Consider the following 461,373-nt stretch of genomic DNA (forward strand, 5'->3'; position numbering starts at 1 on the left):
TTCGCGCGCGCGCCTCCGTAACGTCGACATGGAACCCGACCCCATTGTCCCGAATCGTAAGTCGTATGTTCTCCTCCAAAAAAACGATCTCGAGCGTCACAAGCGACGCCTCCGCATGTTTGTAGGCGTTGCCGAACGCTTCCTGCACGAGCCGGAACATCGCGGCTTCGAGCGCGGATGACATGCGCTTTTCCTTCCCGACGACATCGAACTTGGTCCGAATCGAGGTCCGTTCCTCAAAATCCTGAACGAATTTGCGAAGCGTGGGGACCAGACCGAGATCGTCGAGCGCCATCGGGCGGAGGTTGAAAATGATTTTGCGAATTTCCCCCAAATCGTTGCGGATTTGCTTCTTCAACTCGATTAATTCGCCGCGCACGACCTCCAATTCCTGCGTCCCGAGCATTCTTTCCGCGATTTCGGTACGCAGCACCAAATTGGCGAGCGATTGGGCGGGGCCGTCGTGAATTTCCCGCGCGATCCGCTTGCGTTCCTCTTCCTGGGCCAAAATGATTTTCAGCCCGATCAGCTGCCGGTTTTTGCTCGATTCCAAAATGCGCGTCACCTGAGACAAATCCCCGGACAAATAATCCAGCACGACGTTCATCTGCGAGCCGATGGCCTCGGCCCGCTCGATGGAACGTTCGACGTTGCGCACGCGAACCTGAAGCTCGCCGCGCCGCTTTTTCAAATAGCTTTCCTTCTCCCTGTACACCATTAAATCCAGCTGCAGGTTGGTCGCCGTCTCGTAGGCGGACTTGATGTCCTTCTCGGAGTACCGCAAAAAGTCGCGGCTGACTTCCGTAAGCCGGATGCGCGCGAGCCGGTAATCCCGCTCCAGCCGGTCGACCGTCTCGATCGTCGTCCCCGTCTCCGCGAGCACCCGCTCCAGCTCCCGCTCCAGCGATTCCAGCTCCCGCCTTGCCGCCTCGCATATTTCAAACACTTGCATCTTGCTGTCTTCCATCACCTTGACGGCGTTCTGGATGACAAGATCGATTTGGTCCACGCTGTCCACGTATTCGATTCCCCCTGCATCATCCCCGACAACTGCATATGCCGATCGCCCGGCTTTCCGCCCGGCGGTCCGCACGCTCTCTTAAACTCGGAAAAGGGGCCCGTTTCCATCATATCACATTTTATACTGTTAGAAACCCGAATATGGGACTTTGGACCGAAGATTAATGAATTGTAATGCTGTTGTCGTCCGCTTTCCAGTCGACCGTCTGGCCCAGCTGCTCCGAAATGACGCGCAGCGGAACGAGCACCCGGCCGCTGCGAACGAGCGGTTGCGTCTCGGAAGCGACCCGAACGCCGTTCACGATCATATCGGGTTTGTTCAGCCACAGCTCCAGCATTTTGTCGCCGCGGAGCACGGTCACCCGCTTCGCCGTCCCTTCCCAGTCGGCGCTTCCGCCGAGCGCGTCCGACACGAAGCGGAGCGGCACGTACGTCGTGCCGTCCAGCGCGATCGGAGCGGCGTCAAGCGTGGCGGCCTTGCCGTTCACCGTCGCCTGCTTGCTGTTCAGCGTAAGCTTGACGCTTGCCGAGCTGCCGGCGGCCGCGCCGGTCGCCCCGAGCAGCTTCAGGTTGTCGAACGCGACTTCGCCCGTCAGCGCCCGTTCGTCCTGCTCCTCCTCTAGGTTGACGACGTACAGCTTCGTCAGCTTCGCCGGATACGCCAGGCCCGCCGAAGCCAGATCGGCCTTGATCGTCTTCCAGCCGGTCCAGTCGATCGCCGAAGCCAGCGTCACGAGGCCTTCCTTGCCGTTCGCGTCGACGAACGTCGCGCGCAGCCAGTTGTAGCTGCCGTCGCCCAGCACGTCGAGCGTCAGCGAGCTCGGGCTGCCGTCGACGGTAATGCCGGCGCCGTCGTTAAGCACCGCGTAGGCGAACCGGCTGCCGGTTCCGTTCGTGAAGTCGTACTTCAGGCTGAGCACCTGCGACGTTTCGCGGCCGGCCATGCCGGTGACGAGCGAGACGGAGCCTTCCGTCTCGTTCGGAAGCCGGCTGAAGCCGATGTTGTACGCGACGCTGTCGAAGTTCTCCAGCGTCCTCTCGGCGCCGGCGGTGAGCGCCACGACCGTCGAGAACCCGTCGTAACGGGCGATCGCGTACCCGATCTTCGTATTTTCGCCGACGCTTTGAATCGCGATATTGCCGTTCGAGGCCGTCGCGGTAAAACCGCGGAACTCCCACTTCAGCGCCGATGCCGGAACCGTCGCCGTCGTGCCGTCTTTGAGCTTCGCCTTCACCGTGACCGCGACCGTCGTGCCGGCCGCCAGCACGTTCGTGCTCGGCTCCGCGGTCAGGCGGTCGATCTGGTCGCCGCCGACGACCTGAACGTCGACCGTGTTGCTGGCTTCGCCCGCTTTGACCGTGATCGTGCCGCTGCCGGGCTTGGCCGCCGTGAACACGCCGTCCTTGAACGTGCCGATGCTGCCGGCCGCCGACCACGCCGGCGTCAGTCCGGCCGGATCGATCGGGTTGTAGTACGTATCGTAAGCCTTGAGCGAGTAGGTCGCCTGCTGGCCGATGAACAACGTCTTGGCTCCGCTTGCGACGATGCCTTTGACCGAGCCTTGCGGCGCCAGCGAGAATACGCCGATGCCGTTCGCCACAAGCCGCTGCGTCGTGCCGTAAGAGGTCGGGTGCGCAAGCGTGACGTCGAATTCCCCGAGAGGCCGCGTCACCATCGTCGTCGAGCCGCCGCCGTCCAGGTTGACGGCCTTGTACACGCCGAGCTGGAGCAAAATCTGCTGCAGCGCGCTCAGCGTCACGCCCGCCGTCTTCGTGTCGTCGTTTTCCTCCACGGTCACGAGGTATGCCGTCTTCCCGTCCGCCGAATACCCGACCGCGGTGCGCGCCCGGTTCGCGTTGCCGCTAAGCCCGCTGATCTCCCGCGAGAACGTCGCGGCTTTGCCGCCGTCGACGAGAATCGTATGCCCGCTCACCATCATCTGGAACGAAGTCGGGTCATAGGTCTGTCCGCTCGTCTGCGACACGAGGCTGTAGGTAGACGTTACCTTTTGCCCGACGGTCAGGCTGTTTTTGATAAAATCGGCCGCCGCCTTGTGCCCGCGCAGGATGTAGCCGTTCGCCGGAATCGGGGTCGCGATCTGCGTATCGACCGCGATTTCCGTCACGACGCCGTCCACGACGAGCGCTTCGGTCGGCGTCGTCGCGCTGTTTTTCGGGCGTTCCGTTCCCGTCCAGGCGCTCGTGTACATGTACAAAGCGTTGGCGTGGCTGAACCCGTTGTCCGGTTCCGTGCGGTACGCGCTCTGGTTGATGCCGCTAAGCGGGAACGAACTGCCGTCGACGGACACCGTGCCGGTGAACGAAAACCGGTCGATGATCGGCTTTTTGTCCTTGGTCAGGCCGAATGCGTACATGCCCGTAAGCTGGGACGTGCTGGACAGCAGCTGTCCGCTCGTAATTTGCGCCCCCATCGGCGCGCCTTCGCTCGAGCTGGACGTGTTGAACAGGTCGCCGTTGACGCCGGCCACCGCTCCCGTTTCCTTCGCCATGGCGGTGACGGACTGCCGCGCCGTGACGCTGCCGCCTTTGCCTCCGAGCGCATTGAGCTGGACGTAAGGGTTCGTAAGGTCGATTGCGAGGACGTGAATGTTTTCGGTCGTTTTCGCGGCGTCCGAGGGGACCCATTGGTAATCGATTTGCCGCGCTCCGCTCGTGACGATCGTCTCCGATTGCTTGACGAGCTTGTACGTAACCGCGGCCTTCGCCGTCGTCGCGGCTGCCGCGATCGGCGGCTTGGCGAACGGCCAGGCCGGCCCGAAAACGGCGGACAGCGCGATAGCCCCGGACAGAACGGGGATCCAAATTTTCCGATACGGTTTCCAATTTGTCGATTGTACTGGCATTTCGTTCTCCCATGCTGAAAAATGTACTCGAAAGACCCTGGACTTTCCGCCCACTTCTCTCTATTAATGTAGACTCCGCTTAGATCAAAAAGTTACATCCGATCATAGATTTAGATGAAAATATTTTGCATGAAAAAGAAAAGCTATCTCCGTTTGCGCGTTTTTACGGAGATAGCCTCGCGCGGATCTCGCATGGTTACTTTACATAGCGCTTCAAGATTTCGTCCCAATCGGTATGAAGCCGGACGATGTCCTCGTCGATAATCTCGCTTCCGTTCTGTACCTCGATGAACTCCAGATCGGCGATCGCCCGGATCCCGTGCCTGGCGCCGACCGGAATGTGCAGCACGTCGCCGGCCGCGACCCGCCGGATCTTGCCTTCCAGGGCAAAATCGCCCGTCCCTTTGATGATCGTCCACACCTCGTTGCGCTTGCCGTGGTAGTGGTAGCTCAAATTTTTCCCCGCCGCGATGCCGACCCGCTTCGTCAGCACCTCGTACTCGTCGTCCGTCACCGCATAGTCCAAAATTTTGTACCAGCCCCATCGCCGCTCCTCGTACATCGGACGCCGGACGAAATCGACGACGTCCTTGATGCGCGGGCTCGCGTCTTTGTCCGAGACGAGAATGCCGTCCGGGCTGGCGGCCACGACGACGTTGCGGAGGCCGAGCGCGACGATCGGAATGTCCAGCTCGTTCACGACATGGGTATTGGCGCTCTGCGCGTCGATTTTCCCCTTGCCGGTCAAATGCTCGGACAGCTCCTCCGTCAGCGTGTTCCACGTGCCGAGGTCCTTCCATTCCCCTTCGTACGGCACGACGACGATCCGGCTGCTCTTCTCGACCACCTCGTAGTCGAAGCTGATTTTCGGCAGCCGCTTGTAGTGACGGGCAAGCTCGGCAAAATCGAGCGGCATTTCCTTCTCGCGCAAAATGTCCATCAGCTTGCCCAGCTTGAACGCGAACACGCCGCAGTTCCACAGCGCGCCTTCCGCGATCAGCTCGGCCGCCTTCGCCTGGCTCGGCTTCTCCTGGAAGCGGCTGACGGAGGCGTAGGGGGCGTGCGGCCGAACCGTGCTAACGCCGGTCGGACTGCCGGCAGCCGGCCGGGAATCGCCGAACCTCAACTCCGATCGGACAGAGACATTCTCTTGCGAACGAAGGTCCGGGATCGCGCGCTCGTCGCCGGATTCGTCCGGGACGATGTAGCCGTACTTCTCCGATGGGAACGTCGGCTTGACGCCCATCAGCGCAAGCTCCGCCTCCGAACGGTTCAGCGCCTCGTCCAGCAGCTTCAACCGTTCAAAATAAGCCTCGTCCACGTACGGATCTACCGGTAGCACGATAACAGTTTCGTCGGGTCCGGCTTTTTGCACCGAATGCAGGTAAGCGGCCGCGAGCGCGACGGCGGGAAACGTATCCCTTCGCTCCGGCTCCACGATGAGCGGCACCTCCGAGTCCAGCTGGCTGTGAATCATCTCGACCTGGGACTTGCTCGTCGCGATAAACGTGGAGTCCGCCAGCCCGACGTTTTTCAACTGCCCCCATACCCGCTGAATCATGGAAATCTTCGGTTCGTCCGCGCCGCCCAGCACCTTCAAAAACTGCTTGGACCGCGAGTCGCTCGAAAGCGGCCACAGCCTCTTGCCGGAGCCTCCCGAGAGGAGTACGAGCTTCATAGGGTTACCTCACCTTAAAATGAAGTTCGAATCGACGATCGATCCTGATCAATCCCGCCACCTCTATATATACTTTTCCGGAGCGCCCCTTTATGATTTCGAAGCGAAAAAAAGCTATCCGGACCCGAAAAGCTTCGGACCGGATAGCTTGTCATTTGTTTATGATTACATTAGCGATTCAGCCAATTCTCTCAAAGCGTTAATTTCCGACTCGAATTCGCTGCGATATGTTGTAAGAATATCGGTGCTGAATCCGCCCGCCTTCAGTTGCGCCTCGGTATCGCTCACGATCGATTCGAACTGAGCCGTGCAGGACGCGAGCTTCGCTTCTCCTTGCGCGATAAGCGCGGCTTGCTTCTCCGGATCGGACTCCAGAATATATTGGGCGCCAAGGCTCACCGCCGTGTTCTTGCACTCCGTCTTCAGGTTCGTGAGCTTCGTATACGCAGCCGCCTCGATTTCGGCCTGCGTTTGCGCTCCCGTGCCGCCTCCGGCTCCGCCGCTGCCGCCGGACGTACCGCCGCCGGAACCGCCCGTGCTGCCGCCGCCCGTCGAACCGGAACCTGCATTGCCGCCGCTGCCGCCGGTTCCGCTCCCGCCTTGCTGAGCTTCGCGGTAGGCCTTGGACTCGCCGCTGACCGTCTTCGTCGCCGAATCCCAGTTAATCGTCGTTCCGACCGACTCCGACATGAAACGGACCGGAACGTAAATCGTTCCATCCTTCGCAAAAACTTGCTGACCGGCCGGCAGCTGCTTCGCCGTTCCGTCAAAAACCAGCTTCGCGCTCGTCGGCGTCACCTTAATCGTCGTCGCCATGGCCGCCGGCATCTTCGCAGCCGCCGCCGCATCCGCCAAATATTGCTTCAGCACGGCTGCTTCGGACGCCGAAGGCTCCGACACCGTTACCGTTTTCGTCGCATTGTCCCAAGCCACGCTCTTTTGCAGCGCGTATGCTACGAACCGAAGCGGTATGTACACGCGCTGCTCATGCGCGAACGCCGCCTGTCCGGACGGCAACGCCAGCTCCTGGCCGTCAAACTTCATCTTTGCCATGATCGTGCTTACCGTCGTACTGGCCGTGGCGGCGAAAGCCGAAAACGGCGTCACAACCGCCATTGCCCCTACCATTGCCGTCGCCAGCATCATTTTAAATTTCTTCATCGTATGCACCTGCTTTTCGTTTAGTTGCCCAAGTCTTCTTTGAGAGAATCCTCGTAGCTTTTGCCTTGGCTAAGCCCGTATTTTTGGGCGATCGCAATAAGTTCGTTGTACTCGTCCTCGGACAGCTTTTCGAGAATGAGCGCTTTGGCTTCCTTCTTTTTCTCGACGGTCAGTCCGCCGCTTGCAAGCTGCTGCAGTGTCTTGATGTCACTAGTGCTGAGCTTCGAAAGCATAATCGTCATGACCTTGGTTTTCTCCGAAAAGGAAATGTTCTCTTGAACCTCCTCCGCCTTGTCCACCGAAATTTCGGGATTATAGGTGGACGTAGGAGACGGCGATGGAGAAGCCGAAGGCGGCGATGCGGGAGGCGCGCTTCCTTCCGATGTCCCTTTGTTATCCCCTGAAGCTTGATCGGCTTGTCGGGATTTGCCTGTATCGGTTCCATCGGATGGTGAGGCAGGTTGCTCCGAGCCCTTCGGCGTAGACGACGGCGATGCAGGAGCTTCGCTTGAAGCAGGCGATGAATCAGGATCGCTAGAAGGCGAAGCGCTGCTTTCCGCATCCGGGCTCGCCGAATCGGTTTGGGAGGAAGAGGAGTCTAGCGGCTCTCCAACTGGTTCAACTAAGGAATTTAACACCTTATCTGCAGCATAGTTTATCGCAAAGTAACCACCTATGCCAACAATTAGAATAAGCGCGCCTAAAATCGACCCGATCCATATCAAGAATTTTTTCCATGACTTCCTTCTCACCAAAACCACCCCAGAACTTCAATTTATTATCGAAACTCATTTTGTACTATCTCCAAAGCACGTTTAATTACTTTGTCCATGTCATAGTATTTGTAGTCTGCAAGTCTACCTCCAAAAATAACGTTCCGCTCATTTTTTGCTAGTTCTAAATACTTTTGATAAACCGAATTATTTTTTTCATCATTAATTGGATAATAGGGTTCATCCTCTTTACCGCAATCCTGAGGATACTCTCTAGTAATAACCGTTTTGGGCTGCTCACCGAATTCAAAATGCTTATGTTCGATAATTCTAGTAAACGGTGTCTCGTTATCCGTATAGTTAACCACAGCATTGCCCTGGTAATTTTCGCAATCTAAAATTTCATGATCAAACTTTAGACTTCTATATTCCAATGAACCATACTTATAGTCAAAATACTGATCTATCATACCTGTAAAAACCGTTTTATTCGCCAACTTCACTAACTCATTTTTGTCTTTAAAAAAGTCGACATTTAGTCTAACGTCAATACCTTTAAGTAATTTCTCAATAATTACATTATACCCACCAATCGGAATCCCTTGGTAACGATCATTAAAGTAATTGTTATCATAACGGAAGCGTACTGGTAATCTTTTTATTATAAATGCTGGCAAATCCACTGCTCGCCTATTCCATTGTTTTTCGGTGTATCCTTTAATCAATTTATAGTAAATATCTTTTCCAACCAAACTCAGCGCTTGCTCTTCTAAATTTGCAGGTTCCTGAATATTAAGTTCCTCTATTTGCGATGCAATCTTAGCTTTTGCTTCATTCGGAGTTTTGGTTCCCCACAATTGGTAAAAAGTATTCATATTAAAGGGTAGGTTATACACTTCTCCCTTGTAATTTGCAACTGGCGAATTAATATAATGATTAAATTCAGCAAATTGGTTTACATATTCCCAAACTTCTTTGTCGCTCGTATGAAAAATATGCGCTCCATATTTATGTACGTTTATACCTTCAACATTTTCACAAAAAATATTTCCCCCTACATGGGAGCGTTTATCAATAACTAGACAATTTTTCCCCCGTTTAGTGGCTTCATAAGCAAAAATGCTACCGAATGGGCCCGCGCCTACGATTAAGTAATCATACATTTTGTTTTATTTCCACCTTTTTTTTAGTACTTTATTGATTGCTTGAAGTAAAAATTGATCACGAATCAAGTAAAGAATTGTGAAGTAAAATAAAAAACCAAAAATAATTTGAATGATATTTGTTACTGGTGCTGGAAACTGTGAATAGAAACCAATTACAAATACAAGAATCCCCATAAGAACCGATAATGCACCGTATTTTAACAACAACTTTAAAATTGTCTGGTGATTGATATATCCTTTAACGTAAACTAGCATTATTACTGCTACGACTAGCTCTGCTAAAAGAGTAGCGAATGCAGTCCCCCTGCTCCCAAATGTATTTACTAATAATAAGTTAATAATAATGCTAACGAGCGCCCCAACACTTACCGATATTGTAAATTTGTTTTGTTGATTTGTTGGAATAAGAATCTGCATACCAAATAAATTGGACAACCCAACAAAAACAATGATAGGACTCATTAGTATAATTAAGTCCCCTACAGATTCGAAACCATTTCCAAAAAACCATTCCGTGAATAAATGTGCTATTCCAGCTAATCCCGTTGCAATCGGTAAAGAAACAATTAAAATTAATCTACCAACTATTTTACTGTAGTGTGTAATTTTATCCAAATTTCCCTGAGTAAATTCAGCTGCTATTCTTGGAAGCATGACAGTACTAATTGATGTTATAAGTGCCAATGAAACTTTCACTATTTTTAATGCTTGATCATAGTAGGCAACTTCAACTTCAGACGACAACAGCCCTAAAATTACCCTATCTAAAATGACGTAGATCTGAATAATAAGTTGCGGTAAAAATAAAAAGAGAATCGCTTTACTATGTTTCCACGGGTTAATTTCCATAAATTTGGGCGGACTGACATATTTAAATATCTGTAACCACATTAATAATTGTCCAAGTGCAACTGTACCGCTAGAAATTATTACGTATAATATTAAATCTTCCATATCATTGACTAACAAGAATATCAATGAAACTGACAAGATTCTGACTACCGCATTTCTAATAACTACTTTCTTTAGTTCTTCAATTCCAATAAAAAACCAAGAAATATCCAATAACGAAGAAAACAATAAGATTGTTTGTAACAAGAAAATTAGTTTAAATTCTTTTACAAATAGTATAGCAAAAACGACATAAGCAAAAATAAAAACCAACGATGAAATGAACTGAATACAATAAACTTCCCAAAAATTCTTCGATAGTTCAGATTTCCCCTTCGTTTTAGAAGCGGCCATTTGTTTATTCCCATACAAAGGGATTCCTAATACTGCAAATATCATAAATACTTGTACTATTGAGTTAGAGTATGCCTGAATACCAATTCCTTCAGGCCCTATCACTCTTGATATATAAGGCATGGTGACCAGTGGTAATATCAAGATTAATACTTGATAACAAGAATTAAAAATATAATTGGAAACTAGTTTACTCACTGAAATTCCCCACTGTTCAAATTCAATAACAACAAACTTAATTTACGAGTAACTTTTTTCTTCTCTTAGATTTGATTAGTATCAATACGACCCATGGAACAATAAACATTGAACTAAATGAAAATTGCATTGTTAAAAAGAGTAACAAAACAAAACTCGTTAATGAGAAAACTAATATATCATCTTTAAATTTATTTCCAAATTTAATTACAAGAAAAACTATTGAGAGGAAGCATATCAAGCCCAAAACTATCCCAAAATTCGCTATACTTTCATCGAGAAGACTTGTTGTCATTTGCCATCCTAAATTCTCTGCAGAGAATAACCCTAATGAGGCTGACGTAACATATACACCATAAGGGTAGGGTTTATTTTGCCATTTCTCCCGGGGAATAAAAAAAGCAATATTATATAAGAAACTTTGTCCTCTATACTCAAGAATTCTTTTCTCTCCCGAATGCAATTCTTTATAAATAGCCATTTTTACATTATGGTCTCGTGAATAATCAATTCGAAATTGTAAGTATTCATTTTCACCGAATTTATCCAATTGGTACGAACTCTCAAGATAAGAAGAATATAAAGAATTAAAGATTAATATAATCCCAATTGATACAATGGAAATACCAATGGTCAAAATTTTATTTTTGTAATGTAAATAGAATTTGAAAATTAGAAGTGCAAAAAACAAAAATACTACGAGTCTTTTCCCATTCATGTATAAACCAACAAAAATTGATAGATATACAACCCACGAAATATAAATATGCCGCTTCGGTGTAATTATTAAGTAAACCATACCACTCAATACTGAAATAATTGTTGTATTTAAAAAAAGCTTATACAAACCATATATTTCATCGTTGGTTTTAGATAGGCCAATCAGAGAAGCATATTTAAATGAGGGTATCTTATCAATATAAATAATTAACAAAACTAAAGGTAATATTGAAATAAGAACCAGTAATAATTTTAAATAAAAATTCCCCTTAAACATAAAGCTAATTTGGAACTCTTTCTTATAATAAAATAAGACAATAAAAACAAACATATTAATGAGATTAAAAGCTAAATTAGTTACAGTATCATAACTTGATATCTCATATATAAATTGGGACCGTGTTGAGTAACTAGCTATTCCGATAAATGTATCTAAAATAAGTGGAAATGTGAAAATTGCATAGTAGACTAATAAAACTATAAAGTTATATGAAAACTGCTTTTTTAAAAATACTTTATGTAAAATTATAAGCACTATTAAACTTTGAAATAACCCAAATACTATATTAAACAATGATATCACTCTTTATTTTTTATTTGTTTTAATACCTCTAGATATCTCTTCGAGAAGTGTTGCAATGTAAAATACTCATAATAACAACTTCTATTTAATTCCCCCATCTTAATTAAATTATCTCTATTGTTAATCAAAATTAATATTTTTTGCACTAACTCAGTTATATTTTCATTTTCAAATAATATAATGCCCTCAGTCAATTTTGCAATTGACTTATTCCCTCCAGTACTTGAAGCAATAACTGGAATTCCTAATGAAAGAACCTCCAGCATTACAAGATCAAAATAAGTATTTCGATTTGGAAGAATAAATAGATCAGAGGCATTAACAATACTTCCAGGATCATCAGTCCAACCAACTTCTATAAAGTTTGGGCTATCGGATTTGATATTCCCCGTCCCACCACTAATAAATATTATATCTTTGTCGATTTTATAAATTTCTTTGGCTACTTTAACAAGAATATCGAATCCTTTAATTGAATTGTGCCTTCCAATATATGAGATAACAAACGCTTCTTGTGAGATCCCTAACTTACTTCGGAACGCATCTTTGGGAATGAAATAATTTAATGGTTTGGATCCCGTCAAATTGAAGAAAATTTTTTTTTCAAGCATTATTTTATCAAAATCCTGAATAAAGCTTGAATATATCTCCATTGATTCCTTTGAAGGAAAGATAAAGTACTCACACTTATTAAAGACACTGTCTTCGATTTTTTTGATTGTACTTTTATAATTTTTCAATTTTAATCTTTGATTATTAAAATTGCTTCGGATAACTTCTACGAATTCATCTGCAATACTCTCTGGTGTATGTGGAGTTAAAATAACTTTGGCTCCATTGAGATTGTATTTCATGAGAAAGTTGTAGTCCATAACATTATGAACATGAACGATATCCCCTTTCTGAAAAACAATACTACTAAGTTCATGATGAATGGGAAAATGTCTCAGTTGTATGGACTTCCTTTTCATAATTTTCTCAGTCAAGAAATTACTTTTTCCTATGATCTTCTTTAATTTCCCAACTTTATCTTTTGAAATTATTCCATCACTTCTCTTTGATATAAATCTTACTTCCTTTTCTCTTTGAATTTCCTGTATCCCCTCTTGAAGATTAGCTAAATATCCTGAGGGACCTCCCCTTCGAATGTCTAGCTCTCCTGGAAAAATTATATAATTCAAATTTTAATCCCCTTCTCTTTATTAGCTATACAAGAGAGAAAAAACGATTCTCTAGTACTATCTAAATTACTTTTTGTAAAACTTTTTGATTTGTAAAAGTTATACTTACAAATTTCAGCATACAAACTTTTATTAGTTAATAGATCTTCAATTTTTCTCGCTAATTCTTTATAATCCTTTTTTTTAATTATAAAGTCTCCTCTAACCACTTCAGGAAAGCCCCCTACATTTGACGTTATAACAGGGCAAGCCCTACTCATTGCCTCAATAGTAGCTCTATTCATTCCCTCCTGAAGGCTTGGCTGTACGTAGATATCTATTTGATCCAACCATCCCCAAACATCCTCTCCGCTTTTTCTTATACCATCTAGTTTAATGTTTTCTTCTAGCCCTTCTTTTTCAATTAAATTTTTAATTGTACCGATGTTCCCATGCCCCAGTAAGTGTAAGTGTATAGAATATTTATCCTTCAACAGGGAAATTGCTTTTATTGCAGTCTCATGTCCTTTAAACCTATTCCCAGAACTTCCAATTAATCCAATTTTAATCACTTCATTAAATCTCTTTTTATTTATGCGCTCCAACAATATAGTGTCTGGAAAATCATATATTTCTACATCCGAGCAACCAATATTATTATTAGTGTTTTTGTATCTTTTCTGTAAAAATTCATTAGTGACGTACAGCACATTCTGTGCATCTTTAATTATCTTTTTTGTCTTTAAATACATAATTGGGGCGGCTATTTTAGTTTTAATTTTACCAAAATTCCATAATGAGTCCCATGGACAAGCTACCAATTCGCAAATAATAACTTTTTTTTGCTTTATTGCTTGTTTATACGCCAAACTCCCAATTACGCTGGGTAATCTGACTACAACACAATCAACCTCTTTTATAATCGTATTTATTTGTTGAATAATTTTCATCCTATTCACTAAATAATCCTTATGTGAAGTATATTCGCTAATTGGTCGAATAGAAACATTCTGACCATCGGATCTTTGAAGGTTATTCTTAAAAGTTTCATTTTTATAATCATCCAAGTTTCTTACTCTACATCCAACGATCAGAGAAGAAAATAGCTTGAGGTACCGTTCCCAAAGAGAATATGAAAAACCAATTGAAAAGTAATGATTCTTCTCATCCTTAAAAACGGGAAAATCGTGGAAAAAGGCCATTCTCACCACTAGTTCACTCCTGTTTTAAAATTTAAAGGAGATATCCAGTTCAAATTCAGGTAAGGATTGGTCGAAACTTCCTATCACTGAACTATCCCTTCTATTAAGCCATGCTGATAATACAAACAAGTGATGAATAGGACCATTAAACACATAATTTTCTTTCCTGTTCCAATAATACTTAAATACTCGGTTTATCGAGGGAATTATACTTGAAGCAGTATTTATTTCTTTCAGAATATTATTCTGATTAGCTTTAATAAAACTCATAATATCATATCTGAATGAACCTTTTTCTTTTAAATACTTAAATTCACCAAACTCTGCATTAAGTAGTCGTCTTAGTGCCAATTTATTAGTTCTTTTATTATAATCATAGCGATCTTCTTCGCGCAGATTAAAATAATATTGAATTATACTACCATTTGTAAAAGGAAATATTGCCTCTGAATCCTGATTAAAAGCTGCAAGTCTTGCCTTCTCCATACAACAAGCAGTATCAAACAACCGTCCTCTTACATAAGCACGCAAATCGACTTCACTTAATCTTTTATAATTAATATAAAGAGATTTAAAAAAAGACCTATATTGCGTTTGATGTGGAAAGATATCGAGCACATTGGAATGTGATACGTGACTACCTGAAATTACCCTTTCGGTAGGATACATCATAAATGATTTCAAGGCATATGACATTTTAGTACCAAGCGGCGGCACTTCGAACTTATCCCACAAAAAGGGGAATAATTTAATTATGGAGTACTGTTTTAGTCTTGATTCAAGTTTAGACGGAATATGTCCCATATAAATGTCGTTTCCCATACCATCAATTACTATGCCTTTTTCAGCCTTTCCCTTTTCTAAGGAGTAAATGTAGGAAATAAGTGCATAATCTCCATTTATAGCAGGGCTTTTCTCACAGAAACGTATAAAAGAGTCATATTCCCCTAACGGATCTGCGTTTATTATAGTATGATTATAATTGAAACTTTTTGCTATTGCTTTTGCATCACTAGCTTCATTTTCTCTATAGTTGGGGTTATAAGTAATTGCATTTACATTTTTTATTTGTGCCTCCTTCAGGGCCAGCATTAGTGCTGTAGAATCTTTTCCAGAGCTTTGCATAATGTAAATATCACGCTTTTCGTGATCTAATACTGAAACTGCATCAGTTAGCACTTTTTTTAATTCATTATTACTACTATGCTGCTTATTCATTGATTTATTACTTAGGTAAGGAAAATCCACTTCATAGAACGCTTTATTTTTAAACTTCTCTATTGTTAACTTATCACCGATGGTCAGCCTGATAACATTTCTATATAAGGTAAAAGGCGGGGGAACGAATCCATATCCTAACAAAAACTGGCACCCCATTACCGATACTTTCAATTTTGATTTGGATTTAAGTTCAGCTTCAAGACTTTTCCATGAATCAAAAACCCCTAAACACTCTTTGTCTAGGTAAACAAATACATCTTTTGCACCTAAATTGTCACCATAAATTATAATAGATCTGTTATCTCCATCCCCATAAGGGAATTCATTAATTTCATATAACTTATTCATTTTGACCCTCCATTATATACCCTTTATACCATGATACAAAATGTCTAAGTCCTGTGTTTAATGTAGTTTTGGGGCAAAAATCTATAGAATTTTTTATGCTTTTAATGTCCGCATATGTTTTGTATACATCGCCCGGCTGCATTGGGTGAAACTCTAATAAAGCTTTCTTACCAATCTGCTTCTCTAACTCTTCAATTAAAGTCATTAATTTTTCTGGACGATTGTTACCTAGATTATATAATTTATATGGATGATTAAGAGTTTCAAGGGATTGAGATTTGTTGGATAATTTTATAACCCCTTCAACAATATCCTCAATATATGTAAAATCCCTATACATATCTCCATTGTTATAAACCATAATCGGTTTGCCTTCGATGATAGCCTTTGTAAAAGAAAAATAAGCCATATCTGGCCTACCATAAGGCCCATAGACGGTAAAGAAGCGAAGTCCTGTCGTAGGAATCTTATATAAATGACTGTACGTATGAGCCATCAATTCATTTGACTTCTTTGTTGCTGCATAGAGGCTAACGGGATTATCTGTTCTATCCTCTGTTGAGAAAGGGACTTTTTCATTTCCGCCGTATACAGAACTAGATGATGCATAGAGGAGGTGAGCAACTTTAAAATGTCTACACATTTCCAAAATATTCAAAAAACCGACAACATTGGATTGTATATAAGCGTCTGGATTTTCAATGCTGTATCTGACACCGGCTTGAGCGGCTAGATTAATTACGACATGGATTTTTGTATCAGAAAAGAGCCTCTGAAGATATACTTTATCTACAATATCAGCCTTATGAAAAGTAAATTGATCAAACTTGTTTAATATATTTAAACGAGCATATTTTAGTTCAACATCATAATATTCGTTGATATTATCAAGCCCAATAACTTTACACCCTAACTCTAAAAGTCTTTTAGATAGGTGCATGCCTATAAAACCAGCTGCACCTGTCACAAGATAAACTTTGCTGTTGTCTACTGATTTTAATTCCATATTAAACACCTACACCAATGTATTTAAATCCTTTTTCCAACATTGTTTGCTTATTATAGATATTTCTAAAGTCAAAGAAATATTGACTTCCTCCAACCGCACGAAGTTTATCGAAATCAAGATTACGAAACTCATTCCATTCAGTAAGAATTACTGTAGCATCCGTATTCTGAATGGCTTCATATGTGTTACTACACCATTTAATGTGGTCGCCAAGGTGCTTAAATCTCCAAGCCCCTTCTTTTATACCTTCCGGATCAAACACATTCAATCTTGCTCCCCTTTTCACTAATTCCGGCAAGATCACAAGAGATGGCGCATCCCTCATATCATCGGTATTGGGTTTAAAGGTGACACCTAAAATCGCTATCGTCTTATCTTTAAGATCCCCGAATGCACTTACGATTTTGTCGACCATTCTTAATTTTTGCCGTTCATTCGCTTCAATAGTAGCCTCAATAAGAGAAACTCGCTCTCCGTTGTCTTTAGCAATTTTAGTAAGAGCAACCGTATCCTTAGGAAAGCAGCTTCCTCCATAGCCGGGACCTGCATGCAAAAACTTGGGGGAGATACGCCCGTCTTGCCCCATTGCTTTGGCAACTTTTTGGACGTCGGCTCCAACCTTTTCGCAAACATTAGCAATTTCGTTTATAAATGTAATTTTCATTGCTAAAAAAGCATTCGATGCGTACTTAATCATTTCTGCTGTTTCTATATTGGTTTCAACAAATGGGGTTTCGTTAATATAAAGAACCCGATATACTTCCTTCATTACATCGAATGCCCGATGACTTTCAGCGCCAATTACAACCCGATCCGGGTGTGTGAAGTCCTGTACAGCAGAACCCTCTCTAAGAAATTCGGGATTTGAAACGATATCGAAAGAAAAATCCTCCTGTCTAGATTCTATTATGTCACGAATGATTGATTTAACCTTTTGGCCGGTTCCAACAGGTACAGTGGACTTATTGACAATCACTTTATATCCATTCATATACTCTGCAATATTTTTCGCCACATCGAGCACATATTTCAAATCAGCGCTACCATCTTCAGCTGGAGGAGTACCGACAGCAATAAAAATAACATCATTACTTTGGACCGCTTCTTTAATGTTTGTTGAAAAACTTAAGCGTTTATAATAATAGTTTTTTTGAACGATCGACTGCAAACCTGGTTCGTAAATTGGAATAACACCGTTTTTCAGTTCATTGATTTTATTTTGGTCGATATCCACACAAGTTATGGTGTGACCAAAATCTGAGAGAATAGCCCCGGACACCAACCCAACATAACCTGTACCGATAACTGCAATTTTGGCCACAAAGGCACCCTCCAATTCATAAAACTATTTTATTTATTTCGTCGACATATGCTCCAACAACAATATTCCGATCAAATTCTCTCTCAACTTTCAACCTCGAGCTTCTGCTCATTTTAATTTTTACCTCAAGAGGAATTTGAATGAACTGCTCGATTTTTTTGACTAAGTCTTCCGTGCTTTGGGGTTCAAATGTGAAGCCATTACGTCCTTCTTGAATGACCTCGCGGCATCCGGGTATATTTGAGGCAATTAAAATACGTCCCATCGCTGCTGCCTCAAGCAATACATTTGACATTCCTTCTCCACCCTGTGAAGGCTGTATAAGACAATGAGCTTCTTGTATAAAAGGTTTAACATTGCTCTGGTAACCTAAATATGTAACAATTCCCTGATCCTCATATTGTTTTATTTTATCTTGATAATGAGGTTGCGTTTTTTCAATAAAGCCAATGATATTAAACTCAACATTATTATACTTTTCTTTTATTCTTCTTGCGGCTTCTAAGTATTGATCTATCCCTTTGTCTTTCATAATTCTTCCAATAAAAATAAATTTGAGATTTTTATCGGCGGGAAAATCTTTATATTCATATTCATTCAAGTTGACGCCTGACCCAGGAATGAGTCGGTGATTATCGGAAATAATTTTTTTATTCAGTATAATGCTCCTGTCCTCCGTATTCTGAAAGAAAACGCAAGAAGAACGACGCAAACTCACTTTATATAATGTGGACAAGACGCTTTTCAACAACTTACCTTTATTAAAACCGCTTCCTAGCCCTGTTATATTATTTATGTACGGGATTTTTAATATTCTGCAAGCTATACCCCCATACAAATTAGGTTTTATTGTGTAAGTCAATACAACATCAGGTTTAATTTTCTTAAGAACACGCAAATAATGTAAAATTAATTTTAAATCCTTAATAGGATTCGTGCCTCTACGATCGACATTTGTTTCTACAAAGTGGCATCCCCACTCGATCATAGTCTGTACCTTTTCGTCCTTAGGCAATGAGATGTACACTTCATACCCATCACTTAATAATTTCCGAATTAATTCCTTACGAAAATTGTAAATTACAAACCCGTGATTCCCCAGCAGTAACACCTTTTTTTTCATCCAGCACCACACCTAATTGCAGCTATTTTTTATGGAAGTCTCAAAATCAGTTACACAATACTTAAAATTCGGCAGGATGCTTTTATGGTAAATTTTGCTTCCGAATACCTTATTTACAAAAGGGATGGTATTTGAAAGAATCTTTAATATCGGGTTAAACCAACGTATAAAGTATACTTTCCTGTTCATATTTTTCGCCATTAGTCTAATAATTTCTTTCGTCGAAACAAGTTCCTCATTTTGCGGAAAATAGACGCCGTTTAGTTCTTTATCGATAGTTAATCTTAGGAACTCACATAAATTGTGTATATAAATTACGCTTCGTTGATTCTCAATATTAGGAAATATCGGGGAAAGGGCGGCGATTTTTTTTAGCTTTGGAAAATTCCCTTTGCAGTTGGGACCATAAACCATTGGAGTTCTAACAATAACAGTCTGAAACCCTTCAACACTTAATCTTTGAATATACAAATCAGCATCAAGTTTACTTCTTCCATAAAAATCTACCGGGTTGGGAACTGTATTGGCATCAATACAGTAAGACTCTCCTATTCGGCTATCAGCACCGTAAATAATCATGCTGCTCATAAAAATAAATTGAGGTACATTTTCACTTTTCGCCTTTTGAGCAACCTCAATTGCCAAATCGCGATTAACCCGATAATAAAGGCTCTCTAAATCCGAAGAAGTTGAGACATGTGCTATTCCTGCAACATGCAGTACTACATCATATTTTGAAAAGCTCTTTTTTTTCCATTCGTCACCTCTAACGGATAATTCATCAACCTCATAACTATCCGGCCACTGATCTAACCAACTTTTAAAATTCGTTCCGATGTAACTTCCTTTTCCTGTGATCAAAACTTTTTTGTGCTTCATTGGTTTATTGAACTCCTTTTAATATCGGGAGCTTTTTCCGTATGATGAGCCATTCCTTCTTTTACTCCGTCTGATTTAATTACGCTTGTTATAGTAAGAAGAAATATTTTTATATCAAATGCCAAAGATATCTTGGCAGCATATTCCCCATCCAACTTCGCCTTTACTTCAATGGGAAGTTCATCGCGCCCATTGATTTGAGCCCAACCTGTTAATCCAGGTTTAATATCATTTGCCCCGACTTCATCTCTCGCTTGTATCAGATCGTACTGATTCCACAAGGCTGGTCGAGGGCCAACGATACTCATTTCACCCTTTAAAATATTTATGATCTGAGGCAGCTCATCCAGGCTTGATTTTCTAAGGAATTTCCCGAGCCTCGTAATAAAAAAGTCGGGATTCTCAAGGAGATGCGTTGGCATTTCCTTTGGGGTATCTGTTTTCATGGTACGGAATTTCAAAATGTAAAACTCTTTTTTGTTTTCTCCAATACGCTTCTGTTTAAAGTATACCGGACCTTTAGAATCTAGTTTTATTACAACCGCAATAAGAACGAAAAAGGGCCACAGACAGAGCAGCCCAACTATCGCGAGTACAACGTCTATAGCCCTTTTTATCGATTTATAGCCAATCATTTCATTCACCTGCACTTTCTATCAAGACACAAACTCCAATATCGGAACCAAACTCTCAATCGCATCCTTAACCACTTTCGGCTCCTCGCCGATGACTCTCTCCAGTCGGCTGAACTCGAGATCCAGTTCTTTCTGGCTGATAATGCTGGGCTTGCCGATGTAAATTCGCTCGTGCTGCGTTTTCGTGGCCCCTTCTTCCGCGGTGAGCAGTTCTTCGTACAGCTTCTCGCCGTCGCGGATTCCCGAGAACTCGATGTCGATATCGACGTACGGCTCGTATCCGGACAGCCGGATCAGATCTTCGGCCAGTTTGAGAATGCGGACCGGTTCTCCCATATCGAGAATGAAGATTTCTCCGCCCTTCGACAGGGCCCCGGCTTGAATGACCAGCTGAACGGCTTCCGGGATGGTCATGAAGTAGCGAACCATGTCCGGGTGGGTAACGGTGACCGGACCGCCAGCGGAAATTTGCTTTTTGAAAAGCGGAATGACGCTGCCGCGGCTGCCCAGCACGTTGCCGAAGCGGACGGAGGCGAATTTCGTTTTGCTGTGTACGTTCAGGCTTTGGACGTACATTTCCGCGATCCGCTTGGTCGCTCCCATGACGCTGGTCGGGTTGACCGCCTTGTCGGATGAAATGAGGACGAAACGGTCGACGCCGTATTTGTCGGCGCTGTCGGCCACGTTTTGCGTGCCGAAGACGTTGTTTTTGACCGCTTCCGACGGGTTTTTCTCCATGAGCGGAACGTGTTTGTGGGCTGCGGCGTGAAAAACGACTTGAGGACGATATAAATCGAATACGTAGTCGATTCGCGCGCGATCCTGGACGTCGGCGATGATCGGTTCTATATGTAAATGCGGAAAATTACGCTTCAATTCCATTTCAATGTTGTAGATGCTGTTCTCTCCATGACCGAGAAGCAGCAGCCTGGATGGTCGGAACGGCGAGATCTGCCGGCATAGCTCCGATCCGATCGAACCGCCGGCTCCCGTAACGAGCACGACCTTGTCCTCTACATATTCGGCGATCCCGACCAGATCGGTCTTGACCGGATCGCGGCCGAGCAAATCCTCGACGTCGACGTCCCGCATCGTGCTGAACGAGATTTTTCCGTTGACCATATCGCGAATGCCCGGAATCATTTTAACTTTAGCGCCTGTCGATATACAAAGATTGATAATCTCGGAGATAACGGTCTTGGGAGCGGAAGGAATGGCGATAATGATTTCTTTGATTTGATGCGAGATAACGACTGATTCGATGGCATGGCGGTCGCCCAGTATCGGCAAATTATAAGCGGTCAGGAAATGCTTTTGCGGGTCGTCGTCGATGAAACCGACCAGCTTGCGATCGTTCACATTCGGACTCATAAGATCTCTTGCGACCAATACGCCGCAATCGCCGGCTCCGAAAATAAGGGTAGGAATCTTGTTGTCTTTGCCAGGGGTTCGCCTGTTGCTCAGCACGCGCCAAAATACGCGCGCTCCCCCATTAGCAGCAGACTCGTTTCCAGCGTTCGAACGGCAACGGACAAGGGGACCCTATGATCCATATACAGCAAAGTAATCAGGTAGGCAGCTCCCCAACTGATCACGACGGCCTGACACATTGTCAATAGCTCCCGGATGCTGGCATATTTCCACATGCTGCGATACATTCCGAGATAGAGCATGACGATCAAGCAGAGTCCGGAGGAAAGCAGGCTGTATTCAAGAAACTGGCCGATATATTCGCCCGGCACACGCCCTTCGAACCGGAAGAAATAAGCCGTATAGCTGCTAAACCAAACGATTAGCAGATCGATCACGAACAATACGACCAGTTTTTTTTTGACAGCCATTTTGCATGCCTCCGCCTTGCTTAATTATTTTTATCGCCGTAGTAGTAATAGTAGTAGCCTTCGCTTTTTCTGCGTTTGACGTTGTTGATGACGACGCCGAGAATTTTGGCTCCAACCTTATCCAGGCCTTCCTTGGCTTTTAATGCGATTTCCCGTTTTACTTTTCCATGGTCCAATACCAGAATTACGCCGTCGCAACGCGTCGATAACAATTGGGCGTCGGTAACGGCCAACGTCGGCGGCGAATCGATTAAAACAATATCGAACCGTTCGCGAAGCTCTGCAATGACACTGGACATGCGCTTCGAAGCAACCATTTCCGCCGGATTCGGCGGAATCGGACCGGATGTAATGACGGACAGGCCGGGAATTTTCGTTTCCTGAATCGCCTCCTCCAGGCTGCATTGCTGGGACAGAACGGAGGATAGCCCCATCTGTTCGATACTTCAAACGTATGGTGCTCGGTCGGCTTCCGCATGTCGGCGTCGATCAACAGCACCTTGCGTTCGGATTGGGCATAGGTAATGGCCAGGTTGCCGATCGTCGTCGATTTTCCTTCTCCCGGGCCTGCGGACGTTACCATGATGACCTGCATTTTCTCATCGATCGAGGAAAAGTCGACGTTGGTCCGAAGCGAACGGTAAGCTTCCGAGATCGGCGAACGGGGATTCGTATGCGTAATAAGATTGCGTTTATTTGCCGGTCGTGACACGGGATAGCTCACCTGCCTGTTTGATGGATACCGATTCGCTCGGTTTCGCCTCCGCCATTTCCTCCGGCCCCATTCTCGTAATCATCGCCAATGTCGGGAGACCGAGAACTTGTTCCACATCCGCTTCCGTCTTCATCGTATCGTCCAAATACTCGAGCAAAAACACGACGCCGACCGCAAGCATCAGAGATACGATAAACGCGATGATCGTATTCAACATGACGTTGGGCGAAACCGGGCTCGGCTGTTGGGCGGGCTCCAGCTTGGCCTCGTTCAGAATCGAGACATTTTGAACGTTAAATAAAGTAGGAATTTCCTGTTTGAAAATTTCGGAGACGGCGTTGGCGATTTGGGCTGCTTTCGAATAGGAGAGGTCGTTCACGATAACCGTCATCACTTGCGTATTGTTGACCGAGCTCACCTTGATCTTGCGCATCAGCTGCTCGGAAGTCAGGCCGAATTCGGGGTGATTGGCGACGACTTTATCCAGAATGGCGGGCGTTTTGATGATTTCTTTGTAAGTGTCGATCATTTTGATGTATGTGTTGACTTCATTTAAATCCAATTGCTGTACGGTCGTGTTGTCGGAAGCGCGATTGACGATGATCTTCGTCGAGGCTTCGTAAACAGGCTCGATTACGAATTTGCTGTAGATGCCTGCCGCGATCGTGACGATTAGCACGAAACTTACGATCCACCAGATCCGCTTCCGGACGATGCGAAAGTAATCGCGGAGATCCAATTCATTGGACACGTCATGCTCCCTCCAAGCTGCTCCTGGTTTCGGTCTATGATGCTCTACGAAGCGTACAGAAACGAGTATTTCATTAACCCCATACAAAGAACATCCTCCTCCCATCAAGATGAGAGGAGGATGGCTCCTTTGCAGACGAGAACTATCTTCTCTTATTCCGCTTCAACGTTCAGAGCGCGGTAGACGATGACGGCAGCTTCCGCACGGCTCGCATTCGCGTTCGGGCTGAATTTGCCTTCGTTGCCGATGACGATGTTCTTGCTGGCCGCAAGAGCTACGCCGGATTTCAGGGACGACGGAATCGTGCTGGCATCCGAGAAGTTAGCGAGAGCAACGTCAACGTCGGACACGGCTTGTACGCCCTTCGCCACTTGCAGCGCGCGGGAGATCATCGTAGCGATCTCGGCGCGGGAGATCGGCGCAAGCGGATCGAAGCGAGTTTCGGAGCGGCCGTTGATGATGCCATTGTCAACCGCTGCGGCTACAGCCGGTGCATACCAAGCGTTTGCCGGAACGTCGCTGAATTTGGTAGACGATGCGTTCGGGTTGTCGAGATCAAGAGCTTCGACGAGAATCTTCGCAAATTCGGCGCGCGTTACGTTCGCACGCGGATCGTACTTGCCGTCGCCGCGGCCTTCGATTGCGCCTTTAGCGGCGACAACTTTGATTTCGCGGCCGGCCCACGATTGAACGCTTGCCACGTCGCTGAACGTTACGTCGTTTTCAACGCCGACGTACGAGGAGAACGTGTAACGGTTTTCCGTCAGAACGCCGTCGCCGTATACGCCGCCTTCAACCGATTGCGTGCTGCCGTCGATTTTCAGGACGGTCGTCAGTTCCGTATCGATGCCGGTCGTATTGACCAGCGGAATTTGGATTTGAACCGGTTCGTTGAACTCGTCATAAACGGTGCCGTTAACCGACAGGCCGTAGTTGAATACGTCCGTTACCGCCGGGCGGCCGCCGGTTTGAGCCGTCGAAGCAGCCGTTCTGTCGAGCGTAAAGATCACGTCGCCGTTGACGGCGCTGATCGGGAACTTCGTCGTGGCGCCGGAAACCTTGATCGCAACGAATCCAAAGTTCAGTTCGGATGCTTTCGCGGCGATGTCTTTCGCCAGGTTGACGACGCTGGACGAAAGCGTAACGTTGCCGAGATCGATCAGCAGCGTCGGCTTCTTCAGCTTCGCTGCATTGTCGGCACCGATAGCGTCGACAAGCGAAGCTTTCAGTTGTTCGACATTGCCGAACAGTTGAGCGAGGTTGCTGGCCGTCAAGGATACGACAGCTTTGCCGTCAACTTCGCGCACGTACGAGGAAGCGTTGAATTGAGCCAGCTTCGCAATAGCTTCGAACGCGACTTTGAGCGCTTCGTCGATCAGCGCTTGCTTCTCGGCATCGGTTGCGGTTGCAAGCTTAGCCTTGATAGCGGCAAGAGCGTTCTTCGCGTCGGCAAGCGTCGTGTCGGTTACGACGCCGCCACCGCCGCCGCCGACAACCGGGTGCGTGTACGTGTAGTAGGCGGCTGCCAGTTCGAGAACGGCCTGGTCGAACAATTGGGTTCCTACAGCTTCCCGGAAGCCCAGGAATGCTTGCTTCAGGTCGGCTGCGGTAATTCCAAACGCATCAAGTCCCTCGTTGTTAGCCACAAAATCGGCAAACACGGATTCAAGGAGAGCCGTGTAGCCCGCAGTCGGAACCCCGCCCGTCGCATTCAACTGGTTGTTGATGAGCGTGATCAAACCGTTCGTGCCATAAAGGAGACCGTACAGCTCTTCCTTGGTAAGATCCAGGCCGGATTCGGCTTCAAGCTTGGTCAACGTAGCAAGAACATCGGCGTCGTTGTCAAGAGCCAGAATCGGATGCTCGTCCAAGCCGAACGCAAGCTTGATCAGCGCTGCAGTCAAAATGTCCACATTTGCGGAATCCTGGCCGGAAATCGGCGCTCCGCCAATGGTAATCTTGCCTTTGACAGGAGCGAAGATGTCATCGAAATAGCCTTTTCCGCCGTCGTCATAAGTTACGTAAACAACGCTATTGACGCTGTCCAGGTATACTTTTTCCGCAACGCTATAAGGAGCGGTCTTATTCGCGTTGTCAAGAATGCCCTTAACCCCATAAACAATGTCCGTCACGCTGTATACGCCGTAAGAAATCGAACCTACGGAAGCAGCGGAAGCCACGTTGTTGAAACCAAGCTTCTGCGCGAGTCCCTTGCTGCTCAGCGGAATACCCGCGAATGCGGTTACGGCCAAGCTTGCTGCCAAAGTCGTTGCTGTCACTTTTCTCTTCAAAGACATCCACTTTCACCTCATATGTAATTTTTAAAGTCAAACCCTACCGCAGAATAACCCTATCAAAATACTATTTAACACTTTAACACTCTTTTAACTAAGATACCATTATTAATCGACAGTGGTCAACTTTTCCTGAGAAAACCTGCGATTTTCCCCCAAATATTCACACTTTTTTCAAAAACAACGGATTCGTTCAATGGACGATTATACAGCACGGAGGCTGCATTTTGTCTAAAATTCTCCTTAAATTTTTCGCCCAATTTGCTAGAGATCAGCTCATAGGCTTCCTGCAACCTGAATCCCCGGCGCTCCACATGGTGCGCATCCGAAGACACGATATGGATCAGACCGGCGCGGCACAAAGACCAGGCCGACTCTTCCGCCTTCTTGCCGAACAGGCCGAGGAGCGAATGCGTCGTCACTTGGGCGTACGCTCCGACCTCGACCAGCTGCGAAAGGCGCTCCGGGTAACGAAGGACTTCCGAGTTGCGCTCGGGGTGCGCGATAATTGGCCTCTTCCCCATGATCTTCAACTCGTGAATCAAATCCGCCATACCGGACGGAATGCGCCCCGTCGGCATCTCGAGCAAGACAAAGTCGGATCCCGCCAGAGACAGCAGCTCGCCGCGCTGCCAGGCGTCCAGCAGGTCGTCGTGAACCCGGATTTCCTGTCCGCATTCGACCCGCAGCGGTATGCCCTCCTCTGCCAGACGCTCGCGGAACTGCTCCGCCCTACGCCGGATCGCCTCCGCCTCGTTCGAATATGCTCCGTTGGCATGGTGCGGCGTCGCGATGACGGTGTCGATTCCTTCCGCCACCGCGGCACGGGCCATGTCCAGGGCGTCTTCCCACGTTTGCGCGCCGTCGTCGAGACCGGGCAGAATATGCGTGTGAATATCGATCATGTGCAGCCCCGCTTTTGCAAATTAGGATTCGAGCAATTCGGCGTACTCCAGCATTCTCTTGACCATGGCTGCCGCCTCGGCGCGAGAAGCGTTCGACTTCGGCTGGAACTTCGTCGCGGATACGCCGTTCATCACCCCCGCTTCCACATTCCCCGCAACCGCGCTCCTGGCCCAGTTACTCACCGCGTTCCCGTCCGTAAAGCGGGACAAGGTGTTGGCCGAGGAAGAAGGCTGCACGCCGGCATACGTCATCGCGCGCAGCATCATCGTCGCCATCTCTTCACGGGTGATGGAGGCGTTCGGGTTAAATGTGCCTTTCTCGGTGCCTTGAACGATTCCGACGTTGCTGACCGCCCCGATATAGGCCGCGTTCGCCCCGTTCGCGCCGACATCGCTGAACTTGGCCGCGGCGCTTCGATCTCCGGGGAGGCCGAGGCCGCGGGCGATAAACTTCGCGAACTCGGCCCGGGTAATGTTCTGGGCGGGAGCGAAGGTCGTCCTCGTCGGACCGTCTACAATAAATTTAGACGCAAGAATCGCCACATCGTTGCGCGCCCAATGCGAATTCATGTCCGAAAAAATCCGGTTTGTTTTTCCAACGACGGCAAAGGTCCCGTTTTCTTTCGCTTCGGTGCTCACTCTTACGCCGTTTGCGGAGCTTTCGATCGAGGTCGGCGCATACACCGCATCGCCGTACTGGTCGTCCCAGCGCACGACGGCCGTCTCCGAAGGGAGCGCCGATGCCGAACCGAGCGCGAACGTCTTTTTCACGCTGCCGCCCGCATTGTAATTGGAAACTTCCCGCTGATTGCCGCCGGACACGACCACCATCGAAAACGCGGCGGCCGTCGCTTGCGGCGTCGCGGTACGGTTTCCGATCGCGGCGGAGAGCGAGCTGTTGGCCGTCTGCTCCATCGTCAAATACAAGTAGGCCGAGGAGACATCGCCGCCGATGAGCGAAAGCTCCTGATTGAAGTCGATCGCGTTCAGCGGAATCGTATAGATCAAATTGCCATGCGCCACTCGGAACGATGCGCCCGAGTTCATGGAAGCTCCGCTGATCAGCCCGCGGAGCGGCAGTCCGACCATCCCGGCCGTTTCGGTGTCCGGAACTTTGAACGTCAATTGCTGCGCGGTCACCTGCGTCGTGCTCGATTTCAGCATCGCAAGCGAAGTAATCATCTTGTCCGCGTCGATCATGTAGCGGTTGCCCGATTTGCCCGATGCCGTCGTCGAGGAGGCGGTAGAGGCCGCGCTTAACCCGAGCAGCAGTCCGCCCTCCCCGTCCGAATTCAAATAGTCGGGCGCATTCGGGATCGACGACGATTCGTTCGTGACGGTCCGGTTGGAGAAGCCCTCCATCTTGTTTCCGTTCGCATCCTGCAGCGATACCCCCGAATTGAAATAGGTCAGAGTGACCGCCTGGCCGGAGGGAATGGCGGAAGCAAGCGTCAGCGTGACGGTCTGGCCCGAAACGGCGACGCTGCGGACGGTGATGTTGTTCCCGTTCGTTTGCACGACGTACTGCAGCGCGTTCGGAACGACGGATGCGTTCAGCGCGGAAGAGTACGTCAGCGTCAGCGTCGTGCCATTGAGGACCAGGGACGACAGCGTCGCGCCGCCGGCCGTCGCCGACCCTACGATGATCTGGTAGGCGCTGATCGTTCCCGCCGGGTTGCCCGCAAGATCGGCGATCGCCGGGGATCCGGGAACATACGTAACCTGGACTTGCTGATTCGCCGACAGCGCCCGGGAAAGCGTCAACTCTACCGTATTGTTCGCGATGGCGACGGAAGAGACGGTCGCCGCCGTCCCGTTAACGAGCACGGAGAAGCTGGATTTCAACGGAACGCGGGACGGATTCAAACCTTCGCTGAAAACAAGCTTGACCACGCTCCCCGAAGCGGTGCCGGAGACCAGCGTCGGCGGCACGGTATCGGTTGCGTTTTGAACATAGAAGCTGGTGAACGCCGCCACGGCGTTTCCGCTCAAATCGACGAGCGGAGCCGTTCCGGGGGCGTAGCTGACCGCCGCCGCTTCTCCGTTGCCGATCGAGAAGCCGAGCGAAAGAATGACGTTGGCCCCGCTGATCGATACCCCGCTCACTCCGCGGGCGGAACCGCCCACGCTGACCGTGAACTGGGAAGCCGACGGCGTCGTCGCGGCGCTCAGCGATTTGTTGAACGTCAGCGTCAGCGTCGCGCCGCTTACCGTTCCGCTGACGGGCTTGGGCAGCGTCGTGTCGGTCGTGTTCGATACCGCTTGCCCATTCAAGGCGGCGGCGTTGTTGCCCGATTTGTCCCGCAGCGGACGGTCGCCGATCGTATAGCTCAGCTTGACCGTTTGCCCGACGGTAACGCCGGATTGCAGCACGAGGCGCACTTCTTTGCCGGACACCGCGACGCCGTTTACCTGCCGCGGCACGTCGTTGACGACGACGTAATAGTTGGACGCGTAAGGCACGGACGTTTCGTCCAAATCCTCGTTATACGTCAGCAAAATGTTCGCGCCTTCGATTTTGGCGGACGACAGCCCGGGGGCAATCTTGTCGGAGCCGACGGTCTGGAAGGTCCAGCGATAATTGTTCAAAATGCCGGGAAAATAGTTGCCGGACAGATCGGTTACGGCATCGGCCGGAATCTGGACGACGTATTTGGACGCTTGCCTGAACGGCGTATCCGGCGTCAACGTCAGCGCGTTCGGGTTCGAAGGATCGACGCCGATCGTCAGCGGCACATGGTCGGTGCCGCCATCCAGCAGGGCCGTTCCTTTTTGGCCGTTTGCGCCTTGGACCGGCTTGTTGAACGTCATTTTCAAAACTTCGGTTTCTTTCACATAGTTCACGCCCGAAGCCGGCGACACGCTGACGAGCTCGGGAACGTTCGTATCCTTCGTAACGGTAAAACGCCAGGTCGTCGTATCGTTCGCCGCGATTCCCGGATAAAAGTTGCCCGCCGCGTCGCTCAGCGCGTTGTCTCCGATTTGGACGGCGTACACCATGTTGGCGGCAAACGTTCCCGGGGAGATCGTAATCGTGTCGGTGCCGGCTCCCGAAACCCGGTCGGAGTTCGCCGGAATAACCGTGTCCGTGCCGTTTGACAAGTCCTTGACGATAATGTTTCCGGGGCCCGGAATCACCGCTTCGTTGAACTTAAGCGATAGATTCGTGCCCAGCGAATTGGCGACGCCGTTCGGCGCCGGGGCGTACGTCAGCACCGTCGGAGCGGCCGTATCCCAACCGCCGATCTGAAAATTCCAGGACAGCGGATCGGTAATGCCGGCAAACGGGGCTCCGGCGCCGTTCGTGAAAGCGCCTGCCGGAACGATGACGTAATAGCCGCTTCCCCCGGCCAGCAGATTCGCGTCCGGCGTAATCGTCACGGCGGTGGCATTGTAGTTAAGTTGAATGTTGGGCGAGTTCGTGGCCACGTTGTATTTCGCAACCGTCTCGAACGTGGCGGAATTTTTGATCTCGATTTCCCCGGAGCCGGCTTTTACGGGTTCGTCGAACTGGATTCGCAGCTTCGTATTGGACGGGACCGAACTTGCGTCGTCGGCCGGGAACAGGGACGTGACGACCGGTCCCCCGCGGCCGCGATCCGCACCTCCGCGCCCGAAGACGCGGCGCTTGCGCCGGCGGAGGCGAACGTTTGAGCGATAAGGGCGATAACAAGCAGCCATGATAGTTTTCTTGAGCCTGGCAATTCCGTACCTCCTGATTAGGGCAGAGTTTATGTATTATTTCGGTTTTCGCGGACGTATTTATTAGAGAAAACGGCGAAAAACGCAAAAAAGCCGCGTCCCGAAGGTCGGAAGACCCGCGGAATGCGGCTTGCAAGCGAAGATGGTTAAGCCAATACGGCGCCTTTCTTCAGCAGCTCGACCTTATCCAACCGTTCCCAAGGAAGGTCGAGGTCGTTGCGGCCAAAGTGGCCGTAAGCGGCCGTTTGACGGTAGATCGGACGGCGCAAATCGAGCATCTTGATGATGCCGGCCGGACGAAGGTCGAAGTTTTCGCGGATCAGCTCCACGAGCTTTTCTTCGGGAACCTTGCCGGTGCCGTAGGTGTCCACATTGATGGAAACCGGCGTCGCGACGCCGATCGCGTAGGCAAGCTGGATTTCGCATTTGTCCGCAAGGCCCGCCGCCACGATGTTCTTCGCCACGTAACGAGCGGCATACGCCGCCGAGCGGTCGACCTTGGTCGGATCCTTGCCGGAAAACGCGCCGCCGCCATGGCGGGCATAGCCGCCGTACGTGTCGACGATAATTTTGCGGCCAGTGAGACCGGCGTCGCCTTGCGGGCCGCCGATGACGAAGCGTCCGGTCGGGTTAATGAAATATTTCGTTTCCTTATCCAGCCACTCTTCCGGAACGACCGGCGCAATGACGTGCGCGCGGATATCCTGCTGGATTTGCTCGAGCGTCACTTCCTCGGCGTGCTGGGTCGAGATGACGATCGTATCGACGCGAACCGGCTTGCCGTCCTCGTATTCGATCGTGACTTGCGTCTTGCCGTCCGGGCGCAGGTAGTCGAGCGTGCCGTTTTTGCGCACTTCCGACAACCGGCGGGACAGACGGTGAGCCAGCGCGATCGGAAGCGGCATCAGTTCCGGCGTTTCGTTCGTCGCGAAACCGAACATCAGCCCTTGGTCTCCGGCGCCGATGTCCGCGTTTTCTTGCAGGACGTCTTTGCCGTCGCGGCTTTCGAGCGCGGCGTTGACGCCTTGCGCGATGTCCGCGGATTGTTCGTTCAGCGAAGTCAGTACCGCGCAGGTGCTGGCGTCGAAGCCGTATTTCGCGCGGGTATATCCGATTTCGCGAATCGTGCTGCGCACGAGGGATGGAATATCGACATAATCGGCTTTCGTGCTGATTTCGCCGATAACGAGTACGAGTCCAGTGGCAACCGAGACTTCGCAAGCAACGCGGGCGTACGGATCCACTTTAAGAAATGCGTCCAACACCGCATCGGAAATCTGATCGCATATTTTGTCCGGATGGCCTTCCGTGACCGATTCGGACGTGAAGAGATGCCGACCTTTTATCGACATGATCTTCAACCTCCCCTACACAAAAAATGAACCTTTTCCGGTAGGAAAAGGTTGTAAAAGACAGACCTTCTGGAATTAAATAATACCGGAATTGTCGAGGAGTGTCAATCGAACCTGCCGAAACCGGGCGAATGCGCAAGCCTGATTTACAGTTGCGTTTGTTGGGCGCGCCGGACGAGCCGTTTCGTAATTTCCCCGCCGACGGATCCCGCTTCCCTTGCCGTCAAATGGCCGAGATAGGAGGAGCCTCCGCCGAATCCCGCTTGCACGCTGCCCAGCTCGCCGGCAAACTCCGCATCCAGCCCGCCCGCGTTATGGCCGAACGGCACGCCCAGCTCCGAAGCCACTTCGTACTTCATTTGATCCAACGCCGTGCCGCATTCCGGCACCAGCTTCCGGTTTCTTCTGTTTGCCATGTTGGCCGCACCTCCTTGATTGGTTACGGCCTTAGTATGCTCGGGAACGCTTTGCCGGAGGCGTATGACATTCTGGATGCCGGGGCAAAATGTAGCAGATTGGCAAAGGTTAGCCAAATCGCTCGCTCAACTAACCCTCAAGTTCCTTGAGAAACGCGCGAAGCGCCTCGCGCCAGGGCCGCAAGTCCGTAAGTCCGTTTTGGCGAATCGCTGCATGATCCATGACCGAATAGGCCGGGCGCGGCGCCGGACGCGGGAATTGTTCCGTCGTGCAAGGCTCGGTGCGGATCGCGATTCCACTCTCTTCAAAAATCGCCCGCGCGAACTCGTACCAGGAGCAAACTCCCGTATTCGACGCGTGATAAATCCCGTACGCTTCGGTTTGTGCAAGCTCGATCAGGAATTTCGCCAGGTCGTACGTATAGGTGGGCGAACCGATCTGATCCTCGACCACCGTCACGGAATCCCGCTCGGCCGCAAGCTTCAGCATCGTCTTGACGAAATTGTTCCCGTACTTGCCGTATACCCAGGACGTTCTCACGATAAAATAACGGTCAGAAAGCGATTGAAGCAGCGCCTCTCCCGCACGTTTGGACTTCCCGTACACCGATTGCGGGTCGGTGTTGTCGTACTCGTTGTAAGGCGAAGTGCCTCTGCCGTTAAAAACGTAGTCGGTGCTCACATAGCAAAGCTTGGCGCCTTGCTCGCGGGCCGCGATCGCCAGGTTGCGGGTACCGAGCGCATTGACCCGATAAGCCTCGTCCGGCTCGGCCTCCGCTTTATCCACCGCCGTATAGGCGGCGGCGTGGATAACGGCATCCGGGCGAACGGCTGCCAACGCTTCGCGGCACTGCTTTAGGTCCGTAATGTCCAGTCGATCCCGGCCATAGCCGACGAGGCGAACCCGGTCGCTACTCATGTGCACGAGTTCTTGCCCTAACTGGCCGTTCGCTCCGGTGACAAGCAGCGTTAACGCATTCCCGCTCATCGCCTCAGCCTCCCAGCCGTTCCCCGTACTGCTTTTCGTAGTATGCCTTATATGCGCCCGAACGAACCTGCTCCATCCATTCCTTGTTGCTCAAATACCAACGAATCGTCTCCACGATGCCGGACTCGTAGTTGAATTTCGGATTCCAGCCGAGCTCGTTGCGGATTTTGGTCGCGTCGATCGCATAGCGGCGATCGTGCCCCAAACGATCCGTTACGTAAGTAATGAGCGATTCCGGCTTGTTCAATTCGTTCAGAATCGTTTGGACGACTTGGATATTCGTCCGCTCATTGTTGCCGCCGACGTTGTAAACTTCTCCGTTGACGCCTTTGCGAATGACCAGATCAATCGCGCTGCAATGATCCTCGACGTACAGCCAGTCGCGCACGTTGAGCCCGTCGCCGTACACCGGCAGCGGCTTATCCTCAAGCGCGTTCTGGATCATGAGCGGGATGAGCTTTTCCGGGAATTGATACGGCCCGTAGTTGTTCGAACAGCGGGTGATGTTCACCGGCAGGCCGAACGTCTCGTGGTAGGCGCGAACAAGCAAGTCCGCTCCCGCTTTGCTCGCCGAGTAAGGACTGTTCGGAGCGAGCGGCGTCGTCTCGGAGAACAGTCCGGTTTCGCCCAGCGTCCCGTACACTTCGTCGGTGGACACTTGAACGAACTTCCGGATTTTGTATTGCTTGGCCAGCTCGAGCAGCGTTTGCGTGCCGAGAATATTCGTTTTCACGAAGACGTCCGGCTCCAGAATGCTGCGGTCCACATGCGACTCCGCCGCGAAGTTGACGACCACGTCGACGCCCTGCTCGAACAAAGGCTCAAGCGCCTTGCGATCGGTAATATCTATCTTCGCGAACTTATAATTCGGATTTCCCTCGACTGAACGGAGGTTTTCCAAATTGCCCGCATAAGTCAAACTGTCTACGTTGATGACGATATCTTCCGAATGCTCCCGCAGCACATAATGCACGAAGTTGCTTCCGATAAAACCGGCTCCGCCGGTCACGAGTAACTTCATCAATTTTAATCAACCCCATATACGAAATTGTTTTCTGCGTCGGCCAATTTCGAATGGCGGCTGTCTTTGTCGGAAAGAATAGGTTGGACAACTGGCCAATCAATGCCCAAATCGGGATCGTTCCATGCTATACCCCGATCATGTTCGGACGAATAAAATTCATCAACTTTATAAAGTACTTCTGTCTGCGGTACCAATGTACAAAAACCGTGAGCAAATCCTTTAGGAACAAACAGTTGACGTTTATTGGCGGATGTCAAAATAAAAGCTTCCCATTGCCCAAAGGTAGGAGATCCGTCCCGGATATCCACCACCACGTCGTAAATGGCTCCTGCAATTACTCTGACCAGTTTCGATTGAGCTCTGGGATTCAATTGATAATGCAATCCCGAAGAACACCCGCTTCAGAAGAAAACGAATGGTTATCCTGAACGAACTCACAAGCAATACCCGATTCCGAAAACCGCCCAGCATGATAAGATTCCAAAAAAAAGCCACGCTGATCTCCATGCACAACCGGATCAATTAGTTTGATGCCGGGCAACTTGCTGTCCGACACTTTCATCGTTAAGTTCCACCGCCTTGAAGTCCTATCCTTTAATCGTTGCGAACCCGTCGTCAAAAAGGATATCCTTGGCTAATTCATTTGCCTTTCGGTAGGAATCGTAAGTCCCTGCATCGGTCCACCATCCCTGTAGGATATCATACAACAACTCATTTTTGGAAATGTACGCGTTGTTGACGTCTGTAATTTCCAGTTCTCCGCGTTTGGACGGCTTCAACGTACGAATAATGTCGAAGACGCGCGCATCAAACATATATATGCCGGTAACTGCAAATTGGCTCTTCGGCCGCAACGGCTTTTCCTCGATAGATACAATCCTGGTTCCATTCAATTCAGGCACTCCGTATCTATTCGGATCTGGCACTTTCTGGATAAGAATTTTCGCTCCTTTCTCCTGTTTGCGAAAACTGTCTACATATGGTGCAATGCTATCGGAAAACACATTGTCTCCTAAGATAACGATCATGGAGTCATTGCCGACGAATTGCTCCGCAAGACCCAACGCTTGAGCGATGCCCCCTGCTTCATCTTGCACTTTATAAGTAAACGTAACGCCCATCTCCCGACCGCTCCCGAGCAAGTTAACAACATCGCCCATGTGTTCCTTGCCAGTAACTATAAGAATGTCGGTAATATTTGCTTCTTTTAACTTTGCAATGGAGTGAAAAATCATGGGGTATCTGCCTATAGGGAGAAGATGTTTATTTGTGACCTTGGTAAGAGGAAACAACCTTGAACCGGTCCCTCCAGCAAGTATAATGCCTTTCATATTCGGGGGCCCCCTCAAGATGAAAAGAGCATGACATACTTTCACCATGCTCTTGGTCGATTCTCTATTATAAAAACTGCTTAATAACTATAATGCTAACAGCAAAAATAATGACAGTCAAAAGAATATGCCGATCGTTTGTAAGTATATCCTCAGGTTTTCCTCCTGATTTTTCAATATGAATAAGATAATAATAACGAAATACCCCGTACAGCACGATAGGAATGGTTAACATCATGGCTTGTCCCTGTTCGGCAGCATACATGGAGTAAAACATAATTAATACCGCAGTTATAATCCCCATTAGCTGGTCAAGTAAATTGACAGTATAAAAATCAAGTACTTTTCTTCGTCTGGTCGGGTCCTCGTTAAATAGTTCGAGTTCATGCCGGCGTTTACCCAATGCCAGAAATAAAGATAGGCCCAGCGTACATAATATAAACCATGAAGTCAGCACTCCTCCTACCGCCAGAGCACCCGCAACGGTCCGTAAAACAAAGCCTAAAGCAATAATCATCACATCAATAATAACCACATGCTTCAAGCGAAAACTATAAAGCAGATTGATAATAAAATATAACAGTAATACACCGACCATATACGTATTAATAAAAAATGATAATAGGATGGACGCTATAAAGGTGAGAATTCCTACAATTATAGCCGTTGGAACGGAGATTGCTCCCGAAGCTATTGGTCTGTGACACTTTTCTGGGTGCAGCTTATCCTTTTCAATATCTACCAAGTCATTAATAATATAAATTGTACTTGCCATTAAACAAAACGAAATAAATGCAAGAAAAGCATTTGCAAAGACAAAGTAATTCAAAAACTCCCCCGCAAAAATTGCTGACGCAAAGACGAGTAAATTTTTTGTCCATTGTTTGGGCCGCAATTCTTTAAGAATCTCAATAAAAACATTTGTCTTCGCTTCTTTAAGGATAACCGTGCGAGAATCCAACTCTTCACCGCCTCTACATTAAAAGATGCAGGATATAACCTACACCTGTTCCTACCGTTAAGCCACCTATAACTTCAAATTTCGTATGTCCGACCCTCTCTCTGTGCCTTACTCCCGTATCTTTGATAAATTTATTTATACTTTCGGCATGCTGGCCCACATACTTTCTTAATCCCGTTGCATCAAAAATCACAATGAGAATTACGGCAATACCTAGCCCAAATACCGGGGAGCTCAATCCTTCCTGAAAACCAATGAGAGCTGTGACCGAAGTTACAGTGGTTGTATGATTGCTTGGAAATCCACCATTGCCTATAAGTCTTTTGGCCTCCTTGCCATGGCGTATATAATTTATTAAATATTTTATCACACCCGCTATTATCCAACCTATTACCGGAGCAAAAAAATAATACAATGCAGCGCTCCTCCCGTTTAAATATTTTGGTTTTTTTGAAATAAAGCAATGTACTTCTTAACAGCACTTTCTATTCCAAAACGTTCCTCAACAACGGTTCTTTCCTTAATGTAAACCTCTTTATTTAAAATTACATCGATTATGCCAGCAGCCAAAGCTTCGACATTCGAAACTTCAACAATTCTCCCCATCCCCGTTTGTCTAACGATTTCCCGCACGCCAGGAAGATTCGACGCAACTACAGGAACACCTGATAGCATGGCTTCAACTTGAACCATTCCAAATGCTTCTAAGGAGTTTATGCTTGGAAGAACAAAGAGATCCAGGGAATTGTAAAAATCTTTAAGCTGTCTTTGCGTCAATTTCCCTAAAAAAGTCACATAGGATTCATCCCAACCTATGGTTTCTTTAAGCTTATCATACACACTCCCACCCGCAACCGCTTTATAATCTCCGGCGATTAAGAATCTAGCGTTCGGAATGGACTTTTTTACTATTGGCGCGGCCTTTAAGAGTATATCAATTCCTTTCTCCTCTACAATCCTTCCGCAGAAACCAATATTTATATAATTCGAAACATCCGTTTTTGTCTGATTAGAAATTTCTTTATAAAATGGCGATGTTGGATGGATCTCCTGCAGTTTGTCTTCATACCTAGGGAGAATTCTGGAATATCGGGCATAATCTTTGCTGGAAACGACTATACTGGATGCTTTTTTTAAACTTACCACAGATGAAAGATCCATTGCCTTGGTTATTAAACGGCCAAAGAGAGAAGGCGATAAATTTATATCACAGTGATAAGTAAGCACCAGTTTCCTCTCAGGAGTTAACCGACCAAATAACCCCGCTTCAGCCATTGGCAGATGCAAATTTACAACGTCTGCATTTTTTTTTAATGCCATAAATGAAAAAATAAACGAAGGACTGATATAACCTTTGCTTATATGAAACAATATATTTTTGCGAATTACCTTTACCCCGTTTATCGTTTCAAATCCTGCCAAATCTTTTTTATGTTTAGAGGTTAATACTGTAACATCATGATCTTTTGCCAATTCTTCAGCTAGCGAACGGGCACATTCCGAAAGACCGCTAATGTATGGCCAATAATAATTTAACACGATTAATATCTTCATTATTTTAAGATTATCCTTTCAGGGTAATTAGTACAACTCCCGCGACAATTATAAACACCCCTAAAATGCGGTACATATTAATCGCTTCCTGAAATACATAATAGCCGATAACCAAAGAAAAAATGTAGTTCACGGACAGTAACGGATTTACAAAGCTAAGATCATATTTTGATAAAACTATAATCCATAATAGAGCGCTGACGAAGTACATAAATAAACCAATTAGGATATAAGGGTTGAATATCACCGCAAGCCCTGCAAGGATATCTCCATTGGCCAACGCCGAGATTCGAGATGTCTCTTTCATGGCTCCGTATTTGATCAAGGGAGGGCCGCTTGCACCTGTCAGCAAAATAAAGAAAATGATAGCTATCATTTTTAGCAATGTTGTTCCTCTTCCCTAAGTTATTGTCGAATCAAGTTTAAATCTTGTATGGCGATCCCCAATTCTCTTGGATCCTCCCCTACTTTTACATAACCCTCTTTAATTTCAAAGCTGATTTTCCGATTATCGGTAAACGAAATTGGCTTTGTGAAATAAACCGATGATTGGGTGATCAACAGTTCGTCTATTTTCTTGTCATCCACGTAAATTTCAAGCGTTCGTTGTTGGACACTGGGAGGAAGATGAGCCATAAATTGCAACACAAAGTTGCCCTGCGTATGTTCACCTAAGGAGAGAGAAAAATTGCTTGTTGTCCAACGCGTTGGTACCCCATTCCAATCCTCCATGCCATGCCAGCCCTCGAAAAGAAACAACTTAGCATCCTTATACAAAGTAAACTCAGAATTGTTCCATAAAGTTTCTCCATTCCTCTTAATAATGTCATTTTTTTTATTCGTAAGTACATAGTTTGGTTTAAAATCCGCTAGATGAAAAGGAGCAAAATACGAACCGGGTTCTTGAAAGAGTATTTTTCTGTCTCGCAAAAAATAGGACAGCAGGTGCTGATCATTCATATTAAAGCCATCTAACAATACGATCTCATCTTCCGGAATAAGCTTCTTCATTGCCTCTAGCTCCAAATATTCATTTGTAACGAGTTCCCCCTCCTTGACTATAACATTCCCTAATTTATAGATTTGCGCTGCGTTTGCCAAACACAGGCATAAAATTACGGAAATGGCGATAACCTTTCGAAACCTAGAAAATACACCAGCTAGTTTATACAAGCCTATAGAGAAAAGCAAAATAATAAACGGTTGGGCAAACATTAAAGTTTTATAGTATCCGTATGAAAATTTATTGATAAATGTTAAATAAATTAGCAACGCCATTATGAATCCTACAAATATGGCTAAATACGTTCTAATCGGTTTTTCAACTTTTATAAGTCCTATAAACGTTATTAGTAGTAATATACCGGCAATAGTACTTAAAATAAGGGATGGACTTCCGTAGTCCAGCGTCTTTATGCCAAAAATCATCAGAACTTGGTTCCAAAAGGGGATATAATCCACAATTCCTGTTGCATTTTGTGTTGAAGTAAATGCAAACAGATTGTATCTAACTGCCAAATAAATAGAAACCGGATTAAGTACAACAATCCCGGCAACAAGATAAAGAATTAACTTAGAATACGATTTAAAACTCTGTCTATTCTTCAAAACAAGCAGAACAACAAACAATGAAAAGGGAACAATCAAATAAGCCGTATACTCACTATAGATAGCAAACAATGCTGATATACTTAAACAGACGTAAGGGACCATTTTAGTATTTTCATCGATGAAAATTTTATATAATAACCCGAAGGATAAAACAAAGAAAGCATTCCCCCCAATTTGAGGCATATATTGGGTGGTGAACATCCAATATAAAAACGTATTAAGCGTGACCAAAACGGTAGCAGTATAGGTTACGGGTTTAGTTAAATTAAAACAGTGTCTGCATGTATAATATATCGCCACAGAAAGGAGGATAACGAAAAAGCAGGAAATCACATTGAAAGTTTGTACTGCCCCAATTCCAAACAGGTTCATTCCAATTGTATTTAAGTAGTCCGCCCCAACACGTGAGTACCTGGAAAAATGAATCTCTGCGATCGAGTAGAACGGATGCAACCCATCCGAAACGGATGGAGCAAAGTAACTCATATTTATTAACCACTCTGGAATAGATAAATAAAATATCAAATCATTATTAATACTTGAAAAAGATGTAGGAAAACCACTCACAATGCTTGGTAGACCGTAAACCAAAAAAATAACCAAAAAAAGAAAAGTGACCCCATATATTTCTTTATTTAAGCTCACATTAATACCTTTAAGAGAAAATAAAAAATGAATCAGCAGTATAATGCTGACAACAAATAATATAGGAATAATAAATTTTGAACCGTAAAACAAGCCAAAACTTTGTATTACGGAAATAAGAATGGATACTCCCATGAAAGGCAAAAGAATAAAAGATTCATTTTTAAAATCTCCGGTCAATCCCGAGACTTTACGAAGTCTTAAGATTGTTCCGAATAGAAAGGTAAAACCCAAATAAAATAAAAGAAGCGCCAAAGTAGTTAACATTACTATTCCCCTTCATTTATTTACGCAAAATAAAGTGCGAGATTTCCTTTGTCGTATTCTTAAAATCACAAGATTTAATAAATTCAAGAGCACGCTGACTCATATCACTTCTTATCCCTTTATTATTTACCAATTCCAGTAAGTATGCTAACAATAACTCCTCCTCATAAACATCGCAGTCGACCTTCCAAACACAATTATCCGGATATTCTTGATATGAACCTACATTCGAAACGATACAAGGAATACCGTAGCCTAGTGCACGCGTTAAAGTTCCCGAAGTCTCTCCCATAGTTGGCCATCTTAAGTTAATACATAGATTACTAGCCATAATATATCGCTTGAAATCTATAATATCCGGCGAATAAATAAATTTCACATTATGTGAAATGCCAAAATGTTTTACGAGCTTTAACAAATCCTGCTTTACATTTTGTTCAGCGTGACCAACTATATATAAATCCGTGTTCGGATTTGTTTTTAATAAACTTGCAAAACATCGAATGATAACATCTATCCGCTTGTTTGGAATCATATTACCAAACACGCCGATAGTAAATTTTTTGGGATCCATTCTGAGATGGTTTCTCATCTCATCCACTTGAGGCGATTCTAGGCTTGGATCGAAAGCAACCCCATGCGGAACGACTTTAATATCGCCGGTAAATGAAGCTGATGTTTCTATCGTTTCCTTTAGCCATTTGCTATGAACGATCAAACCATTGCTTAAATCAACAACTTTGTGGAATAACGGGAATTGCTGACTATTCGGATACGTGCCGTTCTCTAATAGCTGTCTGCCTGCTTCAAATCCTTCCGGGCCATATGCATAAGTTAGTTCATTACGGAATTGTTCTTTAAATCCTTTTACAAACGTAGTATGCATAAAGAACCCAAAAAGATTCAAATCATGCAGCAAAACCGTTCCCGGGTATTTCTTAAGCAATTCGTAAATCCAATCGTGCAACTCATTATTTCCCATATGATAGAGACGATAGGAAATGGAGTCTAACCTCGACTGTTGTTTTTTTACATCAATAACTTCAAAGTTCTCCGATATAAATGCATTTGACGGTGTTATACCATTTACAATTATTTTAATTTCAAAATAATCTCTAAGATAGATCAACATTTCTTCGCTGTAATCTGCTATTCCGGATACTTGAGGAGCAAGCGGACTAACGAATGCCAATATTGGCTTGCCGTTTGTCGTTTCCTCCATTATATTATTCAAAAGTTTTTTTAAAGTTTGCATACTATCAAGCGTTACGTTATTCCAATTAAAAAATTGGGATTGCTTTAAGCTTTTCTCCTTCAATTGTTGCTTGACCGTTGAATCCTCCAAAACACTATGGAGGGCCTGAACCAATTCCTCATCATCATCAGGTTTGACCAATATAGCAGCCTCTCCGGCTACTTCTACTAATGAGGAGCAATTTGTCGTTATAACAGGAGCCCCTACCCTCATCGCTTCCAATACGGGCAAACCAAAGCCTTCGTAAAGGGAGGGAAAAACAAATACTTCACATTCTCTATATAATGCAACCAAACATTCTTCGCTCACAAAACCCAAAAAGATAATTCTGTCAACCGGAGCATTTATAGATGATGCGTATTGTTTAAATTCGTTTTGTTCAAGATCATTCTTTATCCCGCTAATCACTAACTTTAGTTCGGGATATGCGGAAGATATATTAGAAAAAGCTTTGATAAGACCCTTATTATTTTTTCTAACATCATATCCAGTTAAAGAATAAATAAAAGGAGAACTCAAGCCTAATTCTTCCTCAAGAATATCAGGTTCCATGCCGGTTCTTGAATTCTGATACAATTCCTCATTGGTTGACGCATAAATCACTTCAATCCTGCCTGGGTTAATACTTAATCTCTGGACCAAATCGTTCTTGGAGGCTTGGGATATCGTTAAAATTAAATCGGCCTTCGAAACGATTTTACATCGTTCGTCATAGATTTTTCTAATATGATCAGGCCAAGTGTCATAGTAATGTTCCTTCATTATAATCGGGATTAGGTCGTAAACAAGGTAGGTTTTTTTTACCTTTAATTGCGTCATATCAGGCACTTCAATATCGAACATAAATGGACTGGTAAAATGGATAATATCTATCTTGTTTCTCAATATAAATTCGTTAATATCTGATTCTTCCCAATATTGATCTCGATTGATCCTATCATCCAACGAAAGAAATTCCGAAACAAACGTAAATTGCCATGTATTGTTTTTTTTTCTCATTAGGAAAAAACGCGATGCTTTATCCTTGGTAACGATATTTTTAAGCCAATTATAAGTATAAATGCCTATGCCTCTATTTTTTTCATTTGTATATAAAGTTTGCACATCAATAAGCAGCCTCATGAAATCAATTCCTCCTTATTAAAACCCTTGGAGTCAAAAAAATTTAATATACGTTCTGCTGTTTTGGGCCACGTATAAAACTGCTCAACATATTGGCGGCCTTTCTCTCCCATTTCCTTAAGATTGAGCTTTGGAGATGAAAACTCTTGCATCAAATTTTTAAAGCTTTCATAATCCTTATAGAATGATCCGCCGCCACTCCTCACGCAGTGTCCCTTTGTTACTGCACATAATTCATGAACGATAACCGGAGTGCCACAAAGCCAACTTTCCATAATTACAATTGAAAAGCTCTCCATTAGCGATGGCTGGATGAGTGCAAGAGCTCCTGCCATCGCATCGTATTTATCCTGATCATCTACTTCTCCAATGTGAACAATGTTAGGAGAGTTTTTCATCACTTCAACAAGCTGTTCCTCTCCCTTGCCTACAAATACGAGCTTAACGTCCGGGCGAATCTCTTCATTGTAACGAGAAAAAAATTCAAGAAGCTGGGGAACATTCTTCCCAGATACTTGACGTCCAACATATACAAAATAGTCGCCACTAATTTTATACTTTTGTTTAAATGTCTCCGGGTTAGGCTTTGATGCAAGCTCTACTCCTCCACCTGAAACAATGCAGTCTTCTTCAGCAATTCCATGCAACTGCAAAGTAAATTCTTTTTCCTCTATTGTATTGAACAATAAACCTTGTGACCGCTGAAACATATGACCGATTGAACTGAAATAAGCCATATCCTCATCATGTACACAGGGTACAATGAAAGAGTGGGATGGCTTGATTTTACTCCCCCAAAAGGTAGTTCCATAAAGATATGGAATAAAAATAAAGATATACTCATTTGCATTATTATCTATAAAATTATACATTGAGTCACTGTTGACCGTTTCCAGCAATAACTGCATTTCTTCTGTATAAGACAATTTATTTTTTTGTATCATCTTCCCCATTAACTGCTCGTATAACTCCAGATTTCTTTTTCTTAGGGAAAACCGTCTAATTTTTAACTCACCTACAACGGATAAACCCTCATTATAATAGTCCTTCCCCCAGTCCCAAAAAGAATCTCTGCCACAAGTAGTCAGAATCTCAACATTACAACCCGCATTCAATAAACTCTTGGCAATCCCGCCGGCAAATCGCTCTGCCCCTCCAGAAATACTATCCGAGAACCATGGAGTAACAACTGCAATTTTCATATAACTCTCCCAATAATTATTTTTTTAAGACAAGAGAAAAATTGTAGAAGTGATTGGCTTCATTTATTTTCGGAACAATTTCCTCACTCAAAAAAGAAGCTACTACCGTGAAGCCTGTTATTTCAAACAAGTGCTTTAATGCCTCCGGGAAAAGAGGTTTTTCGTGTGTTGGGTCCAGGTAATATACATTATGCATTACATAAGTTGAAGTAGTATTCGGAGTCTCAATTACAAGAGTTCCGTCTTTTTTTAACTTTCTATAAAGTAATTGAATAAATTCTATTTTATGCTTGACAGATAAATGTTCAATGACGTGTCCGACAAATATACCGTCCAAACAGCTATCCTTGGCCTCCGATAGGAAATTAAGCACATCGTTGACTTCAGCTTGGAAGCCTTTGGAGACACATTCCTCAATTAAGCGTGGGTTAGAGTCAACTCCGTATCCGCGAATTCCATGCTCTTGAAGTAGTTCTAGGAAGTAACCTTTCCCGCACCCCAAATCAACTACCACTTCGCTATTTTGAAAATATGGCATATATTTCGAATAGATTCGCTTTACTTCGTCTGGCTCTGCACTAAATTTATTTGCAAATGTGGAATAATCGAAATCCATTCTTTTTTCATCTTCAATCTGTTTCTTAACTTTTAGCAATTCGTCTCTCAGTGCATGGAGCAGTTCATCCTGTTTAAATAATTCATTTTGTAATGAAGCATTCTTTTCCTTAAGATGAGAAATAACTCTCGTCTGATTATTAAGCGCTTCAACAGCTGCATTTAATCCAAACCATATTTCTTGATTCAAGTACTTTTGTTGATGTGAGAAAACATCTACATACCATTTTGTAAATAATCGGGTTCCGAATTTCCGAATCGGAACAAGTACTTTTCCTAATAATTTAAATCTTGATACTAACTGAGGTTCTACAAAAGCGACGGGCATATTGGGGGTTACCCGCTGAGATAATCTTTTTAATTGCTGATTTAGCTTTTGCATTTGCTCTCCAACCGGTGTGCTATCCTGCAGCTCATTAATTGAAGGTTCATTTTCAAGGAAATTTACCTTATCTTGGCGCACGACAGTTCTTATTTGATTCATAACATCCCCAGGGGTGAATGTTTTTCTCATGGTATCCCCTCCTAAATCTCTCTAAATCTCCAAATATGCTTTAATTTTACAATCCCAACGTCATTTATTGTACTTGAAACCTTAAAGGAGTATTTTTTATCATGGTAATCATATTGATTCCCATTTGTATCGTGAACCGCAACAGATACGAGATAAGTACCCGATACTAAATCCAATGAAGGTACTACAAATTCCATCTCTCCTTGATCTGATTGCTTTAGATCCTTAACAACAAATTGATCAATCGAAGTGTTTGTTCCATAACAATGGATATTATTTATTGTGACTATACTGACTCCAAATACCGGGTTTTCGATATTTTTCTTTGCTCTAAACTTAAGTTTTATATGCATCCTCTCTCCGGAAAGAAAACCTAGCTTTTTATTGTTTTGGCCATCAGTAAAGATCACATCCGTAATTTCAACATCACGGTTTCCCCATCTATTTGCAGTTTCATTTTTTTCTTCAACTTCCAGCTCATCGATTGGGACCGATGAGTCAGGTTCTATTACCATATCTTCTTCAATTAATCTTTTATTTTCTTCTTCGCTCAAATAAGTCAGGTACTTATCAATAACTCGTCTTGGACTACCATCGTCAACCACTTTACTATTATTAATCCAAACGACCCGGTCACATAGCTTTTCCATAGCTCCCAAGTCATGCGAAACAAAAACGATAGTCGTTCCATTACTTTTGAGCTTCAATAACTGGTCCATGCATTTTTGCTGGAATGCAGTGTCACCGACAGCCAATACTTCGTCAATTAATAAAATATCCGGTTCAACCATAATCGCAACGGAAAACGCCAACCGCATGTACATCCCCGAAGAATAATTTCGAACCGGATTTTCAATATAATCTTTTAGTTCAGAAAAAGTAATAATATCATTTAGTTTTGCTTTGATTTCTTTCTTATTTAAGCCCAAAATCGCGGCATTCATATAGATGTTTTCTCTGCCTGTAAAATCGGGATGAAACCCCGCTCCGAGCTCCAATAAGCTTGAAACCTTTCCCTCTACATCTATCGTTCCCCGATCCGGATACAGGATTCCCGTCAGGAGCTTTAAAAGTGTACTTTTTCCAGAACCATTTCTTCCAAGTAATCCAACCGTCTCACCTTTTGAAATAGTTAAAGATACGTTATCCAGTGCTGTAAAAACTTCCGCTTTGTTCCGCCTGCCCAAAATGCGCTCTTTTAATGTTGATGCACGTTCCTTATATATTTTGAAAGATTTAGTCACATTACTGACTTGAATGACTTCCATCTAATTTACCACCCTTATATTTCTTCGGCAAAATGACGACTAAGTTTTTTGAACACCTTTAAAGAAAGTATGAGAAGAACGCTTGATAAAAGTGCAACAACCAGCAATTCAACCGTATTGGGGTATTGATTATAAAAGAAAATCTGCTGGAAGCTTTCTATTATGACTCGCATAGGGTTATAATCAAAAATATAGCCTATTTCTTCAGGAATCATATTGCTTGGAAATACGATAGGGGTCAGATAAAACCAAACCATAACCAAAATCCCCATAATATGCTCAAGGTCACGAAAATAAACATTCAGTCCGGATATCAATAAAGCCAACGATAATGTGAAAATAAAATAAATTAATAAAACAAGCGGCAGCAATAATAATGGCAAACCAACCTGAACCTTTGCTATTAACAGTATTGGAATTAGAATAATCAAACTGAAAAAATAATTTATGAATCCTCCCGAGACAACAGCCAGTGGCAATATTTCTTTAGGAAAGTAAATCTTTTTTACTAGGCCGGCGTTTCTTATAACAGCACTGGATCCAGCAGTAATAGATTGGCTTAAAATATTCCACGATATTAAACCAATAAATAAGTATGCCGTATAATTATCCATTTCTATTCTTACAACAAATTTGAAGACAATAGAATAAACCAACAACATAAGCAATGGGTTGAGAAGAGTCCAAAAAAAACCTAGAAAAGAACCCTTATAACGTGTCCTTAAATCAGTTAGAACCAGACTTTCCAGCATTTGCCTGTAGGCATATATTTCTTTTGCCTTTTTAAACATTACGGGAATACTCCTTAGAGTTGCTGGATATTTCAGTTCTCCAGTAGTTTAATATATCTTCTAAAGACTGTTTGATAGCAATTCGATTGCTCCATCCCGTCTGCTCATGTATTTTCGTAGGATCACCATAATAACGAGGATAATCCACCGGCCTATGCAAAGCTTGATTTTCCCTAACTTCAATGTTACTAAAAGTACTAAAGCTGATATATTGCTCAAGGATAAAACGGATGGTTACCGGTTTTCCAGAGCAAACATTATATATCTCTCCAAATCTTGCATTTTTCAATAAGGATTCGTACGCAGAAACAATATCTCTTACGTCGCAAAAATCCCGCTCCGAATTAAGATTGCCTACCTCTATTAAGGGCGCTTTTAGTCCAAATTCAATTTCAGCAATTTGCTTAGCAAAATCCGATGCAACAAAACCAATACGTTGCATCGGACCAATATGATTAAAAGGTCTGGCATGAACAATTCTTATTCCATATGCATTGTAATAATGCTGAGCCAACATTGATACAGAAGCTTTAGATACTCCATAAGGACTAATCGGCTGTAAGGGAGTCGATTCCTTAATCGGCATCATATCTGTTGGAACCTTGCCATATTCCTCGGAAGAACCTACTGTAATAATTTTAACTGAAGCAGAAACATCGCTTTTTTTTATTGCTTCTAACAAGGATATCGTATGATCCACATTTGATTGGAAGGTGTCTTTAACATTTTCCCAGGACTTTTTCACAGAACTCTGTCCCGAAAGATGAAATATATAATCCGGTCTGATCTCATTCAGATGTTTGATTAATTGATTTTCATCATTCAAGTCAACAGATAAAATATTCCACGGCAAACTATGAATAGCCATAATTGAAGTTTGTCTGGTTGTCCCCCAAACTTCGTACTCTTTTTCAATTAAATAACTGGCTAAGTGTCTCCCCACAAAGCCGTTAATTCCGGTAATAATTGCCCTCATATTTTCACCGCTCTCAAAGGTAGTTTAATACCTTGCCATATCTTGAAGCCTTCTCTAAATCGCTCTCCACCATCATTTGTACCAATTGCTCGAAACCGACTTCCAACTCCCAGCCAAGCTTTTTCTTTGCTTTCGTCGGATCTCCAAGAAGCAAATCCACTTCGGCTGGCCGAATGAACTTCGGATCGATAACAACATAATCCTGCCAATTCAGTCCTACATGACTGAACGCGATTTGCACAAGCTCTTCAACCGTATGCGTTTCTCCCGTAGCGATGACATAATCGTCCGGTTTGTCTTGCTGCAGCATAAGCCACATCGCTTTTACATAGTCTCCTGCAAAGCCCCAATCGCGTTTAGCATCCAAATTGCCCATCCGAAGCTCTTTTTGCAGTCCAAGCTTAATTCTTGCAACTGCGTTGGTCACCTTTCTGGTTACAAATTCTACACCGCGGCGAGGAGATTCGTGATTAAACAATATACCAGAACAAGCAAAAAGATCATAGCTCTCCCTGTAGTTAACTGTAATCCAGTGACCATATACTTTTGCAACCCCATACGGACTTCTCGGGTAAAATGGAGTCGTCTCTGTTTGTGGCGTTTCCACGACCTTACCGAACATTTCGCTGCTCGACGCTTGATAGAACTTAACAGCTGTATCTGTAACCCGAATTGCTTCCAAAATGTTAGTTACACCGATGCCAGTTGTTTGGCCGGTTAAACCGGGTTGATCCCATGAAGTACCAACAAAAGATTGTGCGGCCAAGTTATAAATTTCATCTGCATTTGCCTTCCGAATTGCACTAACCAAAGAACCTTGATCCAACAAATCCCCTTCAAGGAACTCAATCTCGTCCGCAATATGCTCAATATTTTCCATAATTGGGTAGCTTGTTCTGCGCCGCAATCCATAAACCTTGTAGCCCTTCGAAAGGAGCAGTTCTGCCAAATAAGATCCGTCTTGCCCTGTAATCCCCGTTATCAGTGCGCTCTTAGCCATTAGAAATTCTCCTTTGAAATTTATAAGTATTGCTCGAGCTTTTGCGTTCGAAGCTCTTTGAGCAGCCGTTTTACTTCTTGTGCTTTATCTTTTGTGCAAATCAGCGTGACATCCTCGGTGTCTACTACGATCAAATCCTGAATCCCTAACGTCGCGATTAATTTGCCGTTGTTGCTTTCAATGATGCAATGCTTTGTATCCATATTGAGCGTATTGCCTATAATTACATTGCCATTTTCATCACGGTCATTGATTCGGTCTAACGCTGTCCAGCTTCCGACGTCGTCCCAACCAAGTTTGCACGGAACTACATAAATATTGTCCGCTTTTTCCATGATACCGTAGTCGATAGATTCGTCCGGCATCTTGGCGAACTCCGACTTAATGACTTGTTTCTGAAACGGACTGCCGAGCGCACTTCGAATGGAATTCAACAGAATGTCTACTTCAGGCATATATTCTTTGATTTTCTTAAGTACTGTCGTCGTCTTCCAAACAAAAATACCGCTATTCCAGTAAAAGTTTCCGGCTTTCAAATAGTTTTCGGCGGTATTTAAGTCCGGCTTTTCGACAAACCGACTTACCCGGTGAACATCTAAACCGTTAACTTCATTGATTTGTCCAGTGCTTTCGATATATCCGTATCCCGTCTCCGGATAAAGAGGAGTGATGCCAAGCGTAACTATGTTTTCGTCTGTTGCCGCTACTTGCGTTGCCGTTTCAAGAATTCGAATGAACTCTTCTTCATCCTTAATGATATGATCGGATGGCAGAACGACCATTGTACTGTCAGGAAATTTCTGTTCGATCTGGATTGCCGCAAGTCCTACGCAAGGTGCCGTGTTTTTGCCAACCGGTTCAATGATAATATTCTCCTCGGGGAGATGCGGGATCTGAACTCTGATCAACTCCGCGTAGAGTTCATTCGTTACGATAAACACTTGCCGTATATCCATTAATCGTTCCAAACGGGCAACCGCCTGTTGGATCATCGACTTATTGCCGGATATATTTAAAAACTGTTTAGGCAGGTTCGTTCTGCTTTTCGGCCAGAAACGTTCGCCTTTTCCGCCCGCCATGATTAGACTGGTAATCGTCATAACCGGCCTCCTAATTGATCGCTTATCTCTTTTAAACGCTTTTCTACTTTAGTACCTACTGCCTGCGGGGAGAAGTCCGTTTTGATCGAATGCATCCCGTTCATTGAAATTCGATCATAAAAACCAGAATCATTCACCAGTTTCACCATATATTCGCCGGCATGTTCAATATCGGGATCTGCCCAGATTTGCTCCGCCGTATACGGCCCGTAATCTTTGCCGATTTTTTTAAGTCGATATCGGACAGGACACGAATTCTCTTCATTCATAAAATCGGTATTGGCAGACCAGTTCGTCCCGATAGCGGGTTTGCCTAAATACATAGCCTCAGCCAACCCCAAGCCGAAACCTTCGCTCCGATGCAGCGATATGTAACTATCCGCACACTGAATCAAAGCATTCGTATCGTTACGACTGAAAGTTTCTTTTAAGATATAAATATTGACATAGCCAGTTACAAGCGCCAAAAGCTGTTTCATATCCTCTTTATTCGAACCGGCATTATTTACTTTCACAATTAGACCGACAGAAGAATCATCCGGTTGAAATGCTTTCTTAAAAGCTTCAATAGAGGCAATTGGGTTTTTCCGTTCTTGGAAGCTGTTCATATCGTACATGGTAAGAAATAAAAACGATCGCTCCGGAAGTTGAAAATAGGATCGATTCCGAGGATTTTCTATTTTCACTTCAATGCCATGGGGTATGATGGAAACGGGAACATTGCTCTTTGCGGAAACAGACTCGGCCACGAAAGATGTTGGAACCCATACCTCGTTTACAAATTTAAAACCATCCAACCACTCATCCGGAAATTCGGGTAATTCCCAATGCCAGTACCCGATGTTATACCTTTTCTCAAAGAGCGATTGCCCAAAATGCGTATAAACTTCAACCATTTGTTCAGCATTCACGTGAAAGATATTTACATTGTATTGCGGAGCCTCAACTTCCTTGTGCCGCCACGACATATCGGTCATTCTTGCCGTATTCGTACCTTTAAAATTAATAATGTCAAACGGGATTGAGGTTGTGCTTATACACTTTGCCGCAATCCTGCAAGATTCGCCGATTCCCATTTCGGCCCTTGCATAGCCGATTAAGTTAATCCCCGTAATGTTCAAATGTTGTACCGATGTCGAACGTATGTCCAGCTTTTCCAAAGAGAAGGCTCTGTCGATTACTTTCTTCTTCAGTCTCTTTCTCATGGACTGCGGAATGAACGGAATCAACACTTTTTTCATAGAGATTGCTAACTTGTAAATGATCCTAAAAAGAAAAGACTTCATGAACTACGCGCACCGCCGATTCCATTTGCTCCTGCTATTAAACGCTTCAGAGCTCATATTATCGAATATTATACCATGTTTCCTCGCAGTTTTTGACTATTTCTGTAGATTCCTGTAATTGGCGAAACCCCATTCTATTCCACCCGATACCCGCCCCGCACCAGCACCGTCAACCCGTTCTTCTGGTTCGGATCCGGCTCGACGCCGCGGCCGTCGCGTGGGAACAGGATCAGGTGGTTGAGCGGCACCGGCTTGCCGTTCGTGAGGTCGGCGCCGGCCGTCAGATCGGACAGCCCGTTCGCATCGGTCGTATACGCGACCGCTTTGCCCACGCGGACGACAAGCTCGCCGCCGCCGTTCACCATGATGCGCTTGCCGAACGGAACGTTCACGACCTCCAGGGCATCGCCTTGCCCGTTTTCCGCCTCTCCTGCGCTACCGGAGGAGGAGCCGTTGCCGCTGCCCGTCGAATCCCCGTTCCCGGTTCCCTGGCCCAATAGTTCGGCTATTTTTTGATCTACGTAGCTTTTCGTGACGATCGGGTCATCCGTGGAGCCCGGAGCTGCCGTCGAAGCATCCGCGTATACGGTTTTGTAAAGGCCGAAACCGCCGGCAACGATTACGGCTGCGATAAGCGCCGAATAAGAAAAACGTTTCACGTTCATCATGATCCATCCTTTCGTTTTATCGTTCGTCATGGTTCAAGGGGACCGAATAACTTGCGCGTTCGTGCTCCTCGCGATTCCAGTAAAAAGAATACATGCTCAACTTCTTGCGGATAAACATGGGGATGGCCGGATAGCTTAATCCGAGACGATAACCGCTATACTTCGCCGCAGCTTCCAGCACCAGCCGGGGAACGGACCGCCAATCGCCGCTCTGCAGGAGCTGCTGCATTTGTTTTTTGACGAGCTTGACGCCTTGGCCCTCCGCTTTCGCATGCTTCAAAATCCAGTTGTGGATTCTCAGCGAAGCGCCGATGTCGAAGTTCCGTCGAAACTGCTGCCGCAACGTATAATGGTGGGAATGGATGACTCTCGCTTCCGACTGATAAACAACGGTATAGCCATTTAAAATGAACCTGGCGGTAATGACCATATCTTCGTTCAAAATAATCGGTTCCGGAAATCTGCCGATCGCTTCGAAAGCCTCCCGCCGATAGGCAGCGCACACGTTCGTAAAGAAAAAAAGCTTGATGCCGAGCCGATCCAAATCTTTAAGCGACTTGTGCTGCGGCTCGGGAGGATAATTCAATTCGGCCGTCATTCGTTCGAGCACGGCCGCGCCCGGCCTGGCGACTTGGCGCCCGCAAACGGACGATACTTCGGGATGCTCCGCCAGCGGCCGCGTGAGCGCCTCGAGCAGCCGGTCGTCCTCCGGCAGCGCATCCTGCGTCAGAAACACCAGCACGTCCCCGGACGCCTTGGAAGCCGCCATATTCCGCGTGCCCCCGTGATCGAACCGCTCTTTCGGGATTTGGAGCACTTTGGCCCCATTTTCCCTGGCGATCGCCACGGTCCGGTCACCGGAGTCGGAATCGACGACAATGATCTCGTGCGCCTTCACCGTCTGCCTATGGAGCCGATCCAGCAAAGCCGGCAAATAGCGCTCCGCGTTCAACGTCGGGATAATTACGGATATTTGCATTTCATAAGTCCTTTACTTTCATTGGAGTAGCTGACCAAGGACGTTCGCTTCTTCCGGATCCGCTTGAATCAGCCGCTCGTAGAGCGCCGGATCGTCCTTCCCTTGCTTGCGAAGCGACGCGAGGTAGTACCTAGCCGCATAACGGTCGTTCGGTTGGGACAAATCTTCCATAATACCGGGCTGCAGCACCTCTTCCGCCTTTGCATAGTCGCCGTTGACATAGTAGACTTGTCCCGCCGCTACACGGACGGAGTTCGGCACGTTGAAAGGCCGGCTTACGATGACGGTTTCCGGCAGCTCGTCGACGCCCGCCCTCAGGCGAACCATTTCATCGTGCAGCTCGATGATCTTGTCTTCCGCCGCTTGAGAGTCGCTTCCGGATTGACGCTGATCTTCCCATTGCCGAAGCAAAACCGATACGGCTTGTTCGTAATATCCCTGTTCGTACTTATTGGACGCGATGCCGTCCAGAATGATTTGAAGGGCGGCTTCGTCGTCCCCCGCCTTCTCGTGAACCAGGTAATTCATATACATGCCCGCCTGGTAATTCGGCTCTTTCGCAACGAGCTTGTCCAAATATTGTTGCGCAACGTCGAGGTACGTCGGGTCTTGCGTTTGCTCATACACCTGGTAATTGATCGCAACCGCCTGGTTGAGAACGATCGGGTGGCCCGGGTTTTGCTTCAAGCTGCTGTCCAGATGGCTCATCATCGTTTCGTAGGTTTGATTCGTGTTGACCGCTTGCGTATATTTGTCGAATTGATCGCTTGCATAAAGCCATTTGGCGGCAAAAACGACAACCGCAATCGACAACGCCCCGAGCGCGGCAGCCGTGCTATACTGAACGATCCGTCTTTTCGCTTCCGTTACGTTCGAGAAAATGACATTCCGCTGCGTTCCGGCCAGAATGCCCAGGCAAAGGAAGACGATGAATCCGTACAACAGATAGGACATGCCGAAATCGATCAAGGAGTGAAGAAGGATCGTAACCGGCGTCATAAAATAAAACAGCGTCACGGACCGTTCCTCTTCCTCGGCTTTGCGATAGGAGCGCAGGAAGACGACGAGAATGGCCGCAATCAACCCGACAATCGCGATGAAGCCGACAATGCCCGTTTCCGCCAGCAGCTGCACGAAATAGCTGTGCGTCTGCATGCTCGAGTAAGGGTAAGATTGGTACCGCTCGTAAAACGATTCCCACGTCCCTGTCCCGGCGCCAAAGATCGGATTTTGTTTCCAGATGGACAGCGCGTCCTTATACATCGTCAGGCGTTCGTACACGCTGTGCGTTTGGAAGTTGACGCCTTCCACCCGTTCGCGAATGATCGGCGGAAGAAATCGGGTGAGGAGTCCCGAGAAAATGGCCGCCGCCCCGATCACGAACACGCCGATGAAAGCAAGCGGCAGCGTCGCATTGGCCCACCGGGATCCGAAACGTTCGGTCATTTTCGTCACCTTCGGCTCTACGTACTTAGCCAGCGCAAAGGTTGCAGCCGACATGACAACGGAAACGCCGATCAGCAGTCCCCAATAGCCGATCGTTTCTCCCGAGAACATCGCGACCGTATCGAAAGCCGCCTGATTGGCCGCCGCTTCTTGAATCCCCGTAATGACGGCGATTCCCCGTTCCGTCAGCGCCGTGTAGATCGCCAGAGACAAGCCTACGCCGATAACGGAATAAAGAATGGCCATGATCTGTTGACGGAGCGTAAACATCGCCAAAGCGGCTACCGCGATAACGGGGAGGATTACGAGCGCCCCGCGGGAGAGGGTGAGAAAAAACGACACGATGACCGGCATCAGCATAAACCCGTGAAGGAGCTGCGCAAACCGGCTGCTCGTTCGATTAATTTCAATCAATATCGCGATCCACAGCGTCAGGAGCAGTACGGCATACGCATTTGGATATTGGAAGACCGACGTAATCCGCACCCCGTCCTGCGGCGTAAGCGAATCCAGCATATACGCGTTACCGAACAAAGTAAGGAACCCGTAAAAGACGACAAAATATCCGAAAATTAGATATACGGTCGGAAACCATTGCAATATGCTTTTATAGTTGGCAAGCAAAATCCCGGCGATAAAAAAGACGAACAACATGATGCTGACAAACAGTCCGTATTTCGCCAGGTAGGGAGAGCCCGCTTGAAACGTTGCCAGAAGGTAAACCAACGGAATGACCAGTCCCGCAACGCCGAGCGCCGCGTTCGTTTTCCATGTCGTATACTTCTGCACGATATGGATAACGCACCAGCAGACAATGAAGAACGCCACAAGCATGGAATATAGGATCGGTTTTTCAAACTGATAAGAGGACGGATTATGAATGCCGTATCCCTGAAAAATCCCATTGTTAAACCCTGCGATCAGCAGCAAGCAGACGATCCAGCCCCAAGCGAACGTATGCATGATAAAGCTCGGGTTCGGCTCCAGATCGCGCTTGCTTTGTTTCTTTGTACTCACCACTCGCCACTCCTCGTCAATACGCCCCCGTACCTTTGACCACTACAGGTATCGTTTTCAGCAAAATTTTCAACTCTAGTCCCAGGCTCCAGCGTTCGATATAATAGATATCCAGGTCGACCCACTGTTCGAAATCGAGGTCGCTCCTGCCGCTAACCTGCCATAGCCCGGTCATGCCCGGAAGCACGTCCAGCCGCCTCCAATGGTAATTCGTATATTGTTCGACTTCCTGGGGCAACGGAGGCCTTGGTCCGATCAGGCTCATTTCTCCTTTTAACACGTTCCAAAGCTGCGGCAGCTCGTCAAGCGAATACTTTCGCAGCCACTTGCCGGATCTTGTCACTCGCGGGTCGTTTTTCAGTTTGAAAACCGGTCCGCTTGCCTCGTTGTCTTTCGCCAATGACGACTTCATTCGCTCCGCTTCATTGTGCATCGAACGGAACTTCAGCATATGAAAGGACATTCCGTTCTTTCCGATCCGCTGCTGGCGGAAAAATACCGGCCCCTTGGAATCCAGCTTGATCCATAGCCCAACCGCCAGAAAAACCGGCGACAGCGCGGTCAATAAAACAAGACTTCCCAAAATGTCGGCCATCCGCTTAAGCACGATGTTCATGCCTCTGAGCGGCGTTTTGACCACTTGCATGCACGGATAGTCCAGATCTTTGCGGAACGTGAACACCGTGGCCATGCGGTCGTACATTTCCGGAATAATCCGAATGTCCACATTGTACTTATATACCGCATGGATGATCGATTCGATCATTTGGCGTTCGGAAGGAATCGTAATATAGATCGTGTCGACGCGCGTCTGTTGCAGGATCGTTTCCAACTGATCGCTTCTCCCGATGATCCCTTCTCCCGTTTTATAGTCGTCCAGAAATCCGACGAAATGGTTTTTGCTTTTCCCTTGGGTGACCTGCTCCAAAATTTCCGCGCCGACCTTGCCGGCCCCTACAATAAGGACGTGGTTCCGAATCGTTCCTTTTTGATTCAAATAATTGATCAGAGCTGTATAGAGAACTCTCCATAACAAGGACTCGCACAGGATAAGAACGATAAACGTAACCAATGTAATCCTAGAATATAGAAAGGTCGTTTTCAATAAGAAGGTAATGCCAATCGTGATGAGAAAGGCATACACGCTGGATTTCGCCACAAACCAGTATTCTTCCATGAACGAACGTTCGGCTTTACCCGAGAACAAGTAGCCTTGGATAAGGGAAAAAGCATGGATGACGAGAAACATGAGCAAAAACAGCGCGTATTCCTCGATAACCGGCATCTGCCCGATCCATGAAAATGGATTAAGTGAGTTGATGTGGGTAAATTCGGGCATAATTTTCACGGTCATCAACAAGTAGAAAGTAAGAATGTATCCGATGTATTCGACAGCAAAAAAGAATCCCCGTATTTTGAGTCTGTGATTGCTCGCTTCTAACCGTTGCCGCGAAGTCGTGCCGACGGCTCTCACCTGGGCAGGGAATGTACGGGAATCTACCGTTTCTGGAATGGCCATATTCGATCTCCAATAACTTAAAGATTACTGGCTCTATTTTATCATAGTCAGACGCTTGCGTGTCGATTTTCCCGGAACTAACGCGAATATTAAAACTGCCGAGGCATCGGCCTCGGCAGGGAGTGAGAAGAGAAGTTTAAGAGCCTGCTTCCTCGGTATTCCAGGTTTGCTCAATGTACCAATAGTCAAGCGGACGGTCCGCAACCAGCTTCTTGGCGCCATTGACAACTTCATAGAGGCGAACGTTGTAATTAAGGGTACCGTCTATGCCGTTATACTCGGACGTTGCGCCGAAGGTTGCCGTTAGATCCGTACCGGCGGCAAACGAATCGGCTTCGCCCTCCAAGGCAATTTCTTTGGAGAAGTACGTATACACCGCTCCATCGTTCGGATCCGTTCCTTCAACCGTCAGCAGCAGCTTTCGATCCGTGGCGAAAACATTATAGGTCGTATCCTTGATCAAGTCGTAATTCAGCACGAGTTTAACCTCTTGTCCCGAAGCTTGCGCGAACACTTGAGGCGTGATTTCATTGATCGTAAGCTTGTACGGAGCAAGGGATACATCTTTATATGTGGTATTGACGCCTTGGTCCTGCGGGAGACGAATCGCGACCGCGTTCACATAACCGTCTGCCGTGTTCGTGCCGGTCGTATAGTTCGTATCCGTCACGGCTTCGCCGACGATCAACTGCAGGCTGCTCGTATCGTAATCCAGAGGAATGCTTGCACTGAAGTTCAAGAGCGCCTTGTTTTTCGGATTTACTTTTCCTTCGCCGGTCGATATCGCAGCCGGGAAGATATCCCCGTTTGTATTTTTAAAGAAGCCGACCAGCTTAACCGGGTCGATTGTCCGGGATTCGTTGTTGGTCAACGTCACTTGCGTCGTATAAAGCTTGGTCGTCGTGCTCTTGTAGATATTAACGGAATCGACTGTTCCGCTCATCGCACTGCCTTCTCTTGCGATTGCGTACGCTTGTTCGGAACCGTACACCGGAATTTGGGCGATTGCCGAAGCGTTGGTCAATTCGCCAATCTTCGTCGAAGTTTGCTCATCGACCTTATTGTTCACCACAAGCTTAACCGAATTCAACGTGTAATTGGTCGGAAGCTTCGCATAAACATCGATATCTACGTAGCCATTGGCGTTCAAGCCAAGCTGATTGCTGATCGCGATCGTTTTAAAGTCCAGCTGAACCTTGTCATCCAGGTAGAAATAACCGGCAAGATTAGGCAAGGCAGCCGTCTCCGTGCCTTTATTCTGAATGCGGATGCGAGCGGTCAATACGTCCTGACTTTCCCAAGGCTGTCTTACAATCTGCAGCAGGCTGACTTGGTAGGAGCCTTGGGTGTTCGTATACGTAAATTGATTGCTTGCCGTCGTACTGCCTGTAGACCCACCGAACGAGAGTTGGTATGCTCCGACCGGCAGCTCTAGGGCGGTCTCTCCCCCGTTGTCCTTGGCCACGATAAGCTTCCAGCCGGTCGTTTTCAAGGAAGCCGGAATGTTGGCGGTTAGCTTGACTTCCTCCCTCTTCAGAGGAGCGATAACCAAATCTTCCGTCTCCTCCGGCGTCGCTTCATACATAATGCCTTCTGCCGTCTGAATGTAGTACTTGTATTTGCTCAGAGTTACCGCATTTTTTCCGACGTTGTTATAAACAAAATTGATGGTGGCCAAGTTATCGTCGCCGGAAGCTCCGATCGTGGCCGAGAGAACTTTCGTATTGACTTGCGTATTGCTGAAGTACAAAACTTTATACGATCCAGACGCCACAACGTTTGTATAGTTGGTCGGGAACTTGTAGCTGCCAACCGTCTTCTCATAGTTATTCGAACTGTAAGAGCTAAAGTCGAACTTCACGAGCCTGAAGATCAGATCGGAAAGCTTCGTCGATTGTCCTACGGTTGCATAAAGGGTAATGAACGTTTTGGAATACGGGGAAACCTTTGTTTTATTCGCATCCGCAGCCGACGTTTTAATAGGATATGTGCTTCCCGAAGCGCTGCTTAGCCGGAACCAGTAATCCGAAAGATCCAGTTCCTTCGCTTCCCCATTGTAAATGCTCAACGTAAACGTAGCGATTTGGCCGCCGTCCGTCGGCTTCAAGGCGACATCCACCAAATTGAAATAGCTCTTGCCGGATATGTAGATCGGTTTGACGACAGATGTCACGCTCGTTACTTTCGGTGTCGAAGCTGCAAACGCAGTTGTCGACGAAGCATATAAAGGAGCAGCGGCTATCATAGCTGCCGCAACGCCGATTGCAATCCGCTTTACTTTGCCTTTACGCAACATGATCCTTATCCTCCCTAAATTCCCTTTACTCTCAGTATAAAGCGAAAACATGAATAGAAGATGAATAGAACTTTAACCGCTAATTAGGAATCTAAACTATATACGTAAGAAACGTGCAAAAAGTTGTTGAAAAGAGGGAGTTTTCTTCTTTTTTATCCTTTCTTAAGCTTAATCGGGTAGGAGGCTACTCATTAGTTGAGTAGCCGACCTCCCACACCACCGTACGTACCGTTCGGTATACGGCGGTTCCTAAGTTTACATTCGAACAGACTTGAAATACGCTGAGAAGGTTGTGTAACCGGCTTTCTCCAGAAGTATGTCGGTTACAGTCGTGTGCAGGATTGGGCTTTTGGCTGTTCGCCAATAGCCTTTTCTTGTACTCGCGAACTTGAAGGCGGTGTTGTGGTCGTTTCCGAGTTTACGTAGCATGGCATATCGGGTTCGTACGCGTTTCCAACGTTTCCAAATGTACATGCGTATTCTTCTTCTGAGCCATTGATCGGTTACCTTAAGCAGGCTCTTCATATCCGCGAGTTTGAAGTAATTCAACCATCCCGTTATGAATTGTTTCAGCTTTAATTTCAGCTCGTCATATCCAAACCCTTTGCTTCTTGCCGTGAGCTCTTTTATTCTCGCTTTCATTTTGCTGATGCTCTTGGCGTGGGTACGTAATTTAATTCCGTCCTTGGACGGATAGAATCCGTAGCCCAGAAATTTGATCTTTCCGATGTAGGCCACCACTGTCTTCTCTAGGTTCACCCGAAGTCGCAATTTTCCTTCGATGAATGGCAGAATGTGTTCCAGCATCCGCGCCGCTGACCTTTTCGTCCTTGCGAAAAGGAGCATATCGTCCGCATATCTGACGAACTTGATTCTTCTGCGCTCCAGTTCGCGGTCCAACTCGTTCAGCATGATGTTACTGCACAGGGGACTAATATTGCCGCCCTGTACAAGTCCCAGCTCTGTCTCCTCGAATTTCCCCTTGTTGATCGCGCCTGCCGCCAGATATTTGTGGATCAGCGATACGACTCTGCCGTCTTTAATCGTTCTGGACAGCAGTTCGATCATCTTCGCTTGATTGACTGTGTCGAAGAATTTCTCCAAATCCATGTCTACGACATAGGTGTATCCTTCGTTTGCGTAGGCCTTACATTTCCTTAAGGCATCGTGCGCGCTTCTCTTGGGTCTGAATCCATAGCTGGTTTCAGCAAATTGGGCTTCGAAGATGGGTTGTAGCACCTGTGCCACGGCTTGCTGCAGCATTCTGTCCACTGCGGTCGGTATGCCCAGCGTTCGCATCTTCCCGTTGTCCTTGGGGATCTCCACCCTGCGGACCGGATTTGGACGATATTTTCCGTCCAGAACAAGCTTTACGAGTTCATCTCCGTTGTCTTTGAGATATTGTAGCAATTCCTCTACTTCCATCCCATCGACGCCGTGTGCGCCTTTGTTCCTCTTCACTTGCTTGTAGGCATTGTTCAGATTCTCCCGGCTCAAGATTTGCTCTAGTAGCTTGTCCCCTCGGCTGTTGGTGTTGGTGTTGTTGTTTTCAGTTATCCGCTTGTCGGTAAGCGCTCCCGCATACCCTTCGTGTTCCGCACTATCTCTTTGCGGGCAGCCCTTGCTACAGCAAGGTATTCTGCTTTCTTTTGTCCCGACTTTGGTAACTTTCATTGACTAACACCTCCTTAGGTTCAACCCTTCATAACGCTTGTCGCGTTACTAATATGGTCTCTGCTGACTTCTCACGATAAATCTTGTTTCAACCGCATCTCGCTCATCCGCTTCATGCGTCCGTGAGACCTCCCACGGTAAGACGCGTCGCTTTCATCCCATGTACCCGCCGTATTTACATCCTCGTGTCCGTGCAGTTTATTGGATTTTGTCTTGTTTAGCAGACTCGTCCCACTTTGGATGCCTGATGCGATTCGTGTTCCTCGGGTCGGGACTTTGCCTCCAGCTTCCTTCAGATTCCACCTCGCGATGGACACCCTTGCTCTTGGCTAATGGTTGGCAACTGCCAGCCCCCATAGCGGACTTTCACCGCCTAGCTGCGCGTCATGCGTGGCGCACTAAAAACAAAAGAGCAAGCCCTAAGGCTTGCTCTTTTGTTTAAAGCTAGAAATTACTTGCTGATTTCGCTGTCGGCAACTTTGTTGCCTTTCAGGTCAGCAACATTGGAGCCCGTGAACTTCACGACGATCGTTTGCGAGTTGTTGAATACATTTCCGGTGCCAGCCGTCAGCGTCAATGCGGAACCGCTGATGGACGGAGACAACGTCGTACCCGTGTACTTCGTGCCGTTAATGTAAACTTCAACACCCGAAGCCGTAACCGTGGTGTTCAGAACTTCGCTGAACGTTACTTGGATAGCTCTGTCGCTGATAACCGCAACCGATTGAGCAACCGGAGCAACGTTTTCGTTCAGGAATACAACTTGTTTGTAGTTGGATTCGTTGTCCGTGTTCAGCGTATTGCCGTTTTCGTCAACGATGTTCGTAACGCTGATCAGACGATCGCCGCTTACCGGCGTTGCGCCAGCAGGCAGTTCAGCGATTACGGTTTTGGTATTGCCCAAGAAGTAAAGGTTCGTACCGCTCGGCAATGCAACACCGTTAATTTGGAACTTGCTAACATCAAGCGCTGCAGTCGTCAAGCTGTGGCTGAATACGAACTTGATCTGGTTATTAGCCAGCGTTGCGTCGTTATGTCCAGCCGTACCGCCATTCGTGTAAATAGTAGCCGTAACGATACCGCTCGTCGTGTTGCCGGAAACCGTCAGCGTAACCGTCGTAGCCGAAGTTTTGTTGCCGGCAGCATCAGCAAAGAAGGATGCGCCGTTCGGAATCGAAATGTCGTATTTACCAGCCGGCAGCGAGGATACAGAGTATGCGACATAGTTTGCTTCGCCGCTTTCTACCGTACCGTCGTTGTCAGCATCGTAACCGCCCGTGCCGCCGGCAAGGGAAGCCGTTTGGTTAGTAGTAACAACGTTGCTGTTGGACGTATACTTATAAGTCAGGGACGCAGGCTTGTTAGCCACGCTTTCGCTGAATTTCAGGACGATCAGGTTGCCGTCGGAGAAGACAGACTCAATCGTCGGAGCCGTCGTATCCTTGGAAATCGTCAGCGTTTGCGTCGTGTCGGAACCCGTATTTCCTACAAGATCCTTGTAGCCGCTGATTTTCACGGAAACAGTCAGGAAGCTGTTGCCGCCCAGCCAGCCGCTAACGTTGTACGATACAAGCGTCTTGTCGCTGGAATCAATCGCACCCGTAACATTACCGCCATAAGTGGTATTGTAAACTGCACCAGCCGTACCGATTTCTTCGCTGTATTTCACTTTGATCGTAGAACCGTCAACCGTTACCGAAGTAACCGTCGGAGCAACGGAGTCGCCAGGAACATTCAGCGTCGTGCTGTAGTCGAAACGGTTGCCAGCGATGTCTTTACCGCCGATCAGGTAGAAGCTGTAGTTCTTGTCGGTGTCAAGGTTGTGCACTTCGATCGAAGTGATGTCGTTCTCAGCGTCTCTGCCAATGGAGAAGTAGACAGAGCTGGAAACCGAGCTCGAAATCGTTGCGCCGTTGATGGAAACCGTACCAACGTCCGTAAGCGGTTCGCTGAACGTCAGGACTGCTTTTTTAGCTTTGTACTCGACTTTGGAAACCGTCGGAGCCGTCGTGTCGGACAGGTAAACAGCTTCCTTGTAAGCCGTCAGAGACTTGCCCGAAGCGGATTTCAGGCTGCCGCTTACCGAGAATTGAGCGTAAGTGTTCAGCGTGAAGTCAGCAAACGTCAGCGTAACCGTCGTTTTGTCGTCGCTGATGGAAGTTCTCAGCGGCTCGCCGCTTCCGCCGATCAGGAAGTAAGAAGTAGCAGTTGCAGCGGCACCTACGCCATAGTTATGGCCGCCAACCGAAACGCCTTCTTGTACGGCTTTGTTGAACTTAACAGCGATTTGCTTGCCGTTCAGAACCGTAACGGATTCAACAGCGAAGCCGTCGATCGCAACGGAAACTTCTTCGGACTTGACAGCCGTCGTACCGGCATAAGCCGTTACTTTAACCGTATAAGTACCAGCGGATTGCTTCGTGGACGTGTACGTGAACGTCTTGTCGGCGTTCAGCGTAGCAGCAGCTTCGGCAGCGGAGCCTACAGCGACTTTCACGCCGTCAACGTTGCCGTCGACTTTACCGGTAACGGTAATCGTGTCGTCGGAATTTACAACTGCTTTAACGTCAGACAGAGGTTGAACTTGACCCGCTTGGTACAGGTCGAATGCAACTTCGATCGTTTGACCGCGGGTTGCGTTGGAAGCGTAGCTCGTCGACGGAAGCGTTACGCCAGCGTCGATCAGCGCTTGGATGTAAGGAGCGGCCCAAGCAGCTGCGCCGTCAACTTTAGCGTCCGTTACCGGCTCCAGGCCGAGCGCGGTAGCTGCGACTTTGTAAACTTCTTGCAGCGTAACCGTTTGTTTCGGACCGAACTTGCCGTTGCCTACGCCGTTAACGAGACCAGCGTTGTCAGCGGCTTTGATTGCGCCGTACCACCATTGTCCGCTGACGACGTCAGTGAACGGGGAAGGAGCGGAAGTGTCTTCGGACAGACCCAGAACGGCAATGACGATCGTCGCGAATTGCGCGCGAGTCAGGTTGTCGTTCAGCATGTCGCTGCCCGTGGTCGTGCCTTTCAAAACTCCATTGTCTTTCAACTGCTGGTACTTCTGAGCAGTTGTCAGATTACTGTCGGCCGCAGACGCCATGGATGCGAACATACCGAATACCAGGGCGATGGCCAGAAGAAGAGACAAACTTTTCTTCATAACCTTTTTTTCTCCTCCTTGAAAAGGACTCTGTAGATTTGCTTTGTTCATAGAGAAATAGCTCGAATCTCTCATCTGCGTTTCACCCCCTCTCCGGAGCTGAGCATTGTCTATAATTGATGTCTGCAATCATGACTATGTAGTAGAACATGTCGCAGAAACTCGTAATCTGGAATACAAACGCAAAATAGGCAGGTAAAACATGCCACTTTATTCATTATACATGGGCAGTACCTTAGCGTAAAGAGAATTTTCCTCGAGAAACGCTAGATTATAGGTCTTTGATCCCTCTGGATAAGTCACATGATGTTAGACGTTCGGCCGACGAAAAAGTTGCGGACTTTTATGAAAAAGGCTCAAATTTTTATCGGGAACGTTGTTGTTGGCGCTCAATCGCCGCAATTATGTATTCGGGATCGATTTCTAGTATAACTTGTACGAGCCGTTTCGTCATTGCTTAACATTTTCCTGTCCGTAGAACTTCATCCAATTGATGTTTCTACTGACAAGCATGCGAAGAAAAAGAGAAGCCGGCACTGCTCAGCCGGCCTCTCCCCATGCTAGCTCAGGTTTTTCGGGAACATGCTGGTGCTTCTTTGCAATAGAGCCACGGCGATCTTGCCGGCTTCGGCCCGGGTCATCGGCAGCTTCGGATTGAAGTTGTAGGACGCCTTCGTCGCTCCCGGGACGGTGACCGGAGAACCGCTCATAATCTTCGCGGCGTTCACCGCGCTTACGGCCGGTCTTGCATAATATTGAATGTTCGACGAATCCAGGAACGACTTGGCCAGCGACGCTTCCAGCTTGCTGTCGTTCGCGGCGAGTTTCAGCTCGAGCGCCCTGGCGATCATGACCGCGGCTTGCTCGCGGGTCAGATTCCCGTCCGGATCGAAATAGCCTTCCGACACCCCGTTGACGATGCCCGCCCTTGCGGCCGTCTCGATGCTGGCGTAATCCCATACGCCGGAAGCCGCGGTCGGAACGACGTCGAAGAACGATTGGTTGTCGTCGTAATTCAGCGGAATATTGAGTCCTTTGACAAGGAGCGTCGCAAACTCGCCGCGCGTCGTCAAGTCGTCGGACCCGAATTCGCTGACCCGCAGATTGGTCATGATCCCCTTCGCGTACAGGGCGTTCAATACGTTGCGAGCCCACGAGTGATTCGTAATGTCGCTGAAGCCTCTGTTCAGCTTCATGACTTTGTAATACCCGAAGTCGTCGAACGGTACGGTGATCGTGTTGTTTTTCGTGTCGACTTCCCCGCCGATATTTCTCCATTCGCCGTCGTTCGTATAGGCGAAAACGGTGATCGTCGATCCGGCGTCGTCGACGACGTTCGAATCGTAGGTCAACGTCAGCTCCCCGCGGTTGGACGGAACGATTTTGCGGGTTCCCTGGAAGTCTTCCGGGAAGTTGATTTGCTCGTTGCCGGACATCGGAATCGAATACGGAGGCAGCCCTTGCGTTGCCGGATTCGTCGCATCCTCGCCGAGACCGCCGTTGATCCAGTAAATGTCGGACACCAGCGTAAAGTTGCTCGTGTTCGCCGTGCTCAGGAACCGGAATTTCAGGTAGTCCTCGATCTTGACGGTGGTGTTGCCGTTTTGCGACCCTCCGTTCGGATCCCGGTTGATGATGTTGCCGTAATCGTTGCGACGCTCGACGACGCCGTCGGCGGGATCGGCGATCCCGAACAGCAGCTTCGCATCCGTGTAGTACTTCGTCACGCCGCTGGCATCCTGGGCGGCCGACTTCATGACCGTTCCTTTCGGGAACGTCAGCGAGAGCTCTTTGTTAAAGACGGTATGCTTCGTCGACAGCGGCGCCAGGTATTGGGCGTCGATCTGTACCGTTCCCGTATAAAAGACGTTGACGGTTTCTGTAATCGTCGTGCCATCCCTGACGATTTCAACGCTGATTGCGTTGTTTTTGTTCTCTTTCAGGCCGATAAAATCGTAAACGAACCGGTCTTCGAAATCCGTCCGCCGGGTCGCTTCGTTGCCGTCGACCAGCACTTGCGTCGCGCCGTCCGCCTCGATATCGAAGTGGACGAAGTTTTTGTTGACGACGATTTGGTTGCCTACGGTCGGCTGCGGAGCCAGAACCCGGAAGGAAGAAGCTTCGCGGGTGATCTGAACCCGTTGCGTCGTCCGCGCGCCCGTGGAATTGATCAATTCCAGGTTATACGTATGCGTGCCGGGATCGGCAAACGACAGGTCGCGGAGCCGAATAATAAATTCGTTGCCGTTGTTGGCGTAATCATAAGTAAGCGTCGCGCCGTCGATCGGACTCGTAATCTGCGATGTCACTTGGGTCGGCAGCGTATCCAGATTCAGGCTGAGGAACGTCGCCGTGCTGCCGAAGTTCAAGTTCAGCTTCGATGCGCCGCTCCCCCGAAGCACGAGGTCGTACGACGTTCTGCTCGTCATGTACTGCTCGTTCGAATAAACGAATTCGTTCGACAAAGCGAAAATTCTCGTCAAAACTTCGTCGGTAAAGTCCGAAGGATTTACGGACGGGAACGCTGCGCGGTCATCGCCGGACGTCGGATGGAAATCCGAAATCGTCGAGACGTTCTCGTCGATGATGTAAATTTTCAGCTGCTTCGTTACTTCCTGTCTGTAGCCGGAAGCGTCGAGCGTAACGCCGGTGAACAGGATGGTGTTTTGGCCGTAGACGAGCGGGCCTTCGTTCTTGATGTCGATCTCCAGGTTGAAGCTGAGATTGGACGCGCTGACGTTCAGGTTCGTGTTGTCCCCGCCGGCGTTATTGTCGTTCGTCATTTCTTTGCCGTTGACGAAATACTGCGCGCTTGCGAGGTTATCGAAGCCGATATACTGCCCCTTGATGTTCAGCTCGTTGTCCGAATCCCGGGAGTTGAACGTATAGGTCTGGCCGTCGTAAAGATTTTCTACATATATATAGCTCTTCGAAGCGTAAGTGATCGTCGCGTTGTAAGCCGCGGTCGAGCCGTTGTAATTGAATTTGACCTGCTGGATGCCGCTGGCGAAGCCGGTCACTTCATAAACCCTTTCCGTGGCGGCCGCGGTGGAATCCGCGACGGGATTCAAGGTCAACGGGCTGGTGCCAAGCGGCAGATAGACGCCTTGCAGAGCGTTCGCGCCCGGGTCCGTTTCCGAGCGAACGAGAATGTAAAAGCTCGCGCCCGCCACTTGAGATCCGTTCAGCGGAACTTTGCTCGCCGTGTTGACAGTGTTGGTCGACGGATTGTAATCCGGCAGATAGAACATCTCTTTAATAACGGTATTGCCCGGCAAATAGCGGAACTTGCCTTCGAACGTATAAGAAGCGCCGTTATACCCGATGACCAGGCGAAGCGTCTGGTTGGCATCCGTCGTTATCGTATGAGGCAGTTCGAACGTAACCAGCTTGTACGCCGAAGTCACGCCGTCCACCCCGGGAATTTCGGTCTCGGTGGCCGTCGCGATCGTCGTCGCTCCCGCGTTATTGATGTTGTAAGTGGCATTGCCCGGGAACGGCGTCGCGTTGTAAGGCACGATCATTTGGAGCGACAGCGTCGTATTCTGCGTGCTGTCCGTCAACGCCGGAGAATTGTTGTTCAACAGCGAATATTCGGCAGCCCCGGTTACATCCTGTTTCAAGCCTACCTTCGAGAACGGCTGGTTGGGGTCGAAAAAGTAGATCATCCGCGTAACGTTAATGGAGTCGGCTCCGTTCGAAACTTTGAACGAGATCGTATTTTCGCCCGGGACGAGATCGAGCGTCGGCGTATAGAACGTGCCGTTGGCCACGAGAGACGCGACGATAGAAGACCCGCCGTTCAGCGTGTAGGACACGCTGGTCGCATTTTTGACGGATCCTTGAATGGATACGTTCTTGCGGTCCACGACGACCTGCGTGCCTTCGTTCAGCACGATCGTGCCCGCGGAGCTGCCCATTACTTTAATGCTTTCCACGTAAGGGACGCTGTCATAGAGCACGTAGAACGTATCGGAACGTTCGACGTTGCCCTGCATGCCGGTAAACGTGATCTTGTTGAAGCCGGCGAAAAGCGGTAGATTGCTCGCCGTAAACCGGTTGGACGCGCTCGCATCCGCCGTTACGGTGCTCGTCACGGAATGCGCCGAATCCGTCGCGTAATACGTCCGGGCGGGCGAAACGGTCGTGTCGGTTTTGGCCGTCAGCATTTCGACCTTGACGGACATGCTCGTCGAGGTTACGTATGAAAAAGTACCGGTAATCGTCAACGTGCCCGTCGTCGTCGAATACACGTTTTCCCGCGAAATGAGCGGATTGTCGGCTGTCGCCAGCGCCGAATCCGTAACCCGTTGGGCCGTGTTATTGAGAGAAGCGATATCCGGAATAAAGTACGTGGACGCCGCGCTTGCCTTCTGGGCGAATCCGAACGGCATCAGCGTAACCACGAGAGCGGCGATCGTCAGCCATACCAATGCCCGCTTGCTGCGTTGCATGTTTCAATCTCTCCTTTTAACCGATTCTGACGTAAAAAACGCGAGATATTTTTATCTATCGGCACAAGCCGGCGCATTCTTTAGGCTTTGCGGCAATTTTTCGCAAAAAACGCGAAAAGACCCCGAAGCCAAAATTCGGGGTCCGAACATTCAATGTTGTCTTATTTGGAACGCGAATCGGTTTGCTGCTTCAGAAACATCCGGTTGAGGAAGCCGATCACCGGACGGCGCGTCTTGTCGACGATGCCGATCAGCTCGGCGCCGATTTGCAGCAAGAACAGGAGTACGCAAATGACGATGAAGGTCACCCAGTTGCCGAGGCCGGATTTGGAAATAAGGGATTGAACGATGGCGCAAGCTCCGAAAAAGGCGGCGATTCCGTAGATGATCAAAACCGTCTTGCGATGGCTGAAACCGAGCTGCTGCAGGCAGTGATGAAGGTGGCCCTTGTCGGGAGCGAAAATCGGCTTTTTCGACTTCCAGCGGCGTACGATCGCAAAGAACGTATCCGACAGCGGCACGCCGATAATGAGCAGCGGCGTTACGAACGAAACGACCGTAATTTGCTTGAACCCGAGCATGGACAGCATCGCCAAAGCGAAGCCGAGAAACAGCGATCCGGAGTCGCCCATGAAAATTTTCGCCGGGTGGAAGTTGTATTTCAAAAATCCGATGACGGCCCCGAGCAGCGTGACCGCGAGCAGGATGACCGCCTCCTGGCCCATGAGCGCGGACATGACGAGAATCGTGCCGATCGCGATCGCCGATACGCCGGCCGCCAGTCCGTCCAGGCCGTCGATCAGGTTGATGGCGTTTGTGACGCCGACGATCCACAAAATCGTAAGCGGAATGCTGAGCCATTCGGCGACCGGCTGCATCGCCGAGCCGAACGGAATGTTGACGAGATTGATCTGAATATCGAAGCCGAATACGACGACGCAGGCGGCGGCGATCTGAACGAGCAGCTTCAGCTTCGCGGACAACGTGAACCGGTCGTCCAGCGCGCCGAGCAGCACGATCAGCGTGCCTCCCGAAAGCAGCGCCATAATCAGGTTGAGGTCATAGGCGTTCAGAAAATGTTCCGGCAAAAAAGGAAGGAACAGAAGCATGCTTGCCGTAAAGGCGGCATAGATAGCCACTCCGCCCAGCCGAGGCATCACTCTCGTATGCACCTTGCGTTGGTCGGGCACGTCCATGGCGCCCACTTTAAAAGCCAGTTTCCTTACAAGCGGCGTCAGCGCGAGCGATAGGGCCAGCGCCAGGGCAAAACCGGCGATTCCGATTCCCGCTATCCAGCCTGTCGGCATTTGCAACTCCCCTTTTCTATCTGTACCGGAATGAATTATACTCCGGGCGCATCACTTCAACAAGGTATTTTTACGGCCGATTTTCGTCATTTTTCTGCAAATGCTTAATTTTCAACGCGTTTTCACGGTAAATCATCGCATTTTCAGGACTTTATCTCCGTCTTTGATCACCTTAAGCGCGAATTGAGGGAGCACGAGCATTCTCTTGAACCGCCAAGGTTCCTGAATGAGCCGGTACAGCCATTCGATGCCGAGCTTGCGGAATCCGGCGGGGGCTCGTTTGAGTTTTCCCGAGATGACGTCGAGGCTGCCGCCGATTCCCATCATGACGGGCACGTTCAACGCCTCCTTGTGCTTCGCGATCCACGGCTCCTGGTTCGCGGCGGACCGGGCGACGAACAGCAGGTCCGGATTCGCTTGGCGAATGTCCGCGATGACCGCTTCGTCCTCTTCATCCTTGAAATAACCGTTTCTCCGCCCGACGAAACGCACGCCCGGAAACTGCTTCGCCAGGTTCGCCTCCGCGGCTTCCAGAACTTCCTGCGTCGAACCGAGCAAATACACGCCCCAGCGCCGCACGTCTCCCTCGCGAAGCAGCTCGTGCAGCAGGTCGAAGCCCGCGACCCGCTCCTGCACCGGCTCTTTCAGGCGGCGGGCCGTCCAGACGATGCCCGAGCCGTCGGGCACGACCAGATCGGCGGTCGCCAGCACCCGGCGATAGGCCGGATCGTCGAGCGCGGCCATCAGCATGACCGGATTGCCCGTCACGACGCGGTTCGGCCGCTTCGCCTCGATCTGCTCGGTCAGGTAACGAACGGTCGACTGCATGTCCATCTTGGAAAAAGGAACGCCGTATATAGAGACGGTTGGAAAGGCGCGGGAGTTGCTAGCGTTCGCCAAAAAATGTCACCTTCCGTTTCGTTCTTGCAAAATTTGAAGGATCCGCGCGGCCGGCCGCAGCGCTTCCTCCCTGAGCCGGTCCAGCGCCCCTTGCGCTTCGCGCCGCCACTGGCCGGGCATGTCCAGCAGCTCCTCCGCGCGGCTCGCGAAGCTTTCCGGATCGAGCGATTCGGTCGAGCCGACCGCCCGCTGGCCGAGGCGGGCCAGAAACTGGTCGATCTTCGGATCGTAGGACAGACCGATCAGCGGCACTTCGCGATTGGCCGCGTAGATGAGCGAATGCAGCCGCATCCCGAACAGCAAATCGCAATTGCCCACCTCGCGCAGCATGTCGCGCGGGGAGTCGTGCGCCGGGGCCAGCTCCGCGCCGGCCCCGAAGCGCCCGAGCCGTTCCATCACGTACCGCGAGGCCTCCTCGTCGGAACCGCGATGGAACGGCAGCAGGCGCAGCCGGACGCTTCGCCGTCCGGCCAGCGCCGCCAGCGCAGCGGCCGCCCGGTCGAGATCCGACCGGTCGCCGCGCCAGAAGCGCACCGACACGCCCACGACCGGGGGCGTGCCGTGCGCCTCGCGCCCGGCGGCCGCGGCATCGCCGCCGCCCGCGCGCGCCGGGGACGCTGCCGCCTCCGGCAGCGTCAAGCCCATGACCGGATCGGCGACGACGTCGATCCGGCCGACGCCGAACTTGCGCAGCAGTTCGGCCGATTCCGCGTCGCGCACGGACACGTACGCGGCTTTGCGGAACGCGCGGGCGATGATCGGGCGGAAGATCGCCCGATTCACCGGACCGATGCCCTGCGCGTAAACGAACGTCGGCTTCCCGCACCAGCGGGCGAGCTCGAGCACGCCGATATAATACGGGATGGACCCGAGCCCCGTCGCATCCTGGAGCAGGCTGCCCCCGCCGCTGATCAGCCCGTCGCTCGCGCGCAGCGCCCTTCGCATGTCGCCGAGCTTCATCCGGTTCACGGCGCGGACGCCGTACTGCTTCTCCGTCCAGGCCGGATCTCCGGAAAAGACGATCGGCTCGAACTTGAGGCCCTTATCCGCCGCCGCGTCTTCCAATGCCGTCAAGATGCTCTGCAGCACGGCCTCGTCACCGCTGTTCCGAAAGCCGTAGTAGCCGGACAGCGCCAGGCGGACGACGTTTTTTGCTTTTTCCTTCATTAGGGTACGCACCGCCCGTTTTTCCATTCAAATCTAATTTTGTTCGACGGGGTGTTCGGACAAATTTCGCAAGCCGGACGCGGCCCTGCCCTTGCGATTGACAGCGGACAGGTCCCGCCTTGCCGTTCGCGCATGAAGATGCGAAGTTCGTCCGGGCTAGGTTATCCTTCGGACCCGTTCGATATCGCCGACAGATACAGAGCCCCATTCGGACAAAAAAATTGGAACCTTGCGAATTATCGCATCATGCGTGAGAGCAAGCAATCCGCTTTGTCGATCCGATTGTCCATGGCCCCCTAGGATTTATCATACCAAGCCGGACTGCCGGACGATTCGTGCCCATTTTTGCATGATATTTCGCACAGACCTCTGCCAATTGCCGCCTCGGCGATGATATTTGTACGATTTTTCATACAAAACCGGCCAGCCAGACGGTTCCGCACTCATTTTTGTACGATATTTCATACAAAACCTCTTCATTTGCCGCCTCGGCGATGACTTTTGTACGATTTTTCATACAAAAACGTCCTGCCGACGGCCCAACGCCCATTTTTGCATGATATTTCGCACAAACCTCTGCCAATTGCCGTCTCTGCAGGGACATTCGAACGACTTTTCATACAAAGTCGCCCTGCCAGGCGCCAGCTGCCGCTTTGCCCGTACGCGCCGTCGCATTTCGCGCGGGGAACGCTCGCCTGCCCTCATGCGTCGGTCGCGAACCGTCTGTTGGTTAAGTCGCACCTCGCGCGGAGAGCTGCCCGCCTCCCCCCTGCGTTTTGCCGGGGAGGCGACGGGCCGGCTGGTCTCGCACCCACGCGGGAAGCTGCTTCGCTACCCTTTCGCTGCCTTCGTCAGCCGCCCGCCGTAGCGGCGCCACAGCGACTCGCCGATTTGCCAGACGCCGATGGCGATCAGGCCGATCACCGCTCCAAGGCCCAAGCCGAGCAGCACGCGGATCAGCGAAAGCTTGAGCGGCGTATGAATGTGCGCGAACGTGTCGACCATCGACAGCTGGCCGATCGAAGCGGCCACGAGCAGCACCGTCGCCCAGCGATAGCGCAGGGAGAGGAACAGCCCGAGCAGGAGCGCCGGGTGCGCCAGCGCGAATTCCTTGAAACGCGGTCGAACGCCGAACGTGTTTTCGAGATAGGAGCGGATCGTCAATTCAAGACTGCTCGCCTGTCCGCTGTTGCCGGTGCGCGTCAGGTAATAGTAGCCGACCCCCGCGATGACGACCGCGGCGACGATCATGAGCACCGTGATCGGCATGCGCAGGATGCGAGCGACGTTATCCTTGACCGAACCGTCGGCCCCGTACAGGAACACGTAGATCGCCACGAGCCCGATCGGCGCGAGATGCAGCAGGCTGACGCCGCGGAACTGCTGCAGCGCAAGGCTGTACGTAATGTCGTTCAGCAGCGCGACGACGAACGGGACGGCCGCAAGCGACAGCACCGACGTGCCGACGTACAGCACGGCGGCCTTGAGCAGCCGGGAAGCCGCGGACGCCGAGGCCTCCCGCCCGAGCTCGCGCTTGGCGCGAAGCCAGCGGACGGCCAGCACGAGGGCGGCGGTCGGCGCGGCGATCGCGACGAGCAGCGAGAGCGCCTGGTCGAGCAGCGAAGCTTGCAGCGCGACCACCCCCGCTCCGCCGATCGCGCCGAGGATCGTGATCGGCACGAGCAGCGAAGGAAGGAACAGGCCGGCCGTCAGCGCCACCAGGGCGACCGCCCCGGCCGTCGCCAGCGCGCGAAGCGCGTTTTCCGCGGGAGCATGGCGCACCGTGAACGAATGGGCTTCGCCGACGGTGAAGCCGAAGTGATTCAGCTGCTCGATCGCGCCGGCTTGCTCGCCGTCGCCTTTCAGCGCTTTGACGATCGTTTCGATCGGATTGTTGATCCGCACGTTCGCCGAATCCCTTACCGCGGCCGCATTCAAATAAATGAAGCGAATGTTGCGGTCCTTCACCGCCAGGACGATGCGATCCGCCAGCGTCGCCGGTTGGATGACGGACATTTCGGATTCCGAAATCGAGTGCAGCCGCGCCACGTCGAAATCGAGCATCCGGGCGAGCGAGCCGAAGCCTTGCTGCGGAAGCTTCAGGTTTTCGATGGCGCCGATGCCGATGCCGGCGTCCTTGAGCTGCGAGGCGAACGCCTTCAGCGTTCCGTCCGTCGCCTCGTTGCCGAACCCGGTTACCGCGTCGCCGTCGAAAATAATATTTTTCACGCCGTACTCTCGGAACGATTGCAGCCATTTTCCCATTTCCGTCTGATCGTACAGCTTGCCGCGATCGGACAGCCGGGGAACGATCATGAAGCCCTCGTCCCGCAGCTTTTCCATCGCGAGCGGGTTTGGCTGCATCGGTACCATATACGCGACTTCGGGCACCGTTTCCAACACGAGACCGCTACGCCCTTGCGCGCTCCATTCGCCCATGCCGATGCCGGCTTTTCCGAAGGCGTTTGCGATCAATTCCCGGATGACGCCCTCGTGCTCCGGCTTGTTGAAAAGCAAATACGTGCGATTGTCGCCGACCTCGGCAAGCTCGCCTTCCAGCAGCGCGGCTTGCGAGGCGTTATATACGTTCACTTCCCCGGACCAGATCAGTTCGTCCAAACTGCTTTCAAACACCGCCATGGCGTTGACGCCGGCATCCTTCAGAACGGCCAGCTGGTCGTCGACAAAAGCTTCCGGATTGAGCTGGGTTGCGGACACCTGCAACAAATCCCGGTAGTCCATGATCATTTCCACTTGATTCGCGGAATGCTCCGTGACCGAGCGGGCGTACATGACCGGCAGCGAGCCGATCAGACCGAGCAGCACGACCCACCATAACCACTTGGCCAATCTCCGGTTCCATTTTTCAAGCCAATGGGGCACAACATTCACTCCTTAAGTTATCAAGCATTGCGCTGTTGTTTGTCGGATGCGCCCGTCAGCTCAAGGCGTCCACTCGCTGCATGACCGCCGCGACCAGTTGGCCGAGGGCGGCTTCCGCCTTGTCCAGACCTTCGCCTCTAACGGCAAAGTACACTTTGATTTTCGGCTCGGTGCCGGACGGCCGGAGGCAGAACCAGGAGCCGTCCGCCAGCATGAATTTAAGCACGTTTTCCTTCGGCAAGCCGTCGAGTCCCGTTTCGTAATCGAGCACCTTCGTTACGGAGATTCCCGCGACCGCGGCGGGGGGATTCGCGCGCCAGTCGTTCATGATGCCGGCGATTTTGGCGACGCCGTCCTTGCCCTTGAGCGTGCGGGACTCCAGCTTCTCCATATACGTTCCGTACTCGGCGTACAATTCGAGAAGCACGTCGTACAGCGTCTTTCCTTGCTCCTTGTAGTACGCGGCGGCCTCGCTAATCAGCAGCGAAGCGACGACCGCATCCTTGTCCCGCGCGTAAGCGCCCGTCAAATAGCCGTAGCTCTCCTCATAGCCGAACAGGAAGGAATGCTCGCCCGTCCGCTCGAACTCGGTTATTTTTTCGCCGATATATTTGAAGCCCGTCAGCGTGTTGATGACCGACATGCCGTACGATTTGGCGATGTCCGCGCCCATTTCGCTGGTGACGATCGTTTTGACGACGGCGCCATTCGCCGGTAGTTTGCCCACTTTTTTCAAATTGGACAGCAGATAGTGAACCATGATCGCTCCCGACTGGTTGCCGGAAAGCACCTCGTAGCGGCCCTCGTTGTTTTTGACGACGGCGCCCATCCGGTCGCAATCGGGATCCGTTCCGATGATCAGATCCGCGCCGAGCTTTTCCCCGAGTTCGATCGCCAGCGCAAACGCTTCGCGCTCTTCCGGATTCGGCGACTTGACGGTCGAGAAGTAGCCGTCCGGCCGCTCCTGCTCGGGCACGACATGCACGTTTCCGAAGCCCGCCTTTGCAAGAGCTGCCCGCACCGGAACGTTGCCGGCCCCGTGAAGCGGCGTATACACGACGGTCAGCCGGTCGCCCGCTCCGCCGCGCAAAAACTCGGGCTGAACCGTCTGCGAGACGACGGCGCCGACAAACCGCTCGTCCGCCTCCTCGCCCAGCCATTCGATCAGCCCTTTCGCTTCCGCTTCCTGCCGCGTCAGGCGCTTCACTTCGTCGAACGACGCCACCTCCCGGATCGCGGCAATGACCCGCTCGGCATCGTCCGGAATCAATTGCCCGCCGTCCGCGCCGTAAACTTTATATCCGTTATACTCGGGCGGGTTGTGGCTCGCGGTGACGACGATGCCGCCCGCGGCTTTCAAATCCCGCACCGCGAACGACAGCTGGGGCGTCGGGCGGAGCGATGGGTAGAGGTACGTTTTGATGCCGTTCGCGGCAAGAACGCACGCGGCTTCCAGCGCGAACGTATCGGATTGGTTGCGGGAATCGTGAGCGATGACGACCGAAGGCGAGGAAAACCGGGCAAGCAAATAGCGCGCGAAGCCCTGCGTCGCTTTGCCGACGACGTAACGGTTCATCCGGTTCGTGCCCGCGCCCATGACGCCGCGAAGCCCCCCGGTTCCGAACTCCAGATCGCGGTAAAACCGGTCTTCGATTTCCGCGGGTTCGTCCGCGATCCGGCGCAGCTCGGCTTTCGTTTCTTCATCTACATTGGGATCGTTCAGCCAGGCGGTGTAAAGTTCTGTCGCTGTCGGTTGATTCGGCATGATTCACTGCTCCTTCTCCAACATGATTTTTATATTGACAACGGCGCAAGCCTTGCGCGGGATCAGCCTTTGGCCGGATCCGTCAGCGCGAACATCAGGACGCCTTCCGCCACGACGCGGTCGCCGACCCTAGCCGTTGCTTGGCCTTTGCCCACAGGACCTTTTAACCGGATAATTTCCACTTCAAGCGTAAGCGTATCGCCGGGAGTCACCTGGCCGCGCCAGCGAAATTCGTCCACGCCCGCGAAAAGTCCGATTTTGCCCTTGTTTTCCTCGACGGACAAAATGGCGGCGGCGCCGACCTGGGCCAGCGCTTCCAAAATAAGCACGCCCGGCATGACGGGATAACCGGGAAAATGCCCGACAAAGTAAGGCTCGTTCATCGTTACGTTTTTCAGGCCGACGGCCTTTTTGCCCGCATCGAGCTCCAGGATCCGGTCCACCAGCAAAAACGGGGGACGGTGCGGAATGATGTCCTGGATTTGCGTAATATCCAACATAAAGCAACCTCCTGATCGTTCTTCGAATTCGGACGGCTTTTCGCCCGGTTTGCATGCATACGCAGCGCTTTTTCGGTCGATACTTAAAACGTCCCTTTGGCGAGCTGCAGTCGCCGAGGTTGATATAAGAGAGCTTGCCGCCGTTGGCCGTTCGCGTAAAACCGGTCCGGCGGCGAGTTCTTTTGTTTATTTCGCGTTCGTTTCCGGGACGCCGTTCAGGTTGCGGAATTTCATAAAATAGACGCCCGTCGCCACGAAGCTGAGCGCGATCGCGCACCATAATGCCGCCGTTCCGCCGGGAAGCCCGAGAAACAGCAGCAATATCGCCAAATAATAGACGAACGTGGTCACCTTTCCAAGCCCGTTCGCGGGAACGGTTTTCATGCCGCGAAAATAAAAATAAGCGGAACTGGCGATCATGCCGATCTCCCGGAACGCCATAATGACCGCGGCCGACCACGGAATTTCCCTGCCGATGACAAGCGCCGCAACGACCGCCAGCATCATCAGCTTGTCCGCTAACGGATCGAGCATGATGCCGGTGACGGTCACCTGTCCGCTGCTGCGGGCAATGTAACCGTCGAGCAGGTCCGTAAGGCCCGCTAGTAAAACGATGCATAACGCCGCTACCGAATGGTCGTTGAAATACAGCGCCAAAAACAAGGGAATCATTACAAATCGGGACATCGTCAGCAAGTTAGGCAAGTTCATTCCCGATCCCCCATTTCTCCAAAGCTCCCATTATTATAACGCTCGGCCCATCGAGCGTAAACCTGACCGCCGCGAACGGCACAAATAACCCCCCGGTTGAGCCGGGGGGAGTCAAAGCCCGGTGGCCGGCGGCAGCCGAAGCCTCAGCCGCCTTGTGCGAAGACGAGGTCGTACATGTGCCGCCACGTTTCCCATTGGAACACATCGGCAAACTCTCTTTCACCGAGCACCACATATCCGAACGCCAGCCCTGCGGCCAAGGCGATCACGCAAACAATCGGAATAGCCAAAACTTTGAGGCACGTCCAGACGATCGATCTGAACGCTTTGCCTGCCGAACGTTTCTTGCCGTTCGCGGGCCGTTTCGGTTCCGGCGAACGGGTTGATGCCGTCACTGATTAATTCCTCCTTATGTTACCCGCGAAGGTCGGTCGCCATCTGCATCATTTGGTCGCTGGAGGACAACGCTCTGGCGTTTAATTGATAGGCCCGCTGCACGGTTATCAGGTCGGCCATCTCGCTCGTCAGATCGACATTGGATTGCTCAAGGAAGCCTTGACGGATGGAGGCGCCCCCGTCTTGTCCCGGCATGGCGGCCACGACTTGGACGACGTCGCCTACGTCCACGTTGTCGGGGACGCCGTACAGGTTGTCGCCGACCGATTGGAGCAGGTCCGGCTTCGTCACTTCCACCAGCTTTAGTGTGCCGAGATCGAGCACGGTCAATCCGTCGCGGCTTTTCGCCATTATGCCGCCGTCTGCGCCGACGACCAATTCATAGTCGTCCGGCACTTCGACGAACGTGTCGGCCGTGCCGTTCGAGGCGACGACGGGATATCCCGTGTTCGTCATCAACATTCGGGTTCCGTTGCCGGTCGGCACGAGTTCGAAAGCGCCCTGGCGGGTGAAGACGCGGTCCCCGTTCAACGCATTGCCCGCCCGCAGCTCGAACAAGGCGTTGCCTTCGATGGCGACGTCGGTCGAGCTGTTCGTCTGCTGAAGCGGCCCCTGGGTCAGATCGAGCGTTTGCGAGACGATCCTCGCTCCCCATCCTTGCGTAAACCCGAGCGGACTGCGGCGTCCCGGCAGCAGAAAATCGTCCTTGTGCGGTTGGACGCTGGTCAAAATGTCTTCGAATACGGCATCCTTCCGCTTATAGCCGCTCGTATTCAGGTTGGCGATGTTGTCCGCCAAAATATCGAGCTTCTGCTGCAGGGAACCCATCGATGCCGCCGCGCTGATCATGGAGTTGTTCATGCCGGTTCAACTTCCTCCTTCAATCTCTGGCTGATACGTCCGTTCGATTAAACCTTGCCGACTTCGTTGACGGATTTGTCCAGGCTTCTATCCAAATATTGGACCATTTTCTGATTGGCTTCGTACGCGCGAAGCGCCGACATCATATCGACCATCGACTGCGAAGCGTCCACGTTCGAGCGCTCCAGATAGCCTTGGCGAATTTCCACGCGATCCCCCGCCTGCACCTGGGCGATGCCGGCATCCTCTCCGTCATAGCGAAACAGGCCGTTGCCTTCGCGCACGAGATCGTTCGGATTGTCGACCCGCGTCAGCATCAGCTGCGGATTGCCCGCAAGCGGCGCGTTCGTCGTCCTGTCGATCAGCAGGCCGTCGGTCGTGATGGCGACATTATCCCAGGAACCGTCATACGCAATGTTCTGGCCGTTCGCGCCGAGCACCGGCAAGCCCTCGGACGTAACGAGCGTGCCGTCGTCCGTCGTCTGGAAGCTGCCGTTGCGGGTATAGCGCTGCGTGCCGTCCGGCATGGCGACCGTAAAGAACGCCTGCGGCTGATACGTGACGTTTCCGTCCGCGTTCACGAACTTGCCCGAGCCGTCGAACACGGCGCCGGGAACCGCGATATCGGAGACGAGCGCCATATCCTGCGAGCGGTTCGTCTCCATCAGGTCGCCCTGCATCAGGCCGAGCAGGCTTTCTTCGGCGAAAACGCCCGTGTTCAGCTTGCCGATCGACGAGCCGGACGGATCGCTCCCGCCCATCGCGTACAGGAGCACCTCCGGAAAGGCGCGGCTGACCGAGCTCGTTCCCTTGTAGCCGGGCGTATTGAGGTTGGCGATGTTGTTCGTCACCGTATCGTGGCGTCTTTGCTCCGCGATCATTCCCGATGCTGCCGTATACAGTCCTCTGATCATGTTATCCCTCCGTCATCCCAGCTTGCGGGTCATTTTGTCCAGATGGTCCAGCATGATGCCGGTGCCTTTGACGACGCAGTGCATCGGGTCCTCCGCGATGAGAACGGGCACCTTCAGCTCGTCGGCGAGCAATGCGTCCAAACCGTCCAGAAGCGCGCCGCCGCCCGTCAGAATCACGCCGCGGTCGATAATGTCCGCCGACAGCTCCGGAGGCGTCCGTTCCAGCACCGACTTGGCCGCCGCCACGATATTCGACACCGGCTCCCAAAGCGCCTCGCGCACCTCGTCGGAATGAATCGTGACGGTGAGCGGCAAGCCCGACACCATGTCGCGCCCGCGAATATCCATCTCTTCGCGCCGGCCGTCCAGGTGGACCGTGCCGATTTTGATTTTGATGTCTTCGCTCGTCCTTTCTCCGATCAGCAGCTTGTATTTGCTTTTTATGTACTTCATGATCGCCGCGTCGAACTTGTCCCCCGCGACTTTAAGAGAAGAGGCGGTTACGACGTCGCCCATGGACAGGACGGCCACATCCGTCGTACCTCCGCCGATATCGACAACCATATTGCCGCTGGGCTGAAAAATATCCATCCCGGCGCCGATCGCGGCCGCCTTGGGCTCCTCTTCGAGGAACACCTCTTTGGCCCCGCTTCTTTCCGCCGCTTCGCGGATCGCTTTCTGTTCGACCGACGTAATATTGGTCGGCGCGCAAATCAAAATGCGGGGGCGGCTGTACCACGAGCGCCCGCCTACCCGTTGTATGAATGCCTTCAGCATCATATCCGTCACTTCGAAATCGGCGATGACCCCGTCCCTCAGCGGGCGGATGGCGACGATATTGCCCGGCGTCCGGCCGACCATCCGGTGCGCTTCCTCTCCGACGGCGAGCACCTTGCGCGTATCGCTTTCGATGGCAACGACGGAAGGCTCGTCGAGCACGACTCCCTTGCCTTTAACGTGAATGGACACATTGGCGGTGCCCAGATCGATTCCGATGTCTTTGCTGAACATGTTTCGAGAATCCCCCAGCGAGATGAAATGACGGCTGCTGCGCATATCGGCCTGTACTGCCCGGCTTTAGCGAAGAGTTCCGATAATACCGTAATGGTATAGTATTCGCCGTCTTTTATTAAAATCCTCTTTTTTGTCGAGGGATATCCAAAATTATGCTTTTCCCGCTGTCAAAACTTCGCGTTTTTTGACCGTCGTCTTCTTGTACTTGATTTTCGTCGCTTCCCCTCCCCTCAAATGGCGAATCGATTTGTGATATTCCAGAATGTGCTTTACCTGGTCCGCCAAATCCGGATTGATCTCCGGCAGCCGCTCGGTCAGGTCTTTATGCACCGTGCTTTTGGAGACGCCGAATTCCTTGGCGATCGTCCGTACCGTGTTGCGAGTTTCCACTATGCACCGGCCGATCTTGATGGTGCGTTCCTTGATGTAATCGTGCACGCTCCCGCCTCCCTGCTCGAATAGATTGGTACATTATATGAGGGGCGCGGTCACTTATTCTTTGTTCTCGGGGCTGACAAGCTCAAGAAAGATCAGCAGCGGCAAGTCTTGTAGGTCGAACGTCCAAGCGGCATGTCCCGAAAAGGCATGAAAAAAGACGGAGTTTCCTCCGTCTTCGGCTGCATGCGCGTTCGTTTTGTCCTCCGCCAAGGCCTCGAAGGCCTTGTCCCGACATCCGCCCGCCAACTTAAAATTGGGCATCGTCCTTCATGGACGCCTGAACGATCACGAGATCGTTGCGGTCCCGCAAATCGATTTCATACGGCGTCGTCACCCTCGTTCCGTCCGCTTCCCGCAAAATGCGGACGACCGGCCGATAGTGCAAGCCGTTGTCCGCGTCGACGACCTTGCCGACCTGCCCGCTGCTCAGCTTCACCGTAACGGAAACCGGGAACATCGAAACGTTTCGCACGAAAAGCCGGACGAGCTCCAGATCGAAGTCGTAATTGCCGGAAGCGAACAAATACTCCATCGCCTCCCCGAGCGTATACGGCTTCCGGTAATGCCGCGGCGAAATAAGAGCGTCGTAAATGTCGGCGACCCCGACGATTTGCGCGTATTCGGGAATGTCCTTGTTTTTCAGGCCGAACGGGTACCCGGTGCCCCGGTACCGTTCATGGTGCAGCAGCGCGCATCTCGCGGCGGCCGGCGAGACGTCGGGAATGCTTGACAGCACTTCGTAGCCCTTGATCGTATGCTGCCGCATCAGTTCCCGTTCCGAGTCGCTGAGCTCGCTGGTCGCCTTGACGATGCCGGGCGGAAGGCGCGTCATTCCGATATCGAACAAGAGCGCTCCCGTCGTCAATTCGAACAGCCTGCTCTTGTCGTAATTTTTCGCGATGCCGATCAGGCAGGACAACAGACTCACCTGAAGGGAGTGCTCGAACAAAAATTTGTCCGTTTGCAGCAGCACGCCAAGCTCCTCCGCGATCGGCCGCTGCATGATGATTTCCAGCAGCACGTTCCGGTACTCCTTGCGGAACCGCTCTTCCAGTCCCGAATCGGCCACCCGTCCGATCGCATGCTCGGACTCCGCCAGCTTCGCCGCCGCGAGGGAAGCCTGCTTGCGCGCCTCGTCGTTGTTCCGCATCCGCTCCATGTCCGGCGGACTGTGCGGGATGTCCCGGAAGCCGAACGCGCTTTGGGCGGGGAGGGCGAACTCCTTCTCCTTCAAAGCGACGGTTCTCACGCCCAGATTTTTCAAACGCCGGATATAAGACTCCGTCAGCACGGTGTTTTTTTCAAGCATGACGATGCCGTTATGGCTTTGAACCGACTTCGCCAGGACGTCTCCCGCCTCCAAATCGCGAACGTCGACTTCCCTCCAACTCATATCTCTTCCCCCTCCCAGGCCGTCAAGCGCCCTACACTCGTTCCGGCACGAATGATTGTTCGGGCACGGCCCGAACGATGACGAGACGGCTGCTTTGGCTCAAATCAATCCGGTAGGGGACGGCGGCATCCGTTCCGTCCGCCTCCCGGATCACTCTCACGACGGGCCGATGGGCGAGCCGGCCGTTTACGCTTTCGACTACGCCAAGCTGACCGTTGCTAAGCAAAACCGCCGTCGAAACGGGGTACGCCGCGACATGGCGCAAAAACAGCTGGATCATTTCCATGCCGAAGTCGTAATTGCCGGCCGCGAACAAATACTCCATCGCCTCATGGTTCGAATACGGATTGCGGTGATGCCGTTTGGAAGTAAGCGCGTCGTAAACGTCGGATAGCCCGACGATTTGGGCCAGATCCGAGATCTCCTTCTTCTTCAATCCGTGCGGATAGCCGCTGCCGTTGAACCGCTCGTGATGAAGCAGCGCGCAGCGGGCGGCTTGCTGGGGGACGTCCCGAATGCCGCTCAGCACCTGATAGCCGAACGTCGTATGCTTGCGCAGCGTGGCCTTTTCGGCGTCGGAAAGTTGGCGCTTCGCCTGGATGAGCTTTGTCGGCAGCCGCGTCATGCCCACGTCGAACAGAAGCGCGCCGACCGTCAACTCGTGCATCTTCGCCGGATCGAAGCCGTTCAGCAAGCCGATAACGTTCGACAAGAGCGTCACCTGAAGCGAGTGATCGAACATGTACGGATCCGTTTGCCGGATGACGGCCAGCTCCTCCGCGAGCGGACGGGTATGAACGATTTCCCGCAGGCGGTTCCGCAGCTCCTCGCGAAAGCGCCGGCGGTCTTCGTCCGGAAGCAGCAGCCGGGCGAACGTCTCGTCCGCTTCGGCGAATCGCACGATCGAATCGGAAGCGCCCCGGACGGCGGCCGGGTCGTCTTTGATCCTGTCGAATTCGGCGGTCCGCAGCCCTAATTCCTTGTCCGCCTCGTGCGCCGCGGTCCTTCCTCCGGCAGGAGCCGCCGCCGGCTGCGCTCCGCTCCTCGAACGAAGGGCGATTCTCGCAAATCCCAGCTTCCGCAATCTCTCTATGTAGGACTCCGACAAAACCGTGCCGGCTTCCAGCATGACAATTCCGTTTTTGGCGAGCACCGCCCGATCCAGCACGTCTCCGGAACGCAATTCATTTACATGAACTTCCAGCATGCCATATCCTTCCTTTTTCATCCATAGTCTTAACGCCCCAAGAAAGTATCTAGTAGTATACTATCATAAACCGTTAAAAATTGGTCAAAAACTTATAGTAAAAAAGCACCCCCTCTCCGAAAATCAATTCTTCGGAGAGGGGGTGCCCTGCCGGCGGCTTATTTCGCTTAGTGCTCTTCCTTGATCAGCGTGTCCGGGTTGACGGATTGGCCGTTGTCGAGCACTTCGAAATGCACGTGCACGCCTTCGTCTTTCCCGATTTCGCTTTGTCCGGCCATCGCGATGACATCGCCCTGTTCGACCTCGTCGCCCGCTTGCACCTTGACGTCGGCCAGGCTTTGATAGACCGTGACCAGTCCGTTCGGATGCTCGATTCGCACTTCATAGCCGTTGATCGTGTTTTGCTCGGCCACTTTTACCAGCCCGCTCATGGCGGCAAGCACTTCGAACGTCTCGTTGTCCTCGCGGCCGAGATCGACGGCCGTGTGCGGCATGAACGTGTCGTTGTATTGCACCATTGCGGCGGCGCGCTGCTCTTCCGACCCGCTTGCGTCGTAGAACGGCAGCTTGACGACCATCTCGTCCTTGTTGCTTACCGGCCAGCGGAGCGTTTCCCCGTTCGCCGCGGCTTCCTGGCCCTCGCTTCCCGCCTCCTCGCCGGCGACCTCGGTCGGACTCGAAACGGTTTGCGACGCATCCTTGCCGTCGCCGCCCGAGTTCACCCAGAGGATCGTTACGATGATTGCTGCGGCGGCCATATAAGCGGCAGGGAAAACCCAACGTCTGGACAACAGTCTCTTCCAGCCCGTAGGTTTAACAGGGGTCGACGCTGCAACCGGCTTGATAGACTCTTCCACCTTGCGCGTGTTTTTGTTGTTTTGTTCATTCATTGTTTATCACCTCAGTAACCAAGTGTTACCGGATGATAGACTTTTATACACGCGCTTTGAAAGATTATACGAAACGAATTTCGCCTGCGCCCGGGACGGCGAAGCTCCAAACTATTTTCTGCGATCCGGATCGTTCAGAAACTCGGAAATTTCCTTTACTTCGGCTCCGGTATAGTAATGCTCCACGATATGCTCGGCGGTCAGCCCCTTGCGGGCCATGCCTTCCGCCCCCCACTGGCTCATTCCGACCCCGTGCCCGTTTCCGTATGTCGTAATGACGGCGGTTCGCTTTTTCGCCGACCACGTAAACGAAGTCGACCGAAGCCCGAGCTTTTCTCTTATCGCAACCCCCGAGAAGGTTTTCGTTCCTACCGCCGCCGTGCGCACCCGGTTCCCCGGCGCCTTGTCTACGATTTTAAGCGAGAGATTGGACGAAGATAAGCGGGCGAAAGCCGGCTGCGTCTTGATGCCCAGCTTGCGATACAGGGACGATAGAGGCATTTCGACCGTTTCCTCGTAGCCCGGCGCGAGCTTGGCGTCCCAGGGACTCGCAACCGGACGCAAATACGGAAGCGCCTGGCCGAAAACCTCCTCGGAAGCTTCCGTATACCCGTTCGTAGAGGAGAAGAACAGCGCCTCTATCGGTTGATCGTCGTACGTAATGATCTTTCCTCGCGTGCGCTTCACGGCCTCCTCCAGCTTCGTCAACTGCTCGGGCTTCGCCGCCTTCAGCTCTTCCATTTGCTTGACGGATTTATAGACTTGATGCGCAACCGAATCGGTCACGTCCGCATAACGCGCCGGCACGCCGGAACGATCCTTCGTCCACAATCGGCGAATGATATACGTGCGGGCCGCCATCGCCTGCGCCTCCAGCGCGGCCGGCTGGAAATCGAGCGGCATTTCGGCCGCCACGACGCCGAGGACATACGTCTCGAGAGGCACCTGTTCGACCCGCTTTTCTTCCGATAAATAAACTTTGACGAGAAACTCCGCTTGCGCGGCCTCCTCCCGCCCGGCAGCGACCGCCGTGCCGGCCGATCCGCCCGATCCGCCCGTTTCGCCCGTTGCTCCCGCTCCTTCCGCTTCGGCTCCCGTCTCCTCCTGCCGGCCGGCCTTCGGGCCGCCGGCGTCATCCGCCGGCGCTTTTCCGTCGGCTTGTCCGCTCCGCGGCTCCGGCGCCGCCTCGCCTTTCGGTCCGGCGGGCGGATTCGCCGCCCCCCGTCCCGGATTTTCTCCCAGCGTCTCTACCGAAACGACCGCTTGTCCAGGTTCCGGAAGCGGCTGTCCGGAAGAACGGTGCTCCGCGATCCAGATGCATCCGGCAATTGCCGCTCCCGCCAAAAAAGCGGCGATTCCCGTCCGGTTTCCGCTCGCGGATCGGCTGCGGCCTCGTTTGTTCATCGTTTCTCCCTCCAGCTTGTCCTGTTCGGGCAGCAAGCGCGGACGCCGCCGTCCGAGTCTTACAATCTATGACGAAGCCGGCGAAGATAGAACCGCAGGGCGATCCGTATGGAAGGCAAACGAAAAACGGCCCCCGCGATGCTGCCGCGCATGAAGGCGGCGATACATCGGCGGGAGCCGAACGATGGAAAGGATAATGGCTTTCTCGAACGCCAGGCAACGTTAGGCCAGCGTCGGCTGAGCGTGAATGAGCGGAACTTCGGCGGGCGCGCGCTCTTCCTTGGCGAACCCGGAAGCGCGGCGGGAAACCGGCTCGACCGCTTCCGTCGCGGCTTTCTGCGCTTCCGGAAGCCGGCAAATGTCGGCCCCGAGCGCGGCCAGCTTTCCGACGATGTCCATATAGCCCCGCTCGATATGATGAACGCCGTTGACTTCCGTAACCCCGTCCGCCGCAAGGCCGGCGCAAATCAGCGCGGCCCCGGCGCGCAAATCGGTCGCGCAGACGGGAGCGCCGACGAGCCGCATGCCGCCCTTGACGATGGCGGTGCGTCCGTCGACCTTGATTTCGGCGCCCATTTTGACAAGTTCTTCGACATGCATGAACCGGTTTTCGAATACGGTTTCCGTGACGATGCCCGTGCCTTCGGCCACCATCAGCAGCGCCATCATCTGAGCCTGCATATCGGTCGGAAAGCCGGGATAAGGCAGCGTCTTCACGTCGACCGCTTTCAGCGGATTTCTGGCCGCGACGCGAATCCCGTTTTCGTCGCTTTCCACCAGCGCGCCCATCTCTTCCAGCTTGGCGACGATCGGACCGAGATGATCCCGGATCGCGCCTTCCACATAGACGTCGCCGCCCGTAATGGCCGCGGCGATCATGTACGTTCCGGCCTCTACCCGGTCGGGAATGACGGAATATTCGACGCCGGTCAATTTGTCGACGCCTTCAATCCGGATCATGCCGGTGCCGGCGCCTCGGACCTTGGCTCCCATGGCATTGAGGAAATTCGCCAAATCCACGATTTCCGGCTCTTTGGCCGCGTTTTCGATGGTGGTCGTTCCGACGGCCGTAGCCGCCGCCATCATAATATTTTCCGTAGCGCCGACGCTCGCGATATCGAGATAAATTTTGGCGCCTTTCAATTTTCCGTTGACTTTGGCCTCGATCGAGCCTTGGCCGAATCCGATCTCGGCGCCCATGGCCTCAAAGCCCTTCAGATGCTGATCGATCGGCCTGGTGCCGATGGCGCAGCCGCCGGGAAGCGAGATCCGCACGCGCCCGAAACGGGCAAGCAGCGGCCCCATGACCAGAAACGAGGCGCGCATTTTGCGAACCAGTTCATAAGGCGCGTCATAAGACGTCAGCCTTTCCGCGCGAAGCTGCACGCTTCCCCTGCTTTGTTTGGCGCGCACGCCAAGAACCCCGAGCACCTGCAAAATGTTGGTCACATCGTCCAGAGCGGGCACGTCATGAATGACGCATGATCCTTGTTCCGCAAGCAAGGAAGCGGCCAGGATCGGCAAGACAGAATTTTTGGCGCCGTGCACGCGAACCGTTCCCGTAAGTGGACGGCCGCCGCGGACGATGATTTTGCTCATGGGTGTTCCCTCCGCGGGTATAGAATCATTCCGATGGCTCATATTGGTAGCAGCCCAAAAAACCCAATCTCCATAATACCACCGCTCGCGCAATTGGCACAAGCGGCAACTTTTGACAACCGCTCCGCATTTTCGCCAGATTTCGCGTCCGTTCGATTCCGATTCACCGTATTATTCAGTGTGGTCGATCCGCATTTTCGTTATGCAGGCGTAAACCGGCCGCGCTTCGCTAAGAACGGAAAAGCCATTTCAGCGACTCGGTCCAACCCCAATAATCCAGCACGAAACGAGCGAGCGAATGGCCGACGACAACGGCGATAATCAGCTGCAGCACCCGGGCTCTAGGGCTGCGGGGATGGCGAAACCACGCCTCCCACTTCACTTCCTGCAGCAAAAACCAGGAGACGGCAATCATGCCCAGCGTGACGACGATCGCAAATAAACTGTCCAACCCGATCGAGCTATAGCCGTTTAACGTGTCCATATCGATTTCGGCTCCTTATTTACGCCAATCTTGCCAGCAAGGCCGCCCATTCGGCTCGGCTGATCGGCCGATCGGGCCTGAAGGTGCCGTCCCCGAATCCGGACAGCCAGCCTTTTTCAACCAGCGCCGCCGCTGCCCCCGCCGCGAAATGATCCGCCGGCAAATCGGAAAACCGCTTTGCCGGCGAAGCCGGCTCGTTCAGCCCGGCCGCCCGAGCAAACAGGGCAACCGCCTCCGCGCGCGTCATCAGCGCATCGGGTTCGAACCGCGAGCCGTCGGCCCAATAGAGCCAGCCCGCCGTTTCGGCCCGCGCGATCGCGCCGTATGCCCAATTGCCGGCCGTTACGTCTTCGTAGCCGGAACCGGCCTTGGCTTCATTCGGCTGGAAAGCCCGCACGGCGATGACGGCCGCCTCGGCCCGTGTCAAGTTCCGGTCCGGCCGGAATCGGCCGTTGCCGTAGCCCGCCATCCAGCCGGCTTCCGTAACGGCCGCAATCGCCCGTTCGGCCCAATGTCCCGTCGCGTCCGTAAAGGACGTATAAGCCGGTTCGCCTTCGAATTTCAGCTTGTAGAACGTTTCGCCGTAGACGCCGTCGGCCGTTAGCGTCACGTAATACGTTCCGGGCTCGACGACGCGCGAACCGCTCAAGGAAGAACTTCCCCCGCTCCGATTCCAACCGCCGACCTGCTCCAGTTGCTTGTCGGACAGCCGCATCCGCACCGAAGCGCCTTCGGGAAGATTGTCGAGCTGCAAACGAACGAGGGTTCGGGAGCTGACCGTGAATTTGTACCAATCGGCGTCGTCCCCCGACCCGAACAGGCCGTTGCGCGTTTCCGAAGGATTCAAGCTGACCGGCGTAGCGGTCAAAGCGGTGTCGTTCGGCTCGTTGGGATCCTCATTCGGAATAATATATTCCAAATCGACCGTATACGTCCCGATTACCGCTTCCGGGCGCGCATTCACGGCGTTGCGGATTTTTATGTAATATTTGCCCGCGGCCGCGTTGGGCACAATCAGCTCTTCGCTTTCCCCGCTGCCGTTGATGTCCGTTTCCTTCGCTTTCTCGCCGGCTTTTTGCAGCGTGATCGACGGATCGATCCGGGTCGTATCCGGACTGACTTTTAATTTTAGGGTGCCCGATTTGGGCAATTCCACTACGGTCCAATCCTCGTCTCCCTTGACGTGAAAGGTCCCCGTCCACTGTTGGCTGCGAGGGGCAAGCGTATAGGCCGCGAGCGCCGAGTCGTTCGGTTCCATGGCGTCCTCCGCCATTTGAAATCCGGAAACGAGGCGATAGGCGCGGGGAGCGGCTTGCGTCCCTTCCGGATGCTTGGCCTGCAAATAATAGCGGCCTTTCTTCACTTTCCACTGCATCGAGGAAGCTCCGGAAACTTCGGCGGCAATCGCCGCAGTCGAATTGGACGCGTACAAAGCCAAGCTGCCGGTAGCTTTCGGATTTTCGTCCGAAACCTCGATTCGAAGCCTCCCGTCATAGGCGACGTCCAGCGCGTACCAGTCGCTGTCCGTTCCGGACGACCAGTTTGCCGCCACTTCCTTCCCGACGGGGAACGCGTATGCCGTCCCTTTCGAATCGTTCGGCTCGCGCCAATCTTCGTTGGCCGCGGCCGCCAGCGCCTTGTCCGCGCGCACGAGTCCGTACCCGGTGTCCCGGTCCCAGCCTTTCGCGCCGATATCCTCCGCCGTTCGGCGGAGGGTCTCCCGCAGCCGGACGGGCGTCCAGTCCGGATGCGCCGCCCGCAGCATAGCCGCCGCCGCGGCGACCTGGGGCGCTCCCATCGAAGTGCCTTCCATCTCGGTCGTGCCGCCGCCGGGTTCGAGCGTCTCCACGCTCCACATCGCGGCCAAATCCACCTCCGGCCCGGACGTCGAAGCGCTGTCCCGGCTTCTGCCGTCCGTGCCCGCCACCCCGAGCACGGTAGGATAGACGGCCGGATAGGATACCGCCGCCTTATCGCCGAACTCGAGGGCGTCGTTTCCGCTCGCCGCAACGAGCAGCACGCCTTTGGCTTCGGCATAGGCTGCCGCTTCCCGCATTTCGGGAACGTCGCGGTGAAGGCCGAGCGAAAGCACGACGATATTCGCCCCGTGATCCACCGCATAGCGGACGCCGCGGACAAGGTCGGCGTCGGTGCCCGCGCCGGTTTCGTCCAACGCTTTGACGGGCATGATTTTCATGTTCCAGTTCGCCGTGCCGCCTTTGCCGGCCGCCGCAATCCGGGCGACGATTCCCGCGACTGCCGTACCGTGGCCGTTATCGTCCTCCGGCGGCTTGCGCTTATTCAATAAATTGATCCCTTCGGTCAAATACGGAACCAGCTCGGGATGATCCAGATCGGCCCCCGTATCGACGATCGCGATCGTGCCTTCCACGTCGCGCTCCAGCATCCGCCACGCCTCGGGAAAGCCGACGGCGTTCAAATAGCCGGAATCCGCCGATGGCGCCACATTAGAAGATTCGGCGTAAGCGAACGCTTTATGTCCGTAGGCCGCCGAAATTTCGACATTTTTCTCTATTTTGAGCTTGTCTGCGGTTTCTGCCGCATCGGTCAGCCCTTCCGCCACGGCTTCCGAAGCGAAGCCGAGAAGCATGCCTCCCGCCAGCAATGCGCAGCCGGCCCAAGCTGCAATCGTCCGCTTGCCGATATTGCCGGCAGTTCGAGCGAGCATGACCATCAGCACCTTTGCCATTTCTTAAGTCGGTATGGATACGGAACGAAGGTCCCGCTTGCTTGCCTGAAATCCGTCTTACCCGTCGCTAAACACTTACACGTCAACTTGAGATTCGTAACATTAAATATTTCGAGAGGCTCGCGCGTTTCCCCTTCCTGACCGCGAAAAAACAGTACTTTTGTCACAATGCGCAGCGAAGAAGCCATCAAGCGGCACCGGGTTGACAGAGGAATGCCCGCAAAAATGCAGGCTTTGCCGGAGGTGAAAGGCCCTCGGGGGCGCGTTCGTTCTGAAAAAAACCGCATATTCGTATGAACGCTTCGAAGATCGGCCAATTGGGGAGGAAAAGCCTCCGCATTTGCAGGCTTTTACGTGCAGAGTTGGTGTGGTAACACGATAGAAAAGAGATGGCCGGGCGGTTTTCTTAACGGCTGAAACGCCGGTTCGCGAAAGTGCTCGGCCGCATGCATAGGGTTCGCCGAGATGAGTCGCCACGACTCAAATGGATTGGCAGCTTGGTGCGGAGGCGGTGAGATGGGTCATTTTTACTCAAATGCGTATGGCCGTGTGCGTTTGGCGGGTCAAGATGAATCGCCACGACTCAAATGGATTGGCAGCAAGCGTTCGGAGGCGGCGAAATGGGTCATTTTTACTCAATTGCGTATGGCTGTGTGCGTTTGGCGGGTCAAGATGAGTCGCCACGACTCAAATGGATTGGCAGCTTGGTGCGGAGGCGGTGAGATGAGTCATTTTTACTCAAATGCGTATGGCTGTGTGTGTATGGCGGGTCGAGATGAGTCGCCACGACTCAACTGGATTGGCAGCAAGCGTGCGGACGCGGTGAAATGAGTCATTTTTACTCAAATGCGTGCGGCCATCTGCGTTTGACGCGTCGAGATGAGTCACCACGACTCAAATGGATCGGTAGTAAGCGTGCGGACGCGGTGAAATGAGTCATTTTTACTCAACTGCGTGCGGCTATATGCGTATGGCGCTTCGAGATGAGTCGCCACGACTCAAATGGATTGGCAGCTTGCGTACAAAGGCGGTGTGCGTATGGCTGTTCGACTCGGTTTTGCCTGGTTTGCTCTCGACCCGTCCCCCTATTGCGCCCGAATCTAGCCCGGTTCGCCTCCGATTAGGCGGGCTCGCGCCCGGTTCGCTTCCCATTATGCAGGCTCGCGCCCGGTTCGCCTACCGACTTCGCCGACCGCCTCCCGCCCCCTTTCTCCTCTTCACCTTATTCCCTCCTGTTTCGACGCCAATACCGATCGCGCCCAACAGTCTACAACCCCATCCGCGGCGGCCGGCACGGCGACGAGCAGCGAGAAGCGCGCCCCCAACCCGCTCCCGCTTCGCCCGCGCCCGCATTCCCGCTCATCCCGCCAACAAATCCGTGCCGACTTCGAACAGGCGGTCGATCAGGCCGAGCAGCGGACCGGGAAACGCGCCGAGCGCGACCGTCCCTGCCGCGCACAGCCAAATGACGAAGCCCGCGGGCACCGGCAAGCGGACGGCAGGCTCCTCTTCCCCAGGCCGCATATACATTTGGCGGATGATTTTGAAGTAGACGTAGTACGAGACCGCGGTCGTCGCCACGATGATCGCCGCCAGCCCGTACGCTCCCGTCCGCACCGCCCCGAACAGGATGAACAGCTTTCCGGTAAAGCCCCCCGTAACCGGCAAGCCCGCGAGCGAGCAGAGCAGCACGGTCATCGCGACGGCCGTCCGGGGCGCCCGGTGATACAGGCCGGCAAAGGCGGACAGATCTTCTTTTTGCGAGGATTGCGACACGACGGTCAGCACGGCGAACGCGCCGATGTTCATCAACGCGTACGCGATCAAATAGAACAGGAATTCCGCAAAAAAGGAGGCGTGCAGGTCGGTTTTGTCCAGGGCAAGCGGCACCAGCAGCATTCCGGCGTTCGCGACGCCCGACAGGGCGAGCAGCCGTTTCGCGTTTTGTTGCCGCAGCGCCCCGACCGTGCCCGCGATCGCGGCGGCGGCGGCCAATGCGGCAAGCGCCAAAAAGACGTCCCCGGTCAGATGCGGATCGCTCCCGGCCGCGAAATAAGCCGTATTCATGAAAACGCGGTATACCATCGCCAGCGCGGCGCCCTTCGCGACGACGGCCAGAAAGGCGGTCACCGGCGTCGGCGCTCCCTGGTACACGTCGGGGCCCAGGCATGAAACGGAGCCAAAGCCAGCTTGACCGCGAACCCGGCAACGAGAAGAAAAAAGGCGACGTAAACGAGCGTCCGGAAATCCCCCGCCCCCCGCTCCAACCCTCGCGCGATCTCGTCCAGCCGCGTCGAGCCGGTCACCCCGTACAAGAACGACATGCCGTACAAAATAAACGCCGAAGCCGTCCCTCCCGTCACGACGTACTTGAACGCCGCCTCGCTCGCAAGTCCGCTGCTTTTGCGCGCTCCGACGAGAACGTACGAGGCGATGCCAAGCAGCTCCAGGCCGATGAACAAGGTCATCAGATCGGCCGAGGAGGCCATTACCATGGCGCCGGCAACCGCCGGAAGCACCAAATAGTAAAACTCGCCCTTGATCGGGACGTCTTTCGGGCGAACCGTCCCGAGCGAAGCCAAAACGATGAGCGCCGATGCGCCGAGAAACGACAGCTTCAGCAGATGACCGAAGTCGTCCAGCCTCAAGCTGCCGTTCAGCAGGCTGTGCGTTCCTTCCCCCCGGCCGCCGCGGCCTGATGAAAATCGTACAGGTGCCAGCAGACGAACGCAGCCGCGGCGGCGAGGCCGAGCACGGTCCCCGCCCCGATCCAGTCGCGGTTAACCCGATCCGGCAGCAGCAGATCGAGCGCGGCGAGCGCAAGGGCGAAGCCGACGAGAACAAGCTCGGGGGCCAAATACCAGGCGTCGCTCCACGTTAACGTTTGCACCGTTTCCATCGCTTAGCCCCCCATCCTCGTCCGAAGTTCCCGTACCAGCCCGTCGAACCCGTGCTGCAGCAGATCGGTGACCAGCGACGGATAAACGCCGAGCAGCACGATCAGCCCCGTCAGCGCCGCCATCGGCAGCGCCTCGACGAACCTCGCCTCCTTGAGGCCCGCAAACCGCTCCGGCAGCGGGCCGTACGTCATCGCCAGCACGCTGCGGAGGATATAGACGGCCGACAGCAGCACGCCGAGGACGCCGAGCGCGGTCAGCCACCGCATCGAGCCGAACAGGCCGAGAAACGACAGCAGCTCGCCGACAAAGCCGGACAGCCCCGGCAAGCCGAGCGCGGCAAGTCCGCCCGTCAGCAAAATGCCGGACGTGAACGGCAAGCTGCGCGCCAGCCCCCCCAGCTCGTCGATCCGCGTCGTGCCCGTGCGCTCGTGCAGGCATCCAACGACGAGAAAAAGAAGCGCCGCGATCAGGCCGTGCGAAACCGCTTGGAATACCGCGCCGGCGAAGCCGATTTCGCTAAGCGAAGCAAGGCCGAGCAGCACGATGCCCATATGGCTGATGCTGGCGTAGCCGAGCACGAGCCGGAACTCTTTTTGCGCGCAGGCCAAAATCGCCCCGTACAAAATATTGACGACGCCGAGCGCCGCCAGCGCCGGAGCCCATGCTTCCAGTTGCGAGGGAAGGAGAAATCCCGCAAACCGAAGGAGGCCGTACACGCCCAGCTTCAACAGGATCCCGGCATGAATCATCGCGACCGGCGCCGGAGCTTCCGCGTGAACCTTCAGCATCCAGGCGTGAAAAGGAAAAACCGGCACCTTGATCCCGAAGGCGACAAGCAGCAGGACAAACGCGATTTCCTTCATCCCCTCGGACGGAAGCGGCACCCCCAGGGCGTTAGCCGCGGCCGGGTCGGCCAAATGGGCAAGCATCGCGTCATAGTTGCCGCTATAGGTCAGCAGCGTGCCTCTCCCCGTTTCCTCGGCGCCGAACCCGATCGTGGAGACGAGCAGCAAAAAGGCGAACAGCATCGCCGCCGAGCCCAGCCCGTTGTAGACCAGGAAGCGGTTCGCGGCTTTTTCCCGTCCGAATGCTCCCCAAATGCCGATCAGGAAAAACGTCGGAAGGAGGGTTAACTCGTAAAAGATGAAAAAGAGCCCGACGTCCCGCGCCAGAAACGCGCCGTACATGCCCGTTTGCAGCAGCAGAAGAAGAACGTAGTACGTTTTGCGGCGCTTGCGGACATGCACGGATGCGAGAACCGCCATCAGCGACACGACGCCGGTCAGCAGCACGAGCGGCAGCGAAATGCCGTCCACGGCCAGATGGTAGTCGAAGAGAAGGCGGAAGGAAACGACGCCTTGCTCCTTAAGTTCCGCATCCACGCCTAGCGGAACCGACAGCCAGGTCGCATGCTCCGTATAGCGCTCCCCGCCGAACGCCGGCTCGTAGTCCATGTACAGGCCGACCGCCGCCAGCAAGGGCAGCCCCGTAAACCCGATCGCCGCCCCCCGAATCAGACGCCCGTTCTCGCGCGGGAGCAGAAGCAGGAGCAGGGAACCTGCGAGCGGAAGGAGCGCGATGATCGACAAAACCGGAAGCGCCTCCAGCATTACCAGAACCTCCTTCCGGCGATGGCGAGCGCCAGGACGACGACGGCGATGACGGCCGCGAGGGCGTAAACCTGCATTTGGCCGTTCAGCAGGCGGGAATGCAGCCGGCCGAGCGCCTGGACGGAACTGGCGGCAAGCCGGCCCGCCCCGTCCACGACCGCTTCGTCGAACAGACGCAGCGCCCGGCCGAGCCCCTGCAACGGCTTCGCGAACAAGAACCCGAGCGCCTCGTCCACGTAAAATTTTCGCTCGGCGAGCCGAATCGGCCAGGCGAAGGTTCGCTCGATCCCGTCCTTGTTCAGCGAGCCTTTGCCGTAGACCATCCAGCCCAGAAAAAGTCCGAGCGCGGCAGCGGCCGCGGAAACCGCCATGATCCAGAGGCCGTGCCCATGTCCCGTCTCCTCCCCGCTCAGCCACGACTCGAGCCCGCCCCCGAACGGCGACTGCGCAAAGCCGGCAACCGCGGCGGGCACGGCCAGCACGAGCAGCGGCACGGTCATGACCGCCGGAGCTTCCTTCGCCCGGACGAAAATTTCCGCATTGCCGCGAAACTTGCCCGCAAACGCGAGAAAGAACAACCGCGCCATGTAACAGGCGGTCAAAAACACGGTTCCCGCCGCCGCCGCGAACAGCAGCGGATGGCGATCCGCCGCCGCGGCCAGCACGGCGTCCTTGGACCAGAAGCCCGCCAGCGGCGGAATGCCCGTCAGCGCCAGGGCGCCGATGCCGAACGTCCAGGCGGTCGTTTTCATCCGTCCGCCGATGCCTCCCATTCGGCGAAGATCGCGGGTATGCAGCGCGCGGATGACGTTGCCGGCGCCCAAAAAGAGCAGCGCCTTGAAGAAGGCGTGCGTGAACAGATGAAAAATCGCCGCCGTCCACGAACCGCTGCCAAGCGCGAGCATCATATAGCCCAATTGGCTGACGGTCGAATAGGCGAGCACGCGCTTGATGTCGTGCTGCTTCAACGCGATCGCGGCCGCGAGCCCCGCCGTCAACGCCCCGATATAGGCTACCGCGTTCATGGCGAAGGCGGAGGCTTCGAAAATGTCGTACGTCCGGGCGACGAGAAATACGCCCGCCGCCACCATCGTTGCGGCGTGTATGAGGGCGCTGACCGGCGTCGGCCCCTCCATCGCGTCCGGCAGCCAAATATGCAGCGGGAACTGGCCCGACTTGCCCGCCGCGCCGAGAAAGAGGAGCAGCGCGACGACGGTCGCGAGCTCCTGCGAGACGACGCCGGCCTGGGAATCGAACACGTTGTGCAGCGTCACGAAATCGAGCGCGTGGCCGGGCATGTAGCGAAAGAGCAGCAGGATCGCGATCAATAGGCCAAGGTCGCCGACCCGGGTGACGATGAACGCTTTTTTGGCCGCCGCCGCGGCTTCCGGCTTCCGGTACCAGAATCCGATCAGCAGGAACGAGCTGACGCCGACAAGCTCCCAACCTATGTACAGGAGCAGCAGATTGTCCGCCAGCACAAGCCCGAGCATGGAGGCGGCAAACAGGGAGACGTAGGCGAAAAACAGGTTTTTCCGTTCGTCGTCCCGCATATAGCCGAGCGAGTAGATCAGAACAAGGACGGAGACGAAGGAGACGACGGCGAGCATGAGCGAAGTAAGGTTCGTCACTTCAAAGCCCGCGCGCAGCGACGCTTCTCCGACCGTCAGCCAACGGAATCCTGCGCTGTAGTCCTCGGCATCGCCCCCGAGCCGTCCGAAAACGATAAGCAGCGATAAAACAAGCGAAGCAAGCGAGGCGGCGATCGCAACCGCCGGACCGGCCCGCTTCAGATGGCGGCTCAGCGCCGTCAGCGCGGCGAACGCCGCGAGCGGGAACAGCGGCGCCAAAAAGGCGTATTGGGAAAACGCGGCCGGCATACGCTCACCCCTTCAGCTTGTCGTATTCGTCGACGTTTACCGTCGCTCTGCCGCGGTACAGGACGATGAGCACCGCAATGCCGACGGCGGCCTCCGCCGCGGCGACCGTCATCGAAAACAGGGAAAAAATTTGGCCGGAAAGCGAAGGAACGACGCCGTACCTGGCGAAAGCGATCAAGTTCAAATGGGCCGCGTTCAGCATGAGCTCGATGCAGAGCAGCACGATGACGGCATTGCGCTTCGTCAACACCCCGTACAGCCCGATGCAGAACAGAACGGCCGCCAGCGTCAAATAGGAACCGAGCAGGCTCATGCCGAATCCGCCTCCCTTTTGGCCAGCGCCACCGCCCCGATGAACGCCACGGTCAGCAGCACCGACACGAGCTCGAACGGAACGGCATACCGCGTGAACAACAGCAGCCCGATTTCCAGCGTGTTGTCTTCCGGCAGCGCCGCCTCCGGAGCGGGAAAGCCAGAACCTCGGATCGCGTAAAACAAAATGCCGAACAAGCACAGGCAAGCGACGGCGGCCAGCGTTTCCCGCAGCGGCCTCCCGCGCCCGGCGCCTTCCTCCCGATGGTTCGTCATCATGATGCCGAAAATCATCAAGATCGTGACCGCCCCGACGTAGAGCAGCACTTGCACGAAAGCGACGAACTCGGCTCCGAGCAAAATAAACAGCCCGGCCAGCGAAACGAACGCAAACGCCATCGACAGCGTCGCGTGCACGACCTTGACGAAGCTTAATGCCATGACCGCTCCCGTAACCGCGCAAACGGCAAGGGCGAAAAACGCGACGAACTCGCCGTTCGCCTGCCATGTTCCGTCCAGCATCTATTTGCCGCCTCCTCTCTGCGGAGCGCCGATGTTGTTGTTGTCCCGGCGGACGTTCCGATCGTTGCCCGCAAGCCACTCCCGATCCTTGAACAGCTCGTCGCGGCTGTAGGACGCCAGCTCGAAGTTGCCGGTCATGACGATCGCTTCGGTCGGACAGACCTCGGTGCACAAATCGCACAGGATGCAAATTTCGAAATTGAGGTCGAACGTGTCGATGACCTTGCCTTTCTTTTCCGGGTCGGGGTTCGGCTTGCCCGTCAGCGAGATGCAGTCGGTCGGGCAAATGCGGGCGCACTGATTGCAGACGATGCACAAGTCCGGCTCGAAATATTGGATGCCGCGGAAGCGGTCGGGCATCCGGATCGGGATGTCCGGGTACGCATACGTCGCTTTTTTCGAGACGAGCGTCTTGAGCGTCACGCCGAACCCTTTTGCCATGCCTGAGCCTTTCATTTCGCCAGCCTCCTTAGCCGAGCCATTCGATGCCAAGCGCCGTCAAAAAAATGTTCGCGATCGCGGCCGGCAGCAGCACCTTCCACGCAAGGCCCATCAACTGATCGACCCGAAGCCGCGGCAGCGTGGCGCGAATCCAGACCAGCGCAAAGACGACCGCCGCGAATTTGAGCGCAAACCAGACGAGTCCGGGAACAAAATCGAGCTGCGGCAGCGGCGCGTTCCAGCCTCCGAGGAACAGGACGGTCGCCAGGCACGCGATCGCGTAAATGTAGACATACTCCGCCAGCATGAAAAACGCGAAGCGAAAGCCGCTGTACTCGACGTGGTAGCCGGCGACGAGCTCGGATTCGGCTTCCGGCAGGTCGAACGGCGTCCGGTTCAATTCGGAGATGGCCGCGACGGCGAACACGGCGAATCCGACGATTTGGGGGAACAAGTTCCAATGCCAGAAGTACCCTTGCTGATGCAGCACGATTTCGCGCAAATTCAGGCTTTCCGTCATCATCGCCACGCCGACGACGGACAGCACGAGCGGCACCTCGTAGCTGATCATCTGCGCCGCCGAACGCATGCCGCCGAGCAGCGCGTACTTGTTGTTGGAAGCCCACCCGGCGATGACGATCGCGATCGTCGTGATGCCGGACAGCGCGATGTAATACAGGAAGCCGACGTTGAGGTCGGCGAATTGCAAATTCAATCCGTAAGGGATAACCGCCAGCACCGTAAAAGAGGGGATGAACGCCAGCGCGGGCGCGAGCACGAACAGCGCTTTGTCGGCTTTCGCGGGAATGGTGTCTTCCTTGATGAGGAGCTTCGCGACGTCCGCGACCGTCTGCAGCAGACCCAGCGGTCCGGTGCGGTTCGGGCCGTGCCGGAATTGCATCCAGCCGATGACCTTGCGCTCGAAGTAGATGGCGTACGTGACGAAAACGATGACGACGGCAAGAAGCAAAAGCGTGTACAGCACGTACGTTCCCGCCGTCCCCCAGGAGACGGGATCGTCCCAGAAACGCTGCATCAGCAATCCACCTCCCCGAGCACGATGTCGATGCCGCCGAGGATCGTCACCAGGTTGGTCATGCTCTCGCCGACGAGCAGCTTGGGCAGAATTTGCAGATTGACGAACGACGGCCGCCGAAACTTGAGCCGGTACGGCTCCGCCTTGCCGGTCGAAACGATGTAGCAGCCGATTTCGCCGCGCGGCGATTCGATGCGTACGTAGATTTCGCCGGCCGGCGGCCGGATCACTCTCGGCACCTTGCCCATCGTCTCCCCTTCGGCCGGAAATCGTTCGAGCGCCTGTTCCAGAATGCGCAGGCTTTGCCGAATTTCCGCAAGCCGGACGAGGTAGCGGTCGTAGCAATCTCCGCTCGCGCCGACCGGGACGTCGAATTCGAACCTCTCGTACAGGCTGTAGGGCTCGTTTTTGCGCAAATCCCATTTGACGCCCGTCGATCTTAAATTCGCCCCCGACAACCCGTAGGCGATCGCCGTCTCGGCATCGTAGGCGCCGACCCCTTTGATCCGGGACAGGAAAATTTCGTTTCCGCTGACGAGGCCGTCGTACTCCTCCAGCTTGCCGTACATCGAGCGGACGAACCGTTTGACCCGGTCGATCCAGCCTTCGGGAGCATCCCATTTGACGCCGCCCACCCGCATATAGTTATAGGTTAATCTCGCCCCGCACAGCTCGTTGAACAGCTGAAGAATCCGTTCCCGGTCGTTGAAGGCGTACAGAAACGGACTGAGCGCCCCGATGTCGAGCAAGTACGTCCCCCACCAGACGAGGTGGCTCGCGATTCGCTGGAGCTCCATGACGATGAGGCGAAGAAATTCCGCCCGCTCCGGGACTTGAAGGCCCATCATTTTCTCGACGGCGTGAACGAGCACGTAATTGTTGGTCATCGCGGACACGTAATCCATCCGGTCGGTGTAAGGAATGATCTGCGTGTAGTTCAGGCTTTCCGCCAGCTTTTCCGTTCCGCGGTGCAAATAGCCCATGACCGGCGTCGCTTCGGTGATGATTTCCCCGTCCAGCTTGACGATAATCCGAAATACGCCGTGAGTGCTCGGATGCTGGGGACCTACGTTCAAGAGCAGCTCTTCGGTCCGTATCACGCCGGCTCACACCTCCGGATCGAGCGGTACGTAGTCTTTGCGAAGCGGATGGCCCTCCCAGTCGTCGGGCATCATAATGCGCCGAAGGTCCGGATGGCCGGGAAAATCGATGCCGAGCAGATCGTAAATTTCGCGCTCGTTCCAGTTCGCGGTTTCCCACACCGGCGTCGCCGACGGAACGGACGGCGCCTCCCGGCCGGTGCGGACTTTGACGGCGTAGTTGTGTCCGCTGGCCATATTGAGCAAATAGTAGACGACTTCCATGTGCGTCTCGTAATCGACGCCCGCCACGTTCCGGAGGTAGTTCGCGTTCAGCTCGCCATGGCTTCGGAACAGGCGGGCGGCTTGCGGCCAGCGCTCGTTTTTGACGACGATCGTCGGCAAATGGCCGTTCGCCTCGTTGATCGAAGCCGCCTCGACCGCGTCCTCGGCGACGAGCTCGCGCAGCAGCCGTACGGCCCGGTCGAGCCTCTCCTGACCCGGCGAGGGCGGCTTCGGCGGCGGGGCTTCCGCCTGCGGCCCGCTATTTGCCGCCCCGGTTGCGCCCGCGCGCTCGGATTCGCTGTTCGCCCCCACTTGCCGCCGTTTCGCTTCGTTTTGCTCCTCCCCGCTCATCCGCTCGTCACCCGCTTCCCGGTTCTCGCCTCGTAGCGGATTTTCTCCTGAAGCTTGTTAATGCCGTAAATGAGCGCCGCCGGATTCGGCGGACAGCCGGGGATGTAGACGTCGACGGGAACGATTTGGTCCACCCCTTTGATGACCGAGTAGGACTTCACGTACGGGCCGCCGGCCGTCGCGCAGGACCCCATCGCGATGACCCATTTCGGCTCCGGCATCTGGTCGTACAGACGGCGAAGCAGCGGGCCCATCTTCTTCGTCACCGTTCCGGAGACGATCATGACGTCCGCCTGGCGCGGCGACGTCCGGAACATGACGCCGAACCGATCGAGATCGTAATGAGGCGCGCCGGCCGCCATCATCTCGATCGCGCAGCAGGCGAGGCCGAACGTGAGCGGCCACAGGGAATTGCTGCGGACCCAGCCTTTGAGCGTTTCCAGACTGCCGATAAACACGTTCCGCTCCAGCTCCCGGATGTCCTCCGGGGAGACGTTCGCTAGATTGAATTCCACTGCAGCACCTTCTTTCTCCAGGCGTAGACGAGGCCGATCAGCAGCAGGCCGGCGAAAATCGCCATCTCGACCAACGCAAAAAGACCGAGCTTCTTATACGCTACGGCCCACGGGTACAGGAAGACGGTCTCCACATCGAATATGACAAACATCAAAGCGTACAAATAATACCGGACGTTGAAGCGAATCTGGCTTTCGCCCACGGGATCGTTCCCGCTCTCGTAGGCGATTTCCTTTTCCGTCGTCGGCTTGGCGGGGCGCAGCCTTTTGCCGAGCTGCAGCACGACGATCGGAAACGCGATTCCAACAATCAGGAAGACGGCAACTATGACGTACTGATTGGCGTAATGCTCCACATCATCGCCTCCGTACGGCGGGACGGAACGTTCCCGAGCCCCCGGCCTAATCGTTTCCTTTTGCAATTATAGCAAAGGCTTCCAGCGGCGTCCACGGTAAAAGCGTTTTCATTTGTCGACAACAACCGCGCTCCTGTTCGATGAAAATATAGTGTTAGACGCCCATGCCGCTAACGCGGCACCATCATGCTATAATGATTACATGAATAAGAGCGAACTGAACGAAGAAGAAATTCAATTATGGTATAAGTGGAAAGGCTCCTTTCACAGCATCTTCGGTCGCGTAATCAAAGAGATGTCCGATCGCACCGGACTATCAGAGGGCGATTATGGAGTCCTGGACCGGTTAGACCTTCTGGGGGACGGCAGCCTACGCCAACAGGAACTCGCGGAATCTATGGACTGGGATAAGAGCCGATTGTCTCATCATCTAACGCGGATGGAGAAACGCAGGCTGGTGATGCGGAAGCCATTAGACACCGATCGCGGTGTTCAGGTCATCATTACTCCCACTGGCAAATCAGCCTTAAATGATGCACGTCCCATCGTCTCCATGGCCATACGCAAACATTTTCTGGATCAATTAACCGATCAAGACGTGGAGTCGATTACGAAGCTGGCGGAAAGAACAAAAAAAGGGTCTTCAGCATCTTATACTGACCCGACGCCATGACTGTGTATTTTTAAGCAGATATTGAACGTGAATTAATCCGGCCCCTTCCACCAAAACGATGGAGGGGGATTTTGCTTTTCAATAGCAAAATCCCCTCTAGGTACCGCAACATTCTCTGACTTTAAAAGCAAGCAGTTGCTATTGAAATTTTATAATACACATGCTTCAAGTTCCGTGAGGATTTTGTCCGAACGTTATGCTTTCCGGCGAAAAAAACGGACCGCCCCGGCGAGTTTCGGCGATTCGAAACGCGCTTGGGCGGCCATTGCTGTTGCATCCGGTCAGATAGCCTTCTAGGACGTCGTCCCTCCGATAAACGCGAGCGTTATCGGATACATGTACTGATTGCCTGCCGAATCCGTCAAAACCAGATGGTACAGAAGTTGATTGCCTTCCGCCGATTCGGCCGCGTTGAAGGAGATCGGAATCGATACCTGGAGCGTTTGCGGATCGGGCATTCCTTGCCAGATGACGGTGTTCCCGGTCCCGTCGTACAGTTCGGCCGTCGAACCGGAAGCAAGCTGGAACGAAACCTCGGCGTCGGTGATGCCGGCTTGAGGATACGCCATCCATACTTGGCCCCATTCATTCGTTGTGCTCAAACTCGCCTCCGCCGCCTGATCGACCCCATATTTTATCGACAAGCCAGGGATCGTTACGTTTTCCTTCCAGGTTCCGTCGCGCCACAGATGCAAATAGTAAACCGCTTCCCGTCCGGTTCCGTCCGCAATTCGGAATTCGTACACATTGTCGCCCTCGACCAGGCCTGCGAAATTGAATGCGTCCATCGGCGTGCCGTCGATCGTATAGCTGTAGTTTTCCTGGCCGCCCGAGTTGACGACCATTCTCACGGTCTCCGTCCCCTCGTTCCAGTTGTTCCAATACGTATTCCCGAAACGATACGGATACGTCCCGGTAAAGCTGCCCTCGTCCCCGTACCTGAGCATCAACCCTACCTCGGGGAGGAAAGGAGCTCGCTGTAGCGTGATTTCATGCGACAACAAGCGACCGTTCGCTTGCACCGCCGCGAAAGCGGTCGTGAAGTCGGAAACGAGCGGAACGCGATACGCCCCCGATCCCGCTGCCGGTTCCGCCTGCACAAGGTCGCCGTTCTCGTCGTAATACAGCACGCCGGCAATCGTTCCTTCGCCTTCGGCTACCGGGGCGATATCCGCGTACGCCGCTCCCTGGACGAAAGCGTTCCAGTCCAACGCTCCGGCTTCCGACCGAACGAATTGAATCGGACTGCCGGTTTCGTCGGCGCCGTCGATGGCCGCAAGGCCCAGGCCTTCCGGTTGCGAAGCCCCCGCCCAAACCTGCAGCTCGTACGTATTCGCCAACGTTCCGTCCACCGGATGGTACAATTTGAACTCGATCGTGTTCCAGCCTTCCGCAAGATCGGCGAAATACGGTCCGTCCGGATAAATCTGTATCCCGTTCACGTACACTCCCAAATCCCCGCTAGTCGGGTATGCCCCGATGAGAAGCCTTTCTTCGGGATTCGCTACGACTGCCGAGAAAGTATTGGCGCCGGTCGGATTGACGTCCACGGGAGTCATTTGATCGTCATCCAGGTAAACGGAAAATTCGCTCAGCTCCGGATAGCCGGCGTATACGGTTAAGCCGAGATAAACCGATTTCAGCACCCCGCCGCTTCCGTCCGCAATATCGTAATTGACGTCAAACTGGGTAGCCTCGCCTTCCCGGATCCACTGGGACAGGTCGACCGGGATGCCGGAAGCGATCGAAATCGTCTGGTCCGATACGACGATCTCGGCGTTCGCCACATTTTCGTCGAATTCGAACGTCATCGTGAAAACATCCGGAATCGACTCGATCTTCATCCCGTAATAACGTTCTTCGAACGTTTCACCCGGATAGGCATCTTCCAGCGTCCAAAACGCTTCTTCGCCGTCGATCTCGGTCGACCAGTTCACAAGCCCTTGCAGCGGTCCGGCCTCCCGCTCGATTGCCACGGCATGGGCCAAAACCCGGTCGCCCGTTTTCAACAATACGACCGCAAACGCCGACTCTTCCGTAAACGGGATGCGATATTTGCCGTTTTGCAGAGGGGCCGACGAGTAGCTTTCCGTTTCCGCATCCACGACCAGCACGTCTTCGATGGACGTCCCCTGGGGAGCCAAGGGCTCGATATCGACATAAGTCGCCTCGTAGCTCGCCATGCCGTACCAATAGGGAAGGATGTCATGGAGACGCTCGAACGCGAACACTTTCGTTCCGTCCGATCCTTTGACTCCGTCCAGCCTCAATCCGTAGAGCCCCGGATCGCCGGCCAAAATCGTGACCGCGTAGGCGTTCTTTAATTCCCCGGTTACCGGATTGTAAACTTCGATCTCCAAAACGTTCCAGCCTTCGTTCAATTCGATGCCGTCGAACGAGCCGTCCATGCCTTCCGCTTCCGCGCCGTTGACCTTGAGCTTGACACTGCCCATCGCCGCGCTCGCGCGAACCATAAGCGGATAGGAGGTGTCGGGCACGGTGCCGGTATACGTACCGTTGCCCGAAGGGTAAAGATCGACGCGCAACTCGCTGGCAAGCCTGACCTCCAAGTGGGACAGTCCGAAATCGTTCCCGACATAAACGGTCAAGTAAAGCGTTACGTATTTTACGATATTTTCGCCTTCGTCCACGATTCCGTATTCGACTCTGGCGTCGTTCGGTCCTTCGTGCCAAGTCGGCACCGAGATCGGTCCGGGAGTCGTTTCGAGATCGATCGCTTGATCGAACATGTACAATACGGGATCGACCACGTTTTCCTCGAATTCGAAGCCGACCTCGAATGTTCCGGGAGCCGTCTCGTAATATAGGGCGTAATCTTGATAAAGGGATTCGGGATATCCGGGCTCGCCCGGATAAACCGTTTCGTCCGTTAACGTCCAAGCGGTTTCTTGTCCATTGGCTTTCGTCACCCAACCCGTGACGCCGACCGGGTTCGGAGGCGGTTCGCGATTTACCGTGACGGTATACGTTCGGGTCGTTTCCCCGTCGGCGGCGATGACCGTGATTTCAATGACGTTGGCGCCGGCGTTTAAAATGACCGTGGTGCCCGAAACGCCATTCACGGTGCCATTCAATAGCAGTTGGGCCGAAGCCCCCGGATCGTTGGCCGCGAAATCCACCGTCAGGGTTGACGTGCCCGCCGGCACGGTCACGATATAATTCGTCGTGCCCGGATCGAATGCGGGATTAAGTTCTCCCGCCGACAGGCCCAGGGTGGCGAGGCTCGCATCCGTCGACGGCGGCTCCGACGAAACCGCGATCGTTCCCGCCGCCGATACCGGGGGCGCCGATCCGTCGTCAACGGTATACGTAAACGAGTCCGTGCCGGAGAAGCCCGCATTCGGCGTGTACTTATACGTGCGGCCTTCATACGGCTCAAGCGTGCCGTTCGCCGGGCCCGCGATTTCGTAGTCCAGCTCGTCTCCGTCCGCGTCGTCGCCCAGCAGCTCCACCAGAGCCCATTCTCCGGCAGTCGTCGACGCTTCCACCGCTTGCGCGGTCGGCGCCCGGTTCACTACGATCTCGTACGTCTTCTCGGCCACGCCGTTCTCGGCCGCGACCACGACCGATACCGTGTTCCTCGTCCCCGCGGCCAGCGCAACCGAATGGCCGTCCACGCCTTCCTCGGAACCGTTCAGCAGCAGCTTGGCCGTTGCGCCGTGATGGCTCTTCTCGAACTGCAGCGTCAGGCTTTCCGTCCCGGCCGGCACGTTGGCCGCATAATCCGTGACATCGGCATGAAAGACGGGCGACTGCTCTCCGAGCGACAGCGACAACCCGCTCAAGTTCGCGTCTGCGGACGGCACAGGCGAAACGTCCTCGACGACGACCGTGCCCGCGGCCGCTTCCGATTCGGCCAGCCCGTCGCTGACCGTATACGTAAACGAATCCGTGCCGGAGAAGCCCTCGTTGGGCACGTACTTATAGGCGCTTCCTTCATACGGCTCAAGCGTGCCGTTCGCCGGACCCGCGATCTCGTAGCTCAGCTCGTCTCCGTCCGCGTCGTCGCCCAACAGTTCCACCAGAACCCATTCTCCGGCAGTCGTCGACGCTTTCACCGCTTGCGCGGTCGGCGCCCGGTTCACTACGATCTCGTACGTCTTCTGGGCCAAGCCGTTTTCGGCCGTGACGACGACCGATACCGTGTTTCTCGTCCCCGCGGCCAGCGAAACCGAATGGCCGTTTACGCCTTCCTCGGAACCGTTAAGCAACAGCTTGGCCGAAGCTCCGCCATCATTGGCTTCATACCCGATCGTCAAGCTCTCGGTTCCGGCCGTCACGATCGCCGTGTAGCCCGTCGTTTCCGGGGCAAATGCCGGAGCCAACTGCTGCCCTTCGATCGCCAGCGACTTCAGCGTCGCGTCGTCGGACGGCGTTTCCCCGTTCGGCAGCGCCCGGTTCGCGTACAAGGTGTATGTCTTCGAAACGCCGCCGATCGTCGCCGTCAGCTTGATTTCGTTGCTGCCGGGGCTCAGCGGGATCCTATATTTCCAGGCAATCTGGCCCGGAACCACGGTCAGCGCCGCCATCATTACCGGCTCCGGCATGATTTCGTTCCCGTTTGCCGCAACCGCGAGCGCGGGCCCGTCGCTCGGAACGCTGAGCGTCAGCCGCTCCTCTTCTTCCGGAACGTCGAACTGCTGCACCGGATTCGGAGACGTAAAATCGATATTGAGCGACGAACCCGAACCGAACGAAAAGCTTACCGAGTTCAGCAGCTCCCGCGTTACCTTCACCGTATAGGTTTTCTTCGACGAACCGTCGGCGGCCGTCACTTCCACGTCGATCGCGTTTTCGCCGTACTTCAGTTCGACGGTTTGGCTGCCGCTCGCGAGCGTTTGGCCGTTCACCTTAACGGCCGCTCCGGCATCTTCGGCCGTCGGCGTCACCGTAAGCGACGAGACTGCGTTTCCGACGACCGCCGAATAGTCGGTATGGTCTTTTGCGAAAGCAGGCGCCAGCGTTCCCGCGGACAGCGCCAGCCCGCTCAAGTTTGCGTTCGCGGACGGCGGAACGATAACCGGGGAAGTCGTCGTTCGGCCGTTTCTTTCTGCAAGGTAGGCGGCGCGCTGCTCCGGCGTCAGGGTGGCCAAGTATTTGGCTTCGCTTGCCGCCTTCATCTGATCCAGGGCCTGCTGGTTTTGCGTTTGCTGGTTAGCCAGACGCTGCTGAAGAGTTTGCAACATATTTCCGGGCAAGGCGTCCAACCTGTCCTGCTCTTGCTTTTTCCGGGCCAGGGCTTGCCGGGCGGCTTCTTCCATCAACTCCATCATTCGGTCGATTTTGTCCTGATCGTCCTCGTCCAGGATCAATTTGGTATTTTCCAGATCGATCTCTTGGCCGGTCTGGTCCTTGACTTTTTTGACCGTATCTTCGGCCTGCTGCCGGTTAATGGTCCCCTGACGTAGCGCTTCGCTTATGACGGCGCCGAATACGTTTTGCAAATTCCTTGCAAATCGCTCCAGATCCTCCTGGGTGCCGGTCAGCGATTCCGGGTACCCCTCGTTCTCGAACTGGTTTAAATATTCGATATTTTCCTGGGTGATCTGCACCCCGTTTTCCAAAATCGCCTGGATGATCTTGGGGGAAGCCTGCGAAATAAATTGCTGCACGTCAAGCAACGTGATGGCGTCGGGCAGCTCCTCTCGCTGCATTCCCGGCAGCAGCGTCCCCATGTAACCCGGGTAGATCAACTGGGTCGGGGAAGGATTCGGAAGCCGTGTTTGCACGATGCCGGCCAACACGACGACGCGGGTCGTGCCCGAAACGGGATCGACCGCGACGCCCAAATGCGTGCCGCGAACGCCCATGATCGCCGTCGGCGTCTCCAGCTCGAATTCGTCGTCCCCGCCCGCGATCGACTTGACGTCCACCCAGGCCGAGCCCTTCAGCATGCTGATTTTCGTGCGCGTTCCCTTTTTGTCCGATAACTTGGAAAACGTAAGCGTCGTCCCGGCGTCCACCGTCATCAGATCGTCCTCGGACGTGCCGTTGGCGAACTGGAGAACAGCCGAACTGTCGGCGCCGACGGTCAGAATGTCCCCTTCGTTCAGGCTCATTTTCGTATACGCTTTAAACGTCTTCGAGCCGCCGGACTTTTTGACCGTAACGTCTCCCTCGTATTCCTTCACGATCGCCACCCGGCTGGAGGCGGCACCCGCATCGTCTGCCAAAACGCCCAGCAAGGGCAAAGCAATCAGCAGCGCGGCGATAAAATGCATCAGGCCTTTGCGAATCACTGAGCGGCACCTCCTTCGAACGATTTATGCCGAATGACGACCGTCCTGGCCGTGCCGTCCCATTGAATATCCAAATCCGCTTCCGCCGCGAAAAACCGCACAGGCACGAACATCCGGCCGTCCTTGAAGACGGGAGCGCCGTTCAATTCGAGCGAGAGGGCGAGTCCGTCCGCCGTTTTCGATACGGTTTTTTCGCCCAGCTTGATTTCGTACGTCGTCGATTCCTTGCTTAGCTTGCCCGTCTTCGATTGGCCGTCGTAGCCGACCTCGTAGCCGAGCGCCTCGCCGACGCTCCGCAGCGGCAGCAGCACCGCGCCGTCCTGAACGTAGGCGGCCGCGTCCGTTCGAACCGGCGAACCGTCCAGAAGCGTCGTCACCGTGCCGTCGGCAGCAGCCGGGCCGGCTCCGCGGTATTTGGCCAGCAGGCGGATTTTGTTGCCGGACTCGTCGGCGATCGCCAGTCTTCCGTCCTTCAAAATCGCCACGTCCGTCGGGCGGTTGAAATGCGCGGCGTACGTGACGCCGTCGTTCGCGCCGAATTCCGCGCCCTCTCCGGCCAGCGTCGCGACGACGCCGTCCTTGAGCAGCCGAATCGCGTGATTGAGGCTGTCGGCGATGACCAGCGTGCCGTCCGGGGCTACGGCCAAGCCCTCCGGCGCGTAGAAGCGCGCCGCGAGCGCGTCCCCGTCCGCGAACTCGCCTTCGGCGTACAGGCTGTCCGCCGCATACGCCGGCGCGGTTCCCGCTACCGTCGTCACGGTTCCGGCCGCAAAATCGATGTAGCGAATACGCTGGTTGCCGCGGTCGCTTACGTACAAATTGCCTTTCGCGTCGATCGCGAGCCCGCTCGGCTCGTTGAACTTCGCTTCGGCGATCGCTCCGTCCATATAGTCGCCGGACGACTCGATCGTCCCCGGCCCCATTTGGACCGTACGCGTCGATTCGGCCGTCAGCGTCGTCGCGTTTCCTTCGGCGTCGATCTTCCGAATGACGTGATTGAGCGTATCGGCCACGTAAACGTTGCCCGACGCGTCGACCGCCACGTCCGAAGGATGGTAGAAGCGCGCGGTCTCTCCCTGCCCGTCCGTTTTCCCGATCAATCCGTTGCCCGCAAGCGTGGATACGGTCCCGTCGGCGGAAATTTTGCGAATCGCGTTGTTGCCCGCATCCGCCACGTAAATGGTGCCGGCGGCGTCGACGGCCAGTCCCGAAGGCTGTTGAAACGCCGAGTTGGGCAGGTTATCGTCGTTATAACCGCCTACCGGCAGCCCGAGCTCGTCCTCGCCCACGATCAATCCGCCGTATGTGGCGACCTGATCGGTCGTCAGAACGCGCAGCAGGTGATTGCCCGCCTCCGCTACCAGCAGACGCCCGTCCGCCAGCTGGGCGACCGAATGCGGATACAACAGCGTCGCTTCCCGTACCGCGCCGTCTTCATTTCCCCATTCGGCTTGTCCGGCCCAGGTCCGGATCTCGTAAAGCTTCCCCGATTCCGTCCAGCCCGTCTCCGCCGACGCCAAGGACGCGAACGGAAAAGCGGCCAGCAGAATGGAGGCCATCCCGGCGGCGCGCAGCCTTCGACCTTTTTTCTCCATAAAAACACTCAGCTCCCATGCTTCTTATGTAATCGATTCTATGTAAAATTCCGGATTAACGATGTCCGGGCAAAGCCTACAACAGTATACCTTCGCCAGTTTAAAATCGGGTAAAAAATGCCGATTTTCCTAGGCATAAAGACGGATTTTTGCAAAAAAAGCCGGCCATTCTTTCGCGAAGAATGACCGGCAGCCCAAGCTTATCCGTTCGGATCGATTTTCCCTGCCAAATGCGCGGCGATTTTGCGCCCGTGGAGCCTTCCGGATTCGATAAAAATTTCGTTCGCGTCGCGTCCGGTCGAAACGACTCCCGCCAAATACAGCCCCGGCACGTTCGTTTCCATCGTTTCCTCGTCATGCGTCGGCGGAATGACGCCGTCCGGCGCTTCGACACCCATCGCCCTCAGAAAGGCGCGGTCCGGCCGAAAGCCGGTTAACGCCAGGACGAAGTCGGTCGGCAGCGTCGTCCGCTCGCGGTCCGGGCTTTCCGAAACCGGCTCGATTTCCGTTTCCGCCGGTCCGATTCGCACGACCCGGCTTTCCAGCAGCAGCGATATTTTCCCCTTGGCGACTTTGCCGTCGAAGATCGGCCGGACCCACGGCTTGATGTTGGCGGAAACCGACGGTCCGCGGTAGACGACGGTGACGGCAGCGCCGACCCTCTCCAGCTCTAGCGCGGCATCGACCGCGGAGTTGCTTCCGCCGATGATGACGACCCGCGTGCCCGCATACGGATGCGCCTCCCGGAAAAAGTGGCTCACATGCGGCAAATCCTCGCCCGGAATGCCGATCCGGTTCGGGTGGTCGAAGTAGCCGGTCGCCACGACGACCGCTTGCGCGCGCGTCTCTTTGCGCTCTCCGGCACGCGTGTGCGACACGATCCGAAAGCCGCCGCCCTCCTTGACCACCTCGGTCACTTTCTCATACCTTCGGATCCGGAACGAGCGGCGTTCGGCCACCGTCCGGTAATAGTGCAGCGCTTCGAGCCGGGACGGCTTCTCGTTGGGCGTGACGAACGGCACGCCCGCGATTTCCAGCAGCTCCGGCGTGCTGAAAAACTGCATATTGACCGGATAACACGTAATCGAATGAACGATGTTCTCCTTCTCGATAATAAGCGGATCGAATCCCCGGTCCTGCAGCTCGGCGGCGGCCGACAACCCGCACGGACCGGCCCCGATAATGACGACCTGTTCCAACTCTATTCCCTCCTTTGCGAAAACGGAAAAATCGCCGGGAAGCGCGCCCGACAGGGCTTCGCTTCCCGGCGATCGGATATAAGCGATGCGAAAATCAACGTTTGGACGCCGCTTGCAGACGAATCATCGCCCGCTGCAGCGCCAGTTCGGCCCGCTTGGCGTCATATTCTTCCTTTTGACTGGCCAGACGGCGCTCGGCGCGCTCTTTCGCCTGCTGAGCGCGGAACTGATCGATGTCCGAGCCGACTTCGGCCGCTTCGGCCAAAATGACGACTTTTTCCTTGCGGATTTCGACGAAGCCGCCGTGAACGGCAACCCATTCTTCCCGGTTGCCCTTCTTGACTCTGGCCACCGCGATGTTCAGGGGGGACACGAGCGGAATATGATTGGGCAAAATGCCCATCTCGCCGTTTACCCCTTGAACGATCACCATATCGACGTCCTGTTCGTATATCTTTCGTTCGGGCGTAACGATCTCAAGCCGTAAGGTGCTCACCTGTATTCCTCCTTAGCGGCGGATTAGAGCCCTTGTGCGAGCTTTTTCGCCTTCTCGACGGCTTCTTCGATCGTGCCGACGTTGTGGAACGCCGGTTCCGGAAGGTCGTCGTGCTTTCCTTCGAGAATTTCCTTGAAGCTGCGGATCGTTTCCTTGACCGGGACATAAACGCCCGGGATGCCGTTGAACGCTTCGGCGACGTGCAGCGGCTGCGACAGGAACAGCTGAACGCGACGGGCGCGGTGAACGACCTGCTTGTCTTCGTCAGACAGCTCGTCCATCCCGAGAATCGCGATGATATCTTGCAGTTCCTTATAGCGCTGCAGCAGCTTCTTGACGCCTTGCGCTACGTTGTAATGCTCTTCGCCGAGAATTTCCGGAGCGAGAATCCGGGACGAGGACGCCAGCGGGTCGACCGCCGGGAAAATCCCCATAGCCGCGATGTTCCGTTCCAGGTTCGTCGTCGAGTCCAAGTGGGCGAACGCGGTCGCCGGAGCCGGGTCGGTGTAGTCGTCCGCCGGAACGTAAATCGCCTGGATGGACGTGACCGAGCCTTTCTTCGTGGAGGTAATGCGCTCTTGCAATTGGCCCATTTCGGTTGCCAGCGTCGGTTGGTAACCGACCGCGGAAGGCATCCGGCCGAGCAGGGCGGAAACTTCCGAACCCGCTTGGGTAAAGCGGAAGATGTTGTCGATAAACAAAAGAACGTCGCGGCCTTCCTCGTCGCGGAAATATTCCGCCATCGTCAGGCCCGTCAGCGCGATGCGCAGACGCGCGCCCGGAGGCTCGTTCATTTGCCCGAATACCATCGCGGTTTTCGCGATGACGCCGGAGTCGTTCATTTCGTGGTAGAGGTCGTTCCCTTCGCGGGTACGCTCGCCGACGCCGGCGAATACCGAAATCCCGCCGTGCTCCTGCGCGATGTTATGAATAAGCTCCTGCATCGTAACCGTTTTGCCGACGCCTGCGCCGCCGAACAAGCCGACTTTCCCGCCCTTGGCGTACGGCGCGATCAGGTCGATGACCTTGATGCCCGTTTCCAGCATTTCCTGCTGGGTCGACAGGTTTTCGAACGTCGGAGCCTGACGGTGAATCGGATCCTGTTTCGAACGGTCGACTTCGCCCGCCCCGTCGATCGGGTCGCCGAGTACGTTGAATACGCGGCCGAGCGTCGCCGGTCCTACCGGAACCGTGATCGGCTTGCCCGTGTCTACTGCTTCCATGCCCCGAACGAGACCGTCCGTGGAGGACATGGCGATCGCGCGCACGAGATTGTCGCCGAGGTGTCTGGCGGTTTCGACCGTCAGATTGATCTCGCGCTCGCCGGAGTGCTTGATTGTAATGGCGTTGAGAATGTCCGGCAGGTGGCCGTTGTCGAATTCGATGTCGACGACGGGACCCAAAACCTGGACTACGCGTCCCTTGCTCATTCGTGTCCCTCCTAAAGCTTCGAATTATGCCAATGCGTTCGCGCCGCCGACGATTTCCGCGATTTCCTGCGTAATCGCTGCCTGGCGGGCACGGTTATAGTGCAATGTCAGCTGGTCGATCCGTTTCGACGCGTTTTTCGTCGCGCTTCCCATTGCGGTCATCCGCGAGCCGAACTCGCTCGCCTTGTTCTCGATCAGGCCGTTGAAGATGAGCGTTTCCGCGTATTTGGGCAAAAGAACGCCAAGCACGGCCTCCGGGGACGGCTCGTATTCGTAGCTGGCCGTCGGTCCGCCGGACTTGGATTCGAATTGCGACGCGTCGAGCGGCAGCAGCAGCTTGAGCGTCGGAATTTGCGTAATCGCGTTGATGAACTTGTTGTAAACGAGATATACCTCGTCGTACGATCCGTCCTCGAAGCCTTTAACCGCTTCGGACGCGATATGCTTCACGTCGATGAACTTCGGCGAATCCGGAATGCCCGTGACCGCTTCGACGATCGGGTAGTCCCGCCGCGCAAGAAAATCGCGTCCTTTGCTGCCGATCACAAAAATCCCGTACTCGGATTTGGACGCGTGCTTTTCCTTGATCGCGTTCGTCAGCTTCCGCAGAAGGTTGCTGTTCAAGCCTCCGGCAAGCCCGCGGTCCGAAGTGATGACGAGGTAAGCGGTTTTCTTGACCGGACGTTTCTCCAGCATCGGATGGGAAAAGCCGCCCCCGCTTGTCGCGATGCTCGAAACGACTTCCTTCAGCGTGTCCGCGTAAGGTCGGCCGGCGAGCGCCGCGTTTTGGGCGCGTCTCAGGTTCGAGGCCGCGACCATCTCCATCGCCTTCGTGATTTGCTTCATGTTCTGCGTGCTCTTGATCTGGCGCTTGATCTCGCGCATGCCTTTAGCCATTCATGTCACCACCTTATTGCCGGGACCGGCCGATTCTGGCCGGCCCCGCTCAGCTTTATCGCGCGTCTTGGGCGCTTAGGACGAAACGGCGAAGCTCTTCTTGAAAGCGCCGATCGCTTCGACGAGCGCCTTGGCGTTGTCGTCGGTCAGATCTTTCGTATCGCGGATGGACGCGAAAATTTCCGGTCGGTTCGCATCCAGGTAAGACAGGAAGCCTTCTTCGAAGCGGCGAACGTCCTGAACCGGAATGTCGTCCGCATGGCCCTTGGTCACGAGGAACAGGGACACGACTTGACGTTCGACGGCCAGCGGCTGGTTGACGCCTTGCTTCAAAATTTCGAGCGTGCGCACGCCGCGGTCGATCCGGGATTGCGTCACTTTATCCATATCGGAGCCGAACGCCGCGAAAGCCGCGAGCTCGCGGTATTGCGCGAGGTCGGTTTTCAGCGTGCCGGCGACCTTTTTCATCGCTTTGATTTGCGCCGAGCTGCCGACCCGGGATACGGAAATGCCGACGTTGACGGCAGGCCGTTGACCGGAGTAGAACAGATCGGATTCAAGGAAAATCTGACCGTCGGTGATCGAGATGACGTTCGTCGGGATATACGCCGAAACGTCGCCCGCTTGCGTCTCGATGAACGGAAGGGCGGTCAGAGATCCGCCTCCGAGCTCGTCGTTCAGCTTCGCCGCGCGCTCGAGCAGACGGGAGTGGAGATAGAAGACGTCGCCCGGGTATGCTTCGCGGCCCGGAGGACGGCGGAGCAGCAAGCTCAGCTCGCGGTACGCGGCCGCTTGCTTGGACAGATCGTCATAGATGATCAGGACGTGCTTGCCCTGGTACATGAAGTACTCGCCCATCGCGCAGCCGGCGTATGGAGCGATATACAGCAGCGGAGAAGGCTCCGATGCGCTTGCGGTCACGACGATCGTATAGTCGAGCGCGCCTTGTCTGCGGAGCGATTCGACGACGGTACGAACCGTCGATTGCTTTTGGCCGATGGCGACGTAGATGCAGATGACGCCGTTGCCCTTCTGGTTGACGATCGTGTCGATCGCGATCGTCGTTTTGCCCGTTTGGCGGTCGCCGATGATCAGCTCCCGTTGGCCGCGGCCGATCGGGATCATCGAGTCGATCGCCTTGATTCCCGTTTGCATCGGTTCGAATACCGATTTGCGGTCCATGACGCCCGGAGCCGGAGACTCGATCGGGCGAGTCGTCGTCGCGTTGATCGGGCCGTTGCCGTCGACCGGCTCGCCGAGCGCGTTCACGACGCGGCCGAGCAGCGCTTCGCCGACCGGCACTTCCATGATGCGGCCGGTGCGCTTCACTTGGGATCCTTCGCGGATGCCCTTCGTTTGGCCCATGATGACGACGCCGACGTTGTTTTCTTCAAGGTTAAGAGCCATGCCGACGACGCCGCCCTCGAATTCGAGCAGCTCGCCCGCCATACATTTTTCCAAACCGTGCACGCGCGCGATACCGTCGCCGACTTCGATGACCGTACCGACGTCCACGACTTGAATATCGGATTGATATTGTTCGATTTGCTGTTTGATCAGCGTGCTGATCTCTTCGGGCCGGATACTCAATTCGTTCACCCCTGTCTAATTTGCCGAAGTTTGGAGGCTTTTCTCCAGGCGTTCCAGTTTGCCGCGGAGACTGCCGTCGTAGAGCGTGTCGCCGATGCGGACCGTCAGTCCCCCGAGCAGAGTCGGATCGACCGTTTCGTTCACCCGCACCGTCTTGCCGAGCAGGGCGCCGAACTTGGCGGCCAGTTGTTCCTTTTCGCCTTCCGTAAGCGGCTTCGGAGTCGCGACGTGGGCTTCCGCCCGGCCGAGCGCTTCTCCGGCAACCTTAACGTAGGCATCCAAAATCGCCGGCAGTTCCGTTTGGCGGTCCCGTTCGATCAGCAAGCTGATCGTATCGAGCACGGCCTGGGACACCGCCTGGCCGAAAATAGCTTTGAACGCTGCGATCTTCTTGCTCGTGTCGATGTTCGGAAACGTCATGAAGGCGCGGAAGTCCGCATTTTGCTTGAGCGCGTCGACAATCGCCTTCAGTTCGGTTTCCGTCTCGGAGACGATCCCCTTTTCCGAGGAAAGGTCGAACAGAGCCTTGGCATATCTCTTCGCTACAGCGGAGCCGCTCATGATTTCGTCCCTACTTCTTTAAGATAATGGTCGACAAGCTCCTGCTGCGCTTTTTCGTCAACCTGCTTCTCGATGATTTTCGAAGCGATCAGAACGGACAGGCCGCTCACTTGCGCCTTCAGCGCGGATACGGCTTTGTTTTTCTCGCTTTCGATTTCCTTGACGGCTTCGTCTTTCAGGCGAACCGCTTCGTTGCGAGCTTGAAGAAGAATTTCCTCGGCCTGCTTGCTGCCGGTCGTCTTGGCCTGGCCGATAATGTCGGCGGCTTCCTGGCGAACCTGCTGCAGCGCCTGCTTTTGCTCTTCGAGCAAACGCTCGGCTTCCGCGCGGTTTTTGGCGGCGCTGTCCATCTGCTCGGCGACGAGCTGGCGGCGCTTCTCCATAATGCCGAACAACGGTCCGAAGGCGTATTTGTTCAACAGCCAGTACAAAATCAAAAACGCCAAAATCGCGATTACTGTCGATTCCCAGTTAAAAGTCATGGTCGCACTCCTTTCCGCACGCTGATCTTTTCGCGGTCAAAAAACATGGCGTGGAGGGCTGAAGCCTTCCCCGCCATAACTTGTTCAGGTATCCGATTAAGCGGCGAAGAATGCGAGGAAGCCGATAACGACGCCGATGATCGGCACGACTTCGACGATACCTACGCCGATAAACATCGTCGTTTGCAGCTTGCTTGCCGCTTCCGGCTGACGCGCGATGCCTTCTACCGTTTTGCTGACGATCATACCGTTACCGAAACCTGCGCCGATTGCGCCAAGACCTACTGCAATTGCTGCTGCCAATACTTCCATTGTGTATTTCCTCCTCAAAAATGGTTGGGTATTTTAGAAACCGGCAATACCGCGAGGCGCTCGCGCCCATGCGGCGGTTGCGGCCTTAATGCTCGTGCTCGTGTTCCTCGTGAACGATCGATTGCGAAATGTACACCATCGTGAGAATCGTGAACAGGAACGCCTGAATGGCGCCGACAAAAATACTGAAGCCTTGCCATACCGCCATGAACGGAAGCCCGATCCAGGAAAGCATCAGGATCGTCGTCAGCAGCACTTCGCCCGCGAAAATGTTGGCGAACAGCCGGATCGCCAGCGTAAGCGGCTTGACCAGCGTTTCGATCAGGTTCAACGGGAAGAAAATCGGGTACGGCTTGAAGTAGTGCGCCAGATAATGCTTGCGGTTCAGTTTCAATCCCAGGAAGTGAATCAGGAAGAAGACGATGAGCGCAAGTCCCGCCGTAACGGACAGATCGGCCGTCGGCGACTTCCACCAGGCGATTTCGTAATGGCCGTGGGCTTCATCCAGAACGGCCTGCGTAATGCCGAGCCATTCGATCGGATGGTGCACCTCGGTTACGATCCCGAACGGCAATCCGAGAAGGTTGGAAATGAAGATGAACATGATCAGGGTCATCCCCAGCGCCACAAACTGCTTGACGCGATTGAGCGGCATCGTGCTGGCGATCGTGTTGTGAATAAACTCGACGACCCATTCCATAAAGTTTTGCAGCTTGGACGGGTTTTCGACCGACAAATTCCGCACCGCCAGCCTAGCCACCACAAACGTGATAAGCGCAGAAACGACGATCGCAATAACGGTAGATAGGTCGATCTCCAAGCCTGCGACCGTCACTATCGGAAACTCATGCATAGCTGTGTAGTTCCCCCCCTTTCTTCAGGATTGACGTTTGTTGCTCACAAATGCGCAAAACAACAAAACGATGGGCATAAAGAAACAAGAGAACAGGACGGATGGCAGATGAAACTGGTCCGGAAAGCGGTATGCGGCCATCGTCGCGATCAGAACCGTCGCCAATCGGCTGGCCATCCCCATTCCGACTCTACGCGGCGGTTCGGAATCGTTTTTGAAAACGGTTCCGATGAAATTCACCCTCCTGCGGAGGAGATAAGAGTTCACCAGACTCGCCGCCACTCCGAGCGTCACTCCCGCGGTGTAAATGCGCCACTCGGGAACGACGGCCCACACGAGCAAGCAGATTGCCAGAAAAAAAAGCGCAAGCCGCGTAGCCCTTTGCAAAATTTCATCCATTTTTGTTCTCCAGAGCTTTCTTGACAAGTAAAATCGCAATCAGGAGTCCGACGATCAGACCCGTGAAAACGCCCGCAATCTTCCAGCCGGAAGAAGAGGGGGCGATCCAACTGCCAATAAAGTAACCCGCCGCCGTACTCAGACCGACCTCGAAGCCCAGCGCGCCGACCATCGCGAGCGCGTGCCACGGGTTGCCCTCGTTGCCCTTTTTATTCATAGTTTGTACCTCTGCCAGTCCTCATACATTTTATCGAAGTCGCAGAAGGTTTGTCAATTCAAAGAAATCAAAATTTGTGTGAACGCAGCTTTGAAAATTCGCGTCATTACGCGCTTTGCAGCCAACATTAACCATACAGCTCAACTGTATGCTGTATGCCGCCGCTTCCGCGTTGTCCGCAAACTCGACACGATTCGCGGCGGCGGTTCCGGGATAACCGTCCGAACCCGCCGTCGTTTCCATTATTCCCTTGTTAAAAAAATGCATCCCCGCTCGCCTGCTGCCTCGATCGCGCCGCTTGATCGGGGAGCCCTCTTCGCGGGTCTCGTCGTCCGAATTGAGACATCCCTTCGCGAAACCATCGTCCAACCGGGAATACCCTTCGCGAATCCTCCGTCGCCTGATCGAAAACGCCCTTCGCGAGCGCTCCGTCGCCTTCGTTGGATTTCATCCAATCAAGAGCGGCTCTTTTGCGAATATCGCTGCCTTCATTGGATTTTATCCAATCCGGCAACGCTTTTTCTATGAAATCTAGCATAATCCCCGTTTTTCGTTGGATAAAATCCACTACGTATGCAAAAAACCTGACATGAAGCTAGCCAAAATAAAAAAAGTCTCCTAATGTAGAGGAAGCAGACAAAATTGCCCATTTCCCTACAAAGGAGAACTAACCCATGGGCAATATACACCAAAAAACGGTTATGCGCAAGTGTTTAAAAGAACTTAAGCTCCATATGGGAAAACTTCCTTTGGCGGATCGCTATGCGAAGAAATTGACGATCACCGCGGCCATCCTGTTATGTATCGAGGGGGAAATTCAGCAGCGAAGGACCTTGGAAGATATTCAGCTCCATTTGACTACAGATCCTTATCTTCAAAAACTGGCTGGCGTGTCTTCCGTTCATGCCTCGACGCTGAATCGAAAGCTGGCGAAACTGCCCTTGGATTACTTGCAGTGCATCTTCGAACGGTTAGCCTCCCGACTGCAACAACTGATGCCAGGCGCCAAGGGAGTTGGTCATTTGGGTAAACTGGCCCCTATCGATTCAAGCAGTTTCCTTCTTCCGTTTGTGTTTGGCGATTGGGCCTTTTATCAGGATCGAACCAAGGGGGTGAAGATGCACACTCGGCTGCTATGCTTGGACGAAGAAAATCCCTTTCCGGACCGGATCGTCTTGTCCACGGTTGGGGTCTCTGATCAGATGGCGGTTGATGAGCTCGTGACACGCAAGGATCTGACCTACATTTTGGACCGGGGCTACGTGAATTACACGCGCTTTTGTGCATGGGCGAAAGACGGCATTACCTTTGTGGCCCGACTTAAAACGACCAACACGTTCACGGTATTGCAGGAGCACCCTGTGAAGGCCGACACGCCGATCCTGCGGGATGCAACCGTCACGATCTACGACAAGAAGACGAAAACCCATCGGCCGTTTCGCTTGGTGGAGTTCCAGGACGAGAAGGGTCGGACCTACAGGCTGCTGACCAACCGCTTCGATCTTAGCGCCGCGGACGTAGGGGAAGTCTATCGCTGCAGATGGCAAATTGAGTTGTTTTTTAAGTGGATCAAGCAACACCTGACGACGATCACCTTTCACAACCATGATCCGAATGCCGTATGGGCTCAGTTGTATCTGGGCGTCATTAGCTATCTGTTGTGCCAGCTCGTGCATCGGCAAACGCCGAACAAGTTGACCCTGTTTAACTTTGTTCGTTATTTGCGTCATTACAGCCAATACCCGTGGAAGCGGTTCGTCGCCATCTTGAATAAACCTACGGAACGAACCAGTCGGGGAAGGCAAAAGCGAAAACAAGCCAAGACCGTCCCTCGGATTCAACCTGGCAGAGGCAAAAATGAACGTGAGGTTGTGAAGATTCTAGTCCCGTAACGAAACCATTTGGATCCAAACCTTTTTTTGGCAATTTTTTCTGCGATTCCTCCCCTGTTGCTCGTTTTTCCTCTCCCCATCCAAACGACATGTAAAATATTAGGTCAAAGGAAATAATAATGACAAACCAACTCGGTACTGGATTTCGCGTTAGGTTTATTGCATGTATAGTGGATAAAATCCAACGTAGAGCGATATGACACGTCCTTTTCGCCCGCCGATTGGACAAAATCCAACCTGGTCTCGCTCCGGCCGGGCGCACCTTCGAGCTCTTCTCGCGCCGGCCGCTGAATCGCCGGCAAGCGAACCCAAACGCTCTCGACGCCGAAGGCAGCGCGGCGATGCCGGCATTGGCCGGCCAACGCCGGCGAGCCCCTGGCTCGCCGGCCCGCAAACGTCCGGAGCGTCCCGGCGTCAGTTCCCCGCGCGAAACGGCTCCGGTCTTTCCCCGCGCCCGAAGTGGTGCAAAATCGCCTGCGCGATTCGCTTCGAAGCTTGCCCGTCTCCGTACGGATTGGCCGCCTTGCTCATCCGGTCGTAAAGGTTCGAATCGGTGAGCAGCGCCTTCGCCCGTCCGTAAACGGCTTCTTCGTCCGTTCCGGCAAGCTCCAGCGTGCCCGCGTCGACGCCCTCCGGACGCTCCGTCGTGTCGCGGAGGACGAGCACCGGAACGCCGTACGACGGCGCTTCCTCCTGCAAGCCGCCCGAATCGGTCAAAATGAGGTGCGCGTGCGGATAAAAATTGTGCAGCTCCACGACGTCGAGCGGGTCGATCAGCTTGATGCGCGGATGGCCGCCCAAAATCTCCCGCGCCGGCTCCAGCACGGCCGGATTCGGGTGAACCGGGTAGACGACCGCGATATCCTCGAATTCGTCGACCAGCCGCCGGACCGCCCGAAAGACGCGGCGATGCGGCTCGCCTTGCGATTCCCGCCGGTGCGCGGTCATGAGCACGAGCCGTTTGCCGGCGGCCCATTCGAGCACCGGATGGGAAAAGTCGGACTTCACCGTATATTGGAAAACGTCCGTGATCGTGTTGCCCGTAATATAAATATCTTTTTCGGGTTTGTTTTCCTTGCGGAGATTTCCCGCCGACCAGTCCGTCGGGGCGAAGTGCAGGTCGGCCAGCACGCCGGTCAGCTGGCGGTTCATTTCCTCCGGGTACGGCGACAGCTTGTTCCAGGTGCGCAGGCCCGCTTCCACGTGCCCGACCTTGATCTGCTGCATGAACGACGCATAGCTGGCGAGGAACGTCGTCAGCGTATCGCCGTGCACGAGCACGATATCGGGCTTCGCTTCCCGGAGCACCGGCTCCAGCCCCTGCAGCACGCGAATCGAAATGTCGTTCAGCGTCTGGTTCGCCTGCATGATATCGAGGTCGTAGTCCGGCTTGATCCGAAACACTTCAAGCACCTGGTCCAGCATTTGCCGGTGCTGCGCGGTCACGCAGACGATCGGTTCGATCTCCCCGGGATACTTCTGCAGCTCGAGAATGAGAGGCGCCATTTTAATCGCTTCAGGGCGCACCCCGAAGACGGTCATTACTTTTACCGCGCTCACGTTGTTCGATTTCCCCCTCCAAGACCTTTCTTTTCCCCGCGGTTACTTTGTGCCGTAAAGACGGTCGCCCGCATCCCCGAGACCCGGCACGATGTAGCCGTGGTCGTTCAAGCGTTCGTCGAGAGCGGCCACGTAAATGTCGACGTCCGGATGCGCCTTCCGTACCGCTTCCACCCCTTCGGGCGCGGCGATCAGGCAGACGAGCTTCGTCGGGCGGCATCCGCGTTTTTTCAAAATGTCGATCGCCGCGTTCGCCGACCCGCCCGTCGCCAGCATCGGATCGAGCAAAATGAGCTCGCGCTCCGTCACGTCGGACGGCAAGCTGACGTAATATTCTACGGGCTGCAGCGTCTCCGGGTCGCGGTACAGGCCGATATGGCCGACTTTGGCGGAAGGAAGAAGCTCCAGCATCCCGTCCACCATTCCGAGCCCCGCCCGCAAAATCGGGACCAGGCCGAGCATTCGGCCCGCGATGACGCGGCCCTCCGCCTTCGCCACCGGCGTTTCCACCGTTACCGTCGCAAGCGGAATGTCGCGGGTAATTTCGTAGGCGAGTAAGGTCGACAACTCCTGCACCAGCTCGCGAAATTGCTTCGTGTCTGTATTTTTGTCGCGAAGAAACGTAATTTTATGTTGGATCAGCGGATGATCGCAAACAAAAAGACTGCCCAAAAGATCCCTCTCCTTCTTCCGATCTCACTGCCCGTCCATTATATCATTGTCTCCCCCCGCGCGCACTCCATCCTTCCCGGAGATAAAGGACGAATTTTGCGGGCCGTTCGCCGGACCCGGGCGCGCACCCATTCGCGTCCGGCCGCATAGCATACTGCAACAAGCGCTGGGAGGAATGCTCATGAGCGTCGGCTCGCCGAATAGCGGCCAAACCGTTGTTTACAGGGCGGAACAGCAATGGTGCGATTACGCGAAAAAGACGAGGCAGCGGCTAAGCGATATTTGCGGCAAATGCATGAACCGCCCCGTCCGCGTCCAGACGATCGACGGCCATACGTACGAGGGAACCGTTGTCGGAAGCGACTCCGGACACCTTCACCTGATGGTCCGTCCGATGCCGAACGACTACCGGTTTTTCGGACCGTTCGCCGCGGGCGCCATTATTCCGCTCGTCCTGTACGAACTGCTGGTCATTACGCTGCTCATCTGACGAAAACCGCGTCCGGGCTCGCCGGTTTCGCCCCGCTTCCCGGGCGCGCTTTCCCCGCCCCGCCGCTTTGGCCGGGCATGCAATTTCTGGTATTGCGATTGCGGTTCATGATTTTCTCCGTTCTGACAAACCTTATGAGAGTTGCTGCAGCGCAGCGCGCCGCCTCGGCAGCTCATCAGCAAAGGAGGAACGGAAATGGCCGATGGAACCCGGCAATCTTCGGCGAGTTTGCGGGACGCGCGGCAGGAATGGCTGCTCCTTGGAGTGAACGGACTGTTCGTCAGCGCCAACGCGCTCTCGTCCACTTTCGTCAACGTCTATTTATGGAAAATAAAAAACGACCTCACGATGATCGGCTGGTTTGCCGTCGTCCACCAGATCGTGATGGCTTTGACGTTCTGGCTGGCGGGGAAATGGGTGAAGGAAGGGGACAAGCTTGGCGCGATAAGGATCGGCATCGCCGTTGCCGCCGCCTTTTACGGCCTTGTGCTGCTGCTCGGCCCGAGCGCCGTCCGCTTCATCCCGCTGCTCGGAACGGTGCAGGGCATTTCGTCCGGCTTATTCTGGCTCGCCTACAACATCATTTACTTCGAGGCCACCAACCGCGATTCCCGGGACCGCTTCAACGGCCGGGCGGGTCTCCTGGGCTCGGGATCGAGCATGCTTGCGCCGTGGCTTTCGGGGATCGTCATCGCCCGTCTGGGCGGCACGTACGGCTACCGGCTTATTTTTTCCATATCGGTCGGCGTTTTCATCGCGGGGGTGCTGCTGTCTTTTTTGCTGAAAAGGCGTCCCAGGCTCGGCAGCTACGAGTGGTCGCTCGGCCTCAAGCGCCTGCGGGATCGGAGCAATCCATGGAGGACCGTCACTCTCGCCATGGTCGCCCAAGGCTTGCGCGAAGGCATCTTCGGCTTTATGATCACGCTGCTTGTGTATATCTCCACCGGAAGCGAGCTTCGTCTGGGCAATTATACGCTGTATACGTCCGCCGTCGGACTCGTCAGCTTCTGGCTCATCGGTCGAATGTACAAGCCCGCGTATCGAAAATGGGGGTTGTTTTCGGGAGCGCTGATGCTCAGCCTGGCGATTTTGCCCCTGTTCTGGAACGTCGGATACGCGACGCTGCTCGTCTTCGGGATCGCCACCTCGCTGTTTATGCCGCTGTATACGATACCGGTCGTCTCGTTCGTGTTCGATTTGATCGGCCAGGACAAGGAAAGCGCCGAACGCCGGGTGGAATCGGTCATCACCCGCGAACTCGCCCTCAATGCCGGTCGGTTGATCGGGACGATCGCGTTTATCGCCGTCGTTTCCTACCGTCCCTCTCCGCTTGCGGTCAACTGCCTGCTGCTCGTCTTCGGCAGCTCCCCGCTGCTCGTCTGGTGGCTGCTGCGCGGCAAGCTGGGCCAGCCGGCGGCGCCCGCCCCGTACCGGCGGACAAGGTCCGAGAAGCCGGAACGCCGGCGTTCCCGCCTCCCGAGTCCCGGCTAAAAAACGCAAAAAACCTCCTAATCCGCTTCATGACGGACTAGAAGGCAAGGCGAATGGCCGCCGGCACCGGGTCACCTTCGCTTGACCCGGCCGAAGCCGCCTATCTTCGTCTTCGGAGCTTTCGACTTCCGGGGTTTCGTCCAGCTCGACGACGACTTGCCGCTGCTGCCGCTTCCTTCGCTTCCTCTCGTAATGGTTCCCGCGGAGCCCGAGGAAGACGACGAACCGTCGCTCTTTTTGCTGAACAGCCCTCCGGAGCCGACGCCTCCCGTATCTGCGGTCGCGCTTCGCTTGAAAATCGACCCTTTCTTCTCCACGGTCAACGGCGGTGCCGCTTTCGTATCGTTTGCGGTCGGCGCGCGATACGAGCCGCTCGCGGGCGGGTTCGTCGTTTTGCTTGAATATCCCCGATAGTTGCCGTAACTTCTCGTTTTCGAGTCGAAAAGATCGCCGATCAGGCTCGCAAGCAGGTACCCCTCCAGAAAGGACGGGCTGTAATTTTGGCGGACGTACTCGGCGCTGTCCACTTCGACCAGCGTATCGTCGGGTTGATCCGGGTCCTGCTGCACGTGGATGATCTGGTCGGCGTAAACGAGGAACATGCGCTCCGCATCCTCCGCCGACATTTGCTGCGGCTTCTTTTGCTCCGCGAGCGCATTCGCGACTTCGGGCACGGTTTCCCCCGCGGCGCGGTATACGTAGGACGTTTGGTTGCCTTCCCCGCTGACCGACTCGAGCGGATACGTCTGCTCGACGTTGACGCTGCCGCAAGCGGACAAGAGCCCGATCGCAAGGCTGAGGATGACGGCCAGGTTCAAGTACCGCGTCCACCGCGGGAGGGACGCGTTCATTGCGCCGTCCCCCGAAGCCACTCGACATCGGCCGGAAGGACGCTTTCACCCTCGTAAAGCATAAACCGGCCGTCCTGCCACTCGACGCGCAGCAGCTTGCGGTTGTCGGATTGATATTGCCACACGTACAGCTCCCCGCCCGTTTCGGAAAAAGGCGTTTGGCCGGCTGCCGAAATCCGGGACGAGTAGCGCTCTTCCAAATGATAATGAATGCCGTCGAGCTCGATTTCGGTCGGCACCTCGTCGATCGAATCGAGCCGCCCGTCAATCGCCGAGTAAAGGCCGAATTGCCGGGTCGCCCGCTCCTCGACGGACAAATAACGGACGGCCGCCCCGTCCCGCAGCGTCAGCCACACCGCATTGCGGCTAAGCGGCTTCGTTCGGCCCGCCACCTGGTACGTGACAAGCGATACTTCGCAAACGTCGCCCGGCCCGAGCGACAGCACGCTTTTTTCCGCTTTCGGCGGCTCCGGCTTGCGAATCAGGTTTTTCACGCGTTTCAACAAGCTCATCGCTGGCAGCCTCCTTTCTTATCCATTATAGGCAGGCTCCGATAATAAGCGCTCCGACCGCATGCAGCGTGCCGGCGATCAGCCCGTGGCCGACGATTCCGTTCTTGACGCCTTCCGCCAAACGCAAATCGCCGATCGCCCCGAGCGCCCATTCGACCACCCGTTCCAGCACGAACAAGATGAGGAAAGATACGACGGACACGAGCAAAGCTTCCGCCAAATGATCGGACGTCGCGATCGAACGGGACAGAATATACCCTTGCGCTCCCAGCTTCATGACAAAGCGAACGATGACGGCGTTGTTCCCCTTCTTCATTTCTTCCATGTCCTTGTACTTCGTCAGCAGGGAGTCGGCCCCCATCAAGACGAACAGCAGAACGGCGCCTGCCGCCGTCCAAATCAGCGTCCCTACGATTTCGTTGAACGTCAACGTTCCGTCTCTCCTTCCGATTGGCGAACTTGCGCATCGGTTTATTCAGGGCGATAAAAAGAAGGAACCCCTCGAGGGGGCTTTTACCTTCATTCGTACTTTTTCAGCAGCGCCGCCAACTCGTCTTCGACCTCTTTGTCTTTCCCGAGAGCCGCAATTTCTTCGTCAAGCGACTTGCCTTTCGCGCCGTTGAGCTCCTCGGTCGCTTCGGCGTGGGCTTCCATTTGCATAACCTTGTCTTCCATGCGCTTGAGCCCCGCGAGCGCCGTATCGGAACCGAAGCCCGCCATCGCTTTGTTGATTTCGGCCTGCGCTTTGGCTGCGTTCGCCCGGGCGACGAGCGTTTCGCGGCGGTTTTTCAGGTCGGTGTACTGCTTGCGCATCTCGTCGAGCTTCTCGCGCAGGCGGTCGGCCGAGGCCTTGTTTTGATCGTAGCTTGCCTTGTACTCGGCAGCCTTCTGGGCCGCGGCTTTCTTCTCCTCGAGCGCCCGGCGGGCAAGATCGACGTTCTTCGCCTGAGCGGCGATGTTCGCTTGCTCTTCGCGTTTCTGAACGAGCGCTTCCTGCTCCTCGTACAGCTGCTTGAATTTCTTTTCCAGGGCGATTTGGGCGGCTACCGCTTTCTCCGCGTCCTCCAGATCGTCCTGCATATCGCGCAGGTATTGGTCCGTCATCTTTACCGGATCTTCAGCCTTTTCGATCAATGCGTACACGTTGGACAGCGTCAAGTCGCGAAGCCTTTTGAAAATGGACATATTCGCGTTTCCTCCTTAGGGGGTTCCCCGTGCCTTATAACCAATAGTACGTGGGGGAGGACTTTGGTTTCATGCCAGGACGGCCCTTCGACAGAAAAACGGCTTTCTCCGCCGCCGTACGGAGAAAGCCGCCGATCGGAACGACGATTCGCTGCCGTCAATCCGCGATGATGTGGTTGGCCTGACGCCGGGCCGCGTCTCCCGGGCTGTCGTCGAAACGCTTCCCGGGCGCGGCCGTTTCGGGAACCGGCCAATACCGCTCGCTTCCGGGAAGATCGTCGAACCAGACCGCCGAGGGCGGACACTCCAGCATCATGAACTTGCCGTATGGGTAGTGCTTGGACTGGTGGTATTTCAAGTAAGCCTTGCGGTTTTCGACCGCGAGGATTTCGATTTTGCCGGACGGATGGTTCATCGCCAGCTTCACGCTCTTGCCCGGGACGCTGGTCGAGGCCTTGGCCCCTTCCACAAGCTCGTATACCCGGCCGAGCGGCAGCGAGAAGCGGTTGTCGCGATCCGGCGGATAAATATAAAACCCGTCCGGCGCGACGCCGGCGCCTGCCAGCCGGTCGAGCAGCGACCGGAGCGTTCCCGAACTGTCGTTCACGCCCCTGAGAATCGGCACGTGGCCCATGACGATCGCATGAGCTTCCCGAAGCGCCTGGAAAGCCCGGCTCGCCTCGGGGTCACCTCGCGCGGATGATGAACCGTCGCCATCACGAAAATACGCCGCTCCGGCTTGGAATATTCGCCGATCAGTTGCAGCAGCGCCTCGTTCTCGCTGATCCGCTTCGGATTGAACAGCGGCAGTTTGGAATGGATGCGAATGACGCGAACGTGATCGATGCGGCAAAGCCGTTCCAGCACGTCGCGAAGCGCCGCGCTCCCGATCGCGAGACCGTCGCCCCCGGCCAGCGCCACGTTGTCGATTTCTTTGCGCCGGGCGATGTAGTCGATTCCCGCCGCGATCTCGGACAGCGCATCCGCGGGCTCGCCCCGCAGCTCGCGCACGCGAACGGCATCCGGCATGCGAAGCAGCGCCGTATTGCGGTAGATGTGCCGGCAGCCCGGCGCGTCGTACCTGGCATCGTCGCAGGATCCGTCCGATCCGCCGCAAAATTTGAGCTGACCGGTCGAAGGAACGATCAATCGCCGCAAAGGATCCGCCGGATCCTTCCAATCGATAAGGCTCATGTAATATTCGTTCAGACGAACGCCTAGCTTGCCGAGAATGGGGGGCAGCGTTCGATTCTCTTGGCCGGGAACGGCTGCGGCGCTGCCGACGTTGTGAAAAGATCTGGACGATGACATCCGAATTCCTCCTTCTCCCAGTGTATAGGCTCCGGCCGGCAGGGGACGCAAAAACCCCTTGCGGCAAGGCGGAAAGCACGCTTAGCCAGCGAGGGGTCGCAAAAGACAGAAAAGACCCTCTAACAGGGTCAATAAGTACGATGTATGCAAGATGCATTGACCCATCCACTGCAGACGAGGTTAGCTGACGGACTCGGGCAAGATGGTACCCTATGACGCCTCATCGGCGCCAATTAGCCCCAAAAGATTGGTTCCCCCGCTTCCCGGCCGTTACGCGCGGGAATTAAGCGTATTATCAGTATACACGGCATCATGAAGAAAGGTCAAAATTTTTTTTGCAAAAAGGCCTGCGCCTTGAAATTTTATGATTTTTTCCGTCTTTTGAACCACCATACGGCGACGGCCAGGCAGCCGAGGGCCAGCAGCGCGTACACGACATTGGAATATACGTCCATGTAACCGACGATCGTCTCCCAGGAAGCCCCCACGGCGGCGCCGATCAGGACGAGGGCGACGTTCCAAATAAGCGAGCCGACGGTCGTCAAAAAAAGAAACAGGCTGAAATTCATCCGGGTGCTTCCGGCGGGGATGGAGATCAGGCTGCGGAGCAGCGGAACCATCCGGCAAAGGAAAACCGTCCATACCCCGTATTTGGCAAACCAGTCGTACGATTTGTGCACGTCGGCGGGAGTCAGCCGCAAGATGCGTCCCCACTTGACGATAATGCGCTCCATCCGGTCGCGGTCGATGATAAAGCCGATGTAGTACAGGAGGACGGCCCCGACGACGGAACCGATCGTGGAGGCGATGACGACGCCTACGACGGTCAGGTTCGTGTAAGTCGTCATAAACCCGCCGAACGTCAAAATCACTTCCGAAGGAATCGGCGGGAAAAGATTTTCAAGCGCGATCAAAAGAAAGACGCCGAAATAGCCGAAATCGTTCATCATATTGGTAATCCAATTTTCCATAGGTTTCTCCCCTTGCTCCGTATACTAGAATAAATGCTTTCGCAACGTTCGATAAATAAAGGCGTCGAGCAGCTTATAGACGAAAAACAGGCAGACGAACGACGCGCCGTAAGCGGCAGCGATCGATTCCGCGAGGAGGATGGCCAGCGATTCGGACGGAAACACCCCCTTCGTCAGTTCGATCAGAAGAACAAGGAGCGCCGCGCATGCTGTCCATCCAAACAAATAATAGTGAGCGTGCAGTTGAAACAGATCCGTATGCTTGGACAGCCTCAGCAATTCTTTTACCTGAAACTGCGAGATGGCCTCCGCCGTCGCCTGCCGTTCGGATTTTCCCTGACGGATCAAATCCTGCGCGTAATCCTCCAAGTAGTTCCTTAATTCCGCCTTGTCCTCGGCGCCCATCGCCAGCTGTTCCACATACGCTCCGATATCGTTCATCTTCCGGTACATCGCGGCAAGGCGAATGTGGCCGACGTAGTTGACGCCGCTCCACAATACGGCGAGACCGAACGCGACGGCATACCCGACCGCCAGCCAGAACTGATCCTCCGGATTGTCGACGAGGTCGATGTAGCCAACCGCGGCGCAGACGGCCAGGGACACCAGCAAAATCCAGCCGAATTTCAGATCGCCGATGCTGAACGCTTTTCTTAGCCAAACCATGCCCCTTCATTCCCCTCAAATAAATCGACTGACGATTTCGTTGGTCTGGCGCCAATCCTCGATATACTTGTTCAAAAGCGCCCTTCCTTCGTCGGTGATCGAATAATATTTCCGCCTGCCCCCGTGGGTCTGGTCTCCCCAGTAGGAAGATACCGCGCGCTGCTTCTCCAGCCGTTTCAGCGACAAATACAGCGTCGCCTCCTGCAGTTCGAACGCTCCCGCCGTGCGTTCCTTGATCGCCTTGGAAATTTCGTAGCCGTAGTTGTCCTGGTTCTGGATAATCGAAAGGATGAGAAGATCGACGGTCCCCTTCAACATTTCCGTGTTCAAAATGGCGTGCCCCCGCCCAAACATTACTTAATATATTTAGGTACATGGCTATCATAAGGGAAAGTACTTAAAAATGCAAGGTACTTATTTCGGGCCGCGGTAAAAAAAAGGGGCTGCCCCTTTCGGCCTGTCGCGACCTTGGGACAACCCGATCGAGGGCGGCTTGTTGCGAATGGCAGGTCGAGATGAGTCGTCACGACTCAACTGGATCGTTCGCATGCGTGCGGGGACGGAGAGATGAGTCATGGTTACTCAAATGAGTGCGATGAGGGCGGCTTGTTTCGCTGGCCGTTCGAGTTGAGTCGTCACGACTCAACTGGATCGTTCGCGTGCGAGCGGAGGCGGCGAGATGAGTCGTGGTTGCTCAAATGAGGGCGGCTTGTTGCGAATGGCGGGTCGAGATGAGTCGCCACGACTCAACTGGATCGTTCGCGTTCGTGCGGAGGCGGCGAGATGAGCCGTGGTTGCTCAAATGAGGGCGGCTTGTTGCGAATGGCGGGTCGAGATGAGTCGTCACGACTCAACTGGATCGTTCGCGTGCGTGCGGAGGCGGCGAGATGAGTCATGGTTACTCAAATGAGGGCAGATAGGCTTGCTCGGGCTCTCTGTCACGCGGGTGAAAAAAAGGCGGCCCGCCGGGCCGCCTTTGAGGCATCAATCGAATCAGTATTTCAAATTCGGATAAAGCGGGAATTGCTCCGTCAACTCCGTAACCATCGCGCGCGCCTTGTCCAGAACGGCTGAGTCGTCCTTGTTCTTCAGCGTCAGGGCGATGACCTCGCCGATCGTTTTCATCGCTTCGGCGTCCATGCCGCGCGAAGTGACGGCCGGGGTGCCGATCCGGATGCCGCTCGTGACGAACGGGCTCGTCGGGTCGAACGGGATGGCGTTTTTGTTGACGGTAATGCCGACCGAATCGAGCACGTGCTCGGCATCTTTGCCGGTGATGTTCAGGTTGCGCGTATCCACCAGCATGAGGTGGTTGTCGGTGCCGCCGGACACCAGGTTCAGCCCTTGCGACAGCAGCTCGTCGGCGAGCGCTTTCGCGTTCGCGACGACGTTGGCCGCGTAGTCTTTGAACGAAGGCTGCAGCGCTTCGCCGAGCGCGACCGCCTTGGCCGCGATGATGTGCATGAGCGGGCCGCCCTGCGAACCCGGGAATACCGCTTTGTCGATCGCGGCCGCCCAAGGCTTGCGGGTCAAAATCATGCCGCCGCGCGGTCCGCGCAGCGTTTTGTGCGTCGTCGTCGTCACGAAATGGGCGTGCGGCACCGGGCTCGGATGCTGGCCGCCGGCGACGAGGCCCGCGATGTGCGCCATATCGACCATGAACAGCGCGCCGATGTCGTTGGCGATCTGGCCGAGCGCTTCAAAGTCGATAATCCGCGGGTAGGCGCTGGCGCCGGCCACGATCAGGCGCGGGCGGTGCTTGAACGCCGCTTTGCGCACTTCGTCGTAATCGATCGTGAACGTCTGCTCGTTGACGCCGTAGGCGACGAAGTTGTACAGCAGGCCGGACGCGTTGACCGGGCTTCCGTGCGTCAGGTGGCCGCCGTGGGCCAGGTTCATGCCGAGCACCGTGTCGCCGGGCTGCAGCGCGGCCAAATAAACGGCCATGTTCGCTTGCGCGCCGGAATGCGGCTGTACGTTGGCATGCTCCGCTCCGAACAGCTCCTTGGCGCGGTTGCGGGCGATCTCTTCCGGAATGTCGACGTATTCGCAGCCGCCGTAATAGCGTTTGCCCGGATAGCCTTCCGCATACTTGTTCGTAAGCACGGTGCCCATCGTTTCCAGCACGGCTTCGCTGACGATGTTCTCGGAAGCGATCAGTTCCAGGTTATTGCGTTGACGGTTAAGCTCCAGGTTTAACGCATTGACGATTTCCGGATCTTGATTGCGCAATTGTGACATTTTGCATCCTCCTTTGGATTATGGAGCGGTTCGGTTTATAAAAATCGTTGGCGCAGCGCCATCTAGCTTTTTTTAAAAAATGCTCAATCGCAAGTTCGGGAGGCCGAGGAATCGGCCGGCAGTTCGTACACCGCCCGCTCCCCGCCGATCAGCTTGGGCCGGGCGTAGGCCATCGTGACCCGGGCTTCCCCGACCCACGGAACGGACGGGCGAACCGGCACTGCAACCGGACGCAAATGCATGCCGATCAGCGTTTCGCCGATGTCGATGCCCGCATCCGCCTGCACCGCTTCGACCAGACACGGATCGGACAACCGGCGGTACGCGTAAGCCGCCATCGAGCCGCCCGCTTTCGGCACGGGCACCGCGGAAACGATCGTCCACCCTTGAGCCTCGGCCAACGCCCGCTCGGCGACGAGCGCGCGGTTCAAATGCTCGCAGCACTGCCAAAGCGCGTGCAAGCCCGCCCGCTCGCAAACCCGGCGAACCCCTTCGTAAATCTGCTCCGCCACTTCGGCCGCGCCCGCGGTGCCGATGCGCAGGCCGCGCACCTCGCTCGTGCTGACGCCCGCGACCAGCTTCTGTCCCGGACGAAGCTTGCCCGCCGCGACCAGCTCGGCCAGCGCCCGCTCCACCCGGTCCGCCAAAGGCTCGCCGCCGTTTCGCCCGGCTTCGTTTCGTCCGGTTTCCGCCGTCTGTTCCTCCGCCGGCCGCCCCGGTTGCGCGGGCGACCCGGATCCGGACACGGCTTCCGATCCCGTTTCCGTCATGCCTCATTCCTCCCCGGCTCGAAGCCGCTTTGCGAATTTATTAGGGATGAAGGGAATACTGCGATTCGATCGCTTTGACCTTGTTGATCCGTCCCGCATGGCGCTCGCCCTGCGAGAACGGCGTTTCCAGCCAAACCCGGACGATTTCTTCCGCCAGGCCCGGGCCGATAATGCGTTCGCCCATCGCCAGCACGTTCGTGTCGTTATGCTCGCGAGTCGCTTTCGCCGAGAACAAGTCGTGAACGAGCGCGCAGCGAATGCCCGGCGTCTTGTTGGCGGCGATCGACATGCCGATGCCGGTTCCGCAAATCAGAATGCCGCGCTCCGCTTCGCCCCTGACGACTTTGTCGCAGACGGGCACGGAATAGTCGGGATAGTCGACCGAATCGGCGCAATTGCAGCCGACGTCGATGATTTCATGGCCTTGCGCCTTGAGAAAAGGCACGATGACGTCCTTCAAGCGATAACCGGCGTGGTCCGCTCCGATCGCGATTTTCATGTAAACAACCTCCTCTTCGTCCAACGTTTATTATACCTAAAAGCTCGAAAAAAGACGAAAAAGAGCAAGGCGCGCGAAAATACGCACGTCTGCTCTTTTGCCCAGGCGACCGGCCGATATTCCGATGCTCCACCGTGGTTACCCCCACATCGTCGCCAGTCACATCGGAACTTGCAACATGTACCTTCATCATACTTGAGGAAACGCAAAAAATCAATCCGTATCCAGCCGGCGAACGACCTGATCGAGCGCTTCCCAAATCTCGTCGGCGCTTCGCTCGTACATTTCCGGCGTACCGCCGTAAGGGTCGGCGATATCCAAATCGGGAAGCCGGCTCGCCAGCTCTTCCAGGCGCTTCCGGTCGGCTTCGGGCAAGCTTTCCCCGAGCGCCTGCCGGACCTGCCAATCGGCATAAAGCCGCTGCGCCTCCGCCAGATCGTTCATGGCGGCCGGTTCGCCGCCCATCGCGAATTCCTTCAGCGTGTACGTCTTGCCGGACGCTTCCGGGTAGCGGGCGACGACGGTTCTCTTGTGTCCGGTCGTCATCGTCAAGATGAGATCGGCCCATCGCGCCGTCTCCCCGTCAAGCGAGGTCGAACCTCCCGGCAACGGCAATTGCCGGTTGATCAAAGCTTGTGCGGCGTGGGGCGAAATCGGCATCCCGTCGATCGTGCTTACGCCGGCGGAACGAACCTCCAGGGGAATCCCCCCTTGTTCGGCCAAGCTTTTCAGCATCGCCTCCGCCATCGGACTGCGGCACGTATTGCCCGTACAGACCAGCAGAATCCGCCTCATCTTCATCCCCTCCTGCACACCCGAGGCCAATTGCCGTACGTACTCATTTTATATCAGAAACATGACGCCGAACGCAAATAAAATGACGCCCCCGAACGCTTCGCCGTACCCGCCGAGCGACCGGCTGATCCGCCTTCCGATCATCAGGCCCAGCACGCTCATCGCTCCTCCGAAAAAACCGAAGGCAAGGACGGTGAACGTCCGGTGAGCCGCGAACATCCCGAGCGAAACGCCGACCGAAAACGAGTCGATGCTGACCGTGAACGCAAACAGAATCATTCCCCAGAAGGTTCGGTGGTTGACCGTCTCGACGGCTTCTCCCCGGAGCGCGCTGTACACCATGTGCCCGCCGAGCAGAAGCAGCAGCGCCCCCGCCGCCGAAGTCGCCACTCCGCCCAGCAGCTCGCTTACGTAATGGCCGGCCCACATGCCCCCAAGCGGCATCAGGACGTGGAAAAGGCCGATTGCCGTGCTGATCTTGAGCACATCGAGCAAACGAACCCCTTTCAGGCCGATCCCGACGCCGAGGGAAAAAGCATCCATGCCCAAAGCGACCGCCATAATTAAAATCGTTAAAATTTGCCCAACGGATGCCGCTTCCATTCCCATCGTCCGTCCCCCTTGCCCACCTTGTCCGCAAATGCCGATATCTCAACATATGCGCATGGACAGGCGAACATGTCCGGGCCGGGATGAAGGGGGACGAGTACGGCAATCAGACGCGAACGATTCGTCCTCCGGAAGCTTTGAGCATCCGGTTCATAAGCGCCGCGCCGATGCCCTTCTCGGGAAAGCTTTCGGCGAAAATCGCCTCGAGGCCTCGCTCGTCGCATTGCCGGAGCGCGGCGTACAGCGCCTGCGCGGCTTGCTCCGGCCGCTCGCGGGAGCCGAGCGTCAGCACGGCGTCCGCGCGGTAGAAGCCGGCATGCTCGGCGCAAGCCAAAATGCCGACCTTGGCCCCGCTTCGCCCGGCGGCATCGGCTGCGTCCTGGACGCCGGAGCGCAGGCGGGCCGGATCGTCCGCCGCGATCAGCGTCATCCGCCCGCGCGGAGCGTAATGGGTGTATTTGACGCCGGGCGAGCGCGGCGCTTCGGAGGCTTCGCTCCCTGCGCCGGTTTCGTTATTCACGCGGTCGCCGCTTGGCCCCTCGCCGGCCGCGACGACTTTCGCGCCTGCGCCCGCCGCCTCCCGCAGCTGTTCCGCCGTCACGCCGCCCGGACGCAAAACGTGTACGGTCCCGTCCACGACCCGCACGACGGTGGACTCCAGCCCGACGCCGGTCGGACCGCCATCCAGCACGCCGTCGATGCGCCCGTCGAGGTCCTCCAGCACGTGCCGGGCGAGCGTCGGGCTCGGCCGTCCCGAGCGGTTCGCGCTCGGGGCGGCGATCGGGCATCCCGCCGCGGCGATCAGGCGCCGGGCGAGCTCGTGTCCGGGAACGCGGACCGCGACCGTGTCCAGCCCGGCGGTAACCCGAGCCGACACGGCGCCCGGGCGCACGGGCAGCACGAGCGTAAGCGGACCGGGCCAAAAGGCGGCCATCAATTTCCTCTCCAGCTCGCCGATCGGGCCCGCCAGGGCGTCGGCGTCCTTCGCGTCGGCCAAATGCACGATCAGCGGATTGTCGGACGGGCGGCCTTTGGCGGCGAATATGCGTTCCGCGGCCTCCACGCTGCGAGCGTCCCCGCCGAGACCGTATACCGTTTCCGTCGGGAAAGCGACAACGCCGCCTGCGGCAAGAGCCGCGGCGGCTTCGCGAATGCCGGCCTCTTCCCGCTCCGGCGGCCAATATATCGTATGCAGCTTCATCGTCGGTTTCAACCATCCTTGGCAACTTGATACTGCCATTATAGCACAGCCGCCCGGCGGTCAGGAGAACAGCGAAGCGATAAAGGCGAACAGCTTCTCGAGCAAAACCCAAAGGAAAAAGCCCGCTTTCGGTTCGTCCTGCCCCTCTCCCCCGGAAACCGCCGGCGCCGCCTCCCCGCCCGCGCCGTTCGCGGCGGCCGCGGCAACTTCGGCGTCCGGATCCTCGGCGGTCGCCGCCGTCAGGCAAAGCGGCGGGAACAGCACGCACCACCAGTTCGCGCCGACGCCCTCGCCGAGCGTAATGCGGAGCGCCTCGTAGTTTCCTTCCGGATAGAGCACGCCCCCGAATATTTTCGCGGGAAACGGAACTTCGGCAAGCTCCGCTTCGGCTCCGTAAACGGCGCCTTCTTCTTCGAGCACGCGCTCGGCGGCCGCCTGAATGTCTTCCATATGCGAACGAAGCAGCGCTCTCGACTCTTCGATCGTCGTCGGCATCGCGCCCCAGGAATCGATCAGCTCGGCGACGCGGTCGCGCACCTTGCTTTTGATCGCTTGATCCCGGTCGGAATCGGAATTCGCGATAATGCGGATGCGAATCGCTTCGTCGGGGATTTCCCCGCCGGCGTTCGAGCTTGCGAAAACGGAATAAGAGGACCAAACGGACACGCCTACGGACAAAGCAAAAAAGAGGAATAAAAAATGGCTAAGACCACGCATCGCTTTCTCGCTCCTTGGGAGCGCCCGTCGGCGCTATCGATGCGTTCCGGAACGTCTTAGCCACAGTATGTCCGGATTGGGAATCTATAAACCTATTAAAAGGGAGAAAGAGAAAATTTCGCGGCGCTTATCCGCGGACGGCTAGCACATGGCGGTCGATGCCCGCGAAGTCCCGCACGAACCGGATTTCGCGCCAGTCCGCCGCCTGACGGAGCAAGACGGCGACATCGGGCGCCTGCCCCGCTCCCACCTCCCAAGCGATGAGGCGGGGCAAATCGGGCAGCGCTCGAATCTGCAGCGCCATCGACCGATAGGGGGCAAGGCCGTCGGCGCCCCCGTCGAGCGCGAGATGCGGTTCGAAGTCCCGCACCTCGCGCTGCAAGCCCGCAATATCGCCGGAACGGATGTACGGCGGGTTGGATACGAGCACGTCGACCGCCGTCCGGCCGGCGATAAAGGGCTCCAGCAGATCGCCTTGCACGAAGTCGATCCTTGCATGCACGCCGTGGCGCTCCGCGTTGCCGCGCGCCACCGCAAGCGCGGCCGCCGACAAATCCGACGCGGCGACGCGCCAATTCGGCCGCTCGGCCGCCAGCGTCACGGCGAGCGCCCCGCTTCCCGTGCCGACGTCCAGCACGGAGAGCGAAGAGGCGTCCTCCCAGCCGGACGCCTCGGCCAGCACCGCTTCCGCGAGCAGCTCCGTCTCGGGCCGCGGGATGAGCACGTCCGGCGTCGCCGCGAACCAACGGCCGTAAAAATACTGGCCGCCCAAAATATACTGCACCGGCTCCCCCGCGGCTTTGCGCTCCAGCAGCCGTTCCCAGCCCTCCGCCCTCTCCGGCGGGAACGGCTCGCGCATATCGCGCAGCAGCTCCGCTTTGCCGATGCCCAGCGCGTGCAGCAGCAGCAGCTCCGCGTTCGCTTCCGCCTCCTCAATGCCGGCGCTTCGCAAGCGCTCCGCCCCCTGCCGCCAGGTTTCGCCGATCGTTGCGGCTTTTTTTTCCGTCATCCGACGCTCCTCCTCCCGTCCGCCGTTCCCGCCGCGGTCTGTTATGTCTGCCTCGCTATGCCGAATCCGGCAGCCCGATCGGCGTAATAACGGAACCCGTTTCCGTCAGACTTCTCGCTGGCATGCGGAAGCGCATGCCTCTTTTTACGCTTTATCGCCAGTATCCCCTTCGCTCAGCCCGGACAATCGGAATATTTCGTTCCGGCTTCGGGAGAGCGGAAAGACGCCGTCTGCAAACTCCGGACTAACACCAGCCCCCTGAGCCAACGGGATATCGTCTGCAGACTCCGAACTCACCCAGTACGCTGAGCCAGCGGGATATCGTCTGCAGACTCCGAACCCCCCAGTACCCTGAGCCAGCGGGATATTGTCTACAAACTCCGAACTCCCCAGCACCCTGAGCCAACGGGATATCGTCTGCAAACTCCGAACTCCCCAGCACCCTGAGCCAACGGGATATCGTCAGCAGACTCCGAACTCCCCCTGTACCCTGAGCCTACGGGATATCGCCTACAGGGAACACGGCCATAAACGCAGCTAGCCGAAACCCGGCCAGGCATTTCCATTCTTTGCGTCCTCCCGGCACGCGCGCAAACGCAAAACGGCCGGCCGCTCCTTTCGGAGGGCCGGACCGCAACCGCGTGAAAAGCGCGCCGCATTCGCTTTAAGCTCCGTTGTCCTTGGCGAGCTGCTCGGTTTGTTCCGCCAGCGTCAACGCCTGGACGATATCGTCCATTTCCCCGTTCAGCACCGAATCCAGCCGATGCAAGGTCAGCCCGATCCGATGGTCGGTTACCCGGCTTTGCGGGAAATTGTACGTGCGAATCCGTTCGCTTCGGTCGCCCGTACCGACTTTCTCCTTGCGTTCGCCGGAATACTTCGCTTCCTCTTCCTGCCGCTTCATGTCGACAATCCGGGTGCGAAGCACCTGCAGCGCCTTGGCCTTGTTGTCGTTCTGCGACTTGCCGTCCTGACACGTTGCCACGATGCCCGTAGGAATGTGGGTTACGCGCACGGCGGATTTGGTCGTATTGACGGATTGGCCCCCGCGCCGCTGGAGCAGAACGTATCGACGCGGATGTCTTTGTCCAAAATATCGATTTCGATTTCCTCCGCCTCGGGCATGACGACGACGGTCGACGTCGACGTGTGAATCCGCCCGCCGGATTCGGTTTCCGGTACGCGCTGTACGCGATGGGCGCCGCTTTCGTATTTCAGCTTGCGGTACACGTCCTTGCCGTCGATGCTGAAAATGACTTCCTTGAACCCGCCCAGATCGCTGACGCTCGCTTCGAGCAGCTCGGTCTTCCAGCCTTGCTGGTCGGCATACTTCGCGTACATCCGGTACAGGTCGGCCGCGAACAGATTCGCTTCCTCGCCGCCGGCCGCGCCCCGGATCTCGACGATGACGCTTTTGCCGTCGTTCGGGTCTTTGGGGAGCATCAGAATGCGAAGCCGCTCCTCCAGTTCCTTCTCCCGGGCCGAAAGCTCCTCGATCTCCATCTTGACCATTTCCCGCATTTCCTCGTCGAGCTTCTCTTCCTGCATCGCCTTGGCGTCGCCGAGCTGCTCCACGACCGCTTTATATTCCAAATAAGCCCGGTAGGCTTCTTCCAAATCGGATTGCTCCTTGGCATACGAACGAAGCCGCGACGGGTCGCTTACGACATCCGGATCGCAAAGCAGCTCGTTCAGTTTCTCATACCGGTCCGCCAAAGCTTGAAGACGGTCCAACACTGCATTCATCCTCCTAAAGTTGTGATGAACATAAATCGCAACTCTAGTATATCACATTCCCGCAAGCCGTGACGGGTTCTGCGCCTTTTTCCGCGCGTCCGATGGCCGCCAGCCGCCCCGGCAAAATACCCGTGCAGATAACGCGGCGCAAAAACCGCCCGCACGAATCGCAGGACTTTTCTCCGCGAGAGAGATTCGGTCCGCGCTTCGCAAGCGGGCGGTTGTTCTCACAACCCTGTATTCGGCTTATTGCTCGGCTTGCTCGTCCGGGAGCACGACGATCAGCTCGGCAGGACTTTGGGCCGGGAGGCTTTTCATGATGAGCGGGCCGTAATAGGCGCGAACCTTCGCTCCGGTTTGCAGCTCCTCCGGCTTGACGGGTTCCCCGTTCGCTTTGACGATCAGCGTGTCTTCGCCCACATTGAGCACGATTTGCGACGCCGGATCGGCCGCCGCTCCGAGCGTCACTTTCCAGCCGGCCTCCGTTTGGGCCACGCTGCTGACGGCGTCTTCCTTGATTAGCCGTTCCGCTCCGATCACGATCTTGGCCGCGGCCGATTGACCCGGGTAGCTCATCGCCACGATCGGACCGTAATCCGCCGCGACGTGGGTGCCTTCCTTGATATCGTCGACCGTCTTCGCTTCCCCGGCTTCGTTTTCGATAACCGTATCCGCGGTGACGCCCAAAATCATCCAGTCGGAGCCGCCTTTGCCGCGTACTTCCAACCGCGTCGTGTCGCCTTCGACCGTTTTGCTTACGACGACTCCCGTCATCCGGATTCGCTGCTCCTCGACCGACGGGTCCGCTTGGCGGGTTTCCGCTTTCGATTGCAGTTGAATTTGCTTGCCGGTCGCGACGACCTCGTAACCCAGCGCGCCTGCGGTATCGCGCACGGGCAGGTACGCCTTGCCGTTGATGTATACCGGCTGCAGACCGGTTTGATCGCCGTTGACGGTAACTTGAACGTCGGACCGCAAAAGCCCGCTGACCTTTTCGCTTAATCCCGCTGCTCCCGCGACGGCGGCGGTTGCTCCCATCACGCCTACGGCGGTAAGTACGATTAGGGCTTTCTTATGTTTCATTGTGCGTTCGCTCCTTCCGGAATTCCACAAGATGTCGGTTGCACTTTCCCAGACGGGCTCTTTTCCGGAAAGGTTGCATTTATATTTGGCAGAAACATGAATTGCTTATACGGAAAAAAACTACGCCTTGGCAGCGTCCTCAGAAAGACAGGCTTCTTGGCGGTCGGAAACTGGGGGAGTTCTTGACGCGGTAACGGAAGTAGCAGAAAGCGAAGCGCAAGAGGGCAGCGAGCATGTAAAAGGATTTGACGAATTCTTGGAGCGCTGCGTATGGTTCGGCGAGGGGAGTTCTTGACGCGATTATGCGAGAGGCAGCAGCCTGCAAGGGGACTTGACGGATTCCCGGGGCGCTTGCGTATGGTTCGGAGAAGGGACCGGCGTAAAATTAGGTGCCGGAAGCGAGGTTTGACGAAGGGGGCGAAGAACGTCTTGGCCTCTTTCGCGAGGTAACGCGAAGCTTGATTGGATTTTGTCCAATCAAAACCGGCTTTTTCGGGATGCTCGCCAGCTACATTGGATTTTGTCCAATGAGGGAAAACTTTTCGGGAGATTCGGCCCTATTTCCAAGTTTTTCGTTGGATAAAATCCACTCTAGGCCGAGCTTTCTCCGTCTTTCGCTCTGTCGATTGGATAAAATCCAACATAGGCTTCGGGCCGCTCCCCTGCCGCTTCGCTCTCCCGTTTCTGCAGGCGACTCTTCCGATGAGCCGCGTTCCCAGAGGGCGACTCTCTCGACAAGCCGCCATTCCGCCAGGGGGTTCTCCAGGCAAGCCGCCACTCCGCCAGGGGGTTCTCCAGGCAAGCGGCGTTCTGCCAAGCGACTCTTCCGACGATCTCCCCCAGGCGACTCTTCCAAAGACCTCCCTTCCCGCAGGGCACCGTGGCGCTGATCGGCCAAAAAAACGCCTTTCGCCCGGAAGGGGCAAAAGGCGTTCGATGACGCGAAACGAGATTAAACGTTGAAGCGGAAATGCATGACGTCCCCGTCGGCGACGACATAGTCTTTGCCTTCAAGGCGCAGCAAGCCTTTCTCGCGGGCGGCGGCCATCGAGCCGGACGCGACGAGGTCGCTGCACGAGACGACTTCCGCGCGAATGAAGCCGCGCTCGAAGTCGGTGTGGATGACGGCGGCGGCTTGCGGGGCTTTCGTGCCTTTGCGGATCGTCCATGCCCGCACTTCCTGCACGCCGGCCGTAAAATACGTGTACAGGCCGAGCAGCTTGTAGGCCGCGCGGATCAGGCGGTCGAGGCCGGACTCCTCAAGGCCGAGCTCCTGCAGAAACATTTCGCGGTCCTCGCCTTCCAGCTCGGCGATTTCCGACTCGACCTTGGCGCTGATCGGCACCACGTCCGAGCCTTCGGCCGCCGCGAACTCGCGGACCCGCTGCACGTACGGATTGCTATCGGCGCCTCCCGCCTCGCTCTCGCTCACGTTCGCCGCGTACAGCACCGGCTTGATCGTCAGCAGGTGAAGGTCGCGCAAAATGAGCCGCTCCTCGTCCGTCAGCTCGACGCTGCGGGCCGGCTTCTCGTCCGCGAGCGCCGCTTGTACCCGCTCCAGCACCTCGAGCTCCTGGGCGTACTTTTTGTCGCCGCCCTTCATGTTTTTGCGCGTGCGCTCGATGCGGCGCTCGACGCTGTCGAGGTCGGCCAAAATCAGCTCCAGGTTGATCACTTCGATATCGTTGATCGGATCGATCTTCCCCGAGACGTGCGTGATGTTCTCGTCCGCGAAGCAGCGCACGACGTGCACGATCGCGTCGACCTCGCGAATGTTGGCCAAAAACTTGTTGCCCAAGCCTTCGCCCCGGCTGGCGCCTTTGACGAGACCGGCAATATCGACGAATTCGAAAGCGGTCGGCACGATCCGGTTCGGATTGACGATATCGGCAAGCTGCTGCAGACGCTCGTCGGGCACTTCGACGACGCCGACGTTCGGGTCGATCGTACAGAACGGGTAGTTCGCCATTTCGGCGCCCGCTTGGGTAATCGCGTTAAACAGCGTCGATTTGCCTACGTTCGGCAAGCCGACGATCCCGCAAGACAGTGGCATTCGTTAACACTCCTGACTGAGGCGGCAGCCCGCGTCATTTCCCGCGCCCGCCGCCTACCTGTTCGATTCTCTGGTCATTATACCGGAATCGCGGCGGCCCCGTCTACTCGCCGGCGCGAGGCGCAAGCCCGGGGAACCGCCCGAAAGCGGCCGGTCATGGCCCGAATCGGCCGCGCCCTTCGGAGCTTCGCAAACGCCGCCAGCCTGCCTTACAGAGGCTTAGCCTCAAGCTTGCTTCCTCAAATGCCGCCAACTGCCTTGCGGAGCCCCAATATCAAGCTGCTTCGCAAATGCCGCCCAACCTGCCCCCAGCCTGCCTTACGGAGTCTCGAGCTGAAGCTTGCCTTGCCGGTACCGAACGCGGACCGGGCCCCGAACGGTCCGGAATTCCAGCTCGAAATCCCTCATCGCCGCCGGAATGCGCGGCCGAAAGTCGACGTTCGCCCAGCCCGGCGCCGCCGGCTTCAGGCCGATAATGTCCTCGATCAGCACGGGAATCGGCGCGCTGGCCCAGCCGTGGCAGAGGCTGGTGTTCCACTTCTGCTCTTTGCCCCACGCCTCGAAGCAGGATGTCGCTCCTTCGCGAACCATGTTGGCCCAGGAACGCTCGTCCTCGCACATGATCAGTTCGTAGATCAAGTCCGTTTCCCCGCAAGCGGCCAAAGCCTTGAGCACGAAATAGGACATGTACACGCCGCAGCTCAGCCTTTTTTCCCGGATCAGGGCCACGATCGGCCGGACCGACTCCGGCGGAGCGATGCCGAACAGAAGCGGCAGCACGTTGGCGTGCAGCGACGAATGCCCGGAGACGTCCGAATCGGCGAACAGCCCTGCCGAGCCTCGATAAAAAGCGTCGACAAACGCCCGTTTCAGCTTCGGCAGCTCGTCTTCGCAAGGTACGCCCAAGAAGTCCCGGATCTCCTGAACCGTTTGCACGCAGCCGATATAAAACGCATTGACAACGTTGTGGCAACCGTCCCCGACCGGCCGGGTCAGCGGAAAATCGTAGCCGTCCCTCAGGTTGTCGGGCCAGTCGACCAGGTTCCATTTTTCCTTCACGTTTTCCAGCAAGCCGTCCGGACGGGCGTACTTCCGGAAATAGTCCAGCACGCCTTCGGCGACGGGGAGCATTTCAAGCAAAAACGCCTCGTCCCCGCTGTGGCGGTAGTAAAGCAGCAGCTGCATCGGCCATTGCAGCGAGAAGTCGGCGATCTCCTGCATGAAATGGCCGGGCGCGACCGCCAGCAGCCCCGGGCAGACGGCGGCGGAAAGCGCGAAGTCGCGAATCGCCTTCTTGAACAGGCGCATGTCGCCGCCGATATACATATGGGTATGCCCCATCACGGTGTTGTCGCCCAAATACTGCCCCTTCTCGCGGGACGGGCAGTCGACGTAGTTTTCCTGCGCGCACAGCTGCACGCCGCGCAGGCAAATGTCCCATATCCGGCGCAGCAGCGGATCGTCCGTTTCGAGCCGGCACGCGCTCTCGTCGAGCGGATAATGCCGGACGACGGCCGCGAAGCTGTCCGGGCGCAGCGCCTCGTCCGGCCCGTCAAGCTCGACGTAGCGGAACGCCTTGTATTCGAACGGCTCGAACTTGTCCTCCCGTCCGGACAGCGTCCAAATTTCCCGATAGCGGCAGTTGCAGCGCAGCTCGTACCGGACGGACGAGCCGTCGTCCGCCAGCTCCTCCCCGTACCGCACCTCGATCCGCTCGCCCGGCCGCCCGCGCGCTTCCATCTCGAATTGCCCGGTCAACTCCCGCCCGAAATCGAGCAGGTAACGCCCTTCGGCAAGCCGAACGACGCGCTCGGGCGCGACCCGGTAGACGCAAACGGCGGGAACCGGCTGCGGAGCGAACGCGTAATCGGCGTCCGGCCGCTCGGCCGGTTCCTGCCAATCGTCATCCGGAAACCCGGCCTCCTGCCAGCCGGGGACGGCCAGCCTTTGATCGATATTCTCCAGAAACTGCGTTTCGTAGCCGACCGTTTCGCCGTCCCCGCCGCCGTAATGGCCCGCGATCCGGAATTTCCAGGTGCGGTCGGTCGCCAGCAGAAGCTCCTCGTCCGCATGCAGCTCCGCGATCGTCCCCTGCCGCAAATCCCCGCTGTTGTAGGCGCGGTTCACAATCCCCTGATAATAAACGTGCACGGCGATAACGTTGTCGCCGGCGGCAAGATAAGAGCCGACATCCCACTCGTTATAGTTGTAATGGAACGGGTACCCTTGCGCCGGTCCCTGGCCGACGAAGCGGCCGTTGACGTACAGCTTGTAATAGTCGTCCGCGGAGATGCGCAGAACGGCCCGGGCCGGAGCGGCCGCCAGCGAAAAGGTTTTGCGAACGAGCATATGCCGGTTGCGCAGCTGCTCGGGATGGGCGAACGAGGGCCCGGCCTCCTGTTCCTTATGGAGCAGCGATATCGGCTGCAGCGCCGCGAATTCCGGATCCGCGATCCATTTGGCCTGCCACGCTCTCATTGTCGGTCACTTCCCCCTGTTCGGACTGCCGCCGCGTCCCGGCGGTCCTTATTCAAACACCTTGCCCGGGTTCGCGGGATCGAAATCCGGGTATTGAATCCGTTTCGCCTTCCCGTCCGCAACCGCTTTCTCATAAGCGGCGTTGTACCGCTCGTTCAAGTCCGCGATGCCTTTGTCGACGTCGAGCGCGCCGAGCACGATCGCGTTGAAGACGAAGTACATGTCGTTTCCTTCCGGGGTGACGCCGGTCGGCAGCGCCGGCCAAATTTTGTCCTTGTCGGTCAGGGCAAGCTCCGGCCAGTTTTGGATCGTTTGCGGAGCCTGGGCCTTTTCCAGCACCGAAGGAACCATGACGAGGCCGAGCCCGTTTTCGTGATAGCCGGTCAGCAATTCGTCGCTGTACAGAAACTCCATTACCTTCCACGCTTCGTCCGGATGCTCCGTATGCGCGTTCATGAAATACCAGCGTCCCGCCAGATTCAAATGCTGCGAGCCGCTTGCGGTGCCGTCGATTGTCGGCAGCTGCGCCACGTCCCAGTTTTGCTCGGTCGGAAACTGGTTCATGTACACGCCCGGCTCGGAGTGGTTCCACGAGATGTACATGCCGATCTTGCCGGCCGCGAACTGCGTCCGCAGCGGGTCGATGTCGAGCGATTCCGAGCCCGGGAACGCCGCGCCGGACGTGAAAATTTCCCGGTACGCCTCGAGAATCGGCTTGTAGCCGCCAAAGTCGTATTTTCCGGCCTTGAAGTCGAAGCCCGCCTCCGCGCCGCCGCTTCTCATCAGGATGTAATCGATCGAGCGCGAGTAAGCTTGCGCGGGATTTTTCAGATTGGCCGCAAACCCGTAAATGCCCTCGCCCTTCAGCTTGTCGGTAATTTGCTTCGCGGTCTGCACCAGCTCGTCCAGCGTTTTCGGCGGCGCCGCGATCCCGGCTTTTTCGAAGATATCCTTATTGTAAAACAACCGCGGGGTCGTGCTGATCGCCGGCAGCGAATAAATGCTGCCGTCCACCACGTTGATGCCTTCGACGAACGCGCCCTCTCCGAACCGCTCTTTGAACTCCAGGGTCAAGTAATCGTTGAACGGAGCCAGGTTGCCCTTCGGCAAATTGTCGTTGAAAGCGGTGGCGCCGTCGAAAAAGACATCGGGACCTTCGTTCGTCGCCAACGCGATATCGAGCGACTGCGTATAGTTTTCGGCATAAATCTGGTAGTCGATTTCGATGTTGTCCGGGTTTTCGGCGTTGAAGGCGTCGATCTTTTCCTTCATGTACTCCTGATCGGCCCGATTCATCGTCCAAACTTTGATTTTCGTTTTCGCGGCGGTATCGGAAACGCTTTCACCGCTGGCCGAAGAATTCGCTCCGCCTCCCCCGCATGCCGTCACCGTCGTCGCCAGCAGCAGCAGCGCGGCGATTCCTGCCATCCGTTTCTTCATCTGTGCCCCTCACCTTTCTTGGTTGCGTTAGTAGCTGTCGCATTTTGAAAGCACATTCATTTTAGCAAGAAGGGCCGGACCCCTTAATCCAAAAAACGCATAACCGATGTTCGGAAAACGCAGGATTTCACACCAGCCCGTGCTGCGCCGCCTCCCGGTATTCCGTCGGCGTCATTTGAAAGTGCTTTTTGAAACAGCTCGAAAAATACCGCTGCTCCTCGAAGCCCACCTTCTCCGCCACGTCCTGGATTTTAAGCGTCGGGTCCTGCAAGTAGCGCAGCGCCCGCTCCATCCGGAATCTCGTTACGTATTCCACGAACGACTCGCCGGTTTCCTGCCGGAACAGCTGCCGCAAATAATTGGGGCTCAAAAACAGATTGGCCGCCGCTTCGCTGAGGGCGAGCCCCTTTTCGGAAAAATGGGCTTCGACGTATTGCTTGACCTTCTCGACGTGAGAGGCGCCTTTGTGCGTCTTGCTTCGCTCCAGTTCGGCGATGCACCGCTCCGCGAAATGCGCAAGCCAGTCCTCCAGCTCCCGGGTCGTATCGAGCCGGTACACGTTCGCGTAAGGATCGACGTCCTTTTGCCGCAAAAACGAATCGAGGCTCAGCTTCGCGTCGCCCATTACCTTGAGCAGCGCGATCGCCAGCTCCAGAATCGACAGCTTGACCCAATGGGGATGCGTCCTTTCCACCGACGTAATCTCCTCGATATAGTCGCGGACGGCCGGCCGCGCGCGGCCTTTGTCGAGCAGCTTCACCCGCAGGACGATCTCGTCCGCCCGTCCCCCGGCATTCGTCTCCGGAACCGCGGCCGCGCCGAGCTCTTCGAAGTTCAGCACCGTCCGGTTTTTCACCGACAGCCGCAGCAGCATCGCCTCCTGCGCTTGCTGATAGGAAAGCGGCAGCTCGGAGCAGGACTCGCAAACCGATCCCAGGGCAATGTTCAAGCGCTCCGGGTTGACATTCTTTTGCAGGGCGCGCCCGAGCCGGGTCAAATACCGGTCGATCGCCCCGAACCCCGTCTCCTTGGTCGGTTCGTCGCTGCCGATCAGCAGGGCGAGCTCCGAATCCTTGACGAAAAAATAGTGAACCTGAAGCTCCTGCGCGTACCGGCTTGCGGTTCCGGCCACGATCTCCCCCGCCATCGCGTCCGTGAGCAGGCCGCCGTGCGGAGGGCGATCCGCCCAGTCGAAACGGACCGCCGCGGCCGCCCAATACCGGCTGTCCAGCGAAAGGCCGAGCTGACGGGCGCGATCGGCCAGCTCCGCCGGATCTCTTCCGCCTTCGATCAAGTTGCGGTACAGGCGTTCCCGGTACAGCGGCAAGCTTTCCGCCACGATCTTTTGCAGCTCCGCCTGGTCTTTGCGAAACAGCTGCTTCCGGTCCAGCTCCTCCGCCAGCAGGTTGAGCCTTGCGACCAATTGCCGCGATTCGACCGGCTTCAGCAAGTAATCGTTGACCGCCAGCTTCAGCCCCATTCGCGCGTATTCGAAATCGTCGTACCCGCTAATGATGATGACCGCCACGTCGGGATAATCCGCCTTGACCTGCTCGATCAACTCGATCCCGCTGCGGTTCGGCATCTGGATGTCGGTAATAATCAAGTCCGGTGCGGCCGTCTGCGCCACGTTCAGCGCCTCCTCGCCGTCCGCCGCCTCGTAAATTTCATCGTACCGCGGACAACCGCCGCGGATCGCGCTCGCGATGCCCTCCCGAATCCACGCCTCGTCGTCGGCAACCAACACTTTATACATCGCTTTCCGCTCCTCCTTCGCTTGCCCCGGACGGGATGATCGCCGTCGCGACCGTTCCTTTTCCCGGCTCGCTCGCGATTTTCAGGCCGTACGCTTCTCCGTAGTAAAACTTGATCCGGTTGTTGACGTTATAGAGCCCGTAGCCGTCCTCATGCTCGTCCCGCACCGCCTGCAACCGCTTACGAATGAGCTGAAGCTTGACCGGATGCATCCCGGGGCCGTTATCTTCGACCGACAGCCGGACGCTTCCTTCGCCCATTTCGGCGCAAATGCGGATTCGGCCCCCGCCCTGGCGCTGCTTGATGCCGTGGTAAATCGCGTTTTCGATGAGCGGCTGCAAAATAAATTTGACGGTGGTCCGCCGCTCCGCTTCCGGGTCGCCGCAAAACTCGTATTCGAACTTGTCCTGGTAACGCATGCTCTGAATCGCCAGGTAGCTCGCCGCATGCGCAAGCTCTTCCTTGACGGGAATGATCTCTTTGCCGCGGCTGAGCGCGATCCGGTAAAACGACGCGAGCGCGGTGATCATTTTCGCGATGTCCGCCTGCCCCTCCATTTCGGCCTTCCATTTGATCGAGTCGAGCGTGTTGTACAAAAAGTGGGGCGACATTTGCGCTTGCAGCGCTTTCAATTCGGCGACCCGCTTCAGCCGCTGCTCGGTCCGGACTTGCTCCTTCTCCTTTTGCAGCTGCTCGATATAGCCTTTTTGCTGGCGAATGAGCTCGTGGATTTCTTCCTTCATAAAATTGAACGTGCGGCCCAGCTTGCCGACCTCGTCCTCGTACGGGTACTCGAACCGGCCGTCGAACTTGCGCCAGCGGACCCGCTGCATCGTTTTCTCCAGCGCCTGGAGGGGTCTGGTGATGGTCGCCGCCATCGCGAACGCCACCCCGAAGCTGGCGGTGATGCTGATGAGCAAAATGAGCCCCGAGTACGTTTTCATGCCGCGGAGCTTCTCCAGCAGCGTCCGTTGGGATTGAATGTTGACCAGCGTCCACGGGGCCACCTTCATCGGCGCGTAATTGATCGTATACGAATCGTCGCCGTATTGCGCCTCGCTTCTCCCGAATTCGCCGCCGAGCAAGCCGCTTTTGAAATCGGAGCCCGCGAGCAGCTGCCCGATCAAAGGCGAATCGCCGACGACGATGTCGCCGGATTCGCGGTCGACGAGCATCGTCGTGCTGCCTTCCTTCGGCCGGGAATCCCGCAAATACTGCAAAATCATGCTCTCCTTCAACTGAATGACCATGTACAGCTCCTCGCCGTAACCGCTTATCGAAAAGCGCAAAACGAGAGAAATGACCTTCTCCCCGCCCCGGTACAGCTCGCTTTCGGACCGGGGCAGCCAATAGACGGAAGCGCTCGGCTTCTGTCCGATCGCCTCGAACAGCTTCGTACCGGTAAATCGGACTCCCGGGTCGTGGGGCAGCGACAAGTCGTAAAAGCTCCCTTTTGGCGTATAAAGAAAAACGGAAGCGATAAACGGCTCCGAGTACCGCATTTCCAGAAACACGTCGGAAAAATAGCTGAGCGCGGACGCGTAATGGCGCGGATCGTCGTCGATCAGAAACCGGGCGGCCGTATCGTTGAACGTGCTGTCGGTCCGCATGTTCAGCGCCCTTGTGATGATTCCCTTCAGCTTTTCGTTCAAGTAGTTGTTGACCTGCAAAATGATCTCCGACGAATGGTCCGCTTCCGTCTCCGTCGCGACGTCCGCCGCGTTGCGGTACAGCAGCAGACCGGAAAACCCGGTGGAAACGATGACGAGCGCCGCGCACAGGACCGCGATTTTATGTTTGAGCCGCAGGTTGAAAAAACGATGGAACATAGGCATCCTTTTCGTTCACCGCTTCCGGACGTAAATGGCCAAAAAGCCGCGCTCCTCCCCGCCAAGGGAAAAGGCGACACGGCATCGGCCCCGCAGAACGTATCGTACCATTCCGTCGGGGCGTCGTACATGGAACCGTTTGGTTATTCCGTCAGCCCTTGACCGCTCCGGCGGTCAGCCCGTTGATGAACTGCCGGTTGGCGAACAGATAGACGATCAGAATCGGCACGATGGCGATGGCGGCGCCCGCCGTCATGATGTGCAGCTCGGCCGCCGCGTTGGCGGAATAGCGCAAGCCGACGACCGCGACCGTCAGCGGCTTGATGCCCGGGTTCGGAATGCTGAACACGAGCGAGGTGATGTAATCGTTCCAGGCGAGACGGAACGAGAACAGGGCGATGACGCCGAGGATCGGCCGGATGAGCGGCAGCAGGATCGACCGGTAAATCCGGAAGTACCCCGCTCCGTCCATCAGCGCGGATTCGTCCAGCTCTTTTGGGACGCTTTTGATGAAGCCCATGATCAGAAATATATTGCTCGCCTGCCCGCCGGTCAGCACGAGGGCCAGTCCGAACAGGTTGCCGGTCAGGCCGAGCTCCTTCATCAGCATGTACTGCGGATAGAGGACGATCGGCCCGAGCGCGACGAACATCACCGACAAATAAGCGGCCATCAGCGCTTTTTTCCCCGCGAAATCGTGCCTGGAGACGACATATCCGGCCATCGACGACGTGACCAGCGACAGCAGCATCGTCATGGCGCTGAGCAGCACGCTGTTCCCCGTATATTTCAGAAACTCCGCCTTTTGGAACGCTTCGGCGTAATTCGAGAATTTCCATTCCGTCGGAAAAAAGCCGCCGCCGGTCTGCAGCTCCAGATTCGACTTCAAGGAGCCGAAAACGGTGTACGCGACCGGGTACAAGGTGAATGCGATCATAACGACGATAAACGCGATCCCGACAGTTCGTCCCGCAATCTTTTTCATAAGTCGTTCCCGCCTTTAAAAGATGTTGTCCAGTTTTTTGGAGACGAGCAAATAAATCGCGGTGATGATGCCGAGAATGAGCCCCGTCACCACGCTTGCCGCCGCGCCGTACCCGATTTCCGGATGGTTCGAAGCCGAAGCGCTCACCGGGAAGAACAGCTGGTACAGGTACAGGAACACGACCTGCGTTTGGCCCAGCGGACCGCCTTCCGTCATGACCATGATGCTCTGGATATCCTGGAACGCCGCCAGAATGGCCAGCATCAGCACGATGCGCAGCACGGGGCCGAGCATCGGAATCGTAATCTTGAACAGGCGCTGCCAGTACGTGGCCCCCTCCAGGTCGGCGCTTTCGTAAATGTCTTTCGGAATCGTCTGCAAGCCGGACAGGAAATACACCATGTAATTGCCGACGCCTCCCCATACCGCCACCAAAACGACGGAAAGCATTGCAAGAGACGGCCCAAGCCAGTTGATCGGCTGGTCGATGATGCCGACGTACAGAAGAAAGCGGTTTAAATCGCCGTTATACACATTGAGCAGCAAATAAAACATAAGCGCCATGACGGCCGAGCTCATGATCGTCGGGCTGAAGACGATGACCTGAATCGCGGTTCGTCCCTTGAACGGAACGTTGAGGATCATCGCCAGCAAAAACGCCAGCGGGATAATGAGGGCGAGCTTCCCGCACGCATACACGAGCGTATTGAGCAGAGAGTCCCAATACACGTCGTCGCGGGAAAACAGGCGGACGAAGTTGTCCATGCCGGTAAATTTCGCCGCGTGAATGCCGTCGTAGTCGTACAGCATGTACCGCAGCGACCACACGATCGGATAGACGGTCAGGCCGACAAACAGCACCAGATTGGGCAGGAGCATCGCGTACAGCTGCCCGTTCCGAAACATTTTTTTGGAGGACGGTTTCATCGATTCACCTCTTGGGATGCGCTTTCATTTTGCGTTCATCTGGAACTATACCATGGCCGCCGGGAGGTGATAATCGAAAAAACGCAGGTCCGATGTATAAAAAAAACGCCATTTCATACGCTCCCGCTCGGGGAGCGGCCGATTCCGGCGCCTAGGCGCGCCGGGTTCGCCTCCGGATAATAACCGTCTTGCCGGCTCACACTTTAGAATAAGTTCGGAGTTCAAGCTACCCATCATCCGAATCCTACTCCAACAAGCGACGGGAGCGTACGAGATGGAAAACAAAAGCCGCAAAGGCAACTACAAAGGCACGACCAACATGAACGCGAAAAACCAGGATATGGCCTTCGTCAACGATACGATCGAACGGACGAAGTCGGTCGCGCCCGCGCCCGGCTCGGACAAGGAAACCGACCGTTAGGCGGCTTCCCCCGCCAGTGCGGCCGGCCAGCCGGAATTTTGGAAGATTGACGAAAAGCAGCAAGCAGCGGCCCGCGCCGCTGTTTTTTGTTTTCCCGGCGCCCCCTCCCTCGCTGTACAATCCTTTCATCGACCTTTTTAATGGATTAGGGAACCTTTTCCTTTTTGAATCGTCGGATTGTCGGGGTGAGACGAACGTGGAGCTGGACTATTTAAAGCATATGACCGGCGGGCTGGATCGCAACGCCCTGCTGGACGAGCTCATGATGACCTACGGCAAGGACGTCTGGAATTACGCCTACTTCCTGACGTGCCGCAAAGAGGCGGCGGAAGATATCGCGCAGGACGTGTTCGTCAAAGTGTATCAAAATTTGTATACGTTTCGCGGGGAATCGCCGATCAAGCCGTGGCTGCTGGCGATTACGCGGAATACGGCGCTGGACTATTTGCGGTCGTCCTGGGTGCGCCGAGTGAAGTTTTTGCCCTCGTATAAAGAAAAAGCCGCTCACCCGTCCGCCGAAAACGAATGGTTGCACCAAGAAGAGCACCAGGAAATCTGGGACCTCGTCATGAAGCTGCCGCGGAAGCTGAGGGAGTCGCTGCTGCTGTTCGCCCATCATCAGTTGTCCTTGAAAGAAATCGCAACGCTGCTCGGCGTGTCCGAAGGAACCGTCAAATCCCGGCTGTTCCGCGCGCGGGCGGCGGCGAACAAAGCCTGGGCGTCGTCCGGGACGGAAAGGAGCGAGCTGCCGTGAAGCCATCCGAACGCGACTGGGAAAGCCGATTGACCGAACTGCCGCTCGGCTCGGGCGGTTTTTCGGTGCGAACGATTCGCAAAGTGAAGGAGAGAATCGCCTTGGAGGAAAAGCGAAAAAGAAGAAGAAAGCTGCCGTTGGCCATCGCGTCTTTGCTCGCCGTTTCGCTGGCCGCCGTTGTTTTCCGCCCGCAGATCGAGGGGGCTCTCGCCTCCTGGCTCGGGCCCGGACCCGAACCCGTCCCCGTCATCAGCGAGACGGAAACGACGACGTTCAATATCGGTTATATGTACGGCTCGGACGATTTTATGGAGAAATACGGCAAGCCTTTTATCATCCGCCATCCGGCCGTACGCTTCGCTTTTGCCGAAGAAGCTCCGTTAACGGTCGACATCGTCGCCTACAAGGAATGGCTGGAGCGCGAGAGGCCCGATTTGATCCAGATTCCGCTCGCCTACCTGGACGATCTCTCCGCGGCCGGCTTGCTCGCCGAGCTCGATCCGCTGCTGCTGCGGGACGGAATCGACGAGCAAGGCTATCATCGGCCCGTATCGCAGGTGCTGCGCGAGGCGGGGGCGGGCAAGCTGTACGGGCTGGCCGACACGTTCGCGACGACCGGATTGTTTTACAACCGGGAGTTGTTCGCCGCTCGCGGCATTCCCGAACCTTCCGGTTCGCTGACGTGGGATGAAACGCTGGCATTGGCCGCGCAGTTTGCCGGCATGGAAAAAGACGGGCAGCCCGTCTACGGCCTCAGCTTCGGCTACCGGCCCGGCTTGTCGTCCAACGTCATGTCCATCGCCCTGAGCCTCGGGATGGGGATGACGACGGCGGACGGGAGCCGATCTTCCCTCGGATCCAATGCCTGGGAAAGCCTGTGGACGCCGTTCGTCCAAGGTTACCGCGACGGCTGGATCGCGAACGAGGCCGGCATGGAAAGAGGCAAAAACTATGCGATGACAGAGCTGTACAAGCTCGATCCGTTTCTGACCGGCCGGTCCGCCATGACCTTTCAGTCGAACGACTATTTGCGCAACATCGAAGAGAGCCGCGAGGCGATCGGCTTCGACGCGGATTGGGGCATCCTTCCCGCCCCGGCTCTCGACGAGGCGGCTCGGGCGCAGGGGCAGGCAATGGAAATTCCGTATGTACTCGCCATTTCGGCCGGCTCCTCCCAAACGGACGCCGCGTGGGAGCTGCTCAAGTACATCATGAGCCCGGAGCAGGCCGAGCGGCGCTCCCGAACGGCGGGGCACGCCCTGTATACGGTCGGGCAGCAATCGACGGATGCGGGCGCGCGGGAAACCTTTTTCTACGAAGCCGCCATCGATCCGTCGCTGTCGCTCGTCCTGCACGAACAGCAGACTTCCCCGGCCTATCAGGCGCTTTATGCGCTTGCCGCCGAGGAGGGACGAGCCCGGACGGACGAGCTGCTCTCGGGCGCGCTGACTGTGGAGCGTTTCCTTGAGGAGCTGGATCGGCAAGCCGAACAAGCGCTGCGGGAGCTTGCCGCGCAGGAGGAGGAGCTTCCGTGAAAAAACGTTTCGCTTCCCTGTTGGTCGCTTTGGCCTTGCTGGCCGGCTGTTCGCAAGAGGCTCCGAACGCCGAACCCGTCAACCTTCGCATAGGCGTTCCCGATCTCTACGCGTTCGACCGGCAGTACCGGGACTATTTCGATGCGGCGTTTCCCGATTGGGAAACGACGGCGATCGAATGGCCGGACGACGCCGACGCGTTTACGGCGGAGCGCTGGGGCGAGTGGCTGGAAACGGAAAAACCCGATCTGCTGCTGGCTAACGTTTTCGACTATCGCAAGCTGTCCGATGCGGGCGAGCTTCGCGATCTGGAGGAATTCGCCTCTCGCGGCGAAATGGACCTCGGACGGTTCAATCCCGCCGTGCTCGACTACTTGAAGACCAACGGAGACGGCAAGCTGTTCGGCTTAAGCCCCTTTTTCAGCACGTCGGCCTTATACTACAACAAGGATATGTTCGACCGCCTAGGCATCCCTTATCCGCAAGACGGGATGACCTGGCCGGAGACGTTGAGTCTGGCGAACCGATTCATGCGGGACGACCGCCTGGGAGAAGACGAATTCGGGCTCCATGTCAGATGGGTTCGCTCGCCGTTCGACCTGATCCGGCAAATCTCCTATACGGAGGGGCTGGAATACGCCAACCTTCAAACCGGCGCGGTAACGATCGATACGGAAAGCTGGCGGAACGTTTTCGAAGCCGTGATCGCTGCGTACCTGGACGGGACGTTCCGGACGCAAAACGTACAGGGCGAAGAAGCGGACGGCACCGTGTATTACGGGCCGGAGGCGTTGGCCGAAATGGATTTATTTTCGCAAGGGGCGGCCGCCATGACCGTGGATGGCGATGATTTGATGCAGCGGCTTAAGTCGGCCGCTCCGGGCTTTCGCTGGGGGGCCGTGACGGCCCCGGTTCGCGTTTCCGATCCTTCGCGGGCGGGCTGGTTCAACACGGGATCGGTCTTCGCGATCCCGGTTGTCTCCTCGCAGCCGAACGAGGCATGGGAGGCGATCGATTATTTCCATTCCGAGCGGATGGGCCGCGCGGCCGTCGCCCTCGGCGAAGGGCTGCTGTCGCTGAAGGACGATCCGGTCTGGCGGGGCGATGCGGATTATGAGGTGTTTTACCGGACGCTGCCCGTCAACGCGCTCCCCGAAACCTTCGAGCCCGTCGTCTCGCCCGAATTCGCTGAGCCGTTCGACCTCCTCGTCGAGCGCGGGATCGGGAGCGTCCTTGCGGGCAAAGCGACCGTCGAGGAAGCGCTCGCGGCCATTCAGAAAGAAGGCGAAGCTCTGGTAATGGAGTTTCGGCAGGAAGAGGCCGCTCCGGACGCTTAAATTCGGCCGGGGACAACGAAGGGCGAAGGTGTCCGGCGGCGGCGGTCCCTGTGTTGTGCACGTAGTGTATCCACTGCACTACATGACGGGGATCCGCCGGTTGCGGCACCCATGTAGCGCACCCAGTACTCTACATGACGGGAATCCGCCGGTTGCGGCGCCCATGTAGCGCACCCAGTACTCTACATGACGGGAATCCGCCGGTTGCGGCGACCATGTAGTGTACCCAGTACTCTACATGACGGGAATCCGCCGGTTGCGGCGACCATGTAGTGTACCCAGTACTCTACATGACGGGAATCCGCTGGTTGCGGCACCCATGTAGTGTACCCAGTACTCTACATGACGGGAATCCGCCGGTTGCGGTGCCCATGTAGCGCACCCAGTACTCTACATGACGGGAATCCGCCGGTTGCGGCACCCATGTAGTGTACCCAGTACTCTACATGGCGGGAATCCGCCGGTTGCGGCGCCCGTGTAGCGCACCCAGTACACTACATGGCGGGAATCCGCCGGGTGCGGCGCCCATGTAGCGCACCCAGTACACTACATGGCGGAAATCCGCCGGTTGCGGCGCCCGTGTAGCGCACCCGGTACACTACATGACATGAACCCGACCCCTAATGGCCTTCACGACCGTTACTGGCTTCCGAACGCGTCCCCGTCGGTCGTCGCAGGCGATTAACGGCCTAAACCAACCGCTATTCGGGCGCGGGATGGGAACCCGCCCCAATAGCGGCGTTACCCGGCCGAAATCGGGACGGGCGGATGACGGGAACCCGGCGGCAGCGCAATCTTTTATCGCCTTAAATGTTGATCTGCCTAATGTTCTCCGGCGATTGTACGGCGCCCCCCCGTCACGCCCTCACCCAGGCGTCGTTGTCGTAGCCCCGTTCCTCCCAGTAGCCGATGTGCGATTCCCGGATCAGTTCGATCCTGTTCAGCCACTTGACCGACTTGTAGGCATACATTTGAGGTACGACGAGCCGGACCGGCCCCCCGTAATCGCGGTGAATCGGCTGGCCGTCGTGCAGCACGGCGACGAGAACGTCGTCCATTCTCGCCTGCTCCAGGGAAAGCGCGTCCGTGTACACCCCGTCCCCCGAGTAAAACTTGACGTAACGGGCTTCCGCCTGGACGCCCGCCATTTCGAGCAGCTTGGACAGCGGGACGCCTTCCCACGTATTTTTATAAACCGACCAGCCCGTCACGCAATGAAAATCGCTTACCCGCACCTCGCGCTGCAACTGCAAAAACTGCTCCCAATTCCAGGAGAGCGGGCGATCCACCAGACCGTCGAGCGCAAAGCTCCAATCCGCCGAATCGAATGTCGGAAGACGCGTCACGGTGTACACGCGAAAATGTCCTTGCGCCCCGCCTCCGATCACCTGCTGCGACTCGGGAAGCGGCTGCGGCGCGGGCAGCATCCGGTTCGGGTCCGTTTCCCCCGACCCGATGCCGCCGGCGGAGGAAAGTCCCGCCCCGCTCCCGAGCCATTCCAGAAAGGACGGCGCGACCGCCGCGGTCAACGCGATGCCGACCGACCAGCGGATAAACTGCCTGCGGCTCATCCACCGGGCGGGCGCCCCCGGAGCCGGAAACCGGCTTCCGGCGCCAAGCTCGCTTCCCTCCCCATCGGCGGCGGCATCCGGCCGGACCGCGCGGCGTTCCGGCTTCCGCATCCAGCGGAGCCTCGTGACGGAATGATAAAGGATGTACGGAATTCCGACCCACGTCAGCAAGTTGTGCGCGACGAGAGCGGCGTTCGCCCATTGCGGGGGAAAATGCCTCAGCTGCCACAGCACGATGCCGGACAACAGCCAGCCGACGAGCAACGCGGCGACGACCGCCAGATTGCCCTTTTGTCTCGGCCTCTCCTTAAGCTGCTTCAAATGGCGCTTCAGCATCGGAGCGTACATGACGAGCAAAATCCCCGACACGAGCCCGAGGTAAATATGCAGCTGCTTCACCCACGTTCTGCCGCCGCCAAGCCATCCGCGCGCGGCGCCCCAAGAAAGAACAAGCCCGCTTGCGGCAAGCGCGAGCACCAGCCATCCGTTCCAGCGATGCAAGTCTGCCAGCTTTTTTCCGAATCCGGGTTTGCGTCCGCTCACGACATTTTCCTCCCGCCCCATTTCAGGATGCCAAATTATAGCACCGCGACCTTAAAATAATATGAATTCGTTCGCTTACATACCGGAACATCCGTCGGGCTTTTGCGTCTAAACGTACAACACCACGTTTAACTGGAGGAATGATGATGATGCGCAGAATGCTCCCGCTGCTGCTTGCGGCTCTTCTTGCGCTTCCGTTTGCCGGCTGCGGCGCAGCGAGCGATAACGATTCCGGGCCGGCGGTGAAGGAAGCGCCTTCGACGGGTTCCCCGGCGCCGCAATCGCAGCTATCGTCGCCGCCTTCGGCGATCCCCGCCAAAAACCTCGAAAAGCAAAGACCTCCCGTGACGGAGGCTGCCGGGGAAGTCGTGGAAGCTCTGCGGGACCGGGACTTGTCCCGGCTCGCCGATTGGATCGATCCCGAGCTCGGCTTGCGTTTTTCGCCTTATGCCCATTTGAATAACGGCGATCTCGTTTTTATGCCTGACGAGCTGCCCTCCTTCCGGGATGCGTCCAAGCGTGTCTGGGGATCGTACGACGGTTCGGGCGAACCGATTGAACTGACGTTCCGGGAATACTTCGAAACGTTCGTTTACGACCAGGATTTCGCCGGAGCGCCGAACGTTTCCGAAGGGAAGCTGACCGGAACCGGAAATACTCCGTTTAACGGCCTGGAGGTTTATCCGGATGCCTCTTTCGTCGAATATCACTTCCCGTCGGCGGAGGCGCAAAATTCCGGCATGGATTGGAAAAGCCTCATCGTCATGTTCGTTCCAAATGGCGACGGATGGCGCCTGTGCGCGATCGTTCATTCGCATTGGACGATTTGACGGACGCCGACTCCAAAAAAACAAGCGGCCCGCGCAGAGATTCCCTGCCGGGCCGCTTGTTTGCCTTCTGGATTACAGTTGGCCTTGGATTTTCGCTTTGAGCGCGTCTTTGCTTTGCAGTCCGACCAGCTTGTCGACCGGTTGGCCGTCCTTGAACAGGATCAGCGTCGGGATGCTCATGACGCCGAACTTCGAAGCCAGTTCCGGCTCTTCGTCCACGTTCACTTTCGCGATCGTAGCTTGGCCTTTCAATTCTTCGGACAGTTCCTCGACGATCGGGAGCTGCATTTTGCAAGGGCCGCACCAGGGCGCCCAGAAGTCCAACAGAGATACGCCTTCGGAAACGGTCGTCTCGAAATTGTCTTTCGTTACGGCGACTGCCATTTGTCTCCACTCCTCTTGGGAATAATAGGTAAAGGTAAGCCAATTATAGATAAACCGGAAACCTGGGTTTCCGTTTCACCTCGCGTTCCAAGTTTTCACGCCATCTGGCGCTCCTTGATTCGGGACAGCATCTGCCCGATCGTAATCCCGGCGAAGTAGGCTTCAAGCTGCCGTTCCGCGCCGCTGAACACCGAATTCATGACTTCCTGCATATTCGCCGAAACCATGCAATCCATTTCCGGATCGCCGCTGCACCAATTGGGCGTCAAGGAGCCTCCCGCCATTGAACGGTAAATGTCGGCCAGCGTCAGGTCGTCGGGCTCTTTGCACAGGCGATAGCCGCCGCCGGATCCTTCCCTTGTCGCGACGAAGCCCGCTTTGCGAAGGCAGCCGAGCACTTTCCGGATACGGGCCGGATGCGTGCATACGTTGGCGGCGATTTCCTCGCTGGAAGCCATGCCGTCGGGCCGGTGAGCCAGCAGAACGAGACTATGAACCGCTATAATAAATTCGCTGTTCATTCCAAGCAGCCCCCCCGGTGATTACTGTAATAATATCAATTACAGTTGAGGTTGTCAAGCGTAAAATCGATCGGATTTCCGGCTGACGAAACCGACGGCTAATTTCATGATGAGCCTCCCTTTGCCCGCTTATGCATCTTGCCTTGCCGATTTTGCCGCCGTTCCCGGACTCAATCGCCGGCCGAGCCTTCTTCCGACGAGCCCGGCGGGGCCTTGCCCGTCACGTCTCTAAGCGTCTCCAGAAAAACCTCCAGCGTCCGCGTCCGCAAATCTCCGCTTCGAAACAGCACATGAAAGCTCCTTCGCACGGGCATGCCGGACACGGGGAGCAGCCGCAGCGAGCCGATCCGGAGTTCCTTCCGCAGCGCCCACCCGGACTGAAGCGTGATGCCGAGCCCGGCTTCCACCGCTTCCTTGATCAGTTGCGTGCTGCCGAGCTCCATCAGCCGCCGCGGCCGCAGGCCGAACTCCGCGAACATCCGATCCGTCGCCGCCCTCGTCCCCGAACCGGGTTCGCGGACGAGCCACGTTTCCTTTTCCAGTTCCGCCGGTTCGATCCGTTCGCTGGCGGCGAGCGGATGGCCGATCCCGGCCGCGACGTACATTTCATCCTCGGCCAGCTTTTCCGCCATCAGCCCGCTGCCGATGTCCTCCCCTTCCACGATGCCCACCTCCAGGTCGCGGCTGCGGACCCGTTCGGCGATATCCGCCGTATTGCCGATCGCGATCGAAGGCCGGATGCCGGGATAGTCCCGGTTCAGGCGCGCCAGCGTCAACGGAAGCACGTATTCGCCGAACGTGTAGCTGGCCCCGATCGGCAGCGGCCCTCCCGTATGGCGCATCAGCTCGTCCACCATCTCCTTCATCCGTCCGTACAAAAAATTGATTTCCTTCGCGTGATGCAAGACGATTTCCCCCGCCCGGGTCAGGGAAACGGATTTATTGCTTCTCGTCAGCAGCCGGGCGGCGAACGTTTCCTCCAGCGCCCGGATTTGCTGGCTAACGGCCGGCTGCGTCATATGCAGCTTCTCCGCGGCGCGGGTGAAATTCCTCAGCTCCGCCACGACGGCGAACACATGCAGGTGTGCGTCCATGTTCGGCTCCCATCATAATTATTTGCTTATGGTTATGATAATAATAATTCATTTTTCTTATTTTATCCGGAGCGCTATGCTGGAAACAATCCCGACAAACCGAACCTTTCCCAACCGAGGTGTTCCCCTATGACCGGCTCGTTTACTTCGCATAACGCAGGAACCGCCGCGCTGCCTCCTTCCAACGGAATCAAGCGATATTCCGGCTTGTTCGGAGGAGTGCTGCTCGCCTTGATTCTGACCCTTGCCGGGTGGCAGCTGGCGAATTTCCCCGGACTTTCGGCCGCAGGTCCGATGGCGTGCACGCTTGCCGTCGCCATCGTTTTCCGCCGGATTTTCGGCTATCCGGAGGCGCTGCGCCCGGGCCTCGCGTTCGCTTCGACCAAGCTGCTTCGGCTGGCCATCATCCTGTACGGCCTGAAGCTGCCGATCGGCGCCGTTCTGCACGGCGGCCTGCCCTTCCTGGCGCGCGGCGCGGCCGTACTCGCCGTCTCGCTTGCCGCCGGCATCGCGCTCGGCCGGCTTCTCAAAGCCGATCGCGAGCTGACGCTGCTGCTCGCGATCGGCACCGGCATTTGCGGCGCCGCCGCCATTGCGGCATCAGCGCCGCTGCTTGGGGCCAAAGAGCAAAAAACCGCGCTTGGCGCCGGCCTGATCGCAGCCGTGGGCACCTTGTTCGCGGTTGCGTATACGCTTCTTCTGCCCGTGCTGCCGATCGGCGATGCGGCGTTCGGCGCGTGGGCCGGCCTGACGCTGCACGAGCTAGCGCATGTCGCGATGACGGCCGGCACCGCCGGCCCCGAAGCGATGAACGACGGCATGCTGGCAAAGCTATGCCGCGTCGTGCTGCTCGTCCCGCTCTGCCTGGCGCTGTCCGCCCGCTCGAGTTTCCTCCGCCGCCGGGAAGCCCGGGAAGCCCGGAAATCCACGGGTTTCCCTTTCCGCCCGAATGAGACGCCGGGCACGGACAACGCGCCGAGCACGGACGATGCGCCGGACACGGGCGACGCGCCGGGCAGCGGCCGGGCGCAAAGCGCAAGCCGCGCCAAACCGGCCCTGCCGTGGTTTTTGCTCGGCTTTTTGGCGATGAGCCTGCTCGGCTCCGCATCGCCGGAAGCGTGGCTGCCGCTGCCGGCCGGCTGGCGCGACGGCGTCTCGCAGCTGACGGCCGCGCTGTTCGCCGCCGCCATGGCCGGCCTCGGGCTAGGCGTCAACCTGCGCGACTTCCGGCTCGCCTGGCGCCCGCTGCTCGCGCTGCTCGCCGTCTCGCTCCTCGTCTCGGCCGGCGTCTACGTCACGCTCGCGTTTTAAAGCCCGGCCAGGCTCCAGTCCAGACTGCCCGGCCGATGCCGCCTCGCAGGCTCAGCCCGTCGCCAGCCGGACGTCTACCTGGACCGTCAGCGTCTGGTCCGACGTTCCGCGGTACACGCCTTTGACCGGGACGATGTCGAGATAATCCCGCCCGTGCGCCAGCTTGACGTACCGCCAATCGATCAGGTTCCGGTTGGTCGGATCGAAGCCCTGCCAGCCGACGTCGGGCACGTAGGCTTCGATCCACGCATGCGAGGCCTGCTCGAAGTCCGCGTCCCTTCCCTGCAAATCGCCGACAAAATGGTACCCGCTTACGTACCGAGCGGGGATCCCTTTGAGGCGGCAAACCGAAAGCAGCAAATGCGCAAAATCCTGGCATACCCCGGAGCCGATCCCGATCATCTCGTCGGCGGTCGTATGAACCCCGGTGGACAGGGGCTTGTACTCAAAATCAGCATAAATGCGCTCCGATGCCTTCTGCACGTAGTCGAAAACGCCTTCCCCCTCCACGCCGATGCTGCCGGCGTACGCCGCCACCGTCGGATGAAAGCTGGCGAACACGGACGGAAGCAAATACTCCGCATTGTCGTTCGCGAACGCTTCGCTGCGGATTTTGGCCCAGGCCAGCTCCGGCGGCAGCTCCGATTCCCGCTTGATCGGCGAATCCCGGGTGACGACCGTCGACTGCGACGTGATCGCAAGCTCCTTATGGGCATCGCTGGCCGTAAAGGAGTATACCCGATTGCCGAAATAATCCTCGTAAGACATCATCGAGACGTTGGGCTCCACGATCAGCCGGTGCTGGTAGCACGCCTGCCGTTCGTCCGTCCGCGGGGCGAGCCGAAGCTCATTGACACTGTCCGCCACCGGGTCGGCGTAAGCATACCTGGTCGTATGACAAATTTCCAGCCTCAAACGATAACCTCCCGTCCCGGGGAAAAAAACGTCTTCGCCATCGACTCCCCCAGCAGCCGATTGCCGTCCTGCAATCGAAGCAGCACGTCGCTGAGCGATTGAAGCGAAATCTCTTTCGGTTCGAGCCAGCTGAGCTCCGAACGCGCCTTGCCCGCCATCCGGATCGTCCGTTCGAGCGCGGCGACGCCGCCTTCCGATTTGCGGCGGAATTCCTTTAAATGGCTTTCCAACGAACTCAGCGAAAAATAAACGGATCGCGGAAAACTCTCCTCCAGCAGCAGGAACGACGACACTTCTTCCAGCGTCACGCCCTCGATCGCCAGTCTCCGGTACGCTTCGTAGCCGCCGACCGACTTCAGCACCGCGAGCAGGTACGCGTACGAGGAAGCGCCCGAATCGGCCGCCGATTGATAGACGGATTGCAGCAGCCGGACGATATTTTCCGAGCGTTCGAGACTTCTTCCGCTCTCCATCATGCTCCAGCATTCGTCCCTCAGGACGATCGACACCGCCGTGCCCTGATACGACGCAAGCCCCTCCTTGATCCGCTCGAAAAAGCGGTGCGGCTCGGCCCCGATCTCCTCGACGCTGATCTGCCGAAGCCAAAGATAGAAGCTGTTCAGCATGTTCCACAGCTCCGAAGGCAGCCGTTCGCGGACTTTTCGCAAGTTGTCCCTCGCCTGGGCGATGCACGTGATGAGCGAGTTGGGCTGGGACGCATCGAGCGTCAAAAACTGGAGCACGTCGCGCTCGCGGTACTCGCCGTACATCTCTTCGTAGCTCCGGGGTCCCCGATCGCGCCGACGATGCGCCGCCATACGATTTCTCCCGTACCGTTCGATTCCTCGCGCAGATGATAATAAACGTCGATCAGCCGCGCATGGTTCTCCGCCCTTTCCGTGTAGCGTCCGATCCAAAACAGCGATTCGGCAATCCGATCCAGCATGGCGTCACCCTCCTTTTATCTCGTCAATACCCAAGTATCCTTGCAGCCGCCGCCTTGCGAAGAGTTGACGACGAGCGACCCTTCCTTCATGGCGACGCGCGTAAGCCCTCCCGGAAGCACATGGACGTTGCGCCCGTTCATGAGCGCGAACACCCGCAGGTCGATATGGCGGGACACGAACTGACCGTCCAGGCACACCGGCGCCGTCGACAGCTTGATCGTCGGCTGCGCGATGTAATTATCCGGGTTCTCGCGGATTTTCTCGGCGAAGCGTTCCCGCTCCCATTCCGTCGACGAAGGTCCGATCAGCATGCCGTATCCGCCGGACAGGGACGTTTCCTTGACGACCATCTGATCCAGCCGGTCCAGCACGTATTCTCTTTCCTCGGGTTTGCTCATCAGGTAGGTGGGGACGTTCGAAAGAATGGGCGTTTCGTTCAGGTAGTAGCGAATCATCTCCGGAACGTAAGAGTAAATGGCTTTGTCGTCGGATACGCCGGTACCCGGCGCATTGGCGATCGCGATGTTGCCGAAGCGGTAGGCGTTCATCAATCCGGGGACGCCCAGCAAAGAATCCGGACGGAAAGCGAGCGGATCGAGGAAATCGTCGTCGATTCGGCGGTACAGCACATCCACCTTGCGCAGGCCGTTCAGGCCGCGGATGTAAATTTTGTGGTCCCGGCAGACGAGATCCCGGCCTTCGACCAGTTCGATCCCCATTTGCTGGGCGAGAAAAGCATGTTCGAAATAAGCCGAGTTAAAGCTTCCGGGCGTGAGCAGCGCGATAAGCGGATCGCTCTTGTCGGGAGCCAGATTGCGCAGCGCGGCGCGAAACGCATGCAGCGAATGGTCGATGCCGCGTACGGAGTAGGAAAAATACAATTCGGGGAAATCGTGCGTCATAATGGAACGGCTCTTGAATATATAGGAAAAACCGGACGGCGAGCGCAAATTGTCCTCTAGAACGAAATAGCGCCCCTGGTCGTCCCGAATGAGATCGATTCCGGAAGCGGTAATATACGTTCCTCCGGGTACCGACATCCGCATCATCTCGGGCCGGAAGTAGCGGTTGCCGATCACCATCCGCCGCGGAACGAGGCCGTCCTTGAAAATGTTCTGATCGTGGTAAACGTCATTCAAAAAGGCGTTCAGCGCCCGCACTCTTTGGCTGACGCCCCGTTCGATCGTCTCCCATTCCTCGCTCGGAATAATGCGCGGAATGAAATCGAACGGGATCGTCCTTTCCAGGGCATCCGGCTGTTCGGGCTGCATGAGGGTAAACGTAATGCCTTCCTCCATCAGCCGGCGGTTCATCGCGGATTGCCGCGCGGCGCGCTCGTCAAAGCTGAGACGGGAAATGACCGTCCGAACCTTCTCATAATGAGGGCGTACGTTGGCCCCTTCGAACATTTCGTCATAAAACCGGGAGGAGGTTGGCACTCTTGAAGATACGGCATTCCATAGTTCCATTCGGAGCGGCTCCTCCTCAAGCAGAACGTGGAGGAGAGAAGCCTTTCCTCCTTTCAGACGGATTCAGCAATCCGAGCCGTGCGCACGCTGAGGATTGTTATTGATTGTTATCATAGTCCGAACGAACCACAATGTCAATATTTATTACATAATTACAATAAAAAATCAGAAGACATGACTTATATGTAACTTTTTCAGTTATATTTAGGTTAGGTTTTAACAAAAAATGTTCTTCTTTCTCGCTTGTCGCGTCCCATGCTTGCCCGCCTTGGGCTCGCCGCTATCTTCGCTAAAAAAGCAAAAGCGTCTTCGACGTCCGCAGACGGAAGACGCTTTATGCCGGCTTGCCGATCTCTTTGGCGGCTGCCCTGAATTTTCTCGCCATTGCAAGCCGCCAAGGCAGCAGCATGCCGAACGCCAGCAGAAAAAACAACGCCCCGGTCTGGGGGACGGTCACGTACCGCTCCACCGCGTCGTGCAGCAAAATCCGCACCGCAAGCAGGCCGACAATAAGCGCGACGAACAGCTTCGACCGCTTCAGGTAAACGGACCCGTTCGACACTTCGAAGCTTGACGTGGCGATCAGCGGGTAAGCGAACAGCAGCGCTCCCGCTCCGAAAGCGGCAAGCCCCCAGCTCCAGGGAATCCGTGTTATCGGAAAAAGGAACATCAAAAAACCCGTCGCCATCCCGAGCGGGGGAGCGATAATTTTGCGAAGCGTGGCCGGCTTGCGGCCCGCTCTCAGCCGTATCGCGATGACCGCCGCCCCGCCGAGCAGGGAAGCCAGCAAGAACAGCCCTTGCAGCCGGGAATCGTCCATGCTCCGCGCCCCTTTCGTCCATTCGGTCGTTCCGTTCCTTCTATTGTAAGCCGCCTTTCCGCCCGGAGCAAATCAGATTCTTCCGCCCGCCTGCACCGCGGGTCCGCGTCGGCATAGGAGGACATGGAGGCGACCCGACGCACCGCTTCGCGGGAAATGCAGGATCGAGCGGGTCGGTCGGGATAGCGCGGGCGCCGGAAGCTGCGCGTGGTTGTGCGTGATCAAACAGGGTTCGGCGATGCTTGGTTGGATTTTGTCCAATTAAAATCAGTCTTTTTACGAAATACGTCATCTTCGTTGGATTTTGTCCAATCAGGCGGGGCCTTTTCCGCGTTTTCACCCAAATTCCGTGTTCCTCATTGGATAAAATCCACTCTAGCCAACGGTTTCCCCGTTTTCCGCTCCCTTGATTGGACAAAATCCATCCTAGACCCCATCCGCTTGGACGCCCCCTTCCGCCCCTTAATGTCCAGAAGCTCTTTCGCAGGGCGAAGAAGTTAAACCCTTCCGACAGGCCAAAAAAAGACCGGCGGTTCTCCCGCCAGCCTCGTTCAAATGCTCTCGCAAGTCCGCTCAAGCCATACAGCTCCCGCGCAGCAGCAGCTCGTACAGCTCGGACAGCGCGCCCACCGTCACCGTCGGGACGACGGCGCGCGCTTCCCCGTCCGGCGCAGGCAGGAACGAATGGCGCACCCATACCGTCTTCATCCCGCTTCGCTCCGCCCCGGCGATGTCGGTCGCCAGATTGTCGCCGACCATCACGCATTCGGACGGAACGACGCCGTATTTGCGCATCGCCAGTTCGTACAGCCAGGCATGCGGCTTGCCGACGCTCGCGATCGGACCGCCCGCGATCGACTCGACGGCGGCGAGCAGGGAACCGGTCTCGGGCACGAGCCGCCTGCCTTCGCCCGGATGCGAGTAATCCGGATTCGTGCCGATGACGCGCGCGCCCCGGGCGATTTCGTTGACGATTTGCTCCAGCCGGCGGTAGTCGAACTCGGTGTCCCGGCCGATAACGATAACGTCGGCGGAATCGGGACGCGCCCAGTCCAGCACGCGATGGCCGGCGGCGGCCAGCGCGCCGCTCAGGCTCGCGCTGCCCGCCGCCTTCACCGCCACCCGCCCGTAGACGTCCCTCAAATATTCCGCGACCGCCTCCGTGGCGCTGACGATCAGCTCGCCCTCGAGACGAAGCCCCATCTCCGCCAGCCTGTCGCGTATTTCCGTTGCATTCTCCCGCGAGTTGTTCGTAATGAAGCCGATCCGATAGCCCTGGTCCCGAAGCAGCTCCAGCAAGTCGTTGGCCCGTTCGGCGAGCTTCCGGCCGAAGTAGATGCAGCCGTCGAGATCGAAAAACAAGGCGCGGGTTCCGTCCATCCATCGATTCATCCCGAAGCTCCTACCGCGACTCGGCCGCCTTTTTCACGTATGCGTCCAGCGTGTCCGTGCCGCCCTCGCCCTCCAGCAGGATGACTTCGAAGCGAGGAACGCCGCCGCGCATTTTGACCGACAGGATATGGTGAATGTCGCCCTTGCCTTCGAAGCAGTGCAGCCCGCCCGTTTTGCCCATCTGAATATATTGGCGCCCGCGCTTCTCGGTGACTTCCAAATAGTGCACATGGCCGGATACGACGGTGTACGGGCGGTCCGCCAGCAGGCTTTCCAGCCGCTCGAAGATCGGGTCCGGCTTTTTCCAGGCCGGCTGGTGCAGGCAGACGAACGTCCAGTCGACGTCCGCGTTGTCCGCCAGCACCCGCTCGAAAAAGTCGATCTGCTCGCCGCTTAAGTGCGGGTCGATGAGCGTATCCTCGGTCATCTTCAATACATCCGCCGAAAAACCGTCGCCCGCCAAATCCCGGAACAGATCGACGAACAGCGCCTCCGGATTGCGGATCAGCGCCCGATTCGCCTGCTGCATCAGCTCCAGCATCGTTTCGGGCAGCGACAGCGGCGCCGTCTCCGTGTTCGCGACGAGGAAGAGCGTACGGCCGTAGCGGAACGCGTAGTAATCGACCCCTTTGCGCTCGCGCCACACCCGGATCATCGCTTCCGTTCCGTAGTCGTGGTTCCCGACCGTCTGGAACACCGGAACGCCCAGTCCCGCCAGCATCGGATCGATGCGGTCCCACTCCTCGCGCGCTTCCGCCTCGTCCGTCCAGTATCCCTCCACCAGGTCGCCGATCGAGACGACGAAGTCGGGATTCAGCTTCTTGGCGGCCTCCAGCCCTTTTTCGAACATCTTGTGCACGGCGCCGCCGGTCCGGTCGCTGATGAAGGCGAAATCGAAATCGCCGCCCCGCGGGACCGGCAGTTCCCCGAACCAGGGACCTTTTGCCGTTCCCTTGCCGAATTTGGCCTCATCGATGAATAGTTGGCGAATCGTTGTCATGTTCGCATTCCTCCCGTTGCCCGTATTATTGGATTAACGCATTCGCTTGCTTGGCCGCTTCCTTCATCGCGTCCTCGGGCGTCTTCTGGCCCTGCAGCGCGGCCTGAATCTGGTCCGTAATGATCTTCTGCACGCGGGTGCCCCCCTCGCCCGGGAAGTTGAACCAGGGCACCATCTCGTCGATCTGGTCGTAAGTCGCTTTGTAAACCGGGTTTTCCTCCAAAAACTTCTGCATCTCCGGATCGTCCAGCGCCGTCTGCCGCGATACCATGTAGCCGGTGGACTTGGAGATTTGAACCGAACGCTTCGGATCGACCAGGAATTTGATGAAGTCCCATGCCGCCTCCTGCCTCGCCGGATCCTGGGCGAATGTACGCGGAGCACCCTTTTTTGATTAAGCGAATGTAAAAGCGCCGCCTCCTTCCTTCCGCGGGCGGAAGCAAGGGGCGGCGCTTGTGGCGTCATAACGTATCAGTACGTCACCTGGTTGTTCAGCATGATCCAGATGGACCCGACGATGATGATCAGGACGATCATCAGGCCGAGCAGAAGCGTCATCAGGTTCCAGCGCGGACTCGCTTCTTCCTTCAAGTGCATGAAGAAAAAGAGCTGGACGACGAATTGCAAAATCGCGGTCGCGAACAGCACCACGTAAGCGGCAGTGCCTTCAACGATGTCGTTGAGAACGAGAACGATCGGAATGATCGTCAGAATGATCGACAGGACGAAGCCGATGACATAAGACTTGAGCGACCCGTGCGCTTCGTGCGATTCGCCGTGCGAGCCGTGTCCGCCATGGGAACCGTTCGATTGCGTGGAATGCGGATGTTGCGCCATCTTACATCACCTCCATCATGTATACGACGGTAAAGACGAAAATCCAGACGACGTCGAGAAAGTGCCAGTACAGGCCGATAACGTTCACCTTCCGGCGGGTAACGGGCGTAATGCCGTGTTTGCCGAGCTGGATCATGATCGCGATCATCCAGAAAAGGCCGATCGTGACGTGAATTCCGTGCGTGCTGACCAGCGTATAGAAGGCGGACCAGTAAGCGCTCGTGCCGATCGTGACGCCCTCGTGCACGAGGTGGACGAACTCGTTCAGCTCAAGGCCGATAAAGCAGGCGCCGAGAGCGGCCGTGACGGCGAGCCAGCCGATCAGCCCTTTGCGGTCGCCGCGGTTCATGCACAGCAAGGCCAGGCCGCTCGTGAAGCTGCTCGTCAGCAGGATGAACGTTTCGGCGATAATGCCGGGCATCTCGAACATTTCGGCGCCGGTCGGCCCGCCGGCCGTGCTGTTGCTCAGCACGGCGTAGGTGGCGAACAGCGTTCCGAACAAAATACAGTCGGTGATCAGGAAGATCCAGAAGCCCATCAGGCGAAGGGATTCGAGATCGTGATGACCGTCGTGCCCGTGATTTCCGGCGCGGGCTTGCGCCGCATGATTTTTGTTGCTGGCCATCAGACAGTCCCCCTCGCCGCGGCTTCCGTTCGTTCGATTTCGTCGACCGGAATGTAGTAGTCGGTATCGTAATTAAAGGAGTGGGCGAACATGCAGGCGAAGACGCCGAGGAAGCCCGGTATCGCCATCCACAGCCAGTCGAACACGAGACCGAAGCCGGCCAGGAACCAGAAGCCCGACATGATGATCGGGATGCCCGAATTTTTCGGCATGTGAATCGGTTCGAGCGGCGCAAGCGGCTTCTCCGGTTCTCCTTTTGCCTTGCGCTGTTTTTTCTCCCACCAATCGTCCAAATGCTCGACGACCGGCGTGCGGGCGAAGTTGTACATCGGAGCCGGCGACGGAATCGACCATTCGAGCGTGCGCCCGTTCCACGGATCGCCCGTCGTGTCGCGCTCCATGAACTTGATGCTGTGCAAAATTTGCCACACCATGATCAGGAAGCCCGCTCCCATCAAGAAGCCGCCGATCGTGGAGACGAGGTTCAGCCCCCACCAGCCGCTGTCCCAGCTGTAGGTGCTGACGCGACGCGTCATGCCCATCAAGCCGACGACGTATTGCGGCATGAAACAGACGTAAAAGCCGATGTTCCAAAACCAGAACGACCATTTGCCGAGCTTTTCGTTCAGCTTGAAGCCGAACACCTTCGGCCACCAGTACACGAGGCCGGCAATGTAACCGAAAACGACGCCGCCGATCAGCGTTTGGTGGAAGTGCGCGATCAGGAAGTAGCTGTTGTGGAACTGGAAGTCGGCCGGCGCGACGGACAGCATGACGCCGGTCATCCCGCCGACGACGAAGCACGGAATGAAGCCGAGCACCGTCCACAGCATCGGGGTTTCGAACGATACTTTCCCCTTGAACATCGTAAATATCCAGTTGAATACTTTAACGCCTGTCGGGATGGCGATAATCATCGTCGACACCGCGAAGAAGGCGTTGACGTCGGCGCCCGACCCCATCGTGAAGAAGTGGTGCGCCCATGTAATAAAGGAAACGACGCTGATCGCCATGATCGCAAACACCATCGATTTATAGCCGAACAGCTTTTTCCTTGCGAATGTCGCGACGATTTCCGAAAAAATGCCGAAAGCGGGAAGAACGACGATATACACTTCCGGGTGTCCCCACATCCAGATCAGGTTGATGTACATCATCGGGTTGCCGCCGCCGTCCAGGGTGAAGAAGTGCGCCCCGAAGTAGCGGTCGATAAACGAAAGCGCGAGCGTTACCGTCAAAATCGGAAACGCCAGAATGATGGCGAGACAGCTGCCGAGAACCGACCAGGAAAACATCGGCATCTTCATCAGCTTCATGCCGGGGGCGCGCATTTTGAGAATCGTCACGATAAAGTTGATCCCCGTCGCCAAGCTGCCGATCCCCGATATTTGGATGCCCCAAATATAGAAATCCTGCCCGACGCCCGGGTTGAACATCGTGCCCGACAACGGCGGATAGGCAAGCCAGCCGGCGTTCGGCGAACCGCCGATGACAAACGAAATGTTGAACAGCATCGCGCCGGCGAAGAACAGCCAGAAGCTGAGCGAGTTCAGGAACGGGAACGCGACGTCCCTCGCCCCGATTTGCAGCGGCACGACCAGGTTGAACAAGCCGAACATGAGCGGCATCGCCATGAACAGAATCATGATGACGCCGTGCGTCGTAAAAATTTCATTGTAGTGTTCCGGAGACAGAAATTCCATTTCCGGCATGACCAATTGCGTCCGCATCAGCAGCGCGTCCATGCCGCCGCGGAACAGCATGAGCAGCGACGCGATGACGTACATGATGCCGATTCGCTTATGGTCGACCGTGGTCAGCCATTCGGTCCAAAGCCACTTCCATTTTTTGAAATACGTCAGCACGAAGACGATGGCGGACATCGTCAGGACGATCGCCACGTCGGCGCCGTAAATGAGCGGGTCCCCCGTCACGAAAAAGTCCGCGGCGAAGTCCTTAATGTTTTGCCACATGGGACACCCTCCTTTTCTTAAGCTTTAATGATGCGCATGTTGTTCGGAACCCGTTTCCGTTTCCGATTGGCCGGCAGGCAAAGCGGCGGCATGCCCCGCATGCTCGTCGCTCCCCTCCCCGGATTCGGCGGAATCGGATTCGGCCTCCGTTGCGGAGTGCCCGCTATGGCCGCCCGATCCGTATTTCACCACGATCCAGTCGAAGAGGCCTTCAGGGAACGAGGAGAACGACAGTTCTTCGGTTACGCCCGGCAGGGCCAGTTCATTGTAGCCCTCCTGCGTCAGCGCCTCGGAGCCGTCCTTCACTTCCTGCACCCATTGATCGAATTCTTCCTGCGAAGTCGCCTTCGCGATGAAATTCATCTCGCCGAAGTGCTCGCCGCTGAAGTTCGCGCCCGACCCGTAATATTCGCCGGGTTCGTCGGCGATCAGGTGCAGCTTCATCGCCATGCCCGACATCGTATAGATTTGTCCGCCAAGCTGCGGAATCCAGAAGGAGTTCATCGGCGCGTCGGACGTCAGCTCGAAGCGAACCGGCACGTCTTCCGGGAATTGAAGGTAATTGACCGTCGCGATCCCCTGCTCGGGATACAGGAACAGCCATTTCCAGTCGAGCGAAGCCACCTGGATCGTGATCGGCTCGTGCTCGGATTCGAGCGGCTTGGACGGCTCGAGCTTGTAAGTATAATGTATCGTTACGCCGGCAAGCACGATGATGATCAAAACCGGGATGCCCCACATGAAGGCTTCGATTTTCGTGCTGTGGGACCACTCGGGATCGTAGTCGGCTTTTTGCTTGCGCTTGATCCGGTACTTCCAGGCGATCCAGAACGCCATGACGATGGTCGGCACGACGATGATCAGACAAAGTACCGTCGAAATCATGATCAGATCGAGCTGCTCCTTGCCGACGGTTCCTTTCGGGTTGAGCACACCCATTTTGTCGCCGCAGCCCGCTAACATAACGGCCATTGCAGCCAACGATATCGTAGCGGCGAGGCGTCGATACCCTCTCTTCATTTTGCAAACTCTCCTTCCCTCGCTGCCACTTTGAACCGTTGACGGCAAAGTTGGCCGTGTTGGTACGTAATTTGAACATCTCTGTTATACCAGAAAGTCTTGTGAAATAGCGCACAGTTAACAAATGCGTCATCGAACCGTCTTAATTTCGCAATATTTTGTTCACCGTTTTGCCCCATGTTGAAAACCGGACCCGAACGGACATGAAAAAAGCCTGCGCAGCCATCCCGCGCAGGCATTTCCGATCTTTCGTTTAAACCGGCTCCCGGTTCCGGTCCGGGCCGATTTTCTTCCTCTCGTCTTGCATCTTCTGCATCAACGGCGCCGCAACGCCGAAAATCCAAATTTGCAGCCCGCCGACCAGAAATCCGATTCCGATCATCAAGCCCAGATTTTTATCGTTGAACTCCGCAATGTGAATCGCCGAAAAAACGACGCCGAACGCGATGATCACCAGCGCGATCCATTTGAGCATTTTGGACATATCCCGGTTTTGCATGCCGCAGACCTCCTTTTTTGCAAACGCTATCTGTGAACATTGTATCACAAAAATGTGACGAAGTCTTGGATTTGTGAATATTTTTTGAACGGACTGCGCCCATTTTTATCGGTTATCCCCTTCCCCGTTTCCCCTACTTAAGTCGGGGAGCCGCTTCCTCCCTCCGATGGTTCGAACCGATTGGCGGATTGTGTAAAATGAACAAAGCAAGTACATGGATCAGGAGGAACCGGCGTATGATGAAGAGAGGGTTGTACACCGCAATCGGTCTCGTGTTGATAGCGATCGGCTGCGTGGCGCTTTATAACATGTTGAATGAAAAACCCGAAGAGGATTTTCGCCATGAGTGGCGTTTCGAGGCTGGCGAGCTTCGCGATTTGGCCATCGAGGGCGATTCCCGCGGGCTCAACGTCAAATACGAGGCAAGCGGGGACGGAACGGAATCGGTAAGCATCGAGGGCAGGGCCGACGGGGATGTCGTCGATCGAATCAAGCAAGCGAAGCTGCGGGACGGCCGGCTCGCCATCGACACGGATCCGGAATCTTTCCGGATCGGGATCTTCGACTGGGGCGATTGGAATAGCATAAACGACCGCTTCACAATCACGGTCAAGCTGGCCGATCCGGACGCCTTGGAGAAGCTTGAGGTGGAGAGCGATTCGGGAGGCGTGCAAATCGAAGGACTGTCCGCATCTTCGGCAAGCGTTTCGACGGAGTCCGGAAGCATCCGGATGTACGATTTCAAAGGCGAACGGCTGGAGGTCGAAGCGGACTCCGGCAGCATTCGGGGGAACGGATCGAAGCCGACCTCGCGGTGGCCGCCCAATCCGGGAGCGTCAAACTGCAGGACGTCAAAGGAGAACGCCTGACGGCCAAATCGGACTCCGGAAGCATTCAGGCGGAGCGGATCGAGGCCGAGCTCGAGGTTTCCTCCGACTCCGGCAGCATTCAATTTCAGGGGCTGACGGGCAAAAGCGCCATCTCGTCCGATTCGGGGAGCGTCCGCCTGGATAAGCTCGACGACTCCGACGCCGATATCAAGACGGAATCCGGAAGCGTCAAAATCGACCTCCCCGCGTCGTTCGCCGGCTTTTACGACCTGCAAAGCGATTCCGGATCGATTCGGGCTCCGGAGTCGAAACGGGAGACGAACGGCTATATAAAGGTAAGGACGGATAGCGGAAGCATTCGCGTCGACGAAAAATAAGTTCCGGGCACGACGGGCCGGATACGATTGAATTTGTTCCGGAGGGATCGAGTATGAGTACGGTTTGGACTTTAGCGGAAAATGGCTGGCTTGCGTTGACGGCGTTGTTCGGATGGCTTGCGGCCGCGGGCGCCGCAGGACTTCGTCATGGCGGAAGCGCCGAGCGCGTGCGGCGAAAAGCCCGCAAGCCGCTCGTCCGAAGCGCCTGGCTGCTGTTCTCTATCGCCGGAGCCGTCAGTGCGGCGCTGCTCAACTGGAAGGCCGCCGGCTGGCCGGCGGCGCAGGATGCCCTCACGCTGCGGCTGCCGCTCGTGCTGCTCCCCGCCCTGCTGGCCGCATCCGTTTCGTTTCCGCGCATCGCCCGCACCCGATGGCCCTCGGCCGCCGCAGCCAAGCGCGAGACGGGCGGCGCCGAATGGCGGGCCGTTCATCTCGCCCATCCGCTCGTGGTCGTCCCTTACCAGGCGACCGCTCTCGGAGCGTTGGCGGCGTTGTGCCATTCGGTGCTCGCGCCGCTGACGCCCGGGCCGCTGCTAGCGCTCGCGCCCGTCGCCGGAGCGGTTTTTCTCGTCGCCGCGCTTTATTTGCTCCAACTAAAAAAGTGCAACCGGCACCGGCATCCCGAAGTTCGCCATTCCGTGCTCCCGCCCCTGCTGAGACGCGCGCTGGGCGTCCTGACCGTAGCCGGCGCCGCCGTCGGCATGTGCATCCTGTACGGAACGCATATCAACCACTCGCCCGTCGAGCTCGCCCTGACCGCCGAAAACGGGCGCGCCCCGGCAATCGGGGCGGCGGACGGCCCCCGCTGACGTCTATTCTTTCCGCCCTTACTGGCGAATATCGACAAAGTATGAGAGAATAAGCGTATATTGTTTTTTGGGGCTGAAACGTGACGAGGCATGAAGAAGTGGTCGAACTGTTTTCCATGGTACGGCGGCACTCCCGGATGTGGAGACAGGAATGGTCTAAAGACAATCCGCAGGATCTATCTTTAAGCCATGCGCAAACTTTGGACATTCTCGTTACGGAGGGACCTAAGCCCAGCACCTATTTGTCCCTATCCCTGGGCGTCACTTCCGGCGGCATGACGGTCATCTCCGACAAGCTCGTCAAGATGGGGCTGGTCAGGCGCCTGAACGACGAGAAGGATCGCCGGGTGGTCATGCTGGAAATTACCGATGCCGGGAAAGCCGCGCACAAGGAACTGCAGGAGAAGCGGCTGTCCTTAATGGAGAAAATGTTCGCCCCCCTCGACGAATCGGAGCTTCATCAGATGGTGGATATTTACCGCAAATTGATGAACGCATACGACGACGCGTTCAATAAATAAGTCGTGCGCGCGAGGCCGGAACGGCCGGGCAGCCAAAGCATTTGCCGTCTAATTCCTGTCTTAAGACTGAAGGGGCCGTCCCTCAGGCCGATTTCGGCCTTTGGGACAGCCCCTTGTTTCGTATCGTTTTTACCACATGACGTAACCGGGCGAACCCGTTCCTCCCGTCATCATGCCGATCAGCGGGACGGTATAGGCGATCAGAATGAGCACGGCCGAAACCGCGATCCACAGCCCCCACCGCTCGAACAGTCTGGGCGTCCGCTCCGCCTCGTCGTAAACCTCACCGACCGGATATTCCGTTTCTCCTTTCGGGGATTGCAGCAACCCTACGACGACCCGGATCAGCACGAGCAGGCTGATGAACAGAATGATGCCGCCGACCGCCATCGCGGTATGATACGGCATCCACAGCACCGCTTCGAGGCTGTCGTTGTACGTCGTGTAGTCCGTGCGGCGCGGATCGCCGAGCAGGCCCGAGCCGTGCATCGAGCCGGACATGAACAGCATGCCGAGGCACCAAAGCACCGTCTGCACGATGCCCAGCTTGTTCATTCCCGCCGTCAGCGTGCGACCGGTCACGGCCGGGATCAGCCAGTAGCCGATGCCGAAAAACGTAAGCGCGACGCTCGTCGCCACCGTCAAATGGAAGTGCCCGGTGACCCACAGCGTATTGTGAACGACGGCGTTCATCTGGTGACTGGCGTTGATGAGACCGCCGGCCCCGGCCGGGATGAACACGAGCATGCCCATAAACGGCGCGAAAAATCGGACGTCTTTCCAGGGGAGCTTGCGCACCCAGCCGAACAGTCCCGTCGAGCCCTTGGCCCGGCCGCTGAGCTCGAAGGTGGCGAACAGCGAAAATGCCGTAATGAGCGTCGGCACGACGACCATGAAGGTCAGCACGACCTGCAGGAACTTCCAGAAGGGCGAAATGCCGGGCTCCATCAGCTGATGGTGGAAGCCGACCGGGATCGAGAACAGCAGCAGCAAAATGAACGACAGCCGCGCGAGCGCGTCGCTGTAGATTTTTCCGCCGATGATTTTCGGGATGATGACATACCAGCACATATACGCCGGCATAAGCCAGAAATAGACGAGCGGATGCCCGAAATACCAGAACAGCGTCCGGCTTAGCAAGACGTTGATCGTTTCCGTCCAGCCGAACGACCACGGAATGAACTGCAGCAGCACCGTCGCCGCCACGCCGAGCGTCGCGATCTGCCACATGAGCATCGTCACGACCGCCATAAAGGCCAGCAGCGGGGACAGCTTGCCCCGGTTCTCCTTCCGCCACCCTCGGTATTGCGCGAACACGCCGTAGCCGCTGATCCAGCTGCCGACGACGAGCAGCACGAGCGCGATGTAGAAGAACGGAGAGGCTTTGAGCGGCGCATAGAAGGTATACAGCACCGTCGCCTTGTTCAGCAAAATCATGACCGTGCCGAGCAGCGTCCCCGCCCCCATCAGGAAGAAGCCGATCCAGCCCATCCTGCGGGCAGCGTCGCCAAGCTTGCCGCCGAGCGTGCGGCTGACCGCCGAATACAAAAATCCGATGATGAAAAACGTGGTGAACACGAGCGCCATCAGCACGCCGTGGGCCGTCAGCAGCTGATAGTAGCCGATGCCGGCCGGCAGCGTAATGGAGCCGCTTTTGACCATGCTTTGAAGCATGCCGCAAACACCTCCAAGCAGCAGTGCTCCGTAAGCGAACAGCAGGTGGGCAAGCACGAGCTTGCCGTCCTTGCGGTCGAATGTCGAATTCATGGCTATCGTCCTTTCGGCCTGTTAGGTCACGACCAGCTTCGTGAACATCGCCTGATGTCCGGTCCCGCAATATTCGTTGCACAAAATGAGATACTCTCCCGGCTTGTCGAACGTGTACGACAAATGGCCGACCTCGCCGGGGATCGCCATCATGTTGACGATGGTGCCGGGGATTTGGAAGCCGTGCACGACGTCCGCGCTCGTAACGGTAAAGTTCACCGTCGACCCGGCCGGAACCTCGAGCGTGTCCGGGCTGTAGCCGAACGCGTAGGCGATCAGGACCGCGTCGTACTCTTTGTCTCCGATTTGCGTCAGGCCCGGCTTGTCGAACGGCGCGGTCTCGTCGAGCTTCGTCGGATCGACCGAATGCGAATGCTCGCCGATCGGCGTTCCCAGCCCCATCGAAAAGGCGGATACGCCCAGAATCAGCAAAAACAGCGCCAGCATCGACATGCCGAAAGCCAGCCATATTTTTTCCAGACGGTGAATATGCATGATGCGCTCCTCCCGCTTCGCGCGATTATCGGTTCGGATTAACTTCTATGAAGATACAGAACGAACACCGCCGCCCATGCCGCCGCCAGAAAAGCGCCCAGCAGCATGACGGAGACGAACGCCCCTTTCAAAGAAGCCGGTTCCGGAGGCTGAATCCCGGGTGTCGGCCCCTCCGGAGCCGCATCGCCCCGGTGCGTCGGAGCTCCCGATCCCGGTTCCTGCCGGTTCGGAATCGCGCCCTTGCCGGTCGCGGGTTGTGCCATGTCCAACGCCTCCTTTCCGTTCGTTTATTCGACAATCAGCTTGCCGACCATGTCCGCGTGCCCCGTTCCGCACATCAGATCGCAGTAAAATTCGAATTCGCCCGCCTGATCGGCCGTAAACGAGATCGTCTTGCCCGCCTTCACCGTCTGCTCGTAGCCGTCGATTTTGAGCGTGTGGTTGCCCTGCTCGTTTTCCAGCGTCAATTCGATCGTCTGCCCTTTCGCCACCCGGATCTCGGGCTGATCGAACTTGAAGTTGCTCGCTTTGATCGTCACGGCTTTGACGTCCGAAGCGGCGGCCGACGAAGCCGACGGCGCCGAATCGTCCGCGGGCGCATTCGCCTTCCGGTCTTCCCCTCCCCCGCATCCGGCGAGCAGCAGCGCCGCCGCCATCGTCCATACAGCCGCAGTCAAACCCCATTTTCTTGCCGCCATTGAAATCCCTCCACCTTGATCGGTCCAAATTGGTGATCCGCGTTCATCATAACGATTGCCGGCTTCCTGTCACTGTGAAAAAAATCACATGAACAAACGGCGGGATTGAACATTGTGTGAAAAACAAAAAACCGCCGCCGCGGAGCGCGGGACGGGTCAGACGGGTTTGACGGCGTTGCGGTTCGATTCGGCGTTCAGCCGCCGTAGCCCGGCGGCGTCGGATAGTAGTAGCCCGGATAAGCGCGGGGCACGTCGTACGGAGAGTAAGCGGGCTGCGCTTGCAGCCACGCGTTCGGATAAGCGTAACCGACGGGAAAACCGGACGCGAACGGCTGGCCTTGGAACGGTTCGGACAGCGCCTGGGGCTGCGGTTGGGCCGGTTGTCCTTGAACCGGCGGCTTCTCTGCCCCATCGCGTCTTTGGCAATCGGCCGGCGGCCCGATGACGACCGTTTGCTTGATCGGGGCGATCGCCTCTTGATACTCGGCCTCGTTCAGGCAATACGTGTGGGCCATCACGCTCGCGGGCGTCAGACGCAGCATATCCGACGCGAAAATCGCATCGGGCACCGGAGCATCGAAAATGGCCAGCAAGTGCGTATTGTCCTCGGTCGCCATTTCGTAATGCCACCAGCCTTGCGGGACGTTGGCCACTTCGCCGGGTTTGATCGCGAAGTTCAGCAGCTTTTTCGTGAACGGGTTGATCAGGGAGACGATGGCGCCTCCCGCCATGCAGTAGACCAGTTCGGAAGCGTTCTGGTGAATGTGGGGCTCGACCACGTTGCTTTTGCTCAGGAAAATGTCGAGCAGCGACACGTTGCCGAGCGTGTTCAGCTGGTTGATCGAGAGCGAGTTGATATAATTTTGCTCGTCCTTTTTGAACAGAGGGTTTTCGTCGAGATCGTAAGTAAATTGCACGGACGGAGCGGTGAAGTCCATGTACGATACCGCCACTTGCGAGCCACCTTTCGGATAGGATAGGCGCGAACCTATCGATATCGTATGTGGCTGCCCGCCGGAAGGTTCGCTTATCGCCGATTCGCGTCGCCGCCGCTATCGCTCGCCGCGTCCTGCCTCTCGTCTCCTTGAGCCTCAGGCCCGGGGGCGCAAGGGCTTGTCCGCTTACGCCTGCGGAGAGCCCGTTTGCTTTTGATATTTTTCCCCCCAGGACTTCATCTGCATGACGAGAGGAACGAGGGAACGGCCCAGCTCCGACAGCCTGTAGCCTACGCGCGGCGGGATTTCCTGATAAACGATGCGGTCGATGATGCCGTTTTTTTCGAGGTCGCGCAGCTGCAGGGTCAGCATCCGCTGCGTAATGCCGGGCATCTGCCTGCGCAGCTGGTTGAAGCGGATTTCGCCTTCGATCAAATGATAAAGGATGATGCCCTTCCATTTGCCGCCGATAATTTGCACCGTCGTTTCAACGGCTATTTCAGGCCACTTGCGGGCCGTTTCTTCTTTTTCCATCAGCTTGCCCATAGGATCCTCCCGCTTTCGGTATATAGAATGGTTCTACAATCCTTTTTAACACTTTCCGCTGAACAAATTCTGAAAAAACGGCCGGAAGCCGATCGAAAATCCCGAGAAATTACGATTTTTAACAAATCTTAATCCTAAAAGCGCCAATGTTTCCGCAACACTCCTTTGACATTGACTGCCGGTAGCCGCATAATGTTAATGCATGATTACGGTATTGTAAAATTGTTGAATATTTATAGAAGAGCAGGCGATTCGAGTTTTCGGCCTGTATTTAAGGTTGGGAACGCAAGTTCGCACATCTCTCGTCCGTTTTAGGAGAAAGGAAGGGTTATCATGTCGTTGCTTCCGCCCCATCGATTGCTGCGGAACAAGCCTTTTGTCTTTTTTACCCTTATTTTATTATTAAAAAGCTGCGTGGCCTGGTTCGTCATCTTCGACAACGGGCCCTCGTGGCGGACGGTGTTGACGGAAATTCCGTTTTTCTGGATTTTGTTTTGCCTGATCGAATGGTTTTCCCGCAAACATAAGCTTGTGTGGTATTTGGTCGTCAATTTGTTCGTCACGATTATTCTATTTTCCGTGTTTATGTATTACAAGTATTACGGCGTTATCGCGACCTACCACGCCCTGGAGCAGGTCAATCAGGTGACGGCGGTCAGCAACAGCGTGTTCTCGTTGATGGACCCTTATTACGTGCTCATTTTTATCGACGTCGTCATTATCGGCATCATGCTGTTCTCGAGCAAAAAGGTGCAAAACTGGAAGCAGATGAGCGCGCGGCGGGAAAGCCGCAAAGTCATTACCGCGTTGTTCGTTTTGTCCGTATTTTTGTGCCTGTTCAACATCCTGCCGAACCGCGCGAGCATGAACGAGCGGACGAAAGCGCAGGAAATGGGCATTCTCAACTACGAGCTCTATTCGATTCTCGATCAGTCCGAAGAAGAAGTCGTGGACAAAAACGAGATCACCCAGGAAGCCATCAATGCCTTGAAAGGCGTTCAGCCGAGCCAGACTCCGGCGTTCGCGCAAGCGGCCGAGGGCAAAAACCTGATCATCATCCAGATGGAATCGTTCCAGAATTTCCTGATCGGCATGAAGCTTGACGGGCAGGAGATCACGCCGAATCTGAATCAGCTCGCGAAAGGAAATTTCTATTTCCCGAACTTTTATCAGATGGTGGGCCAAGGGAATACGTCCGACGCCGAATACGTCGTCAACACGTCCTTGTACATTCCGCCTCACGGCGCGGCGACGATGAATTACGTGGAAAAGGCGCTGCCGAGCTTGCCGAAGCTGCTGAGCTCGCACGGGTACGATACCGCTACGTTCCACACGAACGTCGTGGAGTTCTGGAACCGCGGAGAGCTGTACAAATCGGTAGGCTTCGACCGGTACTACGACAAGGAATTTTTCGGGACGGAGGACGAAATCTTTTTCGGGCCTTCGGACGACGTACTGTATGAAAAAACGGCCGCGGAGCTTGCGAAGATGGATGCGGCGGAAAAGCCGTTTTACGCCCATGTCATTTCGATGACCGCGCATCATCCGTTTACGATTCCGGAAGACAAGTACAGGATGGAGCTGCCGGAGCGCTTCGAAGGCACGTTCGTCGGGGACTACATCCGTTCGCAAAACTATGCCGACTACGCCTTGGGCGAGTTCATCGCGGAGCTGAAGGCGAACGGCGTATGGGACAACAGCCTGATCCTGCTGTACGGCGATCACCTCGGCCTGCCGATCTATTCGCTGGACAACGACGAGAAGGCGCTGATGGAGGAAATTTTCGGCCGTCCGTACGGATACACCGACATGATCAACATTCCGCTTATTGTCGCCTCGACCGGCATGACTTATCCGGCGGAATTCACGCAAACCGGCGGCCAGGTCGACGTGCTGCCGACCGTCGCCAACCTGCTCGGCGTACCGCTTGACGGCCAGATCCATTTCGGCCAGGATCTGTTCAACTCGACGCAAAACTTGCTGCCGGAACGCTACTACCTGCCTTCGGGCTCGGTCATTGACGGCAGCACCCTGTTTATCCCGGGAAGCGGCTACGAGGATGGCGTTCAGTATTCGCTGGAAGACGATTCGGTCGCCTCGAGCGGCATCACCGAAGATCAATACGAGCGCGCGCTCCAGCTGCTGCGCCTGTCGGACAGCTACGTGAAACAGCTTCCCGACAAGGATCCGCAAGCTTCGGACGAGGAATAGGAGAAAGATTTTCTCGTTAAGCATCGGGCCTTGTTGGCCCCTTGCCTCCCCCCTTGCGTTAATCCACCCCTGCCCCCACCTCCGTTCCGCCTGGCGGTGCGGGGGTATTTTTTTGCGATGCCGACCGCTCGATGGCCCATGTAGTGCACCGGGTGCACTTCTTTACGCTCGTTCGGCCGCTTCATGTTCGATGTAGTGCACCGGGTGCACTTCTTTACGCTCGTTCGGCCGCTTTATGCCCGATGTAGTGCACCGGGTGCACTTCTTTACGCTCGTTCGGCCGCTTTATGCCCGATGTAGTGCACCGGGTGCACTTCTTTGCGCCCGTTCGGCCGCTTCATGCCCGATGTAGTGCACCAGGTGCACTTCTTTACGCCCGTTCGGCCGCTTCATGCTCGATGTAGTGCACCGGGTGCACTTCTTTGCGCTCGTTCGGCCGCTTTATGTTCGATGTAGTGCACCAGGTACACTTCTTTGCGCTCGTTCGGCCGCTTCATGCTCGATGTAGTGCACCAGGTACACTTCTTTGCGCCCGTTCGGCCGCTTTATGCTCGATGTAGTGCACCGGGTGCACTTCTTTGCGCTCGTTCGGCCGCTTTATGCCCGATGTAGTGCACCGGGTGCACTTCTTTGCGCTCGTTCGGCCGCTTTATGCCCGATGTAGTGCACCGGGTGCACTTCTTTGCGCTCGTTCGGCCGCTTCATGCCCGATGTAGTGCACCAGGTGCACTTCTTTGCGCCCGGTCGGTCGCTTCATGCCCGATGAAGTGTACTGGGTACACCTCTTTACGTCCGTTTGACCGCTCGGTGCCTCATGTAGTCCGTCTAATCCCCTTCTCAGCACGCAAACACGCCCGTTCCCCCTCATGTAGTCCGCCCAGTCCCCTTCCAACGATCTCTCCGAACAACCGTTCGCTTCGCCCGTCTCCGGATAAAGAAGACCGCCCCGCCAGACGAGTGGCGAAGCGGTCCGATATGGATGGCCGATTTCGTATGCGACGCGCATGCTCAACCGTTATAAAAAGCCTCCAGCTCGCGCGCCACTTCCTCCAGGGAAGCGTCCACGACCTTCTGGCGCTGCGGCTTGTCGAACAGGCGCGCGATTTCATCCGGGAACGTCTGCTCGATCCCGCACAGCCGGATCGCCTCGTCGAACTTCGCCGGATGCGCGGTGGCGAGCGAGACGCAGATGACGTCGTCGTCGCTGCAATTTTCCGCTGCCGCTACGCCGCAGGCGGAGTGAGGGTCGAGCAGATAGCCTTGCGCGTCGTGCTTTTTGATCGTTTCCAGGCACTCGGGCCCGTCAACGCCGTAAGCGTCGAACTCGATCTGCGCGATGGCGAGAAGATCGCGGGCAATGGCGATTTTTCCGTCGCGCTTGTACCCTTCCATCAGCTCGGCAACCTTGTCCGGATTTTCGCCTACGAGGTAGTACAGGTAGCGCTCGAAATTGCTGGCCACCTGGATATCCATCGAAGGGCTGTACGTGCTCTTGAATTCGCCCGGCGTATAGATGCCTTCGCGAATGAACCGCTCCAGAATATTGTTCTCGTTCGTCGCGATGATCAGCTTATGAACCGGCAGCCCCATCCGTTTGGCGAGGTAACCCGCGAAGATGTCGCCGAAGTTCCCCGTGGGAACGCTGAACTCGACCGCGGCCGCGCCCGTTTGCTTCCGGACTTGAAAGTAAGCGTAAAAATAGTAGACCGTTTGCGCCAAAATCCGGACGAAATTGATCGAGTTGATCGCGGCCAGCCGGTTTTTCTGTTTAAATTCGAGGTCGGCGAACAAATCCTTGATCATGCCCTGGCAGTCGTCGAAATTGCCGTGAACCGACAAGTTGAGCACATTTTCGTCCTGGACGGTCGTCATCTGCAGTTCCTGCACTTTGCTCACTTTCCGGTGAGGGTGCAAAATGCAAATTTTGATGCCTTCCTTGCCCCGCACGCCCTCGATCGCGGAAGCCCCGGTGTCGCCCGAAGTCGCCCCGAGGATGTGGATTTTCAAATTCCGCTTGGCGGCAACGTACGAATAAAATTGGCCCATGAACTGAAGCGCGATATCTTTGAACGCGAACGTCGGTCCGTGGAACAGCTCCATCAGGTACAGACGATCGTTCAGCTTGCGGACCGGGGTTACCTCGGGATGGCGGAACGATGCGTAGCTGGCCTGCACCATCGCCTTGAGGTCCTCCTGCGGTACTTCATCGTTCGTATAATAGGAGAAAATCTCCAGTACAAGCTCCTGGTAGCTCAGCGACTCCCATTCCTTCAGCTTGGCGGCGGAAACGACGGGAATTTCCTCCGGAACGAGCAGGCCGCCGTCGTTTCCGAGTCCCATCAGAAACGCGTCGATGAACCCGATTTTCCCGACGTTGCCGCGGGTACTGACATATTGCATGAATGGCTCCTCCTTAGTGTGCAGCAAATAAAAACGTCTACCGCGTCCTTGAACGCGATGAAGCTTCGATATGTGAACGAAGCCGTCCGCCCGGGATCGGCTTCCTCGTAGGACTCCGGTCGCGAATACACTTTATTATCGCTTAACGTCCAGTCCGAATCAATGCGTTTAGGCGTATTTTCCGCTTCAATCGACAAAAAAACCGCATGATCCGAATCCTTTTCGCGCGTTTCGGATTATGGCGGTTATTCGGTTTCCAAATATGCGCAATCAACCCGTAAGCCATCTAGATCCTTTGGGCGATGTCGAGACTGATGTCGGCCATCGTCACTTTGGCCAATTCGTTCTCCATCGCAAGCTGCGCCCGGCCGAACGTCGTTTCGAGCGCTCCCTGAATGTTGCGGCCGACCGGACATGCCGGGTTCGGGTTCTCGTGCATGGAAAACAAGGCCTCCTGCTCGCCCTGAACGGCCCGATAGACATCGAGCAGCGTAATTTCGCTCATTTCCCGCGCGAGCCTCGCCCCCGCCACGCCCGCGCTCGTATGCACAAGCCCGGCTTTGTTCAGCATCCCCATGATGCGCCGGATGACGACCGGATTCGTATTGACGCTGTCGGCGATCGAATCCGAGGTCAGGCGCTGATCCTTGAACATGTCCAGCAAAGACAAAATATGAGCCGCCACGGAAAAACGGCTGCTGATCGTCAAATCTGCCACCTCCATTCGCCGAGCTCAGGCTTCTTCGACGCTTAATTTTCCGTGGGCTTCTCCGGCCCGCCTCCGCGCTTCTTCGACCGTTTCGGCCGTCGCCAGGGCGACCGCCACGCGGCGGCCGGCTTTCGTAACGGGCTTGCCGAACAAGCGGAGCTGGGTATCTTCGACCGCAAGCGCTTCTTCCGCTCCCGCAATGCGGTAGTCGCCAAGCTCGCGCTCCGCTTTCAGCGGACGGCTCGCGCCGCAGGCGGCCAATTTGATTTCCGGAATGGGCAAGCCGAGAATGGCCCGGACGTGCAGGGCGAACTCCGATAGATTCTGGCTGACCAGCGTCACGAGGCCGGTATCGTGCGGCCGCGGCGACACTTCGCTGAAATACACTTTGTCCCCGGACAAAAACAGCTCGACGCCGAACAGCCCCGACCCGCCAAGCTCATCCGTAATAATTCGGGCAATCCGTTTCGCTTCGGACAGCTGCGCTTCCGTCATCGCGTGCGGCTGCCACGATTCGATATAGTCGCCGTCCTGCTGAATATGGCCGATCGGCGGGCAAAACAACGTGCCGGAAGCCGACCGCACGGTCAGCAGCGTAATTTCCGATTCGAAGCGGATAAACTCTTCGACGATGACGCGGCCTTGCTGCACCCGCCCGCCTTCCATCGCGATTTTCCAGCTGTCGGCAATGCCCTCTTCCGAGCGGCATACGCTCTGGCCTTTGCCCGAGGAGCTCATCAGCGGCTTGACGACGCAGGGAAAGCCCATCTCGCGCACGGCGGCGGCGAACTCCTCGTACGTATCGGCAAACCGGTAGCGGGCGGTCGGAAGCCCGAGCTTCTCGGCCGCGAGCCGCCGAATGCCTTCGCGGTCCATCGTAAGCCGGGCGGCACGGGCCGTCGGAATGACGCGATAGCCTTCCTCCTCCAGCTTGACCAGCTCCGATGTCGCGATCGCCTCGATTTCCGGGACGATGAGATCGGGATTTTCCTTCTCGACCAGCTCCCGCAGCGCCCGGGCGTCCAGCATATCGATCACATAGCTGCGATCGGCGACATGCATCGCCGGCGCGCCTTCGTAGCGGTCGACCGCCACCGTCTCCGCGCCCAATCGCTGCGCTTCGACGATCACTTCCTTGCCCAGTTCCCCGGAGCCGAGCAATAACAGCTTCTTCGTATGGTACATCGCGTCGCAAGCCCCCTGCGATTCATTTGGATAAGCCCATTATACACGAAAAAGCGGCCCCCGGGCCGATCCCGAACCGACGAAAAAGAGCCCGGGATTTTTTCCCGAGGCTCTAATGGGTTATTGTTGTCTCGCGATCAGTTCGTTATGCCGTTTGACGATGCTCTCCATGGCTTCGTCAAGGGTTTTCGGTATGAACGGCCGGTTTTTCACCCATCCTAAGAGGAGGATCGGAGGTGATCTGACGATGGCCAAGGATGTGCTTTGCGAAGTGAACTCGTGCAAGTATTGGGCGGCAGGCAACCAATGCGCGGCATCCTCGATTTACGTGGTGAACAACCGCGAACGGGACGCGCGCAATTCGGGCGAAACCGACTGCAAAACGTTCGAGCCGAAGATTTGACGGACGGAAGCAGCCGCGGCGATACCGAGCCCCTAACCGCGCGAATCGCGAGCGCCGAAGTCTGACGGCAATCCTGTGCCGCCGACGATCTGGCAGCCCGAAAGCGGCCCGGACTGGCTGCTTTTGGGCTGTTTCGCTTCTTTTTGCAGTATGCCCGTTGATGAGAACAATTATCAGAGAACGGAAAAATTTTTGCGAGAGCCGGAGTGAACGTTCCCGATCGGTTTATTTGCGGGCGGACGGCCGTTTGTTGTAGCCGCGCTCGCCGTACGGTTCGATTTTTTCCAGCCAAATTTCCTTCAGCACTTCAAGCTCGTCCTTGTACGGCTTCAAATCGGCGATGTTGTCCACATATTCCTCGCGCGGCTTGATCTGCTCCAAAATTTCGAACTCGAAATCGGCTTCTCCCAACTCGTTCCAATCCTGCTGCAGCTCCCGGTTGCTGAAATTGCCGAAATCGAGCATAAACCGGTCGCGGTTGAACGCGCCGTCAAGATCCATGCTGGCCCCGACGTACACTTTGCCGTTCGTCTTGCCGCGAATCTGGTACACGCCCATCTTGCGAAAGCTGTGCGCGTATTCGTTCGCGATTTCTTTTCTTTTCTGCTTGTCCATCTTCGTGGCTCCTTTCGTTTTTGCCGGCGCCGGCGCGCGTTTGTCCGTCTTGACCCAGTACCGGCTTCCGTCCGGTTCCCGGTCCATGAATCCGTACTCGATCAAGTACCGGCGCAGCGTGACGTAATCTCCGAAACGGCGCTTCAGCACCTCGTTGACTTCCTTTTCGGCGTATTTCCGGCCCGGCTCGAACGATCCGATCAAATGCTGCAAAATCGCCAGCTTCCGCTTTTCCTTTCGCGGAAATTCTGCGAGCGGACCGTCCGGGCCTTCCGGAAAATAGGCGCGGATCGTCTCCTCCTGCTCCCGCTCCGTCATCGCGTAGCGGTCGTCCGTCATCGTCGCCGCGGCGTGGACCGGAACGAACCGTCCGCGCCGATCCGCCTTCTCCTCCGCCAGCTCCATCGCGGCGACGAAAAGCTTGGCCTGCTTCGCCCGCTCCCGAAGCGCGAAACGATGATTCCGCACGGTGGAGGCGCTTCCGCCCAGCTCTCTTACGATCTCGTTATCCGGCAGCCCCTGGCGAAAATAGCGGAGCATCGTTTTCTGCACGTCGGTCAGGCCGGTCGCCTTCTTGTCCAAGGCCAGCAGCACCTCGAACATCGAGCCGTGCTCCGCCTCGACGTGACGTTCGGCGAATTTGGCCGCCTCGTACAATACGCCGTCCGACGGATAAACAATGCCCTTCACGAACCGCGCCCCGCAAACGAGACACGAATAAGCCTGTTCCGCCTCGCTCCATACGTATCCCCGTTTGATCTCTTCGATGGAGACATCCGGCAGGGATTCCGAAAACTCAAATTTTTTCATAGACAAACCACCACATTATTTTATTATTTATGGACAATATAACCATAACGTTTGGTTATTTCAAGTTTTTCGTAAAAAAACGCCCCCGACATAAAACGGGGTCGATCACTATCGGCCGCCGCAAAGTATGTGCATGGCGAGTTGAGACGGGCAGCCGCGACTCGATTCGATCCGCGGAAAGCCGAGCCGACTTCCGGATTGGATGGGAGATGTCGCCGGAGAAACGTCTCCGCTGTCCGGGCGGCGCGCCGCCGCCCTGCAAAAAAAAAAAAAAAAAACGCACGGAATTCCGTACGGTTTGACGAACCTATGTTATTGCCGGCCCCGAACCCCGCCGTCTCCCCACGCGCCACGGCTGAGAAAACTTCGGGATCGCACGGCCGGCCGGCGAAAAGGCTCAGGCAAACTTGCCGTTGCGATAATCCTCGTACGCCTGAACGATCTCCTCTTGCGTGTTCATGACGAACGGGCCGCGGGCGACGACCGGCTCGCGAATCGGCTGGCCGGCATAGAGCAGCGCGCGGAGCTTCGTCTCGGCCGTCAGCCGGATCTCGCTCGCCGCATGGCCCTCGGCCGATTCGAGGAACAGCACGTCGCGCGCCTCTCCCTTCGCGTCCCCGCTGCCAAAACGTCCTTCCCCTTCCAGCACGAACAAAAACCCGTTGTACGAACCGGGAAGCTCCTGCTTGACCGACGCTCCCGGCTCCAGCGTAAATTCGGCCATCGTGACGGGCACGATGTTGGCCGTGGTCGCCACGGCCTCGCCGGACGAACCGGAAAAGACCCGGATCGTCGCTCCCGGTTCGGAGCGGACCGGCATGTCGGCGGCGCGCAAATTTTGATACCGCGGCTCGGTCATTTTGTGCGAGCGGGGCAAATTGACCCACAGCTGAAGCGAATGAACCGTTTCCCCCGGCGCCGGGTCCTCCTTATGGATAACCCCGCGTCCGGCCGTCATCCACTGGGCGTCCCCCGGCAGCAAATAATCGACCTCGTTCGTTTTGGTGTCGAAATGCTCCAGCCTTCCTTCCATGACATAGGTGACCGTCTCGATTCCCCGGTGAGGGTGGAGGTCGAAGGAGTCGCGCTGAAACCAGTCCTCCGCCAAAAACAAAAACGGATCGTGCTCCTCCCACAGGCCCGGCTCCAAAATATAGCTGTTCCGATGCCCCGGACCGACCTGCCGAATGCCGGCATGCCGAACCCGGCGGATGCCGCGTGCGTAGACATTTGCTTGTTGCTCGTGCTTTTGTGCCATTTTGCGCCCTCCTCGGTCGAACGGATTGCTTTTTTTAAAGTATACACCGATTACTTATAATTTTAAAGTAACTATAGAAATTTATCCGCATTATGAACTGGAGGGAGGTTTTGGCGCGATGGTACGAGTAGCGGCAATATGGATGCGCGGTGGGCTGTTTGGGAGGTTAAACAGATGGCGGTAGCTTGCGGGTGCGCCACGGGCTGTTAAGGGAGGTTTATGCGAGGGGCGGCTTGCTTGGACTAGTGCGGGCTTCTTGGCGGACACGCGAAGGCGGTAGTTTGTTGAACCTAGACCGGATTCTTGGCAGGTTATGCGAGGGCGGCAGCTTGTTGGGACTTGAACGTGCTTCTTGGCAAGTTTGCGCGGGACCGTCTAAGCTTTCGTTGGATTTTGTCCAATCAAAAACGGCTTTTTCGCGATACTCGCCGGCTCCGTTGGATTTTGTCCAATCTGGCGAGGCTTTTTCGGAGATTTCGTCCGAACATCAATTTCCTCGTTGGATAAAATCCATTCTAGACCGAGGTTTCCCCGTTTCCCGCCCCGGCGGTTGGACAAAATCCAACATAGGCTCCTTCCGCTTGCGCCGATCTCTTCACCGTCTCGCAATTGGAATTGCATTGCACGCAGCTTCCACGAGTGGCACGAGCCAGAAACCGCACATCCCGCTAGGCCCACGGGCCGCAAGCCGCACGGCCGCTAGGCGCACCGCGCGCGGCTTCGACGCGCGGTGCGGCGTTGCCGAACCCAGTCTTCGCTTCGTCCCGGCGAAGAGTCTCGATCGTCAAAACGGCCGCTTATGACGCAAGCCGGTCAGCCGATGACGTACAGCCGGCTCGTTTCCTCCCACAGCTCGCCCGGCTCAAGGCCGATCAGCCCGATCTCCTCGGCCGGCAGGTCCACGTTCGGCGCGTTGACCAGGTTCACCTGCGGCTCGGGACAGAAAAATCCGCCCTCCGCGCCGTTGTTCCAGATCATCCACATTTTGTACGCGGTGCCGACGTCGTACACGAGCTTGACGCCGATGCGCGTGTCCGTCAGCTCCATCCGGTTGCGGCCGCCCTGCGGGCTCGCGGTGTAATGATTGTCCATCGGCTCGAAGAACGGCGATTGCCCTTCCTTGATCCGCGCCTCGGCCTCAGTCAACGGCTGGAATTTGCCGGTCGGCAGCATTCGCTCGTCCATTTCCCAGCGTTCGCCGATCGTCGCTTTGAACCGCATGTCTTCATTCGCGCTCCCCGGCGCGAACGGCGCGTTGACGGCGGTATGGAACGCCAGCAGGCACGGCATGCGCTCCGTCCCATCGTTGCGAATCCATACCCGCTGGCGCAGTCCCTCCTCCGACAGCCCGTACTCCAGCTTGATCGTGAACGCGAACGGCAAAAAAGCGTAAATCGCGTGCGAGGCGTCTACTTTGAGCGCGAGGACGACTCGGCTTTCGTTATCTTCTGCGCGAACGCTCTCGACGTTCCAGGCCGCCGTATGCAAGAAGCCGTGCAGATGGTTGCCCCGGGCGGGCTCGTTGACCGGAAATTCGAGCAGCTTGCCGTTCCACGGAAACCTGCCCCCGTCGTAACGGTTCGGCGGAAACAGCACCGGTATGCCGTGAACGCCCGGATTGGCCCGGAACGCTTCCATCCCGTCCTCTCCCGGCTCCCGCAAAAAGGCGTATCCTTTCTCCGTATCGCGAAAGGCGATCAGATTCGCCCCGATCCCCGGCAGCACCGCCGCTTCGTAAGGTCCCGACCGCAGCCATACCGCCGGCTCGCCGCAATATACGCCCTCGAATGCTTCATTCGCCATATCCAAAACGTCCTCCCGTCAACTCATGTGCTTGTACGTACATCTTCACCTTAAGATAGCACATTTGCCGCAAAAAGAGGAGATTTCGAAGCAAAGATAACCCCGCCCCGGAAGGGGCAATCCAGACAGAAGAAGATCCAGAAAATAAAGCGGGCCGAGCGGATGCAAGCCCGGCCGTCCGTACCGGTTCGGCGAAAAGTTAACGGAGCCGCCATCCGCAAAAGCCTTTGACAATGCGTGAGCGACGAGGTAACTTAAATGTTAGTCAGCTAATTATTTTAAGGGGTCGATATCGATGCTTCCGCCTTCCGAGCCACTTTCCCGTTTAATGCGCCATGCGCTCAAACGCCACCGCGATCTGGTCGACCGGCTGATCGCCCCTTACGACGTCTATCCGGGCCAGCCGCCGCTGCTGATGCAATTGTCCCGCGAGGACGGGCAAAGCCAGCGGGAGCTGGCGGGGAAAATGAGGGTCGCGCCCGCCACGCTCAACGTCATGATCGGACGAATGGAAAAAGCGGGCCACCTGCGGCGCGAATCCGACGACCGGGACCAGCGGGTGTCGCGCGTTTTTTTGACCGACAAGGGGCGGGCGGCCGCCCAAGCGGTGCAGGAAGCGCTGCAAACGGTGGAAACCCGGGCCTTTCGGGGCTTTTTGCCGGAGGAGCTGCTGCTGTTGCGCCGGTTCGTGCTGCATATGCAGGCCAATTTGGATGATGAAAATTCATTAGCCAACGAATGATTGAGGTGCCTTTTTCATGAAATGGATGTTTTCCTATTTGAAGCCTTACCGCGCGGCCGTCGTTCTCGCTCCGCTGCTGATGATTCTCGAGGTTTGCATGGACCTGATGCAGCCGCGGCTGATGGCCGGCATCGTCAATGACGGCATCCTCAAGGGGAACCTCGAGCACGTATGGCAAACCGGCGGCTGGATGCTCGCGGCCGCGGCCGCCGGCCTGATCGGAGGGGCAGGCTGCACCTACTATTCCGTTCGGGCGTCCATGGGATTCGCGACCGACTTGAGAGACGCGCTGTTTCAAAAATCGCAGACATTTACGTTCCGCAATCTCGACCGGTTTACGTCGGGCTCGCTCATTACCCGGTTGACCGGCGACGTCGTGCAGGTTCAAAACCTCGTCCAGATCATTTTGCGGATGCTGATCCGAAGCCTGTTTCTTTTCCTCGGCAGCATCGTCATGGCGCTCGCGATCAGTCCGAGCCTATCGCTGCTGCTCGCCGCCGCCGTTCCCGTGCTCTTTGCGTTTTTGTACGTGCTGCTGCGGCTGTCCGTACCGTTATACCGCGACGTGCAGAAGAAGCTGGACCGCGTCAACACCGTGCTTCAGGAAAATCTGGCGGGCATTCGCGTCGTCAAAGCGTTCGTGCGTGAGCGGTTCGAAAATTCGCGGTTCCGCAAGGCCAACGAGGAACACTACGGCATGTCGGTCCGCGCGGGCCGGCTGCTCGCCGTGAACATGCCGTTCATGACGCTTGCGCTCAATTTGTGCATCGTCGCGGCGCTCTGGCTGGGCGGGGCCCAGACGTGGGAGGGCGGCCTTGAGGTCGGCAGCCTGGCGGCGTTTTTGACGTATACGACGCAGGCGCTCATGTCGATGCTGTCGCTCGGCAATACGCTCGTGAACATTTCGCGCGCCAAAGCGTCCGCCGAGCGGATCGACGAAGTGCTGCGCACCGTGCCGGACATGGCCGAGCCGGAGGCGGACCGTTCCCGGAGCGCCGAATCTGAGGAAAAAGCCGGCGCGGCGGCTTCCCCGGTTTCGAACGGCCCCCGGCCGATCCGGGTCGCGCCGGGCCGCATCGAATTCGACAACGTCGTCTTCCGCTACCAAGCTTCCGAAGGGGAGCCCGAGCTGCAAGGCATTTGCCTGACGATCGAGCCGGGGCAAACGGTCGGCATTCTCGGCTCGACCGGCTCCGGCAAGTCGACGCTCGTCAGCCTGCTTCCGCGGCTGTACGATCCGACCGAGGGCCGCGTGCTCATCGGCGGCGTCGACGTGCGCGACATTCCGTCGGACCGGCTGCGCCAAGAGGTCGGCATCGTCCTGCAGCAGGCGATTTTGTTCAGCGGCACGATTCGGGACAACATCCGGTTCGGCCGGCCCGACGCCGCGCAGGAAGAAGTCGAGGCGGCCGCCCGGGCGGCGGAGGCGCATGACTTCATTTGCTCGTTTCCGGAAGGCTACGATACCGTCATCGGGCAGAAGGGCGTCAACCTGTCCGGCGGGCAGAAGCAGCGCATTTCCATTGCGCGGGCGCTCCTCGCCGAGCCGGGCATTCTCATTTTGGACGACAGCACGAGCGCCGTCGACCTCGCCACGGAAGCCCGGATCCGGCGGGCGCTGTCCGAACGCCTTCGGGGCTGCACCCGGCTCATCATCGCGCAGCGGGTCACATCGGTAATGGAAGCCGATAAAATCGTCGTGCTGGAGGACGGGAAAATCGCGGCCGAAGGCACGCACGAGCAACTGCTCGCCGGCAGCGCGATCTACCGCGACATTTACGAATCCCAGACGGGCAAGGAGGCGATCCGCCATGCTTAACCCGAACGCGAGGCCTCCGCGCGGGATGCCGGTCGCCAAGGAGCGCGCCCGCCATACGACGGCGACGTTAAAAAGAATATGGGACTACCTGAGCCGGAGCCGCTACGGTCTCGTCGCCGTCGTTCTGCTCGCGATCGCCGGAACCGGGGCCGGGCTCGCCGCCCCCTACCTGCTCGGCACGGCGATCGACCGGTTTATTTTGGAACGCGACCGCGAGGGGCTGCTTCGATTGTGCATGATTTTGGCGTCCATTTATGTTTTCAACGGGGTGGCCGGCTGGCTGCAGGCCCATTTGATGGCGGGAATTTCCCAGCGGACGGTCCGCAGCCTGCGCGACGATCTGTTCGCCCGCCTGCAGAAGCTGCCGGTCCGTTTTTTCGATCGGACCCCGCTGGGCGACTTGATGAGCCGGGCGACCAACGATATCGAAAACGTTTCGACGACGCTCAACCAAAGTTTTATCCAAATCATGACCAGCATGGTCACGCTCGTAGGTTCGTTGATTCTGATGCTGACCTTGAACGTCTGGCTGACGCTCGTCAGCATCGTGACGATTCCGCTCGTCACGCTGGCGACCAAGGCGATATCGGCGCGGACGCGGCGGCACTTCGCGGATCAGCAAAGGAGCCTGGGCGAATTGAACGGGTTCATTCAGGAGACGCTGGCCGGGCAAAAGGCGATCAAGGTGCTGCGCCGCGAGCGCCCGTCGATCGAGCGGTTCGGCGCCATGAACCGCGAGCTGCGGGCGGCCGGAACGAAGGCGCAGACGCTGTCGGGCCTGTTCGGGCCGGTCATGAACGTGTTCGGCCACCTGAACTTCATCCTGATCGCGGCGATCGGCGGCTGGATGGCGTTCCGGGAGTGGACCACCGTCGGCATGATCGTCAGCTTCCTGAACTATTCCAAGCAGTTCAGCGGGCCGATCAACGAACTGGCCAACCAGTACAACATGATCCAGGCCGGGGTGGCGGGCGCCGAGCGGGTGTTCGAGATCGCGGACACGGCCACCGAGCACGAGGACGAAGCCGCCGTCGGCGGACTCGACCGGGTGAAGGGCCGCGTCGCGTTCGAAGGCGTCTCCTTCGGCTACCGTCCCGACAAGCAAACTTTGCGCGACGTCACGTTTACCGCCGAGCCCGGCCAACTGATCGCGCTCGTCGGCCCAACCGGCGCGGGCAAAACGACGATCATCAACCTTCTCACCCGATTCTACGAGCTGGATGAGGGCCGCATTACGATCGACGGCAAGGACATCCGCGCCATCGACAAAAACGAGCTGCGCAGCCGGCTCGGCATCGTGCTGCAGGACGCGTACACGTTCTCGGACACCGTTCGCGAGAACATCCGGTACGGCCGCCTGGACGCAACCGACGAAGAGGTCGTCGCCGCGGCGAAGCTGGCCAACGCCGACGGCTTCATCCGGCGGCTGCCGCACGGCTACGACAGCCCGCTCGCCGCCGAAGGCGGCAATCTGAGCCAGGGCCAGCGGCAGCTGCTCACGATCGCCCGGGCGATTTTAGCCGACCCGGCCATTCTCATTCTCGACGAGGCGACGAGCAGCGTCGACACGCGGACGGAGCTGCACATCCAACAGGCGATGGCCGCGCTCATGCGCGGGCGCACGAGCTTCGTCATCGCGCACCGGCTCAACACGATCAAAAGCGCCGACCTCATCCTCGTCATCGACGGCGGCCGCATCATCGAGCGCGGCACCCATGACGAGCTGCTGGGACGGCAGGGCTTCTACGCGCGGCTGTACAACAGCCAGTTCGCGCAGCCTGCCGGTTAAACGCGCAAGGAGCGCCTTCCGAGGGAGGGCGCTCCTTGCTTCCTTTTGGTGCGGGTTTTTTTTGGGGGGGGGTTGCTGTTTCGCTGATTTGCGGCCGGTTCCGGGCGATTCCGCTGCTTTCGGCGGTTTCGTCCGCTTTTTGCTGCACGAATCCGGCTCGATACACCCGTTTAACGGCCTCCGAGGCCGCCTCGATATCCTTGACCGTCAGCACGAAGTGATCCAAACGATCGAGCTCCAATTTCAACGGTCTCGCCCCCCTTTCCCCGAATGAATCTATTCTTCTTTGATGACCAGCTTTCCGATTTTGTGCCCGATCAGCACAAGCGGGATGACAAAAAGCCCGGCAGGCGCATACGTCAAAATCTCCCGGAGCGTCAAAATCTCATCCTCGATCAACCGATAAAACAGGTAAATCCCGTAAGGAAGAAGGATCAGCACGCTCGTCACGACTCCGGGCGTAAGCGACCTGGCGAACAAAGACTGCCCCACATGCGTCAATACGTGAAAAAGCATGAGCGCGTTCGCGCCGACGAACAAAACAAAGCTTTGCCGCTCGACCGCTAAGTAGGTGACGGGAACGAAAACGACGAATTCGGTCAATACGGCCGCCGCGAACTGCGACGATTTCACGCCGGCCATACCGTTTACCAAGCCGCCGGCCCAGCCGGGCGCGATTCCTTTTATTCTGGCGCCGTGCTTTTTCCACCAGGACTCGACGAAAATGATTTCTTCCAAATCGTGAATCATAAACGCGGCCAGAAACAGCCACATCAAGGAACCGATCGTGATCGCGGATTCGACGTGAACCAAATGTTCTTCACCCTTTTTGCCGAATTTAAGCCCTGTACCCTATTATTCTGTGCATATATACTAAGCCTGGGTCTAACGACTTTTCCGAGAGATAAAAGACGCTTTCGATCACGCCTTAAATATTTCGCCATGCAAATTGTTTGCCAGGCAAAAGAATACCCTCATTTAAGGTTCGCTGGAATAAGGTTCGCCGGAAAACCTGCAAAACCTCTTTTTTCCCTCCTCCGGAACGCTTCGGCCACCCGATTTTGCCAGTTCCGGCTTTCTATGCCTGGCTTCGCTTCAGTGGATTTTGTCCAACCCAAAATGGCTTTTTTGCCGATTTCGCAAGCTTCAGTGGATTTTGTCCAATCTGGCGAGGCCTTTTGGGCAATTCCGTCCAAATTCCAAGTTCCCCGTTGGATAAAATCCACTGTAGACCGGGATTTCCCCGCTTTCCGCTCCGCCGATTGGATAAAATCCACTATACATGCAATAAACCTAACGCGAAATCCAGTACCGAGTTGGTTTGTCATTATTATTTCCTTTGACCTAATATTTTACATGTCGTTTGGATGGGGAGAGGAAAAACGAGCAACAGGGGAGGAATCGCAGAAAAAATTGCCAAAAAAAGGTTTGGATCCAAATGGTTTCGTTACGGGACTAGAATCTTCACAACCTCACGTTCATTTTTGCCTCTGCCAGGTTGAATCCGAGGGACGGTCTTGGCTTGTTTTCGCTTTTGCCTTCCCCGACTGGTTCGTTCCGTAGGTTTATTCAAGATGGCGACGAACCGCTTCCACGGGTATTGGCTGTAATGACGCAAATAACGAACAAAGTTAAACAGGGTCAACTTGTTCGGCGTTTGCCGATGCACGAGCTCGCACAACAGATAGCTAATGACGCCCAGATACAACTGAGCCCATACGGCATTCGGATCATGGTTGTGAAAGGTGATCGTCGTCAGGTGTTGCTTGATCCACTTAAAAAACAACTCAATTTGCCATCTGCAGCGATAGACTTCCCCTACGTCCGCGGCGCTAAGATCGAAGCGGTTGGTCAGCAGCCTGTAGGTCCGACCCTTCTCGTCCTGGAACTCCACCAAGCGAAACGGCCGATGGGTTTTCGTCTTCTTGTCGTAGATCGTGACGGTTGCATCCCGCAGGATCGGCGTGTCGGCCTTCACAGGGTGCTCCTGCAATACCGTGAACGTGTTGGTCGTTTTAAGTCGGGCCACAAAGGTAATGCCGTCTTTCGCCCATGCACAAAAGCGCGTGTAATTCACGTAGCCCCGGTCCAAAATGTAGGTCAGATCCTTGCGTGTCACGAGCTCATCAACCGCCATCTGATCAGAGACCCCAACCGTGGACAAGACGATCCGGTCCGGAAAGGGATTTTCTTCGTCCAAGCATAGCAGCCGAGTGTGCATCTTCACCCCCTTGGTTCGATCCTGATAAAAGGCCCAATCGCCAAACACAAACGGAAGAAGGAAACTGCTTGAATCGATAGGGGCCAGTTTACCCAAATGACCAACTCCCTTGGCGCCTGGCATCAGTTGTTGCAGTCGGGAGGCTAACCGTTCGAAGATGCACTGCAAGTAATCCAAGGGCAGTTTCGCCAGCTTTCGATTCAGCGTCGAGGCATGAACGGAAGACACGCCAGCCAGTTTTTGAAGATAAGGATCTGTAGTCAAATGGAGCTGAATATCTTCCAAGGTCTTTCGCTGCTGAATTTCCCCCTCGATACATAACAGGATGGCCGCGGTGATCGTCAATTTCTTCGCATAGCGATCCGCCAAAGGAAGTTTTCCCATATGGAGCTTAAGTTCTTTTAAACACTTGCGCATAACCGTTTTTTGGTGTATATTGCCCATGGGTTAGTTCTCCTTTGTAGGGAAATGGGCAATTTTGTCTGCTTCCTCTACAATAGGAGACTTTTTTTATTTTGGCTAGCTTCATGTCAGGTTTTTTGCATACGTAGTGGATAAAATCCAACACAGGCTCACGGTCACGGGCCTGCCACACTGGTTTGACGCACTAGCTCGCGGTCACCGGCCTCCGCCCCCAAAGCCATGCGCAACGCCCGCAAACGCCCCGCATCAAAAAAGGACAACAAGCCGCAAACCCGCGGCCCATTGTCCTCGTTCGATCAACTTCGTTCTTCAGTCCTTAACCTCACTCGGCCCCCCGCTCCCCAGCCGCTCCAGCAGCGCCAAATACTGCGCCCCGACCGCCTCGATGCCGTATGTCTTCCTCGCTTTGCGCTCGCCCTCGTCCGCCAGCCGGCTCCGCAGCCGCCCGTCGTCCAGAAGCGCGCAAATGCGATCCGCGCACGCCTCTTCGTCGTTCAGCTCGTACAACGAGACCGCCAGCTCGCCGGTCAGCAGCTCCGGCAGGGCGCCGACGCGCGGCACGACGGCCGGGCAGCGGCAGGCCATCGCCTCCAGCACGGTCATGCCGAACGACTCGTTCGTCGACGTGCTGACGTAGACGCCGCCGCCGGAAGAAACGGCGCTGTAAAAACGGTACATCGCGTCGTAATCGATTTTGGGGATCCACTCCAGATTGGCCAGCCCCATTTGCTCCGTTTTTTCCCGCAGCAGCCGCTTGACCTCCTCGGGAGCGGTGTACCCGCCGACAAGCCAAAACTTCAAATCGCTCCGCCGCTCATTCAGCCGGGCCGCCACTTCCAGAAACGACGTCCAGTTTTTGTGCGCATCCAGCTTCCCGACCCACAGCACGATTTTATCCTGCCCGGACCGCGCTGCGCCTGCGGCCGCCGGTTCGCCAAAACCGGCCCCTGACGGCGCCCCCGAATCCGGCAGTTGCCTCGACTCGCGCTCCCGACCGGACGCATCCGTTCCGCGCCCCTGCCTCGGCTCGCAATCCCGACCGGACGCATCCGTTCCGTGCCCTTGCCCCGGCTCGCGCTGCCGGCCGGACGCATCCTGCCCCCGCTCCGGAGCCGCCAATTCCGGCACCCCTGCCGCCGGATCGAACCGGAACAAATTCATATCCAGGCAGTTGTCGACCGCAATGGCCCCCGAAATGCCCATCTCTTCGAGACGCTCCTTCATATATGCGGAAGGCGTCAACACGTAGTCGAAAGGCAAATCGTCCTTCGCCTCGGCGAGCTGCCGCAGCGCGTGCTCGTACGTCGTGTGCACCTCGTGAATGACCGTCCCCGAATCGTTTGTCGACTTAAGCGCGTCGTACAGCTCGTACGTATCGATCGTGATGAGAAAATCGAAATCGTGCGCCTCGATGTACGCCCGAATCTCTTCGACGGTCGGAAGAATCCGCACCTTGTCGTAGCCTTCGAACGCAACCCGGCCGCCGTAATCCCCGACGAAGCCGAAATGAACCTCGCACCGGTCCCGCAAAAATTTCAGCCGGTTCGCGAGCTGCGTCGTCACGCCGCCGAGAATGCAAAATTGATACAAATAAAAGATTTTCATAAGCCCTCCGCTGAAAAAGGCGCCGCCCCCCGCTTTGCATCGCACCGATGCAGCACGGTTCCTTTGGCGTAGTACAAGCTGCCGTACCGATCCTCCGCCAGCAGGCGTACGCCCTCGTCCAGCACTTCGGCCCGATCGGCTTCCGGATCGTACGCGAAAAGGCGGTTCATGGATACGCCGTACAGCCGGCCGTCCCGCCAGAGCAGCTCGTTGCCCCCGCGCCAAAAATGCGTCTTCCCCGGCCAGCCGGCATCGAACAGCGAAACCGTTGCCAGCGTCCGTTTTTCCCGGGGATCGAACTTGAACAGCAAGCCGCCCGTAAGCCCCCACAGCATCCCTTCGTCGTCCGCGGCCAGCCCCGATATCGCCTTCTCGCCCGGCACCGGGACGCCTGTCCAGACCGTTTCGCGTCTTTCCCAGTCCCAAACGAGCAGCGAAGCCTCGTCCCGCGCCGGAGCGACGCCCAGCCCGCCCCATACCGAGCCGCCCGCGAACAGCAGGCGATCCCGGCACAGCAAGGAAACGACGCTTTGCTCCGGCAAAAGATGGCGGTACACTTCGACGATGCCGGTCTCCGGATCGTACAGCGTCACGGCGCCGCCATGCCGGCCGTAGCCGGGCACGGTGCCGATCGCGAGCATTCGCCCCGCCCAGGCGAAGACGAACGGCCGATCCTGCTCTTCTTCGCGCAGCGAAAACAGCATTTTCGGATTTTCGCCCGTCCGCCACGGCCTTGACGGATCGTATTCGAAAATGTTCGCCTTCGGGTACACTCCGATATACAGCCGGCCGCGCCCCGCGATCAAGCCTTCCGACTGCCCGATTCCGGCGAACGACGAGGCGATCCTTCCGGTTTCCGCATCGATTTTCGCCAATCCGCCGGCAAAATAGCCGCCGACAAACATCGAGCCCTCGGGACCGGCCGCGATCGATTGCAGGATGACGGGCTGGCCCGGAAGCTCGGGCTCGAACGTGCCGTGGCGGTCGCCCTCCGGATCGTAAACCCAGTAGCTTCCGTCCCGATGGACGCCGACGAGGCAGCGCCCCGAAGGATTCAGCGGGTGCCCGTCCAGCCAGCCGTAGTCGCCGGCCGGCTCCGGCATCGCGAGCGACGTAAACGCAAGCGACTTCGTTTCGGGATCGTAGCGGCACAGCCGGTCGTCTTTGACGAAATAAACGTTGCCGTTTACGTCGGGCCGCGATACGCTCAGCCCGGAACATCCCTCGATCCGGTCGGCCCATTCGCCGCGCGTCAGATCGTACACGAACAGCCGATTCGACGGCGTCAGCCGGGCGAACAGCTTGCCCGATACGATATTCAGATCATAGACGAGCTGCTCGCCGCCGACCTCGTCCGGCAGCGTTAGCTCGGCCTTGTCTCCCGTCACGGGATCCAGCTCGATCAGGTGCGGGGCTTGCGTTCCCATGCCGATGTAGAGCTTGTCCTCCCACGCCTCCATCGACCGCACGTACTGCTCGCCCGGCACGATGACGCCGTAGTCGCGAAAGCGGCCCGTCCGCGGGTCGTATTGAAACGCCTTGCCGCCGGGATAGCAGCCGCCGTAGATATTCCCTGCCCGGTCGACGGCGAGCCGCCAGGTGTACGTTTCCCCCGGAATGATCTCGCCCAGGTTTTCCACGCCGCGCTCCCGCGTATAGCGGTACAGGATTCCGCTCCCGCCGATATAGACGCCGCTCGGCGCATAGACAACGCCCCAGCAGTGGTCGGAGCCTTCCAGCGGAAAGCTCCCCTCCCCGACGGCTTGAAACGGATCGATCACGTGAAGCATGCACGGCGCGCCGCAGGACACCGCGTAAATCCGCTCTTTTCCGGGATCGCCGCCATAGGCCGACGCCCATACCGCCATCCCGCGAATCGGCTCGCCGATTTCAAGCGCCGCGGAAGGCGCTTCCCCTCCTCCGGCTTGCCGGTTTCCTATCGTTGTCATCTCCGTCACTCCTTGTCGGCCAGCCGATCTTCAAGCGCTTCATCGCGCCAGCCCTTATTCGGTCGCCGTATTGCGCGACGCTTCTAGGCCGGCGCCCCGGGCCGTCCTCCGCGAGGCGCGCCGCTCCTTGCCCGTTCCCCGATGCCGTTTCACCGCCCCCTATCCCTGCCGGACCGCTTCCGATTCGGCGAGCTTGTACCCCGCCGCCCCCGGATACGCGAGCAGCGCGCCGAGCAGGCTGTTCGGCGATTCCTCATAGCGGCGGTAGGCATCGGCGCAGCGGTCGACCGGAAAAACGGCGCCGATCAACGGCTTGACGGAAATATCGCCTTCCGCGATGAGCCGGATATACTCGGCCATGTTGCGTCCTTCCGTCCAACGCACGTAGCCGGCGGGATAATCGATCCCGTCCTTCTCGTACACCGGATCGTAGCGCCCGGGACCGCCCGCCCGGGAAATGAGCACCTGGGCTTCCTTGGCGAACATCAAATCCCGGGAAAAATCCGGCTTGATGTCGCCGACGATCAGCACCTTGCCGCGATCCCGGACCCATTCCAGCGCACGGTCGATCAGCTCCCCCGTTTTGCCGCCGGCGCAGACGATCGCCGCGTCGACTCCCGCGCCCGCCGTCATTTCCGCGACCTGCGCTTCGACTTCCTCCTGCGTGTACGCGACATGGCGAATGCCGAGCTCGCCGGCGATCGCCGTCCGTTCCGTCATTTTATCGTACAGCAGCACCCGGTAGCCGGCGGCTTTCGCGATTTGCGCGATCAGCTGGCCCAAAATGCCGGCCCCGACCAGCAGCAGCGATTCGCCGAATTGCAGCGACGTCTGCCGCAGCGCGTGCACGGCGATGGCGCCTAGACCGACCGTCGACGCTTCCTCCGGGCTGACGCTGTCCGGGACGGGAACGAGCAGCCGTTTCGGCATGAGCAGCCACTCCGCGTGCTTGGCGTAAGGGGCGCCGTAGCAGGCGACGCGCTGGCCGATCCGCCAGTGCTCCATTCCTTTTCCGACTTCCCGAACGATGCCCGCCGCGCTGTAGCCGAGCACAATCGGGTTCGCTTGATAAAGACCGTTCATCATCACTTCCGTTCCCGGACTGATGGCGGAATACTCGGTCTGAACGAGCGCGAAGCCGTCTTCCAGCTCCGGCCTCGGAACTTCCGACATGCGAATTTGCCCCAAATGGGAGATGACCGCCTTCATTTCCAATTCCACTCCATTCTCTCGTTCGTCGAATGGCTCCAGCGTAGGCGCTGCGCTCTATTCTTTGATCGCGCCGATCATGACGCCTTTTACGAAGTATTTTTGCAAAAACGGATAAATGACCAAAATCGGCACCGTAGCTACGATAATGGTGGCGTACTTGATCGCCTCGCTCATCCGGAACACGGCGTCCTGCGTCGCTCCGGACAGCATGTTTTGCGCCGAGGACTGGATCAAAATCTCCCGCAAAATCAGCTGCAGCGGATACAGGTTCGGGTCCTGCAAATAAATCATCGCCGAAAACCAGCTGTTCCAGTGGCTGACCGCGTAAAAGAGCGTCATGACCGCGATAACCGGCATCGACAGCGGAAGCACCATTTGCCACAAAATGCGGAAATCGTTTGCCCCGTCGATTTTGGCCGACTCGATCAGGCCTTCCGGTATCGATTGAAAAAACGTCCTCATGACGATCAGGTTGAACGCGCTCACCGCGCCCGGCAGCAAAATCGCCCAATAGGTGTCGTACAGCCCCAGCTCGCGGACGTTAAGGTACGACGGAATCAAGCCGCCGCTGAAAAACATCGTGAACACGATCAAGGCCATGAGGACGCTTTTGCCCGGTAAATTGGTCCTGGACAGCGGGTAGGCGCCCATCGTCGTCAGCACGAGGTTGATCAGCGTGCCGGCGACGACGTAAATCATCGTATTTCCGTAGGAGCTCCAGATTCTGTCGTCATCGAAAACGAGTTTGTAGGCATCGATGGTGAAATCGATCGGCCAGAACGTCACCTGCCCCGAGGCGATGGCGTAGGGATCGCTGAAGGAGGACACGAGCACGTACCACATCGGATATAAAAACGCGAACGAACAAACTAGCAAAAATACCACGTTCAAGCCGTCAAACACGATTTCTCCCGGACTGCGTTTCGTAACCAACGCTCTCCCCCCTTACCACAAGCTGTTCTTCGTCGTTCTCCGGCTGATGGCGTTCGCCACGACCAGCAACGTGAAGTTGATGATGGAATTGAACAGGCCGACCGCGGCCGAGAAGCTGTAGTCCGCTTCCATCACGCCCCGTCTGTACACGAACGTGGAGATGACGTCCGCCGTCTCGTACGTTCCCGGGTTGTAGAGCAGAATGATTTTGTCCCAGCCGACGCTAAGCAAATTGCCGATGTTCAAAATGAGCAAAATCAGCACGGTAGGAAGAATGCCCGGCAACGTAATATGAATAAGCTGCTTCCAGCGGTTTGCCCCGTCCACGACGGCCGCCTCGTACAGGTTCGGGTTGATGCCCGACAACGCGGCCAAATAAATGATCGAATTCCAGCCAACGCTTTGCCAAAGTCCCGATCCGACGTAAAGCGTCCGGAACCATTCGGGCAGGATCAGAAATTGAATCGGCTCCGAGATCAGTCCGAGGCCGACCAGCAGGCTGTTGATGATGCCGTCGGACTTCGTAAAATCGATGATCATGCCGCAGATGACGATGAGCGAAATAAAGTGAGGCAAATACGAAATCGTTTGCAAGACCGACTTCATCTTGCGGGAGCGAAGCTCGTTCAGCAGCAGCGCAAAGACGATCGACGCCGGAAAAATGATAATGAGCGAATAAAAGCTGATGAGGAACGTGTTTCTCAGCAGCCGCCAAAAGTAGTAGCTTTCGAAAAACTTTTCGAAATGCTCGAAGCCGACCCAAGGACTGCCCCAAAAGCCGGCGTACGGGTTGAAATCCTTAAACGCGATAATCAATCCGTACATCGGTTTATACTCGAAAATGAGAAAATACAGCATCGTCGGAAGCAGCATCAAGTATAAATACCGGTTTGCCGCTATTCGCCTCCACGTTCGCGCGAGCTTTTTGGAGGTCGTCGGCTCTTTCGGCCGGCTGGCCAACGTTTTTGCGGTCATGGCCATAGGTCGTCTCCTTTCGGGATGCGAGGGGTCAAAGAGCGGCCCCCATGCCGTGGGGAGCCGCTCTTATCCCATCGAAATTTGCCCTCGGATCAGTTTCCGTTAAACCGATCGTAAGCGGACTGGTATTGAGCCAGCACTTCTTTGATGCCCATTTTTTCAAGCTGCGCGATCACTTGATCGTAGGTGTCCGGCGAAGTGCGGCCCATGATCATTTGGTTGATCGTTTCGGTCACGTACGTCTGGATGTCGGCCATGAGCGGAGTGACGATGTCGTTCTCCTCCGAGGTGAACTTGACCGGCGGGAGCTTTTTGTCGTATTCGAGGTAGTCCGCGTACAGCTCGAGCGGATTTTCCGTTTGCCCGTTCGCGACGCGGATCTGCTCGGAATAGCGCGTATCCGCGACCGTCGACCACGTTCCGCCGCCGATCGTATGGTTCAGCAGCTCTTGCGTATTCGTCAGGCCGTTCGTCGGATACAGCACCTCTTGCTTGAATACCGGTTGGCCGTCCACGATGTCGTACGATTGGCCTTCGACGCCGAAGTTGTTTAGCAGAATGCCTTCTTCGGAGTATTGGTAATCCAGCCATTTGACGACTTCTTCCGGATTTTTCGTTTGCGAGGAGACGGCAAGGCCTTGATCGCCCACCTGCCAGCGGAAGGACACGTGTCCCCGGTCTCCGTTCGGGCCTTCCGGCGGCAATACCGGCGAAATTTTGAACGTGTCGTGCTTGCCGGCCATGAGCGTCGTGAAGTTGCCCATATAGGAGCCGGACCAGCCGAACCAGGCGCCGGCCACGTCGGTCGTCACCTTTTCCGTCAAGGTGTCGAACGTCGTGTCGACCAGGTATTCCGGATCGAGCAGCTGTTCGCTGTACAAGCGGTTGAGGAACGTCACGACATCCTTGAACCGCGGGTCGGCAGGACCGTATTTGACCTGGCCGTCTTCGACGAAGAACGGGCTGTTCATGCCGACCGGAACGCCGAATGCGGGCGCGAACAGCATGACGATGTTGTCCAGGAACACCGAAACGAGCGGGATTTCGTCTTTTTTGCCGTTGCCGTTCGGATCCTGCTCCCGGAACGCCTTCAGCACGTTGTACCAGTCTTCGGTCGTCGCCGGCTGCTGGAGATTCAGCTTATCCAGCCAGTCCTGACGGATTTGCGGGAACATTTGCACGAGGTCCTTCGACTCCAGAATGAGGTTGGGCATGTAGTAAATGTGCCCGTCCGGCGTCGTCAATTGGCCGCGAATGTCGGGGTTTTCATCCAAAATCTTCTTGAAGTTCGGCGCATGCTGCTCGATCAGGTCCTCCAGCGGAAGCAGCGCTCCCTGCTCGCCGTATTTGACCGCGTCCGCGCTCCATCTTTCGTAATAGATCATGTCAGGCAGCGATCCGGACGACATCAGCAGCGTGAACGCATCGGCGCTCGCGCCTTCCGCCGCGTGCTGGAAGTCGATGTGAACGTTCGTGTTCTCTTCCATTTTCTGAAACGAGGCTTTCTCGTTGAAGTTCGTGCCGCGGAAGTTGCCGCCGATCGGAGACCACAAGCTGAGGTTAAGCTTTTCTTCCGCGATCGGAAGCGAAAGTCCCCCGACGTCGCGTCCCCCGGACGGCGCGCTCGGCGAAGCCGCGGACGACGAGGAAGGAGATGACGAGGCGCTCCCCCCGGAGCCTCCGTTATTGTTCCCGCTGCACGCGGATAAAACGGCGGAAATCAGAAGCAGAGCGGATAATAGCAGCGCAAACCTTTTTTTCGCCACGTTCATGGTTCAACCCCCTGTAACTTGTTCGAAGTGATAATGGATGTCCGAAAAGCCGGGCAAGGCGAACGACGCTACTTGCCTTTTAATGGAACGGTAACCTTGGAATTGATACCCAACTGATTTATCATCACCCTCTTTTGGTTGGTCAAACCGTTAATCTGATTCCCAACTGATGTACACATTATATTTCACACCCATTCGAGTGTCAATATAATTGTTATAAACATGACCTTAGTAGTTATATTTATTAACATAAATAAGCGCATATCAAAGAGAATTCGGCTGGAAATCGCGAAAATAAAAGGAAATATGTTGGAATTCACGCATTAGAACGAGTTGGCACAAAATAATAAGCGCTTTCATTTTAACATGAATCGGAAGTTGCGGGAAGAGCATTAAGTTATTATACTGACTCACAACGAACATTATAACTTATACATTGTAAATTAGAAATACATCAATTGATGTTTTTTTGAAAATTTGCCGTTGCTGCGCAAGTTGCGTCTCCTCGCTCGCAGGCTTACGGCTGAGATTTTCGCCATTGCATTCGGCGAAAACGCGTTTCGGAATCGCCGGAGGGGTCCGCATCGGTTCGCCGATTTTAGCGCCGTATCGCGAATCGGATTTTCCGGCAGCCGCTTTCTTTCGCCTCTCAAGCTGACGAATCGCTCACCTGGCCTGCCGGGGCCTTCGTCCGTTCCGAACCCCCGCCAGCCGCCGAACGCCACAACTTTTTCCGCCTTTGCCGGACCGGCTCTCCTTGCTCCGCCTGGCTTCATTGGATTTCGTCCAACCAAGGCCGGCTTTTTCGCCAGATCCGCCGTCTTCGTTGGATTTTGTCCAATCGGGCAAGGCCTTTTTGGAGATTTTGCCCGGAATCTCCCTCTCTCGTTGGATAAAATCCACTGTAGACCGAAGTTTTCGCGATTCTCGCTCCGCCGATTGGATAAAATCCAACATAGGTTGCCTAAGCTGGATTCTTACCGTATGAACGACAGCCGCCAACCCCAACAACACCTGCAAGTTTCTAAAATTCCCGGAAGCGCCGACACCCCTCTACTAGTCCCGCTATCCCCCTGGCCATTACCGAATCTGCCTACTTTTCCCTGCTAATTCACGCTAACCTCTGCCATTCACGTTCCCCCAGCTATTTACGCTAACCTCTGCTAAATCCCCCTTGCTTCTCCCCGCAATTCACACTAACCCCTACGAAAACTCTACTTGCCATGAAAAAAAGCGAAAAAGCCGGACGGCATCCGGCTTTCTCGCTTATTCGCCGCGATTGCGGCATCGGTCAATGACGCCCGCCATACGGCCTGCCGCGCCATCCTTGCGGTCAAATCGCGCGGCATTTTGCCAGCTTATAATCGCCATGCTGCCCGTCACGCCCATCCGGTCTTGCCGACCGCGCGGAGACGAGCGCTTAGCTTTCCAGGGAAACCGAGCTTCCGCTGCCCGGAACGTCTCCGGGCGCCGCCTTCGCCTTGCTTCCCATGAAGGGCCACCAGTTCGCTTCGCCGAACATGCGGACCATGACCGGAATGAACAACGGCAGCATCACCAGTGCGTAAAGGAACAGCCCGGACAACACGATGGTCGCGATTTGCAGCAAGGACAGAACCCCCGAGGGGAGCATTGCCGCGAACGTGCCGCCGAGAATGACGGCGGCGGACATGATGACCGTGCCCATGCTTTTCATCGCGCTAAGGATCGCTTCCTGCGGTCCCATGTGACGGTTCTCCTTGAAGCGGTCCATCAGGAAAATGCTGTAATCGACGCCGAGCGCCATCAGCATGACGAAGCCGAAAAACGGCACGACCCAGCTCGACCCGGAATACCCCAGCATGTCGACGAAGATCAGCTCATTGATCGCCATCGACGTGTAATACGTCGCGAGCAGCGACAGGATCAAATAGATCGGGATGACGACGGAGCGGAACATGACGATCAAAATCAGAGCGATGCCGACCAGCATAAGTACGACAGTGCGAGAGTAGTCCGCCTGCGAAATGTTCCGCAGGTCGTTGTTGATGCTGGACACGCCGCCGATCGCATAGTTCGCGTTCTCGTAATCTGTCCCTTGCAGCGCCCGGGCAACCGCCGCTTCCACGTCTTCCGTCTTGGTCAGCGTTTCGATTTCATACGGATTGCCCGCAAAGACGACGTCGAATTTCGCCGTCTGCCGGTCTTCCGACAGGTACGTGTCGAGCGCCACCTGGAAATCCTCGTTCGCCAGCGCCTCGTCCGGCGCGAACCAACCGCCCAGCTGCGGGTCGGAGGCGGACGAAAGCTCGCCCAGGTAACCGCGGGCCGATGCCAGCCCGTCCTCGATTTGCGTCAAGCCTTCGACGCTGTCGTTCAGCCCGTCCGTCAATTGCGCCAGTTGGCCGCTCAATTGCGAGAAGCCGTCGGCAAGCTGCTGCTGCCCGTCGGCGAGCTCGCCGATGCCGACCGTCATTTCCGGCAGCCGACCGATGATTTGCCCCTGCCCGGCGGCCGCTTGCTCGATGCCCTGCTGCAGGCTGGCGATGCCCGCGGACAGCGAGCGAAGCCCTTCGGTCAGCTGCGCCTGACCCGCCGCCGCTTGCGCAAGGCCGCCGTTGGCCTGGCCGAGCCCTTGCGAGATGCCCGCAAGCTGCTCGTTCAACTGCGCATATTGCGCCCCGATCTGCTCGGCGCTGGCCGCAAGCTCCGCGACCGCTCCTTGCGCCCGGAGAAAATCCTCATCCTGCCGCAGCTCCGGATATTTGTCCGCCAGGCCTCCGAGCCCTTGCCCCAGGTCGGACAGCCCGGCCGCAAGCCCCTTCTGCGCTTCCGCCGCCTGATTGTATCCCTGCGTCAGCTGTTCGAGCCCCGATCCGAGCTGATCGTAGCTGCCCGACAACTGCGCGCTGGCGGCCGCGAGCCGCTCGGCGCTTGCCAGCGCCTGCTTGAGCCCGTCGTTCAGCTCTCCGGCGCCGGCCGAGCCGTCCTTCAGCCCCTGCTCGATGCGCTTCAACCCGGCCCCAAGCTCCCCGATTCCCGCCTTCAGCGAATCGGTGCCGGCCGCAAGACGCTGCGCCCCCTCCGCAGCGTTTTCCAGCTGCGGGGCCTGCTCGACCAGACTGTCGCCCGCGCTCTTCAAGCCGGAGGCGACCTGGCCGATTCCGTCGGCTCCTTCTCCGAGGCCGCTGTCCAGCGTTTCCGCCTGATTGGCGACCTGGAAGTCGGCGAGCGCCTCGCCGGTCGGGCGGGTCGCGCTGCGGACCGCCTTCACGCCGTCCACTTTCGCAAGCTCGCGGGACACCTGCTCGATCATCGCGAGCCCGTCCGTATCGTCAAGCGGTCTTTCGCTTTTCAAAACGACGGTGGACGGCAGCGAATCGCCCGGTCCGAAGCTGCCGGAAATCAGATTGAACGCTTTGACGGAATCGTATTTGTCCCCGATTTCATCAAGCGAATTGTAGGAAACGTCCCCTTTGTACGAAACGAGCAGCGGCACGAGAATGACGCCCAGGATCGCCAGGGACCAGAGCGGGCGCCGCAGCGAAAACTTGCCGACCGCTCCCCAGACGCGGCTCGGCTTATGCTCCAGCGCGCCGCGCGACGGCCAGAAAATCGCCGGCCCGAGCACGGCCATGAAGAACGGCACGAGCGTAAGGAGCGCCACCAGCAACACGGCGACGCCGACCGCGACCGCGACCGCGGACCGGTAAAGCCCGAATGTCGAAAAGCCGATGGCGGAAAACCCGACCAGCACCGCAAGCCCCGAGACGAGCACCGTCCGGCCCGACGTGCGGTAAGTCGCCGCGATCGCCTCCAGCCGGTCCGCCCCGTGCGCGAGCTCCTCTTTGAACCGGCTGATCAGCAAGATGCAATAGTCCGTCCCGATGCCGAACATGACGGCGACCAGGAAGATTTGCGTAAAGTTCGAAAGCGGAAAATCCATGTACTTGACCAGGAACGCCACGACCGACTGCGAAGCGATATAGCTGATCCCGATCGTCAGCAGCGGGATGAACGGAGCGACCGCCGAGCGGAACACGACGAACAGAATCGCCAGGATGAATACGACCGTAATCCATTCGGTCTTTTTCAGGCCTTCCTCCGAACTTTGAACGACATCCTCCTGGATGACCCAGTTGCCCGTCAAGTAGTGATCGACAGGCACGTTCGCCAGCGCCTCGTACAGCGATTCGGAAGCTTCTTCGTTCGTCCTGCCGTCCATCGTCACGTTCGCCAGCGCCAACACCGTCGTCCCATCCTCGGACACCATCTGGGACGCCAGCTCCGGCGTATCGAAATGCTGGATCAGCGAGGCGACGCCGAGCTCATCCTGACGCGCCTTGAGCGACTCCAGCCCGGTACGGATCGCCTCCATGTCGCGATCGTCCAAACCTTCGCCGTCGTGAAACACGAGGACGGTCGACTGGCCGCCCTGTCCCGATCCTTCGCCCGCCATCTCGTCCAGCATGGCCGCGGCGTTGGTCGACGAGTACCCGTCCGGCACTTCGATTTGCCCTTTCTCGCGAACGAGCTCTTGCATGTTGGGGGCGGTCAGTACGAGCGCCGCGACTCCCGCAATCCACAAAACGAGCACAAGCCATCTGAGTTTGACGATTGTCTTCATGAGCCTTAACCCCTCTCTTGCCTGTAAACTAATACATCCGCCAGCTTCTCGTAAGTCGTCAGAAACCGGTCGGCTTCCTCATCCGTGAACGAAACCAGGTAATCGGCCAGCAAATGATCCACCTTCTCCCCCAGCTCCTCAGCCAGGCGCCTGCCTTCCTCGGTCAGCAGAAGCGAGATGACGCGCCGGTCCTTCTCGTCCGGGACCCGCAGCACGAGCTGCTTGTCGAACAGGCGGGTCATAATCGCGGTAATCGAGCTCTTGCCGACGCAAAACGCCTCCGCCAGCTCGGTGGACGTGCACTTGCCGTGCGTCAGCAAATAGTCCGTAATGAAATACTGGTCGACCGTCAAATCTTCCGGCATCAGTTCCTTGATCAGCGAATGCAGCCTTCGCTGAACCGTAAACATCGTGCGCTTGTAGCGGTCGATCGCCTGCTTGCGCACCTGATTGTCCATAATAGTTTCACCCTCAAATGGTTGTACAATAGAACTATTTTACGATAAAACAATATCAAATCGGAAAACCGGTGTCAATTGCCGGAAATCGCGAAGCAAGAAACTCGCTTGACTTGACGGCGTTCCTGGAAAGACAAAACTTCCGGGGACAATCCATGGTGGAGGTGTTAGCGGAATAATACGAGAGGAGGTCTTGCGGCCGCCGTCTTTCGTCAACCACCGCTAGCTTGCGAATGTCGGGTTGAGATGAGTCGTCACGACTCAACCGGATCGGCCGCTTGCGTGCGATGGCGGCAAGATGAGTCATTTTTACTCAAATGCGTATGACTGCGTGCGTTTTGCAGGCCGAGATGAGTCGCTACGACTCAACCGGATCGGCCGCTTGCGTGCGATGGCGGCAAGATGAGTCATTTTTACTCAAATGCGTATGACTGCGTGCGTTTTGCAGGCCGAGATGAGTCGTCACGACTCAACCGGGTCGGCCGCTTGCGTGCGATGGCGGCAAGATGAGTCATTTTTACTCAAATGCGTATGACTGCGTGCGTTTTGCAGGCCGAGATGAGTCGCTACGACTCAACCGGATCGGCCGCTTGCGTGCGATGGCGGCAAGATGAGTCATTTTTACTCAAATGCGTACGGCTATATGCCTTCGAACCCGCCCAAGGCCCCGGTTGCCGGGACGGCGGACGGACTTTAAGGCCTATTTACGCCGTCGGGTTATTCTTAGCTCTCATGCACAGGCGCGCGGGCTATGTTAGCCCGCGTGCATGACGACTTACACGAGCTCCCGTCTTTGGCGCAGGCGAACGTACAGCAGCAGACAGGTCGCCGAGCATAAAAGCGCCAATACGGCGATAAACCCGTACCCCGCCTGCAGCCCGAGCAGCTCGCTGCCCGCCGTACCCCGCGCCGAAAACAGCTGCCGCACCCATTCGATGATATACCCGATCAGCAAATTGCCGACGACGCTCGCGATGCCCATCAGCGTAACGGTGAACGTGATGGCCGTATCCACGCCTCCGGCATAGCGCTTGGACAGCATGGCCATCACCGTCGGATAGATCGGCGCGATGCCGATGCCGGCAATCGCGAACAGAACGGCCCCCTTTTCCCCGATCACGATCGCCGCGAGACTGCACAGCCCGGAAAAGGCCGAGAAGATCATAACGGACACCGTATACCCGATTTTATCGGTGATCGGACCGACCAGCAGCCTGGACAGCATAAAGCACAGGAAAAAGACCGACAGCATTCCGGAAGCGTCTCCCGTGTCCCAGCCGTACGCTTTTTCCAAAAAATAAACGAGCCAGCTGCCCACCGCAAGCTCCGACACGACGCCGAAGGAAAGAACGGCGACGATCAGCCAGGCGATCGGATCCCGCAGCAGCCCCCGCACGGAAATCCGGTGTTCGCCTCCGCGGTCGCCTTCCGGAAACCGGCCGAACAGGGAAGGGATGACGGGAAGCAGGGAAAGCATCAGCATGATCAAGTACATGCCGCGCCATCCGAGCTCGCCGCCGCCGAACTGCCACCCCATCATAGAAGCGGCGAAAATCGGGGCGACCGTCGAACTGAGCCCGTAGAAAAAATGGGAGAGGTTCATCATCGTGCCGGTGTTTTTCGTGAAAATCCGGGCGGCCATGATCGCCAGGCCGATTTCCAGCATGCCGTTGGCGATGTACAAAAGAAAGTAAGATGCCGACAACGAGGCATACGATGCGGATATGTACATCAGCACGCCGGAGGCCGCCATCGAGACGAAAGCGATGATGCCGGTCAGCTTGATGCCGATTTTATTCGATAACGCGGACGTAAACGAGCACGCGAGCAAATAGCCGAGCGAATTGAGCGACAGCAGCAGGCCGAGCTGCCCTTCGTTCAGGCCGAAATCGGTCTGCATTCTCGGAATGGCCGGTCCTTTTATATTTTCCGAAAATCCGAAAATCAAAAATCCGCCGAACACGACGAGCAGCAGCAAAAGATAGTTGGTACGGCTTGAATCGCGCAAAATGGGTTTCCTCCGGCAATATGAAATAGACGATGCGACGATAATACGATTTTATTTCGAAGATGACAAGAAAAATCGCGGATAAAAACGCAAAAACCGCAGGCGCCGCCGACGCTCGGCGAGCACCGGTGAACGGTCTCGGCAAGCGGACGGCAGCCCTGCGGGCAGCCGGACTTGCTATTCGCGGTTTGCGCTCGCGGTCTTTCGCCCCCGGACAACGTAGCATCGATGCGGGCTTACGACGGAGCAGGGGTCGGGATCGCGACGTTCGCCCGTTCCCCTTCGCCCGCTTCCGCCGCCTCCGGCGCTTCGGTTGCCGCTTCCGGAGCTTCCGGCGGTTCGATTGCATCCAGAGGCCGTGCCGGGACGCCGACTCCGTCGTCGATGCAGCGCTTCGCGAATTCGGCGACCGCCTTGCGGTACCCTTCGGGGTCGATCAGCAGCGAATTGCCGTGCTGCGCCTTGGCGACGATAAGCCTCTCTTTGGGCGACCGGATCGCCTCGTACAATTCGTCGGCCATCGAGGGCGGCACGAAGGCGTCCCTGCCCCCGTGGATGAGCAGGATCGGCCGCGAATTTTTCCGAACCTGGCGGACAACCGATGCTTCCCCGAAAAAAAATCCCGCCCTCAGCTTGCAAATCAGGCTCGTCAGCGGGATGAACGGAAATGCCGGCAGCCTGAACATTTGTTTTAACTGGTACGTTAGAATGCCCTTGAGCGAGCTGTACGCGCAATCGGAGACGATGCCCTTCACTTGTTCCGGCAGCGGCTCCCCGCTCGTCATCAGCACCGTCCCTCCGCCCATGGAAACCCCGTGCAGCAAAATCCGGACGTCCTTGCCTTCGCGATCCACCAGGTATCGAATCCAGCGAACGTAGTCCTTGCGATCCGGCCAACCGAAGCCGATGTGCCGGCCTCCGCTGCTGCCGTGGCCGCGATTGTCGGGCATGAGCACCGTATAGCCCAGCTCCCGGTAAAAGTGGGCGAAAACCGTCATATCCTCTCCCCGGCCGGAGTAGCCGTGGGCCAACACAACCGCCTTGTTGACGGCGCCCCCGTCCTCCGCCTCCAAATAATGGCCGCGGAGCGTTATCCCGTCCTCCGCCCCGATTTCGACGCGCTCGAACGGCTGTTTGCCGAACCAGTCTTGCGCTTGCTTCACGATCGACGGATCGAGCTGGGGCACGTTCGGGTCCTTTTGCATGAACGTTTTCCGGTTTCGCCCGAACGCAAACCGGTACAAATACAAGCAAGTCGAAACGATCAGAGCCATCACGACGCCCAAGACGACCAACGCAATTGCCCATGCCGGCATGCCAACTTCCTCCTTCGGACCGGATTTCAAGCCGTGTGCCTCTAGTTTCCCGGTCCGGCCGAAAGTTCATACGCGAATAAAAGAAGGGACAGTCCGCAAGGCGCCATGACGCCCGGCTTTTCGTCCCTTCTTGCCGCTATGCGCGGCCGCTGCAAATGTCCGCATACAGCCGCTTGGTCAGCTCCGACGGCTCGATCGCCAATTCGTCGAACCGGTCGGTCAATTGGCGGTACACCCGATGAACTTCGTCGTGCTGGCCCAGCCTTCGATGGCCGCTCATCAGCAGCCGGTACGCTTCCTCGTTGTACGGCCAGGTCTGAATGTAGACGCGCGCCGCCTTGATCAGCCGGGCATCGTCTCCTTGCGATTCGTATCTTCGAAGAAGCTCCATCCGCAGATTGGCGATCTCCTGGTCCAAATGCCGAATTTCGGGTTCGGCCCAAGGATAGTCCTCGTCCATAAACAACGGCCCCGCGTACATCGAAAGGACGCGCTCCAGTTCCTTGGTCGAAAGCTGCGACGCCTGCTTCATCGCCTGCAGCGACTCCTTGAGCTGACGGTAATCGGACTCAAGCAAGTCGGAACCGAGCATGTACTTTTCCTCCTCGTAAACGACCGCTTTAACCAGACCGTACTGCCTGAACTCCCTGCGCAAATAGCTGACGCACGTATGCAAATACACTTTCGCCTTATGAAACGGCTCCTCCGGCCACAGCTTGTCCAAAATATGATCGCGGTGCACGAACTCGTGAAGGTGCAGCGCAAGGCAAGCGAACAGTTCCTTTTCCTTCCCGGTCCGCCATTTCAAATAGTCTCCGCGGCCGTTCATCGCCCCGACGCCGCCCAGCAGCTTGATCCGGATCGGCTCGTCTGCCTGCTCCGCATCGCGTCCCGCGGCTTCTTCGGCGCTTTTGCCGACGGATTCGAAGAACGATTTCCCTTTGCGGATGCGCTGCACCGTCTTTTCCAGCCGGCTCGTCTCCAGCGGTTTGAGCAAATAATCGATGGCCGCCTGTTCGAACGCCGAAATCGCATAGCGATCGTACGCCGTCACGAAAACGATCTGCGTTTCCAGATTTTCGGCCAAAATGGTCTCGGCCAGCTCCACCCCGCTCATGCCGGGCATTTCGATATCGAGGAACACCGCGTCCGGACGCAACTTCCGGATCATTTCCAACCCTTCGTACCCGTTCCCCGCCATGCCCACGACTTCGACTTCGCCCGTTTTCTGCAGCAGGATGCTCAAAATGTTGAGCGCATGCTCCTCGTCGTCCACCAGACAAGCGCGTATCATGGCTCATCCCTCCCCTCTTTTTCGTCGCGTTCGTCAAGCGGCAGCCAAAACGTCACCTTCGTCCCCCGGTCCGGTACGCTTTCCAGCAGCGGACGCTTGCCAGTGCGATGCGTCAATCTTTTCATAATGTTTGCGAAGCCGACGCCACGCTCGCCGGCCTTCGGCTCCAGCAGCTCCTTTCGTCTGGCTTCCGGCATGCCGACCCCGTCGTCCTCGACAATCACTTCCGCAAAGCGGTCTTTGCGGCGGATCGAAATCGAGACGGTTCCCCCGTTCACTTTGCGCGCCACGCCGTGCCGGATCGCGTTTTCGACGAGGGGCTGAATCGTCAGCGGCATGATCGACTGTCCGAGCAGCTCTTCGTCGTATTCGAACTTTACGTTGAGCCTTTGGCCGAATCTCGCCTTTTCGATGTCGACATAGGCTTGAATCAGCTCGATTTCCTGCTCGAGCGGCACGATTTCTTCCATCCGGTTATGGTGGAACAAAATCCGCAAATACGTGCTGAGCACGGACAGCAGCTCGCCCGCCCGCACCCCGTCCGTGTAGCAGAGCGACATGATGGTGCCCAGAGCGTTGTAGAGAAAATGGGGCTTGATCTGCGATTGCAAAAACGCCATCTCGTTTTGCGCCGCTTCCCGCGCCAGACGCTTCATCGCGAGCTGCGTGCGAATGCGGACGCGGACTTCCCCGGCGTCGATCGGCTTGGCGATCACGTCGTTTCCGCCCGCCGACAGGCAAGCCTCCACGTCGGCTTGCGTGCTTGCCGCCATCAAATACAAAATCGGAAGCTCGATCTGGGTAAACAGCTTGCGAATTTGCCTTCCCGTCTCGTATCCCTTGCCGCCCGACAGCATGACGTCCAGCAAGACGAGGTCCGGCCTTTGCGGCCGGCTGACGAATTCGAGCGCTTCCTTGTCCGTATGGGCCGTAACGACCCGATAGCCTTCGATCGCCAGCAAGTTGGCCATGATCTCGGAATTTTTCCACTCTCCGGCGATCAGGACGGTGTCGGTTCCCCCGGCAACCCCGGCGCTCCCGGCCGAGCGAGCCGCGGGTTCGGAAGCGGCCGCCGTCTCCGCCCGGCTTTTCTCCGCGCCGGCCAGCGCCGTGCCGGATGCGGCCGGAAGCCTGACCTCGAAGCCGATCCCGTCCTCGGAAACGCCGGCCTCCTCCATCAGTTGTCCTCCCATCCGCTCGATCAATTGCCGGGCGACGGAAAGCCCGATCCCGAAGCCGGCCTGTTCCGCCGCGTGCGTCTCCGGCGCGCCGCCGCCCTTCGCCTTGATCGCCACGACAACGTCTTCGCCGCCGCGCGCGCTGCTCACGGCCAGCTCCCCGCGCGCCGTATGCTGCAGCGCATAGCTGACGAGATTGGACATGACCTGCTTAAGGCGCGCTTCATCCGCGACGACATAGCGGGCATCGTCCGCGATTCGCCGGGACAGCGTCACCTTTTTCTCTTTGGATAAAAAGCCGTGCATCTCGAATTGGATCGAAACGACGGCGGCCAGATCGACCGATCCAAGCTCGACTTCCAGCTTGCCGTCCTCGATTTTCGCCAAATCGATAACGTCGTTCACCATGTTGGACATCCGAAATGCCGTGTTGCGGATCAGCAGCAGCTTGTCCCGGTTTTGCCGGACGCCGGCGGTTCCCGAAGGCGCATCCATCGCCGCTTGCGACAGGTTGATGATGCCGTTGAGCGGCGTATTCAGCTCGTGGGAAGTGCGAAGCAGAAATTCGGTTTTATATCGGTCGGCCTCCTTCAATTGCCCGGTCAATTTTTCCATCGAGCGGTAGGTATCGATGTAGCGGACCGCGAACATCATAAAGGTCAAAACGCCGAACGAATAAGCGAGCGCATCGGTTAAAATAAACATGGCCAGGCTGTCGTCCAACATATTGATGACCATATTCAACGGGAACAGCGTCAGGCTGAGAAGCGAAGCGATAAAAAGCTGCATCTCTCTTTTCCCGAAGGCCCCGTACTCCCCCCTCATATACAGCACGCTTAACGCTATGGCTAACAGACCGTAGGAAAGCGGAAGGCTGGCCAGAAAATACTCGAGCGCGTACGCGTAGACATAGTAGGGCACGAAAACGATAAACGCGCAGTAGGCAAGCACGGTGCCGCCCGCAACGGTAAGAACGGCTCGGAATACCGGCAGCTTCCTGAACATCGAATAAACGAAGCCGAGCATTATCGGAAACGGAAGGAACATCGTCAAATCCTTGAGCTTCCAGGTCAATTCGAAAGGGGCTTCGGGAAATACCTGCAAAAACGACCGTTCCCCGTTGAGCAGGATCGTGACGGCAAACAAGAGGTTGAACGCCCCGAACAGCAAAAAGCTTCTTTGGCGGCTCAGGAAAAAATGAGTGAGAAAGTAAAACAGACTGAACGCAAACAGCAGCAGAACGCCCGCCCACTCCAGCGAGATTTGCAGGAACCGGGCAAACTGGATGTCGGAATGGAGGCCGAGCCGGAGATGCGAAACGATGCCCCCGGTTTTGAAATCGAAATTGGCCACCTGGATGACGATATCGAGTTTGCCGTCTTCGGGAACGTAAAAGCTTACCGGATACGGCATGTTGCCCGGCCTGTATTCGTCCCGGGTCGGCGCAGGCTCGCCCGAGCCTCCGACGAGCTTGCCGTTGACGAAAATGTTTTCGGAAAAGCGGATGATCCGCTTTTGAATGGCCAGCAATTCGTCCGTCGGATCCACCCGAACCCGCAGCCGGTAGGTCGCGCTGCCCCAGGCTCCGATGCCTTCGCCGTTCCAAACGCCGGGAACGTTCAACAGCCTTTTGCCCGCGACGCTCCCGGCCTGGAGCTCTTCCGGCGTCAGCAATTGCCCGGGATAGAACTCCCACTCGCCGTCCAACGCGACCCGGCCCCGTTCCTTCAGATCCCACCCGCTCAAGTCCAGAATGCCGCCTTTGGCGACGGGGGAGGGGCTTTGTCGAATTTATTGACCAACATAATGGCAACGACCGCCGCAACGCAAAGGACCAAAACCGCCAAATAGCCGTCTATGAAAAAAAACGTGCGTTTCCGTTTCAGCTGTCTCACCCGCGCCTTATGTAAAAGATTTGCCTGTCGGGCCGATTCGAGCTTCCCGAAATGAATCGGGTCCGTGCCTCAATTCTACAACGGTTTCGATTGCCCGGATATCCCGTTCTTTTGCCGTCCGGACCGAGATGCTTTTCATTATGCGCCGAGGCGCTTAACATTTGCTGAAAAACGCGGGAGCCCCCATCGATCCTGGACAGCTTTGCAATCTTACGCAGGATTTCGCCAAATCGGAATGGGTAGTCGGCGTGTCGCGATCTTCGTTGAAGTTTTGTCCGATAAAATCCAGCGGAGGGAGCCCCGGCGCAAAAAACCCGTCCTCGGCCGGAAGGGCCGCAAGACGGGCTTTCGCGAAGCGGAATTTTAAAACGTGTTCCAAACCGTCACGTCTTCGACGGGCAGCCGGGAAGTCGGACGCCCCGGGGTGGCCGCTTTGCCGACGGCGATGAGCATGACCGGCACGTAGGGGTCCGGAATGCGGAATTCGGCGATGAGCTGCTCCGCGTTGTAGCCGCCCATCGGAACGGTGTCATAGCCGCGGGCTTTCGCCGCCAGCATCAGCTGCATGCTGACGAGTCCGCCGTCGATCAGCGCGATTTTTTCTCTCCGTTCCGACGGAAGCGCGCCATAGAGCTTGGTGGAATTCGCCGTAAACGTTGCGGCGAACTCCTCCGTCATATACCCGGCTTCGACCGCCAGGCGGTTGATTTTCTCCGATTGCTTGTAAGCATCCCTGTCGCCCAGCACGGCGATGACGGCGGACGCTTCGACGACTTGCTGCTGATTGTTGGCGATCGGCAACAGACGCTTTTTCGCTTCCGAATCGTTGATCACCAGAAAGCGCCAAGGCTGCAAATTGCTGCTCGAAGGCGCCAGCGTCGCCTCCTTCAGCAGATCTTTCAATTCCTGTTCGGAAATTTGCGCCGAGGCGTCGTAATGGCGGACGGAACGGCGTTCCCGGATGACCGATTCGAAGCTTGCCTGCGATTGCGCGGCGGATGAGACAGACATGTTCTCCACTCCTTTTTGGTTTCGATTGAACCCTTATTGTTACTATGCTAATATAATACACAGTAAATGCGACAAATGAACTGTAACGTCATATTGCACAGTATAAACCCCACTCTATACCGATGTCAATGCTGGGATAAATCTCTTTTCCCCAAACTCCCCATGCCTGCCGCGCTGCCGCGACCGGCCGCATCTCAAGTTTTCCCAAGCCGCCTGCCGACATGCCTCTTACGAAAACCCGATATCGTCCAGCATCGCTTCTCCGGGACCCTCCGGGAACAAAAACGTGATGCGGACTATCTCGTCCGGATCGAATGCCGGATTCGCTTCGGCGAACAGCTCCAGCGGGAGCTCGTACGTTTGAAATACGGCTTGTACGGACTCGTCGTATTTGCCGTCGTCCATCGTCTCTTCCAGCAAGGAAAAATAGGTGAACGTCGTGGCCGGCGAGGGCAGAATCGGCATGACGTCGCTTATCGCCACGCGCGCCGACGCTCCGGACGCATCCGCGAGCTCGACTTCCGCCTCGGACAGCGAAATGCCCGCTTCGCCCGGCTGCGGTTCCGCCGCGCCGCCCTCCGCATCCGGCCTGTCCGGCGACTCCGGCCCGCTTTCGGGCTCGGTCTCCGATTCGCCGCCCCGATCCGCGGCCCCGTCCGACATGGAAAAAACCAGGCTGACGCTGCCGCCTTCTTTCTCCCCCGCGAACGGCCCGTCCATCGCTTCCTCCGCAAGAAGCGTATAGCGGGCTTCTTCCTCCCATTTCAAGGCGACCGCCCGGTTGCCGGTTTTACGGCCGTCCCGGTCCGTCGTTTCCTCATGCGTCCAGTAGGACGTGCCGGCCGCTTCCGCGTCGATCCTGTCCGCGGGAGCTTCGATGTCGCTCGTTTCCTCGAAGCGGGCGACGGGCACGAATGCCGCGCTCTCGTAGCGGCTCCAGTATCCCGTATCCGGCAGAAAAAGCGCCCCCGCCCGATAATCGCGGAACAAGGCTTCATAACCGGATTCGCCTTTCAGCACCGTCTCCGCGAACGCCGTCAGGTACGCTTTCGCGATCTGCCGCTGGTCCTCGCCCGAAAGAGACGGAGAGCGCAAAAACAAAGCGGCCGGCATCGCCTCGTCCTTGCTCCCCCACGTCGTATTGAATTGGCCGTGGTTGGCGCCGTCCACGTACAACGAAGCTTTGAACCCTTCGGAAGACGGCGAAAAGCCGGCGCGTCCGTACTGCCTTTCGCCGTAAAAACTCGTAATATCGGCATCCGCCGCCCCTTGCAGCACGAGGTACGAAACGTCGGTCAGCCGCGTGACACGTCCGTCTACCGCCGTATCCGTAGGCGCCAGCGCCGCCACGCCCGCGATCGAATAGCTGTCCGGATCCGGCAAGCCGGCACCCTCCCCGAACCACTGATCGGCCGCGGCCGCCATGGCCGCCGCCTGGCCGCCTCGCGAGTGCCCGATCAGCGCGATCCGGTCAAAATCGATCCGATCGTAAAAAGGCGTCGACGCGTCCGCGGCGAAAGCCTGCAGCTGCCGGATGTGCTGCAGCAAAAGCCACGCCCGCGGCTTCATATCCTCGTCGGGAATGCCCGACCAGACGGAAAAATTCAAAAAGTTTTCGTCGACGGAAACCGCGGCGATTCCCCGACTCGCCAGCTGTTCCCCCAGGTAGGCGTACCCGCCGTCGGAGAAATCCTCCATCAGATGATTGCCGTGCACGATCAGGGCAAGCGGAAAAGGCCCCTCCCCTTCCGGCATCCACACTCGGCCGTTCAGCGGAAGGGACGTCTCGTCGAACCCCCAGAATCGTTCTCGGAGCCACGCCCAATTGCGGATATAGGCCGATCCGTCGACGGAGGCCGACACGACGGCCGCCCCCTCGCCGTATTCCGGCCGGTGCCGGTCTTGCCCGCTCCCGTACGTAAAGGCCTCGAACGCATAGCTTCCCGGCCGGGAGGGATCGTCCGCCCGCAAGGGGGCGATCGCTTCGCCCGCTGCCTCCGGCGACGGCAAGGCCGCCGGCTCGGCCGCCGTTCCTCCCGACGCTGCGGTCGTCGCTCCGACGGCCAGGAGCGCCCCGGCAACGGCAAGCCACGCCCCCAGCTTGCGCCGCCATCCGAAGCGGCGGCTGAACGTCATTCGCGCGGCAGTCCCCGCAAGGGCGAGGGTTCCGACCGAAAAGAAAGCGAAACCAAGCGAAAACCACAGCCCGAGATCGCCGAAAAACAAGATCAGCGCGACCTCCGATAACGCAAAAAGCGCGGCGCCGCACGCGAAGCCGGGCAGCGCGAGATGCAGCACCGCGAGCAGCCACGCGACGAGGCTTCCCGCGAGCAGCAAGCCGATCGTATGAAGCGCGACCGCCCCCGCGATGTCGAAGCCGGCGCCGAACCCGGTCGGAGCGCCGAGCGCGCCCAAGGCGGCCATCGCCCCGCCGGCGGCCCACATGCCGGCGGCGGCGGCGCGCCACGGGGCGGTGTCCCGCGCCAGCATCCGCCTGCGCCCCGGACGCAATCTGCGCCCGAGGCGCGCGGCCATCGGAGAAGGATGTATCGTTTCGTGCCGCAAAGTCGGTTCCATTCGCAACGCCTCGTTCCGCCGTTCTTTTTCGCATTTCAAGCGCCATGAATCGGCACTTACGCTGCCTTAAGCCTCTTCGTTCCGCCGGGCCACCCGCGCAAGCACATCCTCCAGCTCGTCCGGATACAGCAGCTCGACCGGGGAGAGCCCTTTCTCGAACTCGAACGTATCCCCTTCGATCAGCACGACGTATCGCCCCCTGAACCGGGCGATGTGCAGGCTGCCGCCGTAATCCGACATCCGCCCCTTGACGGAAATGTCGTCCAGCTTGAATTTAAGCTCCAGCTCCGGCTGAAGCTCGACAATTTGCGCCGTCGCTTCCATGACGTCGTCGTGCGTCCATTTTTCCTGCAGCTGCCTTTTGTCGCTGGCCGCCCAGGCTTCATACTGGCTGGCTTCCCGCTGCCGCCCGGGATGGCCTTGCGCTCCGGCGCCCGCGCCGCCGGGCTCGCCGGCATGCGCGCCGTAATCCGGGCTGTAATCCGGGCCGCCGCCGTCGGCGTTCCCCGCTCCGTCGCGCCGCCGATCTTCGGCTTCCGCCCCGCCGTCTTCGGCAAGCCGGAGCGGCGACTCGGCCGCGGGCTCGCCGCCCGCTTCCGGTTCCCGCGCCCGCTCGTACGCCCCGTCGTCCGCGGCCGTTTCGGCGGAAGCCGCGACGTATGGAGCCGCGTAAGGCGGCATCGCGTCCTCTTCGCCTTCCCCGCCTTGCCACTTCGTCTCCATATATTGCTGAACGAGATCGAGCACCTGGTCGGTCACGATTTCGGGCTTCGACTTTTCGTAGGAGACGTACTTGAGAAAGTCCTCGAAATAGCGGGCGTGCGAGGCCTGGTGAATTTTCAGCTCGAACGGCTCCAGCATCCCTTCCTCCGGCATGTTCGGATACTGGATCGATTTGATGTTGCGGGCGCTGATCGCCATTTCGACGTGCGAGATGAGGCTTTTTTCGTCGGAGACGCGCGCGATTTTGGACTCGAAATCGCACTTCAGCACGAAGACGAACGGATCGTCGAACAGCTCGTTCAACTTGCCCTGCGCGACGATGAAGGCTCCCCCCCGCACCGCGCTCGTGTTCATGTACAGCCGCACCATATCGTCGCAGGCGTAATGAAACTGCTGCTTGTCCCGCGCCGAACGAAGCTTTTGAAACAGATTGTAGTTCGGATTGCTGTCCGGATCGTGCCCCGGCTCCACCACAAACCGGCCGATTTTCGTCGGGGCGTTTTCCGAAACGGCATGGACGTCGGCTTTTCGCTTGGCGATTCGCGCGAACTCCGAGTCCAGAAACGATTTGATTTCGCTTTCCTCGTAATCGAACTGATCCAGCGTCTGGTAGTGCTTGTACCGCCTGCCCGAATCCGGATCGCCGGCTCCTTCCGTCTGAATCACGAAAAACGACAAATATTGTATGGAAAATTTCATGCTCCTGAAAAAGGCTCCTTTTCCGGACGGCCGCGCGCCGCCCGATGCTTCCCGTCGCGCGGGATGTTCCCGCTCTTCATTGTATAGCAAGACGGCGCGGTTTGGAAAAGGGGAATTTCGGGACTTCGGCTTGACGGGGCTATTGAGGGGCTAGGCGGGCCGAGCACGGCCCTGAGAGACGACCCGTTAGGATCAAAAACAGCGTCCGGCCAATGTCCGGGAGATGCTCAGGAGAGGTCGGACCTTACCCGGGCCATCGAAATCCGGAGCGACTCGCGCGTGTGGACGAGCATAAGCGGAGTCAGCTTTTGCTTGCTGCGGCTCACGCGGTTCGCCCCTTCCGGATGCATGAACCGCAACAACGTCTGCAAATAGACGGTCGACGTCCTTTCGAACCCTTTGGACGGTAGCGGCTTGCATTCGAACCCCAAGCCGTGAATAAGCCCCCGATGGAGCAGGGTGACGCCCACCAGCGCCTTCACTTCGATCAACTCCGGCCTCGTTTCCATCGCCTCGTCGATCCGTTTCAACGACGCCCGCGCCAGCCTTGCCGTCTGCAAAGCCGCCCGATCGGGCCCTAGCGTCCGCGCCAGCTCCAGCATCTGTCGGTTGTCCAGGTGCAGCTCGCCGATCCGGTCGCCGGGTTCGATCCTCGTGCCGTCCTCGCAGTCGATCGCTTCTCCCGTGTGACGTTTGACCATGACCTTGCAGATGCCGAACTCCAGCACATAATCGCATCCGAGTTTCATACCCCAGCCCGCGAGCTTCTCCCATAGAAGCCATATCTTCTGCATGACCGTATAGTTGGCAGCCCGCGGCGCTCGCGCTGAAGGCAGCGTTTGGCCCGCCGCCGCTGCCGGGCATTCAAGGGAATTCGTTTCCCGTCCGTTCATTTCCTCTCCCCGCTTCCGTCCGTATTCGTTCGAAGATCCATCTTCATTGTAGCCGCGCCGAATCCATTCGCCCCTCACCCGGCGTCGCATCGGATGCCCCACCTTTTGTCCCGTGAGGGACTGGACGGAGATCGGGGTTTTGCATTTTAGCCAAAAATGGTGTTGTCAAAAAACTGCGTATATAATATATTGTTTATGATATATACTGTTTATGAAATACACATGATTCGCGAAGGAGAGGAGCCTATCCATGAACGACCTTGCAATCGAAACGAAAGGGCTGCGGAAATCGTTCGGCCGCCATACCGTGCTTGACGGAATCGACCTGACGGTCCCCGCGGGCGCCGTCTATGCGCTGCTCGGCCCGAACGGCGCGGGCAAAACGACGCTGATTCACATTTTATCGACGCTCGTCCCGCCGGACGAAGGCTTGGTCCGGGTGGCCGGATTCGACGTCAAAACCGAAAAAAACAAGGTCAAACACGCCATCAGCCTTACCGGCCAGTTCGCCGCGGTCGACGAAATGCTGACCGCCGAAGAAAACTTGCGCATGATGGGCCGGCTGTCCGGGCTCTCGCCCGCCGAAACGACGGCCAGAGCCCGCCAGCTGCTGAACCGCTTCGACCTGGCCGCCGCGGCCCGCAAGCGCGTCAAAACCTACTCGGGCGGCATGCGGCGGCGGCTCGATCTCGCGATCAGCCTGGTCGTGCCGAGACCGATTCTGTTTCTGGACGAACCGACGACCGGCCTCGACACGACAAGCCGGCGGGCCCTGTGGGAGATCATCCTGCGTTTGAAGGAACAAGGGACGACCGTTTTTCTGACCACGCAGTACCTGGAAGAAGCCGATCAGCTAGCCGATCTGATTTCCGTCATTTCGGGCGGGCGCGTCATCGCGACCGGAACGGCGAAGGAATTGAAATCGCGCGTGGCCGGCGAAGTGATCGAATTGCGAGGGGCGGACGACGAGCTGCTCCAGTCGCTTCCCACGACCGGGCATCTCGCGGACATTCGGGAAACGCTGGACGGGTTGTATCCGCTGTTTCCGCGGGAAACCCGGGTCGCCATTCGCAAACCGAGCATGGACGACGTCTTTCTGTCGCTCACATCCAAAAAAAAGGAGGGAATTCCGTCATGATGACTCCAACGACAAGCAAGTCCGCCTCTTTTCTCGTGACGAACGCCGTCTTCATCGGGCGCAGCATCCGATTGAGCTTGCGCAATGCCGAAGCGCTGCTTATGGCCATTCTGCTGCCCGTTCTGCTGATGCTGATGTTTACGTATGTGTTCGGAGGGGCGATCGATACGAGCGGAAACTACGTCAATTACGTCGTGCCGGGAATCATTCTGCTGTGCGCCGGCTTCGGCTCGTCCGGCACCGCGGTCGACGTCGCGCTCGATATGAAGAACGGCATCGTCGACCGGTTTCGTACGATGCCGATCCGCAGCCTCGGCGTCATTACCGGGCACGTCGTCGCGAGCCTGGCCCGCAATTTGCTGGCGACCGCCATCGTCATCGGCGTCGCGCTTCTCGTCGGGTTTCGGCCTTCCGCGAGCGCGCCGGAATGGCTGGCGGCGGTAGCCGTCATCGCTTTGTTCATCCTGGCGCTCACCTGGCTTTTCGCCGCCATCGGCATGGTCGCCGGCAGTCCTTCCGCCGCCAGCGGATACGGCTTCATCCTGCTGTTCCTCCCTTATTTGTCCAGCGCCTTCGTTCCGACCGACACGATGCCGGATTGGCTGCAAGGCGTCGCGGACCATCAGCCGATTACGCCCGTCATTGAACTCATACGCGGCCTGCTGATGGGAACCCCGATCGGCTCGAACGGCTGGCTGGCCGTCGGCTGGTGCGCGGCGATTTTGCTCGCGTCCGTCGTTTGGTGCCTCGCCGCGTTCCGCCGCAAGGCCGGGCGCCGGTAAGGCGGGAAGTCGGCAAACGCGGGATGCCGGATGCCGGCTAGGCAAAGGACGCGGACTAAGAAAACGTCTGGACGCGCCCTTGGCAAGCCGGACATCCCGGCCGCTCGCGAACTAAAGGGGCTTGCCGGACTTTCGCGAGGCCCGGCGTGGCTTCATTGGATTTCGTCCAACCAAAACCGCTTTTTTTGCGAAGCTCGCCGGCTCCGTTGGATTTTGTCCAACCAGGCGAGGCCTTTCCGGCGATTTCGGCCTCATTTCAAGTTCTTCGTTGGATAAAATCCACTCTAGACCGAGTTTTCCTCGCTTTTCGCTCTGTCCGTTGGATATAATCCAACATAAGCCCCTCACCTGACCACCGCTTCCCCCGCCGCACGATCGACCGACCGCCGCCATGCAGCGAACCGCCGGCCGGGAGCTCAGTCAAGCGGCAGTTCAAGCTTATCTCATCGAATTCGGCAACTTCGGCAACTTGTCCGTTTTGGCAGGTGCGGAAAAATAACTCATCTCAACGACGGAGACGGGCTTTATTTTTGCTTTCTCCTTGCGTTCTTTGAAGCCTTCGTCTTGATTTAACTTTAAATAACCGGGAAAAATCGGGGATTGCCGAACCGTTATGGTTGAAAATCATCCATACTCCAGGATGGTTCCCTATCGCAGATAAAGCTTAAACGCAGCGGATTCCTTTCGGAGATCCGCCGCACGGATTCTAAAAAATCGCCGGCAAAACTTTCCGGCGTTCTCCGCGAAACCGGGCAAACCGATTCTGTGCCCCGGCCCCGTCTACTCGCCCTCGTTCGCCCCGGCGTTTTTGGAGGCGAGGTAATGCTCGATCCCGTCCAAAATCCGCTCCAGCCCGAAATCGAAATCGTTGCCGACCGTATTTTCGACCTCGCTTTCTTCCGTATACGCGCCGGACGCGACGATCGGATACAGGTCCGGAAAGCGTTCGGGATCGAGCAGCAGCTTGAGGGCGGCCCCGTAGCCGACTCCGCTGAACGTTCCCAGGTCGGAGCCGGCCTGAATGGCCCGGTCCATGTCCCGCTGGAGAATGCCGGCCGAACGCGAGTAGCCGCTGAGCAGCAAGACGATCGACATTTTCTCGAAATCGTTCAACGGAAATCGGCGAAGCGGCCGAAGCGCCCAGTCGACCACCCGCAAATTGTTCGGCCCGAGCGGGACGCCCGTAATCGGAATATCCGCAAACCACGGGTGAACCCGGAACACCTGAATGCATGCCGCGACATATTCCCGCATGCTTTGCCGCCAGTCCTTCTCCGGGTCGTCGGGCGGAATCGGAATCTCGCATACGGCGTCCTGCATAAGGAAAAGCAGGTCCTCCTTGCCGGATATGTACCGGTAGAGGGACATCGGCGTAAACCCGAGCCTGGAGGCGACCCGATTCATCGAAACCGCGGGCAGCCCGTCCGAGTCGGCAATCTCGATCGCCGCGTCGACGATTTTTTTGACGTTTAATTCGCCCTTCGGGCCTCTCCGGGACGGCTTGGCCAATCCCCAACTGAGCTTGGCTCCGTTCGGAAAGTTTTTGAACGCTTCGTGGTCCGAAAAATCATGGCTATCCATCTATCCGTCCTCCGCAGGCAACCCCAAAAAGTGTGTATCCTGTAAACAGTATATCATAATCATGGACCGGGAGCCGGATCGGATCGCCAAAAAGAAGGCCTTTCCCGAACGGGAAAGACGCTTTTAAATCGTTTCGCCGGCCGGCGGCTTCAGGTATTGACCGTCGACGTCGAAGCCGGCGCGAAATTCAGCACTTCGAGCACAACCGGGGAATCCGCAAGGATGGGGTCTCCGCCTGCGGGGACGGCGATGGCAAGCGAACCGACGCCGGTGGCGCCGGGCGTATAGGTGCAAATGCCTTCCATTTGAAGGACGCCGTTGACGTATACGCTGAAATAGCTGTTGTCCGTCGCCAACGCCGGCAGTGCCGCGACCGCCGCGCCGGTATTGTCGAAAAAGCTGGCGGCATCGATGCTGAGCGTCGCTCCCGCGGCCGTTTCCGCCGTCGTCACGTAAAAAAACTTGTCGGAGGCGGGTCCGACCGTCACCGACGTCTGGATCGAGACGGCGAGTTTCATTAGTTGCAATGCCATGAGATGAACCTCCTTTCCCAAAAGGAGTTGCGCGTAGCTTTATACCATATTCAAGGAAAGATTCGACAGCTTGTGCGCATCCCTTGGGAAAAGAACACCGGTTTTCAGGAAACGCGGACGAGGAAGCCGACCGATTCGAGAATGATCGGAGCGCCCGCAATAATCGTCTGGCCCGTCGGCGCCAACGCAACCGAGCGCGAATCCACGCGATAAAGGCTTCCCTCCTGCAAAACCCCGTTCACGTACAAATTATAGTAACCGGATCTCCCGAAGTCCGGAAATTCGGTCGCGGGCTCGCCCTGATCGTTCTCGAACCGTTCCGCGGCCAAAACTTGCGGCTCCGACATTGAAATCGCGGAGGGAGGAACGAAGAAAAACCGCTGCACGACCGGATGAACGGAGATGGCAGGCCATGCGGCCGGATCCGTTGGTCCCGCCGGACCCTCCGGTCCTGCAGCATCCGCAAAGCCTGCGGGACCCGCAGGGCAGGCAAGCCCAGCCGATCCGATCGGCCCGACCGGTCCTGCCTGCCCCTGCGGCCCGGGAGCGCCCGGCGGCGGATCGGCGAACCCGGCCTGCCGGAGCAATCGCGGCGGCGAGACGCGCTTTTTGCGGCATGCCGCGCTCGGCCGCCGGGCTTTGCGGCGGCGCCGCTGGCGCGGTCTCTTTTTGGAGAGAGCCGGGCAGGGGCGGATTTTTCGCTTGCGCCGCTTTTTTTTGCGGGAGATGGACCTCATCGCTCTCTCCCCCCTTTTGGCATGATGTATATTGTATGCGCCTGCCTTGCGAAGCGCACTTCCTTTTCCGGCGCAAAAAGAAACCCCTCCGCTCGCGAAAGGGCCTCGCCGGGCCCCCGCCGCTCAAAGGAGAGGTTGGTTTTATTCATCGAGCCCGCAAACCGCGGTTTAGCCGTTTTGCTTCTTCTCCGCGACCCAGGCGTCCAGTTGCTTTTGCAGCTCCGCATGCACCTTTTCGACGCCGGCTTTTTTCAGCTTGTCGATATATTCCGGCAAATATTCGGCGGGATCGACCGTGCCCGTGAACAGCAGCGGCTCGTATTCGGCCCGGATGGCCGCCACGTTGGCGTTTTCCGCCTTCACCGCCGTATCGTCGAAATTGAACCCGAACGTCGGCTGCACGACGGCGGACTGGTTCCACTCCTCGGTGACCTCCCACGTATCTTCCGCCTGGCCTTCGATCAGATAGCCGTTGAACACGTTGCCGAACACCCAGTTGGAAGCCGTATAGCCTCCGTTCGGATTCGTTTTGACGATGTTGTCGCTCAGCTTCTCGTAGTGCTTCCCTTCCAAACCGAAGCTCAGCAGGTTGAACAGCTCCCGGTCCGTATTGACCAGTTCGATCAGCATCATGGCGCGCTCCGGATTTTTGGAGGTGCGGCTGATTGCCGTCAGCGTCGCGATATTGGAGGTACGGGTCGTCGTCACGTCCGTGAGCGGAATGCCGATGATGTCCCGGCCGCCGTTTTTCGCCTTGATTTCCGCTTCGTAGCCCGGCTTCATCGTGTATTCGATGGACGCGGCGAACGTGCCGTTATGGCTGCTGTCGATCTGCTTGACCGTGGACGCGTCCTCGTTGATATAGCCTTTTTCGAACCAGCTGTGCATCAATTCGACGAATTGCTTGTATTCCGGCGAAGCTTCGAGGAAATTCACCTTATACGTCTCGTCCCCGAGCTTCACCCCGTAATCGTCGTAGCCCCAGAAAAACGGATGAAACTTCGTCAGCGGGCCGACGAGCATGAACGGTACGATGCCGGGCTCGTTTTGCTTGATCAACTCGAGGAACGGCTCCAGGTCCTCATACCGTTTGACGCTGGCGGGGTCCAGCCCGTATTTGTCCGCATATTCCTTGATCACGTTGATGCCGTAGCGCGAAATGACCGTCTGGTAGTTCGGAACGGCATAGATTTGACCCTGGTGCTTCGTCGCGTCCCACGTAAAGTCCGGAATCGCTTTTTTCGTCTCGGGGGCGTATTCGTCGATCAGATCGTCGAGCGGCAGGAACGCGCCCTTTTTCACGTTTTCGTCGTAGTTGAACGCCCAGTTCGCCGTCCAGACCAGGTCGAACTCCTCGCCCGCGGCGCTTGCCGTATTCAGCTTCGTCGTGTAGCTGCCGAAATCGATCGGCTTCAGCTTGACGGTCGCGTTGAGTTTCGGCTTGATGATTTTGTTGACCTCGTCTTCGATCAGTTGCTGGTCCGGCGACACTTGGGCGACGCCGTAATACCACGTGAGCGTGACTTCGGGCAGCCCGCTCTCGCTTCCCGACGCGGAAGCCGGCGCGGACGATTCGCCGCTTGCCGCGGGCCCGTTGGTTCCCCCGCCGCTGCCGCCTCCGCTGCACGCCGTCGCGAACAAAGCCAGGCAAATCATCAGAATGCCGACATACCGAACCTTTTTCATGCCAGAACCCCTCCGTCAATCATTTTTAATTTATGAACATGGACAAAGCAGCTTCGCGCCGTTACCCCTTTAACGAACCTACCGTCATGCCTTGCACGAAATATTTTTGGAAAAACGGAAAAATGAACATCATCGGGCCCGCCACCAGAATGACCAGCGCCATCCGCATCGATTCGTTGGGCAACTGGCTCATGTCCAGCCCCAGGCTTTGGATGTACTCGCTGTTGTTGCGGAGAAAATCGAGCGTGTTCATAATCCGGACGAGCAGCAGCTGCAGCGGGACGAGTTTATCGTTGTCGATGAACAACAGCGCGTTGAACCACTCGTTCCAATAGTTGAACGCGATGAACAGGCCCAACGTCGCCAGCGCCGGCGTCGAAAGCGGGAGGATCATCTGGAAAAAGATGCGCCGCTCGCTCGCTCCATCGACCTTCGTGGATTCGATCAGCTCGTGCGGGATTTTGCCCATGAAGCCCTTCATGATGAGCACGTAGAAGGGAGACAGCATGCCGGGAAGGATGATCGCCCACAGCGAGTCTTTCAGGTGCAAATATTGCGTCATCAAAATGTAGAACGGCACCAGACCGCCCGAGAACAGCATCGTGAAAAAGATGTAAACCGTCAAGGGCACTCTCAGCCGGTAATCTCTTCTCGAAACGACGTACGCGACCATGCTCGTGAGCAGCAGACTCAAGACCGTTCCGATGACGGTGATGAAAATGGTGTTGCCGTATGCCCGCAGCAAAGCGGCCGGCGACTGCAGAATGAAATCGTACGCGACCAGGCTGAAACGGGACGGAATAAATGAATACCCGAACTCCGCCAGCGCCTTCTCGTCGGTCAGGGAAACGGATACGATGAGCAGAAACGGGGCCAGAATTCCGATCGACAGGAGCACGAAAAACAGATGAAAAATCGCGTTGCTAACCCGGCCGCCCTTCAAAGCCGATTCGTTCACGGATGCCTCGCCTCCTACCAAAGGGAATTTTCCTCGTTGATTTTGCGGACGACGTAGTTGGCCGCCACCACCAGCACAAACCCGACCAGCGATTGATACAGCCCCACCGCGGCCGCCATCGACGTGTCGCCGCTGACGCTGAGCGCGCGATAGACGAACGTGTCGATGATGTCGACCGAGTTGTACAGAAGAGGCGAATTCCCCGATACGAAAAAGTGAAGGCCGAAATCGCCGCGGAACATGCTGCCGATATTCATGATGAGCAAAATCGTGATGAGCGGAGCCAGCATCGGAATCGTGATTTTGCGGACCATTTGAAACCGGGTCGCGCCGTCGATCCGCGCCGCCTCGTAATAAGACGGATCGATCGCGACGATGCCCGCGTAATAGACCAGCGCGGAAAACCCGATCGATTTCCACAGGTGGGCCACCGTCAGAATGGCCGGCCAGTTGGCCGGTTCCAAGTACCAGCGAACCCGCTCCGCCCCGAACGCTTGCAGCACCTGGTTAATGAAGCCGTAGTCGTGGTGGAGGAAAATTTCCGCCAAATACATGATGACGACCCAAGAGACGAAGGTCGGCAGAAACATGACGGTCTGGTAATACTTGCTCCATTTTCGCGAAATTTCGTTCAGCAGCACCGCCACGAGCAGCGCGCAGAGCGTCGTCACGATAAAAAACCAGACGTTGTAAAGAACGGTATTGCGGGTAACGATATACGCCTTCTCGGTCAGGAAAAAAAATTCGAAGTTGGCGAGCCCGACCCACTCGCTCCCCCAGATGCCCTTGTCGTACCGGTAATTTTTGAACGCGATGATGACGCCGAACATCGTCAGATAGCTGAAGACGAAAATATAGATCGCCGCAGGGAGCGCCAGAAGGCTGAGCTCCTTGTCGCTGCTCCTGAGCCGGGGCTTTCGGCGGGATTTCGGCCTGCCTTCGGCGGCGGCGCCGGACAGGACGGCTTCGGATTGGCGCATGCGTTCGGTCCCCCTCTCGTATGATGTCTCGCGGACGGCTCGATGCGGCCCGCTCCCTCATCATGGCACACCTGAAAGCGCTGCCGAAATCCTAAAAATCGCATTTCGTATCAATTTCGATCGCCGGATTTGCGAATCGCACCAAAAATCGTTTCCGCGCAGGCGGTGCCATCGGCTTGAGGCCACGCAGGCGTCGCGGCCGGGCTTGCCGGAGCACTTTAACCGTCGATTTCGGCCGTTATTGTTATGCTGGCAAAAAGGAGCCGCCCTCGTCGATCCGGGCGGCTCCAGCCGTTACTTCGATTTAGCCGGCATCAGCTCGACCGCTTCTCCGTCCCCGCCGTAGTGGTAGACGTTGAAGTACCCTTCTCCGACGATCGGGTTGTTCGCATCGGCATCCCATTCGTTCAGGACGACGCGGGAGCCCGATTTCAGAATGAACCGTTCTCCGCCGGAGGAGCGGATGACGCCGATTTCGATCTCGTACTCGCGCCCGGCTTCGAACGCGTCGTTCGGGATGATCCGCACCATCGTTTGCCCCGGCTTCCACGTCTGGAATTCGATCTGATCCTCCTTGATGACGACGAGGTACCCTTTGTTGCCGTTCACCCAGGTCGGATCGCCGGCGCGGTCGGAGCGCAGCGCGAACCCGTACCAGCCTCCGTCATACGCTCCGAACTTGGCGTTGAACCGCAGAAGCTCGCTGCCGAACTTCTTGCCTTCGTACCCGAACACGCCTTCGCCGGCGATGCGGACGTTCCCTTTGCGGAACTCGACCGCGTCCGAATCCGTCCAGCCCTTTTTGTCCTTGATGGCCTTGTTCAGCGTTTGGACCGGATACTTCGGCCACGGCCGGACGGTCACGGCCGATTCGGCCCGGATCTCGCCGTCGTCTTCCGAGACGGCGCGGATTGCCGCCGATCCGGACTTCACCGCCGTCACGACGCCCGCTTCGTCCACGGTCGCGACGGCCGGGTCGCTGGATTCCCACCGCACGTTCCGGTTCGACGCGTTCGGCGGCAGCACGGTCGCCGTCAACTGCTTTCTCTCGCCCATTTCGAGCGTCAGCGCTGCCGGGGACACTTCGATATCCGTGACCGGCTCCCGGAGCAGCGAAAATTTCACGTCGTCGAACCGCATATCCGCGACTCCTTCCACGTAGAACCCGACTTTGCCGCTCGGGCTGTGGGAAGGGTTCGCGCCTTGCAGGCGCAGCTCCCCGTCGACGTACAGGCTTACGTTCGGGCCTTGGACGACGAGCTTGATCGCATGAATGCCGCCGGGCAGCAGGTCTTCGCGGTCCAGCCCGACTTCGGCCAATGTGCGCCATTGCGAATCGTAAAGCGCCCATAAAGAGCCGCCGGCCGTCTTTTTGTAGAAAACGTATCCGCTGCCGTTCGATCCGTTGCGTTCGTACATCAGATAGTTCGCCCCTTCGGGCACCTCCGCGGGCATTTTCAGCCGATATTCGAGCACGTAGTCGGCGAATTCCCGCGGCGATTGGGCGTTCGCTCCCCCGACCAGGCGATACCAATGATTGCCTTCCTCATCCTCTTCGATGCTGCGATTGGGATCGACCGGCCAGCCGTTGCCGCCCGATTCGAAGTCGGTGAAGTGCATGACCCCGTCGCCGTCGGCAACCGTCACCTCGAGCGTGTCCGACAACGCCGGATTCGCGGCCGACCGCGCCGTAATCGTCGCTACTCCGGGCGCCAATGCCTGGATGCCGCCGTTCCCGTCAACCGCCGCAACCGCCGGATCGCTGCTGCCGTACGTCACCGAGACGTCCGCGGCGTTCCACGGAATGGCCTCGGCTTTGACGACGGCCGACTTGCCCAGTTCCAACGTGATCGCCTCGTAAGGGAATTCGACGTCGAGCAGCTCGACGGCATCCGGAGCGTGGGAAATCCCCACTTTCCCCTGCGTGCCGATCGCCTCGAACGGAATGTCGGCGAAGCCGGGAATTTGGCTGAACACCGGCGCGTCTTCCCGCAGGCGCAAATCGCCGGAGGCCAAATTTTCGAAGCCCGGATCCTGCGTCGTCACCCAGTTGTTTTCGTAATCAAGCAGGTCGAGAACGTCCCGCGCGCCTTCCGCATTGACGTCCGGCGACCGCTGAAGCGTCGGGTTGTACACGACGTTGCGCTTGAAATCGTTGCTGTCCGGATAATAGCGGTTCTCTTCGAAAAAGTTCGCAAGCTCCGGATACTTGGTCAAATACGGGGTGCCGATAAAATCGTTGTTGGCTTCGAAGAGCGCCTCCCATTGCGGCATGTAGTCGGTATCGATCTTGTTGCCCGGCGCGTTGCCCAGAAACATCTCATGGTTGTCGAACGGAACGTACGTGTCGACGAACAGGTTGTTGGTCGCCGAAATATAGGAGCCGGCGTTGTTTTTGATCGCGGCGTTTCCCATCTTGTAGAAAATGTTTTTCTCGATCGTCAACCCCATCGTCAGGTTGTCCGGGTAAACCCCCTCCACGCCCGGCTTGCCCTCGCCGATATGGTGGAAGTAATTGTGCCGGATGACCGTTCCCCGCTCCTGCGGAGTCGCCCCCGCGTTCATGTAAATGGCGCCGAGATCGGAAAACAGTTTGCAGACGTCATAAATGTCGTTGAATTCCACCAGATGATCGTTGCCGAAAATGAGAATTCCCGGATGCGGGGCGTCGTGAATTTCGTTGCCGATCGCCTGGTTGCCGACTCCCCGCAGGACGACGCCCGGATTGTAAGCCTTGTTGTAAAAGGCGAAGTCGCGAATATGGGAGTTGACGACCCGGTTGTTCCCGGGTTCGAGCGTTGCCGCGCTTCCGCCGTTGAGCGTGACGGCCAGCGATCCGATATGATGAATATGGGTGCTTTCGATCAAGTGGCCGGTGCCGTTCAGCCGATCGTCCGGGACCGGATCCATCTGCTTGCTCGGGACGTTGACGAAGACGGCGCCGCCCGCGAAGTTGCTGATGTCGCAGTGCGAGATCGTCACGTTGCTGCCCCCGATGATGACCGCCGCCGTGTCGCGGCCGTACTCCAGCGCGAGCTCCTCGAACCGGATGTGGGAGGCCCCTATCGTCGTGATCATGGGCTTCTTCAGCGTCGTTACCGTAACGTCGCCGTTTCCGGAAAGAAAAGCCGCGTTCGGAAGCAAATACAGCACGCCGCTGTTCCGGTCGATGTAGTATTCGCCCGGCATGTCGATTTCCTCAAGCAGGTTTTCGGCAAAATGGAAATCGGGATACCAGTTTTTTTGAATGCCCGACATTTCGCCGTACCGCAGCGTGATCGTCTTGTTTTCGGTATCGATGCTCGCGATCTTGTTGTAGGACCACTCCCAACTGTAGCCGAAAATGCCGTCCAGCCAAATATCGTCCGCCTGCGTCCAATACATCGGACGATCGTATTCGTACTTGAACGTCCCGCCCCTCTCCTGCAGGTCCGGATCGTTCGCCGTCGGTCCGGGATCGACGATATCGCCCATTTGAACGGTCCCGTCATTGGGCCAGCGGGCCAGCGTCATGCCCTGCCCCCGATGTACAGCTGCATCGGCGGCAGCAGGCTGATATCGCTCGCTTTCCAGTAGCCGTGCCGGCTGATTTGGCCGTAGTCGGTCAACCCGTGAGCCGCCAGGTCGAACCGGACGACTTTGCCGCGCGCGGCCGGATCGATGATCCGCTGCAGCACGGCCGGGTCGGCGACGGGCTCGAAACCGGTACGGTCCAGGTTCGCGCCGCCCGACAGCCGAACCGTCTCGCCAGGGTAGGCGCGATAGACGATCGGAGATTCGGCCGTGCCGGAATCCTCCTCCGTCAGCTCGAACGACTCGCTTCTCGGATACGTGCCTTCCCTTAAGTAGACGGTGACGCCCCCCGCCGGCAAACCCTCCCCGTTCTTGAGCGAGCGAACGGCGTTCCTCGCCGCCTCCAGCGTGCGGAACGGATCGTTCGGCCCTCCTGAATTGGAATCGCTTCCATTTGGCGCCACGTAAAACGCCTTCGCCGCCCCCTCCTGCGCTTGACCGCTCGGGGCGGGAAGCCCTCCCAGCGCTAACGCGAACACCAATAGCGCCGCCAAAAACCGCTTGCTCATCCCACTTCACGCCTTTCCTTTTAGTGTGGATTGCGGTTTCATTCTGACAAAGGGAGTCGGCGGCGGCTATCCCAAAACGGAGACAACATGCCGTTAAACGTATCAGGATTTGCATTTTATATCAATTCCGCGTGCCGTCGAGCCTTCTTTCTTCCCCGAGCGCGACGCTCATCCGGAATTCCTTCGGCGTCATGCCGAACCTTTTTTTGAACAGCGTAATAAAGTAGCTTGCATTGTTGAAGCCGAGGTAATCGGCGATTTCCTTCACGCTGAAGCTGCTGCCGAGCAGCATTTCCCGCGCCTTCTCCAGCCGGTACCCGTTAATGTAGTCGCCGACGGAAACGTTCTCGTATTGCTTAAACAGGCGGCCGACGTAGGCCGAGGACATTTTGAAATTCGACGCGACCGACTGCAGGCTCAAATTGACGTCCAGCGCGTTTTTCTCCACGAATTCCTTGATGGCGTCGACGACCACTTTGTTTTTGTCCTCCTTCTGGGCTTCTCTCTCCGCCAGACAGACCTGCTCCAGAAACAACGCGATCTTCTCCTTCATCCCGGCTAACGTGTCGGAGCGAATGACGCTCGTTCCGAGCGTCTGCATCGCGATCGAGTTGAAATGGCCGGCGAACACGGGCTCGCGAAGCACCTGTCGGACGACCAGCAAAATTTGTTGGACCGCGAACGTCATATCGTCGTACGGAAAAGCGGAGATCGCGTCAAACCACTTGTCGAGCAGCGCGAGAATCGCCTTCTCGTCGCGGGCGCGAATGGCCTCGCCGAGCTTTTTTTCCCATTCGACCGGAATCGCAACGTCGCGGCGGGCCATGTTGCCTTCCACGTCCTCCGGCGCGATGACGGCTCCGGGGCCGTACAGCACGCGGTACATCAGTTGCTGTACCGAGGCGCGGTAAGCGAGGCTGACCGCCCTGAAATCGTTCGCGGGATGGCGAACCGCCGCGGAGAACGTTCGGCGATAAAACTGCCGGCAAGTATCGACCGCATCGCCGAGCAACCTCCGCACCGCCTCCGAGTCCGATCCGTCGGCCGACGTGCGCGCGACGGCGACCAGAAAATCGTTTTTCATATCGAGAACCCGAACCGGAAACGACCGGCCCACCGTTTCTTCGGTAATGTTGCACGCCGCGAACCGGAACAAATCGTCGCGAACGGACGAGCGGGAGCCCGGCGACGGCGGATCCGGCGTCAGGACGGCCACCGTCCAGCCCCGCCGCGCCCCCTCTTCCTTCGGGAACAGCCGGGGGAACGCTTTCCGGCACTCCTCCAATTCCTCCTCGGTCAGCGATTCGCTGTCGGCCATCCAGCGCCGCAAATAATAATCGTGCACGATTTGCTGGTTCCGGTTCTCTTCCTGGCGGGCGAGTCGCAGCTTGTTCAGCGTCAGCTCGTATACGCCGGAAATATAGCTCATCTCGTCTTGCGTCTTGGGCCCCCCGCTGCCGGGACGAGCGCGCTGCGCTTAAACAGGTCGGTCAGCTTGCGGATCGGCTGGTACAGGCGGTTTGCGACCGCGGCCGAAAGCGCGACGGAAATCGCCAACGCGAATCCGATCAAAATAAAGGAAATATCGCGAAAAGACTCCACCCGCCCCATCACGTCGTCATAAGGCAAAACGCTCACGATCGTCCAATCGTTCACCCCGACGCTCATCTCGGACACGAGGACCTTCTCTCCGTCCATCCGGCTGATTTTGAACATTTCGGACTCCGGCCCGTTTGCGGTTGCCGGGCCGTTTGCGGACTTCCATTCGCTCGCGAACTTCCATTCCCTTGCGGAGTCCGGCCCGTCTGCGGACTTCGCTTCGTCCGCGGAATCCGCCCGTCCCTCGGTCTCCCCGGCCATCGGCGCGGCCTCGCCGCGATAGGTCAGCGCCTCCCCGTTCCGATCCAGCACGACGATTCCGCCGCCATGCCCTCCAAGGTTGTTCAGATTGGAAATATTGTCGAACACCCACTCCGGCCGGATATTGACGACGACGGCATTCGGAACCGCGCCGTTCGTCGGGTGGTTTTCGAGGACGAAAAAAGAGAACAAATCCACGCTCTCGTTCCGACCGTCCGTCTTCATCGGAATGAGCCTTCCGCCGGTCGGACGCCCGGATTCCCGCAGGACGCGCAGCGTCATCTCCTCCAGTTCCTTCAAATGCGAGCGGGACCACGCTCCCGAGCCTCCAATGTACATTCGCTCCGCGACGCCGCTGTACACGGCGATGGAATCGACGAAGGAGGTGGAATCGGCGACCGTATCGAGCATCCGCATCGTTTGGAATTTCGTGAAGGGATCCGGTTCTTTTGCGTTTTTCAAATAGACGATGCTTTGGTCGAAGCTCATCATGATCGCGATATTTTGAACGATTTCATGCAAATAATTGATGTTGTATTTGATTTGGGACAACACTTTCTCGTTGGCTTCCTTCTGCGTCTCCAGGACGATGTTTTTGGAGACTGCGTAATAAGCGACGGAGAAAATGACCAGCAGCCCGACGAACGACAGGTTGAAATACAGCACGATGCGCTGCAAATATTTGCGGCTTTTCAGCAGCCGGATGATGCCCACCGGAGGAAGCCCCCCTTTCTTATGTAGAACTATCATTTATGGAATGCGCTTTCATGTCAATCCAAAAATATGCGAATCATATAAAAATGCAAAAGTTATCATCAAAACGGCTTTGCCGTGCTCCGCCCGTCAAACTTTTTTTTGGCTCAGCTTAGCTTGGAGTTTGTCCGATCAAAGCCAGCTTTTTGCTAACTGCGCGGTCCCCCTGATTGGATTTTGTCCAATCTGAAACCGGCTTTTAAGCTAGTCCTGCCGCCCTCGTTGGATTTTGTCCACTCAGGCGAGGCCTTTTCGGCGATTTCGTCCGAAAAACCCGATTTTCGTTGGATAAAATCCACTGTAGACGGAGGTTTCCGTGTTTCTCGCTTCGGTCGTTGGACAAAATCCAACGTAGGCTTGTCCTGCATGCATGCGGAAGGACGAGATGAGTCGCAATGACTCATTTGAGTGCGGCTATATGTGTTTGGCGGGCTGAGGTGAGTCACTACGACTCAACTGGATCGACAGCGTTCATGCGGAGGGGTAAGATGAGTCATGAGGACTCATTTGAGCGCGGCTACATGGGGATGGCGGGTCGAGATGAGTCGATACGACTCAACTGCGGCGCTCCTTTGCCCCGCAAGCTTGCTCGAACGCCTTCGCAAGACGAAGAATTTAACATTCCTTCATAAAAAAATAAAGACGCGCCCTCGCTGGCGCATCTTTGGCCTTGCAAACGATTATAAGGGCAGCCGGTCGCTTGGCGCGAGCGGAAGCGTCGCTTCCGGCGATAATCCGCGGCTCGCTTCGCCGGCCGTTTCGCCGGGGACCCGTCTGGCCGTCACTCGGCTCCCGTTCCCCTCTTCCGTGACCATGACCGTCGGCGGCCGCTCCGCCTTCCCGCCGATCGCGAACGAGAAGAGGAACGCGGCTTTGCCGAGTGCGCGAAAATCGATCGTCCGCCGCTCGCCCGCATGGATAACCAAATCCAGGCCGCACGTTCCTCCCTCCCGGACGATTTCCCAGCGCCAATCTTTCCGTTCCCGGCTTTTCTCCGGATTTACCCGAGCCGCTGCATCTTTCCCGTCGGATACGTCTCCCCCGACCACTGCGTCTTGCCCGTCCTTTGCGTCTCTCCCGGCCGAAACATCTTCCCCGGCCGTTGCCGCATGCCGGATCGACGCATCCTTCTCCCCGAAAGCCGCGTACAAAATTTCGAACCGCAGCTTGAGGCCGTCAACGGTCGCGTGCGCGATCCGCCCGGACGTTTCGAAGCCGACGCCGTCCAGCGCCCCGCCGAATTCGAAGCGGAACCGAAAATCCGAGGCCCGAATCGAACCGTCGATCCGGTCGAGGTTCGGGTGAGTGTCACCGCCGTTGGTGACGAACCTCGCCCCGAGCAGCCAAAAGTCCCGCTCCGCCGACGCGCTCAGCACGGCCGAACTGTAATCGTACCCGTCATGCAGGCAGCGCATTTGCAAATAAACGGGCTCGTTCCCGTTCGCGAAATAGGCGACCATCCCGCGCGTCTGATTCCACATGATCTCTTCGCTGAACGTTCCGACCGCGTATCGCGGCGCGATTTGCGTGACGGCCCGCTTCACGTAGCCCGTCTCCGCATTGCGATAATAGGTCGTCTCCACGACCCGCTCCTCCGGCCGGACGAACATGTCCAAATAAGGCTCCGGACATTCGCACCCGATGCCGTACCATTCGGCGCTGTACTCCAGCTCGTCTTCGGCAAGGAGGAGCAGCCTGTTCCCCGAAGCCGCCTGCAGGAAAGACTTGACCGGTTTCGTCAGCAGCGTGCTGTAGCTGCGGCTGTGCGGCCCGGCCCACTGGCCGGTCGCCGGGTGAAAATGCTGGGCAATCATGCGCCAGGCGGCGTCCAGCAGGTCGGAGGCGATTTCCTTGGCCCGCAGCTGTACGGAAAATGCGCGGATTTTGGACAGTTCCACGATGGCGACCATCGTGTACGTCGGGCTGTTGAATTCCTGAAACGTCCCGAGCTCCTCCGTATGCCGCTTCAGCTTTTCCAGCCGTTGCAGGCCATACTCGGCAAACTCCTTCCGGCCGTAGAGCTCCCCTGCGATCAACGTGACAAGCGCGCCCATAATCGCGATATTCGTGTAATGGGGACCCACGTCGCGCTTGATAATCGCTTCGCAGGCGCAGCTTGCCGCTTCCCGGATTCGTTCGTTCAGCTCATCCGGCAGCCTGCCGCCGTGCCGCAAAGCCGCCAGCACGAGCTCCTTGCCGCAAAAATCGGCCCAGTTCCAATCCGGAGGCGCCATCCGCGCCAGCGGCTCCTCGTAAAACCACGGCCAGATGCCGTACGTATCGTTGCCCGGGTCTCGATCCTGCAGGGCGATGACGCGCTCGATGATCGCGGAGGCACGTTCCTCGTACGCGGAAATCCCCGTATTCAGCAGGCCGAGGGCGTACGCCAGCGACGGATAGGTCGGGTGCACCGTCGGATGCGTCTCCTTCGTCAGCGTCGTGTGATACCCGGGACTGCTGAACGGCAGCCGCAGCATGCCCGCATCCGGATCGAAGCTGCTTTCCTGAGACGCGATTTTTTTCAACAGCAGCGCTTCGTGGTCGAGCGCATTTGCCTTATTGCCCATTTTTCCGATCCTCGCTTTCCGTTTCCGAACTTCGTTCATTTGCCGTCACGGTCATTTCCGCGCTTTCCGTAATCCGCTTCAATTGCGATTACCGCATAAACTCCTTATTTTTCTCGTACCATTCCTGCGCCAGCTTCTCGACGTTTTCGCCTCCGAGGCGCTGCCATTCCTTGCGCACCTGCTCCAGGCCTTCCTCTGGGCTAAGCGCGTCGCCGCCGGTGACGACTTTGACCTCGATCTGCGCGGCGATCGGCGCGAACGTCGCGATCAGTTGGCTCGCTTCCGGAAAATCCGGGCTGTACGGAATGTCGCGGCGGTATTCGTTCTTCAGCGCGACTTCGAGCGAAGCCGACTTCGCCGTGGCGATTTTTTGCGAGATCGGATCCTGCGCGGCCATGACCGGAATCCAATCCGGCTTCGGGTCCCACTGGCTCAAAATCGCGTACTCCCGGGCGTAGAACGCTTCTTTCCGATATTTATCCGCGTCGATGCGCTGCGGGATTTCGCCGTTCACCAGCTTGTAATGCACGTTTTCTTCGCCTTGCTTCAGCGGCAGCCAGCCGTCCTCGATCATCCAGTCGAGAAATTTGACGGCCGTCTCGATTTTGTCCTCGTCCATCTTGCTGTTGAAGGCGACCAGAACGTTCGCGGGCAGTTCCTGATAAAGACCGTTTCGGCCGTACTTCGTCGCCACCGGCTCGAGCGGGGCGATTTCGGCGTCCGGCACGTTGGCGAGCAGATCCTGCATTTCGGTATCCATGCTCCAGGAGCCGAGATAGATGCCGGCCTTCCCGGTCGTCCACAGCTGGCGGGAGCGCTGGAAGTTGCTGTCCGTAATGTACTCCCTGTCGATGAGGCCCTGGTCGAACAGCGACTTCTGGAACGCGAGCGACTCGGCAAACCGGTCGAGCGTGCGGCCGTACTTCATCCGGCCGTCCTCCAGGTACCATTGATTTTCATTGTTGAAAAAGAACGCCCGCATAATTTGCACGCCGTTGCCGTTGAAGACGATCGGCACCGTATCCGCCGCGCCGTTTCCGTCCGGATCCTCGTCCTTGAATTTTTTCGCGACCTCGATCAGTTCTTCGACCGTCGTCGGCGCCGCAAGCCCCAGCTTGTCGAGCCAATCCTGGCGGATCCACATGCCGTGGTTGGCGATGACGTCGGTTCCGCGCGCGCTCGTAACCGCATACATTTTCCCGTTGATCGTGATGGCCGATTTCAGCTCGGGGTGCTCCGCCAGGTAGTTTTTCAAGGAAGTGCTGTACTTTTCGATATGCTCGTCGATCGGCTGAATCGCGCCCTGATTGGCGAGTTGGGCGATATAGGTTCGGTCGAACTCCCAGATCAGATCGGGCGCGCTGCCGGAGGCGATCAAGGCGCTCAGCTTCTGCTGCGCCTGGCCGCGGGGAACCGGCACCCATTTTACCTTTGCCGGGGAATTTTCGTCGATCCATTTCGTCCAGCGGTTGCTTTCGTAATTCCCCTCCTCCGTCGGCACCTCCCCGCGATCGAACATGGAAATGCCGATTTCCTGTTTCGTTTCGGCCGAGGCCGAGCTTCCGCCGGACGATGCCGCGCTTCCGGAGGGAGAAGAAGAATTCCCTCCCGATCCCCCGGAGCTGCAAGCCGCCGCGGCCAGCATCAAAAGCGACAAGCCGGCCGCCAGCAGCGGTTTCCTCGTTTTGTTCCGTGCGTTCAAATCGTTCATCCCCTTTTGAAATAGTCTAAACTATATCAAGGACTCATGGCCCTATGATATCATCCTTTGACCGAACCGATTAAGACGCCTTTCACGAAATGCTTCTGCAAAAACGGATACACGACGAGAATCGGCGCCACCGCGATGACGATCGCGGCCGCCTTGATCGCTTCCGGCGTCAGCAGCACCTGCGTGACCCCTTCGCTGCCCGAAAAGCTGTTGAGCAGGCTTTGGTCGACTTGCTGGATCATCTGGTAGAGCTTGAGCGTCAGCGTCTGCAGCGACGACTTCGTAATATAGAGCATCACGCTGAAATAGGAGTTCCACCAGCCGACGGCGTAAAACAGGGACAGCGCGGCGATGATCGGCTTGCACAGCGGAAGGATGATCCGCAGCAAAATCCGCCAGTCCCCCGCCCCATCGATCGCGGCCGACTCCTCGATTTCCTCCGGCAGGCCTTCCATGAACGTTTTCATGACGAACATGTTATACGTGCTGATAAGCGACGGCAGCCACAGCGCCCAGTAGGAATCCATCAAACCGAGCGATTTGATCAAAATAAAGTTCGGAATGACGCCGGTCACGAACAGCATCGTAAATGTGATCAGCATCAGCAGCGCGTTGCGGCCCATCAGCCGCTTTCGCGACAGCGGATAGGCGGCGAGAATCGTGAACGCCATATTGAACAGCGTCCCGATGACGGTGACGACGACCGTGTTGCGCATCGCCAGAAAAAGCTGGCCGTCCTCGAACAACCGTTTGTACGCCTCCACGTTGATTTCCACCGGCCACAGCGACACTTCTCCGGCGGTAATCGCCCTGCTGCTGCTCAAGGACGAAACGATGACGTACCAGAACGGGTACAGCGCGATCAGCGCGCATATTCCCAGGACGATATAGTTGGCGGCCGAGCCCAGACAAGACCAGCCCGGCCGGGCCGCTCTTCGGGTATTCATGCTTACCATAACCCCCTCTCCCCGAACAGCCGGGTCAGCCGGTTGACGCCCAGCACGAGGATCAAGCCGATGACCGACTGGAACAGGCCGAGCGCGGTCGTATAGCTGTAGTTCATGTTGAGCAGGCCGACCCGGTACACATAGGTGCTGATAACGTCGGCCACGTCGAGCACGGACGGATTTTGCAGGACGAGCGTCTGCTCCAGTCCGACGTCCATCATCTGGCCCATGCGGAGGACGAGCAGAATCGCGATCGTGCTGCGGATGCCGGGCAGCGTAATGTGCCAGATTTGCCGGAGCTTGTTCGCGCCGTCGATTTTGGCGGCTTCGTAAAGCTGCGGATCGATCGCGCCCATCGCGGCCAGGTACAGGATCGTGCCCCAGCCGGCGTCGCGCCAGATGCCCGATACCGTGTAGGCGACCGGCCACCAGGACGAGTCCGCCATGAAGTAGATCGGCTCGATGCCGAAGACGTTGCTCAGCAGCCAGTTCACGATGCCGGTGCTGGGCGAAAGCATCGCGACGAAGATGCCGCCCAGGACGACCCAGGAAATGAAATGAGGCAAATAGAGCAGGTTCTGCACCGTCCGCTTGAAGCCTTCCTTGCGCACCTCGTTCAGCATCAAGGCCAAAATAATCGGCACCGGAAACCCGAAGACGAGACTGTACAGGTTTAGAAGCAGCGTGTTCCGCAGCACCCGCCAAAAGTCGATGCTCGCAAACAGGCTTTGAAAATGGTCGAAACCGACCCACTTGCTGCCCAAAATTCCGTCTCCGAGCCGATAATCCTTGAACGCGATAATCTCGCCCGCCATCGGCGCGTATTTAAAGGCGAGATAAAACGCGAGCACCGGCAGCAGCATCAAATATAAATGCCGGTCCCGCTTAAGCCGGCTGCGGATGACGGAGCGGCTTGCGCCCGTCCTTGCCGCCCCCGGGCTTCCGCCCGCGAGCCGCGCGACTCCCGCCGGCGGGCCGCCGCCCCGGCTTGCGGGCGGCATTCTTCCCGGCCCTTTGCCGGTTCGATTTCCGTTCATGTTCGTTCACCCTTTCGTCGATGAGACCGTCTGGTCAGCCGGCGAACTCAGCGTACTCCGGGGCGGCCGTCGGCGATAGAGACACGTTTGGAACACGGTGCTTTTTTTTGCGGAAACGGCGGTGTCTTTTTTGAGAAGGGTGCCTTTTCTTGCGGTGACAGGCGTATTTTCCTGCGGTTGCGAGGATTCGGCGCGGTTTGAGCCGAGGAAATCGCGCGAAAGGCGGTTCGGGCGAAAGGCGGATTTGGAGAAGGACGGGGAGGGGAGGGGGATCAAGAGGCGGCAAGTAGGAGCCGATTTACCCGCGAAGTTTAAAACGAAAAAGCGGGCGTGCGACGAGATCTACGAGTTCATCATGCGGATTTCCGCGCGTTTTTCTCGTTCCCTGTCCCGCTCACGGCTCCTCCCCCTGTCCCGCCGCGGTCTGCGTCCGGGCCGACCAGTCCCGGTACTCCATCGGCGTCATGCCCGCATACTTTTTGAACGTCCGCAAAAAACTGCGCGCATTCATGTATCCGACCGCTTCGGCGATCTCGTTGACCTTCATGTCCTTGCCCGACAGCAGTCTCTGCGCCTCGCGGATGCGGATTTCGATCAAATAATCGATGAAATTGCTGCCGGTATGCTCCTTGAACTGCTTGCTGATATACGTGGGACTCAACTGGAATTCGTGCGCGAGCCGGTCGAGGGACAAATCGCTTTCCTGAAAATGCTCCCCGATATACCGAAGCATCCGTTCGACGGCGGCGTTTTTTCCTTTTTGGCTGCGCCGCTCCTCCACTTGGCCGGCAAGCGATTCCAGGTAGGATACGACGATCCCGCTGACGTTCGCCAAGCTTCCGCTGCGGTTGATCCGTTCGTAAACGCCGTTGAGACGGCCCGCCGAAGCGCCGATTTCGACCCCCAGGGAGCTTGCGGCCTGCGCCGGTTTCATGACAAGGTCGAAAGCGAGCTGGCGAATGAGCTCCGGGGGCAAATTGCTGTCCGCGGCTTCCTTCAGCGTCTCCTCCACGCAGGCTTTCATTTTGGCGGCATCCGCCTGCTTCAGCGCGTCCGCAACGCGGTCCGCCATCCGGGTCAGCCGGTAGTAATCCTGGCTGTCGAGCGGCTGAAGATCCTCGATCGAAATGACCGAGTGCCGGCCGAATACCATTTTATATTGCAGCGCTTTTTGCGACTCGTCGTACGACTTCGGAATGTCTTTCATTTCTTTGCAGCACCGGCCGACGCCGACGGTCACGACAAGGCCGAACTGCCCCCGCATCACGTCGAGAAGCTGCTCCAAAATCGCGAGCGCCCGCAGGTGGTTCTGCTCGGCGTCCCCTTCGGCGAAGCTGAACAGCACCGCCGCTCTCCCCTGGCCCAAATCGATGGCGACGCCCGCGTTTTCGGAATTGATCAGCTCCTCCGCCACGTTGCAGAACGCATACGTATACAGCGTTTCGTCCCGTGCCTGGAAATCGGCCCCTTCCTTGCCGATCTCGGCCGTGCATACGAGGAAACGCTCCGGAAACAGCCGAATGCCCACGGATTCCAAATGGTGCCGGACAGACGGATAATCCGTCCGATACCCGGCCAGCATATCCATCATCATCCGCCATTTCAGCACCGGCTTCGAATCCCGCATATGCTGCTCCAGATTGGACCGGTCCTGCACCAGTTGGTCGAACACCTTTTCCAGATAGGACAGCCCGGATCCCGGCCGCCCCTGCGGAATCCCCGCGCGGAACGACCCCGACATTTTGCCGACGAGCCGGTCGAGCGGCTTGAACGTCCACCGATTCACGTAAAAAAGGGCGAGCAAGGCGAGCGCGACCATGCCGGCGGCGAACGCCATCAGCAAGTTCCGCGTCACCTGCACCGGCTTGTAAATTTGCGACTCCGGCATGATGCTGATGAGCCGCCACCCCATATAGACGGAGTCGTGATAAAATACCGATTGCCGGATTCCGTCCACCTCGCCCGCGAAATAACCGCTGCCCGTTTTGGACAACGCCGTCCGGATGTAGGGGACCTCCTTCAGATTGCGGTAAATTTGCGTTTTGTCGTCGTGCGTAACGACGTTGCCTTCCTTATCGATGATGAACAGGTGGCCAACCTTGTTGTCCCGGAAAACCTCCTTGATCATGTCGTACAGCACGTCTTCCTTGATGTTGACGGCGACCATTCCCTTGCGGTAGCCCGGACTGCTCAGGGTCGGGTAGGAGCGCACGAGCGTGACGACGTCCTGATTTTCGGTGCCGTCCCATACCTTGTGGGTCGTCAGCCATTTTACATACTCGGGCATGTTCTCGTAATCGTCGAGCCAGTTGTCCGCCAACGCGTCGTCGTCCTTGAAATAGGCTTTATCCGTTAAAATGTCACCGCTTACAGAAGAATAAACGAAAATCGATGCGAATTGGGGATTGGTCGTGATGAATTTTTTCAGCTTCGTGCTCAGGGCGTAAAAGTTCTCGTATCGCTGGGAATCCTCCAGGTAACTGTCCAGCATGAAATAAACGAACTCAAGCTCCTCGGTCAGCGTCAGCAAATCCTTCTCCGACTGGCGGAACGCGACTTCGATCTTTTCGTCGACTTGCTTCAACAGGGCCAGGTTCGTGTTCCGCAAATCGCTTTCCAGCTTGCCGACCGTTCCGACGTAAGAAAGCCAGAAGGTCAGCGCGATGACGAGCAGGAAAACGCCTCCATAGATTAACATCGCTTTCGTCGAGATGCTGGCCTTCATCGTCTCGCCCCCATTCGTCCGGTTGTACCTAATGATAGCGCATGCAAAAATTTCGTCAACGCCGCCTTATTGAGCGGGAAGGAGCCGGATCGGTCGGATGACGCTGGGCCAGCCGCGTATCCGACCCGCGGCTCGCCAATCGTCGGACGCGCCGAGCCGTCCCCCACATGCGAAGCTTGGTTGGATTTTGTCCATTCAAAAACGGCTTTACCGCCGTCCCCTAAAACTTTCCCGAACTCTAAAAATAAATTTGCCGGCACTCCCACGATGGTTCCAATCCCGCAGCTCCGCTTATGATTCGAGCTCGATGCCTCTACCGGCTCTAAAAATAGGCCAACCAGAAATCTCTGGTTGACCTAATAATACGAAAGCCCCGGGACCGCGCAGGCCCCGGAGCCGTATAATCCTCCGTCAGTACGTCACCTTCCAGTTGCCGTCGCACGTCGCTCGAATCGTTTTGCGGGCTGAAATGTAGTCGGCCATGATTTCCGTCATGTCGGTCGGAACTTCGCGGACGACCGGCTTGCCCCGAAACATGTCGAAGTTGCCGCCGCCCCCCGACCGGTAGCTGTTCATGACGACCTCGTACGCCCCGTCCGGATCGAGCGGCTTTCCGCCTTGATTCAGCTTGACGACCCGCTGCCCCTCCGGCCGCGAAATGTCGAGCTCGTACTCGATGCCTTCCCACATGTCGTAATTGAAATGCTGGGGCTTCGGCGCCAAATAAGCGGGACAGATCCGCACCTGGCGTCCATCCCCATCCCCTTCCTCCAGCATGAAATAGCACGCGCTTTTTTCCAGACCCGCCTTGATGTCGCGGCCGCTCAGCAGCAGCACTTTGAGCGTGTTCGGGTAGATGTAGTTCGATACGATGTCCCGCATCGTGATCCGCTCGCCGAATCCTCTGGCCTCGTCGGTAAAGATCGCCGCGCAGGAGACGGCCGCGCCCGTCGTCTCCATCTGCACCCGGTTGACGAATTCGGTAAACGCATGGTCGGCAAGCCGCGCCGCGAACGGATCGGGGATCGCCATATTCCCCTCCGCTTTCCCGATCGGCTGGTCGAGCCACTCTTGCGTCTTTCGCTCGTCCTCGGCGAACATCGCGAGCAGCTCCGGATCGGCCGGCGTCGCGTCGTCCGCTTCGATGATTTCCGCCCGCTTGGCCGCGACGGACCAGTTGCCCGCTTCGTCCCGCTCAAACTCGATCCGGACTTTGGCGATCGCCTGCCCGGCGCTGCCCGGCTGCGCGATCGTCACCCCGTGCAGCTCGCCGGCCAGCGTCCGGTGCTGATGGCCGGTCAGCAGCACGTCCACGCCTTCAAGCTCGCGGCACATCGCGAAGCCCTGGTTTTCGCCGGTTTGCGGCTCCGTCTCCTCGCCCGTCTCCAAATCGCGCTCGAAGCCGCCGTGATAGCAGACGACGACGGCGTCGGGCTTTTCCGTTGCGCGGATATGGGCGACCCAACGCCGGGCCGACGACAACGCGTCCTCGAAGGCCAGTCCCGTTATGTTGTCCGGATGCTCCCAGTTCGGAACGTAATGCGTCGTCAGCCCGAGGATGGCGATGCGGACGCCCTCCTCCGTTTCGCGGACGAGATAAGGCTTGCCGAACGCCGGCTCCCCGTCCCGGCCGACGATATTCGCCGACAGCCAGGGGCAGTCGGAATCGGCCGCAACCTGCCGAAACAGGTCGAGCCCGTAGTTGAACTCGTGATTGCCCGGCACGGCCGCATCGTAACGCAGAAAATTGAGCGCGCGCGCCGCGGGATGTTCGCCTTGCCGGTCGTACTTGGCGTAGTGGTACATGAAAGGAGTCCCCTGGATCAAATCGCCGTTGTCCAGCAGCAGGAGAGACGGATCCCGCTCCCGCTCCGCGCGGATAACCGTGGCCAGCTTGGCCAGGCCGAGATTCCGTTCCCCGGGCCCGCGGTAATCCGTCGGGAAGATGTGCCCGTGAATATCGCTCGTGAAGAGCAGCGTCGCCGTCGCTGTAGTCGCAGTACTTGGTGAATTCAGACGAAAAACCTCCCCATTCCCTACCAATATATTATATGCATCTAACAATTAACAGAAAGTTTACGGCCATTTTACAATTCCGTCATGACATTGCTGAAATGCTGTGATATGATTACCCCATATTACAATAAATAACAGTTAGAGAAAAGTGGAGGGACACTATGTCAAAGAAATTCACAACACTTGCCATGATGCTTGCTCTGGTATTCGTATTCCTTGCAGGTTGCGGCAGCAACAATTCGAACAGCGGCTCCGGCGGCAACGCGTCCGAAAGCGCGTCTCCGAGTCCCAGCGCGTCGCCTTCCGCATCCGAGTCGCCGAGCGCATCGCCTTCGGAATCGCCGACCGGCTACGTTCCGACCACGCTGACGGTTCAATTCGTACCTTCGCAAAACGCCGACACGCTCGAAGCGAAAGCCAAACCGCTGGAAAAGCTTCTCAGCGATCAGCTCGGCATCGAAGTCAAAGTCAGCGTCTCTACCGACTATAACACGATTATCGAAGCGATGGCTTCCAAGCAAGTCGACGTCGGCTTCCTGCCTCCGACCGCTTACGTTCTCGCGAAGGAAAAGGGCGCGGCCGAAGTAATTCTGCAAGCGCAGCGTTACGGCATCGACGACGCGACCGGCGCGGAAACGACGGAGCTGGTCAACGGCTACAAATCGATGATCATCGTGAAAAAGGACTCCCCGATCCAATCGGTAGCGGATCTGAAAGGGAAGAAAATCGCCTACCAGAACGTCACCTCCTCCGCCGGTTACGTATGGCCCGCGGCGGCGCTGATGGATGCCGGGCTGGATCCGCTGAACGACGTCGAGCCGATTACGGTCAAAGGCCATGACCAAGGCGTCATCGCTGTCCTGAACGGCGACGTGGATGCGGCCGCCATCTTCCAGGACGCCCGCAACACGGTGAAGAACGACTATCCGACCGTCTTCGAAGACACCCGCGTACTGACGTTCACGGAATTCATCCCGAACGACACGATCTCGGTCCGCTCCGACATGGACCCGGCCTTCATCGAAAAGCTGAAAGCGGCGTTCATCGCGATCGGCAAGGATCCGGAAGGCGGACAAATCATTTTCGACATTTACTCCCACCGCGGTTATGTCGAATCCGAAGACAGCATCTTCGATATCGTCCGCGAATACAATGAAAAAGTAAAAACCGAGTAAGCGAACCCCGCGCAACATCCGAACCGAACGCCAATCGGGAGCCCGCCCGGCGCGGCGGCTCCCCAAAATTTCAAACCAGCCAGTCGAATACTCGTTATTCGCTGGCTTGTCTTTTATTTTATAACCCCCATTCAAAGGACTGATTGATCCGTGATCGAACTCCGCAACGTATCCAAGACGTATCCCAACGGAACAAAGGGTCTGAACAACATTAATTTGACCTTCGAAAAAGGCGAGTTCATCGTCATCGTCGGGCTGTCCGGCGCCGGCAAGTCGACGCTGCTGCGTTCGATCAACCGGCTGCACGAAATTACGGAAGGCGACATTCTCATCGAAGGCAAGTCGATTACGTCGGCCAAAGGCGCCGCGCTGCGCCGGATTCGCCGCGACATCGGCATGGTGTTTCAGAGCTTCAACCTGGTCAAGCGTTCCTCGGTCATTCGCAACGTTCTGGCCGGACGCGTCGGTTATCATTCCGGCTTCCGTACGCTGTTCGGGTTTCCAAAAGAGGACATCAACCTGGCCCTGCAAGCGCTGGGACGGGTTAATATAGCGGAAAAAGCGTACATCAGGGCCGACCAGCTGTCCGGCGGCCAGCAGCAGCGCGTCGCGATCGCCCGGGTGCTGGCGCAGGAAGCGAAGATCATTCTCGCCGACGAGCCCGTCGCTTCCCTGGACCCGCTGACAACCAAGCAGGTCATGGACGATTTGAAAAAAATCAACCAGGAGCTCGGCATCACGACAATCGTCAACCTCCACTATATCGACCTGGCGCGGGAATACGCGACGCGCATCGTCGGGCTGCGGGCCGGCGAGGTCGTATTCGACGGACCGGTCGCCGAGGCGACGGACGAAAAGTTCGCGGAAATCTACGGCCGTCCGATCCAGGAAGACGAGCTGCTGGGAGAGAGCGCCGTATGAATACCCAAGCGCCCCCTACGCTGCCGAAGCCGCCAAGCAAGCTGAAGCATATCCTGACGGCGGTCATCGTCGTCCTGCTGCTGTGGGCCAGCGCCGTACAGACGGAAACCTCGCTGGGCAAGCTGTACAACGGCTTGCCGAATATGTGGGATCTCATCGAGGAAATGTTCCCGCCGAATTGGGCCTATTTCGACAATATCGCGGGCCCCATGCTCGACACGATCCGCATGGCGATCGCCGGGACCACCTTCGGCGCGATTATCGCCATCCCGTTTTCGATCCTTGCCGCAAGCAACATGATCCGATCGCCGTGGATCTACCAAATTTTCCGGTTTATTCTGAATCTGCTGCGCACGATTCCGGACCTGCTGCTTGCCGCGATATTCGTCGCCATTTTCGGCCTCGGCATCCTGCCCGGCGTTCTCGCCCTGGCCGTGTTTTCGATCGGCCTGATTGCCAAGCTGACCTACGAATCGCTGGAAACGATCGACAACGGGCCGCTCGAGGCGATGACTTCCGTCGGAGCGAGCAAGCTTCAATGGATTTCGTTCGGCGTCGTGCCGCAAATCCTCCCCCACTTCATCTCCTACGTGCTGTACACGTTCGAGATCAACGTGCGGGCGGCGGCCGTGCTCGGCCTCGTCGGGCGGGCGGCATCGGCCTTTTCTACGAGAAGACGCTCGGCTTCCTTGAGTACGACAAGACCAACTCGATCATTCTGCTCACCTTGGCCGCCGTTCTGGTCATCGATTATATAAGTACGAAGCTGCGGGAGAAACTGCTATGAACCGGAACCGATGGAAACGCTGGCTCATTTTTGTCGCCCTTGTGCTGATTTACGTTTGGACATTCTGGGGCATCGAATTCGGCGGAATCAAAGAAACGGCGGGGCAAATCACGCGAGCGATCCTCGAAGGACTTTTCTCGCCGGACTGGGATTACGTCTATTTGCCCGACGGCGAAGACCTGCTCCGGACGATGCTGGAGACGCTGGCCATCGCCGTGCTCGGCACGTTTATTTCCGCCATCCTGTGCATCCCGTTCGCCTTCTGGGCGGCCGCGGGCAAGAACAAGGCGAGGACGCTGTCCGGAACGGGCAAATTCGTCCTCAGCTTCATCCGGACCTTCCCGGAAATCATCATGGCGCTCCTCTTCATCAAAGCGGTCGGTCCCGGGGCGTTCGCCGGCGCGCTGGCGCTCGGCCTGCATTCGATCGGCATGCTCGGCAAGCTGTTTTCCGAAGAGGTGGAAAACATGGACGCCGGACCGACGGAAGCGCTGATCGCGACCGGGGCAAGCCGGCTGCAGGTGCTCTGGTTCGCCGTCATCCCGCAGGTGCTGCCGGGATTTCTGTCCTACACGCTGTACCGTTTCGAGATCAACGTGCGGTCCGCAACGATTCTCGGCGTCATCGGCGCCGGCGGCATCGGCACGCCGCTCATTTTCGCCCTCAGCACCCGGTCCTGGGAACGGGTCGGCATCATTTTGCTCGGCATCATCGTCACCGTTACGGTGATCGACCTCATCTCCGGCTATTTTCGCCGCAAGCTGGCCTGACGCCAATGCGAAAAGGACCGCAGGCTTCATTCGCAAAAGCCTCCTGCGGTCCTTTCTTTTTTGCCGTAAGCGTCAAATAGCCCCCACCTAGCGGCGGGAGCTCAGTTCGACTAATCTGTAGTTACTTTTTACTTAATCGGCACTCAGCCGGTAGCTCGTGCGACCATGGCATGAAGGGTTCGAGCGCGTCGGCATCGAGCGGTCCAGAGATTTGCGGCAACTGCTCGAAGAGGTACTTTAAGTAGTTGAACGGGTGCAGACCATTCTCCTTGGCCGATTCGATCACGCTGTAGATTACCGCGCTAGCCTTCGCGCCGCGAGGCGTGTTGGCGAACAGCCAGTTTTTGCGCCCGATCACGAACGGTTTGATCGACCGCTCGCTCCGATTGTTGTCGAGCTCCAGCCGCCCATCTGACAGGAACGCAGTAAGCTTATCCCACTGATTCAAGCTGTAGGCGATCGCTTGACCGGACAGGCTCTTCGGCAAGGTTTTGGACCGTTGCTCCTTCAGCCATCCATGATAGGCGTTAAGCACCGGCAGGCTTTGCTCCTGCCTCTTCGCCTGTCGCTCTTCAGCGGAGACTTCGGCAAGGTCCCGTTCAATTGCATACAGCTGGTTACAGTAAGCCAGGCCCTGTCCTGCAACGGTTCCCAGCTTCCTCATCTCCGGCGGCCCTGCCTTCAGCGCCTCGTCGTACTTGCGCCGGGCATGTGCCCAACAACCGACGAGCTTCACGTCTGCCACCTTGTGGTACCCAGGGTACCCATCCACATGCAAATAGCCTTTGAATCCGGACAGGAAGTTGCGCGGATGTTCGCTGCCCCGCGTCCGTTGGTATTCGTAGAGTATTGCCGGCGGCACATCACGTCCGGTCCGATATAGCCACAGGTAGGACGTCGCTTCCGCGGACTTGCCTTCTTCGCGCAGCACCTGAAGCGTCGTCTCGTCGGCATGCAGCACTTCTTGCCGCAGCAGATACGCCTTCATGGCAGCAAACAGCGGAGACAGCCATTGCTCCGCACCATACATCATCCAGTTCGCCATCGTCTGGCGAGACAACGTATAGCCAAGACGCGCGAACTGCTGCTCTTGCCGGTACAGGGGCAAGCCATCCACATATTTCTGCGTCATGACGTAGGCCATGCTGGACGGCGAAGCCAAGCTTCCGGGATAGACGGGCCTCGGCATGGGCGCCGTGACGATGGGTGTCTGGATCTCATGACGCTCGCAGTGGCGGCAAGCATAGACTTGACGAATATGCCGCATGACCTTGACCTGCGGGGGCACCAGCGCGATCTCGCTGCGCATCTCAGTCGTCATCTCATGCAGCGAGCCGCCGCAGCAAGCACAGGACTGTTCGCCTTCCTCGAGTTTGTACACGACGGTCTCTACCGGCAGGTCGGAGAAGTCGTCTTCACGCTTGCCCGTCTGTTTGCGGCGCTCGTACGTGATCTTCTCTGTAGGTGGCTCTTGTCCGGCTGGTGTGGCCAGCACTTCGGCTTCGTTGAACAGATTCAGCTCCATCTGGTCCGGATTCGTCTTCTCGCTGGAAGTGCCGAAGCGCTTTTGCTGCGCCAGACGGAACTGTTCCTCGTACCACTTGAGCTTGGCCGATAGCTCGATATTTTGTTGTTCCAGCTTCGCATTTTGTTGCCGAAGCTCTTCGATCTGAGGCGATTCCGCTCGATTTTCCATATGGTATACTTCGGCACGGATGGGGCAACGCCTGCCATAACATATGTCGAATTAAGCAAGGAATAGATTGCTAAATGACCGTAGCGGCGGTCACTTTCGGGTGAGCCTGCCGCTGGCTGAGCGAAAGTCCGTCCAGCAGCCAGCGGAGCTCGCGGGTCGTGACCGTGACCGGATCGCTGTGATCCCTGGGCCACTGGAACGTGCCGCGCTCGAGCCGGCGGTAGAACAGCCAGAAACCGTTGTGCTCCCAATACAAGATCTTTAACTTGTTCCGCTCGCGGTTGCAAAAGACGAACAAGCATGGAGAGAATGGATTCAGTCCGAGCCCCTCTTGGACAAGAGCAGCCAATCCGTCGATGGATTTACGTAAATCCGTGCTGCCACAAGCCAGAAATACCTGACGGCTGGTTAATTCGCTCAGCATATGACCTCCAAAGCCTGCACCACGTCGCGGAGCAAAGCGGGATTGAACCCGGCGTCAACCTCGATGACGGCTGCGCCGATTCGGATGCGAAGGCAAGCCGAAGGTGTGGCTTCCGGCTCGGGAGTAATATGAGCTTTGACGAAGGTGGCTGACTTGACAGCAGCAGGGGATGAACCGCTTAGTCTCTTCATCCATGTATAGAGCCCGCGACGATCCACCTGATTGGCTTTGCACCATCTTGCTGCTTTTTCTCCACTGGAACGGAAAGCGGCAATTCGTTCTTCCCATTTCTTCTGTACGTCTTCTCTGGCCATAAAAAATCCTCCCCCAATTGGACTATGAGGAGGATTATCTCACGGTTATTGCAAGGAACGAAGGTGGGGAGAGTTTGACGCTTACTTTTTGCCGCTCGCCCGTTATGCGGTTCTTCCTGTCCCCTTCTCGACTGCCAAACGGGTTATTCCAGCGGCCAGACTCGGACTGCCCGTTCTTCGGACGTCCCCGGTTCTCATTTAACCCCAAGCCGCATCCGGTACCCGAACATGACGTCCAGCGTTCGTCCTTGGAAATAGTTTTCAACCTTGGTCTTGAACGCTTGAATCTCACCTTCCAGCTCCGTCGCCCCAAGCTTGAGCGCCGTTTGTACCCCGCCCTGGCTGAGCGCAAGTCCGATATAACGGTCGGCGTCGCACCGTTCCACGTTGTGAAACACCGCTTCTTTCGCAAATCGAAACTGCCCGCTTGCCTTCAAGTTCGCCAGATGCTGCTCCTTGTCCCGCTTCACCGCTCGTTCCGCTTCCGGCACCCGCCTCGCGATCGTTTCGTCCGCCAGCCGGATCAGCTTCCCGTAGCCGCTCTCCGCTTCCCAGCCGGCCTGGGGCGGCCAATCGCAATCGTAAGCGGCGAACACGCCGCCCGGGCGCAGCACGCGGCCGATTTCCTTTAACGTGCTGTCGGGATCCATCCAATGAAACGATTGCGAGCAGGTGACGATCTCCGCCGATTCGGAAGCGATATCCAGCCGGTTCGAATACCCGCGAACAAACGAAATCCGGCTTGCGGCATCCGCGCTCAGCAGCGCTTGCTTCTCCCTCGCCTTGGCGATCATGTCCTCGTTCGGTTCGACCCCGACGATCCGGTCGGCCGCATCCGTCCATACAAAGGTGGACAGTCCGGTTCCGCAGCCGATATCGACGACAAGCGACGGTCTGCCGCCCAGGTAGCCGGTAAGCAGATTTACGACTTGGGCCGGCGCTTGCGGGCGATGGGCGTCATACAAGCTTCCGTAGCCGTTAAACCGATCGACATTGCTTTTCAAATTGCCTTCCGGAATCATCCGACTCCTCCTGTCTTGGGGCGGCTCGGCGGCCATCCGATCTTTTCCTCTATTATACACAAGAAAGAGGCCTGACGGCGTCCTTAGGATGGCACAACTCCCGAGGATCATGATTGTTAGCAGCGCTCAGGAGTGCGATCATGGCCGAGATGAGTAATGGTTACTCAAGTGAGTACGGACATTTGCGCACGTTCGGTCCAGATGAGTAATGGTTACTCAAGCGAGTGCGGCCTCACGCATACAGCCGGTCCAGATGAGTAATTTCTACTCAATTGAGTGCGTTCGCATGCGCATGGCGGGTGGAGTTGAGTCACCTCCGCCCAAAGCCTGCCCCGTCGATCAGCTTTCCGAAGCTACCGTGAAGCGTTCGTTGACGTGCTGCGGATTTTCGATCTCGTCCACGACCGCCACCGCGTAATCTTCGTAGCTTACGTAGCTCTTGCCCTGCGAGTTGACCAGCAAATGGTCCTTGCCTTTCAAATAGGAACCCGTTCTCTTGCCCAAAGCGATTTCCGCCGACGGGCTCAAGAACGTCCATTTGACGCCGTTGGACGCCTCGAGAATGCTCAAAGCTTTGCCTTGCGCCCGGGCGAGCGGCTTGAACATTTCCGGAAAATCCGGCGTGTCGACGACGCGCTGCGTTTTTTCCGGATCGACGAACAGGCTGCCGGCGCCGCCGACCATGATCAAGCGCGCGTCCGTGCCTTTCAGGGCGTCGATCAGCACGTTCGTCACATCGGCGTGCAGATCGACATTGTCGAACACCCCGTAAGCGCTCACGACAACATCATATCCCGCCACATCGGCCGCCTTCAAGTCCAGCACATCCTTTACCACGACGGCGGACGCGCGGGACGGCGCTTTCGAAGCATCGCGGACAAACGCGGTCACCTCGTGCCCGCGGCTTGCCGCTTCCTCCAGAATGCGGCTGCCCGCTTTGCCGTTGGCTCCGATAACTGCGATTTTCATGAGAGTTCTACCTCCGCCAGTGAAATTGTTTTTTCATTCGTAAACAACTAACCTGTAACCATAATAGTTACATATGAGAGGGATGTCAACCGGAGATAACAATTTTGAAAAAGAACGATTCTTGAAAGCTTGAGCAGCGTTCTTGAGCTTACTCTTACCGCCCGATCGCGATGAATCCTGCAATGGTGCAGGTTTTTTTCAATGAACGAGCCGCCGGCCGTAGACTTGGCCAACCATGCCCGTCCATCAATGCCCCCGGAACGAAAAAAATCCCGCAACCCAAACCGACGGGCGATTCGGGCTTGCGGGACGCTTATCCGCTTCAGAGAGATGCCTGCGGATGGCCGCCGTCGTCCGCGGCGTCGCGATTTCGCATTTCATGCAGCATCATGCCGATATGAAGCTGAAGCCGATCCTTGCTGTTGTCGGCGCTCAGCTCCAGCAGCTCGTACGCTCGCTCCAGCCGGTACATGATCGTGTTGTAGTGCGCGAACATCGCTTCCGCGGTTAGCCTGGCATTTTCGTTATTGCGAAAATAGCACTTCAACGTTTTGACCAGCAGCGTATGGTGCTTGCGGTCGTACTCGATAAGCGGCTCCACGATGCGGTCCATGAATTCCTTGATTTCCTCCGATTCGGGAAGCAGGTACAACAGCTGGTAGACGCCCAGCTGCTTATAACGGATTTGCGGATCGCGAATGCCGCAAACGGAGCTGATGTAATGGATTTTGCGCGCCTGGTCGCAGCTTCGGTACACCTCCTCCGGACGTTCGACCGAATCGCCGACGCAGAGCGACAGTTCCGATTTCAGCTCCGTATGAAAGCCGGCCTCCAGTTCGCGGACGATCCGGTCCAACTGCCCCTGCAGCTTCGCCCCTTTCTCTCGGGCCGCAAGGAACACCAGCTGCCCGTCCAGCAGCGTGACGTAAAGGCCTTCCCGCTCCGGCACCGTCCGGCGGAATTGCTTCGCGGCTTTTTGCAGCTGTCGAACGTCCACGGTCCGATCCAGCCACCGGACGGCGATCGCGCTGTAGCTTTGTCCGTCCGCGATTTTGCAGCCGCACGCTTCGGCCCTCGACATCAAATCCTGAACGGCCACGATTCGCCCGGTCAACCAATCGCTCAAAAACTGGTCGACGTATTTATACTCGACCTCGCGCCGCGCATGCAGGTTGGCCATTTCCAGGCTGACAAGAACCCCGACGCGATCGAGCGTCAACCGGTCGGCCATGCTCAGCTCCTGATTCCATTCGAGCAGCAGCAGGCTGCAGGCGTCCGAACGGCTGTCCGCGGCGGAAATGTAAACCCGGATCTTGCGCGAACCGACGGTCATGTAATTGACGCCCAGCTGAATCTCCTGGCACAGCCGCGCCCACTCCGGCGAATCGCTCCGCCACGGGAACAGTCCGGCCGCACGCGGCGAAAAATAAAGTTCGTTCGCCCCGTCCAGCAGCACGACCGGATTGTGCAGCATTTCGTCCAGCTCGCGCAAAAAATCGTCGATGCCGCCGCCGTACAGCAGCTGCTCCGACATTTTTTGAAACCGGTTCTGGAGCAGCGAAAGCTGTCTCGCCTCCTGCACGAGCACCCGTTCCATCACTTCGCGGACGACGTCCGAAAACGACGTCGAAAGCGGGAGCTCGATGATCGGAAAGTCGAACTGTTCCGCCATCCCCAGCACCCGCTCCGGAATCCGGTCGATATAACGCTTCGTTTTGATGCCGAGAGCCGCGACCCCCCGCTCGGCGAGCTGGGGAATCATATCGGCGATCTGCTCCGGCCGGTCGCGAAACGGAAATCCGCTTGTGACCAGAAATTCGCCGGAGCGGACCCAGTCGATGACGTCCGGCACCTCCATGACGTTCACGCGGTTGATCGCGCGATCCATCCCTTTATGCCCGGCCAGCACGACGGCGTGCTGCAGATGGGGATGAGCAGGAGGTCCCGGCACGTAAACGTCAGGTTTTCGTTAATCATGCGCCGTCCGGCTTCGGATAGTCCGAACTGACGATTTCGGTGTTGAAGAAGGAGTTCGCCGGAACGTTCGGCTCGACCGGCAGAAAGATGCTGATCTGCTCGCTCGGCGCATCGCCGGCGTTCGCGACGGAATGGACGACCCCCGCCGGCACGAGAAACGTGTCTCCCGCCCCGTAATCCTTCCACGTCCCGTTGCACAGCAGCTTCACTTTGCCGGCCGTCACGTGGATGATTTCCGCCACATCGTGAAAGTGGGGAAGCACGGCTCCGCCGACGCCGATTTTCTCCCACAAAATCGAGCTGGACCGGATCCCCAGCGCATCCGCGTCCGCCGCGCTGCAAATTTCTTTATGGTACAGATGCACGTGATTGGGCATCAATTCCCATGTCATGTCCTTGTTTTCGAGTACCTTCGTTTCGGCCGTTTGCGTCTGGTTCATGTTCGTCGTCTCCCCGTTCGGATGATGGATGATGCATGATGAATGGAAAAAGCGCTATGCGCCATAAAAGCAAGAAGACCTTCAGTTCGTGTTTCGCCTGAAAATGACCGCGACCGGCCCGCCGCCCGGCGGCCCCTGATGCTCGGCTCCGCCGGACACGTAAATCATCGGGTCGCCGCACAGGGAGGCCAGCACCGCCCCCACCGCCGCGCGGGCATGGCGGGTATGGTTGATGTCCGAGTCGTTCAGCATCGTATGCCGCCGGCCGCGGATCAAGCCCGACGGATCGGCTTCGGCCTTCGCGAGCACCTGCACGACCTCGGCCGACGCGTTCTCCCGCAGCAGCGACAGCAGCGAAGCCCCGTCGATCGCGTCCTTCATGACGCCGTGGCTCATATACAAGTCTCCGGCCGCCTCGGCGGAATTGCCGAACACGATCACTTCGCAGCAGGCCAGCTCGCTGCCGGCCGATGTCGAAGCGACGCCGCTGTATTTGCTCCAGTCCGCGCAGACGTCGGCTTCCCCGACCTCCCCTTCGCCGAGCTCGCCGAGCGCGATCGCCGCCCCGAGCGCGGAGGCGCCGCGGGAATAGCCCATCGATTTGTACGTATCGTCGACGATCGGCTCGACGCCGCGGCTTCGCGCGTCCAGCATGCCCGCGGCCGTCAGCAGCGGACATTTGATCTGCACGAAATGCACGTCCGCGGCATCCGCGATTCGCGCGTCGGCCATCGCTTTCCGCACCGCGCTCGCCACCTCGCGGATTTGCGCCTCGCGCCCGAGCTCCTCGGGCCGAAAATCCCGGGTGTGAACGACGCCGACCGCCAGCGATTTCGTTCCGTCCGCCGCGGCCTCTTCCCCGGCGGAGCGAACGGACCGGCTGATGACCGTATGATGCGGCGCCAGCACGCCCTCGGTGCCGCCCGACATGATATAGGAAATGCTGCCCGCCGCTTCCTCCCCTACGTAGCCGGAGAAGAAGCTCTTTAGCGTCCGAACCGCATATCCGCGGGTAAAATCGTTGACGCAGCCGTTGCCCTCCGTTTTGCCGAGCACGGCGATCACCCGCGAGGGGACGATGTCCCCTTGATCGATCAACCGTTTCAGTTCGGACGTATCGTCCGGCGAAGCGATCGGTACTTTAACGACGGATATGTTCATGCCGCTTCATCCACCTTTTGCCAGAAAATCAATTTTTTCTCGAGCCAGGACAGAATCCCGAACAGGATGAGCCCGCAAACGGCTGCCGCGGCGATCGCCGAGAACATGACCGGCGTGTCCAGATGGTAGGACGACACCAGCACCATGTAGCCGAGCCCTTTGCTTGCACCGACGAATTCGCCGACGATCGCGCCGACGATGGCGAGCGAGCTGGAAATTTTGAGCGCGGACATGACGTAAGGCAGACTGTTCGGCAGGCGCAGCTTCCAGAAAATTTCCCAGCGGCTGCCCTTGTATGCGGTGAAGAGCTCCCAGGCTTCGTGCTCCACCGCTTTCAGCCCTTTGACGCTGTTGACCAGAATAGGGAAAAAGCAAATGATCATCGAAGCGGCGACCTTGGACCAATATCCCGTGCCGAGCCAGATGACGAGCAGCGGAGCGAGCGCGACGACCGGCGTCGTCTTAAGCGCGATCGCCAGCGGGAACATCCCCTTTTCAACCGGACGCGAATGGACGAAAATGACGGCCGTCACGAAGCCGAGAACGTTGGCGAGCAGAAAGCCGAGCAAAGCCTCGAACATCGTCACCCCCATGTTGCTCAGCAGATCGGCGCCAATCACCTGCACGACATCGCTCGGCGCCGGCAGTAAATACAGCGGCAAATCGAAAATCAAAACCGCGGCTTCCCACAGAATAAGAAGGCCGAGAGCGTAGACGACGGGATACATGATGTCTTTCGCTTTTGCGCTCATTGATCCTTGACCCGCTTTCTCAATTCTTTGACCGTCTGGATGAATTCCGGCAGCTCTTCCATTTCCACTTCGCGCGGATGCGAAAGCGGAACGGCAAGGATGTCTTCCACCCGCGCCGGGCGTTTGGACATCATCACGATCCGGTCGGACATGATCACGGATTCCTGAATCGAGTGCGTCACCATGACGACGGTCTGCAGACTGCTGTCCGGATTTTTCCACAGGCGGAGCAGCTCGAAATTAAGCTTTTCCCGCGTGAATTCGTCGAGCGCGCCGAACGGTTCGTCCATGAGCAGCACCGAAGGCTCCGCCGCCAGCGCCCGGGCGATGGCGATCCGCTGCTGCATCCCTCCGCTGAGCTGTCCCGGGAAGTGCCGGCGGAAATCGGCCAGCCCGACCAGCTCCAGCGCCTGTTCCGCCTTCGCCCGGCGTTCGGCCTTGCCCATTTTCGCCATCGGGCCGATGCTGAGCGGAACCTCGATGTTCTGAATCGCGGTCAGCCAGGGCATGAGCACCGGTTTTTGAAACACGATGCCGATCTCGTCCGGATTGCCGTGATGAACGATCTTCCCGCCGGCGTCCGGCTTGAGCAGCCCGAGCAGCAGCCGGAGCAGCGTCGATTTGCCGCAGCCGCTCGGCCCCAGGATCGAAAGAAATTCCCCTTGGAAAATATCGAGCTCCACGCGATTCAGCACCCGGACGTCGCCGAACGTAAGCGAACAATCGCGGATGGATATGGCCGGCTTCCGGGAAGCCGCGTCCGGGCCCCCGCTCTTTTCCGTTTCCGCCAAGCCGAGTGTCGTCATGGCCTGCACCCTCTTTCTGGCTTTTATTGAATGAACTCGTTCGTAAAGGCGGCTGGCAAGTCCTGCTCTTCTTTCAAGAAGCCGACGTCCAGCAGGCTCGTTTGCAGCGCGCTCCATTCGGACTCTTCCATTTGGCCCAGCGGCGCTTTGTCCGCTTCAAGCAGCGGAATGCTGGCGTTCATCATCGCGGTTTCATGCTCCAGATTGAGGCCGTCGCCGTATTTGACCGTCACTTCGGCCGCTTCGTCCGGATGGTCGATCGCGTACTGCCAGCCCTTCATCGAAGCCTGCACGAAGCCTTTGACCGTCTCCGGATCGTTTTCGATCATTTTTTCGGTCGTAAACAGCGTATCCGCGTAAAAATCGATGCCGTAGTCGGACGGCGCGATCACGTTGACTTCATGCCCCTGCTCCTGCGCGGCGATCACTTCGTTGATGACGTAGCCCGGCCATGCTTTGACTTGCCCCGTCAGCAGCGGGCTCAGATCGAATTTGACCGGCATTTCCTCGATGGCTCCGTCTTCGATGCCCGCCTTTTGCGCCATGGCGCGATACGTAAGCTCCTCGTTCCCGCCGAGCTTGACGCCGATTTTTTGGCCGACCAGGTCTTCCATCGTCGCAAGACCCGATTCTTTCAACGTAAACAGGACGAAAGGAGAGGAACGATAAATGACCGACAAAGCGACGACCGGCGCGCCCTTCTCGCGGGACAGCAAAATCTGGTCGGCGCCGGTGACGCCGAAGTCCTCGCTGCCGGACGACACCATTTGCACCGACGGGAAGTCCGAACCGCCCGGACGAATTTCGACGTCCAGCCCCGCTTCCTCGTAATATCCCTTTTCCTTGGCGATATAAAACCCGGCGAACTGGGCCTGGTTGATCCATTTCAGGCGAAGCACGACTTTTTTCAGCTCTTTTTCCCCCGCGTCCGTTCCCGCCGCGCCGTCCGCGCCGGCATCGGAATCCGACTTTCCGCAAGCGGCGGCGACGAGCATGACCGCCATCAACAACACGAACATCGATTTCCATTTGCGCATCGTATCCACTCTCCTCCGTTGTTCCCGGTGTGTGCTCTTTTGAGATGTGTTACATTATATCACAATGATTTCTCGATTATATTATAAAAACTCCAAATATAAATCCTATTTCTTTGTTTATAAATACAAAACACTTCAAAAATCTCAATAAACCTTACATTTTGAGGTATATTTTCGCCGACTCCTCCCCAACTTCGCAACCTGTCATGTAAAGTATTCAACCCCGTCTCCGCCCCCATTCGAACGCCCGCCCCCAAGCCCTTCCTCCACCATTCGACAACAATTGACAGGAACGCCGGGCCGTTGTCTAATGAGAGGACAGGCACACGTTCAGGAGGCTCCTTTTATGACGATCAGGTCAAAGCTCGCCCTGTTCATTTCGATATTGATCGCCGTTATTTTAATGTTGAATATTTGGCTCTACTACTACTCCACCAAAAACCAGATGCAGCGGGATGCGGAAAATCAAATGAACGCCGTCGCCAGGCAGGTCGGGGCGACGATGGAAGCGATGCAGCAATCGCGCAGACTTATCGAAGAAACGCTGGGGGAACGGCTCCGCATCGCGGCAATCGCGGCAGCGAACCGCCTCGGCCCGGAATATCGCCATGTCGAGAACGATCAATTGGCCGAGCTAAGCCGGGAGCTGGGCGTCGATCACATTACGCTTTGGCGAAAAACGGAGGACGACATCGTCGTCGTCCGATCGTCCGACCCGAAGGAAATCGGGCTCAGTTCCAAAAACATGGATTACTGGTACGACGCGTTCGTCCAGCTTTTCGAACAGGGGAACGTGACGATTCCGCAAGGGCAGAAGCTGGACCGTTTCTGGTCCGGGCCGATCAACTTTGCCAGCTCCGATCCGGAACGCATCAACAAATGGGGATACTATTACGACGGAACGACCGATTATATGATCAACCCCTTCATTCACGCGGAAGTATTCGTCAATTTCGAGAGGGACCTCGGCACGGACTCCATCGTCCAAAAATTGCTGGACAGCAACCCCGATTTGTTGGAAATCACCGGCTTCGACCCCGAATTTTTCGGCAAACCGCCGATCATTAAATACAAGCAAGGCCAGCCTGTGCGCAACCTGGACGTCCGGGACATCGTTTTCGGCACGTACAGCTATGTCAACCAGACGGAAAAAGACGCGGCCCTTGTCGGCCAAGCCGCGAGGACCGGCGAGATGGTAACGGTGCCGGACCGCCTGAACGGCACGAACGTCATCCGCAGCTTCATCCCGATTCAAGGGGATAAAACCTACGTATACGGAGTGACGTTCAACCGGAATTCGATCGACGAGACCCTCAATCGGCAGATGCTGATCCTGACGCTGATCTCCGTCGCGCTGATCGCGCTTTCGATCGTCGCCAGCTACCTGTTGTCGGGGTTATGATTCGTTCGCTTCATCGGATCGTGACCAAGGTCAACGAGATCGCGGGCGGCATCTTCGGGCAAAAGCTGTCCGTACGCAGCAAGGACGAGCTCGGCCTGCTCGCGTCGCGCGTCAATACGATGGAGGACAACTTGCAGTATTACATGTCCGGCCTCAAAAACACCGCCGCCGAACTAAGCGATACGAAGCAATATCTCGAATCGCTGGTCAATCACACGTCGGACGCGATTCACGTCGCCGATTTGCAGGGACGCGTGACGCAGGTCAATCATGCTTTCGAGGGGATGTACGGCTGGAGCGAGGCCGAGGTGCTGGGACGGCCGCTCGACAATATTCCTCCGGACCAGGTTCGGGATTGGGAGGACATTCGGCGAACCGTTCTGGAGGGGGGAGCGGTTACCGACCGCGAAACGGTGCGCTATGCGAAGGACGGCACCCCGATCGACCTGAGCATTACGGTGTCTTCGATCCGGAACGAACAGGGGGAGATTGTCGCGATCGCCACCATCTCCCGCAACATTACGAACCGGAAGCAAACGGAGGAAATGCTGCGCAGGTCGGAAAAGCTGTCCGTCGTCGGCCAGCTTGCCGCAGGCATCGCGCACGAAATCCGCAATCCGCTTACGACGCTCATCGGGTTCGTGCAGCTGCAGCAAAAGAAGGGCTCCTTGCCCGGGGTTTACCTGGACGTCATGCTGTCGGAGCTGGACCGGATCAACTACATCGTCAGCGAGCTGCTCTTCCTCGCCAAGCCGCAAGCGTCCGTTATGGAAATGGCGAACGTGGCCGATATTTTGGGGGACATTTCGCTGCTGCTGGAATCCCAGGCCCGCATCAGCAACGTTCGGATCGTCACGAATATTCCGGCAAACCTGCCGAAGGTAAAGTGCGCGATCAACCAGTTGAAGCAGGTATTCGTAAACGTGATCAAAAACGGCATCGAAGCGATGCCGGACGGAGGCACTTTGCGAATCGAGGCGGAGACGTTGGAGGATAGCGGAGGCCTTCTGCTCCGCGTTTGCGACAACGGGTGCGGCATTCCGGAGGAAACGCTGTCCCGGCTGGGAGAACCGTTCTATTCGACCAAGCCGACAGGCAACGGCCTCGGCGTCATGGTTTCCCAGCAGATCATCGCCAACCATAAAGGAACGATCGATTTCCGCAGCGCTCCGGGAGAAGGGACGACCGTGGAAATCCGCCTCCCTTCCCGCGACGATTCGGACAGTCCCGACTTCGCTACAGCTTGAATGCGGCTTCGATTTCCCGAATCCGTTCATCGTCGATCGCCATGATCGTGCCCAGCGATTCCGCGGCAATGACCGCTTTGGCGCTGTATTCGGCGACCTCGAGCCGGTCGAAGGCGTTCAGCAGGCTTTGCCCCGCGACGATCAGGCAATCGTTCTCCGCGATGGCGATCGGCGTGTCCGGAGCGAAAATCCGCGCGGTCTCCTCCGGGGTCCGGAAGGTCGCGCCGAACGCAAGACGCGGCATGCCTCGCAGCAAAATGGGGCCAAGTTCGGAATTTGCCGCACGATGCTGAACGCGACCAGCGCCGGTGAATACCCCTTCATCTTTTCGGCCGTTCTTCGCCCCGCAAAAACGGTTTGTTCGCATAGTAATACATAACCCCCATAAACACGCTTCCGCCGACGACGTTCCCCAGCGTCACGGGGATGAGATTGCGGATGGCCCCTGCCGCCGTGACGGTCTCCGGGCGATCCAGAGTCAGCGAGACGGCGAAAATCGCCATATTGGCGACGCTATGTTCGTAGCCGGAAACAAAGAAGCAAAAAACGCACAGCATCATCGCAAACATTTTAGCGCCGTCTCCGCGCATCCTCATCGGCAGAAAAAAGGCGAGGCAGACGAGCCAGTTGCACAAAATCCCGCGAAAAAAAAGCTCCGCTACCGGGGCCGCCGCCTTATGCTCCGCAACCTCCAGCAAAAACCCGCTCGCGGAACGATCGGCAAACAGGCCGGCCAACGCGACGAGCGAGGCAAGCGCGCAGGCTCCAAGCGCGTTTCCGGCATAGGTCGCCGCCCAGAGCTTGCCAACCTCGCCCCAGCCGAGTTTTTTCCGCAGCGCTGCAAAAGCCAGATAAAAGGTGTTGCCGGTAAACAGATCCGCCCCGCCGTAAGAAATAAGCACGATTGCGGCTCCGAACGTCAGCGCGGCGGCGGGGTAAGCGAGCGGAGAGCCGGCCTCGTTAAAATAGTTGCCCGTTTTGAACGCCGCGATGACGCCGATGCCGACGAACATGCCGGCCAACGCGGAACGGGCGGCGTAACGGACGCGACTCTGCCCGTACACGCCGCTTTTTTTCATCGCCAGCTTCTCTACCTGCTTCAGCGCTTCGATTTCCATGCCGTCGCCCCCTTGCGACCGATTTTCCCGGGCGCGGTTCGCGCGCATCGATCGCCCCGCCGCGCCCCGCGACGCAAGACCAGCTTACCACATAACAAAACCGCCGGTTATGATTTGCATCATTGAACCGACGGTCGGGAAAACCTATTTTCGGGAGCGACTATAAAGAGACCGATTGGAGCTTCGCCTGCGTGAACAGCAGCAAGTAATCATGGCCGCCCGCCTTGGAGTCCGTCCCCGACATATTGAAGCCGCCGAACGGATGCGCTCCGACCATCGCGCCGGTGCATTTGCGGTTCACGTACAGATTGCCGCAGTGCATCGTCTCCAGCGCCTCCTCGATTCTCGCCTTGTCTGTCGAGAAAAACGAGCCGGTCAGCCCGAATTCCGTATCGTTGTACAATTCGATCGCCTCTTTGTAATCTTTCGCTTTGCCGATCGCCAGCACCGGCCCGAAAATTTCCTCCTGCATGATGCGGGCCTTGCCGTCGACGTCGGCAAAAACGGTCGGCTGAATGTAGTAGCCGTTCCCTTCGGCCTTGCCCCCTCCCGCAAGCAGCCGGCCTTCTCCTTTCCCGATTTCGATATAGTTTAAAATTTTGTCGTACGAGGCCTTATCGATGACCGGCCCGTTCGGGAAATTTCGCTCCGGCAGCCCGACGTCCAGCCGCTTCGTCAACGCGACGACCTTCTCGACCACCTCGTCGTAAACCGGCTCCACGATAAACGCGCGCGATCCGGCGGAGCATTTTTGCCCCTGGAACCCGAACGCGGAAGCGACGATCGCCTGCGCGGCTTTGTCCAGATCGGCCGTTTCGTCCACGACGATGCCGTCTTTGCCGCCCATCTCCGCGACGAGGCGCTTGATCCAGATTTGGCCTTCCGCCGTTTCGGCCGCGAGCCGGCTGATCCGAAGGCCGACCTCCTTTGAGCCGGTAAAGCTGACGAACCGGGTTTTCGGGTGCGTCGTCAAATAATCGCCGACCTCCGCCCCGCTTCCGGGAACGTAGTTGATGACCCCGGGCGGCAGCCCGACTTCCTCCATCAGCTCGACGAACTTGTGCGCGATGACCGGCGTCGCCGAAGCGGGCTTCAGCAAGACGGCATTGCCGGAAACGACCGCGGCCGCCGTCATCCCCGCGCAAATCGCCAGCGGAAAATTCCACGGCGGGATAACGATGCCGACTCCGAGCGGAATGTACTTCAGCTTGTTGTCTTCCCCGGCAAGCTTCGTCAGCGGCATCGTTTCGTTAATCGCGTCGAGACGAAGAATTTCGCGGGCGTAAAACTCGAGGAAATCGATCGCTTCCGCCGTGTCCGCATCCGCCTCCGCGTAATTTTTCCCGGCTTCCAAAATCATCAGGGCGGAAAATTCGTGCTTGCGCTCGCGCAGCAATGCGGCCGCCTTGAACAAATATTCGGCGCGCGCGCGGGCGGGAACGTTTTTCCACGTTTCGAACGTCTTCAGCGCGGTTTGCATCGCGCGTTCGGCAAGCTCCCGCCCCGCCTTGCTCACGCGGCCGACGACTTCGTCGACATTGCCCGGATTGATCGAAACGATTTTTTCTTCCGTAAAAATCCGGTCGGCTCCGATGCGCAGCGGATAATCCCGGCCCATTTCCGATTTCGCTTTGGCAATGGCGGCTTCCATCGCTTTCCGGTTATCCTCCTGGCGAAAATCGACGAACGGCTCGTTTGCAAAAGGACCGATGTCGGCTGTCAGACTCATTCCGAAAACCCCTTCCCTGCCCGTAAAGTGAAAAAGATTGGAAATCGAATGCGTTCGGTTGAATTATACAATGAATACAGTAAGTTGTACATATTTAAACAAATAAATGTTCATAATCACCTAATTTTGTACACTCATAAACATATTTATATGCGAACGGTCGACAAACCGTTCCTGAAAAACGACTTTCTTCGCTCGAACTGCCGGATTCCGGTTGACGAACCGCACGTTATTTGAATTGTGTTCAGTTAAGCGCGCTTCTCTACACATGTTCAATTTTGTACAATGTTAGAGTTTCAGGGCCATTCTTTTCCGGAAAAGATCGCGATTCGCTTGGACGAACGGCTCCCCCTTCCTATGCATTTTCCGTAGCCGACACGAAGTGGGCGTCCGCGGCGTTTCCCGGACGGCGGCGCGGTCTCCCGCCATGGCCGGCACGCCGGGCGCAACCGCAACGCAGGCGCGCGGTCGTCCTTGACCGGCGCCCGCCGCCACGGCAAAAAGGGACGCGCGGCGCTTCGCCGCTTCGTCCCTTTTCCTTTTTCGTATTCGTCCGCTTAATAGCCGTCCGTTTTGTGACCCATGTTTTCCGCCTTTTTCATGGCGGCATCGGCTGCGGCGGTGCTGGTGTGGTTTTTGCCCGCCTGCTCCAGCCCTTCCTTCACCCGCCTGCCGTACTCGGGGTCGGCTTGCGTGAAATACCCGACAAACGTTTCCTGGATGTGCGGCGCGCAGATTTTGAGATTGCTCACCAGGTTGGCGATCAGCTCGTCCTTCTCCACGTCGTCGAACGCGCGGTACGTCTTGCCCGCTTGCGCAAAATCGTTCGTGCGGTCGATTTTTTGCCGAACGAGCTTGGCATCGTAATGCGGTTCGTGGTCGCGCCCGCGCTTCGGGGCCTCTTTCAGCCCGTTAAGCGTGGATGGCTCGTAGTTGATATGCGGATTTTGCCCCGGCGCCATGTCCACCCGGTATTCCATCTGGCCGTCGCGCTGGTTGGTCGCCACGTGCTTTTTCGGCGCGTTGATCGGGAGCTGCAAATAGTTGGTGCCGACCCGGTAACGCTGCGTGTCCGAATACGAGAAGGTGCGGCCCTGCAGCAGCTTGTCGTCGGAGAAGTCGAGACCGTCCACGAGCACCCCCGTCCCGAACGCCGACTGCTCGGTCTCGGCAAAATAATTGAGCGCATTTTGATTGAGCACCATTTTCCCGACCGGCAAAAACGGAAACTGCTCCGGATCCCACAGCTTCGTCGGATCGAGCGGGTCGAAATCGAGCTCGGGATGCTCGTCGTCGCTCATGATTTGCACGCACAGCTCCCATTCCGGGTAGTCTCCCCGTTCGATCGCTTCGTACAAATCCTGCGTCGCATGGTTGTAATTTGTCGCCTGAATCTCGTCGGCTTCGCGCTGCAGCAGGTTTTTGATCCCCTGCTTTAGTGGCTCCCAATGGTATTTCACCAGCACCGCTTCCCCAGCCTGGTTTACCCATTTGTACGTATTTACGCCCGAGCCTTGCATTTGCCGGTAATTGGCCGGGATGCCCCAGGGAGAGAACAGGAACGTGATCATGTGGGTAGCTTCCGGCGTTCCGGCCAGAAAATCGAACATCCGCTCCGGGTCGGGCAGGTTGGTGACCGGATCCGGCTTGAACGAATGCACCATGTCCGGAAATTTGATCGGGTCGCGGATAAAAAAGATTTTCAAATTGTTGCCGACGAGGTCCCAGTTGCCGTCCTCCGTATAAAATTTAACGGCAAACCCGCGCGGGTCGCGCAGCGTTTCGGGGGAATGGGCACCGCCGATGACCGTCGAAAAGCGGACAAAAACGGGCGTGCGCTTCCCTTTTTCCTGGAACAGCTTCGCCCGCGTGTACTTGGAAACGGGCTCGTCGCCGACTTTGCCATAGGCTTCGAAGTAGCCGTGCGCGCCCGCCCCGCGGGCGTGGACGACCCGCTCCGGCACCCGTTCCCGGTCGAAGTGCGAGATTTTTTCGAGAAAATCATAGTTTTCCAGCGTTGTCGGCCCCCGGTTGCCCACCGTTCTCACGTTCTGGTTATCCGTGACCGGATGGCCCTGGCGGTTTGTCAGCGAGCTTTCGTCTTCCCCTTCGGCAAACCGGCTATCCGCCGAGCTGCCGACGCCCGTAACGGCCGTCCCGTCTGCGTTCAGATTATCGTTTTCCATTTTGCGGCGCCTCCTGGACAGTTCAATTTCGATTGCTAGGGTACCCGCTTCCTGAAATTTCATGCATTTCCAACGTATCCGACGTGGCCTCAAGAAGAAAACGGCTTGCCGTCGCCCGCTGGCTCGGCTTCCCTTGCTCGGCTTGTCTTCGTAGGACTTTGTCCGATTTCGTCCAATCGAGAGCGGCTTTTGCGCACCCGCGCGCGCGGCCGGCCGTTCTCGTCGGATTTTGTCCAAGCGGGCGAGGCCCTTTTCGATGATTCCGCCCGTATTTCCGTTGCTCGTTGGATAAAATCCACTATAGACCGAGGTTTCCTCGTTTTTCGCTCCGCTCATTGGACAAAATCCAGCCTAAGCTGCTGGTGCAGGTTTTCCATATTTGCCGAGGGGGCGAAATGAGTCATTTTTACTCAAATGCGTGCGGCGGTATGGGCATGGCGGGCCGAGATGAGCCGCCACGACTCAATTGGATCGACTGTGGGCGTGCGACGGCGGCGAAATGAGTCATTTTTACTCAAATGCGTGCGGCGGTATGGGCATGGCGGGCCGAGATGAGCCGCCACGACTCAATTGGATCGACTGTGGGCGTGCGACGGCGGCGAAATGAGTCATTTTTACTCAACTGCGTGCGGCGGTATGGGCATGGCGGGCCGAAATGAGTCGCCACGACTCAATTGGATCGAGGAGGGCCGAGCCCGGAACGACTTCATGAAAAAAGGCCGCCCCGAAGGACGGCCCTGACTTCCATGCGAAGAAGCTTCGCGCTCGCTCAAATGACCCGGTCGGCAAAATGCTCGAGGAACTCCTGCGCCTTGACGCCCACGCAAACGCGAAGGTTCGGCTTCCCGTCCGGCAGCTCGGCCGTTCGCCCAAGCTCCTCCTCGTTCAGCAGCACCTGCACGTTCAGCATTTCGGTCGTCACGAAATCGGGGTTGACGGCGACGCCGACGGCAAGCGGATCGTGAAGGCCGCACCCGCCCTTGCCCGGATGAATCGTTTCGTAAAAGCCGATATAAAATTCCGTCACCTCGGCCAGAAAACCTCCGAGCTCGGGATCTTTTCGCCGCCAAACATCAACCCGGTCGCGCCCGAGCATCGTCTGGAGCGTCACGTCCAGGCCGACCAGCGTAATCGGCAGCCCGGAGCGGAACACGACGTCCGCCGCCTCGGGATCGCTGTGGATGTTCGCCTCCGCATAAGGAGACACATTGCCCGCCACTCGAACGGCGCCGCCCATAATGACGACATCGCCGACGAGCGGGACGATGCCGGGATCCTTCTGCACCGCAAGCGCGAGATTCGTCAGCGGCCCGACGGCCACGATTGTCACTTGCCCCGGGAGGCCGCGCACCTGCTCGATGATAAAATCGACGGCATGCCGGCCGTCGGGCCGGCGTTTCGGCTCGATATCGAGCACGTTGCCGAGACCTTTTTCGCCGTGAATGTGGCGAACGGCTTCCTTGCGCTTGCGCTTCAGCGGGTCCGACGCTCCGGCCAGCACCGGCGCGTCCACTCCCAGCTTTTCCAGCATGTACAGCGTATTGCGAGTCGCTTCGTCCACCGGAACATTGCCGAAGCATGTCGTCAGCCCGAGCAGACGCAGCTCGGGAGAACGGGCCGCGTACGCGATCGCCAGCGCGTCGTCGACTCCCGTATCCACGTCGAGAATAATCGGTTTCACCAAATGTTCGCACCTCTTGTCGAATCTGATTGCTGTCCACTCAAGTGTAGCTTAAATCCTCTCCCGTTCCAACCCCGCCAAACGGCTCGATCCTTTCGCCGGTCCCACGGCCGGTCCCGCGGCCGCTACGCCCGGTCGGAGACGGCCGCCCCCGCCCCCGGCAGGCTGCCGCTTTGCAGCTTGTTCAGCCGCGCGTCCTTGCGGGCGAGCCGGTAGCCGAACAGAGCCGCCAGCAGTTGCTGGAACAGCATGCCGGAGATGACGGGCAGCGACACGGCGGCCGGGAAGTACTGCACCGCAATGACGGCCCCGGCGCTAATGTTGCGCATGCCGGCGTTGAACTGCATGGCGACGGAGTCTTCCCGGTTCCATCTCAGCAGCGAGGAAACGCCCCAGCCGATCAGGTAGCCGACGACGGCCGTGCCCAGCGTCACGGCGACGACGACCGCGAGATGGTTGTCGAACCGCCGGAAATACGGCGCGATGACGGAGCCGTTGATGACGACGACGACGAACATGCCGATTTTGACGAACGGGGCCAGCGACGGTCCCCATGCGGCGTTTACTTTTCCCTTCGTCCACTGGTTGACCAGCATGCCGGCCAGCGAAGGCAGCACGATCATCCACAGCAAGCCCTGCATCATTTCCCAAACCTGAATTTCGACCGTCTGGCCCATCAGCACGTACAAGCTGGCCGGCACCACGAGCGGCGAGAGCAGCGTATCGATCAAAATGAGCGACAGCGTAAGCGCGAGGTTGCCCCTGTAGATGGATACCCAGACGACGCTCACCACCCCGGTCGGCAGAACGAACAGCAGCAGGCAGCCCATGGCCGTAAGCGGATCGTCCGGAAAAAACAACTTCCCCGATAGCCAGCCCGCGCAAGGCATGACAACGTGCAAAATAAGCAAAATCGTCAGAAGCTTCCAAGGACGGTAAAGCTCCCGCCCGATATCCCCGAAGCTGGACTTCAAGCTCCCGATAAACGTCATGCCGGCAAAAATCCACGGCACCAAATACTCGTAAGAGCTCACCCGCGTCGAAAGCAATACCCCGATGACGATGGCGGACGGCGTCAGCAGCGGCATGATTTTTTCCAGAACGGCATTCAATCTGATCAAAAAAGCGACGACTCCCGATCGCACCATGAACGCATCTCCTTTTGCGAAGCCCTTTGTCCATTATACCTGCAATCGGACGCAAGGGGGGCGGCGGGGCGATCGGAATTCGTTATGCGAGTGCAAACAATCGTTTATCCAAAAAAAACAAAACACGCCTGCAAAGGCGTGTCGATAAGCGACTCCTCATTCGTCCCGCGTTGCCGCGGAGCGCCCCCGGCTCGGTCAGGGCCCGACCGGAAGCCCGCTCCGCCGAATCCGATAGACGGCCATTCAATCCAGGCCTGTCGGAACGTGCCGGAACGCTTCGGTGTCGAACAAGCCGAGGTCGGTCAGCTTGAGCTCCGGAATGACGGGCAGGCAGAGGAAGGATAAGGTCAAAAACGCGTTAAACTCCTCGCTCGCTCCGATCCGCGTCAGCGCCCGGTTCAGCGCTTCGATCTCGCGCACGATGTCCCCGTAAGGCCGCGCGGTCATGAGGCCCGCGATTTCCAGCGGCAGCGAAGCGATCGGCTCCCCGTCGTCGACGACGACCAGCCCGCCGCCCATCCGGCCCAAAGCGTCGACGGCCGCCAGCATGTCGCGGTCCGTCGCGCCGACGCAGACAAGGTTGTGCGAGTCGTGCGCGACCGTCGACGCGATCGCCCCGCGCCGGAGCCTGAATCCGCTCACGATGCCCAGCCCGACGTTGCCCGTGCCGCGATGCCGCTCGATCACGGCCATCTTCAGCAAATCGCGGGCGGTCGAAGCCTTGAAGACGCCATCCACCGCGTCCGCCTCGACGATTCGCTTGCGCGTTACGATCGAGTTGGGTATGACCTCGATGACGCGGACGTTGCCGGACGGTCCGACGGCAATGCGCAGATCCTCTTCGCGCAGCCTGGGCAGGCGCACCGTGCCGGTCAGCGCCGGCGGGACCGGACGCGAAGCCTCCGCCCGCGATCCCGCTACGACCCGCCCGTCCTCCGCGACCAGCTCGCCGGCGCGGTAGACCTGGCGGATCGTCATGTTCTCCAGGTCGTCGACGATCAGCAGATCGGCGGCATAGCCCGGAGCGACGGCGCCGAGGCCTTGCAGGCCGAAGCATTCGGCGGCGTTCAGCGTCGCGATCCGGATCGCCCGCAGCGGGTCCATGCCGTGCCGAATCGCCAGACGGATGTGATGATCGATGCTGCCTTCGGCGACCAGCTCGTCCAAATGCTTGTCGTCCGTGCAAAAGGCGAACCGCCGCTCGTTGCCCGCATTGACCGCGGGAAGCAGCGCCGCGAGATTTTTCGCGGCGGAGCCTTCGCGCATCAGCACGTACATGCCGCGCCGCACGCGGTCCAGCGCCTCCTCCGGCGTCGTGCACTCATGATCCGTGCGGATGCCGGCCGCCCGGTAGACGTCGATGGCGCCCGGGCCGAGTCCGGAACCGTGGCCGTCGACGGGAACGCCCCGGCCGGCCGCGTCCGCCAGCTTGTCCAGCATATCTTCGCGGGCCTCGGCCACGGCCGGGTAGTCCATCACCTCCGCCAGGCCCAGCACTCCCGGCCGGCCGTAATACGGGGACAGATCCGGCGCCGCCAATTCCGCCCCCGCGTTTTCGAACGGGGTGGCCGGCACGCAGGACGGCAGCATGAACAGCACGTTCAACGGCAGCCCGCGCGAGGCATCCAGCATATAATCCAGGCCTGCCGTCCCGCAAACGTTGGCGATTTCATGCGGATCGGCGACGACGGTCGTCACCCCGTGGGGAAGCACGACCTTGGCGAACTCCGCCGGCGTCGCCATCGAAGATTCGATGTGGACGTGCCCGTCGATCAACCCCGGGCAGACATACCGTCCTTGCGCGTCAATCACGGTTTTCCCCTCATAGGATCCGATCCCGACGATGACTCCGTCGCGAATCGCGACGTCCCCGCGGATCGCCTCGAGCCCGAAGACGTCCACGATTCGTCCGTTCCGAATGACGACATCGGCCGGCTCCCGGCCGGTTGCCGCCATAATCCGTTTGCGCAATTGCTCGCGATTCGCCTCGCCGCTCATGGGCTCTCCCCCTTTTAATGGAACAGCCCGCCCGATTTTCCGGAACGGTTTACTGCTCCTGCTCCAACACGCCGACCAGCAAATCCAGGAACCGCTCGCTGTCCAGGCCGGAAGCGGCATAGATCGACTGCAAATGCTCCCAGCGAAAATGATCCCGACGGTCCCATACGGTCTGTCCGAGCGTCAATGGACTAACCTTCTCCACGGCCACCTTGATTTCCTGCGTCTCAAGCAGGCTCGGATCGATAATCGAAGCGATCGCGACCGAATCGATAATGCCCGAGCTGGAATCGAAGCTTCCGACGGTCGAGCCTTCCTTCACGTACCGGTCGATCCCCAGCATGTATTTCGCTTCCTTCGAGGTCGCCCGCCGCAGCCGGTCGTAATGCCTTTCCTTGAAGTTGATGTCCGGATGATAGGCCACGTCAAGCCCGACCGCGGTCACTTTGGCGCCGCAGCCGAAGACGATCTCCGCCGCTTCCGGATCGACGTACACATTCCATTCGCTCGCCGGGTTGTCGCCCGTCGCGTTTCGGAACGCGTATTCGTTGAACCCGAACGCGCCGCCGATCAGCACGATTTCCTTCACCGCCGCCGCCAGTTCCGGCTTTCTCATGAACGCGAGCGCCAGGTTCGTCAGCGGACCGAGCGCGGCGATCGTCACTTCGCCGGGATGCTTCATCACCGTCTCGATGATTAAATCGGGGGCGAACATATCCAGCGCCTTCAGGCGGGGAGGGGCGAAAAAGTGATTGCCCAGCCCGTCTTCGCCGTGGGAATACGGGTCCTTCGGAAACGGCCGGACGAGCGGCTTGTTCATGCCCTTCGCCACCGGAATGTCTGTTTCGTTCATGAATTCCAGTATTTTCAAGGCGTTCTCGCAGGTCCGATCTGCGATCAGGTTTCCGCTCGTCGCCGTAATGGCCATGACCTCGATGTCGGGATGCTTCAACGCCAGCATGATCGCAATCGAATCGTCGATCCCGGGATCGCAGTCGATCAGTACTTTTTTTGCCATCTTTCCAAACGTCCTCCTCTATGCGTGTTGCGATTGCGGCCGTCCGCCGGGCGGCGTCACTTGACGCTCCCCTGGGTCAAACCGCTGACCAGATATCTCTGAAAAAAGACGGTGAGCAAAACGACCGGCAGACTGGACACGATGCCGGCGGCGGACATCAGCCCGCGATCCAGCCCCTTCTGGCTCACGAGCGTGCTGGTCAGCACCGGCATCGTGCGCGTGTTTTCTCCGGTAAGCGTGACCGCAAACAAAAACTCGTTCCAGCAGAAAATGAAGCAGATGAGCGCCGTGGCGGCGATCCCCGGCATAAGCACGGGCAGCACGACCGTCCGGATCGCCCGAAAACGCGTGCAGCCGTCGATCATGGCCGCCTCCTCCGTATCGGCGGGAAGCGCCGCGAAAAAGCCGCGCAGCAGCCAGATGACGAGCGCCATATTAAGCGCGCAATAGGTGATGATCAGCAAAAAATGCGTATCCAGCAGCTTGACCCGATAGGCGAACAGAAAAATCGGCACGATGATGACGACGGGCGGAATCATCCGGGTCATGAGCAGCAGATTCGGCAGCAGCGCGCCGCCGGTGCGAAACCGTTCGATCGAATAGGCGGCGAACACGCCCGCCCCGACCGTCACGAGGGTCGCGACTCCCGCGATCAGCAGGCTGTTCGTCAGGCTGGGCACGAAATCCGGATGCTTGAACAGCGTCAGGTAGCTCTCGAAGGTCGGGCTTTTCGGAATCCAGACGGGCGGTATCGCCATCTGGTCGACCGGCCGCTTAATGGAAGCGAGAAGCACCCAGACGATCGGAAGCATGAAAAACACGAAAAACAAGGCGAGCGCGAGCGTACGGATGCTTTTGAGCGCATTCCTTCGGGCGCGTCTTGGGTTCATCGTTTGCTCCCTCCTTTGTTCGTCCAGGAGAGCAAGCCGAAAATAACGACGGAAAGCAGGATCATGACGGCGGCGGAAATCGCGGAAGCGTAGCCCATGTCATAGCGGCTGAAGGCGATCTTGTAGTTGTACAAGGACACGAGCTCCGTCGCGGAGCCCGGCCCCCCGCTGGTCAAAATGTACACCAGGTCGAACGTCCGCATCGCGTCCATGCCGCGCAGAATGGCAACGGCCGCAAGACCCGGCCCGAGCAGCGGCAGGGTAATCGACCGCAATTCCCGCCACCAGCCCGCCCCGTCCATTTTCGACGCTTCGTAAATCTCCCCGGGTATCCCTTGCAAGTTCGCCAGCACCAGAATCATGACGAACGGGCTCCACTGCCACAGATCGGCGACGATGACCGAAACCATCGCCCAATTCGCGTCGGTAAGCAGCTTGGTGGTGTCGAACGGAATATGGAGCGCGTTAAAAATCCCTTCCAGCGGCGTAAAATCCGGCAGCAGGAAAATGCGCCAGGCCACGCCGACCACGACGGGAACCATCATCATCGGCACCATGAACGCGACCCGGAAAAACGTCCTTCCCCACACCTCGCCGCGAAGCAGGAGCGCAAGCAGCGTTCCGACGACCATTTCTCCCGCTACCGCGCCGAGCGTAAACACGACGCTACGGCCCATCGAACGGTAAAAATTCGCATCCTCCAGCAGTCTCGCGAAATTGTCGAGCCCGGCGAAGCGGATGCCCAAATCCGGCCGCAGAAGGGGATAGGAGAAAAAGCTTAACCCCACGGCCGCGGCGATCGGAACGAGCAGAACGGCGACGATGATGACAATGCCCGGCAGGACATACCGGACCTTCCCTTTTGCGAGCGACGACAAACCGGCATACACCACCTAACCGTGAAAAGTGAAGAGAAGGAAGCCGTCCTCCTTCTCCTGAATGTCTTTCTTTTGAAAAATTAATAGCCGTGCGAAGTCATCAGTTCGTCGAATTCGTCCGCCGCCTGCTTCAGCGCGTTTTCGGCCGTATCTCCCCCGTAGAGGAACTTGGTGATCGCCGCCGGCAAAATATCGCCGGTAATCGTCGCGCCTTCCGGAATGAGCGGCAGCGGCTCGAGCCGGAACGAATTCATGATGTCGGCATGCGGAGCGTAGTAGCCGTATTCGGCGGCGAGCGAGCCCGTCAACGCGGACGAGCGGGCCGGGATGTTGCCGACAGGAGCGGCTTTTTCCAGCATTTCCTGGCTTGTCGCGAACTCGATCCACTGGAACGCTTCTTCCTTCGCCTCCGACGCCTTCGTCACCGCGAACCCGAACGGCAGATAGAACCGTTTGATGCCCTCGGCATTGCCGTCGTTCGTCGGAATGGCCGAGAAGCCGACCTTGCCGACAACCTTGGATTGATTCGGATCCTGGGCGGCCTGCGCCACGGTCGTAGCCATTTCCGCCATCGCGCTGCGGCCCTGCAGGAATTCGCCCATCGCTTCCGTCCAGCCGTATTGCTTGGCGGCAGGGGACGCGTATTCGAACAGCTCCTTCAGATCGTTCAGCGCGTTGACGCCCGCTTCATTGTTGAATTGCTGCTTGTATTCCGCATCGTAAAGATCGCCGCCGTAATTAAAGAGGCGGTTGTAGAAGCCGAAGCCGACCAGAATGCTTTGTTGGCCCATGAGCGTGACCCCGCTCAAATTTTCGTCCGGACGGTTGAAAAACTCGGCGATCTCCTTATATTCCTTCATCGTCTTCGGCGGCGCCAATTCATAGCCGTATTTGGCTTTGAACGCTTCCTTCTCGGCCGGATCCTCGAACAGGTCCGTCCGGTACAGGATGCCGTGCGTTTCGTTCATATAAGGAACGAAGTACAGCTCTTCGTTCTCCCCGTAATAGGCGTTCTCGATGCCCGGGAAGTCGTCCGGCTCGAGCTGGTCCAGCTTGTCCTGGGCCGTGGCGATCGGATCGAGGTAACCCGCGACCTGGTATTGGGACACCCAGCCGATCGGGATATAGGCCAGATCGAAGTCCACGCTTCCGGACGTGAACTTGAGCGTCAGCTGCTGCTGGTATTGGTCGTAAGGAAGCTCGACCACGTTGACCTTGACGTTATACTTGGCCTCGAAATCCGGAATAATGCTTTTGAACGCGTCGGCATGGGAGCTTTGCTCGGCCATGATCGTCAGCGTTTTGGGCTCGGACGAGGCTCCTTCCTGTCCGCCGGCGGACGGGGATGCCGTGCCTGCGTTGCCCGAATTGCCCGAGTTGCCTCCGCAGGCGGCAAGCAGGCCGACGATGATCGATACGACGAGCAACAGCGCGATTTTTCTGGTTTTGAACATAAGCGGCGTACGCTCCTTTTTCTCCGGATGTGTTGCAGACCCTAAACCCTCAACATGTCAGCGTCGCGTGAGATTTGGTGACCCAAGCGAGTTGATGTTATGATAGTAACAAAAAAGCAGCCGCAAGAATTTCACGATTCGGCTGATATCGTTTTATGATTCGGCTAAACTATTTTTTTGGAGCGATCGGATGAACCGCCTGCTGTTCCTTTCTTATAATCATTATCCGGAAAACATTTATATCCCGCCGCATACGCACGCCTGTTTCGAAATCGTCTATTATTTCGACGGCCACGGCAGCACGACGATCGGAGCGGCCCGCCACGAGTTCAAGCCGAACCATTTTGCCGTTATTTCCCCGCACATCCTGCACGACGAGAAGCACGCCGCCGAATCCGACTTGATCTTTATCGGCTTTCTGTGCGACAACCTGTCGGCGGGCACGATGAACAAAGTGTTCGAGGACGACGACCGCCGCACGATCGCCCAATACATGCTGCGGATGAAGCACGAATTCATCGCCCACCCGGAAGGATTCTCGGAAGTGCTGAACGTGATGGTCGAGGAGCTGGCAACGCAAATCAAGCGGATATCGGGCATCCGCCGGCATAACACGCCGAACCGGGACAGCTTGAACTTCATTATTAATTACATGGACGAAAATTTCCGCCACAAGCTCGCCGTCTCGACGCTGGCCCAAATGACGGGCTACAGCTACGACCGCTTCCGGCACCTGTTCAAGGAAAAATTCGGCGTCTCCCCCCAGCATTATTTGCTATTGAAACGGCTCGAATACGCCAAAATGCTGCTGATTCACACCCGCACGCCCGTCTCGGACATCGCCGTGGAGTCGGGCTTCGTCAACAGCGCGCAGTTTTGTACCCTGTTCAAGCGCGAGACCGGCATGACCCCGAAGACGTTCCGGCGGCAGCTGTATCATGCGGAGGAGTAGAAGAGGAGTAGCTAAGGCGGCGGGATGAGTCGCCACGACTCAACTGGACCGACCGCGGGCATGCGGAAGCGGCGAGATGAGTCATTTTTACCCAAATGCGTGCGGCTGCGTGCGTTTGGCGGGTCGAGTTGAGTCGCCGCGACTCAACTGGACCGGCAGCATGCGTGCGGAGGCGGTGAAATGGGTCATTTTTACTCAAATGCGTGCGGCTGCGTGCGTTTGGCGGGTCGAGATGAGTCGCCGCGACTCAACTGGACCGGTAGCATGCGTGCGGAGGCGGCGAGATGAGTCATTTTTACTCAAATGCGTGCGGCTGCGTGCGTTTGGCGGGTCGCGTTGAGTCGCCGCGACTCAACTGGACCGGCAGCATGCGTGCGGAGGCGGTGAAATGGGTCATTTTTACTCAAATGCGTGCGGCTGCGTGCGTTTGGCGGGTCGCGTTGAGTCGCCGCGACTCAACTGGACCGGCAGCATGCGTGCGGCGAGTCTTTCTTCCGCAAAAAGCCCCGCGGTCGGTCGCGACCGACGGCGGGGCTCACGTCTATTTGGCGCGGATTTCGATCAACCGCGCCGTGCGGGCCTGCGGCAGCGTGACCGTCAGCACGCCGCCGGCCTTGTCCCACGTCAGCGCGCTGTCGTGCGCGGACGGGTACGCGATCCGGACGTCGAGCTCGCGTCCGGCAAACCGCGGCATCGGCAGCGCCGCCGATGCCGACTCGCCGCCGATGCGCCATACGGCGACATAGGCGCGTTCGCCCGCGCGCAGGCCGAGGCTGACCCAGTCGTCCTGCTGCGTCGGCAGGCCGAGCGGCCAGAACGGCAGCGCTTCGGGAATGTCCTTGCGGATCGACTTGTAATAGTCGAGCGCTTCCTTGACGAGCTGCCGCCGGCGCGGGCTCAGCTCGGCCAGATGGCCGCTCTGGTGCACCCGCAGCAGCAGCGCGTTCACCATGTTGAAGACGACCTCCTCGTCGTCGCCTTCCCGCAGCGGGTACGACCAGACGGCGGATTGCTCCGGCGTCAGCCCCGCCGGCGAGCCGGCCGCGATCGCCGCGTAGTTGACGTAGTTCTCCTGGTCGCTCGTCGACTGGATGCTGTGGCGGCTGAGCATCGCGTAGTCCATCCGCATGCCGCCGCTCGAGCAGTTTTCGATGACCAGGTCGGGGTACCGCGCGAAAATCGAATCGAGCCAGGCGAGGTACGCCCGGTTATGCCGCAGCAATCCGTCGCCGAAGCTGTCTGCGTCGGTTTCCGTGCCGATGCCGGCGTTGATGTTGTAATCCATCTTGATGTAGCCGACGCCGTAATCCTCGACCAGCCGGCGGATGACCTCGTTCGCGTGCGCGATCACCTGCGGATTGCGGTAATCAAGCTGATAGCGGCTGCGGTCTTTGACGCGTTTGCCTTGCCGTTTGAAAAACCAGCCGTCGTCCGTCTCGGCAAGCTTGGGACTGTTGATCCCCATGACCTCGAGCTCCAGCCACAAGCCCGGAACCATGCCCTTGGAACGGATGTAGTCGAGCACATATTTGATCCCTTCCGGGAAACCGTTCCGACGAAGGAAGCCACTCGCCGACGCCGTCCCACCATTCGCCGACGGCGTACCAGCCCGCGTCGATGCAGAAATATTCGCAGCCCGCTTCGGCGGCGGCATCGATGAGCGGCAGCAGCTTCGCCGTCGTCGGGTCGCCCCACAGACAGTTCATGTAGTCGTTGAAAATGATGCGCAGCTCGCGGTTGTCGGCGTTCGGACGCCGGATTTTGCGGCGGTACGCCGTGAGCTGCCCGATCGCCTCCTCGAAGCCGCCCGCCACGGCGCCGACCGCGACCGGAACCGACGCGAATTGCTGCCCCGGGCGAAGGCGCACCCACCAGTGGTTGTCGTGCTCGGTCGGTCCGCTCGCGAGCAGCGTCAGCCGGTCGACCTGATCGATGATCTCCCAGTGCCACGAGCCGTTATGCTCGATCTGCCAGAACAGGCTCGTCCCGGCTTCCCGGTTCTCCAGCACGGCCATCGGCAGATGCTCGGACGCGGACCACGATCCCGTGTTGCTGCACGAAACGCGTTTGGACGTGCGATCGATCAGATGCGACAGCCCGAGCTCGGGCAGCGTATACGACCGCCATTGCAGCTCGCTTTGCCACCCGTTGTGGGCGAGCGTCAGCACCATTTTCTCGTCGCGGTCCCGCTCGCCCTCCTTGTCCAATCCCGTCAGCGCGAACGAGGAGACGTACTCGACGTCCGCTTCCGCCTCCCCTTCGTTTGCGAGCGTCGCCCAGCAGCGCGCCGTTTGCACGCCGTCGTAAAACTGAAAATGCTGAACCGCCTTCAACCCCGTCGCCGGATCGCGAAGCTCCACCTCCAGCTTGCGCCCGGGTTCCGTCCGCGAATCCCGGTGCGTTTCGTAGCGCATGCGCAGGCCCGGATAAGTCGCCCGGTGCGTCCGCCCGTGATATTCCGCCCGGTCTTCCCCGGACAGCTGCAGCTCCAGAAGACGGAAGCCGGCCTTCTGCCCGTCCCGCACCGTCGACTCGTCAAAAGGAACCGCCCCGAAATGCAGCAGCCGCACGTCCCGTTCTTCCGTAATTTCGAGCAAAAGATGAAGTCCGTTTTCGTTCAACCGGATGGATGAATTCGCCAAATCGCTCACCTTCCCGTATAAAAGTAGGTCATATCCGCACGCAAAATCCCCGAAAAATCCCCCTATAAAAACTTGACCCAGCGCGAAATCGCGCTGAGTCAAGGTGAAGCCCGGGAAACGGGGTGCCGGCAATCCGCGCCCGTTCGCGATGCGTTTCGAAACGCTGCCGCGGTCCGGCCGCCCCCCGTTCATCGGCCGCGCTTATTGATTGGAGCCGAGTTGAATCCAGGCGGTCTGGATTTCCTTGATGACCGCATCCTTCGACTTCGTGCCGCCGATATAGGCTTGCATCAGTTCGCCGAATTTTTGGTGGAACGTGTCGAGCGAATAGTTGATCGACAGGTCGCCCGACGGCTCGGTTTTCAAGATTTCGTCCATCTGCTTCGGCATGTCCAGATCCGGAAGCGGAGCATCCTTGATCGGCGGGATGACTTTCGCTACGCCGGAGAACCAGTTTTTGCCGTAGTCGGACGTATACAGCCAGTTGAAGAACTCGATCGTTTCATTGACGACGGCGGAATCCTTGTTGATCCGCAGCGCCTGGTCGGCGCCCGTAATGATTTGGGATTGTTCGGCCTTGTCGCTGACCGGGTAGCCCATAATGCCGATTTGGATGTCGGGGTTGATTTTCTTGATCGCTTCTTCGTCCCATGCGCCCTTGCCGGTCATGATGGCGGCTTTGCCGGAAGCGAAGTCGCTTACTTCGGCGTTGCTGTCGCGCTCAAGCGGCTTGTCGGTGCCGTGTTCGACCGTCGTATCGACGAATTTGAAGAAGTTGTCGTTCAGAACCGGATGATCGGCAAACGTCGTTTCTCCCGCGACGAAGTTCGCGACGAGCGTTTTCGCGTCGATGCCCGCATCTTGGGCGGCGGCGTTGACGAAGTGCTGGAAGACGTGCTTCCAAACCCACCATTCTTTATAGGCGTTCGCAAACGGCGTAATGCCCTTCGCTTCCAGCTTGGCGATCGCGTCGTCCAGTTCGGCCAGCGTTTTCGGCGCTTCCGTAATGCCGGCTTCTTCGAACAACTGCTTGTTGTAAATCAGCGTGAACAGGTTGCCTTTGACGGGCAGGCCGAGCACTTTGCCGTCGGCGGACGTCATGTTTGCGCGAACGGCGTCGGTCATCGCCGCGGCCAACAGTTCGTTCGTCAGGTCGGCGCTGTATTCCGCGAACGTGTCGATGTCGCCGCCCGCCGTCGTTTGAAAGACGTCCGGCGTGCTGCCGGCCGCGATCCGGGACTTCAGAACCGTGTTATAGTCGGCTTGCATAATTTCCAGATTGATCGTGACGTTCGGCTTCACTTTTTTGTATTCTGCGATGTAAGCGTTGAACGCGTCGGTATATTCCGGAGAAGCCGTAAACATGTTGATCGTGACCGGCTTGGAGGCATCGCCTTCCGCGGCGCCCTCGCCGGCCGCATTGTCGTTCGCGGCGTTGTTGCCTCCGCACGCGGCGAGAATGCCGGCGATCAGCACGAGGCTGAGGGACAGCCCCATCCATTTTTTGAACATCTCTTTGTCCCCGCTTTCCTGATTGTTTGATCTCGAAGCCTATTCTAAAGAAATTGCCCGGCGATAAAAATGTAGATAAGTGGCGTCTTGAGGGTAAAAAAGTGTTCCGTTCGAAGCGGTTCACTTTTTAGCCGTTCGTCCGCGTCATCCGGTATTCGGTCGGCGAAATCGAATAGTAGTTCCGGAACGCTTTGCTGAAATAGTTTTTATCCTTGTAGCCCAGCATTTCGGAAATTTCCTGGATTTTCAGCTCCGAATCGTTCAGCAGCTCTTTCGCCTTCTCCATTCTCACCTTCTGCACGTATTCGTGGATGCCAAACCCGAATTGCTGCTTGAACAGCTTCATCAAATACTCGCGGCTCAGAAAGTAACGCTCGGTAAACATTGAAATTTTGATATCTTCGAAATAGTGGCGATCGATGTACTCTTTGATGTCCGCCACTTGAAACGGCCGCTCCAGCGCGGTCAATAACCGGATTTGCTCCCCGTAATAGTCCAATATCCGGTGCATGAGTTCTTCGAATTGCTCGACCGAATCGTAATCCGTCGCGATGCCGGCCGCAAGCAGCCCCTTGTCCCCGGCCGGAAGCTTCTCCTGCGAAACGCCGAGCTCGAGCGCCATATCGTTCATAAGCACAACGAATTCCTGAAGCGTCCGCTCCGCGTCGCCAAGTCCGAACGCCCCGGAGCTCTTGATTTTTTTGCAAAATTCGCCGAGCGCGCTCTTGGCCTGGTTCCGGTTGCCCGCCTCGAGGGCGCTGCGAATGAGCGGCATCCGGCCCGTCATCGAAAACACTTCGCGGGCGCCGCCCCGATTCTCCTTGCCGGCAACGACTTCGCCGCCTTTCAGCCTCAGCAGGTCGATGTCGTTCAAGGCCGACTTCGCTTCCTCGTACGAACGGGCGATGCCGCCCGCGGCGTCGACGGGCTTCCCCACGCCGGCCGCGATGCGAATGCCGAGCAGTCGGGCGAGCGTCGCCGAAGCCCGTTTCATGACATGAAACGAGCGGTAAGCGAGATCTTCCGGGTAGCTGCCCGACATCGTAAAAACGGCGATCATCTCGCGCCCCTGCTTCGGATTGGCGAAAGCGAAGCCTTGCACGCCGCCGTCTTCCGCGGCGGTCTCGTTCAAAACGTTCGCCGCGGCGAAATGCAGCAGCTCGAGGTCGTTGTGAAACCGCGAGCGGCTCGCTTCGTCCAAATTGACGATCCGAACGACCGCGACGGCGAAGCGCTTGTCCGGGTCGTCGGCGCCGATAAGCGGAAGCAGCGTTTCGTTCGGCTGCTTTTTGAACGTTCCTTCGATAATGGAGAAATAGATTTTCTCCTTCAGCTTCGGCAAGGACATATTCAGCGCGATATTGCGATTAATAAACTCGCTTTCGTCCTGCCTCTTGGCCTTCAGGACGTCAAGCGCGCCCAGAAGCGCCTGGTTCAAATCCTGACGGTTGACCGGCTTCAGCAAATAATCGACGGCCCTCGAACGGATCGCCTGACGGGTAAACTCGAAATCGTTATAGCCGCTCAGCACGATCGTAAACAAATCCGGAAATTCGCGCTCGACCGCCTGCAGAAACTCTACGCCGTTCATTTCGGGCATTTTCATGTCGACGATCGCAATATCCGGCTTGAACTGCTTCAGCAGCTCAAGCCCTTCCCGCCCGTTCGTCGCTTCGAGCACTTCCTCCACGCCGAGCCCGTTCCAATCCCCTAAAATCCGGATCGCCTCGCGAACCGGCTCTTCGTCGTCGACGATGAGAACTTTAACCATTCTTGCCGTCCCCCCGCGGTATCCACATGCTCATCTCGGTCCCCTTGTCGTTTGCTCCGATGCCGAGCCCGGCCTCGTCGCCATAGAGGAGCTTGAGCCGGGTATGCAAATTAACGAGACCGATATTTTCGGTTTCCCGATCCTCCCACTTTGTTTCCAGCGAATCCAGAATTTCGGTCAGCCGCGTCGGCGCAATGCCGGGCCCGTCGTCCCGCACAGTGATGACCGCGTGCGAGGGCGCCAGCACGGCGCTGATCACGATCGTAACCGGAGCCGATACTTTTTCCAGGGCGTGCTTGATCGAGTTTTCGACCAGCGATTGAAGAGACAGCTTCGGAATTTCCAACTCCATCAGCGAATCGTCCCATTCGATCTCCACCTGAAGACGGCTGCCGAACCTTGCCTTTTGCAAACCCAAATACCGCTCGATATGGTTCAATTCTTCCCTAGCCTGCACAATGTCTTTTCCGCTTATGCAGTAGCGAAGCGTCTGCGCCAGCGCATCTACCATGTCGGCAATGTCGTAACGCCCGTTCTTGAGCGCCTTTGTCGAGATGGCCTGCAGCGCGTTGTACAGAAAATGGGGATTGATTTCCGCTTCGAGCGCTTTTAAAATGGCGTTTTTTTCGACGAGCTTGCTTTTGTAGCGTTCATTGATCAAATCGTTGGTGCGCCGGACCATTTGGTTGAAATGCCGGGTCAAGTACGCGATTTCGTCTCTCCCCTTCACTTCCGCCTCCGCATCGAACGTGCCTTCGCTGAACCGCCTCATTTGATGCGACAGGTTTTTGAGCGGCTTCGTGATCGCGCTTGACAGAAACGTCACCAGCACGACGGACAGCAGCAAAAACGCGAAGCCGATCAAATAGCTGATATTCCGGTTTGTTTCGGCGGCTGCGTACAGCTTGCTGTACGGGATCGTTTTGATCAGGCGCCAGCCTTCGCGCTCTCCTTCGTTGGCAACGACGAGATACCGCTCCTTGCCGTTCGACCAGGCGAGCCGGTCTTTCGCGTTCGCTTCGAGCTTGTCCGGCAGGCCCGCATCCCGGACGGTTTCGTAAAAGGCAAGATCGTCCGCGTGAAAAGGTACGCCGTTCGAATCGACCAGCAGCACATGTTCTCCTTCGCCGAGCGGAACGTCTTCCATCAGCTTGTCTTTGGCCGTCGGATTCATATAGAACGAAATGACCGCCTGCGGCTCGCGCAAAGCGAGCGAACGCAGCACCCGATGGTACGCCATAAAGCTTCCGGAAGGAACCGCCTCCCGGCTCGCATTGTCGAAAAACGACTCGTACGCCCGATTCCGGTCGCTGGCCAGCGTCTCCTTATACCACGGCGTTTCCTCGATGCCCGGTTCTTCGCGAACGCGAACCGTCACGTTGTACGCCTCGCGCGTCAGCACGTAAACCCTTTGCTTCTCGACCAGGTACAGCGAAATGCTCTCGACGTCGCCGCGGGAATAATACAACGTCCGCAAATAGTTCTCCAAATACATGCGCGAGCTGTAGCTTGTCTCCTCCGTGGCGATAGCGGCGATAATCTCGTCGTATCGGATTTGCGGAAGCGACAATTGCTCGATTTCGGCCAGGTAATTTTCCAGATTCCGATTGACGAGCAGCAGATTGTTCCGCGTGCTGGCGATGCTGCTTTCCACCGCTTCCCGTTCGAGCATTTGATACGAAATGACGGTGAGCGAAGCGACGACCAGTATGATAATGGACGTAAAAAGCAAAATAAGCTTGTTGACCAAACGTCTGGTCATGCGATCCCGAACGGTCGATACGGCTTTGCTCAGCCTTTTGATAAGATTGGCCATCGCTCCCCCTTGAACGGCGCACAGTTCACCTTTTTACCCTTAACTGTTTATTTAAATCCATTTTGGCGCCAAAACCGCTGTTTTATAATGCATTATAGCTGAAATAGGACTGCTGCATAGCCCTGGCGGCCGGCAGCCCGTTTGAAAACTGTGACGAAAAAGAGGTGCACCCATGCGCAAAATCGGCAGAAAATGGTCCGAAAAAGTCGAGTTCGGCTTCTTCACGTGGCCGGCCCTGATTTGTGTCGCCATTGCTTTTTATATTCCGTTTGCGATGACGATTCGCTACTCCCTGACCCAATGGAACGGGATTTCCAAAAATCCGAAATTTATCGGGCTGGATAACTTCAAGCAAATTTTTTCGGGAGACGCCAATTTCCTGAACGCGTCCTGGTTTACGATCAAGTATGCGGTGTTGTACATCGTCATTATTAACGTTCTTGCCATATTGCTTGCGCTCGTGCTCGACATGAAGCTGAAAACTTCGACGTGGCTGCGGGCGGCGTTCTTCATTCCGTACATCCTGAGCCTGGTCATCGTCGGCTTTATTTGGAAATTCATTTTCATGCAAGGGTTCGAATCGCTCGGCGAAAGCACGGGTTGGGGCATCTTTAATCTCAGCTGGCTGGGCGAACCCGGCCTGGCGTTCATTTCGGTCTTGTTCGTTTCCATTTGGCAATCGATCGGCTTCTACATGGTCATTTACATCGCCGGCCTGCAATCCATTCCGGACGACCTGAAGGAGGCGGCCACCGTCGACGGAGCCGGACCGATTCGCCGTTTTTTCAACATCACGCTGCCTTTGCTGGCGCCGTCGATCACGATTTCCGTTTTCATGGCGCTGACCAACTCGATCAAAGTATTCGACGTCATCCTGTCGCTCACGGGCGGGGCCCCGGCGGCACGACGTACAGCGTCGCCTACGACATTTACCGCGACACGTTCCAGAACAACCTGTACGGCTACGGCACGGCCAAAGCGCTCATTTTGTTCGTCGCCGTCCTGATCATCACGATCATCCAATTGACCATCTTCAAGCGCAGGGAGGTTGAAGCCTGATGACATCGAACAAAGCGGGAAAAATCGTGCTCGAAATCTTCATGTTCCTCCTGTCGCTGCTGTTTCTGTACCCGCTGTTCCTGGCGATCATCAACTCGCTTAAAAGCTTTCAGGAGGTCATGACCGACGTCATCGCCCTCCCGAAAAGCCTGGCTTTCGAAAACTATTCCTACGTCTGGAATTTCATCGACTATCCGCGGCTGTTTCTGAACAACGCGATCATTACGGTGCTCGGCCTTGCGGGGATCATCCTCGTTTCGTCCATTGCCGCTTACAAGCTTGCGCGGACGAAATCGCGGTTCAGCTCGATCGTCTACTTTCTGTTGATCATGCCGATGCTCATTCCGTTCCAATCGATCATGCTCACGGTGCTCCAGCTTGCGAAAAATATTAATCTTTCCGACAGCACCTGGGGGCTCGGCATTCTGTACTGGGGCTTCGGCGCTCCGCTCGCCGTCTTTATTTATCACGGGTTCGTCAAAGGCATCCCGAAAGAAATCGACGAAAGCGCCACGATCGACGGGGCGTCCGGTTTCCGGCTGTTCTTCTCCGTCATCTTCCCGCTGCTGAAGTCGGTCACGACGACGATCATCATCATCGACGTCATGTGGATCTGGAACGACTTCCTGCTTCCGCTGCTCATGGTCAACGGCTCGCCGTCGACGAAAACGCTGACGCTTGCCGCTTACACCTTCGTCGGCCAATACACGTCCGACTGGCAGTACGCGATGACCGCCATGGTGATGGCCGTTCTGCCTTCGATCGTCGTGTTCATGTTCCTGCAAAAGCACATCGTCAAAGGCGTCGTCGCCGGCGCCGTCAAAGGATAAGCGGACGTCGGCCGCGCATGGAAGGAGACGCTGCCCGATCGGCGAAAAGGAGCGGCTGTTCGCGCAAGGCGGGTTGAGATGAGTAGCCACGACTCAACTGGAGCGGCAGCGTCCGTGCCGCAGGGGGCAAGATGAGTCATTTTTGCTCAATTGCATGCGGCTTTATGCGTTTGACGGGTTGAGATGAGTTGCTACGACTCAACTGGAGCGGCAGCGTCCGTACGCAGGGGTTTAGATGCATAAGGGGTGGGTCAGCCTTTCGGGCGGCCCCCTTTTTTTATCCAGATTCATTTGACATTGAGAATGATTTTCATCTAGAATGACATTACTGGGGCTGCGTTCCCCCGCGGCCCCAGCCAGATAACCAAAGCAGCCTTCATACCGACTTTATTCTTATGAACAGCAAGGAGTGAGCCGCATGTTGGTTCAAATGAGGACAATTACCGTCAAGGCCGGATTTGCCGGTCAGGTAGCGGAACGCTTCGGCAGGCCGGACCATCCGATGGCCGATATTCCGGGCTTTATCGATTTGAGCGTCATGATCAAAAAGGCGCGCAAAGTTGAAGAACAGGAGCAGGTCGTCGTCGTCGTCCGCTGGGAATCCGAAGAAGCGTGGAAAACATGGGAGAAAAGCCCGGCCCATATCGAAGGACACCGCAATTCGCGCAACCAGGAGAAGCCGGATTATCTGCTCGACACGACCGTCAGCATGTACGAAGTGAAGTCGGTCACGCTGCCGAAGGCATCGTCCCCGTCATGAACGAAGGCTCGGGCCGCCTCTTGCGAATCTTCCCGCAAATCGCAAGGGACGCTCGCGTCAAGGAGCGGAAACGATAAAATGACGATAAGACTGCGCGGCCATCATCTTCTCTGTCTGCTAGGTTTCAGGGGCAAGGGATATTCCGAAGAGTTCTGCGTCAACATGACCTCGGTCTACGAAACGCTTCGCGCGGATCCCGATACCCCGATCGCCATCATCGAAGGTCCCGACGACATCTGCCGGGCTTTTCCGGCCGATCAGCCGAATCACTGCCATAACGAAAGCGTATACCGGAAAGATCGGGACATTTTGCTCAAGCTCGGATTGAGACCGGGATTGAATGCGAGCTGGACCGAGATTGTCGGCCGGGTGACGGAGCATGTCCGGCCCCGGGATATCGATCGGTTCTGTCACGACTGCCCCTGGCAACCGTTAGGCCTGTGCCAGGAAGGGGTCGCCCACATTCGCTCCGGCCGGCCCTTGCGCCCTTTGCCGGGAAAGACGACCGGGTGACGCGCATTGCCCTTCTGGCGGGTTTCGCGGGGGGGACATAGCATGGCGCGGAATTAGGCGGGATGGCGCAAGGCCGGGGAAAGCTTGGTTGGATTTTTTCCAATCAAAACGGGCTTATTCGCGTTTTTTCCGGTTTCGCTGGATTTTGTCCAACCTGGCGAGACCTTTTTGGCGCATTCGCCCAAATCCCAAGTGACTCATTGGATAAAATCCACTCCAGATCGCGATTTCCCCGTTTTCCGCCCCCTTGATTGGACAAAGTCCAACATAGGCCCTGATCAGCGAATGGTGCGGGATCGTCTCTCCCGGCACGATCAGATTGACGAGCGTCGGCGTCCCGTCCTCGTGCAGGCGGACGTTTTTGAGCATGCCTTTCCGAAGACGGTAAAGCGGACCCGACTCGCCTTGCCGGAACAGCGTTTCGCCCTTATGCAAAATCACGGGCCAGCCCCTTGGCTTAAAAAAATAGCCGTCTTTGAAGCCCTTGGTTCCCCCAAGGGTTTTTTGTTATTTTGTCCCGCCGCCGATAGCGAAAGAGGGCGCCCTTCGGCGCCCTCTTCCGTTAGCTGTATGCGATTAATACGCCAGCGTGAACAGGCCGTTGATGTGCGACAGGTACCGGATGTTGGACGCTTCCTTCATCAACGTCGCCGGCAGGCCTTTAAGGCGCGTTTGACTCGCGCCGATCGTGCCGATGCCGTCCTTGCGGCCGAGGCTGCCGAGCGTACCGGAAAATACCGGCGTAAAGCTGTCCATTTTGCCTTCTTTGAAGTACGCGGACAGGTTATAGCCGACCGTTTCGCCCATTTGCCATGCCAATTGCGCGGTCGGCGGATACGGTCGTTCGCTGCCGGCAGGGAACACGACGGCGCAGTCGCCCGCCAGGAACACGTCCGGATGCGAGGTCGATTGCAGCGTTTCCGTGACGGTCGCGCGGCCGCGGTTGACTTCGAGGCCGGAATTGGCGACGACCGGATTGCCTTGCACGCCGCCCGTCCAGACGAGCGTATTCGTTTCGATCGTGCTGCCGTCCTTGAGCGAAACGGAAGAAGGCGTTCTTTCCGTGATCGCGACGCCGGTCAAGAATTGCACGCCGCGCTTGGACAGGCTTTCCACGGCGCGGGCCACCAGTTCGGGCGGGAATACCGGCAGGATCGAAGGAGCGGCTTCGACGACGTACAGCTTGATGTCGTTGAAGTCGATGCCTTTGGCGCGGCATTGCTCCGGCAGCTTGTCGGCGAACTCGCCGATCAGCTCGACGCCGGTCAGGCCGCCGCCGCCGACCACGAACGTCGCGTGCGCTTTGTCGCCCGTTTTCTTGTAGGCGTCCAGTTCGGCTTCGACGTGCGCGCGAATGCGGTTCGCGTCGTTGACCGACTTGAGCACGAAGCTGTGCTCTTGAAGACCCGGGATGCCGAAGTAGGCCGTTTCGCTGCCGAGCGCCACGACGAGCGCGTCGTACTTGTACGTAGCGCCGCTGGCTCCCGTCACTTTCTTGTCGTCGGGCTTGATTTCCGAAATCGTGTCGACGACGATGTTGACGCCTTTGTTTTTCAGCAGTTTTTCAAGCGGCAGGGAGACGGCTTTCTCTCCGATCGTGCCGCCGGCAAGACGGTGAAGCTCGGTAATGATTTGGTGCGTCGAGAAACGGTTCACAAGCGTGATTTGGGCTTCCGCAACGCTCAGGTGTTGGCGCGCCGTCAGGGCTGCTAGCAAACCGCCGTACCCTCCGCCCAGAATCAGAATTTGTTTCGACATATCCATCCTCCGTTCTTATGCGTTTCGGGTCTGTCTTACGGGCGCGGTTGCTGTTGCTGACGTTCGGCGAGCACGCTGAGGAAAGCTTGCGCGAAGCGGAACGATTTTTGCACTTGCGGATCTTTCAGCAGCTTGAGCAATCCGAACAATCCGATCGTTGCGGAATCTTGCTGCGCGCGGTCGTTCGCTTCGATCGCGGCGGATGCGATGCCTTTCGCCTTGTCGACGACAGGCTTGGCCATTTCTCCGATTCCTTGCGCGAAATCGTTGATCAGCACTTTGTCCGTCGCGACGGCTTGAGCGAAATCGTAAGCTTTGGTCATGAGCGTGACCAATTCGGCCAGCTTCGGCAGATTTTCCACCAAGGTGGTCAACGACTCCTGGACCTCGGGCTTCATCAGTTGATCCAATACATCGACCGGTTGGCGTTGCGCTTCGGCTTGCTCGGCAAGCGTTTCTTGGGAAACAGCTGTTTCGGACATACGGGAGCGTCCTCCTTTGCAAGGATGTCAGTATGGTTGCTATCTTCGTGCCTGTCGGCCAATGCAAAAATCGAGGGCTGGAAACCGAACATTGTAACAAATTTCACATGAAGAACCGAAAAAACGCGGCGCTCTTGCGTCAAGTTTGCAAACGATTCGGTTCCGGCACCCTCCTGTCTTTCGCATAAACACGGGCAGACGTCGAACCTTCGTGTCTATTCTACACCTTTTCGCCACAAACTTGAATGGATTTTTTACAAAAAAACGAAAAGAATGTGATTTTGTTCACCAAGTAAAAACGACTCGTCGTCCGAAGGGCGGAGAACGTCGTTTTTGACGGAGCGAATTTCATCGAATAAATAAGGGGGCCAAAAACGTTTGCGACAATCGTTCCGCGATCTCTTCCGAGCTGTAGCCCGATTCGTGCAAATAAAACATCATTTCCGGCGTCAAGGACGAAGCGGCCAGCACGCAGGACGTAAACTCGGGATCGAGGGGAATGAGCTTCCCCTCGTCCTGAGCTTCTGCGAGCAGCTTCCGGATCGTCCCCCGGATGAACTTGAACGGGGGCGCTTCGAACAATTGATCTCTCGTATCTTCAAGCCTGGCGCAAGAAAGCATCGTCCGTACCCATTCCATGTCGCGGTTCGTAAAAACGATCAAATCCGTGATGATTTTCCCGAGCCTCTCCTCGACGGGACGTTCCTTGCTGCGCTCCAGATACGTTTCGATTTCCTCCATGAAGCGGTCGAACTTGTCCTTCATCAGGGACCTGCACAGATCGCCTTTGTTGGAATAGCGGCGGTAAAGCGTGCCTTGGCCGATTCCGACGGTTTTGGCGATCTGGTGCATGCTGACGGCCTCGACGCCAAAATCGTTGAACAGGGATTGGGCCGTCCGCAGAATTTCAGCATTCAACATCTCCGTACTTTCTCTGCGCGACATTCCTCTCACTCCCTTTCGCGGATTAATGGAACGATTTCGCCTGCTCCTGAGCAGTCCGCACCCGCTTCAAGAAGAAAGAGATGACGAGCGCCGCGATCGCGAAGATGCCGCCGAGCGTAAAGGCGTCCTGCAGCCCCGCCACCAAGCTTTGAACCGCTTCTTCGGGCGCTTGGGGATTGCTCGATTCGGCCAGATAATCCTTCTGCCCGGAGGACAGAACGCTCATAAACAACGCCATGCCGATCGCCCCGAACACCTGCTGGAGCGTATTCAGGATCGCGGTTCCGTGCGGATAGAGCTCGGGCGGAAGTTGGTTCAATCCCGTCGTTTGCGTAGGCATCATGACGAGCGAGATCCCGATCAGCATGACGATATGGAGGAAAATGACATAGCCCGCGCCGGCCGAAGCGGTAATGCCGCTGAACGTCCAGGTTGCCGCGCTGACCAGCACCAGGCCGGGAATGACGAGCCATCTCGGACCGAACTTGTCGAACAGCTTGCCGGCGATCGGAGACATAATCCCGTTGACCACGCCGCCCGGCAGCATGATCAGGCCGGATTTGAACACCGTGTACAGCAGAGCTCCCTGCAGGAAAAACGGAAGCAGCGCCATCGTCGAAAACAGCGTCATAATGACGACGATGAGCAGGATCGTCGCGATCGAGAACATCGGATACTTGAACGCGCGCAAATCCAGCATCGGTTCTTTCATTTTCAACTGGCGCCAAACGAACAGCAGAAGTCCGAGCAACCCGATGCCGATGCACCAGCCGACGACCGGTTCGGACCACGATTCTTCGCCCGCCTTGCTGAAGCCGTAAACGACGCCGCCGAAGCCGACCGTCGACAGCAAAATCGAGAGCAAATCGACTTTGGGCCTCGTAATGGTGGAGACGTTTTTCAAATAAAGAGCCGCAAAAATGACCGAGAACGCGGCCAACGGGATCACGCAGAAAAACAGCCAGCGCCAATTCAACTGATCGATGATCAAGCCGGACAGCGTCGGGCCGATCGCGGGGCCGAACATGATGACGAGACCGATCATCCCCATCGCGCCGCCCCGTTGCTCCGGCGGGTAAATAATCAGGATCGTATTCATCATGACCGGAAGCATGAGTCCCGTTCCGACCGCCTGAACGATCCGTCCGGCAAGCAGCACTTCAAATACCGGCGCCGCGCCGCAAACGATCGTCCCGACCAGAAACAGCGTCATGGCGGTCAAAAACATTTGCCTTGTCGTAAACCATTGCTGCAAAAGCGCGGTGACGGGAACGAGCACCCCGATAACGAGCATGTACGCGGTGGACAGCCACTGCACCGTCGTCAAGGCGACTCCGAACTCGTTGACCAAATCGGGGAAGGCGATATTCAGCAGCGTTTCGTTCATGATCGAAACGAACGCACCGATAATAAGCGCAGCTACGATTGGTCCTCTCCTGATGTTGCTCAAGTCGATGCTTTGAGCATTTGTCTGTGTACTGCCTACGGCACTCAAGCCATACTCCTCCTTCGAGCTGAGCGTCGCCCCGGCGGCAGGGGCGAGCCTGAACTCTTCTGTTGCGGACAATTGTCCGATAGGGACAACAAGAAAGCGGACAGTTGTCCGATAGGTGGATTCTACCAAACAAGGGTCCGCGTGTCAAAGCTTCTTTTTCATCTTTTTCATTGTTTTTTTATTTTATTTTCCTATTGTTTTCGCAAGATTTTCGCAATGTTTCCGCTCGGTTATCGAACCGGTTTTTGCTGTCCCGCCGCCTTCTTTTCATTATAAGCCCGAAGCAGCGTGAACCGGTTCGGGCGAACCCGGTGCGCTTCCCGCAAGCTTCTGGCCAGAAGCTCGCCGCTCACGCCCAGCTCGGATACGGAGGAAGGGCCTCCGACCCGGCGCAGCAGCCCGCGCAGGGCGTCCGGGTCCGGAATGTCCCGCAAGGCGCCGCGCAGCTCGGCGGCCGCCGCCTCGTTCGGGGCATACTCCCCCATCTCGAGCCCGCGATAAAGGCCGGCGATTTCGGCGCAGGCCGCCCCGACCTTCGCTCCGTGCAGCAGCTGCCGCTTTCCCGTCCGGATGTACTCCATCTCCCAGTAATGGGACAGATGATGCTCGGCGCCGGAGGCCGGATGGGATTGCCCGAAGACGAGCATGGCCAGCCCGGAGTCGATCAGCGCTTCGGTCAACACGCGAATGCCGTCTTCGGTCCGGCGGCCGATGAGGTCCGCATGCTCGACGCAATCGCGCAGCGCCTGCTCCGTAATGCCGGCCACCGCTTCGTTATAGGGTTCGCCGGCCGTCAAGCTGCCGAACTTCCAATCGAACAGGGACGTATATTTGCCGAGCATGTCGGCGAATCCGGCCGCGGTCAAAGCGGCGGGCGCCCGGCTCATCACGGCCAAATCCGCGAAAATCGCCGTCGGCCCGATCGCCTGCACGGTGATTTTCTCCCCGCGGATCAAGATCGGCGCTCCTCTGGACGCAAAGCCGTCCACCGAGGCGGCCGTAGGGACGGACACGAACGGGAGCCGCGTCGTATAGGCCGCATACCTCGCGATATCGTGCAGCGTTCCGGAGCCCGCAACGACGATCGCGTCCGCGCCCGACTTCTGCAAGTCGAGGATAACCTGGACGATCGAAGCCTCGTCCGCGACGACGTCTCCCTGCGCGTTCGGCTTCACAAGCGTCGCATTCTCGGGAAAGCCCGCCCCGGCAAGGCCGGCCGCGACCGTCCTTCCTGCTGCGGCCAGCGTATGTTCGTCCGCGACGAGCAGCGGACGCCCGTACCCGCGCTCCTTCATGAAAGGAGCGACCCGGCTCTGCGCTCCCGCTTCGACGACGACGGCTTCCGGAAAGCCGACCGTCGCCTCGTTGCCGAGCTGCCTGGCGGCGGCGGCGATTTTTTCTTTTATTCCGTTCATGGGGACATCCGCTCCTTTAATCGTTCATCCAATTCCCGCAAGGAATTCAAAATAAAATCCGGCCGGTGCGGCGCCCCCCCGACGTCCTCGAGCCGGGTCGATCCGGTCAGAACGAGCGCGGTCGCGATGCCGGCCCGCCGGCCAAGCTCGATGTCCGAAGCCAGGCTGTCGCCCACGATCAGGCAGCGTTCCGCGGGCAGCCCCAGCGCGGAAAGCGCCGCCTCGGCCATCCGCAGCGAAGGCTTGCCGACGACGATTTCCGGCTCTTTTCCCGTCGAGTACGCGATCGCCCCGATCATCCCGGCCACGTCGATCGAGTCGCCGAAATCGCCGGGAAACGTCCGATCCGCATTCGTAGCCGCGATCCGGGCGCCGTGGCGCACCGCCCGAAACGCCTGGTTCAGCTCTTCGTAAGTCAGCGTCTCGTGAAGCGTGATGACGAGCCATTCCGCCTCCTCCGGCATTTGGGCCATCCGGACGCCGTGCGCCGCAAGCTCCTCCTTCAGGCCCGGGTCGCCGAGCGTCCACACCTTGGCCTCCGGCGCGGCATCCCGCAAATAAAGGGCCATGACGGTCGAAGTCAAAATAATCTCTTCCTCGGCCGCCGCGATGCCCATTCGTTCCAGCTTTTCGCGGCACATCCTTCTCGAAGCGTTCCCGCGATTGCTCAAAAAAGCGATTCGCTTGCCGCCCGCGCGCAGCCGGGCGATCGCTTCCGCCGCTCCGTCTATCGCCCGGGCTCCTTTGTACACCGTGCCGTCAAGATCCAGAATCAATCCGTCGAAACGTTCCAACACGCCCGCTCTCACCCGCTTTGCTTTTCGTCTTGCTTCTATCGTCTCACCGGCGGCTTTCGGATGTCAACGATCGGTTGTTTTTGCCGTCGTCGACATTCGTCAATAAACGAAAGCTCGATCTCCTGCATATGCCGGCGTTCTCCGACGTTTCCCGGCGTTTTCCGTCATTCCGCGATCATAACGCGAATGCGCTCCCGTTCGAGCCGTTTGACGAAGGCGGGTTCGGCCGCCGCGTCCGTAACGAGCGTATGAATCGCGGGCGGACGAATCGAGACGGCGATCGACCGGCGGCCCAGCTTCGTATGGTCGAGCAGCGCGACCACCCGCGAAACGCCGGAGGCCATCCGTTTTTTCAACTCGGCTTCGTACACGCTGAAATCGGTCATGCCCGCCTCCAGCGTGAACCCCTCGGACGACGTAAAAAACAGGTCGGCCTGCACATCCTCCAGGATTCCCTGGCCCAGCACCCCTTCGACGGTGCGCGAGCCCGGCCTGAGCACGCCCCCGATCAGAATAACGTTGATGCGGGGATTTTGGCTGAGCAGCATCGCCGCGTTCAATCCGTTCGTCACGACCGTCAAATAATCCAGATCGACGAGGCATTTCGCCAGCTCCAGGGCGGTCGTGCTCGCGTCCAGCATGACGCATTGGCCTTTGCTCACCAGACCGGCGGCGGCGCGTCCGATCGCCTGCTTCTCCGCGCGGTTCAGCTCGCTGCGCGACGATTCGATTCCCGCCGGCCCAAGCCCCGGGGAGGCAGCCGGAATCGCCCCGCCGTGCGTCCGCTCCAGCTTGCCCCCGTCCTCCAGCAGCTTGAGATCGGCGCGCAGCGTCCCTTCCGACACGCCGAACTCCGCGGCCAGCTCCTTGACGACGATTTCCTTCCGTTCCCGAAGCAGCTCCAATATCCGTTCCCTTCGTTGCGGGGCAAACATGCGCGATCGAACCCTCCCGGCGATTTGGTTTCCGATTCGTTGACTTTAGAATAACGGCAAACGACGACATTCCGCAACAAACGCCAATCGAACGCCGATCGGCTCCGCTACGGATCCAACTTGAAATCTTAAGCATTCTTAAGATTGTCCCGCCGCTAACACAAAAATCTTCGGTTAAGCTATAGTAAGGAGAAGAAACCGCAAGTTAGGAGTGCATACGCGTTGACTCGCCGAATTCTAATCGTGGACGACGACCGCGAAATCGCCGGCCTGATCGCTATATATATGAAGAACGAAGGCTTCGAGACGGAGCTGGCCCACGACGGGCAGGACGCTCTCGACAAGCTGGAATCGGGGGCGTACGATTTGGTCGTCCTGGACGTCATGATGCCGCGAATGGACGGTCTGGAGGCTTGCCGGCGCATTCGGGACCGCCAGGGAGGCATCCCTATTTTGATGGTCAGCGCCAAATCGGAGGACATGGACAAAATCCTCGGCCTGATCACCGGTGCCGACGACTACATGATGAAGCCCTTCAATCCGCTGGAGCTGCTGGCCCGGGTCAAATCGCTGCTGCGGCGGTCGTATCAGTACAATTCCGCCCTGTCGGCCGCCTCCCCGGAAGACGGAACGCTGACCGTCGGTCCGCTTCGCGTTCACAAAAAATCGCACACCGTCGAAGCGGACGGAAAGCCGATCCATTTGACCTCGACCGAATTCGGCATTTTGTATCTGCTCGCGAGCCATCCGGGCCGGGTGTTCAGCGCGGAGGAAATTTTCCAGCACGTTTGGAAAGAGAAGTTTTTCGATTCCAACAACACGGTCATGGTCCATATCAGCAAGCTTCGGGACAAGCTCGAACAGGAAACGAGCGACAAGCTCATCACGACGGTATGGGGGGTCGGCTACAAAATTGAACCCTAACCCGGTCGGCCGCATGGTCTGGCGTCTCATCTGGCATATCGTCTTCAGCGCGATTTTCGCCGTATGTACCGTCTACGTCCTGCTTGCGTCGGCCGCCTCCCTGGCCCGCAACACCCCGAAGGAGCTCGAAGCCGTACGCCGTTTCCTGTACCGGGTTTACGACCTTTTTTTCGCCCAATTCCCGGATTTCATGTTTTTCGCGGTCATCTTCGCCTTTTTCGTTCTGTACATGGTGCTGTTTCAAATCCGGCGATATCGGTACATCGCCGACATTAACCGCGCGATCGCCCACATCGCCGAAGGAAACTTCGACGACGAGGTTCCGGTCCGGCAGCGGAACGAGCTTCGGGAGCTGGCCGTCCATACGAACGGTCTCGTCGAACGGCTCAAACGCTCCCTCGACGAGGAACGCCGGGCGGAACAGACGAAAAACGAATTGATCACGAACGTCTCCCACGACTTGCGAACGCCGCTGACATCCATCCTCGGCTACCTCGGGCTCGTCGAGCAGGACCGTTACCGGGACGAAGTGGAGCTGCGCCACTACGTTGCGATCGCTTACGACAAGTCGCAGCGGCTCAACGTCCTCATCAACGACCTGTTCGCGTATACCCGGATGCGCAACGGAGCGATCGCCATGCAAAAGGTGAAGCTGAATCTGGTCGAGCTGATCGGGCAGCTGCTCGTCCACCACCGGCTCGCGATGAAGGACGCCGGAATGGAAAGCGCCGTGCATGCCGCCCAAAGCGAAATCGCGGTCATGGGCGATCCGAACCACCTCGCGCGCGTCTTCGAAAACCTGCTGACGAACGCGATTTCATACGGCAAAGACGGCCGGAAGGTCGACTTCCATGTCCGGCAAGCGGCGGAAATGGCCGTCGCGGAAGTCGTCAACTACGGCGATCCGATTCCTTCGACGGACCTGCCTTACATTTTCGACCGTTTTTATCGGGTGGACAAGTCGCGGACCGAGCATGACGGAGGCTCAGGCCTGGGCCTTGCCATCGTCAAAAGCCTCGTCGAGCTGCACGGCGGGCGGATCGAGGCGGAAAGCGACGCCTACCGGACCGTGTTTCGGGTGTTCCTGCCCGCGGCCGTTCCGGACGAACCCGAAGGGAAGAGGCCTCCGGCATGAGCTTTCATGTTCGCAACGCGCTGCTGTCGGCGGGACTTCCGGCGCTCCGTGTCCGTTTCTCCTCCGAATCGGATTTTTAAACCATTCTTAAGAAAAAATTACGATTTTGCTTCGGTTCCTTTAAACTTCTCCCCCTACAATGTTCCTTAGCGAAATTCAGGGGGAATACATGATGAAACGGCTGTTATTGGTTGCCTTCATTGCGCTCGTGGCGACGTTGACGATAAAAGGAAACGATTGGCTCGGCCAGGCCGAGGCCGAGTGGCCGGAATTTCAGGCCAAAGCGGTCGTCATGCTGAACGCGGATACCGGCGAGTGGTTGTATGCCGGCAACGGGGACAAGGCGCTGCCGCCCGCCAGCATGTCGAAAATGATGACCGAGCTGCTCATTCTGGAGGATGTTCGGGAAGGACGCCTCCGGTGGGAGGACGCCGTCGAAGCCAGCGACTACGCCGCGAACGCCCCCGGCGCCGAAATGAGGCTGAAAGCCGGGCAATCCTATACGGTGGAGGAGTTGTTCGCCGCGATGACGGTTCATTCCGCCAACGACGCCGCCGTGGCGCTGGCCGAGCGGTCGGCGGGCAGCGAAGCCGAATTCGTCGAACGGATGAACGCCAAAGCCCGCGAAATCGGCCTGTCCAAAAAAACCGCATTCGGAAACGCGACGGGACTGTCCCGCCAGGACTTGCTGGCGTTTGCGGAGGCTTCGTCCGCCAAGGATACGGTCATGACGGCCAAGGATGTCGCGCTGCTGGCCAGGCATTTGATCACGAGCTTTCCGGAGATCGTCCGGTTTACGACGGAGTCCGCCGCGCCGGGACCGGGCGAGAACGCGGGGGAAACGGTCCGGCTGCAGACGACCAACGAAATGCTCCCGGGGCAGCGTTTCGGCACGGCCGGCAACGACGGGTTGAAGACGGGCTATACGGAAAGCGCCGGCTATTGCTTCACGGGCTCCTTCCTTCGCGGCGGCGAGCGCTATATCACCGTCGTCATGGGGACGGAAACGCCGGAGGCGCGATTCGAGGAGACGGCTAAACTGCTCGATGCCGCCTGGGGAAAGGAGGGAACGCCGGGGTGAGCCCTTTCGAAAAGCGGGAAGCGCTCAAAACGCTCGAGACGCACTGCTACCGGATTTGCTTTTACCTGCTGAACGAGGAAAAAACCGCCTGCGAGGCGGCGAAGCGCGCCCTGATTCAACTGTACGGAGACGACGCCCTCTGGACGATGAACGAGCAACTCCGCGAAAACCGCATCCGGAAAATTTCCTCGTTTCACGCCTTGGCCGTGCGCGAAGGCGTTTCCCGATTTCGGACCTAGAAGATCGGCTCCCGTTTTCCGCTTGCGGACTTGCGGGAGCTTTTTTGATATGCGTCGCGGCTCCCGCAGGCCGTTACCGTTTTGAAACTATCCCACCGTATCGACACCTCCATACAAAAAAGTGCGCACTTCTCAACCGTTCCGATTCCTTTTATACTAAGCCAAAGCGATGCAAAGGGGGCTGTATAGTTGGAATACCGAATCCAAATGGGCGGCGGAAGCTTGGGCCTGGGCTCGCGAATCGCGACCGAGCCATGGACGGGGCCCTCCGAAGCCGCCCGGAGTTTGCCGGAATGGGAGCTGCCGGCGGGAACGTATCGGGCCAAAGACATTGTCCGCGAAGCCGGAACGATTCTGGAAGCGGTCTGCGTGCGACTCGGGGACGCCGCGATCGCCGAGCCGCTGCTGGACAATCTTCAGGCCAGCTTGGCGATTTCCGGCAGAGAGGCGGTACTGCCGTTCGCTTCGCTTGCCCTCGGGGACGAAACGAAAAGCGAATTCGTCCTTCAGGCGCAAACCATCGGAGCGTCGCTGGCAAGGTGGGCGCGGGAGTTTTGCGCCGAGAGGACAGGATGGAAACGGTACGGAGAAAAAGCCTTGGGCAGGCTTGTCCTGAGAAGCCGAGCAACCCTGCGCTTTGGACGGGCTACCGGAATACGTTAACGATCGTTGCCGGCGGCATCGTTCTCAACGTCTCCCTGACGGTATTGGCGGCCTACGTGCTTTCGCGCCGGAACGTGCTATGGAACAAATTTCTGACGATATTTATCGTCGTCACGATGTTTTTCAACGCTGGGCTCATTCCGTTTTATCTCGTCGTCAAGGGCTTGGGCATGATGAACACCTTGTGGGCGCTGCTCCTCCCTTTTGCCATCAAAACGTTCCATCTGATCATCGTGCGCACCGCTTTTTTATCGCTGCCTCCCGAGCTCGAGGAGTCGGCGCAGATCGACGGCGCCAATCACCTGACCACGCTGCTCAAAATCGTCGTTCCTCTGTCCATGCCGGTCATTAGCGTTATCGTCCTTTATACGGCGGTAGACAAATGGAACATGTGGTTTATCCCTTCCGTGTTTATTCAGGATCGAACGCTGTATCCGCTGCAACTCGTCCTGCGCGAAATTTTGATCAACGACGCGACAGACAACATCTCGTTCGGAGCGGGAGTCGGGGAAGCGCGAAAAATCGGCGAAACGATCAAATACGCCACGATCGTTATCGCCACCTTGCCCGTGCTGTTTATTTATCCGTTTTTGCAGAAGTACTTCGTGAAAGGCGCCCTTATCGGGGCAGTCAAAGGTTAATGCGTTTGAAACGAAAGGCTCGCATGTCCGTTATTCGCGGACCGTTGGAGTTCCCCCGCCGATCGCCGAGCGTCGGGGTGTGTCTTTTTCGGCAAGCGCCGGTTCCCGGGTTCCCTTTAGCGGAACCTTTTTTTATGGAAAAAGGGTTGCTTCTAACGTAACGTCAAGTTCTACAATGGGAATGGGAGGGAACAGCCTATGACCCGTTACATGTCCATCGGCGAATTCGCCAAGCTTACCGGCGTCAGCCAGCGGACGCTTCGCTACTACGACCAGATCGGCCTGCTCGCGCCAAGCCATATCAGCGATTCCGGACGCCGCTTTTATGACGAAAGCGATCTGATCCCGCTTCAGCACATCATCGCTTTGAAGTATCTGGAGTTTTCGCTGGATGAAATCCGCGCCGCTTTGCCCCAGCGTCCGGCAAGCCTGAAAGAATCGCTTGCGCTGCAAAAAGAGGCGATCCGGCGCAAGCAAGATCAGCTCGCCCAAATGCAAAAGGCGATCGACTACAGCTTGTCCGTGATGGAGGACGGAGAGCTCGATACCCAGTTGATCAGCTTCCTCATTCATAGCGTGCTGAAGGAAAAGGAGCACCTGCGCTGGCTCGCGCAGCATTTCCCGGAACCGACCGTCGAGACGTTGACGGAAGTCATGCGAACCCGGGAGCTGGAGCTGACGAAGCGGTCCGTCGACATCATGCAAGCGTTGAAGCGCGACCTGCCGCTGTACGAGCCCGGGCATCCGCGGTTGCAGTCTCATGTCGCGCAGTTGATGGAGCAGGTTGCGGAAATATTCGGTCCGGGGTTCAGGCTCGAGGACCTCGATATTGATGCGGAAGCGCTGGATCATGTCCCGGACGCCCACGTCTCCCCGTTTACCCGCGAGGAAGAAGAAAAGCTCCAGCAAGTGTTCGAATGCTACGCGCAGCAGCAGAAGGGGGAAAAGACCGATGTATGAGCAGCCATCCGCAGCAGGGGGAAAAGCCGCCTTGCAGGAGCAGCCCGACGCCATGCCGGTAAAAAAGATGTCGCCGGAACAATCGCACGCTTCCGATGAAAAAACCGCGCCGTCGGAGCGGCCGGCCGTTTCGGCGACGGCCTGGCGCAACTTCATTTCACTGCTGAAAATCGGAAAGCCCGCCAAAAAAATTCTCGTGTTCGCCGCCGCGCTCAGCTTGCTCGAAGCGGCCGCCGGATTGGTCGTCCCGCTGTTTGCGCGCGACTTCATCAATCGCTTTGCCGACATCGGGTTCAGCGCGGCCCTGATCGCGGGACTGGTCGCCGCCTTCGTCATGCAGGCGCTGGCGGGAGGCGTCGCCCACTACTTGCTGAACGCAACCGGCGAGCGAATCGTCGCGGGCATTCGCAGGCGCCTGTGGGGCCACGCGCTGGAATTGCCGGTCGCCTATTACGACAAGCACGAGTCCGGCGAGCTGATGAGCCGGATCACGCAGGACACGAGCGCGATCAAGACGCTCGTCGCCAGCCACCTCGGCACGTTCGTCTCCGGCATCGTCTCCATCGCGGGCGCCGTGATCCTGCTGTTCGTCATGGACTGGCGCATGACCGTCATTCTGCTTTCCGCCATTCCTCTTTCCATGCTTGTCCTCGTGCCGTTCGGCAGAAAAATCTACCGCATCTCCCTGCAGGCGCAGGACGAAATGGCCGGCTTCAGCGCGAATCTCGGCCGCGTGCTCAGCGAAATCCGGCTCGTCAAGGCATCGAACGCCCAAGCTCCGGAACGAAAACGCGGCGGCCTCCAAATCGACAACCTGCTGCGCTTCGGCTTGAAGGAAGCGGTCGTGCAAGCCGTCGTCGCCCCGGTCATGACGACCGTCATTCTGATCGTCTTCGTCGTCATCATCGGCTACGGCGGCGCCCGGGTCGCATCCGGCGACCTGCTGGCGGGAACGCTCGTCGCGATTCTGATCTACTTGTTCCAGATCATAACGCCGTTTACGATGATGGCGTCCTTCTTCACCGCCTTTCAGAAGGCGATGGGCGCCAGCGAGCGCATCCAGGAGTTGCTGAATACGGCGGGAGAGCAGGCGTCGGGACTGGAGGGCGGCGCTTCCGGTTCGGACGCATCCGGCGACGGCCGCGTTCCGTCGCCCGAGGATCGGACCCGCGACCGGAATGCATCCGGGCGCCGCGCCCCGCTTCCCGCTGTCGCGGCGGCCGATTCGGGCGAAATACTTTCGCGACATCGCTCGGGATCTCCCGGCGGTTCGACCGCCGCGTTAACGGAACACGGGGTCAAGCCGGATTTTTCCCGTCCCCTCGTTTTCGAAGACGTCTCTTTCGGCTACGATGCGGACAAAAAAATTTTAACGAACGTCCGCTTTACCGTTTTCCCGGGGCAAACCGTCGCGTTCGTCGGCCCGAGCGGCGCGGGCAAAACGACGGTCTTCTCGCTGATTGAAAGGTTTTACCTGCCGACGGACGGCCAAATCCGGCTCGGGGATACGGACATCTCGGCCATCTCCTTGCCGCAATGGCGCTGCGAAATCGGCTACGTTTCCCAGGACAGCCCGCTCATGTCCGGCACGATCCGGGAAAATATTTGTTACGGCATCGAACGCCCGATTTCCGACCGGGAGCTGGCGGAGGCGGCCGAACTGGCCAATGCGGCGGAGTTCGTCGCCAAGCTGCCGCAGGGCTTCGACACCGAAGTGGGCGAACGCGGCGTCCGGCTGTCCGGCGGTCAGCGCCAGCGCATCGCCATCGCGCGGGCGCTGCTGCGCAACCCCCGGCTGCTGCTGCTGGACGAAGCGACGTCGAACCTGGACAGCGAATCGGAAGCGCTCGTGCAGCACGCGCTGCAAAATTTGAAAAAAGACCGCACGACGCTCGTCATCGCGCACCGCCTGTCCACCGTTTTCGAAGCCGATCAAATTCTCGTGCTCGAACGCGGAACCGTGACCGGCAGCGGCACGCACGAACAATTGCTGAGCGGCCATCCTCTCTACCGCAAGCTCGTCCGGCAGCAGATGAAGGCTGCGCTTCCGGCGAACGACGGCGAGGAGGCGGAGGTTAAGGCTGCAGAGATTAAGGTTCCGGAAACTCCGTAGGGGGCAGGGGCGCCCGAAGGGTTGCCAGTTCCGCGTCCCGGGCTTTATGATAGGAGGGATAAAAAGAGACAAACAGGATAGGAGATAACGGCCTTGGCATATAAAATCGTATTTTTCGATATCGACGGCACCTTGGTAGACGAGGAAAAGAAAATCCCGTTAGACGCGGTCCAAGCCGTCCGCGCGCTGCGGGAAAAGGGAGTCGTTACGGCGATCGCGACGGGACGCGCGCCTTACTTTTTCCAATCGATCGCCGAGCAGCTCGGCATCCGCACTTTCGTCAGCTTGAACGGCGCCTACGTCGTGCACGAAGGCGCCCCATTTACAAGCATTCGATTCAACGCGAGGCGTTGAAACAGCTGGTTTCGCTGGCCGAGGCACACGGGCATCCGCTCGTATTCGAGGGCAGCGAAGGCTATTTTGCCAATACGGAAGACCATCCGCACATGCTGGAGTCGGTCAACTCGCTCAAAGTCGAGCTGCCGGGCTACAACCCCTCGTTCTGGGAATCGGACGACATTTTCCAGGTGTTCCTGCATTGCGAGTCGCACGAAGAGCACCTTTATGAACCGCTGTTGTCCGAGCTGCGGCTCGTCCGCTGGCATCCTTCGGCGCTCGACGTGCTGCCCGTCGGCGGCTCCAAGGCGCTCGGCATCGAGCAGCTGCTCGCGCATCTCGGCATCGCCAAGGAAGAAGCGGTCGCCTTCGGCGACGGCCTGAACGACAAAGAGATGCTGTCGTACGTCGGCCTCGGCATCGCGATGGGCAACGCCCACGAACAGCTGAAGCCGTTTGCGGACTACGTCACGTCCGACGTGGACAAGGGCGGCATTGCGGGCGGCTTGCGTTACGCGGGATTGCTCTGACGGATCATGCTCGCCGGCGCCCGGCACGCGCCTGTCGCAACGCGCGATAGGCGCTGCCCGATCCCGGTTCGCTCCCCTTGAAGCAACCGTGCCGCCACTGCCGTCACGCTTCGTATCGCGATGCCTCGCGGGCGCCACCCGCTTTGAAACTGGTTTCGTTTGAACGGGGCCGGAGACGGCCCGCCAGCCGAATTAGCGGTCGCCGGAGGCCGTTATTTCGCTTGAGCGACGCCGAAAACGGCCCGCCACCCGAATTAACGGTCGCTGAAGGCCGTTATTCCCGAAAAATCGTGTGATTTGGGTAAATAGCGGCCCCGGGAGACCGCTATTTCGCTTGAACGAGATGGGGTGCTGCCGGCCCATAACGTCTGGGAGGGCAGCCTCTTTTTCACACGCTTTTTGCCATAATCGACTCCCGCATCGCTTCCCGCTCGTCCGGCGTCAGGCGCGGGCAGTTAAAGCACTTCTCGCCCCCCTCGCGGCAGTAATACATGCAGCAGGCGGAACGAATCATCCACTGCTCCCCGGACGGTAGGGGCTTTCCACGAAGCGCGGCCGATGCGGGAACGGATTGCGGCGGCGGTTGAACCAGTCGGCCGGCACCGTTTCGGTCAAAACCCGGTAGTCGTGCTCAAGCCTCGCCAGCGCTTCTTCCCCTTTTTCCATCTCCGCGATCATGCCCTTCACCCGGAGCATGTGCGCGCCGAATTGTCCCCATACAAGCTCGGGCTTCAATCCCGCGCATCCCGCGATCGTCTCGATCGCAGGCGCGACGGACTCGCGAATGAATGGTTCCCACTCCCGCATGATGAACGCTTCGCGCTCCGGACCCGGCTTGTCGGGCACATCCTTGTACCGGGCTTCTTTTATTTTGAACCCGAGGTGGGCATGGTCCCGTGAGACTCCAATTGGAACGTTAAATTAGACAAAGACAAGTCCGGCATCCGATTGTGCTGAACGATGAAAATCAGCGAGACGGCGCACAAGTTGCACAGCGTCATTCCCGCAAACGATACCGGCAGCTCCAAGCCCGTCGCCCGAACGAGCCTGCCGCCGCTTTCCAGCACCGGAAGCAGCTTCCCGCCGTCAAGCAGATCCGTTCCTTCCACCTCGACAAGCGGGTGCTCCATCCCCTCGAGCGAAATATGAAAATAGCGCTTCACCAACGAAAAATCGATATCCGTGGACATGCGAACCCTCCCGCGCCTTTCTTTGCTCTCATCATACCTCGGGAGGAGTCGGTAATCAATGAGAAAGATTATTATTGTCGGCGAGAAGCAACCGCCGTTCGTACGACCATTGCCCTCGCCTTATAAGAAAGCGCCTTGCGGGCCTTCGCGGGTTCGGCTTTTCTTTGGTCGCTTCCGTCCGCCGCCGTAACCCCAGTCCGAGAGCTTCGGGCAGCAACCAACGCGCTTGGCCTCGCTGGATTTTATCCAATCAAAACCGGCTTTTTCGCGAAACTCGCCAGCTTGGTTGGATTTTGTCAGATTTTGTCCAATCAGGAGAGGCTTTTTCAGAGATTCCGCCCGACATTTCCGCATCCTCGTTGGATTAAATCCACTGCAATATTGGTTACTGAAGGACAAGAAAATTTTCCCCGGCAAAGTCGATGGCCATCGACCGGGCAAGCATGCGTTTGGCGGGTTAAGATGAGCAGCCTCGACTCAACCGGATCGTTAGTGGGAGTACGGCGGCGGCGAGATGAGTCATATGGACTCAAGTGCGTGCGGCTTAATGCGAATGGCGGGTTAAAATGAGTAGCCACGACTCAACCGGATCGTTAATAGGCGTGCGGAGGCGGCGAGATGAGTCGTCGTTACCCAACTGCGTGCGGCTTTAAGCGTATGGCCGGTCAACATGTGTAGCCGCGACTCAGTTGGATCGGATCGGGAGGCGAGCCGACTTCCGATTCGAAGAAAAATCGCCGGCAGGCCGCGACATCCGTCGCGCCAGCCGGCGATTCGTTTTTCTTTTTACTGCGTCACGGCCCGACGCATTTCCTCCCGCCTTGCCGCCGTTGCCTCCTCGTCTAGAACGTAGCCCGCTCCGGCCGGCTTCACGACGACGCCGTAATCGCGCAACGCGGCCTCCGGCGTCACGTAGCCGTTCAGCACATCGTCCAGCACGCGCGAGGCTTCGCGCTCGTACGGATGGCCCCAGCCGCCCCCGCCCGAGCGGTGGAACGTCAGAATGCCGCCCGGCGCCATCGGCAGGTCAAATTCCGTCTCCGGCACCGACTTCGCGCCCGGCCGGCCGTCGTCCACGATCACCGCGTTGGACGGACCGTCGCCGCCGCCGCAGAAGCCCTTCGTCGTGTTGCGGACGCCGGCCATCATGACGCTCGTGCGGCTTTCGGCCAGGTGCTGGATCCGCACTTCAAGCCCGGGCGCGCCCCGCCATTTGCCCGCGCCGGTGTAATCCGCCGCGTACTCGTGCTTGAGCACCCGGCACGGATATTGCAGCTCGGTCATTTCGATCGACGGCAGAATGACCCCGGTCATGACCGGCGGATACAGTCCCCAGCCGTCCGTGCCGTAAGCCGCGCCCGCGCCGCCCGTGTAGCCGAAAAAGTTGAGGTTGACCCACGGGCGGCCGTCCTCGTACTGTCCGTGCGAGTAGGCGAGCGGCAGCTTGTGCGCGTTCACCCCGACCCGCGTCGGCGCGCATTGCGACAGGGCGAGCAGCACCGCCTCCGCGATTTCCGCGCCCACGCAGGCGGTCGCATGGCCGCACGGAGCCGGCGGCAGCGGGTTGACGACCGTGCCGGGCGGCGCCGTTACGGTCACCGGATTCATATACCCTTCGTTGATCGGAATGTCCTCGTCGCAGCAGGTGGAAATGCCGACGAACGCAAACGACGTCGTATTGGAAAGCGGGCTGTTGACAAAGCCCTCCACTTGCGGGGACGAACCCGTAAAGTCGATCGCCAGGTCGCTGCCCGACACGGTCACCGTCGCCCGGACCCGGATGTCGCGGTTGCCTTGAAAATCATGATCGGCAAACGTCTCCGCCGTATACGTGCCGTCCGGCCAGCTCGCGATCTCCTCGCGCACCCGCCGTTCGGTGTAGGCGATGCGGTCGTCGATCGCCTCGGCCACCGCCTCGCCGCCGTAGCGGTCGAGCAGCTGCTGCACGCGGTCCGCCGCCACCTGGCAGGCGCCGATCATCGCGTTCAAGTCGCCCTCCAGCCAGTGGGCCAGCCGGTTGTTGCCGAGAATGAGCTCGAACACGTCCTTGCGTTTTTCCCCGCGTTCGTACAGCTTGACCGGCGGAATGCGCAGCCCGTCCTGCCAAATGTCGCGGGAACGCGGATTGTAGCCGCCCGCCACCGGCCCGCCGTTGTCGCCCATGTGGCTGCGGACCGCGGGAAGCAGCATCGGCTTCCGGCCGTAAAACACGGGCGTCACGATCGTCCAGTCCAGGCTGTGCGAGCCGCCGTAATACGGATCGTTGACGAGCAGCACGTCGCCCGGGTGCAAGTCGTAACGGAAAGCCTCCATCAACCGGTCGACCGCGCTGACGACGGCATACAAGTGCAGCGTGCAGCCGGGCGCCTGGGCGACCAGCCGGGACGTGCTCCCGGGCAGGTCGAAAATGCCGGTCGTAAAATCGTGCGCTTCGTTAAAAAGCGGCGACCTGGCTGTCCGGGTGACGACCGCGCTCATCTCCTGGGCGACCGAATCGAGCGTCCCGCCTACGACCTGCGACAAAATGCGTTTGTTCGTCTCACGAGCCATCGGCCTCGCCTCCGTTTTTCCCTGATGTATTCGGCCCGGCATAACGGAATTCCAGCAAATCTCCGGATTTCAGCACTTGCGGGCGCGAGCCGTCGGATTCGGTTGCGGCGCGAACCGTCAGCGCGCTCTTGTCGGGCGAGAACACCTTGAACTCCCACTCGCCCTCCAGAATCCGCAGCCGCACGTCCATGCCGCCGCCGCGGTCGTCCGTCCGCTCCCTCCGCTCCAGCCGAAAGCCGTACCCGGTTTCCATCTCCTCCGCCGAGGCAAGCCGTCCCGACCCGTAAAGTCCGGACGGCCCCCAGCCGCCCGGCGAAGACGGAAAGCCGGGGTCGACGCGAAGCGGAACGACCTTCGGCGAACCGATCGGCGCGTACAGCATGGCCCACGGGCCGTTGCCATGTACGGCCGGGTAGGCCGCATCGGCGTTGCCGCCGCGGTCCTGCGCCCGTTTGCCGCCGCCTCCCAGCGCGTCCGTCACCGCGGCGGCGACGGCATGTCCGGTCACGCTGCCGCCAAGCGCCGTCGCCGCCGGAAATTCCGGCGCCACGACCGAGCCCGCGGGCATCTCGAACCGGAACGCCTCAAGCAGGCCGTCGTTGAGCGGCAGCTCGTCCAGCCGGTCCGCCAGCGCCGCCGCCACCGCGCATGCTTTCGCCGTTTCCGCCGTGCAGTTGAAGGGGTTGTCCCCTTGCCCGGAGCTGCCGGCAAAATCGAACACGAACCGTCCCCCTTCCCGTTTGCCATGTACGCGAACCGTTCCCTGCGCTTCCTCGAACGTCCATTCGGCCCTGCCCTCGTGCGACGCCCCCTTGCCGGGCAGCGCCCGCAGCGCTTCCGCGTTCGTGTAGGCGATCATGGAAGCGACCGATTGCCGGACTTTCCCGTCGCCGTATTGCTTGATCAATTCCAGAAGGGACCGCTGCGCCTCGCGGCAGCAGGAGTGCATCGCCTCCAGATCGGCGCCGAGCCAGTCCGGCGTCCGGCTGTTCGACGTCAAAAACCGGAACACGTCGCGCTGCAGCTTGCCGCCCGCGAACAGCTTGACCGGCGTGATCCGCACGCTTTCCTGCCAGAGTTCAAAAGCGACGGGATTGTACCCGCCGGGAATTTCGCCTCCGAGATCGGCGAGCTGCGCCCGAATCGCGGGGAACATCGTCAGTTCCCCGTCCACGAACACCGGCACCGCCATCGTCAGCGCCTGTCCTTTCGTGCCGCCGCCGTAAGGGTCGGCCGTAACGATGACATCCCCTTCGGCGATGTCGTAAGCAAACACATCGAACGCATGCCGCACCGAGGCGCGCAAAGCGTACAAGTGCTCGGGCTCGAACTGGATTTGATGCGCCAGCTCGAGTCCCGGGGTCAGCACGGCCGCGGCGAACATCCGGTTTTCCGCAATGAGCGGAGAACGGGAGATCCGCTGCAGGCGCTCGCCCGCGTGCATGTTCAGAGCCGCCAGCTTGCCATAGATGATTTGCCGCTCGATCCGGTTAGCCGACGTCTCCGTCATACCGCAGCACCCTCTCTTTCCCTCCGGACCTCGATCATGCAGTTGCCCAAGGCGTCGATCAGCGCTTCGTGGCCCGGATAAACGACGATCGTCGTGCCCCACTGCTCGATGACGGCGGGACCCACGATCATGTTGCCCGGATTCAGCAGATCTCCGTTATAGATGGCGGCGTCGACCGCTTCGGGACCGAAATGCACTTTGCGGGTTCCCGTTTGCGCCGCCGCCGGGTTCTCCTCGTCGAACGGCGATTCCCGCAGCGGGATCCGGTCCCGCACGCCGATCAGATCGAGGCGCAAGTTCAAAATTTCGACCGGCTGGCCCGGATTTTTGTGCGCGTACAGCCGCTCGTGCCAATCGTGGAATTGCGAGACCGTCGCCTCCATGTTGAGCGCCGTCACCCGCCGCGTCCGCGTGCGGATCGGCAGCGTCACTTCATGCACTTCGCCTTCGTAGCGCATGTCCACGAACCGCCGCGCCTCGAACTGCCGCGCCGCCGCGCCGCCGCCGAGCTTCTCCCGCGCGGACTTCTCCATCTCGTCGAACGCGGCGTTGATCGCCTCCAGGTCGACGCGGTCCGCGCGTTCGAACCGGGTGCGCAGCTCGGTCACCTTCAGGTGCGCGGACACGTCGCCGAGCGCGCACAGCACGGGCGCGAACTTCGGCACGATCACGGTCTCGATGCCGAGATCCTCGGCCTGCCGCCCGGCGTGAATGGCGCCGGCCCCGCCCGCGGCGAGCAGCGCGAACCGCCGGGGATCGTGTCCGCGCTGCGTCGTCACGAAACGGATCGCATTGGACATGTTGTTGTTGACGATCTCGGAAATGGCGATCGCCGCTTCCATCACGGAAATGCCGAGCGGCTCCGCAATGCGGGTGCGGATCGCCTCGACGGACGCTTCCTTGTCCAGCTTCATTTCCCCGCCGAGAAACCGGTCGGGATTCAAGTAACCGAGCACCAGATTCGCGTCGGTGACGGTCGGTTCCTTCCCGCCGCGCCCGTAGCATGCCGGGCCGGGGTACGATCCCGCGCTCCGGGGGCCGACCTGCAGCAGGCCGCCGTTGTCGACCCAGGCGATGCTGCCGCCGCCCGCGCCGACCGTGTGAATGTCGAGCATCGGCAGCGCGACGCGGTACCGGCTGATCCAGCTTTCCGTCGTAAGCGTCGGCTGCAGCTGCTCGATGACCGATACGTCGTAGCTCGTCCCGCCCATGTCGACGGTGATCAGATCCGAATAGCCGATCCGCTCGCCGAGGAAGGAAGCGGCGGTCACCCCGCCTGCCGGACCGGAAAGCAGGCAGCCGGCCGCCAGCTTGCCGCTTTGCACGATATTTTGCACGCCGCCGTTGGACTGCATGACGTACAGTTCGCCGCCGAAGCCTTCCTGGCCGAGCGTCCGCTCCAAGCGCTCCAGATACCGCTGCAGCGCAGGTCCCGTATAGGCGTTCACGACCGTCGTGCTGACGCGTTCGAATTCCCGGATTTGCGGCAGCACCTCGCTCGACAGCGAGACGAACAGCTGCGGCGCCTCTTCCCGCAAAAGGTCCCGAACCCGTTTCTCATGCTCCGGATTGATGAAGCTGAACAGGAAGCAGACCGCAACGGCCTCTACTTCTTCTTGCGCGAAGAAGCGCGCCGCCTGCCGGACCGCTTCCACGTCCAGCGGCTGAATCACATTTCCCTTCGCGTCCAGCCGCTCCGGCACGCCGATGCGCAGCCTGCGCGGCACGATCGGGTGCGGTGCCGGGAGCCGCGGCGAAAAGACGCTTTCCTTATAGGCCCGCCGGAACTCGATCTCGTCGCGGAAGCCCTCGGTCGTGATCAAGCCGACTTTGGCCCCGTTGTATTCCAAAATCGTATTCGTCGCTACCGTCGTGCCGTGAACGATCAGGGAGCAGCGCGCGAGGAACTCGCGCAGCGGCAGCCCGAACCGCTCGCCGAGCTTGGCGATGCCGTTCATGACGCCCTCGGAAGGATCGGGAGTCGAAGGCGTTTTGGTAGACGTAAGGTTTCCGTCGCCGTCCAGGGCGACCAAATCGGTAAACGTACCTCCGACATCAATGCCAAGCATCCATGACGGATGTTCCGATGCAGAATTCATGGGTGAGCAGCCTCCATCCGCGCGTCCGTTAGAATCCCGTTTGATCTTCGCGGCTCCGTCCGAACGCATAAGGAATTTTCAATAGATTCAGCAAATAAGCGACCACGATATACCCGGCAAGCGACAGCACGATCGCATTGACCGGGCCGATGCCGAACGTCAGCCTGGAAGCCGCAAAGCCCGCCAAAATCACGACCGCAATGGCCGCCACGTTAAGCTTGTCATACTCGGCGCCGGGACCGAAACGGTACTCTTGCTTGCGGATATACGGACCGACGATCCAATGGTCGGCGATCATGACGCCCGCGATCGGCGGCACGTACGTCCCGAGAAAATTGAGAAACGGCACGAATTTATCCTGAATGCCCGTTACCGCGATCGCGATGCCCAGCGCCCCCATCACGAGGACCAAAATGAATTTCGGCAGCTTGATGACGTTCCGCAGCCCCAGCGCGCCGGTGTACAAATTGCTGTCGTTCGTCGTCCATTGCGCAAACACGAGGATCAGAAAAGCGAAAAATCCGAGGCCGATTTGCGCCATTGCCGCCGGAATGTTCGCGGTTGCGCCCAGGCTCGGCACTTGCGCCGCGAACGTCATGGCCGCTCCGGCCAAGATGCAGAACAGCCCGCCCAGGAAGTATCCCGTAGATACGCCCATGCCCCCGCCAAGCGGCGTTTTGCCGTAACGGGAAACGTCCGGAAACACGACCGCGCCGAGCGCCGCGTTGCCGACCACGAGCGTAATGCCCGCGAACAACGTCATCGGCTCGCCCACCGGAACGGAATTCAGCAAAGCTTCAAAGCTTCCGGCATGATTGACCGCCGCGACAAAGCCCCAAATCGACAAGATGAAAATTAGCGGAACCGCGATAAAGCTGACCGCCGCAAGCCCGCGATAGCCGATAAACGCGGTCGCGATCATCAAAATGCCGCCCCAAATCATCGCAACCGTCTGATCGGCGAACCATTGTCCGGGGAACATCTGCTCGATTGTCAACCCGAAAAACGCGATCTGCCAGCCGAACCAGCCAACGCCCATCGTAATCGAGAGAAGAAGGCCGAAAATCCCCGCACCCCAACGTCCGAACGCCTGCCTGGCCAGCACGGTCGTCGACACGCCGTATTTCGCGCCCATCCAGCCTTGGAAAAATCCATAAATCGCAAGAATCAGCATGCCGAACACGCCGGCGAGAACGGCTTGTCCGAAGCTCAAGCCGGCCGCCAGCGATCCTCCCGCGAACATCGTCGACAACGAGATGATCCATGCGCAGCTGGTCACGGAAATATTTAAAAACGATTTGCGCTTGTCGCCCGGCACCGCTGTAATCGAATAATCCTCCACGCCGGCATTGCCTGCCGGATTCGATGCCGTCATTTGAGACTGCGTCATCGAACACACTCTCCTTTGGATGGTCATGTTAGCCCCGTAGGGGCCCGTTATTCCGCTTCGTAACTCAGCTCGCTGCCCCGCTTCAGCGTGTTGCCGATCGTGCATATTTGCGAAGCGTGCCGAACGAGCTTTTCCTTATAGCCGGACTCGAACAGGTTGGGAAGCTCGACGCTCAAGTCAAACCTCTCGATCCGCGAGGCCCCCGAGCCCGCTTTCGCGGAATGAAGAGTGACGACAAACCGATCCGCCTCGACGCCGTCGCGCTCCATGGCCATGTTAAGCGACTTGGCCACGCAAAGCGCAAGCGAGCACTCGAGCAGCACGATCGGCGTCCAGGAAGTCGAAGCTTCCGTTCCCCATTCGACGCCTTCCCCGTCTTTTACAACGTAGTGATTGTCCGTCCAGCTTACTTCGATCATGTCGGTTCCCTCCATGTTGTGTAAAACGAAAAACGCTCGGTTCCTGTAAATCACACGCCGAGAAGCCCGAAAAACTCGAATCGCGCCGTCTCCGCGGCCAGCTCCTCCGCCGTTCGCTCCGTCAAATTCCCCTCGGGGTGAACCGGACCGAACAGCCACCGCGAGACGACGCCTTCGATCAGGCTCATCAGCAGCGCGGAACGCACCTCGACGTTCATCGACTCGGGAAGCATTTTCAGCTCGATCGCCCTGCGCATATTGCGCCGGAAAGCCTCCTCCATCGCCACCCGTGTCTCGTGCGTCGCCTTGCGGATCGTTTCGTCCCCGCCGCTTCCCGTTAGTAGCATTTCCATTAAATAGCGATTCTCGCGAGCAAATTCGAACAATCCGCCCAAAAGCATTTGCGAGGACTGCACCATATCCTGCACGGAGCCGACCTGCTTGCGGTAGCCTTGCCCGATGACCTGCAGCAGCCGCTCCTTGCCGGCGGCGATAATTTCCAACGCCACGGCTTCCTTGCTCTTGAAATACCAATAAAACGTCCCCTGCGCCACCCCCGCCTGTCCGACGATGTCCGAGATTTTCGTCTGCCTGTACCCGTACTTGGCAAATCGCTCCACCGCGATCGACATCAGAAGTTCCTTGCGCCCCAAGTCGTTCGGAACCTCGTTGTCTCTATGGTCCGAAATACGTACCCCACCTCTCGATTGACTAGTCAGTCAAGTAAATCATATGGGGGAACTATGGATTTGTCAATTGGGGGAATGAATCGTGTCTGGGAATCGTCGAACGAAGCTGTTGATTCAATCCATGTATAATAATGGCGAACAGGGGGGGAAGGTCATGAAAAAAGCGGAATTCGAAAACCTCTTCTGATTCTCGGCATCTTATTCTGGGCAGAGGGATTTGCTGTCTTTATTGAAGAGGAATTTTCGCCTTATTTTGCAGAGGGAATTATTTGGATAATAGCGCGGGTAATCCTGCTTACACCAGTTCAGGAAGTAAGGGACTGTCCAAAGAGTCATCATTGACCCCGGGCAGTCCCTTTCGTGTCTATCGTGTCTAGTAAGCAACGGCTGCGGCGCTGTTTTTCACGATCCCCGTCAAAACGACATGCAGCCCCGCCCCCGGCTCCCGCCGGACGACGGCCTCGACTCCGTAAATGTCGCGAATGGCGCGCTCCGTCACGACTTCCTCGGGCGTCCCCGCCGCCGCGACCGTTCCGGCCTTCATCGCGATGATCCGGTCGCTGTAGCGGATCGCCTGGTTGATGTCGTGCAGCACCATCGCGATCGTAAGGCCGTGCTCCTCGTTCAGCCGCTTGATAAACTCGAGGATTTCGAGCTGGTAGTAGATATCGAGATAAGTCGTCGGCTCGTCGAGAAAAAGAATCGGCGTCTTCTGCGCAAGCGCCATCGCGATCCAAACCCGCTGCCGCTCCCCGCCGGACAGCCGGTCGATCGCGAGGTTCCGCTTGCCCGCCAGATTCGTGCAGCCGAGCGCCCACTCGACCGCCCGCTCGTCCTCCTCGCGGTCTCCTCCGAGCATCGTCCGGTGCGGCATGCGGCCGAAGGCGACGAGCCGCTCCACCGTCATGTCCGAGGGCGCGTCGTTCTGCTGGTGGACGACGGCAAGCTTGCGCGCCAGCTCCTTCGGCTTGTACTGGTGAATCGCTTTGCCGTCCAGCACCGCCCGGCCGCCGCCCGGCGCATGATTGCCCGACATGACGCCGAGCAAGGTCGACTTGCCGCAGCCGTTCGGGCCGATGATCGTCGTGATTTTCCCGCTCTCGACGAGACCGGAAACTCCTTTTAACTGATTCGTCTTTTTGTCGTACGAAAACGTAACGTTGTCAATTTCCATGGACTCGCGCGCTCCTTCTCAGCAGGAAGATAAGGAAAGGCCCGCCGATGACGGTCATCATGATCGAGGCCGGAATTTCGGTCGGCGCCAGAATCGTCCTGCCCAGCGTATCCGCCGTCAAAATGAGCAGCGCCCCGGCCAAAGCCGAAAACGGGATCAGAATGCGGTGATCCGAACCGACCAGAAACCGCGCGATATGCGGAACGAGCAGCCCGACAAAAGCGATCAGCCCCCCAATCGCGGTCGCCACGGCGGCAAGCAGGACGGCGACGATGGACACGAGCAAACGCGCGCGGTTGACGGGAAGCCCCAGATTGCGGGCGGTTTTGTCCTGCATCGCGAGCAGATTGCACCAGGACGACAGCAGCATCGCCAGCGCAAGGCCGGCCGTGCCGTAAATCAGCATCGTCTGCACGTCCGTCCACGTTTTCAGCGTGAAAATCGAGGTCGTCGCCTGGTTGACGCTCGTCACCGCGTAGCTCCCCCGATAGTTGAACGACTGCCCAAGCCCGGTGAAGGTCGCGTTGATGGCGATGCCGACCAGCACGATCCGGATCGGGCTTAAGCCCGACTTCCACGAAAGCGAGTAGACGAGAAAAAAAGCGAACGCCCCGCCGAGAAACGCAAAAAACGGCAGCCAAAAAAACAGCGCCGGAAAAATCGTGACAAACAGCAGCGAGATAAGCCCCGCCCCCGACGAAATGCCGATGACGCCCGCGTCGGCGAGCGGGTTGCGCATGACCGCCTGCAGCAGCACGCCGGACACCGCGAGCGACGCGCCGACGAACAAGGCGACGATCAGGCGCGGCAGCCGCAAATCGCGAATGACTTCGACCTGCTCGTTCGTGCCGGTCCAAAGCCCCTGAAGCAATTCCCAAAACCCGACCTTGATGCTGCCGGTCGCGGTCGAGTATGCGACGACGGCAAGCAGCAGCGCGATCACGACGACGAAGCTCAGCACTTTTTTCGTCATGGATACAGCATCCCTACGAGCGCGTCGAGCGCCTCATCGGCCGCAAGGTTTCCGGTCGTTCCGAACAGCGCCTCTTCCAGGTCGTAAACCCGTCCGTTTTTGACCGCGTTAAAATGTTTCCAGATGTCGTTTTCCTTGAATTCCTCGTCGAACATCTTCACGACCTCTTCCGGCATGCCGTGCGCCGCGCGCAAGATGACGTCCGGATTCGACTGGTGCAAATACTCGCTGTTGGACGCGAGGTATTCCACCGTCTCTCCCTGCACGACGTTGACGCCGCCGGCCATTTTGACGAGGTCGCCGATGTAGGAATGCTCCGTCGCCACCAGATAACTGCCGGGAACGCCCATCAGGATCAGCACCTTCGGCTGCTCCTTGCCGGCTACCGCCGCCTGAACTTCGGCGATTTTATCGTCGTATTTCGCGACGAGCGCCTTCGCTTCGTCTTCCTTGCCGTACTTCCCGCCGATCGTCGAAATCGCTTCCTGCATCGAGGCCAGGCTAGTCAAATCCACGAATTCCGCCTCGATGCCGGCGCTTTCGAACTTGGGCTCCAAATCGTACTGCAGCGTCGTGACGGACAGCACCTCCGTCGGCTTCAGCGATTTGACGATTTCCAAATCCGGGCTCATCGGGTTGCCGACCCTCGTCGCGCCGTCGTAACGGGCCGGGAGCGTCTTCGCGCTCGTCGGCACGCCGACCAGCTCGATGCCGAGCGCGTCCATCATCTGCGTGACCGCGACGGTCGTCGCCACGATGCGGTGCGTTTCCGCCGTCTGAGCGGATGGACCTGCCTGGGCGGAAGATGCCGTCTTTGCGGACGGAGACGAAACGCCTTCTTTCGCCGACGCCGAGCATCCGGCCGCGGCGACGAGCAGCAGCGCGCCCAGCCATAAGCCCCATCGTTTTTTCATCGGTGCAAAACTCCTTTCAACCTGCTTTCCGGGCCGTTCCCGCCCCGTCCGTTCCCGCAAAACCTCGCAGACGACGATCCGATCGAAAGCGGCGCCTTGTTGGAACTTTTCTTCATCGTCGGGTCATTGGCCGGGCGTATGCCGTTTGGCCGAACCATCGCCTTCGTTGGATTTTGTCCAGTCAACAGCCGCACTTTCGTAAACCTCGCAGCCTTCGTTGGATTTTGTCCAATCAACAGCCGCACTTTCGTAAATCCCGCCGCCTACGTTGGATTTTGTCCAATCAGATGACGACTTTTTAAAAGATTTGCCCGGAATTCCCGTTTCTCGTTGGATAAAATCCATCCTGGAACGCTTCATTCGCCAAATAAGCTTTGTAGATTGGATGAAATCCAACGTAGGTTTTCCTATCCGACAAAGGGTAAAGGGGGCCTTCTTCAAAGGCGGCCAAATCGTCAAAACTCACGAAGGATGCCCTTTTCCGGCACCCTCCGCGAATCTCTTCGCGCGCCGTCGTCCCGGCAGCGAATCGCCGTGCGACGGCAGCGAACCCCCGCGCGCCGGGAGCGCGCGGCGTAAGCGTTATTGCTGCTTCAGCAGGCGCATGATGAAGGTGACCGCCTCCGCGCGCGAAGCGTTGTCGTTCGGCTTGAGCAGCTCGCTCGACTTGCCGCCGATCAACCCCAGCTTGTAGGCCGTGGCGACGTACGGGCGGGCCCAGGATTGGACCTGGTCCGCGTCCTTGAACGGCAGCTCGGCCGTTTCGTCCGGCTCGATGCCGAGCGCGCGAATCAGAATGACCGCGATTTCCGTGCGCGTGATCGGGTTGGAAGAACGGAACGTGTTGTCCTGGTAGCCGCTGACGAGACCCGCTTCGACCGCTTGCGCGATATACGGCCGGACCCACAGCGGAATGTTGCCGAGGTCTTTGAAGGTCAGGCCGTTTTCGGCGCTCGCCAGCTTCAGCGCGCGGGCGATCAGCGCCGTGAATTCGGCGCGGCTTACTTGCGCGTCCGGACGGAACGTGCCGTCCGTAAAGCCGGTTACGAAGCCGAGCTTCACCGCTTCCTCGATCGTGCCTTTAGCCCAGTGGTACTGAATATCGCTCAATCGGACCGTCTCGCCCGCAGAGCCGGTTTCGGTGCCGGAGCCCGCGTTTTCCCCGCCGCTTTCTTCCGTCTCTTCCTCTTTCGGCCCGGCTTCGATCTTCACCGGCACAAGCCGCGGCGCGCCGAACTTCAGGTCGATGTCGTATTCGTGGTGGTAGTTGTATTCCGGCCAATCGATTTTTACCCATGCCGGGATAATCGCCGTCAAATCCGCGACTTCGAATTCGACGGTGCGCGTGTTTTCGGCGGCGTTGGATTCAATCGTATTCGGGGTGACGCCGTTGACCGTGAACCCGGTAATTTCCTTGCTTTGCTTGAGCGTAACCGCCACGTAGTTGATTTTGTTTTCGACTCTCAACTTGGCGGTCGTGACCACATAGCCGTTCATGACCGACGTATCCGTCGTCCCTTTTTTCAAAACGGTAAAATCCATCGTATAATTGCCGTCGGACAGCAGGTAACCTCCGGTTCCGCCGCCATTGCCGCCGGTTCCGTCCTCTTCGGCCGGAGTCGCGCCGCCCAGCGCGAATTCGAACGTGCGCTCGGTCTCGTCCCCGTCAACCTTCACAAACGCGGTATACGTCGCGCTCAGATCGTAAAGCTCGAACTGCACCGCCTTCGCCGCCGTCAACGCAAGAGCCGCGACTTCGGACGCCTTCGGATAGACGAAGCTGCTTACGCCCGTTTTTTGCAGCTTGGTAACGGTCGCCCCTTCCGCTACGTTGAACGTTACCGTACCTTTCGCGTCTTCCACCGTCAGGCCGAGCGTACCGTCGACATGCTCCTTCGCGTTGTCCGGCAACGTCAGCGAGACGTTGTATTTGCCGTTCGCCAGGCCTTGCTTGATGCTGCCAATGTCGAACGCGAAGCGGATATTGTAAGTCGCTTCGTAAGGAGTAGGGACCCCGTTGTTCAAATAGGTCGTCACGACATGAACCTTCGCCTTCAAAATGTCTTTCAACTGCGCGACTTCGAACTGGACGATGCGGGTATCGGCTTTCTCGTCCGCGCTCAGCGTCGTCGCTTCCGCGTAGTTTTCGCCGTCCGCGGCCACTTTGAATTCCTTGACGACAGAGCTGTCTGCCACCGTCATCGCGATCCGCTTCTTGCCGTCCTTGACCGTAAGCAGCTTCGGCGCCAGGAAGTACCGCTCCATCGTGGACGGCGCGTCTTCTTCCGCTTTCAATACCGTAAAATCGATCGTATAATTGCCGTCCGCAAGCGTCGGCTCTTCCGCAGGCTGCTCCGGTTGCTCTTCGCCAGGTTGACCCGGTTGTTCCGGTTGTTCCGGCTGTTCCGGCTGTTCCGGTTGCTGCGGTTGTTCCGGTTGTTCCGGTTGCTGCGGTTCCCCCGGCTGTTCCGGCTCTTCGGACCCCGCGAGCGGAATCGACGCCGTGTCGAAACCGAATTCGATGTCGTACTTGTTGTTATAGCCCGGAATCGTATCCGTAGCGTCTATATGGACATAGGATTTCGATCTTGCTCCCAGATCGGCGACCTTAAATTTGACCGTCCTTTTATCGGCCGCCGTGTCCTCGCTTACCGTCGTCACCTTCGGGTATTTGTAATCCTCCGCTCCCTTGGGGTCGCCGTTGTCGACTTCCAGCGTCACCCACCAGTGGGCTTGCGTCAGTACGACCGTGACCCAGGTCTCGCCGTTGGCGATTTCGACCTTGGCTTTGGCGGCCTTGTCCATGTAGCCGTCCATTACGGATGCCGAATCCGTGCCTTGGCCGTCCTCGACCTTGTAAACCGTGTAATCGATCAAGTACGTGCCGTCCCGATACACCGCGGACGAGGCGGATTCGCCGGTTGCGGCGGAAGCTTTGCCCGGAACGAAGTTCAATCCGGCAAAAAGCGTAAAGACGGCCGACAATAACGCGATAACTTTAAAATAAGATCTGTTCAACATCGCATCTCCTTTTCGTGGTCAAGTCGTATGTTCCGACGCCGCGTCGGCCGCGGCGCGGTTGCGAAGCTTCGCTCGGCGCAACAGAAAAACCGTCGCCGCCGCGGCGGTCGCCAGCAGGCCGACGAGCAGCGCGATCGCGCCCGCTCCGGGGCCTGCCGAATCCGCCTCCTCCTCCGCGGGGGAGGCGAGAAAGCCTTCCTGCGGCTGCGCGGACGCGCTTGCCGCAGCGTCCTCCGCCGCCGCTTCCGGGGCGGCGGAAGGCTCGCTCTCCGCAGCCTCTCCGGCTGCGGAAGCCGATGGAGCGGCAGCGCCCGCGGATGCGTCGTTGCCGCCAGGCGCGGCGCCGGCGGACGCGCTCGGCGCCGCCGTCTCGGCCGCGGACGCCCCGGATCCCGCCGGGCTGGCGGCCGCCCCGGACGCCGCCGGACTCGCGTCCGGCGTCCCGCTTGCGGCGGGCGCCTCGCTCCCCGCCGCCCCGCTGCCGGCGGACGCGCCGCCCCCCGCCGCGCCTGACGTTCCGCCGCCGGCTTGCGCGGCGGAATCCTTGGCCGGCTCCGGCGACGGCGACGCCGAAGCCCCGCCCTGCGCGCCCGGCGCAGCTCCGCCCGCGGAGGCGCTCGCGCCGCCCGACGTTCCGGCCGGCGACGGCGACGCCGAAGCTCCCGGGGCCGCGGACGGCGCCTCGGCTTTCGGCGTCTCGGCGGGCCCGGCGGACGGCGTCTCCGCCTCCGGCGGTTCCTCCGCCGCCTTGACCAGCTTGGCGCTGGCCGTGTCGAACACGAACCGCACCGTATAATCGTGATCGTAATCGATCGATTCGACCGTCACGTGCATCTTCACCGCCAGCGGGGCGGACAGTCCATCCACGCCGAAGCGAACGGTGCGCGTGTCGGCGGCCTTGTCGCTGGCCACGACCGGGGCGTCTATGTAGGAACCGCCGCTCGGCACCTGGAATTCCGTAATCCATGCGCTGTGATTCATCCGGATGTCGACCGTCGCCTCCCCGTTTTTCACGGTGAGTCCGGCAGGCTTTTCAAAATAGTCGTTGGCGATCGATACCGAGTCGTCATCCGCCTTCTTGATGACATAATCGATCGTGTACTCGCCATCCGCCATGTCTACGGCAGCCTGGGCCGCAGACGGCCAAGCAAGCAGCGCCATGAGGCACGCAAGCGGCAGCCATGCGGCGGAAATTCGGTTCCTTTTTCTCATGCGAAAACGAACAACCTCCCATCGAATAATCATTTTTTAAATGATTATCATTCTCAATTAACGACAAAAAAAGAGAAAAACCTGCTCTCCTCTCCCTCCGCCCTGCCAGGCAAATCGCCCGCAGCCCGCGTAAAACCCGGCTTTCCCTTACTTCATCCCATCACCTCGGCTCGATCATAACGACTCGAGTATACCACTAGAAGATATTGACATCAAGAACGATTCTCATTATCATTGAGAATAAATCTCAGCAAAGTCGAGGAAACAGGAAATGAACCTTTGCAAAATCGCCGGACTGTCCCTCCTGTCGATCGCCTTGGCGGGATGCGCGACGGGCGGAGCGGCGGGCTCCGGCGGCGCCTCCGGGGAAGCGGCCCGAATCAGCGTTCGCGACTTCGCGGACCGGACGGTCGTCTTCTCCGAAGTCCCGAAAAACATCGTCGCGCTGAGCAACGGGGATATGGACATCGTCTACGCGCTCGGCGGCACGCTGGTCGGCAGGCCGACCTCCTCCGGTCCCCTTCCCGTGCCCGAGGCGGCCGACGTCGAGCAGGTCGGCTCCACGCACGAAGTCGATCTGGAGAAAATTACGCTCGCCAGGCCCGACGTCGTGCTCGGCAGCGCGTCCATGAACGCGAAGGACGTTCCCGCGCTCGAGGGTATCGGAACCAAAGTCGTGCTGACGGAAGCGAACTCGGTCGACGACATTAAGAAGCAGATCGGCCTGCTCGGGCAGCTGCTTCGAAAAGAGGAGAAGGCGAAGGAGCTGATCGCGGGCATCGACGCCAAGCTGGCCGAAGTCCGGTCGGCCGCGGGCGAATCCGGGCCCCGCGTCCTCCTCGTGTACGGGGCGCCCGGGACGAATATGGCCGCGCTGCCGAATTCGCTCGGGGGCAGCATTTTGGAGCTGGCGGGCGGAACCAATATCGCGGCCGACTATCCCGCCCTGCAAAATTTCCCGCAGTACGCGCAGCTGAACGTCGAACGCATCATGCTGGCGGATCCGCAGTATATTTTGATCATGACGCACGGCGATCCGGAGGCGGTGCGCGACGGCTTCGTGAGCGAAATGGAGAAAAACGCCGCCTGGAACGGCATCGACGCAGTGCGCAACGGCCGGGTGGACGTCCTGCCCTCCGATCTGTTCGGCACGAATCCGGGAACGAGAGTGACGGAAGCGATCGATTTGCTCCGCGGTTTGTTCGAGGCGGGCGGTGGCCCCGCGGAATGAGAAAGCTCACGTTACGCGATAAGCGCAGGATTTTCCTGTGGCTGGCGCCGATCGTCCTGCTGCTGTCCGTCCTCTGCGGACTGGGCTACGGTTCGGTGCCGATATCGCCGCGGGACATTTGGCTGGCGCTCGTGTCCGAGGGAGACCCGCTGTACCGGCAAATTTTGCTGGACCTTCGGCTGCCGCGGGTGCTCATCGGCCTGCTGGTCGGCGCCTGCCTGGCCGCGGCTGGCGCGCTGCTGCAGGGCGTCATGCGCAACCCGCTGGCCGATCCCGGCGTCATCGGCGTTTCCGCCGGCGGCGGGGTCGCGGCGATTCTGACGATGGTCGTCTGGCCGCAGGCGAGCTTCCTGCTTCCGGCGGCCGCGTTCGCCGGCGCGTTCGCGAGCTCCGTCGCCATTTATTTGCTTTCCTGGGACAAGGGAGCCTCCCCGGTCAAAATCGTGCTCGCGGGCGTCGCCGTCAACGCTTTGCTCGGGGCCGTGACGAACGGGCTCATGGTCGTCTACAGCGACCGGGTGCAGGCCGTGCTCCCGTGGCTGGCCGGCGGCTTGAACGGGCGGAGCTGGCACCACCTCGAATTCATGGCGCCGTACGCCGTCGTCGGCCTGCTGCTGACGGCGCTGGCCGTCAAGCCGGCCAACCTGCTCATGCTGGGCGACGAATCCGCCAAGCTGCTCGGCCAGAAGGTCGAGCTGCAGCGGATGCTGCTCATCCTGCTCGCTTCCCTGCTCGCGGGGGCCGCGGTCAGCGTCGCGGGGCTCGTCGGCTTCGTCGGGCTCGTCGTTCCCCATGCGATGCGGCTGCTGATCGGGGAGGACTACAAGTTGTTGCTCCCCTGCTCCATTGCGGGAGGGGCAGCGCTCGTCGTGCTCGCGGACACGGCGGCGCGCACATGGTTCGACCCGATCGAGCTGCCGGTCGGCATTCTGCTCGCCTGTCTGGGCGCGCCGTTCTTTTTGATTTTGCTTCGAAGGAGGAGTCGGCTCGCATGACCGCGATCGAAACGGAACATCTGCGGCTGGATATCGGCCATTTTCAATTGGATGACGTTACGCTGTCGTTTCCGGAAGAGCAAATCACGGCGATCGTCGGCCCCAACGGCTCCGGAAAATCCACCCTGCTTAAAATGATTTCCCGGCTCGCCACGGCGGACGGCGGCGAAATCCGGGTCGGCGGCTTGCCCGCCAGGTCGTACAGGGCGACGGATTTCGCCCGCGTGCTGACGATGCTGCCCCAGTCCAAAGGGATGTTCCCCGATTTGACGGTGCGGGAGATCGTCGCTTACGGCCGTTCGCCGCACAAGCGTTTCCTGGAAAGCCGGTTGTCGGCGGAGGACCGGGAAGCGATCGATTGGGCGCTTGCCGCGACGGATACGGAGAAGCACGAAGACCGTCCGTTCCATACGCTGTCCGGAGGCGAGCAGCAAAAGGTCCGGATCGCGATGGCGCTCGCCCAGAAAACGGGCATTCTGCTGCTCGACGAACCGACCACCTTTCTGGACATGTCCCATCAGCTCGACGTCATGGAGATGCTCCGGAAGCTGAACCGCGAATGGGGCATGACGATCGTCATGGTGCTTCACGATCTGCAGCAGGCGGCGGCCTACAGCCATCATCTCGTCGCGATGAAGCACGGACTCGTCGTGGCGGAAGGCGCCCCGCGCGCCGTCATCACGCCCCGTTTTTTGCGGTACGTTTACGATATCGAAGCCAAAGTCAGGTTTGAAGAGGATTATCCCATTATCATACCGGTCAAAAAGGCCAAGGAGGACACTACGATGGTCATCGTTACGAACACGTCGAAAATTTCCAAGGGCAACGCCCACAAGCTGATCGAGCGTTTCGACAAAGTCGGCAAAGTCGAATTCATGGAAGGCTTTCTCGGCCTCGAGGTGCTGCTGACGGAAAACACGAAAGATTACGAGGAGGTCAGCGTCGTGACGCGCTGGCGGCAAAAAGAGGATTTTCAAGCGTGGACCAAAAGCAGCGCGTTCAAGGAATCGCACAAGCATCGCGAAATTCCGGACTACATTTTGGAAAATAAAATCACGTTCCAGGAAGTCAAAATCGTGCGCGATCCGCGGACGGCGGACGAACGCCCCGCCGCCGAAACGGAGGAAGCGGCCGGTTGACCGTCTGGATCAAGCCGAAGGGGCGCATCCCGCGAGGATGCGCCCCTTTCTTTTTACAGATATAGAATGATGGCTAAAACAGCTGCAAGCACGAGGCGGTAAATCGCGAACGGCCCGAGCTTGATCCGGTCGATCAGCTTCAGGAAAAACTTGATCGACACCAAAGCGAACACGAACGCGCTTATGAAGCCGACGATGAAAAAGGGCAAATACTCCGCCGTGAAATACTCCCAGTTTTTCAGAAGCGACAAAAAGCTGGCCCCGGCCATGATCGGCACGGCCATAATGAACGTAAAGTCGGCCGCCGTCTTGTGGCTCATGCCGAGCAGCACGCCGCCGGAGATGGTCGATCCCGACCGGGAAAAGCCCGGCCAGAGCGAGATGCACTGGAACAGGCCGACCAGCAGCGCCTGCTTGTACGTAATCTGATCGACCGTTTCGGTCTTGATCCGCTTCGGCGCGAACCGGTCGGCGGCCAGCATGAGCAGCGCCCCCGCGACCAGGCCGACCAGCACCGTCTCGGTCGAAAACAGATATTCGTCGATGTAGTCCTCGAACGCCAGCCCGAGCACGGCCGCCGGGAGCAGGCCGACGAGAACCTGAAGGAGGTTCAGCCGCTTGCCTCCGTTGCTGCCGGCCTTTTGGTCCAGCTTTTTCAATCCGAGCAAATCCAAAAACCGGTCTTTGAACGCGAACAGGACGGCGAGAATCGAGCCCAATTGGATGACGATCTTGAAGGTGTTCGCTACGGGCTTGGTCAAAAATTCCTCCGAATGCAGCCACATGTCGTCGACGATGACCATATGGCCGGTGGACGATACCGGCGCGAATTCCGTCAAGCCTTCCACGGCGCCGAGGATCACCGATTTCACTAACTCCAACCAATCCAACCGCTTCACACCTTTTTCTCTATAATTAGGAAGTCCGTTTTCCAGCGGTTTCATCATACAGAGAAAATCGTTGAAAATCAATCGGACCGAAGTCGGGGCTTCGCTAGAGACCGGATTTGGAACCGGACCTGCGGAGGGTCAAATGGATCACTTCGGACAGCACGAGGCCGAACGCGATCGCTCCCGACAGCGTGAACGCCTGAAACGCCTGCTGGACCGCCTCGTCGTACCGATCGAGCACCACGTTGCGCATCGCAGCGTAGGCGGCGCCGCCCGGCACGAGCGGCACGATGCCCGACACATTGTAGACGGTAATCGGAGCCTTGAAGCGTTTGGCGAACCATCGGCTGACGAAAGAAACGACAAACGCGGCCAGCCATGTCGCGATCACCGGATCGGCATCCGCCCGAAGGAGGCCGTAATACCCCATCCAGCCCAGCATGCCCGTCGCCCCGGCCAGCGCCAGATGATTTTGCGGCACGTTAAAGAGCAGCGCAAAGGCGGCGGAAGCGACAAAGCTCGTCAAAAGCTGCACGAGCGCCGTCATCATGCTCCCATGCCCCTTAAGGACAGCACGATCGCGATTCCGGCTCCGATCGCGAGCGCGGTGAATAACGCTTCCGCTCCTTTGGACAATCCGGAAACGAAGTGGCCGGCCATCAGGTCCCGGACCGCGTTCGTGATGAGAACGCCCGGCACGAGCGGCATGACCGACCCGATGACGATGGCGTCCAGCTCGCGTCCCCAGCCGATCGCCACGAACAGCCAGGCCAGGCATCCAAGGATGAACGACGCCGCAAATTCCCCGAACAACCGGACCGGAATCCGTTTGGCCGCGAGCTGGAGCGTCAAATACCCCCGCCCCCGGCAGCCATCGCGGGAACGAAATCGGACCAGCCCCCGTGAAACATGATGAGGAAACAGCCGCTGGCCAGCGCCGCGGCCGCCGTCTTGAGCCGGAGCGAATAGCCCTCGGCGGAAATTTCCGTCTCCCGGAGCAGCCGGTACGCTTCGGGGGCGGACAGCCCGCCTTCTCCGATTTGCCGGGAAATCGCGTTGACCTTCATCACTTTGCGCAAGTCGGTCGAACGGCTCGTAATCCGGCTCAAGCTCGTAAACGAATCGGCTCCCTCCGCCCTCGTTCCTTCGATCGTAAAAATAATCCCGGTCGGGGTCACGAAGCTGTGCGAGCCGGGCAAGCCGAAAGAACGCGCGATTCGGGTCATCGTATCCTCGACCCGATACGTTTCGGCTCCGTTCTGCAGCATGATTTTTCCGGCCAGAAGACAGATGTGCGCGATCTGGCGCGTAAATTCGGGGGATTGCGGCACCTTCCGTCTCTCCTCTGCTCGGTTGCCGTTTTTCGGGGCGGCTTGTCCGCGCCTCTTGGTCCCATTTTAGCAAAACTCGCCGGCCGCCGCCAAAACGAACGGTAACGCGCCGCTCCCGGAAATCGGAGCGGCGCGTGCCGGTTGGAACGGCTATTCCGAGGCTTCGCGCCCCGCGGGTTGTTCCTCCCCGTCCGTTTCGACCATCCGCTTGAGCGCGGACAGCTTGTTGTCCCAATACAGCTCGAAGTACGACAGCCAGCGCTTCAATTCGAGCAGCGGGTCGGGCTCCAGCCGGTAGCGGGTTTCCCGGCCGACCTTGCGTTCCTTGACGAGTCCCGCGTCGGCCAAAACCCGCAAATGCTTGGAAACGGCGGTCCGGCTCATCGGATAATGACCGGATATCGCCGTCACCGGCAATTCCCGATCCGCGAGCAGCGAAAGCATGCTGCGGCGGGTAGGATCGGCGATCGCCTGAAACACGTCGTGCTTTCCCGCAGCGGAAGCCGGCATCTCAGCCTCCGACGTGCGCGCGAAGCTTCTCGACGATCCCGCTCCACCCGTTGTCCATCCGGTCGCGAACGACGCGGTGGGATTCGTTGAACTCCGTGACCTGCTCCGCGTCCCATCCGGAATGAATGAGCGTGAACTCCGTCTTTCCGTCCCGTTCCTTCAACTCGAAGCGAAGCGTCCAATCCTTCCCCCATGTGAAAGCAAGAAGGGCCGGGGGCTCCAGTTCGGTTACTTTACAGGGGGAATCGCCGAACGGTCCGGCGCGCAGCGTAAACTCATAGCCCAGCTCGGGCTTGAAATCGCTCGGCATGAACCATGCGGCGATGCCGTCCGCCGTGGCGACGGCTTCCCATACTTTTTCGATCGGCGCGTTCAGCACCAGCGTTTTGCGAATATCGGGAATGTTAGGATTGTTTTCCGACTTGTCCATCCAAGCGCCTCCTCATCTATCAAAAAAACGAAACCTTTTGGTTTCTCTTATGATTTTATGACACCCGTAGGTTTCATGTCAAGCGGCGATTCCCGGCAAACGCCAAAAATAATAGGACATCCGGTTAACCGCTGATAACCGAATGCCCTACCTTGCCGAATCCTTGCTATTCAATTGTTCCGTTACGCTCCTATCTTGGTTAATGAGGCCGTACGTACTTGCCGCGCTTCTTAACCTTAGTCGTTTTGCCGAAAATGAGACCGTCCCGCGTCAGCTTCGGATTCCCGCTACCCGGTGCCGCCACCTGTTCCATGCTCGGCGGGCCGCTTTCAACATCCGTCTCGGGTAGCTTCGCTTTCCTAACCCATTGGACTATCCCCTTTCCTTTTGATGACTACAGCTTACTTGAAAACGATATATTGTTCAAATATTCAGAATATTATTATTTCATCATTTTTTATCGTTTTCGGTCATCCGGCCCGGCTTATCAGATCGAATCTGCTTCTTTCGCCTATTTTCTTGTGCCCGTTCGTCGTTTGAAAATTTGCGCTGCCTTCCCACCCGTCCGTTTCCCCGGGCTTCCCGTCATTTTCTGCATCCGGCGGCATACGCCTTAGTCCGCGATCATATTTTTAAGGAGACCTCGAACCGTAACGATCCGCGCAACGACAAGGAGCGTGAAGCTTTGGACAGAACCGCCGACACCCCGGACAGCCGGTTTTCCGTCCCGCAGCCCATTCGCCCGGACGGGGCCGGGGCAACCGACCCGGGACCCCGGAACGTCATGCTGGATATCCAGAATCCCGACCTGCTCGTACCGCCCGCGACCGATGCCGGCATCGTGCCGAATTTGCGCTTTTCCTTTTCCAATGCCCATATGCAGCTCAATCGCGGCGGCTGGTCGCGCGAGGTGACCGTTCGGGATTTGCCTGTCGCCACGACGCTGTCGGGCGTCAACATGCGGCTGACGCCCGGCGGCGTCCGGGAGCTGCACTGGCATAAACAGGCCGAATGGGCCTACATGCTGCTGGGCCGCGTCAGGGTCACCGCCGTCGATCAGGATGGCCGTAATTTTATCGCGGACGTCGGCCCGGGCGATCTGTGGTATTTTCCGCCCGGCATTCCCCACTCGATTCAGGGTCTTGAGGACGGCGCCGAGTTTTTGCTCGTGTTCGACGACGGCAGCTTCTCGGATATCGACACCTTTTCCATCTCGGATTGGTTCGCCCATACGCCGAAGGACGTGCTTTCGGCCAATTTCGGCGTGCCGGAAAGCGCGTTTGACGGCATGCCCGACGACCAGGTGTACATTTACCAGGCGGAAGTGCCGGGACCGCTCGCGAGCCAGCAGGTTCCCGATCCCCAGGGGGCGGTGCCCCTCAGCTTCACGCACCGGCTCCTCGCCCAGGAGCCGATCGTCACGCCGGGCGGGACGGTGCGCATCGTCGACTCGACCAATTTTCCCGTCTCGAAGACGGTCGCCGCCGCCCTGGTCGAGATCAAGCCCGGCGGCATGCGGGAGATGCACTGGCACCCGAACAACGACGAGTGGCAGTATTATTTGACCGGAGAGGGACGCATGACCGCGTTCGCGGCGCAGGGAACGGCGAGAACGTTCGATTTTCGGGCGGGCGACGTCGGCTACGTGCCTTTTGCGTACGGACATTACATCCAGAATACCGGGGATACGAGCCTGTGGTTTCTGGAAATGTTCAAAAGCGACCGGTTCGCCGACGTCTCGCTCAATCAGTGGATGGCGCTGACCCCGCGCGAGCTCGTGCGGACGAATTTGAACGCGGGCGAGGAACTGCTCGATTCGCTGCGCAAAGAGAAATGGCCTGTCGTCAAGTACCCCGGAACTCCGGCGCCGTAACCGGCGAATTTCTCCCTGTCCCGTACGGGGAGCTTTTTTTGTTTTCTCGATGGGAACGGTTTACAATGGAAAATAAAAGCGATTCGGAAGGAGAGACACCCGTCTTGAAAAACGACCTGATCCGCAGATTGACGACCTACGCGCAAGTCGACACGCAGTCGGACGATAGCAGCGACACGTGTCCTTCCACCCCGGGGCAGTGGACGTTGATCCGCATGCTGGCCGAGGAGCTGGAGGCCATCGGCATGCAGGAAGTGACCGTCGACGATAACGGGTATCTGATGGCCACGCTGCCCGCGAACACGGACAAAGAAGTCCCGGTCGTCGGCTTTCTCGCGCATGTCGACACGGCGACGGATTTTACCGGGGCGGGCGTCAAGCCGCAAATCGTCGAAAACTACGACGGCAAGGACATCGTCCTGAACGAGGCGCGGCAGATCGTGCTGTCGCCGCGGGACTTTCCGGAGCTGGCCGGTCTCGCGGGGCACACGCTGATCACGACCGACGGGACGACGCTGCTCGGAGCCGACGACAAGGCCGGCGTTGCCGAGATTATGACGGCGATGGACTATTTGCTGAAGCATCCCGAGATCAAGCACGGCAAAATCCGGGTCGCCTTCACTCCGGACGAGGAAATCGGGCGCGGCCCGCACCGGTTCGACGTGGCCGCGTTCGGCGCGGATTGCGCGTATACGATGGACGGCGGCCCCCTCGGCGAGCTGCAATACGAAAGCTTTAACGCCGCCGCGGCCACCATCACGTTCAAAGGGAAAAACGTCCACCCCGGAACGGCGAAAAATAAAATGATCCACTCCGCCAAGATGGCGATGGAGCTGCACGGGCGGCTGCCGGCGGACGAAGCTCCGGAGAGGACGGAAGGCTACGAGGGATTTTACCACCTCATCTCATTCCAGGGGGACGTGGAGCAGACCGTGCTCCGCTACATTATCCGCGATTTCGACCGGGAGCGCTTCGAATTCCGCAAGGCGTACATATCCGGCCTGGTCGGCGAGCTGCGGGACAAGTACGGCGCGGAACGAATCGAGCTCTCGCTGAAGGACCAGTACTACAACATGCGGGAAAAAATCGAGCCGGCACGGCACATCGTCGACATCGCCTACCAGGCGATGGTGAATTTGGGCATCGAGCCGGTCGTCAAGCCGATTCGCGGCGGCACGGACGGGTCCCAGCTGTCCTACATGGGATTGCCGACGCCCAATCTTTTTACCGGCGGGGAAAATTACCACGGGCGCTACGAGTACGTCTCCGTGGACACGATGGTCCAGGCTGTGAACGTTATCGTCGAAATCGCCCGCCTGTTCGAGCAGCAGGCCGAGTAAGCCGACGGGCGCGTCTCACCCGACGCGCAACGGCCCGGCATCCGCAATCGGAGGATGCCGGGCTTTTTTGTGTTTTCATTTGCCGGTCGGCTCCGATCGGTTCGGCGATCCCCCCCTTGTTGACGTATCCATGAAATCGGGGATTCGACTCAACCGGAGCGGCATCGTGCGTGTGAGGGGCTTGAAGGAGTAATATTTACTCATTTGCGCGCGGAGCGCTGCGGATGGCGGATCGAGTTGGGTCGCCACGACTCAAATGGACCTGCGGGGGTGGCCGAGCCGACTTCCCGTGTGGGCGGGAATGTCTTTCTCTGCGGGCTCGACTTTTTTTGCTCGACTTGGGCTTCGTTGGATTTTGTCCAATCAAAACCGGCCTTTTCGTGAAATTCCCCGGCTTGGTTGGATTTTGTCCAATCAGAAGAAGCCTTTTCGGTGATTTCGACTGAAATTCCCCTTGTTCGTTGGATAAAATCCACTGTAGAACAAGATCTCCCCGTTTCCCGCTTCGCCCATTGGATAAAATCCAACATGAGTTTGCCTACCACTCGTTTCCCCTGTTTGAATGGCTCCTTCCAGTGCACCCCAGCACCCGAAAATACCGCCAATGTCCACCGTTCGTCCGCTAACGTCCCCCCAGTAACCACCAGAGTCTGCCGTTCGTTTGCTAATTCCCGCCAGTACTCGCCAGCATCCCGTTTGTCCTCTAATGCCCCCAATTCCAGTTAATGTCCGCCGCTCGTCCACTAATTCTCCCCAGTACCCGCCAGGTCCGCCGTTCGTTGTCTAACGCCCGGCAAGTGCCCCCATTTACCGGCCGGTACCTGAGAGTGCCCACCCGTACTCGTCAATGCCGCCAACTACCTACCAGCGCTAAAAGCCCCTCCGGCAAACGCGAGTCGCGTACCGAAGGGGCTTTTCCGAAATCAACCGTAGGTCGCGGCGAACCAGTCGGCAGCGGCGGCTACCTCCGTTCCGGTAAGCTGGTGCCCGCCTTCCTCCCAGTGGACGGACACGGCCGCTCCCGCCCCTTGCAGCAGGCCGGCGAGCTCCTCCGTCTCGCTGGCCGCGCAGATCGGATCCCGACGCCCGGCGCCGATAAAGCAGCTCGTCCCCGACAAGTCCGGGAGCTTCAAGTTGCGCAGCGGGACCATCGGATGATGAAGAATCGCCCCGCGCAGAGCGTCCGCATAGTGGAACAGCAGGCTCGCGGCAATGTTCGCCCCGTTGGAATAGCCGATGGCGACGAGATTGCCGCGATCGAATCGATATTCGGCGGACGCCTGGTTCAGGAAACCGTTCAGTTCCTTCGTCCGGCAGATCAAATCCTCCTCGTCGAACACGCCTTCGGCCAGCCGGCGGAAAAACCGCGGCATCCCGTTTTCCAGCACGTTGCCTCGTACGGACAGCACCGAGGCGTTCGGGGAAATCCGCTCCGCCAGCGGAAGCAAATCCCGTTCCGTCCCTCCCGTCCCGTGAAAGAGCACCAGCACCGGGGCGTTCGGATCGGTTCCCTGCTGGAAAATATGCTTCATGGCCGGTCCTCCTTCAGAACCCGCAGCTCAAACGGCGGCAGGCCTTGGATGATTTGCCCGCGATGGGGTTCGTACCATTCCGGCAGCATCAGCTTTTCGCCGAGCCGATCGGGTTCTTCGTCGTTGGCGAAACCCGGCGGATCGGTGGCGATTTCGAACAAAATTCCGCCAAGCTCCCGGAAATAAACGGCGTTGAAATATTGCCGGTCGGTCACGGGCGTCGGCTGAAAGCCGACCTGTTGGACCAGGCTCCGAAACGCCAGCTGCTCCTCGTCGTCCTTCGCTCTCCAGGCGATATGATGGACCGTTCCCGCTCCGCCTTGACCGGGACTCGTCTGCGCGGTGTCGATGTCGATCACGTTGCCCACATCGCCGAAGGAGCGGTAGCGAACGATGCTGCCCTCGCGTCCGGCCGGCTCGAGGCCCATGACCTTCTCCAGCACCTGCCCGGTATGATCCGGAGCGGCGCTGTACAGGACGGCGCCTCCGAATCCCTTAACCGCCATCTCCGCTGGAACGCCGCCGAACGACCACCGGCTCGCGGGCCCTTCTTCCCGGGCGACGATTTCAAGCTCCATGCCGTCCGGGTCGCGGAAACGGAGATACGTTTCCGAAAATCTTTCGCGCTCCTCGACCGCGATTTGAAAGCGGGCAAGCCGTTCCCTCCAGAACGGGAGCGCGTCCGCGGGGACGGCGTAAGTCGTGACGCCGACCTGCCCCGCCCCGATGCGTCCGCGGCGCGAATGCGGCCACGGAAAAAACGTGATGATCGTTCCCGGGCTCCCCGCTTCATTGCCCAAGTACAGGTGATAGACTTCAGGGGCATCGAAATTGATCGTCTTTTTGACCAGCCGAAGTCCGAGTACTCCTGCATAAAAATCGACGGTCTTCTGCGCGTCTCTAACGAAAGCCGTAATGTGATGAATGCCTGCCGTACGCAAGGTCATAATCTCCATCCCCTCCATAAAATTTAAGTTTCTTTAATTTAAGATTTATTGTCAAAGGAATTCGTCCTTGCGGACGGTCCTGGCCAGCTAAATTCACCATAAGCTGAGGCGAAGGTTTTTCGATTTCGCGAGTTGCTCTGCGAAGGCTTCTTCCATTTCACGAGTTGCTCGGCGTAGACTTCTCCATTTCACCGGTTGCTCTGCCTAAGGCTTCTTCCATTTCAAGGTTGCTTCTGCCTAAGGCTTCTTCGATGCCGCGAGTTGAGCAGCGAGTATCTGATGGGAGCTAAACGCGGGCCTTCGCCCTTCGCGTCCGGCTACTTGTAGCCTTCCTGCGCATACTTTCCGAGCTTCTTCAGCAGCGCGCTGGCGATTCGCTTCTCCTCGGCCGAAAGCCCTCCGACCGCCGCATGGATCACCTCCGCATGCTTCGGGAACACCTCTTCGATAAAGGCTTTGCCCTTATCGGTCGCCTCGGCGTAAATGAGACGCCGGTCTTCGGTCGAAGCTTTGCGGACGACGAAGCCTTTGTCCTGCAGCTTGTCGACGACGTACGTGATGTTGCCGCTGCTCATCAGCACCTTGCCCCCGATCTGTTGGATCGGCTGGGGGCCCTTATGATACAGCAGCTCCAGCACGCCGAACTCGGTGCGATTCAATCCGTAACGCTTGATGTCGCGGTCGGCATGAGCGTTCACCCATTGACTGGACCTGGAAAGAGCAATGTAAAGATCCAGGGAGTCGTCGCGCGTATCTGTCATAGCGTTTCCTTCTTTCCCCTTCGGGATTCGTTTTTTATCTTAATTTTAAGATGCTTTATTTTGATGAACTTGTCAACCTCAAGCCATAGCTTTTCTCGGGTTAACCTATTCAAGGATAATCGGAGCTTTGGCACGTTCAACAACTCGCGTACAGTGCTTCGCTGCATGACGGCGGTCGGGTCGACCTGCTCTTCGGCAATCGCCGCGTTTACGGCCGCCGCGATTCGGTTATTTTAACGGAGCCAACAAAAAAAGGAACCGGCCCGCGGCAACCGCTTACATTGTATAGCTGCTATAGAAATGTTAGTGAAATGGCGGTATAATACGAACGAGCATGGTTACCAGCCTATATTTTACCAAAACCCAAGGAGGAACATCATGAGCAGTCTTTCGCCGCAAGTCGCCCCGTTTCGAAAAGCCGATTATCCCGTCGACCCGATTTATTTGAATCGGTGGTCTCCCCGCTCGTTTGCCGAGAAGGACGTTCCGGAAGAAACGCTGTTCACCGTGCTGGAAGCGGCGCGCTGGGCGCCGTCGGCCTTCAATCTTCAACCGTGGAAATTCATCGTCGCCAAAACGAAGGAAGACCGCGAGCGCTTCGCTCCGTTCATCGGCGAGTTCAATCAGGCCTGGTGCTTGAAAGCGCCGGTGCTGATCTTGATCGTCTCCCAAAAAACGTGGGAAAAAGGCGACATCGGCTCCCATTCCTTCGATACGGGCGCCGCTTGGGGCTATCTGTCGCTCGAAGCGACCCGCCAAGGGCTCGCCACGCACGCGATGACCGGCATCGACTTCGACAAAGCCCGCGAAATCGTCGGCCTGCCCGACGACTATGCGGTGCAAGCGCTCGTTGCCCTCGGCTACCAGGGACCGAAGGAAAACCTGCCCGCTCCGATGCAGGAACGCGAGCAGCCTTCGCCTCGGAACCCGATTCGGGATTCCGTTTTCCAAGGCGTTTTCGGCTCCAAGTAAACGCCGTTAATCGCGGACAACCGCCGCTCGAGCGCAGGCTCGTCCGGCGGTTGTTTTCATTCGGCACCGGGATGATCTTCCTTCCGGATGGCGGCTTGCGCCATGCGGACGATTTTCTCCAGGCCTTCGATATATTGATGGAACATCTCCATGCCCTTCGCGGTCGGCTTGCACGTCGTCTTGGGACGCTTCCCGACAAACGCTTTGACGGCTTCGATGTAACCGGCTTCCTCCAGCACGCGAATGTGGTTGCCGAGGTTGCCTTCGGTCAACCGAAGCTCGTCCCGCAGAAAGGTAAACTCGCATTCCCCATGCACGGCCAGCAGACTCATAATGCCCAGGCGGGCCTTGGCGTGAATCGTGTCGTCGATCGAGTCCAGAATGCCGTCGCTCATCGAGCCTTCCCCCGGAGCAGCAGGACGAACCCCGTCGCCACCAGCGAACCCCCGCCGAGCAGCCCGAGAACGAGAAATTGATAGTCGAGCAGAAACGCCCGGGTCGCGATCGCCAGAACGATGAACCATAACCCGAGGACAACCGTCCCCCTGCCGGTCAGCGGCCCCAGGGAAACGTAGGCGACGCCCACCAGCGACATCCATAGAAACGAAGCATGCTCCGCCCGGACGATTCCCGAAAAAAGCAGGAAGCTGCCCGTCAGGAACACGGCCAGGAACGGAAGCCAGAACATCCACCCGAAGGCGCCGACTTCGGATGCCGGCGAAGGCGAACGCCTTGCTTGCCGGATGCCGGTAACGGCGGTCAGCGCGCTGGCGGCGATCGCGCCGATGGCCCAGTACCAGTTCGGCCACACGGACATATCGAAATGCATGCCCACAAAGCCAAGCATGACATAAGTGCCCCAAATGAGCAGGTACGGCGGCGATTCGTCGACTTTGCGCTTGTTCCGGGAAATCAGTTCCTTGATGAATTCGATATCCTTCAACGCCTGCTGCGGCCCTTGGGTCGAGGGCGGTCGCCTGTCGCGGTTATCGGCCAACGCAAATCACTCCCTCATCTATTTTCCCAACGGAACAATAGAAAAGCAAGCGCCCATGCCAGCACGGCAAATCCGGCCAAAACCGACAGCCCCAGCGGAAACTCTCCCAGACTTTGACCGGCCCAGACGCCTTGCCCCATCTCGACGAGATATTTCATCGGCAGCGCCTTGCCGATCGCCTGCATCGCCTCGGGCAAAAACGCGACGGGCATGGCGACCCCGGACAGGAACATCATCGGAAAAAAGACGATCATCGCCAGGCCGCTGGCCGCACCGGCCGTCCGGGCCAGTCCCGACAACGCGAAACCGAGGCTGAAAAAGCCGAGACAGCCAAGCAGCAGCACCGCAAGCAACCCGCCCAGCGCCGCGAACGCGATTCGAATATCCCAGACGAGCTTCGCGATCAGCAGGATTTCCGCCGTTCCCGCCAGGACGAGAAACAATCCCTGCACCGAATGGGAAGCCAAAATGGCGGAAACGGGCAGCGGCGTGGCGCGGTAGCGCCGGAGATTGCCTTTTTCCCGGTTGGTGACGATGTTGATGTTCAGCGTAAAGACCGACACTGTCACGACATTCATGACGCACAAGGCCGCGACGTAGGACTCAATGTACCGGGTGCCCGCCACGACTCCCGGCTGATCGCCGTACATGGAACCGAAAATAAGCAGCATAAGCGGAGGGTAAATCAAAATCCAGAACAGCGTCATCCAGTCCCGAAAATAAAGCCGAAAATCAAATGCGATCAAGCGCAAAGCCGCGTTCATGCCGTCGCCTCCTTCTGCGTCGCTTCCATAAACACTTCGTTCATCGAGGCATCCTCCAGCTTCAGCCCGCTCACGAGCCAGCCCTGGCGATCGGCCAGGCGGTACAGATGCTGCAGGGCGACGTCCATATTGTCGGAGTGAAGCACGACCTGCTCCGCTTCCATCTCGACGCTCAATACGTGAGGCAGCGCCGCCAGTTCCTCCCGCGTCGCCATTCCGGCGTTGCGGCAGCGGATCCGCCGGGTCCGCCCGAGCTTCGCGATCAGGCCGGACGGCGTTTCCAGCGCCACCAGGCGGCCTTTGCTGATGATGGCGACCCGGTCGCAAAGCTGCTCGGCTTCCTCCATGTAGTGGGTCGTCACGACGATCGTGCGGCCTTCTCCCCGCAGTTCGCGAATCGTCGCCCACATCTCCTTCCGCGCGTTCGGGTCCAGTCCCATGCTCGGCTCGTCGAGAAACAAAATTTCCGGATCGTTGATCAAGGCCAGCGCAAGCGCCACCCGCTGCTTCCATCCGCCGGAAAGGGACTTGATCATGGCGTTCCCCTTGTCCTGAAGCCCCGTCAGGCGGGCGATTTCCTCCGGATTGCGGGCGTTTTTGTAAAAGGACGCGAACAGCCGGAGAACTTCCTTCACCTTGGCCTTTTCGGGAAGGGTCGTCGCCTGGAACAGCACGCCGATCCGCTGCTTGATTTCCGCCGCTTCCTTGCGGATGTCTTTCCCGAGCACGAGCGCTTCGCCGCCATCGGCCGTTCTCAGTCCTTCCAAAATCTCGATCAGCGTCGTCTTGCCCGCTCCGTTCGGCCCGACGACGCCGAAAATTTCGCCCTTGTTCACCTGCATGGTGATGCCGTCGAGGGCGACGGTTTGGCCATATTGCTTGCGCAGTTGTTCAAGTTGAATGACAGGCTGCATTCGCGCTCCTCCTCGCATGTTCATGTTAACTCTGTAATTCAGAGTAATCTGATACACGGAGAATTTCAACTAAATTTTGCCTAAAAAAAGAACCGCCGCCGCTGCGACAGTTCCGTTTCTCTGCTTTATTGCGCAAGTTCCGGCCTTTATCCGCCGGTTCTCCCCATTGCCCCCGCGGTTCGCCACCAAGCCGCCGTCGGAATATCCGATTCGCCGATCGCCAACGTTTGCCCGATTTTGGGCGTCAGGATCGCAACGCCGCGGGCTTTGGCCGCCTTGACCGCGCGTTCGGCCGGATCGGTCCAATGGTGCATCGCCAGCGTGAACGCCCCCCAATGCACCGGGATCATTCGCTTGCCCTTTACATCCAGATGAGCCTGAACCGTCTCCTCCGGCAGCATGTGGATGGCCGCCCAGCGCTCGTCATACTGCCCGCATTCCATAAGCGTGAGGTCGAACGGCCCGTACTTGTCCCCGATTTCCGCAAAATGCGGCCCGTACCCGCTGTCGCCGCTGAAAAACACGCGGGCTTCCGGAGCGCGGACGATCCAGGAGCACCACAACGTGGAATTGCGGTTGGTCAGCCCTCTGCCGGAAAAATGACGGGCGGGCGCGCTGGTCAGAACGAGACCTTGGAACTCGGTTTCCTCCCACCAGTCGTGCTCTTTGATTTTGTTCGGTTCGACGCCCCAGCGCTCCAGGTGGGCGCCGACGCCGAGCGGCACGAAAAACCGGCCGACCCTGTCCTTGATTTTTTTGATCGATCCGTAGTCCAGGTGATCGTAGTGGTCGTGCGAAATGACGACCGCGTCGACTGCCGGAATCCGGTCGATCTCGATCGGCCGGCCGTACCGCTTTCCGCCGAACGCGGGGACGGGGGAGGGCGCGTTCCCCAGCATCGGGTCGAACAGCAGCGTGCTTCCGTGAATCCGCAGCATAAACGCCGAGTGGCCGAACCAGGTGACTTGAAGCGGGTCGGCTTCGGGAGCGTCAAGCCCGTCGAGAGGCTCGGACGCAAGCTCGTTTTCCGGCCTGCGGCCGGAATTTCCTTTGATCTGCTCGACCAGCAAGCCCGCCATCGTCTTCGGGCTCATCTTCATCGAGGTGGGGACGGGATTGTTGAACTTGCCGCCGGAGAAATTCCCGGAATTTCGGATTCTGCGCTTCTGTTCCGGGGACGGCGTTCCTCCGAAAGCCGGATATGTCTTCATAAAAAGGAAAACGAGCATTAGAACGGCCAGTACAACGAATAAAACCGTAAGCCAAAACGTCATGGTGTCCTCCGCCTCCAGGCAATCGGTGTTTTTGCTTTCATTGTAATCTCCCGGAGCGGAGAAGTCTAAGGCAAGACGCTTCGGCTCCTTCGGGCGCAGCGAAGCTTGGCGTTGCGGCGCCGTCGGCGAAATCGGCTTCAGCCTTCCTCGAGCCGCAGCTCTTTGCGGATAAACTCCAGCATCAGACGATTGTGGCCGGGGACGACGGCATGGCCCGTGAACGGATAGACGCGGATTTCCTTGCGGCTCGGAATCCGGTTGTAGGCAGCGAAAATCGTCTCCGGCATGCACACCGTGTCCTTCAGGCCGACGGACACCATCACCGGAATGCGGATGCGGCCGGCCAAGTTGACCATGTCGAAATAGCTGAGCGTATCCAGCACCTGCTCCAGCTTGTCGGGAAAGCGGGCCACGAAATCGGCCGCTTCCGTCAGCGAGCCCGTCGAGTTGAGCAAGCCGAAGTCCATCTGGCACATGTTCGGGATGTTCGCGATCGCGACCGCCGGCTTGTCGCTCAGCGCCGACGCGATCAGCACGAGCCCGCCGCCTTGGCTCGTCCCGGCGACGGCAATGCGCGAACGGTCGATTTCGGGCTGCTCGCTCGCCCAATCGATCGCCTTCAGGCTGTCGATCGCAAGCGCGCGATAGTAGCAATTTTCCTTGTTCGTAATTCCTTGCGTAATCCACCCTTTGGTCATTCCATACGTCTGCGGAAGCAAATTGCCCGTCTCCCCGCCTTGGCCGCGGACGTCGACCGAAAAGACGGCGAGCCCCATCAGCAGCCATTGGCTGTAATCCTCGGGGAACCCGCTGCCGCCGGAGTAGCCGTGAAAGACGACCACGCACGGCAAATTCCGCTGCGGCGCGAACTTCGGCAGCAGGTACCAGCCGTGGATGAGCGTCTCGTCATAGCCCTCGTACGTCACCCTGTAAGCGTCAACAAATTTCAGCGGGGAGTCCCGCTTTTCCCGCTGGCCGTTCAGCGGTTTCGGGCCGAACTCGGCCAGCGTCCGCTCCCAAAATTCGTTCAAGTCTGCGCGCGCGGTCGATGGCGGATCGGCTTGCATCAGCTCGTCAATGCGCCGTTGAATCGCGTTCGGATACGTCGTCGTCAACGTTTTGCCCCCTCGTTTCGCGGGCTGCGGGCTTTGCCGCGCCCTTCGCCCTCCGGTCGTGCCGCATGCGGGTTGCGCCCTTCCGGCACGGCCGGTTCCATTTTGTACACATTATACCAGACGATCTGATGGCGGGGGCCATTTTCGCGTGTTTTCTTTGCTTCAAACTGGGAGCGGCTTGCTTAACCCCCGGCTACGGGAATCCAGATCGCGAACTCCGGGTCCGGATCGTCGGGATCCTGGGCAAGCGGGTACTCTTCGCAATGCGTGAGGCTTCCCTCAAGAACGGACAACCCCTGCTGTTCGATCCATCGATACAGGTTCCGGTACGTAGCGTCGATGCTTTGTCCTTTTCGGTGCGCGGTTGCCGCATAGGTCAAAGCCGGCACGTCGACCCGCGCCATCCCGTCCGGCGTCGCTCCGCGACCGTCGACCCGAACCGCCGCGTAATGGACGAAAGAAGAAGCGTCCGGACCCGCATGATACGAAAGCCCCAACAAAATGCCGTCGTCCGTCCGGCCTTCGATTTCCGCCAGCCTGCTTGCCAAATTCCGCTGAACGGCCCGGATCCCGCCCGCGCCGGCTTCGGCGAACGTCCCTTCCCAGCGCATGCCTACCGCGGCAAACGCGGGCCGAGCAATGACTTCGATTCGTTCTTCCCTTCGTTCCATGGTTTCGCCTCCATTTTCGCATGCCGCCCCGTTCTTCAAGAGGCGCCTTTTCCTATTACGAGGCGGAACCGGAAAGAGTTTCCTTTTCCGGACGGGCGTATACGTACACTTTCGTCCGCTGCGGATCGCCGCAAACGACGACCCGCTCGGGCTGCCAGCCGGGCAGCGCGAAGCAGACGCTGACGACGCGGGCTCCCGGCGACAGGCGGCTGCGGAAAATTGCGTCGAGACGCTTCATCGCGCCGGGATGCAAATAGCAGACAACGACGTCCGCCGTCTCGTACCGATAACGGTACAGATCCCCCTTCTCGAACGAAACGGGGCCGTTCGCGCGCCGATTCAAGCGAGCCGTCAGCCGCGACGCGAGCAGCGGCACGGTCGAATTTTCGATCCCCGTCACCGTTCGGACGGGGCAGTGCCTGGCCAAATGAAAGGCCAGCGTCCCCCAGCCCGCCCCCGCGTCGACGACGGCTACGGCGTCCTTCCGCATGCTGGCGATTCGTCCGATTTCGGCAGCTACCGCCCTGCGAACAGGAGCGGACGAAGGCATCGGAGAAATGCCGTTTTTCCAGCTAGCGAGCACGATCGACAGCGCCCCCGCCAAAGCCGCCGCAATCGCGATTACGGACAACATCACTTCGAGCGTCATGCCTTACGCGCCCGATCTCGCCCCGAGCCGTTCGTACAGGGCGTCCCGCTCCCGGGCGGCCCATTCGTGATCGGGGCGTTCCTCCAGCAGGTACAACAGCTGATCGTGAAAATCGTGGATCGAGAAGCCTTCCGGCAAATCCGCGAACAACGTCTCGAAATCGTATTTCGGCAGCTCCACCAGCCCGTCCCCCGCCCGCTCGAGCCAGCGCATCCAGTCGCCGATCGAAAGCGACCCCGCGCGCCATAAATCCGCCTGCAAAGCCAGGCAGTCCTGCAGCAGCTCGTATTCCGCCTCGCCGGACCAACGCCGGCAAGCCCGAACGGCCAAATCGTACAGCTTTCCGGCGGCATCCCGAGCCTCGTCGGCCAATTCGATTTGCAATCCGGCGGCGAAATCGTCCGCCTCGATCGTGTCCCCGTTATCGTACAGCAACGGCGCGTATGCCAGCTGGCTCACGATTTCGTTCAACGTATCGACATCGAGCTTTTGGGCCAAAAACGCCGCCGCGAGTTCGTACCGCATGTATCCAATCTCTCCCGTCTCACCTGTGATCCTGCCAAAAATTCAACGGCACCATACTATCTTCGATCCGCAAAAAGGCATATCCTTCCGCCTCGAGCGTTTCCAGAATCCGCGGCAGCGCGGAAATCGTCGTCTTCCGGTCGTGAAGCAGCACGACCGGGGCCGTTCCCTGGCGCTTGAGCTCCCGGACATCCTCTTTTATTTTTTTCAACAGCCCGTCCGTGTCCCCCTTGTATTTCCAATCGACCGTGTCGAGATTCCAATCCCACAGGCGATAGCCCGCCGCGGCCGTCGCGTCCCGATAGTCTTTCGTAAAATAAGGCTTGCTGCCATACGGGACCCGAATCAGGCTCGAGGTCACGTTCGCCGCCTTTTTCAGCCTTTCGTTCGCCTCGTTCATTTCGTCCAGCGACGCCTGCGGCCTTTCGTAGAACCGCTTTCTGTCGTGGGTCATCCCGTGCAAGCCGACCCGATGTCCTTCTTCCACCATCCGCTCGACCGCTTCGGGATACTTCGCGACCGCCGGCCCGAGCACGAAAAACGTCGCCTTCGCGCCATGGGCTTCCAGGACGTCGAGCAATTCCATCGTATGGGAGGTGGGACCGTCGTCGAACGTCAAATAGAGCGGCAGCTTATTTTCCCCGGCTCCCCGCCCGGTTTCGGCCTTCGCCTGCCGCAAAAACGCGTCGTCGTCAAGCGCAGCTTCCCGATCGCTCAGACGGATCGCCGGCAGCTCCGGATACGTTTTCATCTGATACTCGAAATATGCGGTCAAAAATTCGAGCGGAACGAGCAGCCGGCCGTCGCGCGCGAACAGCCAAAGCTCCGTTTCCCGCCCGTCCGGTTCCACGGCCACGTTTTTCTTCACGAACAGCGAGACGGATTTCCCCCGGCCCGACAGGCGAACCTCCTCGCCCTCCACCTCGATGCTCAATTTCATCGCGTCCGCCATCTTCCTCACCGGCACGAATAAAATCCCGTCGCGCGTCTCGGGAAACGCGTCCGCAAACGAAATCCCCGAATCGTTCACGGCTATGTACGGCGGCAGACCGGATAGGCCGGATTCGGCCGCCGCGTCGTCGCGAAGCATAAAAACGGAAACGAGAATAAGGGCAACGGTCAAAAAAACGAGCTTGGCACGCACCTCGAGCACCACTCCTCGCCGCCAGGGCAGGCTGTCGTTTACGAAAAGCCTATCATTTTTCCATAGAAGAAGGAATAAGAGATTGTGTCGATCGATAGGAACCATTACCGAATAAAAAAGCCGCTTAAACCGCGGTTTTACGGTCAATAACGACGGGAAATCCGTTCGGTCGCCAGGTTTCCCGTCGCTGAAGAATACGCCTGACGGCATCCTTGGAAAGACAGGACTCCCGGGGATCGTAAATGGTGGAGATTTAGGGCGGAATGTCGCGAGAGGCGCATGCGCACAGCCGGGGGAGATGAGTCCCCATGACTCAACTGGAGCGTTCGCGGGCGGGTGGAAGCTGTCAGATGAGCAATATTTACTCAAGTGCGTGCGGCTGGGTGCGTTTGGCGGGGGGAGATGAGTCGTCATGACTCAACTGGAGCGTTCGCGGGCGGGGGAAGCTGTCAGATGAGCAATATTTACTCAAGTGCGTGCGGCTGGGTGCGTTTGGCGGGGGGAGATGAGTCGTCATGACTCAACCGGAGCGTTCGCGGGCGGGGGAAGCTGTCAGATGAGCAATATTTACTCAAGTGCGTGCGGCTGGGTGCGTTTGGCGGGGGGAGATGAGTCGTCATGACTCAACCGGAGCGTTCGCGGGCGGGCGGAGGCGGCGAGATGAGTCATGGCTTCTCAACTGCGTATGGCTGTAACGCGCCTTGCCCCCAAGCTTGCATGGACACATTCGCACGGGAAAGAAATTAAAAGACTGCCGACCTTTTCGGCAGTCTTTCGCCATCCGGCGGCGTTCGCCGCATGCGGCGGGTTAGGTGATGCGCACGGCGAGTCTTTCGTCGTCCGGCGACGTTCGCCGCATGCGGCGGGTTAGGTGATGCGCGCGGCGAGTCTTTTGTCGTCCGGCGGCGTTCGCCGCATGCGGCGGTTCGGAGACGCACGGCGAAGGTCTTTCGCCTTCGACGCATTGCGCCGCATGCGACAAGAGGCGCAACGCGCCTGCGAGTCATTCGCCGTCCGCGATCTCGATGCGTTTCGCCTGCGGCTTCGGCCGCTTCGGCCGCTTCGGCACTTCAAGCCGCAGCAGCCCGTTTTTGAGCGAAGCTTTCACGTCGGCCTCGTCCAGGTCCTTCGCGTAAAACCGGCGGACGAATTCGCCGTAGCGGCGCTCCCGGCGCACGACCCGGCCGGCCTCGTCCTGCGCCTCCGTTTCTGCCTTGCGCTCCGCCTTGACGGTCAAATACGGATTTTCGTATTCGATGCGGATGTCGTCTTTTCCGAAGCCCGGGAGCTCGGCCTCGATAAAGTACGCCTGCTCGGTCTCCCGGATGTCCGTTTTGAACGGAACCGGCGCGTCCGTGCGGAACGGCGCGAAGAAAGGTTCGCTCCACATTTCGTCGAAGGAACGGGTCAAGTGGCGAAAAACGTCTTCCCGACGTTTGGCAAACGGTACGATCGCAAACATGTTTCATTTCCCCTTTCGATTTTTGACTAAATTTGACCTTTGCACGACTTTATTATAACGGGGGATGGCGCGACCGACAAAACGGATAATCCGCCTTATTTTCCCGTAGGGGCTTGTTTTTGCCGTTTTCCCCGAACTTTACTGACCTTTACTGACTATTTGATCATTTTTGACCTTATGGGCGAAGCCATCCCTGGCTCCCGTCCGCCCGATCTTGCCGGCTCGTTCGCCTGCGTCCGCGGCAAAACTTGTCCTATTTACCCTGAAATCCGCGGCCTGAACCGCATTTCGGCGCAATTTTTCGATCTCTCCGTCCAAATGAGAGAATTCTAACCGTTTTTTAAGAAAAAGGGTGCAACCTTTGCCGCACCGGCCTCTTTTTTCACCTTGGAAAATTTTATGAAATTTGGCTTGTGCTATATTAGGTTCAGTTAAAAACGGAAAATAAAACAGGCACCCTTAGACTGCAGGAGGATCGTCGATCGATGATGAAAAGAAAACTCGCCAAGTGGGCGTCCATCGGTTTATTAACGGCTGTGGGATATTTCGGAATAACCGCCGTTTCCTCTTCGGAGGCCAGCGCGGCCACGGCGGAATCGCTCGAATTGCTGGCGGTCGGCAAAGAATACATCGGCACCCCTTACAAATTCGGAGCGGCTAGCGGAAGCGCGGAAGCGTTCGATTGCTCTTCTTTCGTTCAATACATATACGATCAAATGGGTCTTGAGCTTCCCCGCACGACCAGCTCGCAGGCGGATATCGGAGTGAAGGTGGCGAAAGCTTACCTTAGCGTGGGGGATTTGGTCTTTTTCAAGACGGGAAGCAGCTCCATCGGCCACGTCGGCATTTACGCGGGAGGCGGCAAATTTCTGCACGCGTCAAGCAGCAAGGGCGTGACGATTTCCAAGCTTAGCGACAGCTACTGGAAGAACAGATACGTGACGGCTCGCAGAGTGCTTTAAAAATCGGGCGCAAGTTTCCGGAACGGCAGTAACACGTGACGGCACGGCTGTAAGACGGTCGCGTACGCGGGCGCAGGTGGCGCGGGTGGATCGAGGAATCGAGACACATGAATGATTGCGTGCGCGAACGGCGCGGCAGATTGAGGCGCAAAGACGAGTACGTGCGCGAGCAGGCGCTGCGGATTTGCCGCAAGAACGAATGCGAATGCGTACGCGTGCAGGCGCTGTTGATTTGGCGCAAGGACGAATGCGTACGAGAGCAGGCGCTGCGAAACAGCCTTCAGGCGACCGCCAGTTCGCCCGATGCTCGAACCTCGTTGGATTTCATCCAACGAAGAGCGGGCTTTTCGCGGGAATTGTCCCCTAGGTTGGATTTTGTCCAATCAAATGGCGGCTTTTTGGCCGATTCGTCCGATTCTCGCATTTTTCGTTGGATAAAATCCAGTATAGGCAGCGGTTTTCGCTTTTTTCACTTCGCCGGTTGGATAAAATCCACCGAAGGACTCCCGATATACGCGAGCTCCTTCGGTTATCTTGCCGGGGCATGACGAAATGGCACAGCATGTCGGAACGTGCAGCATGTCGGCAACTTGCAGTATGGCGAAAACGTGCAGCGCGTGGAAACTTACAGCGGTGCGATATTGTACAACATGGCGAATTCTTGCAGCGTGACCGAAATTAGCAGAGCGGTAAACTCTGTAGCATGACGAAAACCGGTGGCGCGACGGAACCTTGGTCCCTCATGCGCCGGCGAGCCGTGACGACGATAAAAAGAATGCTCCCTCCGGTTCGGAGGAGCATTCTTTTTGCGCGTTCGGCTTGAAATTCGGCAAACGGAACGCGGGCTTGCGGCCGGTCAATCCGTCGTTTTCTTGCTTCGCATCATGAGCAGGAACAAATAAGGAGCGCCCATGACGGCCGCCACGATTCCGGAAGGAATCTCGCGCGGGCTGAGCACCGTGCGGCCGACCCAATCGGCGGCGACGAGCAGCGTCCCCCCAGCAGGGCGGCCACGACCATCGAACGGCGGTGGTTTGCGCCGACGAGCAAGCGCGCCGCGTGCGGAGCGAGCAGGCCGACGAAGCCGATGGAGCCGACGTTCGCCGCCGACACGGAAGCGAGCACGACGGCGACGGCGCCCGCGAGCAGCCGGGTGCGGCGCACCGGGAGCCCGAGCCCGGTCGAGCTCTCGTCGTTAAAGGAGAGCAGATCGACCCGCCGGCCGAGCCACCAGGCGAAAGGAAGCAGCAGCGCGACCGGCGGCAGCATTTGCGCGACGTGCGGCCAGTCGCGGGCATACGTGCTCCCGGCCATCCAGGCGAGCGCCGGCGCCAGCGTCAGCTTCGCTTGAAGGACGAGGATGTTGATGACCGCGGAGCAGGCGGCGGCGACGGCGATCCCGACGAGGATGAGCACCGTCGGGCTTAAGCCCCTTCGCCAGGCGATCGCGTACACGAGGCCGGAAGCGGCAAGGCCTCCGGCGATGGCGCCGAACGGGAGCCAGCCGGCCGGGAGCTGCGGGAAGGCGATCAGCAGCAGCAGCGCGCCGACGCCGGCGCCGCTCGTGACGCCGACGACCTGCGGGTCCGCAAGCGGGTTGCGGACCGAACTCTGCAGCAGGCAGCCGCTGACCGCCAGCGCCATGCCGACGAGTCCCGCCGTCAGCAGGCGCGGCAGCCTCATGTCGAGCAGGATCGAGCGGTGAAGCTCGTCGCCCCCGCCGGCCAGCGCGGCCAGCATTTCGGCCAGCGAAAGCCGGACGCTGCCGCTCATCAGGCTGGCGGCCCAGACGGCGAGGAGCAGCGCGCCGAGCAAGGCGACCCAGGCCGGGTACGGAACGGCCCGGACCCAACTCCCCGGCGGAGCCGTCGGAACGCCGGAACGGGCGGAGCCGCGTGCCCCCGCGTGGCGGGAAACCCGCAGCGCCAGCCAAATAAGCCACGGCGCGCCGATGATGGCGGTGACGGCCCCCGCCGGCAGCTCGCCGAAGCTGCTGACGACGGAACGGGCGAGCGTGTCCGATCCGACGAGGATCGCCGCGCCCCATACGGCGCTGACGGGAATGAGCCACGCATGGCGGGCGACGCCGGACAGGCGCACGAGGTGCGGGGCGATCAGGCCGACAAAGCCGATCGGGCCGACGACGCTGACGATGACACAAACGAGCACGACCGCGAGCGCCATGCCGGCGAACCGCGTCGCCCCGACCTTCTGCCCGAGCGAGCGGGCCGTTTCGTCCCCGAAGGCGAGCAGATCGAAATGCCGGGAGGCGAGCACGAGCAGGAGCAGGCCCGCCCCACCCAGGGCCACGCGAACCGCGCACCGCTCCAGTCGTTCTGGATAAGCGTTCCGGACCCCCACAGAAACAAGCCTTGCGTCGTTTCCTCGAACAGCAGGTGAAGCGCGCTCGTGATCGAGGAGAAGACGAGCGTGACGATCATGCCGGACAGCGCGAAGCGGGCGGGCGTCCCTTTGCGCCCGCCTCCCATCGCGTAGACGGCCGCGGCAGCGGCTGCGCCGCCGGCTACCGCGAACAAAATCGGCGCCTCATGCAGCAGGCCCGGAAAAAAAATCGTGCCGACGACGACGACGAGGTAAGCTCCGGCGTTGACGCCGAGCGTCGACTCGGAGGCGAGCGGGTTGCGCGTCACCGTCTGCATGAGCGCGCCGGCCGCCGCCAGGCCGGCACCGGCGATAATGCCCATGACCGTCCGCGGCAGCCGCACGCCCAGGACGAGCTGATGCTCGGCAACGTCCTGGGATCGAAACAGCGCATCGACCACGGCTCGCAGCGATACGTTCGCCAACCCTTGCGTCAGGCTGACGAAGACAAGCGCGGCAAGCACGGCAAGCCCTCCCGCAAGCATGCCCAACGGCTTCCAGCCCGCCCCGCGCGCAGCGGTTCGGGCTGGATCGGCGTTGCGGAAGGATGGCGTTTCCGCCTCCCGGCCTGCGGGCTTCATTGCGTCAGCAGGTCGGTCGTTTTCTGAGCGAGCAGCTTGACGGACAGCGGCCCGCCGTAAGGCCACGTGTCGCCGCCGAGCGCGTAAACGCGGTTTTCCTTGACGAAATCCAGGCCGCTCCAGACCGGATTTTTGGCGAGGAGATCAAGGGCTGGGTCGGTCGACTGGATAATATGAAGCAGCGTCGCGTCCTGTATGCCCGGCAGCGCTTCGACGTCCGTCGTCGAAAAGCCGTAGCCTTCGAATTGGCTCGAATGATAGGCGTTCTTGAGCCCGATGCGCTCCAGCGCCTTGACTGCAAGGGCATTATCGGTCGAAAGCCGGAACGTAACGGCGTTCTGATCGCTGAACGCCATCGCGAGCACGAACGGCATGTCGGCTTTGCCCGCTTCCGCCAGCTTCGCCTTGTTTTCTTCGTAAGACCGGTTCAAATCCTCCAGTACTTTGTCCGCTTCCGCCGTCTTGCCGACGACGTCCGCGATCGTTTTGAACGTCTGTTCCATCTCCTGGTATTGATCCCCTTGGCCTTCGGCCGGATACGGATCGAACACGATCGTCGGCGCGATTCCGGCAAGCTGCTCGTACGTGCTCTCGACGCGGAATTTCACCCCGATAATCAAGTCGGGCTTCAAGGAAGCGATCATCTCCAGGTTCGGTTCCTGGCGGGTGCCCACGTCGACGACATCCGCGCTCAATTGCGGCTCGATATTGACGTTTTTCTTGTAATTTTCGATATCGGCAAAGCCGACCGGCTGCACGCCCAGCGCCAGCAGGTCTTCGCCGTACGTCCATTCGAGCACGACGATGCGCTGCGGTACGCCTTTGACTTCGGTCGTGCCCATCGCATGCTCGATCTTGCGCGTCTCATCGCCGGAAGGCGCGGCCGACTCGGAAGCCGATGGCGACGACGGCGCCGCGGAAGGCGACTCCGAAGCGCTCGGAGAGGCGCCCGAGCTCGAATTGGATCCGTTGTTTCCGCAAGCGGAAAGGACGAGGATGAAAGCTAAAACGAAAAGTAAAACGGAAGGCTTGAACAAACGCACAGTGTGGTCCCCCTGACCGTTCATGTAGCGGCGGAGTTCCGACAGCCTCGGCTGGTTCAGCCTAATGATAACCGTTATCAAATCCGCCAGATTGAATGATAATGGTTATCATTTTCTCTGTCAATAAGCTTTTTTACGAGGACGCGGTTTTTCGCCCGGCCATCTTTTTCCAACCGGCTGCCGTCGCTTCCGCATCCCACCGGAAAGTGGCCGCGGCCGCGCCGAGACAAACGATCGTGAAGCCCGCAAGCATGCCAAGCGGCATCCAGATAGCCGACAAGCCGTCTTGAGGCCGAATCGCGACGGACATGGCTTCCACCAAGTAGTGGAAGGGCTGCATCCTCCCGACGATCGCGACCCACTGCGGCGCGCGTTCGAGCGAATAGAAGGCTTCGCTTGTCAACAGCATCGGAAAGCTCATCAAATTCGAGATCATGTTCACGTTGCCTTCGTCCCTCGACAGGTTGGCGGCAAGAAACCCCAGCGCGGTGAAGCAAACGGTGCCGAGCAGCAGCACAAGCAGAATGAGACCGAGGGCCGCAAAGCCGATTTTTATCCCGAACGAAATCGTGCCGATGGCGATGACGCAGGCGCTGACAAGAAGCGTCAGGACGGTTCGCGAACCCGTTGTCGCGGCAATGAACGCCACGGTCGAAAAAGGCGTCGCCCGCAGCAGCTTGTAGATGCCCCGATTGCGCTGAGCCATGACGTAAAAGGCGGTGACGATGGTCGCGCCGAACAGAACGTTCGTCGTCAGGACGCCCCCGAGCAGCCGGTAAGAGTAGTCCGAATCGTTAAAATAAAGTCCGAGCCCCATCAGCATGGCAACCGGAAAAACGATGTTCCAGACCAGGGTATGCATGTCGCGAAACAGGCTTTTCAGCATCGTAGTCAAAATAACCCGCATCGAGCGTCCTCCTTAAGTCAATTGAATGTAAAGCTCTTCGAGATTGTCGGCGCCATAGCGGGCGAGCAGCTCGTCGGGCGTTCCGGAAGCCCGAACGCGCCCTTGGCTGATAAGCACCAGGCGGCCGGCCAGCTTGTGCACTTCCTCCATATCGTGCGAAGTAAATACGATGGAGGCGCCCGAATCCGCCAGCGAACGGATCAGCTCCCGGATTTCGCGCCGGGCCCGGGGATCGAGCGCGGCCGTCGGCTCATCCAGAAACAGCAGCTTCGGGTCGTGCACGAGCGCCATCGCGATGGCGAGCCGCTTCTGCTGGCCTCCCGAGAGCCGAAGCGCATCCAGTCGAGCCGAATCGGCCAACCCGCAACGGCTCAAATGGCCGAAGAGTTCCGCGTCCTTCGGCCGCCGGCCGTAAAAGGCGGCGAACATCCGCAAATTTTCAATGGCCGTAAATCCCGGAAAAAAGGGCGTGGACTGAAGCTGCAGTCCGATGTGCCGGGACGGCTCCGAAGTCCAGTAAGCAACCGCCCCCGCATCGGGCCTGCAAAGTCCCAGCACCAAGTCCAGCGTCGTGGATTTGCCCGCTCCGTTGGGACCGATAATGGCAAGCACTTCTCCCTCCCGTATGTCCAGATTCACGCCGTCCACGACCTTTTTTTGCCCATACGTCTTCTTCAGTCCTTTCGCCTCGATAAGCAGGTTTTCCCTCATGCGCGTTTTCGCTCCTTTATAACCAATATTATATATCCAATGTTGGATATATGACTGAGATAATAGCCGCAGCCGAAGCTGAGGCTTATTCCCGGACTAAAGCGATGATTTTGTTCAAAAAAGCAACATCGTGCTCGAGCAGCGAAATCGCATGATCGAATGTCGCGACGGCAACCTCGGACAAGCCGTATTGCTGTTTGATTTCCTTTCCCGAGCGCCATTGAGCTAGCGTCGCCTCCACCTGCCCGAGGTTCCGCTCCAGCAGTTCCAAAGCCTCCTGCTTGGGAATGTGTTCGATCCAGGCGAGCCCGAGCGAGAAGTCGGACTTGACGGAATGCGGAGGAAGCGTCAGCGTTTCGCGGAGCAGCCTCTGGAAGCATTTCTCTCCTTCCTCCGTAATGCTGTAGATTTTGCGAAGTCTCGCGCCCGTCCGTTCTTCTGCGGTTGCCGCGATCAGACCGTCGCCTTCCATTTTGTTGAGCGCGTAATAAATGGAACCGGACAAGACGTTCGTCCACAAATCCATCCGGCTCGACTGGATCAGCTGCTGGATCTCGTAACCGTGCATCGGGCGCTGGCGCAGGAAGGAAAGCAAAATGAGATTGGTCATGACGGTCACTGCCTTTCCTTCTCTTGGGCGGTCAAGCGTTAACCCGGATTGTATATCCAACGTTGGATATACGGCGATTATAGCCCCGCCCTTTCCTCTTGTCAACGGTCCGTTCCGCAAAAAAACCGGCCCCGCCTGGTGCTGCTGGACATCCACCTGCCGGCATACGACGGGTACTACTGGTGCCAGCAAATTCGCACGCAGCCTCCTATTCGTTCAGTAAACGGATCATTTTCTGCACAGTATCATTCTCTTCAAGAGGACGATAAACAGTTAGCTTCAGTTCGGGGGCATCGTAAACTCTAAAGGTGATATGTTCCATAACCATGGTTCCAACACGCGGATGATTGATTATTTTCTTGCCGATTGGCGTACCCGAAATATCATAGCTTGGCCACCATAGCCTGAATTCGGGGCTGATCTCCATTAACTCCGCGACCAAATCCTTAAACCAGTTTTCTCCTACAAAAGGAGTGCTTGTTGACCGGAATTGCGCCAATAGTCGTTTTGCGTGGTTTTTCCAATCCCCAATTAGATTTCGGTAAGCGGGCGAAGCAAAGCATCGCCAAATTGCGTTTCTCTCTTTTTTATCCATCTTTTCAAAATCCCCAAAGACCTGCTCGCCCGCTTTATTCCAAAGTAATATATCCCACCGCTGATCTGTCACATAAGCCGGACATCTCTCATATTCATTCATAAAATTTTGTACGATCGGAATAAGGCTTTCCTCGATCGAAGCCGTTTGTTCTACTGGCAGCTGCCCGAGAGCCAGATTGTACAGATGATTCCTCTCCTCGGCATTAAGCTGCATGACCGTTACGAGACATTCAAGTACCTGGGTGGAAACTTGTATATTTTTTCCTTGCTCCAGCCATGTATACCAGGTAAGACCGATGCCTGCAATCTGCGCCAACTCTTCTCTGCGCAGGCCTTGGACTTTCCGTCGCGGCCCTACGGGCAATCCGAATTGTTCAGGAGTAAGTCTGGAGCGCCTCGATTTTAAAAACTTTCCTAACTCCCTGCGTTTCTCTTCCCGATCGCTCATGATCAACTTCCTTTCGTTAAAACCATTACTTTTAATACTATGATAAACAGGATTCTATTCATAGTATTTCATCTACATTAATCTTACAACTGCAGCACCTCCAATTTGAAGACAAAGGAGTGATTGTATTGCAAAGTAGCGGCAGACCCGGGCTTACGCAAGGTCTGATTGCGCTTATGGCGGCAGCCTGCGGATTTGCCGTAGCGAACGTCTATTTGAACCAGACCCTTCTGGTCGATATAGCCGCAACATTCGGGGCGGCTGAGGCCGAGGCTGGGATCGTGACGACACTCGCCCAGGTTGGTTATGCCCTAGGTAACCTTATGATCGTGCCGCTAGGGGACATTTTCGAAAGACGCCGACTAATTCTTGCCTTGCTGGGCATGGCAAGCCTGTCACTGGTATCCTCGGCTCTCTCCGGTTCGATTACATGGTTGGTCGTCAGTAATTTCTGTCTTGGCTTAACCACGGTAATTCCGCAAATTATCGTTCCTTTGGCCGCGGAGATGGCGGATGAACGCAATCGCGGAAAAGTGCTAGGGACGGTAGCCATCGGACTGGTCTGCGGCATACTGGGAGCCAGACTTGTCAGCGGCTTGGTGGGCAGCTTGTGGGGATGGAGAAGCATGTACTGGATTTCGTTCGGATGCATGCTTCTGCTTGCCCTACTGATTCGGCTTCGCTTTCCCGTAAGCAAAGGAACGGCCTCATTACCTTATCGCGGACTTCTTCTTTCCCTGGGGCCTCTATTTATGAAAGAAGACGTGCTTCGGCGTTCTTGTTTAAGTCAGGGGATGATTTTTGGATCATTTAGCGTTTTTTTTACGACAATAGGATTCCTGTTGCAAGCGCCCCTTACTCCTATAGCAGCGCTGTCGTCGGTCTGGTCGGCCTGGTAGGAATCGGTGGCATGATCGCTACACCTATAATCGGAAGGGTCATCGATAGAAAGGGGGCTTCTTTCGCCAACAAAATGTGTATGCTTGCGGCTATGATCTCCTTCCTGATCGCCGTGACAGCGGGACACTGGCTACCGGCTTTGATCTTGGCCGCTTTTTTGCTGACGGTCGGAACACAGGCTAATCAGGTGGCCTGTCAAGCCAGCATTTTCAGCCTCTCCGCTTCCGCGCGAAGCCGATTGAACGGGCTGTATATGGTTTGCACCTTCCTGGGGGAGCATTGGGATCCTATTTAGGGGTATGGGCATGGACCCGGTGGCACTGGACAGGCGTTTGCATTTGCGGCATGGTCATGATTGCGGCCGGGATGGGCGCTGCTCTGGGAAACAAAAAACGGCGTTAACAGCCGCAAACGATAAGTTCATGAAGAAAGGGATGGATCTAACATGACATTTGTTGATGAAAACTACAAAAAAGGAATGGAAATTTTGTCTAAAATCGATGGGGAACATTATAAGGCCATCGTGGACAGCTTTCAGGATTCCGTAGCACCGGATCTGGGGAGATTGGCCGTAGAATTTAACTATGGGCAAATTTTTTCCCGTCCCGGCTTGGATTTGAAATCGCGCCTTCTTGCCACCGTGGCTGGTCTTACAGCCATGGGAAATACGCAGCAACTGAAATTTTACATCAATGGCGCGTTAAATGTAGGGTGGACCGAAGAGGAGATCGTCGAATGCATGATGCAAATGATCATCTACGCGGGTTTTCCGGCGGGGTTAAACACGATACTTACCATCGCAGCAGAAGTATTTGAAGAACGAAACCTTCAATCAAAATAAACCCATTTTCTTTGGACATCTGGGAGGCATAAATTGGCTGGAACTAACGCTTGCCAAAAATACCGACCGAGCTGCCACAGTATCAGCCGCAAGACACATACACGGCCGAACTATCCGTAGCGCAAGAATAACCAACACGGTTTATCCGGGTTGGTTATTCTTTTGGAAGGCTGGCTAGTAGAACAAACAAAGGGATGGATAGTTTGAAAATCCAGTATATCAAGTAAAGGAAGTAACAGCATGTGGACCGTTCTGTTCACGGTTATGAGATCGAAAGTGTACAGGAAGTTCGTAATTGATGGCGACAAAGCTGACGAGAAAAATAACCGCAGCGCTGAACAGCGAGATGAAGGTCAGGCTCAGCGTCTGGTTGCGAATCTGGAACCGCAGCGAAGACTTCCACAACACTCGGATTTCCTTCCAAATAACGGGGGCGGCGGCTTGGGCGCCGCAGCAACCACCCGGCAAATTGATGGAAAAACAGAAATTTCCCGAGCCCAACGGGCCCATGATCGCCGTAAACTCTCCCGATTCCACCGTCAAATCGCCTCTATGTGCCGCTCCATGTAGTCAACTGAACGGACTGCTTGTGCCGAAAATCCGGCGGACGGCGCCTTGTAGTCCACCGGACGGACTACTTGTGCCCAAAATCCGGGCGGCGCCGCCCGGACGGCTCTCCGACCGCCGATTTGGCCCGTAGTCCGGGCCAGCCGGCCTGCTAGACGACGGCGCCGTCCCGCCGCAGCCATTCCCGCAGCAGCGCCGCGTCCACCTGCGCGGCCGTCGTGCCCAGATCCGCCGCCAACGCGGCGGCGGTGCCCGCGGCCTGGCCGGTCGCCATGCAGCTCGGCGTCAGGCGGGTCGTCGCCAGCGCCTCGTGCGTCGTCGAAATGCAGCGCCCGGCGGCCAGCAAGTTATCGACCCCTTTCGCGACCAGGCAGCGATACGGAATGTCGTAAGCGCCGGCGCCGCCGATCCAGGCGGCTTTGACGCCTTTGCCCGACGGGTCGTGGATATCGACCGGGTAACCGCTGCGCGCGACGGCGTCCGGGAATTTGCGCCCGGACACGACGTCGTCGATCGTCAGGCTGTACAGCCCGTCGATCCGCCGCGACTCGCGGACGCCGATCTGCGTGCCGACCGCCGAAATCGAAGCTCGGGCAAAGCCGGGCACGCTCTTTTGCAAAAATTCCGCCATCAGCAGCACCTGCCGCCGGCCCTCATCCTCCGCTCTCGTCAAATCTTCGACGTCAGTTCCGCTAAGCCCTGCACCCGCGTGCAGTTGACCAAAACCTCGTCCTCGGCCGGCCCCGCGAACAGCAGCACCTGATCGCGGTTGATCGGCACGTTCGCCGCCTTCCACTCGGCATAGAAGCCCTGAATGCCGGTAAGCGGGATGCGCTCCAAATCGGCAAACGGCGTTTTATGATAAAAATTGTCCGGATTTTCGATCATCGCCCGCTTCACGGCTTCCAGATCGACGCCGCGCATCCGGAACTTCATCGTCATCGGCTGGGTAAGCCGGTCGCCGTCCCGCCCGATAAGCGTGGGCGCGCCGGACAAGTTCGCCACGTCCGCGTCGCCCGACGTGTCGACGAACATCGTCCCGCGCACGCCAATCCGCCCGGACTTGCCGGTCAGCGTTACGCCGGCAATCCGGTTCCCCTCCACCTCGGCCTCGTCAACGAAGCTGTGCAGCAGAAGCCGAACGCCGGCTTCCTTCAGCATATCGAGCGCCGTCACCTTGAACAGCTCCGGATGGTACGGCGTGACGGTGCTGACGAAGCCGACCGTATCGCGCAGATGGCCGGGAGAGCCGCCGCAAGCCATCAGCCGCTCCACCAGCTCCTGCGGAATGCCCCGGATGACCTGCTCTCCCGTTTCGGTATGAAACGTCATCCACGGGTAGACGAGCGCCGCCGTAGACATCCCGCCCAGAAATCCGTACCTCTCGATCAGCACGGTGCGGGCGCCTTGACGGCCGGCCGCGATCGCCGCCATAATGCCGGCCGGGCCTCCCCCGACGACGACGACATCCGCCTCAAACGTTTTTTTCATTTTCGCTCGCGCCCCTTCCTAGGATAAGGCCGGCAGCCTTGATTTTCATTCCGGCCGCTTTCGGTCAGGCCGGCCCTTTTCCTGCTTGGCTTCAAATATTCAGCATTCAATCCGGTCCATTTCGGCTTTGAGCCATACATCTTCTTCATCTTCAACTGCCGCCTTCAACTTCCGGCCGGACATCTTCTCCGTCCGGCGTCTCCACTTTCAGCCGGGTATCTTCTCCGTCGCCGTCTCCAACGTTCAGCCGCATCTTATCACTTGGCCGACCGTCCGATCCGCGCTTATCTAACTCCCTTTTTATATCCGCTCTGTTTCTTCATCTCTTTGCTCCGCCCCGCTTGGCCGTTAATCCTTCAGCCCGGTCATCGCCACGCCCTCCATAAATTGCTTCTGCGCGAAGAAGAAGACGATCAGCAGCGGCAGCGTGGCCATCACCGACGCGCTCATAAGCAGATGCCAAGCCGTGCCCGCTTCGTCGGTAAAGAGCGACAAACCGAGCGGAATCGTCATCAGCTCCCGGCTGTTCACGAAAATAAGCGGATCGTAAAACTCGTTCCAGCAGGTCAAAAAGGTGAAAATCGTCAGCGTCGATATCGCGGGCCCGGCGAGCGGCATCATGATCCGCCAGTAAATGCCGAACCGGGAGCAGCCGTCGATCATCGCCGCTTCCTCCAGCTCCTTCGGCAGCGTCAGGAAAAACTGCCGCATGACGAATACGCCGAACACGCCGCCCGCGCCGAAAATCGGCACGACAATGAGCGGAAAATGCGAGTCGAGGAACCCGAGCTCCCGCATGAACAGAAACATCGGAATCGACGTCGCCTCGTGCGGAATCATCATCGTGCTGAGCAGGATGAGAAAGACGAGATTGCGCCCGACGAACGGGATTCTTCCGAACGCGTACCCGGACAGAGAGGCGAACAGCACCGTCCCTGCGGTGACAAGCACGGCGATATAGACGCTGTTGAAGTAAAACCGGCCGAACGGGATCGTTCGCAGCACTTCGGCATAATTCTCCCAACGGATGGGCGAAGGAATCCACTCTGGCGGAAATACGAAAATGTCCGAAGGTTCCTTCAGCGACGTGGACAGCATCCAGACGAAAGGCAAAATCATCAGGACGGAGATGACCGCCAAAATCGAATAATGAATCAGCACGCCCGGACGAAACCGGAAACGAGGGGACGATGGTCTTGCGATCGGTTCAGCTTTCATGGAATACCCACCTTTTGCGAAGCTGCCACTGAATCAGGGTAAATACCAAAATGATGCAGAACAAAATGAACGCCACCGCGGAAGCGTAGCCGAGATCGTACAGCTTGAACGCCGTTTCCCAAATGTAATAGACGAGCACCTTGGTGGAGTTGCTGGGGCCTCCCTGCGTCATGACATAAATTTGACTGAACACTTTGAGCGAGCCGATCACCGTCATGATGACGGTCAGAAAGACGGTCGGCGTGATCATCGGAAGCGTCACCTGGAAAAACGTCCGGGTCCGTCCGGCGCCGTCGAGCTTGGCCGCCTCGTACAAATGCGCCGGAACCTGCTGCAAGGCCGCGATGAACAGCACCATGTTCAGGCCGACGTTTTTGAGCACGCTCGTCACGATGACCGCCGGCATCGCCAGGTCGGGATTGTACAGCCAAGCAGGGCCTTGAATTCCGAACATTTGCAATATTTGGTTAATAAAGCCCGAATCGGTGGCCAGCATGTACTTCCATACGATGGACCAGACGACGAGGGACGTAATGACGGGCGTAAAGATCGCCGTGCGAAAAAAGCCCATTCCCGGCAGGCTCTTCGTCAGAAGCAGCGCGAGCAGCAGCGCCAGCGCAATGTTGAGCGGGACGAGCCCGACCGAAAAGTAAACGGTGTTGCCGAACGATTTCCAGAAGATGTCGTCGTTCATGATGTTGCGGTAGTTGTCGAGTCCTGTGAACGACGAGCTGCCGAGCAGCGGCCAGTCGGTGAAGCCCATATAGAAGGCCATTGCCATCGGGAGAAGCAGAAAACAGATAAAACCGAGCACCATCGGCGAGATGAACAGCCATCCGGTCAAATTCGCGTCCCGGACGAGCGGGTTTTTCGAGGCTTTGCGTCGGCTCGAGCTCATGGCGTCATCATCCTCCCGCTTTGTCGATCGCTTCGCGGAACCGGCTCACCGACCGGCCGATCGATTCCGCGGTCGAGCCGATCGAAACCGCGCCGACAAGCAGCGCCTTGACGCCGCAGCCGATCAGATGCGGGACGTCGTCCGGCGTCACCTTCCGCTGCGTCGGCACGATGACCGGCAGGCCGGAGCGCTCCGCCAGCCAGCGGTATTTCAGCAGGTCCGCCAGCGTCAGCGGCGTTCCGTATTCCGCGCCGGGCACGACGGACGCTTCCAGCGCGTCGATGCCGAACGCTCCGGCGGCTTCGAGCAGCCGCAGGTCAAACTTGTCGTCGATCGCGAACGTCCGGGCGAGCCCTTGCGCTTTGAGCATGAACGTCGGAAGGTGCCAGGCGTAGATGGAGAAAAAGTCGAAGCCCGCCTCGGGCATGGCCGCGATTTCTTCCCGGCTGACGTCGGCCGCGGAGCCTCACGGCACGACGCCGAGCGGCCCCCGGAACAGCGACCGGATTTGGGCGAACGTCTCCTTGTACGATTCCAGCGAGCCGAAGCTGTTTCCGCTTGCCCGGTGCGCGACGTTAAGGTGAACCTTCAGCCCGTCGGCCCCTTCCCGGACGGCTGCCTCGGCCAGCTTCGCATCGTTGGCCGGCAGGCTGACGAACAGCTGCAGCTTGCCGCTTTGCAGCGATTGGCGTAAACGGTTCATGACGGGGTCTCCCTTCGAATGAGACGACGGTTCGCGGATAAGCGAACCGTCGTCCCGCTTTTCGTTATTTGGTTAACAGCGGATCGATCGCTTGCTTCATTTGGTTCACGATGTCGGCCGGAGCGGCGGACTGTCCGAAGAGCCGGTCGAAGCCGAGCAAAATTTCGTTGTCGATTTTGGTCCATTGCACATGGCCCGGCTGCACGACGGCTTTCGGCATTTCGTCGATCAGCGCCTGCTTGATGTGCTCCGCCGGAGGATTGTTCGGCTGATTCAGGAACGCGTCCGAATTCAGCACCGATTGGCGCGGCGGCACGAAGTAGGTCGACGTTGCCTGCACGCCTTCCTGGCTGGCCAGGAATTTCAGCAGCTCTTTCGCTTCCTCCGGATGCTTCGTCTGTTCGAAGACGACGTAGCCGGCTTGCCCCATCATCGGAGCGGAACCCATCGAACCCGACGGGAACGGCGCGATGCTCCATTTGAAATCCTTGATTTCCCGCGCTTTGGACATGTAGCTGTAACCGTCGAAGTACATGCCCAGCTTTCCGGTTTCGAAGCTGATCTGCTCGCCCGCTTTCGGGTGGGAGCCGTCGACGAACATCATTCGGTTCAGCATCTCGAACGTTTCGACGCCGTACTGGTCGTTCCAAGTGAAGGATGTCATGTCGTCGTTGAAAATGTCGCTGCCGTTGGACCAGGAATAGGACGGAAGCATGATCCACGTTTTCCAATCCCGGAAAAACGTCGCGCCGTACGTTTTGTCCGCGCCGGTGCCGGACGTAAGCGCTTTAGCCGTTTCTGTGAATTTTTCCCAAGTCCATTCGCCGCTTGCCGCCAGCTCGTTCGGCGTCGGAAGACCGGCCTGCTCGAACAGATCCGCGTTGTAGAAAATAACGCTCGGCGGCGTCGAGAACGGCAGGCCGTACAAGCCGCCTTCGCTCGAAAACAGCTCCAACGTGGACGGAATGAAGTCGTTCAGGGCGAACTCGGCGTCATCCTTGATGTCGGAGATGTCCGCGAGGATGTCGTTCGCCATAAATTGCGGCACCATCCGTTCGGAAATCCACGCCAGATCCGGCAGCTCGCGGCCGGCGGCAAGAACGGACACCTTTTGCTGATAGTCGGCGAACGGCACCGATTCGAGCGTCACCGTAATGTTCGGATGCGTTTCCTTGAATTTGGCCAGCAGCGTTTCATACATGTCCAGGTGCTGCTGATTGCCCCAGGTCATAAACTTCAGCTCGACGGGCTCGCCGCCGGCCGATCCGCCTTGCTGCGTGCCCGACGCTCCCGGCGCCGTGGAACTCCCGGCATTTCCGGAATTGCCGGAATTGCCGCACGCCGCCGCAAACACGGCAAGCGCGACGAGCAGCATGGCCAATAACGATTTTTTCATCTCTCTTTCCCTCCCGCTTCGCGCTGATCATGTCGTACGTCTTTTATTGTAGGGAAAGGCAATGTTACAAAATATCACGCGACATACACTTTTGGTACGTTTTATTAGCCAGTTCGCTTTAGCCCCCGTGCTCCTCGCGGTAAACGCCCGGGGTAACGCCCGTCGCTTTCTTGAACACGAGCATGAAATGCTTCGGGCTCTGGTAGCCGGACAGCCGCGCGACGTCGTAAATTTTCAGCTCGGTGCCGGCCAGCAAATATTTGGCGCGCGCAAGCCTCGCCGCCATAATGTAATCGGACAGGTTTTCGCCGGTTTCCTGCTTGAACAGCTTGCTCAGGTAAACCGGGCTGAGATGGACGAGCTCCGCCAGCGTTTGCAATCGCAGATCCCCGTCCGGATGGCCGTCGATATGGGCTTTCAGCTTGCGGATCAGCTTCCGCCCGTCGCCCGGGGGAATTGCCTGCTCCTCCTCCGGTCCCGCAGGTAGAGCGATGCCTCTTTCCTTATCGATAAGTCCACGGATGCGCTCCAGCGCCTTAAGCATCGCCGCCCGGTCGATCGGCTTCAGCAGATAGTCCGCCACCCCGTGGCGCAGCGCCTGCTGGGCGTATTCGAAATCGCCGTAGCCGCTGATGATGACCAGCGGCATATCGGCGTACCATTCCCTCACTTTGGCAATTAGCGTCAGGCCGTCCATCTCCCGCATCCGGATGTCGGTGATGATGGCGTCGGGCACGTCCGTTTGCAAATAACTCAACGCTTCCTTGCCGCTCGCCGCTTCCTTGACGATTTCAAAACCGTCGGCAAGTCCCGTGATGACGCTGCGGATGCCCGTGCGTATCGTTTCCTCGTCTTCAACCAGCAATAGTTTGATCATCGCCGCGGCTCCTTTCTACGGCCGGAATCGTAATGGTGAACGCCATGCCCATGCCGGGGCTTCCGTCGATATGAAGATCGGCCTCCGGACCGAACATGAGGCGAATCCGCTGCGCGATGTTGCGCAGCGCCAGCCCGCGCTTCCGCGCGCCGGGCGGATCGGGGACGAGCAGCGACTGGCGCAGCCGCTCGATTTGCCCGTCGTCCATCCCGATGCCGTCGTCGCGCACGATGATGAGCAGCTCGTCCTCGAACGCGGCCGTGCTGATCCATATCTCGCCGCCTTCCTCCCGGTCGCCGATGCCGTGGAAAATCGCGTTTTCCACGATCGGCTGGAGCAGCAGCTTCGGCACCTGCAGCCGCTCCGTCCCCGGCTCGACGTCGAACCGGACGCGCAGCCGCTCGCCGTAGCGGAGCTGCTGGATTTTCAAATAAGCGCCGACCGATGCCAGCTCCTCCTCCAGCGCCACCGTTCGCCCGCTCTGCGTCACGGTGTACCGGAGCATGCCGCCGAGCGCCGTGACCATGTCGGACACCTCGTAATTGTTTCTCTTGAGGGCCATCATGTTGATCGACTCGAGCGTGTTGTAAATAAAATGCGGATTGATCTGGCTTTGCAGGCTGGCAAGCTCGGCCTCCTTCTCCCGGATTTCGACCGCGTACACCTCGTTGACGAGCCGGTTGATTTCCTCGGCCATCCGGTTGAAGCCTCTTCCGAGCTGCCCGATTTCGTCCTGCGTTTCCACGGGAACGCTCTGCTTGAAGTTGCCCGTTTCGACCAGCAGCATTTTCTGCTTCAGCTTGACGAGCGGCTGGCTGATCCGGTACGCGAAAAAAATCGCGATCAGGCAGGCCGCGGCGACGAACAGGACGGCGATGAAAATCGTGAACTTCTGCAACTGCTTCGTTTCCTGGAGCAGCACGCTCTCGGGAATGTAAGCGATCACCTTCAGCCCCGAATAGGAAGAATTATCGACGACGGTAATGAAACGCTGCCCGCCCGGCGCCCGCTCGTACACGCCGCTGCCGTACGTCGCGCTGACCGCCCGCAAATCGCGGGCTAGAGACGGATCGGTCTCGCCGCTCGTTTTTTCGAAAAACAGGTCGTTGCTCCCGTTCATGACGAACAAATTGCCGTTCTCCTCGAACCGGTAATTCGCCAAAATCGTGCGAAACACGTCCAGCTTCAGGTCGATGACGATCATCCCGAGCTGACGGTTGCTGCCGGGCTCGCGAAGCATGCGGGCAACCGAAAAATACTCGTCCGGGTCGCCGGGAATGTAGTGGCCGAGCGAATGAGGGGGAATGAGCGCCCAGGCGCCGTCGGCTTCGCGCACCTTTTCGCTCCAGGGCAGCGCCCCGATATCCGCGAATTTCATCAGGGTGGAATCGACGTTCGTAAAAATAAAGCCGTTGCCGGCGATAATCTGGATGCCTTTCACTTCCTGAAGGCCGTAGGCCGCGCCCGAAATGTAGAGGAACATTTTCTCCCGTTCCTCGATGGTCGGACGGATCCCGGCGGAGGAGGCGCCGCCGTATTTGTTCAATATCGCCACCACGTTCGGATCGTACAGCGGCGTAAGCGACAACCGCTGCATCTCCGCCAGCGTCCGGTCCAGGTTGCGGTTGATTTGCTCGGTAATTTGCACGGTGTTCTCGGTCGCCCTACGCTCGGTGGACGACGAAAACTCCCGGTACGTCACGATGCCCTGCAGGCTCAGCGGAACCGTTATCATCAAGATGCTCAGCAGCAGCAGCTTCCAACGCAAGCTCATTTTGGCGAACATAACGCTCTCCTTCTTGGTGCGAATCTTATGGGCTACGGGCGTCCCGAAATGTAACAAAAGTTTACTTCATCGAAAAAGAATTAAGCAACGGTTTATTTGAAACGCCAAAAGACAGGAAGCAAAACGGAAGCCTCCCGCGAATTTCGATAGAATAGGGACGGGCGCGGCCGGCCGGTTCGCGAATAGCATTTATACCCAACTGCGTATGGCTGCATGCGTTTGGCGGGTTGAGATGAGTCATCGCGACTCAACTGGATCGACGGCTTGCGTGCGGGGGCGGTAAGATGGGTATTTTTTACTCAACTGCGTATGGCTGCATGCGTTTAGCGGGTTGAGATGAGTCATGACGACTCAAATGGATCGACGGCTTGCGTGCGGGGGCGGTAAGATGGGTATTTTTTACCCAACTGCGTACGGCTGCATGCGTTTAGCGGGCTGAGATGAGTCATCGCGACCCAGCTGGATCGACGGCTTGCGTACGGGAGCGGTAAGATGGGTACTTTTTACTCAACTGCGTATGGCCGCGTGCGTTTAGCAGGTTGAGATGAGTCATCGCGACTCAACTGGATCGACGGCTTGCGTGCGGAGGCGGTGAAATGGGTATTTTTTACTCAACGCAAGCTTGCTCGGCGCTTTCGCACGGTGAACACGACCAGATGGGCATGAGAGGCAGCGAAGCTTCGCTGGATTTTATCCAATCAAAACAGACTTTTCCGCGAAACCAGTTGGCTTCGTTGGATTTTGTCCAATCTGGCGAGGCTTTTTCGGGGATTTCGCCCGAAACTCCCGTTCTTCGTTGGATAAAATCCACTGTAAACCGCGGTTTTCCCGTTTCCCGCTCCGGCGATTGGATAAAATCCAACATAGGCTGACTCGCGCCAATCGGCACCGCGACCGCCCATCGACGAAGGCATCCCGCCGCCCCTATCCGGTGCGTTCGACGCCGGTTTCTACCCTCAGCCCCGCTCTCCTTCTCCCCTAATCTTCCCTAAAACTCTTTCGTAAGGCGAATAACTTAAACTTCCCGATGCCGAAAAAAGGGCGCCGCGATCGCGGGCGCCCTTTATCGGGATGCGGATAGACTCCAGCGCGACGGGAGAACTCGCCGACCGGGGCGAACCTCTCGCGCGCGTCCCGGCTTCAGCTGTATCTATCGATAATGTCGGCCAGCACGCCGGCAACATGCGAGGGCCTTCGCCCAAATCGCCGCCCGACAGCTCGACGCGGACGAACGTCTCGTCCGTATCCATCGCTTCCGCGAACAGGCCGAAAATGCTTGTCGCTTTGCGGTCGATCTGCAGGAGCAACGTTAAGCCGTCGCCACGGCTTCCCAGAAACATGAGCTCCAGTTCGTCCAGCCGCCCGCGGTAGCGTCCGCCGCCGGGAATCCATTCGAACTCCTGAACGAACGGCAGCGAGCCGCCGAGACGGGGCGCGTACACCGTTTCCGTCTGCTTCAGGCGGAATCCCAGCATGTCGATCGCGTCCAGCACGACTTTCTGATCGCGCGAAGGCATAATATGAATGCGGTCCTCGTCGGTCGGATCGACCGCGGATTGGATGTCCGCGTTCGTTTTGATCCAGACCGGCGTACGTCCGATCGACAGCGGCGTATTGCGCGGCAGGTAAAAGGAAAACGGAACTTCCTCGCGCGAGCCCGGCGCCAGAACGAACGGCTCCGTCACGCGAATGCGCGCGATTTCCGCGTTCTGATGCAGTTTGCTGTCGTTCACTTCCCGAACGTACTGGGACATGACGGTGAGGACGATTCCGTCGATCCGCTGCTCGACCGCCCCTCCCTCGATCCGCACGACGCCTCGGACTTCGTCTCCGGGAGCATAAGAGGATGTTTCCAGTACCGTGTCCACCTTTGCCGAACCGATGCCGACGCTTGCCAAAATCCGGCCGAAAAACGACATAGCCCACCCGACCTTTCAACTGAATTGGATAAATACATCCTCTTATACGAGAGAGAGGTAGAAAAGATTCATCCGCATACGGAAATTTCCATCGCGCCGGCCGCCTCCTTCAGGTCAGCAAGGATTTCGCCAGCCTGCCCGCGGCCCGGAGCCGGGGCCTTCTCATGTGCCGCTGCACGTGACGATAATCGGTCAGCATGACGTTGGCATCCTTCATCGCGTATTCGAAATCGGCGTCGAGCATGAGCCGGTATTCCCAAACCCGCTTCTTCCAGGACGGAATCGATTTCGCCAGCTTCTCGTCCTCGACCGCCGGATGAATGTACGTCTCGGTAACCCCGTCGGGCAGCTCGTAAAGCCTGGCGATCATCATGGCGCGAAACGATTCGTAGCTTTCGCCTTCTTCGGCATGGTACGGATGGCTGATCAAATAGTCTGGAACGCCGACGCCGAGCGTATCGGCGAGCGCGACGACTTTATCCAGCGCGCGCTGCGTTTCCGGGCTTGCGATGGACGCCATGAACGAGTCCCTCGGCTCGAAGCGGCGAAACAGCCGGAACGGCAACCTCCTGCGAGAGCATAACCACAGTACCTGGGGCAAATGGCTTTTGCCCGTCGCCAACCCGTACAGGCTGCCCATATGATTGTCGGCGTGCGCGATGTCGATCCCCGCCCGCCTCGCCGCTTCGAACTGCGCCTTCATCTCGAGCCTCACCGCCCTCGGTTCGGCGTTGCGCTCGAACTCCTCGACCGTGTGAAACATAAATCCCTCTTCGTCGTGCAGCGAAGGATGCCCGGTGAGGCTGCGCCAGCGAATCGCGTCGTATTCGCTCGTAAACGTCAAATGCAGGCCGACGCTTCCGATTCGGCGTTTTCGGCACCACGCCGCCGCTTCCGCGAACGCCGGAGCCGGCGGCATGATCGTCGCCGAAGACACCTTCCCTTCCTCCAGCAGATGCATAATCGCCCGATTGGCCGCGGCGCTCTGGCCGAAATCATCGCAGTTCAGAATCAATCGTTTGGCCATGCTCCTCCTCCTTTCTCCTGCGCCGGTCAAAGCCCGCCGGCGCCGCCGGCGCGCCCGGATCCTTCATGAACATCGAAACGGCGAACGAAACGGCGAGCAGGCAGAGCGGCACGATGCTGATCAGCACCCGAAACGTCGTCTCCGGATGCGGGCCCGGTTCGTCTCCGCTGACGTAACCGAACGCCAGCCCGACGAGCCAAAAGGCGACCGCCGAAATGAGGCCGCTCGAGCGGGTCACGAATCCGGCAACGGCCGTGTAGACGCCCTCTCTCCTTCGGCCGGTTTTCTCGGCGTCGAGGTCGACGATACGGCTCGCGAGCAGCGCCGGGGCGACGAGAAACCCGGCCATGCCGAAGCCCGCGGCAATGCCCGCCGCGATGCCGCCCCAAAGGCCGCCGGCGAACCAGAGCGGGATGACGGACAGTCCGTAGACGGCCAGCGCGAGGCGCCAGCTCTTGAGCCCGCCCAGCTTGCGGACGATGAAGTACCAGACCGCCACGAGCGGAATGATCGACACGAACACGGAGGCCAGCACGAACGCAACTTGGGATTCCGGAATTTTCAGCGCGTATTTGGCATAAAAGGGAATCATCGAAGCGAGGAGTCCGTTGACGGTCTGGGCGAACGAATTGGCGATGTAAAACGTCCAAAAGGGCTTGTTTTTCAGCGTTTCGCGGAACGCTTCCTTCAGCGGGAGAGGGGGCGCCTTGCGCGCGTTTTCGTCCTCGCGGACCGAGAACGCGAACCACAGCATGAAAGCCGCGAACGCCAGCGAATACGCGACCGACATCGGGCCGAAGCCGATGGCGGCATAGACGATCGGCGTTAGCGCGGTGCCGATCAAAATCGCCGCGATCTGAAAGCCCTGCTGCACGGCGGACGCCTTTGCGCGCAGCCGCTCGCCCCGGAACAGCTCGGGGAACAGCGCGCCGTAATTGACCCACAGCAAGGTAGAAACGCTTTCGAACAGGACAAGAGCCGTCAGAAACCAAACGAACAGCCCGCTCTCCGAAAGTTCGCCGGGAACGGAAAACACCATGATGAACGTCAGCATAAAGAGGGGGATGGAAGCGAAAATCCACGGCCTGCGCCTTCCGTGCCGGGTGTTCGTCCGGTCGGACAGATAGCCGGCCATCGGGTTGTTGACGGCGTCCCAGACGAGGTAAATCGTCCGGGCGATCGTGGCCAGCCCGACCCCGAGGCCGAGCTTCTCCACGTAGTAATAGCTGTAAAACGAGCTGAAAGCCTGACTGGGAATCATCATGGCGAACATGCCCAGCGCATAGGCCGCCGGGGAATTGATAAACTTCCTGTTCATCGGATCGGGCCCCCGTTTACGAAGAGTAAAGGCAGCAGCGAGAACGACAGGAACAGGCTGAAAGGAAATCCGAAGCGGGTTCTCGTTCCATTTTACCACGGCTGCGGGATCGGGAAAGCAAAAATTTAAGCGTTTTCTTTTCTTCCGGTCACGGCCCGCATCGGGATGGTCCGTTTATGATCGAGTCCGGCGAGACATGCTAACGGCAGAGAACGATAACTTTTAAAAACGGAGTGACGTGATGACGCAGCCATCTTATAAAATCGCCCGCTTGGACAGGCAGCCGCAAGCCGTAGAACAAATCCGCGAGCTGGAGCGCCAGTTAAGCGCCGAAGCCGGTTCCCCCGTTACGTTGATCGCCTATACCCGGTCGGATGACGAAGGGGACGCGGTAGACGAAACCCGGCTGCCGGGGGTCTAAGCGCGAAAAAAGCCTGAAAGCGGGACGTCTTCGTCCTGCCTTCGGGCTTTATCGGATTGCGCCTTTAGCGGGTTTTCACCAAGATTTTGCGGATGCTTTCGCCCGACAGGTGGTATTTCCCCTCCAGGGCTTCGACGGACCATCCGTCCTCATGAAGCCGGCGGATTTCCCGGTTCCGTTCCGCCAGCATTTGTCTCGTGCCGCTCACTTCTCCCCAGCGGGCGCGCCGCTCCTGCGGTTTCGGTATATAAATCAATTCGCCGTTCACATACTTTTGGAGTTCTTCCAGCAAGCTAGGGGGAAGCACATCCTTCCCGTTTTTGTATAGCAAAACAGACGTCCTCCTCGAACAGGTTTTCGCACGGCCGGCCGCTTAACGCATTGCCAACGTTCATGTCTTGCTTCCTCCCCTCGTTTGGATATTCGTCTTTGCCGCAAAAACGCGAATACGGCTTCCCGCGCCGCTCTTCGGCTTCGAAAAAGCGGCATCGGCGGCGGACCTCGTCGCCGGTAGCCTACAGTATATAAAAAGTCGGCTTGCGCCACAATCGTTTTTTTCCATGTAAAAGGGAGGCCGGAACGGCCTCCCCCGGTAACGGCGACTTCCGCTTACGCGGAAATCACCTCAGGATGGTTGATCAACGGGATCATCTCCTTTCACGCTTATTAGTCGGCCCGACAACCTTATTGTAGCTCCGATTCCGCCCGGCAAAAAAGTGAACAAACGGCTATAATCAATTTTTCCGGAGTACGTCCAGAATCGTCTCCACCACGAGCTCCGGCTGGTCATGAATGACCATATGGCCGCTTTGTTCGGCGACGATCAGCTCGCTGTCGGTCGAAATTTCGAGCATTTGCCGCTGGCCGGACTGCCAAATCTCCTCTAGCTTTCGGCCGCCGGCTTCCGAAATGCCCGCTTGGGCGTAGTCCTGCGGCAGCCCCCGGGCGATGATCCGCACCGGCAGCGAGCCCAACCGTTGTCCGCGAATGGCGTCTTCGGTCGAATAAGCCAATTCGGCTTCCTTCTCCTTCGCCTCGAAGTATTCGGGGGTTGCGATGACGTTGAGAAATTGCCCCCGGTCTTCCTTCGCCACCAGGCCCTCCAGCAAAAAGTCCTGGAACAAACGCAACAGTCCCGACTGCTTGAGCAGTTTGAGGATAGAAGCCGGCGGATTCCCCGCGAAGTTCTCCTCCTTCAAAATTTCCCGGGTGTCCCGATCGTCGTTCTCCGGCCTCGCGTCTACCAGAACCAGTCCCATGACCTCGTCCCGGTACGTTTCGGCGAACAGCCGGGCATACATTCCGCCCAACGAGTGGCCAACCATCAGGTACGGTCCCTCGATCCCTTCCTGTTTCAGCGCCGTGTACAGCTCGCCGACGATATTTTCCCCGGTGCGTTCCCGGCTCGCCTCCTCGCTCCAGGCATATCCGGCCCGATCGTAGGAGACGACCGTGGCGTGGCGGGCCAGTTCCTCCGGGATATCGCGCCAGGACAAGCTCGTTTCGCCGCTTCCCGCTTCGAGAACGATCGTCGGGGAGCCGCTGCCGGCTTTGACGAGATGAAGCTTGTAGCCGCCAACGTCCACCAGGGTGCCGGGCGGAGGATAATTGTTCGCGGCTTGCCTCGAAGCGACGGCTTCATACGCGAAGCCGGGGCCGATCGCGAGAACCGCGACCGCCGCCGCGATCAAAAGTCCGTATTTCAGCTTTTTCCATTTCGATTTCTTCTTCCGCTTGCCGCCTGTGTCCATCTGAAAAATTCACGCTCGCTTTTCATTTATTTAGTACATTGTATTACAAAATCATTTTAGCACGTTGTATTAAAAAAGAAAAGCGCGTATAATAAAGCCATGCCGAAAATCGTCAATCATGATACGCAAAGACGCATCGTCGCCGAAGCCGCTTTAAGGGTGATCCGGCAATCGGGCCTGGAACAGGCCACCGTGCGCAAAATCGCGGAAGAGGCTGGATTGTCCGTCGGTTCCATGCGCCACTATTTCTCCACGCAGGTGGAGCTGTTTGCTTTCTGCATGGGTTTGTTCGTCGAACGAGTGGAAAAAAGACTGGAAGCTTTCGAGCCTCAAGGGCCGCTGCTGGCGGATTTGAAGCGGATACTGCTGCAGTTTTTGCCCGTCGACGACGAGCGGACGCTGGAAATGGAGGTCTGGTTCGCTTTTCATTCGAAGGCGCTGGTTTATCCGGAATTAAGGAGGTTAAGCTCGAATATTCAGGACGGGTTGTACAAGGTTTCGCGGTTTGCGCTGGAGGAGCTTGTCCAAAATAAGCTGGCGCGGCCCGGCATCGACGTCGAGATGGAAACGGAAAAATTGTACGCGCTCATCGACGGATTGGCCATTCATCGGCTGATGCAGCCCGAACGGCTGCCGAACGAAAGGCTTGAAGGCATCGTCGAAGCCTATCTGCAGGCGTTATGCGCCGCTCCCGGAGCGGCGGACGGAAACGATTGACAATACGGGCTCGCCTCCTATATTCTGTAGCCGTGAACCGCTTTTCGGCGACCTGCAAACGCTTACTATCCGTTGGCGCCGATAGCGCACACCCATTTCGAAGGGGGCTCCCGTCTATGCCGCAAGGACTGTTGGGAACGAAAACGATCACGCAAATCGGCATCCTGGTCAACGACATCGAGAAGGTAATCGAGGCGTACGCCGATTTTTTCGGCGTGGAGAAACCGAAGGTCATCGTGACGGACATCGCCGACATCGCGCAAACCGAATACAAGGGCCGGCGTTCCGAGGCCCGGGCGAAGCTTGCTTTTTTCGACATGGGGTCGGTGCAGCTCGAGCTCATCGAACCCGACCGGGAGCCGAGCACGTGGCGCGAATATTTGGATGAGCATGGAGAAGGCCCTCATCACATCGCTTTTGTCATCGAGGGCATGAAGGAGAAAATCACCCTTTTGGAAGGCAAACAGATGGCCCTGCTGCAAAAAGGCGAATATACCGGCGGACGGTACGCCTATATGGATACGATGAAAGAGCTGAAAGTGATCGTCGAGCTGCTGGAGAACGACGGATGAGCGCCCCGGGGAAAACGATTTTGGCGATCGCGGGCGACGATTACCATCCGGAGGCTCCGATCCGGGAAGCGCTGGAGCAGGCGATCAGGTCGGCGGCGGACACGAACGCCGCCGGGCTGCGGATCGGCGCGGCGACGGAGGCCGTCCGCGTCCGTTACGCTTCCGCGGAACGTCTGCTTGAGGAGCTTGCCGAGCGGCCCGCCGCCGTCGTTCTGTTCAAGGAAAACCGGATCAATCCGCAGGACCGCGAGATCAGGCAATGGATGACCGAAGAGGCCGAATCCGCCATCGCCGCCTATGCAGAAGCCGGCGGCGGGTGGCTCGCCTGGCATTCGGGACTTGCCTCTTACCGGACGGACGGGGCGTATGTCGGCATGCTGCGCGGCTATTTCCTCCATCATCCCGAACGTCACCGGCCCGTGCGCTATAGCGCGGAAGCGGCCGGCCCGCTCGCGGGAGGCTTCCCGGAGGGCGATCCGGGAAGCGGCTCGGGCGCCGCGAATCCGGCCGCGTCGTTCGAATTCGCGGACGAGCATTATTTTGTCGCGTGCGACGAACCGAATACGACGGTTTTCCTCCGCTCCGAATCCGCCGACGGGGAGTCGATCGCCGGGTGGGCGCATGCTTACGGCAAAGGCCGGGTATGCTGCTTGACCCCGCCCACACTCCCGAAGGGCTGCTTCACCCCGGTACGGTCGGCACGCTCGGAAGGTGCGTCGCCTGGATCGCGAATATCGGATAGTCAATACGGGTAGGGGTAGGGGTAGGGGTAATACGGCGCGGGCTGTGCGGCCGCATAATTCGCGAAGCTCGCATAGCCCGGATAGCCCGGATAATTCGCGTAGTAGCCTTGCGGATAGAACGGTGCGGGAGGTTCGGGGGCCGTCTCGGGCGACGGCGCGGCCGCTTGCGCGAGACGGTCGTCCATGCTCGGAGCGAAGCCCGCGGGCGGCCCTAAAATGACGGACTGCCGAATCGGCTCCACCGCCTTCTCGTATTCTTTTTCATCCACGGAGTAAGCAAGCTGCATGATTTGCCCCGGCGTCATCCGAAGGAAATCGGAACCGTACACGATATCGGGCGTCGGCCGGTCGAAAACGGTCAGAATATGCGTGTCGTCCTCAAGCCCCACGATCCAGTGGAACCAGCCTTTGGGGAACATGGAGGCCTGGCCCGGCTTCAGCCGGTAGGACATCAATTTTTGCGTAAACGGATTGAACACGGTCGTCGCGACCTCGCCGCCGATGACAAAGACGAGCTCGTTCACATTCGTGTGCCAGTGAGGCTGAATAATGATCCCTTTGTTCATGCGAACGTTGAAAAAGCCCGTCTGAATCGCCGGCAGCTGCTCCGCGAACAGCTGCGTAATGTAATTGTCCGCATCCCGGCGGTACGTGACGACTTCGTTGGAGTCGCCCGTCAAGGTAAGCGACGGCGACGTTAAAACCGGATCCACAAGCTTTTTCCTCCCGCATAGGTTAATGTCTATCCATATGTATGCATAAACCGGCGGAATGCTCCTCGCTGGAAATGCAAGCCCTCCCGACCGAACCTCGTCTTGTTCCGCGCGATAAAGCCTTGGCCGCCAGGAACGCCGGTAGCGCAAGGGCGTTTGTGCTATAATCGATTACGGAAAAAACGAACAAGGACGGATGAACATGCCCGATTATGACGAGGCCGGTACCGGCCGTTCCGCTCCTCGCGGAAGGCCGAGAAGCAGGGAAGTCCATGAGCGCATCCTGGATGCCGCCATCGCTTCGCTCGCCGAGACCGGCGTCGAGAAACTAAGCATCGAGGCGGTCGCCCAGCGGGCCGGAGTCGGGAAAACGTCCATTTATCGCAGATGGAGCCGTAAAGAAGACCTGGTGGCGGACGCTCTCGAACGATTGAAGCCCCGCTCGGAACGCCGACGCGGGGCGAACTGCGCGAAGATATGTTCGAGCTGGCGCACGGCTTCGCTCAGAGCATGAACAACCCGCTGGGCAAGCAAATGCTTTCCGTGCTGGTCTCCGCTTTGTCCGGGAGCTCGGAAATTTCGGAGCTGTACTGGCAGAAGCACTCCTTGCCCAAAACGAAGGAAATCGCCGAATGGTTCGAGCGCTATCATCGGAAGGAGCCGCTTCGGGAGGATGCGAACCTCGAGGTCGTCTCCGAGTTTCTGATCGGCTTTATCATGTACCAGCTGTTGATGAAACCCGCTTCCGCCGATTTGGAAGATCGGCTGAACGCCGGAATCGACCTGATTTTGAACGGAATACGCCAACCTCCCGCCCGAAACGATGGCGGACCCCGGGCGATCGGATCTCGCGATGGCTTCGCTCTCCCCGTCCGCCAGAGGCCAAACCCGCTACTCCACGTCCAAGCTGTGCAACCTCTATTTCGCTTACGGGCTCGATGAGCGGCTTCGGCAAGCGGGCCGGGCGATCGAGGTCCATGCTTTCAATCCGGGCATGATGCCCGGCTCCGGACTCGCCCGGGACTACAGCCCGCTGGCCCGCTTCGCCTGGAACTCGATATTGCCGCTGCTGCGTTTCGTCCGTCCGGGCGTGCGCACGACCCGGCAATCCGGAGCCGACCTGGCGCGGCTGGTCGCAAGCGAGCCGCCGGGCCGAACGAGCGGAACGTACTGGGACGGCTCCAAGCCCATCCCCTCTTCCCCGGAATCCTACAGCCGGGAGCGCGCCGCGGAACTTTGGAGCTGGAGCGCGGGCAAACTCGGCCTGGCCGAACATGTCTAGAGGATCGTTAGAGGAGAATCAAGGGATTCGGTCGTCCTTACCTCTTCGTAAAAATTTGAAAAACGACGCCGAACCGGTCCGTTACCTGGCCGTACGCCGGACTGAAGTAGACTTCCTGCAGCGGAAAGTCGACTTGCCCGTCCTGCCGCAGCGCGTCAAAAAGCGCCTGCGCCTCCTCCGCATCGTTCGCGGTCAGGCAAAGGCTGACGCGGTTTCCCTCGCGGTTCGGCTGACCGGGCAGAACATCGGCCACGAACAGCTTCCCGTCCCCGACCTTCAGAACGGAATGCGCCACCCGCCCTTTGTCCTCGGCGGGCAAGGCGGCTTCCGGGCCGCTCGGCGCGTCTCCGAACGTTTGCATAAAAACAACTTCCGCGCCGAGCGCCAGCTTGTAAAACTCGATCGCGTCCTTGGCTTTGCCGTCCAGCATGATGTACGGGGTCAATTCGAAATTCATCGGTTTGCAGCTCCTTTTGTCCGGGTGATTAGAGTTTTTTCGAACTCGGAGCCAGTATAAACGTTAAACGCGACAGCTTTCGTCTTATTTAAATCAATGAATCCGATCAAACGGTTCACTCCGGATGCTGCGGAGACAAATGCAGCTCCCGGTATTTGGCGGGCGTAATGCCTTCTTTCCGGCGGAAGGTGGCGACGAAATGGCTGACGTCGTTAAACCCGGTCATGGCGGCCACCTCTTTCAGCGCCATGCCGGGCGTCGCGATCATGATCTTCTTCGCTTCGCGAATGCGGAGCCGGATCAGAAAGGAATAAGGGCTCATCCCGAACGCGTCCTGGAACAGCTCGTTCAAATAGGAAACGCTCATCTGGGCCTGCTCGGCGATTTCCGGCAGCCCGATATTGGCCGAGCGGTTGCGCTCCATCCATTGCACGACCGGGCGCAGCTTGTCGTAAAACTGCGAGAGGGAGGGCTGGTCGTTTCGCCGTCCGAATTTGCGCAGCAGCATGAGAAAATGGTACATCTCGGTGGACGATTCCAGGCCGGAAAACTCGGGATCCCGGCCGGCCTTGTCGATCATGTCCCGGATGGCGTCGGCAAACGATACCTTCTCCGTTTCGGTGTACAGGGCGGAAACGTTCATGTCCAGCGAATCCAGAATCGCCGAAGCGGCCGCGCCGCCGAACGTTACGTACACCGTCGACCAGCGGTCCGAAACCGGGAAGTAGCGATGCGGGGTAAACGGGGTCAGCAGCACGCCCTTGCCCGGCGTCAGCATGACCTGCCCGCCCTGGAACTCGAAGGAGCCCTCTCCCTCCAGCGTCTGCAGCCAATGATAATAGGGATAGCCGTCGGGCCGGTCGAAAATCCGCTCCCACGCGCTGTAGCCGATCGTTTCGATAAAGAGCGGAAGAGACCGTTCCACCGACGTAAACACGTTGCGAATGTTGTCATCGCCCCATTTCATGCGCATCCCTCCCTGCCGGTTGTTCTCTCATTATCCGACAAGGGAGGGCGCTTTTTCAACGGTTCGCTTGCCTGCCCGGACAGCCCAGTCCAACGCTCTCGGGTGCGGACCGTTCGGTCGCCGCCACCCCGCTAAGCCGCTATTCGCTATTCCTTGAACGCGTCCAGCGAGGGCAGCCTGTTGCCGGCGTAATCGAACAGCGTCAGGTTCGACCAGTTGTTCTCGTGCCCGACGGACCAGGCCGGCTTGGACGGAATCCAGCAGGGCTCCCAGTAGTAAACGCCGGCGCCGTGCCCTCCGGGCGTCGCGCGAACGGTTTCCATCAGCTTGCGAAGCCACGCCGCCTGTCCTTCCGGGCTCGCCGGATAGCCGGGGTACAGCCACTCCTCGGCATTGAAAATAAGCGGCTGCTCGTCGGGCGGCGTCATCGTCCACGGATAGGCGGCTTCCACGACGACGATATCCTTGCCGTAGCGGCTTGCGAGATCCGCGAGATTTTCCGTCAAATCCTCGAGCGTCCCGTGCCACCAGGAGTAATAGGAAAGCCCGATCACATCGAAATCGACGTTCATTTCGGCCATCTTGTCGAAAAAATAGCGGCTGCCGGCGTTGTCCCCGCCCCGGTCGATATGAATCATGACCGGAACCGGCGCCGCGCCCTCCAGCGCTTCGTTCAGCCCCCGAATGCCCGCGCGGACAAGCTCTCCGAGCTTGCGCCACTGCTCCCCGGTGTTCCATTCCCCGTCGACGCGTCCTTCGCTCCATATCATGCCGTTCGTAATCTCGTTGCCGATCTGCACCATGTCCGGCAGCGTGCCTTGCCTTTTCAACGCTTCGATCGTATCGCGGGTAAACGTCCGGACGGCGTCGGTCAATTCGGCGAACGGCAGCTTCTCCCATGCCTTCGGCATGTGCTGCTTGGACGGATCGGCCCAATAATCGGAATAGTGAAAATCGAGCAGAAAATGCAAGCCTTTCTCTTTGATCCGCTTGGCCATTTTTTTCGTTTTTTCGAGATTGCAATAATCGAAGGCCGGCTCGTTCCAAAGCCGCAGCCTCGCGGAATTGATCCCGCTGTCCTTCAGGATGTCGAGGACGTCCCGCTTTCTCCCGTTTTCGTAGTAAGCGCCGCCCTCCGTCTCGATTTCGTCGACGAACGAGATGTCCGCGCCTTTCAGAAATTCCTTTTGCATCGTATGATTTCTCCTTCTCTCTTTCGAATTCAGCCTTTCGTCCCCCGGCCGTCAGCCCGGAAATGAAAAACCGCTGCAAAAACAGATACACCAGCGCGACCGGAAGCGCAATCAGAATGGCGCCCGCGGTGAATACGGTGAAATGGTTCGAATACTTTTCCGTGACGAAGTGATACAAGCCGACCGCCAACGTATACTTGCCGGAATCGTGCAAAATGATCGACGGCAGGATGAAATCGAAAATCGGCATCATGAAATTGGACAGCGCGACGATCGCCAAAATCGGCGTAATGAGCGGCAGCAAAATCCGGACGAACACGCGCAGCTGGCCCGCTCCGTCGATCTTCGCCGCGTCGTCCAGCTCCCGGGGAATCGTGTCGAGATACCCTTTGACGAGCCAGGCGTTGAACGGAATCTGCCCCCCGACGTAAATGAGGACGAGTCCGGTCAGCGTATTCAAAAGCCCGATCAGGTTCAGGAAAATGTACAGCGCGACCATCGCCATCATGACCGGGAACATCTGCAGCAGCAAAAACGCATACAATCCGCTTTTGCGGCCGACGAAATCGAACCGGGACAGGGCGTACGCCGTCGCCGAGGTCACGATCACCGAGAGCAGGCTGGTCGAGGCGGAGACGATCAGCGTATTTTTGTACCAGGTCAGGTAGTCGCTTTCGGGACTCGCGAACAGCCATCTGTAATGCTCAAGGGACGGATGGCGCGGAAACATGCTGGCCGAGTACAGGCTCGTCCCCGATTGCAACGACAGCCCGGCCGCCCAGGCGAGCGGGTAAAGAATGACGGCGAACGCGACGGCCAAAACGAGGTAGATGCCGGCCACTTCGAGCCGGGATGCCCAGCTTGCTTTCATTGGAAATTCCGCTCCTCCTTGAACGATTTCGACCGGCGGAATTGGAAGAAGGCGAACGCGATGACGACGAGGCCGATAATCAGGGAAATGGCGGCCGCCATGCTGTAGTTGTTGTTGGTGAACGTCAGCTTGTAAACCCAGGAAATCAGAATGTCCGTCCCCCGGCCGTCTGGCCCCGAACCGCCGGGCCGCCGCCGTTGAACAAGTAGATGATGTTGAAATTGTTAAAATTGGTCGTGTACTGGATCAGAAGCAGCGGACCGGTCGCAAACAGCACGTGCGGCAGCGTAATGTGCCGGAACTTCTGCCAGCGGGTTCCCCCGTCCACGTCGGCCGCTTCGTACCATTCGTTCGAAATGCTCTGCAGCACGCCCGTGAACAGGGCGAATAGAAACGGGAAGCCGAGCCAGGCCTGGATGCCGATCATCGCGAGCTTCGTGTACAGCGGGTCGGTCAGCCACGGCAAGCCGCTGCCGCCGAACCATCCGGCCAGCGTGCGGTTGATCGCCCCGAATTGGTCGTTGAACAGCGCGGAGAAAATGAGAATCGACACGAAGTTCGGGACGGCCCAGGGCAGGATCAGCACGGTCCGGATCAGCTTCTTGAACTTGATCCGCTTGTCGTTGACGATCAGCGCGAAAAACAGGCCGATGCCGATCTGCAGCGACGTCGAGACGACCGTCCAGACGACCGTCCACGAAAAGACGCTGACGAAGGAACGGTTCCAGAGCGGAACCGTGGCCAGCTGGACGAAATTGTCGAACCCGACCCAGTCCACCAGATTTTTCGGCGGCGAATTGTACAGGTTGTAGTTCGTAAACGCCAGCGAAATCGCGAATAGCAGCGGGAAGATGACGACGAAAACGAGCATCAGGAAGCCGGGAACGGTGAGCAGATACGGGAAGGTCCGCTCGTACCCGGATTTGACCGACTCCTTCCATGTCGGCCGTTCCCAGCCTTCCCGAATCCGGATCGCCTGCCTGCGCGCGTCGCGGACGTTCAGCGCGTAGAGGCCGATGGCGATCGCGAGCAGCAGCACGGACAAAATGCCGTAGACGAGCAAAAAGATCGAATGATCCAGCCTCGGGATCGTGCCGAGCGTGTAAATGCCCCAAAGGCCGAGCTGGATGAAATCCGCGAAAACGACCAGAAACGCCGCTTCGATGACGATAAAGGCGATTCCTTTCGCATAGCTTCGGTTATACAGCTGCCCCAGGCCGGCAAAAAGGAGCGACAGGACGAGAGCAGCCGCCGGGCTGTGCCCGGCCCGGCCGTTCGCGCCGCTTCCTTTTTCGCCCGGCGGCCGCTCAAGACGCGTTTCCATCGGGTCTCACCCTCGTTTTCATTTGCCGGATGCGGCAATTTGCTGCTCGATTTTTTCCACCGTCTCGTCCAGCACCGCCTGAACGTCCTGCCCCTGCAGGATGAAGTCCAGGGCGCTGTCCATCTCCCACACCGGCGTCATTTCCGGCACGTTCGGCATCGGAATGCCGCTGGCGATCTGATCGATGAAGCCCTGGTACAGCGGATCCCCGATTTCCGCCGTGACGGCCGTCCGCGCCGGAATTTCGCCCGTCGTCTCGTAATAAAGCCGGGCGTTCTCGTCGTTCGTCAAATACGCGGCGAGGTCCATCGCCCATTGCGGGCTGACGGAATAGGAGGACACGAACCAGCTTTTGACGCCGACGAAGGAGGGAGAAGGCTTGCCGTTGACGGACGGAAGCGGCGCCGTTCCGAGCTTGTCGCCGAGCTTTTCCCCGAACGTCTTGAGCGACCATAGTCCGTCGACGACCATGCCGGCCTTGCCTTCCGCGAACAGCGTCTGCATGATGTCGGTCGTGAGCGTCTCGGGGATGGCGTTCTCTTTCATGAACGCTTGGTATGCCGTCAACCCTTCCGCCGCGCCGGCGTTGTTCAGCCCGATGTCGGCCACGTCGTAGCTGCCGGGACTTCCGCCGAAAATGTATCCGCCGTAGTTGGCGATGAACGGGATCGCGTAATAGAAGTCCGGCACGATCAGAAAGCCGAAGCGGTCGTTGGCCGGATCGATCAGGCCGGCCGCGGCGTCGGCGGCGTCTTCGACGGAAGCCGGCGCTTCCGCGACGAGCTCCTTGTTGTAGTAAAGCGCGTACGTTTCGACCGTAATCGGGTAGCCGTACGTTTCCCCGTCGTAGCGAACCGCTTCGAGCGCCGCCTCGCTGTAGCCCCCGCCGCCTCGCCGTCCAGCTCGACCGGATCGGCCAGCCCTTGCGCGACGACGTCCCCGAGACGGTCCTGCGGCTGATAGAACAAATCCGGTCCTTTGCCGGACGGCGCGGCGAGCGCGAGCTTTTGAACCTGCTCCGCGCCGCTCACGGGCGTGACTTCCACTTCGATCCCGGTCTGCTCCGCGTATTTTTGCGCGATCTGCTCGACCGCCTTCAAGTGATTGGCATCGTCGTTCGCCCATACGACCAACTTCGCGGGCTTGGCCGCGTCGGTCGCGGATTCGCCCGTCGGAATCGCTTCTCCGCGATCCGGGGCGCACGCCGCCACGACGGCGGACAATACGGCGATCGCGACGGCCGCCGACAGTTTTTTGATAACCGGCATGTTGAGTCCCCCTTGCTTTTCTGCTCCGAACGCGAGGCGTCCGTTCACCTCCGATTATAAAGCGTTTCCAAACCGCTTTATATATAAGAAATGCCCGCCGGCGATATAAGAATCTTATGTCCGGATCGCGATCGCGAGGACCGGGATTCGGGCGGAAAAATCAGAAGGCGGGCACCGTCAATTCGTTTTATAAAGCTTCACGTTGTCCATGTTGATCCAGTTGCCGGCGTTCGCATCGGAGTAAACGCCGATCTCGATCTGGCCGTTCGTCACCTGGATGTTGTCGATGCGGATTTTGACCCATTTGGCCGCGCTGACCGGAAGATCCTGCTGCAGCTCGCTGCCGCCGTAGTTTTTCGCGTAAAGATGAACTTCGTTCTGGCCGCCGCCGTTCAAGATCCAGGCCGTAAGCGAGTACGTTCCGTTGGCCAGCCCGGTAATCGTCTGATAAGTCGAAGCCTCATAAGCGGCGGCCTTCCAGTGGGTAAGCTTGTAATCGCCGGTAACGCCGGGCTCCTCCACCTTGATCGCGTCGTAGTCGGACGGATTTCCCGCCCAAACGCCCCAGCCCGAAGGCGAATTCGTCCAGCCGTCCTGCTCGAAGTCGTGGTTGACGACCCGATTCGCCGGCACGCCCTCGTCGAATACGGCCAACGTGGGCAGCGCGTTCCCGTCGAAATCGAACAACGTCTGATTGTCCCACGGGTTGGACAGCAGCCCCGTATCGTTATTGTACAGCTTGCCCGCCTCCGTCCCCAGTTGGCGCCTTCGACCGGAAGCCATGCCGGCTCCCACCAGAAAATGCCGCGACCTCTTCCGTTCGGCACGTCGCGGACGATTTCCGCCAAATCGCGGATGTAAGCCATTTGCCCGGCCGCCGAAGCCGGGTAGCCGCCGACGCTTTCCTCCGTCGTATAGAAGGAGTTGCCCAGGCCGTCGCCGTCGCCGAGCGTCCAGCCGTATGCGGTTTCGACGATCATGACGTCCTTGCCGTATCTTTTGCTGATGTCGTTCAGGTTGTACTGCAGCTCGCCCATCGTGCCGTGCCAGAACGGATAATAGGACAAGCCGATAATGTCGTAGTCCACGCCCTGCTCCTCGATTTTGTCGAACCACCAGCGGTACAGGTTGTTGTCTCCGCCATGATCCAGATGCAGCGCGATTTCGACGTCCTCCCCGGCGCCGAGCGCGTCGTCGATGCCCGAAATGCCTGCCGACAGCAGCTCGCCCAATTGAGTAAAATCGTCGATGCCGCCGCCAACCTTGCCGTCGTCCCACAGGATGCCCGAGCTGGTCTCGTTCCCGACCTGCACCATTTCCGGCAGCACGCCCTCGGCTTTCATCGCCGTAATGACGCCTTTCGTATAATTGTAGACCGCCGTCTTCAATTGGGCATACGTCAGGCTTTGCCAGGCTTTCGGCTTCGTCTGCGTGCCGGGATCGGCCCAAAAATCGCTCAGATGCAAGTCCAGCAAAATGCCCATGCCTTCCGCCTTCGCCCGCTCGGCCAGAGCGATGGTCGTCGCCAAATCGTTCGTGCCCCCGCCGTACGGGTTCCCGACACTGTCATACGGATCGACCCACAGCCGCAAGCGAACGTAATTCATGCCGTTGCCGCTCAAAATTTCCAGAGGATCCTTCTGAATCCCGTTTTCGTAAAAGCTCCCTCCCAACTCTTCCACTTCGTTCAGCATCGAGACGTCCGCACCTACGATCAGTCCGCCCGGGTTGATCGCCTGCGCTTTCGGACTTGCGGCCGGCAGCAGCAGCCCGAGCAAAAGAGCAAGCATTCCCAGTTTTCGCACCTGCTTCTTCATCCGTTTTGCACTCCTTTTGAAATGAGTTTTTGGCAGATGATGTCGAGGCCAGGATGTCCAATCGTTCCCGTCTCAAATTATAAAGCGTTTTCATTTTGCTAGATATATAAAAAACGCCCGCCCGGCGATATAACAATCTTATGCCGCCGGCCGGACGCGGCACATCCCGCTCGACGACCTGGAGGGCGCGACGGAGGAGGTTTGGGACGAGCTTTACGCGGTGAATGTGAAGGGGATGTTTTTTTGCGCGAGAGCCGCGGCCCCTTATTTGAAACAAAGCCGGGGAGCGATTGTCAACCTCGGCAGCATCGCGGGACTGACGGGCTCCGGTTCGTCCCTGCCTTACGCCGTCTCCAAAGCCGCCGTGCACGGGTTGACGAAATCGCTCGCCCGGGCGCTGGCCCCGGATGTCCGGGTCAATTGCGTAGCCCCGGGAGCGGTCGCCACAAGGTGGTGGACCGGCAGGGAGGAGCAAATGCGGACGCTGGCTCCCCGGTTGCTGCTGCGGCGGACGGCCGCCCCGGAGGACATCGCCCGTTTGATCTGCGCCGCCCTCGAGCAGGAAGCGATGACCGGGCAAATCGTCACGGTTGACGGCGGGCAGACGTTGTAGGATCGGGCTACCCGCCGTTCCGATCCGGCCGTTCGCGCAAGGAGGCGGCGATCTCTTCCCGCGCTGCCTTCGGCATTTTTGCCAGCACCAGCTCGTACGATTCCCGGAACATCTGAACGACCACCTCGTCCGGAACTTCGCCGTTCAGCAGGACGGTGTTCCAATGCCTTTTGTTCATATGGTAGCCGGGCAGCACCGCGCCGGGATACGTTTCGCGCTGCAGCCACGCCTCGTCCGGCGATACCTTCAAGTTGACGCTTTCCGCCCCCGTTTGACGGCTCATTAACGCGAACATTTTGCTTCCGACGAACAGCACCGCCATATCCGGGTCGAACGGATACCGCAGGCTTGTCCCTTTATACGTTAACCCGAGCTCGATTAATTGCGCATGATTCACCTTTTCGTCCCCCCATCCCGAATGTTCGCAACCCGATTTTGTCCCTTAGCGGCGGAAATGGCGAAATTGCTCGGGCGTCACGCCGACCGCCTTCATGAAAACCCGGTAAAATTGGCTCGCGCTGGAGAACCCCAACCCGAACCCGATGTCCGTAACCGACTCGTCCGAATTCCGCAGCCGGCGCTTCGCTTCCTCCATCCTTAGCCGGAGCACGTACTGGTACGGAGTCGACCCCGTCTCCTCTTTGAAGGAACGGATAAAATGATATCGGCTTTGCGCCGCGAGTTCCGCCAGCGTATCGATCCGGATCTCTCCCGCGTAGTTCGCGTGAATGTAGTCCAGCACCCGCCCCAAAAAAGGATCGGTTCCGAAAACGGCCGCGGACGGCGCCCGCCCGCGATCCCGCGGCTGATTGCCGGACAAGGCGTTGTACAAATAGGACAGCACTTGCGTCTCCGTCTCTTCCTTCGCCAGCCGGTCCGACGGGTCGCAAGCCAGAAGGGCGTTCGTCCATTTGCGGAACTTCCCGGCGACGGAAGACGGGTCGAGCCGCTGCCGCAAGGAAAACTCAGGTTCCTTCCCTCCGGCAAGCTCCTTCATGCGGCTTTGGCGGACTTTGAAAATCAGCACGCCGGATTGAAGCCCGATATGAAAAGAGTGCCGCTCCCGGGGATGCTGGACAAGCCCGTCTCCGATCTGCAGGTCGTAATCCTTGTTTTCTTGCGTGAACCGGCAAGCGCCGCGAATCGGAACGGTAATTTGAAACTCGTCGTCGTGAGTATGCGGGAGGTTGACGAACTCCCCGTCAATCCGCCACAGCTCCAGCTGCGGCGTCGCCATTTGTACGATCATCGTGGATCACCCGCCTTTATTATAGCAAATCGTGCTTTCGTTCCGGGCAATAATCGCGAAGACAACGCCGCAAGAGCCCGTTAAGATGGGAAAAAAAGAAAAAAGGTGATCCGAATGACCCAACCCGCGATAGCCGAAACGGCCAGGCAGGCGGCAGGCGCCATGCTGATCGGCGTCAGCGTCGCGCATTTGCTTAACGATGCGATGCAATCCGTCGTTCCGGCCGTATTCCCGATTTTCCAAACGTCGATGCAGCTCAGCTTCGCCCAGATCGGATGGATCGCGTTTACGCTCAACGTGACGGCCTCGATCCTGCAGCCGCTCATCGGGGCCTATACCGACCGCAAGCCGCTGCCGGCCCTGCTCCCGCTGGGCATGGCCTTTACGCTGCTCGGCATGATCGGCATGGCGCTCTCGCCCGGGTTCGCGGCCTTGATCGTATCCGCCGCGCTCGTCGGGATCGGCTCCTCCGTCCTGCACCCCGAATCCTCCCGCGTGGCGCATCTGGCCGCCGGCAAAGGGAGAGGGCTGGCGCAGTCGGTCTTTCAGGTGGGCGGAAACACCGGCCAAGCGCTGGCCCCGCTGATGGTGGCGTTTATCCTGATGCCCCAAGGGCAGCTCGGCTTCTTATGGTTCACGCTGCTGGCCGCCGCCGGCATCGCGATCCAATGGCGCGTAAGCCGATGGTACCGGGAGAGAATCCGGCTCTTTCCGAAGCCGGACCGCCGCGCCGCTGCGGCAGAGGAGCGCACGCTGTCGCGCGGCTTTGTCGTCGCCGTGCTCGGCATTTTAATTCTGATGCTGTTTTCCAAATTCGTCTACCTCGCCAGCATGACCGGCTATTACTCGTTTTATTTTATGGAAAAATACGGTTTGCCGCTGGAGAACGCCCAAATCTCCTTGTTCGCCCTGCAATTCGCGGGGATGCTCGGGACGCTGCTGGGCGGGCCGTTGGCGGACCGCTTCGGAAGGAAAAAAATCATCTGGTTTTCGATTCTCGGCTCGGCGCCGTTCTCCGTCTGGCTCCCTTACGCCAGCCCGACCGGCTCCGTTCTTCTATGCCTGGCCGTCGGCGCAATTCTCATGTCCGGCTTCTCCGTCATTATCGTGTACGCCCAAGAGATGCTGCCGGGCAAGGTGGGCACGATAGCCGGCCTCTTTTTCGGCTTGTCCTTCGGCATGGCCGGACTCGGGTCGGTCGTCCTCGGCTGGCTCATGGACCGGACAGGCGTCGCCCTGATGACGGAAGTCTGCTCCTTTTTGCCTTTGCTCGGCCTGTTTGCGCTGTTTCTTCCCGGCGATTCCCGGATCATGCGCGATCGACAATCTTTGCGCCCGTAAAAGGAATTGCCAAAAAGATGTCGAATGTATCCTTTTATGATCAAAACCAGAACGAAATCCATCTTAAAATATACCGCCGTGATCCTTTTGTTCGTGGCCGTCCTTTTCGGGCTGCGACTGGCATGGTCGCATTTTTTTTACACGCCGGAGCATCCTCCCGTCGTTCGGGGCGTGCTCGACATGCGGGACTGGGACTTCGATACTCCCCGGTCCATCCCGCTGGACGGAGAATGGGAGTTCTATCCCGATGCCCTGCTTTCGCACGAGGATTTCAAGGAAGCGAATCCGGAGCCCCGGTACGCGAACGTTCCCGGAGACTGGAGCGCCGCGTTTCCGGACGATTCCGGCGGTTCGAGCGGCTTGGGCGGTTCGTACGGTTACGGCACCTATCGGCTGCGCATTCTGATCGATTCCCCGGACCAGCCCCTTGGGTTCTGGTTTCCGCGAATCCAGTCCTCTTCCACCGTGGAAATCAACGGTCAGCCGGAGGCGCTGTTCGGCCGTCCTGCCGAGGATGCGGATGCGTACGTGCCGGAAGTCAGCTCGTATACGGCGACTTATATCCCCGACGGAGCGGAGGAGATCGAGCTGCTGATCCGGGCGGCCAACTACGACCACCCGTATGACGGCGGCATCGTCCGTTCCGTGCGCTTCGGTTCGCAGGCGGCGATCGACACCGAGCGATGGTACTCGATCGGCTTTCAGCTCGCCACGTTCTTCATTTTGATGCTGCACGGGTTGTACGCGTTTATCCTGTATCTGTTCAAGCCCCGCGAGCGGACGTTTCTCGTCTTTTTCCTGCTGCTTCTGGCCGCCGGCACCACGATCGTGTCGGATCACGACTTCGTTTTGCAACTGTGGCTTCCGTTCGACTTTGCGTGGATGGTCAAGATCAGACTGCTCTCGTATATGTGGCTTTCCTTCTTCATGCTGCGGATGGCGCTGAAATTTTCGGCCCTGGAGTCGCCGTCCCTGACCCGGTGGGTCCGCATTTACACCGCCGTCCTGCTGCTCTATTCCGGCTTTCTGGCGGTCGCGCCGGCTTCGCTCGTTTACGTCACCAGGGAATGGCGGGTATTTTCCGTGCTCTATCTGGCTCCGCTTATCTGGTCCGCCTATTTGTTCTGGAAAATGTTCTCGCGCAACAAGAACGACGGCATTTTTCTGCTGCTTGCCGCTACCGGCGTCTTTTCCAGCGCCTTTTGGGGAATCTTCATCTTCAACAGGGTCTACTACCCGATCGATATTATCGCGGCGATTATCGGCTTCTCGACTTACTGGTTCAAGCGGTATTTCCGCAATGCCGAGGAGAACGCCAAGCTGAACGAGCAGTTGCTGGCGGCCGACAAACGGAAAGACCGGTTTCTGGCCCATACGTCGCACGAGCTGAGAACGCCGCTGCACGGCATGATGAGCATCGCCCAAAGCGTCGCGATCAAGGAAAAGGAGTCGATGGACGGGAAAAGCGCGGAAGACATGCAGCTGCTCGTCACGATCGGCCGGAGGATGTCCCACCTGCTGGACGATCTGCTGGATGTCGTTCGGCTGCGGGAGAAACGCATCATTCTGCAAAAGAAGCCCATATCCTTGTCTTCCGTCGCGTCGGGCGTCATCGACATGCTGAACTATTTGACCGAGGGGAAGCCGGTTCGATTGAAGTCCGAAATCAAGGACTCGTTCCCGCCCGCGCTGGCCGACGAAAAAAGGCTCGTCCAAATTTTGTACAATTTGGTGCATAACGCGATCAAGCATACCGAAGAAGGAACGGTCGCCGTCTCCGCCGAAATCCGGAACGGCACGATCGCCGTTCGGGTAACCGACACCGGATCGGGCATGGACGAGGAGACGCAGGCGCGCATTTTTCTGCCTTACGAGCAAGGCCCCGGCGACGGCGGCGGCATCGGGCTCGGGCTCAGCATCAGCAAAGAGCTGGCCGAGCTTCACGGCGGCGGATTGACGGCGCGCTCCGAGCTCGGCAAAGGCTCGACGTTCGAGCTGACGCTTCCGCTTGCCGAATGGGCCGCCCTGCCGGAGGCTTCCATGCCGGACGAGCCGGTTCCGCCGCTTGCGGAACCGTACGCGGAAGTCGCCGCCGCCCGGAGCCTGGCGGACGCATCCGCCGTCGGGCGAACCGCTTCGCCCGCGGCGTCCCCGCCCGTAGGAGAGCATGGCGCGACGATTTTGATCGTCGATGACGACGCCGTCAACCTGAAGGTGCTCGCCGGCATTCTGGCGTCGGAGCCGTACCGCATCCGCTCGGTCACGTCGGCCCGCGAAGCGCTCGAGCTGCTGGGCGCGGAGCCGTGGGACCTGATAATCGCCGACGTGATGATGCCGCAAATGTCCGGCTACGAGCTGACGCAAAAGGTAAGAAAACGGTTTTCCGCCTCCGAGCTGCCGGTGCTGCTGCTGACCGCACGCGGCGAGCCCGCCGACATTTACGCCGGCTTTCGGGCCGGGGCCAACGATTACGTGACGAAGCCGGTCGACGCCATGGAGCTGAAATACCGCATCTGGTCGCTTACCTCGTTGAAACGATCGGTGCACGAACAGCTGCGTTTGGAGGCCGCCTATTTGCAGGCGCAAATCCAGCCCCATTTTCTGTTCAATACGCTGAATTCGATTATGGCGCTAAGCGAGATCGACTCGGAGAGAATGCGCAAGCTCGGCAACGCGTTCACTTCGTATTTGCGGATCAGCTTCCACTTCCTGAACACCGGCGAGCTGGTTTCGCTCTCGCACGAATTGGACCTTGTGCGGGCATACCTGTACATCGAAAAAGAGCGCTTCGAGGATAGACTGCAGGTGTCCTGGGAAGTCGAGCCGGGAATCGACTTCCGGCTTCCTCCGTTGACGATCCAGCCGCTCGTGGAAAACGCGGTCCGGCATGGCGTGCTGCGGCAGGCGGACGGGGGAACGGTCCGGATTCGCATCGTCCGCCGGGAACGGTTCGCTCTCGTCGAAGTGATCGACGACGGCGCCGGCATGAGCGAAGAACGAATCCGGGAATTGCTGAAAGCGCCGAAGAAGGACAAGTCCGGAATCGGTCTGTCCAATACGAACCGGCGGCTGTTGCAAATGTACGGCAAAGGATTGTCCGTTCAGAGCGAGCTCGGCAAAGGAACGACGGTGTCGTTTGAAATTTCCGACCCGGGCTGACGGCAGACCGCCAAGGGCCGCGCTCCGCGCGGCTTTTTTCGTTGGCTCCGGATCAGGTTTCCGTCATGATGCCGCCGTTGACGTGCAGCACCTGGCCGGTCACGAAGGAAGAATCCTCCGACGCCAGATAAATGTATGCCGGGGCCAGCGCCGTTCAACCGTACAACGCCCGCATCGCTTCGAGCTTTCGCCCGATATAGGCGACGGCTTCCGGCGGTTCCGTAATTTTGGCCTCGCTTCCGAGCCCCCACACCAGATCCGCATAAAAAAACAAATCCTCCGCCGCGATCCGGACGTTCGCGATCCCGCCGCCGTCCTCCCTGCGCCGGATAAACGGCGCGAACCGGGGGTTCGATTCCAGCAGCCATACGCCCTTTTTCGTCAGCTCCACCCGCAGCCCGGCCTGTTCCAAGTGAGCTTTGGAGGGCTTGCCGAGCACGGTTTTCCGCCGGACCTCCTCCCGGGGCCGGACGGCTTCGTTCGGCGCGGCGGACAGCATGCGGTCGGCCCGGAATTGCCGGACCTCTTCCCGAACGAAGCAATAGGCCGGGCAATACCAGTAGCCGTCGCTCGCGTAGAGTCCGACGGGCTGAATATCGCGCTTCGAGACTCCGCTTGCGGAGTTGTACTCGATCGTGACGACGCCGCCGCCCATGACGGCTTGCAGCAGCGTTTGCAGGATGTCCGGCGACATCGGGCGATACGGGCTCCAGAACATGACCCGGCCCTTGAGCCGGTCGATCTGTTCCTTTTTGTCGGCGGGCAAGTAGTGGTAAAACTTTTGCAGCGCGGCGCCGGTTACCTCCCCGAACGGAAGCGAGCCGAAAAATTCAAGCGACTGCGCCGCGAAAAACAGGGCCGTCGCTTCGTTCTCGGAAAAGCTGATAGGCGGAAGCACGCGTTCCCGCAGCAGCTTGTACCCTCCCCCGCGTCCCTGGACGGAATAGACCGGCACGCCCAGCGCGCTCAGCTCCTGCAAATCCCGCGTGACGGTTCGGACGGACAGTCCGAATTCGTCGGCCATCTCTTGCGCCGTGAACGATCTTTTCGCGTTGATCCACATGATCATTTGAATGAGGCGCGACGATTTCGCCATACCGGCTCCTCCTTTGCGAACGGATGAAATTACTTTTAGTTTATCACTTAAATAAGTCAAATTATGTCCTGTTTATGCGTTATCTTTACCTTGAAAGAACATTCGCAACAAATTCAAGGGGGAAACCGGTATGATCAATCAAACGCGGGAATCGGAAAAAACGGGCTTCGTCTTTATTCACGGGGCCGGACTTAACGGCCGGGTCTGGAGCCGGGTGGCGGAAAATTTGGACGCTCCTTGCCTGCTAGCCGAGTTCCCCTGCCGCGAAGGCCCGGCGGAGTCGCGCGGCGGGCTGTCGCTTGCGGAATATGCCGATTGCCTGAGGCGGCAGATCGAAGCCTGGGGAACGGAGCGGTTCGTCCTCGTCGCGCACTCGCTCGGGGGCCTGCCGGCGCTTCGCCTCGCATCCAAGCTGTCCGATCGGGTGGCGGGATTCGTCGCGGTGGGAGCGGCCGTCCCGAAAAACGGCGGTTCCTTCCTGTCCGCGCTGCCGTGGCCGAGGCGGGCGATTATGGCGGGAATTTTGCGCAAAATGGGGACGAAGCCGCCGGAAGGGGCCATTCGGGCCGGCCTGTGCAACGACCTTCCGGCGGACCTCGCGGAAGCCGTCGTGCGCGGCTTCGTGCCCGAGGCCGTGCGCGCGTATACGGACCGGACCGACGCTCCCGTGCCGGACGTGCCCAGGCTGTACGTCAAGCTGACCCGGGACAAGGAGTTCAGCCCCGCCCTGCAAAACCGGATGATCGCGAATTTGGCCCCGCATGCCGTCCGCACGCTGGCCGCCGGCCATCTGCCGATGCTGAGCGATCCGGACGGACTCCGGGCGATCCTGCGCCGCTTTCCGGCGGAAGCGGACGCTTGCCGCCAAGCCTAGGGCCGCTTCAGCGCGGCTCTTCCAGAACCTTTGCCAGCCCGATAAAGCTCCTGGCAGGATGAACGAGGGGACGCATTGACGAAGCAGGGTTGCGCGGGATGACGCAGGGCGCGGGATTGCGCGTGGTAGTGCGGGATGACACAGGGTGGCGCGTTGATTGCGCGGGTTGCCTGGGGTGGCGCGGGGTTCGGCGAAGCCTGGTTGGAATTTGTCCAACCAAAAACGGCTTTTTCGCGAAACTGTCCGGCTTCGTTGGATTTTGTCCAATCTGGCGAGGCCGTTTCCGCGTTTTTACCCAAATTCCAAGTTCAAAGTTGGATAAAATCCACTCTAGACCACGGTTTCCCCGTTTTCCGCTCCCTTGATTGGACAAAATCCAACATAGGTTCCCTCCGCTTGCCCCTCCTCCCTCAATTATCCGCAAAACTTTTTCGCAAGATGAAGAACTTAACTTTCCGTTCTTCAAAAAAACGCGAATGAACAAAGACGTTCATCCGCGTCCCTTATGCGCAAGAGCGTGATTGATGAATGGAATGGCCGTTCCTTTTTACAGCCATCTCAAGACGCTCATTCCTCCATCGAAACGATTACCGCGACTATGTCATTTCCCCGCGCGATTCCGCCGCCCGGCTAGCGGCGCGGCCGGGCCCTTTGCGAAAACCCGCTGCCAACAGGACGGCCAGGCTGATACCCGCCAGGCTCCACAGCACCGCGTAGGACAAGCCCGTCTCGCGCTCCCCGCCGAAATACATGACATTCCGCAGGCCCGAGGCGACGTAGCGGAACGGCGTCCACGAGTACAGCCAATCCCGCGTCGCTTGAGGCATGAATTCGGGCGCGAGATTCAGAATCGGCAGCGAGAAAAACAGCAGCAGTACGAGCAAGGCCACGGCCGGGAGGCCAAGCCAGTTGAACAGCGCCGACTGCATCAGGAAAAACGCGATCGCCGCCAAACTCAGGAACAGCCAGACATCCGCCGAATCCGTCAATTCCATTCCGTACCAGGCTGTCGCCATCCAGACGAGGAAACCGGACGCCCCTATCGCCAGGACGATTCCGGTCAGTGCTTGTCCCGATAACGCGCCCCATCTGCCTCCGGCCTCTCTCGCGCTTTTGACCGCTTGAAACAGGAGCACGCTCAGCACCAGCGTCCCCATCCAGACGATCTGGGTCAGCATGTTCGGCGCGCTGCCGCTCCCGTTGTTGGCGCCAACCGGATTCACGGACGTCTCTTCGATTTGCACGGGGGCAAGCAGCGCCTGCACGGTCCAGACCGGAACCTGTTCGGCGCGCTGGCCGACCTGCTCCAGCACTTGCCTGGTCAGCTCCCGGCTGACATTGCCCGCGACCTGCTGCAGAATCGTCCTCACGGCGGAAACCCCTTGCGGGTTCATCCCCTCGTTCAAGTAGATTTTCACCGTCGCCGGCGCGGGTTCCGGTCCGGATACCGACAGCACGCCGGCGCTGAAATCAGCGGGCAAGACGAGCGCGCCGTAGACCTCCTGCCCGTTCATGGCCTCCAGCGCTTCTTCCTCGGATCCGACCGTTCTCCACTCCACCGGCAGTTGCTCCAGTCCGAGCAGATTCCCTTTGACCGCCTCTCCCAAAGCCAACTGCTCACCCGTTGGCAGTTCGGCCGGACGGTCGAGAACGGCAAGCGCGACCGGCAAAGCTTTGGGCTTCGCCCCCAGCACGGACCCCATCATCGCTAGCCCGAAAACCGTCAACACGACCAACAAGGCCACGATCGCAATAGGCACGAACTTCGATTTCAAAAAAGTTGTCATCTCGATCCCTCACTTTTATGAACAAGTTGTTGATTACTAGCCACAGCGTTAATTATAATGAGGGGAAAGAGAACTGCAATCGTCAGTTTTCGGCGAAGTGTTCAGTACTGAACGGGGCCGTCACGGATTGTCGAGGATTGCCTGCAAATTTAGAAAGGGGGGATCCCCATGCCGGAAAAAGCGGCCGATCGCCGTACCGTACGCACGAAGAAACTGCTTCGTCAGGCGCTTATCGAACTGATGAGGGAAAAGGGAATGGATCATATTACGGTCAGCGATCTGACGGCGCGCGCGGAAATCAATCGGGGAACGTTCTATCTGCATTATCGGGACGTGTACGACCTGGTCGAACAATTTCAGCAGGAGATCATCGACGGGCTGAAAGAAATCGCCGCCCACATGAATATTCAGGATATCGCCGGTTATGCGGACAAAGACGAGCCTTATCCCGGGCTCGTCTCCATTTTCGAATATTGGGAACGACATGCCGATTTCGCCGGCGTCATGCTGGGCCCGAAAGGCGACCTGTCCTTCATCGGCCGCGTGAAGGAATTGATGAGGGAACGCATTTACGGCAAAGTCCTCGAAACGCTGCGGCTGTTCGGGCAGGACGACCGCGTTCCCATTCCTTTGGATTTCGTCATCGCCTATACGATATCGGCCAACTTCGGGTTTATTCAGCACTGGATCGAAACCGGACGGAAGCAATCGCCTGCGGAGATGGCGAGGATGATGACCCGGCTGATCAGCCAGGGCCCCCTGGCCAGCGCGGGCATTCGCCCGGTCGACTGAACCGCCGCCCGGCTCGCGGCGCGGCCGGCCCGTCACTTGGCCGTCAGCCCGAGACGCTCGTACTGCTCTACGGGCGCGTCGTTGTCCCGCATCAGCTTCAGCAGCAGCCCGATCATCCGCGCCTCGATCTCCGGATCGCGAAACGGACGAAGCTGCCGCGGATCCTCCCGCACGTCGAACAGCAGCGTTCCATAAGCATGAAGATCGCCCCGGGTTTGAGCGGGAATGCGCAAGGGCTTCACGTTTTTCGTGAACGAAAACGGCTCCGCCAGCTCCAGCCGCGTCAGCTCCGCCGGATGGAACCGGCTGCGCATGTGCGTCGGCATGAGCGTATAGTCGTACAGCGGCTCGTTCTTCCCGGACGCGGCCGCCCGCATGTACACGTAGCGGCCGTCCGTCACGTTGACGTGCCCGCCGTGAATGCCGAACAGCGCCGCCTCGCGCACCGGCTCGTCCGTATCGATCGTCCGGCGGAGCGGCTTGCCCTGCATGTCCGGCGGCAGCTTCGCGCCGAAGAAGTCCAGCAGCGTCGCCGGAAGGTCGATCGTTTGCACGAGGCTTTGCCGGCGCTCTCCCCGCACGCCGGCGCGCGGATCCCAGACGAATAGCGGCGTATGCGCCACCTCGTTGTAGAACGGCTGCACGCACTTTGCCCACTGGTCGTGCTCGCCGAGCAGGAAGCCGTGATCGGTATTGACGATCAGCAGCGTATCCTTCCACAGATCGAGCCGGTCCATCGCGTCGAGCACCTTGCCCAGGTAATGGTCGCACATCGCGAGCAGCGCCGCGTATTCGCAGCGCATGTGCGCCACGTCCTCCGCCGACTCGGTCACCGGGCCGTAAACCGGCCAGTCGCCGAGGCGGCCGTCGTACTCGTGGGCGTACAGCTTTTTGAACGATTCCGGGCTGTAAAACGGCTCGTGCGGATCGAACGTCTCGATCTGCAGAAACCACCGGTCCTCCCTATGGTTCCGCTCCAGAAATTCCAGGCCGGCCGCGAACGTCCGGGCTTGCGGAAACTCGTCGTCGGCCCGAATATACCCGCGGTTGACGCGGTCCTGCCGGAACATATTCCGGGCGATCGGGTGAAGTCCTTCCAGGCTCAAGCCTTCCGGATCCTTCACCTCTCCCTTCCACGGATCCCCCTCCTGCCCCCGGATCAGCTCGAACGACCGGTAGCGCGGATGATACGTCCCGCCGCCGTCTTCCCAGTAATGCTGATGATCCGTGACGAGATGCGTGTAGACCCCCGCTTCCCCCAGCAGCTCGATCGCCGAATCGTCATACGGCTCCAGCGGTCCCCAACTGCGGTGCAGAAAATTGTAGCGCCCGGTGTGCAGCTCCCTTCTCGCCGGCATGCAGGGCATGCTCCCGACGTAGCTGTTGTCGAACGTCGCCGTCCGGGCCGCCAGCCGCTCGAAGTTCGGGGTCTTGATCCAATCGGGACCGCCGTACGGAGACAGCATGTGCCGATTCAACGTGTCGAACATGACCATAATCGCTTTCATCGAATTCACCCTTTCACGCTGGATGCCACCATGCTGCGAATGAACTGTTTCTGGAACACGAAAAACATGACGACGATCGGCAGCGACACGAGCAGCGACGCCGCCATGAGCAGGTTGTACTGCACCTGGTGCTCGCCGCGGAACACCTGCAGCCCCAGCTGCAGCGTGCGCATCGCTTCGCTGTTCGTATAGATGAGCGGGTGGAAAAAGTCGTTCCACACCGCCACGAACTTGAAAATGCCGAGCGTAGCGAGCAGCGGCCCGCTCTGGGGCAAATATACGGAAAAGAACAGCCGGAGATAGCCGGCTCCGTCGATATACGCCGCATCGTCGAGCGCGCGCGGGAACTGCAAATAAAACTGGCGGGCCATGAACACGCCGAACGCCCCGGCCAGCTCCGGCACGATTAGCGCGTAATAGCTGTCCAGCCATCCGTTGCCGCCGGCGCCGAGCCAGTCGTTCCCTCCGAAGAGCGGGATCGACTTCAGGATGAGAAACTGAGGGATGACGACGACCTGCGCCGGAACCATCATGCCGACGAGCAGCGTCAGGAAAATCGGCTGCTTGCCCTTGAACCGGAGGCGGGCGAACGAAAAGCCGGCGAGCGAGTTGAACGCGAGACTCCCCGCCACCGCGACGGCCGTCACGATCGCCGAATTTTTGAAATACGTCGGCCAGTCCCCCATCCGCATCGCCCGGGCGTAATTTTCCGGATGCCAAGATGCGGGCAGCAGCCGCATCGCCCCGAGCGAAAATTCCTCGTCCCCCTTCATGGAGGTGAAAAAAGCGGTCAGCAGCGGCAGCACCGTCGCGGCGGAGAAAAGCGCCAGCGCGAGGTAGGCCGCCGTTCGTTCGAGCTTCGAAAGTTTCATCCGTTCACCTCTATTCGGCCGCCTGGTTCCGGCTGCCGATGCCGTACTGAATCAGCGTCACGACCAGCGTGGCGGCCAGCAGAAACACCGCCATCGCGGCTGCGTAACCCATCCTGTACTCCTGGAAGCTGGCCCCGATAATTTGCGTGACGATCGTCGTGCTGGAGTTGGCCGGTCCGCCGCCCGTCAGGACGTAAACCAGATCGAACACCTGGAACGAGCGGATCGTGGCGGTGATGAACAGGAACAGCGTCATCGGCTTCAGCAGCGGCACTGTAATGTGCCATAACTTCCTGAAACCGGAGGCCCCGTCCAGACTCGCCGCCTCGTACAGGCTTTCCGGGATGCTCTGAATGCCGGCCAAAAACACGATCATCGCGTAGCCGATCCCCGTCCATACGCCAATGACGATGACCGTTTCCAGGGATGTCGCGGGATCGCCAAGCCAATTTCGGCCCTCGATTCCGAAAAACTCGAGCAGCGGATTGACCGGCCCCTGCGCCGGGTCGAGCATCCACAGCCACGTCATCGCGACCGCCACCGACGAGATGACGCCGGGCAAGTAGATCAGCGCGCGAAACGCGGCAAGCCCGCGCAGCTTCATCGACAGCAGATTGGCCAGTACAAGCCCGATCGCCATGCCCGGCACGACCGTGCCGATCCAGTACCAGGCCGTGTTCGCGACGGCGCGGTGAAAAATCGAATCGTGCAGCAGCCGGGAATAGTTTGCGAGGCCGGTCCAAACCGGCGCGCTCAGCATCGAATAGTCGGTCAGGCTCAAATAAAAGATCCACAGGATCGGAACCAGCACGAACACGGCAAACAACAGCACGTTAGGCAGAATGAGCAAATACGGTATGACTCGGTTCCAGCCTTTTTGCATCTCGTTCCTCCTCGAAACCACTGGACGCGCCGGGCGCGGCGGCCTTGCGGGTCCTGCGCTCATGCCGCTCACTTGGCGGCGGCGATTTCCTCTCTTGCCATCTCCGCGTTCGACTTCAACGCATCCGCCGGCGGCTTGATGCCGTTGAACGACTCCTCGAGCGCAAGGCGCAAATACTTCACGTTAATCGCCCAATGGCCGGAAGCGCCGTACCCCGCGCGTCGTTCATCGCTTCGAACGCGACCTCGTTGCCGTCGCCCAGCTTGACGAATTCGTCCTTCGCCGACCGCAGCGGCGGGATCGATCCCGTCTTCGTCGCGAATTCGAGCACGTTTTCCTTCTCGAACCAGAATTTGATGAACGTCCACGCTTCTTCCGGGTGCTTCGTCTTCTGCGCGGCGGTCAGGAACGTGCCGAGCATGAGCGCGGTTTGCTTGCCTTCCGGCCCTGCCGGGGGCAGCGTCCAGCCGATCTTGTCCGCGCCGATCGATTGCTGCAGCGATGCCGCTCCTGCCGTGGAGACGAACGCCATCGCCGCCTGGCTGTTGACGAACGGCGTGCCGTTCACCTGCTGCTGGTTGGAGGCGATGATCGCGCCCGACTCGTACAGATCGACCATCTTTTCGACAAGGCCGACGGAGGCCGGCGAGTCGAACGTCGGATGGCCTTCCGCGTCGTAGAAATCCTCCCCGAGCAGCAGCAGCAGCGACAAATACGACTGTTCTCCGTTGCTCGTCTGGATGTCGATGCCGGCGCGCGTCGTTTTTCCGTTCTCGGCCTTCTTCAGCTTTTCGGCATAGGCGAAAATGTCGTCGAACGTCTTCGGCGGGCTTTCCGGATCGAGCCCCGCTTCTTCGAAAAAGTCCTTCCGCCACGCCAGCGGCCGGATTTCCGGCAGCAGCAGCCCGTATTGCCCGCCTTCGTACTGCCCGGCCTCCAGAATGTCCGGGAAGAAATCGTCCTTGCCTTCCCATCGGTCCGCCTCGATATAGGGCGACAGGTCCAAATATTTGCCCTGATCCACCGTGGAGATCAGTTGGCCGAAGCCAAGGCCGTGGATGTCCGGCTGCAAGCCGCCCGAATAGGCGACCGTCAATTTTTGAAAATAGTCCGCCCACGGAATCGAGGTCAGCTCCACCTTGATCCCGGGGTGCGTCCGCTCGAATTTTTGTATGACCTGCTTGACCGCTCCCGTCAAAATCTCGTCCGTTCCCGGGTACCAGAATTTCAAGGCAATTTCCTCTGCGTTTGGATCCGATGCCGCGGCGTTCGAGCTTTCGGACGGTCCGCCGGAGCAGGCCGCCAGCGCCAATGCCAGCGCCAGCAGCATCGCGAGAGTTGCAATCGATCTTTTTTTCATGCGGGTTCCCCCTGTCCTCTGGATGTGGTCAGACAAGCAGCATGCCATCCGGTCGTCCGGTCTGAAGCACAAGTTTACTATTCCGAGTAAATTACTTGTATTAATGCTCGCCAATGGTTAGTATTATAGCATCGAGGATTCCGAATCGTATTTATCCGCGGCAGGCGGAAAGGTTTCAAAAATGCAGATTTATTCTGACCGCAAAGAGGGACGACGATGAACAACCTGATGGAATTCAGCAATCAGAGCTCGCTCGATCATCTGAACTTGAACGTCCGCTGGCTGAAAGAGTGGTCATTGACCGAGGTGCCGCATCATCATTTGTTCCTGTTTCCGTACACCGCCTTCTGGATCGTCTTGTCCGGAACCGCGGCCATCGAGCTGAACCAGATTCCTTACGAGCTGAAGCAAGGGGATATCGTGTGCATTCCGTCGAAGTCGGCCCAATCGTGGAAGCGGATCGGCGCCGGCGAACCCTTCCATTATTTGTCCCTGGCATGCGAGGCGAAGGTGGGGGCGCTCGATTTCATCCGGTCGTACCGCTTCCCCCATGTCGTTTCGGACGTCCGCAAGGAGGAGTTGAACGGGCTGGTCGCGGCCTGGCGCGAGCTGGCGAAGGAGTACAACGAATTTCTGGAACTTTTCGACGAAAAAGACATCAAATCCAGCGAAAAAGGCGCCGGGCGATTTCCCGTCTTTATGCTGAATACCGAGCAGACGATCCGGCACCTGCGCATCCGGGCGCATGGCATGCTGTGGGTGCAATCGCTGTTCCGGGTCCTGCGCTCCCGGCTGCCCGAACGGCCCGTCGCTTACGACAACCGCGTGTTCGAGATTTGCGACTACGTGGAGCAGCGGCTGCACGAGCCGCCTGCGCTGGACGAGCTGGCGGCGTCCGTCTCGCTGAGCAAGGAGCAGCTCAGGACGCTGTTTCATGCGACCTTCGGCATTTCGCCGATGAAATATGTCCGGCATATCCGGCTGCAGCGGGCCCGGGATTTGCTTATGCTGACCTCCTATCCGATCAAGGAAATCGCCAAAGCGGTCGGGTTCGAGGATCAGCACCATTTTTCCCGCGCGTTCCAGCAGTCGGAGGGCATGTCGCCGATGGAGTACCGGCGAAGGCTGCTGCAGGGCGGCGGCGGTTAGCGGGCCGGTTGCTTATGCGTTTGCGGGCCGGTTGCTTTTGCGTTCGCGGACCATCCGTTCGCGCGCCGAATATGCCGGAACGGATCGCGTTTTGGTTCGCGGCGGCCGCCGGTTGGGAAAAGTGCCCGCTCTGTAGCCGCTTTCAAAAGCGGACAAAGCAAGATATAATGAAACACCAAAAGAGATTTTTCGGGAGAGAGGAATTGCGATGGATCAGAAGGAACAGAAACAGCCGCCGAACTCCTGCTGCGGCGCGACGGGACGCCGGGAAGCGGTGCAGCCCGTAGAAATGTCGTTCGGCTCGTTCCGAAGGGAGAAGCAGACGATCGAAACGCCGGAGCCGGCGCTTGCAGCCCCGCGGGACATGATTTTGCTTCCGGGCGGCGTTTTCAAAATGGGGACCGACGACCGCGAAGGCTTTGCAAGCGACGGGGAAGGTCCGGTTCGCGAAGTGGAGCTGTCCCCTTTTTATATCGATCCCTGCGCCGTGACCAACGCCGAGTTTGCCCGCTTCGTCCGAGAGACCGGCTATGTGACCGAATCCGAGCGATTCGGCTGGTCGTACGTATTCCACCTGTTCGTTTCCGAAGAGACGGCCAAAACGGTAACCCGCTCCGTTCAGCGCACCCCGTGGTGGTGGGTCGTGGAGGGCGCCAGCTGGGATCATCCGGAAGGGCCGGACTCCGACATTCGGGACCGGATGAACCACCCCGTCGTGCAAGTCACGTACAACGACGCCGCGGCCTACTGCGATTGGGCGGGCAAGCGCCTGCCGACCGAAGCGGAATGGGAATACGCGGCCCGCGGGGGCCTGGAGCAGAAGCGCTATCCCTGGGGGGACGAGCTGAAGCCGAACGGCGAGCACCGCTGCAACATCTGGCAGGGCAAGTTTCCGACCGTCAACCACCGCAGCGACGGCTATGCCGGAACGGCGCCCGTCGACGCGTACGAGCCGAACGGCTACGGCTTGTACAACATGGTCGGCAACGTCTGGGAGTTTTGCTCCGACTGGTTCAGCCCGACCTATCCTTTGACCGCTCCGCGGGTCAATCCCAAAGGCCCGCCGGAGGGGCAACGCAAGTCGATGAGAGGCGGCTCCTACTTGTGCCACCGCTCCTATTGCAATCGCTACCGGGTTGCCGCGCGCAGCGCAAATACCCCCGACAGCGCCTCCGGCAATATGGGCTTCCGGTGCGTGCGGGACGCTTGAGAGTCGGACGCGGCCAAGAATGACGGCTTTGCCGTTCTCTACGGGATGCCGTTCTCTGCAGGATGCCGTTCTCTGCGGGATGCCGTTCTCTGCGGGATGCCGTTCTCTGCGGGTTCGGCTTTCCGCGCCCGGTTTGGCTTCGTTGGATTTTGTCCAATCAAAGGCGGCTTTTTCGCGAAATTCACCGGTTTGGTTGGATTTTGTCCAATCAGGCGAAGCCTTTTCGGAGATTTCGTCCGAAATTCCCGTTCCCCGTTGGATAAAATCCACTATAGACCGGGGTCTCCTCGTTTACCGCGCCGTCGATTGGACAAAATCCAACATAGGCTTGTCCGCTCCGGTTTCCCAGGTTTCCGCCAACGTGCGACTTATACTTTCGCATCCTAAATAAAGGCTTACATGTCCGCCAAATCCCAAAAACGCGGCCTTTTCGCCGGACAAAAGCCGGCATGTTCGCCACCTTCAGGCCCAGGATGTCGTCTTCTTCAACTCACTATATTTGAGAAACTATAAAAAGTGTAGTAAACTGTAAGCAACGGTAACGATCATGAAGGAGGCGAGCCGAATGTCCAATCCGGCGAACATGGAGATAGGAATCAGCACGTTTTTGGAGGCCGGACGGAACCCGGCAACCGGCAGGCTGGCCATCAGCCATGCCGAACGGCTGCGCAACGCGGTCGAGGAGATCGTGACGGCCGACCAGGCCGGTCTCGACGTGTACGGGATCGGCGAGCATCACCGGATCGATTATGCGGGAAGCTCCCCCGTCATTCCGCTCGCGGCGGCGGCGGCGATGACGAAACGAATCCGGCTGACGAGCGCCGTCACCGTGCTGTCCTCGGACGACCCGATTCGCGTGTATCAGGATTTCGCTTCCCTGGACGGCATCTCGAACGGACGGGCGGAAATCATGGCGGGCCGGGGATCGTTCATCGAATCGTTCCCGCTGTTCGGGTACAGCCTGAACGATTACGACGAATTGTTCGAGGAAAAGCTGGAGCTGCTGTTGAAGACGAGAGCTTCCGAGAAGGTGACGTGGCGCGGCGGCCACCGTCCCGCCATCGACAACCTGGGCGTCTACCCGCGCTCGGTTCAGGACCCGCTGCCGGTGTGGATCGCGAGCGGCGGCAACCCCGAGTCCGCCGTGCGGGCGGGGGCGCTAGGACTGCCGATCGTATTCGCGATTATCGGCGGCATGCCGGAGCGCTTCGCCCCCTTGGTCGAGCTTTACAGGAAGGCTGCCGCGCAAGCCGGGCACGATCCGGCCAAGCTGCAGATCGCGACGCACTCGCACGGATTCGTCGGCGATTCGACCGAAGCGGCGGCCGACGCGTTTTTTCCGCTGACGCAAGCGCAGATGAACATCATCGGGCGCGAGCGGGGCTGGCCGCCGTACACCCGGGAATCGTTCGACGCCGCGCGCAGCCTGCGGGGCGCGCTCTATGTCGGGGATCCCGAATACGTCGCGGAGAAAATCGTCCTGCTGCGCAAAAACCTGGGCGTCACCCGGTTTTTCCTGCACATCGACGTCGGCGCGATGCCGCACCGCGAGGTGCTGCACGCCATCGAGCTGCTCGGCACGAAGGTCGCGCCGCTCGTACGCAAGGAGCTAACGCGGATCGAAGGATAATGAGACGAAGAGGCTGTCTTCCGCCAAGCGGACGGCAGCCTCTTTTCGCTTCCGAACCGGAAAGTTTACGCCGCCCCGCAGCCGGATATGCTGATAAGACGGAGAAAACAAGGGGAGGGATCCTCGTGGGCTGGATGCCGATCTATGAGAGAATGGCAGAACTGCGCATGGTGCAAAAACGCCGGAAACTGACGGAAACGGAACGTCTGGAGCTGGAGCACTGTCTCGATATTAACGCCGACTACTGCTACCGGCTGGCCAATCTGTACAATTTGTCGTTAATGGCATCGATGATCGACGATCAGGAGTGGCAGCACGAGCTGTGCGGGGAAATCGAGAAACAGGGCGGCAGAGTGCCGCGCTTATAGCCAATACAAAGCCGAAAAAGCAGCTTGGCCGCGGGCCTCGCCGCTTTTTCGTTTGCCCGGTCACTTCCGCAGGAAGCGAAGCGTCGCCTCGTTGACGATGCCGGCATGCTCCATCGTCAGCGAGTGGCTGGCGCCGGGGATCACGCGGGTTTCCAGGTCGGCAATGAGGCTTTTCGCGGTCTCGGCCACTTTCCCCGCCGGGTAAATGACCTCTTTTTCCCCTATGACAAGAAGCGTGGGCACCGCAAAGCCGCGAAACTCCTCCGGCGGAATAACGGAAGGCACGACGTGCAGCTGCGGCATCGCCCCGCGATAAGCGGCGACAATGAGGGAGCGGATGGCGGGCTCCAGCGGCTCCTTGTTCCCCGACAGCCAGATGAACGCCTTATCCGTCAACCTCTCGGAATGAAAGATCAGGGCGGGAAAAATTTTGGCGAAAAACTTCAGGTTGATTTTATGAAAGGATCCCGCCGGGGCGTACAAAACAAGTTTGGACACGCGTTCGGGGCAGGAAAGCGAAAAATTGAGCGCCAAAAAACCGCCCATCGAATGGCCGGCCAAATCCGCCTTGTCGAGCTTCAGCGCATCCAGCGTTTCAAGCAGCCACCGCGCGGCCTCCTGCCGGCTTTTTAGCGGAGCCGCGGGCCTGCTTTTGCCGAAATCGCCCATCACGTCGATCGCATAAACGGTGCGGTCCTGCGCGAACGGCTTGACGTTCGGGTACCACATCGCGCTGCTCATCGTCATCCCGTGAAGCAGGACCAGCGGCTTTTTGCCCTCTTCGCCGAAGCGCAAAACATGCGTCTCCCCGAACGTCGTCGGGACGAACCGGGATTCGAACGGCAGTCCGAATTCGTTCAGCGTTTTGTCGTAGCAACGGTAATATTCCTGTTCGAGAGTCGGATCCTTAAAGAGAGATATCACAGCAGGCTCCTTGTTTTTCTTTCTATCATATCATCAATGCGGACCCTAAAAAAACCGCCGCCGGACGAGGCGTTTTACGACTTTGGTCCGAGGCGTAGCGCGCGCAAATACGAAAAAGGCGCGAGGACGCGGACGGCACCGGTCAACTCACGCCTTTTTCGTCGATTTTGGAAGACTTCCGGAGCATTTTTCTCCGGCCGGACAGCACTTTGTACCACAGGTTTCCCTGTTCGTCCCGGAACAATTGAAATCCCATCAGCTTCAACGGCGTCCAAATCTCGTGAAAGTAATGATAAGGCATTAATCCCCCTCCATTGCAACCAATATAATCCATTCCGCGCCCAAAGAATAGTTACCCGTGTCATTACTTTTATTACAGGTCAGTCATAAAATAGTAAAAAAGACCCCTTGCTTGCAGGGTCTTTCTTGAAAAATCTTTTTTCCCGTTCATTCCGCATGCTCATGCAACGTGACGCTTTCGATATAGTTGATCATTCTTCTTAGTTCCTTTGCCTGATCTCTGCTGATTTCCCCGTTTCCGAACATCCGGCGGATTTCCGCCCGTTCGACGTCGATGACCTTAAGCCGAAGCTCCTCCTTTTGCGCCTCCGCGATTTCGTCGAACGATGCCGTCGGCCGCTTCAAGCGGTCGATCATCCTTTTGTAATCCAGGATGACGGAATACGCGATGCCCGATTTTCCGTGCTCCTCGGCGTAAGTCTCCAGTTGGCCGAGAGCCGCCTCCAACGCCTTCAGCTGCACGTCCCGCCCCAACCGCAGCTTGACCACGTTCGCCGCATCGCGTCCGGCCCGCTTGCGGTAGCGGCCGGTCGACCGCTTCCAGTCCCTGACCGCTTTTCCGATGAGATAGACGATGCCGGAACGAACGTCGGTGGACAGGGCTTCTTCCCGGATGTCCAGCGACTTTTCGAAAGCTTCGAACACCTCTTTGTTCATTCCTTCGCCGTTCATCGCCTCGTGGATATATTTCCGCTCCGCCCTCAGCGCCATGAGCCGGATTTCCGTCGCCTTTTGCCGGCGTTCGTTCGCCTGCTCCAGCGAATCCCGCTCGGAGTGCAGGCGCCGGAACGTCCGTTTGTATTCGTCGATCAACTGATAGGCGGCCTCTTCGTTCTCCTCGTTCATTTCCGCCTTCAGCTTCTTCAGCGAAGCCAGCAGCAGTCTGCTCTTGGCCTCGCGCATATCCAGAAAGTCCGCGTTCTCCCCTTCCGCGGCCGCCTCCCCTTTGCTTAACAGAGGCAAAAACACGGTGGCCGCGATGAGCGTCAGCAAGATGACGCCCGCCGCCAGAAAGACGATGAGCGAACGCTGGGGAAAAGCCTCCCCGCTTGCGGTCGCGAGCGGCATGGACAGCACCCCGGCCATCGTGACGGCGCCGCGCACGCCGGTCAGGCTGACGAGCAGCGTATTGGCCAGAGCGGGTTTGGAGGTGTCCGCCGATTTTTTGAAACGGTATTCGTAATATGAAAAGAGGCAGGACCAGACGAAACGAATGGCCAGGATGGCGAAGCCGATCGCGACCGCATAGCCGACCGCGAGCCCGTTGTCGATGAAGGGATTTTCGACCGTCGCGCGGATGGAAGGGGGGATGATCAATCCCAACAGCAGGAACACGATGCCGTTCAGGACGAACAGCACCGTCGACCAGACGTTTTCCGTGAGCACCTGTTCCTCGGCCAGCACGGTTTCCGTCCGTTCCCGGAGCAGGGAATGCACGATGCCGCCGACGACGACCGCGATCACCCCGGAGGCGTGCAGCATCTCTTCCGTGATGATGAAAATCAGGAACGGCGTCAGAAGTTGGAGAAGCGAATGCAGCGTGACGTCGTTGATTCCCTGTTTGCGCAGCGTGAACCGGAGCCAGGTCATGATCAAACTGAGAACGAGGCCCAGGACCGCCCCCGCAATGAACATATAGGTAAAATCGAAGACGGCTTCCCGCAGCGAAAAATAGCCCGTCACGACCGCCGCGACCGCATAGTTGAAGGCGACCAGGCCGGACGCGTCGTTGATGAGGGATTCCCCCGGACGAGATTCAGCACCTTCTCCGGCAGATGGATCCGTTTGGCGATCCCGTTCACCGCGACAGGGTCGGTGGGCGACAAAATCGCGGCAAGCGCAAACGCGGCGGCAAGCGGGATTTCGGGAATGAGCCAGTGAATAAAATAGCCCCCGCCGATTGTCGTCAGGAGAACGAGAATGATCGCGTTGCCGAAAATCGGGGCTTTCATCTGCCACAATTGCTCGCGGGGAAAATGCCGCCCGTCGTTGTACAGGAGCGGAGCGACGAACAGCAGCAAAAACCACTCCGTTTCGATTTCCAGCCGGATATTCGGAAACGCGAGCGCGAGCGCGAAGCCGAAAGCGATTTGCGTCAAGGCCGTCGGAATAAAGGGGATGTAGTGGCTGATGATGTTCGAGATGACGAGACAAACGAGCAGCAGAATGACGCTCATCAAGAGACCCATTTACTTCCCCCTGAACGATTGGAAAAATACATCTATCCAGTGTTCCAACGCACAAGTCTATTTAAACCATTCCGGCCGTCAAAAAACGAATGATTTCCCGATTGACGACGCCGGGCTGCTCCTGGTTGATGCCATGCCCGGCGCGGGAAACGATTTTATACGAAAACGCCCCTTCGTTCAAAATCTCCAGCATCTCCTTGTTGAGCTTCAATCGGTGCTCCCCCAGCATGAAAAAGAGCTTGTCCTTGACGGCCGCGCCTTTGATCGGGTCGTATTTTTCCAGCTTGTGCGCGAACATCGCCTGGCGGTTGTGGCTTTTCATCAACAGAATCAGATGCTCCGCGATGAGCGGATGCCGCTCGAACAAATCCGAGTCGGGAGCGCTCATTTTTCGGAGGACTTTGAGCAGGTTCCGGTCCGTCGGGACGACGATTTCCGGAAACATCAGCAGAAGCGTCCGGATCATCGATTTCAGCGGGGCGGTCACGATCCCGCCCTCCATGCAGACGGCCCGCGCTACTTTCCCCGGATTTTCCGCGGCATAGTTGTAGGCCATATAGCCGCCGTTCGAAACCCCTGCCATATTCACCGATTCGAACCCGAAATAGCCGATGACTTGATCGATCCAATCCGTTTGGCGAAACGAGCTTTTGTCGTAGCGGTCGCCCGGCACGCTCTTGCCCGGTCCGCCGATCGTATCGATCGCGATGCAATAAAAGCGCTCGGACAACTCCTTCATGTTCAGCGCCCACATGACCGCGGAGTTGTCCCCCACTCCGTGAAACAGCATCAACGGCGGATTCGCCGGATTTCCGCAAACGATGCAATGGGTGATTCCGTACGCCGTATCGACATCCGTTTCTTCGTAGTCGGTTGCCCAGGTCCCGAGCAGCTCGTCGTAAGACCGTATGACCTTCTGTTTGGCGCTCCCGTTTTTAAAAATGCGCATCGCGCTCTCCATCCCCCTTGGGCGATTTTTTCATAAATCGCAAAACGACCTCCGCCGACGGAAATGGCAGGTCGCCGACCGTCTGAATCCTCGCGATGCCCAAGCCCTGGATGGTCGAAAAGTACGTAATGGCCAGCATCATCGGATCTTCCTCTATGATTTCGCCGGCCTTCTGCCCCTCGACGATGATCGGGATCAGATGCTCGAAGGGCCGCTTCATTTTCTCGGCCGACACCCGTTTGGCGCTCTCCGGGGCTCCCTCCGATCCTGCGCTCTGCAGCAGGATGAGCCGCCAGTGCTGCATGGCGATGCTGTCCGGGGCCAGGAAGGCTTCGGTCAGCCAGGTGATTTTGTCCAACGGCGATCCCGGCAGCTCCGCCGCGAAAGCGACGGCTCGCCCGGCCCCGTCCGCCGCAAGCTCGACGATTTGGGTAAAAATCTCTTCCTTCGATTTGAAGTACGTATAAACATAACCTTGGCTGAAACCGGCGCTGGCGGCGATATCCTTAATTTTTGCCGCGGCGAAGCCCTTTTTCGAAAATACCTCGATGGCGTGCAAAAGAATTTGCCGAATCGCATAATTGGGCATCGCGTTCGCGAAGTTTTCGGCAAACCTTGCTTTCAACCAATCGCTTTGCCGGGACATGGGCTTGTTCCTCCTCTCCCGCGTGTTGAATGAACGTTCGTTCATATTCTACTATAATTTAACATTAAAATTCAGTTCGGACAACGGAAAGCGGCTTTTTCGTTCTCTGAGGGCGCGACTTTCCCGGTTCGGCTTGGCTTCGTTGGATTTTATCTGATTTTATCCAATCAAAGCCGGCTTTTTCGCGAAACGGGCCGTCCCCGTTGGATAAAATCCTCATTTAAAAAATGCATGCCCGAATTTCGGCGACGGGGGGAGCGGCAGCGTTTTATAATAAAAGCATCTAATTCACGTGCGGGGTGTGGAACCGATGATCGCAACCGAACGCAAGCAGGAATTTTACGATACCGAATACGAAGGGGTCTTTTATGTCGGCGTCAAAACGACGGGCGTGTTCTGTCGTCCGACCTGCCCGGCGCGAAAGCCCAAAATGGAAAACTGCGAATTTTTCGAGACGGCGCAGCAGGCGCTTTTGGCCCCGTACAGGCCCTGTCAGCGCTGCCGACCGCTGTCCCATCCGAACCAGGTGTCGGACGTTGTGCGCGTCCTGGTCGAAGCGGTCGAGAACCATCCCGAGAAACGCTGGAAGGGCCGGGATTTCCGGGAACTCTCGGTGGACGAGTCCACGGCGCGCCGCCAGTTCAAAAAGCGCTTCGGCATGACGTTCATCGAGTATGCGCGCGCGCGGCGCATGGGACTCGCCTTAAAAAACATCCGCTCCGGCCAATCGGTCATCGACAGCCAGCTGTCCGCCGGATATGAGTCGAGCAGCGGCTTTCGGGACGCCTTTTCCCGGATTATGGGGGCGGCGCCGACGCTGCTGGACGACCGCAAAATATTGAAGGCGGCCTGGATCGACACGCGGCTCGGCCCGATGATGGCGATCGGCGACGAGTCCGCCCTCTATTTGCTCGAATTCATCGACCGCCGCGGCCTGGAGCGCGAGGTGGAGCGCCTGCGGAAGCGGACCCGGTCGGCCGTTATCCCCGGCATGACCGAACCGATCCGCTCGGTCGAACGGGAGCTGGGCCTCTATTTCGAAGGGAAGCTGACCACGTTCGAAACCCCGCTCTTTTTGCTGGGGTCCGAGTTTCAAAAAAGCGTATGGGCGCAGCTGTTGAAAATCCCGCCGGGGGAAACCCGCTCCTACCTCGACATCGCCCGCTCCCTGGGCCGGCCGACCGCTTCCCGCGCCGTCGCCCGCGCCAACGGGTCCAACCAGCTGGCCATCGTCATTCCTTGCCACCGCGTGATCAATTCGAACGGCGACCTTGGCGGATACGCCGGGGGAATCGCGCGGAAAAACTGGCTGCTGGAGCACGAGCGGCGGGGAGAGGGATAGCGCCGCGCCGCCCTGTCCCTTATTCCGGAAACACTCTTGCCACCGTAAGGATATAGTCCGTCTCCTCCGCCGGAAAATTTTGCGTTACGGTCACATCGCCGTCGGCTTTAACCTCCGAAACCGGAGGATATCCTTTGACGCCCTTCCGGCGTCGGAAGTTTCATTGCAAGCGGGAAATTATATAATAGAAGGAGCGAGTTTCGAAGGAGGATCCAGATGGCGAACGAGTCCTGCGACCGGAGAATCAGGAAATCGAAGGCAGCGTTGAAAGAGTCCCTGCTGGCGCTGATGGAGCAGAAGAATTTCGAGGACATTTCGATTACGGATATCGTGCGGGCGGCCGAGCTCAATCGGGGCACCTTTTACAAGCACTATCAGGTGAAAGAGGAGCTGCTGAACGAACTGCTGGACGACGTCGCCGCCGAATTTATCGAGGCCTATCGGGCGCCCTATCGAAACAAGCAAACGTTCGAGGTCAAGCACTTGACGGCATCCGCCATTACGCTCTACGACCACGTTCAACGAAATGCTCGGTTCTACACTCTGTTGGTGATGAGAAACGCCTTCGGCGGCTTTCAAAACCGCATCTGCGGCATTCTGAAAAATCTGTATCTCGAGGACGTCACGGATATGTCCCTGAGCCCGAAGATCGACCGGGAGCTTCTGGCCGGCTTTCGCGCACACGCGGTGTTCGGCTTGATCGCGGAGTGGGTCAAAGGCGGTTTCAAGTACAGTTCGACGTATATGGCCGAGCAAACGCTGGAAATCATCCGCAAAAACCAGGAGAACGACGCGTACGCCACCAATCTATCCCGAACGGAAATCACGAGATAGCGGTCGCCGTCTCCCTGACCTTCGCACGCAAAAAAAAGGCGGCACGCACGCCACGGAAACCCGATGGCCATGCATGCCGCCGGCGCCGAATCGACGCTCGGCGCTTATTTCAACATTTGACCCAGCCCTTGCTTCGAGTCGATGTTTTTCTCCATCGCGTCCGCCTCGGCTTCCCAATCGTCGAATTGCCCGTAAGCCGAGTAAATGACGGAGCCGGTCGGCAGCTCGGGATGCTCGTTTTCGCCGTTCGTTCCCCAGTTGACCCAGCCGGAATCGTTGCGCTGAACGATCTGGTAACGGGACACGACGTTGCTCGTGTACCACACCATCGCATAGCCGGTCCGGTCGTTGAGCTCGGCCGTCTTGTTCGCGCTCATCGGGAAAATCGTTTGCTCCGGAGCGGCGTTGACGTCGACGAATTTGCCGAACTTGACGTTTTCGTTGCGTTCGCTCTGGTGAACCTGCTTGTGCGATTCCGGAATGATGTCCGCGATATGCCGCTTGATCTCCTCCGCGCCAAGGATGCCCTCCTTGACGCAGAACAGCCGCCAGAAGAAATCCCAGGACACCTTGTTGATGTCTTCGCCGATGCTTTCCTTATACCTTTGGATATTGGGGCTGTTTTGCTCGTCGGCATGCTCAAGCAGCTTGTGCACGCCTTCGGACAAAATGTTCGCGTACAGATCGCCTTCCCGGTAATAGGTGCCTCCGTAGCAGGCGAACGACGTGAACACCCGATCCCCCTGTCCGCTTTCGAATTCGTCGCCGACCGTGATTTTGTTGACGACCGGAATGCCGTCCACCGTCGTCGAGAAATCGTCCACGTCGTACTTTCTCCGGAACCACGGGGTATTATAAAAGAACTCCCACGTAATCGCGAACTTCTTTCCCTTCAGATTTTCGTCCAGGCCGTCCGGCACGGTGCCTTTGAACAGATAGCGGCAGTACAGCGGACCTTCCTCCTCGACGACGCAGTCGACCGTCGTATGCTCCGGAGGATTGATGAGCCCGTTTTTGGGCGTGAAAAAGGGGCCGTAAAAGCCGCCGATCGCGTTGGAGCAATCCTTGATCAGGTTTTTCCCTTCCGCCTTCGCCTCGAAATAGCGGATTCCCCACTTGCCGTAGGAGGTTCCGTCCGCCGTCCCCGAACACAGCTCCAGAATATAATGGCCCGTGTCCAGCCGCCGGAAGCCGTCCTTCTGGGTGAGCGCCAGCTTCTCGATGCCTTTGAAATCGCCGGTTCTCGGCGCCGGCTCCTCGCCCGCGTACAGCCAGTAGGAGGCAACGAGCTTGTCCATGTCGACCAGATACACGATGGATGCCTCGAGAAGCCGATCGCCTTCCGCGCGAACGTCGATCAGTTGAAACGGGATTTCGCGCTCCTTATCGTCGACGAGAACGAGACTGTCCCGATGAATGCGATAATCCGTAAAATTCAATTTGGTGATGACGGGCTCTTTCTTCCGGACCAGCCGATCCGGGTTGTTGAGCATGATCTGAAATTTGCAGGTAGCGTTCGAAAGGATGGAGTTCACAGCTCATGCCTCATTTCGTTTAGTTTTTCGCGAATTTGAAGGAAAAATTCAGGCGTTTTCCCTTTTGGGCGTCGACGAGGATCGCGATGAGAATGATGATCCCTTTGACGACCAACTGCCAGAACGAGCTGACGCCGAGCAGGTTCAGCCCGTTGCTGATGACCCCGATGACCATGGCGCCGAGCACGGTTCCGCTGATGCGGCCCCGGCCGCCGGCCATCGACACCCCGCCCAGGACGCACGCCGCGATGGCGTCCATCTCGTACCCTTGGCCGACCGAAGGCTGGCCGGAGTACATCCGGGCCGACAGCACGATTCCGGCAAAGGCGGCGAGAAAGCCGGTGATCGTATAGACGGCGATTTCGACTTTTTTGATCGGCACGCCGGACAGGCGCGCGGCCTCCCGGTTGCCGCCGATCGCATAGACGTACGTGCCGAATTTCGTTTTGTTGAGCAGCACCGAAAAGATAAAGATCAGGACGAACATGTACAAAACCGGCAGCGGAAGAAAGCCGAACAATTGGCCCGTTCCGATCGTCGTGTACGCGTCGTTCGTGATCCGTACGGATTGGCCGCCGCTGTACAGATAGGCGATCCCCTGCGCCACGTTCATCGTCGCCAGCGTCACGATAAAGGCCGGCAGCTTGAACCAGCTGACGATGCACCCGTTCAGGAAGCCGACGACCGTGCCGATCAGCAGTCCGAGCAAAATGGCCGGAACGAGCGGGATGCCGGCGTTGACGATGAAGCCGACCGTCAGCGTGCCGGTCAAGGCGACGACGGCCCCGACGGACAGGTCGATGCCGGCCAGAATGATGATCAGCGTCATCCCGAGCGCCAGAAAGACGTTGATCGAGATTTGCCTCAGCACGGTGATCAGGTTGTCTTCGGTCAGGAAGACCGGAGACGTGAGCGCCAGCGCGACAAACAAAAGCACCAGCACGGCAAGGATGCCGATATTCCCTTTAAAAGTCCGGTGATAAAGTCCGCGTAAGCAGGCTTTTATCACGGTTTTGTCGAATTAATATCGTAACACGACTATCGAAAGAGTGATTAGGTATGAAAGCCCGCAAGTCATCGGCTATCCAGCCTCAGATGTTCCAATTCGTGGATATGGATGAACTCGTGCCGAAAAAGCACATCCTGCGCCAACTGAACGAAGCGCTTGATTTTTCCATCGTTCATGATTGGGTGGCGCCTCTATATACGGAACGTACCGGCCGCCCGGCGGCTGACCCGGAGCGGATGGTTCGACTGATGCTGCTTTCGTATTTGTTCAACCATTCCGAACGGGAATTGTATCAACTGTTGCCCATGCATGCGGGCTATTTGTGGTTTTGCGGACTGGATTTCGAATCCGTCGTGCGCCCGGACTCATCGCGGCCGTCCCTGCCGGATCGGACGACCTTGGTGAAGACCCGGAAATTGTGGCGAACGCACGGTGTTTTTGAGAAGCTGATGAAACATGTCGTCGATCAGTGCATCGCCGCGGGACTGGTCCAACCCGATGTGCATGTCGGCGTCGACGGCACCCAGGTACGGGCCAACGCATCCATTCACAGCTTGAAAGAAATCACCCTGGCCCCGGTGGAGTCGATTGAAGACTATTTGGCTCGCATGGCCCGGCAAGATGAAGAGACCGGTGGTGTCGCCCATGATTCCGATGATGACCGACAGCCGCCCGCACCGCCCGCGCAAAAAGAGCGGCTGCTGGAAGACGAAGCGACGCATGAAGATTTTCATGGCAAAACGTTCTCGAACAAGACCCACCGCAGCGTAACGGATCCGGATGCCCGCTTGTACAAAAAGAGCAACGGTCAGGAAGCGCATTTGCGGTATTTGGTGCATGATGTGACGGATATCAAATCCGGCGTCATTCTGTCTACGCAAGCGAGCATCGCGTCCGGAACGGCTGAGCGTGAAACGAGCTTGCGGCAGCTCTTCGCGATCCGTTTTGCCCATCCGCAAATCCGGATTCGGACGCTTTCTGCCGATAAAGCCTACGGTACGACAGATTATCTGCAAGCGTTGTTCGAGCAAGGGATTGTTCCCCTGGTTTCGCTTCGCAACCTGACACTGGAAGATGTACCTGCTTGGAAACGTCAAACGAACGATCCGGAGAAACAACGCAAACGGCTGGCCAAAATCCGGGAAATCCAAATTCGAAACAAAGCCAAACGAATTCAGCTTATGGGTTCTTACCGTCATCTGCAAAAGTTGCGGACGCGGTGCGAGCATGTGTTTGCCGAAAGCAAAGTCGCGCATGGCCTGGGCCGCGCACGGAGCCGTGGACTGGACTGCATGCAAGAGCAGGCGGTGCTCACGGCCATCGTTCAAAATCTGAAAAGACTGTGCCGGTTTAAGAAAAAGCGACCACAAACCGGTGTTTTGGCATGTCCAAAACCGAAATCCGTGATGATGGAGGCAGTGTCGGACCTGCTCATTTCGGCGCTGGTTGGGTTGTTTTCCTCTTTTTTTATGCCGAAGAGACGGTTACAACTGACCTAAATCACCGGACTTTTAAACGCCGTCAGAAACGGGCTTGTTCTCTCCATTTTGCGGGTCATGGGTTTTACCCTCCTGTTGCGTAACGCATGATATTTTCTTGCGTAAGCTCGGACTGGCCGAGCTGCGCCGCGATTTTCCCGTTTCGCATGACGCATACGGAATCGCACATGTTGATAATTTCCGGAAGCTCCGAAGAGACGAGAATGATGGCGAGGCCTTCCATGGCCAGCTCGTTGATGATCGAATAAATTTCGGCCTTCGCCCCGACGTCGACGCCTCTTGTCGGCTCGTCCAGAATGAGCAGCTTCGGCCGGGTGGCCAGCCATTTCGCGAGAACGACCTTCTGCTGGTTCCCCCCGGACAAGCTCGACACTTCGGCGTCGGGCGAAGCCGTTTTAATATTCAAATCCTTGATGTACTTGTCGATAATTTCGCTCCGCTTCCGCTCGCTCACGAGAAGCTTGTTGCTCATTAGATGCTTCAGCTCGGACAGCGTCATGTTGAATCCGACGGAGTTCATCAGGACGAGCCCCTGGCCTTTGCGGTCTTCCGGCACCATCGCGATCCCCTTTTCGATCGCTTCGCCGCAGTTTTTGATCGCGAGCTTTTCCCCGTTGAGGTAAACGGAGCCTTGGTCGTACGGATAAGCGCCGAAAATCGCCTGCATCAGCTCGCTGCGGCCTGCGCCCATCAGCCCGGAAAAGCCGAGGATCTCGCCTTTGTGCACGTCGAAGCTGATGCCTTCGAACAGGTTCCGCTTGCTCAGGCCCTCGACCTTCAGCACGACCTCGTCCCCGCGCGCATACGATTGACGGCCTCCATCTACTTGGCCCGGGCCGGACGGAAAGTCGTCCTGCTGGAGAAATCGCCCCAAACGGGCGGCAGAGCGGCCACGAAGGAACTGGGCGGTGCCCGGCTGAATCTGGGCGCGCATGCGCTCTATGCAAGCGCGCTCGGGATCTTGCGGGAAGTCGGCGTCGAACCCCGGGGAGGGTCGCCGAAGCCCGGCGGTCCGCTCGTCTTCAAGCGCGAGGGCGGCGAGACGGCGGTTCCGCTGTGGAAGCTGCTGGTCGGTTCTTTTCTCGCATGGCCGGAAAAAACGGAGCTGATCCGCTTCTACGCCCAAATCCGCAAAACCGAGACGTCCGCCCTGCAAGGCATCAGCCTGCAGCGGTATCTGGAGGACCGCATCCGCAGTCCCCGCGTTCGCAACATCGCGATGGCGCTCGTGCGGGTCAGCACCTATTGCGACGCCCCCGAACTGGCCAGCGCCGGCGCCGCGATCGACCAGCTCCGGCATTCGTCGGTGCTGTACGTGAACGGCGGCTGGCAAACGATCGCGGATCGGCTGAGGGCGCAGGCGCAAACGGCGGGGGTCGCGATACGCTGCGGCGCCGCGGCGCGGGAAATTTCCGGCGCGGATCCGGAGATGACGGTTACCCTGAAAGACGGTACGCGGCTGCAGACCCGCCGGGTGCTGTCGACGGCCGGGCCGAAGGAGACGCTTGCCCTGCTGGACGCTCCCCTTCCCGCCGGGGAAGCGGACGCTTTTTCCCGGCTCGTTCCGGTTTACGCGGCCTGCCTGGACCTCGTCGTCGCCGGACTGCCGCAGCCGAAAACGACGTTTTCCCTGGGCGCCGACCGCCCGTGGTATTTTTCCAACCACTCGGCCGCAGCGACATTTACCGACAACCCGGAACATTCGGTCGTGCACGTCATGAAGTACCTGCCTCCGGGGAAAGACACGGACGCCAGGCAGGACGAACGCGAATTGGAGCGTTTTCTCGATCTCATCCAGCCCGGCTGGCGCAAGCACGTCGTGCAGCGCCGCTTCCTGCCGCACATGCTCGTATCGAATGCGGTCGTCGCCGCGCGCACGGGCGGATACGCGGGACGGCCGGGGCCGGTCGTCGAAGGCAGGCCGGGCCTGTACGTCGCGGGCGACTGGGTAGGCTCGGAAGGCATGCTGCTGAACGCTTCGCTGGCTAGCGCCAAGGAAGCGGCGATGCGTATAATCGGCGATAAAGAACAGAACAAGGAAGCGATGGAACGTGGAGCTTGAGTCCGTTTATGCGGCATACAGGCCGCTGCTTCTTTCGATCGCGTACCGGATGCTCGGTTCGGTCAGCGACGCGGAAGATCTGGTCCAGGATACGTTCGTGGCGGTCCGGCGGCTTCAAGCCGAGAGCGGCGCGGAGCATGTTCGGAACGCGAAGTCCTTTTTATGCAAAATGGTGACAAACCGCTGTCTCGATTTTTTGAAATCCGCCCGCAAAAAAAGGGAGCTGTACGTCGGTCCGTGGCTGCCGGAGCCGATCGTGCAGGCTTATCCGCAAGCCGGCGCGGGGCATGATCCCCTGCAAACCGTCGAGCTGGAGGATTCGATTTCGTACGCGTTTCTTGTGCTGCTGGACCGGCTGACCCCCGTCGAGCGCGCGGTGTTCATCCTCCGGGAAGCGTTCGACTACGACTACCGCGAAATTGCCGGAATGCTCGGAAAAACGGAGACGGGCTGCCGCAAAATTTATAGCCGCCTCAAACGCAAAATCCAGGCGGAGCAGCCCGTCGGCCTAACCGACGCCGAGCATTCCGAACGGCTTGTCCGGCGCTTCATCCAGGCCGCCACGACGGGCAACATGGAGGCGCTGATCGGGATGCTCAGCGAGGACATCGTCGTTTATTCCGACGGCGGCGGCAAGGTGCAGGCGGCCGTCCGCCCGATCGTCACGCCCAAGCGCGCCGCGGCGTTCTTCTGCGGGCTCGCGTCGAAGTTCGCGGCATGGAGCGACATCCGCCTCGTGCGGGTCAACGGGCAGACCGGTCTTGTTCTGTCCAATCCCGCGGATCCGTATCCGACCGTCGTCAGCATGGAACTGGGGGACGACGGCGGCTTTCGGCGCATTTACATGGTGCGAAATCCGGATAAGCTTCGGCACTTGCAATTCGGGTAATTCCATAGCCTGAAAACAAACAAACGAACGCGGGCAGCTGCCCGCGTTCGCGCGTTTCCGGAGGTTCGCTTTATTCTGCTGCCGGCGGCGTCGTGATCACTTTGGCCGGCGGCGTCGTGACGTCCAATTTGACCGGCGCTGTCGCGTTCCCGGCCTCATCCGTCACGATGATGTAAATATCGTATGCCGTCGCATCGGCCGGCAGGGGATCGAGGACGAGAACATCGTATTCCATGTCGGCCTCCAAGCCCCCTTGACCGAAGGCAAGGGCCGCTCCGTTCTCGCCGTTAAACCCGGACTCGATCTGCTCCGCGTCCGGCGGCCGGTCCCCGTCCGGAACGACGACGTACTTAAGCCAACCCGCTTCATCCGTCCGCACTTTGAACATCACCTGGCGGCTGCCGTTCGGCAGGACCGTCCCCGCTTTCGGATAGGTCGGCGCAAAATTCGGAGGCGTCGTGTCCCCCGGCGGCTCGACGACGTCCGACGGCGGAGTCGTGACGTCCACTTTGGCCGGTGCCGTCGCGTTGCCCGCCGCATCCGCCGCCACGACGTAAACGTCATAAGCCGTTGCGTCCGCAGGCAATGCTTCCGTGACGACAACCAGCTCCTCGCCTGCCGTCATCGCCCCGCTTCCGCTGTCCAACGCGGTATCGCCGAAGCCGTCCAGACCGGCCATCACCTGCGCCGCGCTCGGCGCCTCCGCCCCTTCCGCCACGACGACGTAGTACGCCGTTCCGGCTTCGTCCGCCCGAACGAGAAGCTCAACCTTCCGGCTGCCGTCGGCCTGCGCTGCGCCGGCTTTCGGATAAGTCGCCGCAAAGCCCGGCGGCGTCGTGTCCTCCGGCGGCTCGACCGCTATCGTGTAGCTGGCGCTCATCACCGCGCTGGCCGTCTCGCCGGCCTTTACCGCGAACGCCTTGATCGTCGTCGGCCCCGTTATGGCGATGGGCTCGCCGTACAGAGCGCTGTCCGTCGTCGGCTCGCTGCCGTCCGTCGTATAGTAAATGCTTGCGCCCGCCGTGGCCGTGCTCAGCGCAACCGCGGTCCCGGACGCCACTTCGCCGCCTGCCGGATCCGCCGTCGGCATCGCCGTAACGATGACCGGAGCCGGAGCCGGAGACGTCACCGGCGGCGCCGGCGGATTCGTGACGGTCAGCGCGACGGTTTGCCGGGCTTCGGACATCGGCGCGTCGAACAGAGAGCGGATGCCCGCAACCTCGATTCGGGCGTTCGCCGCATTTCCCGCGTAGAAGGTCGACTTCAACGTGACGATCAGCTGCTTGCCGTCTTCGGAGAGCGTGTACGTCGCGTCGCCGTCCCCGAGCGGGATCCCGTTAATCCGAATATTCGACAGCTCGAACGAATCGGGATCGATCGCCGCGGAAAATTCGATGGTCAGCCGATTGCCCGCATCCAGAACGGCGCTTCGGACATCGAGCTCGGGCTCGATCGCCTTCTTCGTCTCAAAGGCGCTTTGAACGAGCGTTTCCCGGGTGGCCGCGCCGGTTCCTGCGAAGGTTCCGTCGCTTCCCGCTTGAAGCAGCTTTAATTCGAGCGCCCGGGCGACGTATCCTTTCGCCCATTCGGAAGCGTCGACGTTGGAGGAGGACCCCTGGGAGGGGGTGTTCGTCTCTTCCCCCAAGCCTCGGACAAGCACCGCGGCAAGCTGTTCCAGCGTGACCGTTCCGGAGGGATCGAACTCTCCGTTGCCCGTGCCCTCCATCAATCCCGCTTCTTTGACCGCTTCGATAAAGCGGCTTGCCCAGTGCTCCGGAGTCACGTCCTGAAAGCTGCCGGAACCGGGAATCAGAACGGAATCGACCTTGAGGTCGAACACGAGAGACATAACCTTTGCGAGTTCCGCCCTTCTCATCTGCTCTTGAAGGCCGAATGAGTCGTCGCCGGTTCCTTCGAAAACCCCGGCTTCGAGCAGGGCTTCGATTTTCTTCTTCAACGACGGATCGACGGACTCCAGATCGGCGAATTGGGACACGTCCGCCGCCGAGGCGGCCTGGGACGTCAAGGCCAAACCGCAAACGAGAACGGCCACGCTCCAAAAATGCCGTTTGCCTGTTTTGCGAATACGAACCCCTCCATTATGTAAAAATGATGGGAAAACAGACACGAATTTCCCTAAATACCAAGTATAAAAGCAAAATACTTTTCCGAAATAGGGACTAATGTCGCATTTCTCGTTCGATAGTCCCTTCGGATGGATCGGATTCGTCGGCAAACGACACGGCAAAAAAAGAAGCGACCCCGTAAACGAGGCCGCTAGTCGATCGTATTTTTTTTGACCCATTCGAGAGTATCTTCCAGTCGCTTGAGAAGCATCGGATGCTCTTCGCTTACTTTCTCGCGCATATAGTCCAAATCAAGCATTTCAGTCAGGTTCGAACGGTTCCCGATCGGCGAGATACGCTCATTTTAAATATTCCTTTATAGGAATATTCTCATTATGGTATATTTAATCCACAAAGACAAACCGCCCGACAAAGGGCCTAAATGACGGAGGTTTTATCAATGGCGGAAAACCAAGGATATCCGGAAACCGAGAACGCAGAGGACAGGGAAATCGTATTGAACCGCAGCTTTAACGCTCCGCGGGAATTGGTCTGGGAAGCCTGGTCGCGTCCGGAACATCTTGCGAATTGGTGGGGGCCGAGGGGATTCAAGATCGCTTCGCAGCAATTCGATTTCAAGCCGGGGGGCGTATGGAAATTTACGATGCACGGCCCTGACGGCGTCGCCTTTCCGAATCAAATCGTGTTCGTCGAGATGCAAAAGCCGGAGCGGCTCGTCTATGCGACGAGCGACGGAGAAGAGGAAAGCCCGGGGCAGTTTCAAACGACGGTTACGTTCCGGGAAGACGACGGCGGAACTTCGATCACGATGCGGCTGCTGTTCAAAACGGCCGCGGAACGCGATCACGCCGTCAGAGAATACGGAGCGGTCGAGGGCGGCAAGCAAACGCTGGACCGGCTTGCGGAACTGCTCGCCTTGCTTACCGGAAACTAACGCAAAGAAGCAGCGGATGAACGATTCATTCGCTGGCTTTTTCCGTTTCTATGCCGGCCTCGGCAAAGCTTGGTTGGATTTTGTCCAATCAAAACCGGTTTTTTCGCAAAACACGTCATCTTCGTTGGATTTTGTCCAATCTGGCGGGGGCTTTTCGGCGTTTTCACCCAAATTTCATGTTTCTCGTTGGATAAAATCCACTCTGGCTAACGGTTTCTTCCTTTTCCGCTTCCTAGATTGGACAAAATCCAGCATAGGTCTCCCTCCGCTTGAGCTGTCCTCTTTTCTCCGTTCCTTAAGCTTCTGCAACCGCTCTATAGCGAGGTGAATTCCAAAATAAAACCGTCAAGGAAGACATCCCCTGACGGTCGAAATCCATTTTGCCTTATCTCCGATCGGACCATAAAAAACGCGGAATACGGCCGAGGATGGCAGGCAGGACGCTTACATGTTCTTCGTCCGCGAACTTGACATGCTTCATATAAACGTTTTGCTGGGCCAGCGGACGCAAGCCCTCCGCTACTTTCTCCGCCCCCTCCAGCATATCCTCCAGTTCGTTGGCGCCGATGGCCAGCAGCAAGTGAAGCGGGTGCTCTCCCTGCCAAGTCTGTTTGAACCTCTCCAGCTCCTTCAGCACCTCGCCGTTTCCCCACCAGACGGAGGGGCTCCCCGGACGGATATCCGATTCCGACGACCAGAATCGGATCGTACCCCTTCGGCTTGCGCGTTTGCAGCCTGACGGCTTCCGCAAGCGTCCGGAACAACGCGTCGCCGTCCAACGCATAGACGACCGCATAGCCGCTTGGCGGAGGCTCGTCCGCCGGGGCGGCAATCAGAATCCGATAATCCAGCCGCGCGTTCGACGTCATCGGATATTCGTAGCAACGATCGGGTATATACGGGATTTTCGTTTTTGCGTTCATGGCGCGAGGAACCTCACGACGTCGTCGATCACGTTCCCTTGCGCGATAAGCCCGCCGCTCAGCCAGTAGTCGCTCTCCGTCTCGTACACGTTGCCGTTTTTGACTGCGGGCATGTTTTTCCAAACGTTGCTTTCCTTCAATTCGTTCAGAAATTGGTCTCCCTGGCTTCCGTCTTTCACGAGGAAAATATAATCGGCATCCAATTCGGGCAGGATTTCCAGCGAGACGTCGAGGGCGCCGCCCGAAACCAGGCTGCTCTGGGCAAAGCCAAGATCGTGCGCAAGGACGTAGCCGCTGAAGTAATTGCCATTCAAAAAGAAACATGCCTTTTGCATTAAAACGAATGATCGCCGCCTTTTTGCCTTCCGACAATGGCGCCAGCTTCGTTTTTGCCGTTTCGGCCTTGTCGGCGTAGACTTTCAATGCCTGCTCCGCCGTGCTTCGCGCTCGCTTCGGAGCATTGCCACTTTGCCTCCTGCACAATCAATCGGCCATCGCAATTGATATTTATTCTCAATTATCATACACCGATGTCGAGAAAATGCCTAGAGAACAGCGACCGCGGAAATCCCCGATTTAATCGCCGCCCTCCGAAACCGGAAGCCAGCCGGTCAGCTCCGCCCCGCCCTCCGGGCGATTGGCCGCGGCCAGATCCCCGCCGTGCGCCCGAAAAATCCGCCTGGCGATGGTCAACCCCAGCCCGGCCCCGCCCGTGTCCCGGTTCCGCGAAGCCTCCCCCCGGTACAGTGGCTCGAAGACGCGCTCCAGATCGGACAGTGCGAAGCCGGAGCCCGTGTCCCGGACGGTGACGACCGCGCGGCCGCCCTCCGCATGGCACCGGACGAAGATTTCGCCATGAGCCGGAGTATGCCTCGCCGCATTGTCCAAAAGGTTGCTTACGGCCCGTTCAAGCAAGTGGGCGTCTCCCCTTGCCGGGCAAGCTTCGCCGGGGATCTCCGCGCGAACGGAGATGTTCTTCGACTCGGCCGCCCGGCGGATGCCGTCGACGGATTTATGAACGACCTCGGCTAGATCCGCATGGTCCTCCAGCCGTACCGTCTCCCTATACTCCGTCTTCGCGTAAGCGAACAGGTCCGACACGAGCCGGTCGAGCTGATTCGACTTTTCTTTGCAGACGGCCACGTACTTCTTCATCTGTTCCGGCGAAGAGGCAATCCCTTGATCAAGGCCGTCGAGATACCCTCTCAGGGCGAACAAAGGCGTGCGCAAATCGTGCGCGATGGCGCCGATGAAGAAGCGCCTTTCCTCCTCCAGTTCGGCCCGGCGCTCGACGGATTGCCGCAGCCCCGCCACCATCGCTTCGAACCCTTCGCGCGCCTCGGCGATTTCCCGGATGCGGGATTCGGGCAGTTCGACGTCGAGATCCCCCCGGCGATTCGTCTGGCCGCCTCGCCCATCGCTTCGAGCGGCCTCGCGATCCATTTGCGCATGGCGTATCCGATCAGGAAGACGGCCAGCGCGAACCCGAACAGCGAGGAAAACCAGATGAGGTCGGGATCGGGGGCGCGATCTTCCGACCCGAAGACGAGTGTGCCGGTTGCCGCGAAACGGACGATCACGTACGTGACCCAGGCCGACGCGCTGATCAAAACGGGAGCCAGAATCATGAAGCTGCGTACCCGAAGCTTCTTCATCGCGGTTTCCCCTCGAACCGGTAGCCGACTCCCCACACATTCGTCAAGTAGAGAGGCTCGTTCGGGTCGGTCTCGATCTTTTCGCGAAGCCGGGCGATGTGCACCCGTACCGTATGCTTGTCGCCGACGCCTTCCCACAATCGTTCCAGCAGCTGGTCGTACGTAAACACCTGGCGCGGATGCTCGCTCAGCAGGCGAAGGAGGTCATACTCCTTGGGCGTTAAAGCGACCGGCTCCCCGTCGACAAGCACTTCGCGGGTGTCGAAATTCAACTGCATGCGCCCGTAATTCAGCACGCGGGGGCGGCGTTGCGGGCATGGCCGTACCTCCGCAGCACCGCCTTCACGCGGGCGACGACTTCGCCGGGGGACGCGGTTTTGACAATGTAATCGTCGCCGCCCAACCCCAGGCCGCGGATTTTGTGGACGTCGTCGTCCCGCGCGCTCAGAAACAAAATCGGCACATCGCTGACCGCCCTGATTTTCCGGCACAGCTCGAAGCCGTCCTGCCCGGGCATCATAACGTCCGCGACGAGGCAGTCGACGGCGGCTTCCCGAAACAAGGCCAGCGCGTCCTCCGCGTCAAACGCCGTCATTACCCGAAATCCGTCATTTTCCAAAAAATCCCTCATTAACTCCACGATGCTCCTGTCGTCGTCGACGACAAGGACGGTTTGCCGTCCGTTCACCGCTATCCCCCGCTTTTTCTGCGCCATCCGGCTGCTCCGGTCCGCTCTAAGGTTACTGCCAGTATAACACTCTCCCGCCCGCGAGGCCTCGGTCGCCACGAATCGTGATCGTTTGTTGATTATATTGTGATTTTTTCGCCCCTCGTTCCGGTATATTTGTCGGGTATTCTTTGGGCAGAGGCCTGAATCGCGAAAAAAAAGGAGCGCACGTCATGGAATTTCCACGAAGTCTTTTGTTCTCGATGCATTTCTGGTTTTTTGTCTCGCTGTTCGTATTCGGCGCGTTTCAGTTCTCCCGGCTCCGCGGGTTCGGAAAAAGAGCGGCGCGAGAGGCGGAAGCCGCGCTAAGCTTGCGGCTTGCCAAAGGGGAAATCGGGGAAGCGGAATACAGGCGGCTGAAAGCCATCGTAAAGGGGGAACGCGGCGATGAACGGTAAAACGCCGTACCGCATCCTCGTCGCCGTCGCGGCCGTCTGGATCGTCTGGACGATCCTGAACCGCTTCGTGTTCGATCCGGCGTTTGCCGAGTTTCTAAGCCGCAAAACCGGGCTCGATCGCCCGATTCGGCTTCCGTTATGGCTGACGATGGTCGATATCCACATCGGATTCGCCTGCGCCGCTTTGCTTGCGGGAGCGATGAATTTCTCCGGCAAGCTGCTGCGCAAATACAGGACGCTGCATCGGGGGACGGGATACGTCTATATCGTCAGCGTTGCTGCGGTCATCATCACCTCGGGTTACTTGGCCCCTTACGCGACCGGAGGAAAAATCGTCAGCATCTCGTTCAACCTGCTCAACATCGTCTGGATGGCGATTACGATTACGGCTCTTGTTCAAATCAAACGTAAGCAAATCCAGAAGCACCGCCGCTGGATGGTTCGCAGCTACGCGTTCTGCTTCACGAACCAAGCGATCCATATGCTGCTGCTGGTGTTCGTGGACTTGCTCGGAATGAGCTACGCCAACGGCTACGCGGCAAGCGTAATCGCCGCGATCGTCGCCCTTTTCCTGGCGGCGGAGCTTGCGATCCGGCTGTTTTTCCGAAATCCGCCGCAGGGGATTGGCATCGGCCGGACTGCGTGAGGCAGCTTAGGTGTCGGTTAAGCGGCTGCTTCTTCCGCTGACGGCTACTGGAAAGGCAGAGTTCCGGGGATAGCGAATGGCGGGTAGAGATGGGTAACCACGACTCAACTGGATCGTCAGCGTGCATGCGGAGGTGGTGAGATGAGTAAATTTTGCTCAAGTGCGTACGAATGTTTGCGTTCGGCGGGTTGAGATGGGTAACCACGACTCAACTGGATTGTCAGTGATTGTCAGCTTGCATGCGGAGGGGTGAGATGAGTCATGGTTACCCATCTGAGTTCGTCCACCAATGTGGAACGCAGTTTTTCAGTATCGTAAAACGATCCGGATCCGGGAATTGCCGCATAATAACCAATCTCGCGAGGGAAGCGCTCCAGGCCGACCTCGCTGCGCCGGGTTTGGAGCAGCACCCTTTTCGTCCTTCTCCGCTGCTTGTCTCGATGTCGCGACAGCACTTCAGCCCTCAACCGCGCCCGGCCCCCGCCGCCTTACTGCGGCGCTGCGTCCACGGCCGCATCCCGGCCTGCTCCCATGCCGCCGCGTCCCATGCCGCCACGGCCTCCGCCCATGCCGCCCATGCCGCTTCCGGCGGTCGTGACGCCGGACTCGTTCACGTAGGTGACGCTCGCGCCGAGGGCGAAGCTGACGACCTCCGTTCCGCCCGTCAACGCGCCGCCTTCGTACAGGCCGTCCGTTTCGGCGCCGGTCGACGTGCCGCCCGTGTAGAACGCGTACGTCTCGCCTTCCGTCAGATCCGGCGAAGAGATGACGACGATCTGGAAAGACTTCGCCGGAGCGAAGGAGACGACCGGCTCTCCCTGGCTGTTCGCCAGCGTGACCAGCGTGCCCGCCTCCAGCGCGCCCGGGAACGTCATCATGACGGAGCGCTGCGACGAATCCTCGGACGGCGCCTGAGCCATGCCCGAGCTGCCGGCGGCGACGAGAAGGCCGCCCGTTTGCTCGAAGGTGCCGTTATAGTCGAGCGAGCCGTTGCCGTTCATCGTCGGGCCGTTCACCAGCACGGTGCCGCCGGACATGACGATCGAGCCGTTGGAATCGAGGCCGTCGCCCGAAGCGTCCAGCGCCAGGTAGCCGCCGGTTATCGTCAGCGTTCCGCCGCTGGAGCTGAACGAGTCCGGGCCGCCGCGGCCGCCCGCGGCCGATTCGTCGTTGCCGCCGGCCACGTTGATGCCGTCGTCGCTGGCGACAAGCCGAATTTCGCCGCCCGCGATCGCGATGTCCGACCCCTCGATGCCCTCGTAGCTCTCGGCGATGTCGATCGCGCCGCCGCCGATGGCGAGCGAGGCGTCCGCATGAATGCCGTCGTCGCCGGTTGCCAGGCTGAATTGTCCGCCCGAAATGCTGACGTTCGCGTTGCTGTGGACGGCATCGTCCGCGGCGTCGATTTGGAAGGAGCCGCCCGCGATCACGATATCCGCCGCCGCTTTAAGCCCCTTGGCGCTGGTCGTTTCCGCAGTTTCCGTGTCGGCCGTCCCGGTCTGGGCGGCCGTTTGACTTCGTTGCGGGCTAAAGCCTCCGTTATCCGCGCCGGTTTGCGGCGCGGCCGCCGCGCTGCCTCCGCCGGACACGATCGCGAACGATCCGTCCGCGATCAGCAGCGAGGTCGCCGCCTGAAAGCCGTCGCCCCCTGCGGCGATGTCGAACGTGCCGCCGGCGATGGCGATGACGCCTTTGCCCGCGTCGGCGTCGTTCGACGACTTCATGCCGTCCCCGCCAGCCGTGACCGCGATCGTGCCGGCCTTGACCGCCAGCAGATCGCGGCCGAGGATGCCGTCGTCCGCCGCCTCGACGACGATCTCGCCGCTCACGATTTTCAGATCGTCCCGGCCGGTGATGCCGTCGTTGCCGTTCCCCTGCACGGTCAGCTTGCCGGCGCCGTTGATCGTCAGGTCGCCTTTGCTGTACAGGGCGGCGGTCGGCGCGTCTTCGGACGTATCCGCGTACGTCTCGCCGTCGGTCAGCGTATTTTCCGTTCCTTCCTGCAGCGTAATGACGGCTTTGCCCGCTTCGACCACATGAATGGCGGCACCGTCGGAGTTATGGATTTCCGCGCCGTTCAATACGATATGCACGACTTCGTCCGGAACGTTGACCGCAAGCTGGCCGTCGTCAAGCGTTCCGCTCACGACATAGGTGCCGGCTTCCGCAATCGTCACGACGCTTCCGTCCGCCGCCGCTCCCGCCCCGGCAACGCTGGCGCCGGAGCCGTCGAGGGTAATCATCGTCGAGCCGTCCTCGCTCCACGCCGTCGACTCGTCGTCTTCGTCGTATTCGACCTGGTCGTCCAGATGGAGAGCCGCCAGCTGCGCGGTCGCGGCGGAAGCGCCGGCTTCGCTCGTTTGAACGGCCTCGGCGGAGGCCGCGGCCGAGGACGCGCCCGCGTCGGAAGACGAAGCGTTCGAGCTGCACCCCGCCGCCAAAATGGCGCAAAGAAGCGTGATGCCGATAAGTTTCATTCGGGAATCGTTTTTCATTTCTAATCAACCTTTCCTGGTTTAATATTCCTGCACCGCAGGATTCATGGTGAGCGCAATGTCCAGATTGCCGTTCCGGCACCGGATCGCGTCGAGAAACTCCTTCTGGTTCGTCTCGGACTTCAGGTTCACCGCGTAGACGACTTCGTAAAGGCTGCCCAGCTCGGTCGTCCGGACTTTTTTCAGCTCATAGTCGATGCCGAACTTCCGGAACACTTCGTCGAAAGCTTCCTCGTAGCCCAGACTTTCCGGGATCGTGACCTTGAGCAGCTTGAGCGGCGATTTGTTTTGTCCGAATTTGAAGGCTTTCAGGACGAACATAAGCAGGCACAAGCATACCGTGAACAGCACCGCGTAGCCGTACGCGCCGACGCCGCAGGCAAGCCCGGCCGCCATCGAGAACAGAACGTACGAAATATCCTTGGAATCGCCCGGGGCGCTTCGGAACCGGATGATGGAGAACGCCCCGGCGAGGCTGAAAGCTCTGGCGATGTTGCTGCCGATCAGCAAAATGATGATGGCCACGATCGTCGGCAGCACGATCATCGTCAGCGTAAAGCTGGGGGAAAACGCCGGCTGCGTCTTCATATACGTAAGGCTGATCACGGAGCCAAGCACGATGGAGACGGCGAACGTCAGCAGCGCGTAGGTTAACGTCAATTCCGCGCTTGCCGCGCCGGAAGCGATAATGGACTCGATGGATTCGATCATAGGACGACTCTCTCCCTTTCCGGTTTTGCGTATCGAACGGACTTTTTGTACTCGTTGCCGTATTTGGAGAAGCTCGTCCGGTACATCTTGTGCTCCGACAGCATTTTTGCCAGCCAGACCGGAACCGTCTTCTCCGCCTTCACTTCCATCAGCCACTGCCCGTCCTCGAGCAGCTGCTCGCCGCGGTCGCCGCTCTCCAGCCTCAGATCGTGCCGCCGCGACCGGATGTTCGTGTCGAAGGTGATGCGCAAATCCCGGTTCCCCTTGCAAAACATCGCGATCCGGTCATACGCAAGGTACACCATCGGCCGAAGCTCGTATCTCGACAGGAAGTACTCGATCTCCCCGATCACCTGCCGGTTCATCCCGGCTCGGAATGCCGGCGCTTTCCCCGTCCGGACGAATTCGTAAGCTTCGCTTAGCTTAAGCGCCGTCCTTCGCTTGTTGACGACGCCGAACACCTTTTTTTTCAGCTCCAGGTACACTTTCGCATCGCTCTCGGGAACTCCGTAAGCCCGAATCCGCAGCTTCTCCCTGTACTTCGGCTTTGCCAGGCTGTTGCGGATCAGCGTATGGCGATCGGTATCGTAGTAGAGGTTGCTGATGGAGTAGAACTTGCCGTTTTTGTTGTATTCGTCGAGCTCCATATATTCCATCAGGCGGTGATAAAGGCCATGAAAGGCCTGGGCGTCCATCAAATATTTGTTTTCGTAACGGTTGAACACTTCGATTGCCATGAGCGGCACTCCCTTTCCGTCGGCGATGTCCTCGCCCTTTCATGTCTGTATGTTAGAGCGCCAACCTTTAGCGAAGCTTAAATTGTTATCGCAATGTAAAAAAGTTTCTCCCGGCCGCAAGCGGATGCTACTATTAAGGTTGATTAAAGGTTCCGTTCCTACAATAGAGGCACGTCAACCTAAAGGGGCTGCAGCCATGAGAATTTTAATCGTAGAGGACGAAGTGCATCTGGCGGAGGCGCTGGCTCAAATATTGAAAAAAAACCATTATTCCGTCGACGCGGTCCACGACGGCCAATCGGGACTGGACAACGCGCTGAGCGGCATTTACGACCTGCTGCTGCTCGATATCATGCTTCCGGAGATGGACGGGATCACGCTGCTCAAAACGCTGCGCGCCGAAGGGATTTCGACGCCGGTCATCATGCTGACGGCCAAAGGCGAGGTGCCGGACAAAATCGCGGGCCTCGACCACGGGGCGGACGACTACGTCGCCAAGCCTTTTTCGACCGGCGAGCTGCTGGCGCGGATCCGGGCGGCGTTAAGGCGCAAGGGCGAGGTCGTGCCGGAGGACGGGCTGAAATTCGGAGATATCGAATTGAACACGTCGACGCTTAAGCTCACGTGCAAAGGGAAGGAACTGAAGCTGATTCTGAAGGAAAGCGAGCTGCTCGAGCTCCTGATCGCGAGGAAGCAGGCGGTGACCTCCAAGGAGCAAATTATCGAGAAGCTGTGGGGGTTCGACTCCGATGCCGAGCACAATAACGTGGAAGTGTACATCTCATTCTTGCGGAAAAAGCTCGCGTTCCTGAACGCGTCCGTCCGGATCGCCACGATTCGGGGCGTAGGGTACGTGTTGGAGGGGGCCTCCTGATGTTCAACAAGCTGCGCAACCGGTTTCTCCTGATGAACATGATCATCATTTCGATCATCATGCTCGTTGCCTTCGCCGCCATCTATACGATCACGTACCGGGACGTGCGCAGAGACATCGCGCTGGACCTGGAACGCGTGTCGGAGACATACCGCAAACCGGACGCGGGGGACGGCTTGCCGCGCAGAGGGGGGACAATCCCTTTCCGCAGACGGGCCGCGGCAAGCTGGAGCCCCCGGCGGAACGATCGGTCTCGTTCTCCTTGCAAGCGGACGCGGATTGGAACCTGACAGAGATCGACTCCCGGTTCGACATGGACGACGAGTTCTATGCGATCGCCGTTCAGGAAGCGGCCTCCGATCCATCGGATAACGGCCAGTTCACGCTGGACGGAACCCGCTGGGCATATAGCGTGCAGCCGACCGTCACGGGATATTCCCTCGTCTATCTGGACGTCACCGCCCGGCAGAACATTTTGACGAATCTCATCTATACGTTTTCCGCCGTCGCGCTGGTCATGCTGGTCGCCATCTATGTCGCCAGCCGCTACTTCGCCAACCGCGCCATCGTGCCGGTGCAGGAAGCCTTCAACAAACAGAAGCGGTTCATCGCCGACGCCTCGCACGAACTGAAGACGCCGCTGGCCGTCATCAACACCAATGCCGATGTCCTGCTCGCCAACAGCGAGGATACGATCCGCGAACAGTCGAAGTGGCTGCACCATATCAAATCGGAAACCGAGCGCATGAAGACGCTCACGAACGACCTGCTGTATTTGACCGAGATGGACGACGTCCGCGAGCGCATTCTCCATGTCCCGTTCGACCTGAGCGAAGCCGTGGAAAGCGTCATCCTCACGATGGAGGCCGTTATCTTCGAGAAAAACATCGAGCTCGACTACGAGATCGAGCCCGGCCTGACCGTGAACGGCAGCAGCGAGCAGATGAAGCAGGTCGCCATGATTTTGCTGGACAATGCGGTCAAATATACGAATCCCGGAGGCTCGATCGAGCTCAAGCTCAGGAAGACGGGCCATCACATCCTGCTCTCCGTGACCAACACCGGCGAAGGCATTTCCGCCGAGCATCTCGGCAAAATTTTCGACCGCTTCTACCGCGCCGACCCGTCGCGTTCGCGCAAGCACGGCGGCTACGGCCTCGGCCTTGCCATCGCCAAGTCGATCGTCGAGCAGCACCGGGGAAAAATTTACGCCAAAAGCGTGCCGAACGAGACGACGACCTTCTTCGTTCAGTTGGGCTAAGATAGCGGGAATTCGAACCAAAACAGCGCAGGACCGCCCGGCCGCCGTTCATGACGGCCGGCGACAGTCCTGCGCCGTTCTTTTTCCGAAGGCGGAGTTATCGCGCTTGTCCTTCCAATATCCGCTTGATCGCCTTCAAATCCTTACGGTTCGCTCTGCGCATCATCGCTTCGGCCGGTTCCCAGACATACGTCGTCTCCATCGGAAAAGGCCCGTCGGCCGTTCTCATCACCAGCAGCCGGCCCGGACGGTATTCCGCGATTTCGTATACGTACGCCAACCTCCTCCCCAGAAAATCCGCTTGAAACGCAATCCGGGAACCGAGCGCCAGCGGCTTCGGGGTCTGCCATTCGACCGATTTGATGTTGACGTACCATTCGGGAGCATGATCGGGGTCGGCCGCATACGCTGCTACCCGTTCCAGGGGGCTGCGGATGACCGTTTCCGTTTGAACGTCTACCATGCGTGGCGCTCCTTTTCGTTACTTTATCGGTACGACGCGTTGACATGGATATTATGGCAAAAAACTCGCGCAGCGATGATTCTTCCGGCGGAACCGGTATGGAAAGGGCGCTTACGCGAAATTAACGGCACCGTGAGGCCGTTAATCGGGCCTCGCGCCGATATAACGCGGAAAAGCGGCCCGATTCAACCCGGGTAGGTCTCCCTCAAAAACTTCACCGACTGCTCGATGAGCGCCTTCAGGACGTCCGTATCGATATCCGCGACCTTGTTAATATAGACGCACCCTTTGCCTGCCGTATGTTTGCCGAAATTCCGCAGCAGCTCTTCCCGCTTCTCGTCGCCCGTCGCGAAATAAAGGCTGATCTTCGCCTTTCTCGGCGAAAAGCCGACGAGCGGCGCGTCGCCTTCATGGCCTGACGCGTATTTGTAGTGGTACGAGCCGAAGCCGATGATGCTCGGTCCCCACATTTTGGCCGGATAGCCGGTCGTTTCGGCAAAAAGGTCCAAAAGCGCATAGGCATCTTCGCGTTTCTTGGGGTTGTCTACATTTTCGATGAACTCGATGACGCTGTTGTCGGTTTCTTTCGTTTTCAGCTCGTACATCGGCGGACTCTCCTTTTTGGGGGCGTTTACGATATTAGGTTGAATCCCATGGATGATTGCACTCCGGACAACATCATTTTAACAAACTTGCAGATAGTGTAAAATCTCTGTGGGTGTAGGAATTGGAAAAAGCGGATATAGAAAAAGAGCTTCTCCCTTGGTAAAGTGATGTTTGCGCACAACACACCAAGAAGGAGGAAGCTCCTGTGAGCCACTTTACCACAACAATGCCGACGATGAAAGAGATTGAGCAATGGATTTTCCGGAAAATGCAGGAGGAATTCGCTCGTGCGATGAAGCAGGTACTGGAGGCGCTGGATCAGCAGATCCTGGAGCAACGGGACCGAGAGCGTTATCGAGTAAAGGACGAGCGTGAAACAAGCGTCAACACAGTGTTCGGGAATGTGCGCTTTAAGCGGAGATTGTACTGTGACCGTAGAAGCGGCAAACACGTGTATCTGCTGGATCAGCTGTTGCAATTCGAAGGGCGCGGGAAAGTCAGTCCGCATTTGGAAGAGACAGCAATCGCATTCGCAAGCCAAGGACCGTCGTACCGGGACAGCGCAAAGAGGCTGGAGCAGCTTTTGGGCTACAATGTGCTGAGCCACCAAGCGATCAGGGAAAAACTGATGGAGCGTGCGCAACAGCCGATGCCAGCGGTGAAACGGCGCGCTGCCCGCGTGCTGTTCGTGGAAGTGGATGGGCTGTACACGAAGCTGCAGCGGAGCAAAAAGCGCGGGATGGAGAACGCAATTGCAGTCGTACACGAAGGCTGGGAGAAGAACGGCAAGCGGGTACAGCTGAAGAACAAACAGCATTACCTGCATACGAGCGGCGGCGACTTCTGGGAAGGGTTCGGGGACTTTCTGGTGGAGCGTTACGAAATCGACGAGAACACGTGGCTTGTGGTGAACGGAGACGGCGCGGCGTGGATCGGGGAATGTACATCCTACTTTCACCAATGTCTGTACATGCTGGACCGCTTTCATGTGGCGCGTGATTTGAAACGCTTTGTTGGTCATTTGCCGCAGGTGTGGGAGACCGTGAGACGGTCTTTGGCCAAACAGGATGCAGCCGCGCTTATGGCGGTCCTGGAAGGCGTGTCGGAGCAAGAGATAGCGGAAGAGAACCGGAAGGATTGGAAGCCGTATAAAAGATTTCTAAAGCGGCATGAGAAGCATTTGGACGACTACCGAAAAACACTCCAGGCGAAGGGGATCGACACAAGCGGTATGCGCCCGATGGGAAGCGCGGAATCGCAGATGCGTATATTCGCCAAGCGGACGAAGCGTGGCGGGTACAGTTGGAGTGAGCGAGGCGTCAGGGCGATGCTGAGGACGATGATGAGGATTCAAGAAGCGGGCACGGTGGTAAGAACGGTTGAAGGACAAGCGAGTAAGCAGGCAACGCCGCAGCAGTCGATAAACATGCGGCAATTGCTCAAGAACGTGACGCAACCGGTCAAGGGTTGTATCGCTGGAATGATTCGCATGCTGCAAGGACCGAAGCAAAGCAGCACAACGGGTATGGCACTCAAAGCACTTCGCGGATAACGGCAAAAAATTCTGACAAATCACTTGTGTTTGATGAAAGAACGAAGCAAAGCGCTTACAAGGAAGAGGTTCCTTCGGGGTTCGCGTTCCAGGCATCTTAAATGACTGCCCACGCTAGCTTGACACTGACAAACTTGCATGACAGATATACAAAGCACACCTAAAATGATATTTTTATTTTTAGAATCCAGAGTCCCGGAAGGGCGGAGCACTTCTTAACACGGCGGTGGACATCTTGACACAAGCGCGAACGATCCAAATCTTTCTTCCCGACGGTTCTCCCCGGGGGATAAAAATCGCTGAAATTACGAGCCGCATCGTAAAGGCAATCCTGATACCCAGAAATAGACTGAATGAAGCCGGCCAACGCGATGAAACGAAGAACGTAGGATTGTACTTTTTGTTCGGGCAGACAGACGAGGATGCCAAACCCAGAGTTTATATCGGCGAAGCGGAAGACTGCTACGCGCGCTTGAAACAGCATAATAAAGAAAAAGATTTCTGGGAGCACGCCGTCGTCATTACGACAAACAACAATTTTTTCACGAAAGCCCATATTAAGTACTTGGAATGGTATTGTTACGATCGATGCAATGATATAAATCGGTATAAACTGCAACAAACCGTCCCGGCAAGAACGTATTTACCCGAATCCGCGATTGCCGACTTGATGGATATTTTCGAAACGATGAAGATTTTAATCTCGACTTTGGGTTATCACTTGTTCGAGGAAGCCCGGGATACGAATAAAAGCGTGTCTTCCGTGGACACATTTTATTGTAAGGCTAAAGGCGTGGAGGCTGTCGGTCAATTCACCGACGAAGGGCTCGTTGTCCTAAAAAATTCCCAAATGGTGTTAAACGCCGCTCCCAGCATGAAATCGTACGTAGGGTTAAGAAATAAATTGATCTCGGACGGCATCGTAGTCAAACAAGATGAGCATTATCTTTTCGTCTCGGATTATGTGTTTAATTCGCCAAGCGCCGCGGGGGCGGTCGTTCTCGGCAGACCGTCCAACGGTTGGGCGGATTGGAAGAACAGCAGCGGAAAAACGCTGGATGAAGTGAAAAGAGGCTGAAAAATAAATCGGGATTGGCCCCTATAAAACAAATAGACTCTGACCAGGTCAGAGTCGCCCCACTGAAACTTACTTCCCCGTCTCTTTCCGAATCGCCGGCGCGACCTTCGTCGCCAGCAGCTCGATGCCTTCCGCGACTTTGCGGAACGGCATGCCGCCGATGTCGATCTGGGCCATGAAGCGCCGGTGCCCGAACAGTTCGTATTGATAGAGGATTTTCTCTATGATTTGCTGCGGGCTGCCCACGAACAAGGCGGTGTCCGGGCCCGCCAATCGTTCGAATTCGGCCCGGGTCACCCTGCTCTCGGTTCCTCTCCCGCGGCTGACGTAAGAACGGTAATTCGCATAATAGGGGAAGTATTCCTCTTTCGCTTGCTGCGTCGTCGCGGCGACATACCCGTGCCCCGTGATGCCTACTTTGAGCTCCTCCGGGGCGAAGCCGGCTTCGGCGCCGGCCTTGCGATAAAGATCGACGAGCGGCTTGAACCGTTCGGGCTCGCCGCCGAGAATCGCGATCGCCATGCCGACCCCGAGCCTTCCGGCGCGAATCGCGCTCTCCGGCGAGCCCCCGACGCCAACCCAGATCGGCAATCGGCTTTGGACCGGCCGGGGGGCGATTTCGGCGCTCGCCAACGGGGATCGAAACCGGCCCGACCAGGAGACGACGTCCGCTTCGTTCAGCTTCAGAAACAAGTCCATATTTTCGGCAAAAAGGTCGTCGTAATCGTTCGTATCGTAGCCGAAAAGCGGGAACGATTCCACGAACGCTCCGCGCCCTGCGATGATTTCCGCCCGGCCGTCCGACAGCAAGTCCAGCGTGGCGAAGTCCTCGAACAGCCGGACCGGGTCCGCCGTGCTGATGACGGTCGTCGCGCTCGTCAATTTGATCCGTTTCGTCGCCTGGGCGATCGCCGCGAGGACGACCGGCGGCGCCGAAACGGCATAGTCCAGCCGATGATGCTCGCCGACGCCGAACAGATCGAGCCCCGCTTCGTCGGCCAGCTTCGCCGCCTCGATCGTCTCCTTCAACCGCTGCCGGGGGCTGATCGTGTTGCCGGCATGCGGGTCCGGCACGAGATCTCCAAGCGTATAAAGACCGATTTCGAAATTCATCCCGCCACCTCGAGCCTCCCGGTTAATCGTTCGGACAGCCGCTTTCCGACAGGTGGCCAGACCGGTTTATTTTCGTTTGCAAATATTTTTCGTTAAATTCGGAAGCGCTGCCCCACAGCGGCGTCCGGGCCGAGACGTGCATGCCCGCCTTTTTCAAGGCTTCCAGCTTTTTGGGGTTGTTCGTGATCAGCCTGACCGGCTTCGAACGAAGCGTCCGCAAAACTTCGATGGCGTCGCCGTAATTCCGGGCATCGTCGACAAATCCGAGATTCAAATTCGCATCGACGGTATCGTAGCCGTTTTCCTGCAGGACGTAGGCCATCGCTTTGCTGAACAGCCCGATTCCTCTTCCCTCGTGATTGGCCAGATAAAACAAGGCGCCCGTTCCGTGCTCCGCGATCATTTTCAGGGACTGCTCCAATTGGAACCCGCAATCGCACCGCTGGCTGCCGAAAATATCGCCCGTGTGGCAGATGGAGTGCATGCGGATCAGCGCATCCTCGCCGTTGCGGAAATCGCCGTACGCCAAAACGCTGGACTGCTGCATTTCGGCCAAATTGACGGAGGACAGCTTTTCGATGATCCGTTCGACGTCCTCGGTTACTTCCTGGCAGCGAAGCCAACAATACCATTGGAACGTGACGGTCTCGCCGTCCAGACGGATCGGCAATCGAATCGGCCCCACCAGGTAAAGGGCCTCTTCGCCGCTTTTGATCAATCGAATTTTCTTTTCCAGGATGGAGACGACTTTCTCTTGAAGCGCAGGCATGCCACGACCCCTTACGATTAAAAATTTGGTTTCAATATGCCCCGGGCAAAGAAACCGTATGCCCTCGGGTTTCCGAAAGGATGCCCAAGCCGAAACGGCTATCGCCGTCCTCTGTGGGTTCGACTCCTTGCCGGGCTGGCTACATTGGATTTTGTCCAATCAAAGTCGGCTTTTAGGCCGCCCCCGCCGTCTTCGTTGGATTTTGTCCAATCAGGCGAGGCATTTTCGGCGATTTTGCCCTTATTTCAGGTTCCGCGTTGGAAAAAATCCACTGTAGACCGAGGTTTCCGCGTTTCTCGCACCACCCGTTGGATAAAATCCAACATAGGCGCAGCTTCGCAGGCTCAGCCGCCTGAGCGGCGCCGCGCCAGTCCACGCAAACATCGCATTCCGATCTACCTAAGAAAGGCACCCTTCGGGGTGCCCTTTGTTCCATGAAGAAAAGAAAAGCAGCCTATACTTACTTTATGAAACTAAGTTTATTATAATAACAAAGGAACGTCAAGTATGTTATTTCAAATGCGGCAGGATACACCTCGCGAGCTTGTCCGCCAACCGCTCCGGGTCGGCTGCGTCCTCTTTCGTCAACGTAACCCGGATATGCCGCTCGTCCCAATCGAACGCTTCCTCCAGCAGGCCGCTCAGCCCTTTGGCCCGCCGGTCGATTTCGATAAAAAAGTTCACCCGCTCCGACCTGTCCGCCGTATAGTAAACCTCGATTTCGTCCAGAGCCGAGGGCAGCCGCGGCTTGAATTCGAATTCCTGCACGAACGGGAATTCCGTCCGAAGGTGCGGGACATGAAGCAGCGAAACCTCATCCAGCCGAAGTCCCAGCAGCTTGACGGCCTCGAAGAACCCGTGAACGATCGGATGCGGCAAAATCGGCACGGCGTCCCGGTCGTTCCTGGTCTCCTCCATCTCCACGTTCACGGTCGTTTCCAGCCACACCTTGGAAGAATCGATCGACACCGGCGTCGTCAACGGAATCCGGAACCGGAACGGAACCCGTTTCTCTTCGCCTGGGGCGACCGTAACGCTCGTTCCGAGCGTATGGCGGTAAATGACGCCTTTGTCTTTAACGATTTGCTTGTTTTTTTCGCAAAAAAATTCCGCCACGAGCCCGAATTCGATCGCGGTCACATGCTTCGCGTCCCGTCCTCCCCTCAAAATGACGGTGCCGCTCAGCTCCTCCCCGCAGCGAACTCCGCGGGAAATGTCGAGCGTCGTGTCGACTTTGACGCCTCCGGTTCGATTCATCATTCGCTCATAGATAGACATAGGACAGTTTCCCCTCCGCATCGGTCATAGCTTCATCGTACCGGGCGCGATGAGGTTTGGCAATCCGCATTCGGTTTTTTCTTCCAACTCTCTGAAACTGCGAATTAGAATGCCCGTAAATAGCTTTAGGCGATTCGCGAAACTGCAAGAATCGCAAAACTTATCGGGCATAGGAGGATTTCTCGAATGGGTTTGTTCGATCTATTCAAAGGAGACAAAAGCACGGAAGGCATGACGCCGCATTTCGCGTTCGCGAGCTCGCTGCTGTACATGATGCAATCGGACGGGGAAATGGATCACGAAGAAGTAGGGCAGCTGCTGGCCGTCTTGGGCGGAGAAGAGCAGAACGGCGTCATCGGCGTCGGTGCGAACAACCGGGCTCTGCTGGTCGGGCCTTGAAATACGTTCGCTCGACCCCGATCGACAAGTTTTTGCAGGAAGCGGCTCCGATCCTGACCGACGCGCAAAAAATTTGCATCCTGGTCAACCTGGTCGATTCCTCTCTCGCCGACGGCGAACCCGAGCATCAGGAACAACAGTTATTCGCCAAGTTCCTGGCCGCGTTCAACGTTTCGGAAGAGCGCTTCACGCCATTCTTTGAAGTCATTTCCTTGAAAAACGACCGTTCCGTCTTCCTCAATCAAAACCACCCGAAAAACCAACCGGGGTATCAGGTCAAGCTGCACGTTTAATCTCGCATATACGACAGGACCGTCTTCGGGGCGCTTCGCCTCCGAAGGCGGTCCTGTTTTGGCTGCCGCCTACAGCGCGAACAGCTTCAGCTCCTTGACCCTCACATAGCCGTTGTCGGTGCTGACAAACCGGACCTTGCTCGTCGCGACCGGGTCGGCGAACGCCAGGGAGACGACCGTACTCGTCTTCGGATTTCCGCTCGCCGACGCTCCCGGGATATCCGTCCAGCCGCTTCCGTTCCACGCCTGCAGCTTGAAGTTCGACACCGCGTTGCCGTCGCTGTGGCCGGTATGAACCTCCGCGCTTCCGATGGCATAGCTTTGGCCCAAATCGACCTCCAGCCAATGCGGGCCGTTCGTATTCGCGCTTACCCAGCGGGATTCGTCGGACACGACGCCGTCCACCGCTTTCTCCGCCGCGAAGACGTCATAGACCGAATCCGCCGTCGCCGGCTTTCCCGCCGCCACGTTTGCCGGGCCGACGGCCGTCGGCGCGAGCGCCGAAACGTTTCCATCGCCGTCCACCGTCCGAACCTGATACTCGTCGCCGGAAACGCCCTCCTTGTCGAAGTAGTACGTCCCTTTCGATACTTTGTCGTATGCGGCCCCGTTTTTGAAAATTTCGTAATAGGAAATCCAGTTGTCGTCGGCGCCTTCCGTCCAGGTTACTTCGATACCGTTATAGCCAAGGTTGGAAGCTTCGGCTTGCGAGACGTTGCCCGGCGCGGAGGGAGCGGTCGTATCGCTGCCCGACATCGGCCGGTTTTCCAGGTTGAAGAAAATGACCTCGCCCTGCTTGAACGGCGTCAGCGGAATGCCGTTGGTCATCCAGTAGGAGCCGCTGCGCGTTTCCGTCGTTTTGCCGCCTTCCAGCGTCGCGACCGTGTAGCTGGCCGACGCGTTCAAGCCTTTGGGGAAGACGGTGACATTCGTGCCGACCATCGCGTCTTTTTTCGCGAACGTGATGTACCCTTTGGAGCCGTCGCCGCTCATTTTTTGCAAAATGCCTTCCTTGTCGCCCGCGCTGACGGCGGGACGGTACACCTTCACCCATCTGCCCATGACGCCCTGCGTCTTCAGGTACCGGTACAGGTCCACGTCCCGGCGCAGCGGCTCCATCTCGCTTGGCGTCCCGTCGACTTTGCCGGCGATCGTCAGGTGGTAGCTCAACAAGTAGCGGTTGCTTTTGCTGTAGTTGCCGATGTCGCCTCTGCCGTAGCTGACCTGAAGCTTCTCGGAAGGGAACAGCAGCGACGTATAATACCCGTCCTCGCTGCCCGCCGCTCCGTCGCGCAGCTGCACCACGTCGCTGAACCGCGCCGTTTCGATCGACAGCAGGCCCGCCCCGTCGCTGCACAGGAGCAAGGCCGCGCCGGGATTTTGCTTTTTGAACTGTTCGAGAATGTAGAGAATGTTGTTGGCCTTCAGAATCGTTCCGGAGTCGGCGCCGTAGTCCGTTTTCAGCATAAAGCTCCCGAACTCGGTTTGTTTTTGATTCAGCATCGCGAGGATGTGCGCCACGACGTCCTGGCGCTCCGTCCTTAATCCCGCCTTGTACCAGGAAGGATTCGCCATCCATTCCGGATGAGCCGCGGCAATTTGGGAATTCGCTTCCGCCCCCAAGGGACGAGCCACAGCCCGAGTTTCTGCCCGTTTTTAACCGCGTAGGCGTTGTAGGCGGCGTTGCTTTCTCCCGGCTTGTTGTTCCAGTCGCCCAAATAATCCTGCCAGCCGGCGTCGATCCAGATCAAATCGCCCCCGATATAGCGGGTCGAATGGATCTTGTTCAGGATGTGGGCCGGGTCGCTGCCGTAACCGCCGAAGCGGACAAGCGGAAAATACTCTTCCCGGGTGTAGTCCCACTTGTAGCGATAAGTGAAATCGAGAATCGTATTCCCCATATCGTCCAGGTCCCCGGAAAACACGCCCGTACGGCTTAGCGGACCCTTCAACGTCGCGTTGTTCGCGATCGTTACCGGGCCGGAGCTCGTCTTCATCTGCGCGAACGTCCGGCCGGAAAAATCGCCGACCTCCGCCAGCCAGTTCCCCGTGTAGTCCCAGGTGACGAAAATTCCCTCCGACAACGTGCGGTTGTACAGCGCCAGAAACGGATGGTACTTGTTGGAGCCGTTGCCCGCGAAGGTCGTGTTCGCCGTCGCCGGCTTGGGGTCCAGCAGCTTGTTCCAGACGGGCGTATCCGCCTTGTCGCCGCTCATGACGTAAAGGTCGACCTGCCCGGCATCGTTCTGCATCACGCGTTGGCGAAACGCGGATATATCCGCGAAGCTTTGGGAGCTTCCGGAAATATTCCGGAATTCCGACCATTCCTCGATGACGCCCGTCGAAGGATACGCGACATAATGACGCGTAACCTCGACGACGCTGTTATGGATAACGACGCTAAGCTGCAATTCGCCTTGCGCCAGCGTTTGCGTCCGGTACGAATCGTAAATCCAGCCCCCGCCGGAGCCGTTGTACGAAGCGGTTCCGATTTTGACGTTGAACTCGTCGGAGTTCGGGCTCGCCCCCTGCACGTAATTTCGGCCGGTCGCCTTGTTGACCAGCCGGGTCATCGTATACGTCCCCTCGCCGAAGCGCACCGCCTTCTCCACCTTGCCCGTCCCCATCGTCCACGTCCGCGTGGCCGAATCGTAATTCACGTAAGCATCCCCCGACGCGGCCGCATTCGCCTTGCCGCTCCCGATCGGCATTGCCGCCAGCAGCACGCAGGCCGCAACCGCCGCCAGCCAGCCCGTTCGAACTTTCGGTTTGCTTGACGCCGACATTCGTAAGCCCCTCCTTTGCGGAATGTGCAGCTCATACGCGCAAGGTTGATCACCTTGATTGTATGCGCTTACAATTTTTACTATAGCAAGCGGAGCACGTTAAGCACTATGCACTTTTCGTACTCCTTGACGTGGATTGTTTTGACTTCTCGTTACGAACCCTTGAATTCGCTCGGGCTTTTGCCGCTGTACTTTTTGAATACTTTGGAAAAGTAGGCCCGATCCGAAAACCCGAGCGTATACGCGACGTTTTCCACCGTTTCGTTCTCCTGCCGCAGCATCCGGATCGCCATGTTAATTTTGAACTGGTTGACGTATTCGGTGAAGTTGACCCCGGCAAGCCGTTTGAAAAACCGGGAAAAATAACTGGGATTCAAGTGCAAATAATGGGCCATGTCGACCGAGGTGACCATTTCGTCCACATGCTCTTGCAAATATTGATCGATCGCCTGCAGCCGCAAATCCCTTTCTTCCTCTTTGCCCCCGGGCGCAAGAGAGTGACGGACGAACAAGCCCCGCAGCTCCCGGCGAGTCAGTTGAACCGCTTCCGCAGCTCGAACGGCCAGCCCGAGATGCGTGTAGAAGCCCTCCCCCACCTGCCCGTTCGTCTCGTACGCCAGCTGCCGGACGAGATCCGCGCAAGCTTCCTTGACCAGGCGGGGCGGCAAGCGGTCCGCCGCAACCCGCTGGCTCATCGCGCTGACGGCCAGATCGATCCACGATCCGTCGTTCTCCTCGAGCGCGAGCGACAGCAAGCCTCTTTCCTTGTCGAATTTGCCGTCGGCGGCGGGATCGAACGGCGCCGGCTCGGCCGATACCGCCGCCGCCCCGGCGCTGCCGTAAAAGCTTTGCTCGCGGCAAGCCGTCATCCGGCGATGGGCGGCTCCGATTTGCGCCAGCGGAACGGCTTCCGGCCAATAAAAGCCCAGCACGTCGATTTTCAAGTACTGCTTCGTTTTTTCCCGTACCGTCTCCATGAAGCGAAGCATGTCCGCTTCCGCCCCGTCGGCCTTGCCGCGGCTTGGGCTTCCTTCGGCTTCCCCGGGGCCGGCCGCGTTCCAGATCAGATAAATCTCGTAATCCTTGGTCATGAACGGGGTAACGGGAGCCGCGCCCGCATCGGCGCAAATTTCCGTCACCATGTTGAATACCGCGTACTGGATCAAATGCATGTCCTCGTACCCGTACCGCTCCGCGACGGAAGCGGCGTCGAGATGGAGGAAGCCGACCCGAAAAAAAGGCAGCTTCCACGAAATGCCCAGCCGTTCGCCGAATTGCATCGTGCCCGTCAAGCCGCCGCCGCCGGCCAGCAGCTCCTTCAGAAAGCTCGTCTTCAGCACATCCTTGTTGCGCTCGATATCCTGCCGAATCACATAGCGCTCCATCCGCTCGCTGCGGGCCCGAAACTGATCCATCGCCTTGCGCAGGCTGACGCGAAGCTGCTCGGCCGAAAGCTCGTCCTTGATCAAATAATCGTCGGCTTCCATCTGGAAAGCTCTCTTGGAATACTGAAACTCTTCGTAGCACGTCAGGAAAATCAGCCTGACCTCCGGCTTGATCGTGCGGAAAGCTTGCGCCAGCTCCAATCCGTCCATGCCGGGCATGCCGATGTCGGTGACGACCAGGTCGGGCAGCGCGGCTTGAAACCGCTCCAGCGCCTGCTCGCTGGTGGACGCCGAAGCCGTCAGCTCCAGCTCCAGATCGAGCTGCTTCAGCAGCTGCGCCACATAGTCCAGCATCGGGACGTCATCGTCAATCAGCATGACCGATATCATCGGAAGCCGCCTCCTCGGGAAGAGTCATCGGGATGAAAAACACGACGGCCAGGCCGCCGCCGGAACGGTTCGCGGCCGAAAGGCGCGCCAGAGGCCCGTATAAAATCCGCAGCCTTCTGGCGACGTTGACCATGCCGACCCCTCTGCCGGACGCGGGCGATTCCTCTCCCGCGATCCCGTCAAGGCGGTCGTTGAGCCGCTTGAGCCGTTCGTCCGGCATGCCCCGGCCGTTGTCGCCGATCTCGATGCGAAGCCCGGCGCCCGTCCATTCGGCGCTCAGCTCGATCGCCGGGTTCTCGGGACGGGAGGAGAAGCCGTGGATGATCGCGTTCTCGACGATCGGCTGCAGCAGCAGGCGCGGAAGCCGGATCGCTTCGGCCTGCGCGCCGATCCGGCTATGGAACCGGATGTCCAGCCGGTTGCGGATTTGCATGACCTGGATGTAGCTCCCCAGCACTTTGCACTCCTCCGCCAGCCCGACCGGCTCGACGCGCACATAGGCGCGCAGCAGCTTGATCAGCGATTCCAGCATGCCGCCATGCGCCGAATCGCCGGCAAGCAGCAGGTTCACCTTGATGGAATTGAGCGTATTCAGCAAAAAATGCGGACTGATCTGGGCGGCAAGCGCCTGCAGCTCCAGCTTCCGCTTCTCCTCCTGCTCGGTCTCCACCTGATGCAGCAGCTGATTGAGCTCGTCCAGCATCTGATTGAACGCCGAGGACAGCTGGGCGACCTCGTCCTTGCCCTTGACCGGCAAGCGCACGTTCCGGTTGCCCCCGACGTACTGCTTGACGTTGGAACGAAGCAGGCTGAGCGGCTTGTTGATTTGTCCGGCCCACAGGACCGACAATACCAGAAAGCCGACGAAAAAAATGCCGACCACCATAATGGAAACGAAAAATTCGCGGTTGATCTGGCCGACGATGGAGCTCCTTGGCGTATGGCTGGCAAGCTGCCAATCCACTCGCGGAATCCGCACTTCGCCGCTCAGCACATCCGCGCCGGAAAGGTCGCCAATTTCGTTCGCGGAAGCGATCCGGCTGCCGGACTTGTCCGTCAGCGTAACGGCGACTGCCGGATTGCCCGTATTCAACACGCTTTGGAAATAGGAATTCGGAATGCCGATGAACAACGTCGCCAGCTTCTCGGAGTTGCGCGGGTCGGCGATGACGCGCGCCGCATAATAATGCGCGGGAGCGGCATCGCCGCTCCCGGAAGGGAACCACTGCAAAATCGAGGTTTCGCTGTCGTCCACGCGGCTGCCGGCCGCCAGAAATCCGTCCGGCAGCTCCGAGAACAATGCCCGGTCCAGGTTGCCCATGACGATCCGGTTTTTCCGGTTGACGATGAGAATTTCCAGATTGGCGTCGAACGACTGCACGGTCAATATGTTGGCCATCGACTTCAGCTTCGAATGCCGGGCGTACGCCTCGTAGTCCGTGAACGAGTCCTTGTCCTTCAAGTATCGCAGGCTCTCCAGCGCTTCGGCGTCGTACGACTGGGAAAAGTAAATCGAGGCGAAGGATATCGTGTCGATCGTCTTCGTAAGTTGGTTGGCGATCACCCGGAGCGTTTCTTCATTGGAGCGCAGCGTCCGGTCGGTCACGTTCTGCTTGACGGACGTATACGACCAGAGCGTAACCGCCATGAACGGCAGCAGGATCAAGATCAGGAACGAAAACTGCAGTCTGCGATGGAAAGAAAAGCGGCTCATCCAGCCCATTAACGCGCTCATCTCCACCCCGTCCTTTACTCATTCCCCATTATACCGCATTCTCCCCGCTGCCGCCCCGCGTTTTTCTACGGATTGGCCTGGATGACCTTCTCCGCTTCCTCGGTCATTTCCTTTCGCACGTCCTCGAAGCTGCGGTTGTCCAGCATGAAGCTGTTGAACCCGTTTTCGACGATGGTTTTCAGCTCGGCTCCGTACGCCACGCTCACGCCGCCTTCCGGCATTTTCACGTTCGGATCGAACAACGTTTTGGACAACGACTCGATATCGATCAGATCCGTGTTGTCCCCGAAAAAGTCCGTCAGCAGTTGGTTGCCGTCAACCCCTTTGGCCGCCGGGATTTCCTGCGTGAACTTGTAGGACTCGGTCGTCATCCAACGGACGAAGTCGTATGCCGCTTCCTTGTTTTTCGAGCTTGCGCCGATGGCGATGCCGCTGCCCGAAATGTTCGTCATGCCCATATCGGTCGCGTCGACGGCGCGCGGAATCGGGGCGTACTGCATCTGGAATTCATGAGGGAACCTCTCCAGGTTGAGACCCGCTCTGACCGCGTAGCTCGGCACGGCCAGCATGCTCGCGTTTCCGGCGAAAAACTGCTGGAGCACGTGGTAGTTCGAAGCGAGAACGTCGGCGTACGGCTCTACGCTCTTGTCTTCCTTCTCCATGGCGCGGCGGAGATTGAAGAAGTATTCGAAGGACGGATCGTCGAAAATCGGTTTCCGGTCGGCCGACAATTGCGGATGCGGGCGCTCGGTATAGGCGATGATGTTCGGGTATTCGCCCCACGTATGGAAATACGTTCCGTAGTGTTCGTCCGTCGTCAGCTTTTTGGCGTATTCGCGGAAATCGTCCCACGTCCAGCCCATCTCCGGCAGCGCCAGGCCCGCTTCCTCCAGATGGTCCTTGTTGAATACGGTAAACCACTGCGTCGAGTTGGTCAGCAGCCCGTAAACCTGATCGTCGAGCTTGATCACCTTGGTATATTCGTCTTCCGGCGTGACGCCCTCTTGGGCGAACAGGCCGTTAAGCGGTTCCACGATGCCGCGCGAAGCGCGCTCCAGCACCTGCTCCTCGTTGCCCGTCATGAAGACGTCCACGGCTTCTCCGCCGGCAATCAGCACATCCAGCTTGGTCATGAATTCGACGCTGTCGCTGTTTTGCACGAGGGAGACGTACTCGACCTCCACCTTGTCCTGGGACTCGTTGTACGCCTGCACCGCCTGATAGAACGGCTCTTCCGGCTTGCTCATTTTGAACGTGTAAAATTTGATTTTCGTTTTTTCCGCGGGCGCCGCTTCCCCGCTGCCCGAAGCTGCCGGCGCCGTCGAGGACGGAGCCTCCGCGGACGGCGAGGCGTTCGAATTGCCGCCGTTTCCTCCCGAGCATGCCGCAAGCGCAAAGACCAGAATCAAGCTTGTAAGCGCTAAACTAAATCGTTTCAAAAGAATCCCCCCGGTTTTGGTGTCGTTGCACGATCATTATACCTTCCCGCCGTGCGGCTCGCCGTGTACCGTATTGCGCTTTCGGCGTGGACATTTTTGACTCTCGCGAGCCGCGGCTGCGACCGGCTGAGGGCGTCAGCCCTTCACGCCGCCGATCGCGATGCCGTTGATGACCTGCTTCTGCAGCGCCAGGAACAGCGCAAGCAGCGGAATGTCGGCGGAGACGGCGGCCATCATCATGACCGAGATCCGCGTGCCGAATTCCTCCTTGAAAAACTGCATGCCGAGCGGAATCGTATACAGGTCGGTCGAATACAGGAAAATAAGCGGTCCCTGGTAGTCGTTCCAGGTCCAGATGAACTTGATGATGCCCACGGTCGCCAGAATCGGGCGGCTGAGCGGCAGCATGACGCTCCAGAAGATGCGGAAGTAGCCGGCCCCGTCCAGCTCCGCGGCTTCCAGCATATCGTTGTGGATGCCGGCCATGAACTGCCGCAGCAAAAACGTAAAATAGCTGGAAAACATGCTCAGGAGGATAAGGGAAAGGTGCGTGTCGTACAGCCCCAGCTCCTTGATCATAATATAGCGGGGCACGAGCGTCGCCTGCTCCGGAATCATCATGAAGGCGAGCATCAGGCTGAACACCAGGGCGCTCCCCTTGAACTTGAGCTTGGAGAGGGCATAGCCGGCCATGGCCGAGATGAGCAGGGTGGCCAGCGTGGTCAAAATGGAGATTTTCAAGGAGTTCCCGTAAAACAGGGTAAAGGAAACGTCCCCCATCCATACCTCTTTGAAATTTTCGATCAGGTTCCATTTTTCGGGGATCCATTGAATCGGGAACGTCCATACGTCCTTCTCCGTTTTGGAAGCGGCCGACAGCATCCAGAACAACGGCAGCAGAAAAAACAGCGAGATTACGGCGAATGCGGCGGTCAGCAGCCAATTGCCGAGTTGGATTTTTCTCATCGAGTAGGCCTCCGTCATCGGTCAGTAATGAACTTTGCGGTTTTGCGAAATCCAGGTAATCGAGGTCACCAGCACGATCATGAGGAACAGCACCCAGGACATGGCCGACGCATAGCCCATTTTAAAGCGCTGAAAGCCTTCTTCGTAGATCTGATACACAATGACGGTGCTGGAGTAGTTCGGGCCGCCGTTGGTCAGGAACTTGATAATGTCGAACACCTTGAACGACGAAATAATGCTGGTAATCGTCAAAAAGAACGTCGTGGGGCCGAGCAAAGGCAGCGTAATGCGCCGGAACTGCTGCATGCCGTTCGCTCCGTCGATGGTCGCCGCCTCGTACAGCTCGTCCGGAATATTGGTCATCCCCGCCAGGAAAATGATCATTTGGTACCCGAGCAGCTGCCAGACGTAAATGATCATGATGGCGACGAGCGAGAAGCTGGTATCGACCAGCCAGTTGGGCGGATTGTCGATGCCGAGCTGCAGCAGCGCCTGGTTGATCGGCCCCTTCGAGGGATGATACAGCGCCGACCAGACGGCGGCCGTCGCGATCGTCGAGCAAATATACGGAATGAAGAATGCCACTTTGAAATAGCTCTTGGCGTACAGCTTCTTCTGGATGACGGCCGACAGCGCGATGCTGATGACGAGCGTGGCCGGAACCGTTCCGATCGTAAACCAAATGTTGTTTTCCAGCGCCATCAGAAACTTGTTATCTTCAAATAAACTGAAAAAGTTGTCCAGCCCGATCCACTTGATAGCGGACAGGCCCCCGACCAGATTCCACTCCGTAAAGCTCAGCACGAGACTGAACCCGAGCGGAAAAAGGGAAACGAGAATCATCCCGATCACTTCCGGAGCAATAAACAGCCACCCGGCCGCCTCCGCGCGCCTTTTGCGCGTCCAGAACCGTTTTTTGGCTTCCGGAGACTTCGAAATCGCTACCCGTTCGTTCATCGCTTTCGCCCCTATTACCTTAATGTGTCCCCATTGTAGCAAGACGGGGGCGGAAATACGGTACATGTTTCATACCCGTGGGCGTGTATTATTTTGACTTTTCGGCGTATGCGAAAGGTAACCGACGGACGGGGAGATTTTGTATGAAAAATCGTACAATTGCCAAGGCAGAAGGGGAAAAACGGGGGGGGGGGTTGTACGAAAAATCATATAAAAACGGGCGCGGAACCGACGGACGGGGGGCCAGGGACGGTGTAAAGAAACACCGCAACCGAAACAAGGCGGCCGCATGGCCGCCTTGTTGGTTCCCCGGCTCGCCATCCAATGGGCAGGACTCGGCCAGAATGGGGTTTGCCGCCAGCCGTCAGCGATCGATCGTTTCCCCATCGTCCGGCACGAGAATTCGATCGCGCAATCCCTTCTCTTCAATAATGCTCCTCAGCTCGCCCCGGGACAAGAAGCAGTGGTTGACCGCCTCCATATGCGAGACGATCACCGTCGCTTGCGGAGCCGCCAAATGCGTCCGGAAAATCGGGCCCCGGCACTAGTTCGAAATCTTCAGGGGCACGATCGGAGCCTAGGCATCGAGAACGAATCGTGAAATCGGCGGTTCGTTTTTCTTTAGTTTCTCCCTTAAATCTTTAGTTTGTCCTCTACTTGAAAGGGGTTACATGTAATAGATTAGGGGTGATTCATCAGGACGACAAAACGCGGAAAGGGAGAATGATGCATTGAAGACTCGCAACAAGAAGAAAACCTGGTCCAGGTTCACGGTGCTCAGCGTCGCCACAGCCTTGTTTACGGCCAGCTTCCCGCTTGCGGCGGCGGCCGGGGACACCTGGCCTTTTGCCGGAGATCAGGCTCACGGCGTTAACCAGCCCAGCGTGCACGGCTACACGAGCGGCCATATTGCCGACTGGAGCCCGGAGCGCGACCCTTATGCGGAAATGCTCCGGTCCCATGTCCCGCTTCAGCAGCGGATCGCTCCCTTCGCCTCGTCGCAAGCCAATCCGAATCTGGATCCGGACGTCAAAATGACGAACGTCAGCGGCGACTACGGAAACGCGTTTATCGAGAACGCGCCTTACACGAACAAATTCGCCCAATACCATTTTCATTTCTGGCAGTATGTCGATTACTGGTCGCCCTGGCACGGAACCGCCACGGCCTACACCCCTCCCGAATATTACGACGAGCTGGCCCAGAAGGACTGGCAGCAAAAGTGGTTCGAGTTCGGCATGCTGAACATCCCGAATCCGACGTACACGGACGCGGCGCACAAAAACGGCGTGCTGTCGCTGGCCGGCATCTTTTTCTCCAATAACGACCGCGGCCAGCAAACGTACAAGCAGATGATCGTGAAGGACGAAAAAGGAAACTACCCGGTCGCCGAGAAATTGATCGAGATGGCCGAATACTTCGGTTACGACGGTTACTTCATCAACCAGGAGGAGCAGAACCCCAACGTCGCCGTCGCAGACATTCCGGATTACATCGGATTCATGAAAGCGCTGCAGGACGGCGGGCTGTACGTTCAGTGGTACGACTCGCTGAACACGGCGACCGGCGCCAACACGTTCGCGCGCACCTTCCATGACCACAACATCTCGTTCCTTTACGACAAGGCAACGGGCGAACAGGTGTCGCAGTCGTTTTTCTTCGATTACGGAATGGGGAACAGCCAGATCAATGCGGCAGCTGCCTATCTCCAAAATCTGAACGCCCAATCCGGCACCGATTTCGAGCTCGACGACGTCGGCTTTGCGGGCCTTGAAGCCGGACGCGACCGGTTCAAAAGCGTCAACGGCACCGCGCTGAAAAACAAGCTGGACGCAAACGGCGTGCCGCGCCTCGGCATCGCCACGCTCGGGGCGGACTTCGTCCACGCGGGACTGGACGAGGACATGAACCTGGGCTGGCCGGTCCGGCACCGCGCGGAAAACGAGTACCAGTGGATGACCAAGCTGCGCGAACAGCTCTGGTGGTCCGGCCCGAACGTCGATCCGACGAATACGGCGACCTCCCCGACGAATACCGTCGCCGACGTCTATGCCGACAACCGGTACTGGCCGGGAATCTCTTCGGTCATCGCCGAGCGTTCGGTCGTGGGGGGCACGAATTTTTATACCGATTTCAACACGGGGCACGGTCTCTCCTACTATCGCGACGGAGCGGTCTCGAACCCGGACGAGTGGTCGAACATGAGCCTGCAGGACGTTCCGGTCACCTGGCAGTGGTGGCAGGACACGGCCGGCAGCCGGCTGGACGTCGACTTCGATTACGGTCCAGAATACGACCTGGGCGACTCGGGACGCCAATCGTACGAGCAGATCGGCGCGTACAACGGAGGAAGCTCCCTCGTCGTCAGCGGCAAGCTGGATGCGGAAACCTTCCTGCGTCTGTATAAAACCGAGCTGAGCGTAAACGCGAACTCAAAGCTGTCCGTCACCTTCAACAAGCCGGAAACGGACGCGTCCGCCATGCAGGCCGGGCTTATTTTCGCCGATCGGCCGGAGGAAGTCGTGAAGGTTCCGGTTCCGGAGAGCGGGAAAGCGACAAACGGCTGGGCATCGGCCGAACTCGACCTCGGCGCCTATGCGGGCCGGACGATCGCAGCTTTCGGGCTCGTTTTCGCTCCGGAGCAGGAAGCGGTCGAAACGTATCAAATGAATATCGGGCAAATCCGCATCCATGACGGCTCCGCCGTTCGTCCTTCGGCTCCGTCCAAACTGACGATTACGGAAGCGTACGCGGACACCGGCGAAATGAACATCAGCTGGAAAATGAACGAAAACTACGAAGTCGTAAAGCAGTACAACGTTTACGTCAACGACACGTTCGTCGGCGGCAAATACGACGAGGTGTTCTACATCAAAGATCTCCCGGCGCTGTCCGGTACGATCAAAGTGGTTCCGGTCGGCGCCGACGGACGGGAAGGCGAAGCCGCCGTTCTGCCGTTCGACCTGACGAGCACGGTATCGAACGTGCAAGTCGAATCGACGGCGGACGGCAAGCTGACCGTCAGTTGGACCAACCCTTCGGTATCGACGGGCAACTTGAAAATCAACGTCGAATCGGTCAACTGGGTGACATCCAAAAAACCGGTGAAGGAAAATAAAGTCGTTTCCGAAGGCACGACCTCCGTCGTTTTCGACAAGATGCCGGTCAACGGGGACGAGTATGTGGTAACGATCGCTCCCAAACGCGGGGACGCGGTGTCCGCAAGCGGAGCCTTCATCGATACGATCGCCGAGCCGTATGCCGAGGACTGGTATTGGGAGGGCGACACGCTCCATCTGCCGATGCCGGAAACGAGAGACTGGCGCTATCTGTACGTATATGAAGACGGGGTTCTCCGGTCCTTCCCGACCACTTACGGCGTAGGGGACAAAGACCGGATCATCCGCGGCCGGAGCACGAAGGCAAGCCTCGCGTTTCCCTCGACGGCCGAGAACGTGCATGTCGTGCTGGAGGATTACGCGGGCAACCAATCGGAGCCGGTCGTTCTCAGAGGCGGCGACAATTAAATAACCCGACGCAGACCGAACCCGCAAGAGCGCGCTTCCCGCGCGCGTCTTGCGGGTTTTTGCGCGGCGCCGCTCAAGCCGCGGCGTAAGCGGCCGTTATCAAAGCCGGGAAAATGCTTGCCGTCGCGGAATGGGGATCCGATGCCGGGTCCTCCTTTTTTCGTTTAAGACTCATTAAAGGTTGCCGCTCTAAGATGGGGGCATGAACGGGGCGGGCAGCCGCCGGAAGAAGCCGTTCAGTTGCCGAAAGGAGTGGAGCTTATGTTCCGCCAACGAAAAAAAACCAAAATCTTCGCCATAATAGCCGTCATTCTGCTGGCGCTCGGCACGACTGCGTACCGGCTCGCCGATCGCTATCTGATCGAGCACGTCGAGGTCGTCGTCGCTCCGAACGGCGCGTCCGCCCAGGGGCGCCCGGAAACGTCCGCAACCTCCGAGTCCGCGGAAGCTTCGGAAGACGCCGGAGCCTCGGAGAGCTCGGGGACATCCGGAACGTCGGAATCCTCCGGAACCGATGCGCCGGACGCCTCCGCGACGGAAGCGGAATGGGACGACTGGAACTACACGGACGAAAACGTCACGATCCGCATCGAAAAGGTGCAAACGGGCTCTGGCGACGACGTCGTCACCTACTTCGCAGCCGACGTCCAGTTAAGCGAATCGGCGGACTTGCTAACCGCCTTCGCCAAAAACGCCTTCGGCACGAACATCACCGAAGACACCTCGACGATCGCCGCCAGCAATAACGCCGTATTCGCCATTAACGGCGATTATTACGGCTTCCGCAGCGACGGCGTCGTCATCCGCAACGGGACGCTGTACCGCGACGAACCGGCGCGCGACGGCCTGGCCCTGCTCGAGGACGGCACCCTGATGCCGTATGACGAGGAGGGAACCTCCTCGGACGAGCTTCTTGCCCAGGGGGTCACGAACACCTTCTCGTTCGGCCCGATTCTCGTTCAGGACGGCGAGATCGCCGGCGACTTCAGCAGCGTGCGCATCGACAACAACTTCGGCAACCGTTCGATCCAGAACGCCAATCCGCGAACCGGCATCGGGATGATCGCGCCGAACCACTTTCTGTTCGTCGTGGTCGACGGACGCGAGGAAGGTTACAGCCGGGGTATGACGCTGACCGAATTCGCGGAGCTGTTCCGGGAGCTCGGGGCCACCGAAGCCTATAATCTCGACGGCGGGGGCTCGTCGACGATGTATTTCATGGGCCGGGTCGTGAACGATCCGCTCGGCGAAGGCAAGGAACGCGGCGTCAGCGACATTATTTACATTCCCCCATCTTAAAGAAGGAGGCGAACCGGTATGACGATCCTCATCCCTTCCTACGAACCGGACAACCGGCTGATCGCCCTCGTTCGCAAATTAAAGGAAACGACCCGCGATTCGATCCTGATCGTTGACGACGGCAGCGGCGAGAGGTATCGCGGAATTTTCGACCAGGCAAAAGAAGCCGGCTGCACCGTGCTGGTGCACCCCGCCAACCGGGGCAAGGGCAGCGCGTTGAAAACGGGTTTCGATTACATGAGGCAACGCGGCGACCGCGAGGGAGTCGTCTGCGCCGACAGCGACGGGCAGCATTTGCCGAAGGATATTTTGAAGGTCATGCAGGCCGTCCGCGAGCATCGCAGCCATATCGTGCTCGGCAGCCGGCAGTTCTCGGGCAGCGTTCCGCTGCGCAGCCGCTTCGGGAATACGGCGACCCGGAAGGTGTTCGCGATGGCGACCGGCCATTCCATCCGCGATACGCAGACCGGGCTTCGCGGCTACTCCGCCGACATGCTGGACTGGTTATGCCGCATTCCGGGCGAGCGCTTCGAGTACGAAATGAACATGCTGCTGGAAGCCCCGAATGCCGGCTACGGCCTGGTCGAGGTGCCGATCGATACCGTCTATCTCGACGACAACAAATCTTCCCATTTTCGCCCGCTTGCCGATTCCGCGCGTATTTATTTTCCTTTTCTGAAGTTCTGCCTGTCTTCGGGCCTCGCCGCGATCCTCGATTTCGCGCTGCTGCTCGTCTTGCAAGGACTGAAGTCGAATCTGCTGTTGTCCGTCGTCGGGGCGCGTCTGTGCAGTTCGATTTTCAACTATAC

At 57.5% G+C, this 461,373-nt stretch carries 394 protein-coding genes, 21 pseudogenes and 2 riboswitches (2 of these 417 cut by a window edge); of the genes and pseudogenes, 88 read left to right on the plus strand and 327 right to left on the minus strand.

Annotated features, from left to right (window positions below; genetic code table 11):
* From JW799_RS04770 to JW799_RS05115, 71 genes and pseudogenes are all read right to left on the minus strand, one after another.
* Positions 1 to 1,027: the 5' portion of a sensor histidine kinase gene (locus JW799_RS04770; protein WP_420830675.1), read on the minus strand. The gene continues 158 nt to the left of window position 1, outside the view; only the first 1,027 of its 1,185 coding nucleotides appear in the window; its start codon is at positions 1,025 to 1,027; its stop codon lies off the left edge, out of view.
* A 154-nt stretch (positions 1,028 to 1,181) separates the two neighbouring features.
* Positions 1,182 to 3,884, minus strand: coding sequence for a stalk domain-containing protein (locus JW799_RS04775; protein ID WP_205428855.1), 2,703 nt, complete (start codon positions 3,882 to 3,884; stop codon positions 1,182 to 1,184).
* A gap of 196 nt (positions 3,885 to 4,080) precedes the next feature.
* Positions 4,081 to 5,562, minus strand: a complete 1,482-nt coding sequence (locus JW799_RS28300) for a sugar phosphate nucleotidyltransferase (protein WP_240353146.1) — start codon at positions 5,560 to 5,562, stop codon at positions 4,081 to 4,083.
* A 165-nt stretch (positions 5,563 to 5,727) separates the two neighbouring features.
* Positions 5,728 to 6,723, minus strand: a complete 996-nt coding sequence (locus JW799_RS04790; protein ID WP_205428857.1) for a copper amine oxidase N-terminal domain-containing protein — start codon at positions 6,721 to 6,723, stop codon at positions 5,728 to 5,730.
* 20 nt (positions 6,724 to 6,743) lie between these two features.
* Positions 6,744 to 7,448 (minus strand): hypothetical protein, encoded by a 705-nt coding sequence (locus JW799_RS04795; RefSeq protein WP_205428859.1) that lies wholly within the window; start codon positions 7,446 to 7,448, stop codon positions 6,744 to 6,746.
* Positions 7,449 to 7,501: 53 nt separating this feature from the next.
* On the minus strand, positions 7,502 to 8,599 hold the full coding sequence (glf, locus tag JW799_RS04800; RefSeq protein ID WP_205428861.1) for a UDP-galactopyranose mutase: 1,098 nt from the start codon (positions 8,597 to 8,599) through the stop codon (positions 7,502 to 7,504).
* A 6-nt stretch (positions 8,600 to 8,605) separates the two neighbouring features.
* A complete protein-coding gene (locus JW799_RS29510; RefSeq protein WP_205428863.1) occupies positions 8,606 to 10,045 on the minus strand; it encodes an oligosaccharide flippase family protein in 1,440 nt (479 codons plus the stop codon).
* A gap of 37 nt (positions 10,046 to 10,082) precedes the next feature.
* On the minus strand, positions 10,083 to 11,339 hold the full coding sequence (locus tag JW799_RS04810; protein ID WP_205428866.1) for an oligosaccharide repeat unit polymerase: 1,257 nt from the start codon (positions 11,337 to 11,339) through the stop codon (positions 10,083 to 10,085).
* Positions 11,340 to 11,344: 5 nt separating this feature from the next.
* The gene (locus JW799_RS04815) at positions 11,345 to 12,529 is read right to left on the minus strand and encodes a glycosyltransferase family 4 protein (RefSeq protein ID WP_205428868.1); all 1,185 of its coding nucleotides are present in this window, start codon (positions 12,527 to 12,529) and stop codon (positions 11,345 to 11,347) included.
* Positions 12,526 to 13,710: a glycosyltransferase family 4 protein gene (locus tag JW799_RS04820; protein WP_240353520.1), complete on the minus strand. Its 1,185-nt coding sequence runs from the start codon at positions 13,708 to 13,710 to the stop codon at positions 12,526 to 12,528. The genes JW799_RS04815 and JW799_RS04820 overlap by 4 nt, the downstream gene beginning before the upstream one ends.
* 24 nt (positions 13,711 to 13,734) lie before the next feature.
* Positions 13,735 to 15,279 (minus strand): asparagine synthase-related protein, encoded by a 1,545-nt coding sequence (locus tag JW799_RS04825; RefSeq protein WP_205428870.1) that lies wholly within the window; start codon positions 15,277 to 15,279, stop codon positions 13,735 to 13,737.
* A complete protein-coding gene (locus tag JW799_RS04830) occupies positions 15,272 to 16,285 on the minus strand; it encodes an NAD-dependent epimerase (protein ID WP_205428871.1) in 1,014 nt (337 codons plus the stop codon). The genes JW799_RS04825 and JW799_RS04830 overlap by 8 nt, the downstream gene beginning before the upstream one ends.
* A 1-nt stretch (position 16,286) precedes the next feature.
* Positions 16,287 to 17,609 carry a nucleotide sugar dehydrogenase gene (locus JW799_RS04835; protein ID WP_205428872.1) on the minus strand — a complete coding sequence of 441 codons (1,323 nt, stop codon included), beginning with the start codon at positions 17,607 to 17,609 and terminating at the stop codon, positions 16,287 to 16,289.
* Positions 17,610 to 17,625: 16 nt separating this feature from the next.
* A complete protein-coding gene (locus JW799_RS04840) occupies positions 17,626 to 18,732 on the minus strand; it encodes a glycosyltransferase family 4 protein (protein ID WP_205428873.1) in 1,107 nt (368 codons plus the stop codon).
* A gap of 12 nt (positions 18,733 to 18,744) precedes the next feature.
* A complete protein-coding gene (locus JW799_RS04845) occupies positions 18,745 to 19,611 on the minus strand; it encodes an NAD-dependent epimerase/dehydratase family protein (protein WP_205428874.1) in 867 nt (288 codons plus the stop codon).
* Entirely contained in the window at positions 19,608 to 20,246 is a 639-nt protein-coding gene (locus JW799_RS04850) for a sugar transferase (protein WP_205432818.1), read from the minus strand. Before JW799_RS04850 ends, JW799_RS04845 begins: the two co-directional genes overlap by 4 nt.
* Positions 20,247 to 20,267: 21 nt before the next feature.
* On the minus strand, positions 20,268 to 21,713 hold the full coding sequence (locus JW799_RS04855; RefSeq protein ID WP_338026218.1) for a polysaccharide biosynthesis protein: 1,446 nt from the start codon (positions 21,711 to 21,713) through the stop codon (positions 20,268 to 20,270).
* Positions 21,707 to 22,087: a hypothetical protein gene (locus JW799_RS29515; RefSeq protein ID WP_338026219.1), complete on the minus strand. Its 381-nt coding sequence runs from the start codon at positions 22,085 to 22,087 to the stop codon at positions 21,707 to 21,709. The genes JW799_RS04855 and JW799_RS29515 overlap by 7 nt, the downstream gene beginning before the upstream one ends.
* Positions 22,088 to 22,107: 20 nt before the next feature.
* Positions 22,108 to 22,521, minus strand: coding sequence for a CpsD/CapB family tyrosine-protein kinase (locus JW799_RS29955; RefSeq protein ID WP_420830599.1), 414 nt, complete (start codon positions 22,519 to 22,521; stop codon positions 22,108 to 22,110).
* A gap of 86 nt (positions 22,522 to 22,607) precedes the next feature.
* Positions 22,608 to 22,682 (minus strand): annotated as a pseudogene (locus tag JW799_RS29960) (CpsD/CapB family tyrosine-protein kinase); the annotation flags it as partial.
* Between the two features lie 97 nt (positions 22,683 to 22,779).
* On the minus strand, positions 22,780 to 23,553 hold the full coding sequence (locus tag JW799_RS04865) for a Wzz/FepE/Etk N-terminal domain-containing protein (RefSeq protein WP_205428875.1): 774 nt from the start codon (positions 23,551 to 23,553) through the stop codon (positions 22,780 to 22,782).
* 152 nt (positions 23,554 to 23,705) lie between these two features.
* Positions 23,706 to 25,850 (minus strand): S-layer homology domain-containing protein, encoded by a 2,145-nt coding sequence (locus tag JW799_RS04870; RefSeq protein WP_205428876.1) that lies wholly within the window; start codon positions 25,848 to 25,850, stop codon positions 23,706 to 23,708.
* A gap of 119 nt (positions 25,851 to 25,969) precedes the next feature.
* The gene (locus JW799_RS04875) at positions 25,970 to 26,752 is read right to left on the minus strand and encodes a tyrosine-protein phosphatase (protein WP_205428878.1); all 783 of its coding nucleotides are present in this window, start codon (positions 26,750 to 26,752) and stop codon (positions 25,970 to 25,972) included.
* Positions 26,753 to 26,773: 21 nt separating this feature from the next.
* Positions 26,774 to 30,433, minus strand: coding sequence for an Ig-like domain-containing protein (locus tag JW799_RS04880; protein WP_205428879.1), 3,660 nt, complete (start codon positions 30,431 to 30,433; stop codon positions 26,774 to 26,776).
* Between the two features lie 167 nt (positions 30,434 to 30,600).
* Positions 30,601 to 31,806, minus strand: coding sequence for a methionine adenosyltransferase (gene metK, locus JW799_RS04885; RefSeq protein WP_080832548.1), 1,206 nt, complete (start codon positions 31,804 to 31,806; stop codon positions 30,601 to 30,603).
* A gap of 146 nt (positions 31,807 to 31,952) precedes the next feature.
* The gene (locus JW799_RS04890) at positions 31,953 to 32,222 is read right to left on the minus strand and encodes an alpha/beta-type small acid-soluble spore protein (RefSeq protein WP_205428880.1); all 270 of its coding nucleotides are present in this window, start codon (positions 32,220 to 32,222) and stop codon (positions 31,953 to 31,955) included.
* Positions 32,223 to 32,352: 130 nt separating this feature from the next.
* The gene (gene rfbD / locus JW799_RS04895) at positions 32,353 to 33,210 is read right to left on the minus strand and encodes a dTDP-4-dehydrorhamnose reductase (RefSeq protein WP_205428881.1); all 858 of its coding nucleotides are present in this window, start codon (positions 33,208 to 33,210) and stop codon (positions 32,353 to 32,355) included.
* Positions 33,211 to 33,214: 4 nt separating this feature from the next.
* On the minus strand, positions 33,215 to 34,231 hold the full coding sequence (gene rfbB / locus JW799_RS04900) for a dTDP-glucose 4,6-dehydratase (protein ID WP_205432820.1): 1,017 nt from the start codon (positions 34,229 to 34,231) through the stop codon (positions 33,215 to 33,217).
* A gap of 5 nt (positions 34,232 to 34,236) precedes the next feature.
* Positions 34,237 to 34,796 (minus strand): annotated as a pseudogene (rfbC, locus tag JW799_RS04905) (dTDP-4-dehydrorhamnose 3,5-epimerase).
* A 25-nt stretch (positions 34,797 to 34,821) separates the two neighbouring features.
* Positions 34,822 to 35,565: a sugar phosphate nucleotidyltransferase gene (locus JW799_RS04910; protein ID WP_080832552.1), complete on the minus strand. Its 744-nt coding sequence runs from the start codon at positions 35,563 to 35,565 to the stop codon at positions 34,822 to 34,824.
* Between the two features lie 67 nt (positions 35,566 to 35,632).
* Entirely contained in the window at positions 35,633 to 36,526 is an 894-nt protein-coding gene (locus tag JW799_RS04915) for a decaprenyl-phosphate phosphoribosyltransferase (RefSeq protein ID WP_080832553.1), read from the minus strand.
* A gap of 13 nt (positions 36,527 to 36,539) precedes the next feature.
* On the minus strand, positions 36,540 to 36,941 hold the full coding sequence (locus JW799_RS04920; RefSeq protein WP_080832554.1) for a divergent PAP2 family protein: 402 nt from the start codon (positions 36,939 to 36,941) through the stop codon (positions 36,540 to 36,542).
* Between the two features lie 17 nt (positions 36,942 to 36,958).
* Positions 36,959 to 38,080 carry a glycosyltransferase family 4 protein gene (locus JW799_RS04925; RefSeq protein WP_080832555.1) on the minus strand — a complete coding sequence of 374 codons (1,122 nt, stop codon included), beginning with the start codon at positions 38,078 to 38,080 and terminating at the stop codon, positions 36,959 to 36,961.
* A gap of 10 nt (positions 38,081 to 38,090) precedes the next feature.
* Positions 38,091 to 38,456, minus strand: coding sequence for an EamA family transporter (locus JW799_RS04930; protein WP_240353523.1), 366 nt, complete (start codon positions 38,454 to 38,456; stop codon positions 38,091 to 38,093).
* Between the two features lie 29 nt (positions 38,457 to 38,485).
* On the minus strand, positions 38,486 to 40,603 hold the full coding sequence (locus JW799_RS04935; protein ID WP_080832557.1) for a hypothetical protein: 2,118 nt from the start codon (positions 40,601 to 40,603) through the stop codon (positions 38,486 to 38,488).
* 16 nt (positions 40,604 to 40,619) lie between these two features.
* Entirely contained in the window at positions 40,620 to 42,980 is a 2,361-nt protein-coding gene (locus JW799_RS04940) for a glycosyltransferase (protein WP_080832558.1), read from the minus strand.
* A complete protein-coding gene (locus tag JW799_RS04945) occupies positions 42,977 to 44,182 on the minus strand; it encodes a glycosyltransferase family 4 protein (protein WP_080832559.1) in 1,206 nt (401 codons plus the stop codon). Before JW799_RS04945 ends, JW799_RS04940 begins: the two co-directional genes overlap by 4 nt.
* Positions 44,183 to 44,198: 16 nt before the next feature.
* On the minus strand, positions 44,199 to 45,311 hold the full coding sequence (locus JW799_RS04950) for a class I SAM-dependent methyltransferase (RefSeq protein WP_205428882.1): 1,113 nt from the start codon (positions 45,309 to 45,311) through the stop codon (positions 44,199 to 44,201).
* Between the two features lie 11 nt (positions 45,312 to 45,322).
* On the minus strand, positions 45,323 to 46,579 hold the full coding sequence (locus JW799_RS04955; protein WP_205428883.1) for an ABC transporter ATP-binding protein: 1,257 nt from the start codon (positions 46,577 to 46,579) through the stop codon (positions 45,323 to 45,325).
* Positions 46,580 to 46,593: 14 nt separating this feature from the next.
* A complete protein-coding gene (locus tag JW799_RS04960) occupies positions 46,594 to 47,370 on the minus strand; it encodes an ABC transporter permease (protein ID WP_205428884.1) in 777 nt (258 codons plus the stop codon).
* Positions 47,363 to 48,346: a GDP-mannose 4,6-dehydratase gene (locus JW799_RS04965; protein ID WP_080832563.1), complete on the minus strand. Its 984-nt coding sequence runs from the start codon at positions 48,344 to 48,346 to the stop codon at positions 47,363 to 47,365. The genes JW799_RS04960 and JW799_RS04965 overlap by 8 nt, the downstream gene beginning before the upstream one ends.
* A 13-nt stretch (positions 48,347 to 48,359) precedes the next feature.
* Positions 48,360 to 49,346: a GDP-mannose 4,6-dehydratase gene (gene gmd, locus JW799_RS04970; protein ID WP_080832564.1), complete on the minus strand. Its 987-nt coding sequence runs from the start codon at positions 49,344 to 49,346 to the stop codon at positions 48,360 to 48,362.
* 20 nt (positions 49,347 to 49,366) lie between these two features.
* The gene (locus tag JW799_RS04975) at positions 49,367 to 50,446 is read right to left on the minus strand and encodes a mannose-1-phosphate guanylyltransferase (protein WP_080832565.1); all 1,080 of its coding nucleotides are present in this window, start codon (positions 50,444 to 50,446) and stop codon (positions 49,367 to 49,369) included.
* Positions 50,443 to 51,687, minus strand: a complete 1,245-nt coding sequence (locus JW799_RS04980; RefSeq protein ID WP_240353147.1) for a glycosyltransferase — start codon at positions 51,685 to 51,687, stop codon at positions 50,443 to 50,445. The genes JW799_RS04975 and JW799_RS04980 overlap by 4 nt, the downstream gene beginning before the upstream one ends.
* A 179-nt stretch (positions 51,688 to 51,866) precedes the next feature.
* Positions 51,867 to 52,400, minus strand: a complete 534-nt coding sequence (locus JW799_RS04985; RefSeq protein WP_240353148.1) for a hypothetical protein — start codon at positions 52,398 to 52,400, stop codon at positions 51,867 to 51,869.
* A 16-nt stretch (positions 52,401 to 52,416) separates the two neighbouring features.
* Positions 52,417 to 53,379 (minus strand): glycosyltransferase family 2 protein, encoded by a 963-nt coding sequence (locus JW799_RS04990; protein ID WP_205428885.1) that lies wholly within the window; start codon positions 53,377 to 53,379, stop codon positions 52,417 to 52,419.
* Positions 53,380 to 53,397: 18 nt separating this feature from the next.
* On the minus strand, positions 53,398 to 55,842 hold the full coding sequence (locus tag JW799_RS04995) for an O-antigen ligase family protein (RefSeq protein WP_205428886.1): 2,445 nt from the start codon (positions 55,840 to 55,842) through the stop codon (positions 53,398 to 53,400).
* A gap of 16 nt (positions 55,843 to 55,858) precedes the next feature.
* Positions 55,859 to 57,127, minus strand: a complete 1,269-nt coding sequence (locus JW799_RS05000; RefSeq protein WP_176220618.1) for a sugar transferase — start codon at positions 57,125 to 57,127, stop codon at positions 55,859 to 55,861.
* Positions 57,128 to 57,497: 370 nt separating this feature from the next.
* Complete coding sequence (locus JW799_RS05005; protein ID WP_139787080.1) at positions 57,498 to 59,708, minus strand: hypothetical protein; 2,211 nt, start codon at positions 59,706 to 59,708, stop codon at positions 57,498 to 57,500.
* 204 nt (positions 59,709 to 59,912) lie between these two features.
* Positions 59,913 to 61,331: a group II intron reverse transcriptase/maturase gene (gene ltrA, locus JW799_RS05010; RefSeq protein WP_205428888.1), complete on the minus strand. Its 1,419-nt coding sequence runs from the start codon at positions 61,329 to 61,331 to the stop codon at positions 59,913 to 59,915.
* A 451-nt stretch (positions 61,332 to 61,782) separates the two neighbouring features.
* The gene (locus JW799_RS05015; RefSeq protein ID WP_176220619.1) at positions 61,783 to 64,482 is read right to left on the minus strand and encodes an S-layer homology domain-containing protein; all 2,700 of its coding nucleotides are present in this window, start codon (positions 64,480 to 64,482) and stop codon (positions 61,783 to 61,785) included.
* Between the two features lie 560 nt (positions 64,483 to 65,042).
* Positions 65,043 to 68,936, minus strand: coding sequence for an S-layer homology domain-containing protein (locus JW799_RS05020; RefSeq protein WP_080832572.1), 3,894 nt, complete (start codon positions 68,934 to 68,936; stop codon positions 65,043 to 65,045).
* Positions 68,937 to 69,097: 161 nt separating this feature from the next.
* Positions 69,098 to 70,243 carry an MraY family glycosyltransferase gene (locus JW799_RS05025; RefSeq protein ID WP_080832573.1) on the minus strand — a complete coding sequence of 382 codons (1,146 nt, stop codon included), beginning with the start codon at positions 70,241 to 70,243 and terminating at the stop codon, positions 69,098 to 69,100.
* 132 nt (positions 70,244 to 70,375) lie between these two features.
* Positions 70,376 to 71,143, minus strand: a complete 768-nt coding sequence (locus JW799_RS05030; protein WP_240353149.1) for a WecB/TagA/CpsF family glycosyltransferase — start codon at positions 71,141 to 71,143, stop codon at positions 70,376 to 70,378.
* Between the two features lie 6 nt (positions 71,144 to 71,149).
* Entirely contained in the window at positions 71,150 to 72,310 is a 1,161-nt protein-coding gene (gene csaB / locus JW799_RS05035; RefSeq protein WP_205428889.1) for a polysaccharide pyruvyl transferase CsaB, read from the minus strand.
* Between the two features lie 831 nt (positions 72,311 to 73,141).
* Complete coding sequence (locus JW799_RS05040; protein WP_080832575.1) at positions 73,142 to 75,193, minus strand: DUF5693 family protein; 2,052 nt, start codon at positions 75,191 to 75,193, stop codon at positions 73,142 to 73,144.
* Between the two features lie 55 nt (positions 75,194 to 75,248).
* On the minus strand, positions 75,249 to 76,958 hold the full coding sequence (locus JW799_RS05045; RefSeq protein WP_205428890.1) for a phospho-sugar mutase: 1,710 nt from the start codon (positions 76,956 to 76,958) through the stop codon (positions 75,249 to 75,251).
* A gap of 62 nt (positions 76,959 to 77,020) precedes the next feature.
* Positions 77,021 to 77,458 carry a 3-hydroxyacyl-ACP dehydratase FabZ gene (gene fabZ, locus JW799_RS05050; RefSeq protein WP_205428891.1) on the minus strand — a complete coding sequence of 146 codons (438 nt, stop codon included), beginning with the start codon at positions 77,456 to 77,458 and terminating at the stop codon, positions 77,021 to 77,023.
* A gap of 186 nt (positions 77,459 to 77,644) precedes the next feature.
* Complete coding sequence (locus JW799_RS05055) at positions 77,645 to 78,169, minus strand: CDP-alcohol phosphatidyltransferase family protein (protein ID WP_080832578.1); 525 nt, start codon at positions 78,167 to 78,169, stop codon at positions 77,645 to 77,647.
* Positions 78,170 to 78,312: 143 nt separating this feature from the next.
* A complete protein-coding gene (locus tag JW799_RS29520; RefSeq protein ID WP_080832579.1) occupies positions 78,313 to 78,564 on the minus strand; it encodes a DNA-directed RNA polymerase subunit beta in 252 nt (83 codons plus the stop codon).
* Between the two features lie 19 nt (positions 78,565 to 78,583).
* On the minus strand, positions 78,584 to 79,426 hold the full coding sequence (locus JW799_RS05065; RefSeq protein WP_080832580.1) for a flagellar hook-basal body protein: 843 nt from the start codon (positions 79,424 to 79,426) through the stop codon (positions 78,584 to 78,586).
* A gap of 47 nt (positions 79,427 to 79,473) precedes the next feature.
* The gene (locus JW799_RS05070) at positions 79,474 to 80,340 is read right to left on the minus strand and encodes a flagellar hook-basal body protein (RefSeq protein WP_205428892.1); all 867 of its coding nucleotides are present in this window, start codon (positions 80,338 to 80,340) and stop codon (positions 79,474 to 79,476) included.
* Between the two features lie 12 nt (positions 80,341 to 80,352).
* Entirely contained in the window at positions 80,353 to 81,351 is a 999-nt protein-coding gene (mreB, locus tag JW799_RS05075) for a rod shape-determining protein MreB (RefSeq protein WP_080832582.1), read from the minus strand.
* Between the two features lie 153 nt (positions 81,352 to 81,504).
* On the minus strand, positions 81,505 to 81,792 hold the full coding sequence (gene spoIIID, locus JW799_RS05080; RefSeq protein WP_027094289.1) for a sporulation transcriptional regulator SpoIIID: 288 nt from the start codon (positions 81,790 to 81,792) through the stop codon (positions 81,505 to 81,507).
* Positions 81,793 to 82,039: 247 nt separating this feature from the next.
* On the minus strand, positions 82,040 to 83,185 hold the full coding sequence (locus JW799_RS05085; RefSeq protein WP_080832584.1) for an HD-GYP domain-containing protein: 1,146 nt from the start codon (positions 83,183 to 83,185) through the stop codon (positions 82,040 to 82,042).
* Positions 83,186 to 83,216: 31 nt separating this feature from the next.
* On the minus strand, positions 83,217 to 84,392 hold the full coding sequence (locus JW799_RS05090; protein ID WP_176220620.1) for an HD-GYP domain-containing protein: 1,176 nt from the start codon (positions 84,390 to 84,392) through the stop codon (positions 83,217 to 83,219).
* A 167-nt stretch (positions 84,393 to 84,559) separates the two neighbouring features.
* Positions 84,560 to 85,282 carry a M23 family metallopeptidase gene (locus JW799_RS05095; protein ID WP_205428893.1) on the minus strand — a complete coding sequence of 241 codons (723 nt, stop codon included), beginning with the start codon at positions 85,280 to 85,282 and terminating at the stop codon, positions 84,560 to 84,562.
* Between the two features lie 111 nt (positions 85,283 to 85,393).
* The gene (gene spoIID / locus JW799_RS05100; protein ID WP_205428895.1) at positions 85,394 to 86,686 is read right to left on the minus strand and encodes a stage II sporulation protein D; all 1,293 of its coding nucleotides are present in this window, start codon (positions 86,684 to 86,686) and stop codon (positions 85,394 to 85,396) included.
* A 222-nt stretch (positions 86,687 to 86,908) separates the two neighbouring features.
* On the minus strand, positions 86,909 to 88,285 hold the full coding sequence (murA, locus tag JW799_RS05105; protein ID WP_205428897.1) for a UDP-N-acetylglucosamine 1-carboxyvinyltransferase: 1,377 nt from the start codon (positions 88,283 to 88,285) through the stop codon (positions 86,909 to 86,911).
* 229 nt (positions 88,286 to 88,514) lie between these two features.
* Complete coding sequence (locus JW799_RS05110) at positions 88,515 to 88,769, minus strand: DUF1146 family protein (RefSeq protein WP_080832589.1); 255 nt, start codon at positions 88,767 to 88,769, stop codon at positions 88,515 to 88,517.
* Between the two features lie 19 nt (positions 88,770 to 88,788).
* Complete coding sequence (locus JW799_RS05115; RefSeq protein WP_205428900.1) at positions 88,789 to 91,458, minus strand: S8 family serine peptidase; 2,670 nt, start codon at positions 91,456 to 91,458, stop codon at positions 88,789 to 88,791.
* A 537-nt stretch (positions 91,459 to 91,995) separates the two neighbouring features.
* On the opposite strand from JW799_RS05115, the gene JW799_RS05120 reads away from it, so the two are divergent.
* Positions 91,996 to 92,310, plus strand: a complete 315-nt coding sequence (locus JW799_RS05120; RefSeq protein WP_205428902.1) for a hypothetical protein — start codon at positions 91,996 to 91,998, stop codon at positions 92,308 to 92,310.
* Positions 92,311 to 92,838: 528 nt separating this feature from the next.
* Here JW799_RS05120 and JW799_RS28305 read toward each other — a convergent pair.
* From JW799_RS28305 to JW799_RS05175, 12 genes and pseudogenes are all read right to left on the minus strand, one after another.
* Positions 92,839 to 93,974: pseudogene (locus JW799_RS28305) on the minus strand (NADH-quinone oxidoreductase subunit N).
* A gap of 161 nt (positions 93,975 to 94,135) precedes the next feature.
* Positions 94,136 to 94,378, minus strand: a complete 243-nt coding sequence (locus tag JW799_RS28315) for a hypothetical protein (protein WP_240353151.1) — start codon at positions 94,376 to 94,378, stop codon at positions 94,136 to 94,138.
* 3 nt (positions 94,379 to 94,381) lie between these two features.
* Positions 94,382 to 95,989 (minus strand): complex I subunit 4 family protein, encoded by a 1,608-nt coding sequence (locus tag JW799_RS05130; RefSeq protein ID WP_205428904.1) that lies wholly within the window; start codon positions 95,987 to 95,989, stop codon positions 94,382 to 94,384.
* Positions 95,989 to 97,869, minus strand: a complete 1,881-nt coding sequence (nuoL, locus tag JW799_RS05135; protein ID WP_205428906.1) for an NADH-quinone oxidoreductase subunit L — start codon at positions 97,867 to 97,869, stop codon at positions 95,989 to 95,991. The genes JW799_RS05130 and nuoL overlap by 1 nt, the downstream gene beginning before the upstream one ends.
* A gap of 4 nt (positions 97,870 to 97,873) precedes the next feature.
* Positions 97,874 to 98,182: an NADH-quinone oxidoreductase subunit NuoK gene (gene nuoK, locus JW799_RS05140; RefSeq protein WP_205428908.1), complete on the minus strand. Its 309-nt coding sequence runs from the start codon at positions 98,180 to 98,182 to the stop codon at positions 97,874 to 97,876.
* Positions 98,179 to 98,703: an NADH-quinone oxidoreductase subunit J gene (locus tag JW799_RS05145; RefSeq protein ID WP_205428911.1), complete on the minus strand. Its 525-nt coding sequence runs from the start codon at positions 98,701 to 98,703 to the stop codon at positions 98,179 to 98,181. Before JW799_RS05145 ends, nuoK begins: the two co-directional genes overlap by 4 nt.
* The gene (gene nuoI / locus JW799_RS05150; protein ID WP_080832596.1) at positions 98,704 to 99,159 is read right to left on the minus strand and encodes an NADH-quinone oxidoreductase subunit NuoI; all 456 of its coding nucleotides are present in this window, start codon (positions 99,157 to 99,159) and stop codon (positions 98,704 to 98,706) included.
* A gap of 13 nt (positions 99,160 to 99,172) precedes the next feature.
* Positions 99,173 to 100,180, minus strand: coding sequence for an NADH-quinone oxidoreductase subunit NuoH (gene nuoH, locus JW799_RS05155; RefSeq protein WP_205428913.1), 1,008 nt, complete (start codon positions 100,178 to 100,180; stop codon positions 99,173 to 99,175).
* Positions 100,180 to 101,280, minus strand: a complete 1,101-nt coding sequence (locus JW799_RS05160) for an NADH-quinone oxidoreductase subunit D (RefSeq protein WP_080832598.1) — start codon at positions 101,278 to 101,280, stop codon at positions 100,180 to 100,182. The genes nuoH and JW799_RS05160 overlap by 1 nt, the downstream gene beginning before the upstream one ends.
* A gap of 6 nt (positions 101,281 to 101,286) precedes the next feature.
* A complete protein-coding gene (locus JW799_RS05165; RefSeq protein ID WP_080832599.1) occupies positions 101,287 to 101,895 on the minus strand; it encodes an NADH-quinone oxidoreductase subunit C in 609 nt (202 codons plus the stop codon).
* On the minus strand, positions 101,892 to 102,410 hold the full coding sequence (locus tag JW799_RS05170; protein ID WP_080832600.1) for a NuoB/complex I 20 kDa subunit family protein: 519 nt from the start codon (positions 102,408 to 102,410) through the stop codon (positions 101,892 to 101,894). Before JW799_RS05170 ends, JW799_RS05165 begins: the two co-directional genes overlap by 4 nt.
* Positions 102,395 to 102,766 (minus strand): NADH-quinone oxidoreductase subunit A, encoded by a 372-nt coding sequence (locus tag JW799_RS05175; protein ID WP_080832601.1) that lies wholly within the window; start codon positions 102,764 to 102,766, stop codon positions 102,395 to 102,397. The genes JW799_RS05170 and JW799_RS05175 overlap by 16 nt, the downstream gene beginning before the upstream one ends.
* 112 nt (positions 102,767 to 102,878) lie before the next feature.
* Here JW799_RS05175 and JW799_RS05180 point away from each other — a divergent pair, with 112 nt between their 5' ends.
* The gene (locus tag JW799_RS05180) at positions 102,879 to 103,439 is read left to right on the plus strand and encodes a MarR family winged helix-turn-helix transcriptional regulator (protein ID WP_240353152.1); all 561 of its coding nucleotides are present in this window, start codon (positions 102,879 to 102,881) and stop codon (positions 103,437 to 103,439) included.
* A gap of 293 nt (positions 103,440 to 103,732) precedes the next feature.
* Here JW799_RS05180 and JW799_RS05185 read toward each other — a convergent pair whose 3' ends face one another.
* The 14 genes from JW799_RS05185 to JW799_RS05250 all read right to left on the minus strand — a co-directional run bounded on the left by JW799_RS05185 (position 103,733) and on the right by JW799_RS05250 (position 120,099).
* A complete protein-coding gene (locus tag JW799_RS05185; RefSeq protein ID WP_205428915.1) occupies positions 103,733 to 109,699 on the minus strand; it encodes a cadherin-like beta sandwich domain-containing protein in 5,967 nt (1,988 codons plus the stop codon).
* Positions 109,696 to 111,294: a stalk domain-containing protein gene (locus JW799_RS05190; RefSeq protein WP_205428917.1), complete on the minus strand. Its 1,599-nt coding sequence runs from the start codon at positions 111,292 to 111,294 to the stop codon at positions 109,696 to 109,698. The genes JW799_RS05185 and JW799_RS05190 overlap by 4 nt, the downstream gene beginning before the upstream one ends.
* A gap of 200 nt (positions 111,295 to 111,494) precedes the next feature.
* Positions 111,495 to 112,493 carry a YpdA family putative bacillithiol disulfide reductase gene (locus tag JW799_RS05195; protein ID WP_080832604.1) on the minus strand — a complete coding sequence of 333 codons (999 nt, stop codon included), beginning with the start codon at positions 112,491 to 112,493 and terminating at the stop codon, positions 111,495 to 111,497.
* A gap of 94 nt (positions 112,494 to 112,587) precedes the next feature.
* Positions 112,588 to 112,989: a F0F1 ATP synthase subunit epsilon gene (locus JW799_RS05200; protein WP_080832605.1), complete on the minus strand. Its 402-nt coding sequence runs from the start codon at positions 112,987 to 112,989 to the stop codon at positions 112,588 to 112,590.
* Between the two features lie 23 nt (positions 112,990 to 113,012).
* Positions 113,013 to 114,419: a F0F1 ATP synthase subunit beta gene (gene atpD, locus JW799_RS05205; protein WP_080832606.1), complete on the minus strand. Its 1,407-nt coding sequence runs from the start codon at positions 114,417 to 114,419 to the stop codon at positions 113,013 to 113,015.
* Positions 114,420 to 114,443: 24 nt separating this feature from the next.
* Entirely contained in the window at positions 114,444 to 115,316 is an 873-nt protein-coding gene (gene atpG, locus JW799_RS05210; protein ID WP_080832607.1) for an ATP synthase F1 subunit gamma, read from the minus strand.
* A 75-nt stretch (positions 115,317 to 115,391) separates the two neighbouring features.
* Positions 115,392 to 116,906 (minus strand): F0F1 ATP synthase subunit alpha, encoded by a 1,515-nt coding sequence (gene atpA / locus JW799_RS05215; protein ID WP_080832803.1) that lies wholly within the window; start codon positions 116,904 to 116,906, stop codon positions 115,392 to 115,394.
* Positions 116,907 to 116,921: 15 nt separating this feature from the next.
* Entirely contained in the window at positions 116,922 to 117,467 is a 546-nt protein-coding gene (locus JW799_RS05220; RefSeq protein ID WP_080832608.1) for a F0F1 ATP synthase subunit delta, read from the minus strand.
* Entirely contained in the window at positions 117,464 to 117,949 is a 486-nt protein-coding gene (atpF, locus tag JW799_RS05225) for a F0F1 ATP synthase subunit B (protein ID WP_080832609.1), read from the minus strand. Before atpF ends, JW799_RS05220 begins: the two co-directional genes overlap by 4 nt.
* Before the next feature lie 96 nt (positions 117,950 to 118,045).
* Positions 118,046 to 118,261, minus strand: a complete 216-nt coding sequence (gene atpE / locus JW799_RS05230) for a F0F1 ATP synthase subunit C (RefSeq protein ID WP_080832610.1) — start codon at positions 118,259 to 118,261, stop codon at positions 118,046 to 118,048.
* Positions 118,262 to 118,346: 85 nt separating this feature from the next.
* Positions 118,347 to 119,114, minus strand: coding sequence for a F0F1 ATP synthase subunit A (gene atpB / locus JW799_RS05235; protein WP_205428919.1), 768 nt, complete (start codon positions 119,112 to 119,114; stop codon positions 118,347 to 118,349).
* A gap of 24 nt (positions 119,115 to 119,138) precedes the next feature.
* Positions 119,139 to 119,513: an ATP synthase subunit I gene (locus tag JW799_RS05240; protein WP_080832612.1), complete on the minus strand. Its 375-nt coding sequence runs from the start codon at positions 119,511 to 119,513 to the stop codon at positions 119,139 to 119,141.
* Complete coding sequence (locus JW799_RS05245; protein WP_205428921.1) at positions 119,506 to 119,730, minus strand: AtpZ/AtpI family protein; 225 nt, start codon at positions 119,728 to 119,730, stop codon at positions 119,506 to 119,508. The genes JW799_RS05240 and JW799_RS05245 overlap by 8 nt, the downstream gene beginning before the upstream one ends.
* A 30-nt stretch (positions 119,731 to 119,760) precedes the next feature.
* A complete protein-coding gene (locus JW799_RS05250) occupies positions 119,761 to 120,099 on the minus strand; it encodes a hypothetical protein (RefSeq protein WP_205428923.1) in 339 nt (112 codons plus the stop codon).
* Positions 120,100 to 120,404: 305 nt separating this feature from the next.
* Here JW799_RS05250 and JW799_RS05255 point away from each other — a divergent pair, with 305 nt between their 5' ends.
* On the plus strand, positions 120,405 to 121,622 hold the full coding sequence (locus JW799_RS05255) for an IS4 family transposase (RefSeq protein WP_205428925.1): 1,218 nt from the start codon (positions 120,405 to 120,407) through the stop codon (positions 121,620 to 121,622).
* Positions 121,623 to 122,036: 414 nt separating this feature from the next.
* Here the strand turns inward: JW799_RS05255 and wecB are convergent, their stop codons facing one another.
* Positions 122,037 to 123,182 (minus strand): non-hydrolyzing UDP-N-acetylglucosamine 2-epimerase, encoded by a 1,146-nt coding sequence (wecB, locus tag JW799_RS05260; RefSeq protein WP_080832616.1) that lies wholly within the window; start codon positions 123,180 to 123,182, stop codon positions 122,037 to 122,039.
* A gap of 42 nt (positions 123,183 to 123,224) precedes the next feature.
* Positions 123,225 to 123,854 (minus strand): uracil phosphoribosyltransferase, encoded by a 630-nt coding sequence (gene upp, locus JW799_RS05265; RefSeq protein WP_080832617.1) that lies wholly within the window; start codon positions 123,852 to 123,854, stop codon positions 123,225 to 123,227.
* Between the two features lie 181 nt (positions 123,855 to 124,035).
* Between upp and JW799_RS05270 the strand changes: the two genes are divergently transcribed.
* Together JW799_RS05270 and JW799_RS05275 are read left to right on the plus strand one after the other, a co-directional pair.
* The gene (locus JW799_RS05270; RefSeq protein WP_080832618.1) at positions 124,036 to 124,344 is read left to right on the plus strand and encodes an LSm family protein; all 309 of its coding nucleotides are present in this window, start codon (positions 124,036 to 124,038) and stop codon (positions 124,342 to 124,344) included.
* Positions 124,345 to 124,539: 195 nt separating this feature from the next.
* Positions 124,540 to 125,835 (plus strand): MFS transporter, encoded by a 1,296-nt coding sequence (locus JW799_RS05275; protein ID WP_205428927.1) that lies wholly within the window; start codon positions 124,540 to 124,542, stop codon positions 125,833 to 125,835.
* 71 nt (positions 125,836 to 125,906) lie between these two features.
* Here the strand turns inward: JW799_RS05275 and JW799_RS05280 are convergent, their stop codons facing one another.
* The 26 genes and pseudogenes from JW799_RS05280 to JW799_RS05405 all read right to left on the minus strand — a co-directional run bounded on the left by JW799_RS05280 (position 125,907) and on the right by JW799_RS05405 (position 153,459).
* The gene (locus JW799_RS05280; protein WP_205428929.1) at positions 125,907 to 126,686 is read right to left on the minus strand and encodes a DUF4247 domain-containing protein; all 780 of its coding nucleotides are present in this window, start codon (positions 126,684 to 126,686) and stop codon (positions 125,907 to 125,909) included.
* Entirely contained in the window at positions 126,683 to 127,198 is a 516-nt protein-coding gene (locus tag JW799_RS05285; protein WP_080832621.1) for a DUF4178 domain-containing protein, read from the minus strand. Before JW799_RS05285 ends, JW799_RS05280 begins: the two co-directional genes overlap by 4 nt.
* 25 nt (positions 127,199 to 127,223) lie before the next feature.
* Positions 127,224 to 127,628, minus strand: coding sequence for a DUF350 domain-containing protein (locus JW799_RS05290; RefSeq protein ID WP_080832622.1), 405 nt, complete (start codon positions 127,626 to 127,628; stop codon positions 127,224 to 127,226).
* 89 nt (positions 127,629 to 127,717) lie between these two features.
* Positions 127,718 to 128,383 carry a PspA/IM30 family protein gene (locus tag JW799_RS05295; RefSeq protein ID WP_080832623.1) on the minus strand — a complete coding sequence of 222 codons (666 nt, stop codon included), beginning with the start codon at positions 128,381 to 128,383 and terminating at the stop codon, positions 127,718 to 127,720.
* Between the two features lie 157 nt (positions 128,384 to 128,540).
* Positions 128,541 to 129,017: a hypothetical protein gene (locus JW799_RS05300; protein ID WP_205428931.1), complete on the minus strand. Its 477-nt coding sequence runs from the start codon at positions 129,015 to 129,017 to the stop codon at positions 128,541 to 128,543.
* Entirely contained in the window at positions 128,987 to 129,694 is a 708-nt protein-coding gene (locus tag JW799_RS05305; RefSeq protein WP_205428934.1) for a hypothetical protein, read from the minus strand. Before JW799_RS05305 ends, JW799_RS05300 begins: the two co-directional genes overlap by 31 nt.
* Before the next feature lie 154 nt (positions 129,695 to 129,848).
* Positions 129,849 to 129,994: riboswitch (cyclic di-AMP (ydaO/yuaA leader) on the minus strand.
* Positions 129,995 to 130,056: 62 nt separating this feature from the next.
* Positions 130,057 to 130,665 (minus strand): DedA family protein, encoded by a 609-nt coding sequence (locus JW799_RS05310; RefSeq protein WP_080832625.1) that lies wholly within the window; start codon positions 130,663 to 130,665, stop codon positions 130,057 to 130,059.
* A gap of 24 nt (positions 130,666 to 130,689) precedes the next feature.
* Positions 130,690 to 131,331, minus strand: a complete 642-nt coding sequence (locus tag JW799_RS05315) for a permease prefix domain 1-containing protein (protein WP_205428936.1) — start codon at positions 131,329 to 131,331, stop codon at positions 130,690 to 130,692.
* A 15-nt stretch (positions 131,332 to 131,346) separates the two neighbouring features.
* On the minus strand, positions 131,347 to 131,661 hold the full coding sequence (locus JW799_RS05320; protein WP_205428938.1) for a PadR family transcriptional regulator: 315 nt from the start codon (positions 131,659 to 131,661) through the stop codon (positions 131,347 to 131,349).
* Positions 131,662 to 132,324: 663 nt separating this feature from the next.
* The gene (locus JW799_RS05325; protein WP_205428940.1) at positions 132,325 to 133,572 is read right to left on the minus strand and encodes a serine hydroxymethyltransferase; all 1,248 of its coding nucleotides are present in this window, start codon (positions 133,570 to 133,572) and stop codon (positions 132,325 to 132,327) included.
* Positions 133,573 to 133,655: 83 nt separating this feature from the next.
* Complete coding sequence (locus JW799_RS05330; protein WP_205428942.1) at positions 133,656 to 134,342, minus strand: TIGR01440 family protein; 687 nt, start codon at positions 134,340 to 134,342, stop codon at positions 133,656 to 133,658.
* Between the two features lie 40 nt (positions 134,343 to 134,382).
* On the minus strand, positions 134,383 to 134,841 hold the full coding sequence (rpiB, locus tag JW799_RS05335) for a ribose 5-phosphate isomerase B (protein WP_080832629.1): 459 nt from the start codon (positions 134,839 to 134,841) through the stop codon (positions 134,383 to 134,385).
* Between the two features lie 92 nt (positions 134,842 to 134,933).
* Positions 134,934 to 135,014: riboswitch (ZMP/ZTP riboswitch) on the minus strand.
* 40 nt (positions 135,015 to 135,054) lie between these two features.
* Positions 135,055 to 135,636: a low molecular weight protein arginine phosphatase gene (locus JW799_RS05340; RefSeq protein WP_080832630.1), complete on the minus strand. Its 582-nt coding sequence runs from the start codon at positions 135,634 to 135,636 to the stop codon at positions 135,055 to 135,057.
* Between the two features lie 48 nt (positions 135,637 to 135,684).
* Positions 135,685 to 136,245 carry a manganese efflux pump MntP gene (locus JW799_RS05345; RefSeq protein ID WP_080832631.1) on the minus strand — a complete coding sequence of 187 codons (561 nt, stop codon included), beginning with the start codon at positions 136,243 to 136,245 and terminating at the stop codon, positions 135,685 to 135,687.
* Between the two features lie 106 nt (positions 136,246 to 136,351).
* Positions 136,352 to 137,446 (minus strand): L-threonylcarbamoyladenylate synthase, encoded by a 1,095-nt coding sequence (locus JW799_RS05350; RefSeq protein WP_205428944.1) that lies wholly within the window; start codon positions 137,444 to 137,446, stop codon positions 136,352 to 136,354.
* Positions 137,447 to 137,506: 60 nt separating this feature from the next.
* Positions 137,507 to 138,163 carry a stage II sporulation protein R gene (spoIIR, locus tag JW799_RS05355; protein ID WP_205428945.1) on the minus strand — a complete coding sequence of 219 codons (657 nt, stop codon included), beginning with the start codon at positions 138,161 to 138,163 and terminating at the stop codon, positions 137,507 to 137,509.
* A gap of 127 nt (positions 138,164 to 138,290) precedes the next feature.
* The gene (gene prmC / locus JW799_RS05360; RefSeq protein WP_205428946.1) at positions 138,291 to 139,172 is read right to left on the minus strand and encodes a peptide chain release factor N(5)-glutamine methyltransferase; all 882 of its coding nucleotides are present in this window, start codon (positions 139,170 to 139,172) and stop codon (positions 138,291 to 138,293) included.
* A 664-nt stretch (positions 139,173 to 139,836) separates the two neighbouring features.
* Positions 139,837 to 140,909 (minus strand): annotated as a pseudogene (prfA, locus tag JW799_RS05365) (peptide chain release factor 1).
* Positions 140,910 to 141,155: 246 nt separating this feature from the next.
* A complete protein-coding gene (locus tag JW799_RS05370) occupies positions 141,156 to 141,992 on the minus strand; it encodes a hypothetical protein (protein ID WP_205428947.1) in 837 nt (278 codons plus the stop codon).
* A gap of 952 nt (positions 141,993 to 142,944) precedes the next feature.
* Positions 142,945 to 144,045 (minus strand): redox-regulated ATPase YchF, encoded by a 1,101-nt coding sequence (ychF, locus tag JW799_RS05375; protein WP_080832637.1) that lies wholly within the window; start codon positions 144,043 to 144,045, stop codon positions 142,945 to 142,947.
* Between the two features lie 318 nt (positions 144,046 to 144,363).
* On the minus strand, positions 144,364 to 146,523 hold the full coding sequence (locus tag JW799_RS05380; RefSeq protein WP_080832638.1) for an alpha-L-rhamnosidase: 2,160 nt from the start codon (positions 146,521 to 146,523) through the stop codon (positions 144,364 to 144,366).
* A 48-nt stretch (positions 146,524 to 146,571) separates the two neighbouring features.
* Positions 146,572 to 147,963 carry an ABC transporter substrate-binding protein gene (locus JW799_RS05385; RefSeq protein ID WP_205428948.1) on the minus strand — a complete coding sequence of 464 codons (1,392 nt, stop codon included), beginning with the start codon at positions 147,961 to 147,963 and terminating at the stop codon, positions 146,572 to 146,574.
* A 127-nt stretch (positions 147,964 to 148,090) separates the two neighbouring features.
* Positions 148,091 to 149,719 (minus strand): response regulator, encoded by a 1,629-nt coding sequence (locus JW799_RS05390; protein ID WP_205428949.1) that lies wholly within the window; start codon positions 149,717 to 149,719, stop codon positions 148,091 to 148,093.
* Positions 149,712 to 151,547 (minus strand): sensor histidine kinase, encoded by a 1,836-nt coding sequence (locus tag JW799_RS05395; RefSeq protein ID WP_205428950.1) that lies wholly within the window; start codon positions 151,545 to 151,547, stop codon positions 149,712 to 149,714. The genes JW799_RS05390 and JW799_RS05395 overlap by 8 nt, the downstream gene beginning before the upstream one ends.
* Positions 151,548 to 151,698: 151 nt before the next feature.
* Entirely contained in the window at positions 151,699 to 152,532 is an 834-nt protein-coding gene (locus JW799_RS05400) for a carbohydrate ABC transporter permease (protein WP_080832642.1), read from the minus strand.
* Between the two features lie 15 nt (positions 152,533 to 152,547).
* Positions 152,548 to 153,459, minus strand: coding sequence for a carbohydrate ABC transporter permease (locus JW799_RS05405; protein WP_240353153.1), 912 nt, complete (start codon positions 153,457 to 153,459; stop codon positions 152,548 to 152,550).
* 274 nt (positions 153,460 to 153,733) lie between these two features.
* Here JW799_RS05405 and JW799_RS05410 point away from each other — a divergent pair, with 274 nt between their 5' ends.
* The 4 genes from JW799_RS05410 to JW799_RS05425 all read left to right on the plus strand — a co-directional run bounded on the left by JW799_RS05410 (position 153,734) and on the right by JW799_RS05425 (position 157,506).
* On the plus strand, positions 153,734 to 153,880 hold the full coding sequence (locus JW799_RS05410; protein ID WP_176220623.1) for a hypothetical protein: 147 nt from the start codon (positions 153,734 to 153,736) through the stop codon (positions 153,878 to 153,880).
* A gap of 196 nt (positions 153,881 to 154,076) precedes the next feature.
* Positions 154,077 to 154,634: a sigma-70 family RNA polymerase sigma factor gene (locus JW799_RS05415; protein ID WP_245809632.1), complete on the plus strand. Its 558-nt coding sequence runs from the start codon at positions 154,077 to 154,079 to the stop codon at positions 154,632 to 154,634.
* Positions 154,631 to 156,169, plus strand: a complete 1,539-nt coding sequence (locus tag JW799_RS05420) for an extracellular solute-binding protein (protein WP_205428951.1) — start codon at positions 154,631 to 154,633, stop codon at positions 156,167 to 156,169. Before JW799_RS05415 ends, JW799_RS05420 begins: the two co-directional genes overlap by 4 nt.
* The gene (locus JW799_RS05425; protein WP_080832645.1) at positions 156,166 to 157,506 is read left to right on the plus strand and encodes an ABC transporter substrate-binding protein; all 1,341 of its coding nucleotides are present in this window, start codon (positions 156,166 to 156,168) and stop codon (positions 157,504 to 157,506) included. Before JW799_RS05420 ends, JW799_RS05425 begins: the two co-directional genes overlap by 4 nt.
* Before the next feature lie 857 nt (positions 157,507 to 158,363).
* On the opposite strand, the gene JW799_RS05430 is transcribed toward JW799_RS05425, so the two are convergent.
* Positions 158,364 to 159,620: a molybdopterin-dependent oxidoreductase gene (locus JW799_RS05430; protein WP_338026223.1), complete on the minus strand. Its 1,257-nt coding sequence runs from the start codon at positions 159,618 to 159,620 to the stop codon at positions 158,364 to 158,366.
* Between the two features lie 149 nt (positions 159,621 to 159,769).
* Here JW799_RS05430 and JW799_RS05435 point away from each other — a divergent pair, with 149 nt between their 5' ends.
* Positions 159,770 to 160,450: a hypothetical protein gene (locus tag JW799_RS05435; RefSeq protein WP_205428954.1), complete on the plus strand. Its 681-nt coding sequence runs from the start codon at positions 159,770 to 159,772 to the stop codon at positions 160,448 to 160,450.
* A gap of 72 nt (positions 160,451 to 160,522) precedes the next feature.
* On the opposite strand, the gene trxA is transcribed toward JW799_RS05435, so the two are convergent.
* From trxA to JW799_RS05450, 3 genes are all read right to left on the minus strand, one after another.
* Complete coding sequence (gene trxA, locus JW799_RS05440) at positions 160,523 to 160,834, minus strand: thioredoxin (protein ID WP_080832648.1); 312 nt, start codon at positions 160,832 to 160,834, stop codon at positions 160,523 to 160,525.
* Positions 160,835 to 160,929: 95 nt separating this feature from the next.
* Complete coding sequence (locus JW799_RS05445) at positions 160,930 to 161,355, minus strand: RrF2 family transcriptional regulator (protein WP_080832649.1); 426 nt, start codon at positions 161,353 to 161,355, stop codon at positions 160,930 to 160,932.
* Positions 161,356 to 161,525: 170 nt separating this feature from the next.
* On the minus strand, positions 161,526 to 162,449 hold the full coding sequence (locus JW799_RS05450) for a LysR family transcriptional regulator (RefSeq protein ID WP_080832650.1): 924 nt from the start codon (positions 162,447 to 162,449) through the stop codon (positions 161,526 to 161,528).
* 129 nt (positions 162,450 to 162,578) lie between these two features.
* Between JW799_RS05450 and JW799_RS05455 the strand changes: the two genes are divergently transcribed.
* The gene (locus JW799_RS05455) at positions 162,579 to 163,760 is read left to right on the plus strand and encodes a YeiH family protein (protein ID WP_205428956.1); all 1,182 of its coding nucleotides are present in this window, start codon (positions 162,579 to 162,581) and stop codon (positions 163,758 to 163,760) included.
* Positions 163,761 to 163,811: 51 nt separating this feature from the next.
* Here the strand turns inward: JW799_RS05455 and JW799_RS05460 are convergent, their stop codons facing one another.
* The 12 genes and pseudogenes from JW799_RS05460 to JW799_RS05520 form a co-directional block, all read right to left on the minus strand.
* Complete coding sequence (locus tag JW799_RS05460) at positions 163,812 to 164,675, minus strand: transglutaminase family protein (RefSeq protein ID WP_205428958.1); 864 nt, start codon at positions 164,673 to 164,675, stop codon at positions 163,812 to 163,814.
* A pseudogene (locus JW799_RS05465) lies at positions 164,672 to 165,621 on the minus strand (alpha-E domain-containing protein). Before JW799_RS05465 ends, JW799_RS05460 begins: the two are co-directional and overlap by 4 nt.
* 15 nt (positions 165,622 to 165,636) lie before the next feature.
* The gene (locus tag JW799_RS05475; protein ID WP_080832654.1) at positions 165,637 to 167,091 is read right to left on the minus strand and encodes a circularly permuted type 2 ATP-grasp protein; all 1,455 of its coding nucleotides are present in this window, start codon (positions 167,089 to 167,091) and stop codon (positions 165,637 to 165,639) included.
* 334 nt (positions 167,092 to 167,425) lie between these two features.
* A complete protein-coding gene (locus JW799_RS05480; protein WP_205428961.1) occupies positions 167,426 to 167,911 on the minus strand; it encodes a CcdC family protein in 486 nt (161 codons plus the stop codon).
* 573 nt (positions 167,912 to 168,484) lie between these two features.
* Complete coding sequence (locus tag JW799_RS05485; protein ID WP_205428962.1) at positions 168,485 to 169,303, minus strand: HAD-IIA family hydrolase; 819 nt, start codon at positions 169,301 to 169,303, stop codon at positions 168,485 to 168,487.
* Positions 169,304 to 169,313: 10 nt separating this feature from the next.
* Entirely contained in the window at positions 169,314 to 170,303 is a 990-nt protein-coding gene (locus tag JW799_RS05490; RefSeq protein ID WP_205428963.1) for a metallophosphoesterase family protein, read from the minus strand.
* Between the two features lie 25 nt (positions 170,304 to 170,328).
* A complete protein-coding gene (locus JW799_RS05495) occupies positions 170,329 to 170,574 on the minus strand; it encodes a hypothetical protein (RefSeq protein ID WP_205428964.1) in 246 nt (81 codons plus the stop codon).
* Between the two features lie 200 nt (positions 170,575 to 170,774).
* Positions 170,775 to 171,140, minus strand: coding sequence for a cytochrome o ubiquinol oxidase subunit IV (cyoD, locus tag JW799_RS05500; RefSeq protein ID WP_205428965.1), 366 nt, complete (start codon positions 171,138 to 171,140; stop codon positions 170,775 to 170,777).
* Between the two features lies 1 nt (position 171,141).
* On the minus strand, positions 171,142 to 171,765 hold the full coding sequence (gene cyoC / locus JW799_RS05505) for a cytochrome o ubiquinol oxidase subunit III (RefSeq protein WP_205428966.1): 624 nt from the start codon (positions 171,763 to 171,765) through the stop codon (positions 171,142 to 171,144).
* On the minus strand, positions 171,765 to 173,738 hold the full coding sequence (locus tag JW799_RS05510; RefSeq protein WP_080832662.1) for a cbb3-type cytochrome c oxidase subunit I: 1,974 nt from the start codon (positions 173,736 to 173,738) through the stop codon (positions 171,765 to 171,767). Before JW799_RS05510 ends, cyoC begins: the two co-directional genes overlap by 1 nt.
* A 24-nt stretch (positions 173,739 to 173,762) precedes the next feature.
* Positions 173,763 to 174,758, minus strand: coding sequence for a ubiquinol oxidase subunit II (gene cyoA / locus JW799_RS05515; RefSeq protein WP_205428967.1), 996 nt, complete (start codon positions 174,756 to 174,758; stop codon positions 173,763 to 173,765).
* A gap of 253 nt (positions 174,759 to 175,011) precedes the next feature.
* Positions 175,012 to 175,257: a hypothetical protein gene (locus tag JW799_RS05520; RefSeq protein ID WP_205428969.1), complete on the minus strand. Its 246-nt coding sequence runs from the start codon at positions 175,255 to 175,257 to the stop codon at positions 175,012 to 175,014.
* A 236-nt stretch (positions 175,258 to 175,493) separates the two neighbouring features.
* On the opposite strand from JW799_RS05520, the gene JW799_RS29215 reads away from it, so the two are divergent.
* From JW799_RS29215 to JW799_RS05540, 4 genes are all read left to right on the plus strand, one after another.
* Positions 175,494 to 176,126 carry a DUF4097 family beta strand repeat-containing protein gene (locus JW799_RS29215; RefSeq protein ID WP_205428971.1) on the plus strand — a complete coding sequence of 211 codons (633 nt, stop codon included), beginning with the start codon at positions 175,494 to 175,496 and terminating at the stop codon, positions 176,124 to 176,126.
* Entirely contained in the window at positions 176,072 to 176,464 is a 393-nt protein-coding gene (locus JW799_RS29220) for a DUF4097 family beta strand repeat-containing protein (protein WP_205428973.1), read from the plus strand. Before JW799_RS29215 ends, JW799_RS29220 begins: the two co-directional genes overlap by 55 nt.
* Before the next feature lie 53 nt (positions 176,465 to 176,517).
* Complete coding sequence (locus JW799_RS05535; protein ID WP_080832666.1) at positions 176,518 to 177,273, plus strand: hypothetical protein; 756 nt, start codon at positions 176,518 to 176,520, stop codon at positions 177,271 to 177,273.
* Positions 177,274 to 177,353: 80 nt separating this feature from the next.
* Positions 177,354 to 177,794, plus strand: coding sequence for a MarR family winged helix-turn-helix transcriptional regulator (locus JW799_RS05540; RefSeq protein WP_139787083.1), 441 nt, complete (start codon positions 177,354 to 177,356; stop codon positions 177,792 to 177,794).
* 129 nt (positions 177,795 to 177,923) lie between these two features.
* Here JW799_RS05540 and JW799_RS05545 read toward each other — a convergent pair whose 3' ends face one another.
* The 6 genes from JW799_RS05545 to JW799_RS05570 all read right to left on the minus strand — a co-directional run bounded on the left by JW799_RS05545 (position 177,924) and on the right by JW799_RS05570 (position 182,235).
* Positions 177,924 to 179,561 (minus strand): b(o/a)3-type cytochrome-c oxidase subunit 1, encoded by a 1,638-nt coding sequence (locus JW799_RS05545; RefSeq protein WP_205428976.1) that lies wholly within the window; start codon positions 179,559 to 179,561, stop codon positions 177,924 to 177,926.
* A gap of 21 nt (positions 179,562 to 179,582) precedes the next feature.
* On the minus strand, positions 179,583 to 180,056 hold the full coding sequence (locus JW799_RS05550) for a cytochrome c oxidase subunit II (RefSeq protein WP_080832669.1): 474 nt from the start codon (positions 180,054 to 180,056) through the stop codon (positions 179,583 to 179,585).
* 38 nt (positions 180,057 to 180,094) lie between these two features.
* Complete coding sequence (locus tag JW799_RS28325) at positions 180,095 to 180,319, minus strand: hypothetical protein (RefSeq protein ID WP_080832670.1); 225 nt, start codon at positions 180,317 to 180,319, stop codon at positions 180,095 to 180,097.
* 24 nt (positions 180,320 to 180,343) lie between these two features.
* The gene (locus JW799_RS05560) at positions 180,344 to 180,754 is read right to left on the minus strand and encodes a cupredoxin domain-containing protein (RefSeq protein WP_205428979.1); all 411 of its coding nucleotides are present in this window, start codon (positions 180,752 to 180,754) and stop codon (positions 180,344 to 180,346) included.
* Between the two features lie 194 nt (positions 180,755 to 180,948).
* Entirely contained in the window at positions 180,949 to 181,707 is a 759-nt protein-coding gene (locus JW799_RS05565) for a cupin domain-containing protein (RefSeq protein WP_205428981.1), read from the minus strand.
* 168 nt (positions 181,708 to 181,875) lie between these two features.
* Positions 181,876 to 182,235 carry a winged helix-turn-helix transcriptional regulator gene (locus JW799_RS05570; RefSeq protein WP_080832673.1) on the minus strand — a complete coding sequence of 120 codons (360 nt, stop codon included), beginning with the start codon at positions 182,233 to 182,235 and terminating at the stop codon, positions 181,876 to 181,878.
* A gap of 333 nt (positions 182,236 to 182,568) precedes the next feature.
* Between JW799_RS05570 and JW799_RS05575 the strand changes: the two genes are divergently transcribed.
* Positions 182,569 to 184,446 carry an LTA synthase family protein gene (locus JW799_RS05575; RefSeq protein WP_080832674.1) on the plus strand — a complete coding sequence of 626 codons (1,878 nt, stop codon included), beginning with the start codon at positions 182,569 to 182,571 and terminating at the stop codon, positions 184,444 to 184,446.
* A gap of 1,008 nt (positions 184,447 to 185,454) precedes the next feature.
* Here JW799_RS05575 and thrC read toward each other — a convergent pair.
* The 3 genes from thrC to purT form a co-directional block, all read right to left on the minus strand.
* Positions 185,455 to 186,846, minus strand: coding sequence for a threonine synthase (gene thrC, locus JW799_RS05580; RefSeq protein WP_205428984.1), 1,392 nt, complete (start codon positions 186,844 to 186,846; stop codon positions 185,455 to 185,457).
* A gap of 286 nt (positions 186,847 to 187,132) precedes the next feature.
* Positions 187,133 to 187,555 carry an Rrf2 family transcriptional regulator gene (locus JW799_RS05585; RefSeq protein WP_080832676.1) on the minus strand — a complete coding sequence of 141 codons (423 nt, stop codon included), beginning with the start codon at positions 187,553 to 187,555 and terminating at the stop codon, positions 187,133 to 187,135.
* Between the two features lie 24 nt (positions 187,556 to 187,579).
* Positions 187,580 to 188,740, minus strand: coding sequence for a formate-dependent phosphoribosylglycinamide formyltransferase (gene purT, locus JW799_RS05590; protein ID WP_080832677.1), 1,161 nt, complete (start codon positions 188,738 to 188,740; stop codon positions 187,580 to 187,582).
* 247 nt (positions 188,741 to 188,987) lie between these two features.
* Here purT and JW799_RS05595 point away from each other — a divergent pair, with 247 nt between their 5' ends.
* Positions 188,988 to 189,143 carry a DUF1540 domain-containing protein gene (locus JW799_RS05595; RefSeq protein WP_080832678.1) on the plus strand — a complete coding sequence of 52 codons (156 nt, stop codon included), beginning with the start codon at positions 188,988 to 188,990 and terminating at the stop codon, positions 189,141 to 189,143.
* A 663-nt stretch (positions 189,144 to 189,806) separates the two neighbouring features.
* Here the strand turns inward: JW799_RS05595 and JW799_RS28330 are convergent.
* The 3 genes and pseudogenes from JW799_RS28330 to JW799_RS05610 form a co-directional block, all read right to left on the minus strand.
* A pseudogene (locus JW799_RS28330) lies at positions 189,807 to 190,568 on the minus strand (DUF2087 domain-containing protein); the annotation flags it as partial.
* Between the two features lie 397 nt (positions 190,569 to 190,965).
* Positions 190,966 to 191,826 carry a pirin family protein gene (locus JW799_RS05605; RefSeq protein WP_205428986.1) on the minus strand — a complete coding sequence of 287 codons (861 nt, stop codon included), beginning with the start codon at positions 191,824 to 191,826 and terminating at the stop codon, positions 190,966 to 190,968.
* Positions 191,827 to 192,639: 813 nt separating this feature from the next.
* The gene (locus JW799_RS05610; RefSeq protein ID WP_205428988.1) at positions 192,640 to 193,629 is read right to left on the minus strand and encodes an aldose 1-epimerase; all 990 of its coding nucleotides are present in this window, start codon (positions 193,627 to 193,629) and stop codon (positions 192,640 to 192,642) included.
* A 295-nt stretch (positions 193,630 to 193,924) separates the two neighbouring features.
* Here JW799_RS05610 and JW799_RS05615 point away from each other — a divergent pair, with 295 nt between their 5' ends.
* Genes JW799_RS05615 through JW799_RS05625 form a run of 3 tightly spaced genes read left to right on the plus strand, consistent with a single transcriptional unit; the run spans position 193,925 to position 197,979 of the window.
* Entirely contained in the window at positions 193,925 to 194,371 is a 447-nt protein-coding gene (locus tag JW799_RS05615; RefSeq protein ID WP_080832683.1) for a MarR family winged helix-turn-helix transcriptional regulator, read from the plus strand.
* A 16-nt stretch (positions 194,372 to 194,387) separates the two neighbouring features.
* On the plus strand, positions 194,388 to 196,190 hold the full coding sequence (locus JW799_RS05620; protein WP_205428990.1) for an ABC transporter ATP-binding protein: 1,803 nt from the start codon (positions 194,388 to 194,390) through the stop codon (positions 196,188 to 196,190).
* Positions 196,183 to 197,979 (plus strand): ABC transporter ATP-binding protein, encoded by a 1,797-nt coding sequence (locus JW799_RS05625; RefSeq protein WP_205428993.1) that lies wholly within the window; start codon positions 196,183 to 196,185, stop codon positions 197,977 to 197,979. The genes JW799_RS05620 and JW799_RS05625 overlap by 8 nt, the downstream gene beginning before the upstream one ends.
* A gap of 276 nt (positions 197,980 to 198,255) precedes the next feature.
* On the opposite strand, the gene JW799_RS05630 is transcribed toward JW799_RS05625, so the two are convergent.
* The 20 genes and pseudogenes from JW799_RS05630 to JW799_RS05720 form a co-directional block, all read right to left on the minus strand.
* A complete protein-coding gene (locus JW799_RS05630) occupies positions 198,256 to 198,792 on the minus strand; it encodes an HXXEE domain-containing protein (RefSeq protein ID WP_240353154.1) in 537 nt (178 codons plus the stop codon).
* 161 nt (positions 198,793 to 198,953) lie between these two features.
* Positions 198,954 to 199,307, minus strand: coding sequence for a hypothetical protein (locus tag JW799_RS05635; protein WP_205428995.1), 354 nt, complete (start codon positions 199,305 to 199,307; stop codon positions 198,954 to 198,956).
* Positions 199,308 to 199,426: 119 nt separating this feature from the next.
* On the minus strand, positions 199,427 to 200,644 hold the full coding sequence (locus tag JW799_RS05640) for an IS4 family transposase (RefSeq protein ID WP_205428997.1): 1,218 nt from the start codon (positions 200,642 to 200,644) through the stop codon (positions 199,427 to 199,429).
* Between the two features lie 288 nt (positions 200,645 to 200,932).
* Positions 200,933 to 202,228, minus strand: coding sequence for a glycosyltransferase family 4 protein (locus JW799_RS05645; protein ID WP_205428999.1), 1,296 nt, complete (start codon positions 202,226 to 202,228; stop codon positions 200,933 to 200,935).
* A complete protein-coding gene (locus JW799_RS05650; protein WP_205429001.1) occupies positions 202,225 to 204,177 on the minus strand; it encodes a ligand-binding sensor domain-containing protein in 1,953 nt (650 codons plus the stop codon). The genes JW799_RS05645 and JW799_RS05650 overlap by 4 nt, the downstream gene beginning before the upstream one ends.
* A 159-nt stretch (positions 204,178 to 204,336) precedes the next feature.
* Positions 204,337 to 205,398 (minus strand): zinc-dependent alcohol dehydrogenase, encoded by a 1,062-nt coding sequence (locus tag JW799_RS05655; protein ID WP_338026225.1) that lies wholly within the window; start codon positions 205,396 to 205,398, stop codon positions 204,337 to 204,339.
* Positions 205,399 to 205,443: 45 nt separating this feature from the next.
* Positions 205,444 to 206,322, minus strand: a complete 879-nt coding sequence (locus JW799_RS05660; RefSeq protein ID WP_080832689.1) for a carbohydrate ABC transporter permease — start codon at positions 206,320 to 206,322, stop codon at positions 205,444 to 205,446.
* Between the two features lie 12 nt (positions 206,323 to 206,334).
* Positions 206,335 to 207,303 carry an ABC transporter permease gene (locus tag JW799_RS05665; RefSeq protein WP_080832690.1) on the minus strand — a complete coding sequence of 323 codons (969 nt, stop codon included), beginning with the start codon at positions 207,301 to 207,303 and terminating at the stop codon, positions 206,335 to 206,337.
* An 89-nt stretch (positions 207,304 to 207,392) separates the two neighbouring features.
* Positions 207,393 to 209,072, minus strand: a complete 1,680-nt coding sequence (locus tag JW799_RS05670) for an extracellular solute-binding protein (RefSeq protein ID WP_205429003.1) — start codon at positions 209,070 to 209,072, stop codon at positions 207,393 to 207,395.
* A 1,420-nt stretch (positions 209,073 to 210,492) separates the two neighbouring features.
* Positions 210,493 to 213,678, minus strand: a complete 3,186-nt coding sequence (locus JW799_RS05675; RefSeq protein WP_205429005.1) for an MMPL family transporter — start codon at positions 213,676 to 213,678, stop codon at positions 210,493 to 210,495.
* Positions 213,679 to 213,683: 5 nt separating this feature from the next.
* Entirely contained in the window at positions 213,684 to 214,136 is a 453-nt protein-coding gene (locus tag JW799_RS05680) for a MarR family transcriptional regulator (protein ID WP_080832694.1), read from the minus strand.
* A gap of 775 nt (positions 214,137 to 214,911) precedes the next feature.
* Positions 214,912 to 216,144, minus strand: a complete 1,233-nt coding sequence (locus JW799_RS05685) for an MFS transporter (protein WP_240353155.1) — start codon at positions 216,142 to 216,144, stop codon at positions 214,912 to 214,914.
* Positions 216,145 to 216,380: 236 nt separating this feature from the next.
* Positions 216,381 to 217,460, minus strand: a complete 1,080-nt coding sequence (locus tag JW799_RS05690) for an alpha/beta hydrolase (protein WP_205429008.1) — start codon at positions 217,458 to 217,460, stop codon at positions 216,381 to 216,383.
* Between the two features lie 136 nt (positions 217,461 to 217,596).
* Positions 217,597 to 218,754: a response regulator gene (locus JW799_RS05695; protein WP_080832697.1), complete on the minus strand. Its 1,158-nt coding sequence runs from the start codon at positions 218,752 to 218,754 to the stop codon at positions 217,597 to 217,599.
* The gene (locus JW799_RS05700; protein ID WP_205429010.1) at positions 218,751 to 221,678 is read right to left on the minus strand and encodes a hybrid sensor histidine kinase/response regulator; all 2,928 of its coding nucleotides are present in this window, start codon (positions 221,676 to 221,678) and stop codon (positions 218,751 to 218,753) included. Before JW799_RS05700 ends, JW799_RS05695 begins: the two co-directional genes overlap by 4 nt.
* 512 nt (positions 221,679 to 222,190) lie before the next feature.
* Complete coding sequence (locus tag JW799_RS05705) at positions 222,191 to 222,838, minus strand: nitroreductase family protein (RefSeq protein WP_205429012.1); 648 nt, start codon at positions 222,836 to 222,838, stop codon at positions 222,191 to 222,193.
* A 228-nt stretch (positions 222,839 to 223,066) separates the two neighbouring features.
* Entirely contained in the window at positions 223,067 to 225,415 is a 2,349-nt protein-coding gene (locus tag JW799_RS05710; RefSeq protein WP_205429015.1) for an alpha/beta hydrolase family protein, read from the minus strand.
* A 66-nt stretch (positions 225,416 to 225,481) separates the two neighbouring features.
* Complete coding sequence (locus JW799_RS29225) at positions 225,482 to 226,096, minus strand: DUF3898 domain-containing protein (protein ID WP_275901504.1); 615 nt, start codon at positions 226,094 to 226,096, stop codon at positions 225,482 to 225,484.
* 6 nt (positions 226,097 to 226,102) lie between these two features.
* Positions 226,103 to 226,837: pseudogene (locus JW799_RS28340) on the minus strand (DUF3900 domain-containing protein); the annotation flags it as partial.
* Positions 226,838 to 227,064: 227 nt separating this feature from the next.
* Positions 227,065 to 227,820 carry a YkoP family protein gene (locus tag JW799_RS05720; RefSeq protein ID WP_240353156.1) on the minus strand — a complete coding sequence of 252 codons (756 nt, stop codon included), beginning with the start codon at positions 227,818 to 227,820 and terminating at the stop codon, positions 227,065 to 227,067.
* A 160-nt stretch (positions 227,821 to 227,980) separates the two neighbouring features.
* Here JW799_RS05720 and JW799_RS05725 point away from each other — a divergent pair, with 160 nt between their 5' ends.
* Positions 227,981 to 228,868 carry an ATP-binding cassette domain-containing protein gene (locus tag JW799_RS05725; protein WP_080832702.1) on the plus strand — a complete coding sequence of 296 codons (888 nt, stop codon included), beginning with the start codon at positions 227,981 to 227,983 and terminating at the stop codon, positions 228,866 to 228,868.
* Positions 228,868 to 229,650, plus strand: a complete 783-nt coding sequence (locus JW799_RS05730; RefSeq protein WP_080832810.1) for an ABC transporter permease — start codon at positions 228,868 to 228,870, stop codon at positions 229,648 to 229,650. Before JW799_RS05725 ends, JW799_RS05730 begins: the two co-directional genes overlap by 1 nt.
* A gap of 780 nt (positions 229,651 to 230,430) precedes the next feature.
* Here the strand turns inward: JW799_RS05730 and JW799_RS05735 are convergent.
* The 16 genes from JW799_RS05735 to JW799_RS05810 all read right to left on the minus strand — a co-directional run bounded on the left by JW799_RS05735 (position 230,431) and on the right by JW799_RS05810 (position 253,850).
* Positions 230,431 to 231,231, minus strand: coding sequence for a TetR/AcrR family transcriptional regulator (locus tag JW799_RS05735; RefSeq protein ID WP_205429019.1), 801 nt, complete (start codon positions 231,229 to 231,231; stop codon positions 230,431 to 230,433).
* Between the two features lie 149 nt (positions 231,232 to 231,380).
* Positions 231,381 to 231,764 carry a DUF4183 domain-containing protein gene (locus tag JW799_RS05740; RefSeq protein ID WP_080832704.1) on the minus strand — a complete coding sequence of 128 codons (384 nt, stop codon included), beginning with the start codon at positions 231,762 to 231,764 and terminating at the stop codon, positions 231,381 to 231,383.
* Between the two features lie 104 nt (positions 231,765 to 231,868).
* Positions 231,869 to 232,501 (minus strand): DUF4183 domain-containing protein, encoded by a 633-nt coding sequence (locus JW799_RS05745; protein ID WP_080832705.1) that lies wholly within the window; start codon positions 232,499 to 232,501, stop codon positions 231,869 to 231,871.
* 168 nt (positions 232,502 to 232,669) lie between these two features.
* A complete protein-coding gene (locus JW799_RS05750; RefSeq protein WP_205429020.1) occupies positions 232,670 to 234,187 on the minus strand; it encodes an ABC transporter substrate-binding protein in 1,518 nt (505 codons plus the stop codon).
* Between the two features lie 61 nt (positions 234,188 to 234,248).
* Positions 234,249 to 235,145 (minus strand): ABC transporter permease subunit, encoded by an 897-nt coding sequence (locus tag JW799_RS05755; RefSeq protein ID WP_205429021.1) that lies wholly within the window; start codon positions 235,143 to 235,145, stop codon positions 234,249 to 234,251.
* A gap of 14 nt (positions 235,146 to 235,159) precedes the next feature.
* Positions 235,160 to 236,125, minus strand: coding sequence for an ABC transporter permease (locus JW799_RS05760; RefSeq protein WP_080832707.1), 966 nt, complete (start codon positions 236,123 to 236,125; stop codon positions 235,160 to 235,162).
* A gap of 294 nt (positions 236,126 to 236,419) precedes the next feature.
* On the minus strand, positions 236,420 to 239,638 hold the full coding sequence (locus JW799_RS05765) for an Ig-like domain-containing protein (RefSeq protein ID WP_205429022.1): 3,219 nt from the start codon (positions 239,636 to 239,638) through the stop codon (positions 236,420 to 236,422).
* Entirely contained in the window at positions 239,635 to 240,207 is a 573-nt protein-coding gene (locus tag JW799_RS05770; protein ID WP_205429023.1) for a hypothetical protein, read from the minus strand. The genes JW799_RS05765 and JW799_RS05770 overlap by 4 nt, the downstream gene beginning before the upstream one ends.
* Positions 240,208 to 240,328: 121 nt before the next feature.
* Positions 240,329 to 241,636 (minus strand): helix-turn-helix transcriptional regulator, encoded by a 1,308-nt coding sequence (locus tag JW799_RS05775; RefSeq protein WP_205429024.1) that lies wholly within the window; start codon positions 241,634 to 241,636, stop codon positions 240,329 to 240,331.
* On the minus strand, positions 241,633 to 242,781 hold the full coding sequence (locus JW799_RS05780; protein WP_205429025.1) for a cache domain-containing protein: 1,149 nt from the start codon (positions 242,779 to 242,781) through the stop codon (positions 241,633 to 241,635). The genes JW799_RS05775 and JW799_RS05780 overlap by 4 nt, the downstream gene beginning before the upstream one ends.
* Before the next feature lie 719 nt (positions 242,782 to 243,500).
* The gene (locus JW799_RS05785; protein ID WP_205429027.1) at positions 243,501 to 245,387 is read right to left on the minus strand and encodes a hypothetical protein; all 1,887 of its coding nucleotides are present in this window, start codon (positions 245,385 to 245,387) and stop codon (positions 243,501 to 243,503) included.
* A gap of 88 nt (positions 245,388 to 245,475) precedes the next feature.
* Positions 245,476 to 247,089, minus strand: coding sequence for an extracellular solute-binding protein (locus JW799_RS05790; RefSeq protein WP_240353157.1), 1,614 nt, complete (start codon positions 247,087 to 247,089; stop codon positions 245,476 to 245,478).
* 59 nt (positions 247,090 to 247,148) lie between these two features.
* The gene (locus tag JW799_RS05795) at positions 247,149 to 248,045 is read right to left on the minus strand and encodes a carbohydrate ABC transporter permease (RefSeq protein ID WP_080832813.1); all 897 of its coding nucleotides are present in this window, start codon (positions 248,043 to 248,045) and stop codon (positions 247,149 to 247,151) included.
* A 2-nt stretch (positions 248,046 to 248,047) separates the two neighbouring features.
* A complete protein-coding gene (locus JW799_RS05800; protein WP_240353158.1) occupies positions 248,048 to 249,082 on the minus strand; it encodes an ABC transporter permease in 1,035 nt (344 codons plus the stop codon).
* A 394-nt stretch (positions 249,083 to 249,476) separates the two neighbouring features.
* Positions 249,477 to 251,807 (minus strand): helix-turn-helix domain-containing protein, encoded by a 2,331-nt coding sequence (locus JW799_RS05805; RefSeq protein WP_205429029.1) that lies wholly within the window; start codon positions 251,805 to 251,807, stop codon positions 249,477 to 249,479.
* Between the two features lie 411 nt (positions 251,808 to 252,218).
* On the minus strand, positions 252,219 to 253,850 hold the full coding sequence (locus JW799_RS05810) for a bifunctional metallophosphatase/5'-nucleotidase (protein WP_240353159.1): 1,632 nt from the start codon (positions 253,848 to 253,850) through the stop codon (positions 252,219 to 252,221).
* Between the two features lie 134 nt (positions 253,851 to 253,984).
* On the opposite strand from JW799_RS05810, the gene JW799_RS05815 reads away from it, so the two are divergent.
* The 4 genes and pseudogenes from JW799_RS05815 (at position 253,985) to phnE (JW799_RS05830) (ending at position 257,476) form a co-directional block, all read left to right on the plus strand.
* Positions 253,985 to 254,998 carry a phosphate/phosphite/phosphonate ABC transporter substrate-binding protein gene (locus JW799_RS05815; RefSeq protein WP_205429030.1) on the plus strand — a complete coding sequence of 338 codons (1,014 nt, stop codon included), beginning with the start codon at positions 253,985 to 253,987 and terminating at the stop codon, positions 254,996 to 254,998.
* A gap of 150 nt (positions 254,999 to 255,148) precedes the next feature.
* Positions 255,149 to 255,919, plus strand: a complete 771-nt coding sequence (phnC, locus tag JW799_RS05820) for a phosphonate ABC transporter ATP-binding protein (protein WP_080832714.1) — start codon at positions 255,149 to 255,151, stop codon at positions 255,917 to 255,919.
* Positions 255,916 to 256,706, plus strand: a pseudogene (gene phnE / locus JW799_RS05825) (phosphonate ABC transporter, permease protein PhnE). The gene phnC and the pseudogene phnE (JW799_RS05825) overlap by 4 nt, the downstream one beginning before the upstream one ends.
* On the plus strand, positions 256,703 to 257,476 hold the full coding sequence (gene phnE, locus JW799_RS05830; RefSeq protein ID WP_080832716.1) for a phosphonate ABC transporter, permease protein PhnE: 774 nt from the start codon (positions 256,703 to 256,705) through the stop codon (positions 257,474 to 257,476). The pseudogene phnE (JW799_RS05825) and the gene phnE (JW799_RS05830) overlap by 4 nt, the downstream one beginning before the upstream one ends.
* A 121-nt stretch (positions 257,477 to 257,597) precedes the next feature.
* Here the strand turns inward: phnE (JW799_RS05830) and tnpC are convergent, their stop codons facing one another.
* From tnpC to JW799_RS05885, 11 genes are all read right to left on the minus strand, one after another.
* Complete coding sequence (gene tnpC, locus JW799_RS05835; RefSeq protein WP_205429031.1) at positions 257,598 to 259,172, minus strand: IS66 family transposase; 1,575 nt, start codon at positions 259,170 to 259,172, stop codon at positions 257,598 to 257,600.
* A gap of 70 nt (positions 259,173 to 259,242) precedes the next feature.
* The gene (tnpB, locus tag JW799_RS05840) at positions 259,243 to 259,596 is read right to left on the minus strand and encodes an IS66 family insertion sequence element accessory protein TnpB (RefSeq protein ID WP_028598474.1); all 354 of its coding nucleotides are present in this window, start codon (positions 259,594 to 259,596) and stop codon (positions 259,243 to 259,245) included.
* Entirely contained in the window at positions 259,590 to 259,910 is a 321-nt protein-coding gene (gene tnpA, locus JW799_RS05845; RefSeq protein WP_080836822.1) for an IS66 family insertion sequence element accessory protein TnpA, read from the minus strand. The genes tnpB and tnpA overlap by 7 nt, the downstream gene beginning before the upstream one ends.
* Positions 259,911 to 260,104: 194 nt before the next feature.
* Complete coding sequence (locus JW799_RS05850; RefSeq protein WP_080832717.1) at positions 260,105 to 260,932, minus strand: class I SAM-dependent methyltransferase; 828 nt, start codon at positions 260,930 to 260,932, stop codon at positions 260,105 to 260,107.
* A gap of 339 nt (positions 260,933 to 261,271) precedes the next feature.
* Complete coding sequence (locus JW799_RS05855; RefSeq protein WP_205429032.1) at positions 261,272 to 261,901, minus strand: NAD(P)-dependent oxidoreductase; 630 nt, start codon at positions 261,899 to 261,901, stop codon at positions 261,272 to 261,274.
* Positions 261,902 to 262,223: 322 nt separating this feature from the next.
* Positions 262,224 to 263,852, minus strand: a complete 1,629-nt coding sequence (locus tag JW799_RS05860) for a PucR family transcriptional regulator (RefSeq protein ID WP_338026226.1) — start codon at positions 263,850 to 263,852, stop codon at positions 262,224 to 262,226.
* A gap of 22 nt (positions 263,853 to 263,874) precedes the next feature.
* A complete protein-coding gene (locus JW799_RS05865) occupies positions 263,875 to 264,318 on the minus strand; it encodes a cupin domain-containing protein (RefSeq protein ID WP_080832720.1) in 444 nt (147 codons plus the stop codon).
* An 81-nt stretch (positions 264,319 to 264,399) separates the two neighbouring features.
* Complete coding sequence (gene atzD / locus JW799_RS05870; RefSeq protein WP_205429033.1) at positions 264,400 to 265,479, minus strand: cyanuric acid amidohydrolase; 1,080 nt, start codon at positions 265,477 to 265,479, stop codon at positions 264,400 to 264,402.
* Positions 265,476 to 266,231 carry an ABC transporter permease gene (locus JW799_RS05875; protein WP_205429034.1) on the minus strand — a complete coding sequence of 252 codons (756 nt, stop codon included), beginning with the start codon at positions 266,229 to 266,231 and terminating at the stop codon, positions 265,476 to 265,478. The genes atzD and JW799_RS05875 overlap by 4 nt, the downstream gene beginning before the upstream one ends.
* Positions 266,228 to 267,037: an ABC transporter ATP-binding protein gene (locus JW799_RS05880; protein ID WP_205429036.1), complete on the minus strand. Its 810-nt coding sequence runs from the start codon at positions 267,035 to 267,037 to the stop codon at positions 266,228 to 266,230. Before JW799_RS05880 ends, JW799_RS05875 begins: the two co-directional genes overlap by 4 nt.
* Before the next feature lie 23 nt (positions 267,038 to 267,060).
* On the minus strand, positions 267,061 to 268,074 hold the full coding sequence (locus JW799_RS05885; RefSeq protein ID WP_205429038.1) for an ABC transporter substrate-binding protein: 1,014 nt from the start codon (positions 268,072 to 268,074) through the stop codon (positions 267,061 to 267,063).
* A 346-nt stretch (positions 268,075 to 268,420) separates the two neighbouring features.
* Between JW799_RS05885 and JW799_RS28345 the strand changes: the two genes are divergently transcribed.
* Together JW799_RS28345 and JW799_RS28350 are read left to right on the plus strand one after the other, a co-directional pair.
* Positions 268,421 to 269,476 carry a hypothetical protein gene (locus tag JW799_RS28345; RefSeq protein ID WP_240353160.1) on the plus strand — a complete coding sequence of 352 codons (1,056 nt, stop codon included), beginning with the start codon at positions 268,421 to 268,423 and terminating at the stop codon, positions 269,474 to 269,476.
* The gene (locus tag JW799_RS28350) at positions 269,473 to 270,723 is read left to right on the plus strand and encodes an ATP-binding protein (RefSeq protein ID WP_240353161.1); all 1,251 of its coding nucleotides are present in this window, start codon (positions 269,473 to 269,475) and stop codon (positions 270,721 to 270,723) included. Before JW799_RS28345 ends, JW799_RS28350 begins: the two co-directional genes overlap by 4 nt.
* On the opposite strand, the gene JW799_RS05895 is transcribed toward JW799_RS28350, so the two are convergent.
* The 11 genes from JW799_RS05895 to JW799_RS05945 all read right to left on the minus strand — a co-directional run bounded on the left by JW799_RS05895 (position 270,713) and on the right by JW799_RS05945 (position 284,823).
* Entirely contained in the window at positions 270,713 to 270,967 is a 255-nt protein-coding gene (locus JW799_RS05895; protein ID WP_205429039.1) for a hypothetical protein, read from the minus strand. The genes JW799_RS28350 and JW799_RS05895 overlap by 11 nt on opposite strands.
* Positions 270,968 to 271,043: 76 nt before the next feature.
* On the minus strand, positions 271,044 to 271,841 hold the full coding sequence (locus JW799_RS05900; protein ID WP_205429040.1) for a formate/nitrite transporter family protein: 798 nt from the start codon (positions 271,839 to 271,841) through the stop codon (positions 271,044 to 271,046).
* Between the two features lie 160 nt (positions 271,842 to 272,001).
* A complete protein-coding gene (pruA, locus tag JW799_RS05905; RefSeq protein WP_080832727.1) occupies positions 272,002 to 273,570 on the minus strand; it encodes an L-glutamate gamma-semialdehyde dehydrogenase in 1,569 nt (522 codons plus the stop codon).
* Between the two features lie 557 nt (positions 273,571 to 274,127).
* Positions 274,128 to 275,756, minus strand: coding sequence for a catalase (locus JW799_RS05910; RefSeq protein ID WP_080832728.1), 1,629 nt, complete (start codon positions 275,754 to 275,756; stop codon positions 274,128 to 274,130).
* A gap of 769 nt (positions 275,757 to 276,525) precedes the next feature.
* Entirely contained in the window at positions 276,526 to 277,437 is a 912-nt protein-coding gene (locus tag JW799_RS05915) for a nucleoside hydrolase (RefSeq protein ID WP_080832817.1), read from the minus strand.
* Between the two features lie 125 nt (positions 277,438 to 277,562).
* A complete protein-coding gene (locus JW799_RS05920) occupies positions 277,563 to 278,585 on the minus strand; it encodes a bile acid:sodium symporter family protein (protein WP_080832731.1) in 1,023 nt (340 codons plus the stop codon).
* A gap of 243 nt (positions 278,586 to 278,828) precedes the next feature.
* Entirely contained in the window at positions 278,829 to 280,583 is a 1,755-nt protein-coding gene (ade, locus tag JW799_RS05925) for an adenine deaminase (protein ID WP_205429041.1), read from the minus strand.
* A 49-nt stretch (positions 280,584 to 280,632) separates the two neighbouring features.
* Positions 280,633 to 281,601, minus strand: coding sequence for a nucleoside hydrolase (locus tag JW799_RS05930; protein ID WP_080832733.1), 969 nt, complete (start codon positions 281,599 to 281,601; stop codon positions 280,633 to 280,635).
* A gap of 56 nt (positions 281,602 to 281,657) precedes the next feature.
* Positions 281,658 to 282,491: a carbohydrate ABC transporter permease gene (locus JW799_RS05935; RefSeq protein WP_080832734.1), complete on the minus strand. Its 834-nt coding sequence runs from the start codon at positions 282,489 to 282,491 to the stop codon at positions 281,658 to 281,660.
* Positions 282,488 to 283,369, minus strand: a complete 882-nt coding sequence (locus JW799_RS05940; protein ID WP_080832818.1) for a carbohydrate ABC transporter permease — start codon at positions 283,367 to 283,369, stop codon at positions 282,488 to 282,490. Before JW799_RS05940 ends, JW799_RS05935 begins: the two co-directional genes overlap by 4 nt.
* An 80-nt stretch (positions 283,370 to 283,449) precedes the next feature.
* The gene (locus tag JW799_RS05945; RefSeq protein WP_205429042.1) at positions 283,450 to 284,823 is read right to left on the minus strand and encodes an ABC transporter substrate-binding protein; all 1,374 of its coding nucleotides are present in this window, start codon (positions 284,821 to 284,823) and stop codon (positions 283,450 to 283,452) included.
* A 190-nt stretch (positions 284,824 to 285,013) separates the two neighbouring features.
* On the opposite strand from JW799_RS05945, the gene JW799_RS05950 reads away from it, so the two are divergent.
* A complete protein-coding gene (locus tag JW799_RS05950; RefSeq protein ID WP_205429043.1) occupies positions 285,014 to 285,775 on the plus strand; it encodes a helix-turn-helix transcriptional regulator in 762 nt (253 codons plus the stop codon).
* A gap of 541 nt (positions 285,776 to 286,316) precedes the next feature.
* Here the strand turns inward: JW799_RS05950 and JW799_RS29525 are convergent.
* The 4 genes from JW799_RS29525 to JW799_RS05970 all read right to left on the minus strand — a co-directional run bounded on the left by JW799_RS29525 (position 286,317) and on the right by JW799_RS05970 (position 293,516).
* Entirely contained in the window at positions 286,317 to 287,429 is a 1,113-nt protein-coding gene (locus JW799_RS29525) for a glycoside hydrolase family 36 protein (RefSeq protein ID WP_338026227.1), read from the minus strand.
* Positions 287,430 to 288,618: 1,189 nt separating this feature from the next.
* Positions 288,619 to 289,929, minus strand: a complete 1,311-nt coding sequence (locus JW799_RS05960; RefSeq protein ID WP_205429044.1) for an extracellular solute-binding protein — start codon at positions 289,927 to 289,929, stop codon at positions 288,619 to 288,621.
* A 127-nt stretch (positions 289,930 to 290,056) separates the two neighbouring features.
* A complete protein-coding gene (locus tag JW799_RS05965) occupies positions 290,057 to 291,700 on the minus strand; it encodes a response regulator (RefSeq protein ID WP_205429045.1) in 1,644 nt (547 codons plus the stop codon).
* The gene (locus tag JW799_RS05970; RefSeq protein WP_205429047.1) at positions 291,693 to 293,516 is read right to left on the minus strand and encodes a sensor histidine kinase; all 1,824 of its coding nucleotides are present in this window, start codon (positions 293,514 to 293,516) and stop codon (positions 291,693 to 291,695) included. Before JW799_RS05970 ends, JW799_RS05965 begins: the two co-directional genes overlap by 8 nt.
* Positions 293,517 to 293,688: 172 nt before the next feature.
* On the opposite strand from JW799_RS05970, the pseudogene JW799_RS05975 reads away from it, so the two are divergent.
* The 4 genes and pseudogenes from JW799_RS05975 (at position 293,689) to JW799_RS05990 (ending at position 296,678) form a co-directional block, all read left to right on the plus strand.
* Positions 293,689 to 294,575, plus strand: a pseudogene (locus tag JW799_RS05975) (carbohydrate ABC transporter permease).
* Positions 294,575 to 295,405, plus strand: coding sequence for a carbohydrate ABC transporter permease (locus JW799_RS05980; protein ID WP_080832742.1), 831 nt, complete (start codon positions 294,575 to 294,577; stop codon positions 295,403 to 295,405). Before JW799_RS05975 ends, JW799_RS05980 begins: the two are co-directional and overlap by 1 nt.
* 418 nt (positions 295,406 to 295,823) lie before the next feature.
* Entirely contained in the window at positions 295,824 to 296,165 is a 342-nt protein-coding gene (locus JW799_RS05985) for an antibiotic biosynthesis monooxygenase family protein (RefSeq protein WP_080832743.1), read from the plus strand.
* 78 nt (positions 296,166 to 296,243) lie between these two features.
* The gene (locus tag JW799_RS05990) at positions 296,244 to 296,678 is read left to right on the plus strand and encodes a DUF1284 domain-containing protein (RefSeq protein ID WP_080832744.1); all 435 of its coding nucleotides are present in this window, start codon (positions 296,244 to 296,246) and stop codon (positions 296,676 to 296,678) included.
* Positions 296,679 to 296,954: 276 nt separating this feature from the next.
* On the opposite strand, the pseudogene JW799_RS28355 reads toward JW799_RS05990, so the two are convergent.
* The 8 genes and pseudogenes from JW799_RS28355 to JW799_RS06030 all read right to left on the minus strand — a co-directional run.
* Positions 296,955 to 297,119 (minus strand): annotated as a pseudogene (locus tag JW799_RS28355) (cyclic nucleotide-binding domain-containing protein); the annotation flags it as partial.
* Positions 297,120 to 297,254: 135 nt separating this feature from the next.
* Entirely contained in the window at positions 297,255 to 298,436 is a 1,182-nt protein-coding gene (locus tag JW799_RS06000; protein ID WP_080832745.1) for an NAD(P)/FAD-dependent oxidoreductase, read from the minus strand.
* Between the two features lie 35 nt (positions 298,437 to 298,471).
* Entirely contained in the window at positions 298,472 to 298,918 is a 447-nt protein-coding gene (locus tag JW799_RS06005) for a DUF1641 domain-containing protein (RefSeq protein WP_080832746.1), read from the minus strand.
* A 348-nt stretch (positions 298,919 to 299,266) separates the two neighbouring features.
* Complete coding sequence (locus tag JW799_RS06010) at positions 299,267 to 299,863, minus strand: TetR/AcrR family transcriptional regulator (RefSeq protein ID WP_240353164.1); 597 nt, start codon at positions 299,861 to 299,863, stop codon at positions 299,267 to 299,269.
* A 22-nt stretch (positions 299,864 to 299,885) separates the two neighbouring features.
* A complete protein-coding gene (locus tag JW799_RS06015) occupies positions 299,886 to 301,319 on the minus strand; it encodes an MDR family MFS transporter (RefSeq protein WP_420830676.1) in 1,434 nt (477 codons plus the stop codon).
* A 269-nt stretch (positions 301,320 to 301,588) separates the two neighbouring features.
* A complete protein-coding gene (locus tag JW799_RS06020) occupies positions 301,589 to 302,773 on the minus strand; it encodes a sn-glycerol-1-phosphate dehydrogenase (protein WP_205429054.1) in 1,185 nt (394 codons plus the stop codon).
* Positions 302,770 to 303,570, minus strand: coding sequence for an HAD-IIA family hydrolase (locus JW799_RS06025; protein ID WP_080832820.1), 801 nt, complete (start codon positions 303,568 to 303,570; stop codon positions 302,770 to 302,772). The genes JW799_RS06020 and JW799_RS06025 overlap by 4 nt, the downstream gene beginning before the upstream one ends.
* Before the next feature lie 164 nt (positions 303,571 to 303,734).
* Complete coding sequence (locus JW799_RS06030; RefSeq protein WP_205429056.1) at positions 303,735 to 304,505, minus strand: DeoR/GlpR family DNA-binding transcription regulator; 771 nt, start codon at positions 304,503 to 304,505, stop codon at positions 303,735 to 303,737.
* A gap of 222 nt (positions 304,506 to 304,727) precedes the next feature.
* Between JW799_RS06030 and JW799_RS06035 the strand changes: the two genes are divergently transcribed.
* From JW799_RS06035 to JW799_RS06075, 9 genes and pseudogenes are all read left to right on the plus strand, one after another.
* A complete protein-coding gene (locus tag JW799_RS06035) occupies positions 304,728 to 305,429 on the plus strand; it encodes a response regulator transcription factor (protein ID WP_240353165.1) in 702 nt (233 codons plus the stop codon).
* Positions 305,419 to 306,564, plus strand: a complete 1,146-nt coding sequence (locus JW799_RS06040; RefSeq protein WP_205429058.1) for a sensor histidine kinase — start codon at positions 305,419 to 305,421, stop codon at positions 306,562 to 306,564. The genes JW799_RS06035 and JW799_RS06040 overlap by 11 nt, the downstream gene beginning before the upstream one ends.
* Positions 306,565 to 306,733: 169 nt before the next feature.
* A complete protein-coding gene (locus JW799_RS06045) occupies positions 306,734 to 307,645 on the plus strand; it encodes a D-alanyl-D-alanine carboxypeptidase family protein (protein WP_240353166.1) in 912 nt (303 codons plus the stop codon).
* Positions 307,642 to 307,884, plus strand: coding sequence for a hypothetical protein (locus JW799_RS06050; RefSeq protein ID WP_080832753.1), 243 nt, complete (start codon positions 307,642 to 307,644; stop codon positions 307,882 to 307,884). Before JW799_RS06045 ends, JW799_RS06050 begins: the two co-directional genes overlap by 4 nt.
* A 189-nt stretch (positions 307,885 to 308,073) precedes the next feature.
* A complete protein-coding gene (locus tag JW799_RS06055) occupies positions 308,074 to 308,547 on the plus strand; it encodes a hypothetical protein (RefSeq protein ID WP_205429060.1) in 474 nt (157 codons plus the stop codon).
* Entirely contained in the window at positions 308,457 to 309,188 is a 732-nt protein-coding gene (locus JW799_RS06060; RefSeq protein WP_240353167.1) for a carbohydrate ABC transporter permease, read from the plus strand. The genes JW799_RS06055 and JW799_RS06060 overlap by 91 nt, the downstream gene beginning before the upstream one ends.
* Positions 309,189 to 309,386: 198 nt before the next feature.
* Positions 309,387 to 310,148: a MerR family transcriptional regulator gene (locus tag JW799_RS06065; RefSeq protein ID WP_080832755.1), complete on the plus strand. Its 762-nt coding sequence runs from the start codon at positions 309,387 to 309,389 to the stop codon at positions 310,146 to 310,148.
* Positions 310,141 to 312,261 carry an ABC transporter ATP-binding protein gene (locus tag JW799_RS06070; RefSeq protein ID WP_240353168.1) on the plus strand — a complete coding sequence of 707 codons (2,121 nt, stop codon included), beginning with the start codon at positions 310,141 to 310,143 and terminating at the stop codon, positions 312,259 to 312,261. The genes JW799_RS06065 and JW799_RS06070 overlap by 8 nt, the downstream gene beginning before the upstream one ends.
* Positions 312,262 to 312,354: 93 nt before the next feature.
* Positions 312,355 to 313,127 (plus strand): annotated as a pseudogene (locus tag JW799_RS06075) (Cof-type HAD-IIB family hydrolase).
* A gap of 388 nt (positions 313,128 to 313,515) precedes the next feature.
* On the opposite strand, the gene JW799_RS29230 reads toward JW799_RS06075, so the two are convergent.
* The 15 genes from JW799_RS29230 to isdC all read right to left on the minus strand — a co-directional run bounded on the left by JW799_RS29230 (position 313,516) and on the right by isdC (position 330,268).
* Positions 313,516 to 313,641, minus strand: coding sequence for a (2Fe-2S)-binding protein (locus JW799_RS29230; RefSeq protein ID WP_275901445.1), 126 nt, complete (start codon positions 313,639 to 313,641; stop codon positions 313,516 to 313,518).
* Positions 313,638 to 313,973: a hypothetical protein gene (locus JW799_RS06080; protein ID WP_205429063.1), complete on the minus strand. Its 336-nt coding sequence runs from the start codon at positions 313,971 to 313,973 to the stop codon at positions 313,638 to 313,640. The genes JW799_RS29230 and JW799_RS06080 overlap by 4 nt, the downstream gene beginning before the upstream one ends.
* Before the next feature lie 20 nt (positions 313,974 to 313,993).
* Positions 313,994 to 314,317: a hypothetical protein gene (locus JW799_RS06085; protein ID WP_205429065.1), complete on the minus strand. Its 324-nt coding sequence runs from the start codon at positions 314,315 to 314,317 to the stop codon at positions 313,994 to 313,996.
* 786 nt (positions 314,318 to 315,103) lie between these two features.
* Entirely contained in the window at positions 315,104 to 316,867 is a 1,764-nt protein-coding gene (locus JW799_RS06090) for a hydantoinase B/oxoprolinase family protein (protein ID WP_205429067.1), read from the minus strand.
* Positions 316,857 to 318,377: a hydantoinase B/oxoprolinase family protein gene (locus JW799_RS06095; protein ID WP_205429069.1), complete on the minus strand. Its 1,521-nt coding sequence runs from the start codon at positions 318,375 to 318,377 to the stop codon at positions 316,857 to 316,859. The genes JW799_RS06090 and JW799_RS06095 overlap by 11 nt, the downstream gene beginning before the upstream one ends.
* Entirely contained in the window at positions 318,374 to 320,476 is a 2,103-nt protein-coding gene (locus tag JW799_RS06100; protein WP_205429071.1) for a hydantoinase/oxoprolinase family protein, read from the minus strand. The genes JW799_RS06095 and JW799_RS06100 overlap by 4 nt, the downstream gene beginning before the upstream one ends.
* A gap of 28 nt (positions 320,477 to 320,504) precedes the next feature.
* The gene (locus JW799_RS06105) at positions 320,505 to 321,866 is read right to left on the minus strand and encodes a cytosine permease (protein WP_240353169.1); all 1,362 of its coding nucleotides are present in this window, start codon (positions 321,864 to 321,866) and stop codon (positions 320,505 to 320,507) included.
* Positions 321,867 to 321,913: 47 nt separating this feature from the next.
* Complete coding sequence (locus JW799_RS06110) at positions 321,914 to 322,285, minus strand: OsmC family protein (RefSeq protein ID WP_205429073.1); 372 nt, start codon at positions 322,283 to 322,285, stop codon at positions 321,914 to 321,916.
* Positions 322,286 to 322,335: 50 nt separating this feature from the next.
* Positions 322,336 to 322,917, minus strand: coding sequence for a TetR/AcrR family transcriptional regulator (locus JW799_RS06115; RefSeq protein WP_205432840.1), 582 nt, complete (start codon positions 322,915 to 322,917; stop codon positions 322,336 to 322,338).
* Between the two features lie 430 nt (positions 322,918 to 323,347).
* Positions 323,348 to 324,148 (minus strand): ABC transporter ATP-binding protein, encoded by an 801-nt coding sequence (locus JW799_RS06120; protein WP_205429075.1) that lies wholly within the window; start codon positions 324,146 to 324,148, stop codon positions 323,348 to 323,350.
* Positions 324,138 to 325,121: a FecCD family ABC transporter permease gene (locus tag JW799_RS06125; RefSeq protein WP_080832763.1), complete on the minus strand. Its 984-nt coding sequence runs from the start codon at positions 325,119 to 325,121 to the stop codon at positions 324,138 to 324,140. Before JW799_RS06125 ends, JW799_RS06120 begins: the two co-directional genes overlap by 11 nt.
* A complete protein-coding gene (gene isdE / locus JW799_RS06130; RefSeq protein WP_205429077.1) occupies positions 325,118 to 326,035 on the minus strand; it encodes a heme ABC transporter substrate-binding protein IsdE in 918 nt (305 codons plus the stop codon). The genes JW799_RS06125 and isdE overlap by 4 nt, the downstream gene beginning before the upstream one ends.
* A gap of 123 nt (positions 326,036 to 326,158) precedes the next feature.
* Positions 326,159 to 326,431 (minus strand): hypothetical protein, encoded by a 273-nt coding sequence (locus JW799_RS06135; protein WP_205429078.1) that lies wholly within the window; start codon positions 326,429 to 326,431, stop codon positions 326,159 to 326,161.
* 186 nt (positions 326,432 to 326,617) lie between these two features.
* Positions 326,618 to 329,053: an NEAT domain-containing protein gene (locus tag JW799_RS06140; RefSeq protein ID WP_205429079.1), complete on the minus strand. Its 2,436-nt coding sequence runs from the start codon at positions 329,051 to 329,053 to the stop codon at positions 326,618 to 326,620.
* A 21-nt stretch (positions 329,054 to 329,074) separates the two neighbouring features.
* Complete coding sequence (gene isdC / locus JW799_RS29235; protein WP_275901446.1) at positions 329,075 to 330,268, minus strand: heme uptake protein IsdC; 1,194 nt, start codon at positions 330,266 to 330,268, stop codon at positions 329,075 to 329,077.
* A gap of 271 nt (positions 330,269 to 330,539) precedes the next feature.
* Between isdC and JW799_RS06150 the strand changes: the two genes are divergently transcribed.
* From JW799_RS06150 to isdG, 3 genes are read left to right on the plus strand one after another with little or no spacing between them, the layout of a single operon-like run.
* Complete coding sequence (locus tag JW799_RS06150) at positions 330,540 to 331,499, plus strand: ABC transporter substrate-binding protein (protein ID WP_205429080.1); 960 nt, start codon at positions 330,540 to 330,542, stop codon at positions 331,497 to 331,499.
* Positions 331,496 to 332,494 carry a FecCD family ABC transporter permease gene (locus JW799_RS06155; protein ID WP_205429081.1) on the plus strand — a complete coding sequence of 333 codons (999 nt, stop codon included), beginning with the start codon at positions 331,496 to 331,498 and terminating at the stop codon, positions 332,492 to 332,494. Before JW799_RS06150 ends, JW799_RS06155 begins: the two co-directional genes overlap by 4 nt.
* Complete coding sequence (gene isdG, locus JW799_RS29240; RefSeq protein ID WP_205429082.1) at positions 332,491 to 333,633, plus strand: heme oxygenase; 1,143 nt, start codon at positions 332,491 to 332,493, stop codon at positions 333,631 to 333,633. The genes JW799_RS06155 and isdG overlap by 4 nt, the downstream gene beginning before the upstream one ends.
* A gap of 53 nt (positions 333,634 to 333,686) precedes the next feature.
* Here the strand turns inward: isdG and JW799_RS06165 are convergent, their stop codons facing one another.
* From JW799_RS06165 to JW799_RS06185, 5 genes and pseudogenes are all read right to left on the minus strand, one after another.
* Positions 333,687 to 334,523 carry an undecaprenyl-diphosphate phosphatase gene (locus JW799_RS06165; protein ID WP_240353170.1) on the minus strand — a complete coding sequence of 279 codons (837 nt, stop codon included), beginning with the start codon at positions 334,521 to 334,523 and terminating at the stop codon, positions 333,687 to 333,689.
* A 103-nt stretch (positions 334,524 to 334,626) separates the two neighbouring features.
* Positions 334,627 to 335,070: a threonine/serine exporter family protein gene (locus tag JW799_RS06170; protein WP_080832825.1), complete on the minus strand. Its 444-nt coding sequence runs from the start codon at positions 335,068 to 335,070 to the stop codon at positions 334,627 to 334,629.
* Positions 335,070 to 335,791 (minus strand): annotated as a pseudogene (locus tag JW799_RS06175) (threonine/serine exporter family protein). The gene JW799_RS06170 and the pseudogene JW799_RS06175 overlap by 1 nt, the downstream one beginning before the upstream one ends.
* A 213-nt stretch (positions 335,792 to 336,004) precedes the next feature.
* The gene (locus JW799_RS06180) at positions 336,005 to 336,364 is read right to left on the minus strand and encodes an ArsR/SmtB family transcription factor (RefSeq protein WP_080832772.1); all 360 of its coding nucleotides are present in this window, start codon (positions 336,362 to 336,364) and stop codon (positions 336,005 to 336,007) included.
* Between the two features lies 1 nt (position 336,365).
* Positions 336,366 to 336,794, minus strand: coding sequence for an SRPBCC family protein (locus JW799_RS06185; RefSeq protein WP_205429083.1), 429 nt, complete (start codon positions 336,792 to 336,794; stop codon positions 336,366 to 336,368).
* A gap of 218 nt (positions 336,795 to 337,012) precedes the next feature.
* Between JW799_RS06185 and JW799_RS06190 the strand changes: the two genes are divergently transcribed.
* From JW799_RS06190 to pepT, 3 genes are all read left to right on the plus strand, one after another.
* Positions 337,013 to 337,411 (plus strand): hypothetical protein, encoded by a 399-nt coding sequence (locus JW799_RS06190; RefSeq protein ID WP_139787092.1) that lies wholly within the window; start codon positions 337,013 to 337,015, stop codon positions 337,409 to 337,411.
* 68 nt (positions 337,412 to 337,479) lie between these two features.
* Positions 337,480 to 338,667 carry an oxalate decarboxylase family bicupin gene (locus JW799_RS06195; RefSeq protein ID WP_205429085.1) on the plus strand — a complete coding sequence of 396 codons (1,188 nt, stop codon included), beginning with the start codon at positions 337,480 to 337,482 and terminating at the stop codon, positions 338,665 to 338,667.
* Between the two features lie 104 nt (positions 338,668 to 338,771).
* Positions 338,772 to 340,007 carry a peptidase T gene (gene pepT / locus JW799_RS06200; protein WP_205429087.1) on the plus strand — a complete coding sequence of 412 codons (1,236 nt, stop codon included), beginning with the start codon at positions 338,772 to 338,774 and terminating at the stop codon, positions 340,005 to 340,007.
* Between the two features lie 200 nt (positions 340,008 to 340,207).
* Here the strand turns inward: pepT and JW799_RS06205 are convergent, their stop codons facing one another.
* From JW799_RS06205 to JW799_RS06220, 4 genes are all read right to left on the minus strand, one after another.
* On the minus strand, positions 340,208 to 340,483 hold the full coding sequence (locus JW799_RS06205) for a hypothetical protein (protein WP_205429089.1): 276 nt from the start codon (positions 340,481 to 340,483) through the stop codon (positions 340,208 to 340,210).
* Positions 340,484 to 340,930: 447 nt separating this feature from the next.
* Positions 340,931 to 341,539, minus strand: coding sequence for an alpha/beta hydrolase (locus tag JW799_RS06210; RefSeq protein WP_080832776.1), 609 nt, complete (start codon positions 341,537 to 341,539; stop codon positions 340,931 to 340,933).
* Positions 341,536 to 342,486, minus strand: a complete 951-nt coding sequence (locus JW799_RS06215) for a ring-cleaving dioxygenase (RefSeq protein WP_080832777.1) — start codon at positions 342,484 to 342,486, stop codon at positions 341,536 to 341,538. Before JW799_RS06215 ends, JW799_RS06210 begins: the two co-directional genes overlap by 4 nt.
* Positions 342,487 to 342,803: 317 nt before the next feature.
* Entirely contained in the window at positions 342,804 to 343,247 is a 444-nt protein-coding gene (locus JW799_RS06220) for a MarR family winged helix-turn-helix transcriptional regulator (RefSeq protein ID WP_080832778.1), read from the minus strand.
* A gap of 375 nt (positions 343,248 to 343,622) precedes the next feature.
* Between JW799_RS06220 and JW799_RS06225 the strand changes: the two genes are divergently transcribed.
* On the plus strand, positions 343,623 to 344,219 hold the full coding sequence (locus tag JW799_RS06225; protein ID WP_080832826.1) for a nitroreductase family protein: 597 nt from the start codon (positions 343,623 to 343,625) through the stop codon (positions 344,217 to 344,219).
* Positions 344,220 to 344,275: 56 nt separating this feature from the next.
* Here JW799_RS06225 and JW799_RS06230 read toward each other — a convergent pair whose 3' ends face one another.
* From JW799_RS06230 to JW799_RS06280, 11 genes are all read right to left on the minus strand, one after another.
* Positions 344,276 to 344,614 (minus strand): winged helix-turn-helix domain-containing protein, encoded by a 339-nt coding sequence (locus JW799_RS06230; RefSeq protein ID WP_205429091.1) that lies wholly within the window; start codon positions 344,612 to 344,614, stop codon positions 344,276 to 344,278.
* Positions 344,611 to 345,216 carry a hypothetical protein gene (locus tag JW799_RS06235; protein ID WP_205429093.1) on the minus strand — a complete coding sequence of 202 codons (606 nt, stop codon included), beginning with the start codon at positions 345,214 to 345,216 and terminating at the stop codon, positions 344,611 to 344,613. Before JW799_RS06235 ends, JW799_RS06230 begins: the two co-directional genes overlap by 4 nt.
* Before the next feature lie 14 nt (positions 345,217 to 345,230).
* Positions 345,231 to 345,980 (minus strand): ABC transporter permease, encoded by a 750-nt coding sequence (locus tag JW799_RS06240; RefSeq protein ID WP_080832781.1) that lies wholly within the window; start codon positions 345,978 to 345,980, stop codon positions 345,231 to 345,233.
* On the minus strand, positions 345,977 to 346,894 hold the full coding sequence (locus tag JW799_RS06245; RefSeq protein ID WP_139787093.1) for an ABC transporter ATP-binding protein: 918 nt from the start codon (positions 346,892 to 346,894) through the stop codon (positions 345,977 to 345,979). The genes JW799_RS06240 and JW799_RS06245 overlap by 4 nt, the downstream gene beginning before the upstream one ends.
* 146 nt (positions 346,895 to 347,040) lie before the next feature.
* Positions 347,041 to 348,168, minus strand: a complete 1,128-nt coding sequence (locus tag JW799_RS06250; RefSeq protein ID WP_205429095.1) for an MBL fold metallo-hydrolase — start codon at positions 348,166 to 348,168, stop codon at positions 347,041 to 347,043.
* 137 nt (positions 348,169 to 348,305) lie between these two features.
* Positions 348,306 to 349,283: an acetylxylan esterase gene (locus tag JW799_RS06255; protein ID WP_240353172.1), complete on the minus strand. Its 978-nt coding sequence runs from the start codon at positions 349,281 to 349,283 to the stop codon at positions 348,306 to 348,308.
* Between the two features lie 182 nt (positions 349,284 to 349,465).
* On the minus strand, positions 349,466 to 349,954 hold the full coding sequence (locus tag JW799_RS06260) for a GyrI-like domain-containing protein (protein WP_080832784.1): 489 nt from the start codon (positions 349,952 to 349,954) through the stop codon (positions 349,466 to 349,468).
* A 55-nt stretch (positions 349,955 to 350,009) separates the two neighbouring features.
* A complete protein-coding gene (locus JW799_RS06265; RefSeq protein WP_205429097.1) occupies positions 350,010 to 350,603 on the minus strand; it encodes a class I SAM-dependent methyltransferase in 594 nt (197 codons plus the stop codon).
* Positions 350,604 to 350,606: 3 nt separating this feature from the next.
* On the minus strand, positions 350,607 to 351,128 hold the full coding sequence (locus JW799_RS06270; RefSeq protein WP_205429099.1) for a hypothetical protein: 522 nt from the start codon (positions 351,126 to 351,128) through the stop codon (positions 350,607 to 350,609).
* Positions 351,129 to 351,147: 19 nt separating this feature from the next.
* Entirely contained in the window at positions 351,148 to 352,272 is a 1,125-nt protein-coding gene (locus JW799_RS06275) for a polysaccharide deacetylase family protein (protein WP_205429101.1), read from the minus strand.
* A gap of 1,003 nt (positions 352,273 to 353,275) precedes the next feature.
* Positions 353,276 to 353,734, minus strand: a complete 459-nt coding sequence (locus tag JW799_RS06280) for an Hsp20/alpha crystallin family protein (protein ID WP_080832788.1) — start codon at positions 353,732 to 353,734, stop codon at positions 353,276 to 353,278.
* A 485-nt stretch (positions 353,735 to 354,219) separates the two neighbouring features.
* On the opposite strand from JW799_RS06280, the gene JW799_RS06285 reads away from it, so the two are divergent.
* Complete coding sequence (locus tag JW799_RS06285; RefSeq protein ID WP_080832789.1) at positions 354,220 to 354,696, plus strand: C40 family peptidase; 477 nt, start codon at positions 354,220 to 354,222, stop codon at positions 354,694 to 354,696.
* A 107-nt stretch (positions 354,697 to 354,803) separates the two neighbouring features.
* Positions 354,804 to 355,244, plus strand: a complete 441-nt coding sequence (locus JW799_RS06290) for a hypothetical protein (RefSeq protein ID WP_205429104.1) — start codon at positions 354,804 to 354,806, stop codon at positions 355,242 to 355,244.
* 308 nt (positions 355,245 to 355,552) lie between these two features.
* Here JW799_RS06290 and fhuB read toward each other — a convergent pair.
* The 6 genes and pseudogenes from fhuB to JW799_RS06320 all read right to left on the minus strand — a co-directional run bounded on the left by fhuB (position 355,553) and on the right by JW799_RS06320 (position 361,975).
* A pseudogene (fhuB, locus tag JW799_RS06295) lies at positions 355,553 to 357,659 on the minus strand (Fe(3+)-hydroxamate ABC transporter permease FhuB).
* Entirely contained in the window at positions 357,656 to 358,702 is a 1,047-nt protein-coding gene (locus JW799_RS06300; RefSeq protein WP_338026228.1) for an ABC transporter substrate-binding protein, read from the minus strand. The pseudogene fhuB and the gene JW799_RS06300 overlap by 4 nt, the downstream one beginning before the upstream one ends.
* 133 nt (positions 358,703 to 358,835) lie before the next feature.
* Positions 358,836 to 359,609 (minus strand): ABC transporter permease, encoded by a 774-nt coding sequence (locus JW799_RS06305; RefSeq protein ID WP_080831930.1) that lies wholly within the window; start codon positions 359,607 to 359,609, stop codon positions 358,836 to 358,838.
* 12 nt (positions 359,610 to 359,621) lie between these two features.
* Positions 359,622 to 360,320, minus strand: coding sequence for an ABC transporter ATP-binding protein (locus JW799_RS06310; RefSeq protein ID WP_205429108.1), 699 nt, complete (start codon positions 360,318 to 360,320; stop codon positions 359,622 to 359,624).
* An 85-nt stretch (positions 360,321 to 360,405) separates the two neighbouring features.
* Complete coding sequence (locus JW799_RS06315; protein WP_205432853.1) at positions 360,406 to 360,930, minus strand: PadR family transcriptional regulator; 525 nt, start codon at positions 360,928 to 360,930, stop codon at positions 360,406 to 360,408.
* 208 nt (positions 360,931 to 361,138) lie between these two features.
* Positions 361,139 to 361,975 (minus strand): helix-turn-helix transcriptional regulator, encoded by an 837-nt coding sequence (locus tag JW799_RS06320; RefSeq protein WP_205429110.1) that lies wholly within the window; start codon positions 361,973 to 361,975, stop codon positions 361,139 to 361,141.
* 122 nt (positions 361,976 to 362,097) lie between these two features.
* Between JW799_RS06320 and JW799_RS06325 the strand changes: the two are divergent.
* Both JW799_RS06325 and JW799_RS06330 read left to right on the plus strand, forming a co-directional pair.
* Positions 362,098 to 363,277: pseudogene (locus tag JW799_RS06325) on the plus strand (MFS transporter).
* A gap of 43 nt (positions 363,278 to 363,320) precedes the next feature.
* Positions 363,321 to 363,716: a carboxymuconolactone decarboxylase family protein gene (locus tag JW799_RS06330; protein WP_205429112.1), complete on the plus strand. Its 396-nt coding sequence runs from the start codon at positions 363,321 to 363,323 to the stop codon at positions 363,714 to 363,716.
* A 219-nt stretch (positions 363,717 to 363,935) separates the two neighbouring features.
* On the opposite strand, the gene JW799_RS06335 is transcribed toward JW799_RS06330, so the two are convergent.
* The 9 genes and pseudogenes from JW799_RS06335 to JW799_RS06370 form a co-directional block, all read right to left on the minus strand.
* Entirely contained in the window at positions 363,936 to 364,253 is a 318-nt protein-coding gene (locus JW799_RS06335) for a hypothetical protein (RefSeq protein WP_205429113.1), read from the minus strand.
* A gap of 181 nt (positions 364,254 to 364,434) precedes the next feature.
* Positions 364,435 to 365,774, minus strand: a pseudogene (locus JW799_RS06340) (FAD-dependent oxidoreductase).
* A 348-nt stretch (positions 365,775 to 366,122) separates the two neighbouring features.
* Entirely contained in the window at positions 366,123 to 366,992 is an 870-nt protein-coding gene (locus JW799_RS06345) for a carbohydrate ABC transporter permease (RefSeq protein WP_205429114.1), read from the minus strand.
* The gene (locus tag JW799_RS06350) at positions 366,982 to 367,890 is read right to left on the minus strand and encodes a carbohydrate ABC transporter permease (protein WP_205429115.1); all 909 of its coding nucleotides are present in this window, start codon (positions 367,888 to 367,890) and stop codon (positions 366,982 to 366,984) included. Before JW799_RS06350 ends, JW799_RS06345 begins: the two co-directional genes overlap by 11 nt.
* A gap of 7 nt (positions 367,891 to 367,897) precedes the next feature.
* Complete coding sequence (locus JW799_RS28375; RefSeq protein WP_240353173.1) at positions 367,898 to 368,317, minus strand: beta/alpha barrel domain-containing protein; 420 nt, start codon at positions 368,315 to 368,317, stop codon at positions 367,898 to 367,900.
* A 39-nt stretch (positions 368,318 to 368,356) separates the two neighbouring features.
* Positions 368,357 to 368,593 (minus strand): beta/alpha barrel domain-containing protein, encoded by a 237-nt coding sequence (locus JW799_RS28380; protein ID WP_240353174.1) that lies wholly within the window; start codon positions 368,591 to 368,593, stop codon positions 368,357 to 368,359.
* Between the two features lie 64 nt (positions 368,594 to 368,657).
* Entirely contained in the window at positions 368,658 to 369,989 is a 1,332-nt protein-coding gene (locus JW799_RS06360; RefSeq protein WP_080832212.1) for an ABC transporter substrate-binding protein, read from the minus strand.
* A 118-nt stretch (positions 369,990 to 370,107) separates the two neighbouring features.
* Positions 370,108 to 370,866, minus strand: a complete 759-nt coding sequence (locus JW799_RS06365; protein ID WP_080832213.1) for a response regulator transcription factor — start codon at positions 370,864 to 370,866, stop codon at positions 370,108 to 370,110.
* Entirely contained in the window at positions 370,844 to 372,652 is a 1,809-nt protein-coding gene (locus JW799_RS06370; RefSeq protein ID WP_205429116.1) for a cache domain-containing sensor histidine kinase, read from the minus strand. The genes JW799_RS06365 and JW799_RS06370 overlap by 23 nt, the downstream gene beginning before the upstream one ends.
* A gap of 596 nt (positions 372,653 to 373,248) precedes the next feature.
* Between JW799_RS06370 and JW799_RS06375 the strand changes: the two genes are divergently transcribed.
* Complete coding sequence (locus JW799_RS06375; RefSeq protein ID WP_205429117.1) at positions 373,249 to 373,524, plus strand: hypothetical protein; 276 nt, start codon at positions 373,249 to 373,251, stop codon at positions 373,522 to 373,524.
* 84 nt (positions 373,525 to 373,608) lie between these two features.
* Here JW799_RS06375 and JW799_RS06380 read toward each other — a convergent pair whose 3' ends face one another.
* The 3 genes from JW799_RS06380 to JW799_RS06390 form a co-directional block, all read right to left on the minus strand.
* On the minus strand, positions 373,609 to 374,571 hold the full coding sequence (locus JW799_RS06380; RefSeq protein WP_240353175.1) for a sporulation protein: 963 nt from the start codon (positions 374,569 to 374,571) through the stop codon (positions 373,609 to 373,611).
* A 109-nt stretch (positions 374,572 to 374,680) separates the two neighbouring features.
* The gene (locus JW799_RS06385) at positions 374,681 to 375,598 is read right to left on the minus strand and encodes a ChbG/HpnK family deacetylase (RefSeq protein ID WP_080832216.1); all 918 of its coding nucleotides are present in this window, start codon (positions 375,596 to 375,598) and stop codon (positions 374,681 to 374,683) included.
* Positions 375,567 to 376,916, minus strand: coding sequence for an MFS transporter (locus tag JW799_RS06390; protein ID WP_080832217.1), 1,350 nt, complete (start codon positions 376,914 to 376,916; stop codon positions 375,567 to 375,569). The genes JW799_RS06385 and JW799_RS06390 overlap by 32 nt, the downstream gene beginning before the upstream one ends.
* Positions 376,917 to 377,157: 241 nt before the next feature.
* Here JW799_RS06390 and JW799_RS06395 point away from each other — a divergent pair, with 241 nt between their 5' ends.
* Positions 377,158 to 377,337, plus strand: coding sequence for a hypothetical protein (locus tag JW799_RS06395; RefSeq protein ID WP_080832218.1), 180 nt, complete (start codon positions 377,158 to 377,160; stop codon positions 377,335 to 377,337).
* 64 nt (positions 377,338 to 377,401) lie between these two features.
* Here the strand turns inward: JW799_RS06395 and JW799_RS06400 are convergent, their stop codons facing one another.
* Together JW799_RS06400 and JW799_RS06405 are read right to left on the minus strand one after the other, a co-directional pair.
* Positions 377,402 to 377,668 (minus strand): CD3324 family protein, encoded by a 267-nt coding sequence (locus JW799_RS06400; RefSeq protein WP_080832219.1) that lies wholly within the window; start codon positions 377,666 to 377,668, stop codon positions 377,402 to 377,404.
* 403 nt (positions 377,669 to 378,071) lie between these two features.
* The gene (locus JW799_RS06405) at positions 378,072 to 379,088 is read right to left on the minus strand and encodes an alpha/beta fold hydrolase (RefSeq protein ID WP_205429118.1); all 1,017 of its coding nucleotides are present in this window, start codon (positions 379,086 to 379,088) and stop codon (positions 378,072 to 378,074) included.
* Between the two features lie 99 nt (positions 379,089 to 379,187).
* Between JW799_RS06405 and JW799_RS06410 the strand changes: the two genes are divergently transcribed.
* From JW799_RS06410 to JW799_RS06420, 3 genes are all read left to right on the plus strand, one after another.
* Positions 379,188 to 379,805 carry a TetR/AcrR family transcriptional regulator gene (locus JW799_RS06410; protein WP_080832222.1) on the plus strand — a complete coding sequence of 206 codons (618 nt, stop codon included), beginning with the start codon at positions 379,188 to 379,190 and terminating at the stop codon, positions 379,803 to 379,805.
* Between the two features lie 116 nt (positions 379,806 to 379,921).
* Positions 379,922 to 380,377 (plus strand): VOC family protein, encoded by a 456-nt coding sequence (locus tag JW799_RS06415; RefSeq protein ID WP_080832223.1) that lies wholly within the window; start codon positions 379,922 to 379,924, stop codon positions 380,375 to 380,377.
* A complete protein-coding gene (locus tag JW799_RS06420; RefSeq protein ID WP_205429119.1) occupies positions 380,374 to 381,132 on the plus strand; it encodes a ThuA domain-containing protein in 759 nt (252 codons plus the stop codon). Before JW799_RS06415 ends, JW799_RS06420 begins: the two co-directional genes overlap by 4 nt.
* Here the strand turns inward: JW799_RS06420 and JW799_RS06425 are convergent.
* Entirely contained in the window at positions 381,120 to 381,833 is a 714-nt protein-coding gene (locus JW799_RS06425; RefSeq protein ID WP_338026229.1) for a cupin domain-containing protein, read from the minus strand. The genes JW799_RS06420 and JW799_RS06425 overlap by 13 nt on opposite strands.
* A 202-nt stretch (positions 381,834 to 382,035) precedes the next feature.
* Between JW799_RS06425 and JW799_RS28385 the strand changes: the two genes are divergently transcribed.
* From JW799_RS28385 to JW799_RS06435, 3 genes are read left to right on the plus strand one after another with little or no spacing between them, the layout of a single operon-like run.
* Positions 382,036 to 382,347: a TetR/AcrR family transcriptional regulator gene (locus tag JW799_RS28385; protein ID WP_240353176.1), complete on the plus strand. Its 312-nt coding sequence runs from the start codon at positions 382,036 to 382,038 to the stop codon at positions 382,345 to 382,347.
* Positions 382,344 to 382,775 (plus strand): TetR family transcriptional regulator C-terminal domain-containing protein, encoded by a 432-nt coding sequence (locus JW799_RS28390; RefSeq protein ID WP_240353546.1) that lies wholly within the window; start codon positions 382,344 to 382,346, stop codon positions 382,773 to 382,775. The genes JW799_RS28385 and JW799_RS28390 overlap by 4 nt, the downstream gene beginning before the upstream one ends.
* Positions 382,687 to 383,115, plus strand: coding sequence for a Rossmann-fold NAD(P)-binding domain-containing protein (locus tag JW799_RS06435; protein WP_139787053.1), 429 nt, complete (start codon positions 382,687 to 382,689; stop codon positions 383,113 to 383,115). Before JW799_RS28390 ends, JW799_RS06435 begins: the two co-directional genes overlap by 89 nt.
* Before the next feature lie 37 nt (positions 383,116 to 383,152).
* Here the strand turns inward: JW799_RS06435 and JW799_RS06440 are convergent, their stop codons facing one another.
* The 9 genes and pseudogenes from JW799_RS06440 to JW799_RS06470 all read right to left on the minus strand — a co-directional run bounded on the left by JW799_RS06440 (position 383,153) and on the right by JW799_RS06470 (position 391,012).
* On the minus strand, positions 383,153 to 383,572 hold the full coding sequence (locus JW799_RS06440) for a VOC family protein (protein WP_080832226.1): 420 nt from the start codon (positions 383,570 to 383,572) through the stop codon (positions 383,153 to 383,155).
* A gap of 115 nt (positions 383,573 to 383,687) precedes the next feature.
* Entirely contained in the window at positions 383,688 to 384,539 is an 852-nt protein-coding gene (locus JW799_RS06445; protein ID WP_240353177.1) for an AraC family transcriptional regulator, read from the minus strand.
* A 146-nt stretch (positions 384,540 to 384,685) separates the two neighbouring features.
* Positions 384,686 to 385,732 carry a glycoside hydrolase family 53 protein gene (locus tag JW799_RS06450; protein ID WP_205429120.1) on the minus strand — a complete coding sequence of 349 codons (1,047 nt, stop codon included), beginning with the start codon at positions 385,730 to 385,732 and terminating at the stop codon, positions 384,686 to 384,688.
* 34 nt (positions 385,733 to 385,766) lie between these two features.
* Positions 385,767 to 386,603 (minus strand): annotated as a pseudogene (locus JW799_RS06455) (sugar ABC transporter permease); the annotation flags it as partial.
* Positions 386,600 to 387,927: pseudogene (locus JW799_RS06460) on the minus strand (carbohydrate ABC transporter permease). The pseudogenes JW799_RS06455 and JW799_RS06460, both read right to left, overlap by 4 nt.
* Before the next feature lie 18 nt (positions 387,928 to 387,945).
* A complete protein-coding gene (locus JW799_RS29245) occupies positions 387,946 to 388,749 on the minus strand; it encodes a sugar ABC transporter substrate-binding protein (RefSeq protein ID WP_338026345.1) in 804 nt (267 codons plus the stop codon).
* Positions 388,653 to 389,195 (minus strand): extracellular solute-binding protein, encoded by a 543-nt coding sequence (locus JW799_RS29250; protein ID WP_275901447.1) that lies wholly within the window; start codon positions 389,193 to 389,195, stop codon positions 388,653 to 388,655. Before JW799_RS29250 ends, JW799_RS29245 begins: the two co-directional genes overlap by 97 nt.
* Positions 389,196 to 389,372: 177 nt before the next feature.
* Complete coding sequence (locus JW799_RS28395; protein WP_240353178.1) at positions 389,373 to 389,591, minus strand: hypothetical protein; 219 nt, start codon at positions 389,589 to 389,591, stop codon at positions 389,373 to 389,375.
* Positions 389,588 to 391,012 (minus strand): glycoside hydrolase family 53 protein, encoded by a 1,425-nt coding sequence (locus JW799_RS06470; RefSeq protein ID WP_240353179.1) that lies wholly within the window; start codon positions 391,010 to 391,012, stop codon positions 389,588 to 389,590. Before JW799_RS06470 ends, JW799_RS28395 begins: the two co-directional genes overlap by 4 nt.
* Positions 391,013 to 391,157: 145 nt before the next feature.
* Here JW799_RS06470 and JW799_RS06475 point away from each other — a divergent pair.
* Positions 391,158 to 391,625: pseudogene (locus JW799_RS06475) on the plus strand (SDR family NAD(P)-dependent oxidoreductase); the annotation flags it as partial.
* A 7-nt stretch (positions 391,626 to 391,632) separates the two neighbouring features.
* On the opposite strand, the gene JW799_RS06480 reads toward JW799_RS06475, so the two are convergent.
* Together JW799_RS06480 and JW799_RS06485 are read right to left on the minus strand one after the other, a co-directional pair.
* On the minus strand, positions 391,633 to 392,022 hold the full coding sequence (locus tag JW799_RS06480; protein WP_080832233.1) for an MmcQ/YjbR family DNA-binding protein: 390 nt from the start codon (positions 392,020 to 392,022) through the stop codon (positions 391,633 to 391,635).
* A 45-nt stretch (positions 392,023 to 392,067) separates the two neighbouring features.
* A complete protein-coding gene (locus tag JW799_RS06485) occupies positions 392,068 to 392,874 on the minus strand; it encodes a helix-turn-helix domain-containing protein (RefSeq protein WP_205429122.1) in 807 nt (268 codons plus the stop codon).
* A 114-nt stretch (positions 392,875 to 392,988) separates the two neighbouring features.
* On the opposite strand from JW799_RS06485, the gene JW799_RS06490 reads away from it, so the two are divergent.
* Both JW799_RS06490 and JW799_RS06495 read left to right on the plus strand, forming a co-directional pair.
* Positions 392,989 to 394,215 (plus strand): MFS transporter, encoded by a 1,227-nt coding sequence (locus JW799_RS06490; protein ID WP_080832235.1) that lies wholly within the window; start codon positions 392,989 to 392,991, stop codon positions 394,213 to 394,215.
* A gap of 36 nt (positions 394,216 to 394,251) precedes the next feature.
* Positions 394,252 to 397,374 (plus strand): hybrid sensor histidine kinase/response regulator, encoded by a 3,123-nt coding sequence (locus JW799_RS06495; protein WP_205429124.1) that lies wholly within the window; start codon positions 394,252 to 394,254, stop codon positions 397,372 to 397,374.
* A gap of 52 nt (positions 397,375 to 397,426) precedes the next feature.
* On the opposite strand, the pseudogene JW799_RS06500 reads toward JW799_RS06495, so the two are convergent.
* Both JW799_RS06500 and JW799_RS06505 read right to left on the minus strand, forming a co-directional pair.
* Positions 397,427 to 397,522: pseudogene (locus JW799_RS06500) on the minus strand (SDR family oxidoreductase); the annotation flags it as partial.
* Between the two features lie 6 nt (positions 397,523 to 397,528).
* On the minus strand, positions 397,529 to 398,470 hold the full coding sequence (locus tag JW799_RS06505) for a helix-turn-helix transcriptional regulator (RefSeq protein WP_205429126.1): 942 nt from the start codon (positions 398,468 to 398,470) through the stop codon (positions 397,529 to 397,531).
* A gap of 130 nt (positions 398,471 to 398,600) precedes the next feature.
* On the opposite strand from JW799_RS06505, the gene JW799_RS06510 reads away from it, so the two are divergent.
* Entirely contained in the window at positions 398,601 to 399,344 is a 744-nt protein-coding gene (locus JW799_RS06510; RefSeq protein ID WP_205429128.1) for an alpha/beta fold hydrolase, read from the plus strand.
* Positions 399,345 to 399,940: 596 nt separating this feature from the next.
* On the opposite strand, the gene JW799_RS06515 is transcribed toward JW799_RS06510, so the two are convergent.
* Positions 399,941 to 401,131 (minus strand): YhgE/Pip domain-containing protein, encoded by a 1,191-nt coding sequence (locus tag JW799_RS06515; RefSeq protein ID WP_205429129.1) that lies wholly within the window; start codon positions 401,129 to 401,131, stop codon positions 399,941 to 399,943.
* 168 nt (positions 401,132 to 401,299) lie between these two features.
* Here JW799_RS06515 and JW799_RS06520 point away from each other — a divergent pair, with 168 nt between their 5' ends.
* A complete protein-coding gene (locus JW799_RS06520; protein ID WP_205429131.1) occupies positions 401,300 to 401,923 on the plus strand; it encodes a TetR/AcrR family transcriptional regulator in 624 nt (207 codons plus the stop codon).
* 32 nt (positions 401,924 to 401,955) lie between these two features.
* Here the strand turns inward: JW799_RS06520 and JW799_RS06525 are convergent, their stop codons facing one another.
* The 4 genes from JW799_RS06525 to JW799_RS06540 form a co-directional block, all read right to left on the minus strand.
* On the minus strand, positions 401,956 to 403,431 hold the full coding sequence (locus JW799_RS06525) for a sulfatase (RefSeq protein WP_205429133.1): 1,476 nt from the start codon (positions 403,429 to 403,431) through the stop codon (positions 401,956 to 401,958).
* 5 nt (positions 403,432 to 403,436) lie between these two features.
* On the minus strand, positions 403,437 to 404,303 hold the full coding sequence (locus JW799_RS06530; protein ID WP_205429134.1) for a carbohydrate ABC transporter permease: 867 nt from the start codon (positions 404,301 to 404,303) through the stop codon (positions 403,437 to 403,439).
* A 10-nt stretch (positions 404,304 to 404,313) separates the two neighbouring features.
* Positions 404,314 to 405,186, minus strand: a complete 873-nt coding sequence (locus JW799_RS06535) for a carbohydrate ABC transporter permease (protein ID WP_176220589.1) — start codon at positions 405,184 to 405,186, stop codon at positions 404,314 to 404,316.
* Between the two features lie 178 nt (positions 405,187 to 405,364).
* Positions 405,365 to 406,546: an extracellular solute-binding protein gene (locus tag JW799_RS06540; RefSeq protein ID WP_205429135.1), complete on the minus strand. Its 1,182-nt coding sequence runs from the start codon at positions 406,544 to 406,546 to the stop codon at positions 405,365 to 405,367.
* A 216-nt stretch (positions 406,547 to 406,762) separates the two neighbouring features.
* On the opposite strand from JW799_RS06540, the gene JW799_RS06545 reads away from it, so the two are divergent.
* The 4 genes from JW799_RS06545 to JW799_RS06560 all read left to right on the plus strand — a co-directional run bounded on the left by JW799_RS06545 (position 406,763) and on the right by JW799_RS06560 (position 410,903).
* Complete coding sequence (locus JW799_RS06545; RefSeq protein ID WP_205429136.1) at positions 406,763 to 407,695, plus strand: helix-turn-helix domain-containing protein; 933 nt, start codon at positions 406,763 to 406,765, stop codon at positions 407,693 to 407,695.
* A 208-nt stretch (positions 407,696 to 407,903) separates the two neighbouring features.
* On the plus strand, positions 407,904 to 408,905 hold the full coding sequence (locus JW799_RS06550) for a formylglycine-generating enzyme family protein (RefSeq protein WP_205429137.1): 1,002 nt from the start codon (positions 407,904 to 407,906) through the stop codon (positions 408,903 to 408,905).
* A gap of 565 nt (positions 408,906 to 409,470) precedes the next feature.
* Entirely contained in the window at positions 409,471 to 410,535 is a 1,065-nt protein-coding gene (locus tag JW799_RS06555; protein WP_080832246.1) for an LLM class flavin-dependent oxidoreductase, read from the plus strand.
* Between the two features lie 134 nt (positions 410,536 to 410,669).
* A complete protein-coding gene (locus JW799_RS06560) occupies positions 410,670 to 410,903 on the plus strand; it encodes a DUF7667 family protein (protein WP_080832455.1) in 234 nt (77 codons plus the stop codon).
* Positions 410,904 to 410,963: 60 nt separating this feature from the next.
* Here the strand turns inward: JW799_RS06560 and JW799_RS06565 are convergent, their stop codons facing one another.
* The 6 genes from JW799_RS06565 to JW799_RS06585 all read right to left on the minus strand — a co-directional run bounded on the left by JW799_RS06565 (position 410,964) and on the right by JW799_RS06585 (position 415,911).
* The gene (locus JW799_RS06565) at positions 410,964 to 411,827 is read right to left on the minus strand and encodes an alpha/beta fold hydrolase (protein ID WP_205429138.1); all 864 of its coding nucleotides are present in this window, start codon (positions 411,825 to 411,827) and stop codon (positions 410,964 to 410,966) included.
* A 142-nt stretch (positions 411,828 to 411,969) separates the two neighbouring features.
* Positions 411,970 to 412,128, minus strand: coding sequence for a hypothetical protein (locus tag JW799_RS06570; protein WP_176220591.1), 159 nt, complete (start codon positions 412,126 to 412,128; stop codon positions 411,970 to 411,972).
* Positions 412,129 to 412,274: 146 nt separating this feature from the next.
* Positions 412,275 to 413,810, minus strand: a complete 1,536-nt coding sequence (locus tag JW799_RS06575) for a cation:proton antiporter domain-containing protein (protein ID WP_338026230.1) — start codon at positions 413,808 to 413,810, stop codon at positions 412,275 to 412,277.
* Positions 413,807 to 414,316, minus strand: coding sequence for a cation:proton antiporter domain-containing protein (locus JW799_RS29530; RefSeq protein WP_338026231.1), 510 nt, complete (start codon positions 414,314 to 414,316; stop codon positions 413,807 to 413,809). Before JW799_RS29530 ends, JW799_RS06575 begins: the two co-directional genes overlap by 4 nt.
* Positions 414,317 to 414,377: 61 nt before the next feature.
* The gene (locus tag JW799_RS06580; protein WP_205429139.1) at positions 414,378 to 415,265 is read right to left on the minus strand and encodes an alpha/beta fold hydrolase; all 888 of its coding nucleotides are present in this window, start codon (positions 415,263 to 415,265) and stop codon (positions 414,378 to 414,380) included.
* On the minus strand, positions 415,252 to 415,911 hold the full coding sequence (locus JW799_RS06585; RefSeq protein WP_205429140.1) for a TetR/AcrR family transcriptional regulator: 660 nt from the start codon (positions 415,909 to 415,911) through the stop codon (positions 415,252 to 415,254). The genes JW799_RS06580 and JW799_RS06585 overlap by 14 nt, the downstream gene beginning before the upstream one ends.
* 310 nt (positions 415,912 to 416,221) lie before the next feature.
* Between JW799_RS06585 and JW799_RS06590 the strand changes: the two genes are divergently transcribed.
* Positions 416,222 to 417,253: a bifunctional transcriptional activator/DNA repair enzyme AdaA gene (locus tag JW799_RS06590; RefSeq protein WP_205429142.1), complete on the plus strand. Its 1,032-nt coding sequence runs from the start codon at positions 416,222 to 416,224 to the stop codon at positions 417,251 to 417,253.
* 216 nt (positions 417,254 to 417,469) lie between these two features.
* A complete protein-coding gene (locus tag JW799_RS06595) occupies positions 417,470 to 418,087 on the plus strand; it encodes a TetR/AcrR family transcriptional regulator (RefSeq protein ID WP_205429144.1) in 618 nt (205 codons plus the stop codon).
* 104 nt (positions 418,088 to 418,191) lie between these two features.
* Here the strand turns inward: JW799_RS06595 and JW799_RS06600 are convergent, their stop codons facing one another.
* Both JW799_RS06600 and JW799_RS06605 read right to left on the minus strand, forming a co-directional pair.
* A complete protein-coding gene (locus JW799_RS06600) occupies positions 418,192 to 419,622 on the minus strand; it encodes a hypothetical protein (protein WP_338026232.1) in 1,431 nt (476 codons plus the stop codon).
* 19 nt (positions 419,623 to 419,641) lie between these two features.
* Entirely contained in the window at positions 419,642 to 420,565 is a 924-nt protein-coding gene (locus JW799_RS06605) for an ABC transporter permease (protein WP_338026233.1), read from the minus strand.
* 116 nt (positions 420,566 to 420,681) lie between these two features.
* On the opposite strand from JW799_RS06605, the gene JW799_RS06610 reads away from it, so the two are divergent.
* The gene (locus JW799_RS06610; RefSeq protein WP_205428726.1) at positions 420,682 to 422,130 is read left to right on the plus strand and encodes a transposase; all 1,449 of its coding nucleotides are present in this window, start codon (positions 420,682 to 420,684) and stop codon (positions 422,128 to 422,130) included.
* A gap of 64 nt (positions 422,131 to 422,194) precedes the next feature.
* Here JW799_RS06610 and JW799_RS06615 read toward each other — a convergent pair whose 3' ends face one another.
* Positions 422,195 to 422,914 (minus strand): ATP-binding cassette domain-containing protein, encoded by a 720-nt coding sequence (locus JW799_RS06615; RefSeq protein ID WP_205429146.1) that lies wholly within the window; start codon positions 422,912 to 422,914, stop codon positions 422,195 to 422,197.
* Positions 422,915 to 422,938: 24 nt separating this feature from the next.
* Here JW799_RS06615 and JW799_RS06620 point away from each other — a divergent pair, with 24 nt between their 5' ends.
* Together JW799_RS06620 and JW799_RS06625 are read left to right on the plus strand one after the other, a co-directional pair.
* Positions 422,939 to 424,192 carry a phytoene desaturase family protein gene (locus tag JW799_RS06620; protein ID WP_205429148.1) on the plus strand — a complete coding sequence of 418 codons (1,254 nt, stop codon included), beginning with the start codon at positions 422,939 to 422,941 and terminating at the stop codon, positions 424,190 to 424,192.
* Positions 424,182 to 425,081 carry an RNA polymerase sigma-70 factor gene (locus tag JW799_RS06625; protein WP_205429150.1) on the plus strand — a complete coding sequence of 300 codons (900 nt, stop codon included), beginning with the start codon at positions 424,182 to 424,184 and terminating at the stop codon, positions 425,079 to 425,081. Before JW799_RS06620 ends, JW799_RS06625 begins: the two co-directional genes overlap by 11 nt.
* A gap of 70 nt (positions 425,082 to 425,151) precedes the next feature.
* On the opposite strand, the gene JW799_RS06630 is transcribed toward JW799_RS06625, so the two are convergent.
* Positions 425,152 to 427,134 (minus strand): S-layer homology domain-containing protein, encoded by a 1,983-nt coding sequence (locus JW799_RS06630; protein WP_205429151.1) that lies wholly within the window; start codon positions 427,132 to 427,134, stop codon positions 425,152 to 425,154.
* Between the two features lie 473 nt (positions 427,135 to 427,607).
* On the opposite strand from JW799_RS06630, the gene JW799_RS06635 reads away from it, so the two are divergent.
* Positions 427,608 to 428,102 (plus strand): SRPBCC family protein, encoded by a 495-nt coding sequence (locus JW799_RS06635; protein ID WP_205429152.1) that lies wholly within the window; start codon positions 427,608 to 427,610, stop codon positions 428,100 to 428,102.
* Between the two features lie 385 nt (positions 428,103 to 428,487).
* Here the strand turns inward: JW799_RS06635 and JW799_RS06640 are convergent.
* The 5 genes and pseudogenes from JW799_RS06640 to JW799_RS06655 form a co-directional block, all read right to left on the minus strand.
* Positions 428,488 to 429,025: pseudogene (locus JW799_RS06640) on the minus strand (alpha/beta hydrolase).
* Positions 429,022 to 429,339 (minus strand): ABC transporter substrate-binding protein, encoded by a 318-nt coding sequence (locus tag JW799_RS06645; RefSeq protein WP_240353181.1) that lies wholly within the window; start codon positions 429,337 to 429,339, stop codon positions 429,022 to 429,024. The pseudogene JW799_RS06640 and the gene JW799_RS06645 overlap by 4 nt, the downstream one beginning before the upstream one ends.
* Positions 429,340 to 429,601: 262 nt before the next feature.
* Positions 429,602 to 430,342 (minus strand): sensor histidine kinase, encoded by a 741-nt coding sequence (locus tag JW799_RS06650; protein ID WP_240353182.1) that lies wholly within the window; start codon positions 430,340 to 430,342, stop codon positions 429,602 to 429,604.
* Positions 430,231 to 430,680, minus strand: a complete 450-nt coding sequence (locus JW799_RS28400) for a HAMP domain-containing protein (protein WP_240353183.1) — start codon at positions 430,678 to 430,680, stop codon at positions 430,231 to 430,233. Before JW799_RS28400 ends, JW799_RS06650 begins: the two co-directional genes overlap by 112 nt.
* A pseudogene (locus JW799_RS06655) lies at positions 430,677 to 431,395 on the minus strand (response regulator transcription factor). The gene JW799_RS28400 and the pseudogene JW799_RS06655 overlap by 4 nt, the downstream one beginning before the upstream one ends.
* Before the next feature lie 185 nt (positions 431,396 to 431,580).
* Here JW799_RS06655 and JW799_RS06660 point away from each other — a divergent pair.
* Together JW799_RS06660 and JW799_RS06665 are read left to right on the plus strand one after the other, a co-directional pair.
* A complete protein-coding gene (locus tag JW799_RS06660; protein WP_205429153.1) occupies positions 431,581 to 431,805 on the plus strand; it encodes a hypothetical protein in 225 nt (74 codons plus the stop codon).
* On the plus strand, positions 431,795 to 432,451 hold the full coding sequence (locus JW799_RS06665) for a DUF2306 domain-containing protein (RefSeq protein WP_205429154.1): 657 nt from the start codon (positions 431,795 to 431,797) through the stop codon (positions 432,449 to 432,451). The genes JW799_RS06660 and JW799_RS06665 overlap by 11 nt, the downstream gene beginning before the upstream one ends.
* A gap of 488 nt (positions 432,452 to 432,939) precedes the next feature.
* On the opposite strand, the gene JW799_RS06670 is transcribed toward JW799_RS06665, so the two are convergent.
* From JW799_RS06670 to JW799_RS06680, 3 genes are read right to left on the minus strand one after another with little or no spacing between them, the layout of a single operon-like run.
* On the minus strand, positions 432,940 to 434,946 hold the full coding sequence (locus tag JW799_RS06670; protein ID WP_205429155.1) for a carbohydrate-binding domain-containing protein: 2,007 nt from the start codon (positions 434,944 to 434,946) through the stop codon (positions 432,940 to 432,942).
* A 21-nt stretch (positions 434,947 to 434,967) separates the two neighbouring features.
* Positions 434,968 to 435,657: a DUF4956 domain-containing protein gene (locus JW799_RS06675; protein WP_205429156.1), complete on the minus strand. Its 690-nt coding sequence runs from the start codon at positions 435,655 to 435,657 to the stop codon at positions 434,968 to 434,970.
* Entirely contained in the window at positions 435,654 to 436,394 is a 741-nt protein-coding gene (locus tag JW799_RS06680; protein WP_080832266.1) for a polyphosphate polymerase domain-containing protein, read from the minus strand. Before JW799_RS06680 ends, JW799_RS06675 begins: the two co-directional genes overlap by 4 nt.
* A gap of 196 nt (positions 436,395 to 436,590) precedes the next feature.
* Between JW799_RS06680 and JW799_RS06685 the strand changes: the two genes are divergently transcribed.
* Genes JW799_RS06685 through JW799_RS06690 form a run of 3 tightly spaced genes read left to right on the plus strand, consistent with a single transcriptional unit; the run spans position 436,591 to position 438,529 of the window.
* Complete coding sequence (locus JW799_RS06685; protein WP_080832267.1) at positions 436,591 to 437,268, plus strand: response regulator transcription factor; 678 nt, start codon at positions 436,591 to 436,593, stop codon at positions 437,266 to 437,268.
* The gene (locus JW799_RS28405) at positions 437,268 to 437,558 is read left to right on the plus strand and encodes a hypothetical protein (RefSeq protein WP_240353184.1); all 291 of its coding nucleotides are present in this window, start codon (positions 437,268 to 437,270) and stop codon (positions 437,556 to 437,558) included. The genes JW799_RS06685 and JW799_RS28405 overlap by 1 nt, the downstream gene beginning before the upstream one ends.
* The gene (locus JW799_RS06690) at positions 437,531 to 438,529 is read left to right on the plus strand and encodes a sensor histidine kinase (protein WP_240353185.1); all 999 of its coding nucleotides are present in this window, start codon (positions 437,531 to 437,533) and stop codon (positions 438,527 to 438,529) included. Before JW799_RS28405 ends, JW799_RS06690 begins: the two co-directional genes overlap by 28 nt.
* Before the next feature lie 97 nt (positions 438,530 to 438,626).
* Here the strand turns inward: JW799_RS06690 and JW799_RS06695 are convergent, their stop codons facing one another.
* Both JW799_RS06695 and JW799_RS06700 read right to left on the minus strand, forming a co-directional pair.
* Complete coding sequence (locus JW799_RS06695; protein WP_205429158.1) at positions 438,627 to 438,992, minus strand: SRPBCC family protein; 366 nt, start codon at positions 438,990 to 438,992, stop codon at positions 438,627 to 438,629.
* A 185-nt stretch (positions 438,993 to 439,177) separates the two neighbouring features.
* The gene (locus JW799_RS06700) at positions 439,178 to 439,597 is read right to left on the minus strand and encodes a DUF1801 domain-containing protein (RefSeq protein WP_080832270.1); all 420 of its coding nucleotides are present in this window, start codon (positions 439,595 to 439,597) and stop codon (positions 439,178 to 439,180) included.
* 206 nt (positions 439,598 to 439,803) lie between these two features.
* On the opposite strand from JW799_RS06700, the gene JW799_RS06705 reads away from it, so the two are divergent.
* Together JW799_RS06705 and JW799_RS06710 are read left to right on the plus strand one after the other, a co-directional pair.
* Positions 439,804 to 441,150, plus strand: coding sequence for an ISLre2-like element ISTco1 family transposase (locus JW799_RS06705; RefSeq protein ID WP_080836672.1), 1,347 nt, complete (start codon positions 439,804 to 439,806; stop codon positions 441,148 to 441,150).
* A 235-nt stretch (positions 441,151 to 441,385) separates the two neighbouring features.
* A complete protein-coding gene (locus JW799_RS06710; RefSeq protein ID WP_205429161.1) occupies positions 441,386 to 442,228 on the plus strand; it encodes a GIY-YIG nuclease family protein in 843 nt (280 codons plus the stop codon).
* Positions 442,229 to 442,297: 69 nt separating this feature from the next.
* Here JW799_RS06710 and JW799_RS06715 read toward each other — a convergent pair whose 3' ends face one another.
* From JW799_RS06715 to JW799_RS06725, 3 genes are all read right to left on the minus strand, one after another.
* Entirely contained in the window at positions 442,298 to 443,341 is a 1,044-nt protein-coding gene (locus tag JW799_RS06715) for an LLM class flavin-dependent oxidoreductase (RefSeq protein ID WP_205429162.1), read from the minus strand.
* Positions 443,342 to 443,363: 22 nt separating this feature from the next.
* Positions 443,364 to 444,110 (minus strand): GTP cyclohydrolase II, encoded by a 747-nt coding sequence (locus JW799_RS06720; protein ID WP_205429163.1) that lies wholly within the window; start codon positions 444,108 to 444,110, stop codon positions 443,364 to 443,366.
* A gap of 510 nt (positions 444,111 to 444,620) precedes the next feature.
* A complete protein-coding gene (locus JW799_RS06725) occupies positions 444,621 to 445,388 on the minus strand; it encodes a sporulation protein (protein WP_205429164.1) in 768 nt (255 codons plus the stop codon).
* A 186-nt stretch (positions 445,389 to 445,574) separates the two neighbouring features.
* Between JW799_RS06725 and JW799_RS28410 the strand changes: the two genes are divergently transcribed.
* Positions 445,575 to 445,787, plus strand: coding sequence for a hypothetical protein (locus JW799_RS28410; protein ID WP_240353186.1), 213 nt, complete (start codon positions 445,575 to 445,577; stop codon positions 445,785 to 445,787).
* Positions 445,784 to 446,080 (plus strand): hypothetical protein, encoded by a 297-nt coding sequence (locus JW799_RS28415; RefSeq protein WP_240353187.1) that lies wholly within the window; start codon positions 445,784 to 445,786, stop codon positions 446,078 to 446,080. The genes JW799_RS28410 and JW799_RS28415 overlap by 4 nt, the downstream gene beginning before the upstream one ends.
* A gap of 69 nt (positions 446,081 to 446,149) precedes the next feature.
* Here the strand turns inward: JW799_RS28415 and JW799_RS29535 are convergent, their stop codons facing one another.
* The 7 genes from JW799_RS29535 to JW799_RS06765 form a co-directional block, all read right to left on the minus strand.
* The gene (locus JW799_RS29535; RefSeq protein ID WP_205429165.1) at positions 446,150 to 447,715 is read right to left on the minus strand and encodes a discoidin domain-containing protein; all 1,566 of its coding nucleotides are present in this window, start codon (positions 447,713 to 447,715) and stop codon (positions 446,150 to 446,152) included.
* The gene (locus JW799_RS06740) at positions 447,622 to 448,866 is read right to left on the minus strand and encodes a hypothetical protein (protein WP_205429166.1); all 1,245 of its coding nucleotides are present in this window, start codon (positions 448,864 to 448,866) and stop codon (positions 447,622 to 447,624) included. Before JW799_RS06740 ends, JW799_RS29535 begins: the two co-directional genes overlap by 94 nt.
* Before the next feature lie 152 nt (positions 448,867 to 449,018).
* The gene (locus tag JW799_RS06745) at positions 449,019 to 450,641 is read right to left on the minus strand and encodes a response regulator (RefSeq protein WP_205429167.1); all 1,623 of its coding nucleotides are present in this window, start codon (positions 450,639 to 450,641) and stop codon (positions 449,019 to 449,021) included.
* Positions 450,619 to 452,376, minus strand: coding sequence for a sensor histidine kinase (locus JW799_RS06750; RefSeq protein ID WP_205429168.1), 1,758 nt, complete (start codon positions 452,374 to 452,376; stop codon positions 450,619 to 450,621). The genes JW799_RS06745 and JW799_RS06750 overlap by 23 nt, the downstream gene beginning before the upstream one ends.
* Before the next feature lie 65 nt (positions 452,377 to 452,441).
* On the minus strand, positions 452,442 to 453,815 hold the full coding sequence (locus JW799_RS06755) for an ABC transporter substrate-binding protein (protein WP_139787055.1): 1,374 nt from the start codon (positions 453,813 to 453,815) through the stop codon (positions 452,442 to 452,444).
* 135 nt (positions 453,816 to 453,950) lie between these two features.
* Positions 453,951 to 454,781 carry a carbohydrate ABC transporter permease gene (locus JW799_RS06760; protein ID WP_205429170.1) on the minus strand — a complete coding sequence of 277 codons (831 nt, stop codon included), beginning with the start codon at positions 454,779 to 454,781 and terminating at the stop codon, positions 453,951 to 453,953.
* A 21-nt stretch (positions 454,782 to 454,802) separates the two neighbouring features.
* Positions 454,803 to 455,738, minus strand: a complete 936-nt coding sequence (locus tag JW799_RS06765; protein ID WP_080832280.1) for a carbohydrate ABC transporter permease — start codon at positions 455,736 to 455,738, stop codon at positions 454,803 to 454,805.
* A gap of 731 nt (positions 455,739 to 456,469) precedes the next feature.
* Between JW799_RS06765 and JW799_RS06770 the strand changes: the two genes are divergently transcribed.
* From JW799_RS06770 to JW799_RS06780, 3 genes are all read left to right on the plus strand, one after another.
* Positions 456,470 to 459,265 carry an endo-beta-N-acetylglucosaminidase gene (locus JW799_RS06770; RefSeq protein ID WP_205429172.1) on the plus strand — a complete coding sequence of 932 codons (2,796 nt, stop codon included), beginning with the start codon at positions 456,470 to 456,472 and terminating at the stop codon, positions 459,263 to 459,265.
* Between the two features lie 261 nt (positions 459,266 to 459,526).
* A complete protein-coding gene (locus JW799_RS06775; protein ID WP_205429174.1) occupies positions 459,527 to 460,564 on the plus strand; it encodes a phosphodiester glycosidase family protein in 1,038 nt (345 codons plus the stop codon).
* An 18-nt stretch (positions 460,565 to 460,582) separates the two neighbouring features.
* Positions 460,583 to 461,373: the 5' portion of a bifunctional glycosyltransferase family 2/GtrA family protein gene (locus JW799_RS06780; protein WP_205429177.1), read on the plus strand. 220 nt of this gene lie beyond the right edge of the window; the window shows 791 of its 1,011 coding nt (coding positions 1-791); its start codon is at positions 460,583 to 460,585; its stop codon lies off the right edge, out of view.

It is taken from the genome of Cohnella algarum, assembly GCF_016937515.1.
Taxonomy (GTDB): domain Bacteria; phylum Bacillota; class Bacilli; order Paenibacillales; family Paenibacillaceae; genus Cohnella; species Cohnella algarum.

Bases quoted from the DNA above. Each gene is read 5' to 3' on its own strand.
- JW799_RS04775 (WP_205428855.1), bottom strand. From the start codon at position 3,884: ATGCCAGTACAATCGACAAATTGGAAACCGTATCGGAAAATTTGGATC.
- JW799_RS28300 (WP_240353146.1), bottom strand. From the start codon at position 5,562: ATGAAGCTCGTACTCCTCTCGGGAGGCTCCGGCAAGAGGCTGTGGCCG.
- JW799_RS04790 (WP_205428857.1), bottom strand. From the start codon at position 6,723: ATGAAGAAATTTAAAATGATGCTGGCGACGGCAATGGTAGGGGCAATG.
- glf (WP_205428861.1), bottom strand. From the start codon at position 8,599: ATGTATGATTACTTAATCGTAGGCGCGGGCCCATTCGGTAGCATTTTT.
- JW799_RS04820 (WP_240353520.1), bottom strand. From the start codon at position 13,710: ATGGCCTTTTTCCACGATTTTCCCGTTTTTAAGGATGAGAAGAATCAT.
- JW799_RS04825 (WP_205428870.1), bottom strand. From the start codon at position 15,279: ATGAATAAGTTATATGAAATTAATGAATTCCCTTATGGGGATGGAGAT.
- JW799_RS04830 (WP_205428871.1), bottom strand. From the start codon at position 16,285: ATGGAATTAAAATCAGTAGACAACAGCAAAGTTTATCTTGTGACAGGT.
- JW799_RS04840 (WP_205428873.1), bottom strand. From the start codon at position 18,732: ATGAAAAAAAAGGTGTTACTGCTGGGGAATCACGGGTTTGTAATTTAC.
- JW799_RS04845 (WP_205428874.1), bottom strand. From the start codon at position 19,611: ATGAAGCACAAAAAAGTTTTGATCACAGGAAAAGGAAGTTACATCGGA.
- JW799_RS04850 (WP_205432818.1), bottom strand. From the start codon at position 20,246: ATGATTGGCTATAAATCGATAAAAAGGGCTATAGACGTTGTACTCGCG.
- JW799_RS29515 (WP_338026219.1), bottom strand. From the start codon at position 22,087: ATGGCTGTCAAAAAAAAACTGGTCGTATTGTTCGTGATCGATCTGCTA.
- JW799_RS29955 (WP_420830599.1), bottom strand. From the start codon at position 22,521: ATGGGGCTATCCTCCGTTCTGTCCCAGCAATGCAGCCTGGAGGAGGCG.
- JW799_RS04870 (WP_205428876.1), bottom strand. From the start codon at position 25,850: ATGTCTTTGAAGAGAAAAGTGACAGCAACGACTTTGGCAGCAAGCTTG.
- JW799_RS04875 (WP_205428878.1), bottom strand. From the start codon at position 26,752: ATGATCGATATTCACACGCATATTCTGCCCGGTCTCGACGACGGCGCG.
- JW799_RS04880 (WP_205428879.1), bottom strand. From the start codon at position 30,433: ATGGCTGCTTGTTATCGCCCTTATCGCTCAAACGTTCGCCTCCGCCGG.
- metK (WP_080832548.1), bottom strand. From the start codon at position 31,806: ATGTCGATAAAAGGTCGGCATCTCTTCACGTCCGAATCGGTCACGGAA.
- JW799_RS04890 (WP_205428880.1), bottom strand. From the start codon at position 32,222: ATGGCAAACAGAAGAAACCGGAAGCTGGTGCCGGAATGCGGCACGGCG.
- rfbD (WP_205428881.1), bottom strand. From the start codon at position 33,210: ATGAGCGGGAATGCGTTAACGCTGCTTGTCACCGGAGCGAACGGCCAG.
- rfbB (WP_205432820.1), bottom strand. From the start codon at position 34,231: ATGAAGTTACTCGTGACCGGCGGAGCCGGTTTTATCGGAAGCAACTTC.
- JW799_RS04910 (WP_080832552.1), bottom strand. From the start codon at position 35,565: ATGAAAGGCATTATACTTGCTGGAGGGACCGGTTCAAGGTTGTTTCCT.
- JW799_RS04925 (WP_080832555.1), bottom strand. From the start codon at position 38,080: ATGAAGATATTAATCGTGTTAAATTATTATTGGCCATACATTAGCGGT.
- JW799_RS04930 (WP_240353523.1), bottom strand. From the start codon at position 38,456: ATGATAGCTATCATTTTCTTTATTTTGCTGACAGGTGCAAGCGGCCCT.
- JW799_RS04935 (WP_080832557.1), bottom strand. From the start codon at position 40,603: ATGTTAACTACTTTGGCGCTTCTTTTATTTTATTTGGGTTTTACCTTT.
- JW799_RS04940 (WP_080832558.1), bottom strand. From the start codon at position 42,980: ATGAGGCTGCTTATTGATGTGCAAACTTTATATACAAATGAAAAAAAT.
- JW799_RS04945 (WP_080832559.1), bottom strand. From the start codon at position 44,182: ATGAAAATTGCAGTTGTTACTCCATGGTTCTCGGATAGTATTTCTGGA.
- JW799_RS04950 (WP_205428882.1), bottom strand. From the start codon at position 45,311: ATGAGAAAAACATTCACCCCTGGGGATGTTATGAATCAAATAAGAACT.
- JW799_RS04955 (WP_205428883.1), bottom strand. From the start codon at position 46,579: ATGGAAGTCATTCAAGTCAGTAATGTGACTAAATCTTTCAAAATATAT.
- JW799_RS04960 (WP_205428884.1), bottom strand. From the start codon at position 47,370: ATGTTTAAAAAGGCAAAAGAAATATATGCCTACAGGCAAATGCTGGAA.
- JW799_RS04965 (WP_080832563.1), bottom strand. From the start codon at position 48,346: ATGAGGGCAATTATTACCGGAATTAACGGCTTTGTGGGGAGACACTTA.
- gmd (WP_080832564.1), bottom strand. From the start codon at position 49,346: ATGGCTAAGAGCGCACTGATAACGGGGATTACAGGGCAAGACGGATCT.
- JW799_RS04975 (WP_080832565.1), bottom strand. From the start codon at position 50,446: ATGACGATTACCAGTCTAATCATGGCGGGCGGAAAAGGCGAACGTTTC.
- JW799_RS04980 (WP_240353147.1), bottom strand. From the start codon at position 51,687: ATGAAAAAAGTGTTGATTCCGTTCATTCCGCAGTCCATGAGAAAGAGA.
- JW799_RS04985 (WP_240353148.1), bottom strand. From the start codon at position 52,400: ATGATGAACGTGAAACGTTTTTCTTATTCGGCGCTTATCGCAGCCGTA.
- JW799_RS04990 (WP_205428885.1), bottom strand. From the start codon at position 53,379: ATGCAAATATCCGTAATTATCCCGACGTTGAACGCGGAGCGCTATTTG.
- JW799_RS05000 (WP_176220618.1), bottom strand. From the start codon at position 57,127: ATGCCGGTTATCGAGGAATACGCGCTGTTTTTGCTCATGTTTCTCGTC.
- JW799_RS05005 (WP_139787080.1), bottom strand. From the start codon at position 59,708: ATGTTTTCGCTTTATACTGAGAGTAAAGGGAATTTAGGGAGGATAAGG.
- ltrA (WP_205428888.1), bottom strand. From the start codon at position 61,331: ATGAAAGTTACCAAAGTCGGGACAAAAGAAAGCAGAATACCTTGCTGT.
- JW799_RS05015 (WP_176220619.1), bottom strand. From the start codon at position 64,482: ATGAAGAAAAGTTTGTCTCTTCTTCTGGCCATCGCCCTGGTATTCGGT.
- JW799_RS05020 (WP_080832572.1), bottom strand. From the start codon at position 68,936: ATGCAACGCAGCAAGCGGGCATTGGTATGGCTGACGATCGCCGCTCTC.
- JW799_RS05025 (WP_080832573.1), bottom strand. From the start codon at position 70,243: ATGCCGACAGGCTGGATAGCGGGAATCGGAATCGCCGGTTTTGCCCTG.
- csaB (WP_205428889.1), bottom strand. From the start codon at position 72,310: ATGAAGGAAAAAGCAAAAAACGTCGTCCGCCTGGCGCTGTCCGGCTAC.
- JW799_RS05045 (WP_205428890.1), bottom strand. From the start codon at position 76,958: ATGCCGAATCAACCGACAGCGACAGAACTTTACACCGCCTGGCTGAAC.
- fabZ (WP_205428891.1), bottom strand. From the start codon at position 77,458: ATGTTGGATATTACGCAAATCCAGGACATCATTCCGCACCGTCCCCCG.
- JW799_RS05055 (WP_080832578.1), bottom strand. From the start codon at position 78,169: ATGAACTTGCCTAACTTGCTGACGATGTCCCGATTTGTAATGATTCCC.
- JW799_RS05065 (WP_080832580.1), bottom strand. From the start codon at position 79,426: ATGAACAACTCCATGATCAGCGCGGCGGCATCGATGGGTTCCCTGCAG.
- JW799_RS05070 (WP_205428892.1), bottom strand. From the start codon at position 80,340: ATGATCAGAGGACTGTATACGGCAGCATCGGGAATGATCGCGGAGCAA.
- mreB (WP_080832582.1), bottom strand. From the start codon at position 81,351: ATGTTCAGCAAAGACATCGGAATCGATCTGGGCACCGCCAATGTGTCC.
- JW799_RS05085 (WP_080832584.1), bottom strand. From the start codon at position 83,185: ATGAGTTGGAGGGAAGTCGACGTTCGCGATTTGGAGGCGGGAGACGTC.
- JW799_RS05090 (WP_176220620.1), bottom strand. From the start codon at position 84,392: ATGCTGGAAGTTCATGTAAATGAATTGCGTTCCGGAGACGTGCTGGAT.
- JW799_RS05095 (WP_205428893.1), bottom strand. From the start codon at position 85,282: ATGAATGAACAAAACAACAAAAACACGCGCAAGGTGGAAGAGTCTATC.
- spoIID (WP_205428895.1), bottom strand. From the start codon at position 86,686: ATGAACAAACGAGGCCGCAGCCGATCCGCGAGCGGAAACCGGACGGGA.
- murA (WP_205428897.1), bottom strand. From the start codon at position 88,285: ATGAGCAAAATCATCGTCCGCGGCGGCCGTCCACTTACGGGAACGGTT.
- JW799_RS05110 (WP_080832589.1), bottom strand. From the start codon at position 88,769: ATGGACACGTTAAACGGCTATAGCTCGATCGGGTTGGACAGTTTATTT.
- JW799_RS05115 (WP_205428900.1), bottom strand. From the start codon at position 91,458: ATGCTCGCTCGAACTGCCGGCAATATCGGCAAGCGGACGATTGCAGCT.
- JW799_RS05120 (WP_205428902.1), top strand. From the start codon at position 91,996: ATGGGTCATTTTTACTCAAATGCGTATGGCCGTGTGCGTTTGGCGGGT.
- JW799_RS28315 (WP_240353151.1), bottom strand. From the start codon at position 94,378: ATGGAAACGGTGCAAACGTTAACGTGGAGCGACGCCTGGTATTTGGCC.
- JW799_RS05130 (WP_205428904.1), bottom strand. From the start codon at position 95,989: ATGCTGGAGGCGCTTCCGGTTTTGTCGATCATCGCGCTCCTTCCGCTC.
- nuoL (WP_205428906.1), bottom strand. From the start codon at position 97,869: ATGCCGGCCGCGTTTTCCCAATACGCCTTTTTGGCGCCGCTGTTCCCG.
- nuoK (WP_205428908.1), bottom strand. From the start codon at position 98,182: ATGAGCCTGCTCGGTTCCTATTTGACGCTGGCGGCCGTTCTGTTCTGC.
- JW799_RS05145 (WP_205428911.1), bottom strand. From the start codon at position 98,703: ATGCTGGACGGAACATGGCAGGCGAACGGCGAGTTCGTCGCGTTTTTC.
- nuoI (WP_080832596.1), bottom strand. From the start codon at position 99,159: ATGAAAGGCTCAGGCATGGCAAAAGGGTTCGGCGTGACGCTCAAGACG.
- nuoH (WP_205428913.1), bottom strand. From the start codon at position 100,180: ATGCAGCGTTTCTGGGACGATCCCGTCTCCTGGGGGACGGCGGGAACG.
- JW799_RS05165 (WP_080832599.1), bottom strand. From the start codon at position 101,895: ATGAGCGGGGAGGAGCAAAACGAAGCGAAACGGCGGCAAGTGGGGGCG.
- JW799_RS05190 (WP_205428917.1), bottom strand. From the start codon at position 111,294: ATGGAGAAAAAAGGTCGAAGGCTGCGCGCCGCCGGGATGGCCTCCATT.
- atpD (WP_080832606.1), bottom strand. From the start codon at position 114,419: ATGAGCAAGGGACGCGTAGTCCAGGTTTTGGGTCCCGTCGTCGACATC.
- atpG (WP_080832607.1), bottom strand. From the start codon at position 115,316: ATGGCTAAAGGCATGCGCGAGATCAAGCGCCAGATCAAGAGCACGCAG.
- JW799_RS05220 (WP_080832608.1), bottom strand. From the start codon at position 117,467: ATGAGCGGCTCCGCTGTAGCGAAGAGATATGCCAAGGCTCTGTTCGAC.
- atpF (WP_080832609.1), bottom strand. From the start codon at position 117,949: ATGACTTTTAACTGGGAATCGACAGTAATCGCGATTTTGGCGTTTTTG.
- atpE (WP_080832610.1), bottom strand. From the start codon at position 118,261: ATGGAAGTATTGGCAGCAGCAATTGCAGTAGGTCTTGGCGCAATCGGC.
- atpB (WP_205428919.1), bottom strand. From the start codon at position 119,114: ATGCATGAGTTTCCGATAGTGACGGTCGCAGGCTTGGAGATCGACCTA.
- JW799_RS05240 (WP_080832612.1), bottom strand. From the start codon at position 119,513: ATGGATGAAATTTTGCAAAGGGCTACGCGGCTTGCGCTTTTTTTTCTG.
- JW799_RS05245 (WP_205428921.1), bottom strand. From the start codon at position 119,730: ATGAATAAAAAGGGCAACGAGGGCAACCCGTGGCACGCGCTCGCGATG.
- JW799_RS05255 (WP_205428925.1), top strand. From the start codon at position 120,405: ATGGGCAATATACACCAAAAAACGGTTATGCGCAAGTGTTTAAAAGAA.
- JW799_RS05270 (WP_080832618.1), top strand. From the start codon at position 124,036: ATGAGCGTCGGCTCGCCGAATAGCGGCCAAACCGTTGTTTACAGGGCG.
- JW799_RS05275 (WP_205428927.1), top strand. From the start codon at position 124,540: ATGGCCGATGGAACCCGGCAATCTTCGGCGAGTTTGCGGGACGCGCGG.
- JW799_RS05280 (WP_205428929.1), bottom strand. From the start codon at position 126,686: ATGAACGCGTCCCTCCCGCGGTGGACGCGGTACTTGAACCTGGCCGTC.
- JW799_RS05285 (WP_080832621.1), bottom strand. From the start codon at position 127,198: ATGAGCTTGTTGAAACGCGTGAAAAACCTGATTCGCAAGCCGGAGCCG.
- JW799_RS05295 (WP_080832623.1), bottom strand. From the start codon at position 128,383: ATGTCCATTTTCAAAAGGCTTCGCGACTTGACGCTGTCCAACGTGTAC.
- JW799_RS05300 (WP_205428931.1), bottom strand. From the start codon at position 129,017: ATGGGCCACGTGCCGATTCTCAGGGGCGTGAACGACAGTTCGGGAACG.
- JW799_RS05305 (WP_205428934.1), bottom strand. From the start codon at position 129,694: ATGTCATCGTCCAGATCTTTTCACAACGTCGGCAGCGCCGCAGCCGTT.
- JW799_RS05310 (WP_080832625.1), bottom strand. From the start codon at position 130,665: ATGGAAAATTGGATTACCAATATGATGAACGATTTCGGCTATTTCGGC.
- JW799_RS05315 (WP_205428936.1), bottom strand. From the start codon at position 131,331: ATGGTTTGGCTAAGAAAAGCGTTCAGCATCGGCGATCTGAAATTCGGC.
- JW799_RS05325 (WP_205428940.1), bottom strand. From the start codon at position 133,572: ATGTCACAATTGCGCAATCAAGATCCGGAAATCGTCAATGCGTTAAAC.
- JW799_RS05330 (WP_205428942.1), bottom strand. From the start codon at position 134,342: ATGACGGAAACGGGATCGGAAGCCGTGTCCGGATCCGGGTCGCCCGCG.
- rpiB (WP_080832629.1), bottom strand. From the start codon at position 134,841: ATGAAAATCGCGATCGGAGCGGACCACGCCGGTTATCGCTTGAAGGAC.
- JW799_RS05340 (WP_080832630.1), bottom strand. From the start codon at position 135,636: ATGAGGCGGATTCTGCTGGTCTGTACGGGCAATACGTGCCGCAGTCCG.
- JW799_RS05345 (WP_080832631.1), bottom strand. From the start codon at position 136,245: ATGGGAATGGAAGCGGCATCCGTTGGGCAAATTTTAACGATTTTAATT.
- JW799_RS05350 (WP_205428944.1), bottom strand. From the start codon at position 137,446: ATGAAGCTGCATACGATATATTGGCCGCCGGAGCGGGAAGAGGCCGGC.
- spoIIR (WP_205428945.1), bottom strand. From the start codon at position 138,163: ATGCGTGGTCTTAGCCATTTTTTATTCCTCTTTTTTGCTTTGTCCGTA.
- prmC (WP_205428946.1), bottom strand. From the start codon at position 139,172: ATGACGGAAAAAAAAGCCGCAACGATCGGCGAAACCTGGCGGCAGGGG.
- JW799_RS05370 (WP_205428947.1), bottom strand. From the start codon at position 141,992: ATGAAACATAAGAAAGCCCTAATCGTACTTACCGCCGTAGGCGTGATG.
- ychF (WP_080832637.1), bottom strand. From the start codon at position 144,045: ATGCCACTGTCTTGCGGGATCGTCGGCTTGCCGAACGTAGGCAAATCG.
- JW799_RS05380 (WP_080832638.1), bottom strand. From the start codon at position 146,523: ATGAGAGCGTGGCAGGCCAAATGGATCGCGGATCCGGAATTCGCGGCG.
- JW799_RS05385 (WP_205428948.1), bottom strand. From the start codon at position 147,963: ATGAAGAAACGGATGGCAGGAATCGCCGCGCTGCTGCTGCTGGCGACG.
- JW799_RS05390 (WP_205428949.1), bottom strand. From the start codon at position 149,719: ATGTATAAAGTGTTGGTTGCCGACGACGAGGCGTGGATTCGGGAGGGC.
- JW799_RS05395 (WP_205428950.1), bottom strand. From the start codon at position 151,547: ATGTTCCATCGTTTTTTCAACCTGCGGCTCAAACATAAAATCGCGGTC.
- JW799_RS05400 (WP_080832642.1), bottom strand. From the start codon at position 152,532: ATGAAAAAGATTGCGGGACGAACTGTCGGGATCGCGTTTATCGTCGTT.
- JW799_RS05405 (WP_240353153.1), bottom strand. From the start codon at position 153,459: ATGAAACCGTCCTCCAAAAAAATGTTTCGGAACGGGCAGCTGTACGCG.
- JW799_RS05410 (WP_176220623.1), top strand. From the start codon at position 153,734: ATGGAAAACAAAAGCCGCAAAGGCAACTACAAAGGCACGACCAACATG.
- JW799_RS05435 (WP_205428954.1), top strand. From the start codon at position 159,770: ATGCGCAGAATGCTCCCGCTGCTGCTTGCGGCTCTTCTTGCGCTTCCG.
- trxA (WP_080832648.1), bottom strand. From the start codon at position 160,834: ATGGCAGTCGCCGTAACGAAAGACAATTTCGAGACGACCGTTTCCGAA.
- JW799_RS05445 (WP_080832649.1), bottom strand. From the start codon at position 161,355: ATGAACAGCGAATTTATTATAGCGGTTCATAGTCTCGTTCTGCTGGCT.
- JW799_RS05450 (WP_080832650.1), bottom strand. From the start codon at position 162,449: ATGGACGCACACCTGCATGTGTTCGCCGTCGTGGCGGAGCTGAGGAAT.
- JW799_RS05455 (WP_205428956.1), top strand. From the start codon at position 162,579: ATGACCGGCTCGTTTACTTCGCATAACGCAGGAACCGCCGCGCTGCCT.
- JW799_RS05475 (WP_080832654.1), bottom strand. From the start codon at position 167,091: ATGGAACTATGGAATGCCGTATCTTCAAGAGTGCCAACCTCCTCCCGG.
- JW799_RS05480 (WP_205428961.1), bottom strand. From the start codon at position 167,911: ATGGACGATTCCCGGCTGCAAGGGCTGTTCTTGCTGGCTTCCCTGCTC.
- JW799_RS05485 (WP_205428962.1), bottom strand. From the start codon at position 169,303: ATGAATCGATGGATGGACGGAACCCGCGCCTTGTTTTTCGATCTCGAC.
- JW799_RS05490 (WP_205428963.1), bottom strand. From the start codon at position 170,303: ATGACAACGATTCGCCAACTATTCATCGATGAGGCCAAATTCGGCAAG.
- JW799_RS05495 (WP_205428964.1), bottom strand. From the start codon at position 170,574: ATGGTATCGCGGCAGACGGCGCTGGACGATCCGGAGATGCAGAAGTTT.
- cyoD (WP_205428965.1), bottom strand. From the start codon at position 171,140: ATGGCGCAACATCCGCATTCCACGCAATCGAACGGTTCCCATGGCGGA.
- cyoC (WP_205428966.1), bottom strand. From the start codon at position 171,765: ATGGCCAGCAACAAAAATCATGCGGCGCAAGCCCGCGCCGGAAATCAC.
- JW799_RS05510 (WP_080832662.1), bottom strand. From the start codon at position 173,738: ATGTGGCAAAACATTAAGGACTTCGCCGCGGACTTTTTCGTGACGGGG.
- cyoA (WP_205428967.1), bottom strand. From the start codon at position 174,758: ATGAAGAGAGGGTATCGACGCCTCGCCGCTACGATATCGTTGGCTGCA.
- JW799_RS05520 (WP_205428969.1), bottom strand. From the start codon at position 175,257: ATGCAAAACCGGGATATGTCCAAAATGCTCAAATGGATCGCGCTGGTG.
- JW799_RS29215 (WP_205428971.1), top strand. From the start codon at position 175,494: ATGATGAAGAGAGGGTTGTACACCGCAATCGGTCTCGTGTTGATAGCG.
- JW799_RS05535 (WP_080832666.1), top strand. From the start codon at position 176,518: ATGAGTACGGTTTGGACTTTAGCGGAAAATGGCTGGCTTGCGTTGACG.
- JW799_RS05545 (WP_205428976.1), bottom strand. From the start codon at position 179,561: ATGAATTCGACATTCGACCGCAAGGACGGCAAGCTCGTGCTTGCCCAC.
- JW799_RS05550 (WP_080832669.1), bottom strand. From the start codon at position 180,056: ATGCATATTCACCGTCTGGAAAAAATATGGCTGGCTTTCGGCATGTCG.
- JW799_RS28325 (WP_080832670.1), bottom strand. From the start codon at position 180,319: ATGGCACAACCCGCGACCGGCAAGGGCGCGATTCCGAACCGGCAGGAA.
- JW799_RS05560 (WP_205428979.1), bottom strand. From the start codon at position 180,754: ATGGCGGCAAGAAAATGGGGTTTGACTGCGGCTGTATGGACGATGGCG.
- JW799_RS05570 (WP_080832673.1), bottom strand. From the start codon at position 182,235: ATGGGCAAGCTGATGGAAAAAGAAGAAACGGCCCGCAAGTGGCCTGAA.
- JW799_RS05575 (WP_080832674.1), top strand. From the start codon at position 182,569: ATGTCGTTGCTTCCGCCCCATCGATTGCTGCGGAACAAGCCTTTTGTC.
- thrC (WP_205428984.1), bottom strand. From the start codon at position 186,846: ATGCAATATGTCAGTACCCGCGGCAACGTCGGGAAAATCGGGTTCATC.
- purT (WP_080832677.1), bottom strand. From the start codon at position 188,740: ATGTACCATACGAAGAAGCTGTTATTGCTCGGCTCCGGGGAACTGGGC.
- JW799_RS05595 (WP_080832678.1), top strand. From the start codon at position 188,988: ATGGCCAAGGATGTGCTTTGCGAAGTGAACTCGTGCAAGTATTGGGCG.
- JW799_RS05605 (WP_205428986.1), bottom strand. From the start codon at position 191,826: ATGGCACAAAAGCACGAGCAACAAGCAAATGTCTACGCACGCGGCATC.
- JW799_RS05610 (WP_205428988.1), bottom strand. From the start codon at position 193,629: ATGGCGAATGAAGCATTCGAGGGCGTATATTGCGGCGAGCCGGCGGTA.
- JW799_RS05615 (WP_080832683.1), top strand. From the start codon at position 193,925: ATGCTTCCGCCTTCCGAGCCACTTTCCCGTTTAATGCGCCATGCGCTC.
- JW799_RS05620 (WP_205428990.1), top strand. From the start codon at position 194,388: ATGAAATGGATGTTTTCCTATTTGAAGCCTTACCGCGCGGCCGTCGTT.
- JW799_RS05625 (WP_205428993.1), top strand. From the start codon at position 196,183: ATGCTTAACCCGAACGCGAGGCCTCCGCGCGGGATGCCGGTCGCCAAG.
- JW799_RS05635 (WP_205428995.1), bottom strand. From the start codon at position 199,307: ATGACAAACCAACTCGGTACTGGATTTCGCGTTAGGTTTATTGCATGT.
- JW799_RS05640 (WP_205428997.1), bottom strand. From the start codon at position 200,644: ATGGGCAATATACACCAAAAAACGGTTATGCGCAAGTGTTTAAAAGAA.
- JW799_RS05645 (WP_205428999.1), bottom strand. From the start codon at position 202,228: ATGAAAATCTTTTATTTGTATCAATTTTGCATTCTCGGCGGCGTGACG.
- JW799_RS05650 (WP_205429001.1), bottom strand. From the start codon at position 204,177: ATGACAACGATAGGAAACCGGCAAGCCGGAGGAGGGGAAGCGCCTTCC.
- JW799_RS05665 (WP_080832690.1), bottom strand. From the start codon at position 207,303: ATGGCCATGACCGCAAAAACGTTGGCCAGCCGGCCGAAAGAGCCGACG.
- JW799_RS05670 (WP_205429003.1), bottom strand. From the start codon at position 209,072: ATGAACGTGGCGAAAAAAAGGTTTGCGCTGCTATTATCCGCTCTGCTT.
- JW799_RS05675 (WP_205429005.1), bottom strand. From the start codon at position 213,678: ATGAAGACAATCGTCAAACTCAGATGGCTTGTGCTCGTTTTGTGGATT.
- JW799_RS05680 (WP_080832694.1), bottom strand. From the start codon at position 214,136: ATGGACAATCAGGTGCGCAAGCAGGCGATCGACCGCTACAAGCGCACG.
- JW799_RS05690 (WP_205429008.1), bottom strand. From the start codon at position 217,460: ATGCCGGCATGGGCAATTGCGTTGGTCGTCTTGGGCGTCGTGATGGCT.
- JW799_RS05695 (WP_080832697.1), bottom strand. From the start codon at position 218,754: ATGATACGCGCTTGTCTGGTGGACGACGAGGAGCATGCGCTCAACATT.
- JW799_RS05705 (WP_205429012.1), bottom strand. From the start codon at position 222,838: ATGTCTGTCTCATCCGCCGCGCAATCGCAGGCAAGCTTCGAATCGGTC.
- JW799_RS05710 (WP_205429015.1), bottom strand. From the start codon at position 225,415: ATGGAACCGACTTTGCGGCACGAAACGATACATCCTTCTCCGATGGCC.
- JW799_RS29225 (WP_275901504.1), bottom strand. From the start codon at position 226,096: ATGCCGCCTTACGCGGCTCCATACGTCGCGGCTTCCGCCGAAACGGCC.
- JW799_RS05720 (WP_240353156.1), bottom strand. From the start codon at position 227,820: ATGCGACGCCGGGTGAGGGGCGAATGGATTCGGCGCGGCTACAATGAA.
- JW799_RS05725 (WP_080832702.1), top strand. From the start codon at position 227,981: ATGAACGACCTTGCAATCGAAACGAAAGGGCTGCGGAAATCGTTCGGC.
- JW799_RS05730 (WP_080832810.1), top strand. From the start codon at position 228,868: ATGACTCCAACGACAAGCAAGTCCGCCTCTTTTCTCGTGACGAACGCC.
- JW799_RS05735 (WP_205429019.1), bottom strand. From the start codon at position 231,231: ATGGATAGCCATGATTTTTCGGACCACGAAGCGTTCAAAAACTTTCCG.
- JW799_RS05740 (WP_080832704.1), bottom strand. From the start codon at position 231,764: ATGGCATTGCAACTAATGAAACTCGCCGTCTCGATCCAGACGTCGGTG.
- JW799_RS05745 (WP_080832705.1), bottom strand. From the start codon at position 232,501: ATGAGGTCCATCTCCCGCAAAAAAAAGCGGCGCAAGCGAAAAATCCGC.
- JW799_RS05750 (WP_205429020.1), bottom strand. From the start codon at position 234,187: ATGAAAAAGGTTCGGTATGTCGGCATTCTGATGATTTGCCTGGCTTTG.
- JW799_RS05760 (WP_080832707.1), bottom strand. From the start codon at position 236,125: ATGCGCCAATCCGAAGCCGTCCTGTCCGGCGCCGCCGCCGAAGGCAGG.
- JW799_RS05765 (WP_205429022.1), bottom strand. From the start codon at position 239,638: ATGACGCTGGCCCGCTGGCCCAATGACGGGACCGTTCAAATGGGCGAT.
- JW799_RS05770 (WP_205429023.1), bottom strand. From the start codon at position 240,207: ATGAGCAAGCGGTTTTTGGCGGCGCTATTGGTGTTCGCGTTAGCGCTG.
- JW799_RS05775 (WP_205429024.1), bottom strand. From the start codon at position 241,636: ATGAGCTATATTTCCGGCGTATACGAGCTGACGCTGAACAAGCTGCGA.
- JW799_RS05785 (WP_205429027.1), bottom strand. From the start codon at position 245,387: ATGGGCAATAAGGCAAATGCGCTCGACCACGAAGCGCTGCTGTTGAAA.
- JW799_RS05795 (WP_080832813.1), bottom strand. From the start codon at position 248,045: ATGAATACCCGAAGAGCGGCCCGGCCGGGCTGGTCTTGTCTGGGCTCG.
- JW799_RS05800 (WP_240353158.1), bottom strand. From the start codon at position 249,082: ATGAACGGAAATCGAACCGGCAAAGGGCCGGGAAGAATGCCGCCCGCA.
- JW799_RS05805 (WP_205429029.1), bottom strand. From the start codon at position 251,807: ATGAAGGCCAGCATCTCGACGAAAGCGATGTTAATCTATGGAGGCGTT.
- JW799_RS05815 (WP_205429030.1), top strand. From the start codon at position 253,985: ATGTCAAAGAAATTCACAACACTTGCCATGATGCTTGCTCTGGTATTC.
- phnE (WP_080832716.1), top strand. From the start codon at position 256,703: ATGAACCGGAACCGATGGAAACGCTGGCTCATTTTTGTCGCCCTTGTG.
- tnpC (WP_205429031.1), bottom strand. From the start codon at position 259,172: ATGGAAAATCGAGCGGAATCGCCTCAGATCGAAGAGCTTCGGCAACAA.
- tnpB (WP_028598474.1), bottom strand. From the start codon at position 259,596: ATGCTGAGCGAATTAACCAGCCGTCAGGTATTTCTGGCTTGTGGCAGC.
- tnpA (WP_080836822.1), bottom strand. From the start codon at position 259,910: ATGGCCAGAGAAGACGTACAGAAGAAATGGGAAGAACGAATTGCCGCT.
- JW799_RS05850 (WP_080832717.1), bottom strand. From the start codon at position 260,932: ATGATTCCGGAAGGCAATTTGAAAAGCAATGTCGATCGGTTTAACGGC.
- JW799_RS05855 (WP_205429032.1), bottom strand. From the start codon at position 261,901: ATGAAAATCGCAGTTATCGGAGCCAACGGCAAAGCGGGCAGCCGCATT.
- JW799_RS05865 (WP_080832720.1), bottom strand. From the start codon at position 264,318: ATGAACCAGACGCAAACGGCCGAAACGAAGGTACTCGAAAACAAGGAC.
- atzD (WP_205429033.1), bottom strand. From the start codon at position 265,479: ATGAACATATCCGTCGTTAAAGTACCGATCGCTTCGCCGGACGATACG.
- JW799_RS05875 (WP_205429034.1), bottom strand. From the start codon at position 266,231: ATGAGCGCAAAAGCGAAAGACATCATGTATCCCGTCGTCTACGCTCTC.
- JW799_RS05880 (WP_205429036.1), bottom strand. From the start codon at position 267,037: ATGACGACACTCGGCTTGGCGGAAACGGAAAAGAGCGGGGGCCCGGAC.
- JW799_RS05885 (WP_205429038.1), bottom strand. From the start codon at position 268,074: ATGCGCAAATGGAAATCGATGTTCGTGTTGTTGATGGCGGTCATGCTC.
- JW799_RS28345 (WP_240353160.1), top strand. From the start codon at position 268,421: ATGACGATCAGGTCAAAGCTCGCCCTGTTCATTTCGATATTGATCGCC.
- JW799_RS28350 (WP_240353161.1), top strand. From the start codon at position 269,473: ATGATTCGTTCGCTTCATCGGATCGTGACCAAGGTCAACGAGATCGCG.
- JW799_RS05895 (WP_205429039.1), bottom strand. From the start codon at position 270,967: ATGCCGCGTCTTGCGTTCGGCGCGACCTTCCGGACCCCGGAGGAGACC.
- JW799_RS05900 (WP_205429040.1), bottom strand. From the start codon at position 271,841: ATGGAAATCGAAGCGCTGAAGCAGGTAGAGAAGCTGGCGATGAAAAAA.
- pruA (WP_080832727.1), bottom strand. From the start codon at position 273,570: ATGAGTCTGACAGCCGACATCGGTCCTTTTGCAAACGAGCCGTTCGTC.
- JW799_RS05910 (WP_080832728.1), bottom strand. From the start codon at position 275,756: ATGGAAAACGATAATCTGAACGCAGACGGGACGGCCGTTACGGGCGTC.
- JW799_RS05920 (WP_080832731.1), bottom strand. From the start codon at position 278,585: ATGGTGCGATCGGGAGTCGTCGCTTTTTTGATCAGATTGAATGCCGTT.
- ade (WP_205429041.1), bottom strand. From the start codon at position 280,583: ATGAGCGGCGAGGCGAATCGCGAGCAATTGCGCAAACGGATTATGGCG.
- JW799_RS05930 (WP_080832733.1), bottom strand. From the start codon at position 281,601: ATGGCAAAAAAAGTACTGATCGACTGCGATCCCGGGATCGACGATTCG.
- JW799_RS05935 (WP_080832734.1), bottom strand. From the start codon at position 282,491: ATGAACCCAAGACGCGCCCGAAGGAATGCGCTCAAAAGCATCCGTACG.
- JW799_RS05945 (WP_205429042.1), bottom strand. From the start codon at position 284,823: ATGTTCAAAACCAGAAAAATCGCGCTGTTGCTCGTCGTATCGATCATC.
- JW799_RS05950 (WP_205429043.1), top strand. From the start codon at position 285,014: ATGAACCGCCTGCTGTTCCTTTCTTATAATCATTATCCGGAAAACATT.
- JW799_RS29525 (WP_338026227.1), bottom strand. From the start codon at position 287,429: ATGCCGCCGCCGAAGCGGGCTGCGAATATTTCTGCATCGACGCGGGCT.
- JW799_RS05960 (WP_205429044.1), bottom strand. From the start codon at position 289,929: ATGTTCAAAAAATGGATGGGGCTGTCCCTCAGCCTCGTGCTGATCGCC.
- JW799_RS05965 (WP_205429045.1), bottom strand. From the start codon at position 291,700: ATGGTTAAAGTTCTCATCGTCGACGACGAAGAGCCGGTTCGCGAGGCG.
- JW799_RS05970 (WP_205429047.1), bottom strand. From the start codon at position 293,516: ATGGCCAATCTTATCAAAAGGCTGAGCAAAGCCGTATCGACCGTTCGG.
- JW799_RS05980 (WP_080832742.1), top strand. From the start codon at position 294,575: ATGACATCGAACAAAGCGGGAAAAATCGTGCTCGAAATCTTCATGTTC.
- JW799_RS05985 (WP_080832743.1), top strand. From the start codon at position 295,824: ATGTTGGTTCAAATGAGGACAATTACCGTCAAGGCCGGATTTGCCGGT.
- JW799_RS05990 (WP_080832744.1), top strand. From the start codon at position 296,244: ATGACGATAAGACTGCGCGGCCATCATCTTCTCTGTCTGCTAGGTTTC.
- JW799_RS06000 (WP_080832745.1), bottom strand. From the start codon at position 298,436: ATGTCGAAACAAATTCTGATTCTGGGCGGAGGGTACGGCGGTTTGCTA.
- JW799_RS06005 (WP_080832746.1), bottom strand. From the start codon at position 298,918: ATGTCCGAAACAGCTGTTTCCCAAGAAACGCTTGCCGAGCAAGCCGAA.
- JW799_RS06010 (WP_240353164.1), bottom strand. From the start codon at position 299,863: ATGTCGCGCAGAGAAAGTACGGAGATGTTGAATGCTGAAATTCTGCGG.
- JW799_RS06020 (WP_205429054.1), bottom strand. From the start codon at position 302,773: ATGAACGGAATAAAAGAAAAAATCGCCGCCGCCGCCAGGCAGCTCGGC.
- JW799_RS06030 (WP_205429056.1), bottom strand. From the start codon at position 304,505: ATGTTTGCCCCGCAACGAAGGGAACGGATATTGGAGCTGCTTCGGGAA.
- JW799_RS06045 (WP_240353166.1), top strand. From the start codon at position 306,734: ATGATGAAACGGCTGTTATTGGTTGCCTTCATTGCGCTCGTGGCGACG.
- JW799_RS06060 (WP_240353167.1), top strand. From the start codon at position 308,457: ATGGAAACGGTACGGAGAAAAAGCCTTGGGCAGGCTTGTCCTGAGAAG.
- JW799_RS06065 (WP_080832755.1), top strand. From the start codon at position 309,387: ATGACCCGTTACATGTCCATCGGCGAATTCGCCAAGCTTACCGGCGTC.
- JW799_RS06070 (WP_240353168.1), top strand. From the start codon at position 310,141: ATGTATGAGCAGCCATCCGCAGCAGGGGGAAAAGCCGCCTTGCAGGAG.
- JW799_RS29230 (WP_275901445.1), bottom strand. From the start codon at position 313,641: ATGATTCGTTCCGCCTGCTGCATGTATTACTGCCGCGAGGGGGGCGAG.
- JW799_RS06085 (WP_205429065.1), bottom strand. From the start codon at position 314,317: ATGTCCACGGATATCGATTTTTCGTTGGTGAAGCGCTATTTTCATATT.
- JW799_RS06090 (WP_205429067.1), bottom strand. From the start codon at position 316,867: ATGGCTCGTGAGACGAACAAACGCATTTTGTCGCAGGTCGTAGGCGGG.
- JW799_RS06095 (WP_205429069.1), bottom strand. From the start codon at position 318,377: ATGACGGAGACGTCGGCTAACCGGATCGAGCGGCAAATCATCTATGGC.
- JW799_RS06100 (WP_205429071.1), bottom strand. From the start codon at position 320,476: ATGAATTCTGCATCGGAACATCCGTCATGGATGCTTGGCATTGATGTC.
- JW799_RS06105 (WP_240353169.1), bottom strand. From the start codon at position 321,866: ATGACGCAGTCTCAAATGACGGCATCGAATCCGGCAGGCAATGCCGGC.
- JW799_RS06110 (WP_205429073.1), bottom strand. From the start codon at position 322,285: ATGATCGAAGTAAGCTGGACGGACAATCACTACGTTGTAAAAGACGGG.
- JW799_RS06115 (WP_205432840.1), bottom strand. From the start codon at position 322,917: ATGTCGATCGCGGTGGAGCGATTTGCCAAGTACGGGTACAGGCAGACG.
- JW799_RS06120 (WP_205429075.1), bottom strand. From the start codon at position 324,148: ATGGAAATTGACAACGTTACGTTTTCGTACGACAAAAAGACGAATCAG.
- JW799_RS06125 (WP_080832763.1), bottom strand. From the start codon at position 325,121: ATGACGAAAAAAGTGCTGAGCTTCGTCGTCGTGATCGCGCTGCTGCTT.
- isdE (WP_205429077.1), bottom strand. From the start codon at position 326,035: ATGAAAAAACGATGGGGCTTATGGCTGGGCGCGCTGCTGCTCGTCGCC.
- isdC (WP_275901446.1), bottom strand. From the start codon at position 330,268: ATGAGAAAAAGGAACCGAATTTCCGCCGCATGGCTGCCGCTTGCGTGC.
- JW799_RS06150 (WP_205429080.1), top strand. From the start codon at position 330,540: ATGAACCTTTGCAAAATCGCCGGACTGTCCCTCCTGTCGATCGCCTTG.
- JW799_RS06155 (WP_205429081.1), top strand. From the start codon at position 331,496: ATGAGAAAGCTCACGTTACGCGATAAGCGCAGGATTTTCCTGTGGCTG.
- isdG (WP_205429082.1), top strand. From the start codon at position 332,491: ATGACCGCGATCGAAACGGAACATCTGCGGCTGGATATCGGCCATTTT.
- JW799_RS06170 (WP_080832825.1), bottom strand. From the start codon at position 335,070: ATGACGGCGCTCGTGCAGCTTTTGACGAGCTTTGTCGCTTCCGCCGCC.
- JW799_RS06180 (WP_080832772.1), bottom strand. From the start codon at position 336,364: ATGCCGGCTTCCGCTGCGGGAAAGCACGACGTGTTTCAGGCGATCGCC.
- JW799_RS06185 (WP_205429083.1), bottom strand. From the start codon at position 336,794: ATGGACAAGTCGGAAAACAATCCTAACATTCCCGATATTCGCAAAACG.
- JW799_RS06210 (WP_080832776.1), bottom strand. From the start codon at position 341,539: ATGAAGCATATTTTCCAGCAGGGAACCGATCCGAACGCCCCGGTGCTG.
- JW799_RS06215 (WP_080832777.1), bottom strand. From the start codon at position 342,486: ATGACCTTGCGTACGGCAGGCATTCATCACATTACGGCTTTCGTTAGA.
- JW799_RS06220 (WP_080832778.1), bottom strand. From the start codon at position 343,247: ATGACAGATACGCGCGACGACTCCCTGGATCTTTACATTGCTCTTTCC.
- JW799_RS06230 (WP_205429091.1), bottom strand. From the start codon at position 344,614: ATGAGCGACGGCATTCTGGACTCGATCGACGACACGATTCACGCCAAG.
- JW799_RS06240 (WP_080832781.1), bottom strand. From the start codon at position 345,980: ATGAACGCGGCTTTGCGCTTGATCGCATTTGATTTTCGGCTTTATTTT.
- JW799_RS06245 (WP_139787093.1), bottom strand. From the start codon at position 346,894: ATGCAGCCTGTCATTCAACTTGAACAACTGCGCAAGCAATATGGCCAA.
- JW799_RS06250 (WP_205429095.1), bottom strand. From the start codon at position 348,168: ATGACGTTTTGGCTTACGGTTTTATTCGTTGTACTGGCCGTTCTAATG.
- JW799_RS06260 (WP_080832784.1), bottom strand. From the start codon at position 349,954: ATGGAACGAAGGGAAGAACGAATCGAAGTCATTGCTCGGCCCGCGTTT.
- JW799_RS06265 (WP_205429097.1), bottom strand. From the start codon at position 350,603: ATGACGCTCGAAGTGATGTTGTCCGTAATCGCGATTGCGGCGGCTTTG.
- JW799_RS06270 (WP_205429099.1), bottom strand. From the start codon at position 351,128: ATGCGGTACGAACTCGCGGCGGCGTTTTTGGCCCAAAAGCTCGATGTC.
- JW799_RS06280 (WP_080832788.1), bottom strand. From the start codon at position 353,734: ATGTTTGCGATCGTACCGTTTGCCAAACGTCGGGAAGACGTTTTTCGC.
- JW799_RS06285 (WP_080832789.1), top strand. From the start codon at position 354,220: ATGATGAAAAGAAAACTCGCCAAGTGGGCGTCCATCGGTTTATTAACG.
- JW799_RS06290 (WP_205429104.1), top strand. From the start codon at position 354,804: ATGAATGATTGCGTGCGCGAACGGCGCGGCAGATTGAGGCGCAAAGAC.
- JW799_RS06305 (WP_080831930.1), bottom strand. From the start codon at position 359,609: ATGCGGGTTATTTTGACTACGATGCTGAAAAGCCTGTTTCGCGACATG.
- JW799_RS06310 (WP_205429108.1), bottom strand. From the start codon at position 360,320: ATGAGGGAAAACCTGCTTATCGAGGCGAAAGGACTGAAGAAGACGTAT.
- JW799_RS06315 (WP_205432853.1), bottom strand. From the start codon at position 360,930: ATGACCAATCTCATTTTGCTTTCCTTCCTGCGCCAGCGCCCGATGCAC.
- JW799_RS06320 (WP_205429110.1), bottom strand. From the start codon at position 361,975: ATGAGCGATCGGGAAGAGAAACGCAGGGAGTTAGGAAAGTTTTTAAAA.
- JW799_RS06330 (WP_205429112.1), top strand. From the start codon at position 363,321: ATGACATTTGTTGATGAAAACTACAAAAAAGGAATGGAAATTTTGTCT.
- JW799_RS06345 (WP_205429114.1), bottom strand. From the start codon at position 366,992: ATGAAAGCTGAACCGATCGCAAGACCATCGTCCCCTCGTTTCCGGTTT.
- JW799_RS06350 (WP_205429115.1), bottom strand. From the start codon at position 367,890: ATGAGCTCGAGCCGACGCAAAGCCTCGAAAAACCCGCTCGTCCGGGAC.
- JW799_RS28375 (WP_240353173.1), bottom strand. From the start codon at position 368,317: ATGCCCGAGGCGGGCTTCGACTTTTTCTCCATCTACGCCTGGCACCTT.
- JW799_RS28380 (WP_240353174.1), bottom strand. From the start codon at position 368,593: ATGAACCGTTTACGCCAATCGCTGCAAAGCGGCAAGCTGCAGCTGTTC.
- JW799_RS06360 (WP_080832212.1), bottom strand. From the start codon at position 369,989: ATGAAAAAATCGTTATTGGCCATGCTGCTCGTCGCGCTTGCCGTGTTT.
- JW799_RS06365 (WP_080832213.1), bottom strand. From the start codon at position 370,866: ATGATCAAACTATTGCTGGTTGAAGACGAGGAAACGATACGCACGGGC.
- JW799_RS06370 (WP_205429116.1), bottom strand. From the start codon at position 372,652: ATGTTCGCCAAAATGAGCTTGCGTTGGAAGCTGCTGCTGCTGAGCATC.
- JW799_RS06375 (WP_205429117.1), top strand. From the start codon at position 373,249: ATGGGTATTTTTTACTCAACGCAAGCTTGCTCGGCGCTTTCGCACGGT.
- JW799_RS06380 (WP_240353175.1), bottom strand. From the start codon at position 374,571: ATGTCGTTTTTCGGCCGGATTTTGGCAAGCGTCGGCATCGGTTCGGCA.
- JW799_RS06385 (WP_080832216.1), bottom strand. From the start codon at position 375,598: ATGGCCAAACGATTGATTCTGAACTGCGATGATTTCGGCCAGAGCGCC.
- JW799_RS06390 (WP_080832217.1), bottom strand. From the start codon at position 376,916: ATGAACAGGAAGTTTATCAATTCCCCGGCGGCCTATGCGCTGGGCATG.
- JW799_RS06395 (WP_080832218.1), top strand. From the start codon at position 377,158: ATGACGCAGCCATCTTATAAAATCGCCCGCTTGGACAGGCAGCCGCAA.
- JW799_RS06405 (WP_205429118.1), bottom strand. From the start codon at position 379,088: ATGGACACAGGCGGCAAGCGGAAGAAGAAATCGAAATGGAAAAAGCTG.
- JW799_RS06410 (WP_080832222.1), top strand. From the start codon at position 379,188: ATGCCGAAAATCGTCAATCATGATACGCAAAGACGCATCGTCGCCGAA.
- JW799_RS06415 (WP_080832223.1), top strand. From the start codon at position 379,922: ATGCCGCAAGGACTGTTGGGAACGAAAACGATCACGCAAATCGGCATC.
- JW799_RS06420 (WP_205429119.1), top strand. From the start codon at position 380,374: ATGAGCGCCCCGGGGAAAACGATTTTGGCGATCGCGGGCGACGATTAC.
- JW799_RS28385 (WP_240353176.1), top strand. From the start codon at position 382,036: ATGCCCGATTATGACGAGGCCGGTACCGGCCGTTCCGCTCCTCGCGGA.
- JW799_RS28390 (WP_240353546.1), top strand. From the start codon at position 382,344: ATGAACAACCCGCTGGGCAAGCAAATGCTTTCCGTGCTGGTCTCCGCT.
- JW799_RS06435 (WP_139787053.1), top strand. From the start codon at position 382,687: ATGGCTTCGCTCTCCCCGTCCGCCAGAGGCCAAACCCGCTACTCCACG.
- JW799_RS06440 (WP_080832226.1), bottom strand. From the start codon at position 383,572: ATGAATTTCGAATTGACCCCGTACATCATGCTGGACGGCAAAGCCAAG.
- JW799_RS06445 (WP_240353177.1), bottom strand. From the start codon at position 384,539: ATGAAATGGGGCGATGACAACATTCGCAACGTGTTTACGTCGGTGGAA.
- JW799_RS06450 (WP_205429120.1), bottom strand. From the start codon at position 385,732: ATGCAAAAGGAATTTCTGAAAGGCGCGGACATCTCGTTCGTCGACGAA.
- JW799_RS29250 (WP_275901447.1), bottom strand. From the start codon at position 389,195: ATGCCGGTTATCAAAAAACTGTCGGCGGCCGTCGCGATCGCCGTATTG.
- JW799_RS06470 (WP_240353179.1), bottom strand. From the start codon at position 391,012: ATGAAGAAGCAGGTGCGAAAACTGGGAATGCTTGCTCTTTTGCTCGGG.
- JW799_RS06485 (WP_205429122.1), bottom strand. From the start codon at position 392,874: ATGATCGTACAAATGGCGACGCCGCAGCTGGAGCTGTGGCGGATTGAC.
- JW799_RS06490 (WP_080832235.1), top strand. From the start codon at position 392,989: ATGACCCAACCCGCGATAGCCGAAACGGCCAGGCAGGCGGCAGGCGCC.
- JW799_RS06495 (WP_205429124.1), top strand. From the start codon at position 394,252: ATGATCAAAACCAGAACGAAATCCATCTTAAAATATACCGCCGTGATC.
- JW799_RS06505 (WP_205429126.1), bottom strand. From the start codon at position 398,470: ATGGCGAAATCGTCGCGCCTCATTCAAATGATCATGTGGATCAACGCG.
- JW799_RS06510 (WP_205429128.1), top strand. From the start codon at position 398,601: ATGATCAATCAAACGCGGGAATCGGAAAAAACGGGCTTCGTCTTTATT.
- JW799_RS06515 (WP_205429129.1), bottom strand. From the start codon at position 401,131: ATGACAACTTTTTTGAAATCGAAGTTCGTGCCTATTGCGATCGTGGCC.
- JW799_RS06520 (WP_205429131.1), top strand. From the start codon at position 401,300: ATGCCGGAAAAAGCGGCCGATCGCCGTACCGTACGCACGAAGAAACTG.
- JW799_RS06525 (WP_205429133.1), bottom strand. From the start codon at position 403,431: ATGAAAGCGATTATGGTCATGTTCGACACGTTGAATCGGCACATGCTG.
- JW799_RS06530 (WP_205429134.1), bottom strand. From the start codon at position 404,303: ATGAAACTTTCGAAGCTCGAACGAACGGCGGCCTACCTCGCGCTGGCG.
- JW799_RS06535 (WP_176220589.1), bottom strand. From the start codon at position 405,186: ATGCAAAAAGGCTGGAACCGAGTCATACCGTATTTGCTCATTCTGCCT.
- JW799_RS06540 (WP_205429135.1), bottom strand. From the start codon at position 406,546: ATGAAAAAAAGATCGATTGCAACTCTCGCGATGCTGCTGGCGCTGGCA.
- JW799_RS06545 (WP_205429136.1), top strand. From the start codon at position 406,763: ATGAACAACCTGATGGAATTCAGCAATCAGAGCTCGCTCGATCATCTG.
- JW799_RS06550 (WP_205429137.1), top strand. From the start codon at position 407,904: ATGGATCAGAAGGAACAGAAACAGCCGCCGAACTCCTGCTGCGGCGCG.
- JW799_RS06555 (WP_080832246.1), top strand. From the start codon at position 409,471: ATGTCCAATCCGGCGAACATGGAGATAGGAATCAGCACGTTTTTGGAG.
- JW799_RS06560 (WP_080832455.1), top strand. From the start codon at position 410,670: ATGCCGATCTATGAGAGAATGGCAGAACTGCGCATGGTGCAAAAACGC.
- JW799_RS06570 (WP_176220591.1), bottom strand. From the start codon at position 412,128: ATGCCTTATCATTACTTTCACGAGATTTGGACGCCGTTGAAGCTGATG.
- JW799_RS29530 (WP_338026231.1), bottom strand. From the start codon at position 414,316: ATGGGTCTCTTGATGAGCGTCATTCTGCTGCTCGTTTGTCTCGTCATC.
- JW799_RS06580 (WP_205429139.1), bottom strand. From the start codon at position 415,265: ATGCGCATTTTTAAAAACGGGAGCGCCAAACAGAAGGTCATACGGTCT.
- JW799_RS06585 (WP_205429140.1), bottom strand. From the start codon at position 415,911: ATGTCCCGGCAAAGCGATTGGTTGAAAGCAAGGTTTGCCGAAAACTTC.
- JW799_RS06590 (WP_205429142.1), top strand. From the start codon at position 416,222: ATGATCGCAACCGAACGCAAGCAGGAATTTTACGATACCGAATACGAA.
- JW799_RS06595 (WP_205429144.1), top strand. From the start codon at position 417,470: ATGGCGAACGAGTCCTGCGACCGGAGAATCAGGAAATCGAAGGCAGCG.
- JW799_RS06610 (WP_205428726.1), top strand. From the start codon at position 420,682: ATGAAAGCCCGCAAGTCATCGGCTATCCAGCCTCAGATGTTCCAATTC.
- JW799_RS06635 (WP_205429152.1), top strand. From the start codon at position 427,608: ATGGCGGAAAACCAAGGATATCCGGAAACCGAGAACGCAGAGGACAGG.
- JW799_RS06650 (WP_240353182.1), bottom strand. From the start codon at position 430,342: ATGGTGGCGGGGCTGCGGCAATCCGTCGAGCGCCGGGCCGAACTGGAG.
- JW799_RS28400 (WP_240353183.1), bottom strand. From the start codon at position 430,680: ATGAAGAAGCTTCGGGTACGCAGCTTCATGATTCTGGCTCCCGTTTTG.
- JW799_RS06660 (WP_205429153.1), top strand. From the start codon at position 431,581: ATGGAATTTCCACGAAGTCTTTTGTTCTCGATGCATTTCTGGTTTTTT.
- JW799_RS06665 (WP_205429154.1), top strand. From the start codon at position 431,795: ATGAACGGTAAAACGCCGTACCGCATCCTCGTCGCCGTCGCGGCCGTC.
- JW799_RS06670 (WP_205429155.1), bottom strand. From the start codon at position 434,946: ATGAAAAACGATTCCCGAATGAAACTTATCGGCATCACGCTTCTTTGC.
- JW799_RS06675 (WP_205429156.1), bottom strand. From the start codon at position 435,657: ATGATCGAATCCATCGAGTCCATTATCGCTTCCGGCGCGGCAAGCGCG.
- JW799_RS06680 (WP_080832266.1), bottom strand. From the start codon at position 436,394: ATGGCAATCGAAGTGTTCAACCGTTACGAAAACAAATATTTGATGGAC.
- JW799_RS06685 (WP_080832267.1), top strand. From the start codon at position 436,591: ATGAGAATTTTAATCGTAGAGGACGAAGTGCATCTGGCGGAGGCGCTG.
- JW799_RS28405 (WP_240353184.1), top strand. From the start codon at position 437,268: ATGTTCAACAAGCTGCGCAACCGGTTTCTCCTGATGAACATGATCATC.
- JW799_RS06695 (WP_205429158.1), bottom strand. From the start codon at position 438,992: ATGGTAGACGTTCAAACGGAAACGGTCATCCGCAGCCCCCTGGAACGG.
- JW799_RS06700 (WP_080832270.1), bottom strand. From the start codon at position 439,597: ATGTACGAGCTGAAAACGAAAGAAACCGACAACAGCGTCATCGAGTTC.
- JW799_RS06715 (WP_205429162.1), bottom strand. From the start codon at position 443,341: ATGAATTTCGAAATCGGTCTTTATACGCTTGGAGATCTCGTGCCGGAC.
- JW799_RS06720 (WP_205429163.1), bottom strand. From the start codon at position 444,110: ATGCCTGCGCTTCAAGAGAAAGTCGTCTCCATCCTGGAAAAGAAAATT.
- JW799_RS06725 (WP_205429164.1), bottom strand. From the start codon at position 445,388: ATGTCTATCTATGAGCGAATGATGAATCGAACCGGAGGCGTCAAAGTC.
- JW799_RS28410 (WP_240353186.1), top strand. From the start codon at position 445,575: ATGGGTTTGTTCGATCTATTCAAAGGAGACAAAAGCACGGAAGGCATG.
- JW799_RS06740 (WP_205429166.1), bottom strand. From the start codon at position 448,866: ATGTCGGCGTCAAGCAAACCGAAAGTTCGAACGGGCTGGCTGGCGGCG.
- JW799_RS06745 (WP_205429167.1), bottom strand. From the start codon at position 450,641: ATGATATCGGTCATGCTGATTGACGATGACGTCCCGATGCTGGACTAT.
- JW799_RS06750 (WP_205429168.1), bottom strand. From the start codon at position 452,376: ATGAGCGCGTTAATGGGCTGGATGAGCCGCTTTTCTTTCCATCGCAGA.
- JW799_RS06760 (WP_205429170.1), bottom strand. From the start codon at position 454,781: ATGAGAAAAATCCAACTCGGCAATTGGCTGCTGACCGCCGCATTCGCC.
- JW799_RS06765 (WP_080832280.1), bottom strand. From the start codon at position 455,738: ATGAACGAACGGGTAGCGATTTCGAAGTCTCCGGAAGCCAAAAAACGG.
- JW799_RS06775 (WP_205429174.1), top strand. From the start codon at position 459,527: ATGTTCCGCCAACGAAAAAAAACCAAAATCTTCGCCATAATAGCCGTC.